This window comes from Phreatobacter aquaticus, from assembly GCF_005160265.1.
Taxonomy (GTDB): domain Bacteria; phylum Pseudomonadota; class Alphaproteobacteria; order Rhizobiales; family Phreatobacteraceae; genus Phreatobacter; species Phreatobacter aquaticus.
Genome location: NZ_CP039865.1, coordinates 1,076,839 through 1,531,147 on the forward strand (window position 1 = coordinate 1,076,839; position 454,309 = coordinate 1,531,147).

At 66.1% G+C, this 454,309-nt stretch carries 428 protein-coding genes, 5 tRNA genes, 2 pseudogenes and 1 riboswitch (2 of these 436 running past the window's edge); of the genes and pseudogenes, 209 read left to right on the forward strand and 226 right to left on the reverse strand.

Going from position 1 to position 454,309, the window contains the following annotated elements:
- Positions 1-411 carry the 3' end of an ATP phosphoribosyltransferase regulatory subunit gene (locus E8L99_RS04985; RefSeq protein ID WP_252511262.1) on the forward strand. It extends 762 nt beyond the left edge of the window, so 411 of the gene's 1,173 nt are visible here — the last part of the coding sequence; its start codon lies beyond the left edge, outside the window; the stop codon is at positions 409-411.
- Complete coding sequence (gene hisG, locus E8L99_RS04990; RefSeq protein ID WP_137098514.1) at positions 408-1,391, forward strand: ATP phosphoribosyltransferase; 984 nt, start codon at positions 408-410, stop codon at positions 1,389-1,391. The genes E8L99_RS04985 and hisG overlap by 4 nt, the downstream gene beginning before the upstream one ends.
- Positions 1,392-1,399: 8 nt before the next feature.
- Here the strand turns inward: hisG and E8L99_RS04995 are convergent, their stop codons facing one another.
- The 6 genes from E8L99_RS04995 to E8L99_RS05020 all read right to left on the reverse strand — a co-directional run bounded on the left by E8L99_RS04995 (position 1,400) and on the right by E8L99_RS05020 (position 4,900).
- Positions 1,400-1,795 (reverse strand): hypothetical protein, encoded by a 396-nt coding sequence (locus tag E8L99_RS04995; RefSeq protein ID WP_137098515.1) that lies wholly within the window; start codon positions 1,793-1,795, stop codon positions 1,400-1,402.
- A 73-nt stretch (positions 1,796-1,868) separates the two neighbouring features.
- The gene (locus E8L99_RS05000; RefSeq protein WP_137098516.1) at positions 1,869-2,180 is read right to left on the reverse strand and encodes an AzlD family protein; all 312 of its coding nucleotides are present in this window, start codon (positions 2,178-2,180) and stop codon (positions 1,869-1,871) included.
- A complete protein-coding gene (locus tag E8L99_RS05005) occupies positions 2,170-2,892 on the reverse strand; it encodes an AzlC family ABC transporter permease (protein ID WP_137098517.1) in 723 nt (240 codons plus the stop codon). The genes E8L99_RS05000 and E8L99_RS05005 overlap by 11 nt, the downstream gene beginning before the upstream one ends.
- A gap of 108 nt (positions 2,893-3,000) precedes the next feature.
- Positions 3,001-3,777, reverse strand: a complete 777-nt coding sequence (locus E8L99_RS05010) for a HesA/MoeB/ThiF family protein (RefSeq protein ID WP_210421794.1) — start codon at positions 3,775-3,777, stop codon at positions 3,001-3,003.
- Positions 3,774-4,355, reverse strand: a complete 582-nt coding sequence (locus E8L99_RS05015) for a thiamine pyrophosphate-dependent enzyme (protein ID WP_137098519.1) — start codon at positions 4,353-4,355, stop codon at positions 3,774-3,776. The genes E8L99_RS05010 and E8L99_RS05015 overlap by 4 nt, the downstream gene beginning before the upstream one ends.
- Positions 4,352-4,900, reverse strand: coding sequence for a phosphonopyruvate decarboxylase (locus E8L99_RS05020; protein WP_137098520.1), 549 nt, complete (start codon positions 4,898-4,900; stop codon positions 4,352-4,354). The genes E8L99_RS05015 and E8L99_RS05020 overlap by 4 nt, the downstream gene beginning before the upstream one ends.
- An 89-nt stretch (positions 4,901-4,989) precedes the next feature.
- On the opposite strand from E8L99_RS05020, the gene E8L99_RS05025 reads away from it, so the two are divergent.
- Positions 4,990-5,901, forward strand: coding sequence for an NAD(P)-dependent oxidoreductase (locus E8L99_RS05025; RefSeq protein WP_137098521.1), 912 nt, complete (start codon positions 4,990-4,992; stop codon positions 5,899-5,901).
- Between the two features lie 300 nt (positions 5,902-6,201).
- On the opposite strand, the gene E8L99_RS05030 is transcribed toward E8L99_RS05025, so the two are convergent.
- From E8L99_RS05030 to E8L99_RS05040, 3 genes are all read right to left on the reverse strand, one after another.
- Entirely contained in the window at positions 6,202-6,579 is a 378-nt protein-coding gene (locus tag E8L99_RS05030; RefSeq protein WP_137098522.1) for a helix-turn-helix domain-containing protein, read from the reverse strand.
- Positions 6,580-6,588: 9 nt separating this feature from the next.
- Entirely contained in the window at positions 6,589-6,891 is a 303-nt protein-coding gene (locus tag E8L99_RS05035; protein WP_137098523.1) for a type II toxin-antitoxin system HigB family toxin, read from the reverse strand.
- Positions 6,892-7,136: 245 nt separating this feature from the next.
- Positions 7,137-8,753: an ABC transporter substrate-binding protein gene (locus E8L99_RS05040; protein ID WP_137098524.1), complete on the reverse strand. Its 1,617-nt coding sequence runs from the start codon at positions 8,751-8,753 to the stop codon at positions 7,137-7,139.
- A 229-nt stretch (positions 8,754-8,982) separates the two neighbouring features.
- Between E8L99_RS05040 and addB the strand changes: the two genes are divergently transcribed.
- Positions 8,983-12,048 (forward strand): double-strand break repair protein AddB, encoded by a 3,066-nt coding sequence (gene addB / locus E8L99_RS05045; RefSeq protein WP_137098525.1) that lies wholly within the window; start codon positions 8,983-8,985, stop codon positions 12,046-12,048.
- A complete protein-coding gene (gene addA / locus E8L99_RS05050; RefSeq protein WP_168201574.1) occupies positions 12,045-15,464 on the forward strand; it encodes a double-strand break repair helicase AddA in 3,420 nt (1,139 codons plus the stop codon). The genes addB and addA overlap by 4 nt, the downstream gene beginning before the upstream one ends.
- 4 nt (positions 15,465-15,468) lie before the next feature.
- Here addA and E8L99_RS05055 read toward each other — a convergent pair whose 3' ends face one another.
- From E8L99_RS05055 to acuI, 5 genes are all read right to left on the reverse strand, one after another.
- The gene (locus E8L99_RS05055; RefSeq protein WP_252511263.1) at positions 15,469-16,335 is read right to left on the reverse strand and encodes a lysophospholipid acyltransferase family protein; all 867 of its coding nucleotides are present in this window, start codon (positions 16,333-16,335) and stop codon (positions 15,469-15,471) included.
- Positions 16,322-16,738, reverse strand: a complete 417-nt coding sequence (locus E8L99_RS05060) for a Fur family transcriptional regulator (RefSeq protein ID WP_137098527.1) — start codon at positions 16,736-16,738, stop codon at positions 16,322-16,324. Before E8L99_RS05060 ends, E8L99_RS05055 begins: the two co-directional genes overlap by 14 nt.
- A gap of 78 nt (positions 16,739-16,816) precedes the next feature.
- Positions 16,817-18,181, reverse strand: coding sequence for a TAXI family TRAP transporter solute-binding subunit (locus tag E8L99_RS05065; protein WP_168201575.1), 1,365 nt, complete (start codon positions 18,179-18,181; stop codon positions 16,817-16,819).
- A gap of 107 nt (positions 18,182-18,288) precedes the next feature.
- The gene (locus E8L99_RS05070) at positions 18,289-18,801 is read right to left on the reverse strand and encodes a hypothetical protein (RefSeq protein WP_137098529.1); all 513 of its coding nucleotides are present in this window, start codon (positions 18,799-18,801) and stop codon (positions 18,289-18,291) included.
- Positions 18,802-18,826: 25 nt separating this feature from the next.
- A complete protein-coding gene (gene acuI, locus E8L99_RS05075) occupies positions 18,827-19,813 on the reverse strand; it encodes an acrylyl-CoA reductase (NADPH) (RefSeq protein WP_137098530.1) in 987 nt (328 codons plus the stop codon).
- Between the two features lie 158 nt (positions 19,814-19,971).
- On the opposite strand from acuI, the gene radC reads away from it, so the two are divergent.
- A complete protein-coding gene (gene radC / locus E8L99_RS05080; RefSeq protein WP_137098531.1) occupies positions 19,972-20,688 on the forward strand; it encodes a RadC family protein in 717 nt (238 codons plus the stop codon).
- Positions 20,689-20,691: 3 nt separating this feature from the next.
- On the opposite strand, the gene E8L99_RS05085 is transcribed toward radC, so the two are convergent.
- Together E8L99_RS05085 and E8L99_RS05090 are read right to left on the reverse strand one after the other, a co-directional pair.
- Positions 20,692-21,414 carry an AprI/Inh family metalloprotease inhibitor gene (locus tag E8L99_RS05085; RefSeq protein WP_137098532.1) on the reverse strand — a complete coding sequence of 241 codons (723 nt, stop codon included), beginning with the start codon at positions 21,412-21,414 and terminating at the stop codon, positions 20,692-20,694.
- Between the two features lie 49 nt (positions 21,415-21,463).
- Positions 21,464-22,141 carry a transglycosylase domain-containing protein gene (locus E8L99_RS05090; protein ID WP_137098533.1) on the reverse strand — a complete coding sequence of 226 codons (678 nt, stop codon included), beginning with the start codon at positions 22,139-22,141 and terminating at the stop codon, positions 21,464-21,466.
- On the opposite strand from E8L99_RS05090, the gene E8L99_RS05095 reads away from it, so the two are divergent.
- The 3 genes from E8L99_RS05095 (at position 22,119) to E8L99_RS05105 (ending at position 26,701) form a co-directional block, all read left to right on the forward strand.
- Positions 22,119-22,892 carry a DUF429 domain-containing protein gene (locus E8L99_RS05095; RefSeq protein ID WP_252511264.1) on the forward strand — a complete coding sequence of 258 codons (774 nt, stop codon included), beginning with the start codon at positions 22,119-22,121 and terminating at the stop codon, positions 22,890-22,892. The genes E8L99_RS05090 and E8L99_RS05095 overlap by 23 nt on opposite strands.
- A gap of 50 nt (positions 22,893-22,942) precedes the next feature.
- Positions 22,943-23,878: a threonine/serine dehydratase gene (locus E8L99_RS05100; protein WP_137098534.1), complete on the forward strand. Its 936-nt coding sequence runs from the start codon at positions 22,943-22,945 to the stop codon at positions 23,876-23,878.
- A 129-nt stretch (positions 23,879-24,007) separates the two neighbouring features.
- Complete coding sequence (locus tag E8L99_RS05105; protein WP_168201576.1) at positions 24,008-26,701, forward strand: TIGR02302 family protein; 2,694 nt, start codon at positions 24,008-24,010, stop codon at positions 26,699-26,701.
- Between the two features lie 33 nt (positions 26,702-26,734).
- Here the strand turns inward: E8L99_RS05105 and E8L99_RS05110 are convergent, their stop codons facing one another.
- The 3 genes from E8L99_RS05110 to pgsA are packed head-to-tail and all read right to left on the reverse strand — an operon-like array spanning position 26,735 to position 28,689.
- Positions 26,735-27,811, reverse strand: a complete 1,077-nt coding sequence (locus E8L99_RS05110; protein WP_137098536.1) for an MBL fold metallo-hydrolase — start codon at positions 27,809-27,811, stop codon at positions 26,735-26,737.
- Positions 27,812-27,817: 6 nt separating this feature from the next.
- A complete protein-coding gene (gene moaD / locus E8L99_RS05115) occupies positions 27,818-28,069 on the reverse strand; it encodes a molybdopterin converting factor subunit 1 (RefSeq protein ID WP_137098537.1) in 252 nt (83 codons plus the stop codon).
- Positions 28,066-28,689 (reverse strand): CDP-diacylglycerol--glycerol-3-phosphate 3-phosphatidyltransferase, encoded by a 624-nt coding sequence (pgsA, locus tag E8L99_RS05120; RefSeq protein WP_168201577.1) that lies wholly within the window; start codon positions 28,687-28,689, stop codon positions 28,066-28,068. Before pgsA ends, moaD begins: the two co-directional genes overlap by 4 nt.
- Before the next feature lie 89 nt (positions 28,690-28,778).
- On the opposite strand from pgsA, the gene E8L99_RS05125 reads away from it, so the two are divergent.
- Positions 28,779-29,324 carry a disulfide bond formation protein B gene (locus E8L99_RS05125; RefSeq protein ID WP_137098538.1) on the forward strand — a complete coding sequence of 182 codons (546 nt, stop codon included), beginning with the start codon at positions 28,779-28,781 and terminating at the stop codon, positions 29,322-29,324.
- Between the two features lie 2 nt (positions 29,325-29,326).
- On the opposite strand, the gene E8L99_RS05130 is transcribed toward E8L99_RS05125, so the two are convergent.
- On the reverse strand, positions 29,327-29,917 hold the full coding sequence (locus E8L99_RS05130) for an HNH endonuclease (RefSeq protein WP_391527474.1): 591 nt from the start codon (positions 29,915-29,917) through the stop codon (positions 29,327-29,329).
- A 127-nt stretch (positions 29,918-30,044) separates the two neighbouring features.
- Positions 30,045-30,698, reverse strand: coding sequence for a DNA-3-methyladenine glycosylase family protein (locus E8L99_RS05135; protein ID WP_137098539.1), 654 nt, complete (start codon positions 30,696-30,698; stop codon positions 30,045-30,047).
- Positions 30,699-30,757: 59 nt separating this feature from the next.
- On the opposite strand from E8L99_RS05135, the gene gluQRS reads away from it, so the two are divergent.
- On the forward strand, positions 30,758-31,654 hold the full coding sequence (gene gluQRS, locus E8L99_RS05140) for a tRNA glutamyl-Q(34) synthetase GluQRS (RefSeq protein WP_137098540.1): 897 nt from the start codon (positions 30,758-30,760) through the stop codon (positions 31,652-31,654).
- An 11-nt stretch (positions 31,655-31,665) separates the two neighbouring features.
- Here gluQRS and E8L99_RS05145 read toward each other — a convergent pair whose 3' ends face one another.
- Positions 31,666-32,313 carry a helix-turn-helix domain-containing protein gene (locus tag E8L99_RS05145; RefSeq protein ID WP_168201578.1) on the reverse strand — a complete coding sequence of 216 codons (648 nt, stop codon included), beginning with the start codon at positions 32,311-32,313 and terminating at the stop codon, positions 31,666-31,668.
- 327 nt (positions 32,314-32,640) lie between these two features.
- Between E8L99_RS05145 and E8L99_RS05150 the strand changes: the two genes are divergently transcribed.
- Positions 32,641-33,018 carry a VOC family protein gene (locus E8L99_RS05150; RefSeq protein WP_137098542.1) on the forward strand — a complete coding sequence of 126 codons (378 nt, stop codon included), beginning with the start codon at positions 32,641-32,643 and terminating at the stop codon, positions 33,016-33,018.
- Positions 33,019-33,032: 14 nt separating this feature from the next.
- Complete coding sequence (locus E8L99_RS05155) at positions 33,033-33,449, forward strand: SRPBCC family protein (RefSeq protein WP_137098543.1); 417 nt, start codon at positions 33,033-33,035, stop codon at positions 33,447-33,449.
- On the opposite strand, the gene E8L99_RS05160 is transcribed toward E8L99_RS05155, so the two are convergent.
- Genes E8L99_RS05160 through E8L99_RS05175 form a run of 4 tightly spaced genes read right to left on the reverse strand, consistent with a single transcriptional unit; the run spans position 33,439 to position 37,563 of the window.
- Positions 33,439-33,990: a DUF924 family protein gene (locus E8L99_RS05160; RefSeq protein ID WP_137098544.1), complete on the reverse strand. Its 552-nt coding sequence runs from the start codon at positions 33,988-33,990 to the stop codon at positions 33,439-33,441. The two genes, E8L99_RS05155 and E8L99_RS05160, sit on opposite strands and share 11 nt — an antisense overlap.
- Positions 33,987-35,096 carry a CobW family GTP-binding protein gene (locus tag E8L99_RS05165; protein WP_137098545.1) on the reverse strand — a complete coding sequence of 370 codons (1,110 nt, stop codon included), beginning with the start codon at positions 35,094-35,096 and terminating at the stop codon, positions 33,987-33,989. Before E8L99_RS05165 ends, E8L99_RS05160 begins: the two co-directional genes overlap by 4 nt.
- A gap of 17 nt (positions 35,097-35,113) precedes the next feature.
- Positions 35,114-36,001, reverse strand: coding sequence for a DMT family transporter (locus E8L99_RS05170; protein WP_137098546.1), 888 nt, complete (start codon positions 35,999-36,001; stop codon positions 35,114-35,116).
- The gene (locus tag E8L99_RS05175; RefSeq protein WP_137098547.1) at positions 35,998-37,563 is read right to left on the reverse strand and encodes a D-alanyl-D-alanine carboxypeptidase family protein; all 1,566 of its coding nucleotides are present in this window, start codon (positions 37,561-37,563) and stop codon (positions 35,998-36,000) included. The genes E8L99_RS05170 and E8L99_RS05175 overlap by 4 nt, the downstream gene beginning before the upstream one ends.
- A gap of 283 nt (positions 37,564-37,846) precedes the next feature.
- Between E8L99_RS05175 and E8L99_RS05180 the strand changes: the two genes are divergently transcribed.
- Together E8L99_RS05180 and E8L99_RS05185 are read left to right on the forward strand one after the other, a co-directional pair.
- The gene (locus E8L99_RS05180) at positions 37,847-39,013 is read left to right on the forward strand and encodes an acetyl-CoA acetyltransferase (RefSeq protein ID WP_137098548.1); all 1,167 of its coding nucleotides are present in this window, start codon (positions 37,847-37,849) and stop codon (positions 39,011-39,013) included.
- A 127-nt stretch (positions 39,014-39,140) separates the two neighbouring features.
- Positions 39,141-40,217 carry an alpha/beta fold hydrolase gene (locus E8L99_RS05185; RefSeq protein ID WP_137098549.1) on the forward strand — a complete coding sequence of 359 codons (1,077 nt, stop codon included), beginning with the start codon at positions 39,141-39,143 and terminating at the stop codon, positions 40,215-40,217.
- Positions 40,218-40,269: 52 nt separating this feature from the next.
- On the opposite strand, the gene E8L99_RS05190 is transcribed toward E8L99_RS05185, so the two are convergent.
- From E8L99_RS05190 to E8L99_RS05220, 7 genes are all read right to left on the reverse strand, one after another.
- Positions 40,270-41,361: a P1 family peptidase gene (locus E8L99_RS05190; protein WP_137098550.1), complete on the reverse strand. Its 1,092-nt coding sequence runs from the start codon at positions 41,359-41,361 to the stop codon at positions 40,270-40,272.
- Between the two features lie 87 nt (positions 41,362-41,448).
- Complete coding sequence (gene mog / locus E8L99_RS05195; RefSeq protein ID WP_137098551.1) at positions 41,449-41,985, reverse strand: molybdopterin adenylyltransferase; 537 nt, start codon at positions 41,983-41,985, stop codon at positions 41,449-41,451.
- A 32-nt stretch (positions 41,986-42,017) separates the two neighbouring features.
- Positions 42,018-42,548: a DUF3833 family protein gene (locus E8L99_RS05200; RefSeq protein WP_137098552.1), complete on the reverse strand. Its 531-nt coding sequence runs from the start codon at positions 42,546-42,548 to the stop codon at positions 42,018-42,020.
- 22 nt (positions 42,549-42,570) lie between these two features.
- A complete protein-coding gene (locus E8L99_RS05205; protein WP_137098553.1) occupies positions 42,571-43,176 on the reverse strand; it encodes a GNAT family N-acetyltransferase in 606 nt (201 codons plus the stop codon).
- A gap of 79 nt (positions 43,177-43,255) precedes the next feature.
- Complete coding sequence (locus E8L99_RS05210) at positions 43,256-43,894, reverse strand: GNAT family N-acetyltransferase (protein WP_137098554.1); 639 nt, start codon at positions 43,892-43,894, stop codon at positions 43,256-43,258.
- 156 nt (positions 43,895-44,050) lie between these two features.
- The gene (rpmA, locus tag E8L99_RS05215; protein WP_137098555.1) at positions 44,051-44,320 is read right to left on the reverse strand and encodes a 50S ribosomal protein L27; all 270 of its coding nucleotides are present in this window, start codon (positions 44,318-44,320) and stop codon (positions 44,051-44,053) included.
- A 69-nt stretch (positions 44,321-44,389) separates the two neighbouring features.
- On the reverse strand, positions 44,390-45,085 hold the full coding sequence (locus E8L99_RS05220; protein ID WP_137098556.1) for a 50S ribosomal protein L21: 696 nt from the start codon (positions 45,083-45,085) through the stop codon (positions 44,390-44,392).
- A gap of 309 nt (positions 45,086-45,394) precedes the next feature.
- Here E8L99_RS05220 and E8L99_RS05225 point away from each other — a divergent pair.
- Together E8L99_RS05225 and E8L99_RS05230 are read left to right on the forward strand one after the other, a co-directional pair.
- Positions 45,395-45,484: transfer RNA gene (locus E8L99_RS05225), tRNA-Ser, on the forward strand.
- Positions 45,485-45,634: 150 nt separating this feature from the next.
- Positions 45,635-46,861: a tyrosine-type recombinase/integrase gene (locus tag E8L99_RS05230; RefSeq protein WP_137098557.1), complete on the forward strand. Its 1,227-nt coding sequence runs from the start codon at positions 45,635-45,637 to the stop codon at positions 46,859-46,861.
- Between the two features lie 600 nt (positions 46,862-47,461).
- Here E8L99_RS05230 and E8L99_RS05235 read toward each other — a convergent pair.
- Positions 47,462-48,052: a hypothetical protein gene (locus E8L99_RS05235; RefSeq protein ID WP_137098558.1), complete on the reverse strand. Its 591-nt coding sequence runs from the start codon at positions 48,050-48,052 to the stop codon at positions 47,462-47,464.
- A 346-nt stretch (positions 48,053-48,398) separates the two neighbouring features.
- Here E8L99_RS05235 and E8L99_RS05240 point away from each other — a divergent pair, with 346 nt between their 5' ends.
- From E8L99_RS05240 to E8L99_RS05265, 6 genes are all read left to right on the forward strand, one after another.
- Entirely contained in the window at positions 48,399-48,617 is a 219-nt protein-coding gene (locus E8L99_RS05240; RefSeq protein ID WP_137098559.1) for a helix-turn-helix transcriptional regulator, read from the forward strand.
- A gap of 178 nt (positions 48,618-48,795) precedes the next feature.
- A complete protein-coding gene (locus tag E8L99_RS05245; RefSeq protein WP_137098560.1) occupies positions 48,796-50,433 on the forward strand; it encodes a hypothetical protein in 1,638 nt (545 codons plus the stop codon).
- A gap of 437 nt (positions 50,434-50,870) precedes the next feature.
- Positions 50,871-53,225: an EcoAI/FtnUII family type I restriction enzme subunit R gene (hsdR, locus tag E8L99_RS05250; RefSeq protein ID WP_137098561.1), complete on the forward strand. Its 2,355-nt coding sequence runs from the start codon at positions 50,871-50,873 to the stop codon at positions 53,223-53,225.
- A complete protein-coding gene (locus E8L99_RS05255) occupies positions 53,222-54,688 on the forward strand; it encodes an HsdM family class I SAM-dependent methyltransferase (protein WP_137098562.1) in 1,467 nt (488 codons plus the stop codon). The genes hsdR and E8L99_RS05255 overlap by 4 nt, the downstream gene beginning before the upstream one ends.
- 5 nt (positions 54,689-54,693) lie before the next feature.
- Positions 54,694-56,409, forward strand: coding sequence for a restriction endonuclease subunit S (locus E8L99_RS05260; protein WP_137098563.1), 1,716 nt, complete (start codon positions 54,694-54,696; stop codon positions 56,407-56,409).
- 5 nt (positions 56,410-56,414) lie between these two features.
- Positions 56,415-58,253 carry an AAA family ATPase gene (locus E8L99_RS05265; protein WP_137098564.1) on the forward strand — a complete coding sequence of 613 codons (1,839 nt, stop codon included), beginning with the start codon at positions 56,415-56,417 and terminating at the stop codon, positions 58,251-58,253.
- A gap of 518 nt (positions 58,254-58,771) precedes the next feature.
- On the opposite strand, the gene E8L99_RS05270 is transcribed toward E8L99_RS05265, so the two are convergent.
- The 6 genes from E8L99_RS05270 to E8L99_RS05295 all read right to left on the reverse strand — a co-directional run bounded on the left by E8L99_RS05270 (position 58,772) and on the right by E8L99_RS05295 (position 66,380).
- A complete protein-coding gene (locus E8L99_RS05270; protein ID WP_215907052.1) occupies positions 58,772-59,674 on the reverse strand; it encodes a CehA/McbA family metallohydrolase domain-containing protein in 903 nt (300 codons plus the stop codon).
- Positions 59,664-61,355, reverse strand: a complete 1,692-nt coding sequence (locus E8L99_RS05275; RefSeq protein ID WP_137098565.1) for a dipeptide ABC transporter ATP-binding protein — start codon at positions 61,353-61,355, stop codon at positions 59,664-59,666. The genes E8L99_RS05270 and E8L99_RS05275 overlap by 11 nt, the downstream gene beginning before the upstream one ends.
- Positions 61,336-62,178, reverse strand: coding sequence for an ABC transporter permease (locus E8L99_RS05280; RefSeq protein ID WP_137098566.1), 843 nt, complete (start codon positions 62,176-62,178; stop codon positions 61,336-61,338). The genes E8L99_RS05275 and E8L99_RS05280 overlap by 20 nt, the downstream gene beginning before the upstream one ends.
- Positions 62,175-63,131 (reverse strand): ABC transporter permease, encoded by a 957-nt coding sequence (locus E8L99_RS05285; protein ID WP_137098567.1) that lies wholly within the window; start codon positions 63,129-63,131, stop codon positions 62,175-62,177. Before E8L99_RS05285 ends, E8L99_RS05280 begins: the two co-directional genes overlap by 4 nt.
- A gap of 43 nt (positions 63,132-63,174) precedes the next feature.
- Positions 63,175-64,740, reverse strand: a complete 1,566-nt coding sequence (locus tag E8L99_RS05290; RefSeq protein ID WP_137098568.1) for an ABC transporter substrate-binding protein — start codon at positions 64,738-64,740, stop codon at positions 63,175-63,177.
- A 68-nt stretch (positions 64,741-64,808) separates the two neighbouring features.
- Positions 64,809-66,380: an ABC transporter substrate-binding protein gene (locus E8L99_RS05295; protein ID WP_168201579.1), complete on the reverse strand. Its 1,572-nt coding sequence runs from the start codon at positions 66,378-66,380 to the stop codon at positions 64,809-64,811.
- 75 nt (positions 66,381-66,455) lie between these two features.
- Between E8L99_RS05295 and E8L99_RS05300 the strand changes: the two genes are divergently transcribed.
- On the forward strand, positions 66,456-67,358 hold the full coding sequence (locus E8L99_RS05300) for a LysR substrate-binding domain-containing protein (protein WP_168201580.1): 903 nt from the start codon (positions 66,456-66,458) through the stop codon (positions 67,356-67,358).
- Positions 67,359-67,963: 605 nt separating this feature from the next.
- On the opposite strand, the gene E8L99_RS05305 is transcribed toward E8L99_RS05300, so the two are convergent.
- The 4 genes from E8L99_RS05305 to E8L99_RS05320 form a co-directional block, all read right to left on the reverse strand.
- Positions 67,964-68,305 carry an ArsR/SmtB family transcription factor gene (locus tag E8L99_RS05305; RefSeq protein ID WP_137098571.1) on the reverse strand — a complete coding sequence of 114 codons (342 nt, stop codon included), beginning with the start codon at positions 68,303-68,305 and terminating at the stop codon, positions 67,964-67,966.
- A 94-nt stretch (positions 68,306-68,399) separates the two neighbouring features.
- Complete coding sequence (locus E8L99_RS05310) at positions 68,400-68,603, reverse strand: YgaP family membrane protein (protein WP_137098572.1); 204 nt, start codon at positions 68,601-68,603, stop codon at positions 68,400-68,402.
- Positions 68,604-68,918: 315 nt separating this feature from the next.
- Positions 68,919-69,707: a DUF3750 domain-containing protein gene (locus E8L99_RS05315; protein WP_137098573.1), complete on the reverse strand. Its 789-nt coding sequence runs from the start codon at positions 69,705-69,707 to the stop codon at positions 68,919-68,921.
- Between the two features lie 105 nt (positions 69,708-69,812).
- A complete protein-coding gene (locus tag E8L99_RS05320; RefSeq protein WP_137098574.1) occupies positions 69,813-72,752 on the reverse strand; it encodes an ATP-binding protein in 2,940 nt (979 codons plus the stop codon).
- A 234-nt stretch (positions 72,753-72,986) separates the two neighbouring features.
- Between E8L99_RS05320 and E8L99_RS05325 the strand changes: the two genes are divergently transcribed.
- Complete coding sequence (locus E8L99_RS05325; protein WP_137098575.1) at positions 72,987-74,033, forward strand: HD domain-containing phosphohydrolase; 1,047 nt, start codon at positions 72,987-72,989, stop codon at positions 74,031-74,033.
- A gap of 79 nt (positions 74,034-74,112) precedes the next feature.
- Here E8L99_RS05325 and E8L99_RS05330 read toward each other — a convergent pair whose 3' ends face one another.
- The gene (locus E8L99_RS05330; RefSeq protein ID WP_137098576.1) at positions 74,113-75,483 is read right to left on the reverse strand and encodes a formimidoylglutamate deiminase; all 1,371 of its coding nucleotides are present in this window, start codon (positions 75,481-75,483) and stop codon (positions 74,113-74,115) included.
- An 83-nt stretch (positions 75,484-75,566) separates the two neighbouring features.
- Between E8L99_RS05330 and hutI the strand changes: the two genes are divergently transcribed.
- From hutI to E8L99_RS05380, 10 genes are all read left to right on the forward strand, one after another.
- Positions 75,567-76,763: an imidazolonepropionase gene (hutI, locus tag E8L99_RS05335; RefSeq protein WP_137098577.1), complete on the forward strand. Its 1,197-nt coding sequence runs from the start codon at positions 75,567-75,569 to the stop codon at positions 76,761-76,763.
- A 15-nt stretch (positions 76,764-76,778) separates the two neighbouring features.
- Complete coding sequence (gene tam / locus E8L99_RS05340; RefSeq protein WP_137098578.1) at positions 76,779-77,552, forward strand: trans-aconitate 2-methyltransferase; 774 nt, start codon at positions 76,779-76,781, stop codon at positions 77,550-77,552.
- 54 nt (positions 77,553-77,606) lie between these two features.
- Positions 77,607-78,359: an SDR family NAD(P)-dependent oxidoreductase gene (locus E8L99_RS05345; protein ID WP_137098579.1), complete on the forward strand. Its 753-nt coding sequence runs from the start codon at positions 77,607-77,609 to the stop codon at positions 78,357-78,359.
- A gap of 79 nt (positions 78,360-78,438) precedes the next feature.
- Positions 78,439-79,023 (forward strand): ANTAR domain-containing response regulator, encoded by a 585-nt coding sequence (locus E8L99_RS05350; protein ID WP_137101965.1) that lies wholly within the window; start codon positions 78,439-78,441, stop codon positions 79,021-79,023.
- Positions 79,020-80,180, forward strand: coding sequence for a CmpA/NrtA family ABC transporter substrate-binding protein (locus E8L99_RS05355; protein ID WP_137098580.1), 1,161 nt, complete (start codon positions 79,020-79,022; stop codon positions 80,178-80,180). The genes E8L99_RS05350 and E8L99_RS05355 overlap by 4 nt, the downstream gene beginning before the upstream one ends.
- 455 nt (positions 80,181-80,635) lie before the next feature.
- Positions 80,636-81,958: a CmpA/NrtA family ABC transporter substrate-binding protein gene (locus E8L99_RS05360; protein ID WP_137098581.1), complete on the forward strand. Its 1,323-nt coding sequence runs from the start codon at positions 80,636-80,638 to the stop codon at positions 81,956-81,958.
- Positions 81,959-82,014: 56 nt separating this feature from the next.
- On the forward strand, positions 82,015-82,917 hold the full coding sequence (gene ntrB / locus E8L99_RS05365; RefSeq protein ID WP_137098582.1) for a nitrate ABC transporter permease: 903 nt from the start codon (positions 82,015-82,017) through the stop codon (positions 82,915-82,917).
- Between the two features lie 11 nt (positions 82,918-82,928).
- On the forward strand, positions 82,929-83,732 hold the full coding sequence (locus E8L99_RS05370) for an ABC transporter ATP-binding protein (protein ID WP_137098583.1): 804 nt from the start codon (positions 82,929-82,931) through the stop codon (positions 83,730-83,732).
- Between the two features lie 15 nt (positions 83,733-83,747).
- Positions 83,748-84,956 carry an NAD(P)/FAD-dependent oxidoreductase gene (locus E8L99_RS05375; protein ID WP_137098584.1) on the forward strand — a complete coding sequence of 403 codons (1,209 nt, stop codon included), beginning with the start codon at positions 83,748-83,750 and terminating at the stop codon, positions 84,954-84,956.
- A 7-nt stretch (positions 84,957-84,963) separates the two neighbouring features.
- Positions 84,964-87,654 carry a nitrate reductase gene (locus E8L99_RS05380; RefSeq protein ID WP_137098585.1) on the forward strand — a complete coding sequence of 897 codons (2,691 nt, stop codon included), beginning with the start codon at positions 84,964-84,966 and terminating at the stop codon, positions 87,652-87,654.
- An 18-nt stretch (positions 87,655-87,672) separates the two neighbouring features.
- Here the strand turns inward: E8L99_RS05380 and E8L99_RS05385 are convergent, their stop codons facing one another.
- From E8L99_RS05385 to E8L99_RS05415, 7 genes are all read right to left on the reverse strand, one after another.
- Positions 87,673-88,044 carry a DUF1304 domain-containing protein gene (locus tag E8L99_RS05385; protein ID WP_137098586.1) on the reverse strand — a complete coding sequence of 124 codons (372 nt, stop codon included), beginning with the start codon at positions 88,042-88,044 and terminating at the stop codon, positions 87,673-87,675.
- Positions 88,045-88,125: 81 nt separating this feature from the next.
- Positions 88,126-88,767 (reverse strand): methionine biosynthesis protein MetW, encoded by a 642-nt coding sequence (gene metW / locus E8L99_RS05390; RefSeq protein ID WP_137098587.1) that lies wholly within the window; start codon positions 88,765-88,767, stop codon positions 88,126-88,128.
- Positions 88,764-89,966 carry a homoserine O-acetyltransferase MetX gene (metX, locus tag E8L99_RS05395; RefSeq protein WP_137098588.1) on the reverse strand — a complete coding sequence of 401 codons (1,203 nt, stop codon included), beginning with the start codon at positions 89,964-89,966 and terminating at the stop codon, positions 88,764-88,766. The genes metW and metX overlap by 4 nt, the downstream gene beginning before the upstream one ends.
- 100 nt (positions 89,967-90,066) lie before the next feature.
- A complete protein-coding gene (locus E8L99_RS05400; RefSeq protein WP_137098589.1) occupies positions 90,067-90,450 on the reverse strand; it encodes an RNA-binding S4 domain-containing protein in 384 nt (127 codons plus the stop codon).
- A 12-nt stretch (positions 90,451-90,462) separates the two neighbouring features.
- Complete coding sequence (locus tag E8L99_RS05405; RefSeq protein ID WP_137098590.1) at positions 90,463-93,786, reverse strand: helicase-related protein; 3,324 nt, start codon at positions 93,784-93,786, stop codon at positions 90,463-90,465.
- 365 nt (positions 93,787-94,151) lie between these two features.
- Positions 94,152-96,131 carry a PAS domain S-box protein gene (locus tag E8L99_RS05410; protein ID WP_137098591.1) on the reverse strand — a complete coding sequence of 660 codons (1,980 nt, stop codon included), beginning with the start codon at positions 96,129-96,131 and terminating at the stop codon, positions 94,152-94,154.
- A 2-nt stretch (positions 96,132-96,133) separates the two neighbouring features.
- Positions 96,134-96,862 carry a response regulator gene (locus tag E8L99_RS05415; protein ID WP_137098592.1) on the reverse strand — a complete coding sequence of 243 codons (729 nt, stop codon included), beginning with the start codon at positions 96,860-96,862 and terminating at the stop codon, positions 96,134-96,136.
- A gap of 113 nt (positions 96,863-96,975) precedes the next feature.
- Here E8L99_RS05415 and E8L99_RS05420 point away from each other — a divergent pair, with 113 nt between their 5' ends.
- The gene (locus E8L99_RS05420; RefSeq protein WP_137098593.1) at positions 96,976-97,689 is read left to right on the forward strand and encodes a response regulator transcription factor; all 714 of its coding nucleotides are present in this window, start codon (positions 96,976-96,978) and stop codon (positions 97,687-97,689) included.
- Positions 97,690-97,939: 250 nt separating this feature from the next.
- Positions 97,940-98,371 (forward strand): globin domain-containing protein, encoded by a 432-nt coding sequence (locus tag E8L99_RS05425; protein WP_137098594.1) that lies wholly within the window; start codon positions 97,940-97,942, stop codon positions 98,369-98,371.
- Between the two features lie 9 nt (positions 98,372-98,380).
- Here the strand turns inward: E8L99_RS05425 and E8L99_RS05430 are convergent, their stop codons facing one another.
- The 3 genes from E8L99_RS05430 to E8L99_RS05440 all read right to left on the reverse strand — a co-directional run bounded on the left by E8L99_RS05430 (position 98,381) and on the right by E8L99_RS05440 (position 101,974).
- Positions 98,381-100,687: a PAS domain-containing hybrid sensor histidine kinase/response regulator gene (locus tag E8L99_RS05430; protein WP_137098595.1), complete on the reverse strand. Its 2,307-nt coding sequence runs from the start codon at positions 100,685-100,687 to the stop codon at positions 98,381-98,383.
- 123 nt (positions 100,688-100,810) lie between these two features.
- Positions 100,811-101,269, reverse strand: coding sequence for a cyclic nucleotide-binding domain-containing protein (locus E8L99_RS05435; RefSeq protein ID WP_137098596.1), 459 nt, complete (start codon positions 101,267-101,269; stop codon positions 100,811-100,813).
- Positions 101,270-101,287: 18 nt separating this feature from the next.
- Positions 101,288-101,974 (reverse strand): response regulator transcription factor, encoded by a 687-nt coding sequence (locus E8L99_RS05440; RefSeq protein ID WP_137098597.1) that lies wholly within the window; start codon positions 101,972-101,974, stop codon positions 101,288-101,290.
- Between the two features lie 195 nt (positions 101,975-102,169).
- Between E8L99_RS05440 and E8L99_RS23960 the strand changes: the two genes are divergently transcribed.
- Entirely contained in the window at positions 102,170-102,637 is a 468-nt protein-coding gene (locus E8L99_RS23960) for a L,D-transpeptidase family protein (RefSeq protein ID WP_391527484.1), read from the forward strand.
- Positions 102,638-102,652: 15 nt separating this feature from the next.
- Here the strand turns inward: E8L99_RS23960 and E8L99_RS05450 are convergent, their stop codons facing one another.
- The 3 genes from E8L99_RS05450 to acs all read right to left on the reverse strand — a co-directional run bounded on the left by E8L99_RS05450 (position 102,653) and on the right by acs (position 106,809).
- Positions 102,653-104,002: a M48 family metalloprotease gene (locus tag E8L99_RS05450; RefSeq protein ID WP_252511352.1), complete on the reverse strand. Its 1,350-nt coding sequence runs from the start codon at positions 104,000-104,002 to the stop codon at positions 102,653-102,655.
- Positions 104,003-104,119: 117 nt separating this feature from the next.
- Positions 104,120-104,857 (reverse strand): hypothetical protein, encoded by a 738-nt coding sequence (locus E8L99_RS05455; RefSeq protein WP_137098600.1) that lies wholly within the window; start codon positions 104,855-104,857, stop codon positions 104,120-104,122.
- A gap of 2 nt (positions 104,858-104,859) precedes the next feature.
- A complete protein-coding gene (gene acs / locus E8L99_RS05460) occupies positions 104,860-106,809 on the reverse strand; it encodes an acetate--CoA ligase (protein WP_210421795.1) in 1,950 nt (649 codons plus the stop codon).
- A gap of 240 nt (positions 106,810-107,049) precedes the next feature.
- Here acs and E8L99_RS05465 point away from each other — a divergent pair, with 240 nt between their 5' ends.
- Positions 107,050-108,216 carry a serine hydrolase domain-containing protein gene (locus tag E8L99_RS05465; protein ID WP_137098602.1) on the forward strand — a complete coding sequence of 389 codons (1,167 nt, stop codon included), beginning with the start codon at positions 107,050-107,052 and terminating at the stop codon, positions 108,214-108,216.
- A gap of 18 nt (positions 108,217-108,234) precedes the next feature.
- On the opposite strand, the gene E8L99_RS05470 is transcribed toward E8L99_RS05465, so the two are convergent.
- From E8L99_RS05470 to tsaD, 5 genes are all read right to left on the reverse strand, one after another.
- On the reverse strand, positions 108,235-109,449 hold the full coding sequence (locus E8L99_RS05470; RefSeq protein ID WP_252511266.1) for a CaiB/BaiF CoA transferase family protein: 1,215 nt from the start codon (positions 109,447-109,449) through the stop codon (positions 108,235-108,237).
- A 103-nt stretch (positions 109,450-109,552) separates the two neighbouring features.
- Positions 109,553-109,978: an EVE domain-containing protein gene (locus E8L99_RS05475; RefSeq protein ID WP_137098604.1), complete on the reverse strand. Its 426-nt coding sequence runs from the start codon at positions 109,976-109,978 to the stop codon at positions 109,553-109,555.
- 1 nt (position 109,979) lies between these two features.
- Entirely contained in the window at positions 109,980-110,267 is a 288-nt protein-coding gene (locus E8L99_RS05480) for a hypothetical protein (protein ID WP_137098605.1), read from the reverse strand.
- Between the two features lie 6 nt (positions 110,268-110,273).
- A complete protein-coding gene (locus tag E8L99_RS05485; RefSeq protein ID WP_137098606.1) occupies positions 110,274-111,272 on the reverse strand; it encodes an NAD(P)H-dependent glycerol-3-phosphate dehydrogenase in 999 nt (332 codons plus the stop codon).
- Complete coding sequence (tsaD, locus tag E8L99_RS05490) at positions 111,269-112,351, reverse strand: tRNA (adenosine(37)-N6)-threonylcarbamoyltransferase complex transferase subunit TsaD (RefSeq protein WP_137098607.1); 1,083 nt, start codon at positions 112,349-112,351, stop codon at positions 111,269-111,271. Before tsaD ends, E8L99_RS05485 begins: the two co-directional genes overlap by 4 nt.
- Before the next feature lie 94 nt (positions 112,352-112,445).
- On the opposite strand from tsaD, the gene hemC reads away from it, so the two are divergent.
- The 5 genes from hemC (at position 112,446) to E8L99_RS05515 (ending at position 117,399) form a co-directional block, all read left to right on the forward strand.
- Positions 112,446-113,375 carry a hydroxymethylbilane synthase gene (gene hemC, locus E8L99_RS05495; protein WP_137098608.1) on the forward strand — a complete coding sequence of 310 codons (930 nt, stop codon included), beginning with the start codon at positions 112,446-112,448 and terminating at the stop codon, positions 113,373-113,375.
- A complete protein-coding gene (locus E8L99_RS05500; protein WP_137098609.1) occupies positions 113,375-114,094 on the forward strand; it encodes a uroporphyrinogen-III synthase in 720 nt (239 codons plus the stop codon). Before hemC ends, E8L99_RS05500 begins: the two co-directional genes overlap by 1 nt.
- Positions 114,095-114,159: 65 nt before the next feature.
- On the forward strand, positions 114,160-115,644 hold the full coding sequence (locus E8L99_RS05505; protein WP_137098610.1) for a mitofilin family membrane protein: 1,485 nt from the start codon (positions 114,160-114,162) through the stop codon (positions 115,642-115,644).
- Between the two features lie 10 nt (positions 115,645-115,654).
- A complete protein-coding gene (locus tag E8L99_RS05510) occupies positions 115,655-117,271 on the forward strand; it encodes a heme biosynthesis protein HemY (RefSeq protein ID WP_137098611.1) in 1,617 nt (538 codons plus the stop codon).
- A 51-nt stretch (positions 117,272-117,322) separates the two neighbouring features.
- A tRNA-Arg gene (locus tag E8L99_RS05515) sits at positions 117,323-117,399 on the forward strand.
- Positions 117,400-117,442: 43 nt separating this feature from the next.
- Here the strand turns inward: E8L99_RS05515 and E8L99_RS05520 are convergent.
- Both E8L99_RS05520 and E8L99_RS05525 read right to left on the reverse strand, forming a co-directional pair.
- Complete coding sequence (locus tag E8L99_RS05520; protein ID WP_137098612.1) at positions 117,443-118,246, reverse strand: sterol desaturase family protein; 804 nt, start codon at positions 118,244-118,246, stop codon at positions 117,443-117,445.
- A gap of 71 nt (positions 118,247-118,317) precedes the next feature.
- Positions 118,318-118,989 carry a YggS family pyridoxal phosphate-dependent enzyme gene (locus E8L99_RS05525; protein ID WP_137101966.1) on the reverse strand — a complete coding sequence of 224 codons (672 nt, stop codon included), beginning with the start codon at positions 118,987-118,989 and terminating at the stop codon, positions 118,318-118,320.
- Between the two features lie 149 nt (positions 118,990-119,138).
- On the opposite strand from E8L99_RS05525, the gene leuS reads away from it, so the two are divergent.
- From leuS to holA, 3 genes are read left to right on the forward strand one after another with little or no spacing between them, the layout of a single operon-like run.
- Entirely contained in the window at positions 119,139-121,760 is a 2,622-nt protein-coding gene (leuS, locus tag E8L99_RS05530) for a leucine--tRNA ligase (protein ID WP_137101967.1), read from the forward strand.
- On the forward strand, positions 121,747-122,289 hold the full coding sequence (gene lptE / locus E8L99_RS05535) for an LPS assembly lipoprotein LptE (protein WP_137098613.1): 543 nt from the start codon (positions 121,747-121,749) through the stop codon (positions 122,287-122,289). Before leuS ends, lptE begins: the two co-directional genes overlap by 14 nt.
- Positions 122,290-122,292: 3 nt before the next feature.
- Complete coding sequence (gene holA, locus E8L99_RS05540; RefSeq protein WP_137098614.1) at positions 122,293-123,324, forward strand: DNA polymerase III subunit delta; 1,032 nt, start codon at positions 122,293-122,295, stop codon at positions 123,322-123,324.
- Positions 123,325-123,327: 3 nt separating this feature from the next.
- Here the strand turns inward: holA and E8L99_RS05545 are convergent, their stop codons facing one another.
- The 8 genes from E8L99_RS05545 to hemE form a co-directional block, all read right to left on the reverse strand.
- On the reverse strand, positions 123,328-124,203 hold the full coding sequence (locus E8L99_RS05545; RefSeq protein WP_137098615.1) for a ParB/RepB/Spo0J family partition protein: 876 nt from the start codon (positions 124,201-124,203) through the stop codon (positions 123,328-123,330).
- Between the two features lie 66 nt (positions 124,204-124,269).
- Complete coding sequence (locus E8L99_RS05550) at positions 124,270-125,082, reverse strand: ParA family protein (protein WP_391527475.1); 813 nt, start codon at positions 125,080-125,082, stop codon at positions 124,270-124,272.
- 26 nt (positions 125,083-125,108) lie between these two features.
- On the reverse strand, positions 125,109-125,768 hold the full coding sequence (rsmG, locus tag E8L99_RS05555; protein WP_137098616.1) for a 16S rRNA (guanine(527)-N(7))-methyltransferase RsmG: 660 nt from the start codon (positions 125,766-125,768) through the stop codon (positions 125,109-125,111).
- Between the two features lie 2 nt (positions 125,769-125,770).
- A complete protein-coding gene (gene mnmG, locus E8L99_RS05560) occupies positions 125,771-127,636 on the reverse strand; it encodes a tRNA uridine-5-carboxymethylaminomethyl(34) synthesis enzyme MnmG (protein ID WP_137098617.1) in 1,866 nt (621 codons plus the stop codon).
- A gap of 116 nt (positions 127,637-127,752) precedes the next feature.
- The gene (gene mnmE / locus E8L99_RS05565) at positions 127,753-129,081 is read right to left on the reverse strand and encodes a tRNA uridine-5-carboxymethylaminomethyl(34) synthesis GTPase MnmE (protein WP_315862573.1); all 1,329 of its coding nucleotides are present in this window, start codon (positions 129,079-129,081) and stop codon (positions 127,753-127,755) included.
- Between the two features lie 85 nt (positions 129,082-129,166).
- Positions 129,167-130,432, reverse strand: coding sequence for a transcription termination factor Rho (gene rho, locus E8L99_RS05570; protein WP_137098618.1), 1,266 nt, complete (start codon positions 130,430-130,432; stop codon positions 129,167-129,169).
- A gap of 231 nt (positions 130,433-130,663) precedes the next feature.
- Entirely contained in the window at positions 130,664-131,194 is a 531-nt protein-coding gene (hemJ, locus tag E8L99_RS05575; RefSeq protein ID WP_391527476.1) for a protoporphyrinogen oxidase HemJ, read from the reverse strand.
- The gene (hemE, locus tag E8L99_RS05580) at positions 131,194-132,165 is read right to left on the reverse strand and encodes a uroporphyrinogen decarboxylase (protein ID WP_391527485.1); all 972 of its coding nucleotides are present in this window, start codon (positions 132,163-132,165) and stop codon (positions 131,194-131,196) included. Before hemE ends, hemJ begins: the two co-directional genes overlap by 1 nt.
- Before the next feature lie 436 nt (positions 132,166-132,601).
- Here hemE and E8L99_RS05585 point away from each other — a divergent pair, with 436 nt between their 5' ends.
- The 6 genes from E8L99_RS05585 (at position 132,602) to E8L99_RS05610 (ending at position 136,900) form a co-directional block, all read left to right on the forward strand.
- A complete protein-coding gene (locus tag E8L99_RS05585; protein WP_137098620.1) occupies positions 132,602-133,453 on the forward strand; it encodes a pyruvate, water dikinase regulatory protein in 852 nt (283 codons plus the stop codon).
- Entirely contained in the window at positions 133,450-134,043 is a 594-nt protein-coding gene (locus E8L99_RS05590; RefSeq protein ID WP_137098621.1) for a Maf family protein, read from the forward strand. The genes E8L99_RS05585 and E8L99_RS05590 overlap by 4 nt, the downstream gene beginning before the upstream one ends.
- Positions 134,040-134,870: a shikimate dehydrogenase gene (locus E8L99_RS05595; RefSeq protein WP_137098622.1), complete on the forward strand. Its 831-nt coding sequence runs from the start codon at positions 134,040-134,042 to the stop codon at positions 134,868-134,870. The genes E8L99_RS05590 and E8L99_RS05595 overlap by 4 nt, the downstream gene beginning before the upstream one ends.
- A 1-nt stretch (position 134,871) precedes the next feature.
- Positions 134,872-135,468 carry a dephospho-CoA kinase gene (gene coaE, locus E8L99_RS05600; protein ID WP_137098623.1) on the forward strand — a complete coding sequence of 199 codons (597 nt, stop codon included), beginning with the start codon at positions 134,872-134,874 and terminating at the stop codon, positions 135,466-135,468.
- Positions 135,468-136,178 carry a DNA polymerase III subunit epsilon gene (dnaQ, locus tag E8L99_RS05605; RefSeq protein WP_137098624.1) on the forward strand — a complete coding sequence of 237 codons (711 nt, stop codon included), beginning with the start codon at positions 135,468-135,470 and terminating at the stop codon, positions 136,176-136,178. The genes coaE and dnaQ overlap by 1 nt, the downstream gene beginning before the upstream one ends.
- Before the next feature lie 101 nt (positions 136,179-136,279).
- Positions 136,280-136,900, forward strand: a complete 621-nt coding sequence (locus tag E8L99_RS05610) for a class I SAM-dependent methyltransferase (RefSeq protein ID WP_391527477.1) — start codon at positions 136,280-136,282, stop codon at positions 136,898-136,900.
- Positions 136,901-136,908: 8 nt separating this feature from the next.
- On the opposite strand, the gene pdeM is transcribed toward E8L99_RS05610, so the two are convergent.
- Positions 136,909-137,616: a ligase-associated DNA damage response endonuclease PdeM gene (gene pdeM / locus E8L99_RS05615; RefSeq protein ID WP_137098625.1), complete on the reverse strand. Its 708-nt coding sequence runs from the start codon at positions 137,614-137,616 to the stop codon at positions 136,909-136,911.
- Positions 137,617-137,618: 2 nt separating this feature from the next.
- The gene (locus E8L99_RS05620; RefSeq protein ID WP_137098626.1) at positions 137,619-140,147 is read right to left on the reverse strand and encodes a ligase-associated DNA damage response DEXH box helicase; all 2,529 of its coding nucleotides are present in this window, start codon (positions 140,145-140,147) and stop codon (positions 137,619-137,621) included.
- Between the two features lie 120 nt (positions 140,148-140,267).
- Between E8L99_RS05620 and E8L99_RS05625 the strand changes: the two genes are divergently transcribed.
- The 3 genes from E8L99_RS05625 to E8L99_RS05635 all read left to right on the forward strand — a co-directional run bounded on the left by E8L99_RS05625 (position 140,268) and on the right by E8L99_RS05635 (position 143,702).
- Positions 140,268-140,633 (forward strand): DUF423 domain-containing protein, encoded by a 366-nt coding sequence (locus E8L99_RS05625; RefSeq protein WP_137098627.1) that lies wholly within the window; start codon positions 140,268-140,270, stop codon positions 140,631-140,633.
- Between the two features lie 1,152 nt (positions 140,634-141,785).
- Positions 141,786-143,024, forward strand: coding sequence for an MFS transporter (locus E8L99_RS05630; RefSeq protein ID WP_252511267.1), 1,239 nt, complete (start codon positions 141,786-141,788; stop codon positions 143,022-143,024).
- 75 nt (positions 143,025-143,099) lie between these two features.
- Positions 143,100-143,702, forward strand: coding sequence for a hypothetical protein (locus tag E8L99_RS05635; protein WP_137098629.1), 603 nt, complete (start codon positions 143,100-143,102; stop codon positions 143,700-143,702).
- A gap of 4 nt (positions 143,703-143,706) precedes the next feature.
- Here E8L99_RS05635 and E8L99_RS05640 read toward each other — a convergent pair whose 3' ends face one another.
- The 11 genes from E8L99_RS05640 to E8L99_RS05690 form a co-directional block, all read right to left on the reverse strand.
- A complete protein-coding gene (locus E8L99_RS05640; RefSeq protein WP_137098630.1) occupies positions 143,707-144,684 on the reverse strand; it encodes a type II secretion system F family protein in 978 nt (325 codons plus the stop codon).
- A gap of 16 nt (positions 144,685-144,700) precedes the next feature.
- Positions 144,701-145,675, reverse strand: coding sequence for a type II secretion system F family protein (locus E8L99_RS05645; RefSeq protein ID WP_137098631.1), 975 nt, complete (start codon positions 145,673-145,675; stop codon positions 144,701-144,703).
- Positions 145,676-145,681: 6 nt separating this feature from the next.
- Positions 145,682-147,157 carry a CpaF family protein gene (locus tag E8L99_RS05650; protein ID WP_137098632.1) on the reverse strand — a complete coding sequence of 492 codons (1,476 nt, stop codon included), beginning with the start codon at positions 147,155-147,157 and terminating at the stop codon, positions 145,682-145,684.
- A 29-nt stretch (positions 147,158-147,186) separates the two neighbouring features.
- Complete coding sequence (locus E8L99_RS05655) at positions 147,187-148,428, reverse strand: AAA family ATPase (protein ID WP_137101972.1); 1,242 nt, start codon at positions 148,426-148,428, stop codon at positions 147,187-147,189.
- Between the two features lie 28 nt (positions 148,429-148,456).
- The gene (locus E8L99_RS05660) at positions 148,457-148,918 is read right to left on the reverse strand and encodes a CpaD family pilus assembly lipoprotein (RefSeq protein WP_137098633.1); all 462 of its coding nucleotides are present in this window, start codon (positions 148,916-148,918) and stop codon (positions 148,457-148,459) included.
- Between the two features lie 22 nt (positions 148,919-148,940).
- Positions 148,941-150,368, reverse strand: a complete 1,428-nt coding sequence (locus tag E8L99_RS05665; RefSeq protein WP_137098634.1) for a type II and III secretion system protein family protein — start codon at positions 150,366-150,368, stop codon at positions 148,941-148,943.
- 38 nt (positions 150,369-150,406) lie between these two features.
- A complete protein-coding gene (cpaB, locus tag E8L99_RS05670; RefSeq protein ID WP_137098635.1) occupies positions 150,407-151,258 on the reverse strand; it encodes a Flp pilus assembly protein CpaB in 852 nt (283 codons plus the stop codon).
- Positions 151,259-151,424: 166 nt separating this feature from the next.
- Positions 151,425-151,910 carry an A24 family peptidase gene (locus E8L99_RS05675; protein ID WP_137101973.1) on the reverse strand — a complete coding sequence of 162 codons (486 nt, stop codon included), beginning with the start codon at positions 151,908-151,910 and terminating at the stop codon, positions 151,425-151,427.
- 73 nt (positions 151,911-151,983) lie between these two features.
- Positions 151,984-152,175, reverse strand: a complete 192-nt coding sequence (locus E8L99_RS23900; RefSeq protein ID WP_137098636.1) for a hypothetical protein — start codon at positions 152,173-152,175, stop codon at positions 151,984-151,986.
- A gap of 70 nt (positions 152,176-152,245) precedes the next feature.
- The gene (locus E8L99_RS05685; protein WP_137098637.1) at positions 152,246-152,413 is read right to left on the reverse strand and encodes a Flp family type IVb pilin; all 168 of its coding nucleotides are present in this window, start codon (positions 152,411-152,413) and stop codon (positions 152,246-152,248) included.
- Positions 152,414-152,491: 78 nt separating this feature from the next.
- Positions 152,492-152,662, reverse strand: a complete 171-nt coding sequence (locus E8L99_RS05690) for a Flp family type IVb pilin (RefSeq protein WP_137098638.1) — start codon at positions 152,660-152,662, stop codon at positions 152,492-152,494.
- Positions 152,663-153,112: 450 nt separating this feature from the next.
- On the opposite strand from E8L99_RS05690, the gene E8L99_RS05695 reads away from it, so the two are divergent.
- The 3 genes from E8L99_RS05695 to E8L99_RS05705 all read left to right on the forward strand — a co-directional run bounded on the left by E8L99_RS05695 (position 153,113) and on the right by E8L99_RS05705 (position 155,006).
- Positions 153,113-153,631, forward strand: coding sequence for a pilus assembly protein N-terminal domain-containing protein (locus tag E8L99_RS05695; protein WP_137098639.1), 519 nt, complete (start codon positions 153,113-153,115; stop codon positions 153,629-153,631).
- 283 nt (positions 153,632-153,914) lie between these two features.
- Positions 153,915-154,385: a TadE/TadG family type IV pilus assembly protein gene (locus E8L99_RS05700; protein WP_252511268.1), complete on the forward strand. Its 471-nt coding sequence runs from the start codon at positions 153,915-153,917 to the stop codon at positions 154,383-154,385.
- Positions 154,386-154,400: 15 nt separating this feature from the next.
- Positions 154,401-155,006, forward strand: coding sequence for a TadE/TadG family type IV pilus assembly protein (locus E8L99_RS05705; RefSeq protein WP_137098640.1), 606 nt, complete (start codon positions 154,401-154,403; stop codon positions 155,004-155,006).
- Here E8L99_RS05705 and E8L99_RS05710 read toward each other — a convergent pair whose 3' ends face one another.
- A complete protein-coding gene (locus E8L99_RS05710; protein WP_137098641.1) occupies positions 155,007-156,251 on the reverse strand; it encodes a BaiN/RdsA family NAD(P)/FAD-dependent oxidoreductase in 1,245 nt (414 codons plus the stop codon).
- Positions 156,248-157,747 (reverse strand): glycerol-3-phosphate dehydrogenase, encoded by a 1,500-nt coding sequence (gene glpD, locus E8L99_RS05715; protein WP_137098642.1) that lies wholly within the window; start codon positions 157,745-157,747, stop codon positions 156,248-156,250. Before glpD ends, E8L99_RS05710 begins: the two co-directional genes overlap by 4 nt.
- Before the next feature lie 137 nt (positions 157,748-157,884).
- Between glpD and glpK the strand changes: the two genes are divergently transcribed.
- The gene (glpK, locus tag E8L99_RS05720) at positions 157,885-159,378 is read left to right on the forward strand and encodes a glycerol kinase GlpK (RefSeq protein ID WP_137098643.1); all 1,494 of its coding nucleotides are present in this window, start codon (positions 157,885-157,887) and stop codon (positions 159,376-159,378) included.
- Positions 159,379-159,697: 319 nt separating this feature from the next.
- On the opposite strand, the gene E8L99_RS05725 is transcribed toward glpK, so the two are convergent.
- Complete coding sequence (locus E8L99_RS05725) at positions 159,698-161,125, reverse strand: helix-turn-helix domain-containing protein (RefSeq protein ID WP_137098644.1); 1,428 nt, start codon at positions 161,123-161,125, stop codon at positions 159,698-159,700.
- A 229-nt stretch (positions 161,126-161,354) separates the two neighbouring features.
- Between E8L99_RS05725 and E8L99_RS05730 the strand changes: the two genes are divergently transcribed.
- The 3 genes from E8L99_RS05730 to E8L99_RS05740 all read left to right on the forward strand — a co-directional run bounded on the left by E8L99_RS05730 (position 161,355) and on the right by E8L99_RS05740 (position 163,229).
- The gene (locus tag E8L99_RS05730; RefSeq protein ID WP_252511269.1) at positions 161,355-162,005 is read left to right on the forward strand and encodes a response regulator transcription factor; all 651 of its coding nucleotides are present in this window, start codon (positions 161,355-161,357) and stop codon (positions 162,003-162,005) included.
- A gap of 143 nt (positions 162,006-162,148) precedes the next feature.
- Positions 162,149-162,436 (forward strand): YARHG domain-containing protein, encoded by a 288-nt coding sequence (locus tag E8L99_RS05735; RefSeq protein ID WP_252511270.1) that lies wholly within the window; start codon positions 162,149-162,151, stop codon positions 162,434-162,436.
- Positions 162,437-162,443: 7 nt separating this feature from the next.
- Positions 162,444-163,229, forward strand: a complete 786-nt coding sequence (locus E8L99_RS05740) for a M15 family metallopeptidase (protein ID WP_168201581.1) — start codon at positions 162,444-162,446, stop codon at positions 163,227-163,229.
- 2 nt (positions 163,230-163,231) lie between these two features.
- Here E8L99_RS05740 and E8L99_RS05745 read toward each other — a convergent pair whose 3' ends face one another.
- From E8L99_RS05745 to E8L99_RS05765, 5 genes are all read right to left on the reverse strand, one after another.
- The gene (locus E8L99_RS05745) at positions 163,232-163,912 is read right to left on the reverse strand and encodes a dienelactone hydrolase family protein (protein WP_137098647.1); all 681 of its coding nucleotides are present in this window, start codon (positions 163,910-163,912) and stop codon (positions 163,232-163,234) included.
- Between the two features lie 34 nt (positions 163,913-163,946).
- Positions 163,947-165,257 carry an ATP-dependent protease ATPase subunit HslU gene (gene hslU / locus E8L99_RS05750; RefSeq protein ID WP_137098648.1) on the reverse strand — a complete coding sequence of 437 codons (1,311 nt, stop codon included), beginning with the start codon at positions 165,255-165,257 and terminating at the stop codon, positions 163,947-163,949.
- A gap of 71 nt (positions 165,258-165,328) precedes the next feature.
- Positions 165,329-165,937 (reverse strand): DUF2585 domain-containing protein, encoded by a 609-nt coding sequence (locus E8L99_RS05755; RefSeq protein WP_391527486.1) that lies wholly within the window; start codon positions 165,935-165,937, stop codon positions 165,329-165,331.
- A gap of 25 nt (positions 165,938-165,962) precedes the next feature.
- Entirely contained in the window at positions 165,963-166,520 is a 558-nt protein-coding gene (gene hslV / locus E8L99_RS05760) for an ATP-dependent protease subunit HslV (protein ID WP_137098649.1), read from the reverse strand.
- Between the two features lie 63 nt (positions 166,521-166,583).
- Positions 166,584-166,934, reverse strand: coding sequence for an MmcQ/YjbR family DNA-binding protein (locus E8L99_RS05765; RefSeq protein ID WP_137098650.1), 351 nt, complete (start codon positions 166,932-166,934; stop codon positions 166,584-166,586).
- Positions 166,935-167,065: 131 nt separating this feature from the next.
- Between E8L99_RS05765 and hisB the strand changes: the two genes are divergently transcribed.
- The 6 genes from hisB to E8L99_RS05795 are packed head-to-tail and all read left to right on the forward strand — an operon-like array spanning position 167,066 to position 170,979.
- The gene (hisB, locus tag E8L99_RS05770) at positions 167,066-167,653 is read left to right on the forward strand and encodes an imidazoleglycerol-phosphate dehydratase HisB (protein WP_137098651.1); all 588 of its coding nucleotides are present in this window, start codon (positions 167,066-167,068) and stop codon (positions 167,651-167,653) included.
- Complete coding sequence (locus E8L99_RS05775; protein WP_137098652.1) at positions 167,653-168,165, forward strand: DUF2628 domain-containing protein; 513 nt, start codon at positions 167,653-167,655, stop codon at positions 168,163-168,165. The genes hisB and E8L99_RS05775 overlap by 1 nt, the downstream gene beginning before the upstream one ends.
- Complete coding sequence (gene hisH, locus E8L99_RS05780; RefSeq protein ID WP_137098653.1) at positions 168,162-168,812, forward strand: imidazole glycerol phosphate synthase subunit HisH; 651 nt, start codon at positions 168,162-168,164, stop codon at positions 168,810-168,812. The genes E8L99_RS05775 and hisH overlap by 4 nt, the downstream gene beginning before the upstream one ends.
- A 10-nt stretch (positions 168,813-168,822) precedes the next feature.
- Complete coding sequence (gene hisA / locus E8L99_RS05785) at positions 168,823-169,563, forward strand: 1-(5-phosphoribosyl)-5-[(5-phosphoribosylamino)methylideneamino]imidazole-4-carboxamide isomerase (RefSeq protein WP_137098654.1); 741 nt, start codon at positions 168,823-168,825, stop codon at positions 169,561-169,563.
- A complete protein-coding gene (gene hisF, locus E8L99_RS05790) occupies positions 169,560-170,348 on the forward strand; it encodes an imidazole glycerol phosphate synthase subunit HisF (protein WP_137098655.1) in 789 nt (262 codons plus the stop codon). Before hisA ends, hisF begins: the two co-directional genes overlap by 4 nt.
- Before the next feature lie 7 nt (positions 170,349-170,355).
- A complete protein-coding gene (locus E8L99_RS05795) occupies positions 170,356-170,979 on the forward strand; it encodes a LysE family translocator (protein WP_137098656.1) in 624 nt (207 codons plus the stop codon).
- A 34-nt stretch (positions 170,980-171,013) separates the two neighbouring features.
- Here E8L99_RS05795 and E8L99_RS05800 read toward each other — a convergent pair whose 3' ends face one another.
- Positions 171,014-172,015: an adenosine kinase gene (locus E8L99_RS05800; protein ID WP_137098657.1), complete on the reverse strand. Its 1,002-nt coding sequence runs from the start codon at positions 172,013-172,015 to the stop codon at positions 171,014-171,016.
- Positions 172,016-172,146: 131 nt separating this feature from the next.
- Between E8L99_RS05800 and gnd the strand changes: the two genes are divergently transcribed.
- A complete protein-coding gene (gnd, locus tag E8L99_RS05805; protein ID WP_137101977.1) occupies positions 172,147-173,130 on the forward strand; it encodes a phosphogluconate dehydrogenase (NAD(+)-dependent, decarboxylating) in 984 nt (327 codons plus the stop codon).
- Positions 173,127-173,642 carry a gluconokinase gene (locus tag E8L99_RS05810; protein ID WP_252511271.1) on the forward strand — a complete coding sequence of 172 codons (516 nt, stop codon included), beginning with the start codon at positions 173,127-173,129 and terminating at the stop codon, positions 173,640-173,642. The genes gnd and E8L99_RS05810 overlap by 4 nt, the downstream gene beginning before the upstream one ends.
- Before the next feature lies 1 nt (position 173,643).
- Here the strand turns inward: E8L99_RS05810 and E8L99_RS05815 are convergent, their stop codons facing one another.
- Together E8L99_RS05815 and E8L99_RS05820 are read right to left on the reverse strand one after the other, a co-directional pair.
- The gene (locus E8L99_RS05815; RefSeq protein WP_137098658.1) at positions 173,644-174,426 is read right to left on the reverse strand and encodes an HpcH/HpaI aldolase family protein; all 783 of its coding nucleotides are present in this window, start codon (positions 174,424-174,426) and stop codon (positions 173,644-173,646) included.
- Complete coding sequence (locus tag E8L99_RS05820; RefSeq protein ID WP_137098659.1) at positions 174,423-175,364, reverse strand: ribokinase; 942 nt, start codon at positions 175,362-175,364, stop codon at positions 174,423-174,425. The genes E8L99_RS05815 and E8L99_RS05820 overlap by 4 nt, the downstream gene beginning before the upstream one ends.
- Before the next feature lie 147 nt (positions 175,365-175,511).
- On the opposite strand from E8L99_RS05820, the gene E8L99_RS05825 reads away from it, so the two are divergent.
- The 5 genes from E8L99_RS05825 (at position 175,512) to E8L99_RS05845 (ending at position 180,103) form a co-directional block, all read left to right on the forward strand.
- Positions 175,512-176,255 (forward strand): ABC transporter ATP-binding protein, encoded by a 744-nt coding sequence (locus E8L99_RS05825; protein ID WP_137098660.1) that lies wholly within the window; start codon positions 175,512-175,514, stop codon positions 176,253-176,255.
- Positions 176,252-176,914, forward strand: coding sequence for a phosphoribosylanthranilate isomerase (locus E8L99_RS05830; protein WP_137098661.1), 663 nt, complete (start codon positions 176,252-176,254; stop codon positions 176,912-176,914). Before E8L99_RS05825 ends, E8L99_RS05830 begins: the two co-directional genes overlap by 4 nt.
- Positions 176,911-177,708, forward strand: coding sequence for an ABC transporter permease (locus E8L99_RS05835; protein WP_252511272.1), 798 nt, complete (start codon positions 176,911-176,913; stop codon positions 177,706-177,708). Before E8L99_RS05830 ends, E8L99_RS05835 begins: the two co-directional genes overlap by 4 nt.
- Positions 177,709-177,938: 230 nt before the next feature.
- Positions 177,939-179,294 carry a polyhydroxyalkanoate depolymerase gene (locus E8L99_RS05840; RefSeq protein WP_137098662.1) on the forward strand — a complete coding sequence of 452 codons (1,356 nt, stop codon included), beginning with the start codon at positions 177,939-177,941 and terminating at the stop codon, positions 179,292-179,294.
- Between the two features lie 62 nt (positions 179,295-179,356).
- Positions 179,357-180,103: a M48 family metallopeptidase gene (locus E8L99_RS05845; protein ID WP_137098663.1), complete on the forward strand. Its 747-nt coding sequence runs from the start codon at positions 179,357-179,359 to the stop codon at positions 180,101-180,103.
- A 4-nt stretch (positions 180,104-180,107) separates the two neighbouring features.
- On the opposite strand, the gene E8L99_RS24130 is transcribed toward E8L99_RS05845, so the two are convergent.
- The 3 genes from E8L99_RS24130 to E8L99_RS05865 are packed head-to-tail and all read right to left on the reverse strand — an operon-like array spanning position 180,108 to position 182,528.
- Positions 180,108-181,139: a GNAT family N-acetyltransferase gene (locus E8L99_RS24130; RefSeq protein WP_391527478.1), complete on the reverse strand. Its 1,032-nt coding sequence runs from the start codon at positions 181,137-181,139 to the stop codon at positions 180,108-180,110.
- Positions 181,136-181,723: a helix-turn-helix domain-containing protein gene (locus E8L99_RS05860; protein ID WP_137098664.1), complete on the reverse strand. Its 588-nt coding sequence runs from the start codon at positions 181,721-181,723 to the stop codon at positions 181,136-181,138. The genes E8L99_RS24130 and E8L99_RS05860 overlap by 4 nt, the downstream gene beginning before the upstream one ends.
- Before the next feature lie 31 nt (positions 181,724-181,754).
- Positions 181,755-182,528: an alpha/beta hydrolase gene (locus E8L99_RS05865; RefSeq protein ID WP_137098665.1), complete on the reverse strand. Its 774-nt coding sequence runs from the start codon at positions 182,526-182,528 to the stop codon at positions 181,755-181,757.
- A gap of 64 nt (positions 182,529-182,592) precedes the next feature.
- Here E8L99_RS05865 and E8L99_RS05870 point away from each other — a divergent pair, with 64 nt between their 5' ends.
- The 4 genes from E8L99_RS05870 (at position 182,593) to hemA (ending at position 186,655) form a co-directional block, all read left to right on the forward strand.
- On the forward strand, positions 182,593-183,765 hold the full coding sequence (locus tag E8L99_RS05870) for a glycosyltransferase (protein WP_137098666.1): 1,173 nt from the start codon (positions 182,593-182,595) through the stop codon (positions 183,763-183,765).
- Between the two features lie 171 nt (positions 183,766-183,936).
- The gene (gene infC / locus E8L99_RS05875; protein WP_137098667.1) at positions 183,937-184,464 is read left to right on the forward strand and encodes a translation initiation factor IF-3; all 528 of its coding nucleotides are present in this window, start codon (positions 183,937-183,939) and stop codon (positions 184,462-184,464) included.
- A gap of 98 nt (positions 184,465-184,562) precedes the next feature.
- Complete coding sequence (locus E8L99_RS05880; RefSeq protein ID WP_137098668.1) at positions 184,563-185,279, forward strand: aldolase; 717 nt, start codon at positions 184,563-184,565, stop codon at positions 185,277-185,279.
- A 146-nt stretch (positions 185,280-185,425) separates the two neighbouring features.
- Positions 185,426-186,655 (forward strand): 5-aminolevulinate synthase, encoded by a 1,230-nt coding sequence (gene hemA, locus E8L99_RS05885; protein ID WP_137098669.1) that lies wholly within the window; start codon positions 185,426-185,428, stop codon positions 186,653-186,655.
- Between the two features lies 1 nt (position 186,656).
- Here the strand turns inward: hemA and E8L99_RS05890 are convergent, their stop codons facing one another.
- On the reverse strand, positions 186,657-187,607 hold the full coding sequence (locus E8L99_RS05890) for a DUF2336 domain-containing protein (protein WP_137098670.1): 951 nt from the start codon (positions 187,605-187,607) through the stop codon (positions 186,657-186,659).
- Positions 187,608-187,802: 195 nt separating this feature from the next.
- Entirely contained in the window at positions 187,803-188,417 is a 615-nt protein-coding gene (locus tag E8L99_RS05895; protein WP_252511273.1) for a glycosyltransferase, read from the reverse strand.
- A 171-nt stretch (positions 188,418-188,588) separates the two neighbouring features.
- Here E8L99_RS05895 and ppdK point away from each other — a divergent pair, with 171 nt between their 5' ends.
- From ppdK to E8L99_RS05925, 6 genes are all read left to right on the forward strand, one after another.
- Complete coding sequence (gene ppdK, locus E8L99_RS05900; protein ID WP_137098672.1) at positions 188,589-191,267, forward strand: pyruvate, phosphate dikinase; 2,679 nt, start codon at positions 188,589-188,591, stop codon at positions 191,265-191,267.
- A gap of 84 nt (positions 191,268-191,351) precedes the next feature.
- Positions 191,352-191,660: a hypothetical protein gene (locus tag E8L99_RS05905; RefSeq protein WP_137098673.1), complete on the forward strand. Its 309-nt coding sequence runs from the start codon at positions 191,352-191,354 to the stop codon at positions 191,658-191,660.
- Entirely contained in the window at positions 191,647-192,603 is a 957-nt protein-coding gene (locus tag E8L99_RS05910; protein WP_137098674.1) for an ArgK/MeaB family GTPase, read from the forward strand. Before E8L99_RS05905 ends, E8L99_RS05910 begins: the two co-directional genes overlap by 14 nt.
- A 143-nt stretch (positions 192,604-192,746) precedes the next feature.
- Positions 192,747-194,189: a cell wall hydrolase gene (locus E8L99_RS05915; RefSeq protein ID WP_252511274.1), complete on the forward strand. Its 1,443-nt coding sequence runs from the start codon at positions 192,747-192,749 to the stop codon at positions 194,187-194,189.
- 168 nt (positions 194,190-194,357) lie between these two features.
- Positions 194,358-194,582, forward strand: a complete 225-nt coding sequence (locus E8L99_RS05920; RefSeq protein ID WP_137098675.1) for a hypothetical protein — start codon at positions 194,358-194,360, stop codon at positions 194,580-194,582.
- 164 nt (positions 194,583-194,746) lie between these two features.
- The gene (locus E8L99_RS05925) at positions 194,747-195,985 is read left to right on the forward strand and encodes an MFS transporter (protein WP_137098676.1); all 1,239 of its coding nucleotides are present in this window, start codon (positions 194,747-194,749) and stop codon (positions 195,983-195,985) included.
- Positions 195,986-196,013: 28 nt separating this feature from the next.
- Here the strand turns inward: E8L99_RS05925 and mepA are convergent, their stop codons facing one another.
- Positions 196,014-196,934: a penicillin-insensitive murein endopeptidase gene (mepA, locus tag E8L99_RS05930; RefSeq protein WP_252511275.1), complete on the reverse strand. Its 921-nt coding sequence runs from the start codon at positions 196,932-196,934 to the stop codon at positions 196,014-196,016.
- 229 nt (positions 196,935-197,163) lie between these two features.
- Between mepA and E8L99_RS23920 the strand changes: the two genes are divergently transcribed.
- Both E8L99_RS23920 and E8L99_RS05940 read left to right on the forward strand, forming a co-directional pair.
- Positions 197,164-197,829 (forward strand): L,D-transpeptidase, encoded by a 666-nt coding sequence (locus tag E8L99_RS23920; protein WP_215907053.1) that lies wholly within the window; start codon positions 197,164-197,166, stop codon positions 197,827-197,829.
- A gap of 155 nt (positions 197,830-197,984) precedes the next feature.
- A tRNA-Ser gene (locus tag E8L99_RS05940) sits at positions 197,985-198,074 on the forward strand.
- A 50-nt stretch (positions 198,075-198,124) separates the two neighbouring features.
- On the opposite strand, the gene E8L99_RS05945 is transcribed toward E8L99_RS05940, so the two are convergent.
- The 4 genes from E8L99_RS05945 to E8L99_RS05960 all read right to left on the reverse strand — a co-directional run bounded on the left by E8L99_RS05945 (position 198,125) and on the right by E8L99_RS05960 (position 203,005).
- Entirely contained in the window at positions 198,125-199,426 is a 1,302-nt protein-coding gene (locus E8L99_RS05945) for a glycoside hydrolase family 130 protein (protein WP_137098678.1), read from the reverse strand.
- A gap of 38 nt (positions 199,427-199,464) precedes the next feature.
- Positions 199,465-201,738, reverse strand: a complete 2,274-nt coding sequence (locus E8L99_RS05950) for a glycosyltransferase family 4 protein (RefSeq protein ID WP_137098679.1) — start codon at positions 201,736-201,738, stop codon at positions 199,465-199,467.
- The gene (locus tag E8L99_RS05955; RefSeq protein ID WP_210421796.1) at positions 201,735-202,670 is read right to left on the reverse strand and encodes a class I mannose-6-phosphate isomerase; all 936 of its coding nucleotides are present in this window, start codon (positions 202,668-202,670) and stop codon (positions 201,735-201,737) included. Before E8L99_RS05955 ends, E8L99_RS05950 begins: the two co-directional genes overlap by 4 nt.
- A 71-nt stretch (positions 202,671-202,741) precedes the next feature.
- Complete coding sequence (locus tag E8L99_RS05960; RefSeq protein WP_137098680.1) at positions 202,742-203,005, reverse strand: hypothetical protein; 264 nt, start codon at positions 203,003-203,005, stop codon at positions 202,742-202,744.
- Positions 203,006-203,478: 473 nt separating this feature from the next.
- Here E8L99_RS05960 and E8L99_RS05965 point away from each other — a divergent pair, with 473 nt between their 5' ends.
- Positions 203,479-204,363 (forward strand): NAD-dependent epimerase/dehydratase family protein, encoded by an 885-nt coding sequence (locus E8L99_RS05965; RefSeq protein WP_137098681.1) that lies wholly within the window; start codon positions 203,479-203,481, stop codon positions 204,361-204,363.
- A 16-nt stretch (positions 204,364-204,379) separates the two neighbouring features.
- Here E8L99_RS05965 and E8L99_RS05970 read toward each other — a convergent pair whose 3' ends face one another.
- Both E8L99_RS05970 and E8L99_RS05975 read right to left on the reverse strand, forming a co-directional pair.
- Positions 204,380-205,825 (reverse strand): FAD-dependent oxidoreductase, encoded by a 1,446-nt coding sequence (locus E8L99_RS05970; RefSeq protein WP_168201584.1) that lies wholly within the window; start codon positions 205,823-205,825, stop codon positions 204,380-204,382.
- Between the two features lie 236 nt (positions 205,826-206,061).
- Positions 206,062-206,547, reverse strand: a complete 486-nt coding sequence (locus tag E8L99_RS05975; protein WP_137098683.1) for a DUF992 domain-containing protein — start codon at positions 206,545-206,547, stop codon at positions 206,062-206,064.
- A gap of 135 nt (positions 206,548-206,682) precedes the next feature.
- Between E8L99_RS05975 and E8L99_RS05980 the strand changes: the two genes are divergently transcribed.
- Positions 206,683-207,846 (forward strand): tetratricopeptide repeat protein, encoded by a 1,164-nt coding sequence (locus E8L99_RS05980; protein ID WP_137098684.1) that lies wholly within the window; start codon positions 206,683-206,685, stop codon positions 207,844-207,846.
- Positions 207,847-207,855: 9 nt separating this feature from the next.
- A complete protein-coding gene (pdxR, locus tag E8L99_RS05985; RefSeq protein WP_137098685.1) occupies positions 207,856-209,361 on the forward strand; it encodes a MocR-like pyridoxine biosynthesis transcription factor PdxR in 1,506 nt (501 codons plus the stop codon).
- On the opposite strand, the gene E8L99_RS05990 is transcribed toward pdxR, so the two are convergent.
- Genes E8L99_RS05990 through E8L99_RS06005 form a run of 4 tightly spaced genes read right to left on the reverse strand, consistent with a single transcriptional unit; the run spans position 209,358 to position 213,887 of the window.
- Positions 209,358-210,215: a PCC domain-containing protein gene (locus tag E8L99_RS05990; protein ID WP_137098686.1), complete on the reverse strand. Its 858-nt coding sequence runs from the start codon at positions 210,213-210,215 to the stop codon at positions 209,358-209,360. The two genes, pdxR and E8L99_RS05990, sit on opposite strands and share 4 nt — an antisense overlap.
- Positions 210,215-211,849 carry an acyl-CoA synthetase gene (locus E8L99_RS05995; RefSeq protein ID WP_137098687.1) on the reverse strand — a complete coding sequence of 545 codons (1,635 nt, stop codon included), beginning with the start codon at positions 211,847-211,849 and terminating at the stop codon, positions 210,215-210,217. The genes E8L99_RS05990 and E8L99_RS05995 overlap by 1 nt, the downstream gene beginning before the upstream one ends.
- Positions 211,846-213,015 (reverse strand): acetyl-CoA acetyltransferase, encoded by a 1,170-nt coding sequence (locus E8L99_RS06000; RefSeq protein ID WP_137098688.1) that lies wholly within the window; start codon positions 213,013-213,015, stop codon positions 211,846-211,848. The genes E8L99_RS05995 and E8L99_RS06000 overlap by 4 nt, the downstream gene beginning before the upstream one ends.
- Before the next feature lie 5 nt (positions 213,016-213,020).
- Positions 213,021-213,887: an IclR family transcriptional regulator gene (locus E8L99_RS06005; protein WP_137098689.1), complete on the reverse strand. Its 867-nt coding sequence runs from the start codon at positions 213,885-213,887 to the stop codon at positions 213,021-213,023.
- A gap of 340 nt (positions 213,888-214,227) precedes the next feature.
- On the opposite strand from E8L99_RS06005, the gene E8L99_RS06010 reads away from it, so the two are divergent.
- The 6 genes from E8L99_RS06010 to E8L99_RS06035 all read left to right on the forward strand — a co-directional run bounded on the left by E8L99_RS06010 (position 214,228) and on the right by E8L99_RS06035 (position 221,138).
- Positions 214,228-216,093 carry a TRAP transporter large permease gene (locus E8L99_RS06010; RefSeq protein ID WP_137098690.1) on the forward strand — a complete coding sequence of 622 codons (1,866 nt, stop codon included), beginning with the start codon at positions 214,228-214,230 and terminating at the stop codon, positions 216,091-216,093.
- A 94-nt stretch (positions 216,094-216,187) separates the two neighbouring features.
- Positions 216,188-217,207, forward strand: coding sequence for a TRAP transporter substrate-binding protein (locus E8L99_RS06015; protein ID WP_137098691.1), 1,020 nt, complete (start codon positions 216,188-216,190; stop codon positions 217,205-217,207).
- Positions 217,208-217,614: 407 nt separating this feature from the next.
- Positions 217,615-218,445, forward strand: a complete 831-nt coding sequence (locus E8L99_RS06020; protein WP_137098692.1) for an IclR family transcriptional regulator — start codon at positions 217,615-217,617, stop codon at positions 218,443-218,445.
- Positions 218,446-218,472: 27 nt separating this feature from the next.
- Positions 218,473-219,417 carry a dihydrodipicolinate synthase family protein gene (locus tag E8L99_RS06025; protein ID WP_137098693.1) on the forward strand — a complete coding sequence of 315 codons (945 nt, stop codon included), beginning with the start codon at positions 218,473-218,475 and terminating at the stop codon, positions 219,415-219,417.
- Positions 219,418-219,462: 45 nt separating this feature from the next.
- A complete protein-coding gene (locus E8L99_RS06030) occupies positions 219,463-220,452 on the forward strand; it encodes a Bug family tripartite tricarboxylate transporter substrate binding protein (protein ID WP_137098694.1) in 990 nt (329 codons plus the stop codon).
- 8 nt (positions 220,453-220,460) lie between these two features.
- A complete protein-coding gene (locus E8L99_RS06035) occupies positions 220,461-221,138 on the forward strand; it encodes an SDR family NAD(P)-dependent oxidoreductase (protein ID WP_252511276.1) in 678 nt (225 codons plus the stop codon).
- 13 nt (positions 221,139-221,151) lie between these two features.
- Here E8L99_RS06035 and E8L99_RS06040 read toward each other — a convergent pair whose 3' ends face one another.
- Entirely contained in the window at positions 221,152-222,387 is a 1,236-nt protein-coding gene (locus E8L99_RS06040) for a Zn-dependent hydrolase (RefSeq protein WP_137098696.1), read from the reverse strand.
- 508 nt (positions 222,388-222,895) lie between these two features.
- On the opposite strand from E8L99_RS06040, the gene E8L99_RS06045 reads away from it, so the two are divergent.
- The 4 genes from E8L99_RS06045 (at position 222,896) to E8L99_RS06060 (ending at position 227,007) form a co-directional block, all read left to right on the forward strand.
- The gene (locus E8L99_RS06045; RefSeq protein WP_137098697.1) at positions 222,896-223,891 is read left to right on the forward strand and encodes a DctP family TRAP transporter solute-binding subunit; all 996 of its coding nucleotides are present in this window, start codon (positions 222,896-222,898) and stop codon (positions 223,889-223,891) included.
- A 35-nt stretch (positions 223,892-223,926) separates the two neighbouring features.
- On the forward strand, positions 223,927-224,466 hold the full coding sequence (locus E8L99_RS06050; protein WP_137098698.1) for a TRAP transporter small permease: 540 nt from the start codon (positions 223,927-223,929) through the stop codon (positions 224,464-224,466).
- A 14-nt stretch (positions 224,467-224,480) separates the two neighbouring features.
- Positions 224,481-225,884 carry a TRAP transporter large permease gene (locus E8L99_RS06055; protein WP_215907054.1) on the forward strand — a complete coding sequence of 468 codons (1,404 nt, stop codon included), beginning with the start codon at positions 224,481-224,483 and terminating at the stop codon, positions 225,882-225,884.
- A 343-nt stretch (positions 225,885-226,227) separates the two neighbouring features.
- A complete protein-coding gene (locus E8L99_RS06060) occupies positions 226,228-227,007 on the forward strand; it encodes an SDR family NAD(P)-dependent oxidoreductase (protein ID WP_215907055.1) in 780 nt (259 codons plus the stop codon).
- A gap of 5 nt (positions 227,008-227,012) precedes the next feature.
- Here the strand turns inward: E8L99_RS06060 and E8L99_RS06065 are convergent, their stop codons facing one another.
- The 18 genes from E8L99_RS06065 to E8L99_RS06150 form a co-directional block, all read right to left on the reverse strand.
- Positions 227,013-227,855: an HpcH/HpaI aldolase/citrate lyase family protein gene (locus E8L99_RS06065; RefSeq protein WP_137098699.1), complete on the reverse strand. Its 843-nt coding sequence runs from the start codon at positions 227,853-227,855 to the stop codon at positions 227,013-227,015.
- A gap of 1 nt (position 227,856) precedes the next feature.
- A complete protein-coding gene (locus E8L99_RS06070; protein ID WP_137098700.1) occupies positions 227,857-228,318 on the reverse strand; it encodes a MaoC family dehydratase in 462 nt (153 codons plus the stop codon).
- Positions 228,319-228,321: 3 nt separating this feature from the next.
- Positions 228,322-230,289, reverse strand: coding sequence for an acetyl/propionyl/methylcrotonyl-CoA carboxylase subunit alpha (locus E8L99_RS06075; RefSeq protein WP_137098701.1), 1,968 nt, complete (start codon positions 230,287-230,289; stop codon positions 228,322-228,324).
- Positions 230,290-230,291: 2 nt separating this feature from the next.
- Positions 230,292-231,893 carry an acyl-CoA carboxylase subunit beta gene (locus E8L99_RS06080; RefSeq protein WP_137098702.1) on the reverse strand — a complete coding sequence of 534 codons (1,602 nt, stop codon included), beginning with the start codon at positions 231,891-231,893 and terminating at the stop codon, positions 230,292-230,294.
- A 74-nt stretch (positions 231,894-231,967) separates the two neighbouring features.
- A complete protein-coding gene (locus tag E8L99_RS06085) occupies positions 231,968-232,765 on the reverse strand; it encodes an ABC transporter ATP-binding protein (protein ID WP_137098703.1) in 798 nt (265 codons plus the stop codon).
- A 24-nt stretch (positions 232,766-232,789) separates the two neighbouring features.
- On the reverse strand, positions 232,790-233,989 hold the full coding sequence (locus E8L99_RS06090) for an ABC transporter substrate-binding protein (RefSeq protein ID WP_137098704.1): 1,200 nt from the start codon (positions 233,987-233,989) through the stop codon (positions 232,790-232,792).
- 50 nt (positions 233,990-234,039) lie between these two features.
- Positions 234,040-235,089 carry a branched-chain amino acid ABC transporter permease gene (locus E8L99_RS06095; RefSeq protein ID WP_137098705.1) on the reverse strand — a complete coding sequence of 350 codons (1,050 nt, stop codon included), beginning with the start codon at positions 235,087-235,089 and terminating at the stop codon, positions 234,040-234,042.
- A 2-nt stretch (positions 235,090-235,091) separates the two neighbouring features.
- Positions 235,092-235,991, reverse strand: coding sequence for a branched-chain amino acid ABC transporter permease (locus E8L99_RS06100; RefSeq protein ID WP_137098706.1), 900 nt, complete (start codon positions 235,989-235,991; stop codon positions 235,092-235,094).
- Positions 235,988-237,946, reverse strand: a complete 1,959-nt coding sequence (locus E8L99_RS06105; RefSeq protein WP_137098707.1) for an AMP-dependent synthetase/ligase — start codon at positions 237,944-237,946, stop codon at positions 235,988-235,990. Before E8L99_RS06105 ends, E8L99_RS06100 begins: the two co-directional genes overlap by 4 nt.
- On the reverse strand, positions 237,943-238,737 hold the full coding sequence (locus tag E8L99_RS06110; RefSeq protein WP_215907056.1) for an ABC transporter ATP-binding protein: 795 nt from the start codon (positions 238,735-238,737) through the stop codon (positions 237,943-237,945). The genes E8L99_RS06105 and E8L99_RS06110 overlap by 4 nt, the downstream gene beginning before the upstream one ends.
- A gap of 70 nt (positions 238,738-238,807) precedes the next feature.
- Entirely contained in the window at positions 238,808-239,971 is a 1,164-nt protein-coding gene (locus E8L99_RS06115; protein WP_137098708.1) for an acyl-CoA dehydrogenase family protein, read from the reverse strand.
- 76 nt (positions 239,972-240,047) lie between these two features.
- Positions 240,048-240,689, reverse strand: a complete 642-nt coding sequence (locus E8L99_RS06120; RefSeq protein ID WP_137098709.1) for a TetR/AcrR family transcriptional regulator — start codon at positions 240,687-240,689, stop codon at positions 240,048-240,050.
- A gap of 412 nt (positions 240,690-241,101) precedes the next feature.
- The gene (argE, locus tag E8L99_RS06125) at positions 241,102-242,217 is read right to left on the reverse strand and encodes an acetylornithine deacetylase (protein ID WP_137098710.1); all 1,116 of its coding nucleotides are present in this window, start codon (positions 242,215-242,217) and stop codon (positions 241,102-241,104) included.
- Positions 242,218-242,223: 6 nt separating this feature from the next.
- Complete coding sequence (locus tag E8L99_RS06130) at positions 242,224-243,291, reverse strand: Glu/Leu/Phe/Val family dehydrogenase (RefSeq protein ID WP_137098711.1); 1,068 nt, start codon at positions 243,289-243,291, stop codon at positions 242,224-242,226.
- Positions 243,288-244,223, reverse strand: a complete 936-nt coding sequence (locus tag E8L99_RS06135) for a DMT family transporter (protein ID WP_137098712.1) — start codon at positions 244,221-244,223, stop codon at positions 243,288-243,290. The genes E8L99_RS06130 and E8L99_RS06135 overlap by 4 nt, the downstream gene beginning before the upstream one ends.
- Positions 244,224-244,233: 10 nt before the next feature.
- Complete coding sequence (locus tag E8L99_RS06140) at positions 244,234-244,959, reverse strand: alanyl-tRNA editing protein (RefSeq protein WP_137098713.1); 726 nt, start codon at positions 244,957-244,959, stop codon at positions 244,234-244,236.
- A gap of 97 nt (positions 244,960-245,056) precedes the next feature.
- Entirely contained in the window at positions 245,057-245,887 is an 831-nt protein-coding gene (locus E8L99_RS06145) for an AraC family transcriptional regulator (RefSeq protein ID WP_137098714.1), read from the reverse strand.
- Between the two features lie 683 nt (positions 245,888-246,570).
- Positions 246,571-246,647, reverse strand: a tRNA-Arg gene (locus E8L99_RS06150).
- A 125-nt stretch (positions 246,648-246,772) separates the two neighbouring features.
- Here E8L99_RS06150 and E8L99_RS06155 point away from each other — a divergent pair.
- The 11 genes and pseudogenes from E8L99_RS06155 (at position 246,773) to E8L99_RS06205 (ending at position 256,244) form a co-directional block, all read left to right on the forward strand.
- Complete coding sequence (locus E8L99_RS06155; RefSeq protein ID WP_137098715.1) at positions 246,773-248,323, forward strand: sodium:proton antiporter; 1,551 nt, start codon at positions 246,773-246,775, stop codon at positions 248,321-248,323.
- A 69-nt stretch (positions 248,324-248,392) separates the two neighbouring features.
- The gene (locus tag E8L99_RS06160; protein ID WP_137098716.1) at positions 248,393-248,716 is read left to right on the forward strand and encodes a hypothetical protein; all 324 of its coding nucleotides are present in this window, start codon (positions 248,393-248,395) and stop codon (positions 248,714-248,716) included.
- 106 nt (positions 248,717-248,822) lie between these two features.
- The gene (msrA, locus tag E8L99_RS06165; RefSeq protein ID WP_137098717.1) at positions 248,823-249,476 is read left to right on the forward strand and encodes a peptide-methionine (S)-S-oxide reductase MsrA; all 654 of its coding nucleotides are present in this window, start codon (positions 248,823-248,825) and stop codon (positions 249,474-249,476) included.
- A complete protein-coding gene (locus E8L99_RS06170) occupies positions 249,473-250,252 on the forward strand; it encodes a CHAD domain-containing protein (RefSeq protein WP_137098718.1) in 780 nt (259 codons plus the stop codon). Before msrA ends, E8L99_RS06170 begins: the two co-directional genes overlap by 4 nt.
- 20 nt (positions 250,253-250,272) lie before the next feature.
- Complete coding sequence (locus E8L99_RS06175; RefSeq protein WP_137101985.1) at positions 250,273-250,773, forward strand: GNAT family N-acetyltransferase; 501 nt, start codon at positions 250,273-250,275, stop codon at positions 250,771-250,773.
- Positions 250,774-250,909: 136 nt separating this feature from the next.
- A complete protein-coding gene (locus tag E8L99_RS06180; protein ID WP_137098719.1) occupies positions 250,910-251,233 on the forward strand; it encodes a phosphoribosyl-ATP diphosphatase in 324 nt (107 codons plus the stop codon).
- Entirely contained in the window at positions 251,230-252,204 is a 975-nt protein-coding gene (coaA, locus tag E8L99_RS06185; protein ID WP_137098720.1) for a type I pantothenate kinase, read from the forward strand. The genes E8L99_RS06180 and coaA overlap by 4 nt, the downstream gene beginning before the upstream one ends.
- Positions 252,205-252,287: 83 nt before the next feature.
- Positions 252,288-253,076, forward strand: coding sequence for an enoyl-CoA hydratase (locus E8L99_RS06190; protein ID WP_137098721.1), 789 nt, complete (start codon positions 252,288-252,290; stop codon positions 253,074-253,076).
- A 103-nt stretch (positions 253,077-253,179) separates the two neighbouring features.
- Positions 253,180-254,508 (forward strand): malonyl-CoA decarboxylase, encoded by a 1,329-nt coding sequence (locus E8L99_RS06195; RefSeq protein WP_137098722.1) that lies wholly within the window; start codon positions 253,180-253,182, stop codon positions 254,506-254,508.
- A 122-nt stretch (positions 254,509-254,630) separates the two neighbouring features.
- Positions 254,631-255,296: pseudogene (locus tag E8L99_RS06200) on the forward strand (lectin).
- Between the two features lie 99 nt (positions 255,297-255,395).
- Positions 255,396-256,244, forward strand: a complete 849-nt coding sequence (locus tag E8L99_RS06205) for an alpha/beta hydrolase (RefSeq protein WP_137098723.1) — start codon at positions 255,396-255,398, stop codon at positions 256,242-256,244.
- A 4-nt stretch (positions 256,245-256,248) separates the two neighbouring features.
- Here the strand turns inward: E8L99_RS06205 and E8L99_RS06210 are convergent, their stop codons facing one another.
- The 3 genes from E8L99_RS06210 to rpsO form a co-directional block, all read right to left on the reverse strand.
- Complete coding sequence (locus E8L99_RS06210; protein WP_137098724.1) at positions 256,249-256,638, reverse strand: hypothetical protein; 390 nt, start codon at positions 256,636-256,638, stop codon at positions 256,249-256,251.
- Between the two features lie 185 nt (positions 256,639-256,823).
- Complete coding sequence (gene pnp / locus E8L99_RS06215; RefSeq protein WP_137098725.1) at positions 256,824-258,968, reverse strand: polyribonucleotide nucleotidyltransferase; 2,145 nt, start codon at positions 258,966-258,968, stop codon at positions 256,824-256,826.
- Between the two features lie 293 nt (positions 258,969-259,261).
- Positions 259,262-259,531, reverse strand: a complete 270-nt coding sequence (rpsO, locus tag E8L99_RS06220) for a 30S ribosomal protein S15 (protein ID WP_137098726.1) — start codon at positions 259,529-259,531, stop codon at positions 259,262-259,264.
- Between the two features lie 220 nt (positions 259,532-259,751).
- Between rpsO and E8L99_RS06225 the strand changes: the two genes are divergently transcribed.
- Genes E8L99_RS06225 through allE form a run of 3 tightly spaced genes read left to right on the forward strand, consistent with a single transcriptional unit; the run spans position 259,752 to position 261,534 of the window.
- Positions 259,752-260,180, forward strand: a complete 429-nt coding sequence (locus E8L99_RS06225; protein ID WP_137098727.1) for a DUF1801 domain-containing protein — start codon at positions 259,752-259,754, stop codon at positions 260,178-260,180.
- A gap of 50 nt (positions 260,181-260,230) precedes the next feature.
- Positions 260,231-260,716, forward strand: a complete 486-nt coding sequence (locus E8L99_RS06230) for an MmcB family DNA repair protein (protein ID WP_137101986.1) — start codon at positions 260,231-260,233, stop codon at positions 260,714-260,716.
- 23 nt (positions 260,717-260,739) lie between these two features.
- Entirely contained in the window at positions 260,740-261,534 is a 795-nt protein-coding gene (gene allE / locus E8L99_RS06235; RefSeq protein ID WP_137098728.1) for a (S)-ureidoglycine aminohydrolase, read from the forward strand.
- 3 nt (positions 261,535-261,537) lie between these two features.
- On the opposite strand, the gene E8L99_RS06240 is transcribed toward allE, so the two are convergent.
- The 5 genes from E8L99_RS06240 to rph form a co-directional block, all read right to left on the reverse strand.
- Positions 261,538-262,098 carry an ActR/PrrA/RegA family redox response regulator transcription factor gene (locus tag E8L99_RS06240; RefSeq protein ID WP_168201585.1) on the reverse strand — a complete coding sequence of 187 codons (561 nt, stop codon included), beginning with the start codon at positions 262,096-262,098 and terminating at the stop codon, positions 261,538-261,540.
- A gap of 67 nt (positions 262,099-262,165) precedes the next feature.
- Positions 262,166-263,545, reverse strand: coding sequence for an ActS/PrrB/RegB family redox-sensitive histidine kinase (locus E8L99_RS06245; RefSeq protein ID WP_137098730.1), 1,380 nt, complete (start codon positions 263,543-263,545; stop codon positions 262,166-262,168).
- Positions 263,546-263,554: 9 nt separating this feature from the next.
- The gene (hemW, locus tag E8L99_RS06250; RefSeq protein ID WP_137101987.1) at positions 263,555-264,718 is read right to left on the reverse strand and encodes a radical SAM family heme chaperone HemW; all 1,164 of its coding nucleotides are present in this window, start codon (positions 264,716-264,718) and stop codon (positions 263,555-263,557) included.
- A 42-nt stretch (positions 264,719-264,760) separates the two neighbouring features.
- Positions 264,761-265,405: a non-canonical purine NTP pyrophosphatase gene (locus E8L99_RS06255; protein WP_137098731.1), complete on the reverse strand. Its 645-nt coding sequence runs from the start codon at positions 265,403-265,405 to the stop codon at positions 264,761-264,763.
- Positions 265,402-266,115 carry a ribonuclease PH gene (gene rph / locus E8L99_RS06260; protein ID WP_137098732.1) on the reverse strand — a complete coding sequence of 238 codons (714 nt, stop codon included), beginning with the start codon at positions 266,113-266,115 and terminating at the stop codon, positions 265,402-265,404. The genes E8L99_RS06255 and rph overlap by 4 nt, the downstream gene beginning before the upstream one ends.
- 136 nt (positions 266,116-266,251) lie before the next feature.
- Between rph and hrcA the strand changes: the two genes are divergently transcribed.
- Complete coding sequence (gene hrcA, locus E8L99_RS06265; protein WP_137098733.1) at positions 266,252-267,334, forward strand: heat-inducible transcriptional repressor HrcA; 1,083 nt, start codon at positions 266,252-266,254, stop codon at positions 267,332-267,334.
- A gap of 34 nt (positions 267,335-267,368) precedes the next feature.
- Complete coding sequence (locus tag E8L99_RS06270; protein WP_252511278.1) at positions 267,369-267,809, forward strand: VOC family protein; 441 nt, start codon at positions 267,369-267,371, stop codon at positions 267,807-267,809.
- A gap of 8 nt (positions 267,810-267,817) precedes the next feature.
- On the opposite strand, the gene E8L99_RS06275 is transcribed toward E8L99_RS06270, so the two are convergent.
- Positions 267,818-268,441: an alpha-ketoglutarate-dependent dioxygenase AlkB family protein gene (locus E8L99_RS06275; RefSeq protein WP_137098734.1), complete on the reverse strand. Its 624-nt coding sequence runs from the start codon at positions 268,439-268,441 to the stop codon at positions 267,818-267,820.
- Positions 268,438-269,358: a hypothetical protein gene (locus E8L99_RS06280; RefSeq protein ID WP_137098735.1), complete on the reverse strand. Its 921-nt coding sequence runs from the start codon at positions 269,356-269,358 to the stop codon at positions 268,438-268,440. The genes E8L99_RS06275 and E8L99_RS06280 overlap by 4 nt, the downstream gene beginning before the upstream one ends.
- A 363-nt stretch (positions 269,359-269,721) precedes the next feature.
- Between E8L99_RS06280 and dnaK the strand changes: the two genes are divergently transcribed.
- Positions 269,722-271,620 carry a molecular chaperone DnaK gene (gene dnaK / locus E8L99_RS06285; RefSeq protein ID WP_137098736.1) on the forward strand — a complete coding sequence of 633 codons (1,899 nt, stop codon included), beginning with the start codon at positions 269,722-269,724 and terminating at the stop codon, positions 271,618-271,620.
- 81 nt (positions 271,621-271,701) lie between these two features.
- On the forward strand, positions 271,702-272,841 hold the full coding sequence (gene dnaJ / locus E8L99_RS06290; protein WP_137098737.1) for a molecular chaperone DnaJ: 1,140 nt from the start codon (positions 271,702-271,704) through the stop codon (positions 272,839-272,841).
- Positions 272,842-272,849: 8 nt separating this feature from the next.
- Here dnaJ and E8L99_RS06295 read toward each other — a convergent pair whose 3' ends face one another.
- The 3 genes from E8L99_RS06295 to E8L99_RS23715 are packed head-to-tail and all read right to left on the reverse strand — an operon-like array spanning position 272,850 to position 274,902.
- Positions 272,850-274,043 (reverse strand): DNA recombination protein RmuC, encoded by a 1,194-nt coding sequence (locus E8L99_RS06295; protein ID WP_137098738.1) that lies wholly within the window; start codon positions 274,041-274,043, stop codon positions 272,850-272,852.
- A 57-nt stretch (positions 274,044-274,100) separates the two neighbouring features.
- The gene (locus E8L99_RS06300; RefSeq protein WP_137098739.1) at positions 274,101-274,724 is read right to left on the reverse strand and encodes an SCO family protein; all 624 of its coding nucleotides are present in this window, start codon (positions 274,722-274,724) and stop codon (positions 274,101-274,103) included.
- A gap of 7 nt (positions 274,725-274,731) precedes the next feature.
- Positions 274,732-274,902, reverse strand: a complete 171-nt coding sequence (locus E8L99_RS23715; protein ID WP_168201586.1) for a hypothetical protein — start codon at positions 274,900-274,902, stop codon at positions 274,732-274,734.
- 98 nt (positions 274,903-275,000) lie between these two features.
- Here E8L99_RS23715 and E8L99_RS06305 point away from each other — a divergent pair, with 98 nt between their 5' ends.
- The 7 genes from E8L99_RS06305 to E8L99_RS06335 all read left to right on the forward strand — a co-directional run bounded on the left by E8L99_RS06305 (position 275,001) and on the right by E8L99_RS06335 (position 283,899).
- A complete protein-coding gene (locus tag E8L99_RS06305) occupies positions 275,001-276,035 on the forward strand; it encodes a ligase-associated DNA damage response exonuclease (protein ID WP_137098740.1) in 1,035 nt (344 codons plus the stop codon).
- The gene (locus E8L99_RS06310; RefSeq protein ID WP_137098741.1) at positions 276,032-277,672 is read left to right on the forward strand and encodes a cisplatin damage response ATP-dependent DNA ligase; all 1,641 of its coding nucleotides are present in this window, start codon (positions 276,032-276,034) and stop codon (positions 277,670-277,672) included. Before E8L99_RS06305 ends, E8L99_RS06310 begins: the two co-directional genes overlap by 4 nt.
- A 424-nt stretch (positions 277,673-278,096) precedes the next feature.
- Positions 278,097-279,152, forward strand: coding sequence for an AbrB family transcriptional regulator (locus tag E8L99_RS06315; protein WP_168201587.1), 1,056 nt, complete (start codon positions 278,097-278,099; stop codon positions 279,150-279,152).
- 61 nt (positions 279,153-279,213) lie between these two features.
- Positions 279,214-279,945 (forward strand): SGNH/GDSL hydrolase family protein, encoded by a 732-nt coding sequence (locus E8L99_RS06320; RefSeq protein WP_137098743.1) that lies wholly within the window; start codon positions 279,214-279,216, stop codon positions 279,943-279,945.
- 87 nt (positions 279,946-280,032) lie between these two features.
- Positions 280,033-281,226 carry a cell surface protein gene (locus E8L99_RS06325; protein WP_137098744.1) on the forward strand — a complete coding sequence of 398 codons (1,194 nt, stop codon included), beginning with the start codon at positions 280,033-280,035 and terminating at the stop codon, positions 281,224-281,226.
- 237 nt (positions 281,227-281,463) lie between these two features.
- Positions 281,464-282,393: a DUF6384 family protein gene (locus E8L99_RS06330; RefSeq protein ID WP_137098745.1), complete on the forward strand. Its 930-nt coding sequence runs from the start codon at positions 281,464-281,466 to the stop codon at positions 282,391-282,393.
- A gap of 9 nt (positions 282,394-282,402) precedes the next feature.
- Positions 282,403-283,899 carry a coiled-coil domain-containing protein gene (locus tag E8L99_RS06335; RefSeq protein ID WP_137098746.1) on the forward strand — a complete coding sequence of 499 codons (1,497 nt, stop codon included), beginning with the start codon at positions 282,403-282,405 and terminating at the stop codon, positions 283,897-283,899.
- A gap of 53 nt (positions 283,900-283,952) precedes the next feature.
- Here the strand turns inward: E8L99_RS06335 and E8L99_RS06340 are convergent, their stop codons facing one another.
- The 4 genes from E8L99_RS06340 to argB form a co-directional block, all read right to left on the reverse strand.
- Entirely contained in the window at positions 283,953-284,963 is a 1,011-nt protein-coding gene (locus E8L99_RS06340) for a sensor histidine kinase (RefSeq protein ID WP_137098747.1), read from the reverse strand.
- A gap of 112 nt (positions 284,964-285,075) precedes the next feature.
- The gene (locus E8L99_RS06345; RefSeq protein WP_137098748.1) at positions 285,076-285,771 is read right to left on the reverse strand and encodes a pyrimidine 5'-nucleotidase; all 696 of its coding nucleotides are present in this window, start codon (positions 285,769-285,771) and stop codon (positions 285,076-285,078) included.
- Positions 285,768-286,829: a DUF1036 domain-containing protein gene (locus tag E8L99_RS06350; RefSeq protein WP_137098749.1), complete on the reverse strand. Its 1,062-nt coding sequence runs from the start codon at positions 286,827-286,829 to the stop codon at positions 285,768-285,770. The genes E8L99_RS06345 and E8L99_RS06350 overlap by 4 nt, the downstream gene beginning before the upstream one ends.
- Positions 286,756-287,652 (reverse strand): acetylglutamate kinase, encoded by an 897-nt coding sequence (gene argB / locus E8L99_RS06355; protein WP_137098750.1) that lies wholly within the window; start codon positions 287,650-287,652, stop codon positions 286,756-286,758. The genes E8L99_RS06350 and argB overlap by 74 nt, the downstream gene beginning before the upstream one ends.
- A 250-nt stretch (positions 287,653-287,902) precedes the next feature.
- Here argB and E8L99_RS06360 point away from each other — a divergent pair, with 250 nt between their 5' ends.
- Positions 287,903-288,604 carry a lysophospholipid acyltransferase family protein gene (locus E8L99_RS06360; RefSeq protein WP_137098751.1) on the forward strand — a complete coding sequence of 234 codons (702 nt, stop codon included), beginning with the start codon at positions 287,903-287,905 and terminating at the stop codon, positions 288,602-288,604.
- A 3-nt stretch (positions 288,605-288,607) separates the two neighbouring features.
- On the opposite strand, the gene E8L99_RS06365 is transcribed toward E8L99_RS06360, so the two are convergent.
- Positions 288,608-289,420, reverse strand: a complete 813-nt coding sequence (locus E8L99_RS06365; RefSeq protein WP_137098752.1) for a hypothetical protein — start codon at positions 289,418-289,420, stop codon at positions 288,608-288,610.
- Position 289,421: 1 nt separating this feature from the next.
- On the reverse strand, positions 289,422-290,294 hold the full coding sequence (yghU, locus tag E8L99_RS06370; RefSeq protein WP_137098753.1) for a glutathione-dependent disulfide-bond oxidoreductase: 873 nt from the start codon (positions 290,292-290,294) through the stop codon (positions 289,422-289,424).
- A gap of 122 nt (positions 290,295-290,416) precedes the next feature.
- Positions 290,417-290,539: riboswitch (TPP riboswitch) on the forward strand.
- 59 nt (positions 290,540-290,598) lie between these two features.
- Here yghU and E8L99_RS06375 point away from each other — a divergent pair.
- Positions 290,599-291,207: a thiamine phosphate synthase gene (locus tag E8L99_RS06375; protein ID WP_137098754.1), complete on the forward strand. Its 609-nt coding sequence runs from the start codon at positions 290,599-290,601 to the stop codon at positions 291,205-291,207.
- A 26-nt stretch (positions 291,208-291,233) separates the two neighbouring features.
- The gene (gene thiC / locus E8L99_RS06380) at positions 291,234-293,093 is read left to right on the forward strand and encodes a phosphomethylpyrimidine synthase ThiC (protein WP_137098755.1); all 1,860 of its coding nucleotides are present in this window, start codon (positions 291,234-291,236) and stop codon (positions 293,091-293,093) included.
- A gap of 38 nt (positions 293,094-293,131) precedes the next feature.
- Here thiC and E8L99_RS06385 read toward each other — a convergent pair whose 3' ends face one another.
- On the reverse strand, positions 293,132-293,710 hold the full coding sequence (locus tag E8L99_RS06385; protein WP_137098756.1) for a hypothetical protein: 579 nt from the start codon (positions 293,708-293,710) through the stop codon (positions 293,132-293,134).
- A 64-nt stretch (positions 293,711-293,774) separates the two neighbouring features.
- On the opposite strand from E8L99_RS06385, the gene E8L99_RS06390 reads away from it, so the two are divergent.
- From E8L99_RS06390 to E8L99_RS06400, 3 genes are all read left to right on the forward strand, one after another.
- A complete protein-coding gene (locus E8L99_RS06390) occupies positions 293,775-294,101 on the forward strand; it encodes a hypothetical protein (protein WP_137098757.1) in 327 nt (108 codons plus the stop codon).
- Between the two features lie 47 nt (positions 294,102-294,148).
- Positions 294,149-294,766 carry a class I SAM-dependent methyltransferase gene (locus tag E8L99_RS06395; RefSeq protein ID WP_137098758.1) on the forward strand — a complete coding sequence of 206 codons (618 nt, stop codon included), beginning with the start codon at positions 294,149-294,151 and terminating at the stop codon, positions 294,764-294,766.
- Positions 294,767-294,967: 201 nt separating this feature from the next.
- The gene (locus E8L99_RS06400; protein WP_168201588.1) at positions 294,968-298,558 is read left to right on the forward strand and encodes a PAS-domain containing protein; all 3,591 of its coding nucleotides are present in this window, start codon (positions 294,968-294,970) and stop codon (positions 298,556-298,558) included.
- Positions 298,559-298,630: 72 nt separating this feature from the next.
- On the opposite strand, the gene E8L99_RS06405 is transcribed toward E8L99_RS06400, so the two are convergent.
- From E8L99_RS06405 to E8L99_RS06425, 5 genes are all read right to left on the reverse strand, one after another.
- Positions 298,631-299,737 (reverse strand): alkene reductase, encoded by a 1,107-nt coding sequence (locus tag E8L99_RS06405; RefSeq protein WP_137098760.1) that lies wholly within the window; start codon positions 299,735-299,737, stop codon positions 298,631-298,633.
- Between the two features lie 112 nt (positions 299,738-299,849).
- Entirely contained in the window at positions 299,850-300,389 is a 540-nt protein-coding gene (locus tag E8L99_RS06410) for a cupin domain-containing protein (RefSeq protein WP_137098761.1), read from the reverse strand.
- A 95-nt stretch (positions 300,390-300,484) separates the two neighbouring features.
- Positions 300,485-301,321: a serine O-acetyltransferase gene (cysE, locus tag E8L99_RS06415; RefSeq protein WP_252511357.1), complete on the reverse strand. Its 837-nt coding sequence runs from the start codon at positions 301,319-301,321 to the stop codon at positions 300,485-300,487.
- 189 nt (positions 301,322-301,510) lie between these two features.
- A complete protein-coding gene (locus E8L99_RS06420) occupies positions 301,511-302,863 on the reverse strand; it encodes an ATP-binding protein (protein WP_137098763.1) in 1,353 nt (450 codons plus the stop codon).
- Positions 302,860-303,534: a response regulator transcription factor gene (locus E8L99_RS06425; protein ID WP_137098764.1), complete on the reverse strand. Its 675-nt coding sequence runs from the start codon at positions 303,532-303,534 to the stop codon at positions 302,860-302,862. Before E8L99_RS06425 ends, E8L99_RS06420 begins: the two co-directional genes overlap by 4 nt.
- Positions 303,535-303,848: 314 nt before the next feature.
- Between E8L99_RS06425 and E8L99_RS06430 the strand changes: the two genes are divergently transcribed.
- Genes E8L99_RS06430 through E8L99_RS06445 form a run of 4 tightly spaced genes read left to right on the forward strand, consistent with a single transcriptional unit; the run spans position 303,849 to position 306,601 of the window.
- On the forward strand, positions 303,849-304,067 hold the full coding sequence (locus E8L99_RS06430; RefSeq protein WP_137098765.1) for a hypothetical protein: 219 nt from the start codon (positions 303,849-303,851) through the stop codon (positions 304,065-304,067).
- Positions 304,068-304,071: 4 nt separating this feature from the next.
- Entirely contained in the window at positions 304,072-304,389 is a 318-nt protein-coding gene (locus E8L99_RS06435; protein WP_137098766.1) for a DUF2849 domain-containing protein, read from the forward strand.
- A 24-nt stretch (positions 304,390-304,413) separates the two neighbouring features.
- Positions 304,414-306,072, forward strand: coding sequence for a nitrite/sulfite reductase (locus tag E8L99_RS06440; RefSeq protein WP_137098767.1), 1,659 nt, complete (start codon positions 304,414-304,416; stop codon positions 306,070-306,072).
- 4 nt (positions 306,073-306,076) lie between these two features.
- Positions 306,077-306,601 carry a DUF934 domain-containing protein gene (locus E8L99_RS06445; RefSeq protein ID WP_137098768.1) on the forward strand — a complete coding sequence of 175 codons (525 nt, stop codon included), beginning with the start codon at positions 306,077-306,079 and terminating at the stop codon, positions 306,599-306,601.
- A gap of 7 nt (positions 306,602-306,608) precedes the next feature.
- Here E8L99_RS06445 and E8L99_RS06450 read toward each other — a convergent pair whose 3' ends face one another.
- The 8 genes from E8L99_RS06450 to E8L99_RS06485 all read right to left on the reverse strand — a co-directional run bounded on the left by E8L99_RS06450 (position 306,609) and on the right by E8L99_RS06485 (position 316,525).
- Positions 306,609-307,664, reverse strand: coding sequence for an MBL fold metallo-hydrolase (locus E8L99_RS06450; protein ID WP_137098769.1), 1,056 nt, complete (start codon positions 307,662-307,664; stop codon positions 306,609-306,611).
- Positions 307,661-309,496, reverse strand: coding sequence for an ABC transporter ATP-binding protein (locus E8L99_RS06455; RefSeq protein WP_137098770.1), 1,836 nt, complete (start codon positions 309,494-309,496; stop codon positions 307,661-307,663). The genes E8L99_RS06450 and E8L99_RS06455 overlap by 4 nt, the downstream gene beginning before the upstream one ends.
- 190 nt (positions 309,497-309,686) lie before the next feature.
- The gene (locus E8L99_RS06460) at positions 309,687-311,846 is read right to left on the reverse strand and encodes an FAD-dependent oxidoreductase (protein ID WP_137098771.1); all 2,160 of its coding nucleotides are present in this window, start codon (positions 311,844-311,846) and stop codon (positions 309,687-309,689) included.
- Positions 311,847-312,114: 268 nt separating this feature from the next.
- Complete coding sequence (locus E8L99_RS06465; protein WP_252511279.1) at positions 312,115-313,497, reverse strand: TRAP transporter large permease; 1,383 nt, start codon at positions 313,495-313,497, stop codon at positions 312,115-312,117.
- Entirely contained in the window at positions 313,494-314,144 is a 651-nt protein-coding gene (locus E8L99_RS06470) for a TRAP transporter small permease subunit (RefSeq protein WP_137098772.1), read from the reverse strand. The genes E8L99_RS06465 and E8L99_RS06470 overlap by 4 nt, the downstream gene beginning before the upstream one ends.
- A gap of 33 nt (positions 314,145-314,177) precedes the next feature.
- Entirely contained in the window at positions 314,178-315,260 is a 1,083-nt protein-coding gene (locus tag E8L99_RS06475; RefSeq protein WP_137098773.1) for a TRAP transporter substrate-binding protein, read from the reverse strand.
- 18 nt (positions 315,261-315,278) lie between these two features.
- Positions 315,279-315,701: a cupin domain-containing protein gene (locus E8L99_RS06480; RefSeq protein WP_137098774.1), complete on the reverse strand. Its 423-nt coding sequence runs from the start codon at positions 315,699-315,701 to the stop codon at positions 315,279-315,281.
- A 17-nt stretch (positions 315,702-315,718) separates the two neighbouring features.
- Complete coding sequence (locus E8L99_RS06485; protein WP_137098775.1) at positions 315,719-316,525, reverse strand: putative hydro-lyase; 807 nt, start codon at positions 316,523-316,525, stop codon at positions 315,719-315,721.
- 115 nt (positions 316,526-316,640) lie between these two features.
- Between E8L99_RS06485 and E8L99_RS06490 the strand changes: the two genes are divergently transcribed.
- Positions 316,641-317,534 carry a LysR family transcriptional regulator gene (locus E8L99_RS06490; RefSeq protein WP_137098776.1) on the forward strand — a complete coding sequence of 298 codons (894 nt, stop codon included), beginning with the start codon at positions 316,641-316,643 and terminating at the stop codon, positions 317,532-317,534.
- Here E8L99_RS06490 and E8L99_RS06495 read toward each other — a convergent pair.
- A complete protein-coding gene (locus E8L99_RS06495; RefSeq protein WP_137098777.1) occupies positions 317,531-317,974 on the reverse strand; it encodes a DUF2948 family protein in 444 nt (147 codons plus the stop codon). The genes E8L99_RS06490 and E8L99_RS06495 overlap by 4 nt on opposite strands.
- Before the next feature lie 174 nt (positions 317,975-318,148).
- Between E8L99_RS06495 and E8L99_RS06500 the strand changes: the two genes are divergently transcribed.
- The 6 genes from E8L99_RS06500 (at position 318,149) to E8L99_RS06525 (ending at position 324,499) form a co-directional block, all read left to right on the forward strand.
- Positions 318,149-318,766 carry a ribonuclease D gene (locus E8L99_RS06500; protein WP_137098778.1) on the forward strand — a complete coding sequence of 206 codons (618 nt, stop codon included), beginning with the start codon at positions 318,149-318,151 and terminating at the stop codon, positions 318,764-318,766.
- Between the two features lie 135 nt (positions 318,767-318,901).
- Positions 318,902-319,639, forward strand: a complete 738-nt coding sequence (lptC, locus tag E8L99_RS06505) for an LPS export ABC transporter periplasmic protein LptC (protein ID WP_137098779.1) — start codon at positions 318,902-318,904, stop codon at positions 319,637-319,639.
- Positions 319,640-319,655: 16 nt separating this feature from the next.
- Complete coding sequence (locus E8L99_RS06510; RefSeq protein ID WP_168201589.1) at positions 319,656-320,363, forward strand: LptA/OstA family protein; 708 nt, start codon at positions 319,656-319,658, stop codon at positions 320,361-320,363.
- 13 nt (positions 320,364-320,376) lie between these two features.
- Complete coding sequence (lptB, locus tag E8L99_RS06515) at positions 320,377-321,270, forward strand: LPS export ABC transporter ATP-binding protein (protein ID WP_252511280.1); 894 nt, start codon at positions 320,377-320,379, stop codon at positions 321,268-321,270.
- 119 nt (positions 321,271-321,389) lie between these two features.
- On the forward strand, positions 321,390-322,919 hold the full coding sequence (gene rpoN / locus E8L99_RS06520; protein ID WP_137098781.1) for an RNA polymerase factor sigma-54: 1,530 nt from the start codon (positions 321,390-321,392) through the stop codon (positions 322,917-322,919).
- Between the two features lie 98 nt (positions 322,920-323,017).
- Complete coding sequence (locus tag E8L99_RS06525; protein WP_137098782.1) at positions 323,018-324,499, forward strand: amidase; 1,482 nt, start codon at positions 323,018-323,020, stop codon at positions 324,497-324,499.
- 4 nt (positions 324,500-324,503) lie between these two features.
- Here the strand turns inward: E8L99_RS06525 and proB are convergent, their stop codons facing one another.
- Positions 324,504-325,631: a glutamate 5-kinase gene (gene proB, locus E8L99_RS06530; protein WP_137098783.1), complete on the reverse strand. Its 1,128-nt coding sequence runs from the start codon at positions 325,629-325,631 to the stop codon at positions 324,504-324,506.
- Between the two features lie 95 nt (positions 325,632-325,726).
- Entirely contained in the window at positions 325,727-326,812 is a 1,086-nt protein-coding gene (locus E8L99_RS06535) for a BMP family ABC transporter substrate-binding protein (RefSeq protein WP_137098784.1), read from the reverse strand.
- 168 nt (positions 326,813-326,980) lie between these two features.
- Here E8L99_RS06535 and E8L99_RS06540 point away from each other — a divergent pair, with 168 nt between their 5' ends.
- Positions 326,981-327,439 (forward strand): hypothetical protein, encoded by a 459-nt coding sequence (locus E8L99_RS06540; RefSeq protein ID WP_137098785.1) that lies wholly within the window; start codon positions 326,981-326,983, stop codon positions 327,437-327,439.
- A gap of 15 nt (positions 327,440-327,454) precedes the next feature.
- Here E8L99_RS06540 and fabI read toward each other — a convergent pair whose 3' ends face one another.
- From fabI to E8L99_RS06555, 3 genes are all read right to left on the reverse strand, one after another.
- Positions 327,455-328,264, reverse strand: a complete 810-nt coding sequence (fabI, locus tag E8L99_RS06545; protein WP_252511281.1) for an enoyl-ACP reductase FabI — start codon at positions 328,262-328,264, stop codon at positions 327,455-327,457.
- 71 nt (positions 328,265-328,335) lie between these two features.
- Complete coding sequence (locus E8L99_RS06550; protein WP_137098786.1) at positions 328,336-329,334, reverse strand: DnaJ C-terminal domain-containing protein; 999 nt, start codon at positions 329,332-329,334, stop codon at positions 328,336-328,338.
- A 146-nt stretch (positions 329,335-329,480) separates the two neighbouring features.
- Positions 329,481-329,978 (reverse strand): RT0821/Lpp0805 family surface protein, encoded by a 498-nt coding sequence (locus E8L99_RS06555; protein ID WP_168201590.1) that lies wholly within the window; start codon positions 329,976-329,978, stop codon positions 329,481-329,483.
- Between the two features lie 139 nt (positions 329,979-330,117).
- Here E8L99_RS06555 and pdxH point away from each other — a divergent pair, with 139 nt between their 5' ends.
- Positions 330,118-330,735: a pyridoxamine 5'-phosphate oxidase gene (pdxH, locus tag E8L99_RS06560; RefSeq protein ID WP_137098788.1), complete on the forward strand. Its 618-nt coding sequence runs from the start codon at positions 330,118-330,120 to the stop codon at positions 330,733-330,735.
- 80 nt (positions 330,736-330,815) lie between these two features.
- Positions 330,816-331,553, forward strand: coding sequence for an SDR family NAD(P)-dependent oxidoreductase (locus E8L99_RS06565; RefSeq protein WP_137098789.1), 738 nt, complete (start codon positions 330,816-330,818; stop codon positions 331,551-331,553).
- 153 nt (positions 331,554-331,706) lie between these two features.
- Here the strand turns inward: E8L99_RS06565 and E8L99_RS06570 are convergent, their stop codons facing one another.
- Positions 331,707-332,519, reverse strand: coding sequence for a helix-turn-helix domain-containing protein (locus tag E8L99_RS06570; protein WP_137101992.1), 813 nt, complete (start codon positions 332,517-332,519; stop codon positions 331,707-331,709).
- A 133-nt stretch (positions 332,520-332,652) separates the two neighbouring features.
- On the opposite strand from E8L99_RS06570, the gene E8L99_RS06575 reads away from it, so the two are divergent.
- Positions 332,653-333,069 (forward strand): hypothetical protein, encoded by a 417-nt coding sequence (locus tag E8L99_RS06575; protein WP_137098790.1) that lies wholly within the window; start codon positions 332,653-332,655, stop codon positions 333,067-333,069.
- A gap of 24 nt (positions 333,070-333,093) precedes the next feature.
- Here E8L99_RS06575 and corA read toward each other — a convergent pair whose 3' ends face one another.
- Positions 333,094-334,065: a magnesium/cobalt transporter CorA gene (corA, locus tag E8L99_RS06580; RefSeq protein WP_137098791.1), complete on the reverse strand. Its 972-nt coding sequence runs from the start codon at positions 334,063-334,065 to the stop codon at positions 333,094-333,096.
- A gap of 146 nt (positions 334,066-334,211) precedes the next feature.
- Between corA and E8L99_RS06585 the strand changes: the two genes are divergently transcribed.
- Positions 334,212-334,841, forward strand: coding sequence for a LysE/ArgO family amino acid transporter (locus E8L99_RS06585; protein WP_137098792.1), 630 nt, complete (start codon positions 334,212-334,214; stop codon positions 334,839-334,841).
- A gap of 131 nt (positions 334,842-334,972) precedes the next feature.
- Here the strand turns inward: E8L99_RS06585 and E8L99_RS23720 are convergent, their stop codons facing one another.
- Complete coding sequence (locus tag E8L99_RS23720) at positions 334,973-335,137, reverse strand: hypothetical protein (protein ID WP_168201591.1); 165 nt, start codon at positions 335,135-335,137, stop codon at positions 334,973-334,975.
- A gap of 322 nt (positions 335,138-335,459) precedes the next feature.
- Between E8L99_RS23720 and E8L99_RS06590 the strand changes: the two genes are divergently transcribed.
- Entirely contained in the window at positions 335,460-336,044 is a 585-nt protein-coding gene (locus E8L99_RS06590; protein ID WP_137098793.1) for a L,D-transpeptidase, read from the forward strand.
- A 63-nt stretch (positions 336,045-336,107) separates the two neighbouring features.
- On the opposite strand, the gene E8L99_RS23725 is transcribed toward E8L99_RS06590, so the two are convergent.
- Entirely contained in the window at positions 336,108-336,251 is a 144-nt protein-coding gene (locus E8L99_RS23725) for a hypothetical protein (protein ID WP_168201592.1), read from the reverse strand.
- Positions 336,252-336,501: 250 nt separating this feature from the next.
- Here E8L99_RS23725 and smc point away from each other — a divergent pair, with 250 nt between their 5' ends.
- The 6 genes from smc to E8L99_RS06620 all read left to right on the forward strand — a co-directional run bounded on the left by smc (position 336,502) and on the right by E8L99_RS06620 (position 342,787).
- Positions 336,502-339,957 carry a chromosome segregation protein SMC gene (smc, locus tag E8L99_RS06595; protein ID WP_137098794.1) on the forward strand — a complete coding sequence of 1,152 codons (3,456 nt, stop codon included), beginning with the start codon at positions 336,502-336,504 and terminating at the stop codon, positions 339,955-339,957.
- A gap of 113 nt (positions 339,958-340,070) precedes the next feature.
- Positions 340,071-340,535 (forward strand): AtpZ/AtpI family protein, encoded by a 465-nt coding sequence (locus E8L99_RS06600; protein WP_137098795.1) that lies wholly within the window; start codon positions 340,071-340,073, stop codon positions 340,533-340,535.
- A 46-nt stretch (positions 340,536-340,581) separates the two neighbouring features.
- Entirely contained in the window at positions 340,582-341,331 is a 750-nt protein-coding gene (locus E8L99_RS06605) for a F0F1 ATP synthase subunit A (RefSeq protein WP_137098796.1), read from the forward strand.
- 61 nt (positions 341,332-341,392) lie between these two features.
- Positions 341,393-341,620 carry a F0F1 ATP synthase subunit C gene (locus E8L99_RS06610; protein WP_137098797.1) on the forward strand — a complete coding sequence of 76 codons (228 nt, stop codon included), beginning with the start codon at positions 341,393-341,395 and terminating at the stop codon, positions 341,618-341,620.
- A gap of 143 nt (positions 341,621-341,763) precedes the next feature.
- On the forward strand, positions 341,764-342,297 hold the full coding sequence (locus E8L99_RS06615; RefSeq protein ID WP_137098798.1) for a F0F1 ATP synthase subunit B family protein: 534 nt from the start codon (positions 341,764-341,766) through the stop codon (positions 342,295-342,297).
- Between the two features lie 10 nt (positions 342,298-342,307).
- Positions 342,308-342,787 (forward strand): F0F1 ATP synthase subunit B family protein, encoded by a 480-nt coding sequence (locus E8L99_RS06620; RefSeq protein ID WP_137098799.1) that lies wholly within the window; start codon positions 342,308-342,310, stop codon positions 342,785-342,787.
- A gap of 109 nt (positions 342,788-342,896) precedes the next feature.
- On the opposite strand, the gene E8L99_RS06625 is transcribed toward E8L99_RS06620, so the two are convergent.
- Positions 342,897-343,589, reverse strand: coding sequence for a DsbA family protein (locus E8L99_RS06625; RefSeq protein WP_137098800.1), 693 nt, complete (start codon positions 343,587-343,589; stop codon positions 342,897-342,899).
- Positions 343,590-343,709: 120 nt separating this feature from the next.
- A complete protein-coding gene (locus E8L99_RS06630) occupies positions 343,710-344,288 on the reverse strand; it encodes a DUF6101 family protein (RefSeq protein WP_256371380.1) in 579 nt (192 codons plus the stop codon).
- 367 nt (positions 344,289-344,655) lie between these two features.
- Between E8L99_RS06630 and E8L99_RS06635 the strand changes: the two genes are divergently transcribed.
- Genes E8L99_RS06635 through lpxK form a run of 6 tightly spaced genes read left to right on the forward strand, consistent with a single transcriptional unit; the run spans position 344,656 to position 350,199 of the window.
- Positions 344,656-346,005 carry a TldD/PmbA family protein gene (locus E8L99_RS06635; protein ID WP_137098802.1) on the forward strand — a complete coding sequence of 450 codons (1,350 nt, stop codon included), beginning with the start codon at positions 344,656-344,658 and terminating at the stop codon, positions 346,003-346,005.
- Complete coding sequence (locus E8L99_RS06640; protein ID WP_252511282.1) at positions 345,992-346,765, forward strand: 3'(2'),5'-bisphosphate nucleotidase CysQ; 774 nt, start codon at positions 345,992-345,994, stop codon at positions 346,763-346,765. The genes E8L99_RS06635 and E8L99_RS06640 overlap by 14 nt, the downstream gene beginning before the upstream one ends.
- Positions 346,766-346,812: 47 nt before the next feature.
- Positions 346,813-347,049 (forward strand): DUF4170 domain-containing protein, encoded by a 237-nt coding sequence (locus E8L99_RS06645; protein ID WP_137098803.1) that lies wholly within the window; start codon positions 346,813-346,815, stop codon positions 347,047-347,049.
- 22 nt (positions 347,050-347,071) lie between these two features.
- Positions 347,072-347,875, forward strand: a complete 804-nt coding sequence (locus E8L99_RS06650) for a lysophospholipid acyltransferase family protein (RefSeq protein WP_137098804.1) — start codon at positions 347,072-347,074, stop codon at positions 347,873-347,875.
- Positions 347,868-349,175 carry a 3-deoxy-D-manno-octulosonic acid transferase gene (locus E8L99_RS06655; RefSeq protein ID WP_137098805.1) on the forward strand — a complete coding sequence of 436 codons (1,308 nt, stop codon included), beginning with the start codon at positions 347,868-347,870 and terminating at the stop codon, positions 349,173-349,175. The genes E8L99_RS06650 and E8L99_RS06655 overlap by 8 nt, the downstream gene beginning before the upstream one ends.
- A 19-nt stretch (positions 349,176-349,194) precedes the next feature.
- Positions 349,195-350,199: a tetraacyldisaccharide 4'-kinase gene (gene lpxK, locus E8L99_RS06660; protein ID WP_168201593.1), complete on the forward strand. Its 1,005-nt coding sequence runs from the start codon at positions 349,195-349,197 to the stop codon at positions 350,197-350,199.
- Here lpxK and E8L99_RS06665 read toward each other — a convergent pair.
- Genes E8L99_RS06665 through lspA form a run of 3 tightly spaced genes read right to left on the reverse strand, consistent with a single transcriptional unit; the run spans position 350,180 to position 351,689 of the window.
- A complete protein-coding gene (locus tag E8L99_RS06665; protein ID WP_137098807.1) occupies positions 350,180-350,416 on the reverse strand; it encodes a DUF2093 domain-containing protein in 237 nt (78 codons plus the stop codon). The two genes, lpxK and E8L99_RS06665, sit on opposite strands and share 20 nt — an antisense overlap.
- A 10-nt stretch (positions 350,417-350,426) precedes the next feature.
- The gene (locus E8L99_RS06670; protein ID WP_137098808.1) at positions 350,427-351,128 is read right to left on the reverse strand and encodes a hypothetical protein; all 702 of its coding nucleotides are present in this window, start codon (positions 351,126-351,128) and stop codon (positions 350,427-350,429) included.
- 51 nt (positions 351,129-351,179) lie between these two features.
- Complete coding sequence (gene lspA, locus E8L99_RS06675) at positions 351,180-351,689, reverse strand: signal peptidase II (protein WP_256371381.1); 510 nt, start codon at positions 351,687-351,689, stop codon at positions 351,180-351,182.
- Between the two features lie 171 nt (positions 351,690-351,860).
- Here lspA and E8L99_RS06680 point away from each other — a divergent pair, with 171 nt between their 5' ends.
- Complete coding sequence (locus tag E8L99_RS06680; protein ID WP_137098809.1) at positions 351,861-352,448, forward strand: histidine phosphatase family protein; 588 nt, start codon at positions 351,861-351,863, stop codon at positions 352,446-352,448.
- Between the two features lie 4 nt (positions 352,449-352,452).
- Here the strand turns inward: E8L99_RS06680 and E8L99_RS06685 are convergent, their stop codons facing one another.
- Together E8L99_RS06685 and E8L99_RS06690 are read right to left on the reverse strand one after the other, a co-directional pair.
- On the reverse strand, positions 352,453-352,731 hold the full coding sequence (locus E8L99_RS06685) for a hypothetical protein (protein ID WP_137098810.1): 279 nt from the start codon (positions 352,729-352,731) through the stop codon (positions 352,453-352,455).
- 68 nt (positions 352,732-352,799) lie between these two features.
- Entirely contained in the window at positions 352,800-353,291 is a 492-nt protein-coding gene (locus E8L99_RS06690) for a DUF721 domain-containing protein (protein WP_137098811.1), read from the reverse strand.
- Between the two features lie 47 nt (positions 353,292-353,338).
- Here E8L99_RS06690 and mutY point away from each other — a divergent pair, with 47 nt between their 5' ends.
- Positions 353,339-354,436, forward strand: coding sequence for an A/G-specific adenine glycosylase (mutY, locus tag E8L99_RS06695; protein WP_137098812.1), 1,098 nt, complete (start codon positions 353,339-353,341; stop codon positions 354,434-354,436).
- Between the two features lie 65 nt (positions 354,437-354,501).
- Here mutY and pcaG read toward each other — a convergent pair whose 3' ends face one another.
- The 5 genes from pcaG to E8L99_RS06720 all read right to left on the reverse strand — a co-directional run bounded on the left by pcaG (position 354,502) and on the right by E8L99_RS06720 (position 358,979).
- Positions 354,502-355,092: a protocatechuate 3,4-dioxygenase subunit alpha gene (pcaG, locus tag E8L99_RS06700; RefSeq protein ID WP_137098813.1), complete on the reverse strand. Its 591-nt coding sequence runs from the start codon at positions 355,090-355,092 to the stop codon at positions 354,502-354,504.
- Between the two features lie 13 nt (positions 355,093-355,105).
- On the reverse strand, positions 355,106-355,816 hold the full coding sequence (gene pcaH, locus E8L99_RS06705) for a protocatechuate 3,4-dioxygenase subunit beta (protein ID WP_137098814.1): 711 nt from the start codon (positions 355,814-355,816) through the stop codon (positions 355,106-355,108).
- 93 nt (positions 355,817-355,909) lie between these two features.
- The gene (gene pcaF, locus E8L99_RS06710) at positions 355,910-357,115 is read right to left on the reverse strand and encodes a 3-oxoadipyl-CoA thiolase (RefSeq protein WP_137098815.1); all 1,206 of its coding nucleotides are present in this window, start codon (positions 357,113-357,115) and stop codon (positions 355,910-355,912) included.
- 222 nt (positions 357,116-357,337) lie between these two features.
- Positions 357,338-358,105 carry a CoA-transferase subunit beta gene (locus tag E8L99_RS06715; RefSeq protein WP_137098816.1) on the reverse strand — a complete coding sequence of 256 codons (768 nt, stop codon included), beginning with the start codon at positions 358,103-358,105 and terminating at the stop codon, positions 357,338-357,340.
- Positions 358,106-358,118: 13 nt separating this feature from the next.
- Positions 358,119-358,979 carry a CoA transferase subunit A gene (locus tag E8L99_RS06720; RefSeq protein WP_137098817.1) on the reverse strand — a complete coding sequence of 287 codons (861 nt, stop codon included), beginning with the start codon at positions 358,977-358,979 and terminating at the stop codon, positions 358,119-358,121.
- 437 nt (positions 358,980-359,416) lie between these two features.
- Between E8L99_RS06720 and E8L99_RS06725 the strand changes: the two genes are divergently transcribed.
- From E8L99_RS06725 to E8L99_RS06775, 11 genes are all read left to right on the forward strand, one after another.
- Positions 359,417-361,015, forward strand: a complete 1,599-nt coding sequence (locus E8L99_RS06725) for an ABC transporter substrate-binding protein (RefSeq protein WP_137098818.1) — start codon at positions 359,417-359,419, stop codon at positions 361,013-361,015.
- A 73-nt stretch (positions 361,016-361,088) separates the two neighbouring features.
- On the forward strand, positions 361,089-362,030 hold the full coding sequence (locus E8L99_RS06730; RefSeq protein ID WP_137098819.1) for an ABC transporter permease: 942 nt from the start codon (positions 361,089-361,091) through the stop codon (positions 362,028-362,030).
- Complete coding sequence (locus E8L99_RS06735; RefSeq protein ID WP_137098820.1) at positions 362,027-362,941, forward strand: ABC transporter permease; 915 nt, start codon at positions 362,027-362,029, stop codon at positions 362,939-362,941. The genes E8L99_RS06730 and E8L99_RS06735 overlap by 4 nt, the downstream gene beginning before the upstream one ends.
- Before the next feature lie 5 nt (positions 362,942-362,946).
- The gene (locus E8L99_RS06740; protein WP_137098821.1) at positions 362,947-363,951 is read left to right on the forward strand and encodes an ABC transporter ATP-binding protein; all 1,005 of its coding nucleotides are present in this window, start codon (positions 362,947-362,949) and stop codon (positions 363,949-363,951) included.
- On the forward strand, positions 363,948-364,946 hold the full coding sequence (locus tag E8L99_RS06745; RefSeq protein ID WP_137098822.1) for an ABC transporter ATP-binding protein: 999 nt from the start codon (positions 363,948-363,950) through the stop codon (positions 364,944-364,946). The genes E8L99_RS06740 and E8L99_RS06745 overlap by 4 nt, the downstream gene beginning before the upstream one ends.
- 146 nt (positions 364,947-365,092) lie before the next feature.
- On the forward strand, positions 365,093-365,818 hold the full coding sequence (locus E8L99_RS06750) for a Tim44/TimA family putative adaptor protein (protein ID WP_137098823.1): 726 nt from the start codon (positions 365,093-365,095) through the stop codon (positions 365,816-365,818).
- Between the two features lie 22 nt (positions 365,819-365,840).
- Positions 365,841-367,343 carry a murein transglycosylase A gene (gene mltA, locus E8L99_RS06755; RefSeq protein ID WP_137098824.1) on the forward strand — a complete coding sequence of 501 codons (1,503 nt, stop codon included), beginning with the start codon at positions 365,841-365,843 and terminating at the stop codon, positions 367,341-367,343.
- On the forward strand, positions 367,340-367,930 hold the full coding sequence (locus tag E8L99_RS06760) for a Smr/MutS family protein (RefSeq protein WP_137098825.1): 591 nt from the start codon (positions 367,340-367,342) through the stop codon (positions 367,928-367,930). The genes mltA and E8L99_RS06760 overlap by 4 nt, the downstream gene beginning before the upstream one ends.
- A 106-nt stretch (positions 367,931-368,036) precedes the next feature.
- Positions 368,037-368,570, forward strand: a complete 534-nt coding sequence (locus E8L99_RS06765) for a hypothetical protein (RefSeq protein WP_137098826.1) — start codon at positions 368,037-368,039, stop codon at positions 368,568-368,570.
- Between the two features lie 100 nt (positions 368,571-368,670).
- Entirely contained in the window at positions 368,671-369,351 is a 681-nt protein-coding gene (locus tag E8L99_RS06770) for a ribonuclease T2 family protein (RefSeq protein WP_137098827.1), read from the forward strand.
- Positions 369,352-369,482: 131 nt separating this feature from the next.
- Positions 369,483-369,869 (forward strand): hypothetical protein, encoded by a 387-nt coding sequence (locus E8L99_RS06775; RefSeq protein WP_137098828.1) that lies wholly within the window; start codon positions 369,483-369,485, stop codon positions 369,867-369,869.
- Positions 369,870-369,952: 83 nt separating this feature from the next.
- Here the strand turns inward: E8L99_RS06775 and E8L99_RS06780 are convergent, their stop codons facing one another.
- Both E8L99_RS06780 and E8L99_RS06785 read right to left on the reverse strand, forming a co-directional pair.
- A complete protein-coding gene (locus tag E8L99_RS06780; RefSeq protein ID WP_137098829.1) occupies positions 369,953-371,806 on the reverse strand; it encodes an extracellular solute-binding protein in 1,854 nt (617 codons plus the stop codon).
- A 330-nt stretch (positions 371,807-372,136) separates the two neighbouring features.
- Positions 372,137-372,598 (reverse strand): Lrp/AsnC family transcriptional regulator, encoded by a 462-nt coding sequence (locus E8L99_RS06785; protein ID WP_137098830.1) that lies wholly within the window; start codon positions 372,596-372,598, stop codon positions 372,137-372,139.
- 151 nt (positions 372,599-372,749) lie between these two features.
- Between E8L99_RS06785 and E8L99_RS06790 the strand changes: the two genes are divergently transcribed.
- Positions 372,750-375,158 (forward strand): transketolase-like TK C-terminal-containing protein, encoded by a 2,409-nt coding sequence (locus E8L99_RS06790; RefSeq protein ID WP_137098831.1) that lies wholly within the window; start codon positions 372,750-372,752, stop codon positions 375,156-375,158.
- A gap of 1,071 nt (positions 375,159-376,229) precedes the next feature.
- On the opposite strand, the gene E8L99_RS06795 is transcribed toward E8L99_RS06790, so the two are convergent.
- From E8L99_RS06795 to E8L99_RS24090, 16 genes are all read right to left on the reverse strand, one after another.
- Positions 376,230-377,366 (reverse strand): acyl-CoA dehydrogenase family protein, encoded by a 1,137-nt coding sequence (locus tag E8L99_RS06795; protein WP_137098832.1) that lies wholly within the window; start codon positions 377,364-377,366, stop codon positions 376,230-376,232.
- Between the two features lie 166 nt (positions 377,367-377,532).
- Complete coding sequence (locus E8L99_RS06800) at positions 377,533-378,714, reverse strand: ABC transporter substrate-binding protein (RefSeq protein WP_137098833.1); 1,182 nt, start codon at positions 378,712-378,714, stop codon at positions 377,533-377,535.
- A 94-nt stretch (positions 378,715-378,808) separates the two neighbouring features.
- On the reverse strand, positions 378,809-380,668 hold the full coding sequence (locus tag E8L99_RS06805; protein ID WP_137098834.1) for an AMP-dependent synthetase/ligase: 1,860 nt from the start codon (positions 380,666-380,668) through the stop codon (positions 378,809-378,811).
- Positions 380,669-380,678: 10 nt separating this feature from the next.
- Positions 380,679-381,452, reverse strand: coding sequence for an ABC transporter ATP-binding protein (locus tag E8L99_RS06810; protein WP_137098835.1), 774 nt, complete (start codon positions 381,450-381,452; stop codon positions 380,679-380,681).
- A complete protein-coding gene (locus E8L99_RS06815; protein WP_137098836.1) occupies positions 381,449-382,231 on the reverse strand; it encodes an ABC transporter ATP-binding protein in 783 nt (260 codons plus the stop codon). Before E8L99_RS06815 ends, E8L99_RS06810 begins: the two co-directional genes overlap by 4 nt.
- A complete protein-coding gene (locus E8L99_RS06820) occupies positions 382,228-383,316 on the reverse strand; it encodes a branched-chain amino acid ABC transporter permease (RefSeq protein ID WP_137098837.1) in 1,089 nt (362 codons plus the stop codon). Before E8L99_RS06820 ends, E8L99_RS06815 begins: the two co-directional genes overlap by 4 nt.
- Before the next feature lie 4 nt (positions 383,317-383,320).
- Positions 383,321-384,196 carry a branched-chain amino acid ABC transporter permease gene (locus E8L99_RS06825; RefSeq protein ID WP_137098838.1) on the reverse strand — a complete coding sequence of 292 codons (876 nt, stop codon included), beginning with the start codon at positions 384,194-384,196 and terminating at the stop codon, positions 383,321-383,323.
- 80 nt (positions 384,197-384,276) lie between these two features.
- Complete coding sequence (locus tag E8L99_RS06830; protein ID WP_137098839.1) at positions 384,277-385,140, reverse strand: BKACE family enzyme; 864 nt, start codon at positions 385,138-385,140, stop codon at positions 384,277-384,279.
- A gap of 135 nt (positions 385,141-385,275) precedes the next feature.
- Complete coding sequence (locus E8L99_RS06835; protein ID WP_137098840.1) at positions 385,276-385,704, reverse strand: DoxX family protein; 429 nt, start codon at positions 385,702-385,704, stop codon at positions 385,276-385,278.
- 191 nt (positions 385,705-385,895) lie between these two features.
- The gene (locus tag E8L99_RS06840; RefSeq protein ID WP_137098841.1) at positions 385,896-386,672 is read right to left on the reverse strand and encodes an enoyl-CoA hydratase/isomerase family protein; all 777 of its coding nucleotides are present in this window, start codon (positions 386,670-386,672) and stop codon (positions 385,896-385,898) included.
- Complete coding sequence (locus E8L99_RS06845) at positions 386,669-388,666, reverse strand: acetyl/propionyl/methylcrotonyl-CoA carboxylase subunit alpha (protein ID WP_137098842.1); 1,998 nt, start codon at positions 388,664-388,666, stop codon at positions 386,669-386,671. The genes E8L99_RS06840 and E8L99_RS06845 overlap by 4 nt, the downstream gene beginning before the upstream one ends.
- Positions 388,666-390,288, reverse strand: a complete 1,623-nt coding sequence (locus E8L99_RS06850; protein WP_137098843.1) for an acyl-CoA carboxylase subunit beta — start codon at positions 390,286-390,288, stop codon at positions 388,666-388,668. The genes E8L99_RS06845 and E8L99_RS06850 overlap by 1 nt, the downstream gene beginning before the upstream one ends.
- A gap of 77 nt (positions 390,289-390,365) precedes the next feature.
- Complete coding sequence (locus E8L99_RS06855) at positions 390,366-391,037, reverse strand: glutathione S-transferase family protein (RefSeq protein WP_137098844.1); 672 nt, start codon at positions 391,035-391,037, stop codon at positions 390,366-390,368.
- Complete coding sequence (locus tag E8L99_RS06860) at positions 391,034-392,194, reverse strand: acyl-CoA dehydrogenase family protein (protein ID WP_137098845.1); 1,161 nt, start codon at positions 392,192-392,194, stop codon at positions 391,034-391,036. The genes E8L99_RS06855 and E8L99_RS06860 overlap by 4 nt, the downstream gene beginning before the upstream one ends.
- Before the next feature lie 73 nt (positions 392,195-392,267).
- On the reverse strand, positions 392,268-392,738 hold the full coding sequence (locus tag E8L99_RS24085) for a helix-turn-helix domain-containing protein (RefSeq protein WP_315862574.1): 471 nt from the start codon (positions 392,736-392,738) through the stop codon (positions 392,268-392,270).
- Positions 392,739-392,824: 86 nt separating this feature from the next.
- Positions 392,825-393,070, reverse strand: a complete 246-nt coding sequence (locus E8L99_RS24090) for a hypothetical protein (protein ID WP_315862575.1) — start codon at positions 393,068-393,070, stop codon at positions 392,825-392,827.
- Positions 393,071-393,319: 249 nt separating this feature from the next.
- Here E8L99_RS24090 and E8L99_RS06870 point away from each other — a divergent pair, with 249 nt between their 5' ends.
- Together E8L99_RS06870 and E8L99_RS06875 are read left to right on the forward strand one after the other, a co-directional pair.
- Positions 393,320-394,408: a TRAP transporter substrate-binding protein gene (locus E8L99_RS06870; RefSeq protein ID WP_137098846.1), complete on the forward strand. Its 1,089-nt coding sequence runs from the start codon at positions 393,320-393,322 to the stop codon at positions 394,406-394,408.
- A gap of 95 nt (positions 394,409-394,503) precedes the next feature.
- Entirely contained in the window at positions 394,504-395,052 is a 549-nt protein-coding gene (locus E8L99_RS06875; protein WP_137098847.1) for a cyclin-dependent kinase inhibitor 3 family protein, read from the forward strand.
- On the opposite strand, the gene E8L99_RS06880 is transcribed toward E8L99_RS06875, so the two are convergent.
- Positions 395,021-396,391: a carbohydrate porin gene (locus E8L99_RS06880; protein WP_137098848.1), complete on the reverse strand. Its 1,371-nt coding sequence runs from the start codon at positions 396,389-396,391 to the stop codon at positions 395,021-395,023. The two genes, E8L99_RS06875 and E8L99_RS06880, sit on opposite strands and share 32 nt — an antisense overlap.
- Before the next feature lie 321 nt (positions 396,392-396,712).
- Here E8L99_RS06880 and E8L99_RS23730 point away from each other — a divergent pair, with 321 nt between their 5' ends.
- A complete protein-coding gene (locus E8L99_RS23730; protein WP_168201594.1) occupies positions 396,713-397,960 on the forward strand; it encodes an efflux RND transporter periplasmic adaptor subunit in 1,248 nt (415 codons plus the stop codon).
- 16 nt (positions 397,961-397,976) lie between these two features.
- Positions 397,977-401,129: an efflux RND transporter permease subunit gene (locus E8L99_RS06890; RefSeq protein WP_137098850.1), complete on the forward strand. Its 3,153-nt coding sequence runs from the start codon at positions 397,977-397,979 to the stop codon at positions 401,127-401,129.
- Positions 401,130-401,438: 309 nt separating this feature from the next.
- Here the strand turns inward: E8L99_RS06890 and E8L99_RS06895 are convergent, their stop codons facing one another.
- The 5 genes from E8L99_RS06895 to E8L99_RS06915 form a co-directional block, all read right to left on the reverse strand.
- Positions 401,439-402,914 (reverse strand): TolC family outer membrane protein, encoded by a 1,476-nt coding sequence (locus E8L99_RS06895; RefSeq protein ID WP_168201595.1) that lies wholly within the window; start codon positions 402,912-402,914, stop codon positions 401,439-401,441.
- A gap of 347 nt (positions 402,915-403,261) precedes the next feature.
- Entirely contained in the window at positions 403,262-403,645 is a 384-nt protein-coding gene (locus tag E8L99_RS06900; RefSeq protein ID WP_137098852.1) for a VOC family protein, read from the reverse strand.
- A gap of 149 nt (positions 403,646-403,794) precedes the next feature.
- A tRNA-His gene (locus tag E8L99_RS06905) sits at positions 403,795-403,870 on the reverse strand.
- A gap of 267 nt (positions 403,871-404,137) precedes the next feature.
- Entirely contained in the window at positions 404,138-404,677 is a 540-nt protein-coding gene (locus E8L99_RS06910) for a phasin (RefSeq protein ID WP_137098853.1), read from the reverse strand.
- Between the two features lie 259 nt (positions 404,678-404,936).
- On the reverse strand, positions 404,937-405,323 hold the full coding sequence (locus E8L99_RS06915; RefSeq protein ID WP_137098854.1) for a phasin: 387 nt from the start codon (positions 405,321-405,323) through the stop codon (positions 404,937-404,939).
- Between the two features lie 321 nt (positions 405,324-405,644).
- On the opposite strand from E8L99_RS06915, the gene E8L99_RS23965 reads away from it, so the two are divergent.
- The 12 genes from E8L99_RS23965 to E8L99_RS06975 all read left to right on the forward strand — a co-directional run bounded on the left by E8L99_RS23965 (position 405,645) and on the right by E8L99_RS06975 (position 421,418).
- Entirely contained in the window at positions 405,645-409,895 is a 4,251-nt protein-coding gene (locus E8L99_RS23965; RefSeq protein ID WP_252511283.1) for a PAS domain-containing sensor histidine kinase, read from the forward strand.
- A 105-nt stretch (positions 409,896-410,000) separates the two neighbouring features.
- Complete coding sequence (gene trpS, locus E8L99_RS06925) at positions 410,001-411,038, forward strand: tryptophan--tRNA ligase (RefSeq protein WP_137098855.1); 1,038 nt, start codon at positions 410,001-410,003, stop codon at positions 411,036-411,038.
- Positions 411,039-411,172: 134 nt separating this feature from the next.
- Positions 411,173-412,210, forward strand: coding sequence for an amino acid ABC transporter substrate-binding protein (locus tag E8L99_RS06930; RefSeq protein ID WP_137098856.1), 1,038 nt, complete (start codon positions 411,173-411,175; stop codon positions 412,208-412,210).
- An 81-nt stretch (positions 412,211-412,291) separates the two neighbouring features.
- A complete protein-coding gene (locus E8L99_RS06935; protein WP_168201596.1) occupies positions 412,292-413,446 on the forward strand; it encodes an amino acid ABC transporter permease in 1,155 nt (384 codons plus the stop codon).
- Entirely contained in the window at positions 413,443-414,516 is a 1,074-nt protein-coding gene (locus E8L99_RS06940) for an amino acid ABC transporter permease (RefSeq protein ID WP_168201597.1), read from the forward strand. Before E8L99_RS06935 ends, E8L99_RS06940 begins: the two co-directional genes overlap by 4 nt.
- 96 nt (positions 414,517-414,612) lie before the next feature.
- A complete protein-coding gene (locus E8L99_RS06945; protein ID WP_137098857.1) occupies positions 414,613-415,824 on the forward strand; it encodes a CaiB/BaiF CoA transferase family protein in 1,212 nt (403 codons plus the stop codon).
- A gap of 54 nt (positions 415,825-415,878) precedes the next feature.
- The gene (locus E8L99_RS06950; RefSeq protein WP_137098858.1) at positions 415,879-416,325 is read left to right on the forward strand and encodes an SgcJ/EcaC family oxidoreductase; all 447 of its coding nucleotides are present in this window, start codon (positions 415,879-415,881) and stop codon (positions 416,323-416,325) included.
- Between the two features lie 110 nt (positions 416,326-416,435).
- Entirely contained in the window at positions 416,436-417,941 is a 1,506-nt protein-coding gene (locus E8L99_RS06955; protein WP_137098859.1) for an ABC transporter ATP-binding protein, read from the forward strand.
- Between the two features lie 175 nt (positions 417,942-418,116).
- The gene (locus tag E8L99_RS06960; protein ID WP_137098860.1) at positions 418,117-419,193 is read left to right on the forward strand and encodes an ABC transporter permease; all 1,077 of its coding nucleotides are present in this window, start codon (positions 418,117-418,119) and stop codon (positions 419,191-419,193) included.
- Positions 419,193-420,110, forward strand: coding sequence for an ABC transporter permease (locus E8L99_RS06965; RefSeq protein WP_137098861.1), 918 nt, complete (start codon positions 419,193-419,195; stop codon positions 420,108-420,110). Before E8L99_RS06960 ends, E8L99_RS06965 begins: the two co-directional genes overlap by 1 nt.
- Positions 420,111-420,223: 113 nt before the next feature.
- Positions 420,224-420,619 (forward strand): hypothetical protein, encoded by a 396-nt coding sequence (locus E8L99_RS06970; RefSeq protein WP_137098862.1) that lies wholly within the window; start codon positions 420,224-420,226, stop codon positions 420,617-420,619.
- A gap of 118 nt (positions 420,620-420,737) precedes the next feature.
- The gene (locus tag E8L99_RS06975; protein WP_137098863.1) at positions 420,738-421,418 is read left to right on the forward strand and encodes a Crp/Fnr family transcriptional regulator; all 681 of its coding nucleotides are present in this window, start codon (positions 420,738-420,740) and stop codon (positions 421,416-421,418) included.
- On the opposite strand, the gene E8L99_RS06980 is transcribed toward E8L99_RS06975, so the two are convergent.
- The gene (locus E8L99_RS06980; protein WP_137098864.1) at positions 421,373-422,689 is read right to left on the reverse strand and encodes an adenylate/guanylate cyclase domain-containing protein; all 1,317 of its coding nucleotides are present in this window, start codon (positions 422,687-422,689) and stop codon (positions 421,373-421,375) included. The genes E8L99_RS06975 and E8L99_RS06980 overlap by 46 nt on opposite strands.
- A gap of 210 nt (positions 422,690-422,899) precedes the next feature.
- On the opposite strand from E8L99_RS06980, the gene hpf reads away from it, so the two are divergent.
- The 5 genes from hpf (at position 422,900) to E8L99_RS07005 (ending at position 426,339) form a co-directional block, all read left to right on the forward strand.
- Entirely contained in the window at positions 422,900-423,493 is a 594-nt protein-coding gene (gene hpf / locus E8L99_RS06985) for a ribosome hibernation-promoting factor, HPF/YfiA family (RefSeq protein WP_137098865.1), read from the forward strand.
- Between the two features lie 76 nt (positions 423,494-423,569).
- Positions 423,570-424,034: a PTS IIA-like nitrogen regulatory protein PtsN gene (gene ptsN / locus E8L99_RS06990; RefSeq protein ID WP_137098866.1), complete on the forward strand. Its 465-nt coding sequence runs from the start codon at positions 423,570-423,572 to the stop codon at positions 424,032-424,034.
- A gap of 29 nt (positions 424,035-424,063) precedes the next feature.
- Positions 424,064-424,837 (forward strand): ABC transporter substrate-binding protein, encoded by a 774-nt coding sequence (locus E8L99_RS06995; RefSeq protein ID WP_168201598.1) that lies wholly within the window; start codon positions 424,064-424,066, stop codon positions 424,835-424,837.
- Positions 424,838-424,934: 97 nt separating this feature from the next.
- Positions 424,935-425,492 carry a tetratricopeptide repeat protein gene (locus E8L99_RS07000; RefSeq protein WP_137098868.1) on the forward strand — a complete coding sequence of 186 codons (558 nt, stop codon included), beginning with the start codon at positions 424,935-424,937 and terminating at the stop codon, positions 425,490-425,492.
- 64 nt (positions 425,493-425,556) lie between these two features.
- Positions 425,557-426,339, forward strand: a complete 783-nt coding sequence (locus E8L99_RS07005; RefSeq protein ID WP_137098869.1) for a hypothetical protein — start codon at positions 425,557-425,559, stop codon at positions 426,337-426,339.
- Here the strand turns inward: E8L99_RS07005 and mutS are convergent.
- On the reverse strand, positions 426,326-429,055 hold the full coding sequence (gene mutS, locus E8L99_RS07010; protein ID WP_210421809.1) for a DNA mismatch repair protein MutS: 2,730 nt from the start codon (positions 429,053-429,055) through the stop codon (positions 426,326-426,328). The two genes, E8L99_RS07005 and mutS, sit on opposite strands and share 14 nt — an antisense overlap.
- 62 nt (positions 429,056-429,117) lie before the next feature.
- The gene (locus tag E8L99_RS07015) at positions 429,118-429,891 is read right to left on the reverse strand and encodes an IclR family transcriptional regulator domain-containing protein (protein WP_137098870.1); all 774 of its coding nucleotides are present in this window, start codon (positions 429,889-429,891) and stop codon (positions 429,118-429,120) included.
- A 138-nt stretch (positions 429,892-430,029) separates the two neighbouring features.
- Here E8L99_RS07015 and E8L99_RS07020 point away from each other — a divergent pair, with 138 nt between their 5' ends.
- Positions 430,030-430,893 (forward strand): type 1 glutamine amidotransferase, encoded by an 864-nt coding sequence (locus E8L99_RS07020; RefSeq protein WP_137098871.1) that lies wholly within the window; start codon positions 430,030-430,032, stop codon positions 430,891-430,893.
- A 231-nt stretch (positions 430,894-431,124) separates the two neighbouring features.
- On the opposite strand, the gene E8L99_RS07025 is transcribed toward E8L99_RS07020, so the two are convergent.
- Positions 431,125-431,649, reverse strand: coding sequence for a VOC family protein (locus tag E8L99_RS07025; protein WP_252511284.1), 525 nt, complete (start codon positions 431,647-431,649; stop codon positions 431,125-431,127).
- Between the two features lie 135 nt (positions 431,650-431,784).
- The gene (locus E8L99_RS07030) at positions 431,785-433,065 is read right to left on the reverse strand and encodes a hemolysin family protein (RefSeq protein ID WP_137102000.1); all 1,281 of its coding nucleotides are present in this window, start codon (positions 433,063-433,065) and stop codon (positions 431,785-431,787) included.
- 194 nt (positions 433,066-433,259) lie between these two features.
- Between E8L99_RS07030 and dapD the strand changes: the two genes are divergently transcribed.
- The 4 genes from dapD to dapE all read left to right on the forward strand — a co-directional run bounded on the left by dapD (position 433,260) and on the right by dapE (position 436,245).
- A complete protein-coding gene (gene dapD, locus E8L99_RS07035) occupies positions 433,260-434,102 on the forward strand; it encodes a 2,3,4,5-tetrahydropyridine-2,6-dicarboxylate N-succinyltransferase (RefSeq protein WP_137098872.1) in 843 nt (280 codons plus the stop codon).
- A 9-nt stretch (positions 434,103-434,111) separates the two neighbouring features.
- Positions 434,112-434,579 carry a DUF805 domain-containing protein gene (locus E8L99_RS07040; protein WP_137098873.1) on the forward strand — a complete coding sequence of 156 codons (468 nt, stop codon included), beginning with the start codon at positions 434,112-434,114 and terminating at the stop codon, positions 434,577-434,579.
- Between the two features lie 67 nt (positions 434,580-434,646).
- A complete protein-coding gene (locus E8L99_RS07045) occupies positions 434,647-435,081 on the forward strand; it encodes a DUF805 domain-containing protein (protein ID WP_137098874.1) in 435 nt (144 codons plus the stop codon).
- 3 nt (positions 435,082-435,084) lie between these two features.
- Complete coding sequence (gene dapE / locus E8L99_RS07050) at positions 435,085-436,245, forward strand: succinyl-diaminopimelate desuccinylase (RefSeq protein WP_137098875.1); 1,161 nt, start codon at positions 435,085-435,087, stop codon at positions 436,243-436,245.
- Between the two features lie 152 nt (positions 436,246-436,397).
- Here dapE and truA read toward each other — a convergent pair whose 3' ends face one another.
- The 4 genes from truA to E8L99_RS07070 all read right to left on the reverse strand — a co-directional run bounded on the left by truA (position 436,398) and on the right by E8L99_RS07070 (position 439,428).
- Positions 436,398-437,204, reverse strand: a complete 807-nt coding sequence (truA, locus tag E8L99_RS07055) for a tRNA pseudouridine(38-40) synthase TruA (RefSeq protein ID WP_137098876.1) — start codon at positions 437,202-437,204, stop codon at positions 436,398-436,400.
- A gap of 10 nt (positions 437,205-437,214) precedes the next feature.
- Positions 437,215-438,147, reverse strand: coding sequence for a methionyl-tRNA formyltransferase (gene fmt / locus E8L99_RS07060; RefSeq protein WP_210421797.1), 933 nt, complete (start codon positions 438,145-438,147; stop codon positions 437,215-437,217).
- Positions 438,144-438,662 carry a peptide deformylase gene (gene def, locus E8L99_RS07065; protein ID WP_137098877.1) on the reverse strand — a complete coding sequence of 173 codons (519 nt, stop codon included), beginning with the start codon at positions 438,660-438,662 and terminating at the stop codon, positions 438,144-438,146. The genes fmt and def overlap by 4 nt, the downstream gene beginning before the upstream one ends.
- A 292-nt stretch (positions 438,663-438,954) precedes the next feature.
- The gene (locus tag E8L99_RS07070) at positions 438,955-439,428 is read right to left on the reverse strand and encodes a MarR family winged helix-turn-helix transcriptional regulator (RefSeq protein ID WP_252511285.1); all 474 of its coding nucleotides are present in this window, start codon (positions 439,426-439,428) and stop codon (positions 438,955-438,957) included.
- A gap of 157 nt (positions 439,429-439,585) precedes the next feature.
- On the opposite strand from E8L99_RS07070, the gene E8L99_RS07075 reads away from it, so the two are divergent.
- The 4 genes from E8L99_RS07075 to E8L99_RS07090 all read left to right on the forward strand — a co-directional run bounded on the left by E8L99_RS07075 (position 439,586) and on the right by E8L99_RS07090 (position 443,410).
- Positions 439,586-440,626 carry a branched-chain amino acid ABC transporter permease gene (locus tag E8L99_RS07075; RefSeq protein ID WP_137098879.1) on the forward strand — a complete coding sequence of 347 codons (1,041 nt, stop codon included), beginning with the start codon at positions 439,586-439,588 and terminating at the stop codon, positions 440,624-440,626.
- A gap of 1 nt (position 440,627) precedes the next feature.
- Positions 440,628-442,388 (forward strand): branched-chain amino acid ABC transporter ATP-binding protein/permease, encoded by a 1,761-nt coding sequence (locus E8L99_RS07080; protein WP_137098880.1) that lies wholly within the window; start codon positions 440,628-440,630, stop codon positions 442,386-442,388.
- Positions 442,385-443,095: an ABC transporter ATP-binding protein gene (locus tag E8L99_RS07085; protein WP_137098881.1), complete on the forward strand. Its 711-nt coding sequence runs from the start codon at positions 442,385-442,387 to the stop codon at positions 443,093-443,095. Before E8L99_RS07080 ends, E8L99_RS07085 begins: the two co-directional genes overlap by 4 nt.
- Before the next feature lie 69 nt (positions 443,096-443,164).
- Positions 443,165-443,410, forward strand: coding sequence for a hypothetical protein (locus E8L99_RS07090; protein ID WP_252511286.1), 246 nt, complete (start codon positions 443,165-443,167; stop codon positions 443,408-443,410).
- A 198-nt stretch (positions 443,411-443,608) separates the two neighbouring features.
- Here the strand turns inward: E8L99_RS07090 and pobA are convergent, their stop codons facing one another.
- The 6 genes from pobA to E8L99_RS07120 form a co-directional block, all read right to left on the reverse strand.
- Entirely contained in the window at positions 443,609-444,790 is a 1,182-nt protein-coding gene (pobA, locus tag E8L99_RS07095) for a 4-hydroxybenzoate 3-monooxygenase (RefSeq protein ID WP_137098882.1), read from the reverse strand.
- Positions 444,791-444,854: 64 nt separating this feature from the next.
- Entirely contained in the window at positions 444,855-446,027 is a 1,173-nt protein-coding gene (locus E8L99_RS07100; protein ID WP_137098883.1) for an ABC transporter substrate-binding protein, read from the reverse strand.
- Positions 446,028-446,084: 57 nt separating this feature from the next.
- Complete coding sequence (locus E8L99_RS07105) at positions 446,085-446,504, reverse strand: acyl-CoA thioesterase (RefSeq protein ID WP_137098884.1); 420 nt, start codon at positions 446,502-446,504, stop codon at positions 446,085-446,087.
- A gap of 4 nt (positions 446,505-446,508) precedes the next feature.
- Positions 446,509-447,759: a thiolase family protein gene (locus E8L99_RS07110; RefSeq protein ID WP_137098885.1), complete on the reverse strand. Its 1,251-nt coding sequence runs from the start codon at positions 447,757-447,759 to the stop codon at positions 446,509-446,511.
- Complete coding sequence (locus E8L99_RS07115; RefSeq protein WP_137098886.1) at positions 447,756-449,621, reverse strand: feruloyl-CoA synthase; 1,866 nt, start codon at positions 449,619-449,621, stop codon at positions 447,756-447,758. Before E8L99_RS07115 ends, E8L99_RS07110 begins: the two co-directional genes overlap by 4 nt.
- Positions 449,622-449,686: 65 nt before the next feature.
- Positions 449,687-450,484, reverse strand: a complete 798-nt coding sequence (locus E8L99_RS07120) for a crotonase/enoyl-CoA hydratase family protein (RefSeq protein WP_137098887.1) — start codon at positions 450,482-450,484, stop codon at positions 449,687-449,689.
- Between the two features lie 280 nt (positions 450,485-450,764).
- Here E8L99_RS07120 and E8L99_RS07125 point away from each other — a divergent pair.
- The 4 genes and pseudogenes from E8L99_RS07125 to E8L99_RS07140 all read left to right on the forward strand — a co-directional run.
- Positions 450,765-452,399: pseudogene (locus tag E8L99_RS07125) on the forward strand (methyl-accepting chemotaxis protein); the annotation flags it as partial.
- 200 nt (positions 452,400-452,599) lie between these two features.
- On the forward strand, positions 452,600-453,376 hold the full coding sequence (locus E8L99_RS07130) for an IclR family transcriptional regulator (protein ID WP_137098889.1): 777 nt from the start codon (positions 452,600-452,602) through the stop codon (positions 453,374-453,376).
- The gene (locus tag E8L99_RS07135; protein WP_137098890.1) at positions 453,369-454,253 is read left to right on the forward strand and encodes an ABC transporter permease; all 885 of its coding nucleotides are present in this window, start codon (positions 453,369-453,371) and stop codon (positions 454,251-454,253) included. The genes E8L99_RS07130 and E8L99_RS07135 overlap by 8 nt, the downstream gene beginning before the upstream one ends.
- Positions 454,250-454,309, forward strand: the 5' portion of a protein-coding gene (locus tag E8L99_RS07140; protein ID WP_137098891.1) for an ABC transporter permease. Its footprint extends 741 nt past the window's final position; only the first 60 of its 801 coding nucleotides appear in the window; its start codon is at positions 454,250-454,252; the stop codon falls past the right edge of the window. Before E8L99_RS07135 ends, E8L99_RS07140 begins: the two co-directional genes overlap by 4 nt.

Here is a 454,309-nt window from a genome sequence, read left to right on the forward strand (position 1 = left end):
GGCGGACTGTCGCCCGACAAGGTCGCGGTGGTCGAGAAGGTGCTGGCCGTCGAGGCCGATCCGATGTCCGCCGAACGCGACCTCCGCGCCATTGCCGCCGCCGCCGGTCTGGATCTGTCCGGCCCGCTCGACCGTCTGGCCCGCCGCAATGCTCTGCTCGCCGAGGCCGGCGTCGACCTCACGAATGCGCGCTTCTCCACCAGTTTCGGCCGCGATGTCGACTATTATACCGGCCTCGTCTTCGAGATCGGCGACGCCTCGGGCAAGGTCGACAAGCAATTGGTCGGCGGCGGGCGCTATGACCGCCTGACCGACATGATGACCGCCAAGCTCGGTCTCGACATCAAGGTGCCGGCGGTTGGCTGCGCCTTCTGGGTCGAGCGCCTGGCCCTTGCAGGAGGCCGGTCATGAGCCAGCCCGCACAGCCGCTCGTCTTCGCCATTCCCTCCAAGGGCCGCATTCTGGAATCGGCCCAGGGCTTTCTCGATCGTGCCGGCCTGAAGCCCGTACAGTCGCGCGGCGCCCGCGACTATCGTGGCACCATTCCAGGCCTCCCCGATGTCGAGGTGGCCTTCCTGTCGGCCTCCGAGATCGCTCGCGAACTGGTGGCTGGCACGGTTCATCTGGGACTCACCGGCCTTGACCTCATGCACGAGGCAACGCCCGAGCCGGAGGACCGCCTCGTCTCGCTGGCGGCGCTCGGCTTCTCGCGCGCCGATGTGGTGGTCGCCGTGCCGCAGGCCTGGATCGACGTCTCGACCATGGCCGATCTCGACGATGTCGCGAGCCAGTTCCGCGCTCGCAGCCGGAGCCGCATGCGGGTGGCGACCAAGTATTTCAACCTGACGCGCGCCTTCTTCGACCGCCACGGCATTGCCGATTACCGGATCGTCGAATCGACGGGAGCGACCGAAGGCGCACCAGCCGCCGGTGCCGCCGAGCTGATCGTCGACATCACGACCACCGGCTCGACGCTGGCTGCCAATGCGCTGAAGATCATCGATGACGGCGTGATCCTGAAGTCGGAGGCCCATCTCGTGGCGTCACGCACCGCCGCCTGGAGCGACACGGCGAAGGCGGTGGCCCGTGACATGCTCGACCGGATCGCGTCGGAAGCGCGCGCCCGCAAGGTCAAGGAAGTGCGCACCCGCTTTGCCGGCGCCGACATGGCGCTGGTCGAGGAGGCGAAAGCCCGCTTCGGCGTCGCCGCGCCCTTCGGCGCGCCGACCTCCTCGGGCATGGTGACGCTGCATTGCCCGCCGGCTGAGCTCTTCGGCCTGTCGCGCTTCCTGCGCGAGAAGGGCGCGGAAAGCGTGACGGTCACCGAGATCGACTACATGTTCTCGGCCGAGAACCCGCTCTACGACAAGCTGGAAGCCGCGCTGGCCTGAGGGCCGGCTCAGACCGCGTCGGTCGAGGTCACCACGAACGTGTGCATCTCGCCGTCTTCGTCGCGGATCGAGACATATTCGCCGAGCTGGAACGGATGTTCGCCGAAGCGATAGCCGGCTTCGTCATCAACAGTCGCGGCGCCATCATAGTCGAACACCCAGGTCGCGCCCTTGGCGCCGCCCGGCTTGTGCACGACGAGACCGTGCTGGTCCTCCTCGCCCACCCAGAAGCGCCGCACCTTGCAGAGCGCCTTGTGCTCCTTCCAGCGGGCAAGATCGATATGGGCATCGGCAGTCAGCGGCGCGACGAACTCATAGCCGTGGCGGCTCGATCCATCGGGGAAGTCCTTGGACCGGGCGAGATTCAGCCGGATCTTGTGGAAGCCGTGGGGGAGCGTGGTCATGGCGCGGAGACTTTCCTCGGGAACGTATGCGCTTCACCCAACAGGCGATCCGCCCCATCCGCCTTGATCGGCGTCAAGCAAGCCCAAGCGCGCGCGCCAGGATCACCGCGCCAAGCCCGCAGGCCAGCGCCGCGAGGTCGCGCTTGAAGACCAGCGTGGCAATGGCTGCCGCCGCGATGCCAATCCAGGCGCTGGGGCCGCCTTTCGCCGCCAGCGGGACGACAGTCGCCATCATGATGGCGCCAGGCAGCGCCTCCAGCGCGGCGCGCATGAACGGGGTCAGCGGCACCCGTCCCATGATCCAGTGGCCGGCGATGCGCACGCCGAAGGTGGCGAGCGCCATGGCGATGATCGCGGCGATGGTCCAGCTGGCGCTATCGGTCACGGAGCAGCCCCGCCGCGATCGAACCGGCGAGCGCGCCGACGACGATGAACCAGTAGCCGTCGATCACCTGCGACGTGCCAAGGGCGACACCCGCCGCGATCGGCCAGGCCAGCCGGTCGCGCCGGATGCGAAACATGCTGACCGCCATGGAGGTGAAGATCAGCGGCATGATCAGGTCGAGGCCGAAGCGCTTCGGGTCGCTCAGGATGCCACCCAGCATGTGGCCGGGAATGGTGGCGAGCGTCCAGATGATCCAGAGGAACAGGCCGGCGCCGATGAACACGCCGGCATCCTCGCCACCCTTGGCATGATAGCGCGAGCCGATGATGAAATTGGCGTCGGTGAGCGAGGACAGCGCCAGATAGGCGCTGCCCCTCGGCATGCGCGACAGCCAGGGCTGGAGGGCCGCGCTCATCAGCAGGAAGCGCAGGTTCACCGCCACCACCACCGCCACCATGGCCGTGAGCGCGCCCGTGCTCCATGCCCGGGGCCAGAGTTCGAGTGCCAGCAGCTGGCCGGCGCCTGCATAGACGAGCAGGCTCATCAGCGTGGTCTCGACCAACGTCAGGCCCTTCTCGGCGGAAGCGCCGCCGAAGGCCGCGGCGAACACGATGACGCCCGGCAGCAGCGGCAGGCTCAGCCGCGCGCCCTCGATCATGCCGGCGGGCGTGATCGGGACCGGACGCATCGGTGGGGGAGAGGAAGGGGCCATGGTTCCGCTTTGCCGTGTGGAAGCGGCGGCGTAAAGCGCGGAAATTGCAGGTGGGCCGTGCCCGCGATCACGAAGAGAGCCGTCTCGGGCCCGCTGCCCGACCTGCCCCTAGGCCTGCGTCCCGTTCAGCGGGTTCTCCGGGTCCCAGCCATAGCGCAGCGTCTCGAAGCGCATGGCGCGCGTGTCGATCATCAGGAGGCGGCCGACCAGGCCCTCGCCGAAGCCGACGATCTCGCGGATCACCTCCAGCGCCATCATCGAGCCGACAATGCCTGTCAGCGCGCCGAGCACGCCGGCCTCCGCGCAGGCCGGCACCGTGCCGGGCGGCGGTGCATCCGGGAACAGGCAGCGATAGGTCGGGTTGGGCTTGCCGTTGGGGCCCGTCTCGTGCGGGCGGAGCGTCGTCAGCGTCGCGTCGAAAATGCCGACCGCAGCCGTGATCAGCGGCTTCGCCTCATGGAAACAGGCGTCGGAGACGGCATAGCGGGTGGCGAAATTGTCGGAGCCGTCGACCACGATGTCGTAGGCGCGGACGAGATCGCGGGCATTCGCCTCGGTCAGCCGGGTGACATGGCCGACAACCTCGACATGGGGATTGAGCCGGCGCACCGCATTGGCGGCACTCTCGGTCTTCAGCCGGTCGACATCCTCGGTGCGGTGGATCACCTGCCGCTGCAGGTTCGACAGCGCGACCGCGTCGTCATCGACGATGCCGATCGTGCCGATGCCCGCCGCCGCGAGATAGAGGATCAGCGGCGCGCCGAGCCCGCCGGCCCCGATCACCAGAACCCGCGCCTTGCCGAGCTTCTGCTGACCTGGACCGCCCACCTCGCGCAGCACGATGTGGCGGGCATAGCGCTCCAGCTCGTCGGCGGACAGCATCAATCGATGCTCAAGCCGAGCGACTGGCGCACGCGGGCGCGCACCGCATGGCCGTCGCGGGTCGGCAGCACGCGCTCGCGCTCGTGGGAATCGATCTTCACGATGGCGACGCAGGGCCCATCGCCGGCGTTCTGGATGCGCACCGACAGGCGGTTCACCTCGTCCATGCCTTCGATGACGCGGGTGTCGGCAATGCCCGAGGCCTTGGCGATGGCCGCGAGATCAGCCACGACCGTGTGGCTCGCCTGGCCGCCCGTCTCGCCATAGAGCCCGTTGTCGAGCACGACAATGGTGAGGTTCTTCGGCTGCTGCATGGCGATGGTGGCAAAGGAGCCAACCCCCATCAGCATCTCGCCGTCGCCGGTGACGACGACCACCGGCTTGTCCGGCTGGGCCAACGCGAGGCCCAGCGCCATGACGGCTGTGCCACCCATGGCGCCCCAGAGATAGACGTTGCGGTCATGGTCGCCGGCGGCGGCCACATCATAGGTGGGCGAACCCAGGCCGGTGACGACAATCGCCTCGCCGCGATCGGCGAGGAGGCGGGCAACGACGGCGCGGCGGTCGAGTTTCTGGGTCATTTCACGAACACCTTGGCGCCGATCAGTTTCTGGCCGAGCAGGACGGCGACCGCGCTGCCGCCCTCATAGGCCATGCGGATGCCGGCGGCGGCGGCTGGCCCCACCTCGTGCGGCTCGGAGGCGCGCAGGACATGCACGCCCATCAGGCGGAAGGCATCCGGCGTCGCGGTGCCCATCGGCACCTGCCACGGATTGAACTCGCCCCATTCGCCGCGCATCGTGACGAAGGTGAGGAAGGGTCCGCCCATGTTGCGGACCAGCGACAGCATGTTGATGCAATTGCCGACACCCGAGGACTGCATGAGCAGGCAGGCGCGGTCGCCGCCGAGCCAGGCGCCGGTGGTCAGCGCCACGCCTTCCTCTTCGGTGGTGAGCGGAATGCCGATCATCGCCTTGTCGGCATGAACGGCGCGGATCAGGTCGGCATGGCCGCCATCGGGCACATAGGCCACTTGCCGCACATGCGCGCTCTTGAGCTGCGCGAAGATATCAAGCTGCCAGGAATGGGGCGGGGCATGCGCCACGGGGGGGTTGTAGAGGTTCATCGGCTCGGTAGGCTCCGTGCGCATTGCTGGGCGGCCGCACGATGGCGGGACCCCGGCCACGAAACAAGTGATTCCTCGGGAGGACTGGCATGATCATCGGATTCATCGGGCTTGGGCGCATGGGGCGCGGCATGGCCTCCAACCTGCAGACCAAGGGCTTCCAGCTGATGGTCCATGATGTGGTGGAGGCGCCGGTCAAGGAGCTCCTCGCGCTTGGCGCCAAGCGCGGCACCCCGGCCGAGATCGCGGCGGCCTCCGACATCGTCGTCACCATGCTGCCGACCGGCAAGGAAGTCGGCGAAGTGGTGCTGGCCCCCGGCGGCGTGCTGGATCATGCGAAGCCCGGCACGATGATCCTCGACATGTCGACCATCGATCCCGAGACCACCGACCGCCTGCACGAGGAAACCCGCAAGCGCGGCATGACCGCCGTGGATGCGCCGGTCGGCCGGCTTGCCTGGCATGCCGATCGCGGCCAGAGCCTGTTCATGGTCGGCGCCGACGATGCCGATTTCGCCCGCGCCAAGCCGCTGCTCGACGCCATGGGCACGACGATCCACCATTCCGGCGGGCCCGGCGCCGGCACGCGGATGAAGCTCGTGAACAACTATCTCGCGATCATCCTCTGCCAGATGAATGCCGAGGCGCTCTCGCTCTCGCAGCGCTTCGGGCTGGATCTCTCGAAGACGCTCGACGTGCTCTACGGCACCACCGCCACCAACGGCCAGCTCAAGGTCAACTGGCCGAACAAGGTGCTGGCCGGCGATACCGAACCGGGTTTCTCCATCGACCTCGCCCACAAGGACCTGACCCTCATCGTGCAGGCGGCGAACTCAGCCCGCGTGCCGGTGCCGGTGGCCGCCGCCGCGCGCGAGGCCTTCTCGCAGGCCCGCGCCCGCGGCTATGGGCAGAATGACTTCTCGGCCATGGTCGATGTCGCCTGCGACATCGCGCAGATCGAGCGGGCGCGGCTTCCGAAGGGCTATACGCCGCCGGTGTGAGGGGCCTGACGCAACACACCGACATCCGCCCGTGGAATGACCGTCGCACGCTCTGACGTCATCCCCGGCGAGCGAAGCGAGGGAAGGGGATCCAGGGGCCGGAAGGCTGGTGCTTGGGACTCCTGGACCCCCTTCCCTCGGCCATAGCATCGAGCGAACGCGAGATGCGTTCGCCTCTCGCTTTGGGCCTCGCCGGGGGTGACGTCGGTTCGTCATGCCTGTGCTGGTCCGCTGGAAAGCCCGAGACGGGAATGGCCGGGACAAGCCCGGCCATGACAGCGGAGGGAGTGAGAGCAGGCGCTATGAGGCGACGGCGACCGGCGCATAGGGCTCGATCAGTGGCTCGGCCGGTATTCCCCAGACCTTCGTCAGCTTGCGCACCATGTCCATGGTCAGGGTGCGTTTGCGAGAGAGTATCTCGGAGGCGCGCGCCCGCGAGCCGAGGAGCGCGGCGAGGTCAGACTGGTCTCGTCCGGTCCAGGCCATGTGCGCCTTGATGGTCTCCACCGGGTCAGCCGGATCGATCGGATGATGCAAGTCTTCGTAACGCTCGACGAGGGTTGCCAGAACATCAAGTCGGTCAGCCTCAGGAGAGCCGGGGGCGGCATCCCACAGGCGATCGATCTCGGCCAGCGCGCTGCGGTGGTCGTCGTCACTCCTGATCGGGCGGATATCCATGGCGGGCTCCTAGAACTGCGAAACGGTCAGGGCATCGATCCGATCGTAGTCGGCATGTGTGCCGATAAACTTCACGAAGGCGATCTGGAGGTCGAAGCGAAAAGCGACGATCAGGCGAAAGTTGCCGCCACTGACCTCGAAGCGCACACGGTCGGCGCTCAACACCTTGGCCTTGGAAAAGGCCCCCTGCACGTCCTGTGGGCTGGTCCAGTTCGCCTTGCGGACCATCCGCTGCCAATGGTCCAGCGAGGCGGCGGCCGATGGATGCCGATCGGCGAAGGCCACAAGCGTGCTGCGTGCGATGATCCGCATAGGCGCAAGCTAGCATGTTCCCCAAACGGGAACAAGCGATTGGGATCGACGTCACCTGAACCCGGGTTCAGCACGAGACTTTCCGAAGCCGCGCGACCTATCCTAAGGCAATCACGTCCTGCCCATCCTTGTGGCGGGCATCCACGCCTGTTGAAATCTAAGGACCAAGACGGGAATGGCCGGGACAAGCCCGGCCATGACGCGGAGAGCGTACGGGATAGAGCGGAGCGGGAACTCCGCCCCTCTCACCCCAGCGTGGTCAGGTCCTGGAACCAGTGCTGCGCCTGGGTGTAGGTCGACACCTTCGGCCCCGACACATGCGGGTTGGTGTCGTGGACCACCCAGACCAGCAGCGCATCGTCCACCACCTTCTCGTGGACCTTCGCCATCAGCGCGTTCTGCTCGGCCTCGTTGGTGCTCGACAGCGCTGTGTCGATCAGCTTGTCGACATCCGCATTCTTGTAATGGCCCCAGTTGACGCCGATCGGCGCGATCTGGCCCGAATGGAAGAAGCGGATGAAGGCATAGAGCGGGTCGGAGGTGACATAGGCGACATTGTTCGCCGTGATGCCCTTCAGGGACTCATGCGCCGCGCCCTGCCGCCACGCCGTGTAGAGCGGCTCAAGCTCGACCACCTTGAACTCGACCTCGATGAAGGCCTCCTTGAACATCTGCTGGCAAAGCTCGTTCATCGGCAGCGACAGCATCTGGCCCGAGCCCGACGAGGCGATGAGGAACTGGGTCTTCAACGGGTTCGCCTTCGAGTACCCGGCCTCCGTCATCAGTTTGCGGGCGGCATCGATATCATACTTGATCTCGAATGTCGGCTTGCCGAACCAGGGGTTGGAGCGGTCCACCTGGCCATAGGCGGGGTGGGCGAGCCCGCCCATCAGCTCCACGACCGAGGCGCGGTCGATAGCGAGATTGGCCGCCTTGCGGGTGCGGATATCGGTCCAGGGCGAGCCCGGCAGCGTCGAGAGGTGATAGTTCCAGACATGGGGCGTGACATTGTCGATCAGCTTGAAGCCTTGCTGCTTCAGCCGCGGCATGACGTCGGGCGCCGGCGTCTCGATGAAGTCCACCGTGTTGGCGAGCAGCGCATTGGTGCGGGTGATCGGCTCGGGCAGGCAGGACAGGATGATCTTGTCGGTCTTGGCGATCCGGTTCTTGTCCCAATAGTCGGGATTGCGGATCAATTCGGCGAATTCGCGCGGCTGCAGCTTGCCGAGCTTGAACGGGCCGGTGCCCGACGGCTCCAGCGCGAACTTCTGCCAGTCGCGGCCGACCTTCTCGAACTGGGCCGGGCTCGAGATGAGGAACCAGAGCATCTGGTAGGGGAAGAACGAATCGACCGTCTTGGTGGTGACCTCCACCGTCATGGCATCGACCTTGCGCCAGCTGGCGACCGAGGGCAGACGCGCGCGGACCTGCGACGACTGCCGCTGGTCGAAATGCGGCGCGTCGGTCTTCAGGACCTTGTCGAAGTTCCACACGACCGCGTCGGCATCGAGCGTCGAGCCGTCGTGGAACTTGACGCCCGGACGCAGCTTGAACACCCACTTCTTCTTGTCGGCGGGGTCGGTCGCCCATTCGGTGGCGAGGCCCGGCACCAGCTTGCCCGGCCGGTTGGCGACATTCATCTCCCAGGCGACGAGGGGGTCGTAGAGCGTGTAGCCGGTGAACTGGTAGCCACCGGCGCCGCGGTCGGGCTGGCCGGTGGTCTGCGGAATGTCGGCCATCGAGATGCCGTAGCGGATCACCTTCTCCTGGGCGGCCGCAGGCAGGACCGGCAGGGTCGAGGCGGCGGCGAACGCTGCGGCAGATTTCAGGAAGTCGCGACGGTCGAGACCGGAGAACGGCATGGTTGAATCCTGCTGTCTGGTTGATGCGACAAGGCTAGTTGCAGTGCAGCATGAGTCGAGACCAAACTATCGGCGGTTGCTGGCGAGCCTTTGGGCAGGAAGCCCGCTCCACGACCGGGGCGACAGCAGACAGCTGCCGGAACATGCCGCGTGGATGAGCAGAGGACGACCTGCCGCACCCTTCATCTCGGGCCTTGCCGAGCGGGGCTCGAGCCGTCATCCCTAGGCCATGGCTGTCCTCCCCAATGTCCTGTCGATTCCCGCCTCGCGGCCGCTGCTGGCAACGCTCGCCGCAGCGATCCTGGACGGCCAGGTCATTGCCGGCTGGCCGGACCGGTCCGATCCCCTGTCGCTGGCCTCCGGCACGATCCTGCTGCCAAACCGGCGTGCCTGCCGGGCCATGCGCGACGCGTTCCTGGATCTGTCGGGCGGCGAGCCCGTGCTGCTGCCGCGTATCGCGCCCATCGGCGATGTCGACGAGGACGAATGGGCCTTCGCCGATCCCAACCCGCTGGACCGGCTTGGCATCGATGCGATCCGGCCGGCCATGGCGGGGCTGGAGCGGCAATTGACGCTCGCAGCCCTGGTGCGCCGCTGGGCCGAGAGCGTGGACCGCGCCGTCGTGCGGCTCGGCGCCGACGAGCCGCTGATCGTCTCGACCTCCACCGGAGATGCCCTGTCGCTGGCCTCCGACCTGATGCGGCTGATGGACCAGGTGGAGACCGAGCGGGTCGCCTGGGCCGGGCTTGAGACGATCGTGGAAGCCGGCCTCGACCGCTTCTGGGCCATGACGCGGGATTTCCTGACCATCGCCACCAGACACTGGCCGGCGCTGTTGGCCGAACGGGGCCTGCAGGAACCGGCGGTCCGCCGCGACCAGCTGATCGCAGCCGAGACCGAGCGGCTGAAGGCCGCCGCGGGCCCGCTGATTGCGGCCGGCTCCACCGGCTCGATCCTGGCGACGCGCGATCTGCTGAGGGCGGTGGCGCTGCATCCGAAGGGCGCGCTTGTGCTGCCGGGCCTCGACCGCGATCTCGATGCGGCATCCTGGGCGGCGATTGCCGGCGAAGGCGGCGCCAAGGCCCATGGTCATCCCCAATATGGCCTGAAGCGGCTGATCGACCATGTCGGCATCCTGGCCGGCGATGTCCGCGAACTCTCAGGGCCCGCGCCCCATGGCCGCGAGCGGCTGATGTCGGACGTCATGCGACCGGCAGCAACGACCGAAGCCTGGCTTGAGGCGCGCACCGTCGCAGGGCCGTCCATGCTCGACGGCATCACTGTGATCGAGGCGCAGGCCGAACGCGACGAGGCCCTCGCCGTGGCGCTGGTGCTCCGCGAGATCGCCGAGGACCCGACGCGCCGGGCGGCGCTGGTGACACCCGACAGGGCGCTGGCCCGCCGGGTCACCGCCGAACTCGCGCGCTGGCAGGTGGTGGTGGACGATTCCGGCGGCCGGCCGCTTGGCACCAGTCCGGCAGCGACCGTTGCCCGGCTGGTCGCGGCGATCGCCCTCGACGATCCGGCGCCCGCCCAGGTGCTGGCGCTGCTCGCCCACCCGGCAATCGATCTCGGCCTGGATGCGGACCGGCTGGCCGATGCCATCGCGGCGATCGAACTCCGGGTGCTGCGTGGCCTCAGGCCGCAGGGCGGGCTCGCCGGCTATTGCCGGGTGCTCGATGAGGCGGTGCCGCTGGAGGGATCGGCGATCGATCCGCTGCGCCGGGTGACGGCTGAGGCGCTCGCCGACGGGCGGAGCGTCATGTCGCTCCTGTTCCAGGCTCTCCGGCATTTTGATGAGGTTTTACAAGGCGGGCCGATTCCGCTGGCGGAGCTCGCGCTCCGCCATGGCCGGGCGCTGTCCGATTTGCGGCTGAAGGCGGATGCCGAGGGCACCGAGGCCCTGCTCGACCTCCTCACCCGCATGGCGGGCCCGGCCGCAGCCGAGTTTCTTATCCCCGTTGGCGACTATCCCGCGGCCCTTGATGCCCTCATGAGCACGGAAACCGTGCGGATGGCGGCCGATCCTGGCGCACGCATCCGCATTCTCGGCCTGCCCGAGGCGCGCCTGCTGGCCGTCGACACCGTGGTGATGGCAGGCCTGGTGGAGGGGTCATGGCCGGGCGATCCCAAGCTCGATCCCTGGCTCAACCGGGCCATGCGCTCCGCCTTCGGCATCGATCCGCCGGAACGCCGCATCGGCCTCGCCGCCCATGACTTCTGCCAGTTGCTAGGCACCCCGCGCGTCGTCCTGTCGCGCGCGGCCAAGACCGGCGGCGTGCCGACGGTCGCTTCGCGCTGGGTGCAGCGGTTGGCCGCCGTGCTCGGTGGCGAGACCTGGGCACTGCTGAAGGCGCGCGGCGATCAAGTCCTGGCGCTGGCCCAGGAGCTGGACCGCCCCGCGGCGGTCGTGCCGGTGCTCAGGCCGCAGCCGGCGCCGCCGCTGGAACTGCGGCCAGCGAGGCTGTCGGTCACCGAGATCGAGACGCTGCTGCGCGATCCCTATGCCATCTATGCCCGCCATGTGCTGATGCTCCGCCCGCTTGATGCTCTGGACGAGGAGCCGGGCGCCGCCGAGCGCGGTACGCTGATCCATGACGCCCTGGCCGCCTATGCGCAGGAGATCGCCAGGACCGGCATTCCGGCCGATCCCGTCGGACGGCTCCTTGCCATAGGCCAGGACAAGTTCCAGCCGTTCTGGGCCGATCCGACCGTGCGTGCCGTGTGGTGGCCGCGCTTCATGGCGATTGCCCGCTGGTTCGTCGCCGACGATCTCGCCCGCAGGCCGGACCTCCAGGGTGTTCACGTCGAGCTCGGCGGCCGGATGGAATGGGATACGCCCGGCGGCCGCCGCTTCGTGCTGACCGCCCGGGCCGACCGGATCGAGGTGCGCGCTGACGGGGCGCTCGACGTGATCGACTACAAGACGGGGCAGCCGCCCTCGAAGCCGCAGGTCGAATCGGGCCTGTCGCCGCAATTGCCGCTCGAGGCGGCGGTTGCCCGCGCGGGCGGCTTCAAGGGCATTCCCAAGGACATGCCGGTCGCGGGCCTGGTCTATGTCAAGCTCGGTGGCCGGGATCCTGCGGGCGAGGTGCTGCCGATCCAGCCGGACATGGGCGTCGCCGGTCTGGTCGAGGACGTTGAGGAGAAGCTGCGCGGCCTGGTCGCCGCCTTCGAGAACCCGGCGCAGGGCTATCTGTCCTGGGCCATCCCGCAATTCGCCACCGGCCGCTCCAACGACTACGCCCATCTCGCCCGCGTCAAGGAATGGGCAGCATCGGGAGGCGGCGAATGAGCACCCGCCTGATCGCGCCGCCGGATGCGGTTCTGAAGCAGCGGCTGGCTTCCGATCCCGGCCTCTCCGCCTGGGTGTCGGCCAATGCCGGCTCGGGCAAGACCTATGTGCTGGCGCGCCGCGTTGTCAGGCTGATGTTGGCGGGAACACCGCCCGGCGCCATCCTTTGCCTGACCTTCACCAAGGCGGCGGCCGCCACCATGGCCAACCGCGTCTTCGGCCTTCTGGCTGAATGGACGGCGCTGGACGATGGGGCGCTGGCCCGGACACTGGAGGATCTCGACGGGCGAAAGCCGGGCGCCGACCGGCTGTTGCGCGCCAGGCGCCTGTTTGCCGAGGCGCTGGAGACGCCGGGCGGCCTGAAGGTTCAGACGATCCATGCCTTCTGCGAGCGCGTGCTGCATCAGTTTCCCTTCGAGGCCAATGTCGCCTCGCAGTTCACCGTGCTCGACGACACGAGCCGCGCCGACCTGGTCCAACGGGCAAAACTCGCCGTGCTCGAATTGGCCGCCGGCACCCCGGACGGCATCTATGGGCGGGCGCTGGCGCAGCTCTCGACGATCGCCGCCGACCAGACCGTGGACGACCTTCTGTCGGAGGCACTCCGGCTGCGCGATGCGCTGCCCGCGCGGATCGATGACGAAGCGGCGCTGACCCGCGAGATCGATGCGCTGGGCGACATGCTGGGGCTCGTGCCGACCGATACGGAGGCCAGTCTGCAGGCCGCCCTGGTCGACGAGGCGATCCTTGCAGCCTCCGAATGGCTGTCTGTCGCCCTGTCGTTGGAGAGCCTACCGAAGGCAGGAGCGGGTGACCGGGACGCGGCGGCACGGCTCAGGCGCGCCGCTGGCGGCGAGACGGATGCCTATCTCGCGATGTTCCTGACCCAGGCGGGCAGCCGCCGGAAGACCATCGTCACCAAGGCGGTCCAGACGACGTTCCCCGATCTTGGCCAGCGGCTCGACCGCGAGGCCGAGCGCATTGTCGCCTGGGACATGAAGCGCAAGGCCGTGGCGATGCGCGACCGGACCGCGGCATTGCTGACGCTGGCCGTTGCCGTTCACAGCCGGGTGGAGGCAGCGAAGGCGGCGCGCGGCGCGCTCGACTTCGACGATCTGGTGATCCGCACCCGCGCCCTGTTCGGCAAGGTCGATGCCCGCTGGATCCTCTACAAGCTCGACCAGGGTATCGACCACATCCTGGTCGATGAGGCGCAGGATACCAGCCCGGTCCAATGGGAGCTGGTGGCGGAACTGGTGGCCGAGTTCACCTCCGGCGAGGGCGCCAGGCCCGGCGACCGCACCCTGTTCGTGGTCGGCGACGAGAAACAGTCGATCTACTCGTTCCAGGGCGCCGAACCCGCCCATTTCGCGCTGATGCGCCGCAAGTTCGAGGCCGATTTCCGCAAGGCATCCAAACGCTTCGAGACCGTGCCGCTGCATTTCTCGTTCCGCTCCACCGCCGCCGTGCTGGGGGCTGTCGATACCGTGTTCGAGGCGCCGGATGCCAGGCGCGGCCTGGTGTTCGATGACGATGTCGCGCCGACCCATTCGGTCGCCCGCGTCGGCGCTCCGGGCAGTGTGGAACTCTGGCCGGCGGTCGAGCCGACCGACCAGCCGGAGGTCTCGCCCTGGACGGCGCCGCTCGATGCGGTCACGCCGGGCGATCCCGTCATGCGGCTCGCCGAGCGGATCGCGGGCCATATCAAGCTGTGGAGAGATCAGGGCCATCGCCTGCCGGATCGCGACCGGCCGATCGCCGCCGGCGATATCCTGATCCTGGTGCGACGGCGCGGCGCCCTGTTTGAGGCGATCATCCGGGCCCTGAAGAATGCCCAGGTGCCGGTCGCCGGCGCCGACCGTATGGTGCTCGGCGAGCATATCGCCGTGATGGACCTGCTGGCGCTGGCCGATTGCCTGCTGACGCCCGACGACGACCTCTCGCTGGCCGCGGTTCTGAAGAGCCCGCTGATCGGCATGAGCGAGGATGCCCTGCTGGCGCTCGCCAGTGGCCGAGCCGGCTCGCTCTGGGATGCCCTCCGCATCGGTGGCCATCCGGCGGCGAACCTGCTGGCCAGGTGGCGGAACGAAGTGCTGGCCTCGCCACCCGCCACCTTCTTCGCGCAGGTCCTGTCGCGAGACGGCGGTCGCCGCCGCATCCTGGAGCGTCTCGGCTATGAGGCGGCCGACGCGCTCGACGAGTTCCTGTCACGGGCATTGGCCTTCGAGGCGGACGAGATCCCGACCATGCGGGGTTTCCTCTCCGCGATGCGGGCTGCCGATATCGAGGTGAAACGCGACATGGACCTTGGCCGCAACGAGGTCCGGGTCATGACCGTCCATGGTGCGAAGGGCCTGGAGGCGGAGATCGTGTTCCTCGCCGATACGATGTCGAGTCCCGGCGGCCATCACGATCCCAGGCTATTCCGCATCAAGCCGCCCAACAGCATGGCCAGCGCCCCGGCGCGGCTTGTCTGGTCGCCGGCCAAGGCCTCCGACGTCGATCTGGTGACCAGCGCTCGCGATGCCCATCGCCGGCACCAGGAGGATGAATACCGCCGGCTGCTCTATGTCGCGATGACGCGTGCAGCCGACAAGCTGATCATCTGCGGTGCCCGGCCGAAACGCGGGCCGAAGGACGCCTGGTACGACATGATCGCGCCGGCGCTCGGTCCCGGTCACGAGGAGCCGGCCGACGACGGCGACGGCATGGTGCGCCGCTGGCCTGCAACACCTGAATCCGCGACGGCGCCGCAAGCCCGCATCGCCGCCGAGCGAACCGCGGTCCTGCTGCCGGGCTGGACACGGACCCGGGCCCCCGCGCCGCCTGTTCCGCGCCGCACGCTGACGCCGTCCGGCTTCGCAAGCGCGCCGGGCGCCCAAGGAGGCGCCGCGGTACTCGATCGCGAACAGGCGCTCCGGCGCGGCACGTTGGTCCACCGGCTCCTGCAATCCCTGCCGGACGTCCGGCCGGGCCTGCGCGCCGAAGCTGCAGCCACGTTCCTCCGGTCCCAGTCAGGCCTTGATGAGGCGGCGCAGGCTGCGATCGCGCGGTCCGCCCTCGCCTTGGTGGAAGATGCCAGGCTGGCGCCGCTGTTCGGCCCGACGAGCCGCGCCGAGGCTGCGATCGCCGGCGACATTGCGGGGCACCCCGTCGCCGGTCAGATCGACCGGCTGGCAATCCTGCCGGACCGGATCGTGATAGCCGACTACAAGACCAACGATCCTCCGCCCGCGACGCCGGGCGATGTGCCGGAGACCTATCTGGTGCAACTGGCGATCTACAACGCGCTGATCGGCGCCATCGTGCCGGGACGACCGGTCGAGACCTGGCTGATCTGGACCGCGACAGGCGAACTCATGGTGATCCCGCCGGCCAGCCTCGACGCGGCGCTGCGCGGTGCCGGCCTCGCCTGACAGATCAGAGGGCGGTCAGCGGCGGGAGGTCGGATTCACGGCCGAGCAGGGCGGAAGCGTGCAGCGTGCGGACGCGGCGCTCCAGGAAGCTGGCGATCGCCTTGCGGTCGGCGCTTGGGTCGAAGGGGATCGGATTGCCGAAGATCAGGTCGACATCGACCGAGCCATCCTTCAGGAGGGCCCAGGCATGGGGGACCATCTCGATGTCGCCGATCCAGGACAGCCGCGGGCGGTGCTGGCGGCCTGACGGCAGGCCGTTGATCCGGCGGTACGCGAGTGCGATCGGCTGGATCCAGACTGTGTCACCGGTCGCGCGCGCCAGGCTTTCCGCTGCGCCGATCAGGGCGGGCCGGAAGCGCATCACACGGTTGCCGTCCGATGACGTTCCCTCGGCGAACAGAACCACCGGCTCGCCCTCGCGCATGCGCTGGATCATCTCGTCGGCGGTTTTGGAGGTCGTGTGGCGCTTCTCGCGGTCGACGAAGATCGATCGCTGCAGCTTGGCGAGGTAGCCGAAGACCGGCCAGTCGGCGATTTCGGATTTGGCGACGAAAGACACCGGGGCGAAGGCGCCGAGGACCATGATGTCCATCCAGGACACATGGTTCGGCACATAAAGCACCGGGCGGTGTTCGGTCGGCTCGCCACGCAGCGTCACGCGGGCGCCGAATGCCTTCAGCACAACGCGATGGAACAGCATCGGCACGGTGCGGCGGATCGGCAGGTTGAAAGCATGCGCGACCATCTGCGTCGGCAGCAGGACGAGCGCCGCGATGATCATGATCAGCAGCCACAGCACGGCTCGCACCGTGTCGAACGGGCTCGGCCCGCCGCGTCCGAAATCGCCGAGGCCGCCGTCAGTGTTCATCATCGAGCGGCACGCAAAAGAGTTCGAGGCGGTGGTCGATCAGCTTGTAGCCGAGCTTGCGGGCAACCTCGGCCTGCAGGCGCTCGATTTCCTCGGATTGAAACTCGACAACCCGGCCGGACCGCAGGTCGATCAGATGATCATGATGGGCTTCCGAGATCGGCTCGTAGCGAGCGCGACCGGCGCCGAAGGCGTGGCGCGTGATGATGCCGGAATCCTCGAACAGCTTCACCGTGCGATAGACCGTCGAGAGCGAGATGTTGGAATCCACCGAACTCGCCCGGCGATGCAGTTCTTCCACGTCAGGGTGGTCGGCCGCCTGGGCAATGATGCGGGCGATGACGCGACGCTGATCGGTCATGCGCATGCCCTTGGCAATGCACGCCTCCTCAATGGGATTGACCATAGCGTCCGACTTCGCCGCTGCCACTGCGGTGCTCCTTGCCTGCTGCAAGGTGAGCTATAGCGCCGTGGGGCAGGCCCGTCACCCCCGGCCTGCCGAGGCCAGCGGCGCAGCGGCGAGGGAACTCTGATTGTCGGGTTCGTCCTCGTCCTCCCCGTACATGGCAAGCGCCCGCCGGCGGTCGGCCAGCGTGGCGTTCAGACGATCCAGTGCCAGCATGAGGGTCGAGAACAGGCTCGAATCGAAGCCTGGCAGCTTCGAACTTTCGATCGATTCGACGAAAATATCGTCGGCCCGGCTGCCAATCTCGTCGAGCAGTTCGGGATCGTCGGAGCCACGGGCCTGGCGGAGCAATTGCAGCACTTCCGGAAGATGGCCCGGCACCGGCTCGCGGCGTCCCCAGCCGAAATAGCCGATGATGCCGGCCAGTGCCGAACCGCCGAGCGAAAGCCCGAAGATCAAGATGTAGATGTAGTCGCTGTAGAGCTCGACGAAGCTTTTCTGCTCGCCGGTGAGATAGGCCAGCGCCCCCGGGTGAACCTGGACGGCCGAGCCCTTCTCGGTCTCAGGCACCTCGATGCGGAAGGCGGAGGGGTGCTGGGTCGCCAGCGTCGGCCGCAGCGTGAACAATTGCTGGGTCAGTTCGGAGGCCGCTGCGTCGGTGATCGACCGCCGGGCGACGAGATAGTGCAGCACGGACAGCGTCGGATAGCTTTCCGCGGGCCTTGGCGGGTTGGAACCGAACGATCCGGCAACCACCTCTGCCGCCTCGAGGACAGGCACGCGCTCCGCGATCGCCTCCGCTTCCCGGATAGGCACCAGGGAAACGCGGCCGTCCGCCGTTTCACGGACAAGGCCCGCCATGGCATCTGCAACCGGCTTGGTCGCGACCGGCCCGATGGTGACGAGGGCATGGACCAGTCCCTTGCGGAAAACGTCACCGGTTTCCCACGGCAGCACATCGACAATCTTGACGCTGGCCGGCTGCACGCCGTGTTCGCGCAGGATCGTCTCGATCAGCCGCGAATTGAAGCCTATGCCACGCCCCACCACGCCCAATGTCCGTCCAGACAGGTCGGTCCACCGCTCGATGCCGGAACTCGTGGGCGCGGCAAGCACGACCGGATTGCGCTGCCAGATGGCGAGTGCGACCGCCGTTGCGGGAAAGGACACATCCGACCGCACGATGGCCAGGTCGACATCCTCGCGGGCGATCTTGGCGGCGCTGTCGCTCGGCGTGTCCGAATTCACCAGCCTGATCCGGACGCTGGAGCGCTCACGGATCAATGCAACGCGCAGCGCATCGATCAACCTGGCGGCCTCCGACCCAGCAGGCCCGACGGCAAATGTCAGCGTTGTCGGCCGGTTGTACCAATAGGTCGTGAGCGCGGCACAGGCGATCGCGGCCGAGAGCAGACCAAACAGGATGAGGCGTTTGCGTGTCATGGTGCGCCAGAGATTGAAGCGCATGATGGCGGTTTTGCGGTCCGCCGGCCATAACGACAAACCCCATAGGACAATTTGGCGCGGTGGATTGCCAAATGCGCTGCGCGTTAGGGCGAGCAGCGCCTCTGCCGGACGGTCCTGCCGTCGGCAAGCCGGCGCGCGACCTGCCGGCAGGACGCGGCCCGGCGCGGCGGGTCCTCGATGATGATCGAGGGGAAGGCATTGCGCCTTACCGGGGTATCCACGGCAGTTCTACTCGACCGCGGAATACGGGACTGAATCTGCCGGCCCTGCTCCGCGGAAAGCCGGCGTTCCCGCTCCAGTTGTTCACCCCGGTCGGAATTGCGGAGGCGGCGACCGGCCTCCTCCTGGCGACGCAGGGTCTCCAGGTTCTGGTCGGTCATGCTCCGCTGGTTCTGCTGGAACTGGTCGAACTGCTGGCGCTGAATCTGCTGCTGGCGCAGGATTTCGAAATGGTTCTGAGTGGCGTTATCCGGCCCGGCGGGTACCATTCCGGCCGGCGGCGGTGGAAATCCCGCCTGAGACCAGGCCTGGGGGATACCGCCGACAAGCGCCCCAACGAGGGCCAGCAGCGCACAAGTCCTGCCGATTGCTCTCATCGCCCTCTGTCTCCGCCATGCGCCCTCAGGCGATGGTAACCACCACGCGGCCGCGAATGCGTCCGTCGAGGATGGAACTGCCGGCCTCGATCACTTGTTCCAGCGGGACCGTCGAGGTGAGTGCGGCGAGTTTCGCTCGGTCAAGATCGCGGGCAAGCCTGGACCAGGCCTCGAGCCGCAGAGCCTTCGGCGCCATCACCGAATCGACGCCGAGCAGCGACACGCCGCGCAGAATGAAGGGGGCGACCGAGGTCGGCAGATCCATGCCCTGGGCGAGGCCGCAGGCGGCGACTGCGCCGCCGTACCGGGTCATGGCCAGCACATTGGCCAGTGTATGGGAACCGACCGAATCGATGCCGCCGGCCCAGCGCTCCTTGGCGAGCGGCTTCCCGGGGCTGGACAATTCGGCGCGGTCGATGATTTCGGCGGCGCCGAGACCCTTGAGATAGTCGGCCTCCTGGGGTCGACCGGTGGACGCGATGACGTGGAAGCCGAGCTTGGCCAGCAGGGCTGTCGCGACCGAGCCGACACCGCCAGCCGCACCAGTGACGATCACCGGCCCTCGGTCCGGCGTCAGGCCGTGGCGCTCCAGCGCCATGACGCACAACATGGCGGTGTAGCCGGCCGTGCCGATGGCCATGGCCTCGGCGGCAGACAGGTCCTTCGGCAGCGGCACCAGCCAGTCGCCCTTGACGCGCGATTTCTCGGCATAGGCGCCAAGATGGGTCTCGCCCGTGCCCCAGCCATTCAGGAGCACCGCATCACCGGGCTTGAAGTCGGGATGGGCTGACGTTTCCACGATTCCTGCGAAATCGATGCCGGGGATCATCGGGAAGCGACGGACGACCGGCGCCTTGCCGGTGAGTGCCAGACCATCCTTGTAGTTGAGCGTCGAATGCGACACGCGCACCGTCACATCGCCATCCATCAGGTCGGCCTCGTCGAAAGTGGTGAGTTCGGCCTTGGTGCCGGTCTCGCCCTTGGTCACAACGACCGCCCTGAATCCCGCCATCTCATGTCTCCTCGTCTGATGGCCTGCAACCTCGTGCGGGATGGGCCTTGCGGCAAGGGCCTCTGGCTCGGCCGATCGGCTGATAGACCGCCATCCGTAATGAACCGGAACGTCGCCTGCCGGTCGCTCCGCTAGCGTCACATTCAAGGGTGAGGGGCATGTCCGAAGACCGACAGGGCGATCTACCGGGATTTTCCGAGGCGCCGCATTTTCACGGCCACCGGGAGCGCCTGCGCGCCCGCTTTCGCGACGTGGGCGCAGACGCGCTCGCCGATTACGAGATGCTGGAACTGGTTTTGTTTCGTGCCATTCCGCGCCGCGATGTGAAGCCGATCGCCAAGGCGCTGCTGAAGCGGTTCGGATCCTTCGCCGACGTGATCGCGGCCCCCGCCGCCCGGCTTGCCGAGATCGAGGGGGTCAGCGATGGGGTCGTCACCGAGCTGAAGCTTGTCCATGCGGCGGCGGTGCGCATGGGGCGCACCAAGATCGCCCAGAAGCAGGTGCTGTCATCCTGGACGAGCGTGCTGGATTATTGCCGCGCAGCCATGGCCTTTGCCGAGCGGGAGCAGTTTCGTGTGCTCTATCTCGACAAGAAGAATGCACTGATTGCCGACGAGGTGCAGGGAGAGGGCACGGTCGACCACACGCCGGTCTATCCGCGGGAGGTGGTCAAACGGGCGCTGGAGCTTTCGGCGACCGCGCTGATCCTGGTTCACAATCACCCTTCGGGCGATCCGACACCGTCGCGCGCCGATATCCTGATGACCCAGCAGATCGTCGAGATCGCCAAGCCGCTCGGCATCAGCATCCACGACCACATCATTGTCGGACGCGAGGGCCATGCGAGCTTTCGCGGGCTGAAGCTGATTACCTGACGCTCAGGGGCGGCTCATCACCAGAGGCCGATTGTCCGCCGGGGTCTTGACCCATCGGCCATCTGGTTCCCGCTTGAAGGTGAGCGTCGTGGCGCCGCCGCCCTGAATCACCAGAAGCTCGCGCTCGAGCCGCCAGGAAGCCAGGGCGAGAGCTGCGATCGACCGTTCGCAGCCGGCGCCGATCTCAAGGGCAAAGCGCTGCTCGAGTGGCCCGGCTCCGGCGGCCAGTTCCGGCTGGAAGGTGAGGTTGCAGAGCGCCCGACCGCGCGGCTGCCCAAGCGACCATTGACCGGTGATCTCGTCGGCGGTCGGCAGAGCCGTGCCGGCGAGGCCGAGGTTGGTCAGAAAATAGACATTGGGGTCGCCTGGTTTCAGGGCCTCGAAAATGCCGACCTCGGTCTCGTCGAAATCGAGTGCCGGCCCGCCGGCCCGGTCGAGCCAGCGGATGCCGCCATTCGGCCCGATGGTCCAGGCAACCACGCCGTTCACTACAGGAAAGATCTGGGCACAGGTCGGGCCGAAGGTGAGTGCGAGCCCGGCAGCTGCCCGGTCCGGCTTGAAGGTCAGTTCGCACTTGCGATCGCCCGCAGGGTTCGACAATTCCCAGGGGCCGGCGGCGCGTTGAACCTGTGCGGCGCTGGGCAGGGTGGGGGTCGGCTGTGCGTGGGCGATCGCTGGGATAAAACTCGCGAAAGCCAGCGCGGCGAGGACGATCGGAAGAGCCATGATCGCTACTAGAGCGTGTCGCTGTCGTCGCGTCCAGCCTCGGCAGGGATCATCCCAGACATAGGGTCAATGCCTGGTTGGCGCGCCTTGTGATGATGGCGGCCTTGCGCCTGACGCCCGGCCCCGGCGCGCGGGGGTCGCGCAGGATCGGGTTCGGCAGCACGGAGACCAGAAGCGCTGCCTCACCAGCGCTCAGCCGGGCGGCCGGTTTGCCGAAGGCACGGCGGCTCGCCGCTTCGATGCCGAATTCGCCATTTGGCCCCCATTCCGCGATGTTGAGATAGATCTCCATCATCCGCCGCTTTGACCAGACGAGGTCGATGATCAGGGCCAGCGGGATTTCCAGCCCCTTGCGCAAATAGGCCGTCGGGCCGGAATCGCCCTGCCAGAGAAAGAGATTGCGCGCGACCTGCATCGGCAGGGTCGAGGCCCCTCGGGCAGGCCCGTCCTCGTCATCCATGACTGCCGCGAGTTCGCGCCAGTCAACGCCGCGATGACTGCAGAAGCGGGAATCCTCTGAGGCGATCAGGGTTGCCGGGGCAACACGCGCAATCTCGGCGAGCTTGACCGTCTGGCGATCGACCCGCTGACCGGTGACAGTGCGCCAGACCATCAGGGTCGAGACCGGTGTCACGACGGTGTACAGCAGTGTCAGCGCCAGCGGGATCGCGGCGAGGAACAGACCGACCAGGAACATGCGGCGGATGAAGCGGGACAAGGCGGCCATGATGATCGGCGAGGAGGCGGGAGCTCTCGACGCGACCACACTGGTTCGCGGCGTCGACGGATGCAAGAACGGTTGGATAGCGGTCACGGTTTCGGCCACAGGCGCCCTGCGGCCCGAGGTCGCGGTATCGCCGAGCTTCGCCGCGTTCACCGAAGGGCCGGCAATCATTGCCGTCGACATGCCGATCGGACTGCCGGAACACGCAGGCCCTGGCGGGCGCGGCCCGGAAACCCTGGCTCGCGCGCGGCTCGGCGAGCGGCAGTCCTCAGTCTTCTCGGTGCCATCGCGGGCAGCGGTCGCCTGCGAGGACTATCAGGAGGCCTGCCGGATCGCGCTCCTGACCTCGGATCCGCCGCGAAAAGTGTCGAAACAGGCCTTCTTCCTGTTTCCCAAGATCCGCGAGATCGACGCCCTGCTGCGGGGCTCGCCGGAGCTCCGGTCGCGCGTCTTCGAGGTCCACCCCGAACTCGCCTTCTGGCGTCTGAATGCCGAACAGCCGGTGGCCGTCGCCAAGAAGGTGAAATCCAGTCCGCACGGGCCGGGTCTGGTTGTCCGGCGCGAGATCCTGGTGCGTCACGGCTATCCGGAAGCCTTCCTGGAGCATCCGCCGAGAGGGGCGGGGGCCGACGACCTGCTGGACGCAGCTGTCAATGCCCTGATCGCCCGGCGGCTGCTGGAAGGCCAGGCACAGCCCTTCCCTGACCCGCCGGGCAGGGACGCGCATGGCCTGCCTATCGCCATATGGGCTTGACCCCGCGGCCGGAACCGGGTCCCGTCGCCGCCTTGCTCTGGACCCCGATCATGATCACCACCGACGATATCAGCGCTGCCCATTCCCGCATTGCCGGCCATGTCCGCCGCACACCGACGCTGTCGCTGGACGCCGATACGTTCGGCCTCGGCCTGCCCCTGTCGATGAAGCTGGAATTCCTGCAGGTGACGGGCACTTTCAAGGCGCGCGGCGCCTTTAACACACTGCTGGCCGGGCCCATGCCGAAGGCCGGTGTCTGTGCGGCATCAGGCGGCAATCACGGCATTGCGGTGGCCTATGCGGCTGCAAAGCTCGGCATTCCCGCGAAAATCTATGTTCCGGAGATTTCGTCTCCCGCCAAGATTGCCCGGATCCGCGAGACCGGGGCCGAACTGGTGGTGGGTGGCGCCCGCTATTCCGATGCGCTGGCCGCCTGCGAGGCCCATGCGGCGGAGACTGGGGCCTTGTCGGTCCATGCCTATGACGCCTGGCCGACCATTGCAGGACAGGGAACCGTCGGTCTGGAATGGGAGCAGGACGCCGGCGGGCTCGATACCGTGCTTGTCGCGGTCGGCGGTGGTGGCCTCATCTCGGGCATTTCCCGCTGGTTTGAGAAGCGGGTGAAGGTCGTCGGCGTCGAGCCAGAGGGTTCGCGTGCGCTCCAGGCGGCGCTCGAGGCAGGGCATCCCGTCGATGTCGAGGTGAACTCGATTGCCGCCGATTCGCTTGGCGCCCGCAACGTGTTCGCCCGCGTCCACGAAACAGCCGCGCTCTATGTCGACCAGGTTGTTCTGGCGCCCGACGACGCCATTCGAGAGGCACAGAAGCGACTCTGGCTCGGCCTGAGGGCAGCGGCTGAACCGGGCGGTGCCGCCGCGCTCGCCGCGCTGATCTCAGGGGCCTATCGACCGGCTCCCGGCGAGCGGGTGGGCGTGCTGGCCTGCGGTGCCAATGTCGATCTGGCGTCACTCGCGGCCGTGATCTGACGTCTCGTCGCGTCGGCGCTGAACGACCTGTGATCGTGACGCACCACGCCTAAGCTGGTCATCGCGCGCTTTCATGATAGTTTGGTGAATGCTGCGCCGCATTCCGGCGCTGTCGAACCGGAGCGAAGCGTGAGCGACGGCGAAACCCCCGACCGGCATTCGAGCGACGTCCAATCCAACCTGGCGCTGCGCCATGCGCAGGATCGGGCGCGGCTTGTTCTCCTCTGGGAGCGCATCTGGCCCCGGCTTGTGCTGTTCCTGGTCATTTTCGGCGGCGTTCTTGCTGTGTCCTGGCTCGGCTTCTGGCAGGTCGTGCCCTATTGGGCGCGCTTCGGCGGCGTGGTCTTCGTGCTGGCTCTGCTGTTCCTGGCGGCCTGGCCATTGCTCACCATCCGCCGGCCGACCGATGCCGAAGCGCTGAAACGGATCGACAAGGCAACAGGCGGTGGCCATCGGCCCGCAACCGCGCTTGCCGACGATCTCGCAACCGCCGACGACCCCTTCGCACGCGCTCTCTGGGCCGAGCACCGTGCCCGCGTGGTGGCCGCAACCGGCCGCCTGAAGACCGGCATCCCCATGCCGCGCATGGCCAATCTCGACCGCTATGCGATCCGTGCGCTGGCGGTCCTGCTGATCGTGCCTGCCTTTTTCCTGGCGGGCGACGAGCGCATGTCCCGCCTCCTGACGGCTTTCGACTGGCGCGCGCCGCCGGCCCCCATCACCTATCGGGTCGATGCCTGGGTGACGCCGCCAGCCTATACCAGCCGTCCGCCCATCATCCTTCCAACCCGTCGCTCCTCCGATACGGCCGAGCGGCGCGATGCCGCGCCCGACCTGTTCAAGGTGCCCGCCGGATCCATCGTGACCCTCCGCGTCACGGGCCTGGCCAATGTCGAGGTGAAGCCGGAAGGCGGCATAGCCGCCGCACCCATCGCCGAGGCAGCAAATGCCGCGCCGCCAGCCGCACCGACCGGGCTTGCCGAGACGCGCTGGACCATTTCAGCAGATGGCACGCTCATCGTGCGCGGCGGCGGCATCGAGCCGCTGGGCTGGCAATTCGAGGCCCTGGCCGACCGCGCACCGACCATTGCGTTCGAACGAGAGCCGCAGGCCGACCAGCGCAACCATCTGGTCTTCGCCTACAAGGTCGAGGACGATTACGGCGTGACGAGTGCCGAGGCGCGGTTCGCGCTTGCCCCTTCGGCGCGCGCCCTGCAGCGTGACGGAGCGCGGGCGCTGGCGACCCTGCCGGCCATGCCGCTCGTGCTGCCCCAGGCACGAACCCGCAGCGGCAGCGGCCAGACGACACGTGACTTCGCGGCCCATCCCTTTGCAGGTCTCCAGGTGGCGGTCACGCTGCACGCACAGGACGATGCCGGAAACCAGGCGCAGTCGGCGACTGTCGTCACCACGCTGCCGCAGCGCTCGTTCTCCAAGCCGATCCCTCGCGCGCTGGTCGAACAACGGCGGATCCTGGCGCTCGACGCCAATGCCCGGCCCAGGATTGCCCGCGCGCTCGACGCGCTGACGACCGCCCCTGACCGTTTCGGCATGGAAACACCGGTCTATCTCGGCCTGCGCACCGCCTATTACCGGACCGCACGAGCCAGAACCGACGAACAGCTGACCGATGTGATCGACTTCCTGTGGGACATGGCGGTCCGCATCGAGGACGGCGATGTCTCCGAAGCCGAACGCAATGCCCAGCAAGCCGCTGAGCGCTTGCGGCAGGCGATCGAGCGCGGTGCCTCCAACGAGGAGATCCAGCGGCTGACCCAGGAATTGCGTCAGGCGATGGATCGTCTGATGCGCGAGCTCACCGAGCAGGCACAGCGCAACCGCCAGGACAATCCGAACCAGCGGCAGGCTCAGCGCGACCAGAACCAGCGCAATGTCAGACCGCAGGATCTGCGTGACATGCTCAACCGGATCGAGAACCTCGCCCGCAACGGCGCCCGCGATCAGGCCCAGCGGCTGATGCAGGAGCTTCAGCAGATGCTCCAGGGTCTGCAGGCCGGCCGCCAGCAGCAACAGCAGGAGATGGGCGAAGGCGGCGAACAGGGCGAGAACCCTCAGGACCAGCTCTCCGACATGATCCGCAGACAGCAGCAGTTGCGTGACCAGACCTTCCGTCGCAACCAGGAACAGCGGCGCGCTCAGCGTGGTCAGCAGGGCCAGCGTCCCCAGCAGGGGCAGCAGCGCCCCGGGCAGCGCGGTCAGCAGGGCCAGCAAGGCGAACAGCAGCCCGGCCAGGGCGGCGAGCAGGGTGAAGGCGAACAGGATTATTCGCAGCTCGGCGAGGGCCAAAGGGCGCTTCGGGAATTGCTGGACCAGTTGCGCGAGCAACTGGGGCAGCAGGGCGAGGGGCAGGGCGAATCCGAAGGCGGACGCCAGGCCCAGCAGGGCCTCGGCAATGCTGGACGTGCCATGCGCGAAGCCGAAGAGGCGCTCGGTCGCGGCGACGGCCAGGGGGCGGCCGACGCCCAGGGCCGCGCGTTGCGTGGTCTGCAGCAGGGCGCGCAAGGCCTTGCGCAGCAACAGCAGGAAGGCCAGGGCCAGCAACAGGGTCAGGGCCAGCAGCCGGGGCAGCCAGGCCGTAACGGCCAGGCGGGCAACCAGGACTATGATCCGCTGGGACGCCCGACACGCGGCCGCGAGCCCAACGAGAACTCCAACGTCCGCATTCCCAATGCGGGGGAAGGCGCGGCTCAGCGGGCACAGCGCGTGCTTGAGGAGTTGCGTCGACGTCTGTCGGACCCGGATCGGCCGACGCTTGAGACCGACTATATCGAGCGTCTGCTGCGCGGATTGCAGATCCAGTAGGCCATCGTGAGGGCGGCGCAGGCCCGACCGAAGTCAGACCTCGCCGCTGCCGATCGTCCAGGTTTCGCCGGGGCGGATCGCGCGGAATGTCTCCGGCGGGATTGACCGTGCGGCCAGAGCCTCGGCGAGAGCCTGGCGTGGGGCCTCGATGGCCTCATCGGTCAACTGGACCGTACCCCAATGATGAGCGAGCGCGCGCCGTGCGCCGCAGTCGATCATGACCTGCACGGCTTCTTCGGGGTTCATATGCTGCTCGGCCATGAACCAGCGCGGCTCATAGGCGCCGATCGGCAGGATGGCGAGCCGGAAGCCGCCGAACCTGGCCTTGGCCTCGCGGAAATGGTGACCCTGCCCGTAGCCTGTATCACCGATGTGATAGATGTGCCCGGCAGGGGCCTCGATGATGAAGGCGGCCCAAAGCGCCTTGTTGCGATCGAAGACGCCCCGCGCCGTCCAGTGTCGCATGGAGGCGAGATGCACCGCCAAGCCATTGCCGATCTCGACGCGGTCGCCCCAATCGTGGGCCTCGGCGCGGATCGCGGCATCATGGCCTTTCATGATCGTGTCCTGACCGAGTGGCGTGATCACGCGCGGCGCATGAACCGCTGCGAGCCGGGACAGCGTCATCAGGTCCAGATGGTCATAGTGGCCGTGGCTGACCAGAACGATATCGATCTTCGGCAGGTCCTCGAAGCGGATACCTGGCGGGTTGACGCGTTTCGGCCCGAGGAACGAGACAGGCGAAACACGCTCCGACCACACGGGATCGAGCAGGATATTCAAGCCGCGTGTCTGCAGCAGCACGCTCGCATGGCCCACATAGGCCAGGCGTATGTCGTCGCCATCAACCCGGGCCGGCGGTTTGTCGGTGCCCTCGATCGGCCAGCTATCCGGCCATTTGGCGCGCGGCCCGCCGCCGAACTGCCAGCGCAGCACGCCGGTCAGCGACTTCGGCTCGCTGCCATGCGGATCGAAGAAGCGGGTGCCGTCGAAATGGTCGGAAACCGGGCCTGAATAGTAGGGATTGGTCGAACTCGCCCAGGCAGCACCCGCACTTCCGATCACCGGGATCGCCGCGAGATAGCCCAGCAGCTTGCGGCGCGACGGCATGGCGGATCAGCCCCCTGTCATCGGCGGGAAGAAGGCAACTTCGCTGACGCCAGCAAGCGAGGCCGCCGGTTTCACATGCACATGGTCGAGCGCGGCGCGCACGACTTTCGGATTCTCGAAGGCATGGGCATATTCCTCGCCCAGTCCGGTCAGATGCTCCACCAGGTCGGCGACGGTCGCGACACCCGCCGGAAGATCGATGATCTCCTCGGTCTTGCCGACACGCTCGCGGACCCAGGCGAAATAGAGAATCTTCAACGCTCGTCCTCGTCGATGAGGTGGCCGACCCCGGCTCGGAAATAGTCGAACCCGGTATAGAGCGTCAAAATGGCGGCGATCCACAGCAGGACAAGACCCGTCAGGGTCACGCCCGGCATCACAAGATCGCCAGCAGGGCCTGCAATGAGGAAGCCGACGGCAATCAACTGCACCGTCGTCTTCCACTTGGCGAGGCGCGTCACGGGCACCGACACGCGCAACTCGGCCAGGAACTCGCGGAGCCCGGAGACGAGAATCTCGCGAGACAGGATGATCATCGCCGCCCAGAGCGACCATCCGAGGATCGTTCCATCGGCGGCCAGCATCAACAAGACGACGCCGACCAGCAGCTTGTCGGCGATCGGATCGAGCATGCGGCCGATAGCGGATTGCTGCGACAGGGCACGGGCGAGGTAGCCATCAAAGTAGTCGGTGATGGCAGCGACCACGAAAATCGAGAACCCGACCCAGCGGAGCCAGACGCCGCTGTCGTAGAGGACCTGCACGAACAGGCATCCCGCGACCAGAGGCACGGCGACAACCCGGCCGTAGGTCAGGAGATTGGGGATGCTGAAGGCACCGCCCCGGCGGGCGCGGGGGATCTGATCGGCCGAGCTCATGATCTTGTGATGAACGAGGCCGCGCGCGCGGTCAATCGAAAGCCGATGACCGTGGTTCCCGGGATGGACAGAACCGCGTGAAGAGGCCAATGACGTCGGACATGATCGAGCTCCTGAGAACCCTGACCCGCGAACGCCCCTGGACCTCTGCAGCACTGCTGGTCGCCGCCGGCGCGTCGTTGACCATCCTTGGTGCCTATTTCTTCCAGTACGTCGTCGGGCTTGCCCCGTGCCCGCTCTGTCTTGAGCAGCGAACGCCCTATTACGTCACCATCCCGCTGGCGCTCGTCGTCGCGGCGGCGTCTTCGATCCGAGCCGTGCCAGGCTCTGTCGTCCGCATCGGTCTCTTGGCGATTGCCGCAGTCATGCTGTGGGGCGCCGGTCTTGGCATCTATCACGCAGGCGCCGAATGGGCCTTCTGGCAGGGGCCGACCACCTGTGCCCAGCCAGCAACCATTGCTCGCACGCCCGGCGATCTCCTGCGCCAGCTGCAAAGCGGGCCACGCGTTGTCGATTGCACCGTTGCCGCCTGGCGGTTTCTTGGCCTGTCGCTGGCGGGCTGGAACGTGGTGGTGGCGGTGATTCTGGCGGCCATCGCACTCGCTGGCGCCTCGCGCGGCCGGCAGGCAGGCTGACCTCAGGGCTCCAGCTCGGTATCCCAGTAAAGATAGTCCATCCAGCTGCCGTGCAGATAGTTCGGCGGGAACATCCGGCCATTGGCATGCAGGTCCTGCACGCTTGGAGCGAATGGCTCGTGCATCAGCTGCATCCCGGATTCGCGCAGCGTCTTCGAGCCCTTGTGCAGGTTGCACGGTGAGCAGGCGGTGAGCACATTGCCCCAGGTCGTCTGGCCGCCCTTCGACCGTGGAATCAGGTGGTCGAACGTCAGATCGTCGGGCGAGCCGCAATACTGGCAGCGGAATTTGTCGCGCAGAAAGACGTTGAACCGTGTGAAGGCCGGATTGCGGCTCGGCTTCACATAGGTCTTGAGCGAGACGACGCTCGGCAGGCGCATCTCGAAGCTCGGCGAGTGGATCGCCTTGTCGTAGGTGGAGACCACTGTCACGCGGTCGAGGAAGACAGCCTTGATGGTGTCCTGCCATGACCAGAGCGACAGCGGGTAATAGCTCAGCGGGCGATAGTCCGCGTTGAGCACCAGGGCCGGCCATGAGCCGGGCGCGACGCTGCTTGAGACCGACAATGCACTTGGCGAGACGGCGACCGTCACGACCAGCTCCCTGCGATCGTTTCGGACGGCTGATTCGGGCCGGCCGAACACTCATACCTGACGGGATACTATGGGCATCGTGTCGCTCTTGTGAAGCCCACCCGCACGCGGCCTGATGCCCGCAGGATCACGTCGCGATGACCAGCGGTTCGAGCACCCTACCCGAGCGACGCGCGCCGTAATGGGCCCAGAGCAGTCGGGCGGCGACTGCACGCCAGGGCCGCCAGCGCTCGGCGAGCGGCCCCATCTCCTTCGCGCTCGGCCTCGTGGGAAGCCCGAGCAGTTCGCCAGCTGCCGCCTGCAAAGCGATGTCTCCGGCCGGCCAGGCATCGGGGTGTCCAAGGCAGGAGAGGAGGTAGACATCCGCCGTCCAGGGCCCGATGCCCTTCACGGCGACTAGATGGGCATGAGCCTCGTCGGCAGGCCGTTCGTCGAGGCGGTCGAGATCGAGTGAGCCTGCGAGCATGGCCTCCGCCATGGCCTGCATGGCCCGGACTTTCGGGCGGGACAGGCCGGCGGCACGCAGCGCATCCTCGCCGGCATCGCGAATGATGTCGGGTGTCGGTGTGCCGAAGGCATTGGCGAAGCGTGCCCAGATGGCGCGTCCGGCATCGACCGAGATCTGCTGGAACACGACGATCTGGACAAGGCCCTCGAAGCCCGGCGGTCTGCGACGCAGCGGCGGCGCTCCGAGTTCCGCGAGCGTTCCCGCCATGAGCGGGCAAAGACCGGCAAGCGCCGCGAGGCCGTGCGCCAGGTCGGCTTCCGTGTCGATGCGCATGGGTCTGGCCTTCAGTGAACGGCTTGCGCCGCGGGTCGGCTGTCAGCATAGGCTTGACCATGGCCGCTTCGCACCACCCGATTCCTCAGCCGGTCCTGCGCTTCGCGCCAAGCCCGAACGGCTGGCTGCATCTTGGTCATGCGCTGAGCGCGCTGGAGAATGCGACACTTGCCGCGCGCCTCGACGGACGGCTCCTGCTGCGGATGGAGGATATTGATCCTATCCGCTGTCGCCCCGAGTTCGAGACCGCGATCCTGGAGGACCTCGACTGGCTTGGCATTGCCTACGAGCGCCCCGTGCGTCGCCAGTCGGAGCATATGGCGGCCTATGGCGCGGCCCTCGCCCGGCTTGAGGCGATGGGGCTGGTCTATCCAAGTTTCGAGAGCCGGTCCGAGCTCAAGGCCGCAGTTGCGATGAGGGTTGCAACAAGCGGTGAGCCCTGGCCGATGGATCCGGATGGAGCGCCGCTCTACCCAGGCATGGCAAAGTCGCTGACCGCCGCTGAGCGGACGGCACGGATCGCCGCGAACGCGCCTTATGCATGGCGGTTGGACATGGCCGCAGCCACGGCCCGGCTCGGCGCGCCCCTGTCGTGGAGCGAAGTCGACGCACATGGGCTTCCAGTCCGTGATGTTACCGCCAATCCAGCCCGCTGGGGCGATGTGATCGTGGCGCGCAAGGACGTGCCGACCAGCTATCACCTGTCGGTCGTGGTTGATGACGCCGTCCAGGGCATCACCCATGTCGTGCGCGGCGAGGACCTGTTCGAGGCGACATCGGTCCATCGGCTCCTGCAGGAATTGCTCGGCCTGCCCCGGCCGCTCTACAGGCATCATCGTCTGCTGCTGGGGTCGGATGGACGGAAGCTATCCAAGAACGATGGTGCGACGGGGCTGAGGGAGCTCCGGGAGCAGGGCCTGACGGCGGCCGACGTTCACCGCCGGCTTGACCTGTGACGTCCCCCTCGTCAGGCGCGTAGCATGCGCCGGCGATAGGCCGTCGGGCTCATGCCGAAGACCTCGCGAAAGCCGCTGTTGAATGTGGAGAGGTCGCCGAACCCGGCTTCGTAGGCGATCGAGGCGATGTTCTCGCTCGAGAGCGCGATCCGCGCCGCGGATCGGCGCATTCGCAACGCCAGAACATAGCGATAGGGCGACAGACCAATCACCGCCCGGAAGACCCGGATGAAATGGTACTTGCTCATCCGTGCCAGGCGCGCCAGCGCGTCGATCTCCATTGGCTCGTCGGCGCAGGCATCGATATGACGGATGACTTCGGCGATCCGCCGCTCGTCGCGCGACGTCAGGTGCGCCGCACTCGCGACATGCCCCGAGAGGTGCCCGACGACAGCCTCGGCGAGGCCGATCACGGCATCCTCGATGCCGGGGTTCCGGCCCATCGCCTCCAGCCTCGTCAGACGAGGCAGGAATTCACGGATTGCAGGCAGACTGGCGACAGGAAACACGAACCGGCTGCTGCCGGCCCGCGCGGCAGCAATCTCTTCGAACAACTCGCTGCTCAGGCTGATCGCAAGACAGCGATCACCAATCGAATGGTCGTGGCCGCACTGGAAACACCGGCCGTGATTGCCAAGCAGCAGGGCGCCGGGATGCAAGAGCGAGCGGCCATTCTCGCCGTGATAAGTGAATGTGCCTGAGACCACTGCGGCAATCGAGAAGCCATCATGGCGCTCCTCGAAGGGTCGCGCCTCAGGTCCGGCCTCACAGACAATGTCACTCACGCTCCATTGCGACGTGCGCGCAACGCGCCGCACCGACAGGACGTCGGACGACCGCTCTGCCGGCTCATCGAAGAGTTCGAGAATGTCGGGCGTCATTGGCGCTGAGAATAGCAATATTCCCCAAGCCGCGGAACCGCGCAGCACTGCATGTTCCAAACCCTGCCGGTGGCGTCACCGGGCTTCCAACAGCGGGATGAGACCATGCTCGATCATATTTCCATTGGCGTCCGCGACATTGCGCGCACCAAGACCTTCTATGACGCGGCACTCGGAGCGCTTGGCTATGCGTGCCTCAGCGCCGGGGCCGATTCCCTCGGCTACGGCAAGGAGTCCGTTGAGTTCTGGATCAGCCAGACCGACTGTCCGGTCGCCGCAGATCCCAAATCCGGGCTCCATGTCTGCTTCCAGGCGCCGACCCGCGCGAGAGTCGATGCCTTCCATGCCGCGGCCCTTGCCTGTGGCGGCAGCGACAATGGCCAACCCGGCCTTCGGGCCGACTATAGCCCTACCTATTACGCCGCCTTCGCGATCGATCCCGACGGCTACAGGATCGAAGCCTACTGCGGCGCGGAAGCCTGAGACGAGCAACGACAATGGCGACGATCATCAAGGAAGTGGCAACCTCGGCCGAGCCAGCGGTTGTGTGGGATGCGGTGCGTGACATTGGCGCGCTCCACACCCGGCTCGTCCCGGGCTTCGTGGCGGCCACCACTCTTGAGCCAGGCATGCGGGTTGTCACTTTCGGCAATGGCGTGGTGGTGCGGGAGCCGATTGTCGGCGTGGACGAGGTGCGACGCCGACTGGTCTGGACGGCAGAAGGAGGCCTGACCCACCACTACAATGCCGCGGTCCAGGTCTTTCCCGCATCCGGCGGCGGCTGCCTCGTTGTCTGGACAGCCGACTTCCTGCCGGATTTGGCGGGGCCAACCATTGACGCGATGATGTCAGCTGGAGCGGCGGCAATGAAAGCCTGTCTCGACCGCCTGACCCCGACGACCGCTAACCCTTGAACCCGTCGCCGGCGAGATAGAGAAGCTCGTCCGGCGTCGCCTCGCGCCCCAGGATTGCGTTCCGGTGAGGGAAGCGGCCGTAGCGCGCGATAATGTCGTGATGAACCACCGCGTAACGGGTGTACTCAACATCGGCGAGCGTGCTGATCAGATCGACCGACCGTCGCTGGACGCCGATCTGCTCGCAATGCTCTAGCGGCAGGTAAACGAAGACGCGCAAGTCCGGCCCGATCAGCCGATCAACCCCGCGGCCAATGGCGCGCTCCGCTATCGCGAGCGCGAGACTGTCCGCCGCAAAGGCCCGGCTGTTGTTCCGGAACATGTTCCGCGGGAACTGGTCGAGCACCAGGAGAAGAGCCAAGGTCGCTTCGGCAGTCAATTCCCAGGACCGGAGATCGCCGGCTGCCGCGGCGTCGTAGGTCGCGAGGAACTGCGCGCGGATCGCCTCGTCGAAGGCCACATCCTTGGCAAACCACTTCGACGGGCCGGCATTCCTCCAGAACTCCAGCACATCATGGGAGGCCGCGACGGCATTGCTCATAGGGCTGTCCCTGGAATGGCGAGCGGGTTGTCCGTCAACGCGGCACGATCAGGCTGATCGGCGCGCGCAATGCCGACAAAGGCATCGTGCAGTGCCTCGATCACCGCTGGCTCCATGTCCTTGAGGATGAACACGATGCGTGTCCGCGCATCGCCGTCAGGCCAGGCGTCGAGCATGGTGGTGGGGTGGAACAGGTGCTGTGCGCCATGGATCACCACCGGTCGATCCGGGAACTCGGCGATCTTCACGACACCCTTCACCCGTAGCAGCTTCGGGCCATGGGCTCCGCGCAGGAGTTCCAGGAACATGTCGAAGGAGGCCGAGCCTATGGCGCGGTCGCTGGTCAACACGAAACTCTTGATGCCGTCGTCATGAGAATGGCTGACGCCATCGGCGGCGAGCGCCGTTTCGTTGAGCCAGCGCGCCACATCCGGGCTGCGGGTTGCCGGATCGATCAGGCCCGCCGCGAGGACTGCCGCGGGCGTTGCCTCGCCTCCGGCTGCATCCAGGCGGATTGCGGTCGGTGCCAGCCGCGCCAGCCGCTCGCTCAGCTTCGCAAAGGCCGCAAGCCGATCCGGCCGGTCAAGAAGGTCGGTCTTGGTCAGCACAATCCGGTCGGCGACCGCAACCTGGCGGACAGCCTCGGCATGCCCGTCAAGGGTCGCCAGCCCGTTGACCGCATCGACGACGGTAATGACCGCATCGAGGCGATAGCGCATGGCCAGATACGGATGGGCCATGATCGTGTGAATGACTGGGATGGGGTCGGCCAGGCCGGTGGTCTCGATGACGACGCGATCGAAGGGATCGACACGGCCATTGTCGAGGGCGCGCACCAGATCCTCGAGTGCTGCGACCAGATCACCGCGCACCGAGCAGCAAACGCAGCCGGATGACAGCATGACGATGCCTTCGTCCACGGTGCGGACGAGGAGGTGGTCCAGGCCGACATCGCCGAACTCGTTGATCAGCACGGCCGTGTTCTTCATCGCCGGATCGGCCAGGAGACGATTGAGCAACGTCGTCTTGCCGGCTCCGAGGAAGCCGGTCAGCACGGTGACGGGGACGGGCGGTCGTGGCCGCCGAGGGCTAGGGCTATCGGACATTGTGGGGAGAATGGGATTCAGGTCGGGCTGGCGCTACGGCGGAGTTCGACAAAAGAGGAGGCGATCAAGGCCGTCAGCACGAGGAGGCTGCCCATTATTTGGGAAGCGGTCAATGTTTCGCCAAGGATCAGTCCGGCGCTGATGATTGCGACGACCGGTTCAAGGCAGAAGACCAGGCCGACCAGGGCCGTCGGCGCCTTGCGGGCGGCGTACATCTGCAGGGCAAAGCCGGCGAGATAGCCGGCGATCGTCATGACGCAAGCAAACCAGGCGGTTGCGAAAGCCGAAACAGGGCTGGTGCCCACCATCAGAGCGACGAAACCAGCGATCGGCATGATGACGATATGCGACCAGAACAGCAGGGCACCCGCCGGCATGCGGGCACCGGCTCGGCTTGCCGCAAAGAACTGGCTGGCGGCGAGCAGGCTCGCGAGTGCGGCCAGGATCAGCCCCCGCGGATCATAGGCGCCGAATGTCGGCCCAAGCGCGATAGCAATGCCGATGAAGGCCAGCGTGAAGACGAAGAGACGGCTCGGCGTCAGCTTTGTGCCGTCGACGAAGGGGCTGGCAATCAGGATAATGAGCGGGAACGTGTAGACGATGACGGCGGCGACGCCGATCGGCACGAACGACACCGCGAAGAAATAGGCGAGGCCGAGGCCGGCCGACGTGACGCCGACAAGGATCAGTGCGGGCCAGGCAGGCCGCTCGATCCTGAGCGAGCCACCGGTAAGGCGAGCTGCGAGCGCAGCACCACCCAGCATCAGGAAGACCCGCAGGAACACGAGGTCACCCGCCGATACGCCCATCTGCGTCGACATGCGCGCATAGACGATGTTGATGCCATAAGCCGTTGCGCCGCCAAGCGCGGCGCCAATTCCAATCGCCAGCGGGGACAGGGTCACGGGCGCGGGCGAGCCCGGGTAGCCGTGACAGGCGTGGCGTTCCGGCTGTTACGAGCCTGCGTCCGGCTCGGCGCCGGAGTGGGCGTGGAGGTCGCGGTCCGGCTGTTGCGGAGAGCTGCAGGCCGTGCGGCCGGGATGGGTGCTGCACCCTGAAGACTGAGCGGCGCGCCGGCCGGATTGGGAGCGGCAGCGACGGGCGTTGCCGCAGCGGGGGCCTGTCCGCTGATTGCGCCCAGACGCTGGGCAGGCTCGCCTGCCGATCCACGGGTGATCGCACCATGGGCCGGCACGACGGTCACCGTCGATGTTCCAGTGGTGGTCATCGTGGTGGTGGTCCGCGGGGTAGGCGCGGTAAGACCCAGCGGCAGTTCCGCAGGGGCGGAGCGCGGCACGGAGGCGAGGGTCGGCGCCGCCACGGGCGCCGATGCCGGCGCGGCAATGGCGGTTGCGCCTCCGATGAAGACGGGAACTGGATCGCTGGTCGGGCGGTAGGGGCCAAGCAGCGAGATGACCTGACCATTCGAAGCAGCAGCGAGGGCCTGGAGGCCGGCCGGTCGTCCGGCGCGATTCGGCTGGGCCATCATCTGGGCGAAGGACAGATTGCCCGGATCGACATTGGTGGCGATCGGCTCGGCATCCATCTCCTCGCCCTGCTCGATATAAGCAGGACCACGGCCGCGCCGACGGCAGGCCTGTTCGCGGATATCGGGCGGCCCGGAGCTCACGTCGTTCGGGATCGATTCGACGGCGGCGCCCGAGCCGCCATAGCCGGCGAAATGCCGCTCGAACATGCCGGCGGCCGTTTCCGCACGACCGCGCGCGGAGGTCGATCCAAGCACGACCACGATCAACTGGCGGCCGCCGCGGGTGGCCGTCGCCACAACATTGAAGCCGGAGGCGCAGGTAAAGCCGGTCTTGAAGCCGTCAGCACCGGGATAACGCCCGATCAGGTGATTGTGGTTCCGCATGACGCGGTTGCCATAGCGGATCGCTGGCAGTCGCCAGAGTGCGGAATGTTCGGGAAATTCACGCATCAGCGCCCGCGCCAGCACGGCCAGATCGCGCGCCGTGGTCTGCTGGCCGGCGCCCGGCAGGCCGTTCGGATTGATGAAGCGCGTGCCGCTCATGCCAAGTCGGCGGGCCTCGGCGTTCATCATGGCCGAGAAATTCTCGACCGATCCGCCGAGGCCCTCGGCAATAGTGATCGACACGTCGTTCGCCGATTTGACCATGATGATCTTCAGCGCATTGTCGATGGTGATCACGGTACCCGGCCGAAAGCCCATCTTGGAGGGCGTCGCGCGCGCCGCGCGCTGGCTGACCGGCAGACCAGTATTCATGGTGACGCGACCCTCGCGCACCTGGCGCAGCGCCACATAGGCGGTCATCATCTTGGTCAGTGATGCCGGCAACCACGGCATTCCCGCACGGTCGGCCTGAAGCACCTGTCCGGTCGCGGCATCGACGACGATGGTCGGACCGATCTGCTGTGCTGTCGCAACGCCCGCGGAGGCGAGGCTCCAGGCGATCGTGGCGGCGAAAAATGAAGCGCTGAGCCGCAAGAGCTGGAGCCTTCTTCGATGTGCAGACAAGGACCAGATCCTGTGTAGCTGCTTTGTCCATGTTTCGCCAAGTGCGCGTGAACACGGCGAGTGCGGAGGGCCGGATAGGCCCTGAACGGGCACGATCGCGGATCACGCTTCAACAGCCTGAACCGGGCCAAAGAATGGCACCTCTCGTTCGGGCGAATTGATCGAGCCTGCCATGCAGCGTAGCTCTGATGCGGGAAGCCCGTTTTCGGGCTATCGTGTATATACTCGTCAGTGTGAATCTGGAGGATGTGACATGACTGCCTGCATCGTTGGCTGGGCCCACACGGCCTTCGGCAAACTCGAGAACGAAACCGTCGAAAGCCTGATCGTCCGCGTTGCAACCGATGCGCTGATCGATGCCGGCATCGGCCCGGACGACGTGGACGAGATCATCCTCGGCCATTTCAACGCGGGCTTCTCACAGCAGGACTTCACGGCCTCCCTGGTGCTGCAGGCCGACCCCCGGCTGCGCTTCAAGCCGGCGACGCGAGTGGAGAATGCCTGCGCCACCGGTTCGGCGGCTGTTCACCAGGCCGTGCGCGCGGTGAAGGCGGGCGATGCGCGGGTCGTTCTGGTCGTCGGCGTCGAGCAGATGACCAAGACACCGGGCCCCGAGATCGGCAAGAACCTTCTCAAGGCCTCCTACCTGCCCGAGGATGGCGACACGCCCGCGGGCTTTGCCGGCGTTTTCGGCAAGATTGCGCACAATTACTTCCAGCGCTGGGGCGACCAGTCCGATGCGCTGGCGGCGATCGCCGCCAAGAACCACAAGAATGGCGTCGAGAACCCCTATGCGCAGATGCGCAAGGATTTCGGCTACGAGTTCTGCCGCACCGAGAGTGAGAAGAACCCCTTCGTGGCCGGCCCGCTGAAGCGCACCGATTGCTCCTTGGTCTCGGATGGCGCCGCCGCTCTGGTCGTCACCGATACGGCGACCGCGCTCAAGATGAAGAAGGCCGTCGCCTTCCGCGGTCAGGCCCATGTGCAGGACTTCCTGCCCATGTCGAAGCGCGACATCCTGAAGTTCGAGGGTTGCACCCGGGCCTGGGGCCAGGCCTTGGGCCAAGCGGGCATCCAGCTGTCGGATCTCTCGCTGGTCGAGACACACGACTGCTTCACGGTGGCAGAGCTCATCGAATATGAGGCGATGGGCTTGACGCCGGAGGGCCAGGGTGCACGCGCTGTTCTAGAGGGCTGGACTCAGAAGGATGGCAAGCTGCCGGTCAATCCGTCGGGCGGGCTGAAGGCCAAGGGCCATCCGATCGGCGCGACGGGCGTCTCCATGCACGTCCTGTCGTCGATGCAGCTGATGGGCACGGCCGGCGGCATCCAGGTGAAGGACGCCAAGCTTGCTGGCATCTTCAACATGGGTGGCGCCGCGGTCGCCAATTACGTCAGCGTGCTGGAGCGCCTGCGCTGAGCCCACCGCGCGCGGAACCGTGAACGGCAGCGGACTTGCTGCCGTTCGCTGCCGCGAGTCATAGTTCTTCCCAAGAGTTCCGGGCGGCGCACTGCGTCCCACCGGAGCCATTCCAGGGGGAACTGCCATGACGATCGCATCTGCGCTGCGACTTGCCGCCGCGGCTTTGCTTCTGCCTCTTCTGACATGGACTGCGGCCAGCGCCGCCGACTATCCCGAGCCGAAGCGCGGAACCTATGTCGCGCGCGACTTCCGCTTTCATACCGGTCAGGTCATCCCAGAGCTGAAGCTCAGCTATGTGACGATCGGCAATCCGACCGGCGAGCCGGTTCTGGTTCTGCACGGCACCGCGGGATCGGCGGCCAACATGCTCAATCCGGGCTTTGCCGGCGAACTGTTCGGCGCAGGCCAGCCGCTCGATGCGGCGAAGTACTTCATCATCATCCCGGACGCGATTGGCGCGGGACAATCGTCCAAGCCGTCGGACGGCCTGCGCGCCCAGTTCCCGCGCTACAATTACGACGACATGGTCGCCGGTCACCACCGGCTCGTGACCGAGGGCCTGGGCATTCGCCGCCTGCGCCTCGTCATCGGCAATTCCATGGGTGGGATGCAGACCTGGGTCTGGGGTGTCACCCATCCCGATTTCATGGATGCGCTGGTGCCGATGGCCTCGCAGCCGACCGAGATGTCCAGCCGCAACTGGATGATGCGCCGCCTGATCATTGACACGGTCCGCAACGACCCCGCCTGGAACAATGGCAACTACACCACGCAGCCGCCGAGCCTGAGGGTCGCCAACGCCTTCTATGGCATTGCCACCAATGGCGGAACGCTGGCCTACCAGCAGATGGCGCCGACGCGCGAGGCGGCCGACAAGCTGCTCGACGCGCGCCTCGCTGCGCCCTTCGGTGCCGATGCGAACGACTTCATGTATCAGTGGGACGCGTCACGCGACTACAATCCGGCGCCCCGCCTGGAGCGGATCAAAGCGGCGCTACTGGTGATCAATTCCGCCGATGACGAGCGCAATCCGCCCGAGACCGGCATCATGGACCGCGAGCTAAAGCGCGTCGCCGGGGCCCGTCTGCTGCTGATCCCGGCGAGCACCGAGACCAGGGGTCATGGCACAACAGGCATGGCGCGGCTCTGGAAGCGCGAGCTGCAGGAATTCCTCGCGCAAGTGCCCCGCCGGGCGATGTGAGGCGGAAGTCGCATCTTCACCCTCCCCTGAAGGGTAAAGGGTGTGCCCGGACCTAGAGTTCGCTGACGCCCGGCACTGCAGGCACACCCGGTCCGGGAATGGCCTTGGCCGCGAGCACGGCCCGCACGACCGCGGCGGCCATGACCTGAGCTGCAAGGGCGCCGAGTGCCATCATGTTGCCCGGCAGCCCGCTCTTGCCCGTGGCGAGCGCGAAGATCGTGTCGCCGTCCCACATCGTGTGAATGGGGTCGATGGTGCGGGCGAGCCCATCATGGGCGTGCTGGGCGAGCTTCTGCGCCTGCGCCTTGGTGAGTTGCGCATCGGTTGCCACCACGCCGATCGTGGTGGCCATGCCGGCCTGAAGCGATGGCGGCAGCTCGCCCTTGAGGATCGCCTGGGTGATGCCGAGGCGTTGACGGCCGTCGGGCGTGCGCGCGCCGGCCAGAACCTCGCCGGTCTTCGGATCGATCACGTCGCCCACCGCATTGACCGCTACGATGGCGCCAACCGTGATCTTGCCGACCTTCACCGACGCCGTGCCGATGCCGCCCTTCATCGCGCGGGCCATGCCATAGAGTTTGCCGACGGAGGCGCCGGTGCCGGCGCCCACCGATCCTTCGGCGGGGGCATTGTTGCTGGCGGCCTCGCAGGCCTTGTAGCCGGCCTCGGCATCCGGGCGCACCTTGTGGTCGCCCATGGCGAGATCGAAGAGGATGGCCGAGGGGACGATCGGCACCTTGGTTGGGCCTGCCGGCCAGCCGAAGCCCTTCTCTTCCAGCCAGCGCATGGCGCCGCTGGCGGCATCGAGGCCGAAGGCGCTGCCACCGGCAAGCATCACGGCATGGACCTTGTCGACGAGGTTGGTGGGGTTGAGGAGATCGGTCTCGCGTGTGCCCGGCGCCGCGCCGCGCACATCGACGCCGCCGGTAACGCCCTCCTCCGTCATGACCACGGTGCAGCCGGTGGGCCGGCGGGCATCGCTGAAATGGCCAACCTTGATGCCAGCAACATCGGTTATGGCGCCGCCCAGCGTGCGGGCGCGGATCTGCTCGATGGTGGTGGCCTGCGCCTGGGTTTCGGTGGTCGCGGTCATGGCTGCTCCGAGCCCCAAGGCCGTTACGGTGGCGAATTCGCGGCGATCCATGGCCTCGTCTCCTGTTCCATGGGACAGGAGGCTAGACCGCCTTGACAGGACTGGGAAGCGCCGAGGAAGCGCGGCTCCCTCGCAGGATCAGGCGCCCTTCGGCCGGAAGGCAATGCAATGGGCCGGGTTGGTTTCCAGACGCGGCCCACCGATCAGGTCGATGCAATAGGGAATAGCGGGCATGACCGCATCCAGGCACTCGCGGATCGATGAAGGCTTGCCGGGCAGGTTGACGATCAGTGATCCACCCCGGATGCCGGCGGTCTGACGCGATAGGATGGCTGTCGGTACGACCTTGAGGCTGACGGCGCGCATGAGTTCGCCAAAGCCTGGCATCATCTTCTCACAGACGGCCTCGGTCGCTTCTGGCGTCACGTCGCGCAGGGCCGGGCCGGTGCCACCGGTGGTCAGGATCAACGGGCAGAGATCCTCGTCGGCGAGCTGCACCAGGGCCCGCTCGATCAGGGCCTGCTCGTCCGCAACCACCCGGGCGACGGGATGCCACGGGGAGCCGAAAAGCTCGGTGAGGGCGGCAACGATGCCGGGGCCGCCCTTGTCCTCGTAGATGCCGCGGCTTGCGCGGTCGGAGACGGTGACCACGCCGATAGGGACGGTTGTACTCATGGCGCCATCCTTAGCGCGACGACCGCGCTGGCTCAACGGATGCGACGGATCACCAGTTCGACGTCGCCAACCGGGATGCCGAAAAAGGTAACCACGGCCGTGTTGTAGAGCGAGCCGTCGGGCCGGGCGACAATGACATCCTCGAAGTGGACGCGCAGACGGCCGAAGCCGGTCTTGACCAGCGCGTCGTAGGAAAGCTTCAGCGCTGCACCGTCATTGCGGACATCTGCCGTGCCGATCACATCTTCGCGGGTCCCGGCATAGCGGCCCTCGCCAAGCTTGGTGAAGCGCCAGGTGACCCGGTCGCGCTCCCCGTCTGAATAGGTGAAGTCCTCGGCGAGCGTCAGGACGCGGCCGTCCCAGCGGCCGTTCATCAAGGCAACGAGCGTGCGGGTTGCGCCGCCAAGGCGGCTGGTGAAACGGCCCTCGGCGCGCAGGCGGCCGCGAAAGACCCGCTCCAGAACCAGCGGCTGGGATGCAGTGGGTCGGGCTTCAGCCACCATCGGCGAAAGGCCGGCAAGCAGGACGGGGGCAGATAGAAGGGTGCGGCGGGACAGGGTCATGGCGTGTCTCCTTGTTGGGGAGTTACGCGCCAGACGTGCCTTCGGATGCAGAGGACTGGCGTGCCTGCCAGTCGGCGCGGGTGAGCGCCATGTCGATATGGTCGACGGCACAGCCGCGCGCCGCACTCGTCCGGCGCGAGTGGCCGATGATGCGGAAGCCAAGCTTCTCGTGGACGCGGAGCGATGCCGGATTGTCGGCGAAGGCCCCGGCGACGATTGTCTCGAGGTGCGGCGCCTGGAAGGCGACGTCGATCAGCGCCATGACCGCCTCGGTGGCGAAGCCCTTGCCCCAGAAGGCGCGACCGAACCACCAGCCGATCTCGACGGCCGCGCCCTCGCCCGCGAAGGTGACGGTGCCGATCAGTGCGTCGGGCTCGCGCTTGCGGGCGACCGCCAGACCGAGGCCCCCACCCAAGGCATTGGAGGCCAGCACATCGCCGATGAATGCCGAGGCATGCGCCTCGGTGAACGGCAGGGGCACCGGCGCCATCATGCGGGCGACGGCGGGATCGCCGGCATAGAGGGCGGTGCGGGCGACATCGTCGAAGGTGAAGTCGCGCAGCACGAGACGGCGGGTCTCGATGGGCGCGGACTTCCGCCAGGGGCGGCCTTCAAAGCGATCGGTCATGAGCCATCGCTTAGCAAAAAGGGCCCCCCGATGCGAGACCGGGAAGCCCTTTGATGGTCAGACGCAGCCGATCGTCAGATCAGTCGGTCAGGCCCTCCGGAACGGAGCGCCGCAGGATCGGATCGCGCCAGGCCTTGATGCTGGCCCAGGTGCTGCGATCCAGCCGGAACTTGTCAACCGGGACGGAACTTGCGAGCAACCTGGAGCGCATCAACCCGACGCCTATCCACTGGAAGCCGCATTTCTCGATGACTCGGCGCGAGCCGGGATTGACCACACGTGCGGAAGCAGCGACGGCGGCAACGCCGTGCTGGGTGAACAGGTGATCGACGACGGCCCGGGCGGCCTCCGTCGCATAGCCCTTGCCCCAATGGGCGGTGGCCAGCCAATAGCCGATTTCGGGATCGCCGAGCTCCGGCATCACGAAGCCCGTCGCACCGATGGGCGCGCCGTTGGTCTTGAGCGTGATGAGAAAGGGATGGTCCGGACCGGACCAGGCATTGGCGATCCAATTCTCCGCATGTTTTTCCGCGTAAGGATGCGGAAGATTGGCCGTCATTTCGGCGATACGGCGATCATCGGCTACCGCCGCGATCGCGCGCGCGTCCTCGAAACGCGGCGCACGGAGAACGAGCCGCTCAGTCTCGAGGACGGGGATACAGCTCTCGAGCAGTTCGCCGCAGGGGCGGCCTTCCAGTTCGGTTTCCAGGCAAGTCATGACACGGGCTCCTTGTTGGCCGTGGCCGGACCCCGGGACCATCCCGAGGCCAAAGAAAAAGGGGCGCCGGCTTTCCGCCTGGCACCCCTTGATCCTTGACCTCAGATCATCGGAGCTGCCTGGCGATCCGCCGGCGGCTCCGATGAGGTGCCGCCGTTACTCGGCTGCGGCAGCCATCGGAACAACCGACACAAAGGTTCGGTTATTCGCTTTGGTGCGGAACTCGACGCGGCCGTCTACGGTCGCGAACAAGGTGTGATCCTTGCCGAGGCCGACATTGGTGCCGGGATGGAACTTCGTGCCGCGCTGGCGAACAAGAATGTTCCCAGACAGCACGGCCTGACCGCCGAAGCGCTTCACGCCCAGCCTCTGTGAGTTTGAATCGCGGCCGTTTCTCGACGAACCGCCTGCCTTTTTGTGAGCCATGTCGAGCTCCCGTTCTGTTCTGTCTTATAAGACGTTGCGTTCAGCGTGATGACAAGTGCGCGTTCGCGCTTACCAGTCCTCACCGGATTTCTGTTCGGCCTGGTCGACCTTGGCACGCGGCGGCTTGCCGGCCAGGAGTTCCTTGGCCTGCTCGACCCATTCCTCGCGCTTGGCGCGGCCGCGGAGCGCGAGCTCCTTGTCCTTCGCCTCGAGGTCCTCGGCGGTCCAGGCAGCAATATGCTCCCAGGTGGTGATGCCGGCGGCGCGCAGCTTCTTCTCAATCGTCGGACCGATACCGGCTATCAGCGAGAGATTCGACGAATCGCGGCCACCTTCGGCCGGCAGATCGGCGAACTTGGCGGGCGCTGCAGCCTTCGGCGCCTTGGCGGGCTTTTCCGACACGGCGGCAGCGGTCGATACAGCGGCCTTGGCGGTCAGCGTCGGCTTGGCGCCACCGGTGAGGATCTCGCCGATCTGGACGACCGTCAGATCCTGACGATGACCGCGCTTGCGCTTCGAATTCTGGCGGCGGCGCTTGCGGAACGAAATCGTCTTCGGGCCGCGGGCCTGGCGCACGACGTGAGCGGCCACCGAGGCGCCGTCGATCATCGGGGCGCCAATGGTGATACCGGCGTCGCCACCGAGCATGAGAACCTCGGAAAACACCACGACATCGCCCGGCTCTGCCGTCAGCTTCTCGATGGTGATCGTGTCGGCGGCGGCAACCTTGTATTGCTTGCCGCCAGTCTTGATGACTGCGTACATGGTTCTAGTCCTTCATCGACGAACCTTGGCCAGGGAGCCCGGACCGGTCGTCTTCTTGGTTTGTCTTGCCGCCGGGAATGGCGGTTGAGAATGCCCGAAACCATGACAGACGCAGACAAGCCGCGACATGCAGGAGTTCGGGACGCGGCTCAATGATCGAAATTGCCGGCCAAGTCAAGGAAATCCCGGCGCAGCTGACGGAATTTGACGGTCGGCGACGGTTGCCGCTTGAACAGCAGCGTCGCTTCCGCTACATGCCGCTTCGCTTTACGACCGGAGGGCGCCCGCAAGGTGCCGTTCAGCGACCGCGGAGAGGTGGCAGAGTGGTCGAATGCACCGCACTCGAAATGCGGCATACGGGCAACCGTATCGGGGGTTCGAATCCCTCCCTCTCCGCCAAACTCCCCCCTCAGACATCATCCTAACTGCGCCGATCTCCTCACGGAGTCGTTGATTTTTCAACGAGATTCGCGCTACTGTCCTCACGTTACGTCACCGCTGATCGGGCTACCGCAGCTCGAAGGTGGGGCACAAAGTGGGGCAGGCGAGATGGCTCGGGCGCTGAACAAGCTGAGTGCGAAGGCGGTGGGCTCGCTCGTCAAGCAGCCGGGCACCCATTCTGACGGTGGTGGTCTCTACCTAAAGGTCGATGGAAACGGCGCTCGCTGGCTCTTCATGTTCAAGCGTAACGGTGAGAACCGACGCGAAATGGGGCTCGGCGGCGCGGTGGGCGCCAATGCGGTATCGCTTGCCGATGCCCGCGCGGCCGCTTCGGACGCCCGAGATCTGCTGGCCAACGGCATCGATCCCATCGCGGAGCGCAAGCGGCAGGGCCATCGGGCAGCTGCAGTGACATTCGGCGAGGCGGCGCTGGCGCATATCGAGCGCAAGCGCGGCGGCTGGAAGAATGCCAAGCACGGGCAGCAGTGGGGCAACAGCCTCCAGCAGCATGGGGCAAAGCTCTGGGCGATACCGGTCGCGGACGTCGACACAGAGGCAGTTCTCGCCTGCCTCCAGCCGATCTGGCTGAAGATCCCCGAGACCGCTTCACGCGTTCGGCAGCGGATCGAGGCCATACTCGATGCCGCCAAGGCATTGAAGTTGCGCGAAGGCGAAAACCCGGCGCGCCTGAAGGGCCATCTCGACCATCTGCTCGCTAAGGCCAAGAAGAGTGGTGCCGGACATCATGCGGCGTTGCCGTGGCAAGAGGTCCCAGCCTTCCTAGTCGATCTCCGCGAGCGCAAAGGGATGGCGCCGCGCGCGCTGGAGTTCCTGATCCTGACGGCCGGACGCACTGGCGAGGTTCTGGGGGCAACCTGGGCCGAGATCAATCTGAGGGAGCAGACCTGGCTGGTGCCGGCCGAGCGCATGAAGGCAGGCGTCGCGCACCGCGTGCCGCTGACCGATGCGGCTATTCAGCTCCTCAAATCCATCCGTCTTGAGGGTGCCGAACCATCGGATGCGGTGTTCCCCAGCCAGGACCTGAAGCGGCCGATGTCGAATATGGCGCTGTTGCAACTCCTGAAGCGCATGAACGCGAATGACCGGACGACGGCGCACGGACTGCGCAGCTCCTTCCGCCAATGGGTCCAGGATAATCGTCCGAGCGATCGCGATGCGGCGGAGGCCGCACTTGCCCATCAGCTTGGTGACGACGTCGAGCGCGCCTATGCCCGATCCGACCTGTTCGCCCGCCGGATCGCGCTGATGGAAGGGTGGTCGGATTTCGTTGAAGGGGTCGCAGGGGCCAACGTGGTCCAGATGCGGCGAGCTTGATCCATGCAGGAGGATGACGGGAACGCCGGCGTGTCGGCTGATTGGCAAGAGGACAAAGACGACGCTACCCTGAAACTTCGCAAAGAAGCGTTCTTGGAGCGGGATGCTGGCCCACCAGAGGACCCAGACCAATGGTGGCTGCAAGCTCCGATCCTAGAGCACCATGAGAAACTGGTCAGCATTCTCTCGACGAGGATGAAAGCCGACGCCATAGCAGCGAGCGGGTTTGCGAGAGAGGTCCTAATCCTCGCATTTGAGCATCGCCTCGGCGTCAGCCTTTCAAGTCTGGAGATAGACCCCCGCCGAAAGCAGCATGATGAGACGTTGGCACTAATCAAACGCGTTGAAACGCCACTCCTGGAACGAGGAGCACCGCCAGCGCCACGGGACTATATCGACGCGGTCGCTGTCATGTGGTTTTGGGTCTTTGGACGGAAGCCGGGTTGGGCGCTGGACGCGACAACGCCATTCGTTGAGTGCTGTCAGATCGCTTTTGAAGCGGCCCACGGTGAGACCCGTGGGTTTACGCGCGACACATTCAAAGGAATGAGAACTCGATTGGACGAAACCGGCGCCTGGTCCAAAGCATGGCATCCACGGTTAAGGCCGTTCGCGGGATCTGGAGGGGACGCGGATGTCACGACCGGGCATCTCGCGGACGAGGCCAGCTCGTAGGTTTGCTTCAAACTCCGCGATCTTCTCCGCTGCACCCTGCTCAAGCTCAGGGACGCGCTCACGCAGCTCTTTCTGACCTAGCCAGCGCAGCAGGCGGCTCAAGCTCCGTGGCGGCGGGCTGAACTGCGGAAATCGGTTGTGCGGCCGGGCCGCGCCGATTGCCAGCCGAAATCGATCCCACAACGGCAGTGGTGGGAGGGGCAGTTCGAACTGCCTGCGGAAGCCGGACACGAGGGCGCTGATCGATTGGTAGCTGTCGCCATGCCGGACGGTGACCCACCGCTCGCCGGCGATGAACTTCTCCCTCAGATCGTCGAGGTAGGATTGCGCAGCGGGAGTCGGCATGCCGTCGCGCCCCCGCGCCATCAACATGTTGCCACCATCGGTGAAGAAGACGCTGCCCATCCCGACCAAGCGAATCTCCTTCCGCTCCTCATAGGCGTGCTGGACCTTCACGAGTTCAGGGTCGCCTGGGTACAGGCTGCCGATTGGCGCGGGTTCGCGGGCTTCGGTCATGATTGCCTAGGCTGGAGTTCTGAAGGGTCAGGCACTCTAGCGACGGCGAGATTCCCCCATCAAGACCGCGCAACAGCTCCAATCCGCACAAATTCGAATCAGTCTGCTCGTTCCGATTCGGAGCATTGATCAATCGATTGGGCCGAAGCGCGCCCGCAACCAAGGAGGCACCATTTCAGACCGAAGAACGGGGTCATGGAGTGTATCGAGGAACCGGTGCAGCGCCGCCTGCCTCAGTTTTCCAACGCTGCGGAATATACCCCCATCACACGAGGTCGCTCTGACCAGCCAGGACTCAACGTGACGGCCACCGAGCCGGATTGATTGAGAAACCTGAAGGGACATGATGAACACCAACACCCCCATCACCGCCATTGCTACCAAGCCGGCGCGCCGCCTGATCGCCAAGACGGACGTGTGCGACGCCTACGTCATCTCGCCCGCGACGCTCGACCGCCTGATCCGCCATAAGGGCTTCCCGCACATCAAGATCGGCTCCCGCACGCTTTTCCGCGTTGAGGATGTCGAGGCCTTCTTCGCGGGACGTGTTCGCTGCAACTCCTAAGCAGCCACGGGTAGGCCAATCCGGCATTTTTGCCACGAGACTGGCCTACTTCTCCCAACTCCCTGACGCCACTCCGCGTCTCGGTCGCCCCCTGCACTAATGAAAGCGAGCCCGACGCCCCGCGACATTGTTGCGGGGCCGCCTCTCTCGAAAGCCGATCACGGAGACGGCAGGCCCCATGTCCAAGCACCTGAAGCTCAACAAGACGAAGGTCAACCAGTCCGGCCGCGAGAGCCTCGGAAAGCGTGCCGAGCGTGTCAGCGCATTCCATATCCGCGTCTACGCCTGGTTGACCAACAGCCCGCGCTGGAAGGCTGCGACGCCGCTGGCACGCGCGGCCCTGTTTGAGTTCATGGCGTGTGACAACGGCAACAATAACGGCCAGATCTATATGGGCAGCCGCGATCTTGCCGGTCGTCTGGGGGCCCGGGGACCTGCGACGGCCGATCGCGCAATTCGCTCTTTGCGCGAGAACGGCCTCCTCATCCTGGCGCGTGAGGGCAGCAAGGGACCTAGGGGCGAGCGGGCGAGCGAATGGCTCCTGCCCTTCATCAAGGACAGCCGGCCGGGCGCGCCGCCGACTCCTTTCGCCGCGGAGTGGAACAAGGCCCGAAAGCACCATCAGGAGTTCGCGAAGCTGGACGTCGAGACGATGCGCACGCCGGCCTGGCGTCATCTGTCTCCGACGGCTCGCCTCCTGCTCGTCGCGCTGATCTTCACGTCCAAGCGCCGAAATCCCATCGAGATCAGCAACGACGAGGCGGGCCAGCTGATCGGTGCCAGCGACGATACCGGCCGGCGCGCCCTCAACGAGCTTCAGGGGAAGGGCTTCATCGAGAACAAGGTGCTCGGCCGTGCGCTGGTCGGGCCCCGCGTCACGGCGACCTACACCATCGACTTGTTCCAAACCCCTGCCGGCGTGCTGTTCACCCCGGCCGCTGCCCGCTATCGCCTCTGGGGGCCGGGCAAGGACTTTCCCGTCTACCACACCTCAAAGAAGAAATCGGCCTCAGATCCGGTGCACCTCGGCCTCATGAGCGGAACACTGGAGTATGGGTCCGGCCTCAAAAGCGGAACACTGCAAGGCGATCTGACTCCATTCTCGGCCTCAAAAGCGGAACACACTCATCTGTCCATCTGTCCGGCGGAGGCCGAGGAGGCGCCGATTTCTCCGATGACGGCCGAACCGATCGCCCTCACCGAGGACGAGCACGCTAGGGCGCTGATCGAGGAGTATCGCTCGCCGCGACGTGAGGCCATCGTCGCGATCAAGCCTGTGGTCGCTGCTCCGCGCCCCTACCAGATCATTGCGGACTTCCTCGGCGAGATCGCCATCGAGCCGTATCTCAAGTGGGGGCTCCAAAGCCACTGCCAGCCGGGAGCTGTCTGCGAACGTGCGGGAACTGAACGCCTCAAGCGCGAGGCGCACCGTGCTCTCAAGGAGCGCTTGCGGACTTTCATGCCCGTCCGGGTCTATCGTCGCCTGCTCCTCATCACCGTGGCGGACGTCGAGGCCGCCATGCGTGTCGAGACATTGGGCGATATGCACCCATATGCGATCAGCTTGGCCAACGAGCGTATCGTGGCGCGCCTGGTCGCTATAGCCGAAGACGAAAATGTTGACGGACGCCAGGCCTTTCTCGCCGAGACGGAGCGCCGGATGCTGGAGGCCTCGGCCTACGAGGGCGCCGACCTGCCAGGGATCGGCCGCTGGTTCGAGGGGCTGATGGCGCATCTCGCCGCCAATGGCGGTCAGCCCGTTTCGACGCTGCTGGATCTGCTGAGAGCGCGAGACGCGGTGCGCATCGGGTTTTGAACGGGCCGATCGCTAAACGATAGGCGTTTGCCGGCGTTGCGAGAGTCGCTGAGTCCGATTGCGAAGGGTGCCCGCTGGGGCAGTAGCGAGCGTCCGCCGGTGCCCGCCCTCGACTCCTGTAGGACGAGCCGGTTGGCCAGCTAAGAGCGCCGGATTTTACGAGTATCGCGCGCCCTATATCGCGCTTGGCTCAGATCGCAAATGATCGTCGCCGCCGGACCGCCTTTGTGTTGACGGGTGTTGACGGGTGTTGACGCCTGAACGCGTACCACAGCTAGGTAGGGGACGTGGCTGAATGGTGTGCCCTCGCGCGTTACGCGCTCGCCCATCACAGGCGCCCATGAGCCGAGAGCAACTGTGGGATTGAGGATCGGCTAGCCATGCTGGTATCAAGCACGTACGGACGCGTGTGAGGCAGCTGTTCCTGCGGAGGCTACATGGACCGACGGGATAAGCTGCGCCTAAGCGAGATTGATATTTGCGACCTTTTCATTACGCCCGCGATCAAGAGCGCCGGCTGGGATCCGCTGACACAAATCCGACGTGAAGTGACGCTTACACCTGGTCCTGTCATTGTTCGTGGTAATCTGTCTTCAAGGAACAAAAAGAAGAAGAAATTTGCAGACTATGTCCTGTCTTGGAAGCTATCGCTTCCGATCGCTATCGTTGAAGCCAAGGACAACAATTTTTCGGTTTCCCACGGTTTGCAGCAAGCCCTTGGCTATGCAGACATCTTACAACTGCCGAGCGCATTTAGCTCAAACGGGGATGGTTTCGCGTCGCACAACAAAACAGCAGCGGCGGGTGAGGACATAGAGACAGAGTTTCCGCTCGATCATTTTCCTCCGCCACACGAGCTGTGGAGCCGATACAAGACGTTTCACAATATCGCGGATCAAGAAGTCGCGCTTGTTGAACAGCCCTACCATGTCGATTCTGACGGCAAGGAGCCTCGCTACTATCAAGTGGAGGCAATCAACCGAACCGTAGAGGCAATCGCTAAAGGGCAGAAGCGCATCCTGCTCGTGATGGCGACCGGTACGGGGAAAACTTACACGACATTCCAGATCATTTGGAGACTTTGGAAGGCCAGAAAAGCGAAGCGAATCCTGTTCCTCGCCGACAGAAACATCCTCGTCGATCAAACGCTGGTCAATGACTTCAAGCCCTTTGGCGCGGTCATGACCAAGGTGAAAAATCGGAAGGTCGATCCGGCCTATGAGGTCCACCTCGCGCTGTATCAGGCGCTGACCGGTCAGGAGGAATCCGATAAGATTTTTAAGTCCGTTTCGCGTGACTTCTTCGATCTTATCGTTGTGGACGAATGTCATCGGGGAAGCGCGGCCGAGGATTCAGCGTGGCGTGAAATCCTCGACTATTTCAATGGCGCGGTTCAAATCGGTATGACGGCCACGCCCAAGGAGACAGAGTACGTTTCCAACATCACCTACTTTGGCGACCCGGTTTACACCTACACGCTCAAGCAGGGCATCGAAGACGGCTTCCTGGCGCCGTATAAGGTGATCCGTATCGATATCGACCGGGATGTCGAGGGCTGGACCCCGCCACCCGGAATGGTCGATGACCTCGGCAACCAGGTTGAGGAACGCGAATACAATCAGAGGGATATGGATCGCATTCTGGTCCTCAACCAGCGAACCAAGCTCGTTGCAGAACGTGTGATGAAGCTGCTTCGGGCAACGGACCCGATGTCGAAGACCATCATCTTTTGCGAGGACATCGACCACGCAGAGCGGATGCGCAAGGCGATTGTCAACGCAGCTGGCGACTTGGCTCGCAACAACTCGAAATACGTCATGCGTATTACGGGTGACAGTACCGAAGGCAAGGCGGAGTTGGACCGGTTCATCGACCCCGAAGAGCCATATCCCGTTATCGCCACCACCTCTCAGCTCCTTACGACGGGTGTAGACGCCAAAACCTGCAAGCTGATCGTCCTCGACCGCACGATCAACTCGATGACCATGTTCAAGCAAATTATTGGGCGTGGCACACGGATCGACGAGGACAATAACAAGTTCTTTTTTACGATCATGGATTTTAAGAAGGCCACCGAGTTGTTCCGAGATCCGGCCTTCGATGGCGAGCCGGTTGTCATCTACGAGCCCGGCAACGACGATGATCCTGTGCCACCTGATCCAGAGCCGGAGGATGAAGATGCCCCCGGTGGCGATGGCTCGGACGATGAACCTGGAGTCACCAAAATTCGCATTAGCGGTGTGGATGCGCAGATCATCGCCGAGCAGATCCAATATGTTGGGCCAGATGGCCAACTGATCACTGAATCCTATCGCGAGTTCGCCCGTAAGCAGATCATCTCGGAGTATCGGTCGCTGGATCAGTTCATCCAGAAATGGCGCGTGAGCGATCGCAAAAAGGCGATCATCGACGAGTTGGAAGAGCATGGCATCGTGCTCTCCAACCTGGCGGACGAGGTTGGCAAGGACATCGGCGATTTCGATCTGCTGTGCCACATTGCCTACGATCAGCCGCCACTCACGCGTCGAGAGCGGGCCGAGAAGGTCAAGAAACGGAACTATTTCGCCAAATACGGCGACAAGGCTAGAGCCGTTCTGGAAGGGCTGCTCGACAAATACGCGGATGAAGGCATAACCACGATTGAGGAAACGAAGGTGCTTCGGCTGACGCCCTTTGCGGACATCGGGACCCCGACTGAGATCATCAACGGGGCGTTTGGCGGCAAGGCGAAGTACGAGCAGGCCCTCAACGAACTAGAAGATCAGATTTACGGGCAGGCATCGAACGAATGAGCAACATCTCGGGTATCATCAAGTCCATTCAGGACATCATGCGCAAAGACGCCGGCGTCGATGGCGATGCGCAGCGCATCGGTCAGATGGTCTGGATGTTCTTCCTCAAGATTTACGATGACCGGGAAGTCGAACTGGAACTCGTCGAAGACGATTATAAATCCCCCTTGCCGGAGCATCTGCGCTGGCGGAGCTGGGCGGCCAACAAGGAAGGGCTGACGGGCGAAGGCCTCGCCGAGTTCGTCAACCTTCAACTCTTCCCAAAGCTGAAAACGCTCGTGCCGCCACCCGGCGATCTTGGACGCAAAGCGTCGGTTGTTCGTGATGTCTTCGAAGACGCGAACAATTTCATGAAGAACGGTACACTGATCCGGCAAGTGATCAACAAGATCAACGAGATCGATTTCAACAGCCGCGAAGACCGACACACCTTTGGTGCGATCTACGAGCAGATTCTCAAGGACTTGCAAAGCGCGGGAAATGCCGGCGAGTTCTACACACCACGCGCCGTGACAAAGTTCATCATCAACCGGCTGAACCCGAAGCTCGATGAGATCGTGTTCGATCCGGCCTGTGGCACGGGTGGCTTTCTGTCCTGCGCCGTGGAGCACAAGCGAAAGTTGGTGAAGTCGCCGACCGATGAGGAAACGCTCCGGCGCACCATTCATGGCGTGGAGAAGAAGGCTCTCCCGCACATGCTTTGCGTGACGAATATGATCCTTAACGGGATTGACACGCCATCGGGCATCAAGCACGGCAACACGCTTTCAAAGCCGTATCGGGATTACGGCGACAAGGATCGCGTCCATGTCATCGCGACCAACCCGCCTTTCGGCGGCATGGAAGAGGATGGCATCGAGAACAACTTCCCTTCGCATCTGCGCACGCGGGAAACAGCCGATCTCTTCATGGCGCTGATCATCAAACTGCTGCGCTCACATGGTCGCGCGGCTGTGGTGCTGCCTGATGGCTTCCTCTTCGGCGAAGGCACGAAATCGACTCTCAAGCAGCAGCTTCTGGAGGAGTGCAACCTCCATACGATCGTGCGCCTGCCAAATGGCGTTTTTGCACCCTATACCGGCATCAAGACGAACATCCTGTTCTTCACCAAGGGCGTTCCGACCAAGGATATCTGGTTCTACGAGCACCCCTACCCGGAAGGCGTGACGAGCTACAATAAGACCAAGCCGATGCAGTTCGAAGAGTTTCAGACCGAACAAGATTGGTGGGGCACCGAGTCGGATGGCTTCAAGGCGCGCAAGCCGACCGAACAGGCCTGGAAGGTGAGCGCGGCTGAGATTGCTGCCAATGGCCATAATCTCGATCGGAAGAACCCTCATCAGGCGGCAGCGGTAGACCACGATCCGGAGGCACTGTTGATCGCCTACGGCGACACGCAGAAATCCATCCAGTCCTTGCGCGACGAGCTGAAGGCGATCCTCTCCGACGCCCTGTCACGGTGAGCGACATGGCAAACGTTGCAGACATTCTGACCGACAACCTGGACATCTGGACGAGCGCGATTGAGCGTCGGTCCACGGCAGGACGTGGGAGATCGAAGAAATTCAGCCTCTACGGCATTGAGAAGCTGCGTGCGCTCATTCTGGATTTGGCCGTGCGCGGAAAGTTGGTTCCGCAGGACCCAAATGAAGAGCCCGCGTCGGTGCTATTGGAGAGCATAGCGAAAGACCGCAAAACTCGGTTGAAACCGAGAACGGCAGATTTTCGCGCTGCACCAAAGATACTGAATAGGACCCTCCCAAACGGCTGGTGTATTGCTCGTCTTGATTGTCTTGCGAATTCCCAAGCTGGGTTCGCGTTCAAATCAAACGACTTCAATGAGATTGGGGCAGGTCTTCCACTGATTCGTATTCGCGATGTGGGGCTTCAATTTTCTGGCACATACTACAGCGGCGAGTATCGTGAAGAGTTTGTCGTCACCGAGGGTGACTACCTGATCAGCATGGATGGTGAGTTTCGGGTGGCAGTTTGGACCAATGGGCCCGCGCTACTGAATCAACGAGTTTCTCGTCTGCAATTCTATTCCGATAAAATCGCAAAACAGTATGTGGTAATTGATCTGCAAAAGCAGCTGTCGAAGCTACAAGGCGTCAAAGCCTACACGACAGTTGACCATCTATCTGGAAAGCAGATTTCGGAAGCTGAGATTGCGCTTCCTCCCCTAGCCGAGCAGCATCGGATCGTCGCGAAGGTCGATGAATTGATGGCCCTGTGCGATCGGCTGGAAGCGCAGACCTACGATGCGATCGAGGCGCATGAGCTACTGGTCGGCAACCTCCTCGCCACATTGCCGAGAAGCCAGAACGCCGAGGAACTGGCCGAGAATTGGGCGCGCATTGAAACCCATTTCGACACGCTCTTGACCACCGAAGCCAGCGTCGATCAGCTGAAGCAGACCATTCTGCAACTCGCTGTGATGGGCAAACTCGTCCCGCAGGACCCGAACGATGAACCGGCGTCGGAGCTCCTTAGCAGGATAGCTGCCGCAAAAAGCCGTATGATTTCAATTGGAAAGCTTAAGTCGACGAAGTCGCCTCCACCGATTAGGGCCAACGAAAGACCGTTTCAATTGCCGGTCGCTTGGCAATGGTGTCGCCTTAGTGAAGCGATCGACGTCAGAGATGGTACGCACGATTCTCCGAAGGACGCCACAGGCAACGAGACTTTCCCTCTCGTAACGAGCAAAGATTTTAAGAATGGGAAAATTGATTTTGAAAATGCCCGACGTATATCTGCTGAAGACCATTTTATTATATCAAAGCGGTCCCTAGTTGAGCGAGATGATATTCTGTTTTCGATGATAGGAGGAAATTTAGGAAATCAGGTGCAGGTCAAGACAGACGAACAATTCAGCGTAAAAAATGTGGCGTTGTTTAAGTATTACGATCGAAATATGACATTACCAGAATTTATTAAGATTTTTTTAGAGAATATAGCATTCGATCTGCAGATAAAGGCATCGGGTGGGGCGCAGCCGTTTGTTTCACTGGGTTATCTGAGGGCCGTTATTTTTGCATTACCGCCCGTCGAGGAACAACGGCGTATCGTCGCTAAGGTCAAAGAATTATTCCGCCACCTTGATTTGATACGCGAAGCTTTTAATTGCACTCGTGTAGCGCAGGTAAGCTTTGCTGACGCTATCGCTTCCAAAGCCGTGTCTTAAGCCCCATGCGCCTGAAATCGGTTCTCATCAGCCAGTACAAGAACCTCAAAAACTTTACGCTGACATTTGAGGGCGATAGCTTCATCGATATTTTCGTTGGTAAGAACGGCTCGGGAAAATCCAACTTTCTCGAAGCCCTGATTGAAATTTTTGACCACGTTTACGGCTTCACGGCGAGCGGTGTTGGCCCAGGGTTCGAATACGAGATCGCATGGGATATCGGCGGCAAGACCACGACGCTCCGTTGGCACGGCGGACAGATGTTCATCAACGGCGTCGTGCGACAACAGCTCGGCAAGACGCCGATGCCAGTCAACATCATCGTCTATTATTCCGGCCAGAACGACACTGTTGCGGCGCTGATCCGTCGATACCGCGACACATATCGGCGCTCGGTGAGGAAGGCCAATGTCGCCGAAAGCCCGCGTTTCATCGGCATCGGGCCGGACTACAAGACCTTGCTTTTGGCCTTGATGCTGATGCTCCCTGAGGCCTCGCAAGCCCGGGAGTTCCTGCGCATTAAGCTCGGCATTGAGGCAACGGGCGGAACAACCCGGCTGGCGCTCCGCAGGCCGACAGTTGCTCACCGAACCAGATATTTCGACCCGCTAGACAACACGCAGTTGTTCTGGGGCGTCAAAGGCATCGCCCGGACATTCCTCGACCAGCTGATGCTCTGCATCGTTGGAGGTTTCACGCCCGCATCGCTCTATGACCGCGCCACTGACACCTATGAGCTTGGTATCGATGTCATCAAATTCCGCGAGGTTTTCGCGGCTCTGCCGCCTGTCGAGGTGTTTTGTGAGTTCAACGCACTAAGGGCGCTCAACATGATCGCGGATATCTCAATCCCGGTTCGGTTGGCGGCCAACGCTGAGGTGTCATCTCGTGCCTTCAGCGACGGGCAATTCCAATCCGTCTACCTCTTCGCGATTTCCGAGCTGTTCAAGGATCGCGAATGCATCACGCTGCTGGACGAGCCAGACGCCTTTCTTCATCCGGAATGGCAGTTCGACTTTCTCCACCAGACGCTTGCGATCTCCGAGCAGGGTGCACGAACAAACCACATCCTGATGAGCAGCCATAGCGCCTCGACAATCGCTGCGAAGGTCGAATGCCGGATCAGGCAGATTGAATTCATAGGCGGAAGAACCGAAGCGCGGGAAAAGGGCAGGGGCGAGCTGATCAAGTCACTGTCAGCAGGGCTGATCACGTTCTCGGAGAAAGAAGCGGCACTCAGCATCGACCGGGTGCTCAAGAACACCACCCAGCCCGTGTTGTTCACAGAAGGCATCTCCGATGTGATAATCCTGCGGACGGCTTGGGATTGCACGTTCCCCGGACAAGATTGCCCGTTTGAAATCGAGCAAGCTTTCGACTGCGCCTTCCTGCGCAATCTCATGAAGCGGCAGTCTCTCTATGACGGGAACCAGGGCCGAAAATTTTTTGCACTCTTCGATTTCGACGGTGCCTACCAAGATTGGTCGCAACTCGGTGATCTCATCGAGCCCGATATCGAAAAGTGCCTTACCGTCAAGCGACGGAATTGCGAGGGATACGCAATGCTCCTGCCAGTACCGGCAGACCTTAGCATTCGCAATCAAGTATGGAATGCCAATGCAAACCGGACGTTCGAGGGGGAGTCACGGCTGAGCATTGAGCTTCTATTGAAAGACACCCCCGGCATCGATCAGCATTTTGCGGTGGACGTAAACGACAGGGCTGGTTGGATTAAGTTCAATGGGGACAAGCTGAGGTTCGCGGCTGAGGTCGTGCCGCAAATCCCGCCCCAGCATCTCATTGTGTTCAAGCCAATCTTCGATTTCGTTCTTTCGCGGATTTAGGAAGCTACGCGCTATCAGGCTTAGATCCAGCACCCCCTAAACGCAAAGCGTGAGTGGGGCAACGAGTGGGGCAAACAACCAGCCGCAGGAAAAAAGTGAGTGGTTGCAGATATATAAGGAGCATATTTGGCGGACTCCCTCTCCGCCATTATCGCTTATATGTCAGTGATTTAGCTTTATTGAGAGACTAGTCCTCCATTCGACTGCCTACGCGAAAATGTTCCAGATGCGCGATCTCGCGCGATTTGGCCCCTTGGCGATGCGCTGAGATCCTGAAGCACCACGGAATTCAAGCGCTGACAGCGCTTGCCCATCACAGGGGCCAAGGGCGCGCAGGGCAAATCTATCGACGCTCGATCAGAAGAATGCGTTTGGAGACATCACTGACCCAAACCTGCAGTGGCTCACTCCAGGTCGTGGCTGGGGAGCCATCCCAACCGATCAGCTAATGTTCTGTGGGAGAATCCTGAATTGGGCCGTTGGATCAGGCTCGCGCCGCGGCTGGGTTGGATAATCCCTCAGGAAAGCCAGACCGGGTTGGTCCAGGCGCGTCGTCCGGCGGAATCGGCGACGACCAACCGGACGAATCCACCCGGCATCAGTCCGGCAAGCGGCAGGGTCGCGCGGGTCGTTCCAGGCTCGACGATCTGGGTCGCCCTGGAGCCGCGGCCAAGCGCCATGATGGACGAGGCCGGCGAGCAGGTAATCTCCACCTGGTCCTCGGCAAACCGCACGTCCTCGATTACCGGTCCCTGGCTTGAATAGAAGGCGCCGGCCTTGAGGGCCGCGACCAGCGCGTCGGGTTCGTTGGCTTCGGCCTTGACCATGACATAGCCGCCGAACGCGTCGGCGCAGTGGAAATGGGCGTCATCCGTCGCGCACAGATTGATCCGCCGGCCATCTGCCAGCAACTGGTCGATCAGATAGGCGCCGTCGCCGCGGTCGGTGCGCACCTGGCTCGTGTGATTATAAATCTCGACCGCATGGGCGCCGGGAATGGTCGCTGCATCCGCCGTGCTGAGCGCATACCAGCCGGGGTGTGGCAGCGCGACGAAGGCGCCGGCATCCAGACAGCGCCGGGCGAGCGCCGCGCCGGTCTCGCCAGCCGTCGTATGGGCAAAATCGGCCGGCAGGCCGACGGCGAGAATGTGCCAGATCTCCCCAAGAGCGGTTGCCGGTGCATGCACCTCGGCACCGAGGATGGTGGTGAAGGTCTCGGTGCGAAATGGCACGGTATCGACGATCGGAAAGCTGTATTTCGGCAAGAAATGATCGGTGATGGCCAGGAAATCATAGCCAGCCTCGCGATAGGCCCGGCAGACGGCCTCCGGTGACCGGGCGCCGTCCGTCAGGTTGGTATGGGTGTGGATGTTGCCCTTGAAGAAGCGGCCGGCGGCGGAGAAGGCTGGATCATGCAACATGGATCGGCTGGCTCACGGGCTGAATGTCGGGTGCAATCGACCCGGCGGGACGACGGAAAGTGGCGGTGGCGGTGGCGGCTTCCAGCAACAGGCGGGTGTAGTCGCTGGTCGGATGGCTGAAAATGTCCGCCGTCCTGCCGGCATCGACAATGCGGCCATCCTTCATCACGATGACCTGGGGCGCCAGGCGCCAGATCACCGCGAGATCATGGGTGATGACGATCATGCTCGTGCCGTTGCGCCGCTGCAGGTCCTGCAGGCGGCCCAGCAACTGGGCCTGAACCGATGCATCGAGCGCGGAGGTGATCTCGTCGCAGACAAGCAGATCCGGCTCGGCGGCGAAGGCGCGCGCGATCGCGATCCGCTGCTGCTGGCCACCCGAGAGCTGCCGGGGATAGCGCTCCAGCAGGTCAGAGCTGAGGCCGAGCTCGCCGATCAGGTCGCCCGCGCGCGCGCGGGCCTTGGCCCGCGACAGCCCGAAGAACATCTGCAGCGGCCGCATGATGGCGGCGCCGACGGTCTGGCGTGGGTTGAGCGAGGAGAGCGGATCCTGGAACACGATCTGGATCCGCCGGCGGGCTTCGGCCGAGCGGGCACCGGCCGCCATCGCGATCGATCGGCCGTCGAGCGTCAGGCTGCCGCTATTGGGAGCAAGAAGGCCCGACAGAACCATGGCGAGCGTCGTCTTGCCGGACCCGGATTCGCCAATCACCCCGATCACGGAGCCGCGGTCGAGGGTGAGGTCGACACCGTCCAGCGACTTGCGCGCGGGCGCCCGCGCAAAGTCGAACAGCGAACCGCCGCGATAGGCAAAGTCGAGCGATCGCGCCTCGATCAGTTTCCCGCTTGGCGGCTGGTCGCCGGCAGGCGATGGGCCGTCGAGATCGAGGGAGGCCGCCAGCAGCGTCTTCGTATAGTCGGTGGCCGGCGCGGAAAACACGCGCGCGACCGGGCCCTGCTCGACGATCCTGCCGTCCTTCATGACGATGACGCGTTGGCAGACGCGGGCGACGACATTCAGGTCATGGCTGACCAGGACCAACGCCGACCCGCGGGCCTCGCGCAGGCGCTGCACGAGATCGAGCACCTGGGCCTCGGTGGTCTTGTCGAGCGCAGTCGTTGGCTCGTCGAGCACCAGCAGTTTGGGATCGCAGGCGAGCGCTGCGGCAATCACCACCCGCTGGCGCTGGCCGCCCGACAACTGATGGGGATAGCGGCCGACAATGCCCTGGGGATCCGGCAGACCCATTTCCGTGAACAGGTCGAGGGTGCGCTGGCGTGCGGCGCGGCGGTCGAGGCCGGCGCGTGCCATCAGGACCTCGTCGACCTGTCGGCCGACGGGGATGTGATAGGTGAGCGATGCCAGCGGGTTCTGCGGCACCATGGCGACCTTGAGGCCGCGGAGCGTGCCGATGGCCGAGCGGTCGGCCTGGGTTACGTCGAGGCCGTCGATCAGACATTGGCCGCCGGTGAACTGCCCGCCGCCGCGCAGATAGCCCAGAAGGGCGCGCGCCAGGGTCGACTTGCCCGAGCCGGATTCACCGACAATGCCGACTGTTTCGCCGCCCGCGATGGAGAGCGATACGCCGTTCAGGACGGTCGTGATCCCACCGTCGGCCGCGCCATAGCCAACGGACAGGTTCTCGACGCTGACCAGCGGATCAGTGACCGGATGTGCCACGGGCGGCCTCCAGTCCAAGCGCGTCGGCAATGCCTTCGGTCGCGAAATTGATTCCGATCACCAGGGTCGAAATGCACAGAGCCGGCGCCAGGATCAGCCACGGCTCCGAGCGAATGGATTGCAGCCCGTCGTGGATCATCATGCCCCAGTCGGGCGTCGGCGGCGAAATGCCGAGACCGAGGAAGGAGATCGCCGAGACCAACAGCAGCGCACTGGAGGACCTCAGCGCGAATTCGACCGTCAGCAGATCCGCGATATTGGGCAGCATCTCGCGCAGGATGATGGCGGCCCCGCTTTCACCGCGCAGTCGGGCGGCCTTCACATAACCCTGTTCCATCAGCACGATGCCCTGGGCTCGCGCGGTGCGGATCACGCCCATCATCTTGATCACGGTGATCACGCCGACCAGAACGCCAAGCGATTGGCCGAAGGCAGTGACGAACAGGGCGACCAGCAGGATGGCGGGAATGGCGAGCTTCATCTCGACCAGCCGCGAGACGATGTCGTCGAAGACGCCGCGATAATAGGCGCAGGCGAGACCAATCGTGCCCCCGACAAGGGCGGCGATGAAGCCGGAAATGAGGGCCGCCGCGATGCAGATGCGGCCTCCCAGCAGCACGCGAGACAGGAAGTCGCGTCCCAATTCATCGGTGCCGAGCCAGTAGCGCGCATCCGGCGGCTCGAGCGGCGCATCGAGCAGCTTGAACGGGTCGTGCGGAACCAGAAGTGGGGCGCAGAGCGCGACGCCCAAATGGGTGATCACCAGGACGAGACCCAGAAGGGTCAGAGGCCGGCGCAGGATGGCGGAGAGGGCTTTGCTCATGCCTGCCTCGTGCGCGGATCGAGGGCGAGGATCGCAAAATCGGCGGCAAGGTTGGCCGCAACTACGACCGCCGCCGAACAGAGCGCGATGGCCTGGATGACGTGGACCTCGCGGCGGGTCACGGCACGGACCAGCTCCTGGCCAAGGCCTGGATAGGCAAAGACCAGTTCCACAATGACGATACCGGAGACCAGGCTTGCGGCGTAGAGGGCGAGGGCGGTCAGACTCGGAATGATGGCGGCCGGCAGCGCGTGGATCAGTACGATCCGGGCCTCGGGAATGCCAGCGAGCCTCAGCCGCTCGACATAATCGCTCGCCAGCGCCTCGACCATTCCGGCGCGGAGAATGCGGGCAAGATAGGCAATGGAGCCGATGAGGATCGTTGCCACAGGCAAGGGTGAGGCCGCCAGAAGGGTCAGGACGGGATCGCGGGTATTGGCCGTGATTGTCGCGGGAAACAGCGGCCATGCCACCGCAAACAACATGACCAGCACGGTTCCCGTCACAAATTCAGGCACCGAATAGCCGATGATCGCGCCCGTCGAGACGATGTGGTCCGGCGTCCGGCGGTGCCAGTAGGCGGCGGCAATGCCGATCGCCAGCGCCAGCGGCAGGGCAAGCACAATGACGACGGCCGCCAGGAGGAGGGAGTTTCTCAAGGGATAGCCGATGATGTCGGCAACCGGCGCCTTCGAGATCAGGGTCTTGCCGAAGTCGAGGGTTGCCGCGCCGGCCAGGAATTCGCCAAGCCGCAGCAGCGCCGGACGATCGAGGCCGAGATCCCGCTTCATCTGCTGCAGCCGTTCCGGCGGCATCAGCGCGATCTCGTCTGCGGTCAGCGAAACGTCCAGGGCATCGCCCGGCATGATCTCGGTCGCCACGAAGATGAAGGTTGCCAGCAGGACCAGCGTCACGAGCGACAGGACGAGGCGGCGAACGACAGCCACGATCATGGCCGCCGTCCCATGGGTTCGCCCTGGCGCGAGAGGCTCGCCATCAGGCTTTCCATGTCTCGTCGAGGCGCACCGACCAGATCTGCGGATGGAATTTTAAGTTGCGGACCGCCTTGCGCTTGACCAGGAAATTGTCGCCACCGGCCGGCAGGATGGCCGGAACCTCTTCGTGCAGGATCGCCTGCATCTCGGCATAGATCGCCTTTCGCTCGGGCGCGCCGGCGGTCACCATGGCCTTGCTGTAGAGCGCCATGTAGCGATCATGCTCGGGTCCCCGCCAGTGCCCGCTCTCGACATTGCCGCCGCGCATGCGGAACAGCGAGATGCCGGGATTGCGCGAGCCGACCGCGGTCATGGCGAATTTGTGGAAATTGCCCTGGGCGAGATCGTTATTGCCGGTGCGGAACTGGATATAGCCGTCATTCGGCCGCTCCTCGATCGCCATCGTGATGCCGGCATCCTTCACCGATTGCTGCAGTACCTGGAAATAGACCGGCACTTCCGGCAATTGCGGGCTGAAATAGAGCGTCGGCAGCGTGATGCCATTGGGATAGCCGGCTTCCGCGAGTAGCGCCTTGGCCTTGGCGACGTCGCGGCCCTTGGGCCGGGCCACGAAGTTGGGATCGGTGACGACCAGATGGCTGTCATTGCCGACCCAGCCAAAGCGCCCGCCATAGGCGATGCGCACGATGGCCTCGCGGTCGATGGCATAGGCGAAGGCCTGACGGACGCGCTTGTCGAGGAAGGGCGAGCCCGGGTGCTTGGGCAGCTGGATGACGAAATGGTAGCCGCCCTTGGCGGTTGCGACATCATAGGCCGGATCGTCGCCGAGTTGGCGAACTGCCCGGGGATCGATGCTGAAGACCACATCGAACTGGCCGGCACGCAGGCCGTTGAGGGCCGCTTCCTGCTGGCCTTCGCGGTTGTGGCATTCAACGCGGTCGAGGAAGGGAAAGCCCTGGCGCCAATAGCGGTCGAACCGCTCCATGATCAGCGACCTGTTCGGGTCGGTCGAGACAATGCGGAACGGGCCGGTGCCGATGCCGTCGAAACCGATCGTGTCGATCGGCGCGGCCGGCATGATCACGCTGTTATATTCGGCCAGGATATAGGGGAACTCGGAATTACCGGTGTCGAGCGTGAAGCGAGCCCGGAGCTTGTCGAGCGCCTCGATCGAAATGATCTGGCCGGCAAAGGGCGCATTCTTGCGGTGATATTCGAAGGAGGCGACGACATCGCGCGCGGTCAGTTCGCGGCCATCATGGAACAGCACGCCCTCGCGGACGGTCACGTCCCAGACATTCATCTTGGCGTCGGTCGGCTCGATCTTGGAGGCGAGTTCATATTCCCATTCGAGCTTCTCGTTGACCCAGGTCAGGCAGTTCCATTGCAGCCGGGTATTGGCATCGACAATGAAATAGGGGTGCTTGGCGGAGCGGGCATCGGAGGAGCGGCGATTGGCCGAGAGCTGGGCATAGACCAGGGTGCCGCCGCGCTTCGGCGCTTCCTGGGCTATGGCGGGTCCGAGCAGGGCCTGATCGAAGGCGGAGAGCAAGGCCGGGCCGGCGAGGCCGGCAGTCAGGAATGTGCGGCGGTCAAAAGCGGTCATGGATGGCTCCGTCGATGGTCGGCGCGAGAAATCGGGTTCAGGAATGGCGGGCCGGGGCCGCGCCCATGTCAGGCGCGCGAGACGCCGTCCCACATGATCGACCAGTGCTGGGGGTGGTTCTTCAGCCCGATCACCGATGGGCGCTTGATCAGCACATTGTTGCGCCCGGCCGGCAGGAGAGCTGGCACCTCTTCGGCGCAGATCTTCTGCATCTCGGCATAAATCGCCTTGCGCTCAGCGGCGCCCGCGGTGACCATGGCCTTCCCATAGAGCTCCATGTAGCGGTCATGCGCCGGGCCCGACCAATAGCCGGATTCGTTGTTGGCGCTGCGCATGCGGAACAGGCTGATACCGGGGTTGCGCGGTCCGACCGCCGTATAGGCAAACTTGTGGAAATTGCCCTTGGTCACATCGGCGTCGCCGGTGCGGAAATTCAGGTAGCCGTCATTCGGCCGCTCCTCGATCGGCAGGATGATGCCGGCTTCCTTCACCGTTTCCTGCACAACCTGGAAGTAGCGGGCCATTTCCGGCCATTGGGGCGCGTAATAGAGCGTCGGCAGAGTGATGCCGTTGGGATGGCCGGCTTCAGCCAGCAGGGCCTTGGCCTTGGCCAAGTCGCGGCTGACCGGACGGGCCACGAACATCGGGTCCGTGCCGGCGAGATGGCTGTCATTGCCGACCCAGCCCCAGCGCGAGCCACCATAGACGACCCGCATGATCGCCTCGCGGTCGATCGCGAGCGCCAGCGCGCGCCGGATGCGGGCGTCGAGGAACGGCGATCCCGGATGCTTCGGCAGAACGATGACGGCCTGGTCGCCGGATGAGGCGGGGACGATGTCGGTGTCGCGCTCGCCCTGCAGCTGGCGCACAAGCCGCGGATCGATGTTGAGGACGGCGTCGAACTGGCCGGCGCGGAAACCGTTGATGGCCGATTCCATCTGGCCTTCGCGGTTCACCACCTCTAGGCGGTCGAGATAGGGGAAACCCTTGCGCCAGTAGGTCTCGTTGCGCTCCAGCACCATACGGCGCTGGGGATCGGCCGAGACGATCTTGAACGGTCCGGTGCCGATGCCGGTCAGACCGATCTTCTGCCAATCGTCAGCGGGCATGACGACATTGTCGTACTCGGCCAGCACATAGGGGAATTCGGAATTGCCGGCCTCGAGGAAGAACCGGAGCGAATGCTTGCCGGTGACTTCGGTCCGCTGGATCTGGCCGGAGGCGAAATTGCGCCGTCGGTGCAGTTCAAACGAGGCCGCCCAATCGGTGGCAGTGACCTCGCGGCCGTCGTGGAACAGCACGTCGTCGCGCACGCTGACGTCCCAGACATTCAGCCGCGCGTCGGCCGGTTCCAGCTTGGTCGCCAGTTCGGGGACGACCGTCAGATCCTCGTTGACCCAGGTCAGCGTGTTGTAGGCGGACCGGGTGATCAGATCGATCATGAAATAGGGGTGGCGTGTGTTGCTGGCGTCGCCGCCGCGCCGGTTGCCGGAGCATTGCGCATAGGCGAGGCTACCTCCGCGCTTCTGCGCCGGTGCTTGCGCCTGCACCTCGCCGATAAGCGCACCATCGAGAGCAACCATGACGGCCGAGCCGCCAAGTCCGTAGCACAGAAGGTCGCGGCGTGTCGGGTCGGTCATTGATGGCTCCATAGAAATAATCTATGTCGAGTGGCTGTTGCTCCCATTTTCGTAATGGATGGAGATGTCACGGCCATGACGATCCGACGCGGCTCCCGCTCGGCGGAACCTTCGGTGACCTTGCCGGGATTGCGTGCATTCGTGGCGACCGCGGAAGCCCTGAGCTTTTCGGCAGCAGCGCAGGCGCTGGGTGTCAGCCAGCCGACCGTGTCGATCCAGGTCGCCGCGTTGGAACAGGCTTGTGGCGTACTCCTGTTTCAGCGCAAGCCGCAGCTGGTGCTCACCGGTCCGGGGCAGGACCTCTTCGTCATCGCCCGTCTGATCTTGAGCCGAGTCGACGAGTTTGACGCATCGGTCCGAGACCTGCGGGTCATGCAGCGCGGACGATTGTCGATCGGATTGTCCACGCCACATGTGGCCATGCCGCTGATTGCCGCATTTGCCGCGCGGTTCCCGTCGATCCAGATCACCACGATCATCGGCAACACCTCGACCCTGCTTGAGGATGTCGGACGCTGCCGGATCGACATCGGGATCATGACCCTGCTCGACCCGCCCCAGAATCTCGCATGCCAGCTGATCTCGGCGCCACGCCTGGCGATCTGTGTGCGCCGAGACGATCCGCTTGGAGATTTTGCCAGTGTCGAACCAAAGACCCTTGCCGACCGGGCGTTTGTGCTGCGCGAAAGGGGATCAATGACGCGTCAGGTGCTGGAGGCTGGCTTTGAAATGGCTGGCATTGCTCTCAGGGCCGGGCTTGAACTTGGCAGCCGCGAGGCCATGAAGGAGGCGGTTGCCGCAGGCCTGGGCATTGGGGCCTTGTTCGAGGGGGAACTCGGTGATGATGCGCGCCTGCTGGCGATACCCTTTGACCATTTGCCACACCGAACCGGTGTCTATGCCGTGGCAGTGAAGGAATCGCTCGATATCCCCGCGGTGGGTGCCTTCCTCGATCATGTTGCAGGGCGCGATCCATGATGCGCTCCACGTCAGCGGGTTTGATATCGCTGCCGGCAGACCGGTCAGGTCCGCGTCAGGCCTGACCCTGGACTCGTTGCTCCTCGGGCCGGAGGAGAAAGATCAAGTGCTCTCACGCGGGCTGTCTTTGCAGTGTGAGCGTAGTCCTGAATTCGACGTGCGCATGGTTGCGGGGCGCTAAGCACGCCCACGTTTAGACGGGGTTGTCGCATCGACCACGAGCAGCCTCAAATCGGCAGAATGAAAACGGCTACTCGCCAGACTAACAAAACAAGTAAGACAATAGGTGGGTAAAATAGAAGGCTATCTAGAAATCAAATTATCCCCAGAAGTGCGGGATGTATTGTCGGTTCGCCCACTCTCCGCCAATTGGCAACAGATATTGTCTTTCAGTTGATCTGAGGCATGCCGATCAAACTCCACGGCAATCTAGGCTCCAAGGCTCCTTAGTCCGAACGATGTCCGACGCAAGGATCCGTCGGAGTCGAATTCAGGCCAGGCGGTCGTTCCGACAGAGCCAGTCAGCCCATTCGGAGTTGCGTTGATCCTCGATTGCCCGCCGGCATGGGGTAGCGGAACGAGCCCGCGCGCAGCCGCATGCGAACTCAGACCGGCGGACAGAAGATGTCGCGCAGGGTTGCCAGAATCCGTTCCACCTCGTTGCTCGCCAACCGGTAGATGACCCTTTGGGCATCCTTGCGGGCCACCACAAGATTTTCCATCCGAAGCTGCGCCAATTGCTGGCTCGCCGCAGGCTCCCGGAGGCCTAGAACCTGGGCGATCTCACCAACAGGTCGCTCTCCCTCGGCGACCAGACAGAGGATGCGCAAGCGGGCGGGATTTGCCATGGCCTTGAGCAGTCTCGCAGCCTGTTCAGAGGCGGCGATCATGGGGTCGATGGCTGGTTTCGAGACGTCGACAGTCACAGGAGCAAGGGGAGTGATCATGGCGCCTTCTCGGGAAGGGAAACGACTTCGTTGGCTACAAGCGATTCGCAGCCCGATCCGATCATTGCTCAAGATATGAGTTGCGCTGCAATACTCACTTGAAGACGGCTCCCGGCGCGCAACCCAGCCGCTTGAAGATCATGGCAGCCGGGCAGAAGCCAGTAAGGCTAGCCTGCATCATGTTCAGGCCGACGAAGGCTGTGAGCAGATGAAACCACGGCGAGACCCAGATGCTCAAGGCAAGCGCAACGAGCACCATGGCCCCGGCGAACGCGAGAACAGCCTTATCGATGTTCATGTCGGATCACTCCTCACGAGAATGTATATCTGCATATATACGCATAAATGATATTTATGCAACCACCTTGCCGGATTTTGATTGGCGTGCTCCGAGGCAACCGTCCATTGCGCGCTCCCGCATGAGCGGCGGAGTTGCGCTAGCCAACGGAACTGGCGAGGTACCCGGGAGGGAGCGTCACGCGCAGGTTGGCCGAACGCTCAGATCGGAACTCCACCCACAACCGCAGGTCCCGGGTTGGCGCGCCAGTCGGGCGAGCAGGCCGTCGCGCCTCGTTAGGTCGGCGCTCATTGCACGCACCAGGTCTGGCGGGGACTAATCCTCTTTGATCCCGAACCTTCCCAGGCCCGGCAGATTGATTGCCGGACGGCGGAATTCGACACCCGCCACTGCGCCAAACAGGTTGACCTCTATTCCCTCCACCCACCCGACACTGAACCCGCCATAACCGCCAAGATTCAGCCGGAGACCAGTGCCGGACGGCGTCACCGCCAGCCAACGGCCATCGTAGGGATAATCCTTTCCGATGGCTGTGGTCGGCAGCTTCAGACCAAGCTCGGGGGCCACAGTCATCACATTGGCAACGAACGTGTTGGAGTTCGGCCCAGGCCACGCCTGATAGTCTCCCACGGTGCGATAGCGGTACTCTGCAATCGCAGCCTTGATCCGGGGGATGGCTGCTGCGGCCTGAGCGCCATCAACCGCAAGGACGACCTCAGGCGCACGGCCAAACCAGCGACCATCGGGCGGAAAGCCGTTGACGCGGATAGGATCGCCCCAGGCGGTATAGTCATAGCGCTGGTAGGCGGAAGCTCCCTCCTCCTTCACGACGATCCAGCAATGGGTGGCAAAGATTCCACGCCAGCGCACCGTGCGTGCGGCAAACACGCGAACGACCGCCTGGCGGTTGACGGCCGCGGGCGGCAATAGACCAGCACTGGACCGATCAGCGTTCCGCCAGTCGCGCGTGGCATCACTCTGGAAATAGAGGCCGGCCGCGACGGCTATTGGGGCGACGAACACAATCAGGAAGGCGAGGCTGACGCGCCTGCCGACGCGGGACAGGCGCGGCCTGAGAGGACGGCTAACGGCGATGTCAGTCATGGTCTTCCAACGGCAGCGATATGGCTATCACGACGTTGCTCGGTGTCGGAATTGAGATCGCGTGGCGGCGGCAGAACGCCGCAACCCGCGAGCAGCTCGCCAAATCTAGCTGGCGAGCTTGCGAGCCAAATTGTTCTCTTCACCCGGACGCTCCTTTGGGGCGTCCAATTGCCGCGTCTGTCGGAGTGCCGCCTGCAGGGCCTCCATCGCAGCCACATCGCCCCCCGCTACCAGCCGATTGCCGGTCGCACGGGTGATCGCCTCATAGCCCATGTTTGCTGCGGCCCCCTTGAGGGTGTGCAAATGGGTTTCAGCCGCATCCCGATCGCCTCTGCTTACGGCGAGATGAAGCGCCTCGACAATCGTCTCGGCATCCCCCCAGAACGACTGGACCAGAGCACGGCCAGCATCCGGACCAATCTCTCCGAACAGCATGTCCCGATACTCGGTATTGATGAGCATCGTTGCATCGCTAGCAGCGGTGGACGTGTTTTCAGCAACGGTATCTGAACCTGCGACGGCCAGAGCATCGTCCAGCTTGGCGCGGGTAATAGGCTTGGCAAAGAATGCGTCCATACCTGCGTCCAGACAGGCCTGCCGATCGGATGCGAAAGCGTTGGCCGTCAGGCCGACAATCGGTGCGTCGCGACTAGCTCCGCGGCCGCTGCGAATCGCTCGGGTCGCCTCGACGCCGCCCATCTCGGGCATCTGCATGTCCATCAGGATCAGGTCGTAGCGGCACTCCGCCGCCCTTGCTACAGCCTGCTGGCCATTCTCCGCGACCACGACCTCATGTCCGATGCGCTTCAGAAGGAGGGTCGCGACTTCCTGGTTCACCTTGTTGTCTTCCGCCAGCAGGATGCGCAGGCTGCGCTGGATGGCGGGCAAGGGATTGGCGCGGACTGCACCCGTCTTGCCCTCTGCGACATGGCCATCGACCTTGCGGACGGGGATCTCGAACCAGAATGTCGAGCCCACACCGGGGCTGCTGTCGCAGCCGATCTCACCGTCGAGGGCCTCGATGATCCGCTTGCAGATCGCAAGTCCAAGACCAGTACCCCCGAAGCGCCTCGTAATCGAAGCATCGACCTGGGAGAATTCCCGGAACAGGCGGTCACGCGACTCCTCAGGAATTCCGATGCCGGTGTCGACGACAGAGAAGCGCAGGCGTGGCAGGACATCCAACACCCCTTCGCGCGCCTCGACCCGGATGGTGATTCCCCCCTCCTCGGTGAATTTGGCCGAATTGCCGACCAGATTGATCAACACCTGGCGGATGCGGCTTCCATCGGTATGAACCACGGCCGGCAGCTCAGGAGCCATCTGGACATCGAGCGAGAGGTGCTTGGCATGAATCCGAGCTCCGAGAATATCGACGGTAGAGGAAACAATTTCCTTCAGGACAACATCGGTGGCGTCGAGCTCGATCATGCCGGAATCGAGCTTTGAATAGTCGAGAACGTCGTTGATGATTTCGAGGAGCGCCTCTCCGCAACCGTGGATGGTTCTCAGGTAACTGTGCTGGTCGTCATTCAGATCGGTCTGCTCGAGAATGGATGACATGCCGATGATGCCGTTGAGAGGCGTGCGAATCTCGTGGCTCATCGTGGCAAGAAACGATGTTCGAACTTCGGACGCCGCTTCCGCACGGTCGCGAGCCTCGCGCAGGTCGCGTTCAGACGTCTTGCGTTCCGTCACATCTGTATAGGTCCGAACGACGCCGCCGCCGGCCAATTGCACACTGCGCACCTCCAGGACAGTACCGTTCGGCCGGGTGCGCTCGTAGACTGGCAGTGCTGTCGACAGACCCCCTGACTGGACATAGTCACGGAGCGCGTCGGGAATATCCTTGCCCGCGACGCCGAACTCATCTGCCCGCCACTGGTATTCAAGCAGCTTTTGGAACGACAGACGTTCCGCCATCAGAGTCTCCGGCAGGTCTAGTAGCTCCAAGGCTCGGCGGTTGATCACGGCAACCTGCTCGTTGGCATCAACCATCAGGATGCCTTGGCTCATGTTGTTCAGCGTCAGGTCGAGTTCGCGCGACTTTTCCGCAGCCTCCGCCCGGCTTGCCGACAGTTCATCGATGACATGGTCGAGGCGCCGACGATGGCGAACACCCAGCGCGATAACCACCAAGACCACCACGGACATCGCCAACGCGATAAGGCGCATTCTCCAGGCGGTCGCGGCCCGCGCGGCGGCCGCATCGGTGTCACCGACCGACACGGTCACGATCAACGGATGGTCCTCGATGGCCCGATAGGCTGTGACCGTCACGCCATCGCCCGTCTCCGAGGGCCGGTCAAATATACCGATGGAATTATAGAGGACCCTCTCGAAGAACTGGGGATCGTCCAGCCTGCTGCCGAGATTGTCGGCGGAAAGGCCGGCGCGTGCGCGGACAACCTGATCACGCCCCACGACCGCGATGCTGCCGCTGCGCCCTAGATCAATTGATTCATAGAATCGGGAGAGCCGATAGGGATCGAGGGATGCCACGACAACGCCGGCAAACCGGCCTTCTGCATCTGTGATCCGGCGCGTCAGCTGAATCGACCAGCGCCCCGAAGCCCGCCCAAGCACAGGCTTGCTGATGAACAGCATGTCTGCAGGGCCCTGGACCTGCACACGGAAATGCTCGCGATCGCTAAGGTCAAGGCCCGCGCTGGCTCCGGGGGTCGTGGTCGAGTGCATGATGCCGTCGCGGCCGATCAAGGTGAATTGCAGCGCAAGATCGGTGAAACTGTACTGGTTCTTCACCCAGGCCTGGAGATCGAACGCCGCGGGATCGCGCAGGAAATCCTGACGGATGAACTTGATCGTATGGTCGACCTCAGTAAGCGAGCGGGCAATATGCTCCTCGAACAGGCGGGCGTAGTTGCTTGCAGTTTGCGACGCCGACCGATGCGCAAACTCGCGCTCCTGACGAATGTCCGTCTCCACGCCGGTCCAGATCAGAGCAATCATGGCGAGGCCGAGCCATGTGACTGTGGCAGCAGCACCGCGCAAGGTGCGGTGTGCGCGAAGATTGGTCTGCTGCATCGGAGGAAAACCCAAGGATCACGGACGGGGATTTCATTGTCGCCCACGCAAGCTCGACAACTCGTTAAAATTGTATCCCTGGCTCTACAACCGGAAGGCCTGACTAATAATCTCTTGCACAAGCCCGGCGCATTGGCGGATCCGGCTATTTGCAATCAGTTTACCGCCACTGGTGGTTTTCCTTGCGTCAATCGCTTGCATTGCCCCACGGTTGTGATGACCAAGGAGACAACCATGACCATCATGATCGTTGACGACACCGAGACCAACCTGATGGTGCTCTCCGCGCTGGTGAACAGGCTTGATATCGATCAGATCCAGACCTTCAAGGATCCGCGACTTGCTCTTGTCGCACTCGAGACAGGGAGGCCCGACCTCATTCTTGTCGACTACATGATGCCTGGATTGGATGGCGTGTCGTTCATCTCGGAGGTTCGCCGCAGAGCGCACCTCGACGAAACTCCGATCGTCATGGTGACGACGAGCGACCAGCGCGCTGTGCGGCTTGAGGCGCTCGAAGCAGGCGCCTCCGACTTTATTCACAAGCCAGTTGACCCTGCGGAATTCAAGGCGCGCGTACGCAATCTGCTACGCCTCGCTGAAGCCCAGAGAAACCTTCGCGATCAGGCCGCTTGGCTCGCAGAAGAGGTCGCGAAGGCGACCCGCACGATCCTGGTCCGTGAAGAGGAAATTGTCCTGCGCCTCGCCCGAGCTGCGGAGCTCCGCGATCGCGACACGGGCGAACACATCACGCGCATGGCCCGCTATGCCGAAATGATCGCGCAGAATCTCGGCCTTGATCCGTCCTACAGCGCCCAGATTCACCTGGCCGCGCCGATGCATGACATCGGCAAGATCGGGATTGCGGATTCCATCTTGCTGAAAGCCGGGCCACTGACTGCAGAAGAGCGGCTGGCGATGCAGGAACATGCGCGCTGCGGCGGCGAGATCCTGGCCTGCTCGTCATCGGTTTTGATCCGACTGGCAGGCGAAATCGCTCTCGCCCACCACGAAAGGTTCGATGGCACCGGCTATCCTCATGGGCTATCCGGCGAAGCGATCCCGTTGTCGGGACGCATCACCGCTGTGGCCGATGTTTTCGATGCACTCACATCCACACGGCCATACAAGAAGGCATGGAGCGTCGACCAGGCCCGCGACTATCTGATCGCCGAAAAGGGCCGCCATTTCGACCCGGCCTGCGTCGATGCCTTGCTTAAGAGCTGGGGCGAGGTGACCGCGATAGCCAGCGACACCGAGCGCTTGAGCGAGGCCGCCTGAGGACTGAGCGCTGGATACCCTGACGGCCGGGGCCTCTAGCAGCGTTGGGACCTTGTGTCTCCGTCGGGGCGGGTAGGCATCAGTTCGACGCCGACGAAATCACGCGCTCCAACACCTTGCGCGCCCTGGCCTCGATGGCGGAGCGCGCGACATGCCGCCCGCCATCCACCACACGTCGCCCCGAAACATAGACGTCACGGATCGAGCCGGCCGACGGCCCGAACACCCAGCTGTCGAGCATCGCATCGCCTTGGCGCCCGGCAAAGGCGATGTGGTTGGTGTCCAAAACGACGATATCGGCGACCGCCCCCACCTGGATGCCCTGAACTCCGAGGCCCAACGCCTGGCCGCCACCGGCAAGGCTCGCCTCGAACAGCGTGCGCCCGGTGGATGCACCCCGCGGCGCCAGCGCATTGCGCCGCCGAAAGCCGAGCCTCTGCGAATATTCGAGCGTTGCGAGTTCGCCCGACACCGAGATCGCGACATTCGAATCGGTGCCGACGCCGAAGCGGCCACCCTGCCCGAGATAATCCGCACCCGGAAAGATGCCGTCGCCGAGATTGGCCTCCGTCACCGGGCAGAGCCCGACGACCGCCCCCGACCGCGCCATGGCCGTGACCTCGGCTGGAGTGACATGGGTCGCGTGGATCAGGCACCAGTTGGGGGCAAGCTCCACAGTGTCGGTGAGCAGTTCAATCGTCCGCCGGCCGTGAACGGCGAGGCAGTCCTCGATCTCCTTCACCTGCTCGGCCACATGGATGTGGGTCGGCACATCCGGGAAGGCCTGGACCAGCACCTTCAGTTCGTCGAGGGTTGCGGCCCTCAGCGAATGCGGCGCGATGCCGAAGCGGCCGCGCGGATAGACTTGGGTCGCCGCGGCACAGCCGCCGGCAAGCCGCCCGAAGCTGTCGATATCGTTGATGAAGCGCCGCTGGCCTTCGCTCGGTGCCTGACCACCGAAACCGGAATGGGCGTAGAATACCGGCAGCAGCGTGATGGCAAGCCCGGTCTCACTGGCCGCTGCCACGCAGCGCCGCCCGAGCTCCGCAATGTCCGCATAGTGGCGGCCGTCCCGGTCATGGTGGAGATAGTGGAACTCGCCGACGGTGGTGAAGCCGGCTTCCAGCATCTCGACATAGGCAAGCGCCGCAATCGCCTCGACATCGTCGGGGTCGAGCGCCAGCGCGAAGCGATACATCCAGTCGCGCCAGGTCCAGAACGAGTCGTCCGATTGGCCTGCCACCTCGGCCATGCCTGCCATGCCGCGCTGGAAGGCATGGGAATGGAGGTTTGGCAGACCGGGCAGCGCCGCGCCGGCAATCCGCGCGATGCCGGCAGCCTCGGCACCGGGCTCGACGGCCGAGATCCGGCCCTCGGCATCGATCGTCACCAGGACATTGTCGGCCCAGCCTTGCGGCGTGAGCGCGGAGCGGAAGCTGAGCTTGTGCATCGGAACCCTCATGCTAGCTTCCGTCATAACCAAAGCAGACGCCCGGCGCACGGGTCTGCACGACGGATTTCAGGACCTCTCGCATGCAAGTCGATCGTGTCTTCACCAATTGCCGGGTGGCCACGATGGCCGCCGGCCATCCGGGCCTCGGCACCATTGACCGCGCCACCATCGCGGTAGCGAATGGTCTGATCGCCTGGATCGGACCTTCCGCGGAGGCTCCAGCCCTGGCCGCGTCCGAGACCATCGACCTCGGGGGCCGGTGGGTCACGCCGGGACTGATCGACTGCCATACCCACATCGTCTTTGCCGGCGACCGCTCCGACGAATTCGAGCGGCGCTTAGCCGGCGAAACCTATGCCGACATCGCCCGTTCGGGCGGCGGCATTGCCGCAACCGTCAGGGCGACGCGCGCGGCCAGCGAGAACGACCTCGTCCGCCTGGCTTCCGCGCGCCTCGATGCGCTCGCCGTCGAAGGGGTGACCACGGTCGAGGTCAAGTCGGGCTACGGCCTCGACGTTGAGACCGAGCTGCGCCAGCTGCGCGCCGCGGGGCGTCTCTTGGCTGAGCGCGCCATGCGCATCGAGCCGACCTTTCTCGGCGCCCATGCCGTGCCGCCTGACATGGACCGCACCGCCTATCTCGACCGGCTGTGCAACGAGATGATCCCCCGCGTCGCGGCGGAGAAGCTCGCAGGCGTGGTCGATGCCTTCCAGGAATCGATCGCCTTTTCGGCCGATGAGGTCGACCGCGTGTTCACGGCGGCACGGGCCGCGGGGCTCAAGGTGAAGCTCCATGCCGACCAGCTGACCGATTCCGGCGGCGCGGCATTGGCCGCCCGCCATCAGGCGCTCTCGGCCGACCATCTGGAATACACAAGCGAGGCCGGCGCCGCCGCGATGGCTGAAGCGGGCACGGTCGCCGTCATCCTGCCTGGCGCCTTCTTCATGCTGAAGGAGACGCAGAAGCCGCCGATCGAAGCCTTCCGCAAGGCCGGTGTCTCCATGGCGGTGGCAAGCGACCTCAATCCAGGCTCGGCGCCGATTGCCTCGTTGCGCGTCTCGGCCACCATGGCTTGCGTTCTGTTTGGAATGACTGTGGAAGAGGTCATGCTCGGCATGACCCGCCATGCGGCAAAGGCTCTCGGCCGCTCCGATATTGGCACGCTGGAGACGGGCAAGCGCGCCGATCTCGCGGTCTGGTCGGTCGACCGGCTCGCCGAGCTCGTCGCCAAGATCGGCCCGACGCCGCTCCATGCCCGCTATCTCGGCGGCATCTGACGTCAGGAGGTCCCCATGGACTGGTCAGCCAAGCAATATGTGAAGTTCGAGGACGAACGCACCAGGCCGGCGCGGGACCTCGTCGCGGCCATCCCGACGCGCGATCCGCGCCGGGTGGTCGATCTCGGTTGCGGTCCGGGCAACACCACCGAACTGCTGCTTGAGGCTTATCCGAAGGCGGAGATCGTCGGGCTCGATTCCTCCCCCGACATGATCACCAATGCGCGGGCACGCATGGCCCATATCCGCTTCGAGGTGGCCGATCTCACCACCTGGAAGCCGGATCCGGCGGCGCCCGTCGACATCATCTATTCCAATGCGGTGTTCCAGTGGGTGCCGGGTCACGAGACAATCCTGCCGCGGCTCATCCATCTCTTGCCCGAAGGCGGCACGCTGGCGATCCAGATGCCCGACAATGTCGGCGAGCCGAGCCATATCGGCATGCGCGAGGCGGGCCGGGCGGGACCCTGGGCCGAGCGGATCAGGGCGGCCGGCGCCGACCGCGAACCGCTCGCGTCGCCGGCCTGGTACTATGACCTCCTGAAACCCCATGCCGCCCGCGTCGATATCTGGCGCACCGCCTATCACCACCCGATGGTGGGCATCGAGGGCATTGTCGAATGGTTCAAGGGCTCCGCGCTCCGGCCATACCTCGCGCAGCTCGACGCTTCGGAGCAGGCGGCCTTCCTCGACCTCTACCGCAAGGCGATCACCCCGCATTATCCGGTTGCCGCCGACGGCAAGGTGCTGCTCGCCTTCCCGCGCCTGTTCATCGTCGCCACCCGCTGACATTCCCCGCGCCCGCACAAGACGGGCCGGATCCATCCCCATGAGGAAACATCCATGAACCAGATCGATCTCAAGGGCCGCGTCGCGGTCATCACCGGCGGCGCGCGCGGCATCGGCTATGGCGCCGCCGAGCGGATGTTGTCGTCCGGCGCCTCCGTCGCGCTTTGGGATGTCGATGCCGCCCGCCTGAAGGAGGCGGAAGCAGCCCTCGGCAAACTCGGCAAGGCGACAAGCCATGTGGTGGAACTGACCGACGCAGCATCCGTGCAGGCCGCGACGGACGCCGTCGTGGCCGCCCATGGCGGCATCGACATTCTCGTCAACAATGCCGGCATCACCGGCGGCAATGGCAAGACCTGGGAGCTGGAGCCGGATATCTGGCGTCAAGTGATCGACGTCAATCTGGTCGGCCCGTTCCTCACCTGCCGCGCCATCGTGCCGGTCATGCTGAAGAAGGGCTACGGCCGCATCGTCAACATCGCCTCCATCGCCGGCAAGGACGGCAATCCCAACGCGTCGCACTATTCCGCCTCGAAGGCCGGCCTGATCGGGCTGACCAAATCGCTCGGCAAGGAACTGGCGACCTCGGGCATCCTGGTCAACTGCATCACACCGGCCGCCGCCAAGACCGAGATCTTCGATCAGATGAAGCAGGAGCATATCGACTTCATGCTGTCGAAGATCCCGATGAACCGCTTCCTGCAAGTGAACGAGGTCGCCGCCATGATCGCCTGGCTGGCCTCGGAGGACTGCGCCTTTTCCACCGGCGCGGTCTTTGACATTTCCGGCGGACGGGCGACCTATTGATCCCAGGCCCTGACGGCTTGTGCATCGCCCTTGTGCAGTGCACCATCACGGTGGACCTGAACGCGGGAGCCCTGCCCTGATCGATGCCGCCCTGACGATCTGCATCGTCGACGAGAGCCGGTCGCGCGCCGCCATCATCGAGGACGGACTGCGCGAGGCGGGCTACCGGCGCATCGTGCACATCGACGAGATGACCAACCTGCTGGCGAGGCTCTATGCCACCGACCCTGATGTGGTGGTCATCGACCTCGAAAACCCCTCCCGTGACGTGCTGGAACAGCTCTTCCAGGTCTCCAAACTGGTCAAGCGCCCGGTCGCCATGTTCGTCGACCAGTCGGATACCCGCATGATCAATGCCGCCATCGAGGCCGGCGTCTCGGCCTATGTCGTCGACGGCCTGAAGAAGGAGCGGGTGCGCGGCATTCTCGACATGTGCATTGCGCGTTTCCACGCCTATTCGAAGCTTCAGGGCGAGCTCGACCATGCGAAATCCCAGCTCGAGGAGCGCAAGATCGTCGAACGGGCCAAGGGGCTCTTGATGAAGCACAAGGGCATTTCGGAAGACGAGGCCTATGCGCTGATGCGCCGGCGCGCCATGAACGAGAAAAAGAAGATCGGCGACATCGCGAATGCCGTGGTGACCGGCCTGGAGATGCTCGGATGAAGCGGCTGACCATCGGTTTCATTCCGCTCACTGACGCAGCGCCGCTGATCGCGGCCCATGAATGCGGCTTTGCTGCCGATCAGGGCCTGGAACTCGATCTGGTGCGGGAAGTCTCCTGGGCGAATATCCGCGACAAGCTGTCGGTCGGCCTGTTCGACGCCGCCCATATGCTGGCGCCGCTTGCGCTCGCCTCCGCGCTTGGCATCGGCCATGTGAAAGTGCCGCTGATCGCCCCGGTCACGCTGGCGCTGAACGGCAATTGCATCACCGTCTCGACGGCCTTTGCGCGCGAAATGGGCGAGATCCCCGATGATCCCCTGGCTGCCCTGCCCTTGATCCGGGCCGCGATCGAGCGGCGGGCCAGTGCAGGCTTGAGCCCGCCGGTCTTCGCCATGACCTTCCCGTTCTCCACCCACAATTATCTCCTGCGCGCCTATCTCGCCGCGGGCGGCATCGATCCCGACCGCGACGTACAGCTGGTGGTGATCCCGCCGCCGCTCATGGTCAATTCGCTGGAGAAAGGCCTGATTGACGGGTTCTGCGTTGGCTCGCCCTGGAATTCGCTGGCCGTCGACCGCGGCATTGGCCGCATTCTCTGCCCGACCTCTGCGCTGTTCTCCGGGATACCCGAGAAGGTGCTGGCCATCGGCGCCACGCCTGACGCCGGCACCTCCCTCGCCCTCGTAGCGGCGGTCGCCCGTGCGGCCGCCTGGTGCGCTGATCCGGCCAATGCGCGGACGCTCGCCGACATGTTGGCCGCGAAACATTATCTCGACGTCGCTGCACCCGTTGTGCTGCGCACGATCGAAGGCCGCCTGGTGCTGGAGCCGGGCGGACCGCAGATCGATATTCCCGACTTCATTCGCTACGACGTGCCGGATGCCGTCAGGCCGAATGCCGGCCGCTTCGCCTGGCTTTATGCGCAGATGGTGCGCTGGGGCCAGACCCGCTTCGATCCCGCTGCCATGGGTCAGATCGAAGCCTTGATCCGCGCCGACCTGTTCGATCGGGCGCTCGAATCAATGCCCGTGACAGCCGCCGCGATTGTTGCCGGCGATCCCGTCGGCGCGCGCATCGACCGGCCCTTCAATCCCTTTGATATCGGCGGCTATCTCGCCGGATTCGACGCCCGCGGACTGCCGGCAGGCACGCGATGAAAATTCTTGCACTGCACAACGATACGGCAGCTCTGCCCGCGGTCTGCTGAAAGATCGCGCCGGGCCTGGCGAAACGTAATCCCGGGCCACTTTTCGCAACACACTGATTTCTTGGAACGATTCTGATCGCGGGCAACTTGGCACGCGGCTTGTATCTCCCTTTGTCAAGCGAGGGTCAGGTTGGACCTCCGTCCCGGCCCAACAGAGGGCCATCAGCAACGCCGCTGACAGACGTTCGACAGATCGGATTGCGCGCTTCGACGAAGCGCCAGCGAACCGGAGTCGGGCCGAAGTCAGCGGTTTTTTGCGTTTCGGGCGACCGGAACGGCAGGCAGGCGGGAGAAGGCGGGCTTTCGACGACCGGCAACAAGCGGCGCGAAGCAGGCCACCAGGGGAATGAACCGATTGCGCGCCGCAGGGCGCGGGCCCGAGGGCCGTCAGACAGGAAAGCGACGATGAGCAAGACTGTTTCCGCCAGCACGAGTGTTGCCCGCGCGATCGATCGCCGATCGCTGCTGAAGTCCACCGCCGCGACCGCTGCCCTCTTCGCCGCTGCCAAGGCAGCGCTGCCCGGCGGCGCCTTTGCCCAGGGAACTGGTCCCGAAGTGAAGGGCACCAAGCTCGGCTATATCGCACTGACCGATGCGGCGGCGCTGATCATTGCCAAGGAAAAGGGCTTCTACGCCAAGCACGGCGTGCCCGACATGGACATTTCCAAACAGGCCTCATGGGGCGCGACGCGCGACAACATGGCGCTCGGCACCAAGGCCAACGGCATCGATGGCGGCCATATCCTGCGTCCCAAGACCCATCTCTACACCACCGGCAAGGTGATGCAGAACGGCCAGCCGCTGCCGATGTACACGCTCCTCAACCTCAACGAGGACGGCCAGGCGATCTCCGTCTCCAACGAGTACAAGGACCTGAATGTCGGCAAGGATGCCTCGCCGCTCAAGGCCGCCTTCGAGCGCAAGAAGGCTCAGGGCAAGGAACTCACCGCCGCAATGACCTTTCCGGGCGGCACCCATGACCTGTGGATCCGCTACTGGCTGGCCGCCGGCGGCATCGACCCGGACACCGACATCAAGGTGATCACCGTTCCGCCGCCGCAGATGGTTGCCAACATGAAGGTCGGCAACATGGACTGCTTCTGCGTCGGCGAGCCGTGGAACGAGCAGCTGGTCAACCAGAACATCGGCTATTCGGCGTTGACCACTGGTGAACTTTGGTCGCGCCATCCGGAGAAGATTCTCGGCATGCGCGCCGACTGGGTCGACGCCAATCCGAAGGCCACCCAAGCCATCCTGATGGCCGTCATGGAAGCCCAGCAATGGTGCGACGCCATGGCGAACAAGCAGGAACTGGCCGAGATCGTCGGGCGCCGTCAGTGGTTCAATGTGCCGGTCAACGACATCAACGGCCGCCTGCGCGGCGACATCAATTACGGCAACGGTCGCAAGGTGAATGCGCCGGAACTGCGCATGAAGTTCTGGGGCGAGGGCGGGACGTCCTCCTACCCCTGGAAGAGCCTCGACACCTGGTTCGTCGCGGAGAACATCCGCTGGGGCAAGTTCGAGCCGACCACCGACATCAAGGCGCTCGTCGACAAGACCAACCGCTCTGACCTGTGGCTGCAGGCGGCCAAGACGCTGGGCGTCGCCGGCGTGCCGACCTCGGATTCCCGCGGCGTTGAGACCTTCTTCGACGGCGTGAAGTTCGATCCGGCCGACCCCTCCGCCTATCTGCGCTCGCTGAAGATCAAGCGCGCCCAGGTCTGATCCCTCACCGCCCGGCACTGCGCCGGGCGGCCTTCCGCCTTTCGGAGACCGACATCATGACGCGCCCCGCGCTCAAAGCAGTCGAGGATACCGGTTCGGCCATCGCGGCACCCGTCGCCGAGGTGATCCGGCTGGAGGTGCCCACCGGCCCGACACGCCGGGAGCGGCTGCGCGGCCAAGCGATCGGCGTGGCCTCCGCAGTTATCCCGCCGCTGATCATGCTGGCGCTGATCCTGCTGGTCTGGGAACTGCTCTGCTCGGGCGCCAACGCGACGCTGCCCCCGCCTTCGCGCGTCTGGGCCGAGGCGAACGACCTGATCCTCGATCCGTTCTTCGTCAATGGCAGCCAGGATATCGGCCTTGGCTGGCGCGTGCTGACTTCGCTGCAGCGGGTTGCGATCGGCTTCGGGCTCTCGGCCGTGGTCGGCATCATGGTCGGCGCCCTAGTCGGGCAGTCGACCTGGGCCATGCGCGGCCTCGACCCGATTTTCCAGGTGCTGCGCACCGTGCCGCCGCTCGCCTGGCTGCCAATCTCGCTTGCCGCCTTCCGCGACGCCAATCCGAGCGCAATCTTCGTCATCTTCATCACGGCGATCTGGCCGATCCTGATCAACACCTCGGTCGGCATCCGCAACATCCCGCAGGACTATCGCAATGTCGCCGCCGTGCTGCGGCTGAACCATTTCGAGTTCTTCTGGAAGATCATGCTGCCCTCGGCGGCGCCCTATATCTTCACCGGCCTCAGGATCGGCGTCGGCCTCGCCTGGCTCGCCATTGTTGCCGCCGAAATGCTCACCGGCGGCGTCGGCATCGGCTTCTTCATCTGGGACGCGTGGAACTCCTCCAAGCTGCCCGACATCATCATCGCCCTCGTCTATATCGGCCTGATCGGGTTCGTCCTCGACCGGTTGATCGCAGCGCTCGGCAATGTCGTCACCCGCGGCACGGCCGCGAACTGAGGAGACGCCCCATGGCACGCCAGGTCCCCTATCTCCTCATTGAAGGCGTGGAGAAGACCTTCACCCGCGGCAGCACCTCCAACAATGTGCTGCACAACGTCTCGATCGCCATCGAGCAGGGCGAGTATGTCTCGATCATCGGCCATTCGGGCTGCGGGAAGTCGACATTGCTCAACCTCATCGCCGGCCTCACGCCGGTGACCTCGGGCGGCATCCTGCTCGAGAACAAGGAGGTCAATTCGCCGGGCCCCGACCGCGCCGTCGTCTTCCAGAACCACTCGCTACTACCCTGGCTGACGGTCTACGACAATGTTCGCATGGCCGTGGACAAGGTCTTTTCCGGCCGCAAGTCCAAGGCCGAGCGCCATGACTGGACCATGCATGTGCTGGATCTCGTCCATATGGGCCATGCCAAGGACCGCCGTCCCGGCGAGATCTCCGGCGGCATGAAGCAGCGCGTCGGCATTGCCCGCGCGCTCTCCATGGAGCCCAAGATCATGCTGCTCGACGAGCCCTTCGGCGCGCTCGACGCGCTGACCCGCGCGCATCTGCAGGATTCGATCATGCAGATCCACGCCGCGCTGAAGAACACCATGATCATGATCACCCATGACGTCGACGAGGCAGTTCTGCTCTCTGACCGCATCATCATGATGACCAACGGCCCCTCCGCCACCATCGGCGAGGTACTCGACGTCACCCTGCCACGTCCGCGCAAGCGGCTCGAACTGGTCTCCAACCCGACCTACATCAAGGCGCGCGAGGCGGTACTCAAGTTCCTCTACGAGCGCCACAAGTTTGTCGAGGCGGCTTGAGAGCAGGGCGATCCCATGTCGGAACGTCTCGTGATCATCGGCAACGGCATGGCCGCCGCCAAGCTCGTCGAGGAGATCGGCAAGCTTGGCCTCGGTCGCTACTCGATCCTGGTGATCGGTGCCGAGCCGATGCTCGCCTATAACCGCGTGCTTCTGTCCTCGCTGCTGGCGGGCGAGGTTGCCCGCGACGACATGGTGCTGAAGAACCGCGACTGGTGGCGCGCGCAAGGCGTCACGCTTCTCTATGGCGAAGCCGCAACCGCCATCGATACCCATGCAAGGACCGTGGTGCTCGACAGCGGCAAGATCATCCCGTTCGATCGCCTGGTGATCGCCACCGGCTCGACGCCGATCCGCCTGCCCAAGCCCGGCATGGACCTGCCCGGCGTCCTCACCTTTCGCGACCATGACGACGTCTCCGCCATGCTGGATGCGACGAGCCCGGTGACCCGCGCGGTGGTTATCGGCGGCGGCCTGCTCGGCATCGAGGCGGCACACGGACTGTCGAAAACCGGGGCGCGCGTCACGCTCATCCACCTGATGGACCGGCTGATGGAACGCCAGCTCGATCCCGAAGCCGCCGTCCTGCTCCGCCGCGAACTGGAAGCCCGCGGCATCGAGATCATGCTGGGCGCCGATACGGCCGCAGTCGAGGGCGATGCTTGTGTCGAAGCCGTGCGACTGACCGATGGCCGCGTCCTACCCGCCGACATGGTCATCTCGGCAGTCGGCATCCGCCCCAATGCCGAACTGGCCCGTGCGGCAGGCCTCGCCGTCAACCGCGGCATTGTCGTCGACGACGGACTTGCGACCTCCGACCCCGCCATATCAGCGCTCGGCGAATGCGCCGAGCATCGAGGCACCTGCTACGGGTTGGTGGAGCCGGCCTATGATCAGGCCAAGGTGCTCGCGGCTCGTCTGTGCGGTCGGCCCGCCGCCTATGCCGGCACGGTGCTCGCCACCAACCTGAAGGTCTCGGGCATGCCGGTCTTCTCGGCCGGCGACTTCATTGGCGCCGAGGGAACAGAGGCCATCATCTATCGCGATCCAGGCCTCGCCACCTATCGCAAGCTGGTGCTGAAGGACGATGTGCCCGTCGGCACGGTACTGGTCGGCGAGACAGGCGACGGCCTCTGGTATCTCGACCTGATCCGTCGGGGTGAAAAGCTCGGTCCCCTGCGCGAGGCCATCGTCTTCGGACGCAGCTTCGCCGAAGCGGCCTGAGGCGCCCATGAACGCCTTAGGGACCTTGCCGAAGCCGGTCGCCACCGCCTGCCCCTATTGCGGGGTCGGCTGCGGCGTCCTGATGACGGCGGATGCCAGCGGCGCGATCACGGCCTCGGGCGATCCCGACCATCCCGCCAATCGCGGCCGGCTCTGCGTCAAGGGCTCGGCGCTAGGCGAGACCATCGGCCTGGAAGGCCGCCTGCTCCACCCAATGATCCGATCGCGCTCCGGGACGCTGGAGCGGGTCTCATGGGACAGTGCGCTCTCGGCCACCGCCGAGGGCTTGTCCCGCATCGCGCGGACCCACGGCCCCGACGCCGCCGCCTTTTATCTGTCGGGCCAGCTTCTGACCGAGGATTATTACGCGGCCAACAAGCTGATGAAGGGCTTTGTCGGCACGGCCAATGTCGACACCAATTCCAGGCTCTGCATGGCCTCCTCGGTTGCCGGCCACCGCCGCGGCTTCGGCTCGGACACGGTTCCCGGCACTTACGAGGATCTCGACGAGGCCGATCTGCTCGTCCTGGTCGGCTCGAATGCCGCCTGGTGCCACCCGATCCTCTGGCAGCGCATGCTCGCCACCAAGCAGGCGCGCGGCGCCAGGATCGTCGTCATTGACCCGCGCAAGACCGCGACCTCGGCCGATGCCGATCTCATGTTGGCGATCCGTCCGGGCATGGACGCCGCTCTCTTCTCAGGACTGCTGGTGCATCTCGCCGAAACCGGCGCGCTGGACCGCGCTTATATCGACGCCCATACGACCGGCCTGGACCAGGCCCTTGCGAGAGCGCGCGAGATCGCGCCGACGCTCGCCGCAACTGCGATCACCTGCGGCTTGCCCGAGGCCGATGTCGCAACTCTCTTTGCCTGGTTTACCGCCAACCCCCGCGTGGTCACGCTCTACAGCCAGGGCGTCAATCAATCGGCGCAGGGCACCGACAAGGTCTCCGCCATCCTCAATTGCCACCTCGCCACCGGCCGCATCGGGCGTGTGGGGATGGGACCCTTTTCGCTCACCGGCCAGCCCAATGCCATGGGGGGGCGCGAGGTGGGTGGCCTCGCCAACATGCTGGCCGCCCATATGGGCTTTTCCGGCACCGAGATCGACCGGGTCGGCCGGTTCTGGGGCGCGCCACGCATGGCCGAGCGCGAGGGCCTGAAGGCCATCCAGATGTTCGATGCGGTGGAGGCCGGCAGCATCAAGGCGCTCTGGGTGATGGCCACCAACCCGGCCGTCAGCCTGCCACGCGCCGATGCTGTCAGGCGGGCCATGGCGGGCCTCGACCATTTCGTCGTCTCGGAGAACATGCTCTCCAACGACACCGTCAATTCCGGCGCCCATATCCTGCTGCCGGCCGCCGCCTGGGGCGAGAAGGACGGCACCGTCACCAATTCGGAGCGGCGCATCTCGCGCCAGCGGCCCTTCCTGCCCTTGCCGGGCGAGACTCGACCAGATTGGTGGATCATTGCCGAAGTCGCCAAGCGCATGGGCTATGGCGAGGCCTTCGACTGGCCGGATGTCGCCTCGATCTTCCGTGAACATGCAGCGCTCTCCAGCTTCGAGAACCGGGGCAGCCGCGATTTCGACATTGGCGGCTTCAGCCACCTGAGCAATTCGGACTATGAGGTACTTGCGCCTGTCCAGTGGCCGGTGCGCACACCGACCGATCTTGGCGACAAGAGGTTCTTCGCCGAAGGTGGCTTCTTCACGCCCGACGCACGCGCCCGCTTCATCGCCATCGATCAGCCGGACCTGAAGGCGGAGCCCGATCCGGCCTTCCCCTATCTGCTCAATACCGGCCGTATGCGCGATCACTGGCACACGATGACGCGCACCGGCAAGGCGCCGACGCTCGGACGCCACCGCGTGGAGCCCTTGCTCGAAATCCATCCCGACGATGCCGCCGTCGAGGGCCTCGCCGCGGGCGATCTTGCCGAGGTGACCTCCACCCATGGCAAGGCGACGCTCAGGGTCGCTGTCGAACCAGGCCAGTCGCGCGGGTCGCTGTTCGCGCCGATCCACTGGAATGGCGAGACCGCCAGCCACGGCCGCATCGGCGCGCTGGTCCAGCCCTTCACGGACCCCTGGTCCGGGCAGCCGGAGATGAAGGCGACCCCCGTCTCCCTGACGCGCGTTGCGCCGGGCCTGGAGGGCTTCATCCTGTCGCACGGCGCAGTCGACCTGCCGGCTGGCACGGTCTGGGCCCGCGCGGCGATCGATGGCGGGCTCGGTACGGTGTTCGCCGCACCGCAAGGGCTCGATGCGCCCGCACTGGCTCGGACACTCAAGCCGGAAGGCGGCTCGATCAGCGAGTTCGAAGATGCCGCCCGCGGGGTCTATCGCGCGGCGATCTTCGATGGCGAGCGCCTTGTTGCAGTGCTGTTCGCCGCACTTGGCGGCAGGCCATCCTGGTCGTGGATCGAAACCCAGTTCGGGGCGCCGGAACTCTCGCCACTCGCCCGCAAGGCGCTGCTCTCCGGGCGCTCGCCCGACGGCCTGGCCGATGCAGGTCCCACCATCTGTGCCTGCTTCGCCATTGGCCTCACCGCCATCAAGGCGGCGATCGCCCACGGTGCCTGCGACGTCGATGCCGTCGGCGTGGCGCTCAAGGCCGGCACCAATTGCGGATCCTGCCGGCCGGAGATCAAGCGCGTGATTGAGACGCTGAACGGCCAAGCAAGAACCCTAGCCTAAAGCCGGCGCCTGCTGGCATCAATCGGGGTCGCGTGCCAGATAGACCGCCGCCAAAGCGATCGCCGCAGGCAGGGCCTGCACGAACAGGATCGAGGTCTTGGAGGTCAGGCCGCCATAGAGGCCAGCGACCAGGACACAGCCGAGGAAGAACAGCTTGAGCGCGTGGCGCATGGTCTTCGGCGCTATCAGGCTCCAGAACAGGCCGGCGGCGAGGAAGCCATTGTAGAGACCCTGGTTCGCCGCCAGCACCGCCGACTGGGCCGCAAACTCGGGCGTCAGGTTGAACGAGCGCTGGCCGAAGGGCGTGTTCCAGAAGAACATCTCGATCACCAGGATGCCGACATGTTCCAGCGCGATAAGGAGGACGAGAAGGCGGGCAACAAGGCTCATGGGGGCTCCGGCAGGAAGGGCGGCGTCTCGGTGCAAAACACGCGGTTCGCCTGTTCAAGTCAAGCGCACGGCCTTGGACCGTCAACCCTTGCGGCTGAGCTTGAACACCGCCTGTTCGCCGAACAGGTTCCAGAACCACCAGGGCGCATTGACCCGCACTTCGCGGCCCCAGCCGTCGAGCGCCGCCGAGCGCTCGATCTCGGCATCCAGTTCGCGCACGAGATCGACGAAGTCGCGCAGCGTGCAGAAATGGATGTTCGGCGTATCGTACCAGGAATAGGGCAGATTCTCGCTGGTCGGCATGCGGCCCCGCAGGATCAGCTGCAGGCGCAGCCGCCAATGGCCGAAATTCGGAAACGACACGATCGCCTGCCGCCCGATGCGCAGCATATGCTCCAGCACGACGCGCGGCTGGCGGGTCGCCTGGATCGTCTGCGACAGGATCACCAGGTCGAAGGCATTGTCGGGATAGAAGGCGAGATCTGTATCGGCATCGCCCTGCACCACGGCGAGGCCGGCCGCCACGCAGTCGTTGACGCCAGCACGCGACAATTCGATGCCACGGCCATCGACGCCCTTCTCGTCGCGAAGCAGCTTCAGGAGCCCGCCGTCGCCGCAACCGACATCCAGCACCTTGGATCCTGGCGTCACCATGCCGGCGACGACCAGATAGTCGGCCCGGATGCTGCCGGGCGTGGCGCTCATCGTCAGGTCATGACTCATGGCTGAGCTCCCGCCGGCAGGCCGCGCGCGCGAGCCGCGGCATCGAGAAAGCCACGGCAGATTGCGAAGAGCTCGGGCTCGTCGAGCAGGAACGCGTCATGGCCCTTGTCGGAGGTGATCTCGGCAAAGGAGACCGAGGCGCCGGATGCATTGAGCGCATGAACCACCTGGCGCGAGCCCGCGGTGGGGAACAGCCAGTCCGACGTAAACGACACCACGCAGAACCGCGTCTTGGTGCCGGAAAAGGCCTTGGCGAGCGAGCCGCCATGCTCCTCGGCTATGTCGAAATAGTCCATCGCGCGGGTCACGTAGAGATAGGAATTGGCGTCGAACCGCTCGACGAAGGCCTCGCCCTGATAGCGGAGATAGCTCTCCACCTGGAAATCGGCATCGAACGAGAAGGTCGGCGCGTCGCGGTCCTGGAACCTGCGGCCGAACTTCCGATGCAGAGCCATGTCGGAGAGATAGGTGATGTGGGCGGCCATGCGCGCCACTGCGAGACCGGCGGACGGTCGTGTGTTCTCGCCCAGATAGCGTCCGCCCCGCCATTGCGGATCGGCCATGATCGCCTGGCGGCCGACCTCATGGAACGCAATGTTCTGCGCAGAATGCCGAGCGGCAGTCGCGATCGGCAAGGCCGAAAACACCATGTCCTTGTACTCGGAAGCCCATTGCAGCACCTGCATGCCGCCCATCGAGCCGCCGATGGCGCAGAACAGGCTCTCGATGCCGAGCCTGCGCACCAGCATCCATTGCGCGCGCACCATGTCCGGAATGGTGATCAGTGGCAGGGTCAGGCCGAAAGGTTCGCCGGTCGCAGGGTCGATGGAGGCCGGCCCCGTCGTGCCCATGCAGCCGCCGAGCACATTCGAACAGATGACGAAATAGCGGTCGGTATCGATCGGCCGTCCCGGCCCGATCATGATCTCCCACCAGCCCGGCTTGCCGGTGACCGGATTGGCGCTCGCCACATGCTGGTCGCCGGTCAACGCGTGGCACACGAGCACGGCATTGGACTTGTCGGCGTTCAACGTGCCGTAGGTCTGATAGCCGATCTGAAAGGGTGAGAGAGCCACGCCCGCATCAAGCATCAATGGCTCATCGGCGCCGAAACGCGCGATCAGACCATCCGGCTCATCGGCCTGGCGGCGCGCGGCATCCTGTACATTGGTGCTCAGGTCGGCACGGGTCATCGACATCCAAGAGCAATCGCGAGAAGAGCGTTTTGAAAGTCAGTCGTTTCGTTCGGTATTCCGAACGCAGCAATTTTGCAAGCCTGCACGGCCGTTTGGAGGATGGCTATTCGTCGTCCTGGCGGAACCGGTGCATCTGCCGCCGGTCAGACTTGGTCGGTCTGCCGCTGCCACGCTCCCGTTCGGCGACCGGCGAAGGCAGCTCCTCGCGCGGCGGCGGCTCGGGCGACAGATCCTCATAGATCAGCTGCGCCTCGCTGAACGGGCCGCGTCGCTCGGCGAGCGACACGATCTTCAGCACCTTGATGCGGCTGTTCAGTCCAATTGTCAGAACATCGCCGATCCGCACCGCCTTGTGGGCCTGGTCGACCTTGATGCCGTTCAGCCGGACTGATCCGTCCTCACACAGTGTCGACGCCGCCGACCGGGTCTTCACCACCCGGGCGACCCAGAGCCATTTGTCGATGCGCAGCTTGGCCGTCTCGGTCAATCGACCCCCTGATCAAGGCTTCTTCTGCATCGCCTCTTTCAGCGCGAGCAGCTTGGCGAAGGGCGAGTTCGGATCAGGCTCGCGCTCCTTGCGAGGCGCGCGCTCCGGCTGAACGATCCGGTTATCGGGACGGGCATCGCGCTGCGGACGATCGCCCTCGGGGCGCGGACCCTTGAAGCCGCCGGCATCCTTGAACTTGGAGAAGTCACGGCGGGGCGGACGGCCACCTTCGGGACGCGGACCTGCCTCGCCATCGCGCGGACGACCACGATGTTGACCGCCAGCGGGCTGACCTTCACGCGGCGGCCTCGCCTCACCGGCAGGACGGGGTTCACCGGGAGCTCGCGGTTCGCCAGACGGCTTGCCGTGACGCGGCCGGAAATCGCGACGCTGGCCCGGTTCACCGCCGGCACCGCGCTCGCCGCCCTTGCGGAAGTCGCGACGCGCCGGACGCTCGCCGTCCATGCGTCCACCCGGACGCCACACCTCAACCATGGCCGGCTCGGCCGGGGCAGCGGCGGCCTCTGCTGGTGCGGTCCCGGCATTGGCCAAGGCAATCTGTTCGACCGGCTCGCCTTCAGCCGCGGTGGCCGCAACCACCTCATCCTCTGCAACGGCCAAGGCGGGAGTTTCAGCGATCTCCTCGACCGCAGCTGCAGGCTCGGTCGGCGCGGCAACCGGCTCGTCCGTCACAACGGGATCGAGGGACACCTCGACAGGGGCCTCTGTCGCCTCGACCGAAGCCTGGGCCTCAGCATCGCCGTCAACTGACTCTGCAAGCACGGGGTCAACCGGCTGGGCAGCTGCATCGGGCGTCGGGCCCACCTCGTCCGTTGCTGGCGCAACAATTGCCACAGGCTTCGGCACGGGCGCCGGACGCTTCTCCATGCGGTAGCCGAGGCCCTTCAGGATGGACGCGAAATCCTCGCCCGAACAGCCGACCAGCGAGGTCATCGAGACCGTCGTGGTGAAGCCGCCGCCCGGAAAATGTCCGGCCGGCTCAGGCGTCGCAGTGCCGGGACGCCAGGCAAGTGCTGGTCGGATGATGTCGGCAAGCCGCTCAAGAATGTCGACGCGCACGGCCCGTGGGCCAAGCGCCCGGAAGCCGACGAACCGGTACAGATCCTTGTCGATCTCCGGATCGACAGCGATCGAGGTCCGGCCCGACGCCGCGAGCGCCGGAAGCTCGGCGAGCCCCTTCGCCTCGAGCATGTCCTGCTTGAGCATGTGCAGCTGCAGCGCCAGGGCGCGCGGCGCCGGCTTGAGCGTTGCCGGCAGATAGATGTGATAGGCACCGAAGCGGACGCCGAGCTTGCGCAGGGCAGCCCGAGCCTCCTGGTCGAGTTGCTTAACGTCTTCGGCGATCTTCTGCCGCTCGATGACGCCGATGGCCTCGGCAAGTTGGAAGGCGACGCCGCGAGCAAGGCCTTGCAGTTCTTCCGACTTCTCCAGCGCCGTCACCGGACCCAGCAGCTTCTCGATCTGGGCATGGACCCAGAGATCGAGGCGCGCCTGAACCTGGTCGCGCGGTGCGCCGGTCAATTGCTCGTCGGCGAGGATGCGAATCCGCGGGCTGAGCACCTTGTCGCCCGCCGCGAGCTTGGCCACCGCCTCACCATGCCAGCGGATCGTCCCGTCATTCGACAGGATGAACGCCTCGTCGCCCGAGCCCGAAAGCTTCTCGGCACGGCTGTCGATCTCGCTCGCCAGCGCTTTGGAAGCGGCAGCGCGCAGAGCCTTGCCGGCTTCCCCGTCGCCGGCCGCCGGGTCTGGCGCGAAGCGGAAGCCCTCGAGGCGTCCGACGTGCTGACCTTCGACGGTGACGTCGCCAGTCCTGGTGATCTCGGCTTCGAGCATGGTGTTTTCCCTAAGGCGCCGCATCAGCACGCTCGTCCTGCGATCGACAAAGCGTTGCGTCAAGCGTTCGTGAAGTGCATCGGATAATTTGTCTTCCACCCGGCGGGTCTCCGCCTGCCAGTGGACAGGGTCGTCGACCCAGTCTGGCCGGTTGGCCGCGAAGGTCCAAGTTCGGATATGAGCGATGCGGTTGGAAAGCGTATCGATGTCGCCATCGGTCCGATCCGCGAAGGCCACCTGCGAGGCGAGCCAATCCGAGGGAATGCGACCGGAACGACCGGTCAGATAGCCAAAAATGGTCACAACCAGGTCTGCATGGCTCGCCAGCGAGATGTTCCGGTAGTCCGGCATCAGGCAGGCATCCCACAATTGTGCGACCGCCGCCCGCCCAACGGCCCGGGTCCGCACCTCCTCATCGCGCAGCGCCAGGTCCAGAACACGCTGGTCTTCGGCGATCGGCGAACGGGTGAGTCCCGCCTCGTTCGGCAGGAGATCGAGGCTTTCGCGCAAGCGATCGACACTTGCGAAATCCAGATGGGTGTTGCGCCATTGCAGCACTTTCACGCCATCGAAGGAATGCGCCTCCAGCGCGTGGACGAGTTCATCCTCCAGCGGCGGACAGCGTCCGGTCGTGCCGAATGTGCCATCGCGGTTGGAGCGCCCGGCCCGGCCGGCAATCTGGGCAAACTCGACCGGGTTCAGGCGCCGGAACTGATAGCCGTCAAACTTGCGATCGCCGGCAAAGGCGACATGCTCGACATCGAGATTGAGGCCCATGCCGATGGCATCGGTCGCAATCAGATAATCGACGTCGCCGGACTGGAAGATTTCAACCTGGGCATTGCGGGTGCGTGGGCTGAGGGAACCAAGCACGACGGCAGCACCGCCGCGTTGACGCCGGATCAGCTCGGCGATCGCATAGACCTCGTCGGCCGAGAAGGCGACGATCGCCGAACGCCGGGGCAACCGGGTCAGCTTCTTCTCCCCGGCGAACAGGAGGTTCGAGAAACGCGGCCGGGTGACGATATTGGCGCCGGGGATCAGCTTCTCGATCAGGCCGCGCATGGTGGCGGCACCCAGCAGCATGGTTTCGTCGCGGCCGCGACGGTTGAGGATGCGGTCGGTGAAGACATGACCGCGCTCCAGATCGGAAGCGATCTGAATCTCGTCGATCGCCATGAACGAAACATCGAGATCGAGCGGCATGGCCTCGACAGTCGAGACCCAGTAGCGCGCTCCCTGCGGCTTGATCTTCTCTTCGCCAGTGATCAGCGCCACGGCGCCAACGCCCGCCCGTGCCACCAGCTTGGAATAGACCTCGCGGGCGAGCAGGCGCAGGGGGAGACCGATGAGGCCCGAGGGATGGGCCAGCATCCGCTCGATGGCGAGCGTGGTCTTGCCCGTATTAGTCGGGCCCAGCACTGCGGTGACCCCACGCCCGCGGAGGGCGGGGGGCAATGGCGGAAAGGAGAGCGTCATTCGGTAAGACCTGTACCACGCCGGCACCACAGGTGGGTGACAATTCGGCACCGGCGGATGCCGGCATTCATCCTGCGAACGGGAGGGGAACGAATCGGGCCCGAATCGCTGACTCTGCGTGAGTCCCGATTCGTTCACGTCTAGATGTGGTGGTGGAGAGTCCTGGCACCCACAGACGGAGTCTTGTCGCGGGGCTTACCGAGTCCGGAAGGCGTCGCGAGACAGTCATTATCGTCAATCAATAGTTAACACTGGCACCTGAGACGATTGGCGTCATGGCTGACCATCCCGCTAGACTCACGGCCCCGGGCACAAGACTCCGGGCGAGCGCAGGGAAGCGTCCGAAAACCATGTCAGGTTCACTGTCACGAGCGGCGCGCAAGCCCGCCGACGGTCTCCAGGATGTGTCGCACCTCGGCGAGCCCGAACGGCTTTTCCATCATGGGAATCTGGCCATTGTCGGCCTTGCGCTGAATGGCACCCGGCCCCTCCACCGCATCGCCGGTCATGATCACCACCCGGTTGGCGAGCGCCGGATTGATCGCCACCAGACGGTCGCGGAACCTCAGACCATCGGTGCCGGGCATCCGCAGGTCGACGAAGGCCAGATCGGCGGCCATCACCGCCGCCTGGTCCAGCGTCTCGGCGGAATGCTGGATCGGCACCACGTCATGGCCGAGCAGCTCCAGCATTTCCGCGAGACTGTCGCGCACATCGGTCTCGTCATCGATCACCAGAATTGAAAGTGCCGGCGATGCGACGATTCCCGCGGCGACCGCTCTGCCCTCTTGTGTCTCTGCCGGCAGCCGGACTGTGAACCGCGCGCCACCCTGGTCGCTTCGACCCAACGTGATGGTGCCTCCGTGGGATTCCACGACGGTGCGGCAGATCGACAGGCCGATACCCGTACCGACGCCTGCCGGCTTGGTGGTGAAATAGGGCTCGAAAATGCGCTCGGCGAGCGCATCGGGAACGCCCGCGCCATTGTCCGAAATCTCGATGATGGCGAAGCCCGGCTCCGTCCGCGTGGTGAGGCCGATCCGGCGTGGCTCGGGCCTGTCGGTCAAGGCATGCTGGGCATTGATGATGAGATTGGCGATCACCTGACCAAGGAAATCGTGGTCGGCCATGATCTTCGGCAGAGCGGGATCGAGTACCTGATCGACGGTGATGCCATGGGTGCGCAGGCCGTAGCCAAGCATGTCCACGCTCGCCTTGACGAGATCGTTGAGGTCGGTGGGCTCTCGCTTTTCCGGTCGCTGGCGCGCCATGGCAAGGAAGCTCTTCACGATCCGACCAGACCGTTCGGCCGCCGCATGGATGCGCTCCGCCCGCCGCTTGATCTCGGGGCTCGGGGCGGTTTCGACCAGCAAGGTCGACTGGGCAACCAGGATTGCCAGCGGGTTATTCAACTCGTGGGCGACGCCGGCGAGCAGCGACCCCATGGCCGAGAGCTTCTCCGCCTGGTGAAGCCTGTCGCGTTGGGCGGCAAGCAGGGCCTCAGCATGGCGCGCGGCGGTGAGATCGCGCAGATGCGCGGTGAATACTCGGCGCAGGGGTAGCCGGATCTCGGAAATGGTCATCTCGACCGGCAGGACGGAGCCGTCGCGGCGCAGGGCATCGACCTGGATGCGTTTGTCCAGCACTCGGCTGATGCCGGAGGCCTTGTAGCGGGCCATGCCGGCCGCATGGGCGCCGCGCGACGACTCCGGTACAATGAGTTCGGCGATCGACCGCCCGATGGCCTCTTGCCGCGAATAGCCGAAGGTCTCCACCGCCGCCGGGTTCAGATCCTCAAGCAAACCTTCCTCGTCGACCACGACGATCGGATCGAGGGAGGTCGCAAGGATCGCGCTGGAAACAGCCTCGCGCGCATTCAGTGCCGCGACCTGCTCCTCGAGCGCCTCCTCGCGCAGTTTCAGATCGGTCGTGTCGCGAATGAAGGCGATGTAGCCCACGAGTGCACCGTCATGGGTGATGCAAGGCGAGTAGATCTGCTCGACAAAGCGCCGGAGCCCGTTCGGATAAACCGCCCAGTCGCTCCATTGCACGGCACGGCCGGCTTTCAGCTCATCAACCAGCGGCGCGGCGCGATCGGCGATCACATCGCCGACAATCTCGCGATAGGACCGTCCGACAATGTCCTCCAGCCGGTAGCCGAGCAGATCGAGCGCCTGCCGGTTGGCATAGACATAGCGGTGGTCGGCATCCTGGGCCGTCACGCGCGCCGGGATGGCATCGAACAGGCGCGCCAGGATGGCCGGATCCAGCCGGCCGGCAGGCGCCAGCACCTTGTCGTCGAACATGTCCGCGAAAAGCGGGCCGGCGCTGCTGGCTTCCGCCATCCTCAGGCCCCGTTTGGCACGAAGACATAGCCTTCGCCACGCACGGTCTTGATGAAGCGGGGATGCTCCGCGTCCGGCTCGATCTTCTTGCGCAACCGGGTCACCCGGATGTCGATAGAGCGATCGCTTTCATCGGCACTGCGGCCATGGGCGAACTCCTGCAACTGTCCGCGCGACAAAACGCGATTCGGCCGTGTCGCCAGGGCTTGCAGCAGGTCGAACTCCATAGCTGTGAGATCGATCGGCGCGCCAGCCGCGTCAACCAGACGCCGCGCGTCGAGGTCGAGCGTCAGTGTGCCGAACTTCAGGCTCCTGCCCTCCTGAAGCACCGCCTGTGGGGCCGTTGCCTGACCATTGGCCGGTGCCGCCTTGACCCGCCGGAGCACGCTCTTGATGCGGGCAAGCAGTTCGCGAAGTTCATAAGGCTTCACCAGATAATCGTCCGCGCCGATCTCCAGACCGACGATGCGATCGATCGGCCGGCCGGCCGCCGTCGCCATGATGATCCCGGTCTGGCGTGTCTTGCGGATGAAGCGCGCGAGCGAGAGGCCGTCCTCTCCGGGCATGGCGATGTCGAGGATTGCGACATCGATGGCCTTGCCAACCGACTCCTCGCGGAAGACCTGGGCATTGCGGTAGGACAGAACGTCGAAACCCTGGAGTTCCAGATATTCCGCGACCGCCTCACGCAGGTGTTCTTCGTCATCAACGATCGCGACCGTCGTCTTCATGCGTTCTGCCCTTGCCTCTTCGCGGACAATGATGACATTGCCCTTGGCTGCACACTAGGATGAATCATCGCGACAGCTTCTGACGGTCGCGAATGCATTGGGAAGGCTGTCACATGGCGCGACGCGGCCGCATCGCGGTGCTGGACGACGAACCCGATTGGGTTGACGCCGTCGAGGAATACCTGGTCGATCTTGGCTACGACGTGGACCGGCTGGCGGCCGCCTGGGAACTTGAGCCCTATCTCGCCCGCGAAAAGCCCGACCTGATCATTCTCGATCTCGGCCTGCCTGGCGAAAGCGGGATCGACATCCTGATCCGCACCGATCTCGCCAGCGACGTCGCGGTCCTGGTTCTGACCGGCAATCCCGACCCCGTTGACCGTGTCCTGGGCCTCGAGCTCGGCGCCGACGACTACGTCCAGAAACCGGTAGAGCTGCGCGAATTGGCCGCCCGCGTGGCTGGCATCCTGCAACGCCGGCTCGGGCGGCGTCGCAACCTCGTGGTGTTCGAGAGCTCGTCGGTCGATCTCGTCGCCGCCCGCGTCCTGAAGGCTGACGGTTCCACTGAACGCCTGTCGGCCGGCGAGGTCGCGCTGATCCGAGCTTTTGCCGACAATCCCGGCAAGGTGCTGACGCGCGAGGAAATCATGGAAAAGGCGCCGGCCGAGGACGAGGAAGCCTTCGACCGCGCGATCGATTCGCGCATTGCCCGGCTTCGCCGCAAGCTCGACACCGAAGCCATCCGCACGGTGCGCGGCCATGGCTATGTCTTCGACCTGCCCGCCCATGCCGGCGAGCCAACACAATCGCCCGCCGGGAACGGCTGAATCGGCCCGCATTCGGGCGTCATCGGGGGCGGTGGCGGCGATTGCGATCATGGATACCTGCTTCGGTTGGCCGGACATTGGACAGCGCACCTGCGCGCGCTGATGTCGCCGCATTGATCCTGTTGTTTCAGCAAGCGATCGTCGCCCGGTAGGCGGAAACGTTGGAAACGGGCGGGCGACGCGGTCGGCATCGGGTTGAAGGCGAACGAGACGACAAAGGGAGCCATCCTCAGTCCCGAAAAGGTTCGCCATGACACCCGCCCAGATCGCCGTTGTCCGCCAGCAGTTCGGCATGATCGCGCCGCAGAAGGACGTCTTCGCGGCCTTGTTTTACGACAAGCTGTTCGATTCCGATCCGATGCTGCGGCCGATGTTTCCTGCCGACATGCGCCCTCAGCGGGCCAAGCTCATTCAGGCACTTGCCCACGTCATCCTGTCGCTCGACAATCTCGGGGCGGTTCTGGACGATGTGCGGTCTCTTGGCATGCGCCATGCGGCCTACGGGGTCGAAGCCAACCATTATGCGCTGGTGGGCGAAACGTTGCTGGCGGCCCTCGCTGAAACACTTGGTGCGCGGTTCGATGCCAAAGCGGAAGCCGCCTGGGCGCTGGCCTACGGCATCGTCTCGGATGCCATGATCGAAGCGGCGGCGGACTTGCAGTCACGGCAGGCAGCCGAGTGAAATCGATCATCAACCCTTGGGGCTGAGCCGGGCCGCCAGGTCGTTGGTCGCGACCTTGGCCAAGACGCCCTTGACGTCCTCGAAGGTGAAGGGTTTCTCCAGCACTACCACCGCGCTGCCCTGTGCCTTGGCAAGCCGGTCCGGCCCGGCCACGGTGTCGCCGGTGACAATGATCGTGCGGTCAGCAAGCGCAGGATCAATAGCGTGGATCCGGTCCCGGAAATCGATGCCATCAAGGCCGGGCATGCGCAGATCGGCAAACACAATGTCGAACACGCCGGAGCCGATCCGTTCCAGGGCGAGGTTCGAGCGGTCAACAATGATCGCCTGATGACCCAGCCCCTCGACGATTTCCGCGAGGCTCTGCGCCACATCCACCTCGTCGTCGACGATCAGCACCGACAGGCCCGGCCGGCCTTCCGCCACCGCCGCAGCGACTGCCTGCTCCATCGCCCCTTCCGATTTGGGCAGGGAAATGTCGAACCGCGCGCCGCCCTCGGGCTGGTTGGTCAGCGCGATCGTGCCGCCGTGTGCCTCGACCACGTTGCGGCAGATCGAAAGCCCGATGCCGGTCCCGACACCGGCAGGCTTGGTGGTGAAATAGGGGTCGAAGATACGCCGCACCAGATCGGGCGGGACACCGGGACCATTGTCGCTGACAACGATCGCGATACGGTCGCCGGCCTCGCGCGTCTCGACTCGGACGATCCGCGGCGCCGATCGATCCATCAGCGCCTGCTGGGCGTTGATCACCAGGTTGGCGAGAACCTGGGTCAACAGGTCGCGGTCGCCCGTGAGGGTCGGCAATCCCTCGCCAAGCTTCAGCTCGACCGCGATGTCGGAGCTGCGCAGTCCATAGCCGACCATGTCGAGCGCGCCGGTGACCACCTGGTTAATGTCCACCGGACTGCGTTGCGGCGGCTTCTGTCGGGCCATGGCCAGGAAGCTCTTGACGATGCGACCGCAGCGCTCGGCGGCTGCATGAATGCGCTCGCCGCGGCGCCTTACGTCGTCGGCCTGGGCCTTCTCGACCAGCAGCGACGACTGGGCAATGACAATGGCGAGTGGATTGTTGAGCTCATGCGCAACGCCCGCAAGGAGCGAACCCAGGGCGGAAAGCTTCTCGACCTGGTGCAGGCGCTCGCGGCTCGCTTGCGCCTCGTCCGCCATGCGATGGGCTTCGGTGAGATCGCGGACATGGGCCATGAACAGGCGGAAACCGCCCGATCGCACCGTGTTGACCGAGTATTCGACCGGGAACGCCGAGCCGTCCTTGCGGCGCGCAAGAGTTTCAAAACGCCGGGCCATCGACCCGACATCCACTTTCGCCTTGTAACGCTCCATCGTGTCGACCTGCATCTGACGCAGGTCGTGCGGCACGACGAGATCCCAGGATTTCTGGCCAACGGCCTCCTCGCGAGAGTAGCCGAACATGGCCTCGGCGGCCGGGTTGAACTCGACCACCTGCCAGTCCTCGTCCGAGACGATGATCGCGTCGAGCGATGACTGCACCACGGCTTTGTTCAGCGCTTCGCTGCGGGCGAGTGCGTCGATGTTCCTGGCCAATTCCTGCTCGCCGATCTTCAACTCGGTGAGGTCACGCGTGAAGGTCAGGAACCCAACCTCGATCTCACCGATCGGCACATAGGGAATAAGCGAAACCTGCAGGTAGCGCCCGCCCTTCTCGACAAAATCGATCCAGCCCTCCCAGCGCATGACCTCGCCGGAGCGCACCCGGTCGCCCATCGCGACATATTGGGCAACAACCTTCGGCCCCAGGATTTCCTCGACCGTGTGCCCGATCACCTCCTCAGCCGTCTTGCCGACGAATTCGAGGAACTCGCGGTTGGCGTCGCGATAGATCAGCAGATGATCGACGTAGACGGTGCGCAGCGGAATTCCGTCGATCATCGCGCGCAGTTGGTGGATGCGCTGGCTTTGTTCATCGACAGCGGAGGCAACCTGCCGGCGAAGCGACAGCCAGGGTTGGGGGACGTTGGGCACCGCTCCGGCATGGCCGCCGCGCGCCTCTGCACCGAAGCGGGCGATCGCAACCGCGGGCGCGACGAACTGGCGCCAGATCAACACGGCAAGGACCGTGAACGTCGCGACGATGCCGGCAACGAGGACGATATGCTCGACCAAATGCTCGCGCGCCTGCGCCGTGACCTCCGCACGGCCATAGGTCGCCCAGGCGAGATAAAGAACCAGACAGAGCAGGGGCAGACCGCACAGGGTCAGGAGCCCGGCAAAACGCCGGGACAGGTCGGAGCCGCTCTGGGGCGCGGGATCGTTGCGCGCTCCGAACTCAGCCATGGGTCTCGCCTCCAGGCGCCGCGACGGGCGCCAGACAAGCTCGCGAGCCGCCGGACCCCTTCTGGCCAATGTCGCAAGAGTGGGTCGGCAGGGCCTATGTCGTCAAGAATGTCTGAGGCGGGGTCAGGGTGTGTCGATCGTCTCGAACATGCGCCCGACACGTGTCAGGCTTTCGGTCGTGCGCTGCATCTTCTGGTGGAACTCGGCATGAACCCGGCGAGCGGCAGCCGGAAATTCAGCCAACACGCGCCGGAACAGCATGCGCGGAATGCGCATCACAGTCGATGGCTCGCGCGCTATTGCGGTGGCAGGCCGCAATGTTGCGACGATCAATGCGATCTCGCCGAGCAGGGCGCCAGGACCGACGGCACGATCGCCGAGGCCACCGGAATTGCTGAGGATGAAGCCACCCTCGACCACGACAAAGCCGGAATCCGCCGCCTGGCCTTCACGGAACAGAATGTCCCCGCTGCCGAGCATGCGCGTTTCCGCCGAGAAGGCCAGCAGGCGCAGCGGGTCCTGCCCGAGCGAAGCAAAGAGCGGAACGTGCTCGAGCAGCGTGATGTCGTCGTCAAGGGCCATAAGGTCCGGGTGACCCGATCAGGGTACGAGCTTGTAGCCGCCGCCTTCGGTGACCAACAGGGAAGCGTTGCCCGGATCTTTCTCGATCTTCTGGCGCAGCCGATAGATATGAGTTTCCAGGGTATGCGTCGTGACGCCGGAATTGTAGCCCCAGACCTCGGAGAGCAGCACGTCGCGCGACACAGGCTTGATCCCCTGGCGATAAAGATAGCGCAGAATCGCGGTCTCCTTCTCGGTCAGACGGATCTTGCTGTTCTTCTCGGTGATGAGAAGCTTGGAGGAGGGACGGAAGCTGTAGGCGCCGATCTGAAACACGGCGTCTTCGCTGGCCTCGTGTTGGCGCAACTGCGCACGGATACGAGCGAGCAGCACAGCGAAGCGAAACGGCTTCACCACATAATCATTGGCCCCGGCTTCGAGGCCGAGAATCGTGTCCGAATCCGTATCGTGGCCGGTCAGCATGATGATCGGCGAGGCGAAGCCGCCTTTGCGCATGATCTTGACGGCCTCTCGACCATCCATGTCGGGCAGGCCGACGTCCATGATCAGAAGATCGAAATGGTCGCCCTTGACGGTCTGCATCGCCTTGGCGGCAGAATCGACGCTGTCGACCTGAAACTCCTCGTGGATAGCCAATTGCTCTGTCAACGCGTCGCGGATGTCGGCATCGTCGTCGCAGAGAAGAATTTTCCGCACCTGGCTCATCGAATCACCCAGAAAAGAGGGGGCGCACCGCAACTGCGGTGCGTTGGACTAGGACATAGAACGACACTACGCGCAAACCGGGTCGCGCGTTACGAACCGCAAAATTCCCGTGTTCATATGGATGTCGGATTGATGAACGGCCAGCGCGTGCGACAGATTTTCGTCCACTCCCTGCCGGGGCGCCCGACGCGCGGCATGCTGCATGTCGGCCTCGTTGCCTTTCCCTGTGCCCTCGGGCGCTCGGGAATTCGGACCATCAAACGCGAGGGTGACGGAGCAACGCCCCGTGCTCGATTGCCACTGAGGCGCGTGTTTTTCCGCAAGGATCGGCTCCAGCGGCCGGCCAGTCTGCAAACGATCCGCGCCATCCGCCCGACAGATGCCTGGTGCGATGACGCCCGGGACCGGCGCTACAACCGGTTGATCGCAAGGCCTCCGGGCACGGCGGAGGAGTGCCTCATCCGCGACGATCATCTCTACAATGTGATCGTAGAGCTCGGCTGGAACGACCAGCCGGTTCGGCGCCATCACGGCAGTGCAATCTTTTGGCATGGCGCGCGGGACGGATTGACGCCGACGGCCGGTTGCGTTGCGATCCCGATCAGCGTCTTCGCGAAAATCCTGCCGAGGCTGGCGCGCAATGCGGTGATGATCGTGCGCTAGGCGTCCGGTCGAGGCCTATTCGCTAACGATCTTGACCAATTCGCCTCCCCGCGGCTGCTCCTCGGGTCCGAGGCCGTTGAGGACTCGGAAGCGCTCCTGAGCCCGGTCGGCCACCTGCATCCGCCGCGCAAAGGTATCGACCGTGTCGCCCTCGCCTGCCCGGACCAGCCGGATTCGGAGCGGCTTGACCGCGGCTTCCGTACTCGACAGCCGGCGGAAACTTTCCATCGAACCGCGAAACATGGCGTCCACTTCGGCGTTGAGGTCCTTCGCCGCATAGATCAGCCGATAGACCTCGCTCCCGAACCGCACGACGAAGATCCGGAAGGACCAGTCAGCGCCCCGCGCGATGGCGGTGGCCGCCTGGAAGCCGTTGACGGTCACGCTCTCGACCGACTGTTCCGCAAGACCATCGATCCAGCCGGAGGTGAGATAGCCTGTGAGGCTCTGGTTCGCCGCCACCCTGACCACGTCAAGGCGGATCGCCATGTCGTTCGGGCCGAGGCCGGTCACCGCCGAGCGGGAGTTTTCCAGCGTGAAGCCTTCCGGCGCCGTCACCATGAAGCCAAGACGCGGATGGATGAACGAGCGCCCGCGTACCACGCCCTGGCGCGGATCCTCGCCATAGGTGATGCCGTCGAGTGCCCGCAGATAGCGTTCGCGTTCGCGCGGCGCGCCGTCCGGCGCGGAGAACTGGCGAGCCGCGAGGACAGCCTGGCGAATGCGCTCGGGCGTCGAGGGGTGAGATGCGAGAAAGTCGGGGCCTCCGCCAGCCTGCTGCATGGGTGTGCGAAGGGCTGCATTGCGTTCCATCGACTGGAGAAAACGCGACGCGCCGTAGGGATCGAAGCCGGCCTTGTTCAAGAGCGCGACGCCGAGCGCATCGGCTTCAAGCTCCTGGGTGCGCGAAAAGCTCGCCAGCGAGATCCGAGCTGCCTCGCGGCGCTGCTCGGCACCGGCAAGGTCATTGAGCAGCCTCGCCCGCATCACAGCGACCAGTTCGCTGGTCCGCACCTGGTCCTCGCGCTGGTTGGCATGGCGGGCCGAGACATGCCCCATCTCGTGGCCGAGAACGGCGGCAAACTCCGAGACGTCATTGATCAGTCCCAGCATGCCGCGGGTGATGTAGAGATGGCCGGACGGCAGGGCAAAGGCGTTGATCGACGGCGAATTGAGCACGGTCAGCCGGTAGCGCTGGTCCGGCCTGTCCGACGCGGCACCAAGCTTGTCGAGGACCTCGGTTGCCAGACGGTCGATCGCAGTTGCCTCGTACTCGCCGCCAAAGGCCGCAAGAATTCTGGCGTGGTCGCGTGTGGTCAGCGGCGGCAGTCGCGATTCAGTCGGGGCTGGCTCGGGCAACGGCACAGGCTCGGGCACCGTCGCGCAGCTCGCCAAAAAAAGCGCAAGCGCTAGCGAAGCCGCCGGCCCGGCGAACTGCTGCCATGTCTTCACTGCTCGTCCGAACCGAACCAAGGCCGGCCGTCACCTTGCACCGCGAGCGGGCGTTTCAGCGATTGTCAGGGCCTCGGGTATCGCCGCCGCGACAGTCGGGCCACGCCGGATCATCACGACCCCGCGCACACGGAGGATTTGCCCGCGGATTGCGGCAGGTTCAAGCCCACTCTCGCGAAAAGCCGCCATGTCACGTTCGAGTATAGTTACCGTCAATGCCCCAGAGTTTGGTGGGCCGAAGTTCACATAGGTGATCCGACCTTGGGTCCTGACGCTCGAAACACGGCCTTGAATGACCGAAAAACGGCCATCCGCGCCGCGCAAGGTTGCCGCGTCACTGGCCGAGATGATGGCTTCAGGCCGAGCCCAGAGGCCAAGCCGGCCGGCAACGGCCACATTCTCTGCGATCTCCAGACGGCGCCAGCATTCCCGCGAAAGCTGCTTGGTCGGCGTCAGCCGTGCAAGACCAGCCGACAGAAGCGATGTTTCGAACGGCTCCTCACCGACGAATCCTTGCGCCGGAATGCGGCCGTGGCGATTCGGCGGACCAAGCGCCGCGAGCTTCAGACCCGCAACCGGCTCAGGTGTTGCGTCTCCCTGGAGGGCGACAAGGCGGAATCGCCTACCGTCCTGGCCAGCCAGTCCCAACGGACCATCGGCGCGCAGCCCTGGAACCTCCATGGCCCCTTCCGAAACGCAAGCGGCGGCCACAGGGGCCGCCGCAAAACTCACCAGCAAGGCGGCAAGGGCGATGTCCCGCCCTGCCATGATCAGTCCTTGCGGTTCTGGCGATGGGTGATCAGGTCGTCGACCACTGCCGGATCGGCCAGCGTCGACGTATCGCCGAGCGCACCGAACTCGTCCTCGGCGATCTTGCGCAGGATGCGGCGCATGATCTTGCCGGACCGGGTCTTCGGCAGGCCCGGCGAGAACTGGATCAGGTCGGGCGAGGCGATCGGGCCGATCTCCTTGCGCACCCAGGCGACCAGTTCCTTGCGCAATTCCTCGGTCGGCTGTTCGCCAGTCATCAGGGTGACATAGGCATAGATGCCCTGGCCCTTGATGTCGTGCGGATAGCCGACCACAGCCGCTTCCGAGACCTTCGGATGGGCCACGAGGGCCGATTCCACCTCGGCCGTGCCCATGCGGTGGCCGGACACGTTGATCACGTCATCGACGCGACCGGTGATCCAGTAATACCCATCGGCATCGCGGCGGCAGCCGTCGCCGGTGAAATACTTGCCGGGATAGGTCGAGAAATAGGTCTGCACGAAGCGCTCGTGATCGCCGAACACGGTACGCATCTGGCCCGGCCACGAATCGGCGATCACCAGATTGCCCTCGGTAGCACCCTCCAATGGCTTACCTTCGGCATCGACCACTTCCGGCTTCACGCCAAAGAACGGCCGTGTTGCGGAACCCGGCTTCAAGGCGGTCGCGCCCGGAAGCGGCGTGATCAGGATGCCGCCGGTCTCGGTCTGCCACCAGGTGTCGACGATCGGGCAACGCTGGTCGCCCACCACTCGGTGATACCATTCCCAGGCTTCCGGATTGATCGGCTCACCGACCGAGCCGAGGAGACGCAGGGAGGCCCGCGACGTCTTCTTCACCGGCTCCTCGCCGGCTCCCATCAGGGAGCGGATCGCCGTTGGCGCCGTGTAGAACGTGTTGACCTTGTGCTTGTCGACGACATCCCAGAACCGGGATATCGACGGATAGGTCGGGATGCCCTCGAACATCAGCGTGGTCGCGCCATTGGCGAGCGGGCCGTAGACGATATAGCTGTGCCCGGTCACCCAGCCCACATCGGCCGTGCACCAGTAGATGTCGCCATCCTTGTAGTCGAAGACATATTGGTGGGTCATCGAGGCGAAGACGAGATAGCCGCCGGTGGTGTGCAGCACGCCCTTCGGCTTGCCGGTGGAACCTGACGTGTAGAGGATGAACAGTGGATCCTCGGCATTCATCGGCTCGGGCGCGCACTCATCCGGCACCTTGGCGGCGAGATCGCCGTAGTAATGGTCGCGGCCTTCCTTCATCGCCACCGCGGAGCCGGTCCGCTTCACGACGATAACGCTCTTCACGACGCCAGGGATCTTGTCGCAGGCGGCATCCACATTGACTTTCAGCGGAACCTTGCGGCCTCCGCGCAGGCCTTCGTCGGCGGTGATCACGACATCCGTCGCGGCATCCTCGATGCGCCCGGCAAGGCTGTCCGGCGAGAAGCCGCCGAAAACGATGGAATGAACGGCGCCAACGCGGGTGCAGGCGAGCATCGCATAGGCGGCTTCCGGGATCATCGGCAGATAGATGGTGACCCGGTCGCCCTTCTTGACGCCCTGGCTCTTGAGCACGTTCGCCCATTTCATCACCTGAGCATGCAGCTGCCGATAGGTGATCTTCGCATCATCCTTGGGGTCATCGCCTTCCCAGATGATCGCGACCTGGTCGGCGCGCTTGGCCAGATGCCGGTCGACGCAATTGTAGGACACATTGGTCGTGCCGTCCTCGAACCAGCGGATCGACACATTGTGCGGGTCGTAGGAGGTGTTCTTGACCTTGGTATAGGGCGTGAACCAGTCGATCCGCTTGCCGTGCTCGCCCCAGAAGGCGTCCGGTGTCTTGATCGAGGCCTCGTACATCGCCTTGTACTTGGCGTCGTCGACATAGGCCCTCGAGGCCCATTCGGCACTGACGGGATAGAGCTTTTCCGACGACATGGGCTGCAGTCCCTCTTCACATATCGCCATCAGCGACGCGATGGCTGGTCGTTTCCTCAAGCAGTCTTGCTGCGACTGGCTTCGATTTCGGCGCGACAATACGTCTTCGCGCTTCGGAGTCTCAAGAGAGAGAACGTCACACTTTGGTCGTTGACCTTTAGACGGAGCCGCCCCGCCGATCGGCAGCATTGACCCTCTTGGGCTACCGCTTCAAGGTCCGGCGCGGCAGAGGAGGCGGATGTGCAGCAACTTGCAGGGCTCGATGAGATCTTGTCGCAGAGCACGGAGGCGGGCGAGGTCCCGGGTGTTGCGGCAGCCGTCGGCACGCATGACAGAATCCTCTATCAGGGCGCCTTCGGCCGCCGCAGCCTGTCCACACCCGATCCTATGAACCTTGACACGGTCGCCTGGATTGCCTCGATGACCAAGGCGGTGACGACAGTTGCCCTCCTGCAACTGGTCGAGCAGGGCCGGATTGATCTGGACGCGCCAGCTGGCCGCTATTGCCCCGAAATCGGCGCAGTTCGGGTGCTGGAGAGCTTTGCTGATGACGGCACGCCGCGCCTTCGTCCGCCGTCCGGGCCTGTAACGGTCTGCCATCTGCTCACCCACACCTCCGGCTACTCCTACGACTTCGCGTCCGCCGCGATCCGCAAATACATGAAGGCAACCGGCCTGCCGCCGACCAACAGCGGCAAGCGCGCGTCCCTGGGCGCCCCGTTGATCGCCGATCCCGGAAACCAGTTCATCTACGGCATCTCGACCGACTGGGCCGGGCAGATCGTCGAGGCCGTTTCGGGCGAGACGCTTGGCGACTATTGCCGCACGAACATCTTCGATCCGCTCGGCATGGCCGACACGATGTTCAAGCTGGGCGCGAGCCAGCATGCCCGCCGCGCCACGGTCCATGCAGTCAAGGAAGACGGCAGCTTCGTACCTACCGAGATGGTGGTGGAGCAGAACCCGGAATTCGCCTCCGGCGGTGGCGGGCTCTATTCGACGGTTGGCGACTATCTGACCTTCACGCGGATGATCCTCGCCGGCGGTAGGCTGAACGGCCAACAGATCTTGTCCCGTGAGTCGGTCGCAAGCCTCAGACGGGACGAGATTCCGCATCTCACCATTCCGGGCCTGCCGCTCTTCTCGCCGATGGGTCCGCGCGTCGCCGACTTCTTTCCGGGCAAGCCGACCGGCTGGTCACTCGCGTTCCAGATCAACCGCGAGGCGACCCCAGAGGGCCGCTCGGTGGGATCGCTGTTCTGGGGCGGTTTTGCCAACACCTTCTACTGGATCGATCCCATTCGGGACATCACCGGCGTTTTCATCACGCAGATCGTGCCGTTCTTCGATCCGCGCGCGGTGAAGTTGTTCAAGGAATTCGAGACAGAAGTCTATCGGAGGCTATGACGCCGACGGTTGGCCGCCCTACTCGGCCGCCTTCGGCAGGCTCACGCCCGCGTCCTTCAGCACGTCTGCCGTGTCCTGGCCAAGTTTCGGCGGAGCCAACCGCGTCGAGGCGGGGCTGGCCGAATAATTCACCGGGTGCTTCATGTCGACCCAGGTATAGCCATCCGGATGGGCATGCTTGCTGAAGAAACCCACCGCCTTCAGGTGCGGATCGTTCATCAGGTCGTCAAACCGGTTGATCGGCGCGAACGGGATCGCCTTCTCGGTCAGCACCTTGGCCCAGTCGTCATTGGTGCGGGTCGCCACCATCCCGTCCATCATGGAATAGAGCTCCTTGATGTTCACCATCCGCGCCCTGTAGGTCGAGAATTTCGGATCCGTGTTGAGCTCCGGTCGTCCCGCCAGCGCGAAGAAATCGGACCAGTTCTTGTCGCTGTAGGGCAGGATGCCGATCCAGCCGTCCTTGGACTGGTAGGGCCGGCGGTCAGGATTGTGGATGCGGCCATAGCCAAAGCCCGAACCTTCAGGGGCGGGATCATAGACATGCCCGTAGAGATTCTCGTGCATCACGAAATGGGTGTAGCACTCGAACATCGGCACTTCGACAAACTGGCCCTCGCCGGTGCGCTGCTTGTGGAATAGCGCCGCGATCACCGCCTGGACCATGAACAGGCCGACCGTCTTGTCGGCGGCGAGCGTCGGCAGGTAACGCGGCGCCGGATTGCCATCGACGCGCGGCAGGATGTCGGCGCCGCCCGAGATACCCTGGATCAGGTCGTCATAGGCCGGGCGCCCGGCATAGGGACCATCCGCGCCAAAACCGGCAGCGTGCACATAGATCAGGTTCGGAATGCGGGCCTTCAGACTGTCATAGTCCATGGTCAGGCGGGCCGCCGTGTCCATCCGCATGTTGGAGCAGACGACGTCGCAGGTCTGCGCCAATGCGATGCAGGCTTCCTGGTCCTCCGGGCGCTTCAGGTCGAGCGCCACGGACTTCTTGTTCTTGTTGTACATCATGTAGAGCGGGCCCATGCCCGGCCCTGCTGCCTCCGGCCAGGTCCCCGGCCAGCGCATGATGTCGCCGCCGCCCTCACCGGGGCTCTCGACCTTGATGATCTCGGCGCCCATGTCGCCCAGCAGCATCGTGGCATAAGGCCCGAGGATCACCGCGGTCAGATCGAGGATGCGGATGCCGGCAAGAGGTCCGCGAGGGGTCGGTGCAGCGTCGGTCATCATGAACCCGGATGAAATGAGGTTTCGCTCAATCTAGCGCGGACCACGCCGAATGCGAACCCTCGCATCCGAAACCGCGCCCTGCACCGGCCGCAGGCGGATGTCAGGCCGGATCGACGCCGCCCATGGTGCAAATCAGCTCCCATTCAGCTTCGGTCACCGGCTGCACGGACAAGCGCGATAGCTTCATCAACGCCATGTCGGCCAGCCGCGGCTCACCCTTGATGGTGGCAAGCGACACGGGAGTCTTGAGTGGCTTGACCGCCTTGATCTCGACCACCACCCAAGGCTCGGCGGCCTCTGCTGTGGGATCCGGATAGGCTTCGCGGGTCACCTCCACGATGCCGACGATCTCCTTGCCTTCGTTGGAATGGTAGAAGAAGCCGCGCTCGCCGACCTTCATCCGCATGAGATTGAGCTTGGCGGCGTGATTGCGCACGCCGTCCCAGAAGGTTCCCTTGTCGCCGGCCTTCACCTGGGCATCCCAGGACCATTTGAAGGGTTCGGACTTGTAGAGCCAATGCGCCATGTCAGACCCCGGCCTTCGGCGCCTCGCCGGCGGAGGGAATGAGTTTGCGGAACGTGTCCAGCTCGGTCACGAAACGCTCGAACTCGGCCAGCGTCATCACCGACTTCGCATCCGATATCTCGACCGAGACGATCGGCTCGCCATCGCCACGGCGCTTCATCAGCTTGGCGACCGGAAAGGTCACGGCATGGGTCAGGTCGAAGGGGTGGGTCTCCGCCACCACGTCCGATCCGATCACCTTCGTCGCAGCCTCGACGCCACGGGCCAGTTTCTCGAAGAAATTCGCCATTTCCGCCTACTCCGCTCGCTGCGGTCGCGCCATGAGCTGCGCGATCGCCTGATTGACGTCGATGAGGCCGCCGAGCACCGCATCGATCGCCTCCGCGATCGGCATGGTGATCCCCTTTGACCTTGCCTTCTCGACAAGTATTTCGGCGGTCAGCGCGCCTTCGGCAAGCGCTCCCTTGCCCGAGAGGAGATCGAGGCCCTTGCCCTCACCAAGCGCGAGGCCGAGCGCAAAGTTCCGCGACTGGCTGGACGAGCAGCTCAAGATGAGGTCGCCGAGGCCCGAAAGCCCCATCAATGTTTCCGGATTGGCCCCAAAAGCACGGCCGAACCGCATGAGCTCGGCAAAGCCGCGGGCCGCGATGGCCGCCGATGCACTGGCCCCAAGCCGCCTGCCTGCGACAATGCCAGCAGCAATCGCCAGCACATTCTTGGCGGCACCGCCGATCTCGACGCCGCGCATATCGGTGGAATGGTAGAGCCGGAAGGTCGGGGTGCCCAGCTTCTCGGCAATCTGACGAGCCAGCGCCTCGTCGGCAGCTGCAACCGTCACCGCTGTCGGGAGGCCCTTCTCGACATCGGCGGCGAAGCTCGGCCCCGACAGGATGGCCGGAACGGCATTGGGCGCGGCCTCAGCCACCACCTCGGTCATGAACCGGCCGGTTCCGCGCTCGATGCCCTTGGCACAGACCACCAGCGGCGTTCCTCTGGCGATCAATGGCTGAATCTGCTCGGCAACACGGCGCAATGACTGCGCCGGCACAACAGCCAGAACGATGCCGCCAAGCGCCGCATCACTCAGCGCCGCTGTGGCCATCACACCATCCTGAATCCGACACCCCGGCAGATGGCGCTCATTGCTGCGCTTCCGGTTGATCTCGTCGACCACAGCCGGGTCGCGTGACCAGATCAGCGTGCGATGCCCGCCACGGGCCGCCGCATTGGCCAACGCTGTCCCCCAGGCGCCGCCGCCCAGCACGGAAACCGCCGGGCCCCCTGTCGATGTCATGCCTTGGCTCCCAGTCGCCCCGAGCCGATCGTAACCGAGCCAGCATCGAGCGGCCAGCGCGCCCGTGGTGCCGTATCGAGCGGATCGGTGAAGCCCAGCCGGAACCGCTCGGCGCCCGCCCAGGCGATCATCGCGCCATTGTCGGTGCAAAGCTTGGGCGGTGGCACGACGAGGGCAAGGCCCATGCTCGCGGCCGTCTCGGCGAGGACCCGCTTCAGCGTCTGGTTGGCGCCAACGCCTCCAGCGACAACCAGAGCCGTCGGCTCGCCGAAGCGCTGGCGGAAAAGGCGGATCGCGACGCGCGATCGATCCGCCACAACGTCGGCCACGGCCTGCTGGAACGAGGCAGAGAGATCTGCGACATCAGTCTCCGAGAGATTGCCGCTGTCGTCCATCAACCGCTCGGCCTCGATCCTGACCGCGGTCTTGAGGCCGGACAGGGAGAAGTCGGGCTCGGGACGGCCGGCCAGCGGCCGCGGCAGGGCAAAGCGCGCGGGGTTGCCGACAAGCGCCCGCTGCTCAATCTCAGGCCCGCCCGGATAGGGCAGACCCATCAGCTTGGCCGCCTTGTCGAAGGCCTCGCCGATCGCATCGTCGATCGTCGTGCCGAGCTTGGCATAGGCGCCGACCCCGGTGACGGCGAGCAGCTGCGTGTGGCCACCGGAAACCAGCAAGAGGAGATAGGGAAAGGCGACATTGTCCGTCAGCCGAGCCGTCAGAGCGTGAGCCTCGAGATGATTGACCGCAATCAGCGGCTTACCCGTGACCAGCGCCATCGCCTTGGCTGTCGTCAATCCGACCAGGACGCCGCCAATCAACCCCGGCCCCGCAGCCGACGCGATCGCATCCATGTCGGAAGCCCGCATGCCCGCTTGGTCGAGAGCCTCTAGCACAACGCGGTCGACGACCTCGACATGGGCACGGGCCGCAATCTCCGGCACCACGCCGCCATAGGGCGCGTGATCCTCGATCTGGGCACGCACGACATTGGACAGGATCGTGCCCCGGCCATCCTTCTCCACCCGCACAACGGCGGCGGCGGTCTCGTCGCAAGTCGTTTCGATTCCGAGCACGAGCATGGGAGGATTTGCGGGTCCGGCACGAGGAGTCTATCGGTCGCGGCACCGGTCGCTATGATCCGGCGCCGGCCCCCGCCTAACACTGGACCTTCCCATGGCGCAATCGCCCTTCCTTCGCATCGGCACCCGCGGCTCGCTCCTGGCCCTTGCCCAGGCGCATCAGGTGCGCAGCTTGCTTGCCGCCGCCCATGGAGTTGCCGAAGACACCATCGCGGTCGAGATCATCAAGACATCCGGCGACATCATCCAGGACCGGCCTTTGTCGGAAGCCGGCGGCAAGGGCCTTTTCACCAAGGAGATCGAGGAAGCGCTATTCGCAGGCACAATCGATCTGGCCGTCCATTCCTCCAAGGACATGCCGACCGTGCTCCCCGACGGCCTCGGTTTGACGGCCTTCCTCGAGCGTGAGGACGTCCGCGAGGCCTTCATCGGATATCAGGTGAAGAACCTGGCCGAACTGCCCAGAGGCGCCGTCTTCGGTTCGTCCTCGCTGCGCCGCCAGGCCCAGCTGCGCCGCGAGCGGCCGGACCTCGACATCGTCATGTTCCGCGGCAATGTGCAGACACGCCTCGGCAAGGTGTCGAGCGGCCAGGTTTCTGGCACTCTCCTGGCGCTGGCAGGCCTTCGGCGCCTTGGCATCGCCAATGTTGCAACCGAGATCATCGAGGCGGACCGGTTCCTCCCAGCCGTCGGCCAGGGCGCCATTGGCATCGAAACGCGCCTCGGCGACCAGCGAACGCGCGAGCTCCTCGCCGCCATCAACCACCCCGCAACTGCCACTGCGCTCACCGCGGAGCGCGCGTTCCTGAACGTTCTCGACGGCTCCTGCCGCACTCCCATTGCCGGGCTTGCCACGATCAATGGTGGGAGCATTCGCTTTGCCGGTGAGATTCTCAGGCCCGACGGTAGCGAGAGCCACGCCACGACCCGCGAGGGTGGCCTCGCCGAGGCCCAAGCCCTCGGCCGGGATGCTGGTGAGGAGCTGAAAGCGCGGGCGCCCGCAGGCTTCTTCGGCGCAGCCTGATGTCCGGCCGCGGCTCCGTTCTCGTGACACGGCCGGAGCCAGAGGCCCGGCGCACCGCGGAGAAACTCGCCGCACTTGGCTGGCAGCCCATCGTCGCACCCCTCATGGTGGCGCAGGCAATGCCCGATTCACCACCCATGACCGGGTTCGACGCCGTCGCCATGACCAGCGCCCGGGCTGTCGAATATATGCGCGCGGCCGATCGGGCCGCGTTGGCTGACCTGCCTGCCTTTGCGGTCGGCGCCCGGACGGCCGATGCTATGCGCTCAGCCGGATTCCGGCATGTGGCCTCAGCGGATGGCGACGTGACGGCCCTGGCGGCCCTGATTGCCGGCTCAGGCATGAAGGCCGGCGGCCGCGTCGCGCATATCGGCGGCCAAGACCGGGCCGGCGATCTGTCTGGTCTGGTCGCAATATCGGGCATCAAGGTCGAAACCATCGCGGTCTATCGCATGGCGCCCGTGACTGAATTGCCCGAAATCGCGCACAGGGCGCTTGAAGACGGATCGATTGTCGCAATCGTGCATTATTCTCCGAGATCTGCCGAGATTTTCCGAGATCTCATCTGCGCGGACAGACTGATCGGAGCCGCCGCCCGAGCTCGCCATGTCTGCCTGTCCAGCCAGGTTGCCGAACCGCTGCGCACGGTCTTTGGTGCGACGATCACCATCGCCCGCGAGCCAAACGAACCATCCTTGCTTGAAGCCCTCGGTGCCTGACGCGGTTGCGGGCGGCAGCCCCGGGGGATAGACCTTGGGAGGGCCCCCTCCGGGAGACATGTGATATGGCGACCGATAATCGCGCAACGGGCGACCAGAAGCAGACGCGGCGCGGAAAATCGCCCGTCATCACACTTGAAGCGACCGAGATTGCCGCCGCCACCACCGAGCAGACCGCAGCGACGGTCGAGGGTACCGAGCCTGCGGCAGGGCCGGAGGTGGCTGAAGCTTCGCCGTCCGACACCATACCTGGGCCGCCAGAACCGGCAGTGCCTGATTCCGCTCCGACCGACGAGCCGTCGGAAACTGCTTCAGGGCGCGCACAGCCATCCGACGGCGACCATGGCCCCGCATCGTCTGTTGAACAATCCGCGCCCGCGTTGGACCGGGTCGCCGAGCCGGCCCGCACGCCGGAGCCCCCGGCAGCCGGTTTTGGCCGCCTTGTGGCTGCTGGCCTGATCGGCGCCCTGCTGACGGGAGGGCTCGCAATCGGAGCTCAGGTCGCGGGGATCGTTCCGGGCACGAATCCACCTGTCACCCCCGATATCCAGGCGCGCCTTGCCGCTATGGACCAGGCTTTGAAGGATGTCGCGGCCCGGCCACTACCCGCAAGCGCAGGAGCCAACATTGCTCCCGACCTTGCGCCCCTGCGGCAGCAGATGGAATCGGCGGTAGCAAGCCTCGAACGACGGCTCAAGGCTCTGGAGGATCGCCCGGCACCGGCTGTGTCCACCGGGACGGCCGCACCCGCACCGACGGTCGATCTTGAACCGCTCAATCGTGAGATCACCGCTCTGAAGGCGGCGATGACTGCCCTCAATCAGCCCCGCCCGCCCACTCCGACCGCTGCCATCGATCCTGCACTTGTCGACCAGCGCATTCGGGCGGCTATCCAGCCGCAGACCGATCGCATCGGCGTCCTGGACGGTCGTCTTCAAGGGACAAACGCGGATCTGAAGGCGCTAGCGGACAATCTCCAGGCGCTCGGTGCGAAGATCGCTGTGCTGGACGCAGCGCGGGGTCAGGGTGACGCCCTCGGCCAGAAGGCGGCGCTCGTCGTCGGTCTGCAACTGCTGCGCTCGGCGGCTGACCGTGGCGGCCCCTATGGTTCGGAACTGGCGGCCGCCAAGGCGCTCGGTGCAGACACCACAGCCCTGCAGCCTCTCGAAGCCGCTGCGGCGACCGGACTTGCGACGCGTGACGCATTGGCAATGCGATTTGCAACGCTCGCACCGGCCATCCAGCGCGCCGGCACGCCCGCGCCGGAAGGCGGGGTCATCGACCGCCTGACAGCAAGCGCCCAGTCACTGGTGCGCGTCCGACCCGTGGGGGAGACCTCTGGTGACGATGTCGGCGCCGTGGTTGGACGCGTCCAAGCCAAGCTGGCGCGCAATGACCTTGCCGGCGCCATCGCGGATGCCGACAGGCTACCCGCTGCAGCCAAGGCCCTGGCCCAGGGTTGGCTGACCGAGGCCGGTGCCCGCCTCGCCGCCGACACCGCCTTGCAACGCACGACAGCTCAGGCGCTTACCGCGCTTGGCACCCGCTAGGAGCAGACGGATGATTCGCGTTGTTCTGTTTCTGGTTCTCCTCGCCTTTCTGGCGACCGGCGCGGCCTGGATCGCCGATCAGCCTGGCACCGTGACCATGGTCTGGCTCGGCCGGCAGATCGAGTTCGAGGTCCTCACCGGCGTCATCGGACTTGTCCTGCTCGCAGCCGCCATCATGGCAGCAATCGGCATTCTGAAATGGTTGATTGCCAGTCCGGCGGTCGCCGCCCGCTCGATGGAACGCCGTCGGGCTGCCAAGGGTCAGGACGCGATCACCCGTGGGATCGTCGCCATCGGCGCCGGCGACCGTCGTTCTGCCGAGAAATTTGCAGCCGAGGCCGAGAAGCTCGCGCCGGCCGCCCCGCTCACTCTGCTCTTGCGCGCCCAAACAGCTCAGCTCGCGGGCGACCGCCCCGGCGCCGAGGCTGCCTTCCGCGCCATGATCGACAAGCCCGAGACGCGCGTTCTCGGTCTGCGCGGCCTCTATGTCGAGGCACAGCGGCGGTCAGATACCGCAGCGGCTCGTGCCATTGCCGACGAGGCCGTCAAGGCCTCCGCCACGGCCGGCTGGGCCGCGCAGGCCGTGCTTGAAGACCAGGGACGATCGGGAGATTGGGACGGCGCGCTCACCAGCCTGGAGCGCCAATATGCGGCCCGCGTGATCGACAAGGACACAGCCAAGCGCCGTCGTGCCGTTCTGCTCACGGCTAAGGCCACCATGCTGGTCGACCATGATCCGGCCATGGCGAAGGCACTCGCCATTGAAGCCAATGGCCTTGCCTCTGATCTGGTTCCGGCAGCAACCTTGGCTGGACGGCTGCTGGCCGCCGATGGCGACACGCGGAAAGCCTCGCGCCTGCTGGAAGCGGCATGGAAGCTGTCGCCTCATCCCGATCTCGCCGAGACCTATGCGATCGCCCGAAGCGGCGATTCCCGCCTCGATCAGCTAAAGCGCGTCGAACATCTTGCCCGCAGCACGCCGTCTCATCCCGAAAGCCTGCTGGCCGTTGCGCGGGCCGCGATCGATGCCGGCGAATTCGCCGTCGCACGCCGTGCTCTCGAGGAAGCGACCGGCAGCGCGCCGACACAGCGCGCCTGCCTTCTGATGGCGGAACTCTCGGCCAAGGATGGCAATGACCAGGGCCATGCGCGGGAGTGGATGGCACGCGCCCTCAGGGCTGCCCGCGATCCGGTTTGGACGGCTGATGGGCAGACCAGCGACGTCTGGTTGCCGGTTTCCCCTGTTACAGGCAGGCTTGATGCCTTCGAATGGAAAGTGCCGGTCGCAGAGCTCGGCGGCCCGATCCTGCATGTCGACGATGTTCTGGCGGACGCCCACGAGCCGGAAACACCGGTGATCGATATGCTGCCCGCTGCTGCGCCGGAGCCTGCCCCGGTTGAGATCGTCGCTGAGCCCGTGGTTCCTGCGCCCCCTATGGCCGAACCGGCTCCGCCGGTCGCGCAATACGCGGCAGAGGTCGAGCTGGCAGCACGCGTCCCTGAGCCTGCAAACAAGGACAGATCGGTTCCCGCTGAAACCGTCTTTCCGATCGCTCGCGCCCCCGATGATCCGGGACCGGACCAGCCAGCAACCCCACCGAAACGGCTGTCCCTTTTCGGCAGCTGACGCGATGGGTTCTTGCGGGCGCCATCCCGGCCGTGACATAGAGGGCGCAACGGTCCCGTAGCTCAGCAGGATAGAGCAGCGGTTTCCTAAACCGAAGGTCAGGGGTTCGAATCCCTTCGGGACCGCCAGATATCAGCGCCGAATTGGGTGCTCTTCTCGCAATGCGCCGCGTCAACCTGCGGGCTTGTCAGCCACCGCGGGTTCTGCCGGCTTCTTCAGGCGCAATGGCGGGCTTGTTGCCTCGAAATCGTCGACCCGCTTGTCATAGATCGGCGAAATCGTGCCGCAGACGCGGTCCCAGAACGAAAAGTAATTGGCATAATTATAGCGGAACTCGGCGTGGTGCTGATCGTGATAGGTCGTGCACAGCATGGGCGAGGGATAACGCGCGGTCTTCGACGCGAAATATTCAAAACCGGCATGGCCGAACGTGCCGTTGATCTGGTCGAAAGCCCGGTGCAGCAGCAGGATGACCGCCGGGAACGGCACCAGGAACACGATCACCATGTAGAAGCCCTGCGACATGGCCGTATCGACATGGCCGATGGAATCGTTGCTCCACACCGTCGGCGCGACGCTGCGATGATGCAGCGCATGGAAGCGATAGAACGGCTTGGTGTGCAGCAGGCGATGCGCGAAGTAGAACCAGGCGTCGAACAGCACCATGCAGAACAGGAACAGCGGCACGGCGTTCCACCAGGTGAGGGTCCAGGGCGTGAGCGCCCAACCCTGCTGCTGCGCGAAGATCCCGATTGTCACCACCAGACAGGTCACGAAGATGGATTCGATGCTCTGACGGATCTCAACCGCCTTTCGGATCTCGCCGCGCCGCGACTTCTGAATGCGCCGCTCCGGATTGCGGTCGTTCAGCCATGTGATGCCGTAGCCAAGGGCGAAATAGAGCGCCACGGTAGCGGCATAGATTGCAGCCAGCAGGAGCGCGAAATCCTGAGCGGCCTTCAGCACGGCATCCATGGTGGTTCTCCGGTAAACGGCGGCATCTTAACGGGTCATGGCCGGGGTGACACGGCCTTCCTCGCCTGACCTCAGCCCCTCGATCCAAAAATCGCACTGCCGACCCGGACATGGGTCGCGCCCATGGCAACCGCAATCGGATAATCCGCGCTCATCCCCATAGAGATGACCTTCAGGCCGTTGCGGCGGGCAATCGACGTCAGCAACGCAAAATGTGGCGCAGGCGGCTCATCGGCGGGCGGAATGCACATGACCCCCTCGACATCCAGTCCGTACTGCTCTCGGCAGGCCAGAATGAAGGCATCGGCCTGCTCTGGCAGAATGCCACCCTTCTGCGGTTCGGCACCGGTATTCACCTGGACGAGGAAACGTGGCGGCTTCCGACCAGCCGCCTTCTGGATTTCCTTCTGCAACTCCTTGGCGAGCGACGGACGGTCCAGGCTCTCGATCACGTCGAACAGAGCGACCGCATCCTTGGCCTTGTTGGACTGCAGCGGCCCAATCATGTGAACCTCCGCATCCGGATAGCGTGCCCGCAGCGCCGGCCACTTGTCCTTTGATTCCTGGACATAGTTCTCGCCGAACACCCGCTGTCCAGCCGCCAGAACCGGCTCGATCGCTTCAGCCGGAAAGGTCTTCGACACGGCAACCAGCGTGACATCGCCCGCGGGACGCTTTGCGGCTGAGGTCGCATCCGCAATCGCGGCCTTGACCTCCGTGAGGCGGGAAACGGCATCTGACATGGCTGGCACTCCGGATCTGGCCCGATCCGCTACCGTGTAAATGGTTGACCGGTCCAGACCTTTCGTGTGTTGTCCGGCCTCGCTTTTCAACGCCCCGCGCCTGGCTGTCTGCCATGCAACGGCTGCCCCGCATGGCCAAATCGCTGATCATGACGACTGAACGCTACAATGCCCGCACCGCCGAACCCAAATGGCGGGGCGTCTGGGACGCCAACAAGATCTTCGAGACGAAGAACGGCGATCCGCGGCCGAATTATTATGTCCTCGAGATGTTCCCCTATCCCTCGGGGCGCATCCATATGGGCCACGTCCGCAACTATGCGATGGGCGATGTGGTGGCGCGCTACAAGCGCGCCAAGGGCTTCAACGTCCTGCACCCGATGGGCTGGGATGCCTTCGGCCTGCCGGCCGAGAATGCCGCCATGGCCTCGAAGGTCCACCCGAAGGAATGGACCTACAAGAACATCGAGACGATGAAAGCCCAGCTGAAGAGCATGGGCCTCTCGCTTGACTGGTCGCGCGAGATCGCCACCTGCGATCCGAGCTATTACCGGCACCAGCAGAAGCTGTTCAACGATTTCATGAAGGCCGGGCTGGTCGAGCGGCGTTCGGCCAAGGTCAACTGGGACCCGGTGGACCAGACCGTGCTCGCCAACGAACAGGTGATCGACGGCCGCGGCTGGCGCTCGGGGGCGCTCGTTGAGCAGCGCGAACTGACCCAGTGGTTCTTCAAGATCACCACCTTCAGCGACGAATTGCTCACCGCCCTCGACGGCCTCGATCGCTGGCCGGACAAGGTCCGGCTGATGCAGAAGAACTGGATCGGCCGCTCCGAGGGCCTGATGGTCCGCTGGGCGCTGGACGCTGCCACCGCACCCGCCGGCCAGTCGGAACTGGAAATCTACACGACACGGCCGGACACACTGTTCGGCGCCGCCTTCATGGCGATCGCGCCGGATCATCCGCTGGCGAAGGCCGCCGCCGAGAGCAATCCGGCGCTTGCAGCCTTCTCCGACGAATGCCGTCGCATGGGCACGTCGGTCGCGACGCTGGAACAGGCCGAGAAGCTCGGCTTCGACACCGGGATCCGTGCAGTCCATCCGTTTGATCCGACCTGGACGGTCCCCGTCTATGTCGCGAACTTCATTCTGATGGATTACGGCACGGGCGCCATCTTCGGCTGCCCCTCGGGCGACCAGCGCGACATCGAGTTCGCCCGCAAGTACGGCCTGCCCTTCGCGACGGTCGTACGCCCGCCCGACGCAGGAGATGACTTTACCGTCACCGACACGCCGCATGACGGCGACGGCGTGATGATCAATTCCCGTTTCCTCAACGGGATGACCACCGACGCCGCCTTTGCCGAGGTTGCCCGGCGGCTCGAGGCAGCAACCCTCGGCAATGTACCGGTCGCCCAGCGCAAGGTGAACTTCCGCTTGCGCGACTGGCTGATCTCCCGCCAGCGCTACTGGGGCTGTCCGATCCCCGTCATCCATTGCGACGCCTGCGGTCCCGTGCCCGTGCCGGACGCCGACCTGCCGGTGCGCCTGCCCGACGATGCGGACTTCTCCAAGCCGGGCAATCCGCTCGACCGCCATCCGACCTGGAAACACGTCGCTTGCCCGCAATGCGGCGCCAAGGCGCGGCGCGAAACCGATACGATGGACACTTTCGTCGATTCCTCGTGGTATTTCGCGCGCTTCACCGATCCTTGGCGCACTGACAGCCCGACCGATCCGGCAGTGGTCAATGCCTGGCTGCCGGTGGACCAGTATATTGGCGGCATCGAGCATGCGATTCTGCACCTGCTCTATTCGCGCTTCTTCACCCGCGCCATGAAGGCGACCGGCCATGCGGGCCTGGACGAGCCGTTCCGCGGCCTGTTCACGCAAGGCATGGTGGTCCACGAGACCTACCGTCTGACCGATGGCACCTTTGTCACGCCGGCCGAGGTAACGATTACGGGTGAGGGCGACGAGCGGCGAGCCACACTCAAGGGCGGGAACATGCCCATCGAGATCGGCTCGATCGAGAAGATGTCGAAATCGAAGAAGAATGTCGTCGATCCCGACGACATCATCGACACCTACGGCGCCGACACCGCCCGCTGGTTCATGCTGTCGGATTCGCCTCCCGAGCGCGATGTGATCTGGACCGAGGCCGGCGTCGAGGGCGCCAGCCGTTTCGTCCAGCGCGTTTGGCGCCTCGTCGGCGAAATCGCCGAACGCACTGCGGCCGGCGAGCGGGCTCCGGCAACCAGCGAAGCCGCCATTGTCATCCGGCGCGCCGCTCACCAGGCCCTCGCCGCCGTCGGGAGTGATCTGGAGCGCCTCGCCTTCAACCGCTGCGTTGCGCACATCTACACGCTCGCCAATGCCCTGGGCCGGGCTCTGGATGGCATCAAGGGTGACCAGGCCTCGGCCGACCTGTCATCGTCGCTGCGCGAAGCCGGTGATATCCTGGTTCAGCTGGTAGCCCCGATGATGCCGCACTTGGCGGAAGAATGCTGGGCAGCGCTTGGCCATTCGGGCCTCGTCGCCGAGCAGGCTTGGCCGGTGGTCGATGATGCTATCCTTGTCGAGGACACGATGACCTTGCCGGTTCAGGTGAATGGCAAGAAGCGCGCGGACTTGACGATTGCGCGCGACGCGGCCCAGAAAGAGATCGAAGATGCGGCTCTGGCGCTCGAGCCTGTCCAGAAGGCACTCGAGGGCCGACCGGCCAAGAAGATAATTGTCGTACCCCAGAGGATCGTGAATGTGGTCGGCTGACATGTCGCGGCGCCTGGTTCTGAGGGCTCTGGCCATCACGTCTGCGAGCGCGATGCTCGCAGGCTGCTTCACACCGCTCTATGGCGACCCCAATGTCGTATCGGGCGGCAGGGCGGCGCAGAATCAGCTTCGTGAGCTGGATATTCCGGAAATCTCCGGCCGTAGCGGTGTCATTCTTCGCAATGAACTGATCTATCTGACCCAGGGTGGCGGCGGCCGCGCCGCCAATCCGGCTCATGTCCTGAAGGTCAACCTGACCATCGACACGGTGCCTCTGCTGCTCAACACGGCAGCCGGGCGACCCTCGGCTCAGACCGTTTCGCTCACCGCTGCCTACACGATCGTGGCGGTCGGCGGCACCGACGTGCTCTATCGCGGCTCGTCCTTCGCATCGGCCTCATTCGACCGCACGTCCCAGCGCCTGGCGTCCGACCGCGCCATCATCGAGGCGCAGGAACGCGCGGCCAAGACGCTGGCCGAAAACATCGTTACCCAGGTAGCCGGCTGGTACGCGACACGGCCCCGGTAGACGATGGCTGTTCTCAAGGGCGGTGAAATCGACCGGTTTCTGAAGGCGCCGGATAGTGCCCGCCCGATCATCCTGATCTACGGCCCCGATGCCGGCCTCGTCGGTGAGCGGGCTCGCATGCTGGCCAAGGCCGCTGTTCCCGATCTGGATGACCCCTTCTCCGTGGTGCGCCTGGAGGGCGACAGTCTCGCTTCCGATCCGGCCCGCCTTGCAGACGAGGCTGGTACCGTCGCGATGTTCGCCGCGCGCCGCCTGATCTGGGTGAAAGCCGGCGACAAGTCTTTCGCCGCCGCGGTCACTCCGCTGCTCGCTGCGCCACCGGCCGACGCGATCGTGCTGATCGAGGCAGGCGACCTCAAGAAGAATGCCCCCTTGCGCGTCGAAGCCGAACGCTCGGCGAAGGCAGCCGTCATTCCCTGCTATTCCGACGGCGAGGCCGACATCCGCAGGCTGGTGTCCGATGAGGTCGCCCAGGCCGGCATGGTGATCGACCCGGATGCCGCAAGTCTGCTGGTGGCCCATCTCGGTGGCGATCGGCTGGCATCGCGCGCCGAGATCCAGAAGGTCTGCCTCTATGCCCACGGCAAGGAGCGGATCAGCGCCGAAGACGTCGAGGCGATCGCCGGCGACAGCATGGCGCTCGGTATCGATGAAATCATCGACGCGGCGGCAGGCGGCGAGCCCGCCATCCTCGACCGGCTGCTGGTGCGTGCCGATGCATCGGGCGTCGCTGCTCCGCAGATCATGTCCGCCATGGGCCGCCACCTCGGATCGCTCCACAAGGCAAGGGTCGCAGTCGAGAAAGGCTCATCCGTCGAGACGGCCGCCGATCGGTTCGAGCCGCCGCTATTCTTCCGCAGGAAGGCACTGGTTCAGCGCCAGCTGAACCGTTGGTCCGCCGCGCGCCTGGAGCGCATGATGGTGCGTGTTGCAGAAGCCACATTCGAGACCCGTATCAAGGCGGATCTTGCAACAGCCATCGTCAATCGCACGCTGATGGCGATCGCGATGAACGCCAGGGCGACGAAGCGCTGAACCTCAGCCGTTGAGGCGGCGGGCAACCTCGTCCAGTTGCTCGAGCGACTTGTAGCGGATGCGCAATTCGCCACCCGCCCCCCGGTGATCGATCGTCACCACCATGCCAAGCCGGTCCGACAGTGACTTCTCGAGGGCGCGGGTATCAGCGTCCTTCTCGACGCGCTCGCGCTGCCGGGGCGCACGACCCGCCTGCTCGGCCTGATCCTGCGCAAGCGCTTCGACCTGGCGGACATTCAGGCCCTGCTCGACGATTTCGGCAGCGACTCGATCGGGATTGGCGTGTGACAGCAGCGCGCGCGCATGGCCCGCGGTGAGCTGGCCGTCGCGCAGGTAGGTCTGCACCTTGTCCGACAGCTTCAGCAGGCGCAGCGTATTGGCGACATGGCTGCGGCTCTTGCCGATGACCTTGGCAAGGTCGGTCTGGCTGTAGCCGAACTGCTCGATCAGCTCATTATAGCCCTGCGCTTCTTCCAGCGCGTTCAGGTCAGCGCGCTGGACGTTTTCGATGATCGCCAGCTCGAGAGCCTCACGATCACCGACCTCGACGAGATGAACCGGGATCTCGTGCAGACCCGCCAGCTGCGCCGCCCGCCAGCGGCGTTCGCCGGCAACGATCTCATAGGCGTCGACAGCGCCAGCCACGGTCCTGACGACGATCGGCTGGATGATACCGCGCTCGCGGACAGAGTCCGCCAGCTCCTGGAGATCCTCCTCCCGGAAGGTCCGGCGCGGATTACGCGGATTGGCGCGAACGAACTCGATCGGCACCTTGCGCGTGGCCCGCAGCCGGTCAACAGCCGCCGTTTCCTCGCCAACATCGCCGATCAGGGCCGCAAGCCCCCGGCCAAGGCGCTGACGCACCGCCTCTTCCGCCATGACATCCTCCTGGGAAGCGCCGCCGCACGCGGCCTCCTGGTCGATCCGGGACCGAATCGAACTCGATTACGCTGCGCGCAGAACTTTTTCGCGCTGGATGATTTCCGACGCCAGCCGCAGATAGGCCTGGCTACCGACGCACTTCAGATCATAGAGCAGCACCGGCTTACCGTAGCTCGGCGCCTCCGACACCCGCACATTGCGCGGAATGATGGTCTGATAAACCTTGTCGCCCATGAATTGGCGGACGTCATCGACGACCTGGGCTGACAAGTTGTTGCGGGCATCATACATGGTCAGAACGATGCCATGGATGGTGAGCCCCGGGTTGAGCGTCGCCTTCACCTGCTCCACCGTCTTGATCAGCTGCGAAAGGCCCTCGAGCGCGAAGAACTCGCACTGCAGCGGAACCAGAATCGCGTTGGCCGCCGACATCGCGTTGATGGTCAGCAGGTTGAGCGACGGCGGGCAATCGATGAGCACATAGGAATACTGGCTGGCGACGCTGTCGATGGCGTTCCGCAGCCGAAACGCACGGTCGCGGGCACTGGCGATTTCCAGCTCGACGCCCGACAGATCCATGGTCGATGGCGCGATCGACAGGCGCGGGATCGAGGTTTCCTGGATGGCGTCGGCGAGCGTGATATCGCCAACCAGAACATCGTAGGTGGACTTCTCCCGCGAGCGGCGGTCGACACCGAGCCCGGTCGAAGCATTGCCCTGCGGATCGAGGTCGACGATCAGCACCTTCTCGCCGATGGCGGCAAGCGCCGTCCCCAGGTTGATGGCGGTTGTCGTCTTGCCGACGCCCCCCTTCTGGTTTGCGAGAGCCAGAATCCGGGGACCGCTGAAAGCGGGGGACGAAGAGATCATCGCCATGACGGACCGTCCGACGTTAGAGAAAGCTAGGATGCGACTGGTTCGGCGCGTCGGACCGTGACGATGCGTCCGTCTTGTTCCGTGACGCTTGGCGTCAGCACGGTGTCGAGCTTCCAATATTTAGCGGCTTGCGTCAATTCGGACCCTACATCTTGTCCCTTCGGAAAGAGTCCAAAGGCCCCAGTTTTCAACAGGGGAACGCTAAGTCTGACCAGCTGATCGAGCGGCGCAAGCGCACGGGCTGTCACCACGTCGACCGGCTCGGTCCATTGAGCCAAAACGCCTTCGATCCGGAAGGCATGGATCGTCGCGGGCACGCCCATCTGGCGGGCTGCCTCCCGGAGGAACGCAGCCTTGCCGAGCTTGCTCTCGACCAAATGGATCCGGGTGCCGGCACGCTCCGCCAACACAGCCGCAATGACAAGGCCTGGAAGCCCGCCGCCCGATCCAAGATCGACCCAGGTGCGCGCATCCGGTGCTAGCGCCGCGAGCTGCAGACAGTCGGCAATATGGCGCTCCCAGACAGCCGACAGGGTGTGTGGCGAGACCAGGTTCTTCACCGGGTTCCAGCGCCGCAGAAGACTGACATAGAGGACCAAGCGATCCTGCGTTTCACGTGAAACGGCAACGCCCGCCTGTCGCGCGGCGGCCTCAGCGGCTGCCCGATCTGAAACATTGGCGGCCATGATCAAGCCGCTCCTGCTTCGCGCCGGGCCCAGATGGCGATCAGCGTCAGCGCCGCCGGCGTCATACCGTCCATCCGTGCCGCCTGCCCCAGTGTTTCGGGACGGTACCGAATCAACTTCGCCCGGATCTCGTTGGACAGTCCTGGGACAGAAAGCGTTTCCCAGTCGGTCGGCAGAGCCAGAGCTTCCTCACGCCGATAGAGGTCGGCCTCGGCCGACTGGCGCTTCAGATAGACGGAATAGCGCGCATCTGTCTCGACCTGCTCCGCCAGCTTAGGATCAACTTCGCTCAGGTGAGGCCAGGCACGAGCAAGGTCCGACCAGGCGATCTCGGGGTGAGACAGCAACTCGAAACCGTTCCGCCGGACACCGTCTTGATTGAGCGCGATCCCAAACTCGGCTGCCTGGTTGGGCGTCAGCGACAGGCTTTCGACCTGGCGGCGCAACGCCTGCAGCGCCTCAAGCTTGGACCGGAACCGAATCGAACGAGCATCGCCGACACAGCCAAGCGCCAGGCCCTTCGACGTCAGCCTCTGGTCCGCGTTGTCGGCTCGTAACGACAGACGGAACTCTGCACGCGAGGTGAACATGCGATAGGGCTCTGTGACCCCCCGGCTGGTGAGATCATCGATCATCACTCCGAGATAGGCCTCGTCCCGCCCAAAGGTCACGCCATCGCCGCCACCCGCCCGGCGAGCCGCGTTGATGCCCGCAACCAGGCCCTGCCCTGCGGCTTCCTCGTAGCCGGTCGTGCCATTGATCTGGCCAGCCAGAAACAGCCCGCGGATGCGGCGTGTCTCGAGGGTCTGGGCCAGCTCGCGGGGATCGATATGGTCATACTCGATCGCATAGCCGAACCGGCGAACCGCGACCTTCTCAAGCCCAGGGATCGTCCTCAGGAACGCGTCCTGGACATCCTCGGGCAGAGACGTGGAAATCCCGTTGGGATAGACGGTGTCATCGTCGAGGCCCTCGGGCTCCAGGAAGATCTGGTGGCCATCGCGGTCACCGAACCGGACAACCTTGTCCTCAACGGAGGGGCAATAGCGCGGGCCGATGCCCTCGATCCTCCCGCCATACATGGCAGACCGGCCAAGATTGTCCCTGATGATACGGTGGGTCGCGTCAGTGGTTCGGGTGATGCCGCAGGCGATCTGCGGATTGGTGATCGCCCCCGTCATCATGGAGAACGGTTCCGGATCCGAATCGGCTTCCTGCTTCTCCAGGCTTGCCCAATCGATCGTTCGTCCATCGAGGCGAGCCGGCGTCCCCGTTTTCAGCCGGCCAAGCGCAAAGCCATGCGCGAGCAGGCTCTCGGACAGCCGCACGCTGGGCGCTTCGTCCACGCGGCCCGCCGGGATCTGCTTTTCGCCAATGTGGATGAGACCCCGCAGGAATGTCCCCGTGGTGATCACCAGTGCCCCGCACGACACCTCACGACCATCAGCGAGAACCAGACCGGTCAAACGGCCACCATCGATCTTGAGCTCGGCGGCCTCCTGCTCAACGACAGTGAGCCCCTCCTGGGCCCGAACCATCGTCTGGATCGCCCGCGCATAGAGCTTGCGATCAGCCTGGGTACGCGGGCCACGGACTGCCGGCCCCTTCCGGCGATTGAGCAGCCGGAACTGGATGCCGCCAAGATCAGCCGCGCGGCCCATAAGACCATCCAGCGCATCGATCTCGCGAACCAGATGGCCCTTGCCAAGGCCGCCAATGGCCGGATTGCAGGACATGGACCCGATCGTGTCGAAGCGATGGGTCACCAGCGCGGTCCGGGCGCCCATGCGGGCCGCGGCGGAGGCCGCTTCGCAACCGGCGTGGCCACCGCCAATCACAACGACATCAAAGGACAGATCGATTGCCATGGCCGCTTCTACCGCAGCATCGCGGTCAGGGTCAAAGCACTCGGACGCAAGTGTGCCCAAATCGGGCTTGGGTCATATCGGTGGCGAATCGATCGTTTCACGTGAAACACCTGGCCCTACTTGCCGATGCAGAACGACGAGAAGATCACGTCGAGGATCGCTTCGGCTCCGACTCGACCCGATCCGCGGGCCAAGCCAAGCGATGCGAGGCGGAGATGCTCCGCCACGATATCAGCCGCCTCGTCCCAATCCGCAATCGACAGAGCCGCGTCGCTGTGGCTCAGCGCATCGGCAAAGGTCTGGCGATGCCGCTCCCGGACGAGAACGGCGGGCTCTCCGCCAGCAAGGTTCGCGGCAAATGTCCCGAGATCCTGGATCAGCTCCGCCAGGCCCTCCCCGGTCACAGCGGAAATGGAGCGGCCGCCAGCCTCGTTGGCTGCAAGGCCTGGGACCCGATCGATCTGGCTACGGATATTCCAGACTGGGACTGCGTCCGGCAATCCAGCCGCAGCACCCGCATGCCTGGGATCGAGCCAGAGGATCAAATCCGCCTTGTGAAGCCGGTCACGCGCCCGCCTGATGCCTTCCGCCTCAACCGCGTCGCTAGCCTCCCGGATCCCCGCCATGTCCAGCAGCACGACCGCGACCCCATGGAGGTCCAAGTGCACCTCGATCACATCGCGGGTTGTTCCGGCAATCGGTGAAACGATCGCGACATCCCGCCCAGACAATGAATTGAGCAAGGTCGACTTTCCGGCATTCGGCGGGCCAGCAATGGCAATTGTCACACCGTCCCGGATGCGCTCACCGCGACCAGCATCAGCCATATGGCGGCGGATGGAGTCTGCGACGTGTGTGACGAGTCCGCGGGCTTCCTGGACAATAGCCGATGACACATCGCCTTCATCCGAGAAGTCGATCGATGTCTCCACCAGGGCAAGGGCACGGGTCAGGGTGACCTGGAGCCTATCCGTAACGCTTCCGATTCGACCCTGATATTGGGCGAATGCCTGGCGTCGTTGCGCCTGGGTTTCAGCTGTCAGGAGATCGGACAGGCCTTCGACCGAGGCGAGATCGAGCTTGCCATTCTCAAAAGCGCGCCGGGTGAACTCACCGGGTTCCGCAGCGCGGACGCCGTCGATGGCAAGGATGGCGGAGAGAACACCAGCGACAACGGCCCTGCCGCCATGAACATGGAACTCGGCCACATCCTGGCCGGTAAAGCTGCGCGGGCCTGGGAACCACAGGACCAAGGCCACGTCCAGTGTTTCACGTGAAACAGGATCGTTGAGCTTGGTGAGTATGGCCTGGCGCGGCTGAGGCATACGGCCGATCAGTGCCGAGACGACCGTGCCGGCGGCGGGGCCCGACACGCGCAACACCGCGATTCCGGCCATACCGGGTGCCGTCGAGACCGCTGCAATGGTGTGCGCCAGACTGGTCACGCCGGACTGCCAATGCTTGGCCTGAGGACTTATTCCGGATCCGAATCGGACGGGTGAGGTCCAATTCGTTCCGGGGATGAATCGATCAGGTGTTCATCGAATCGAAGAAGTCACCGTTCGACTTCGTCTGCCTGAGCTTGTCGAGCAGGAACTCGATGGCATCCACCGTGCCCATCGGATTGAGGATCCGGCGCAGCACATACATCTTCTTGAGGATGTCGGCCGCGACCAGCAGCTCTTCCTTGCGCGTTCCCGAGCGGGTGATGTCGATCGAGGGGAAGGTGCGCTTGTCGGCGACCTTGCGGTCGAGAATGATTTCGGAGTTGCCGGTGCCCTTGAACTCTTCAAAGATCACTTCATCCATCCGGCTGCCCGTATCGATCAGCGCTGTCGCGATGATGGTCAGCGAGCCGCCTTCTTCGATATTGCGCGCCGCGCCGAAGAAGCGCTTGGGCCTCTGCAGGGCGTTCGCATCGACACCGCCGGTCAGCACCTTGCCGGACGACGGTACCACCGTGTTGTAGGCGCGGCCGAGACGGGTGATCGAGTCGAGGAGAATAACCACGTCGCGGCCGTGCTCGACCAGGCGCTTGGCCTTCTCGATCACCATTTCGGCGACCTGGACGTGACGCGTTGCCGGCTCGTCGAAGGTCGAGGAGATCACCTCGCCATTGACCGAGCGCTGCATGTCCGTGACTTCTTCCGGACGCTCATCGATCAAAAGGACGATCAGGTAGCACTCGGGGTGATTGCGCGTGATCGACTGCGCGATGTTCTGCAGAAGAACGGTCTTACCAGTCCGCGGCGGCGCAACGATCAGCGCGCGCTGGCCCTTGCCGAGCGGAACCACCACGTCCATCACCCGGGCCGAGAAATCTTTTTTTGTCGGATCATCGCTCTCCATCTTGAGGCGCTGATTCGGATAGAGCGGGGTGAGGTTGTCGAAATTGACCTTGTGGCGAGCCTTTTCCGGCTCTTCGAAATTAATCAGGTTCACCTTCACCAGGGCGAAATAGCGCTCACCCTCCTTCGGCGATCGGATCTGACCCTCGATCGTGTCGCCGGTCCGCAGGCCGAACCTGCGAATCTGCGACGGAGACACGTAGATATCGTCCGGACCAGCGAGATAATTGGCATCCGGTGACCGCAGGAAGCCGAAACCGTCCTGCAGGACCTCGATGACGCCCTCGCCGATGATGTCGATTTCCTGCGCAGCCAGCTGCTTGAGGCAGGCAAACATCATTTCCTGCTTGCGCAGCGTCGACGCGTTCTCGACCTGCAGCTCCTCTGCGAAAGCCAGAAGCTCGGTCGGGGACTTGGACTTGATGTCCTGGAGTTTGATCTGCTGCATCGGAACCGTGGGATTGCAGGACGGCCGTGGGCGCGGACAAAAAACCGGAACCGCACCACAACGAAGGAAAAGCGAGGATCGCAGATCTGGAGATCGAAACCGGGGAGGTCTCTGCCGGGTCTTCGGCGTCGGGCCTGTGGCGCCGCCGCGGATAACCCTGTCTGCGTTAGGAAGGAGTGCTTGGAATAAGCGCAGCGCTAACCAATTGCAAGCCCCGCCGGAACAGCACCGTCAGAACGGCTTGACGATGACCAGAATGACGATCGCGATCATCAGGACAGTCGGCACTTCGTTCATCGCGCGCCAGTAGCGGTGGCTCTTGGTGTTGCGATCCTCGGCAAAGTCACGCACGGCGGCGCTGAACCGGCCATGCACCGCCGACAGGGCCAGCACCAGAACCAACTTGCCGTGCAACCATCCCCCCCGAAATCCATACATCGTCCAGGCGAGCCACAGACCCAGCACCCAGGTCACGATCATCGCGGGATTGATGATATATTCCAGAAGCTTCGCCTCCATCACCTTGAAGGTCTCGGAGGTCTCCGAACCCACCGCCACGCCACAATGATAGACGAAAAGACGCGGCAGATAGAGCATGCCGGCCATCCACGAGATCACCGCGACCACATGGAAGGCCTTGATCCAGAGCACGGCATCCACGGGCAGGACGAAGGTCAATCCGAGCGCCAGGACGACGGTCGAGACCAGTGCGATCATCGCTCTGCGCCCGCGATCCTTCGCCGTCATGCCGGGCCCAGCCATCACGCGCTCCAGGCCCGGACGCGGGCGATCATCCGCTCGACATGCTCGATCGGCGTCGGCGGCAGAATGCCGTGGCCGAGGTTGAAAATCAGCCGTCCCGCGCCATAGCTCGCCAGAACCCGGTCCACGGCCCGGTCCAGCGCATCGCCGCCAGCGAGCAACGCGATCGGATCGACATTGCCCTGAACAGCGACCCTGGTCTGGATTTCACGTGAAACAAAGGCCGCATCGGCGGTCCAGTCGAGCCCGACAGCCTGAACACCAGCAGCCTCGACCAGCCGCTTCAGCCGAAAACCCGCGCCCTTCGGGAAGCCGATGACCGGAATTCCCGGCGCAATCGCCCTGAGACCTTCGACGATCCGCCGGACGGGGTCGACGCACCAGCGCTCGAATTCCGGCTCCGGCAGAACGCCCGCCCATGTATCGAAGATCTGCACTGCGTCGGCGCCGGCCGCGACCTGGCCTGCCAGATAGGCAATCGACGTCTCGACGAGACGGTCGATCAGCAACTGGAACCCCTCCGGATCGCGATAGGCGAACAGCCTGGCGGCAACCTGGTCCTCCCCGCCCCGTCCGGCCACCATATAGGTCGCAACGGTCCAGGGGGCCCCGCAGAAGCCCAGCAAAGTGACATTGACCGGCAATGAAGCCTTCACCCGGGCCACCGTCTCGTAAACCGGAGAGACGACATCAGGAGAGAGATCTCGCTCCAATCGGCCAAGTCCCGACCGGTCACTGATCGGATCGAGCCGGGGCCCTTCGCCCGCCTCGAATGTCACCGTCTGTCCCAATGCATGCGGCACGACCAGGATGTCGGAAAACAGGATGGCGCCATCGAAGCCGAACCGTCGGATCGGCTGCAGTGTCACCTCGGCGGCTTTGGCCGGATCGAAGCAAAGCCCGAGGAACGAGCCGGCTTCGGCACGAAGCGCACGATATTCCGGCAGATAGCGGCCGGCCTGGCGCATCATCCAGATCGGCGGCGAGGCCTGACGCTGGCCATTGAGAACCGCGAGAAGGGGCTTATGCACGGGCACTCCTGCCTTCCTTGCTTCCCCTCAAGACTCTTCTTGAAGAGAATCTTCTTAGATTCCTTGAGGCGGGATTAAGCGAAGCCAAGAGCGTGCACAACCTGTCCCCAGCATCCACCCAAAAGGAGGGGTCCTGGAACAGGAGCGAGCTCTCGCTCCAGCTGATTGACTCCATGGAGTCTTTTCGCCGTCTCCGTCTATCACCCTTCCACTTATCCCCGTTGCCCACCGAAGGCGACCCTCCAGCTCTCCCTCGCGACAATCTGGGGACGGCCTCTGGCATAACCCGGTGAAAGTCCTTGCCCAAACCGTTTTGGCATGGCCTTGTCCGCATTCATCCACAGGCCTTGGACCCTTTCGTCCACCGGCGAGAGCGATGCCGCATCGACACGACAGCTACTTCCACCTTCACCTGGTCTCGGATGCCACCGGCGAAACGCTGATGAGCGTCGGCCGTGCCGCGGCCGTCCAATATGCGACGGTCTCAGCGATCGAACATGTCTATCCGCTGGTCCGATCGCAGAAGCAGCTCGACCGGGTGATCACCGAGATCGAGGGCAATCCCGGCATTGTTCTCTATACGCTGGTCGACAAGGAATTGTCCGACCGCCTCGAGACGCAATGCCGAGAATTCGGTTGTCCCTGCCTGTCGGTTCTGGCCCCGGTCCTGTCCATGTTCCAGAATTACCTGGGCGCTGCGTCAACACCCAGGGTCGGCGCGCAGCATGTCCTGAATGCTGAATATTTCCAGCGCATCGATGCCCTCAACTATACGATGATGCATGACGATGGGCAGCTTCCCGAAAACTGGGAAGAGGCCGATGTTCTGCTTGTCGGTGTGTCGCGAACATCCAAGACACCGACGTCGATCTATCTTGCCAATCGCGGCGTGAAGACCGCCAACATGCCGCTTGTCCCCGGTATCCCGCTTCCGCCCCATCTCGAGGCCGTCAAGAAGCCGCTGGTCGTCGGCCTGTTCGCCAGCCCCGAACGCATCGTGCAGATCCGCGAGAACCGGATTCTCAGCCTCAATGCGACGCAGGACAAATCGAGCTATGTCGATCGCAGCGCGGTCGCCGAAGAGATCACGGCCTCGCGCCGGCTGTTCACCGAGAAGCGCTGGCCGATCATCGACGTGACCCGGCGGTCCATCGAGGAGACGGCCGCGGCCATCATCTCGCATCTCAAGGACCACCGCCGCATGATGTCCGACAGGGACAACGCATGAAGCTGGTTCTTGCGTCGAAATCGCCGGCGCGCGCGGCCATGCTGGCCGGTGCCGGGCTGGATGTCGAACTGGTTCCCGCCGCCATTGACGAGCGCGCGCTGGATGAAGCCTGGACCGCAGCCGGCCATGGACCGGCACAGGTCGCCCGGCTGCTGGCCGAGGAGAAGGCGAAGGCCGTCAGCCTCTCCATGCCCGGTCGCGTGGTGATCGGCGCCGACCAGACGCTGGCGCTCGGCCATCGCCGCTATTCCAAGCCGAAGGATGTCACCGAGGCCCGCGATCATCTGATCTCATTCCGGGGGCGAATCCATCATCTGCATTCCGGCGTCGCCCTGGTTCGTGACGGAGCCGTTCTGTTCGCGACCGTTGGTTCGGCGGCGATGCATGTCCGCGCCTTCTCGGATGCCTTCCTGGACACCTATGTCGCGACCATGGGCGACCAGATCCTCGGCTCGGTCGGCTGCTATCAATTCGAGGGTCTCGGCATCCAGCTCTTCGACCGGATCGACGGCGACTATTACACCATCCTTGGCATGCCGCTTCTGGCCTTGCTCGCCGCGCTCCGGCGCGAGGGACTGGCCGAGACATGACGAAGGCCTGCGTCATTGGCTGGCCGGTCGAACATGCCCGCTCGCCGATCATTCACAATCATTGGATCAAGACTTACGGAATCACAGGCTCTTATGGTCGTGAGCTCATCGAACCCGGCAAGGTCGGTTCCTTCCTGAAGAACCTGCGGGACCTCGGCTATGCCGGCTGCAACATCACGGTGCCTCACAAGGAGGAGGCACTGGCGGCTCTCGACGATATCGATCCGACGGCCGCCGCCCTTGGCGCCGTCAATACGGTCTGGCTCGATCAGGATCGGCTCTGCGGCATGAACACCGATGTGCCCGGATTTCTCGCCAATCTCGATGAAACGGTACCGGAATGGACGCGCCGCACCACCCATGCCGTGGTGCTCGGAGCGGGCGGCGCTGCGCGCGGCATCGTCTATGGATTGGTGAACAGCGGGGTCGAGACCGTAACGGTAGTGAATCGATCGCTTGACCGCGCCGAGGCCGTTGCGGCGATCTATCCGGGCCGCGCCCGGGCCCTGGCGATGGCGGATGTCGGTGGCTTGCTCCCAAGAGCCGATCTGCTGATCAACACCACATCGCTCGGCATGAAGGGCCAGCCAGCGCTCGATCTGCCGCTCGACAGGCTGAAGCCTGACGCGATCGTGGCCGATATCGTCTATGTGCCACTGAAGACCAGCTTGCTTGTCGAGGCCGAGGCGCGCGGCCATGCCATTGTTGGCGGCCTCGGCATGTTGTTGCACCAGGCCGTACCGGGATTCGAGCATTGGTTCGGTGTGAAGCCGGAGGTCACCCGTGACCTCTATGATCTCGTCGCCGCCGATATCGAGGGCCGCTGACATGTTCATTCTCGGCCTCACCGGTTCGATCGGCATGGGAAAATCAACGACCTCGGGCTTCTTTCGAGAGGCCGGCATCCCCGTCTATGACGCCGATGCCGCCGTCCACCGGCTCTATTCCGGCAAGGCCGCGCCGCTGATCGAGCAGGCCTTCCCGGGAACCACGGCTGATGGCGTGGTCGACCGGCTGAAGCTTGGCGCAGCCGTGCTGGGCAATTCGGACGCGATGAAGCGGCTGGAATCGATCATTCATCCCCTGGTGCAACAGACCCAGCAGGATTTCCGCCGCACCTGCCGCGAGCAGTCCAGGCCGCTGGTCGTGCTGGACATTCCGCTTCTGTTCGAGACCGGTGGCGATGCCCGTGTCGATGCGGTCGCGGTGGTGTCCGCTGCACCCGACATCCAGCGTGCCCGGGTTCTGGCGCGTCCAGGGATGACGGCCGACAAGTTCGAGGCCATTCTGGCGCGGCAGATGGCCGATTCGGACAAGCGGCGCCGCGCCCATGTGGTCATTGATACGGGGCTCGGCCTGGAGCCCGCCCGCCGTCAGGTGCAGTCGATCATCCGGGCCCTGGCCGGCGCTCAAGGGAGCCATTGATGCGCGAGATCATTCTCGACACCGAAACGACCGGACTTGATCCGCTGCGTGGCGACCGCCTCGTGGAAATCGGTTGCATCGAGCTCGTCAACCATTTCCCGTCGGGCCAGACCTACCACGTTCAGATCAATCCCGAACGCGACATGCCGGAAGAGGCCTTCCGGGTCCACGGCCTGTCGGGCGAGATGCTGGCAACCAAACCGGTCTTCGAGCGTGTGGTGGAGGAGTTTCTCGCCTTCATCGGCGACGCCCGCCTGGTCATCCACAATGCCTCCTTCGACATGGGCTTCATCAACGCCGAGCTGAAGCGCTCGGGCCGCGAGCCGATCCCGATGGACCGGGTGGTGGATACGCTTGCCATGGCCCGGCGCCGGTTTCCGGCGGCATCGAACAGCCTGGATGCCCTGTGCAATCGTTTCGGCATCGACAAGTCGAAGCGGACAGTCCACGGCGCGCTGGTGGACGCCGAGCTGCTCGCCGACATCTATATCGAGCTGATCGGCGGCCGGCAGGCCTCGTTCGGCCTGTCGGATGCCCGTCGCGCCAGCCAGCAGCGCGGTGGCGTGTCGGTGCGCGTGCGCGAGCGGCCTCAGGCCCTGGCGCCCCGGCTGACCGAAGCGGATATCGCTGAACATGCCGCCTTCATTGCCCAGATGGGCGACAAGGCGATCTGGTACGACACATTGCCGAGGCCCGAACCGCAGGGCTGACGCGCGACGGGGCGGTTCTTGACCCCCCGGCTGCATGCCGATACGAATGACGGAACAATGACGGGCCCCCCTTGGAGGGCCCCTTTTCATCGGACCGATGAATGGTCGATCACACGCCGATCAGCCGGCTCGCCATGCGCCAACGTTCCGATGTGCGCCATGACGACGACGCGCGATTTCTCCGCAACTGGCTGAAGAACCCGCTGCGCATGGGCGCCGTCACGCCGTCGGGCCCGGTGCTCGCGCGCAAGATGGCGAGCTATGTCGATCCCGCCGGCACCGGCCCTGTGATCGAGCTTGGACCCGGCACCGGACCGATGACGGCGGCTCTCGTCGCCCGCGGCGTCGATCCCGCCCGTCTCGTGCTGGTGGAATATTCCGTCGAATTCTGCCGGCTGCTGCGCGAGCGCTTTCCCCTGGCGACCGTGGTTCACGGCGATGCCTATTCGCTGTCGAAGACGCTGGCCGGCAAGCTCAGCCAGCCGGCCGACGCGCTGGTGTCCGGCCTGCCGCTGGTCACCCGGCCCGAGCCCATCCGCATGAAGTTGCTCGCCGAGGCCTTCGACCTGATGAAGCCCGGCGCGCCGTTCATCCAGTTCACCTATGCGGTGGTCTCGCCGATTCCGATCAAATCAGGCGGTTTCTCAGCCGAACCCTCGGAGCGCGTCTGGCGAAACATTCCGCCTGCCCGCGTCTGGGTCTATCGCCGCGGCGGCTCCTGACGGGCGGCTCAATCCGGCCAGCACTGGCCGTGCCCGACCGCATAGACGCGGTCGTCGCCCAGCATTAGCACCGACAACCCTTCAGGAAACAGCCGTGATATCGCGGGATCGCGCAGGTTGAGCCCGCCGGCATAGGTGCCCATGGCCGGCATGATCAGGCGCTGGCCGTCATGGACGAAGGCGCGACGGCGCACCGCCCGTCCGCGGCCCCGGATCTTGGCGCAAGGGTGGAGATGGCCGGCGATTTCCGGCCCCGTGGGCCTGAGGCTCGGCTCATGGATGAAGGCAATGCCCGCCTCGTCCAGGCTGTCGGCATGGCTGCCCGCAAGCGCGCCCGAGAGGTCCGGATCGTGATTGCCGGCGATCCACAGCCAGTCGACGCCGCGCTGGAGACCGGCAAGAACCGCCCGATCGTCCTCCGCCATCCGCGCCGGCCCGGCACCATCGTGAAAACTGTCGCCCAGTGCCACCACCCGGCGCGGCCGGTAGCGGGCGATCAGCGCCGCCAGTGCGGCCAGCGTGACGCCGGTATCGTAGGGCGGCAGGAACTGGCCGCGGGTGGCGAAGCTCGAGCCTTTTTCGAGATGCAGATCGGAGACGACCAGCGTGGCGGCCGCGTCCCACCACAGCGCGCCGGCACAATCCGCGACGAAATCCTCAGCCCCGAGGGTCAGGATCGTGTCTGCCGCCGCCTTGTCCGCCAGTGCCGCCATCATCCTCATCGTCCGACGCCGGCTTCCGCCAGCAGATCTGATTCCGCCTCCGCCATGATGGCTTCGGCCGCCTCGCCATAGACCGGCTCGCGGCCGATCTCCAGCATGACCGGCACCGCCAGCGGCGAGATCCGCTCGAGATCCTTGTGCACGATTCGGCCCTTGATGCGCGACAGCATCTGCGCCAGGCGGGCAATGTCGAGGAGGCCGGTTGCCGCATCGGCGCGGGCCGCGCGCAAGAGCAGATGGTCCGGCTCGTGGCGGCGCAGCACGTCATAGACGAGATCGGTCGAAATCGTCACCTGCCGGCCGGTCTTTTCCTTGCCGGGATGGCGCCGCTCGATCAGCCCGGCAATGACCGCGCAGGTGCGGAACGTGCGTTTCATCATCTGGCTCTCGTCGAGCCAGGCCTCGAGATCGTCGCCCAGCATGTCCTGGTCGAACAGGGCATCGATCGATAGGTCGCCCCGCCGTATGGCGGCTCCCAGGTCCGACAGGCCCCAGACCGAGATCGAATAATCATTGGCGACGAAGCCCATGGGGCGGAGCTTCAGCCGCTCCAGCCGCCGGGTCAGCAACATGCCGAGCGTCTGGTGGGCGAGGCGGCCCTCGAACGGATAGGCGACGAGATAGGACTTGCCCGAGCGCGGGAAGGTCTCGACCAAGAGCTGGTCGCGCCTGGGGATCACCGAGCGGAACCGCTGCAGTTCCAGCCATTCCGACACCTGATCGGGGAGTTTCGACCACGAGGCCTGATCGGCCAGCATGGCGCGCACGCCCTCGGCGAGAAAGGTCGAGAGCGGAAACTTGCCGCCGGCATAGGCCGGAACCTTCGGCTCGGTGGCGGAAGACCTCGCCACATAGACCTCGTTCTCCACCAGCGCCTCGTAGCGCAGCACCTCGCCGGCGAACACGAACGTATCGCCCGGCACCAGCCCCTCGACGAAATATTCCTCCACCTCGCCGAGAACCCTGCCGCCGCGGGCGATCGGCCCGGAATAGCCATGGGCCGGCTGGCGGGCCGAGCGCACCAGCCGGATCTTCAGCATGGGCGATTCGACGATCGTGCCGACATTGATCCGGTATTGGGTCGCAAGCTTCGGATGGCTCAGGCGCCAGGCGCCGTCCTTGCCCTGGCGGATCTTGGCGAAGCGCTCGTAGGACTTCAGCGCATAACCGCCGGTGGCCACGAAGGCGACCGTATCCTCGAAATCCTTGGGGCTGAGATCCGCATAGGGCGCGGCCGAGCGGACTTCCTCATAAAGCTGATTCACGTGAAACGGTCCGGCGCAGGCCGTGCCCAGCACATGCTGCGCCAGCACGTCGAGCGCGCCTTTGCGCAGGGGTTGCGTATCCTGCGCCCCCTTCGCCACAGCATCGATGGCAGCGCGGCACTCCATCACCTCGAACCGGTTCGCCGGCACCAGAATGGCCTCGGACGCCTCATCGAGGCGATGGTTGGCCCGGCCGATCCGCTGCATCAGCCGGCTCGCGCCCTTTGGCGCGCCGACATTCATGACGAGATCGACATCGCCCCAATCGATGCCGAGATCGAGCGAGGAGGTGCAGACGACCGCCTTCAGCTTGCCGGCGGCCATGGCGTCCTCGACGCGGCGGCGCTGCGTCACGTCCAGCGAACCGTGATGGAGCGCAATCGCCAGCCCATCCTCGTTGATCGTCCACAGCGCCTGGAAGATCATCTCGGCCTGCGAGCGCGTGTTGACGAAGACCAGCGTCGTGCGATGGGTCTGGATCGCGGCATAGATGTCGGCCAGCGCATGGCGCGCCGAATGGCCGGCCCAGGGCAGCCGCGCCGCGCTGTCGAGCATAGAGACCTCGGCCTGTGCTCCCTTCTCCGCCACCACGATATCGGCGGCGATGGCGTCAGGCCCCTGCGGCACGAGAAACCGCGCGAGATCGGCGGGATCGCTGACCGTTGCCGACAGCCCGACGGTGGTGAGATGCGGCGCGAGGCGAAACAGCCGGGCAAGCCCCAGCGACAGGAGATCGCCGCGCTTGGAGGTGACCAGCGCATGCAGCTCGTCCAGCACCACGCGGCGGAGCGAGCCGAAGAGATGCGGCGCATCGGCGGAGGCGAGCAGAAGCGCCAGCTGTTCCGGCGTGGTGAGCAGGATATCCGGCGGATCGGCGCGCTGGCGTGCCCGTTTCGAGGCCGGCGTGTCGCCGGTGCGCGTCTCGATGCGCAGCTTCAGGCCCATCTCGTCGACGGGCTTGTAGAGATTGCGCGCCACATCCACGGCCAGCGCCTTGAGCGGTGAAATATAGAGCGTGTGCAGGCCGCGTCCGCGATTGGGCCTGGCCTCGGCAAGCTCCACCAGCGTCGGCAGGAAGCCCGCCAGCGTCTTGCCGGCGCCGGTCGGCGCCACCAGCAGGGCCGAGCGGCCCTCGGCCGCGACCTTCAGGAGATCGAGCTGATGGGCACGCGCGGCCCAGCCGCGGCTCGCGAACCAGGCGGCAAAGCGCGGAGGCAGGAGACCGGGCTCTCCCATGACGGCCGGGGCGCGGCGAGGCATGGGACAGAACTAAAGGAGAACGGCCGGCTGGTCGAGAGAAAGCAAACTCACGTCCTATTATGTAGCGTGATGGCTCGCGGTATCCCATTTGACAGCGAGCCCAAGCTGAAACGAGTCCTGATGCCACTCCTTATTCTCACCCTCCTCGCCACTCTCTCTGGCGCCCTTGGCGTTGGGCTCTCCGCGCTGGCCTCCCACGCCTATGCCGGCACGAGCCTGTCGGTGGCGGCGTCCATGCTGCTGATCCATGCGCCGGCTCTGCTGGCGGCGGCGGCGGGCATCAAGGCGGGGGTTCTGAACCGGAGCGTCGGGCTTGCCGGGGCCTATGTGCTGGCGGCCGGCCTCGCGCTGTTCTCGGGCGATCTCGTCGTGCGCACGCTCTATGGCGTGGCGCTGTTCCCCATGGCCGCGCCCATCGGCGGCATGGGGCTGATCGGCGGCTGGCTGGTTCTGGGTGTCGCGGGGCTGATGGCGCCCAGGGATTGAGGGCTTTCAAGGGTCCTTCGAGGCTCGGCTGAAGCCTCGCACCTCAGGATGAGGTGAGGAGAGGGCCGATCTCGTTCTCCTGCCATGTGCGGGCTCCCGCCTGTCCTCATCCTGAGGTGCGAACGACAGCGAGCCTCGAAGGATCGTTTCACCGCTGGCGCAGACCTTCACCTCGCCCCGTTGGGGAGAGGTCGACCGAAGGCGGAGCCTGAGGGCGGGTGAGGGGCTTTCGATCTCCCCGGTGATAGCTCGCCCCCTCACCCGGACGCTTCGCGTCCGACCTCTCCCCAACGGGGCGAGGTGAAGCGCGCGCCCGGCCGGATTTGCGCGCTTACCGAACAATCAAGAAGGATCCTTCGAGGCTCGGCGCAGGCGCAATCCTCTCCTGATCGTCATGCCCGGCCTTGTGCCGGGCATCCACGACTTCTGTCGGCCCAGGATCAAGGCGTGGATGGCCGGGACAGGCCCGGCCATGACGCTGGGAGTGCGGGTGCAAAGCGGAGAGTGCCGAAAGCGCAGACCTTCACCTCGCCCCGTTGGGGAGAGGTCGACCGAAGGCGAAGCCTGAGGGCGGGAGAGGGGCTTTCGATCTCACCGGTGACAGTTCGCCCCCTCACCCGGACGCTTCGCGTCCGACCTCTCCCCAACGGGGCGAGGTGAAGCGCGTGCCCGGCAGGTCTTGCGCGCATTGAGGAGCCTGGAGCGGACGAAACCCTCTCCCGTTCACGGGGAGAGGGAAGGGTGAGGGGCCGGTTCGGCCTGGGAGAATGGACGGGGTCTGGCGCGGGTGGCGGGCGGCCCGACCCGCCCTCACGACGTCACCCCCGGCGAGCCGCGTCGCGGCAAGGGAAGGGGGTCCAGGAGCCACCTGCACGGTCATTCCGCCGCGCCTGGGCTCGCAAGCGGCTGCGAGGACCCGCCGCGGGGTCCTGGATCCCGTTCCCCTCGGCTGCGCCTCGGCCGGGGATGACGTCCGGGTGCGTGGCGGCGGCGGATCGGCGAGGCCAACAATCAACGGCCAGTCCGGCTCCACCCCCGTTCCACGTGAAACGACTTGCGCGTTCCACGCGCATCCGCCGTTCGGCTCATCTCCCTAGGCGGCATCGGCGAGAATGCTATTGTCGCCGGCCCTGCAGCCGAGAGGCCGAGCCCGTGACGTTCCTTTCCCCCGCCGGCCAGGCCGAGGCCTCCGACATCGACGGCCGCGCCGCCTGGATCCGCCTCGGCATCGCCATCGCGCTTGGCACGATCGGCGGCGTCGGCATGTGGTCGGTGGTGGTCGTGCTGCCCGCCGTGCAGGCCGATTTCGGCGTGGCGCGGGGTGACGCCTCGCTGCCCTACACATTCGCGATGATCGGCTTGGCAATAGGCGGCGTGGCGCTCGGCCGGCTCACCGACCGGTTCGGCATCATGCTGCCGGCCATTGGCGGCGGGCTGATGCTGGCCCTGGGCTATGTCATCGCAGGCCTCGCCCCCAATATCTGGGTCTTCGCCATCGCCCACGGCCTGTTCATCGGCATGCTGGGCTCGGCGGCCGTGTTCGGGCCGCTCATGGCCCATGTCTCGCTCTGGTTCAACAAGCGGCGCGGCATCGCGGTCGCCATCTGCGCCTGCGGCAATTACATCGCCGGTGCCATCTGGCCGCAGGTCGTGCGCGTTCTGCTCGACGCCTATGGCTGGCGGGTCACCCATCTGATCATCGCGGTCATCGTCGTGGTGACCATGACGCCGCTGGCCCTGATGCTGCGTCGCAAGCCACCGGCCGAGCCCGCGGCGGTGCCCGGCGCGCCGATCAGCCGCCATGGCGGTTCACTCGGCCTCTCGCCCAATGCACTGATGGTGTTGCTGGCGGTGGCGGGCGTTGCCTGCTGCGTCGCCATGGCCATGCCGCAGGTCCATATCGTCGCCTATTGCGCCGATCTCGGCTATGGCGTGGCCCGTGGCTCGGAAATGCTGTCGCTGATGCTCGGTTTCGGCATCATTTCGAGGGTCGGCACCGGCTTCATCGCCGACCGGATCGGCGGGCTGGCGGCGCTGCTGCTCTCGTCGGCGCTGCAGGGCGTGGCTCTGCTCCTGTTCCTCACCTCCGACGCGCTGACGCCGCTCTACATCTTCTCCATCCTGTTCGGCCTGTTCCAGGGCGGCATCGTGCCCTGCTACGCCATCGTCGTGCGCGAGTATTTCTCGCCCGGCGAGGCGGCAACCCGCGTCGGCGTGGTGCTGATGTCGACCCTGCTCGGCATGGCGCTCGGCGGCTGGCTGTCCGGCGTGATCTACGACCTGACGCGGTCCTACCAGGCGGCCTTCATGAACGGCATCGCGTGGAATCTGGTGAACCTGACGGTCATGGGCTGGTTGCTCATGCGGCGCGAGCGGCTCGCGCGGGCCTGACGCCGCCGAAACTTGGCGGTCGACGGGCTGGTACGGGCCATTGTATCCCTATTGGCCTCACCCCCGGGAGCTCCCATGGTGCCTGTCACCCACATTCCGGTCGATGTCCGCAATGTCGATCAGCTGTTCGCCTCGTTCGATCCCTCGCCGTTTCACGAGCACAGCCTGAACAGCACGGCGGCGCAGTATATTGCCTCGCAGGCCTGGTACGCCCCGCGCTCGGCAACCTTTGTCATCGAGCTGACCATCAACGGCCGGCCGGCACCCGCCAAGGCCGTGCAGCAGCTGAAAGCCGTGCTCGGCGATCATTTCGCCCGCATGGCCGCCAATGAGGCGCAGAATTTCCGCAAGCTGATCCGCACCGGCCTGATCTCGCTCGCCATCGGCCTGTTCGTTCTGGCGATCTGCACGGCCCTGTCGCGCGGCGTCGACAACATGCCGATCCCCGATGGCTGGCGCGAGGGCATCCGCGACGGCATCTCGATGTTCGGCTGGGTTGCCAATTGGCGGCCGGCGCAGATCCTGTTCTACGACTGGTGGCCGGTGCGCCGCTCGCGCAACCTCTATCGCCGCCTCACCCATGCCGGCGTGGTGGCGGGCAGCTCGAAGCGCGGTCAGGCCGATCCGGAAAATGACGCGCCGATCGATTCCATGCCGATCGAATCCGGGCCGACGTGACGTCCTAGTTGGAAGCCATCAGGCGGATCACTGCCGGGCCCATGATGACGACGAACAGGCAGGGCAGGAAGAACACGATCATCGGCACGGTCAGCTTGGGCGGCAGGGACGCCGCCTTCTTCTCGGCGTCCGACATGCGCATGTCGCGGTTTTCCTGGGCCATGACGCGCAGCGTGTTGGCGAGCGGCGTGCCGTAGCGCTCGGCCTGGATCAGCGCCATCGAGACCGCGCGCACGCCATCGAGATCGGTGCGCTTGGCCAGGTTCTCATAGGCCATGCGCCGGTCCTGCAGATAGGAAAGCTCGGCGGTGGTCAGCGTCAGTTCCTCGGCCAGCGCCACCGACTGGCTGCCGACCTCCTGGCTGACGCGCTTGAACGCCACCTCGATCGACATGCCGCTTTCCACGCAGATCAGCAGCAGATCGAGCGAATCCGGGAAGGCGCGCTTGATCGAGGTCTGCCGCTTGGTGATCTCGTTCTTCAGGAACAGCATGGGCAATTGCAGGCCGACATAGGCCGCAAACAGCGCCAGCAGCATGCGCACGATGGCCGGCTGCTTGATGTCGTTGATCACGAACAGATAGATCAGCGCCAGGAAGAAGGTGATGACCGGCACCACCATGCGGAACAGCAGGAAGACGAAATAGGGCGCCTGTCCGCGGTAGCCGGCCTGGATCAGCTTCATCCGCGCCTCGTCCTGGGCCAGATGCTTGGTCAGCTGCAGCTTGTCGACCACCATCATGATCCAGGCCTTGGTGGTCGGCCTGAGATTCGCGCGGTTGTTGCCGGCGGCCAGCGCCGCGCGCTCGCGCTCGCGGATCTTGTTGCGCTCCACCGACACCGCGCGCATGCGGCGGCCGAGATCGTCGCCCGCAACCAGCGGCATGGCGAAGGTCAGAATGGTCGCCATGACCGCGATCGCGATCAGCATCTGGATCATGAAGTCGCGGTCGTGGAGCCTGTCGAGGACGAGGTTCAGCATGGCTCAAGCCCCATCATCAGAAGTCGAAATTGATCATTTTGCGCATGACCATCACGCCGGTGAACATCCACAGCACGCAGCCCGCCAGCATCAGCCGGCCAAGCTCGGTGGTCCACAACAGCGAGATGTAGTGCGGCGTCGACATGTAGACGAAGATCATCACGGCCGGCGGCAGGCAGGCGATGATGGCGGCCGACGACTTGGCTTCCTGCGACAGCGCGACGATCTTGGCCTTCATCTTCTTGCGGTCGCGCAGCACCTTGGACAGGTTGCCGAGCGTTTCGGAGAGATTGCCGCCCGCCCGCTGCTGGATCGAGATGACGATGCAGAAGAAGTTGGCCTCGGCCACCGGCATGCGCTCGTAGAGCTTCAGCACCGCCTCATGCAGCGGAATGCCGAGCGCGGTCTGCTCGATGATGAAACGGAACTCGCCCTTCACCGGCTCCTGCGCCTCGGTCGCCACGATGCGCATGCAGTCGCCGATCGGCAGGCCGGCCTTGACGCCGCGCACGATGACATCGACGGCATTGGCCAGCTCATTGAGAAAGGCCGCCATGCGCCGCTTCTTCAGGAAGCCGAGCAGCCATTGCGGCAGGCCGAAGCCGCAGGCCACCGCGGCACCCACCGCCCAGAGCGGCGGCAGACCCGAGATCAGCACGCCGGCAAAGGCCACGAAGCCGAGCACGAAAGACAGGATGAAGAACTGCTTCTTCGACCAGGTCAGCCCCGCCTGGGTGATGCGGGCGGCCAGCGGCGGCCGCGACGCGCTGTTCTGCCGCCGGTCGATCTCCTTCAGCGTCTCCTCGATGCTCGGGCGCTTGGTGGCGGGCTCGTCGGCGCGGCGCACGGCGCGCGCGCTGGTGGCGGCAACCGCCTCCCGGCGCTCCTCGGCCTTCACCTCGCCCGACAGCAGCGGATAGATCAGCGCATAGGCAAGCCCGCCGGCGGAGAGCGTCGCGAGCGCGATGATGGCGAGGCTATCGAATTCCATGGCTGCTCACCTCATCGGCTCGCCGACATCGGCGGCGTCAAGTGCTGCCGCAAGACGCTGGTCTTCGCCGTAATAGCGGGCGCGATCCCAGAATTTCGGCCGGCCGATGCCGGTTGAACGGAACTGGCCCGCGATCTTGCCGTTCTCGTCCTCGCCCAGCATCTCGTAGACGAACAGGTCCTGGGTGATCGGCGTATCGCCTTCGAGACCGAGCACTTCGGTGATGTGGGTGATGCGGCGCGAACCATCGCGCAGGCGCGAGGCCTGGACGATGATGTCGACCGAGCCGACGATGATCTCGCGCACGGTCTTGGCCGGCAGCGAATAGCCGCCCATGGCGATCATGGATTCCATGCGGCTGAGGCATTCGCGTGGGCTGTTGGCGTGGATCGTGCCCATCGAGCCGTCATGGCCCGTGTTCATCGCCTGCAAAAGGTCGAACACCTCAGGTCCGCGAACCTCACCGACGATGATCCGCTCGGGCCGCATACGCAGGCAGTTCTTGACGAGGTCGGTCATGGTCACCCGGCCTTCGCCCTCGAGATTGGGCGGGCGGGTTTCCAGGCGCACCACATGCGGCTGCTGCAACTGAAGCTCGGCGGCGTCTTCGCAGGTGATGATGCGCTCGTCCGAATCGATGTAGCGCGTCAGACAGTTGAGCAGCGTCGTCTTGCCCGAACCCGTACCGCCGGAGACGACGACATTGCAGCGGACGCGGCCGATGATCTTCAGCACTTCCGCGCCTTCCGGCGAGATCGAGCCGAACTTGACCAGCTGTTCGAGCGTCAGCTTGTCCTTCTTGAACTTACGAATGGTGAGGGCGGCGCCGTCGATGGCCAGCGGCGGCGCGATCACGTTGACGCGCGAGCCGTCGGGGAGGCGGGCGTCGCAGATGGGCGAGGATTCGTCGACGCGCCGGCCGACCTGGCTGACGATCCGCTGGCAGATGTTCATCAGCTGCGAGGCGTCACGGAACCGGATACCGGTCTTCGAGATCTTGCCCGAGACTTCGATATAGACCGTGTTCGGACCGTTCACCATGATGTCGGCGATGTCGTCGCGGGCCAGCAGCGGCTCCAGCGGCCCATAGCCCAGCACGTCGTTGCAGATGTCCTCGAGCAGGTCCTCCTGTTCGGCAATCGACATCACCACGTTCTTGATCGTGATGATCTCGTTGACGATGTCGCGGATTTCCTCGCGCGCTGAGACGCCGTCGAGCTTGGCCAGCTGCGACAGGTCGATGGCCTCGATAAGGGCCCCGAAAACCTGGCTTTTCGTGTCGTAGAAACTGGCCGAGCGTTGACGCTCTTCGGACTGCGGCGGCGGCGGTGCGGCCGATGCCGGGGCGAGCGGAGGCGAGGTGTAGGTCGGTGTGTCGGACTGCCGGGGCGCGGCGGCAGGCAGCGGCACGCGCTCAAGCGTCCGGGTCCCCGCCGGGGCCTGGCCGAAACTTGGTCCAGTCGTGCCGCGCTTGCCGAACATGAGTTCTCAATTCCTATGCATGAGGCCCATCAGGCCTTCTTGCGCAATTGCGTGAGCTTCTCGAGGAAGGGTGCCAGCGGCGACAGCAGGCCCGGGCGGGCCTTGCGGGTGTCGTTGCGGCCGGTCAGCGCCAGCGCCAGCTCGACGAACTGGCCGGACACCTTGTGGCCGGGCTCCATCTCCGAGATCATCTGGCCATTGTTGGCGGCGGTGCCGAACAATTGCGGTTCGAACGGGATGACGGAAATCGGTTCGGCATCGAGCGCCTTGGCGAAGTCGCCGGGCTTGATTTCCGGACGCTTGGCGATGCCGGTCTGGTTCAGCATGTAGCGCGGCGGCCCGTCATTGGGCCGCGACGCCCGCAACAGGTCCATCAGGTTCTTGGCGTTGCGCAGATTGGCGAGATCCGGCGTCGCGACGATCAGGATATCGTCGGCGGTGGCCAGAGCCCGCTTGGTCCAGGCGCACCAGGAATGGGGCAGGTCGAGCACGATGGCCGGCGTCGTCGAGCGCAGGATGTCGAGCAGCGGGTCGAAGGCCTCGGGACCGAGGTCATAGACGCGGTCGAGGGTCGCCGGGGCCGCCAGCAGCGACAGATGATCCGAGCAGCGCGACAGCAGGCGGTCGATGAAGGCGGTGTCGACGCGATCGGGCGAGAACACGGCGTCGGCGATGCCCTGCGGCGGATCCTGGTTGAAATCGAGGCCGCCGGTGCCGAACGGCAGGTCCATGTCGGCAATGCAGGTGTCAACGCCGATTTCGCGGGAGATCGCCCAGGCGAGATTGTGCGCGATGGTGGAAGCGCCGACGCCGCCCTTGGCGCCGATCACCGCGATGGTGCGGCCGACAGGCTTGGCACCCGGCGCGCCGTAGAGCGAGGCGACCGCCCGAATGATGTCGACCACGCCGATCGGCGCGATCAGGTAGTCGCTGACGCCGCGCGCGACCAGTTCGCGATAGAGCACGATGTCGTTGACCTGGCCGATGACCAGCACCTTTGTGGTGGCATCGCAGACCTCGGCCAGCTGGTCGAGATAGCCGAGGATCTCGCCTTTCTGACCGACGGTCTCGAGGACCACCACATTGGGGGTCGGAGAGGTCCGGTACGCTTCGACGGCAGCCGGCGCTCCACCCATCTGGACGCGAACATGGGCCTTGTCCATGCGCCGGTCCTCGGCCGCGTCGGCAACGATGCCGGCGAGGTCGGAGGTTTCGCAGAACACCTGCAGCGAGATGCGCGGAATGGCCGCGAACTGCTCGGCGCCCGCCATGTCGGGATGTGAGAGCTCTTGCACGGGATCAGCTTCCCCCTCGGACGCCGGAGCGCACGTCGGTCAACGGCTGCATCGGCGAATGGACCGTCTGCGGGCCGGGCGAGGCGCCGGCGCGGTATTTGGTGATCGCCGTCTGACGACGGGTCTGATCCACAGCGCCCTCGGCGCGCGGCTGCAGAAGGTCGTTCGGATTGGCGACCATGGCGGCAAAGTTGTGCTGGCTTGCGCAGCCATGGTTCCAGTGCGGCCGGTTCAACGCGTTCAGGTCGGCATCGGCGACGCCGACATCGTGAGGCCACTGGCCGCAGGGATGATCGAGGTAGGCGCCCTGCGGACCCACCAGGATCGCGTGGCGCTGCCGGTAATCCGACGGGAAACCTCGCTCGATCTGCTGGACACGCGAGTGCTGGCAGCCAGCGAGCGTGAGTGCGGCAATCCCGAGGGCGGTCAGGCGAGCCGTTCCGGAACGGCGGAACATGCGGAACATGGTATTGTCCTTCCGGTCGAGATCAGTCGCGAATGAAGCCGAATGAGCCGTTGAAACGGGTGATCGGGCCGGGAGGTCCGCCCGTGCCGTAGATGCGGTTGAGGCGTCCGATCAGCACGCTCGCGGGATCGGAGGCATCCTGGAAATTGTCGTCCGGGCGGGCGAGGCTGTTCGCGGGCACGTGGCGGGCGATATAGGGCGTCACCATGATCACCAGCTCCGTCTGTCCGCGCTGGTAGTCGCGCGAGCGGAACAGCGCGCCAAGGATCGGGATGTCCAGCGCGCCCGGCACGCCGGAAATGTTCTGGCGGGTGGTTTCCTGCAGCAGGCCGGCCATCACCATGGTGCCGCCGGAGGGCAGCTCCACGGTCGTGTCGGCCTTGCGGGTGCGCAATCCGCGAATGGTCAGGCCGGAGAGCTGGACGGTGAGCTGGTTGTCGATCTCGCTGACCTCGACGCCGACACGCAGGCTGATGCGGCCCTCCGAGAGGACGACCGGCGTGAAGGCGAGGCCGACACCGAAGGACTTGAACTCGATGGTCGTGTTGCCGGCGAGATCGCGGCCGGCCGGAACCGGGAATTCGCCGCCGGCCAGGAACCGTGCCTGCTCGCCGGAGACCGAGGTCAATGTCGGTTCGGCGAGCGTGCGCACCACGCCGTGCTCCTCGAAGGCCTTCATCGTCGCGGCGATGTTGACGCCGCCGACCGCCGTGCCGAGGGTGAAGATGTTCTGCGGCGTCGTGCCATTGGCGTTGAAGATGCTGGCGGTCGTCAGGCTGCTGACGCCGGAGGTCGCGCCGCTGGCGGCGGCGGCCGAGAGATTGACGCCCAGCTGCTTGACGATGTTGCGCTGCATCTCCGACACGGTCACCTTCAGGAAGACCTGATCGCGGCCGCGCACGCTGATGGCATTGACCACCTTCTTCTCGTCGCCGACGAGGCGGGCGGCCACTTCGATGGCCTGCTGGGCTTCCAGCGGCGTCGCCACCTGGCCGGACACAACGACGGAATCATTGACCGCGCGTGCGTCCAGCGACGAGCCGGGCAGCAGGCTGCGCAAGGCCTGACGAAGGCCGACGAGATCGCGGCCGACCTCGATGTCATAGCCGGCGATCTGGCGGCCCTCGGCATCAAGGAAGAAGACATTGGTCTGGCCGACGGCAACACCGATCAGGAACACCCGGCGGGCCGAGCGGACCACAGCATTGGCAATGGCCGGATTGGCGACGATCACGTCGCGCGCGTCACGCGGCAATTCGATCGGCAGCGACTTGCCGACACCAAGCGTGATCAGCTGGGCGGAACCGCCTGGCTGCGCGACAGCGGCGCGCGGGCGCGTCTGCCCCTGGGCGGGGGCGACATCGAACGGGCCGCCGGCGGTGCCGGCGAGGCCGAGCAGGGCGAGAGCGAGCGCGCGGCTGCAGATTCCGAGCCTGGAACGAGGGCGCATCGATTGGTCTCCTGCGGACGGCGGCATGGTCTTCGACATCATTCGGCTCCCTGCGCGCCGGTGACCGAGCGCACGCCGTGGCGGACGATGGTCATTCGGCCGTCCTGGGCGCCGAACATCGGCTCGCCATCGGCACCGGCCTCGCCGGCCAGATTGGCGGCGGCCGAATCGGCGAGGCTGCGCAGCGCCAGCGACAGCGTTCCAAGTTCGCGCGACAGGGCGAGTGTCTCGGCCTGCGACGCGGTGAGTTCGAGGGTGACGGTGCGGCCGACGATGGTCTTCTCGCCATTGCGCTCTTCAACCGCCTGATCGACGGCGAGCACGCGGATGTTGCGCAGAACGGTCGATGTGGTGTGGGTCATGCCCTCGGCCTGCGCCGCGGCATTGGCGGTACGGCGGGCAAGGATCACGTCGACGCGGTCGTTCGGCAGGATGAAGGCACCGGCGCCGCGCGAGGGGTCGTCAACCGGAGCCGCCACGGCCCGCATGCCGGGCGTCAGGATCGCCGACATGAAGCCGCGCGAGCCCTTGATCAGCCGATTCGGGCGGATCGGCTCGCCCTGGACGAAGGTCGAGCGGGCGATCGAGCCGAGCGTCTCCTCCATCGCGGCGGTGCCGTTCTCGCCGCTGCGGCGGATGATGAAGTTCGAGGATCCCGCTTCTTCCGGCCAGCGGCGCCAGATGACGTCGCCCGCGGTCAGCACCTTGCCCATGGGCACATCGGCATTGGCGACGAGGACATCGACTGTCTTGATCTCGGGTGCCGCGACCGGGGCTGCCTGCTCGACCATGGGGGCCGGAGCACGGCGACCGCCCATCAGCATCGCGGCGGTCCCGCCGGCGCCGAGCGCCACGGCGATGACGACGATCTGGGCAGGCTTCAGACGCATGACACGGACCTCGGTGTTGGCAAGGGCGTTCCCTTGTCTCCAAACCGGATTCCATCAGGCAAAGGTCAACTTATAGTTAATCGGAGGTGTGCAAATTGCCTTAATGAAAAGTAACTGATCTTGCAGGCGATTTTTGGCCCGCCCAACGGCGGCGCCCGGCGCGGCCTCAGTGCAGCGCGCCGGTCATCCAGAAGCTCGAGGGATAGAGGATGAGTCCGGCCGCCGCCAGGGCGATCCCATAGGGGATGCCGGTCTTGGCATCGGTCATGCGCGCGTACCAGCCCTCGCGCATGAGGAAGGGCGGATGCAGCGGCGCGCCGCGCAGCGACAGGAGCCCGATCGTCAGGATGCCGCCGAGCAGCGAGGAATAGACCGCATATTCGAGAAGCTGGCTCCAGCCGAGCCAGAGTGCGGTCGCAGCCGCAAGCTTGGCATCGCCGCCGCCGATCCAGCCGAAGGCGAACAGCGTGAAGGTGATGACCAGCACCATCAGTCCGGCCAGCGCATGCATGCCGATATCCTGCCAGGCCATGCCGGTGAGCAGCGCCATCGCCATGAATCCCGCGATCAGGATCAGCGAGACGCGGTTGGAAATGGTCATGGTGAAAAGGTCGCTGGCGGCAGCGAAGGCCATCATGGCCGGAAAGATCATGAGAATGGCAAGTTCGAACACGGCAGGTCTCCGGCGGATGCGCTGTCCCGGTGAAGGAAGCACGGGGCGGGTTTCAGACCAGTGAACGCCAGACGACAATGGCAGCTGTGACAAGGCCCGCGCAAAGCGTCAGGGCGACGAGCCGGACGGTTCCATGGATGTCGGCGACTGGAACCTCGGCAAGAAGCGCTCCCCCGGCCTCCTGGCCGAGCCTCCCGGATCTGATCCCGGTGGGTACCACGATGTTTCTCGAACGATCGGGCATGAACGGTTGCTTCTCTGACTCTACAGGACATTCGGTTCATGGGCTTTGGCGCTTCTCGGCGCCCGTGCCGTCACTTGCCGAAATTGTTGTTCACTCGCGTGAACGCATTCTGGGTCTTGGACCCCACATTATTGACGGCCACGATGATCACTGCGGCGATACCGGCGGCGATCAGGCCGTACTCGATGGCGGTGGCTCCGGATTCGTCCCGGGCAAACCGCGCCAATAAGGTCTTCAAGGTGGTGTCACCTCCGAGATTTGAGACGAACGGCCCGCCGGGACGGCGGGCCGTTAGGTGCCGGTCAGAAACCGGAGATCACTTGGTGGCGAAGCCGTTGTTGACGCGGTTGAACGCGTTCAGGGTGTTCGAACCCATGGTGTTCACGGCAACGATGACGACGGCGGCGATGCCGGCAGCGATCAGGCCGTACTCGATGGCGGTGGCGCCGGACTGGTCCTTGGCGAAACGAGCAAGAATGGTCTTCATGACTGACTCCTAGATGTCCACGGTGACGCTTCATCAGCGTTGTTCGCAGGTCTTGTTGGGAACCTTTCGAACGAGACCGACACTAGCAGCCACCTCTTGCAGCTTCGTTAAATCGAAGCGCGGATTTCGCTAAAGACGTTGCGCTCGAAACTGTGGTTAATTGTCGATTTCGAAAGGTCAAGTATGATTTATAATTTGCAAATACGAAGCTTAGTGCCGTTAAGGATCGATTTATGTTGTTCCAGATACTGGAATAAAGGGAGCTTACGTTCCGTTATCGCTAGCCTTAACACAAGAGCCCGGAGAGGTTCCACCAGCCGGAAACCTTGACGAGCCGCCGGTCCGGCGACATTCGCCGGCTAATCAGGGTCGATTGGCAAATCGTTCACCATTTTCTGGTTAGGTGGAACAGGCAATGAAACCGATCAGCGGTCCGGAGCTCTGAAAATCATGGCGGCTTTCTCCCGCGTCTGCCTGCCGATCGTCATTATTTTTGGCGCGGTCGCATTCATCACGGCTGCTCACGCGCAGGCGCCTGCCCCCGGCACGCCGGCCGTGGAGGCCGATCTCGCAACCCATGGCCTGACCGTGACGATGGATCAGGCGCGCATCATGCGCATGCCCCCGCGCGTGGCGACCCTTGTCATCGGCAATCCGCTGATCGCCGACGCCACGGTCCAGGCCGGCGGACTGATGGTGCTGACCGGCAAGGCGATCGGTTCGACCAATCTCATCGCCCTCGACAATCGCGGCGAACAGCTGATGTCGGTGCAGATCCGCGTGCGGCCCCAGAATGATGCGGTCGTCCAGGTCTATCGGGGCGTCGAGCGCGAAACCTATTCCTGCACGCCGACCTGCGAGCGCACGATGGCGATCGGCGATTCGAAGGCGTTCTTCGACACGGCTCTCGGCCAGTCCCGCGCCCGCGACGGCGCTGCCTCGTCACGCGGCACGGCCGCCCCGCGCTGAGCCCTGGCGATCGGCGCCGCCGCACTGTTTACACCGGGTTAACTGCAAGTGCGGCGCGTCCACCGGCGAGGCAACGCTTCGTCAACTCGTTTCCACTAAGACATAGGGTGTCCGATCAGCTTCGAGGCCCTCGGCTGGGCCCGGGAAGGCACTTCTGATGTTTGCTGCGCTCTCCTATCCGGCACGCGTGCGGCTACGGCTCGCCAGATTGCGCCGGGGCATGGAGCGTCGTGGGTTGTGCCGCCCTCGCATCGTGCGCCGTCTCCAGAATGACGAAAAAGGTGTGGCGGCCGTCGAGTTCGCGCTCGTCGCCGGGCCGTTCCTGTTCCTCCTGTTCGCGATCATCGAGGTCGCGATGGTGTTCTTTGCCGGCCAGGTGCTGGAGACCGCGACGTCGAACGCGTCCCGCCTGATCATGACCGGCCAGGCGCAATCCGGCAGTTTCGATGCGACCGCGTTCAAGAACGAGGTCTGCAAGACGACCAATGCCCTGATGAGCTGTTCCGGCATTGCCGTCGACGTCCGCACCTACACCAATTTCTCGTCCGCCTCGCAGTCGAAGCCGGTCACAGGCGGCGTCGTGAACTACGGGACGATGCAATATTCGCAAGGCTCCGGCGGCGACATCGTCGTGGTCCGTGTCGTCTATGAATGGCCGATCCTCATGCCGTCCTTCGGCCTGACGATCGGCGATCTGTCCAACGGCAAGCGCCTGCTCATGGCGACGTCGACCTTCCGCAACGAACCGTTCTGAGGTGATGAGGTCATGATGAGCCGCTTCGTCCCCGCCCGCTTCCGGCCCGCGTTTGATCGCGCGAAGGCCTTCCTCGCCGATGCCCGTCAGGACACCCGCGCCGTATCGGCCGTCGAGTTCGCGATGATCGTGCCGGTCATGGCGACCCTGTTCCTCGCCAGTGTCGAGACCACGCAAGGTCTGCAGATCGACCGCAAAGTGTCCCTCACCGCCCGCGCGCTGAGCGATCTCGCCTCGCAGTCGACCGTCATCGCCGATACCGAGATGACCAATATCCTCGATGCCTCGTCGGACATCCTGACGCCCTTTGCCGCCAGCAATGCCCTGCTGGTGGTCACCGGCATCCAGATCGACACCAAGGGCAAGGCGACGGTGGCCTGGAGCGATCACCGCAACTCCGCCCGCTATACCTGCGGCGCGACCATCGCTGTTCCGACGCAGCTGATGCCGGATCTCGGCACGTCCGGCTTCCTCGTGCTCGCCGAAGTGAAATACAATTACCAGCCGATCATCGGCTATCTGATCACCGGCACGGTCCAGCTCTCCGACCGGCTCTACACCCGCCCCCGCATCGGCGACACGATCAGCCGGACGCCGAGCCAGGGTTCGGGCTGCATCTGATCACCAATCCGATGGTGCGATATCCGCCAGTCGGACCTTGAGGCTGGCTGCGACGGCCTGAGCCGCGGCTTCCCCTGTGGCGAAGCTTGCCTGCAGCAGATAGCCGCCGGTCGGCGCTTCCCAGTCGAGCATTTCACCGGCCACGAACACATGCGGCAGCGCTTTCAGCGCGCCGTTATCGGCAATGGCCTCGGCCATGACGCCGCCGGCGCTCGAAATGGCCCGCTCGATGCCGCTGACGCTGTCGACGGGCAAAGCGACCGCCTTGATCCGCCGTGCGATGCCAAGCGCCGATTGCGGCAGAGGGCCGCCCGTGCCTTCGCGCAGCAGCCCGAGAGCCTGCGGTGCCATGGCCAGGCGCTTGCGCAGGATGGTCGAGAGCGAATCCTTGGCCCGCGCGCCTTCAAGCTTGCCGGCGATGGCCTCGGCCGACAGGCTCGGCCTGAGATCGATGGTCAGGGTTTGCCGGCCGGTCGCGAGACCATCGCGCAGGCGCCCCGACACGGCATAGATCGCGCTGCCCTCCAGGCCGGTGGCCGTGATCATGGCTTCGCCAAGCGTGCGGGGCCCGCCCGCCGCGACCGCGATGCCCTTCAACGGCTGGCCGGCGAAGCGAGCGGCAAAATCAGGGCTCCACCCGATCTGAACCCCCATATTGGCCGGCTTCAGCGGCGCGACCGGCACATCCTTCGCCCCGAGCAGATCGACCCAGGCGCCGTCCGATCCCATGCGCGGCCAGCTCGCGCCGCCCAAGGCCAGGATCACGGCGTCGGCCCTGACCGTCTTGCGGCCATCGGCCGTCTCGAAGATCAGCGCATTGTTCGGACCCCAGCCGACCAGCCGATGGCGCGTCACGAGCTTGACGCCGAGGCCGTCGAGCCGCCGGAGCCAGGCGCGCAGGAGCGGCGAAGCCTTGAACGAGCGCGGAAACACCCGGCCGCTGGACCCGACGAAGGTCGGTTCGCCCAAGGTCTCGGCCCAGGCCTGCAAGGCCGGTGGGGGGAAGGCATCGATCACAGGCTGAAGCCAGGCCCGCGCCTCGCCATAGCGCGCCAGAAAGGCCTCGCGCGGTTCGGAATGGGTGAGGTTGAGCCCACCGCGCCCGGCCAGCAGGAACTTTCGCCCGGGCGATGCCATGCGGTCATAGACGGTCACGCCGAGGCCTGCGGCAGCGAGCCGTTCGGCGGCAAACAGCCCGGCCGGGCCGGCCCCGACGATCGCAACCTGTGCGGGCTTCTTGCTCATGCGCCCATATGCGCCTTCACCGCCTCGCGCTCGGCGGCACTCAAGTGCAGCCCGAGCTTGGAGCGGCGCCACAGCACGTCATCGGCGGTCACCGCCCATTCGTTTTCGACCAGATAGCGGATTTCCCGCTCGGTGAGGCCGGCGCCAAAGGCGCGGCCCATGTCGGCGGGTGTCTCGACGCCCTCGAGGATCGCACGGGCTCGTGTGCCATAGGCATGCGCCAGCCGGTCGATCATCAACGTGTCGAGGGCCGGGTGGCTGCGCCACAGGCTCTCGGCGACATTGTAGACCGTATCGACCGGGAAATCGCCGCCCGGCAGCGCCGCTTGCGCTGTCCAGCCGGCCTTGTCCTTCAGTTTCGGAAGGTCGGGCGCCAGGAGCTCGAGCGCGCTCATGGCGAGGCGCCGATAGGTGGTGATCTTGCCGCCGAACACCGAGATCATCGGCGCTTCGCCCTCGCCGCCGTCACGATGCAGCACATAATCGCGGGTCGCTTCCTGGGCGGCGGAGACGCCATCGTCATAGAGCGGGCGGACGCCGGAATAGGTCCAGACCACATCGGCGGGCGTGATGGCTCTCGTGAAATACTCGCTCGCCGCGGAGCAGAGATAGGCGATTTCCTCGGGCGTGGCCGCCACGTCCTTGGGGTCGCCGTGATAATCCTGGTCGGTCGTGCCGATCAGCGTGAAGGCGCCCTCATAGGGGATCGCGAAAATGATCCGGTTGTCGGCATTCTGGAAGATATAGGCGCGGTCGTGGTCGTAGAGCTTCGGGACCACGATATGCGAGCCCTGGACGAGGCGGACCTTGGCCGGCGCCTTCGCGTGCACGCCGTTGGTCAGGAACTGCTCGACCCACGGTCCCGCCGCGTTGACCAGAGCCTTCGCCGTGATGACCTTTGTCGCGCCCGTGCCGCGATCCTCCGCTGTCACCCGCCACAGGCCGTCGGCGCGCTCGGCGGCGACCGCCTTGGTGCGGGTCAGGATCGTCGCGCCGCGGTCGGCGGCATCGCGGGCATTCAGCACCACGAGGCGCGCATCGTCGACGCCGCAATCGGAATATTCGAAGCCCCTGGAATAGCCGGGCTTCAAGGGCTTGCCGGTGATGTCTGTCGTCAGATCCAGCGTCTTTGTCGCCGGCAGGCGCTTTCGGCCGCCGAGATGGTCATACATGAAGAGGCCGAGCCGCAGCATCCAGGCCGGTCGCAGCCCCTTGTGGTGAGGCAGCACGAAGCGCAGCGGACGGATGATATGCGGCGCGATCGCCCACAGCACCTCGCGCTCGATCAGCGCCTCGCGCACCAGCCGGAACTCGTAATATTCGAGATAGCGCAGCCCGCCATGGATCAGCTTGGTCGACCATGACGACGTGCCGCTGGCGAGATCGTCCTGTTCGACCAGGGTCACCGTCAGGCCGCGGCCAACCGCGTCGCGCGCGATGCCCGTGCCATTGATGCCTCCGCCGACCACCAGAAGGTCAGCCACGCCGTCGCTCATGCGCTCAAGCCTTGTCCGATGCAGAATGCGTGGGGCCGGTCTGAAGGCTTTTGGCTTTGGCCGCAAGGGGCGCGCATGCGACAATGGCGTGAAGGCCGCCGGGAGAGCCGGCCGGAACGGGCATGCGGAGGATGATCATGGGATCTGTCGTTGTCGCGATCGATCAGGGCACCACATCCTCGCGGGCCATCGTCTTCGGCGCCGACCTGTCGATCAAGGCCATCGCCCAGGCCGAATTTCCCCAGCACTACCCCTCATCCGGCTGGGTCGAGCATGATCCAGACGACATCTGGTCGACGGTCGTCGAGACGACGCGGCAGGCTTTGGCCAAGGCTGGCGTCACGGCGGCCGATGTCGCGGGCCTCGGCATCACCAACCAGCGCGAGACGACGCTGGTCTGGGAGCGCGCCACCGGCCGCCCGATCCATCGCGCCATCGTCTGGCAGGACCGGCGCACCGCCAGTGAATGCGCAAGGCTCAAGGCCGAGGGCCACGAGCCGATGGTCTCGGCGCGCTCCGGTCTGCTGCTCGATCCCTATTTCTCGGCCACCAAGATCGCCTGGATCCTCGACCATGTTGAGGGCGCCCGCGACAAGGCGGCCCGCGGCGAGCTCGCCTTCGGCACGGTCGACACGTTCCTGCTCTGGCGGCTGACCGGCGGCAAGGTCCATGCGACCGATGCGACCAATGCCTCGCGCACCCTCCTGTTCGACATCCATCGCGGCGAGTGGGACCCGGATCTCATGCACCTGTTCCGTGTGCCCGCCTCTATGCTGCCGGAAGTCAGGGACTGCGCGGCCGATTTCGGCGAGACCGATCCGGCCCTGTTCGGCGGCCCGATTGCCATTGGTGGCATGGCCGGCGACCAGCAGGCGGCGACCGTCGGCCAGGCCTGTTTCAAGCCCGGCATGATGAAATCCACCTATGGCACCGGCTGTTTCGCCTTACTCAATACCGGCGACGAGGCGGTGGCCTCGCGGGCGAAGCTCCTCACCACCATTGCCTACCAGCTGAATGGCCGGCGCTCCTATGCGCTTGAAGGCTCGATCTTCGTCGCCGGCGCCGCCGTGCAATGGCTCCGCGACGGGCTCGGCATCGTCAAGATGGCCGGCGAGACCGGCGCGCTGGCGGCAGCCTCCGATCCCAATCAGGAGGTCATTCTCGTGCCGGCCTTCGTTGGCCTCGGGGCACCCTACTGGGACGCCGAGTGCCGCGGTGCCATCTTCGGCCTGACCCGTGGCACGGGCCCGAAGGAAATGGCGCGCGCGGCGCTGGAAAGCGTCTGTTTCCAGACCGCCGACCTGCTCGCCGCCATGCGGGCCGATTGGCCGGGCGCGTCCGAAACGGTCCTGCGCGTCGATGGCGGCATGGTCGCCTCCGACTGGACCATGCAGCGCCTCGCCGATCTGCTCGATGCGCCGGTGGACCGTCCCGAAGTGCTGGAAACGACGGCGCTGGGCGCGGCCTATCTCGCGGGGCTTTCGCGTGGGGTCTACCCGGAGCCGGATGTGTTTGCCGAGAAATGGCGGCTGGAGCACCGGTTCGTGCCATCGATGGATGAGGCGACGCGGAGCGCGAAGCTCGCCCGCTGGAAGGATGCGGTGTCACGCACGCTGTCGCGGCCCGGCTAGGCGAGACAAGTTTCAGAAACCAGGCCGTGGGGCAGTGGCCCCTCACCCTAACCCTCTCCCCGCAGGCGGGGAGAGGGGACGCCTCGGCATCACGATTTCGACCGTCCTCATCCTGAGGAGCGAGGCTTAGCCGAGCCTCGAAGGGTCCTTTTCCGCTGCTCGCACCTCACAATGAGAAAAGGATGTGCGCGTGCGAGGAGCTGGCGCACCGGGATTCCCTCTCCCCGCAAGCGGGGAGAGGGTTAGGGTGAGGGGCATCTCACCACCCGCACCAACCCACCGACCGAGAACCCGCGCCAGAAGCCGCCGTCGCCAATCCTCAGCTCAGATCGAACGGCACCACCTTGCGCCGGTCCGACGGCACGCGGATCTCGCGATCGATCGGCGGAACGGCCCGCTGGTGGCACGTCGTGCGCTCGCAGATGCGGCAGGACACGCCGATCTTGGCGACATTGGCCTCGGCCTTGAGGTCGAGGCCCTCGGAATAGACGATGTCGCCGGCATAGGAGATTTCGCAGCCGAGTCCGAAGGCATAGCGCCTGACCGGCGCCCGCCAGTGGCCGGATCCCTTGGTGACCGCGCGCGCAAGCGACAGGTAGCGCACGCCATCCGGCATCTCGGCCACCTGTACGAAGGTGCGCCCCGCCTGTTCGAAGGCTTCGTGAACATTCCAGAGCGGGCAGGCGCCGCCGAACCTGGCGAACTGGAACCGCGTCGCCGAATGCCGCTTGATCACATTGCCGGCGCGGTCGACCTTCAGGAAATAGAACGGAATCCCCCTCTGGCCCGGCCGCTGCAGCGTCGAGAGCCGGTGGCACACCTGCTCGAAGCTCGTGCCGAACAGCCGGCCCAGACGGTCGACATCGTGGCGGTTGTCCTTCGCCGCGGCGAGGAAGCGGCGATAGGGCATCAACAGGGCGCCGGCGAAGTAATTGGCTAGCGCCACCCGCGCGATATCGCCGGCCGCCCGCGACCGGAAGCCAGCCGAGGAGGTCAGGCCGGTCATGGCATCGCCCTGCTCAAGCCGCGCGATGCGGTTAGCGATCAGGAAGGCGCGGGTGGAGGCGTCCAGCGAGCCGTCCAGCACCACCACTTTCGGCCCGGCCTCGTAGCGCTCCAGCGTGTCGTCGCCGAGGCTCGCATTGACGTCGACAGCAACGCCGTGGCGGCTGGCGAGATAGCCGGCCAGCACCTGCAGCCGGTCGCTCGCGGCGGAAAGGCCGAGCCGCTCGGCGAGATCCTCGGCGGCGCGGTCGAGATCGTCGACGTAATTGTCGACATAGTGGAAATAGTCGCGGACCTCCTCGTAGGGCAGCAGGGCCGCCTCGCCGCCCTCGGCCGAGGGTGGCAGCATCGGCGTGTCGCCGGCAGCTTGGAGACGCTCGCTCAGTCGCCGGGTCGTCTGATGCAACCGGAGGAACGAGCGGGCGAAGGCCGGACTGTCGGATGCAACCCGCTTGAGGTCCTGGGTGCTGGGCGCATTTTCCGCAAAGATCGGATCGGCCGCCGCCTCGCGCAGATCGGTCACCAGCCGGTCGGTATCGTCGATCGCGAAGGTCGCGAGGTCGACGCCGAAGGTCTGGCCCAGCGCCACCAGCACGCCGGCGGTGGCCGGGCGCTGGTTGTTCTCGATCTGGTTGAGATAGCTCACGGAAAGACCGAGCCGATGGGCAAAGGCGGTCTGGGTCAGGCGGGCATCCTCGCGCAGGCGGCGCAGCGCGGGACCGATGAACACCTTGCGCGACATGCCGTCTCTCCTTCGGCGGAGGCCCAATGGCCGAGGCCATCACTCCAGTGTCCTATGGCCTAACTCCAACGATATCGGCCGAAAGGTAGAAATGCAAAAATTTTGCAATTTTGCAGCATGATATTTCGCATTTTGATAAGCCGATAGGCGGTGCTACCAAGGATCCAACAAGAGCTTCAGCGTGCCCCCCAGGCGAACGAGGCCGATCCCAATCATGGAGGACGTCCCAATGACCACGCAGCCCGTCGCTGTGCGCGAATCCCTGACTTTTGCCGTCCAGCATCCCTTCCCGATCGTCGCCGAGACCATCGCGGCGCTCGTGCGCGCCAACCATGGCGGCGCAACCTCGGTCGACCTCGACAAGGCCGATCTGGTGATCGCTACCGCATCGCGACTGGAGACGCTGGATCTTGCCCCCGGTACCCGCGTTGCCGTGCTGATCGACCATGCCGACCGCCGCCCGGTGCAGGAAGCCCGCTCGCGCGGTGCCATCGCAGCCTTGCCGCTGGATCTGCCGGCCGATCATCTTCGCGCCGCGCTGGGCGCCGTGCTCGCCGGCCGCACCTGGTGGCCGGTGGTCATCGCGATTGATCCGGAGGGTGAGGCTCCGGCGTCCCGCCGTCTCGATGCCCTGTCGGGTCAGCAGTTCAAGGTTCTCGACCTGATGAGCCGCGGCCGGCTCAACAAGCAGATCGCCTATGACCTCGGCATTTCCGAGGGCACGGTGAAGTCGCATGTCTCCTCGATTCTCCGGAAGCTCGGCGTCGAGCGGCGGACCCAGGCGATCGCCACCTTCATCACCTCCAATGATGTGGCCCGCCCTGCTCGCCCGATCGGCGGCGTGGCGCACCTCTCGCGGGCGACCCACGCGGCCCGCTGACGCTTCAACCAGCCGGAACAAGGAAAGCCCGCCGTCTTGGCGGGCTTTTTTGTGCCTGAGACAGATCATGGAAACGACGGCACGGCTCGTCTAGGATTTGCGGATTGCTTGACCGGCGACAGCCGGAACCGGGGGAGGTCGCGATGATGAAGATCGGTCGGATGGCGGTGGCGGGCGTGCTGCTGGCCGCGAGCATCGGCAGTGCCGCAGCGCAGGATTTCAGCGGCTGGTCGTGCCGCGACCTGTGGATCGAGCGCAACCAGATCTACAAGAATGCCGGATATTGCTTCCGCACCCAGCGCGCGGTGACCTATTTCGGCAATGCCGGCTGCGTCTATGACCGCCAGGGCGACGTGCCGCTGTCGGCCCGCCAGCGCCAGGTCATCGCCGACATCACCCGCGCCGAACGCTATCTCGGCTGCACCGACTGACGCGGCCATGCTGTGCCATCGCCGCGGATTTCTGGCCCTGCCGGGCGGATTTGCGGTTGCCGCGTTCTGGACACGCGCTCAGGCGGCGACCACCCTGCCATCCGAGCGCCTGCCGCGTCTCGTTGCCGCCTATCCCGATCACCTCGCGAGTGTCGAGGGCGATCACCTCGTCTGGCGCGACGGCACGCGGCAGCCGACCGGGGCGGCATCCCCCGAGCGCCCCTTCGAGCAGATGCTGCGTGACGCCAGCATTGCCGACCAGCTGCGCCAGACCTATGAGCGCGGCCCGCCCGCTGGCCCTCCGCCGCTGAACCATAGTCCCGGCCGGCTGCGCAACACCGCCTTTTTCACCCGGATGTACGGCGATTGCCGGCAGGCCGCCTTTGCCCGAAGCCTGACCTCGGTCACCTGGATGCCGAAAACAAGGCCGCAGCGCCTGCAGGTGACCGGTGTCAACGATGTCGCCCGGCGCCTTGAGCAGGTGATCGGCGACCTTGAGTCCATGCCGGACCGGTTCAAGGCCTATCTCGTGCCCTCGGCAGGCACCTACAATTGCCGGCCGGTGGCCGATACCGGGCTGATGAGCATGCATGGCTTCGGCACGGCCATCGACATCAATGTCGAGCGCTCGGACTATTGGGCCTGGGCCAACCGGCGTGGCCAGATCGCCTATCGCAACCGCATCCCCTACGAGATCGCCGCGGTCTTCGAGGCCCACGGCTTCATCTGGGGCGGCAAATGGTATCATTTCGATACCATGCACTTCGAATATCGCCCGGAATTGTTGGCCTAGGCTCAGCCGCCATTGGCGCGGAACAGATCCAGCGTCCGCTTGCGGGCCAGCGCCGCGCTCTCGGCGTGAAAGTCCTTCCGCCTGTCCGAATTGAAGCCGTGGCCGGCCTCGTAGAGATGGACGCCGACCCCCGGATGAGCGGCGGCGACCGCTTCGACACCCTCCAGCGGGATACCGGCATCCTGTTTGCCGAAATGCAGGATGACCGGGCATTTCGGCGTCTCGCCGACCATTTTCGGGATCATGCCGCCATAATAGCCGGAGCCCGCCGCTAGCCCGTCGAGACGGCAGGCCGCCGCCCAGACTACCGATCCGCCATAGCAATAGCCGGTGATGAAGACCGGCCCCTTGGCCTTGAGCGCATCAATGCAGACCTTGGTATCGGCGATCGACTGGTCGAAGGGGTGGAGCTCGCGGGCGATCTTCAGCGCCTTCTGCATGTCCTCGGGCTCATAGGAAGCCTGAAGCCCGGGCGCCACGCGGTCGTAGATGGCGGGTGCGAGAACCTCATAGCCCTCGGCGGCAAAGCTGTCGCTGGCTTCCTTGATATGGGCGGTGACGCCGAAGATCTCCTGGATCAGCACCAGGCCACCGCGGCGCGGACCCTCCGGCAGGACGTGATAGACGCCAATCGCGGCGCCATCATCCATCGTCATCGACGTCATCTGGCCCTTGAAGCTCATGGCGGCAGATCCTTGTTCGGGGGCTTTGGAGCCGTCAGAGAATGAAGCGGCTGAGGTCGGCATTCTTGGCGAGATCGCCGACGGTCTTCTTCACATAGGCGCCGTCGATGGTCACCGTCTCGCCGGACCGGTCCGGGGCGGAGAACGAAATATCGTCCAGCACCCGCTCCATGATGGTCTGGAGACGCCGGGCGCCGATATTCTCGACCGAAGCGTTCACCTCCACCGCCAGATCGGCAATGGCATCGATCGCATCGTCGGAAATGGCCAGCGTCACACCCTCCGTCGCCATCATGGCGATCGACTGGCGGATCAGACTTGCTTCCGTCTCGGTGAGGATGCGGCGGAGATCCTCGCGGGTCAGGGCCGCCAGCTCCACGCGGATCGGCAGGCGGCCCTGGAGTTCGGGCAGCAGGTCCGATGGCTTGGCGACGTGGAAGGCACCCGACGCGATGAACAGCACATGGTCGGTCTTCACCGGGCCATGCTTGGTCGAGACCGTGGTGCCCTCGATCAGCGGCAGGAGATCACGCTGCACGCCCTCACGCGACACGTCGCCACCGACGCGCGCGCCTTCACGGGCGCAGATCTTGTCGATCTCGTCGATGAACACGATGCCGTTGTTTTCCACGACCCGGATCGCCTCCTGCACGAGGCTCTCCTGGTCGACGAGCTTGTCGGCCTCTTCCTGCACCAGCGGCTGATAGGCTTCCTTGACCGTGGTGCGGCGCGACTTGGTGCGCCCGCCCATCATCTTGCCGAGCATGTCGGAGAGATTGGCGATGCCGACCTGGCCGCCGGGCATGCCGGGAATATCCATCATCGGCAGGCCCTGAGGGGCGGCAGAGACCTCGATCTCGATTTCCTTGTCGTCCATCTCGCCGTCGCGCAGCTTCTTGCGAAAGCTCTCGCGGGTGGCGGGAGATGCGGTCTTGCCGACAAGGGCGTCGAGCACGCGCTCTTCCGCGGCCACATGGGCCTTGGCCATCACATCCTTGCGCTTGGTCTCGCGGACCAGGCTGATCGCCACCTCGAGCAGATCGCGGACGATCTGCTCGACGTCGCGTCCGACATAGCCGACCTCGGTGAACTTGGTCGCCTCGACCTTCAGGAACGGCGCATTGGCGAGCCGGGCCAGCCGGCGCGAGATCTCGGTCTTGCCGACGCCGGTCGGCCCGATCATCAGGATGTTCTTCGGCAGGACCTCCTCGCGCAGCGTCTCGTCGAGCTGCAGCCGGCGCCAGCGGTTGCGCAGCGCGATGGCGACCGCCCGCTTGGCGTCGTTCTGGCCGATGATGTGGCGGTCGAGCTCGGAAACGATCTCGCGGGGTGAGAAGTCGGTCATGGGCACCCGGAACTGGGAAGGCTGGGAAGAGGACGGAACGTAGCTGTCATGTGGCGATAGTCGGCCGCCGATCAAGCGCCCGATTGCCACTGGCGGATGGCATCGACGGGGTGAATCAGCATGATGATATTGAGCGTGAGATTGTCACGGATGACGATCGCCAGGCCGATTTCCATGCCGAGCGCCAGCAGGACCGTCAGCCAGACCGGCGCCAGCCGCGCCACCACGAAACCCGCCATCATGGCGGCTGTGTCGGCCAGCGAATTGACGATGCTGTCGCCGAAATAGTCGAGCGAGATCGTGCCGGCGCGGTAGCGCTCGATGATCATCGGCGTGTTCTCGGCGATCTCCCAGGCGCCTTCCACCAGCACGGCCAGCAGAAGCCTCAGCCAGACCGACGAGCGTGGCAGGACGAGTTTCAGAAGGACGTAGAACAGGAAGCCGTGGACCACGTGCGAGAACGTGTACCAGTCCATCAGGTGCTGCGAGTTCTCCGAACTCATCACCACGCCGTGCCAGAGCTTCACCGTGCCGCAGGCGCAGATCGGCACGCGGCCCATGGCGTAGAGGATGCCGGCCTGGGCGGCCAGCGCCAGAAGGATCAGCGGCAGGGCGATGCGGGCGGGGAAGCCTCCGGCGGTGCCGGGCGCGGGCGCGGTGGAACCAAAGGTCGGGGCGATCGGCTGGAAGGGGCTCGTCACCGGATCAGCCGATGCTCTCGATCACCACATTGCTGTTGGTATAGACGCAGATCTCGCCGGCGATCTTCATCGCCTTGCGGACGATCGCCTCGGCGTCGAGGTCGGTATCGGCGAGCGCGCGGGCGGCGGCCAGCGCGTAATTGCCCCCCGATCCGATCGCGGCAATGCCGCTTTCCGGCTCTAGCACGTCGCCGGTGCCGGTGAGGATCAGCGAGACCTCCTTGTCGGCGACAATCATCATGGCTTCCAGCCGCCTCAGATAGCGGTCGGTGCGCCAGTCCTTGGCAAGCTCGACAGCCGCGCGGGTCAGCTGCCCCGGATATTGCTCGAGCTTTGCCTCCAGCCGTTCGAACAGCGTGAAGGCATCGGCGGTCGCGCCCGCAAAGCCCGCGATCACGTCGCCCTTGGCAAGCCGGCGCACCTTGCGCGCATTGGCCTTGATGACGGTCTGGCCAAGGCTCACCTGGCCGTCGCCGCCGATCACCACCTGACCGTTCTTGCGAACCGAGCAGATCGTCGTTGCGTGCCAGCCGGGAAAGGCATTGTCGGATGAAGCGGACATGGAAACCTCGGGATGCGATCCCCGAGATGTAGGCTGAATGCCGCCCAAGGCAAGTCTTGGCGCTCAGTCACCCGTTGACAGCGTGGTTCTGACCTTCGGGGGCGCCGCTCCGCGCCAGGCGGTCGTGAGAACAGCCCTTGCCGTCGTCTCGTCAATCAAGGCGAGGGTCATGGTGGTCCAGCCCTGCCGGCCCCAGGCATTGGCGACCGGTTCCAGTGCGCCACCGATTGCCTCTACATAGAGCGTCTGCTCGTCCGGTGTCAGCTTCACGTTCATGCTCAGCCGGTCGGCTGCGAGCGTCGCGAAGATGCGCCCCTTCCTGACCCGCACGGCGGTCCGGTCGAAGTGCGGGGCCGCCTCGGCCTCGGGCAGGGCGAGTGCCACGCGAAGAGCGTCGTCACCATCAATTCCCATGCGCCGTCTCCACTCCGATCGTGCCGTCACAATGAGGGTGCCGTGCCCCGCCTTCAACCATCTCCGAACCATCGGGTTTTCATGGCGAGCCCGCACTGTTAGAAGACCGGGCAATCCCCGTGGAGATGGCCATGCGCAAGGGTTCGGTGACCCGCACCACCAAGGAGACGGATATTTCCGTTTCCGTCGATCTCGATGGTTCCGGCAAGGCCGAGGTGTCGACGGGTGTCGGCTTCTTCGACCATATGCTCGACCAGATCGCCCGCCACGGCATGATCGACCTCACCGTCAAGGCGAAGGGCGACCTCCACATCGACGACCACCACACGGTGGAGGATGTCGGCATCGCGCTGGGCCAGGCGGTGCGCCAGGCACTCGGCGACATGAAGGGCATCACCCGCTATGCCGATGTCCATCTGCCGATGGACGAGACGCTGACCCGCGTTGCTCTCGATGTGTCGGGCCGGCCGTTCCTGGTCTTCCGCACCGAATTCGCGCGCCACAAGATCGGCACCTTCGACACCGAGCTTGTCCGCGAGTTCTTCCAGGCCTTCGCGATGAATTCCGGCATCACCCTGCATGTCGAGACGCTTTATGGCGACAATGCCCACCACATCGCCGAGAGCTGCTTCAAGGGTCTGGCGCGCGCGCTGAGGGCGGCCTTCGCCATCGATCCCCGGCGCGCCACTGAGATTCCCTCGACCAAGGGCGTTCTGTGATGGCGAAACCCATCGCCTTCACCGTCCATCTGCCGCCCCCGCGGCCTGGCCGTGACCCGGATACCGCGATCCAGTTCGTCGCAGATCGTTTCCACTGGTCAGCCTTCCTGCTGCCCTCGGTCTACTTCCTCTGGCATTTCATGTGGCTGACGGCCTTCGTCTACATCCTGCTCTTCGCCGCCGTAGCGGTGGGGCTGGCGGCCCTCGGCCTGGCGCCGATGGCCTCGCTCGGCATCGCGGTCCTGCTCAGCCTGCTGGTCGGACTGGAAGCGCCGCAGCTGCGCCGCCGCTCGCTCGCCCGCAGGGGCTATATGGAGCAGGCGGTGGTTGTCGCCGAGACGCAGGCTGCCGCCGAGCGGCGCTATTTCGCCGAGCGCGCTTCGGCCATGGCGCCCCTGCCGGCAAGCTTTGGCGGCCCGCCCATGGCCGCGCCCTATGCGGCGCCCGTCGCCGGGTCGGGCATTATCGGCCTGTTCCCGGAGGCCGAGCCCCGGGCGCGAGGCGCATCGTGAGCGTTGCCATCGTCGATTACGGCTCGGGCAACCTCCATTCCGCCCAGAAGGCCTTCGAGCGGATGGCGCGCGAACGCGGGCTCAACGTGCCGGTCCTCGTCACCGCCGATCCCGATCTCGTCCGCAAGGCCGATCGCATCGTGCTGCCGGGTGTCGGCGCCTTCGCCGATTGCAAACGCGGCCTGGTCGGCGTGCCCGGCATGGTGGAAGCGATGACCGAAGCCGTGCGCGGCCGTGGCCGCCCCTTCCTCGGCATCTGCGTCGGAACCCAGCTGATGGCAGGCCGGGGACTGGAAAAGGATGTGACCTCCGGCCTTGGCTGGGTGCCGGGCGATATCGACCTGATCCGGCCGACCGGCGCCAATCTGAAGATCCCGCATATGGGCTGGAACACGCTGAACGTGCGCCGCGCGCATCCGGTTCTTGCCGGCATCCCGACCGGACAGGACGGGCTGCACGCCTATTTCGTCCATTCCTACCACCTGACCGCCACCGCAGATGACGTGATCCTGGCGGAGGCCGATTATGGCGGGCCGGTCACAGCCATGATCGCCCGCGACACGATGGTGGGCACCCAGTTTCACCCCGAGAAGAGCCAGAAGCTCGGCCTGACGCTGATCGGCAATTTTCTGGAATGGCGGCCGTGAGAGACTTCCGATGAGACTGTTCCCCGCCATCGACCTGAAGGACGGCCGCTGCGTGCGCCTGAAGCAGGGCGACATGGCCCAGGCCACCGTCTATTCCGACGACCCCGCAGCCCAGGCGCGATCCTTCGAGACCCAGGGCTTCGACTATCTCCATGTCGTCGACCTCGACGGCGCCTTTGCCGGCAAACCGGTCAATGCCCAGGCGGTCGAGGCGATCCGCAAGGCGACAGCGTTCCCGGTCCAGCTCGGTGGCGGCATCCGCAATCTCGCAACCGTCGAAGGCTGGCTGTCGAAGGGCGTCACCCGCGTCATCATCGGCACGGCCGCCGTGCGCGACCCGGATCTCGTGAAAACCGCAGCGAAGGCCTTTCCGGGTCAGGTCGCCGTCGGGATCGATGCCCGCGACGGCTGGGTCGCGGTCGAAGGCTGGGCCGAGACCTCGACATTGCATGCGGCCGACCTCGCCCGCCGCTTCGAGGACGCTGGCGTCGCCGCCATCGTCTATACCAACATCGCCCGCGACGGCATGCTGATGGGCGTCGACTGGGACGGCACGATCGCGCTGGCCGATGCGGTCTCGATCCCGGTCATCGCGTCCGGCGGCCTTGCCTCCCTCGATGACGTTCGCGAACTCGTCTCGCCCCGCGCCGCCAAGCTCGAAGGCGCCATCACCGGCAAGGCGCTCTATGATGGCAGGCTCGATCCGACCGAGGCGCTGACCATGGTGCGCGCCGCGAGGGCAGCCGCATGACCTTCAAGATCCGCGTCATCCCCTGCCTCGACGTCAAGGACGGCCGCGTCGTCAAGGGCGTGCAATTCGTCGACCTGATCGATGCCGGCGACCCCGTCGAGGCCGCCAAGGCCTATGATGCGGCCGGCGCCGACGAATTGACCTTCCTCGACATCACCGCCTCGTCCGACGACCGGCGCACCATGTTCGACGTGGTGACCCGCACCGCAGAAGCCTGCTTCATGCCGCTCACCGTCGGCGGCGGCGTGCGCACGGTGGAGGACATCCGCGCGCTGCTGGTCTCCGGCGCCGACAAGGTCTCGATCAACACGGCAGCCGTCAATGACCGCGCCTTTGTCGGCCGCGCCGCCGACAAGTTCGGCGACCAGTGCATCGTGGTTGCCATCGATGCGAAGCAGGTCTCGGCCCCGGGCGAGACGCCGCGCTGGGAGATCTTCACCCATGGTGGCCGGAAGCCCACCGGCATCGATGCCGTCGCCTATGCCCGCGAGGTCGTCGATCTCGGGGCCGGCGAGATCCTGCTGACCTCTATGGATCGCGACGGCACCAAATCGGGCTTCGACCTGGCGCTCACCCGCGCCGTGTCCGATGCAGTCCCGGTGCCGGTGATTGCCTCGGGCGGCGTCGGCGCGCTCGACCATTTCGTCGACGGCATCGCCAAGGGCGGCGCGACCGGCGTTCTTGCCGCCTCGGTCTTCCATTTCGGCACCTTCACCATTCCTCAGGTGAAGCGCCACATGCGGGCCGCAGGTCTTCCCGTCCGCATGGACGGGATTGAGGGATAGTCGCACCATGAATCCGGCCGACACGCTGCTGGCCTTGGCCGGCCTCTGGCTGATTGCGGTGCTGACGCCCGGACCCAACATGATCCTGTTCACGGCCGTCGGCCTGTCGTCGCCGACGCGCTCGATGGTCGCGAGTGCGATTGCCATCCTGCTCGGAACGCTGTGCTGGGGCTTCGCGGGCCTGTTCGGACTGTTCTGGCTGTTCGAGCTGTTTCCGGCCGCAGCCCTGGCGGTGAAGCTCGTCGGCGGCGCCTATCTCGCCTGGATGGGGCTGAAGATCATGCGTCAGAACATCAGCCCGCCCGCCGAGACCCGCCGTGTCGAGGCCGAGGCCCTGGGTCCGCGCCGCGCCTTCTTCACCGGTCTTGCGACGGCGCTCGGCAATCCGAAATCGCTGGTCTTCGTGTCATCGCTCTTCGCGGTGACCCATCTGGCCGAACAGCCGCTGGCCATCGGCCTTGCCGGCGTCGGCATCATGGTCGCCATGTCGACGCTCTATTACGGCGTCTTCGGTCTCGCGCTACGCAAGCTGCCGATCGCGCGCAGTCCCGGCCCGGTCGGCCGCGCGCTGGGCATCGGCACCGGCGCCATCATGGTCGCCTATGGCGGGAAGATGATCTGGGAGCGCTAGGCGGCCCGCTCGGCGAGCCGCCTGTTGTCAGTTGTCAGAGCACGATGCCGTTCTCGGCGGCCAGCGCCTTGAGGTTGGCCTCGGGCCTGGCGCCCATATGGCTGATCACTTCGGCCGCGCAGAGCGCGCCGAGCCTGAGCGAGGTCTCGTGCCCGAGCTTGCGGGCAAAGCCTGCAAGAAAGCCAGCGGCGAACAGGTCGCCCGCACCCGTCGTGTCCACCACCTTGTCCACCGGGAAGGCTGGGGCCTGGACCATGGTGGTGCCTTCGACCGCCAGAGCGCCCTCCTCGCCGCGGGTGACGATGGCAAGGCGCGCATCGGCCCTCAGCGCATCGAGCGCGGTGGCGAAATCGGCGGTCTGATAGAGCGACTTCAGCTCGCCCTCGTTGGCAAACACGATATCGACCACCTTCTCGCGGATCAGCGACAGGAATTCGTCGCGATAGCGGTCGACGCAGAAGGCGTCCGACAGGCTCAGCGCCACATGACGCTTGGCGTCATGGGCGATGGTGGCAGCCTTCAGGAAGGCTTCCTTCGCGGCCGGCGGGTCCCAGAGATAGCCTTCGAGATAGGTCACGCCCGACGCGGCGATGGTCTCGGCATCCACGTCTTCCGGCGACAGCATCTGGGCCGCGCCCAGATAGGTGTTCATCGTGCGCTCGCCGTCCGGCGTCACCAGGATGAACGAGCGGGCGGTGGCCGGGCCGGTCGTCGCCCGCGCCGTCGGGAAATGCACACCAGCGGCATTCATGCCGTGGCCGAAGGAATGGCCGAGCTGGTCCTGCTTCACCTTGCCGATGAAGGCGCCGGAAAGGCCCAGCATGCCGCAGCCGACGATCGTGTTGGCGGCCGAGCCGCCGGACATCTCGACGGTCTGCGCCATCGCCTCGTAGATCGTCTCGGCACGCGGCTCGTCGATCAGCATCATCGCGCCCTTCGGCACATCGAGGCGGGCGAGCACGTCGTCATCGGTGCGGGCGAGAACATCGACGATGGCATTGCCGATGCCGGCGACATCGTAGCGGGGCTGGGACATGGCGCTTCTCCGAAAGGGTCGAGGGGCGTCTACACGCTGGAGGGCGGAGGAGCAACGTGGGCGTTGCGGTTGACATCGCCGCCGATCTCGGTTGCTTCGGGGGAAAGGGTGAAAAGATCGGGGAGGCGCCGATGCAGCTCGGCATGGTTGGACTTGGCCGGATGGGGGCGAACATCGTCCGCCGGCTGATGCGGGCGGGACATGACTGCGCCGTTCATGACGCCAATCCTGCGCCGGGTCAGGCGCTCGCCGCCGAGGGCGCCCGCGATTGCTCGGGACTCAAGGCCCTGGTCGAGGCGCTGGCCGCCCCGCGCGCCGTCTGGGTCATGCTGCCCGCCGGTGCGGCAACCGAAGGCGCCATTGCCGAACTGGCGGGACTGCTGTCGCCCGGCGACACGATCATCGACGGCGGCAATACGTTCTGGAAGGACGACATCCGCCGCGCGGCAAGCCTGCGGGAAAAGGGTCTCACCTATCTCGATGTCGGCACGTCCGGCGGTGTCTGGGGCCTCGAGCGTGGTTATTGCCTGATGATCGGCGGCGATATCACCGCCTTCCAGCGGCTGGAGCCGATCTTTGCAGCGCTGGCGCCCGGCCGCGGCGATATCCCCGAGACGCGCCATCGCGAGGACCGCGTTTCGACCGCCGAGCAGGGTTATCTCCATTGCGGCCCGAACGGCGCGGGCCATTACGTCAAGATGATCCACAACGGCATCGAATACGGGATGATGCAGGCCTTTGCCGAAGGCTTTGATATTCTCCGCAATGCCAACTCAGGCCGCCTGCCTGCCGAGCAGCGCTTCGATCTCGATCTCGCCGACATTTCGGAGGTCTGGCGCCGTGGCTCCGTGGTCACCTCCTGGCTGCTGGATCTCACGGCCGAAGCGCTCGCAGAGGACGGCGATCTCGGTGAATTCACCGGCCGGGTCGACGATTCCGGCGAGGGCCGCTGGACCGTCGAGGCGGCGATCGAACAGGCGACGCCCGCCGAAGTGCTGACTTCGGCGCTCTACACCCGGTTCCGCTCGCGCCAGGACCACACCTTCGCGGAAAAGATCCTCTCCGCCATGCGCAAGGGCTTCGGCGGCCACCAGGAAGCGAAGACCAAGGGATGAGCGCGGCGAACGGCAGTCATCCCACCGCAATCATCGTCATGGGCGTGTCCGGCTGCGGCAAATCGACGGTCGGCGCCCTGCTGGCCGGCGAGCTCGGCTGGGACTTCAGGGACGGTGACGCCTTCCATCCGCCCGCCAATGTCGAGAAGATGAGTTCCGGCGCGCCCCTGACCGATGCCGATCGCTGGCCCTGGCTTGATGCCATTGCAGCGCATGTCGCTGAGCTTGAAACGTCAGGCGGCCATGTGGTTGTCGCCTGCTCGGCCCTGAAGCGAGCCTATCGCGACCGCCTGAAAGCCGGCGGGCGCGTCCTGTTCGCGCATCTCGACGGCACCTATGAGCTGATCGATGCGCGCATGAAGGCGCGCAAGAACCATTTCATGCCGCCGAGTCTGTTGCAGAGCCAGTTCGCGACCCTGGAGCCGCCGGCGCCCGACGAGCCGGCCGTGACCATTCCGATCGAGTCGCAACCGGCGGATATCGCCCGCCGGATCCTCGCGCAGCTGCGCTAGCTCAGCGCCGGCGACCGGGGAACTTTGCCTTGTGCTGGGCGATATCGGCCAGCGCGCCGGCCTTGATGGTGGCGATGTCGCATTCGCCCACCACGATGCCATAGCCCATCGCGGCAAGCGTCGAGGCATCGCGGCCGGGGATCGGGATCGTGCCGAGCACCTTGCCGGCGGCAAGGGTCGAAGCCGCGGCGCGGTCGACGCTCGCCAGCACCTCGGGATCGCTGACCTGGCCGAGCTTGCCCATCGATCCCGCGAGATCGTTGGCGCCGATGAACAGGCAGTCGGCGCCCGGCAGCGCCGCGATCGCCGCGGCATTGCGCGACGACAGGTCGCTTTCCACCTGAAGCGCCAGGAACGTGTCCTCATGGGCGGTCTGGATATAGTCCTCGTCGAAGCCGTAGAGGCCCGAGCGGGCAACGGAAGCCGCATAGCCGCGCCGGCCATGGGGCGGATAGAGGCAGGACGAGATGATGGTCTTCGCCTGCTCCACCGTGTCGATCATCGGCACCATCAGCGAGTGGATGCCGGCATCCAGCATGCGCTTGAACATGCCGTAATCGTGGCTCGGCACGCGCACCATGGCATCGCCCCCGCCCGCTTCCACAGCCCGCACGCAGGCAAGCGTTTCCGCCATGTCGATCGGTGTGTGCTCGGCATCGATCAGCACCATGTCATAGCCCGCCAGCGCATAGATCTCGCAGATCGCCGGCGAGCCGGAAAACACCCAGGCGCCGAGGATCGGTTCGCCGGCGCGGGCGCGCTGTTTCAGGCGGTTGCGGGTCATGTCGGTATTCTCCGGGAGTCGGGATTGCGGCGGACCGACAATTCGGCCGCCTTCTGTTCGATGAGGGCGCGATGGGGCACGCTCGGCTGCGCGCCAAACTGCGTACAGGCGAGCGATCCGGCGGCGCAGGCGAAATCGAGGGCCGTCTCGACGCCGCGCGAACGGTCGAAAGCGGCGGCCAGCGCGCCGCAGAACGTATCGCCCGCGGCGGTGGTGTCCACCACGTCGACCTCCAGCGAGGGAGCATCGTGGCGAATGCCCCGGTCCCAGGCCAGCGCGCCGGCAGCCCCAAGGGTGACCACTGCCATCAGTCCGTAGCGCTCGGACAGGGCAGCAGCGACTGAATCGGGATCGCCGGCTTCGGGGACGAGGCTTTCGCCGAGCGCCATCACCTCGTGTTCGTTGACGACAACGGCATCGACCAGCGCGATCAGCTCATGGCTGACCGGTCCCGCCGGAGCGCGGTTCAGCATGACCCGGGCGCCCGCGGCCCTGGCCCAGCGCGCAGCCTTGAGAATTTCAGTTTCAGGGACTTCCCATTGCAACATCAGCCAATCGTCCGGACCGATCGCCAGACCCTCCAGGCCTTCCGCGCTGGCCCGGCCGTTGGCGCCGGCCGCCACGATGATCTGGTTCTGGCCCCGCGCATCCACCGCGATGAAGGCGGCCCCCGTCGGGCCATCGACACGGGCCACGCGGGTGAGATCAACGCCATCGGCGACCAGAGCTTCAAGGGCGAGGTCGGCGAAACCATCCGTGCCCACGGCGCCGACCATCACCACATCGGCACCTGCCCGGCGCGCGGCGAGGGCCTGGTTCGCACCCTTGCCGCCGGGCACGGCGCCGTAATCCGGCGCGAGCACGGTCTCGCCTGCGGCCGGCAGGCGCTGCACACGGCAGACAAGGTCGATATTGAGGGAACCGAAGACGACGATCATGACGCGTGGGCAGGAGACGGGCCGTCACGCTGGCCTGCACGGCCAACGAGGTCAAGGCAGGCGGCGGCAGGACGGTCCTGCAGGATCGATTGTCGCGATCAACGCTTTTCATTTGCCCTCGCGCGCGAACCGGATCAAGGAACGGGCATGACGTCCCCCGCGATCGAGGCCGATAATCTGGTCAAGACCTATGGCGAGGTCCGCGCTGTCGCGGGCCTGTCCTTTGCCATTGCGCGCGGCTCGACGACGGCCCTGCTCGGCGGCAACGGCGCCGGCAAGTCGACCACGATCGGCATGATCATGGGGCTGGTGCTTCCGACCTCCGGCGCGGTGCGGGTGCTTGGCGTCGATATGGTCAGCCGTCGTTACGACGTGCTGCGCCGGATGAATTTCGAGAGCCCCTATGTCGACATGCCGCATCGGCTGACGGTGCGACAGAACCTGACCGTGTTCGGCCGGCTTTATGGCGTCGAGGGCCTGAAGGCGCGGATCACCGAGTTGGCCGAGGCCCTCGAACTGACCGATCTGCTGGACCGCGCTTCGGGCAAGCTCTCCGCCGGTCAGAAGACCCGGGTCGCGCTCGCCAAGGCGCTGATCAACGATCCCGAGGTCATGCTGCTCGACGAACCGACGGCCTCCCTCGATCCGGATACCGCCGATTGGGTGCGCAGCCATCTGGAGCGCTACCGCGCAAGGCGCGGCGCCACCATTCTGCTCGCATCCCACAACATGGCCGAGGTGGAACGGCTCTGCGACCGGGTCATCATTCTGAAGAAGGGCCAGATCGAAGGCGATGGCGCGCCCGGCGAACTGATTGCCCGTTATGGCCGTACCAACCTCGAAGAGGTGTTTCTCGACGTCGCCCGCGGGCGGCGGGAGGCGGTGTCATGAGATCGCGGGTGCGCGTCAAGATCTGCTGCATTTCGTCGGCTGAGGAAGCCCGGCTGGCGGTTGCAGCCGGCGCGGATGCGCTTGGCTTCGTGGCGGCCATGCCGTCCGGGCCGGGCATTGTCAGCGACGAGGTGATCCGCACCGTCGTGCCATCGGTGCCGCCGGCGGTCTCGACCTTCCTGCTGACATCCTTCTCCAGGGCACCGGATATCGCCGCGCATGTGGCGGCCTGCGCGACCTCCACGGTGCAGATCGTCGACCATATCGATCCGGCGGAACATGTCGCCATGGCCGCTCTCATGCCTGCGATCCGGCGCGTCCAGGTGATCCATGTCCAGGGCATCGAAGCGCTCGACATGATCCCGGTCTATGAGGCCCATGTGGATGCATTCCTGCTCGATTCCGGCAAGCCCGGCGGCACGATGCGCGAACTCGGCGGCACGGGGCGGACCCATGACTGGGATGTCAGCGCCGAATTCGTCCGGCGCTCGGGCCGGCCGGTCTTTCTTGCGGGCGGGCTCAATCCGGACAATGCGGCGGAAGCGATCCAGCGGGTGAAGCCTTTCGGCCTCGACCTCTGCTCGGGGCTCCGCACCGATGGCCACCTCGATCCCGCCAAGCTCGCGGCGTTCATGCGCGCGGTGAGGGAGGCGTCGTGACCTTTTCGTTCGGCCGCGTCGCGGCTCTCTGCCTGCGTTACGTCTATCTCCTCGCCTCGTCCTGGCCGCGGCTGCTGGAGCTCGTCTACTGGCCGATGCTCAACCTGATGACCTGGGGCTTCCTGCAGAACTACGCCAATGCCTCGTCCAACCGGACCTTGTTCGTCGGCGGCGCGCTGGTCTCCGGGCTGCTGCTCTGGGAGGTGCTGTTTCGGGGCCAGATCGGCTTCTCCATGTCGTTCCTGGAGGAGATCTGGTCGCGCAATCTCGGCAACCTCCTGATGAGCCCGCTGAGGCCGATGGAATTTGTCGCCGCCTTGATGATCATGAGCCTGGCGCGCCTGTTCGTCGGCCTGCTGCCGACAACCATCCTGGCGGTCGCCTTCTTCGGCTTCGATCTGGCCGGCCTCGGCATTGGCCTTGTCGCCTTCTTCGCCCTGCTGGTGATCACCGGCTGGGCGGTCGGCCTGGTCGTTGCCGGGCTCATCCTGCGCCACGGGCTGGGCGCGGAGAGCCTCGCCTGGACGATCATGTTCGTGTTCTGGCCGCTCTGCTGCGTCTATTACCCGCTATCCGCCCTGCCGGTCTGGTTGAAGCCCTTCGCCCTGGCCTTGCCGCCGACCTATGTGTTCGAGGGCATGCGCGCCGTGCTCGCGGAGGGCGTGCTGCGCACCGACCTGCTGGCCGCAGCGGCCGGCCTCAATGTGATCTGGTTCGTGGTTGCCTCCTGGGCCTTCGTGCGGCTGCTCAACAGCGCGCGCGCCGCTGGCTCGCTGCTCTCCAGCGGCGAGTGATCAGCCGTTCTCGCTGGCCCCAGCGATGAAACTACGTGTATTTACGATCATCCTAAAATTAATCGCTTCTTCAGAGCGGTCTGATTGCCTGACTTGTGTCAGGCAGATTACAAAATGGCGCAGTGCAGCAATTCGAGGCTGGGCTCAGTCCATCCCATCGTCGCCGGCATGATCATGCTGCGATCCGGGACCCGGGCGGTCCATCTCATCCTCTTTCCCGGAGGCCTGTAGTGCCGCTTTATCACTGGTACGAGGCGACCCACGCCATGCTGTCGCCCTATCGGGCCATGGCCGATGCCACCAAGATCGCCTTGGCGAACCCGATCAATCCGTTCAGCCACACGCCCTTCGGCAAGCAGATGGCTGCGGCCTGCGAATTGTTCGAGCGCACGACCCGGCGCTATGGCAAGCCGGCGTTCAACCTGCCGACGGCGCTTGTCGGCGGCGAGCGCGTTGCGGTCACCGAGCGCGTCGTCTGGCAGCGCCCGTTCTGCAATCTCCTCCATTTCCAGCGCGCCTTGCCGCGCAACCACAAGCCTGACCCCAAGGTGCTGATCGTCGCGCCGATATCGGGCCATTACGCCACGCTGCTGCGCGGCACGGTGGAAGCCTTCCTGCCGAGCCACGAGGTGTTCATCACCGATTGGATCGACGCCCGCATGGTGCCGATGTCGGATGGCACCTTCGATCTCGACGATTATGTCGACTACATCATCTCGATGCTGCATGTGCTCGGCCCCGACACCCATGTGATGGCGGTCTGCCAGCCGTCTGTTCCGGTGTTCATGGCGGTCGCCCGCATGGAGGCCGAGGACGATCCCTATGTGCCGACCACGCTGACCCTGATGGGCGGGCCGATCGACACCCGCTCCAATCCGACGGCGGTCAACAAGCTCGCCCAGGAGCGCGGCACCGACTGGTTCCGCCGCAATGTGCTCACCACCGTGCCGTTCCCGCATCCGGGCACGATGCGGCCGGTCTATCCGGGCTTCCTTCAGATCAACGGCTTCATGTCGATGAACCTTGATCGCCATGTCGACGCCCATCGCGAACTGTTCCGCAACCTGGTGAAGGGCGATGGCGACGGCGCGCAGAAGCACCGCGAGTTCTATGACGAATATCTGGCCGTCATGGACCTCAGCGCCGAGTTCTACATGCAGACCATCGAGAAGGTGTTCGTCGAGCATCACCTGCCGCTCGGCATCATGCAGCACCGCGGCAAGCCTGTGGACCCGACCAAGATCCGCCGCGTCGCACTGATGACGGTGGAAGGCGAGAACGACGACATTACCGGCGGCGGCCAGACGCTGGCCGCCCATGGTCTCGCAACCTCGATCCCCGACGACATGCGCGTCCACTACCTGCAGCCGACGGTTGGTCATTACGGCGTGTTCAACGGCTCGCGGTTCCGCGCCGAGATCGCGCCGCGCGTGATGGATTTCATGCGCACCCATGCCTATCGCAAGGCCAAGGGAGTGAAGGGCACCGAGCCAGTCAAGGCGGCGCCCGCCAAGACCAATGTGGTCAAGATGGTGCGCGGCGGTGCGGGCAAGGCGTCAGCGGCGCACGGTCCCGACAAGAGCTGAGCGGCCTCGCACAGGGTCCGAGTCGGTGGCGTGAGCGCCGCCGACTCGGCTAGACTTGGCGCATGTCGATCATCCGCCGCCTGTTCCAGCGCGAGCCCGAGCCGGACACCATCGCGGTCCGCCACGAGGGCGTGGACTATTCCGTCGCGGTCCGGCGGATGGCGCAGGCGCGCCGCTTCACGCTGCGGGTCCGCTCGGCGAGCCGCGATGCCGTGCTCACCATGCCGGCGCGGGCCAAATTCTCCGATGCCGTGACCTTTGCCGAGCGTCATGGCGGCTGGCTGGCCGTGCGTCTTGCCCGCATCCCCGAGGCAACCGTTCTCGGCCCGGACACGATCCTGCCCCTGCGCGGCGTGCCGCACCGCGTCGTTCATCGCACCGACAAGCGCGGCACAGTCTGGGTCGAGGAGACGGAGACCGGCCCGGAGATCCATGTCGCCGGCGATCCCGCCTTCACGGCAAGGCGCGTGCGCGACTTCCTGCGCCGGGAGGCGAAGAGCGACCTCGAGGCGGCGACACGCCGCTATGCGGCTGAACTCGGTGTGCAGGTGACGCGGGTGACGCTCCGCGACCAGGCCAGCCGCTGGGGCTCGGCCTCATCCACCGGCGCGATCAGCTATTCCTGGCGGCTCATTCTGGCGCCGCCCTTCGTGCTCGACTATCTCGCCGCTCACGAGGTGGCGCATCTGCGCGAGATGAACCATTCGGCGCGGTTCTGGCGCATCGTCAAGGATATCTGCCCGCATCTGGAGGCAGCCAAGGCCTGGCTGCGCGCCCATGGTGCGCAATTGCACCGCTACGAGGCCTGACGGCTCAGCCGAGCTGCTTCTGCACCAGCACCAGGTCCAGCCGGCGGCCGAACTTGACGCCTACTTCCGGCATCCGCCCCACCTCGATGAAGCCGGCCCGGCGATGCAGTTTCAGCGACGCCTTGTTGGTGCCGTCGATGCCGCCGATGATCACATGCTTGCCGGCGGCCTTGGCCCGGGCGATCAGCGCGTCGACCAGCGCCGCCCCGATCCCGCTGCCCCGGCGATCCGCCCGCACATAGACCGAGTGCTCGACCGCGTTGCGATAGCCGTCCCAGGCGCGGAACTGGATATAGGACCCAAAGCCTGTGACCTCGCCATCCTCGATGGCCACCAGGACCGGATTGCCGTCGGCGATGCGCTGGCGCCACCAGGCCTCGCGCGTCGCCAGGTCTTCCTGCTGGTCGGTCCAAAGCGCCGTGGAGGTCAGGATCGCCTCGTTGACGACGGCGAGAATGCCGGGGAGGTCGCCGATATGGGCGTCCCGGATGGCCGGAGCCTGCAATGTCTGAACGGGCTTATCCTCAAGCTGTTTCGCATAGATGATCGTGTCGCAGAAGCCGCCATCGGGCAGCAAGGCATAGTCGGCGATGAAGCCACAGCGGCTCCAGCCGCCGCGCTCATAGACGCGCCGCGCTTCGTCGCTCGCCGTATCGAGCACCAGAAGCGTGCGGCCGATGGCGTGCGCCTCGTCCTCGAGGCGAGCGAGCATGGCGCCGGCCGCGCCTTTGCGGCGGCCGGCCGAATGGACCAGCATCTTGCGCACGTCGGCGCGATGCGGCTGGTTCGGCGGCATATCCAGCCCGAGCTGCGCCGTGCCGATCAGCCTGTCGCCGTCGAAGGCCGCGACCAGGATCGTCTCGCCTGTCGCCACCTTGTCGGCGACGCCGCGGAAGAAGGCCTCGGCATCCGCTTGGCCAAAGGGGTTCATGAAGCTGACGGAAGCGCCATTGGCAACGCAATCGGCGAGCACTGCGGCGAGACCGGGGACATGCCGGCGCGCGGCGTCGGCGTCGAGGCGTTCGACAAGGATCATCGGCGAAGTCCTGGTGCAGGCGTATGCGGAACCAGAATCACGGCATAGCGGACCGGCGTCTCGGTGCGATTATGAAAGACGAGCGGGCCGTCGAGGCGCATCACCCGGCAATCGCCGGGTCCGAGTTCGGTTGTCGCATCATCGGTGGTGAAGGTTAAAATACCGTCGAAAACCCAGACGAACTGCTCCACCGGCATGGCGGTGAGGTTGTCATAGGCAACGCGCGCGCCAGCCGGCATCACGACATCGACGATTTCCGTGCCGGATTCGCTGTGCGGCGCCACATTGCGGCGGCGATAGCCGGTCTCCGGGTCCACCCGCGTCGGGCTCTCGGCGGCGCGGCGGACGACCTCGTGCTTTGCGCCCGGCGGCTCGAACAAGGCGCTCAGCGTCACCCCCAGGGCCGACCCAAGCTTGACCAGCAGAACGGCGGTCGCGCTGGTCTCGGCCCGCTCGATCCTTGAGATCATGGCGCGCGACACCCCGGACAGGGCCGCGAGCTGGTCGAGGGTCAGTCCCTTGGCGGCGCGCAACTGACGCACGCGGCCGGCAACGACGGAATCAAGTTCGGCGGCTTCTTCCATAAAATGAGACTACTATTCTCATATAAGAGAATCAAGGGGCTGGCCGATCCGCCATCTGCGCGACAGCCTCGATCAGCCTGGCAATGTCCTCGTCCCGCGACAGGCGATGGTCGCCATCCTTGATGAGCGTCACCACCACATCGTCGCGGGCAATGGTCTCGGCGAGCCGCATGGCATGCTGCCAGGGCACGTCGGGATCGAGCATGCCCTGCAGGATGTGAACCGGACATCCGGTCTCCACCAGGCCATCCAGTACCAGATTGCGCCGGCCATCCTCGATCAGCGCGCGGGTGATCGGATAGCCGCCCTCGTCATAGGCGGAGGGCCGGACCCAGCGCCCTGTGGTTTCGATTTCCTGCTTCACCGCATCGGGGAAGTTCGCCCACATCAGCGCTTCGGTGAAATCCGGCGCCGGCGCGATCAGCACCATGCCATGGGGCTTGGCCGGCATCGCGCGGGCGGCCAGCAGCGACACCCAGCCGCCCATCGAAGAGCCGACCAGCACGGGCGCCTCGCCTGCGGTCGCGATCATGGCGAGCGCCTCTTCGGCCCACCGGCTGATCGTGCCCTCCTCGAACGCGCCTTCGGATTCGCCATGGCCGGAATAGTCGAAGCGCAGGAAGGAGCGACCGGTCCGCATCGCGAACTCCGACAGCGCCTCGGCCTTTGTGCCCTTCATGTCCGACTTGAAGCCGCCAAGCCAGACGATGGTTGGGCCGCGGCCCTCGACGCGCCGATAGGCGATGCGGCGCGCGGTGGCGCCGCTGCCGATGGTCAGGAATTGCGGATCGGGCGGGCTCGTCATCACACTGTCCCTTAAGCGATTCGACGGATCATCTAGCCGCAGGTGAAACCCCCGGGAAAGAGTGATGCAGCACGCGGGCCTCTCCGACGACCTCAGCCTGGACGGCCGCACCGTGCTTCTGGTGGTGCCGAGCCTGGATGAGGGGCGCCGCGCCCGGCTGACGATCGCAACGGTGGTCGCCATCTCCGATGCCGGTGGGCGCGCGCTGGTGGTGGCCGAGAAGGGCGAGTTGCTCGGCGAGGCGCAGGCGGCCGGCGGCGAATGGATTCCGCTGCCCGTGGAAACCGCCAATCCCGTGCGGATGATCGCCAATGTCATCAGCCTGAGCGCGCATATCGACCGCGAGGCCGTCGATATCGTTCATGTCAGGGGCGAACGGCCCGCTTGGACCGCCTGGGCGGCAACCCGCCTCAGCCGCCGCCGCCTCGTCGTCAGCCTGGAGAACGAGCCGGCGACCTGGCTTGGCCGGGCTCAGCTGCGCGGCGACGCCGTCCTGGTGCCCTCGACCGAGCTCGCGCTTCGCCTTCAGTCCCACCACAATGTTCGCAATGCCGCTCTGCGCGTCGTGTCACCCGGCCTGTCGCTTGGCGCCTTCGATCGGGACAAGGTCACCGATGCGGCGATGTCGGCCTTCCGGCTCGCCGCTGGTGCGCAACCGGGCTATCGGCTCGTGGTGCAGTGGGGGCCCTTCACGCCGGATCAGGGTCAGATCGTGCTGATCGATGCCGTCAGGCTGCTGGTCAATGGCGGATTGTCCGGCGTCGTCTTCGCCATCGTCCCGGACGGTGAAGGGCCGGATCGCGCGGAGCTCGAAGCCCGCATAGCGGCCCAGGGCGTCGGCGCGCTGGTGCGCATTGTCGATGCGCCGGGCCCGGTGGCCCTGGCCGCCGCCGACCTGTCAGTCGTCTCGCCCCTCGAGCCGCAATCCATCGCCCTCCAGGCCCTCCAGTCGATCGCGGCCGGGGCCGTGACGATTGGCAGCCGGATCGGGGCGGTGCCGGACGTCCTGAGGACAATGCCCGAGGCGCCGGCCGACCGGACCACCGGCTTGCTTGTCGCGCCGGGCGACGCCGTCCCGCTGGCAGAGGGCCTGTCGGCCGCCCTGTCGCTGGGCGCCGAGGAGAGAGCCGGCCTTTCGGCCCGTGCCCGCCGCCATGCCGCGCGTTTTACCGTTCCGCGCATGCAGGATGACGTGCTCAGGGCCTATGGATCGCTCCTTGTCACGTCCGGACACTAAGGTATCAGCCAAAACACGATCTGAACCATTGACTTCCCGAGCGTTTCTCCCGATCTTCCGCACTTTCCGGATTGCCGTCGGTTCGCGCGTGTCCTTGTGGACAAACGCTGGTATACCGTCGATCCGGAAGAGCAATGAAACGGCAGAGGAGATGCCCCCATTCGCAGACCTATGAGAAGCGCCGCGCCCGTCGAGCGGGACGGCCCCCGCATCAACGAGATGATCCGCATCCGCGAGGTGCAGCTGATCGACGCCGAAGGCGAGAACCGCGGCATCGTGCAGACGCGCGACGCGCTGCAGAGCGCGATCGAAGCTGGCCTCGACCTGGTGGAGGTGGCGCCGAACGCCGTGCCGCCGGTCTGCAAGATCATGGACTACGGCAAGTTCAACTTCCAGGAACAGAAGAAGGCTGCCGAAGCCCGCCGGAACCAGAAGACGGTTCAGGTCAAGGAGATCAAGCTTCGTCCCGGTATCGACGACCACGACTACGATACCAAGATGAAGTCGATGAAGCGCTTCTTCGAGGAGGGCGACAAGGTCAAGGTGACCCTGCGCTTCCGGGGCCGCGAAATGGCTCATATCGACCTCGGCATCAAGGTTCTGGACCGGGTCAAGGTCGACACGCTGGCCATCGCCAAGGTGGAACAGGAATCCCGGCTCGAGGGCCGGCAGATGATCATGATCCTCGCGCCGAAATGACCGCGCGCGGCGATTTCAGCTGATCTCTGCATTCTCACAACGCCTGCGGTTCGCCGCAGGCGTTTGTTTGTGACCGATCCGCCAGAGGCCTCAACGCCATGCCGACCGATGTGAAGACGCTCCGCCGCGAACTGGCAGCAGCCCTGCGGCTGACCGCCGCCTTCGATCTCAACGAGGGCATCTGCAATCACTTCTCGGTCGTCGTGCCCGGCGCGGACGAGCGCTATCTCATCAATCCCTACGGCGTGCATTGGGGCGAGATGCGTCCCGACGACCTGCTGCTGATCGACGGCGACGGCACGGTGATCGAGGGCTGGGGCGAGGTCGAGGCGACCGCGCGCAACATCCACATTGCCGGCCATCGCGCCAATCCCCGGCACCAGGCGATCCTCCACGTCCACATGCCGCATGCGACAGCCCTCACCATGGTCGAGGGCGGACGCCTGGAAATGGCGCATCAGACGGCCTGCCGCTTCCTCGGCCGCATGGCGCATCAGGGCTTCGGCGGCGTCGCCCTCAATGCCGAGGAGGGCGAGCGCATCGCCCAGGCACAAAAGGACAATCCCCACGCCGATGTGATCTTCCTCGACCACCATGGCGTGTCGATCGGCGGCCCGACGGTCGCTGTTGCCTTCGACGACCTCTATTATCTGGAGCGCGCCTGCCGCCAGCAGATCCTGGCGCAATCGACCGGCCTGCCGCTCAAGATCATACCGGAAGAGCACCAGAAGCAGACGGCCCGCGAATGGATGCAGGTGCTCGACTATCAGGCGACCAAGCACTTCGAAGCCCTGATGCGGCTGAACGGCCTTTGAAGAGGCCGCCCTGCCGCATGGCGGAACCGTCGGTCCTCATGATAATGATTCCAGGGAACGCTTGATGCCGATCAACGCGGAGGCCCCGGCCGCTGCGTCATGATGACAAGACCCCCGAGCCGGGGCACGAATAAGACGGACGTGCCATGACCTATTCCCACTTCTTCGACAAAGCCGTGGCGAGGCTGAAGGACGAGCGCCGCTACCGCGTGTTCGCCGACCTCGAACGGCAGGTTGGCCGCTTTCCCGCCGCCACCTGGCACAGCCCGAACGGTCCGCGCGACGTCGTCATCTGGTGCTCCAACGACTATCTCGGCATGGGCCACCATCCCTCGGTGACCGGCGCGATGGCAGAGGCCGCCATCCGCATGGGCGCCGGCGCCGGCGGTACCCGCAACATTTCGGGCACGTCGCATCCGATCGTCGAACTGGAGCAGGAACTCGCCGATCTTCACGGCAAGCAGGCAGCCCTCGTCTTCACCTCGGGCTATATTTCCAATCAGGCCGGCATCTCGACCATCGCCAAGCTGATCCCGGACTGCCTGATCCTCTCCGACGCGCTGAACCACAATTCGATGATCGAGGGCGTCCGGCAGGCCGGCTGCGAACGCCAGATCTTCCGCCACAACGACATGGCGCATCTGGAGGAACTGCTGAAGCTTGCCGGTCCGGAGCGCAACAAGCTGATCGTGTTCGAGAGCGTCTACTCGATGGACGGCGATATCGGACCGATCAAGGCGATCTGCGATCTCGCGGAACGCTATCGGGCCATGACCTATATCGACGAGGTGCACGCGGTCGGCATGTATGGACCGCGTGGCGGCGGCGTCGCCGAGCGCGACGGCCAGATGGACCGGATCGACGTGATCGAGGGCACGCTGGGCAAGGCCTTCGGCGTCATGGGCGGCTATATCGCGGGTGATGCCGCTGTCATCGACGCAGTCCGCTCCCATGCCGCGGGCTTCATCTTCACGACGGCCCTGCCGCCGGCGGTTGCAGCCGCGGCGCTTGCCTCGATCCGCCACCTCAAGGCCTCAGCCACCGAGCGTGCCGGCCAGCAGCGTCAGGCGGCGCGTGCCAAGCGGGTCCTGTCGCTTGCCGGCCTGCCGGTGATGGACAGCCAGACCCATATCGTTCCGGTCATGGTCGGGGATGCCGAGAAGTGCAAGGCAGCCAGTGACCGGCTGCTGGAGCGTCACGGCATCTACATTCAGCCGATCAATTACCCGACCGTTCCGATCGGCACCGAGCGCCTGCGGGTCACGCCCGGACCGGCGCATACCGACCGGATGATCGATGATCTGGCCGGCGCCCTGCTCGAAACCTGGATTGCCCTCGACCTGCCGCTGGTCGCGCGCCAGGAAGCGGCCGAATAGCTCAGGCGGGCTCGGCGACCCGCGCCCGCGCCATCGGCAGGCGCGCCACGATGCGGTCGATCTCGGCCGGCCGCATCAGGCGGAACCGAACGGGCGACTTGTGGACATCGGCCAGCGACTTGCCGGCCGAGACGCGCCAGCATTCGATCAGCGCCTCGTAAGTATGGGCGTCGATACCGGCGACATGGCAGACAGCGCCCAGCGCCTTCTCGTCATCACGCTCCAGGATCTTCCGGCCGGCATCCTGGTCGCGTCCGATCGAGCGCATCAGCAGATCGACAGCGGGAAGAAGCTCGCGGTCGGTCGTCAGCTGCTGCAGTTTCTCGATCAGCGCCTCACCGGACAAGGCCTCGTTCGTGGGCATGGCGATCTTGGCGGCGATCTCGGAAGGGCAGTCGCCGCGCTGGCTCAGGCCGGATCGGATCGCGGGATCGGTTCCCAGCCGTGCCACAATGTCGTCGAATCCCGCAGGCGACAGCCGGGCGCCGGCATTTCTCACCAGAAGAAGAACCGTCGCGCTTTCGCCGAGCAGCGCGATCTTGTCGGCGACCGCCGCAGAAACCGAGGGCCGCTTGGCGATCACCCGCATATGTTCCTGGCGGTCCGCGGTGCAGACCTCCGACAGGATCGCGTCGGGCATGTCGTTTGCCACCAGAACCGCCTCGGCGACCGCGACGACGTCGCAGGCAATGGCCGTCACCGTATCGGGGAGCGAGCTGATGCAGCGCACGAGCTTGGGCGAGGCGCGCACACGGCTCGACATCGGCGCATCGCGCAACGCATTGGCGACGATGCTGTCGAGAACACGCGCCTTCCGGCTCTCGGCATCCGGCCGATCCCGTGAAATTTCCTCGACCAATTCCTCCACCAACGCGCCGCGCAGCTTGGGCGACAGCGCACCAATCATGGCGTTGATAGGATCGAGAGCAGTGGTGAGACTTGCGGTCATCATTGCCAGCCTTTTGCCGAACAATGGCCGAAAATTCTTAACCGCCCCTGAAGCGCCTGAGCGCGTCAAATCTGCGATTTACGCATGTCATAAGATGTGAACGGTGACCCAATACCATTGACTGCGAAGAATTACTGAGATCGACCAGGCCTGTCCTGGCAGGCGGCAAGGAACGCCACTGGAACCGGAAGCAGGGGACTACATGGACAGGAGCCGTGCCCGGATCCTGAGGACACTGATGGAGCGGCTGCCGATCGAGCGGGACAGCGAGCGTTCGGCCTGAGGGCCCTGGCGGTGCCCGCCACGGTTCTGATAGGCGATCGCGGAAATCAGAAGTCCTTGTGCGGCGTGCGCGCCGAACCCAAGGCGGAAGGCGGCGCGCGCCCGAAGGCCGCGGATCCTCGGCTTGAGGCCGAAACCGTCAATGTCGATCGAGAAGATGGCTGCGCGGCGTTCCTGCTCGCCGCTTCTGGTCACAGCCTCGAGGAAACTGCGCACCTCGCGGATCCACCCCTCGTCGAGGACGACGCCCGGCCGCATGAACAGGAGCCATGGCGCCCGCGCCACCGACGCCCCTTCGGCCAGCCTCTGGCCGTGGTCGGCAGGCCCCTTCAGGAAGCGGCAGCCGGCGATATCGGCGACGGCGTCGGTGTCGTCGGTCGATCCGCCGTCGACGATGATCGCTTCGGCGATCAATCCATCGGCTGCGCCTGGAACCAGCGAGGCCAGGGTTGGGACGAGACGCCGCTCGTCGTTGAGGGTTGAGATGACGACGCTGAGCAAGGGTGAGGGCCGTTTTCTGTTGCGCTGCACTATAGGCGCATGCGCGGCCGTTCATCCAGCCTTCATCCAGCGGACATCAAAGCGCCCGGCCGGAATGGTTGAGCACATGCCTCCGTAGTTGAAATGCGGGGGGCAAAGCGCCTAAAGAGGCGCACCGCGCGGTTCTCGCTGCGGTGCAAGATCGGAACCGGGATTTCGATGATGACGACATGGGTCTACACTTTCGGCGACGGCAAGGCCGAAGGGCAGTCGAGCATGCGCAACCTGCTCGGTGGCAAGGGCGCGAACCTCGCCGAGATGTCGAACATGGGCCTGCCGGTTCCCCCGGGCTTCACCATCACCACCGAAGTCTGCACCTGGTATTATGCCAACGGTCAGGCCTATCCGCCGGAACTGAAGAGCCAGGTGGAAGCCGGCCTCGCCCAGGTCGGCCGCCAGACCGGCAAGATTTTCGGCGATCCCGCCAATCCCCTTCTGGTCTCGGTCCGCTCGGGCGCGCGCGCCTCCATGCCGGGCATGATGGACACGATCCTCAATCTCGGGCTGAACGACGTCACCGTTGAAGCGGTCGCCCAGGGTGCGGGCGATCAGCGCTTTGCCTATGACAGCTATCGCCGCTTCATCCAGATGTATTCGAATGTCGTGCTCGACGTGGAGCACCACAATTTCGAGGAGATCCTGGAGCATTACAAGGACCGCAAGGGTGTCTCGCTCGACACCGAGCTGGACGCCGCCGACTGGAAGCATCTGATCGGCGAGTACAAGCAGAAGGTCGTCCACGAGACCGGCAAGCCCTTCCCGCAGGACCCGCATGAGCAGCTCTGGGGCGCTGTTGGCGCGGTCTTCTCGTCCTGGATGAACCAGCGCGCCATCACCTACCGGCGCCTGCACCAGATTCCCGAGAGCTGGGGCACTGCCGTCAATGTGCAGGCCATGGTGTTCGGCAATATGGGCGACACCTCGGCAACCGGCGTCGCCTTCACCCGCAATCCCTCCACCGGCGCACATGAACTCTATGGCGAGTTCCTAATCAACGCCCAGGGCGAGGACGTGGTGGCCGGCATCCGCACGCCGCAGAACATCACCGAGATCGCGCGCATCGCGGCGGGCTCCGACAAGCCGTCGATGGAAACGGCCCTTCCGGCCGTCTACGAGCAGTTCATCAAGGTCGCTGCGACGCTGGAAAAGCACTATCGCGACATGCAGGACCTGGAATTCACCGTCGAGCGCGGCAAGCTCTGGATGCTCCAGACCCGCAACGGCAAGCGGACCGCCAAGGCGAGCCTCAGGATCGCGGTTGAGCTCGCCAATGAAGGCGTGCTGACCCGCGAAGAGGCCGTGCTGCGCGTCGATCCGGCCTCCCTCGACCAGCTTCTCCACCCGACCATCGATCCCAAGGCCGAGCGGCGCGTGCTCGCCTCCGGCCTGCCGGCATCCCCCGGCGCCGCCCAGGGCGAGATCGTGTTCAATTCGGATGAAGCCGAAGCCATGAAGGCCGCCGGCCACAAGGTCATCCTGGTGCGCGTCGAGACGAGCCCCGAGGACATCCACGGCATGCATGCAGCCGAAGGCATCCTCACCACCCGCGGCGGCATGACCAGCCACGCGGCGGTGGTCGCCCGCGGCATGGGCAAGCCCTGCGTCTCGGGCGCCGGCTCGCTGCGCGTCGACTACCAGGCTCAGACCATGACGGTGGCTGGCCAGACCCTGAAGAAGGGCGATGTCATCACCATCGACGGCTCGACCGGCCAGGTCCTGCTCGGTGAGGTCGCCATGTTGCAGCCGGAACTCTCCGGCGAATTCGGCACGCTGATGGGCTGGGCCGACCAGACCCGCCGCCTGAAGGTGCGCACCAATGCCGAAACGCCGGCGGATGCCCGCGTCGCGGTCAAGTTCGGCGCCGAGGGCATCGGCCTCTGCCGTACCGAGCACATGTTCTTCGACGAGGACCGCATCGTCGCCGTCCGCGAGATGATCCTCGCCGACGACGAGAAGGGCCGTCGTGCCGCGCTCGCCAAGCTCCTGCCGATGCAGCGCTCCGACTTCGTCGAGCTGTTCGACATCATGGCGGGCCTGCCGGTGACCATCCGCCTGCTCGATCCGCCGTTGCACGAATTCCTGCCGCACACCGACGAGGAAATCGCCGAAGTGGCCAAGGCCATGGGCGCCGATCCCCGCAAGCTCAAGGCGCGCGCCGAGGAGCTGCACGAGTTCAATCCAATGCTCGGCTTCCGAGGCTGCCGTCTGGCCGTGGCCTATCCCGAGATCGCGGAGATGCAGGCCCGCGCGATCTTCGAGGCTGCCGCCGATTCCGCCGCCAAGAGCGGCAAGCCGGTCGTCCCCGAGGTCATGGTGCCGCTGGTCGCCATCAAGGCCGAGCTCGACATCGTGAAGGCGCGCATCGTCGCCATGGCCGAAGCGGTCATGGCCGAGAAGGGCGTGACGTTCGAATATATCGTCGGCACGATGATCGAGCTGCCGCGGGCTGCCCTGCAGGCTGGAAAGATCGCCGAATCCGCTGAATTCTTCTCGTTCGGCACCAACGATCTGACGCAGACGACCTTCGGCATCTCGCGCGACGACGCGGCGAGCTTCCTCAATCCCTATCTCGCCAAGGGCCTGCTGGAGGTCGATCCCTTCGTCTCGCTCGATCAGGATGGCGTCGGCGAACTGGTCAAGATTGCCGCCGAACGCGGCCGCGCCACCAGGCCCGACATCAAGCTCGGCATCTGCGGCGAGCATGGCGGCGATCCCGCCTCCATCCACTTCTGCGAGACGGTCGGCCTCGATTATGTGTCGTGCTCGCCGTTCCGCGTGCCGATCGCCCGCCTGGCGGCCGCGCAGGCAGCTCTCGGCAAGGCGGCGGCAAGCCAGGCCTGACGAATTGCGGCGGCTGCGTCTAACGGCGCAGTCGCCGTCTCTGGCCGTCCGGTGCCAGACATGCGACGGTTCCGGCCAATCCAGATGAGCCGCGAGATCTTCAGCGTGACCGAACCGACCGACCGCACCCTGCCCGTCACCGGCCTCGCCTTCACGGCCCTCATGCTGGTGGCGGGCGCAGGCATCGCCTTTCTGCTCAAGGCCTATCCGGGCCTTGGCGAGAAGGTGCCGGGCATGCTGCTGCTGCTGATCGTCGCCTTCCCGTTCGATCTGGCGGTCAATGCCCTGGCCGCGCGCGGCTCTGTCGGACCGCTGACCATGAACTGGCGGGTCGGCGGCTTCATTGCCGGCGCGCTCCTGCAGATCGGCCTGACCGGCTATGTCCTCCGCTGATCGTGCGCGGACCGTCCTGACGCTCGATGGCCTGCGCACCGGCGGCAAGCGCGCCATGGCGGCGGCGCTTGCGGCGATCGAGACGGCTGCCGGGTCCATCGAACTCGCAGATCTCCTCGACCGGGCCTGCCGCGATCCACGGGCGGCAACACTCGGCCTCACCGGGCCGCCGGGCGTCGGCAAGTCGACCCTCTCCAACGCCCTTGTCAGCGGCTGGCGCCGGGCCGGTGAGACCGTCGGCGTGATCGCCATCGATCCCTCGTCGCGGCGCACTGGCGGCGCTCTGCTGGGCGACCGGGCCCGCATCTCCACCGACCCGACCGATCGCGGCGTCTTCATCCGCTCCATGGCGGCACGCGACCGGTTGGGCGGGCTCTCAGACCAGACGGTTGCCGCCATGGTGCTGATGCGCGCGGTCTATGACCGCGTGCTGATCGAGAGTGTCGGCATTGGCCAGTCGGAAGCCGATGTCGCGATGGTCGCCGACACGGTGGTGCTGTGCATTCAGCCGGGCTCGGGCGACAGCCTGCAATTCATGAAGGCCGGCGTCATGGAACTGCCGGATGTCATCGTGGTGACCAAGGCCGACATGGGCGAGGCCGCCTTGCGCGCCAAGGCCGATGTCGAGGGCGCACTGACGCTGGTGACGCGGGATTCCGGCGCCTGGGTCGCACCGGTCGTTCTGGTCTCATCGACGACGGGCTCCGGTCTCGATGCCCTCGCTGACGCCGTCGCCGCCCATGCTGGCTGGCTGGCTGGCACGAGGCTGACCGAGCGGCGTGTGCTGCAGGAGCGGCAATGGGTCGAGGAGACGATCCGCACGCGCTTCGGCACGGCCGGCCTGGCGCTGCTCCCGGGTCTCGATGCCCGTGACGGTCCCTTCCAGCGCGAGCGCGCCGCCACCGAAAGTCTCGCGCGCCGCCTTGCCGGCTCCGGGCATTAACCCGCTCTCAACGTTACTTCGGCGATAAGGTTAGCGACCGGTGACCAATGTGTCCGGCCCGGCCTGTTGTTGTGTGGCGTTCTGCGTGGAGTGCGTTGCCTATGCGTGCGTTGCGTCGGCGTATGGCGTCCAAGATCGGCTCGATGGTCCTTGTTCCGGGCCTCGCCGCGTCTTTCCTGGTCCTCGGCAACCAGCCGGTGGCCCATCAGGATCTGACAAGCTTTCTCGCGGCCCGGTCGGGCGCTGACCAGACGTGGCGCCGCCATGTCGCAAGCCTTGTGCGCCCCTCCATGGCGGTCGCAAGCTTCGCCCTGCCTCAGCCCCTGCCGCGTCAGACGACCGAGCCGCTGCGTGTCCTTGCGGCCCATGGCGGGATGTCCGCGACGCCGGTCGATCCCCGCCGGTCCGGTCGCATGCCGGGCCCGGCGCTCGGCGCTGGCATGGACAGCGCCGTGATCTATCCGGCGGTCAATCGCGAAGCCAAGGGCGACCTGCTGCTCGAGCGCGTGTCACTGCGTCCCAGCATTGGATCGCTCCGCCAGGAGCCGTCCCTGTTCACCCCGCCGACCGATCTGGCCTCCATCGGCCGCTTCGAGGCCGAGGATCTCGGCGAGATCGTCGATACCGAACATTCGCCGCTGGCGCTTGGCGGCATCCAGCTTGCGGCGGTGACGCCGGGTATCGGCATCGATGACCGGTCGACGGCCGCGAGGCTTGGCCTCGGCGCGCCATTCATCTCGCCTGCCGATCCGCTGCTTGCCGAAGGTCCTGCCGAGGACGCCCCGCGCCTTGGCGCAGTCCCATCGAGCGAGCGCGCCGGTATCTCCATCACCGGCGATGGCCTTATCGCCCGCGCGGGCGCCGGCTTCGGCGCGCCGTCGATCCCGCTCGAGAATGAGCCGTTCCGTGTCGCGACCACCCACGAGGCGACGGCCGGCTTCGATCCGATGCCGGGCGGCTTTGCCACCGATCGTCGTGGCGACCAGCCGAACGGCGTCGTGGCCCGCGCTCTGACCATGCCGGCGCCGTCGGCGCTGCAGCCCTCCCAGCCGATGCCGGTGATGCGGCCGCCGACCAATGGTCATCCCGCCCTCGCCCTGGGCCTGTCGGGGCCGACGCTGGTGCGCGCCGAACGCTGCCTTGCCGAGGCCGTCTATTGGGAGGCGCGCAGCGAGCCGGAGCGTGGCCAGATGGCGGTCGCTCAGGTCGTGCTCAACCGGGCCAATTCCGGCTTCTATCCGCGCGATGTCTGCGGCGTCGTCTATCAGAACGCCCACCGGCACCTCGCCTGCCAGTTCACCTTCGCCTGCGAGGGGCGACGCAGCCTCGTGCCGACCGAGGCCGAACCCTGGGCGCAGGCGACCCGCATCGCACGCGGCATGATGTCCGGTCAGCTCTGGCTTGCCGATGTGGGCCACGCGACCCATTACCACGCGACCTATGTCCGCCCCTGGTGGGCACGCTCGATGAACCGCCTGCAGCAGATCGGCGTCCATGTGTTCTACCGCCCGCGCAACTGGGGCTCCGAGCCGCAACCGGTCGCGGCGCCTCAGGCCCAGGCGGTCGCCGCAGGCGGCGCAAGCTGAACCCAGGCGCCATCACGGCTTGATCACGCGATGATCACGCCCAGCCTGTCCCGTATCAACGAGGCGTGAGCGCGCAACCGCCTTGCCGTGCCGCTGTGTATGGGCCTGCAGAGACGCATGACCGTGTGTCTCGAGACTTGGCCCAGACCCAGTGACATGGAGACCATCATGAAGACCGCCGCTCTTGCCGCCGCCCTCGCCCTTGCTGCCCTCGCCCCGGCTTTCGCCGAAGGCACCGAACAGCAGTTCATCGGAACGCCCGAGCGCGTGATGACGCAGTCGCCGCGCGAATTCGCAGCGCCGATGACCCGCGCTGTCCGCCAGATGCCGATGGCCCGCCCCACCGCCGCCCAGGCCGAGATCGATCGCAACGCCGTGCCCCCCGGCATCTGATCGGCAGCCTGGTCTGATACGGATGCGCCGGGGCCCTGTCCCCGGCGCGTCGCGTTCTGCCATCGCGTACCGGGATGGCAGTCATCACAGCTTTTCGTTTCCGGGTTGGCCGTAGCTCGGCCTAGTCTATCGTGTACCAGCACGTCGATTCCCCGGAGCGCGCCATGACCTCGACAGACACCGCCCGCCCCGAGACCTGGCGCACGCCCTTCGTGATCGTCGTCTGCGGCTGCCTGATCGGCCTGCTCTCGTTCGGCCCGCGCTCGGTGGTTGGCATGTTCCTCATGCCGATCTCCAACGAGAACGGCTGGACGCGTGACGTCCTGTCGATGACGATTGCCATTCAGAACCTGATGTGGGGTATCGGCCAGCCCTTCGCCGGCGCCATTGCCGACCGGTTCGGCACGCTCCGGGTGTTCTGGGCCGGCGCCATCATGTACGCGCTTGGTCTCGCCTGCATGGGCCTGCCGCTGCCCCCGCTCGCCATGCATGTCATCTCCGGCACGCTGGTCGGTCTCGGCCTTGCCGGCGTCTCGTTCAACCTGGTTCTGTCCTGCTTCGCCAAGCTCCTGCCCGAGAGCCGCCGGCCCTCCGCGATGGGAGCCGGCACCGCTGCCTCCTCGCTCGGACAGTTCCTGTTCGCGCCGCTGACGCCCCTGCTGATCGACCTGTTCGGCTGGAAGGTCGCCCTCTTCGTCTTCGCCTGCGTGCCGGCCCTGATCTTTCCGCTGGCCTTCGCGCTGGCGACCAATCCGGCCGCCAATGTCGGTGCGGGCACCGGCGCGGAGAAGAGCGTCGCCGCGACGCTGAAGGAGGCCTTCTCCCATCCGAGCTATGTCTATCTGGTGATCGGCTTCTTCACCTGCGGCTTCCAGCTCGCCTTCATCACCACGCACTACCCGCCCTACCTGGCGGATCTGAAGATGCCCGCCTGGGTCGCGGGTTTCGCGCTGGCCTTCATCGGACTGTTCAACATCGTGGGATCGCTCACCTCCGGCTGGCTGTCGGGCCGGATGTTGAAGCGCTGGCTGCTGGTCTATATCTATTTCGCCCGTGGCGCCGTCGGCCTCATGCTGATCGTGCTGCCGCCAAGCCCGGCCGTCGCCCTGCTGTTCGCGGCCCTGATGGGCCTCCTGTGGCTCTCCACCGTGCCGCCGACCTCCGGCCTCGTCGCGCTGATGTTCGGCACGCGCTACATGGCGATGCTCTACGGCTTCGTGTTCTTCTCCCACCAGGTCGGTGGGTTCCTCGGCGTCTGGCTGGGCGGCCTGATGTACGAGCGCACCGGCTCCTATGACATCATGTGGTGGCTGAGCGTGCTGTTCTGCATCGGCTCCGGCCTGATCAACATTCCGATCAAGGAACAGCCGGCCAAGCCGGCGGCTCTGGTGCCGGCCGAATAAGGCCCTACCGGGTAGGGCCGGCCTGGCCCTACCGCGCCACCAGCACCTGACGGCAGGCCTCCGGCAGGGCCGCCAGGGTGATCGGCGGCGGCGGGCGCCAGTTCGGATTGGGGCGGGGGTTCAAGACCGCCTCGGTGAACCACCAGTCGAGATCGGCTCCGCAGCCATCTGTGGTCGGAGGCGGGTCCTGCGGCCGGCAGGACGCGTCACCGGCCGGGCAGCGGATGCGGATGTGCATGTGATAATTATGACCCGGCACGGGGCGCACCTTGCCAAGCCATGAGCGATCGCCGCTGGCTTCGCGGCACAGCGCCTTCTTGATGGCGGCATTGACCAGCACCCGCTCCACCTGCGGGTCGGTGGCGGCAGCCCGGATCACCTTGAGATGCTCGGGCGTCCAGGTGGCTGGATCGATGTCGCGGCGGTCGGCGCGCACCATGTTGATGGCCGAGGTCATTTCCCGTTCCTCGGCAGTCAGGGTCCGCCGCGGCATGGGCATCAGCCAGATATCGGCATCGAGCCCGATCTGGTGCGAGGCGTGGCCGGTGAGCATGGGGCCGCCGCGCGGCTGTGACAGGTCGCCGACCAGGATGCCCGGCCAGCGCGAGACGCGCGGCACGTTGCGGGCAAACCGCTCCAGGAAGCCGATCATGTCGGGATGGGCCCAGTTGCGGTTGCGCGACAGGCGCATGACCTGCCAGGTCTCGCCATTGACCGGTAGGGCGGTCGCGCCGGCGACGCAGCCGCGCGAATAGAAGCCGAAGGCGCGCGCCTGCATCGGCGCCCCGGATGTCGCCCGGCCGAACAGCTCCTTGGCGGCCAGGTTCGGATCGTCGGGATTGGCCAGCGGCGGAAGAACGCGTGGCGTCAGCGTGCCGCGGTCCTGGGCCGCCAGCGGCTGGAGCGCTGCGGCAAGGACGAGGGCGACGAGGGGGAGGCGGGCGAGCATGGATGTCATCCGGCGGCGTCACGGGAAGCAGGCTTCACCTTAGCCATGTTTCGTTAACCATTCCTGTCCGGCCGCCAGATCCCGGCCGGCCGCGAAAGTCGGAATCCTTTCCAAGGCTTAACGTGAATCCGTGATTCATCTTTACAGCCCGATGTCGCTACGGAATCAATGAATTCGTGGACACGGAGACTGGGGGAACCGGCACGTGCCGATCAGTGGGAGAGTATCCATGCGTATCGTTGCCGCCATTCTTGCCCTCGTCGCGTCCATGTTTCTGGTCACGACCAATGCCAATGCTGCGATCGTCGTGCGCGTCGACAAATCGACCCAGACCATGCGCGTGATCGTCGATGGCGAACACCGTCACACCTGGCAGGTTTCCACCGGTCGGATCGGCTACAACACGCCGGTCGGCACCTACAGCCCGCAGCGGCTGGAGCGGAACTGGCGCTCGCGCAAATACGGCATGGCGCCGATGCCCTATTCCATCTTCTTCCGCGGCGGCTATGCCATCCATGGCACCACCATGGTTTCCCGCCTTGGCCGCACCGACAGCCATGGCTGTATCCGCCTGGCGCCGGCCAATGCCCGCGTGCTGTTCGACATGGTGGCGGCCCAGCGCGGCTCGACCCGCATCGTCATCGAGGGCTCGTCGCCCGCGAGCCAGCCCTTGATGGCGTCCCGCGGCGCTGCCACCCGCGTTGCCTCGGCGCCGGCCCGCAACGCCCAGATGGGCCTTGCCCAGCCCTCCGCCCCGCGGGCCCAGGTTGCAGGCGGCCAGGCTGCACCGCGTGCCGCCGTTGCGGCCCCGGCCCCACGCGCGGTCGTGGCCGTGCCGGTCGCCTCGGCCGACAACCCGAACCGCTTCTTCAACGACTGGTTCCTGCGCCGCTGACGGAGTCCGGTCTCCGGCATTGTCCAGGACAGCTCCGCCCATGGCGGAGCCGCCCCGGCACCAGCGCCCCGGCAGACGCGTCGCCGGCCGCAGGTCAGACGGCTGCGTGACCCGCCTTGCTTTTCGCGGCCGGCGCCTTTATCCACCCGCTCCACGGACAGGTGGCCGAGTGGTTGAAGGCGCACGCCTGGAAAGTGTGTATACGGGCAACCGTATCGCGGGTTCGAATCCCGCCCTGTCCGCCAGAACCAACATCACCGTCTGAAATCACAAGCCTCGGCTGAGGGACCCGCGATCAGGGCGCCTGCAGGGTCTGCAGCAGTGCGGCAATGTTGATGGTGGCAAGCTTCGAATAGGTGTCCGACACGGCATAGGGCAGGATGATCAGATCCTTGTGGCGCATCGCACCACATGTGTAGACGACGTTTGGAACATAGCCTTCGCGCTCGGAAGGCTCGGGGCGCACCAGGGGTTCGCTCGACCGCGCGATGACCTTGCTGGGGTCGGCCTTGTCGAGCAGCACGGCGCCAATCGAATATTTGCGCACCGGGCCGACACCATGGGTGAACATCAGCCAACCCTCGTCCAGTTCGATCGGCGATCCGCAATTGCCGATCTGGACGAATTCCCAGGGGTGCTGGGGTCGCAGGATCGCCTGTCCGCCATCCCAGACATGCAGATCATCTGACGTCATCAGATAGAGGTTCTCATTGTCCTGCCGGCCGATCATGGCATAGCGCCCGTCGATGCGGCGCGGAAACAGGGCCATGCCCTTGTTGCGCGCGGCAGAGCCCCTGAGCGGCGTCATGCGGAATGAGACAAAGTCGGTCGTCTCGATCAGCTCCGATCGGATCGCGGTTCCGCGATAGGCCGTGTAGGTGGCGTAATAGATGCGCCTGCCATTGTCGTCGAACTCGACGAAGCGCGCATCCTCGATCCCGTTGGACTGCGATTCCGTGATCGGGAAGATCACCCGCTCGCTGAGATCGTCTTCCTTGCGGAAGATCACGTCGACATCGTCGCCTTCCGGCCCCTGGGTCCGGCTGGTGATCCTGGGCACCGCCGCAAGCCTCGCCGCCGGGTCGACCTCGATTCCGCCATCGGCCCGGATGGTCCCCGATCGGAAGGTCAGCGACGAGACATGCCCTTCGCCGACCGCCCGAAGCGACAGGATGAACCGGGTGGCGCCCAGAGCGACGCCGCCTTGATCCGGATGGGCGACGATGCTCGGGTTGAACAGGGCAGCCGCCTCGAACGAATATTCGTGCAGGAAATAGGCCCCGACCAGCTGCCTCTGGATGCGCGAGAAATCGGCATGGTTGGTGAGGGCGTCTTCCATGTCGTCGGCCCGGGCTTCGAAAATGGCCAGCAGGTCGCGGTGTCGCCCCTGAAAATTGTCGAGCACGTCCATCAGTTGCGCCGCGGCGGCATCGGTACCAAGTGCCAGCACGCGGTCGACGATATGGTTGGCGCGCGTCTTGTCGGTCGGATTGAGATCGCGGGGCTCGGTCGCCGGCTTGAACGGACGAACGATGACGCGCGCAGGGTCTGGCTTCAGATGCAGGGCGTGGCGGTTGAAGAAGGTCGTGTGCGGCAAGAGTTCTCCGGAGGCTCTGGTGAGACGTGGTGGGGACCTCAGGCGAGGCGCGATAGTCGCGTTGCGAGCCCGTCGGTAAGCCTCGCCAGCTGACGGATTTCAGCCAGGCCGAGAAGATAGGAGACGACCGATTCGCCGCCCCGATTCTCGTTTGCGCGGTCGGGGTGGAGGCCGTCGCGGCAGCTGCCGGTCTCCACATCCACGAGAGAGACCGACAGGTCATTGGCGCCGAGGAACCAGCTGAAGGCGCGAGCGGCATCCGTGTGCCAGGCCGGGTCGCCGTCGGAGCGCCAGGCCGCAAGGCAGGCCGAAATGGCCGCAGCAGCTTCCACAGGCTGCTGGTCGAAGGGTTCAGGCGCCTGTCTCCGATCGAAGAAGCCGGCTGTGCCGATCGGGCGGAACAGCCCGGTCGCGCCCGTCTGTTGAGCCATCAGCCAGCGCAGGGTGCGCAAGCCGGCACGGACATAGGCAGGCTCGCCCATGGCCTTGCCGGTCACGATCAGCGCCTGACAGAGGCGGGCATTGTCATAGGACAGACCCTCTTCGAACCAGACCCAGTCCGGCGCTTCCACGGCGGCCAGCAGGGTGATCAGACGGTTCGCAAGCATCCGCCGCAAACGTTCCGCGCCGAGATCCCCAGGTCGCGCCGCGCAATAGCCGTCGAGGCCGAGCAAGGCGAAGGCCCAGGCCCTCGGGGAGCCAAATGTCTCCACGACCGGAAAGGCCGCTGCAAAAAGTCCCGCAGCCCAGGTCTGGCGCGGGCGGTCATTGCCGTCCCGGGCGCATTCGCCCAGGGCCCAGAGCGTACGGCCATGGCTGTCCTCGGAGCCGCGATCTTCCAGCCATCGCCGGTCGAAGCCCATGAAGTTCCGGAACCGTCCGGCATCGGGATTCCAGGCGTGCTGCACAAAGGCGCTGAACCGGGAAGCCAGGGGAGCGGGCAGTGCCTGTTCCCCGGAAGCCTCCAGCGCCAGGGCAAGCAACAGCGCGCGCGCATTGTCGTCGACACAATAGCCGTGGGATCTGTCTGGGACGGCATGGACGGCGTGCTGGAACAACCCGGTATCGTCACACATGGCCATCAGATGGTTCGTGCGCATGGCCGGCGTGGTCCTGTGGTCGCGTCTGCGCTGTTCCGGACGGGCGACAATCCGAAGCGGCGGGCTCTGGCGGCTGACGCTGGCGAACGCGGCAAGATAGCGCTCGGCTGTGCGGCTCCAGATCATCGATCGGCTGGCCGCATAGGCGCGCTGCCGAATGCCGTTGCGCCTTTCGGGATCGGTCAGGAGGCCGGCGATCTCACGGCCGAGAGCGCCTGAATCCCCAAACGGCACCAGAACGCCGAGGCCACCCGCCAGCAATTCCCCCGCATGCCAATAGGGCGTCGAGACCACCGCCTTGCCGAGCCCGAAGCTGTAGGCAAGCGTGCCGGAGGTCATCTGCGCCTCGTTGAGATAAGGCGTCACGTAGACGTCGCACATCGCGATGAAGTCGAGCAGGGTCGGCAGGTCGACGAACTGGTTGAGGAAGATCACGTGATCTTCGACGCCCAGCGCGCGCGCCCTCGCCTGCAGGCTTTCCCGATAGGCTTCGCCCTGCTCCCGTACCAGGTTAGGATGGGTCGCGCCGAGCACGACATAGACGGCGTCAGGCCGGCCCTCGCGGATCGCCGGCATGGCGTCGATCATCACCTCGATGCCCTTGTTGGGTGACAAGAGCCCGAAGGTCAGCACGACGGAACGCCCGCCAAATCCGAGCTTGGCCTTGGCGGCATCGGGCTCGACGAAGGCGAAGTCGGGTATGCCGTGCGCAATCACCTCGATCTTGTCGGTCGGCACGCGGTAGACGGTGCGCAAGAGCTCCATGCCCTTGTCGGCCATCACGATCAGCTTGGCAGAGAGGTTGATGATCGCGGCCATCACCTCCCGCTGCGCCGGCGTCGGGTCGGCGAGTACGGTGTGAAGCGTCGTGACGACCGGCATCGTGAGACGGGCGAGCAGAAGCAGAATGTGCGCGCCGGCCTCGCCCCCGAAAATCCCGAATTCGTGCTGCAGGCAGACAACATCGGGCTGGCTCGCGTTCAGCGCCGCCGCCGCGCTCAGATAGTCGCCGGGGCTGCCATCGCGGATCTGGATGGTCACTGCGGGGGGATAGTTGTAGCTCTGGCCGTGGTCGGTCATGGCCACGATGGCCGTTTCCATCGACGGCCGCGCCAACTGGACGGCCTGCTGCAGGTCGGTGGTGAAGGTTGCAATGCCGCATCGGCGCGGCAGAGAATTGCCGATGAAGGCCACCCGGACCGGATCGCTCATGCCTGCGCCTCCTTGACCGAGACGGCGGAGGCGATCGCGGCGCCCACGCCCGCAACGGGCGCGGCCTTTCGACCCTCGACATTGTACAACAGACTGGATGCCGGATCCGGACCTGGATAGGCGACCAGCAGGGAGGCACCGTCGCGCCCGCCCGACAATCCTGCACGGGCCTTCTCGAGGAAGAACGCCCGCCCCATCTCCGCCTCCTGCTGGCCAAGCCTGGGCTTGCCGCTGATGACGAAAAGCCAGGTCTCGTTGTCCGCCGACAGTTCCCAATGGGTGTGTGCCGGGAGATCGATGCGTTCCAGCACGAAGGCCGGTGTTGCGGCCAGCAAGGTGCGGACGTCGGTGAGCTTCATCGGCGGCGCCTGGTGATCGCTCGGCCCGGCTGTCGCCACCTGGATCGCCTCGTCGAGATGCAAGGACCGCCCTCGGCCGAAATCGAACAGGCGAAAGGTCGTATCGCTGCGCTGCTGGATTTCGGCGATCACCAGCCCCGCACCGATCGCGTGGATCGTTCCCGCCGGTACGGCGATGGTCTGACCGGCGGCAACGGGGCGCCAGTTGACGAGACCGGCGATGGAACCGTCGAGAATGGCGAGCGCCAGCTCGTCGGCGGTCAGCACACGTGTCAGCCCGGTGGCGACCTTTGCGTCCGGCTGGGCGGACAAGACATACCAGGCCTCCGCCTTTCCGTTCGGTTCACCGTGCGCCAGCGCATAGGCGTCACCGGGATGAACCTGAATGGACAGCGGCTTGGCAGCAAAGAGAAGCTTCAAGAGCAGGCGGGGTTGCCGCGCCTCGGGATCAGCGCGCCCGAACCAGATCTCGCCGACCGGTCCGCGGACGTCACGGAGCCCGCTCCACGGCTCCAGGTCCGATTGGCCCCACGGCCTCTGCACCATGGTCAGAGACGCGGCTTCGATTGTCATGGGTTACTCCTGCAGAACGGTGCCTGCATGCGGTAGGGCGTGGGGATGAGCAGGGATCGGAGCGCCGGGGCTCAGCCGGGAGCAAGATCAGCCGTTAGCGCCCTGTCGAGATCGGCGGGATCTATGACGATCATCTGGCGCGTGACGGCTGCTGCGGACATCGCCGGCACGTAGAAGAGCGTCGCCGTCCGGCGAAAGGCGACGAACGAAAGCCCGGAAATCTCGTCTTCATCAACGACCACCCGATAGCGGCCGGCGGGCAGGCTGCCCTCGATGGCACTCAGCGAAAACGCCCGCTGGAAGGTCACGATCGATTCGGTTGTGCGATCGGCCATGGCCCGACCTCCCTTGTCCTGAACCGGCGGGCGCGCCGGCAGCGTCGGGTGTCGCAAGCGACCGATCTGAGCAGGTCCAAGAGCAGAGTATGGGTGGCGGTTCGCAGGCCAGTGGCGGCGAGCAAAGGCGGCCGCAACCCAGTTCGTTCGGAGGAACGGCGCTCTCAGGTGTGTCTCATATGGGGTTCTGCGGCGAGATTGTAAGGTGAAGACGGGCTTCTGCTTCCAATTCCCGGTCGGGTAACGCGAGACGGGGCGGTTCGTTCCACGGCAATCGCAGAACTGGGGAATTGTGGGTCGCGGCAGGATCTGGACAGGTCCCCCGTCATGCCTGCGCTCTGCACGCCGTCGCTTGCCCCAATCATGTGTCGACGTCCGAAGATTGAAGGACGCAAAAGGGTAGCGACTCGGGAAATCGGCGTTACCTTGCCCACGTCTCTCGGCCAGTCGGCCGTTCCCTGGGTGGATCATTCATGCGTGTTCTTGTTTCCGGCTCGGAAGGCCTGATCGGCAAGTGCTTTCGAGCCCGGATCATGCGGAATGGAGTGGACGCGCCGGGTTTCGACCTCCGTGGAGCCGTGCCCGAGGACATTAGAAACCGTGAGCAGCTCCGGGCTGCGCTCGCCGCCGTCGACGGTGTCGTTCATCTCGCAGCGGTGTCACGGGTCGTCGACGGCGAGAATGACCCCGCCCATTGCTGGGCCGTCAATGTCGAGGCCCTCGACGGCCTCATTCGCGAGATGTTGGACCTGCGAACGCCGCCCTGGCTGGTCTTCGCATCCAGTCGCGAAGTCTACGGCCGGGTCACATCGCTGCCGGTTCCCGAGACCGCTCCGCCGGCGCCGGTGAATGTCTATGCCCGCAGCAAGGCGGAGGGCGAGCGGCTGGTCACCGAGGCCCGCGCGGCCGGCTTGTGCGCCAATATCGGCCGCTTCGCGACGGTCTACGGGAGCGCCGAAGACCATGCCGACCGGCTGATCCCGGCCTTTGCCCGCGCTGCCGCCCTTGGTGGCGAACTGCGCATCGACGGAGCCGAGACAACCATTGACGCCACCCATGTGGACGATGTCGCGGACGGGTTGGAGCGGCTGATGATCGCGACGTCACGCCAGGAGGTCCTGCCAACCGTGCACTTTGCCAGCGGCGTCGGAACGACCGTTGCGGACCTGGCGGCGCTGGCGCAATCGGTCTCGACCCGCATCGTCACCACGCGATCCGAGGGAGCCCGCAGCCACGACGTCGGCAAGTTTGTCGGCGATCCCGCCCGGTGCCAGGCGCTGCTGGGCTGGTCCTATCGAACCTCCCTCAAGGACGGCTTCACGCGGCTGGTGCGTGATTTCGAGACGGCTGCGGTCTGATACAGGGCGCCGCGGCCTATGTCGCAGCATTCTCCGGCCGCGTTTCGACCTGCAGCCCCTCGGCCGTGATCACGGAACTTTCCTGGTACTCGTCATCGGCGTTCACGTTCCACAGGTCATGCTCCGCATGGCCCAGGATCGCTTCGGCGGTGAGCAGGCCCATGAGGATGCTGTGGTCCTGGTTGTTGTACTTGAAGGAACCGTAGCGCCCGATCGCCCAGAGATTGCGGTGTTCGCGCAAGAAGGCGACGACCGGCGCAAGATGGCTCTTGTAGTCGCGTGAATAGACCGGATAGCAGCGCGGGATCCGGACGACGCTGCCTTCGAGGATCTCCTGATCGGTCACCAGGCCGGTTTCCGCCATCTCGCGGCGGGCGCGGGCGACCAGTGTCGCCTCGTCCTCGCTCCAGATCGCATCCTCGTTGTTGCACCAATACTCCAGGGCGAGAATGGCGCCGGGCTGCCGCCGCCGGATTTCGGGAACCCAGTTTCCGAAATGCGTGATCCGGCCTGTCAGGAGCCGCGGCGAGTGCACGTAAAGCCATTGGTCGCTGAACGAGTCCGGTCGGCTCACACGCAGATAGACGATGATCGTGTTTCGATAGGTGAGTGCGTTGGTGGCAGCCGTCACCGCCTCTGGAATGTCGGACAGGCCCTTCACCATGGTCGTCAATGGCATGGTGGAGATGACGTGGTCGAAGGCGAGCGACGAGCCATCGGAAAGCTCAACCCCGCATGCCGCCTTGTCCTTGACGATCACGCGCTTGACCGGAGTGTTCAGTCTGACGTCTCCCCCGAGCTCGGTCACCGCGCGGGCCATCCGCTCATAGACCTCGCCATTGCCATTGAGCGGATAGGCAAAGACGTCGGCAAGCGTCCGGTGCTTCTGGCGGGACAGGCCGATCGCTGAGAGAAGCGCCTGCGCGAGCGAGAAGGATTTGATCCTTTGCGCGGCGAAGTCGGCATTGAGCTCCTTGCACGACAAGCCCCACAGCTTCTCGCTGTAGGATTTGAAGAACATCTCGAACAGTCGCCGCCCGAAGCGCGACACGACCCAGTCTTCGAATGTGGCGTCCGGTCCGGTCGCCCGAGGCGGCGCGATCCTGGCCGCGCCATAGCTCAGCAGGCAGGCCGCAGCTTCGACCGGGCCCATATTCGCCAGCACGTTGCCCGCGCGCAGCGGATACTCGTAGAGACGGTCACCGTAGAGAATGCGCGTCTGCCGCTCGACCATGCGGTAGTCGCGTCCGATCACCTCCAGCCAGAGGCTGTTCACCCGCGGGTCCTTGCTGAAGAACCGGTGCGGTCCGAGATCGACCCTCTGTCCCCAGAGATCGAAGCTGCGCGCCATGCCACCGACGGACTTGCCTGCTTCGAAAACCACGACCGTCTGGCCCGCTTTGGCGAGCTGATAGGCGGCGGTCAGCCCAGCTGGGCCGGCGCCGATGACTGCAATCCTCACGTCGATGCTCCGGTGGATGCCGGCCTGCAAACAAAAAGCCGAAGCGCGTCGGCAATGCAGCGCGGCGTCAGCTATGCCTCATTCACCGTAGACGCCGTCGGGAAGCGCGCGCAAGGCCGGCCGGGATGGGTTACGTGCCGGGATCCGCGAAGGCGCCTCCACGCGCAAAAAAGCGCGCCGCCCCCTGGGAGGAGAGCGGCGCGCCTGAATAGGCCCGAAGGGGACGCGCGATTGGCTCAGCGCGTCCGGGTGAGGCGCAGGTTGGCAACGCCGAGCGCCAGATTCACACCGATCTGGGCTTCCACCGAGAGCGGCTGGAGCGCGATCGTGTTGCGCGACCCGCCAACCAGGGCATTGGCGCCAAGGCCGACGCCGAGCGATGCGGCGGCGCTGGCGCCCGCATAGCTGCCGGCGAGCTGGGACCGCGACAGACGGCGGGTATCAGCGAACACCTCCCAAGCGAGGATGCCCCGGCCGGTGATGCCAATATCGAGACCGACACGGGTGATGCGGCCGGCATAGGCCTCGCGGCCGCGGCGGCCATTGGCGCGGAACACGCAGCCGACCTCACGTTGCGAAATCACCAGAAGACCGATACCCGGCGACACGTTGCAGGACAGCACGCCAACCTTCACCCGATTCTGGGCGGCGGCCGGCGTTGCTGTGAAGGCGGCCGTGCCGATCAGGGCACCGAGGGCAAGGGCGGTGAGGCGGTGGGACATGGGATTCTCCGGTCGATGATGATGTCGGAGCATCAACGCGCCGGATCGCCAATGGTTGCGGCCGGTGGTCTGCTGCCCTATTCCCAGAGGCCTGCCGGCCGAAAGCGCCGGCCCAGCGAAGGGTAACAGGGCGACATGAGTGAGGCGGAACGCGCGAAGGAGCTCTTCCTCGCTGGTCTTGACCAGCTCGACCGGCGGCAATTCGCCGAAGCCGAGCGCCAGTTCCGCGCGGCACTTGAGCTTGCGCCGGGCCGTGCGTCGATCCGGACCAATCTGGCCGTTGTGCTGGCTGACCAGGGCAAGAACCGGGAGGCTCTGGACATTGCGCGAGACCTCGTCGCCGAGGACCCGTCCAATGACGAGGCGCTTCTGGTCGCTGCCAAGGCCGCTTCCGACGCAGACGAACCGGACGAGGCACTGCGCCTCTGGAAGATAGTGCTCGAGCGCGACATTGATCGTATTCGCGCCCATTTCGGTATCGCGGCCGCCTATCGCCAGAAGGGGCAGACCGTCGAGGCGCTCGCCGCCTATGAACGCGTCCTGCGCCTGCAGCCAGACCATCTCCACGCCGCGATCAACCGTGGCAATATCCTGTTCGAGCAGGAGAAATTCGCTCAGGCCCTTGAGTTGTACCGTCGCGCGGCCGCCAGCAACCCCGGGAGCGCCCTGGCCTGGATCGCGGTCGGCAATGCCCGGCTGCGGCTTGCCCAGCAGCTGCGGGCCGGCCGAAAACCGGCGCCCGGCGAACCGGATCAGGCCGATCTCAGCCTTCAGGCCTACAAGCGGGCCCTGTCCATCGATCGCAACGCCGCCGATGCCTGGCAGGGCGCGGGCTTTGCGCAGCTCGCCGCAGGCGCCGCCGCCGAGGCACTGCGCTCGTTCGATCAGGCGCTGGCGCTCGGTCCGCATTCCGCCGCCCTGCTGGCCGGCAAGAGCTGCGCGCTCTTCGACCTTGGCCGTGCTCGCGAAGCGCTCGTACCGGGCCTGAAAGCCGTCGAACTCGACCCCAACGAGCCGGGTGGCTGGACCAGCCTCGGCAATATCCAGTGCGATACCGGGCAGGCCGCCGAGGCGCTCGTGTCCCAGGACCGCGCGCTGGCGCTCGATCCGTCGCTCAGGGACGCCTGGAATGGCCGGGGCAACGCGCTGCGCAACCTGCAGCGCCCGCGCGAGGCGATCGCGGCCTATGACCGCGCACTGGCGCTGGACCCTGATTTTGCCGTCGCCCGCGACAATCGCGCGAGCACCTTGCTCGACCTAGGCGACGAGGCCGTCACACCGTCTGGCCCGGCTCACTGAGGGCCTGGCGTGGCGCCGTCCGACAGCCGATCGAAATGGGCCGGCCTGCTCGACCTGACGCTTGATCGCGCCAGTGATCAGCCCCTGTTCCAACAGGTCTATCTGCTGTTGCGTGGCGCCATTGTCGCGCATGCCCTGGCGCCTGGAACCCGCCTGCCATCAACCCGCGGCCTCGCCGAGCATCTCGGCGTGTCGCGCACCTCGGTCCTCTCAGCCTATGAGCAATTGCTGGCCGAGGGCTATGCCGTGGGCCATCCTCGTTCCGGCACCTATGTGTCCGACGATGTGCCCCCGGCGATCACGCCGGTCGAGCCCATGGCCGGTCGTCTCGACGAGGTGCCACGCCGCGCGCTCTCCGCGGCCGGCGCACGCTATGGCGCCTTTGGCGCGACCATCGGACCCGTTGCCGACGCTGCCTTTGCCACCGGCTGCTGTTCCATCGATGCGGCAACGGTCGAGGCCTGGCGGCGGATCGGCGCGCGCGCGATGCGCGGCCTCGATCCGCTCAATCTCTCCTATGCCGATCCGCTGGGCGAGCCGGCGCTGCGCCAGGAGGTGGCCGAATATCTGAGAGCGTCGCGGGCCGTGGTCTGCGATCCCGATCAGATCATCATCGTGTCGGGCGCCCAGCAGGCGATCGATCTGTCGATCCGGGCGCTGATCGATCCGGGCGATGCGGTCTGGGTCGAGGACCCCGGCTATCTCGCCACCCGCTCGGCGCTGACAGCCGCCGGCGCGCGGCTGGTGCCTGTGCCGGTCGACGAGCATGGCCTGCGGGTCGGCAGCGGCATAGCGGCGGCCCCGACGGCACGGGCCGCCTATATCACGCCCTCCCACCAATATCCGACCGGTGCGATCATGAGCATGGCGCGCCGGCTCGATCTCCTGGCTTGGGCGGCCGAGACCGGCGGCTGGATCATCGAGGACGATTACGACAGCGAGTTCCGCTATGTCGGCCGTCCGCTCGCCTCCCTGCAGGGGCTCGATCGCTCGGGGTCCGTCATCTATGTCGGCACGCTTAGCAAGGTGCTGTTTCCCGGCATCCGGCTCGGCTTCGCGGTGGTGCCCAAGCCGCTGGTGGATGCCTTCCGCGGCGCCCGTTTTCTGACCGACCGGCATCCGCCAGCACTGCAGCAGGCCATGGCGGCCACCTTCATGCACCAGGGTCTGCTCACCAGCCATATCCGGCGCATGCGCCAGCACTATCGCGAGGCGCGCGACGTCGTGGTCGATGCCATCGGCCGCCACATGGGCGACCTCGTCGATATCGAGGTGCCGGAATGCGGCATCCAGCTGGTCGTCCACTTCAAGGAGCCGATCTCCGACCTGGCAGTGGCCGAGGCCGCGGCACGGCACGGCGTCACCGTCCGGCCGGTGAGCCCGCTCTATATCGACCAGCCCGCGCGTCAGGGCCTGGTCCTCGGCTATTCCGGCTTCGATCTGCACCGGCTGCGCAGCGCTGCTGCCGATCTGGCTCGCGCAACGCGATCGGCTGCCATCAGAGGCCTGGCCTAGAGCGCCTCGACGACCAGTTCCATGGTCATCAGAACCGGATTGTCGCCGCGCACCAGCCGGCCCTCGGCGAGGCCGCCGGTATAATCGACCAGCACCACGTCCAGTTCGGCCTTCAGCTCGCCCTTGGCGTCGGGCAGGATGCGGCCCCAGCGGATGGCGATCTCGGTCGCGAAATTGTCGATCGCCGTCCCGTCCTCGAACCGCGCGCCGATCGTGCTGCCGACCCCGCCGTGGATGCGTGCCCGCCCGATCCCCTGCTCGCGGCAGAAGGCCTCCAGCGTGTGGGCGAAGTCCTGGTTCGGCCCGAGCCGCATGGCCAAGACCCGCTTCGGCGCGGGTACGCCCGCCACTGTGGACGGCAGCGGCGAAAACAGCTTGAAATTGGTCTCTTGGTCGACAACGCCGGTAAAGGCCGCGCCATCGATGCCGAGCGCTGTCACCTCGAAGCGCTCGGCGACCATGGTCTCATCCGGCATGATGTGGCCGCCGGTGACCTTGCCGTCAGCCTCGGTCCACAGCGCGTGGCAGTGGAAGAACGGCCCGCCATCGCGCGTGCCGAACGTCATCGCGGCGTTCTTAAGCTTGGTCACGCCCGGCGGGCGGAACACGGCGCTGTAGAAGGCGGCATTGGCGCCATCCGTCGACAGCGCCGGCATGACATAGGAGAAGGGCCCGAGCCGTCCGCCGGTGAGGCTTGCGACACCGCTGGCAAAGCCCGCCGCGGCAAAGCCGCGCCGGACCGCTTCCAGCAGGTTCTCGCCCGCTTCGACGAAGAAGCTGAACTCGCGGCCCTTCGCTTCCACCCAATGGACGCGGATGGCATCGACCGGGCCGGGTTGCTTGATAGCACGCATCAGCCGGCCCTCTTGGCGATCTGGTCGAGCAGGCCGCGGGCCTCCAACTCGTCCTTCACCATGCGCTTCGGCACCTTGCCATAGCCGGATTTCGGCAGCGCCTCCCAGAAGAAGAAGCGCTTCGGCATCTTGTAGCGCGGCACCTTGGCGGCGAGATATTCGGCGATCTCGCCCTCCGAGACCTGCATGCCCTCACGCGCCACACAGACCGCGATGCCGACCTCGCCCCAGACGGGATCGGGAACGCCGACGATGGCGACCTCGCCGATCGCCGGATGGGTCAGCACCTTCTCCTCGACCTCGCGCGGATAGATGTTGGAGCCGCCGGAAATGTACATGTCGGAGGCCCGGCCGGTGATGTAGACGAAGCCCTCCTCGTCCATGTGGCCGAGATCGCCGGTGCGGAACCAGCCGTCGCGGAAGGCCTTCGCATTGGCCTCCGGGTTCTCGTAATAGCCGGCAAAGACGGCGGGGCCGATGGCGCAGATCTCGCCGGTCTCGAAGGGCTGCAACTCGCGGCCATTGTCGTCCTGGATCGACACCTGCATGCCGGTCCGCTCGAAGCCGCAGGTGCCGATGCGGGCATGCGGCCCGTCTTCCGGATCGTGGAGCGCCGGCGGCAGCACGGTGATGTTGCCGGTGACCTCGCCCAGGCCGAAATATTGCACCAGCACCTTGCCGAGCTTGGCGAGCGCCGCCTTCTGGTCCTCGCGGTACATCGGCGCGCCGGCATAGATGATGTAGCGCAGCGACGAGTGGTCGTGCTTGTCGACGGCCGGATGCTCGACCAGCATCTTCAGGATCGTCGGCACGGTGAACATGTTGGTCACGCGGTGCTTTGCGATCAGCCGGAACGCCTCGTCGATATCGAAGCGCTCGGTCGGCAGCAGGATGGTCGGCACGGCGCGCGCCGCCTGGCAGAGCTGGTGGACGCCGGCGCCATGGGAGAGTGGGGCGACAACCAGCGAGGCATCGCTCTCGGTCGTGCCCGGCATCAGGTCGCAGAGATGGTTGGTGACGACGAAGGCCATCTGGCCATGGGTCAGCACGGAGGCCTTCGAGCGCCCGGTCGTGCCGGAGGTGAAGAAGAACCAGCAAGGGTCGTCGTGATCGACCGCCACATCGGCAAAGGCCTTGCCGGCATTGGCCTTGATGACGTCGGTGAGCGAGGTCTCGCCGAAGGGCGCGTCCCCGATCCGCCAGGTGAACTCGATGGCCGGGCAGCGCGCCTGAACCGTCTCCGCATGCTCGGGGAAATCGGCATGGCAGAGGAAGGCCTTGGCGCCCGACGAGATCGCGAGTTCCGCCACCTCATCGGCCATCAGCCGGAAATTGGTCGGCACCCAGACGGCGCCGATCTTGAACGTGGCGAACATCGACCAGAACATCTCGTCGCAGTTCTTGGAATGGACGAGCACACGGTCGCCCTTGCCGATGCCGCGTGCCGCCATGCCGGCAGCGAGCGCCGACACCTCGGCCTCGATCTCCTTCCAGGTCCAGGTCCGGTCGGCCCAGATGAAGCCGGGACGGCTGCCGTGGCGGCGGGCGTTCTGGGTGAGGATATGGGCGAGGTTCATCACGCGGCGCGAGACGCGCGCCACGCCGCCCGTTGGGTTGCTGGCCGTAGTGCTCACTTGGACCGCTCCAGGATCGACACGTAATTGGCGACAGCCGCGCCGCCCATGTTGAACACGCCGGCAAGCGACGCGCCCGGCAGCTGCATGTCGCCGGCTTCGCCCATCAGCTGCATCGCGGCCATGACATGCTGCGATACGCCGGTGGCGCCCAGCGGATGGCCGCGCGACTTGAGGCCACCCGACAGGTTCACCGGCAGCCGGCCGCCACGCGACGACTGACCTTCGCGCGCAACGCGCCAGCCCTGGCCGGGTTCGGCAAGCCCCATCGCCTCATATTCGATCATCTCGGCGACGGTGAAGCAGTCATGGGTCTCGACGAGGTCGAGATCGTCAATCGTGATGCCGGCATCTTCCTTGGCGCGGGTCCAGGTGCGGCGCGCGCCCTCGAAGGCGATGGGGTCGCGGCGCGACAGGGGAAGCATGTCATTCATGTGCCGGCGGGCGCGGAACGAAATGGCGCGCTGCAGTGTTGCGGCCGTCTCGGCATCGGCGACCACGAGAGCCGCCGCGCCATCCGAGACCAGCGAGCAATCGGTGCGGCGCAAGGGGCCGGCAACCAGCGGGTTCTTCTCCGACACCGTGTTGCAGAAGTCGAAGCCAAAATCCTTGCGCATATGGGCCAGCGGATTGGCCAGACCATGGACATGGTTCTTGGCGGCGATCATGGCGAGCTCTTCCGAGCGGTCGCCGTGGCGCTGGAAATAGTTCTGCGCAATGCGGCCGAAAATGCCGGCAAAGCCCTGGTCGCCGGCTTCTTCCTTGCGGTAGCAGGCGGTGAGCAGGATATCGCCGAGCTCCGCGCCCGGCGTCGCGGTCATCTTCTCGGCGCCGATCACCAGCGCGATACGGCCGCGGCCGCTCTCGATGAAGTCGAGGGCCGAATAGAGCGCGGCGGAGCCGGTGGCGCAGGCATTCTCCAGATGGGTGGCCGGCACATAGGCCAGTTCCGGCATATTGAGCGCCACCAGAGAGCCTTCGAAGGCCTGCTTGGAGAAGCCATTGTTGTAGACGCCGACGGTGATCGCATCGACATCGGCCGGGCCGACGCCGGCATGGGCGAGGGCATCGGTGGCAACGCGGCCGATCAGGCTCTCGACATCGGGATCGTCCAGCTTGCCGAAGGGGATGTGGGCCCAGCCCACGATTGCGGCGCGATTGGCCATGGTGGTCATCTCCTCTCGTTCGCCCGGCGGGCGGTGGAAGCCGCGACCGGAGCTGTCGTTGTTTTCGTGTCGTGTTCGAGCGCGAATGTGCCGAGCCTGGCTTCCAGGCGGCGCACCTCGGCGCCGAGCAGGCCCACCAGGACTGGTTCGCGGTCAGGCTGCATGCGGCTCTCGACAGCAGCCAGCGACAGGCAGCCGTCCGGCTGTCCGCGACCATCGCGCACCACCATTCCGATCCCCCAGGAACCCGGGAACAGAAGGCCGCGGTTGAAGCTGTAGCCCTTGGCGCGAGCCTCCGCGACCAGATCGAGGATCAGCGCGCGCGACAGCATCGGGTAGCGTTCGGCCAGGATCGCGGCATTGGCGTCCAGGATATCCACGACCTCCGCCTCGGTGCGGGCTGCAAGCAGTGCAATCCCGCCGGCGCCGACGCCGAGCGGATGGCGGTCACCCGCCGATAGCACGTGGGAGCGGATCGGGAAGGGTCCGTCCTCGCGCTGCAGGCAGACCACGAACCCATCGCGCCTGACCTGCAGGAAGGCCGCATCACCGGTCTCGACGGCGAGGCGCGCGACGCCCTCGGCCGCCAGCCGGTGAATGCCGAAACGATCCGCCGCCAGCGTCCCCAGCACGAAGGTCTCGGGGCCAAGGAAATAGCGCCGGCTCTCCGGATCCTGCTCGGCAAGTCCCGCCCCGATCAGCGCCACCAGAATGCGCCGGCAGGTCGGCTTTGAGAGACCGGATGCCGCGACCAGCTGGGACAGCCCGGCGCCCATTGTGCCGTGGCCAGCCACCAGCCGCAGAAGCTGAGCGGCCCGCCCGATGCTCTGGGCGCCCGTCGTCTCCGCCTCGCCTTCGTTGCGCTGCAGCATAGCTGATCCACATTATGGACCAAAAAGTCCACCTTCGAGCGTTGACACGTCCTGCATTTGGCTGCATTCGTCAACGCCAAAGTTCATAAGCTCAGACATAGTCCATCATGTGGACCGCTTGATCTGCGAAAGTCTGGCGCTGAACCTTCGGTGGGCTTGACGTCCTTCGGGCCGTTTCGTCTTCATCGGGCACAAGACGAAGGCAGGCCACCGCCCGTGGACCCGCCATACGGGAGAAACGGACCATGTCGGACATCGCACGCTGCGGCGGTGCGGCTGCCTCGGGGCCTTGCGCCGCCGGTATCGCTGCCAGTTCCTTCATCAAGATCAGCGGCCGGTCATGAACCAGGCAACCGACGACATCGTCCTGGAAGGCCTGGGCGAAGAGGGCGGCGCGCGGCCGACATCCTGGTACATGCGGCCGGTGGAGATCATCGCGTCGGCGCTTCTGGTGGTCATCATCGGCGTGCTGCTGCTCGGCGTCACATCGCGCTATGTCTTTTCGCTGCCGGTGGTCTGGATCGACGAGGTCGCCTCCATCTCGTTCCTCTGGCTGGCCATGCTCGGCGCCGCCCTCGCGATCGACCGCAACGAGCACCTGAAGCTCACCCTGTTCGTCTCCCGCATGGGCGAGCGCAAGCGGGCCTTCTTCGAGACCTTTGGTTCCTGCATCACCGGCACCTTCGCCGGCGCGATGATCTATCCCGCGGTCGACTACATGATCGAGGAATCCTTCGTCACCTCGCCGGCCCTCAACATCCCGAACAGCTGGCGTGTTTCCGCCATTGCCGTTGGCCTGGTGCTGATGTTCCTGCTGATGGCCCGCCACCTGGTGGTCAACGCATTGCGGCGTGACGTCGTCATATCCGTCCTGATCCTGGTCGCGCTCGGCGTTGCCGGCTGGCTCCTGATGCCGGTGTTCAAGGGACTGGGCTATGGCAACATCCTGATCTTCCTGGTGATTGTTGTCGCTGCCTGCCTGTTCATGGGCGTGCCCATCGCCTTCTGCTTCGGCATGGGCACACTGTGCTTCCTGCTGTTTTCCACCAGTGTTCCGACCCTGGTGATGATCGGCCGCATGGATGAGGGCATGTCGGGCATCATCCTGCTCTCTGTGCCGATCTTCGTGCTGCTCGGCTGCGTTCTAGATGCCACCGGCATGGGCAAGGCCATCGTCGATTTCCTCGCCTCCATGCTTGGCCATGTGCGGGCCGGCATGTCCTACGTGCTGCTCGGCTCGCTGTTTCTCGTCTCCGGCATTTCCGGCTCAAAAGTGTCGGATATGGCCACAGTCGCCCCGGCGCTGTTCCCGGAGATGAAGCGGCGTGGCTACAAGCCGAAGGAGCTGATCGCGCTGCTCGCCACCGGCGCCGCCATGGCCGACACGGTGCCGCCCTCCATCGTCCTGATCGTGCTCGGATCGGTGGCTGGTGTGTCGATCGCAGGCCTGTTCAATGCCGGCTTCGGCATTGCCATGGTGCTGCTCATCGCGCTCGCCCTGCTCGCCCGCTGGAAGGCGACCGTCGAGGACCTGAAGGGGGTTCAGCGCCTGTCGTTTGCCGCCATCGGCCGCACGGCCCTGGTCGCGACGCCGGCACTCATCTTGCCGTTCATCATCCGCGGCGCGGTCGGCGGCGGTGTCGCAACCGCAACCGAGGTCTCCACCATTGCCGTGCTCTACGCGATGATCATCGGCATGGTCATGTATGGCGGCATCAAGCCGGCCAAGCTCTACAGCATGCTGGCCGAGACCGCCGCCATGTCGGGCGCCATCCTGATGATCCTCGGCACGGCGCTCGCCATGGCCTGGGCCCTGACCCAGACCGGCTTTGCGCGCGATCTCGCCACCTTCATGGCGGGCCTGCCGGGCGGCTGGCTCACCTTCATGGCGTTCTCCATCGTGGTGTTCCTCATCCTCGGCTGCGTGCTCGAGGGCCTGCCGGCCATCGTGCTGATGGCGCCGCTAATGTTCCCGATCGCCAAGAATCTCGGCATCAACGACGTCCACTATTCCATGGTGGTCGTCACCGCCATGAATGTCGGCCTGATGACCCCGCCCATCGGGATCGGCTTCTACATCGCCTGCAAGATCGGCAATGTCTCGCCTGACGAGGCGATGGGCGCCATCTGGCCCTATCTGATCGCCCTTCTCGTCGGTCTCGCCGTCATCGCGGTGGTGCCGCAATTATCGACCTGGGTGCTGTGACGCCAGCCGTCGCCTTCACCCCAATGCCTTGAATGCCGAGGCCGGATCCATACCGGCCCGGTTTCCATCCAAAGACCATACCGGGAGTAACGCCATGACTCTGTCACGCCGCCGCCTGATGCAGGGCACCGCCGCCGCCGCCACATTCGGCTCATTCTATATCGGTGGGGCCCGCGCCCAGACCGCCGAGTTCACCTACAAATACGCCAACAACCTTCCGCTCTCGCACCCCGTCAACGTGCGCGCCAACGCAGCGGTGGAGAAGATCAAGGCCGAGACCAACGGCCGCGTCGTCATCCAGATCTTCCCGAACAACCAGCTCGGCTCCGACACCGACATGCTGAGCCAGGTGCGCTCGGGCGGCGTGGAATTCTTCACGCTCTCGCCGCTGATCCTGTCGACGCTGGTGCCAAACGCCTCGCTGAACGGCATCGGCTTCGCCTTCCCCAATTACGACACCGTCTGGAAGGCCATGGACGGCGAGCTCGGCGCCTATGTCCGCGGCCAGATTGGCCGCGCCAATCTCGTCGTCATGGACAAGATGTGGGACAACGGCTTCCGCCAGATGACCTCGTCCAAGGGCCCGATCAACACGCCCGACGACCTCAAGGGCTTCAAGATCCGCGTGCCGGTGAGCCCGCTCTGGACCTCGATGTTCACCGCCTTCCAGTCGGCGCCGGCCAGCATCAACTTCGCCGAGGTCTATACCGCCCTGCAGACCAAGGTGGTCGATGGCCAGGAGAACCCGCTGGCGATCATCTCGACCGCCAAGCTGTTCGAGGTGCAGAAGTACTGCTCGGTCACCAACCACATGTGGGATGGCTTCTGGTTCCTCGGCAACCGCCGCGCCTGGGACCGCCTGCCGGCCGATCTGCGCACCATCGTCCACAACAACCTCAATGCCGCCGCCGTGCTGGAGCGCGATGACGTCGCCAAGCTCAATGCCGGGCTGCGCGCCGATCTGACCTCCAAGGGCATGGTCTTCAACGACACCGAGGCGGCGCCCTTCCGCGAGGCGCTGCGCAAGGCCGGCTTCTATGCCGAATGGAAGAAGAAGTACGGCGACGAAGCCTGGGCCATCCTCGAAAAGGCTGTCGGCTCCACGCTCGGCTGAGCCATCGGCTTGACCTGATCCGATCCCGGCGCATTGCGATGATGCGCCGGGATCATCTTTGACCTGGCGCGCGCCGAGTTATCCGGCCGCCGACATCTGCCAGGCCTCACGCGTCCCGGAGCAGCCGCCGACGCCGATCGGCCTCTCTGCTGGCGATCGTCCGGCCCTCCAATCCCCATCTCAGGCGAGCCCCGCTGACCAGCGGCATGAGGCTGACGGCCTTTGGCGACCATCCGAGCGCAGTATCGCTGCCCTTGGCTCGGACCTCTGAACCATCCGACAGATCCAGGCAGCGCCTTGCGGAGGCGCGCGTCTGCGCGTGCGCGACCCGATTGACAGGCGCACCCGAAACCGCGACAATTATCTTGCGAATTAAAATTCGCATTCCGAATTATTAAAGTCAAGCCATGGCCGCATCGCCATCCACCGAGACATCCGACAAGAACACCGTGCAGTCCCTCGCCAAGGGATTTCGCGTGCTGCAGGCCTTCACTGCCGATGAGAGCGAGCTTGTCCTCGCCGATGTCGCGCGCGCAGCCGGTCTCGACAACGGCACGACCTTTCGCCTCCTCAACACGCTGGTCGGGCTCGGCTACCTCGAGAAGGTCCCGGAAACGCGCCGCTTTCGCCTGACGCTGAAATGCCTCGACCTAGGGTTCAATGCGATTGCCCGCAGCGACCTGAGGACACTCGCCCGGCCGCTTCTGCGCGGTCTTGTCAGCGAGCGCATCGAGGCGGCTTCGCTGGCTGTCCCCGACGGAGCGGACATTGTCTATGTCGAGCGTGTCCAGGCAGGCTTTGCCCGCCTCGGCGTCGATGTGCGCATCGGCAGCCGCGCGCCGGCCTATTCGACGGCGGTTGGCCAGGTGATCCTCGCCCACCTGCCGCGCGACACCCAGATCGCGGTGCTGGAAGCCCGCCCGCGCGAGCGCCGCACGCCGGCCACGCTCACCGCGCTGGACGACCTGCTCGCGCGCCTTGATGAGGTGAAGGTCGCCGGCTTCGCCCTGTCCGACCAGGAAAATGTCAGCGGTTTGCGCGTGCTGGCGGCCCCCGTTGTTGATGCCGACGGCGTGCCGGTTGCCGGCCTCAGCGTGGCCGCGCCGTCCTTCGCCATGCCTCTCGCCGATTTCGACAAGGCCGCCCGCCAGCCCGTTCTCGAGGCGGCCAGCCGCCTGTCGCGCGCCGTCCAGGCTGCCGGCAGCGCGGCCCTGCCTCTCGCCCATCCTTCACCATAACCAGCAGAACCGACCAGGGAGCCTTCCATGTCCGTCATGACCAATTTCCACGGCCTGATCCCCGCCATGGCCGTGCCGTTCCGCGCCGACCATTCCATCGACGAGCAGGAACTGACCGGCTTTGCCCAATGGCTTGCCCGCCAGCCCGGTGTCGTCGGCATGATGACCAATGGCCATACGGGCGAAGTCTTCTCACTGACCCCGCGCGAGCGTGCCGAGGTGACCCGGATCGTTGCCAGGGCGACCGAAGGTGTCTGCCCGGTCGTGTCCTCTGTCGTCTGCGAGGGCATCCGCGACGGCATCGAGCAGGCCGGCTGGGCCCGCGAGGCCGGCGCCAAGGCCCTCGACATCATGCCGCCCCATCACTGGCTGCGCTTCGGCTTCCGCCCGAGCCACGTGATCGAATATTTCACGGCCATCGGCGAGGCCAGCGGCCTGCCGCTGATCGTCCACGTCTATCCCGCCTGGACCAAGGCCTCGTTCTCCTCCGACTTGCTGGCCGAGCTCGCGCAACTGCCCTTCGTCAAGGCGTTCAAGATCGGCACGCGCGAGATGAACAAATATGCCCGCGACCTCCAGGCGATCCGCGCGGTCGCGCCGGGCAAGGCGCTGCTGACCTGCCACGACGAATATCTGCTGGCCTCGATGGTGCAGGGCGTCGACGGTGCGCTGGTCGGCTTTGCCTCGCTGATCCCCGGCCTGATCAACGATCTGCTGCAGGCGGTGCGCAACGGCGACCTCAAGACGGCGCAGATGCTGCAGGCCAAGATCGATCCGCTGAAGGAGGCGGTCTATGGCGGCGGCGAGCCGACCGGCGAGGCCCATGCCAACATGAAGGCGGCCATGGCGGCGGCCGGCATCTTCCGCTCCGGCGCCGTGCGTGCGCCGACCATTGCCCCCAATGCACAGGAGCTTGCCGTCATCGCCGAGGCGGTTGCCTCCGCTGGACTGTCGCGCCTGCGCGCTGCCTGAGCCGGAAAAATCCGGCCTAATAACAACAACCCAAGGGAGGACAACATGCAGAGACGAACCCTCATCAAGGCCGCGGCCGGTGCAGCGCTGCTCGGCACCGTCCGCGCGCCTGCCGTGCTCGCCCAGGGCGCCTGGCCGCAGCAGGGCCGCACGATCAAGGTCATCGTGCCCTGGCCGCCCGGCGCGGCCAATGACGCGCTGGGCCGCCTGCTCGCCCAGCGGCTTCAGGAGAAATACGGCGTCACTGCCGTGGTTGAGAATCGCAGCGGCGGATCGGGCCTCGTCGGCACCACCGCCGTGCTTCAGGCTGAGCCCGACGGCTACACGCTGCTCGCCAGCGCCTTCAACACCGCCGTCATGCCCTTCATCCTCAAGGGCGCGACATTCGATCCGCAAGTCGATCTGGAGGTCATGGCGCGCACCGCAATCGCTCCGCTGGTCAGCGTGATGACGGCCCAGAGGCCGCAGAAATCGCTTGGTGAGATGATCGCCGCCGCCAAGGCCAATCCGCGCGACTGGCTCTTCGCCATCTCCTCGCTCGGATCGGCCGGCCATCTGGCGACCATCGAATTTGCCCGGCGCACCGGCATTCCCTTCGATCTCGTGCCCTATCGCGGCACGGCGCCGGCGCTGACCGACATCATGAGCGGCAATGTCCACCTGCTGATCGATCCGAGCTTCGCCCTCCTGCCCGCCGCGCAGGACCCAACGCGGGTGAGGGCGCTTGGCATCGCGACCAAGGCCCGCTCGAAGCTTGCGCCCGACCTGCCGACCATGGCCGAATCCGGCCTGCCGGGCTACGAGTTCAACTCGTGGTATGGCGTCTGGGCGCCCAAGGGCACGCCGCGCGAGATCTCCGAAAAGGTCAATGCACTGATCCAGGAGACCATGCGCGATCCTGTCGTCGCCAACCGCCTGACCACGACGCTGCTGGAACCGGTCATCGAAAGCATCGACGACACCAAGCGTTTCATCGCCAGCGAAATCACCCGGGCGGGCGAACTCCTCAAGCTCGTCAACTTCCAGCCGGCATGATCAACGCCATGCGGCACGCCATCGTCACCGGCGCAAGTTCCGGCATCGGGGCGGCGGTCGCGCGCCGCCTCCTCGTCGCCGGATGGCGGATCACCGGCTTCGATCTCAGCCCCGTCACGATCGACGCTGATGCCTATCGCCATGTCATCGTCGATCTGACCGACAGCGCCGCCAGGCTCGCGGCCGTCGATGGCGCCGGGCCCGTCAATGGCCTGGTGCATGCTGCCGGCATCATGCGCGGCGGCAGGCTTGGCGAACTGGACATGGCGGCGGGAGAGCTGATGTGGCGCCTGCATGTCGAGGCAGCGATTGCCTTGGCCGACCGGCTGGCGCCGCAGATGACGGCGGGCGGTCGCATCGTGATGATCGGCAGCCGTGCTGGTCAGCGCGGTGTGGCTGCGAAAAGCCAGTACGGCGCCGCCAAGGCGGCGCTGGCAGGCCTCGCCCGGTCCTGGGCGAAGGAGCTCGCGCTCCGCGGCATTACGGTCAATGTCGTGGCACCGGCGGCCACCGACACCGCCATGCTGGCCGACCCGGCGCGTTCCGCCATCCCGATGGAAATGCCGCCGATCGGCCGGCTCATCCGCCCCGAGGAGATCGCCGGGCTCGTCGCCTATCTGTTCTCCGAAGACGCCGCCGCGATAACCGGACAGGACATCGCGATCTGCGGCGGCTCGTCGCTCTGATTCCCTGCGCGGCCTAGCCGGCGGCGAGAATGCGCCGGCACGCCTCGACGAACACCTGAGCGCCAATGGCGATGTCCTCGTCGGACGTGTTCTCGGTCCAATGGTGGCTGATGCCGCCGATGGACGGCACGAACAGCATGCCTGCCGGCATCACTGTTGCCAGGATCTGGGCGTCATGGCCGGCACCGCTCTGCATGCGCAGGGACTTCGACGGCGCAAAGACGCCGCTCGCGGCCTCCACGGCATCCTGGATGCGGCCGTCCATGGCCGCGGGCGCGCCGACCCGGATCCGCTCGATCGCGACCTGGCACGGACCATTGGTCGAAGCCTCCTCGGCCATGCTTCGCAAAAGCGCCTCGAGGCGCGCGATCACCTCGACGTCGGCATCGCGAATCTGGAGCAGCATTTCCGCGCTGCCGGGGATGATGCTGGGCGCGCCCGGATCGAGCGTGATGCGCCCGGTGGTCCACACCGTCCGGGGGCTTGCGACCTTGGGAAAGCGTTCGTCGACGGCTACGCAGAAATAGGCCAGGGCGAGGCCCGCATCCTTGCGCACGGCCATGCGCGTGGTTCCCGCATGGTTCTGGACGCCGGTGAACGTGATCCGATATTGCCAGATGCCGACAATGGAGGTCACGACTCCGATCTTCAGGCCTTGCGATTCCAGTGTGTCGCCCTGTTCGATATGCGCCTCGAGATAGCCGATATGGCGCCCCGGCTCGACCATGGCCCGGGGCCGGCCTTCGAGGCCGACCTCGCGCAGCGCGTCACGCATGCTGCGGCCGCTCTTGCGATCGCGCGCGGCGTCGATTTCCTCGTCCGTGACCGCGCCGACATAGGACCTGGACCCCATCAGCGAGCCGAAATGGCCCTCCTCGTCGCACCAGGCCGCGACCTCCACCGCGCCGGATATCGCGGGATCATTGTTGAGGACGCGCGCGGCCTCCAGCGCATAGACGACGCCGAGCGGACCATCGAGCCAGCCGGCATGCGACTGGCTCTCCAGATGCGACCCCGCGAGCAGCTTCGGGCCGGACTTTGGGCTCTGCCCAACGAGATTGCCGATGCCATCGAGCTCGCCCGATAGGCCGGCCTCGCCGAACCGCCGCGACAGCCAGTCCAGCGATTGCATGTGCTCGGGTGAGAATGTCGGCTTGTGGACGCCGGTTTTGTAGGCCCCGATGGCGCGCAGCGCATTGAGGTCCGCGATCACGCGCTGAGTGTTTACCGCCACAGGGCTGGCCGTCATCGCAATTGCCTCTTCCAGGTCGCTGTCCGCAGCAGGTGTGGCGGAACGCCGGTAGCTTTACTGGCGGGGCGGCCGGTCGTGAAGGCCTCGCAGCGCAAGGAGCACCCGTCACGTTCGAACCAGAATGCGCCGAGGCGGCGAACTCTGCCGCGTCCAGAGCATGGGCCTCAGCGAGGATGAAGCGCGGACTGACGGGTGCCTCTAGCGCCAATCATGAGCCGCTTCGGCCTTGCAGCTGCCTCAAGGCCTCATGCCTGGAATGGCCTGAAGGAGAGAGCAGGACACACGTCATCAAGGCGGAAGGCCAGGCACGGACCTGCATACATTCTGCATGCAAGATCGCCATCGCGCCGGTTTCTTGTGCGCCGGAACACGGCAAAGGAACCGCCATCGGCGGTCAATTCGCGGTCGGCTCCGCCTTTCTGTCGTGGCATAGGCTTTGCGTTCCGCAGGGGACAGGCCGCCAAGCCCCCGGTGGTGCGGGGTGGGGTCCTGATGGAGCCCTTCGATGTCGCATCAGTCCCGGATTTCGCGTCGCAGCCTTGGTCTTCTTGCCGGCGGTGCCGTCGCTGCAGCCTATGTGCGCACGGCCTCGGCGCAGACGGTCCTCAAGTTCGCCTATGTCTATGAGCCTGGCGAGCCGCATCACAAGGGCGCGGTCACCGCCGCCGCCGAGATCGAACAGAAGACGGCCGGCCGCTACAAGATCCAGCTGTTTCCCTCGGGCACGCTCGGCAAGGAATCCGACCTCAATCAGGGCCTGTCGCTCGGCTCTATCGACATGACGATCAGTGCGGCCAGCTTCCAGGCGCAGGTCGCCAAGCGCATCGGGGTGGCCTATTTCCCCTTCGTGTTCCGCGACTATGAGCACGTCATGCTCTACGGCAAGAGTGCCGTCTACGCCTCCTTCGTGGAGGACTATCAGAAGGCGACCTCGAACCGGATCGTCGCGCTGACCTATGCCGCGGAACGGCAGGTGACCTCCAACAAGCCGATCCTGACGCCTGAGGACATGAAGGGCCTGAAGATCCGCGTGCCGGATTCTGCCGCTTACATGGCCTTCCCCAAGGCGCTCGGCGCCAATCCGACGCCCATCGCGCTCGGCGAGGTCTATCTGGCGCTGCAGAGCGGCGTCGTCGATGCCCAGGAGAACGCCTTCAACACGATCTGGTCGCGCAAGTTCCACGAGGTGCAGAAGCACATCTCGCTGACCGGGCATGTCATCGACTCGCTGAACTCAATCGTCTCGGGCCTGCTGTGGAACCGGCTGAGCGCCGCCGACAAGACGATCTTCACCGAGGCCATGCAGAAGGGCGCGCAGCAGGCGAGCCAGGAAATCCGCGACCAGGACAAGGTGCTGATGGAGGAGGTGCGCAAGGCCAATACCTCGACCATCCACACCGTCGACAAGGAGCGCTTCCGTCAGGCGGTGCTGGCGAGCTCCAAGCCCGAGGATTTCGGCTACCAGCGCGCCGATTACGACAAGATCATCGCGCTGAAGTGAGGGCGGGCGGGCAGCCTCCCGCACAGGAGACCGACATGCAGACCGATCCTCCGGTCCTCGACGACAAGGGCGAATTCGCCGTCGAGGATGAGGCCGTCGACCTCTCGTCCTATTCGTTCGAGGACTACCTGTCGGTCGCCTTCTTCTGGGTCCTGAGCCTGACAGTGTTCTACCAGTTCTTCACCCGCTACGTGATGAACGACTCGGCGGCCTGGACTGAGGAGATCGCGCGCTATCTGCTCGTCTGCGTCGTGTTCCTCGGCGCTGTCGGGCCTGTGCGGCGCAACAGCCATATCCAGATCGACTTCTTCTATCACGTGCTGCCGAAGCCGGTGATGCGGGTCATGTCGACGCTCGTCGACATCGTGCGCATCGCCTTCCTCAGCTATGCGGCCTGGCTCACCTGGCAGTTGATGACGCGAATCGGACGGCAGCCCATGTCGGTCGTCGATATCCCGATCGGCGTCGTCTATGCGGTCGTCATGCTGGGCTTTGCCCTGATGGCGGTGAGGGCCGTCGGCATCGCCATCCTCCATGCGCGGCGCGGCTATTCCATTCTCGAACGGCCGGAATAGGCCCGAAGGTCGCCATGTCCGCCACAGCCTTCAAACTGCTCTTCCTGGCCATGATGGGGTCGGGCATTCCGGTCGCCATCGCCATGGCCGGATCCTCGCTGGTCTATGTGATGACCACCGGCATCGCGCCCGATTTCATCATCATCCACCGCATGTTCGCGGGCGTCGATTCGTTCCCGCTGCTGTCCGTGCCGTTCTTCATCATGGCCGGCAACCTGATGAACTCGGCCGGCATCACAAACCGCATCTACAATTTCGCGCTGGCCCTGGTCGGCTGGCTGAAGGGCGGCCTTGGCCATGTCAATGTCGTGGGCTCGGTCATCTTCTCCGGCATGTCGGGCACGGCTGTCGCCGATGCGGCAGGACTCGGCACGATCGAGATCCGGGCCATGAAGGAGCACGGCTATGATGTCGAGTTCGCGGTCGGTGTGACGGCCGCCTCCGCGACGCTTGGACCGATCATCCCGCCATCGCTGCCCTTCGTCATCTACGGCATGATGGCCAGCGTCTCCATCGGCCAGCTGTTCCTTGCCGGCATCGTGCCGGGCGTTGTCATGGCGCTCCTGATGATGCTGACCGTGTCCTATTACGCCCACAAGAACGGCTGGGGCGCCGATATCGTGTTCTCCTGGCCACGGGTGGGCGGGGCGCTCGGCGAACTCGTGGTGATCACGCTGTTTCCGCTGATCCTCTGGGCAGCGATCTCTTGGGGCGCGCCGCCGCGCCCAACCGTCATCGGCGGTTTCGCGATCCTGCTCGTCATCGACCGGATCATGAAATTCGCGGCCGTCCTGCCGCTCCTGACGCCAATCCTGCTGATCGGTGGCATGACCTCGGGCGTCTTCACCGCCACGGAAGGCGCGATCGCTGCCTGCGTCTGGGCCCTGTTCCTCGGCCTCGTCTGGTACCGCACCCTGACCTGGCCGATGTTCCTCAAGGCCTCCCTCGACACGGTGGAGACCACCGCCACCGTCCTGTTCATCGTCTCCGCCGCCTCCGTGTTCGGCTGGATGCTGACGGTATCGAAGACCACCGAGATCATCGCCGAATGGGTGCTGAACTTCACCCAGAACAAGGAAATGTTTCTCCTCCTGGCGAACCTCCTGATGCTGTTCGTCGGCTGCTTCCTGGAACCAACGGCGGCGATCACCATCCTGACGCCCATTCTCCTGCCGATCGTCATGCAGCTCGGCATCGACCCCGTCCATTTCGGCCTGATCATGGTGCTGAACCTGATGATCGGCCTGCTGCATCCACCCATGGGCCTGGTGCTCTTCGTCCTGGCCCGCGTGGCGAACCTGTCTTTCGAGCGGACAACCATGGCGATCCTGCCCTGGCTTGTGCCACTGCTGTTCAGCCTGGTCCTCGTCACCTACGTCCCGACGATCAGCCTCTGGCTGCCGGCCCTGCTGAAATGACGTCCTGGCCGTCCATGGCAGCCGGGTCATGGCCCGCCACCAACGCAACGACAGGCCCTGCGGATATTCGATCGGCATGCGCGGTGACTTGAAACCCGTTTCTCCTCGGGCCTGAGAGAGCGGACCATCAAGTCCACGTGGTCGACAGACTCTTCCGAAATCTGGAGGAGGCTCAGATCAGGACGATGATCCATTCGTCGGAGCACGCCGCGCGTGTTCAGAATGGTCGGCAGCCAGCCCAGCCCGCGATCCTGTGCTCCGGAGCAACTCGGCGTGCGTCCCGCTTGCCGGGCGCGTAACTTTGGTAAATATCAAGTCACTCAACGTCCGCAGGATTTGCCCCGTGACGCCAAGGGACATCAACGCATCCAATGCCATCATTGTCGGCGGAACAGCCGGCATTGGTCTGGCAAGCGCCGAGGCGCTCCTGACGGTTGGCTTGCCGAGACTGGTCCTTGTCGGTCGTTCTCAAGCACGCGGTGAGGCGGTCTGCGATGATCTGAGGTCACGGTTTCCGGCCGCTGAGATCCATTTCACGGCCTGTGACGCGACAGATGCCGACAAACTGTCGGAAGCGGTCGATAGCGCCGCCGCCCTGATGGGCGGGATCGACATCCTGGTCAGCTGTGCCGGCGGCGATCCCATGCCGCAGCTGCTGCACACTATCTCGCTCGGCGACATCATGCCGACCATCAACATGATCGCGGGCGGCGTCATCCTGCCGGCGCGCGCTGTCCTGCCGCATATGACGGCCCGCGGTGGCGGCGTCGTGATCTGCGTCGCCTCCGATGCCGCCAAGGTCGCAACTCCCGGCGAAACGGTCATTGGCGCCGCCATGGCCGCCATCACCATGTTCTGTCGGGGCATGGCCTGGGAGGCCAAGCGGCATGGCATCCGGGTCAACTGCCTGACACCGAGCGTGGTCGGGGACACACCGCTTTACGGACGGCTGAAGGAGGACGATTTCGCGCGCAAGCTGTTTGCCAAGGCTGAAACCATGGCGAGCCTCGGCATCGTGACCGCAGCCGATCTGGCGGCTGCCATCGTGTTCCTCGCAAGCCCCGCTGCAGCAAAAATGACGGGTCAGACGATCAGCATTACCGGCGGCATCTCGGCCGTCTGATCGGGTCAGACGCGCGCGAGGATGCGGCGGGCGCGAGCGGCATGGGGGGCGTCCACCATCTGCCCGTCGACCACGGCGATGCCGGTCGTGGCGGATGCCAGGGCGTCGATCACGCGACGCGCCCAGGACAGCTCATCGGCTGTCGGCTGGAACACGCGGTTGATCACCTCGACCTGCGCCGGATGGATCGCCGCCTTGGCGTCGAACCCGTCGCGCCGCGCCGCTTCGGCTTCAGCCTCCAGGCCCTGGAGATCACGCAGGTCGGTCCACACGGCATCGATGGCGAGAACACCGGCGCGCCGTGCCGCCATCAGGCAGAGGTCGCGCGCCAGCCGGAAGGGGCTGGAATAGGCCCCGTCGGCTTTTCTGTTGGTCGTGCTGCCAAGCTCGGCCGCAAGGTCTTCGCCGCCCCAGAGCATGCCGCGAAGGCGGGGATGCGCCCAGCGGCTCGCGGCCAGCGCCAGCACCGAACCGGTGGTCTCGGTCGCCACCACGAGAATGCCGGTCCGCCCTCGATCGAGCTCCCTCGGCGCGATCATGACATCGAGGCTGGCAAGATCGGCAGGCCCCTCTGTCTTCGGCAGCATGATGAAATCCGGGCGCAGCGGCACGATGGCTGCGAGATCGTCAGCACACCATTCCGTGGCCAGCCCATTCACCCGTACGGCTACCCTGGTCGAGCCTGCCGGCCGGTCGCGAAGGTGCTGCACCAGCATGGCGCGCGCTTCCGCCTTGGCCGATTGCTGCACGGCGTCCTCCAGATCGAGGATCACCACATCGGCCGCGCTGGCGACCGATTTTTCCAGCATCTTCGGCGATCCCGCCGGAACGAACAGGAGCGAGCGCATGTCAGCCAGCGGCAATCGGGCGCATGCGCATCAGCGCCTGCCGGTCGCAGATTCCGCAGACGACCCCGTCTTGGTTGAGCGCTTCGTGGCGGAGCGTCACGATCCCCTCGCCCGGCCGCGACTTGCTGGCCCGCTTGTCGAGCACGGTCGTCCGGATGCGGATCGTGTCGCCCTCGAACAGCGGATGGGGGAAGCGCACGTCGCTCATCCCGAGATTGGCCACCGTCGTGCCGAAGGTCGTGTCGTTGACCGACATGCCGACCATCAGCCCCAGCGTGAACAGGCTGTTGACCAGCGGGCGCTTCCAGACGCTGTTGGCGGCCGCCACGTTGTCGATGTGGACCGGCTGGGTGTTCATCGTCAGCAGCGAGAACCACTTGTTGTCGGACTCGGTGATCGTCCGGGTCCACTCGTGCTCGAAGATCCGGCCCGGCTCGAATTCCTCAAACCACAATCCTGCCATGGCTCATTCCTCTCCGTCGGCCGTGATGTCGATCAGGGGTGCGCCGGAGGCGACAACGTCGCCGACCGCGCAGTGAATGCGGGCGATGCGGCCGTCGCGCGGCGCCGCCAGCGTGTGGACGAGCTTCATCGCCTCCATCTGCACGAGGCTGTCGCCCTTCGCGACCAGCGCGCCGGCCTCGACGAACAGGCCGGTCACGACACCGGGGAGCGGCGCGGTGACGTGATTGTCGCTGGCCGCATCCGCCGCCGCACCGGCATCGACATCGATCGCAAGCGAGACCTGGACATCGAGCGACAGCCCGCCCCGGCTGATCTGCACGCGCCCGCCATCGACCAGGGTGGCAGCCGGAATGGTTCCCGACACCTCCGTCCCGTCCTCGAACCGAACGACGGGAGCATCGGTTTCAAGCCGGACCATGACATCAAGCTCGCCATAGTCATCCTGGAGCCGAAGCTCGACGGTGGCGGCCCGTCGCTTGCCCATCACACGGAAGGCACTTCGCCTCTGCCAGGGGCTGTCGCCGGCCGGGTCCAGGCCGTGCGCCCAGGCAAGCGCTGCCTGCGCGCGCAGAGCGCGCAGCTGCTCCGCATCGGGCGTCCAACCGTCCGGAAATTCGCGCGCTAGGAAGCCGGTCGTCAGGCGTCCTGCCGCGAAGTCCGGTCTGGCGACGCAGGCTCGCAGAAAGCCGGTATTCGTGCCGATCCCGAGAACGGCCAGATCATCGAGCCCGGTTGCGAGGGCCGAGACGGCATGTTCGCGGTTCGCGCCATGGACGATCAGCTTGGCGATCATGCTGTCATAATGCGGCCCGACCTCGGACCCCGCGGCTATGCCTGTATCGAACCGCACGCCACGCGGTACATGAACGGCCTGGATGCGGCCGGTCGCCGGCTGATAGCCGCGATCGGGCCGCTCGGCCGCAATCCGGGCTTCGATCGCATGGCCCTGCAGCCTGATCTGGTCCTGTCCAGCCGGCAACGGCAGACCGGCCGCCACACGGATCTGCCATTCCACGAGATCGATGCCGGTCACAGCCTCGGTCACCGGGTGCTCGACCTGCAGCCGCGTGTTCATCTCGAGGAAGTAGGGCTCGCTGCCGCCTGCTTCCATGATGAATTCGACGGTGCCGGCGGATGTGTAGCCGATGGTCCGGCCGAGCGTCAGGGCGCGATCGAACAGCTTGGTTCGCACAGCCTCGGACAAATGGGGCGCGGGAGCTTCCTCGAACACCTTCTGGTTGTTGCGCTGGACCGAACAGTCGCGCTCGAACAGGTGGACAAGATTCCCATGGGTATCGCTCATGAGCTGAACTTCGAGATGCCGCGGATTGCCGATGAATTTCTCGAGCAGCACCGTATCGTCGCCGAAGGCCCCCTTGGCCTCCGCTTTGGCAGCCTGCAGTGCCGCGGCAAAACCCTCCGGCCCGTCGACGCGCCGCATACCGCGTCCGCCGCCGCCCGCTGACGCTTTGATCAGCACGGGGAACCCAATACGTGCCGCCTGCTCGGCGAGCGCGGCCGCCGACTGATCGGCACCGAGATAGCCCGGCACGGTGGGCACTCCGCCCGCCTCGGCGATCTTCTTCGCCTCGATCTTCGATCCCATGGCGGCAATTGCCACCGAGGTGGGGCCGATGAAGATCAGACCGGCTTCTTCGCAGGCGCGCGCGAAACCGGCATTCTCCGACAGGAAGCCATAGCCTGGGTGGATCGCGTCGGCACCGCTGCGGCTGGCGGCATCGAGAATGGCGGCGATGCTGAGATAGCTCTCGGCAGCGGAGGCAGGCCCGATGCGCAGCGCCTGATCGGCTTGGCGCACGTGCAGGGCATCAGCATCGGCGTCCGAATAGACGGCAACGCTCGACAGGCCCAGCCGCTTGCAGGTGCGGATCACCCGGCAGGCAATCTCGCCTCGGTTGGCAATGAGAATCGTTCTGATCGGACGCGGAGCAGTTGCGAATTCGGTCATGATCACATCCGGTAGACGGGACGATTGCCCGAGATCGGCGGCTGCGTCGCGCCCGCGGCGAGGCATAGCGATAGCACCGAGCGGGTATCGGTCGGCGCGATGATGCCGTCGTCCCAGACCCGGGCCGTGCAGAAATAGGGGTTGGATTTCTCCTCGAACTGGCGCCGGAGCTCGGCCTCGTAGGCCGCAAGTTCCTCGTCCGTCGCCGGATGTCGTGAGATGCTGGCGCGCCTGAGATCCATCAGAACGGACGAGCCGACATCGGGGCTCATGCCACCGAGGCGCGCGTTCGGCCACATGAACATGAAGCGCGGCCGGAAGCCGCGCCCGCTCATGCCGTAATTGCCGGCGCCATAGGAGCCGCCCGTCACCAGCGTGTAGCGAGGTACCCGCGTGTTCGACACGGCATAGACGAGCTTCGCCGAGTTCTTGGCGATGCCGCCGCGCTCGGCGTCGGAACCGACCATGAAGCCGGTCGTGTTCTGCAGGAACAGGATCGGGATGTTGCGCTGGTCGCAGAGCCCGATGAAGTGCACGCCCTTCAGCGTGCCATTGGAGAACAGGACCCCGTTGTTGGCGATGATGCCCACGGGAAAGCCGTCGATATGGGCGAAGCCGCAGAGCAGCGTCTCGCCGAATTGCGGCTTGAACTCGTGGAACTCGCTGCCGTCGACGATCCGCGCAATGATCTCGCGCTGGTCGAGCGGTCGCGTCAGGTCGGCGCCGACAATGCCCGGCAGTTCGGCTGCATCATGCAGCGGAGCGCGGGATGCGATGCGGGCGGCCGATATCGGCTGCGGATAGCTGAGCGCGCCGACGATATCCCGCAGCTTGGCAATCGCCTGGCGCTCGTCGGCGGCGTAATGGTCGGAGACGCCGGACACGGTCGTGTGCATCAGCGCGCCGCCCAGCGTGTCGCGATCGACGACCTCGCTGATTGCCGCGCGCACGATCTGCGGGCCGCCCAAATGGATCGATGAATTGCCGGCCACCATAACGAACTCGTCCGACAGGACCGGGATATAGGCGCCGCCGGCGGTCGACTCGCCGAACACCGCGGCGAGCTGCGGAATGCCCTCGGCCGACATCCGGCACTGGCGGTAGAAGGTGCCGCCAAAATGCTCCTGGTCGGGAAACACGTCCTCGAGATTCTGGAGGTTCGCCCCGCCGCAATCGACCAGATAGATCACCGGCAGCCGGTTCTCCTGGGCGATGTCCTGAGCGCGGATGTGCTTCCGCACGGTCTCCTTGAAGAACGATCCGCCCTTCACCGTCGCATCATTGGCGATGATCATGCAGGTCACGCCGCGCACCGTGCCAATGCCGGTGACGATGCCCGCCGAGGGCAGGCCGTTGTTGTAGAGTCCCCAGCCGGCGAGCGGCGACAGTTCCAGGAACGGCGTCAGCGGATCGACAAGCAGGTCGATGCGGTCGCGCACCAGGATCTTGCCGCGCTCGTGGTGGCGCCCGATCATCTTCGCGCCGCCGCCGGCAAGCGCCCAGTCGAACTTGGCGTTCATGTCGGCCAGCAGGGCGTCATAAGCCTCGCTGTTGGCGCGGTAGATCGGATCGGCCGGATTGCATCGGGTCGTGAGGACAGCCATGGGTCAGACCTGCTGAGGGAAAGAGGCGCGGTCGCAGCGGTACGGCCGGCGCAATGCGCTGTTGGCGACGCGGGTCATCCAAGCCACCGCTTGCGCCGCCTGTAGTGCTTGATGTTGCGAAACCGGTCGCGGCCCTCGGCACCCGAGAAGCCAAGATAGAATTCCTTGACGTCCTGGTTGCTTTCCAACTGCTCGCGCGTCCCGTGGAGCACGATGCGGCCGGCCTCCATCACATAGCCGTAGTCGCACTGGCGGACCGCCGCGCGGGCGTTCTGCTCGACCATCAGGATGGTCAGGCCTTCCTCGCGGCGAATTCGTCCGATCGTTTCGAACAGTTGCTCGACCAGCAGGGGCGCCAGGCCCATCGACGGCTCGTCGAGGATCAGGATCCGCGGCCGGGCCATCAGGGCGCGGCCGACCAGCAGCATCTGCATCTCGCCGCCGGACAGATAGCCGGCGGTGCGTTGCATGAGCGCTGGCAAGGCCGGGAAGTAATTGAAGATCTTCTCGAGATCGGCCTTCACCGCCCGGCTGTCGGCGCGCAGATGCGCGCCGACCATGAGGTTCTGCTCCACCGTCAGGTGCTCGAGGACCTTGCGCCCCTCGAGAACCTGAACGACGCCGCGCCGGAAGATCGCCGCTGGGTCCTCATGCCGGATGTCGTCGCCGTCCAGCAGCACCTGGCCAGCCGTCACCTCGCCCAATTCGGCGTGGAGCAGGCCGGAAATGGCCTTGAGCGTCGTCGTCTTGCCGGCGCCATTGGAGCCAAGCAGGACGACCATGCTGCCGTCCGGAACCTCAAGGCTGACAGACCGCAGCACCTGGATGACCCCGGCATAGACGACATCGACATTGGTCAGCGACAGGCCCATGGCGCTTCTCAGCCTTTCCTGCCGCTACCACTTCGCCAGGTCGGGAACGGTCAGCCAGCCGCCGCCAAGCGGCACGATCTGGCCGTTGCGGACGACCTCGGCCGTCGCCCGGATCTGACCGATCGGGAACGGTGCCGTCGTGTCGAAGTCGAGCGTCGGCAGGGCTCCGAGCAGTTCCTGTTCGGTGAAGACATTGTCGAGCAGGGCCTGACGCATGGCCTCGCCGGTGACGTTGTCGCGACCGACCTTGGCGACCGCCCGCTCCAGCACGCGCAGCGCGAGAAGCGCCTGCGACGCGGACTGCGCGGTGATCAGGCCCCAGGTCCCCCCATCTTTCCGATAGCGCATGAAGATGTCGCGCAGCGGCAGGCTCTCCTGGGAGGGCGAGGCGAACGAGAAGGCTGAGTAGAAGCCCTCCATGTCGGCCATGCTGGTACCCTTGGCGGCCTCGGTCAGGCCATTGTGGGTCGAGGTGATCACCGGGATCTTGACGCCAAGCTCCTTGAGAGCGCTCGCCGTCGCCTGGACCTGAGCCGTCGTACCGCCCACGACGATGACATCCGCGCCTTGGGCGACAATCGCGCGCACGCTGCTCGACAGGGACACAGGCGCCGTATCCGCCCATTGCGTCTCCATCATCTGGAAGCGCGCCGGATAGGTCTTGGCCAATTGATGCAGGCCGTTCAGCTGGTCGACGAAGCCGGCCTGATTCTGTGTGCTGATCGAGGCGATCTTGAGCACGCTGCCCTTCTGCTCCTGCAGGCGGGACAGAAGGCCGGCAAATTCATGGCTGTAGGTCGGGCGGATCGAATAGTGCCAGCCGTTCTCCGCCCAGACGAGGCCGACCATGGCAGTGCCGATGATCATCGGAACCTTGTCGGTCGGCAGACGCCGCATGAGGGTCGTCAGGTCGGGAGAGCCGAAGCCCAGATGCATGATCGGGCGTTCGGAGCGCAGGATCGACGGCCAGGTGCGCGCGATGACGGCTGCGTCATAGCGCATGTCGTGGATGCTGAGCTTGACGGTCACCCCGAGGCGCTTGCCCACCTCTTCGTTCCACCAGTCAGCGATGGTCTTCACGCCCGACATGGCATTGGGCATGACATTGGCGAACGGCCCCGAAAAGTCGGCGCTGACGCTCATCACATAATCGGCCGCGCTTGCCGGCAGGCTTGCGGCCAGCCAAATCGCCGCGGCGATCGCCTTCGTCTTCACCTTGAACATGTTGTCCTCCCAGCTCTCCGGTTGATCCGGACGTCTTCTCGCCTGCCCGCTCAGTTGCGCGGGAAAGGCCAGATCTGAAATGCGTTGCGAAGCACGGCCCAGCGATGCGCCAGGCCGCGCGGCTCGAAGATGAGCGCGAGCAGGATGCAGCCGCCGAGAATGATGGAGGTCAGCGCGAACAGCATGCCGCCGCTGCCGGAGCCGGCCTGCATCAGCGTGTTGGCGACCTTGTGCAGGCCTTCCTGCAGGACGGTGATGAACACCACGCCGAGGATGGGCCCGAGGCGGCTGTGCAGGCCGCCAACGATCAACATGCCGAGGTACCAGACGGACGCGAACAAGGTGAAGCTCGCCGCGGTGACGAATTGCAGGAAATAGGCAAGGCAAGCGCCGGCCACGCCGGCAAACAGCGAGCCGACGAAGAAGGCCATCAGCTTCACCCGCATCACGGGGATACCCATGACTTCCGCGGCGATGTCGTTGTCCCTGACGGCCATCATCGCGCGCCCGAAGCGCGAATGCTGCAGCCGGAACGCCGAGATGGTCAGCAGGGCGACCAGCGCCAGCGTGAAGTAATAGAAGCCCGTTGGCGTGCCGAGGTCGGCTCCGAACAGGGTGAGCGGTTCCACCGGCATGCCCGCCAGGCCGCCGAGCCAGCTCGCCGGCAGCGCATAGATCACGATCGGGAACATCGCCTGGGCGGCAAGCGTGGTCAGCGCCAGATAGAGGCCCTTCACCCGCACCGCCGGAAGGGCAAAGAGGATCGACACGCAACCGGCCGCCAGCGCCGCCAACGGGATCACCACGAAGACCGGTTGGCCATAGCTCGACAATTTGGCGGCCGCGAAGGCGCCGATACCGACGAAGGCCGATTGCGCGATGTTGATCTGTCCGGCCATGCCGACCGTGACATAGAGGCCGTAGACCGCCATCAGCGTGATGAACATTTCGCTCGCAACGCCAAGGAGATAGGCGCCTGCGAACAGCGGCGCGCACAGGAGGCCGAGGGCCAGGGCCGAAGCCCAAATCCGGGACCGCAGGGTCTTGAGGACCCGCGTTTCCGCCGCATAACTCTCGAAGTGGATACCGGTCGGCAGCATGGTCACAGCCTTTCGATCCGCTTCCAGCCGAACAGCCCCTGGGGCCGCACGAGCAGGACCGCGATCATGACCGCGTAGGGCAACACGCCGGACGCGGCGCCGTTGGTGAGAGGGTCGAGATAGGCCATGGCGAGCGCCTCCCCGATGCCGATCAGCACGCCGGCCAGCGGCGCGCCGCGGATCGATTCAAGCCCGCCCAGCAGGGCGACCGGAAGCGCCTTGAAGCCGATATGCGCGACCTCGATCGACACCACGCGTCCCGACAGCAGCACGATGGCTGCGGCCGTGGCGACCACCGTTCCGAGGATCCATGCCGTTGCGATTGCCCCGCGTACCGAGACACCGAGCGACATGGCGGTGCGATGGTCCTCGGCAACCGCCGCAAGGCGCAGGCCGTAGCGGGTGCGCGTGAAGAAGGCATGCAGGCAGAGAGCCAGTAGAAGGGAGAACAGTCCGCCGATCAGCAGCGGCGTGCTGATCAGGAACGGCCCCAGCCGGAAGGCGCCCTCGGGCAGGATCGCCGGAAAGGCGCGCGTCTCGGCGGTCCAGATCAGCTGCGCCGTGCCGCGCAGCACGATCAGCAGCGCGACGCTCGCCATGAAGATCGCAAAGGCCGGCTGGCTGATCAGCGGGCGGAACACGAAGCGCTCGAGCACCAGGCCGAAGCCGATACAGGCGGCGAGCGTCAGCGCAAGGCTCACCACCAGCGGCACCTCCCATCCGACCGCCTTCAGACCGAGCGTGAAGGTCCACAGGAACAGCGCGCCGAAAACCAGCACCTCGCCCTGCGCCAGATTGACGATGCGCGAGGCGCGATAGATCACGACGAAGGAAATGGCGACGAGACCGTAGACCAGCCCGACGAGCGACCCTTCAATCAGGATTTGGATCAGCTTGATCATGCCGGTTCCCCGATCCGGTTGATGGCCACGGGGGCGTTCAGCTTGCTGGTATTGCCGTCCTGGTAGCGGACCTCGATCTCGACGCGGATCTCGGCATGGTCGGCATACAGAGCGTCGATGATCCCGCTGTAGCGATCGTGGATCTGGGCGCGGCGCAGCTTGCGTGAGCGGGTCAGCTCGGATTCGTCGGCGTCGAGCTCCTTCGGCAAATTGGCGAAGGCGGCGATGCGGGCCCCCGGATCGAGAAGGCGGTTGACCCTGGCGATCGCCTGGTCGACCTCGCTGCGCACTTCGGCAAGCTGGCTGAGCTCGGGGAACGTGCCGTAGGCCAGACCCTTCAGTTCAGCGAACCGGCCGGCAATCTCGGAATCGACATTGATCAGCGCCACCACGCGCTCGCGCGTCTCGTCGCCGATCACGATGGCATCGCGGATCAGCGACGCCGCGCGCAAATGGTTCTCGATGAACTGCGGCGGATAGGACTGGCCGCCTTTCAGGTTGCGCAGGTCCTTCAGCCGGTCGAGGAAGACGAGTTCCCCCGTCTCGTCGATGCGCACCGCGTCGCCGGTCTGGTAGCCGTCCTCGACGCGGCCGAGGTCGACGGTCGCCTCCGGGTCGTTGAGATAGCCGAGGAAGGCCATGACCTTGAGCCGCAACTGGCCCTTCTCATCGACGAAGGCCTCGATCGGCTCCGCAATGGACGGGTCGGACGGCATCAGGCTGCCCAGCGAATGCGCATTGCGGCTGCCGGGCCGGTGGGTCGAGATGAGGCCAAGTTCGGTCGAGCCATAGAGATTGCCAAGCGGCACGCCGAAGGCGCGGAAGCGTTCAAAGAGCTCGGCCGACAAGCCCGCACCACCCGACAGGACCGCCCGTGCGCGGGTCAGGCCCAGGAGATCGCGGACGCCCTTCAGGACGAGCACGTCGGCGATCCGCCACAGGAGCGCATGCCACGGCCCCCGTCCGGTGCCGCGCACCCGGTTCAGTCCCTGCTGCAATCCCCAGGCATAGAGGGCCTGGCGGAAGCGACCGGCCGCCATCATGCGCGCCTCGATACCGGAGGCCTGCATCTCCCACTGGCGCGGCGTGAACATCAGGAATTCCGGGCCGATCTCGCGCAGGTCGCTCTGCACCATGTCCGGCTTCTCGGCGAAATGGACGATCATCGGCGCGAGCAGCGGCAGCGCGATGCCGAAGAACTGCTCGGCGGCCCAGGCGGGCGAGATGTAGGAGAGGTAGTTGCCGCCGGGACGGACGTTCAGCGATCCCATCAGCCGATGCGCATTGTCGAGAATGAAGGCATGCGACAGGACCGCCGCCTTCGGGCGCGACGTGGTGCCCGACGTGTAGCAATAGGCGGCCGGCTCGCTGGCCTTGCCCTCGGCAATACGGGCATCGACCCAGGCATTCGACTCGAAGATCTGGCCTTGCTCGACCAGCGCCTTGTAGGACACGAGCCTCGGCTCGTCGTAGGACCAGAGCCCGCGCTCCTCGACGAATACGACGCGACGGATGCGGTCGATGGTCGCGAGACAAGCCAGGATCTTGTCGATCTGCTCCTGGTCCTGGCCCAGCGCCATCGTCGCGCCGGAATGGTCAAGCGCGTAGAGAAGCTCGTCGGCTGGCGCGTCAGGATAGACGCAGACGGTGATCGCGCCGATCGACTGCACCGCCAGTTCGGTGATGAACTGTTCCGGCGTGTTCTCCGAGATCAGTGCCACAACCTCGCCGCGACGAAGACCGAGCGCCGCAAAACCGCGCGCCACGGACCGCACCTCATCCAGGACCTCGGTCCAGGTCCGGACATGCCAGATGCCGGCCTTCTTGAATTTCAGCGCGGGATCGGCGGCAAACTCGGCCGCGTTGCTCGCCAGCAATTGCGGCAGCGTGCGGCCTTCCGAGCGGCGCAGGCCCTCCGGCGCGGGATCGGCCCGGAAGATGCGGGGGGCGATCATGCCGCATCCCCCAGATAGGCATCGATCACCGCCGGATGGGTGCGCACCTCGTCGGGCGTGCCGCAGGCGATGACCTCGCCGAAATCGATCACCGTCACCCGGTCGGAGATCGACATCACGACTTCCATGTCGTGCTCCACCAGCACCACCGGAATGCCAAGGCCCTCGCGGATATCCAGGATGAACCGCGCGAGATCCTCCTTCTCCTCGTTGCTCATGCCGGCCATCGGCTCGTCCATGATCAGGACCGAGGGTTCGAGCGCGATGGCGCGGCCGAGATCGACGCGCTTGCGCATGCCGTAGGACATGTCGCCGACAGGCGTGTGGCGCAGCTGTTCGAGTTCGAGGAATTCGATGATCTTCTCGGCGCGCGCGGCGAACTCTTCTTCCTCGCGGCGCGTCGGTCCCCACCAGACAAGCGCGGCAAACGGACCCGTCGACATCCGCAAGTGAAAGCCCGACAGGATGTTCTCCCGCGCCGTCATCGAGGGATAGGTCTGGATGCCCTGGAAGGTCCGGCTGATGCCGAGGGCTGCCCTCTTGTGTGGCGGCAGGCTGGAAATGTCCTTGCCCAGGAATCGCACCGCGCCCGATTGCGGCCGGTAGAATCCCGACAGGCAGTTGAGCAGGCTGGACTTGCCCGCGCCGTTCGGACCGATCACGGCATGGATCTCGCCCCGCTCCACGCTGAGCGACACGGACTTCAGTGTCTCGACGGCACCGAAACGAAGGCAAAGAGCGTTCGCCTCAAGAACCGTCGTCCCTTCCGATGGAATGGGTACGAGGGTCACGACGTCTCCCTTCAGGGACGCGGGTCAGGCGCCTCTGTTGTCTTCTTGTTTTTTTGACTGCTATGCGTCGTCAGCCGAAGCTGACGTCCAGCCCGCACTCGCGTGCGATCAGGAGTGTCTGGATCTGCGAGCTTCCGTCGCCGATCGTGCAGATGCGGTTGTCGCGCAGATAGCGGGACGGCGCACAATCATCCATGAAGCCCCAGCCGCCATGCACCTGGATCGCCATGTTGGCGACCTCGGAGCCGGTTTCCGTCGCATGGAGCTTGGCCATGGACAGGGCCATCAGGTCGTCCTTGCCCTGATCGACGCCCCACGCGGCGCGATAGGTGACAAGACGCGCGCTGTCGACCTTGAGCGCCATCCGGGCGACCAGGTCCTGGATCAGTTGCAGGCGACCGATCGTGCCGCCGAACGCCTTGCGCTCCTTGGCATAGGTGATCGAATGGTCGAGGCTCGCCTGGGCCAGCCCCAGCGAGCAGGCGGCGAGGAAGACGCGAGCGGCCTGATAGCCCTTGTGCAGCACCCAGCGGCCGGCATGCGGCTTGCCGACGATGGCGCTGTCGGGCAACTGGCAATCATCGAGATAGAGCGGTCGCGTGTCCGACGAGCGCCAGCCCATCTTGCGGTACTTCTCGCCCTGGCTGTAGCCGGCGGTGCCCTGCGGGACCAGGAACAGCGTGTATTGCTTGTGCTCGGCCTCGCGCGGGCTGGACACCGCGAGGATCAGCGCGAAGGATGAGATATCGGTGCCTGGATTGGTGATGTAGGCCTTTTCGCCGGTCAGCGACCACAGCCCGTTGCCGAGCGCATTGGCGCGCGTCTTGAAGCCAGCCGTGTCACTGCCCGCATCCGGCTCGGTGCCGGCGATGGAGCAGATCTTCCGGCCACTGATGATGTCCGGCAGCCATTGGCGCTTCTGCTCCTCGGTGCCGTAGCGCTGCAGTGTCAGACCAGTCGCCATCGACACCATGGCCGAGACCGCGAGCGATTGGTCGGCCCGGGCGACTTCCTCGATGGCCAGAACGGCGTCGAACACGCCAAGCCCCATTCCGCCATATTCCTCGGCGAACGGGATCGACATCACACCGAGCTCACCGAGCTTCTTGAAGAGATCCGTCGGGAAGATGGCGTCGCGATCGAGTTGCTCGGCGCGCGGCGCGATTTCCGCTTGTGCGAAGCTGCGCACGCGCTCCTGCAAGGCCAGCTGGTCGGGCGTCAGATCGAAATTCACGGCGTTCTCCCTAAGACTTGTCTTGCAGCCCCTATTCCGGGGTCAGCACATGCTTTTTGGCTCCGCTGCGGGTCTCCTAGTCGTGCAACGTGGCGGATAGTCTGTCGCTGGGCTTGGCCGCCAGCCCACGGGTCGCCATCTCGATGAGAGCGTCGGCGACGTCGGCGGCCGTCCAGGGCCCTTCGGGCGAGTACCACTTGGTGACCCAATGGACGGCGCCGAGCAGCATGAAGATCGCGATCTTCGGATTCAGCGGCAGGATGCTGCCGTCGGCGATGCCTTCCTCGACAAGTCGCCGCATGCGCTTCTCGAACTCGTCGCGCAGCCCGATGATCACCTTGGCCTGGGCGCCGGTCAGGGCATTCTCTTCCAGGATCAGGACCGGCACGCCCATGGCGCCGATCATCTCGCGCAGATAGGTCGACATGCCGATCTGGATTTTCTCAAGACCGGTCCGGCCAGACGCCTCGCCCTGGTCCATGCTCTCGCGGGCAATCTCCATCGCCTCTTCGTGGCACGCGTAGAGCAGGTCCTGCTTGCTGGGCACATAGCGATAGAGAGCGGCCTTGGTGACGCCGAGGCGCTCTGCGACGTCGTCGAGCGAGGTGCCGTGGCTGCCGCGGCGATTGAAGAACCGCGCTGCCTCCCGGATGATCGCCTTGCGCTTGGTCTCAAGCTGCTCGTCCCGATTGGGAAGGGCATTGCCCCAACGCGACATCGTCTGAACTCCGCTTGAGGGGCTCCTGGCCCGCGCTGGCCACAAGTCGCGTGACTTTCACGACACGCTAATGACTGACACATCATTAAAGTGACTGTCAAGTTACCGGATGCCGCCACAGAGGGCGGACCGAAGCTCGCCACGGCCGTCGAGACGCCGAAGGCGAAGGGCTTGGATGTCCACGGATTGGCATGGGAGTTCTCGAGAGCCGCGGACGACGAAGCCAGGTTGACCTGCCGCTGACTTGTCATCCAGCTGCGGTTAGAGCCTCGGCGGGTTTTGCGCGGGACTGCGCGGCGGTAGCCGGGGGCATATCGCGCCACGTGCCCGAAGCCGATGCGGACTGCAGATCGGAAGGGCTGTCGGCAAGCGGTGCTTTGACGATCCACTCGTCGGAGCACGCCGCGCGTATTCAGAATGGTCGGCAGGCAGCCCAGTCCGTGAGGCGGATGAGGAAGGCGTCGGCTGCGTCGAGTTGGGAGCGCTCGATCCACTCGTCAGGCTGGTGGGCCTGCGCGATCGATCCCGGCCCGCACACCACCGCGGACATGCCGGCGGCCTGGAAGAAGCCGGCCTCAGTGCCGAAGGGCATCGCGAAGGGCGGGCCGATGCCGCCGAGAGCGGCGGCCACACCCAGAGCCGACGCGTCGCCGGCAGCCGCCAGGGGCGGAACATGGATATCCCGGCACGTCGACTGGCGGACCTCCGAAGGCAATGCACGCGTCAGATAGGCTGCGACCAGCTGCTCGATTTCACCGGCATCCTGTGGCGTTACCGGCCGGAACTCCCACACCACTTCGCAGGCGGACGGCACAATGTTGATCGCCGATCCGCCCTGGATCCGGCCGATATTGACCGTGGTCTGATCGATTCCTGCTCCGGCGCGGTGTCCGACGGATTTCAGGAAGCTGACGAAATCGGCGGCAGGATAGATTGCACTCGCACCGGCGCTTGGATCGCTGGAATGCGCCGCCTTTCCGTCGAAGCGTGTACGGAAGCCGAGAAAGCCACGATGGCGATCGCCGAGACGCATCCCGGTCGGCTCGCCGATGATGGCGAGCTCAGGCTTCTCCTCATGGGTCAGCAGATCCTCGATCAGGCGCGGTACCCCGAGGCAGCCGACCTCCTCATCATAAGACAGGGCGATGTGGATCGGCCGGGCGAGGTCTGCTGCCGAAAAGCCGCCCGCGGCGGCAAGGCAGGCCGCAACAAAGCCCTTCATATCGGCGACGCCGCGGCCGTAGAGCTTGCCATTGCGCTCGGTCAGACGGAACGGGTCGGACGACCAGTTCTGATCATCCACCGGCACCACATCGGTATGGCCCGAGAGCACGACCCCGCCGGGCCCCTTCGGCCCGAAGCTTGCGAGGATATTGGCCTTGCTCCGGCCGTCGTCGTAGCTCAACCGGACGCGCGCGCCGATGCCGTCGAGGCGATCGGCAACGCGGTGGACGAGCGTCAGGTTCGACCGGTTCGACGTCGTGTCCAGGCCTACCAGCTCCTCAAGCAGGGCGATTGTCGTGGTCATGGCCGGTCACGCCGCGCGCAAGGCCCGCGCGGCGCGGGCCTGCGCGAGACGGGTCTGAGCCAGTCGAAGCGCGGCCGCCTGTGTCGGGACGTCCTCCGCTTCGGCGCTTTGGAGGATGGCGAGCAGCGTGTGGCCAATCCCCGCGACGCCGCGGTCGACGAGGTCCTGATCATAGCCATCGCGCTCGGAGGCAACGCGGATCATGCCGCCGGCGTTGATGACGAAGTCCGGTGCATAGAGAATGCTGCGCGAGCGCAGGACCTCGCCATGCTCCTCGTGGGCAAGCTGGTTGTTGGCCGCGCCTGCGACGATTGCGCAGCGCAGCCGCGTCACCGTATCGTCGTTGAGCACGGCGCCCATGGCGCAGGGCGCGAAGATGTCGACCTCGGCGGCATAGATGGATTCGGGGGCGACGGCCCGCGCGGCGAAGGTCGCGACAGCCTTCGCCACGCGGCTGGCCTGGACATCGCTGACGGTCAGCGATGCGCCGGCTTCATGCAGCAATTGGCAGAGATGCCAGCCGACATTGCCGAGGCCCTGCACCGCGACATGCTGGCCGGCAAGGCTATCTGCGCCCCAGCGATGGCGCACGGCAGCGGCAAGGCCATGGAAGACGCCGAGTGCCGTGGTCGGGGAGGGGTCTCCGGTGCCGCCCAGCGCGACGGGCAGGCCGACAACATGGCGCGTTGCCTTCCTTATCTCCGCGGCATCGGCCACCGTCGTGCCGACATCCTCGGCTGTGATGTAACGTCCCGCGAGCCGTTCGACCGCCCGGCCCATCGCCTCGAGCAGCGATGGTGTCTTCTGGCTCAGCGGATCGCCGATGATCACCGCCTTGCCGCCGCCGAGGTCGAGGCCGCAGGCCGCGGCCTTGTAGGTCATGCCGCGCGACAGCCGCAACGCGTCGCGCAGCGCCGCCTCCTCGTCGGCATAGGGATACATGCGGCAGCCGCCAAGGGCCGGGCCGAGCGTCGTGTCGTGGATTGCGATGATGGCCTTCAGCCCCGCAGCCTCGTCCGAGACGAACACCACCTGCTCGTGATCGCAGAAAGCCTCATGCAGAAAGACGGTCATGGCCTAGCTTCTCCGGGGCGTCGGGATGGGGTGGCGTGGCCGCTGGTCGCGGCAAGGCCGAAGCCACCGAGGATCAGAGCAGCGCCAATGAGATGGAACCACCGCACGGGCTCCCCGAGGATCAGGAAGGCGAGCGCGGCGGTGAACAGCGCAACGAGATGGAAGGAGGCGCCCGTCACGCTCGCTCCGAGCGTCGCGACGCAGCGGTTCCAGATGATGAAGGCCAGCAGCGAGGCGAAGACGCCGATATAGAGCACCGCCGCGATCGGCCCGGGTGTCGTTGGGATCGTCACGCCCTGCGCGAGCTCCCAGATCCAGAACGGCAGCAGCACCAGCAGCCCCGCCGCCATGGTCGCGGCCAGGAAGACCAGCGGATCGAGATCGGCCGGCCGACGGCGCAACAGCACCGAATAGACCGCGTAGTTCGCGACAGCGATCAGCACCAGCGGCTCGCCGCCTGCGAGGCTCAATTCCGACAGCGTCGACAGCTCGCCGCGCGCGACGATCCAGGTCACGCCGATGAAGGAAATGGCGATGCCGGCAAGCGTGCGGGCCGAGACACGCTCGACTCCGAGCAGGAAGGCGGCGAGCGGCACCATCAATGGCAGGGTCGAGTTGAGGAAAGCGACGCTTGCAGCCGGTGCGCTCTGCAGGGAGAGATAACCCAGCGCGTTGTAGCCGGCGATGCCGAAGGCGCCGCAGGCGAAAATGAGGCCGCGGGCGCGGATGAGCGCCTGTCGCTGTGCGCCGATGGCTCCGAGAACGAAGGGAAGCAGGCAGGCGAGTGCGACAACCCAGCGGCCAACCGCCAGCGAGACAGGGGGAAAGGAGCCGGCGAGCGCCCGGCCGAGCACGAGATTGCCGGCCCAGAACAGCGGCGGCAGCGGCAGGAGCAGCATTGGCTGCGCCCATAGGCGCTGGAGGATTGTCATCGCGCCGCCCTCACACGGCGCCGTCGAGGCCGATGCGCAGCCGGCGATTGTGCCGGCCCTTGTTGTCGATCTTCAGGATGCGGATCGGCGGCGAGGCCCCTGTCGAGGCGAGATGCGTGCCGCCGCAAGCCTGCCGGTCGAGGCCGACAATCTCGACGATCCGCACCTTGCCATCCGACGTGGGTGGCGGAGCCACGGAGCGCGAGCGGATCAGGCCCGGCTCCGCGAAGGCCGCTGCCTCCGGAACATGATCCTGGCGGACCACCAGATCCTGCCGGATCAGTGCGTTGACGGTTGTCTCGATCGCGCGCAGGCGCTCGTTGTCGGCATCGGGCAGGTCAAAATCGATGCGCGCGGTGCCGTCCTCGTTCATCTGCACCCCGGTGACGAGCGCCTTGTCGAAATCCTGGAAGACCACCGCGTTGACGATGTGCAGATCGGTATGGAGCGCGCGCATCAAGCGGCGGAACGGAGCATCGACCCGCGCCTCGACGGCGCCCGGCGGCAGCTCGAGCGGCTCGGCCAGGACGTGCCAGAGGTGACCGCCCTCGCTCTCGAAGCCGGAGATCGCGACTTCACCGCCATGCCATGCCAGCGTGCCGCGATCGGGCAATTGCCCGCCGCCGCCCGGATAGAACGGACTTTCCGCGAGCGCGACCCGTCCCGGCCGCGCCTGCACGATGTCGGTCTCCCGTATCAGGACGTCGGGATGGTCGAGGCAGAAGTAGCGGGACATGCGATCTCACCTTGCTGCGGCCCCGGCGGGGCCTTGGCGTGCAGGCGAGACTGGCGTGGTTCGGCATGCGGCTATTGGCGGAAATTGAGCAGGCGGGTCAGCCGGTCGCGGCGCGCACCCATTGCAGCGGCGTGATCCCGTAGGCGCGCTTGAAATGCCGCGTCAGCGCGCTCTGGTCGTAGAAGCCGGCATCGAGTGCAGCAGCAGCGATGGTGGCGCCCCGGTCGAGCGCTGCGATCGCCGCCTTGAGGCGCAATTGCGTGAGATAAGCGTGTGGGGTCAGCCCTGTGGTGCGCTTGAACAGGGCGATCAGTTGGAACGGCGTCAGCCCGACTTCCGCCCCCATCTGTTCCAGCGTGAGTTCCTCCGCATGACGCTCGCGCATGATCTCGCGGATGCGGGCCGCCTTGACCCGGTCGCGCGCCGGTTGCGCCAGTCCGGGTTCGCCGGCGGCATGGCGCCGGATGAGCGTGCCGAAACTGCGCAGGAGAAGCTCGCGCTCCTCAAGAGGATCGTCTCCCTCATCGAGGATGCGATGCAGGCCAAGGAAGGCGTCAATCAGATCGGGGTCGTGGAAGCTGTTGCGTGTGAAATAGGCCGTCGTTTCGAGGCCGAGCGCGGTCTTCAGCGTCTCGATCGCGGGTGGCGTCAGATAGAGCCCGCGATAGACCCAGCGTCGGCTCCAGCCCATCCGTCCCGAATGCGGTTCGTCGGGATTGAACACCAGAAGGGTCGAGGTCTTGGCCTCGTCGCTCCGCCCTCGGCTCTTGAACTCTGCGCCGCCAGCCTCGGTGACGGCGACGACGAAGCCTTCGTGGCTATGGGGTGCGTAGTCATGGCTGGTGAAGTCGGCGACAAGGCAGCTCAGGCCCGGAACCCGAGGGTCGCGCCAGTAGCGGGACGAGTTGCGGAGATCAACGCGGGCCAAGGTGCTATCCGGAGGTCAGGACAGCCGCGATCGTGCGATGATCGAAGCAGGATCGCAATCGCGCGGCAGGCTGCCGAAGACGCGACTGGGCGCTCCCTCGAGGCGCGATGCGAGACAGGCCTGCGCTGCGGCGAGGGTCACGCAGCGCAGGGACCGGAGCAGCTTCCGTCATCGGCGCGAACATGACATCCCCATGGGCAAAACCTCGTCTCGCTCGAAGCTTAGCGGATCGGTCGCCGGTGCCTATAGGCGATAATTGCGCGCCGAGCAGCCTGCCGGCGACCAACCGCACCAATGCGGGCCACGACTGCCACGGCAAGGTCTGGCCGCCGCAATGGTCGAAGGGTCGGGCGGCCATCATCGGCGATGCCGCCCTTGGCATGCCTCGAGCCTTGGCCGTGGCGCGAGTGTCAGCATGCTCTACGCGGTTAAGCTGGCCGCAGCCGTCGAGAAAACCCAGGCATAAGGCGCCGATTCCGCTGATCGAGACGCGGGTTCTTGTGAGCCGCGGACAGCGAGGCCTGACGACCGAAGCGGCCGGGGCTGCCGACACATGCCTGCTCTTCGACCGGGTTCCAGTGGGCTCTTGCCCCTCAAAGCCGGTCTGCGGAGACCAAAACCTGTGCCGGTATCACCCGACAAATCCCGCCGAGATCCAAAAGTTGCTAAGTCATTGAAAAGACTGGCGCACCCATCAGGATTCGAACCTGAGACCTTTGCCTTCGGAGGGCAACGCTCTATCCAGCTGAGCTATGGGTGCATCGTGCGCTGCACAGGCGCTGTTTAACCGATCATCGCCGTCTCGGCAATCGGGGCTTGCAAGTTGCCGGAGAGATTGGGAGGTATCGGGCGACACGCTGCGGGAGACGGCGGGAGGGGGTCTGCATGATTGGTGCATTGTCAGGCGGAGCGGGCTCGGCGCCGCGTCAGGAACCCGCGTCGGAACAGCTCGGCCTTGCCGGCAAGCGCCCCGTCCGGCTTTGGCTTCCAGCTGGCATCGGCCGGGGCGCCGTCCTTGCCGCGAACGCGCTCCTCGCCCTTGTCCTGACCGCCAGTCCTGCGGCGGCGGCCGATGGGCTCGATGGTACCGCCATGGGGCTCATCTGGTGCCTGCCCTTCGTCGGCCTGCTTTTGTCGATTGCCACCGGCCCGGTGCTCTATCCCCATGTCTGGGAGCATCATTACGGCAAGTTCGCGCTTCTCTGGGCCGCGCTGACGGTGATCCCGCTCTATCTCGCCTTTCCCGGCGCGTCGGCAACGGCGGCGCTCGCCCACGCCATCCTGCTCGAATATCTGCCCTTCATCATCCTGATCTTCGCGCTCTACACCATTGCCGGCGGCATCGTGGTCACCGGCAACATCCATGGCGCGCCCATGACCAACACGGCGATCCTCGCCATCGGCGCGGCGCTGGCGAGCCTGGTCGGCACCACCGGCGCCTCCATGGTGATGATCCGGCCGATCATCCGCGCCAACGACGACCGCGTCCACAATGTCCATGTCGTGGTGTTCTTCATCTTCATCGTCTCGAATTGCGGCGGCGCGCTCACCCCGCTCGGCGACCCCCCGCTGTTCGTCGGCTTCCTTAAGGGCGTCGACTTCTTCTGGACCACCAAGGCGCTCTTCACCGAGACCATGCTGGTGATCGCGCTGCTGCTCGCGATCTTCTACGCGGTGGATAGCTATCTCTATGCCAAGGAGGGCCGCACCAAGCCGGATCCGACGCCGGATTCCCGGGTCGGCGTCCAGGGCCTCTCCATGGTCTGGCTGATCGCGGTCATGGTCGCCGCCATCCTGCTGCGCGGCTACTGGAAGCCGGGCATCGGGTTTCGCGTCCTGGGTGTCGAGGTCTCGCTGCAGGACCTGGTGTCCAATGTGGTCATGCTGGGCTCAGGCCTCCTGTCGTTGAAGCTCGGGCGGCCCGAGAACCGCGAGGCCAATGGCTTCAGCTGGGGGCCGGTGCAGGAAGTGGCGAAGCTCTTCGCCGGCATCTTCATCTGCATCGTGCCGGTCCTGGCGATCCTCTCCGCCGGACGCAACGGCGCAGCGGCGCCGCTGGCGGCGCTGGTCTCGCGGCCCGATGGCACGCCCAACGAGGCCATGTATTTCTGGCTCTCGGGCCTGCTCTCCTCGTTCCTCGACAATGCGCCGACCTATCTCGCCTTCTTCGAGCTCGCCGGTGGCGATCCGGCAAAACTCATGGGGCCGCTGGGGCTGACGCTCGCCGCCATCTCCACCGGCTCGGTCTACATGGGCGCCAATTCCTATATCGGCAACGCGCCCAATTTCATGGTGTATGCCATCGCCCGCGACCGGGGCGTCGCCATGCCGTCCTTCTTCGGCTACATGCTCTGGTCCGGCGCGATCCTCGTGCCGATCTTCATCCTTGTGACGCTGCTGTTCTTCATCCGGGGGGCGCCGCTGGCCGGCTGGTAGCCGGCTGGGCTTGCTGCGCAGTCGCCTGATCGCCATCCTTAGGTCCCGATTTCTGGCTGTCCCTCCACCATGATCCGTCTGCTGTTTCGCCTCATCGGCCTCGTCTTCGCGCTTGCCGGCTTCGTGGCGCTGGTCATCGACGGCACGCGCTCCATTGCGGGCAGCCGGCTGATCTACACGGTGGTCGGCGAAACCTGGCGCACGCTCCACCCGGACAGCCTGCTGGCGTTCCAGGCGCTGCTTGAGCGCCGCCAGCTCGGCTGGCTGTGGGATCCCGGCGTGCTGACCCTTCTGGTCCTGCCGACGGCGCTTGTCGGCCTGGTGCTCGGGGCCCTGTTTCTCATGATCGGTCGCAGGCGGGAGCCGCAGATCGGTGTCATCGGCCGGCGGTGAGGCCCGCTGCCCGCCTTGTCACGCAGGCGTGTTTCCCAATCGCCGGGCCGTCCGGTAACACTGGTCGGGGATCGTCCGAATACAGGGCCTTGAAGGAGGAATTGTCATGTTCATGTTCCGCAAGAAGCTCGCTCTCCCGACCGCTGCCGAGGCTCTTCCGGGCCGCACGCAGGCCATGCCCGTGCCCGATCGGCATTTCGTCAACGGCCATGCGCTGAAGGGGCCTTATCCCGACGGCTTCGAGACACTGGTCGTCGGCATCGGCTGTTTCTGGGGCGCCGAGCGCAAGTTCTGGCAGCTGCCGGGTGTCTGGGTCACCGCGGTCGGCTATGCCGGCGGCCTCACGCCCAATCCGACCTATGACGAGGTCTGTTCCGGCATGACCGGCCACAACGAGGTGGTTCTGGTGGTCTATGACCCGGCCAAGGTCTCGACCGAGACGGTGCTGAAGACGTTCTGGGAAAGCCACGATCCGACCCAGGGCATGCGCCAGGGCAATGATGTCGGCACCCAGTACCGGTCCGGCCTCTATGTCGCCAATGCCGCCCAACGCGCCGCCGCCGAGGCCTCGAAGGAGGCCTATGGCAAGGCGCTGGCAGCCCGCGGCTACGGGCCGATCACCACCGAGATCGTCGACGCCCCGGCCTTCTATTTCGCCGAGGACTACCACCAGCAATATCTCGCCAAGAACCCCAATGGCTATTGCGGTCTGGGCGGCACCGGCGTCGCCTGCCAGATCGGGGTCGGAGTGACCGCTTGAAGCCCGTCGCACGACCGGGCGACCTTGCCGCTGCCGCCGCCGCCCATGCCCGCGAGGCCGGGCGGCTGATGGCGGCGCCCAAGGACCCGGTCACGGCCGTTCATCAGGCCCGTCGTCACATCAAGCGCGCCCGCAGCCTCTTGCGGGCGCTGAAGCCGCTGGCAGAGAGCAAGGCCGGCCTGGAAAACGGCCGTCTTCGCGCCGTCGCCCATGCACTCGCGCCGCTCCGCGATGCCCATGCCATGCAGATTGCCGCCGAAACCATCGGCGCCGCGCGCCCGGCCCTCCCCGAGGCCGCCGTCGCGGTCGATCTGCCAAGCCTCGCCCGTGCGCTCGCCCGCCAGGCGAAGTCGATCGCGGGTCTTGCGGCGGCGGATGCGCCCAAGCACTTTCTCGCCCGTGCCGTCGCCCGCTTCTACGGCCGGGCCCGCAAGGCTTTCCGGGCCTATCTGGCCGAGCCTGAGTCCGAACGGCTGCACGAGGCCCGCAAGCGCATCAAGGATTGCCTCCATCTGGTCGAGGCGCTCGGCGTCCTTCGGCCGAAAGGCTCCGATCCGCGGCCGAAGCGGCTGGCAATGCTCGGCGACCTGCTCGGCGAGTTGCGCGATCTCGATCTTCTCGCCGCGAGGCTGGGGCGGGCCGGCAAGCCCTCATCCGCCAAGCGCGTCCGCATCGATGCCCGCCGCAGCCGGCTGGAGCGGCAGATCAGCCGCGCCGGCGCGCGCGCCTTTGCCCGGCCGCGCCGGGATATCCTCGTTGACTGGCGCCGGTCATGACCGCAGCATCCTGGCGCCCGATGCAACCGGCCGATCTTCCCGCGGTCTTTAAAATTGCCACCCTTGTCCACCCGGATTTCCCGGAAAGTGCGGAGGTTTTCGCGGAAAGACTGGCTTTGGCGCCGGAGGGATGTCTCCTTCTTGTTCCGGATAACGTCGCGCTGGGCTATTGCATAAGCCATCCCTGGCGGGCTTTTCAGCCGCCGCCGCTGGACAGTCTCCTGCAGGGTCTCCCGGTGTCTCCGGCAACCTGGTACGTCCACGACGTCGCCATCCTGCCCGAGCTCCGCGGCTCCGGCATGGGGCAGGCGGTGACACGGATCCTGGCGGAGAAGGCGAGCGCGGCGGGGCTTGCCGATCTCTCCCTGGTGGCGGTCAACGGCTCGGCGCCGTTCTGGCGGCGGCAGGGCTTCGAGACCGTCTCAAGGCCCGATCTCGACGCCAAGCTCGCGACCTATGGCGAGGGCGCCCGCTACATGGTCCGGCCGCTTCCAGCGTCATCCGACCTTCCACCAGCGTGACATCGCCGGGCATATCTGCAAGATGCCGCCGTCCCGGCCCCGACCGAGGCCGCGCTATCAGCGTGTCGACCATCGCTGCGACCTCCAGGTCCCCGAGTGCCAAGTCCCGAGTGCCAAGCCCCATGAGTGCAAGGTCATGAGTTCCTTCACGCTCGCCGATCTCGAGACGATCGTCGCCGCCCGCGCCTCCGCGCCGCCGGACCAGAGCTACACCGCCTCGCTGGTCGCCAAGGGGCCGGCCCATTGCGCCCGCAAGTTCGGCGAGGAGGCAATCGAGACGGTCATTGCCGGCGTCGAGGGCGATCCGAAGGCGCTGGTCGCCGAGAGCGCCGACGTGCTGTTCCACCTCATGGTGCTCTGGAAGAGCCGCGGTATCGCGCTTGGCGATGTGCTGGCCGAGCTCGACCGCCGCACGAGCCAGTCCGGCCATGCCGAGAAGGCCGCGAGGCCCCGGACGTGAACGAACCAGCGCAGGTTGCACCCACCGAGTACGAGGAGGCTCTCTCGCCCTACCGCGTCTTCACCCGTGAGCAATGGGCCGCCAAGCGCGCCGACACACCGATGACGCTGACGACCGACGAGGTCACGAAGCTCAAGTCGTTCACCGACCAGTTGTCGATCGAGGAGGTCGAGGCGATCTACCTGCCGATCTCGCGCCTCCTGTCCTTCTATGTCGCGGCCCAGCAGAACCTGTCGCGCGCCAGCCAGGCCTTCCTCGGGGCAACGGACGTCAAGATCCCCTTCGTCATCGGTGTCGCCGGATCGGTGGCGGTCGGCAAGTCGACCACCTCGCGCGTGCTGCAGGCGCTCCTGTCGCGCTGGTCCAACACGCCGAAGGTCTCGCTGGTCACGACTGACGGCTTCCTCTTCCCCAATGCCTATCTCGAGCGCGAGGGGCTGATGAAGAAGAAGGGCTTCCCGGAGAGCTACGACGCCAAGGCGCTGCTGCGCTTCCTGGCCGATGTGAAGGCTGGCAAGCGGCACGTGAAGGCGCCGCTCTACTCCCATCTCGTCTACGATGTCATGCCCGGCGAGACCGCCGAGGTCGACCGGCCCGACATCCTCATCGTCGAGGGCCTCAACGTGCTGCAGACGGGGCGGCCGCCGCGCGATGGCAAGGCCATCCCCTATGTCTCCGACTACTTCGACTTCTCGATCTTCATCGATGCCGAGGAGGACGTGCTGGAGCGCTGGTATCTCGAGCGCTTCATGCGGCTGCGCGACACCGCCTTCCGCGATCCGCAGAGCTACTTCCGCCGCTATGCCGAGAAATCCGACTTCGAGGCGATGAAGACCGCGCTGGCGCTCTGGTACGGCATCAACCTGGTCAATCTGCGCGACAACATCCTGCCGACCCGCCAGCGCGCCACGCTCATCCTCAAGAAGGGCGACAATCACCGCATCGCCGAGGTCAGCCTCCGGCGCGTGTGAGCCGGTCCCTCTTCCGGACGGGATGACAGTGCGGGCCGCCTCGGATAGCTGTTTGGCCACCCGATCGCCCTCAAGGACGCGCCATGACCCAAGAGACCGCTGCCTACGAGACCATCCTTGTCGAAACCCGCGGCAAGGTCGGCCTCATCACGCTGAACCGGCCGAAGGCGCTGAACGCGCTGAACTCCCAGCTGGTCGCCGAGATCAACCTGGCCCTCGACGGCTTCGAGCGCGACCGCGGCATCGGCTGCATGGTGATCACCGGGTCGGAGCGGGCCTTCGCGGCCGGCGCCGACATCATGGAGATGAAGGACAAGGCCTATCCGGAAACCTATCTGGAAGACTTCATCACCGCCTGGGACCGGGTCGCCCAGCGGCGCAAGCCGATCATCGCGGCGGTGGCGGGCTTCGCGCTCGGCGGCGGCTGCGAACTCGCCATGATGTGTGACTTCATCCTGGCGGCCGACACCGCGAAGTTCGGCCAGCCGGAGATCAAGCTCGGCGTCATGCCTGGCGCCGGCGGCACCCAGCGGCTCACCCGCTTCGTCGGCAAGTCGAAGGCCATGGAAATGTGCCTGACCGGGCGGATGATGGACGCCGCCGAGGCCGAGCGCGTCGGCCTCGTATCGCGCGTGATCCCGGCGGCCGATCTGGTCGACGAGGCCCTGAAGGTCGCGGCCCAGATCGCCGACATGTCGATGCCATCGGTCATGATGACCAAGGAATCGGTCAATCGCGCCTATGAGACCACGCTTGCCGAGGGCGTCCGGTTCGAGCGCCGCGTGTTCCACGCCATGTTCTCCATGGCGGACCAGAAGGAAGGCATGGCGGCCTTCGCCGACAAGCGGCCGGCCAAGTTCTCGAACAGCTGAGTTCACCAACAGCTGACGGCACCTGGAGCCTTCGCCATCAAAGGGCCTTATCGCGCCGCAGCATTCTGTGGCACGATGAGCGCGCTCTGCTGGTGGAGGCCCCATGACCTATGTCGCCGACCTTCTCGCAACCGTCTCCAGGCGCAGCCGGGAACTGATCGGTTGGCCCGAGGCCGACACCCGCCCGCGCAAGGCCGCCGATCTCAGCCTGCTGGCCGATGCCCTGCTGTCCAGACGGGGCGAGGCCTCCGGCGTCGCCCTCGCCCGCGATATCCTGACCGGCTATGAGGCGCTCGACGCCGACGGGCGGACCGAGGTCCTGCTCGCCATTGCCGACCGGCTTGGTCCCGACCGCAAGCGGCTGGCCGATGCCATCGAAGCCTATTCCGCCGATCCGACCGAGGCCAGAGCCGCCGCCCTCCATGTGGCGGCCGAGCCGCGCCGGCAGGAGCTTGTCCGCAGGCTCAATCTCGCGCCGCGTGGAACCTTGTCGCTGGTCCGGCTGCGCGAGGACGTGCTGGCCAGGCTCGACGATCATCCCGGCCTCAAGGTGCTCGACACCGATCTCGTGCACCTGTTCTCGTCCTGGTTCAACAGAGGCTTCCTGGTTGTGAGGCGCATCGACTGGTCGACCCCGGCCAATATCCTGGAAAAGATCATCCGCTACGAGGCGGTCCACGAGATCCGCGACTGGGACGAGCTCAGGCGCCGGCTGGAGCCCGAGGATCGGCGCTGCTACGCCTTCTTCCATCCCCAGCTCGAGGACGAGCCGCTGATCTTCGTCGAGGTGGCGCTGACCGCCGAGATCCCGGCGGCCATCGGCCCGCTGATCGCTGAGGGTGGCACGCCCATGCCGGCCGACGACGCCCGCGTCGCCGTGTTCTATTCGATCTCCAATTGCCAGAACGGCCTGGCCGGGATCTCCTTTGGCTCGTTTCTCATCAAGCAGGTGGTGGAGGAACTGAAGCGCGAGCTGCCCAAGCTCACCACCTTCGTCACGCTGTCGCCGGTGCCGCGCTTCGCTGCCTGGCTCGCCAAGGAACGGGCCACCGAGACCGGCGCGCTGACATCCGAGGAGCGCGGCGCGCTGGCGGCGCTCGACAAGCCCGACTGGCGGGAAAGCCCTGCGCGCGTCGAGAAGCTGGACCGGCTGCTGGCGCGTCTGGCCGCACGGTACTTTCTGACCGCCAAGGGCACCGGAAACCGGCCGCTCGATCCGGTCGCCCGCTTTCATCTCGGCAATGGCGCAAGGCTGGAGCGGATCAACGCCGGCGCCGATCTTTCAGCGTCCGGGCTCGCCCAGTCGCATGGCGTGATGGTCAACTACCTCTACGATCTCGGGCGGATCGAGGAGAACCACGAGGCCTATGCCGAGCGGCGGCAGGTGGTGACCAGTTCGGCGGTCAAGAAGCTCGCCGACGCCAAGGCCTGAACCGGTCGTTCTCCAGGGTAATAAGGTTACACGTCTCACCAAGCCGTGTTTTGGCGGCTGGGCATGGCCTTTCTAGGGTCCTTCCGATGCGTCACATGCATCCAAGACAAGGGAGGACCACCATGACGTCACATCGCTCCGCCATCCGGACCCTGACTGTTCTCGGCGCGGCCGCAGCTGCGGCCCTGCTCTCGGCCGCTCCGGCCACAGCTCAGCAGGCGAATATGAGCTTCTTCATCACCTCGGCGGGACCGGGCAATGGCGCCAATCTCGGCGGGCTCGAGGGCGCCGATCGCCACTGCCAGACGCTTGCCGCCGCTGCCGGCGCGGGTGCCCGCACCTGGCGCGCCTATCTGTCGACGCAAGGCGCCAACGCCGTCAATGCGCGCGACCGGATCGGCCGTGGCCCGTGGCAGAACGCGCGCGGCGTGGTCATCGCCAAGGATGTCGCCGAACTGCACGGCCAGAACAACATCACCAAGCAGACCGCTCTCACCGAGACCGGTGCTGTGGTCAACGGCCGTGGCGATACGCCGAACATGCATGACATCCTGACCGGCAGCTAGGCCGACGGCACCGCCTTCACCGGCACCGACGACCGCACCTGCGGCAACTGGACCAAGAGCGGCGACGGCAATGCCATGGTCGGCCATCACGACCGCGCGGGCCTCGACACCTCGCCGCCGGCCCTGTCGTGGAACACCTCGCATCCGACGCGCGCCTGCAACATCGACGCGCTCAAGGCGACCGGTGGCAACGGCCTGTTCTACTGCTTCGCCGCAAATTGAGCCGTATGGCCGTCATCGCCAATTCGGCGTGATCGGCGCAACCAAACGAACCTCTGCGGAGTATCGGCTTCACCCGGAGCCGAACCCGCAGAGGCCAACATGCACATCCCCCGCCGCCACGCACTGAGCCTCCTGTCGGCAGGTGCAGCGCTCCTGCCCTTTGCGCCGGCCCGCGCCCTGGCCCAGCTCTTCGGAGGTCAGGCGCTCGCCAGTGACGTGTCCTTCGGTCCGGCTGCGCGCCACAAGCTGGACATCTACGCGCCTCCACGAGACGGTACCCGACGCCCGGTCGTCCTGTTCATCTATGGTGGCTCCTGGTCGAGCGGCTCGAAGGAGACCTATGGCTTTGTCGGGCAGGCGCTCGCGGCGCGCGGTTTCGTAACCGTCATCGCCGACTACCGGCTGGTGCCGGAGGTCCGCTTTCCCGGTTTCGTCGAGGATGGCGCGCTTGCGCTCCGCTTCATCCGCCAGTCAATCGCGACTTATGGCGGCGATCCCCAGCGCATCTCGGTGCTGGGCCATTCGGCCGGCGCCTACAACGCCGTGATGCTGGCGCTCGATCCCCGCTTCCTGGCAGGAGCAGGCGTTCCGCCCGGAACGATTCGCCGTGTCGCCGCGCTGTCCGGCCCCTACGACTTCCTGCCGCTTGACCATCCCTCGACCATCGCCGCTTTCGGCCAGACGCGCGATCTCTCCCGCACCCAGCCGGTCAATCTCGTCCGGCGAGGCGCGCCGCCCATGCTGCTTGGTACTGGCACCGCCGACACGACGGTCCTGCCGCGCAATTCGGAGGCCTTGGCGCGGCGGCTTCAGGCGGCCGGCTCACGCGTCGAGCTGCGCCGCTATGAGGGCGTCGGCCATCCCGGTACGATCCTGGCGTTCAACGGGTTCCTCAGCGGAACAGCGCCGACGCTTGCCGATGTGACACGCTTCTTGGGCGCCGGCTGAGGCCTCAATCGCCGATCGCGGCGCCGATCCGCGCCGTGCCGGTCTGGCCGTTGTCGCGCACCCAGTTCAATGAGCGCGGCCCCGTCCGTGTCAGGCGGAAGCAGGATTGCGCACCGTCATACCATTTGGTGAAACGCTGGCAGAGCTGGTCGCCGGAAATCCACCAGCGTCCGGTATCCTTGGGCGCCAGATAGCGGCCGAGCCCAAGCGCCTCGCCATTGCCGTCGACGCGGCCTCCGGGCCGGTAATTGAGCGGGAATTCGCCGCCAAGCGGCACGGCGAGATAGACAGCCCGTCCCGCGATGTCAGCACGGATGTCATCGCCGGACATCGGCGAGGCGGCGGCAAGGGTCGGGAACAGGGCAATCGTCAGGACGGCAAGGCGATATCGCATAGGGTCCTCCAGGCGCTTGGGTTAAGCGGGCGCGATTGTGGCTCCGATGACCGGACTACGCGCGAAGAGGGCTTCTGGATGCATCGGCGTTGGAGGAAATGACGACCTGAACGCGAAAGGGCGACCCGAAGGCCGCCCTTTGCTGATCAATGAGCCTGAGGAACCTCAGGCGAAGCGGCTCTGCCTCACTCGGCAGCGTCGCCCTCGCCGGCTTCCTTCTGCTTCTTCTCGAGGTCTTCGCCGGTCACCTGGTCGACGATCTTCATCGACAGGCGGGTCTTGCCGCGATCGTCGAAGCCGAGCAGCTTGACCTTCACCTTGTCGCCTTCCTTGACCACGTCGGACACCTTGGCGACGCGGTTGGCAGCGAGCTGCGAGATGTGGACGAGGCCGTCGCGCGAACCGAAGAAGTTCACGAAGGCGCCGAAATCGACCACCTTGACGACGGTGCCGTCGTAGATGAGGCCGAGCTCGGGCTCCTGGGTGATCGACTTGATCCAGTTGACCGCCGCGCGGATCGATTCGCCATTGGCGGATGCGACCTTCACGGTGCCGTCGTCCTCGATGTTGACCTTGGCGCCGGTCTTCTCGACGATCTCGCGGATCACCTTGCCGCCGGTGCCGATCACTTCACGGATCTTGTCGGTCGGGATCTTGAAGCTCTCGATGCGCGGGGCATGCTCGCCGAGCTCCGAACGCGCCGAGGTCAGCGCATTGGCCATCTCGCCGAGAATGTGCTCGCGGCCACCCTTCGCCTGGCTGAGGGCGACCTTCATGATCTCCTCGGTGATGCCGGCGATCTTGATGTCCATCTGCAGCGAGGTGATGCCCTCGGCCGAGCCGGCCACCTTGAAGTCCATGTCGCCGAGGTGATCCTCGTCGCCAAGGATGTCGGACAGAACCGCGAAGCGCTCGCCCTCGAGGATGAGGCCCATGGCGATGCCCGCGACCGGCCGCTTGATCGGCACGCCGGCATCCATCAGCGCCAGCGAGGCGCCGCAGACCGTGGCCATCGAGGAGGAACCGTTGGACTCGGTGATCTCCGAGACGACGCGGATCGTGTAGGGGAACTCGTGCTTCTCCGGCAGCATCGGATGCACCGCGCGCCAGGCGAGCTTGCCGTGACCGACTTCGCGGCGGCCCGGACGGCCCATGCGCCCAGCTTCACCCACCGAATAGGGAGGGAAGTTGTAGTGCAGGAGGAAGTTCTCCTTGTAGGTGCCGTTCAGCGCGTCGATGAACTGCTCGTCCTCGGCGGTGCCGAGCGTGGTGACCACGAAAGCCTGGGTCTCGCCGCGGGTGAACAGCGCCGAGCCGTGGGTGCGCGGCAGGATGCCGACTTCCGAGACGATCGGGCGAACCGTCGTCAGGTCGCGGCCGTCGATGCGCGAGCCGGTATCCAGGATGTTCAGGCGAACGACCTTGGCCTCGAGCTCCTTGAACACGCCGGCAACCACCAGCTTGTCGTGCTTGCCTTCGCCTTCGCCGGCGAAAGCGGCGATCGCCTTCTTCTTGACCTCGCCGACCGCGCTGTAGCGGGCGGTCTTCTCGCGGATCGTGTAGGCAGCGCGCAGCTCCTTCTCGACCAGCTTCAGCATCTCGGCCTCAAGGGCGGAGTGGTCCGGCGGCGTGAAGTCGCGGGGTTCCTTGGCGGCCTTCTCGGCGAGCGCGACGATCGCGTTGATCACCGGCTGGAAGTACTTGTGGCCGAACATGACGGCGCCGAGCATCACCTCTTCGGAGAGCTCCTGGGCTTCCGATTCCACCATCAGAACGGCGTCGGCGGTGCCGGCGACGACGAGGTCGAGCTTCGATTCCTTCATGTCGTCGATATAGGGGTTCAGGACGTATTCGCCGTCGATATAGCCGACGCGCGCGCCGCCGATCGGGCCCATGAAGGGCACGCCCGAAAGCGTCAGGGCAGCGGAGGCCGCGACCATGGCGAGGATGTCCGGATCGTTCTCCATGTCATGGGAGAGCGTCGTGACGATGACCTGGGTCTCGTTCTTGTAGCCGTCGACGAAGAGCGGACGGATCGGACGGTCGATCAGGCGGGAGACCAGCGTCTCGCGCTCGGTCGGCTGTCCCTCACGCTTGAAGTAGCCACCGGGGATGCGTCCCGCGGCGAAGTACTTCTCCTGGTAGTTGACGGTCAGCGGGAAGAAGTCGATGCCGGCCTTCGGCTCGTAGTTGGAGACGACGGTGGCGAGCACCGAGGTGTCGCCATAGGTGGCGAGCACGGCGCCGTGCGCCTGGCGGGCGATCTTGCCGGTTTCGAGAACGAGCTTGCGACCACCCCAGGTGATCTCCTCGCGATGAATGTCGAACATGGAATTCCTTTCTCGGACGTACGGACGAGAGACGGCCATGCGCAAGACGGCGAGAAGCTCGATCCGGGCGTCAGACGCCCCGAGCTCCTTGCGATCCTGCCATGGCGGTCAGTCTGTCCAGTGGCTTGGCTTTCAAGCAGGGGCGGCGACCCTTCGCAGCCCCGAATATGGGAGCGCCCGGGAGCGGACGATCCCCTGTCTGGGACACCGGCAGCTCCACGACAGGTGGCAGCTTCGGGTCCGGATGCGAAACGGCCCCGCGCTCGATTGAGCGGCGAGGCCGGTTCCAGATATCAGCGGCGGATGCCGAGGCGCTCGATGAGCGACTTGTAGCGGGCCTCGTCCTTGCGCTTCAGATAGTCGAGAAGCGAACGGCGCTGGGAGACCAGCTTCAGCAGACCACGACGCGAATGGTTGTCCTTCACGTGGGTCTTGAAATGCTCGGTGAGGTTGGTGATGCGGGTCGTCAGGATGGCAACCTGGACTTCGGGCGAACCGGTGTCGCCTTCCTTCGTGGCATATTCCTTGACGACTTCAAGCTTGCGGGCGTCGGTGATCGACATCGGGTGATCCTTAAGGTGTGATGTTGGTCTTGCGGCCAAGCCGGGATGTCGTCCAGCGTGGTCGGGCGGTTCCGGAGAATGTCGGTGACGGTGTCTCGCGGACCGGCAGTGCCATGGGGCACCACCGAAGGCGCGGCTTATACACGAAAACGGGCGCAAGGGAAGCGTGCCGGATCACGGGGGCCGGCTTGGGCTCACCGGGCAGGGGGAGACAGACGCCATGGCCGACCCGGTTGACCCGCCCTTTGCCGATGCCAGCGTGGCTGCGATCTATGCGGCCTATCCCCCGGAGCTTCGCGCGAGGCTGCTTGACCTGCGACGCCTGATCTTCGAGACCGCGGACGCCACGCCCGGGGTCGGTGCGCTCGTGGAAACCCTGAAATGGGGACAGCCCAGCTACCTGACGCCGTCCGGCAGCGGCAGCACGATCCGCATCGACCAGGTCAAGCGGGATGATGCGCGCTATGCCCTGTTCGTCCATTGCCAGACCGATCTGGTGGCGACGTACCGCGCGCTCTATTCCGATGAGCTCCGCTTCGAGGGCACCCGGAGCATCGTCTTCGAGCGCGATGCGCCCTTGCCCCGCGCGGCGCTTGGCCATTGCATCGCACTGGCGCTGACCTACCACAGCCGCAAGCGCAGGGCTTGAAGCGGTAAACAGCGATTCCAACAGCGCATGGGCCGGATCATAATGGCATGATGGATCGAGCGACCGCTTCCCTTGTCCCGGTGCCGGATGGGCGCCAGTCCGTCCGTGCGCTGGCGATTGCGCGCGGTACGACGCGGCTGCTCGCGGCGCTCGATTTCGCGATCGTGCCCGAATTGCCGCTGCCATCCGGCCGCCGTGCCGACCTGACAGCGCTTTCGGCCAACGGCACGATCTGGATCGTCGAGATCAAGTCGTCGATCGAGGATTTCCGCGCCGACCGCAAATGGGCCGACTACCGAGCCCATGCCGATCGCGTGCTGTTCGCGGTGGCCCCCGATTTCCCGGTCGAGGTCCTGCCCGAAGATGCCGGTCTGATCCTGGCCGACGGCCATGGTGCCGAGATCATCCGCGAGGGCGTTGCGGCGGCGCTGCCGGCGCCCACCCGCAAGGTCATGATGCTGCGCTTTGCCCGCGCCGCCGCCAGCCGCCTGACCATCCTGCACGACCCGCAGGCGCGCCTGCCGCAAGAATTCTGATACCACCAGCCAAAGGTTCGCTCATGCACCCGAACGCGCTCTCCCTCCGGCCCGGCCATCTGCCACCAGGCGCCATCGGCCATGGCCGCGCTGTCGTGAAGCCGAATTATGCCTTCATGCCGCCGGAAGGCATCCTGTCGAGCAGGCTGCCGGACTACGAGCAGACCGTCGTCCATTTCCAGGCGGCACCGGCTCTGGGCGCCGAGTTCGCACAGGCTCTGCTGGCGATCGCGCCGGGTGGCGGCACGCGCGGGATGATCCTGGCACAACCGCAGCACTTCTTCTTCGTGATCGAAGGCACCGTGGTGATCCACGTCGAGGATGGGGAGCCGCAGGAGCTGACCGCCGGCGGCTTCGCCTACCTGCCGCCGGGAACACGCTTCAGCCTGCGCAATGAATCCCCAGGCCCCGCCCGGGTAGAGCGCCTGACCAAGCCTTATGAATCGATCGGCCTGCCGCCGCCGGACCCGATCGTTTCCCATCGCGACAAGGTGCCGGCCACCAACCTGACAGGCGCGGAAGGCCGCAACTGGAAACTGCTGCTCGGCGCCGGCGACTTCCGCTTCGACATGGAGATCAACATCCTGTCGTTCCAGCCGGGCGCCTATTTCCCCGATGTCGAGACCCACATCATGGAGCACGGCCTGGTCATGCTCGAGGGGCAGGGCCTGTACTATCTCGCTGGCGACTGGCACGAGATCTGGGCTGGCGACTTCATCTGGATGGGCGCCTATTGCCCGCAGCAATTCTATCCCACGGGCTTTGGCGAGGCCGCCTACCTGCTCTACAAGAACGTCAATCGCGACATCAGCTTCTAGAGCTCAGCGCGGCGCCCGCTTGGCAAGGATGCGCTGCAGGGTGCGGCGGTGCATGCCGAGCCGTCGCGCCGTTTCCGAGACATTGCGGCCGCAGAGTTCATAGATGCGTTGGATGTGCTCCCAGCGCACCCGGTCAGCCGACATCGGGTTCTCCGGCAGCTCGGTTGTCGTGCGCACCAGCGCCATCAGCGCCGCGAAGACCTCATCGGCATCGGCTGGCTTGGCGAGATAGTCGACGGCACCGAGCTTCACCGCCGTGACGGCGGTCGCGATATTGCCATAGCCGGTGAGGATCACCCCGCGCGCGTCGGGCCGGGCCGCCTTCAGTGCCGAAATGACGTCAAGGCCGTTGCCATCGCCAAGCCGCATGTCGACCACGGCAAAGGCGGGAGGGTTGGCGGCGACGGCAGACAGGCCATCGGCGACGCTGTCGGCCGAGGTGACGGCAAAGCCGCGCGCTTCCATGGCGCGGCTCAGGCGCTGCAGGAACGGCCGGTCGTCATCGACGATCAGCAGCGAGCGGTCGGCAGGGAGCATCGCCGCTGCGGTTTCCTGGTCAGGCATCAACGATCCCCCGATGGCGCGCATTGCCGCGCTTGTCAGACGTTACTTAAGCTGTCCCGCCAGTTGCTCAAGCCTCGGTGGCCGGATGAGGCGCGGCAAAGGGCCGCGTTTCACTGATCCCGTCAAAGGCCGATTTCGGCCAGATGATCTCGACGATGGCGCCGGTTTCCGGGGCCTGACGGTTGCGCCAGGCAATGCGGGCGCCCGAGCGTTCGAGGAAGCGCTTGGCGATGAACACCCCGAGGCCGAGGCCCGTGGGCTCCTCGCCCGGCTGGTCGCTCATGCCAGGGCGGCGGCGGCCGCGCACCCGCTGGTGTGTGAGGTAGGGTTCGCCCATCCGGTCGATGACATCAGCCGCAAGACCAGGGCCATCGTCGATCACGGTCACCGTCACTTCGGTCTCGGTCCAGCGTGCGGTCACGTTGACCTCCGATCGCGCGAAATCGACCGCGTTCTCGACGATGTTGCCCAGGCCATAGAGAACGCCCGGATTGCGCTGAAGAACCGGTTCGCCCTCGCGGATCTCGGGCAGGCTGACATTGATCTGGATGTCGAAGAACCGATGCGGCTGCACCACTTCCTCGATCAGCTGGGCGAGTGGCATCGTGTCAAAGGGGGCGTCACCGCTCGACAGGCTCTTCAGCTTCGCCAGGATGTCGCGGCAGCGCTTCACCTGTTCGCCCAGAAGCTTGATGTCCTCGCCGATCGGCCCGTCCTTGGGCAATTCCCCGGCGAGCTCCTTGGCGACCAGCGCGATGGTCGCGAGTGGTGTGCCAAGTTCATGGGCTGCCGCGGCCGCAAGCCCGTCAAGCTGGGAGAGATGCTGTTCGCGGGCGAGCACAAGCTCCGCTGCGGCGAGGGCATCATTGAACTGGCGCGATTCCTCGGCCACCTGCCACGCGTAGATGCCGATGAAGCAGATGCACAGCATGAGGGCGACCCAGACGCCGGCCAGATAGAGCGACGGCAGCCGCAATTCGTCGCGCCATTCCCACGGCAGCGGCATATGGAACAGCGCGACGATGGTGGCGCCGATGATGGCGAGCCCTGCGATGATCACCGTCATGCGGGTGGGCAGCGCGGTCGCCGAGATCAGGACGGGCGCCAGCAGCAGGAAGGCGAAGGGGTTTTCGAGCCCGCCGGTCAGCGAAAGCAGGAATGTCAGCTGCAGAATGTCCCAGGCGAGCGATGCGCCGGCCTCCGGCGCGGTCAGACGGTGGTTTGCGGGATAGCGCCAGCGCAGCGAGATATTCAGCCAGGCCGAGGCGCCAACCGCGATCATGCACCATTCGATGGGCAGCGCCGAATCCATGAAGATGAACACGGACAGGATCGCCGCGCTCTGGCCGACAATCGCGAACCAGCGCAGCCGCAGCAGCGTTTCCAACCGGACGCTGCGGCGCCAGGTCGGCTCGAACGGAAAGGGCGGGGCTGGCTGCAGCTTCATGGGTTGAGCTTAGTCCTGCTGCGCGAGATCGGCCACCACGGCGTCCAGAACGGGAAAGCCGGCTGGCGTGACCTTGAGCCGGTTGGCGCTGGGCCTGGACACCAGGCCCTCGGCTTCGAGGAAACGGATCCGGCCGTCGTCGAGCGCGCGGCCGGACAGGGCCTCGTAGCGGGCAAGGTCGATACCCTCGGCGAGGCGCAGGCCCATGACGAGGAACTCGTCGGCATTCTCGATCTGGACCAGGTGTTCTTCGGCGATGATGCCGGTGCCGTGCCGCTCCACGAGGTCGAGCCAGGTCTCGGGATGCCGCTCCGTCGAGGTGGCGATCCGGCCGTTGCCAAGGGTGAGGCGCCCGTGCGCGCCGGGGCCTGCGCCGACGAAATCGCCGGATCTCCAGTAGATCATGTTGTGCCGGCACTCGGCGCCGGGGCGGGCATGATTGGAAATCTCGTAGGCCGGCAATCCGGCGGCGTTGCAGATCTCCTGCGTGAGATCATAGAGCACGCGCCCCATGTCCGGATCGGGCATGGCAAGCTTGCCGGCCTTGTGAAGCGCCTCGAACATCGTGCCGGCCTCGATGGTCAGTTGGTAGAGCGACAGGTGCTCGGCAGCCTCCCCGATGGCGCGGCGTAGTTCCGCCTCCCAGGCCTCGGGCGTCTGGCCCGGGCGCGCATAGATCAGATCGAACGAGTAGCGGTCGAAATGGCGCCGTGCGATGTCGACGGCGGCGAGCGCCTCATCGACCGAATGCATGCGCCCGAGGCTCTTGAGGTCGGTATCGTTGAGTGCCTGGACACCGAGCGACACCCGGTTGACGCCGGCCGCGCGGAACCCCTTGAAGCGCTCGGCCTCGACGCTGGTCGGATTGGCTTCCAGCGAGATCTCGCAGTCGGGGGAGATCGTCCAGAGCCTGGCGATCCGGTCGAGCACGGCGCCGACCGTGCTCGGCTCCATCAGCGACGGGGTGCCACCGCCGAGGAAGATGGAGGAGACGGTGCGCCCCGGCGTCCGTGCGGCAGCGCTACCAAGCTCGCGCGCAAAGCCTGCGACAAAGCGCTCCTGATCCGGCGCGGCGTGCCGGACATGGCTGTTGAAATCGCAATAGGGGCATTTGGACGCGCAGAACGGCCAATGGACATAGACCCCGAAGCCGGGATCACCCTTGCCGCCCATGCCTGGAATCGTGTTGCCCATCATCGGCTCAAGATAGGTCTCTCAAGCCGTCTTCGCGAGCAGCGTCTGGGCAAGGCCGATGAAGGCGCGGGCCCGGTGCGACAGGCCCTGGCCTTCCGGCGGCAGACCATGCTTCTCAGTCGCGGTCATTTCGCCAAAGGTGCGCTGGTGGCCGTCGGGCAGGAACATCGGATCATAGCCGAATCCGGCGGCACCGCGCGGCGGCCAGACCAGCGTGCCGAACACCCGCCCCTCGAAGATCGCCTCATCGCCGTCCGGCCAGGTCACGCAGAGTGCGGCGACGAAATGCGCGCGCGCGCCGGTCGTCGTGATCCCGCGCAGGGCCAGTTCGTGATTGACGCGGCCCATGGCGGCGTCGAAGTCGCGGGGGTTCCCGGCCCAGTCGGCGGTGAACAGGCCGGGCGCGCCGTCGAGCGCATCGACGGCGAGGCCGCTATCGTCCGAGATCGCCGGCAGCCCGGTGGCCGTGGTCGCGGCGCGCGCCTTGATCGCGGCGTTCTCGGCATAGAGCGTGCCGGTTTCTTCGGGTTCCGGTAGCCCAAGTTCGGCGGCCGAGACGATGTCGATGCCGTAAGGACGCAGAAGATCGCGGAATTCCGCGAGCTTGCCCTTGTTGTGGGTGGCAATGACCAGCTTCGTTCCGGGCGCGAGATGACGGGACGTCATGCCACGGCCGTCTTTTGCAGGTCGACCAGCCTGGCGCAGCCGGACTTGGCGAGCGCCAGGAGCTGCATCAGTTCATCCTCGGAGAAGGGCGTCTTCTCGGCGGTGCCCTGGATCTCGACGATCCCGCCCGAGCCGGTCAGCACGAAATTGGCGTCGGTTTCGGCTTCCGAATCCTCAGCATAATCGAGGTCGAGAACCGGCGTGCCATTGTAGATGCCGCAGGACACGGCCGCGATATGGTCCTTCAGCGGGTTGGTCTTGACCATCGAGCGCGCCTGCATCCAGGCGATGCAGTCGTGCAGGGCCACCCAGGCGCCGGTGATGGATGCGGTGCGGGTGCCGCCATCGGCCTGGATCACATCGCAATCCACCGTGATCTGGCGTTCGCCGAGCGCGGGCAGATCGACGATGGTGCGCAGCGAGCGGCCGATCAGCCGCTGGATCTCGTGGGTCCGGCCGGACACCTTGCCGGAATTCGATTCCCGCCTCGTCCGCTCCAGCGTCGCGCGCGGCAGCATCGAATATTCCGCCGTCACCCAGCCGCGGCCCTGGCCGCGCAGCCAGGCAGGCGGCTTTTCCTCGAGCGAAGCCGTGCACAGCACATGGGTATTGCCGAACTTCACGAAGCACGATCCTTCCGCATAGCGGGCGACCGCACGTTCGAGCGAGACGGGGCGCAGCACATCCGGAGCGCGTTTGGAGGGTCGCATGGCAGTTTCCCGGCTGGATCAAAGGTCGGGCGGTTCTAGAGGTCGCCGCCCATGGGGGCAAGGTTGCTTGCAAATGCCATCAAGCGCTTGATCATCGGGCCGTGACCGCCCAAGTTCATGCGTGGAGTATTGCCCCTTGTCCGCCGAATTTCCGCGTTCCGCATCGTCCCTGTCAGCGCTCGCCCAGCTCGACGAGCGATCCCGCGAGATTTTCCGCCAGATCGTCGAGAGCTATCTGGCGACGGGCGAGCCTGTCGGTTCGCGCAACCTCTCCAAGATTCTGCCGATGACGCTGTCGCCGGCCTCGATCCGCAATGTCATGCAGGACCTCGAGGAGGCGGGCCTCATATTCGCGCCGCACACCTCCGCTGGCCGCCTGCCGACGGAAACCGGACTGCGCTTCTTCGTCGATGCGCTGATGCAGTTCGGCGACCTCGCCGAGGACGAGCGCCGCTCGATCGATGCCCAGGTCGCGGCCTCAGCCGATGCGCGCCCCCTTGAGACCGTTCTCGCCGACGCCTCCCAGCTTCTGTCCGGCTTGTCGCGCGGCGCTGGCGTCGTGCTGTCCACGAAGTCCAATGCCCGCCTGAAACATGTCGAATTCGTCCGCATCGAGCCCGAGCGTGCGCTCGTCGTGCTGGTCTCGGAGGATGGCCAGGTCGAGAACCGCCTGGTGCCGATCCCCATGGGCCTGCCGCCTTCGGCACTGGTCGAGGCGACCAATTTTCTCAATGCCCGCATTCGGGGCCGAACGCTCGTGGAAGCGCGCGACGAGCTGCAGAACGCGCTCGCTTCCGCCAAGGCCGAGCTGGACGGTCTGACCCAGAAACTGGTCGAGGCGGGGCTGGCGTCCTGGTCCGGCGGCGATCCGGGCGCCCGCCAGCTCATCGTCCGCGGCCAGGCCAACCTGCTCGGCGATCTCCGGGCCATGGAGGATCTGGAGCGCATCCGGCTCCTGTTCGACGACCTCGAATCCAAGCGCGATCTCGTCGATCTGCTCGGGCAGGCCGAGACGGCGGAGGGCGTGCGCATCTTTATCGGCTCGGAGAACAAGATGTTCTCGCTGTCGGGCTCCTCCATGATCGTCGCGCCCTACCGCGATGGCCAGAGCCGCATCGTCGGCGTGCTCGGCGTCATCGGACCGACCCGGCTCAATTATGCCCGGATCGTTCCCATGGTGGACTATACCGCCAAGATCATGTCTCGTCTGATCAAGTGACCCTTGGTCAGGTTCGTCACAGGATCGCCACGGGATGCCGGTTGAATGCCAGGATGCGGCCCTGAAGGCCGCCAAACCATCGCCCAAGGAGATCGAGATGCACGGCAAGTTCGCCTGGAATGAGCTGATGACCGACAACATTCCCAAGGCGAAGGACTTCTACGCCCGCACCCTGGGCTGGACCTTCGATGCCTTCCAGGTTCCCGATTCGGAATACTGGATCGCCAAGACGCCCGACGGGGCGGCGGTTGCCGGCATCATGTCCCTGCCACCGGATGACCCGGAAGCCCAGCCCGGCTGGCTCGGCTATATCCAGGTCGACAATGTCGACCAGCGCATCCAGGCAGTCACCGCCGCTGGCGGCCAGCTGCTGCAGGATCCGTTCGACATTCCGGGCGTTGGCCGCATCGCGATCATTGCCGACCCCTCGGGCTCGGTCATCGGCTGGATGACGCCGCCTGTCCCGCAGGCCTGACGTCGATCTCAGGCGGCTGGCCGGTTCACCCTGCGCATCGTCAGGTTGATCCGGCCGCCATCCTTCAGGAGACCACTGGTGCCCGGAATGATCCGGTCGACGCCGTGGAAGGCGAGGCGCGCCTCGCCGCCGAACACCAGCGCATCGCCGGACGCGAGCTTGACCGACAGGGTCTTGCCGCCACGACTGGTGCCCCCGATGCGAAACAGCCCTGTCTCGCCGAGCGAGATCGACACGACGGGCGCGTCGAAATCCTGCTCGTCCCGGTCCTGGTGCAGTCCCATTCGCGTGCCGGGGGCATACCAGTTGATCAGGCAGGCCTCGGGCGGATGGGGATAGCCGGAGATGGTCGTCCAGACATCAAGCGCGGCGTCGGGAATGGCCGGCCACGGCTTGCCGGTCGCCGGATGCAGGGGCTGGTAGCGGTAGCCCGCGACGTCGGACACCCAGCCGAGCGGCCCGGCATTGCTCATCTTCACCGAAAAGGGCTTGGCCGTCCGCGGCATCACCGGCTGGAACAGCGGCGCGTCCCGCAGGATCTGCCGAAGCGCAGCGAGGAGGTCCTGCTGGGCCGCCAGGTCGAAATAGCCGGGATACCAGACGCAGCCTGGAACAACCGGAACGCCGTTCATCGCTGGGCGGGCTGCGGGGGCTGTACCGGAGCAGCGGGCGGCGGCCTTGGTCGCGCTGGGCGGCGTGCGGCTGGCGCTCCCTCTTCGGCCTGAGGCGCGCCGATGCGGGCCTCGATCGCGGCACTGCGCGCCTCGGTATATTTCAGCGCACAGAAGGCCGGGCCAATATCCGACGTCCCGTAATTGCGGCAGACGCGCTCGCGGAAGGCGCCAAAACCGGCCTGTTCCTGCAGGAACGTGCGACCCTCCGGGGTGGTGCGCAAACGGGCCTGCAGCACGCGACGGGCATCGTTCTGGCGGCGATCGGCCGTTCCGCGCGCGGCCTCGATCGTGCGGTCCGGCGGAATCTCGCGGTCGGTCGGCCCCCACAAGCCCGTCGGGTCGACGGTGCAGTCGTCGCTAAACCTGCAGGCGCCATCGGGCGCCGAGACGATCGCTGCATCCGGCAACATGTCGATCACCAGCGTGCAGCCGGGGAAGGCCGCCTCATAGCGCGACAAGCCAACCGGTCTGCCGAGCGAGCGCAGCGTCACCACCTGGCCGCCATTGAGATCGGGCGTGCAGACATTGCGGATGTCGTTGCCCCGGCGGCCGACGCCGGTCGCGTTGATGGTCAGGGTCTGCTGGGCACCGCTGCCGGACCGGTTGATGACCATGGAGCCCTGCTGCCCAAGGAAGCGCAGCGTGCGCCCGGGCAGCGTTTCCTCGCCACGCCGAAGCGGCGGGCCGACCGGACCGCGCGGTATCAGCGGATTGGCGGCCGATGGTGCAGCCCTCGCACCGGCCGGGCCGGAGGGCGCGCTGCCACCTTGCGGCGTCGGCGTGACAGCGCCCGGCAATTGCAGTTGTGCCTCCGCCTGGCCCGTGGCCAGGACAAGGAGCGTGGCAATTGCGAAGGGCAGGCTGGAGCGGAACATCAGGCGACCACAGGTGGAAATCCAGCCCACCCATAGCGCTATCGTTGCCGATGGTCACCTTGATCGAAGGACCCGCCACCCTTCTCTGCCGGGATGTGGCAACGATGCCTCACCAGTCGGCTGGGCGGCAATTCCACGAATTCCTTCACGCTCATGTGACGCCCCCGCTTGCGGCGGCAAATGGCTCCCCCTATATCCCGCCCAACCGGCGAGAGTTCCGAGGCTTTCGGGACTTCCCGCCATTCCAACCCCACACTGTATGAGGGGTCGGCGCGAACGGCCGCGAGGGGAATAGTCCCCGGGTGGCTGGTGATCGTCACGGGTGCTTCGGGCCCGGCCGACCCGCTTGATGAGGAGAAGACCATGGGCAAGGTCATCGGTATCGACCTGGGCACGACCAATTCCTGCGTTGCCGTGATGGAAGGCTCTACGCCGAAAGTCATCATCAATTCGGAGGGCGCCAACACGACGCCGTCGATCGTCGCCTTCACGGATGAAGAGCGACTGGTCGGCCAGCCGGCGAAGCGCCAGGGCGTCACCAATCCGGAGCGCACCATCTTCGCAGTGAAGCGCCTGATCGGCCGCCGCTTCGAGGATCCGACCGTCTCGAAGGACCAGAAGCTGGTTCCCTACAAGATCGCCCGCGCCGGCAACGGCGACGCCTGGGTCGAGGCCGAGGGCAAGACCTATTCGCCCTCGCAGATTTCCGCCTTCACGCTGATGAAGATGAAGGAGACCGCCGAGGCCTATCTCGGCCAGACGGTCGATCAGGCTGTCATCACGGTTCCCGCCTATTTCAACGACGCCCAGCGTCAGGCGACCAAGGATGCCGGCAAGATCGCCGGTCTCGAGGTGCTGCGCATCATCAACGAGCCGACGGCGGCAGCGCTCGCCTATGGCCTCGACAAGAAGGCTGCCGGCACGATCGCGGTCTATGACCTTGGCGGCGGCACGTTCGACGTCTCGATCCTCGAGATCGGCGACGGCGTGTTCGAAGTGAAGTCGACCAATGGCGACACGTTCCTCGGCGGCGAGGACTTCGACATGCGCCTCGTCGACTATCTGGCGGCCGAGTTCCAGAAGGAGCAGGGCATCGACCTGCGCAAGGACAAGCTCGCCCTCCAGCGGCTGAAGGAAGCCGCCGAAAAGGCCAAGATCGAGCTGTCGTCCTCGACCCAGACCGAGATCAACCTGCCCTTCATCACGGCCGATGCCTCGGGTCCGAAGCATCTCCAGCTCAAGCTCACCCGCGCCAAGTTCGAGGCCCTGGTGGACGATCTGGTGCAGCGGACCATGGAGCCCTGCCGCCTTGCCCTCAAGGACGCCGGCCTCACCGCCGGCCAGATCGACGAGGTTGTCCTCGTCGGCGGCATGACGCGCATGCCGAAGGTTCAGGAGATGGTGAAGCAGTTCTTCGGCAAGGAGCCGCACAAGGGCGTCAACCCGGATGAGGTCGTTGCCATCGGCGCTGCCATCCAGGCCGGCGTTCTGGCTGGTGACGTCAAGGACGTGCTGCTGCTCGACGTGACGCCGCTGTCGCTCGGCATCGAGACGCTGGGTGGCGTGTTCACTCGCCTGATCGACCGCAACACGACGATCCCGACCAAGAAGAGCCAGGTCTTCTCCACCGCCGACGACAATCAGTCGGCCGTGACGATCCGGGTCTTCCAGGGCGAGCGCGAAATGGCCGCCGACAACAAGAGCCTCGGCCAGTTCGACCTGATGGGCCTGCCGCCGGCACCCCGCGGCGTGCCGCAGATCGAGGTCACGTTCGACATCGACGCCAACGGCATCGTCAACGTGTCGGCCAAGGACAAGGGCACCGGCAAGGAGCAGCAGATCCGCATTCAGGCCTCCGGCGGCCTGTCGGATTCGGACATCGAGAAGATGGTCAAGGACGCCGAGGCCCATGCGGCCGAGGACAAGACCCGCAAGGAGCTGGCGGAAGCCCGCAACCAGGCGGACGGCCTCGTCCACTCGACCGAGAAGGCGATGGCCGAGCATGGCACCAAGGTCGGCGAGACCGAGCGCAAGGCCATCGAGGATGCGCTGGCTGCCGTAAAGGAAGCCATCAAGGAAGACGATGCCGAAGCGTTGAAGGAGAAGTCCAACACGCTGGCACAGGCTTCCATGAAGCTCGGCGAAGCCATGTATGCCGCCCAGAACGCCGCCGAGGGTGGCGATGGCGCGGAGCCGAAGAAGGACGATGTCGTCGACGCCGACTTCACGGAAGTGAAGGACGACAAGAAGAAGAGCGCCTGAGACCAGTAAGGTTTCCCGTCGAAACACCCCCGGACGTGAATCCGGGGGTGATCGCTTGAACAGGGGCTAAGAGCGCATTCGATGTCCAAGCGCGACTATTATGAGATTCTGGGCGTGGCCCGCGAGGCTGACGAGGCCGCGCTGAAATCCGCCTTCCGCAAGAAGGCGATGCAGTGCCATCCCGATCGCCATCCCAATGATCCCCAGGCCGAGCAGACCTTCAAGGAGCTCAACGAGGCCTATCAGATCCTGTCGGACGGCCAGAAGCGGGCGGCCTATGACCGCTTTGGCCACCAGGCCTTCGAGAATGGCGGCGGCCCGAACCCCGGCGGGTTCGGCGGCGATTTCACCTCCTCCATGTCCGACATCTTCGAGGAGCTCTTCGGCATGGGCGGCGGGCGTCGCCGTGGCCAGAGCGGCGGACGCGAGCGGGGCGCCGATCTCCGCTACAACATGGAGATCAGCCTCGAGGAGGCGTTCCACGGCAAGTCGGCGCAGCTGCGCATTCCGACCACCGTCTCCTGCGAGGTCTGCTCGGGCTCGGGCGCAACCCCCGGCTCCAAGCCGAAGACCTGCGGTACCTGCGGCGGCCATGGCCGCGTGCGCGCTTCCCAGGGGTTCTTCTCGGTTGAGCGCACCTGCCCGACATGCCAGGGCAGAGGCCAGGTGATAGAGGACCCGTGCAAGGCCTGTTCGGGTGCCGGGCGCATCACCAAGGAGCGCGTGCTCTCGGTCAACATTCCGGCCGGTGTCGAGGACGGCACGCGGATTCGTCTTGCCAATGAGGGCGAGGCCGGCTTCCGCGGCGGACCGCCGGGCGATCTCTACATCTTCCTGTCGCTGCAGCCGCACACCTTCTTCCAGCGCGACGGCCAGGATCTCTACTGCCGTGCGCCGGTCTCCATGGTGACCGCGTCGATCGGTGGCGCCTTCGAGGTGCCGACCATCGACGGTGGCCGCGCCCAGGTGAAGGTCCCCGAGGGCACCCAGTCGGGCAAGCGCTTCCGCCTGTCCGGCAAGGGCATGCCGGTGCTGCGCTCCAAGGTCGTCGGCGACCTCTACGTGCAGGTCGACGTGGAGACACCGCGCAACCTGACCAAGCGGCAGAAGGAACTCATGGCCGAGTTCGAGAAGGAGAGCTCGAAGGACACCCAGCCGGAAACGGCGGGCTTCTTCGCCAAGGCCAAGGCCTTCTGGGACGGGTTGAGCAAGGACGCGTAGCCGGCTCGCTATTCTGCCGCCATCGAACCTTTCAGCGGCAGCCGGGCAATCGCGCCCGGCACGGCGGCCGGCGCCGGCCGGTCCTCGAACTCCAGTGCCTCGATCCGTCCGCCGCGCTTGGCGATCTTGTCCGCCGAGGTCAGGATCTGGCCGAGATCGTCGGACGCCTGGCCGAAATGGCGCTGCAGGTTGAGCACCCGCTCCGACAGGCGTGACACGTCGTCGAGCAGCAGGCTGACCTCCTTCTGGATCACCTTGGCCTCGTCGCGCATCCGCTCGTCGCGGAGCAGGCCCTGCACCACCTGGACCGCCAGCATCAGCAGCGACGGGGATACCACCATCACCCGTGCGCGGAAGGCGCGCTGCATCACATCGTCAAAATGTTCGTGCAGGTCGGCATAGATGCCCTCCGACGGCACGAACATCAGCGCCATGTCCTGGGTGACGCCGGGGATCAGATATTTCTCCGAAATATCCTTCACATGGACGGCGATATCCGAGCGCAGCCGCTGGGCCGCCGCCTTCTTCAGGTCCTCCGACTTCGCCTCGCGCCACAGCGTGATCGCTTCCAGCGGGAACTTGGCATCGACCACCAGTCCCGGCGCACCGCTGGCAAGCCGGATGATCGCGTCAGGCCGCTTGCCGCCTTCCATGGTCGGCTGCAGCTCATAGCCGTTCGACGGCAGCCCGTCCGCGAGGATCGCCTCCATCCGGCCTTGCCCGAAGGCACCGCGCGCCTGCTTGTTGGCCAGCACGTCCTTCAGCGACACCACCTGTCCCGCGAGATCGGTCAGGTTCTTCTGGGCATTGTCGATGACGGCCAGCCGTTCGTTGAGGCGGCCGAGATTCTCCACCGTCGTGCGGGTCTGGCCCTCCAGCGACTGGCCAAGCCTGGTGGACAACCCATCCAGCCGTTCGCCAAGCGCGCGCGACAGATCGGAATGGCTGGACCCCATGCCCTCGGCCATGGCCTGCAACCGGCCGGTCAGCACCGACTGGTTGCGCACCATCTCGGCCATCCGGTCTTCCAGTTCCTGCGCATGGAAGGCGGCGCGTTCGGCCTCCATCTCGCGCGACCGGCTCTGCCGCCGCATCACAAAAAAAATGACGACCAGCATGACCAGCGCCAACCCGATCAGGGCGAGCACGCTTTCGCCGGCGGTGACGGGGCGACCTGCGAGGATGAGGACAATATCGGACATGGCTAAAGACTAGCCGATATCGAACAAAAAGGGAACAGGCGGCCTGCGCCGGCTGCCTCACATGTAGCGGCGGAGGTCCCGAGCAGCCTGTTCCGGATCGCGGGCGACGTCGAAGGTCGAAACGAAGGTGCCGTTGCGGTCCATCAGATAGACGAAGACCGTGTGGTCCATCGTGTAGTTGCCGGCTTCCAGCGGCACCTTGCGGGCAAAGGCGCGATAGGCGCGCATGGCCTGCGTGACCTGCTCCTCGGTGCCGGTCAGCCCGGAAATGCCGGGATGGAAGCTGCCGAGATAGGTCTTCATCAGGTCTTGCGTGTCGCGGGCGGGGTCGACCGTGACGAAATAGACATTCACCTTCGAGGCGTCGGTGCCGAGCTTGTCGAGCATCTGGGTCATCTCGAACAGCTTGGTCGGGCAGATATCCGGGCAATGGGTGAAGCCGAAGAACACCAGGCTCGGCTTGCCCTTGAGGTCCCGCTCGGTGATCGCCCGCCCCGTCTGGTCGGTCAGGGTGAAGGCGCCGCCGATTGCCGATGGACCGCTGGCAAGGCCGCCGCCGCCGGGCATGGTCATGTAGACGACGCCGGCCAGCGCGCTCAGGCCCGCGACCAGCAGCGCCAGCGACAGGATGAGAGCTACGGGCCGGGGGCCACGCCGCTTCGCTTCGGATGGTTTGGTCATTGCAGCCTCAGAAGCACCAGGCGAAGCCGGCCGCCAACGCATCCAGGAACACCTTGGCGCCCTGGCTCCACCACAGCAGACCGGCAGTCCCCATCAGCGCGGCGCAGCCGATCCCCACCGCCCATTGCGCAAGGCGCGGCGTGCGATCGGTATCGGCCGGGATCTGGTCGAGGCTCATGGGCAGCAAATCTAGTCCAGCGAGCCTGCCAAAGCAAAACACGCGGTAGAATGGCTCATCCCCTTTTCGTGAAGGGCAGCACTTCCTAACTTGAGTGCATGCGCCCCGAGGACCTGCTGCAGCCAACCCCCCGTGGGCTCTATTGTCCGCCGGCCGATCTCTACATCGACCCCGTGCGTCCCGTCGGACGCGCGCTGATCACCCACGGCCATTCCGATCATGCCCGCTCGGGCCACGATGCGGTGATGGCGACCGCGGCCACCCTCAAGATCATGGCGATTCGCTATGGCGAGGCCTTTGCCGGCACGACCGAGGCCACCGACTGGCGCGAACCTGTCGAGATCAACGGCGTCCGCTTCACCTTCGTCCCCGCTGGCCACATCCTCGGTTCCGCCCAGATCGCGGTCGAGCACAAGGGCCTGACCATCGTTGTCTCGGGCGACTACAAGCGCGCCTCCGACCCGACGGCGGAGGCCTTCGAGGTCGTCCCGGCCCATGTCTTCATCACCGAGGCGACCTTCGGCCTGCCGGTCTTCCGCCACCCCGTCGCCGCCGGCGAAGTGGCGAAACTGCTCGACTCCGTCGGCCTCTTCCCCGAGCGCGCCCACATGGTCGGCGCCTATTCGCTCGGCAAGGCGCAGCGCGTCATGGCGCTCATCCGCGCCGCCGGCTACGACCGCCCGATCTTCATCCACGGCGCCATGGAGAAGCTGACGCGCTTCTACGAGGCCCAGGGCTTCGACCTCGGCGATATCCGACTGGCCAAGGGCGAGACGAAGGAGGCGCTGGCGGGCGCGATCGTCATCTGTCCACCGAGCGCCACCCGCGACATCTGGGCGAGGCGGTTCCCCGATCCGGTCACCGCCTTCGCCTCGGGTTGGATGCGAGTCCGCGCCCGCGCCAAGCAGGGCGGCATCGAACTGCCGCTGGTCATCTCCGACCATTCCGACTGGGACGAACTCGGCCAGACCATCCTCGACACCGGCGCGGGCGAGGTCTGGGTCACCCACGGCCAGGAAGACGCACTCGTCCACTGGTGCGGCACGAGGGGGATAAAGGCGAAGCCGCTGCGGCTCGTCGGCTATGGCGACGAGGGCGAGGCGGAACCCGCTGGCCCCGAGGCGGCCACATGAACCGCTTCGCCGCTCTCCTTGATCGTCTTGCCTATGAACCGCGCCGCAACGCCAAGATCCGCCTGATCTCCGACTATTTCCGCTCGACGCCCGACCCGGAACGCGGCTTTGCGCTGGCCGCGATGACCGGTGGCCTGACCTTTCGCAACGCCAAGGCGGGGCTGGTCAGGGGCCTGATCGCCGAGCGCGCCGACCCGGTCCTGTTCCAGCTCTCCTACGACTATGTCGGCGACCTCTCCGAGACGGTCGCGCTGATGTGGCCGGCGCCGGCCCTTCCCGAGGGCCACAACCATCCGCCACCGCCGTCCCTCTCCGAGGTCATCGACGCACTCGCCACCACGGGCAAGAGCGCTCTGCCGAAGCTTCTCGCCTCCTGGCTCGACGCGCTCGACGAGACCGGTCGCTGGGCGCTGCTGAAGCTGATCACTGGTGCCCTCCGCATCGGCGTGTCGGGCAGGCTCGCCCGCACCGCCGTCGCCGAGCTCGGCGGTCGCGAGCCCGACGAGATCGAACTGGTCTGGCCCGGCCTGAAGCCGCCCTATCTCGACCTCTTCGCCTGGATCGAGGGGCGGGCCGAGCGGCCCGAGGCCATCGATCCCGCCCCGTTCCGGCCGCCCATGCTCGCGCACGCCATCGAGGACGCGGACTTCACAAAGCTCGATCCGGCCGATTTCGTTGCGGAGTGGAAATGGGACGGCATCCGCGTCCAGGCGGCTGCCGGGGCGATCGAGGGCGGGCGGGTCGCCCGGCTCTATTCGCGCACCGGCGAGGACATTTCCGGCGCCTTCCCCGATCTGATCGAGGCTCTTGGCTTTGACGGCGCCATCGATGGCGAGTTGCTGATCCTGCGCGAGGGTCGCGTCCAGAGCTTCAACGTGCTGCAGCAGCGGCTGAACCGCAAACAGGTCTCGCTGGCGCTCATGGATGAGTTTCCCGCTCATATCCGTGCCTATGACCTCCTGTTCGATGGTCCCGATGATCTGCGCGAACGCCCCTTTGCCGAGCGCCGGGCGCGTCTGGAGGCGCTGGTCGCCCACCACGCCCATCCGCGCCTCGATCTCTCCGATATCGTGCCCTTCGCGGACTGGGATGCGCTCGCCGCCTCAAGGCTCGATCCGGCTTCGGCGGGCGCCGAACTCGATGCCGAGGCGATCGAGGGTCTGATGGTCAAGCGGCGCGATGCGCCCTACCTGCCGGGGCGGCCCAAGGGCCTCTGGTACAAGTGGAAGCGCGACCCGATGGTCGTCGATTGCGTGCTGATGTATGCCCAGCGCGGCCATGGCAAGCGCTCCAGCTTCTATTCCGACTTCACCTTCGGCGTCTGGCGCCAGTCAGCCTCGGGACCGGAGCTCGTCCCTGTCGGCAAGGCCTATTTCGGCTTCACCGACGAGGAGCTGAAGGAGCTCGACCGCTTCGTCCGCAACCACACGATCAACCGCTTCGGCCCGGTGCGCGAGGTCACCCACACGGCATCCCAGGGGCTGGTGCTGGAGATCGCCTTCGAGGGGCTGCAGCGCTCCACGCGCCACAAGTCCGGGCTCGCCATGCGCTTTCCCCGCATTGCCCGCATCCGCTGGGACAAGCCACCGGCCGAGGCCGACCGGATCGAGGCGCTGGAGGCCCTGATCAAGGGGTGAGGTTGGTTCAGCTCGCCCCATCCGGGGTTACTCGGCCAAGTAAGAGGTCGCTCGTTGCCGGCCTCCCGCTCAACCCTCTCCACCGTCATGGCCGGCCTTGTGCCGGCCATCCACGTCTTGGGCTCCGTTCGCCGGCTCGTTGAAGGCGTGGATGCCCGCCACAAGGGCGGGCATGACGGCGCTAGACCCTCTGAACGCGTGTCTGAATCACCCTCGCAATTGTCCCCGTCACCGCCCGGAGCACCCCACAGCAGGACAGAGACCTCGCTCCGCCGCGCCCCCGGAAAACCTACCCCCACGGCAGAGCTATCCTGGAACAGGAGAGAGGTCTCGCTCCGCTGTCCGCGCGGCAACCATGCCTGCGCCGCCTTTGCATCTCCGACCTTTCATGCGAAAGCCGGAGCAACCTTCCGGCATCGCCCCCATGACGCTCTCCGACCTCCTCCACTTCGCCCGCACCTTCATCCTGCCCTGCCTGATTGGCGCGGCCGGCGGTCTCGCGTTCGAAGCGCTGGGCCTGCCCGCGGCCTGGCTGTCGGGTTCGCTGGTGGCGGTCACCATCGCCGCCTTCTCCGGCCTGGAGGTGAAGGTGCCGGGCTGGATGACCTCGGCCATGTTCCTGCTTATGGGCACCGTCATGGGCTCGGCGGTCACGCCTGACACCCTCAGGCTCATGCTGTCCTGGCCGATCTCCATGGGCGGGTTGCTGATCCTGGTGCCGGCCATTGTCGGCGGCATCGGTCTCTACCTCGTCCGCGTCGAGGGCTATTCCCGTTCCACCGCCTTCTATGCCTCCATCCCTGGCGCGATGAACTATGTCATGGCGCTCACCCTCGGCTCGAAGGCCGATGCCCGTTCCGTCGTGGTCGTGCAGAGCTTCCGCCTGGTCCTGCTGGTGGCGGCGTTGCCCGGTTTCCTGTCGCTCGCGGGCCTCGGCACGGTGGTGATCAAGCCGCCGCCTGCAGGCCCCATCGCGTGGTGGGATTTCCCGCTTCTGTTCGTGCTGTCCTTCTCCTGCGGCCTCGGCATGGAGCGCCTGCGGGTGCCGGGAGGCGCAACCGTCGGCGCCATGATGGCAAGCGCCGTGCTGCACGCCACGGGCCTCGTCACCGCGCTGGTGCCGCAGCCGCTGACCATCTTCGCCTTCATCACCATGGGCGTGCTGATCGCGGGCCGTTTCGCCGGCACCTCGCTGATCGAGCTCAGGATGCTGCTGCGCCCCTCGGTCGGCGCCTTCCTGGTTGGTACCGGCGTCACCATCGTGGTGGCGGCGGCGGTCGCCTTTCTCGCTGGCCTGCCGCTCGGCAAGGTCATCCTCGCCTATGCGCCGGGCGGCATCGAGGCCATGGCCATCCTCGCCTTCGTGCTCGACATGGACCCGGCCTTCGTCAGCGCCCACCACATCGTGCGCTTCGTCGGCATCGCGGTGCTGCTGCCCTTCGCGGCGCGGCTGATCCTCGGACCCGAGGATCGCGTCTGACCGTTGCGTTGGGCTCGAGGCTTCCGCTAGGTAGACTGCAGTTCTCCGGGGGTTCCTGCCGATGCTTCGCCTGTTCATCCGTGCCGGCCTTGCCGCCGGCCTCATGACCCTTGTGCCCCATGCCGCGAGTGCCAGCTGCACGGCGCCCTCCATCGCGGTCCCTACCCCCGGCGGTTCCTTGCCGCGCACCAGCGCCAAGCTGCGCGCCGGCCAGGCGCTGCGCATCCTCGCCATCGGCTCGTCCACCACGGCGGGCGTCGGCTCGGGCGGGAACGGCTATGCCCAGCGCATCGGCCCGCTGATCAAGGCGCGCGCGCCGCAGGTGCCGCTCGAGGTGATCGTCTCCGGCGTCTCCGGCGAGACCGCGTCCGGCGCCGCGGGGCGCCTTGCCTCCGAGATCGCCAGCCACCGCCCCGATCTCGTCGTCTGGCAGCTCGGCACCAACGACGCCAATTTCGGTGTCTCAGCCGACCGCCTGCGCGCCACCATCCAGGCGGGCCTCGGCACCATCCGCGCCGGCGGCGCCGATGCCGTGCTGGTCGATCCGCAATTCTCGCGCTGGGCGCAGGGCGGCGAGGCGACAGGCACCGCGGCCCGCATCATCGCGGAAGAAGGCGCGCGCAGCGGCGTGACGGTCGCCCGCCGCTTCGCCGCCATGCGCAGCCTCGCGGGCAGCAACCGGCCGCTGTTCGACACGCTGATCGCGTGGGACGGCCTGCATCTCACAGCCACGGGCCACGCCTGCATGGCCGAGCAGGTGGCCGGCACCATCATCCGCACCGCTCTGAGATGAAGCGTGCCTGTCATCTTGTCTTTGGGTAAGGCGATCATCACATTGTGACCGCCGGCAGTGAGCCGGCTCTGGCCAGGAAGCGTCGAGATGAGCAGCCCCACGCCCACGACCACGAAGACCGTCGTGCCCTCTCCCATGCAATATCTCGATCGCGCCACCGGCGTGCTGCGCGATCTCGGCCTCATGCCGTCCAAGATCGACGAGCAGCCGATCATCGCGCTGCTGCAGAAGATCTCCGACCTCGATCAGGACCGCGTGGCCGTCATCGCCCGCACCCTCAACCAGGTCGGCGTGTTCAACGAGGTCGTGCGCAATCAGGTCGCCGGCATGGAGGTCGGCGAGCGCTACGACCTCATCACCAAGAGCTTCAATTCGATCCGCGACGATGCCAAGCGCATGGTCGACCAGCTGGCCGATGGCAAGCTGTCCACCTTCGAGCGCATCGAGAATGTCTGGACCAAGGTCCGGCGCGGCGACATCGCCACCCGCTTCGATTCGATCCGCGTCACCTATCTCGACGTCGCCCGCGCCACCAAGGACCAGATCCAGCGCGAAGTGACCATCCTCGACGCCTATCGCGACTTCCGTGGCGCGATGAAACAGGCCGAGGTCATGGCGCTGGAAGTGCTGGAAAAGGCCAATGCCAAGCTGCAGGCCAAGCAGGAGGAGCTGAAGGCCTCCTCCGAGGCGGTCAGCGCCTATACCGGCACCGTGCCGGCCGAGCGCGCCAATCTCGAACTCGTCCGCGACACCAAGCTGCGCGAGATGCAGGACGAGGAGAAGCGGTTCCAGATCTCCAAGGATCTCTCCGACAACCTGACCATCGGCTACAACACGTCCGAGGTCATCATGGCGCGTCTGATGCAGACGACCAACGCCAAGGAGCGGGTCTATGCCCAGGCGATCTCGTTCTTCTCCACCAATGACGCGGTGCTGACCGCGCTGAAGGCCTCGTTCACCGGCCTGCAGGGCCTGCACGAATCGACCAAGACGCTGAACGAGATGAAGGAGGGCGTCTCCAAGTCGCTCGAGACCCTCTCGGAGATCGGCGACAAGGTGCAGGAGGCTGCCTTGCGCGCCGGCTACGGCCCGACCATCCGCGCCGATGCGGTCAAGAAGCTGGTCGAGTCCGTGGTCACCTTCCAGGAGAAGTCCGGCGAGATCATCCTGGAGATGCGCAAGCTCTCGACCAAGAACAGCCAGGAGATCCGCGACGTCGTCGAGGACGGCAAGCGGCGCCTGGCGGCTCTCGCCGAAAAGGGCGCGGCCCTCGGCATGTGAGGCGATGGGCGTGGAGGAGCGAGGTCCTCACCTCTCCCCGTTCACGGGGAGAGGTCGGCAGCGTCAGCTGCCGGGTGAGGGGCTTTCGCCGCTTGCTGCCAGCCCCTCACCCGCCCTCGGCTTCGCCTCGGTCGACCTCTCCCCGCAGGCGGGGAGAGGTAAGCCTCGCGCCATTCTCTTCCAGTCTGCGGCGAGCCGCCTCGTGCTGACTGAATACGAAGTCCGGAGCATCGCCCGATGACCGATACAGCTGTTGCCCCCACCGCTCCGCCACCGGCGGCGCCGCTCGACGACGTCATGCTCGCCATGGATGTCGTCGACACGCTGCGCCATCAGGAGCGCGTGGTCGAGAAGGCGATGAGCGAGGGCGACCGCGAGGAAGACCTCGTCGAGCGCCTGCGCCAGATCTATCGCAACCAGGGCATCGAGGTCTCCGACGAGGTGATCCGCCAGGGCGTCAAGGCCCTGCGCGAGGAGCGCTTCGCCTACAAGCCGCCGGCCGACAGCCTGTCGGTGAAGCTCGCCCGCATCTATGTGACCCGCGGCACCTGGGGCAAATGGGCTCTTGGCGCGGTAGCGGCGCTCGCCATCGGCTTCGGCACGCTCGCCTACCAGGGTTATGCGGCCAATGTCGAACTGACCCGGACCATTCCGGCCGAGATCACCCGGCTCTCCGGCGACATCGCCCGCGAGGCGACCGCGGATGCCGCCAAGGTGCGGGCAGCGGCCATCGTCGCCGAGGGACAGGCCGCGGTCCGCGACGGCAAGGCCGATCTCGCCCGCAAGGCGGTCGGCGATCTGGAGCGGCTGCGCGATGATCTGCGCGCCGAATATGACGTGCGCATCGTCTCCCGGCGCGGCGAGCAGACCGGCTTCTGGCGCGATCCGCCGGGCCAGTCGACAGCACTCAACTATTACCTCGTGGTCGAGGCGATCGACCGCGCCGGTCGGGCCCTGCCGCGCACCATCACCGAGGAGGAGGGCGGGTCCACCTCCACGGTGACCAAATGGGCGGTGCGGGTGCCGCGCAGCCTCTATGACGAGGTGCGGCGCGAGAAGGAAACCCGCGGCTTCCTGCAAAACCCGGTGCTTGGCAGCAAGGCGCGCGGGCAGCTTGAACCGACCTGGCGGATCGCCCTTCCGGGCGGCGCCATCACGCGCTGGTAGGAGCGGGCCATGATTCCCGGACATTCGGCGCTTGGCGGCATCGAGGGCGCGCTCGCCCAGGTGAGGACGGAGGAGGCCGATGCCAGCCGGAGGCTGGACGAGGCCCTGCGCCAGATAGCGGAAGCCAAGACCCAGGAGACCGAGGGCTATCGCGACCTCGCGGCCTTCCGCCTTAAGAACTCCGATGGCCTCGGTGGCCGGCTGACCCAGGTGGCCACACGGGTCCGCGCCGTCATGGCGCTGCGCGCCAACGATCGCCAGACGCTGGACAAGCAGCTCGCCGCGCTCGAGCAGGAGATCACCAAGATCGCCGCCGACCGGGAGGCCTTCGCGGGTGCTCTGGCGGCCGCCGAGGAAAAGCGGCGCGCCGTCGAGAACGAGGCGCAGGTGGGTCTTGCCGCCAAGAGCGACTATGCGGCGCTGCGCGCCGATGCCGAGCAGGCCGTGCGCGTCGCGCAGGAATCGGAGAAGAAGGCGAAGCTCGCCGAGGACGAACTGGAGGCCAAGCGCAAGCCTTACGAGGACGACCGGCTGTTCATGTATCTCTGGCGGCGCGGCTACGCGACGTCGGCCTATCAGGCCGGCAATATCGCACGCCTGCTCGATGGCTGGGTGGCCCGTCTCGTGCGCTATCAGGATGCCCGGCCGAACTACGCAACCCTCACCGATATTCCGCCGCGTCTGCGCGCCCATGCCAATCGGGCGGCGGCGCTCGCCGTCGATGCGGTGGAGAAGATCAAGGCTCTGGAGAGCCAGGCCTATGTGCAGAGCGGCGGCGAGCGCGCCAATGCGGCGGTTTCGGCCGAACAGGCGCGTCTCGACCAGCTCGATCGCGCCCGTGCCGATGCCGAGACGCGCCACGGCGAGATCGAGGCCGCCATCGAGGCCTTCGGCCGCGGCGAGGACCAGCGCTACCGCGAGGCGGTGGGCCTGCTCGCCGAGGCGCTCTCCGCCGAGGACCTCAACCGCCTCTACCAGGACGCCCGCGCCACGCCCTCGCCCGATGACGAGGCGATCGTCACGAAGATCGGCGCCGCCCGCAATCGGCAGGACGATCTCGATACCAGCGTGAAGCGCATCCGCGCCGAACTCGCCGATTTCGCCCGCCGGCGCAACGAGGTGTCGCAGGTTGCCACCGGCTTCCGCCGGCAGCGCTACGATGCCGATGGCTCGGTCTTTGACAATGACGTGGTCGGCACGCTGCTGCGCGGTCTGGTCACCGGCGTCATCACCGCGGCCGATTACTGGTCACGCATGGAGCAGGGCCGGCGCTGGAGCCAGGGCCATCAGGATAGCGGCTCGTGGGGCGGTGGCGGCTCCTGGGGTGGCGGCGGCAGCGGCGGCTCATGGGGGCCGGGCCCCTGGTCGGGCGGGGGCTCCTCCGGCGGGTCGTCAGGCGGATCCTGGGGCGGTGGCTCGTCCGGGGGCGGCTCTTCGGGAGGTGGCTCATGGGGCGGTGGCGGCCGCACCGACAATTCCGACTTCGAGACCGGCGGCAAGTTCTGAGGGGCGCGCTGCCTCCGATCCGAACCGCCGCGCGCTGACCGGGAGTCCCAGTCCTAGGTGGAGAGGCGTTCTGGTGGGATCTTCAAGGTGACCACCAGGCCCTCCTCTGCCCAGTTATAGTCGATCGAGCCGCGCAGGTGCCCGGTGACGCTGCGCTCGACAAGCTTGCTGCCATAGCCTTTCACATCAGCCGGCGATCCAATCCTGGGTCCCCCACTCTCGGTCCACACCACTGTGACCGGTCCGTCCTGCGCCGAGCACGAAACATCCAGCGCGCCTGTGTCGACCGACAAGGCGCCATATTTGAGCGAGTTCGTCGCCAGTTCGTGCACGATCAGCGCGAGCATCGTGGTCGCGGATTCGCCGACGCTCATGCGGGGCACCGAGACCCGGATCCGGCCGCTGAACGCTCCAAGGTCGTCATAGGGCGCCAGCAGGACGGACAAGAGATCGCCCAGCAAGGCGGAGGCAGCCTCGGTCTGGCCGGGAACCGGCCGGACCAGATCATGCGCACGGCCGAGGGCCGTCAGCCGCAGCGTGAGTTCGCGGGCCATCTCGTTGGTGGTCTTGGTCGACCGCGACGAGATGGCCGTCAGGCCGGACGCAATGGCCAGCAGGTTCTTGACGCGGTGGCTCATTTCGCCGGCCAGAAGCTCGCGACCCTCTTCGGCCTGCTTGCGTCCTGTGACATCGATGAAGATGCCGAACATGACCCGCTTGACGATCCCGGCATCGTCGCCCTGGCCGCGCGCCGAAATCCACTTGAGCTCGTCGCCGATCAGGATGCGGAAATCGATCTCGAACGCCCCAACAATGGCACGCGTCGCCGTGAAAGCAGCCCTGACACGGTCGCGGTCGGCGGGGTGGATATGCGCGGACAAATCCTCGAACTTGACATCGGTGCTGCGTGGGATTCCCCACAGATCATAGGCACGCTCATCCATCGCCAGAGCGTCGGAATCGACGTTCCACGACCAGAGGGTGACCCCGGCCGCCTCAATCGCGCGCACCAGGTTCTGCGGTTCCCAGAGCAGGGGCTTCAGGGCGTCGGCGGTCTTGGGCATCAGCATTCCGCGTTCGGGGGCAACGGGACGGTCGACCGCGGGGAGGCTAGTCACACTTGGCTCATGCAGGCAATGAGACGTGGCCGCCGGGGCCCAAGATGGGGGCCCGGCCTCAAAGCCTCAGCATCACCAGGAACGCCGTCAGGTCCTCGGTGACGAAGTCGACATGATCGTCGCCCTGACCCTCCATCTCCCAGGCCTCGCGGAACACCTCGCGGGTATTGGGCGGCACCACCAGCACGGTTTTCATGCCGAGCCCATGGGGCGCTTCCAGATTGCGCGACAGGTCCTCGAACATGGCGGCGCGAGTGGGGTCGACGCCATGGTCGGCCAGGAACTTCTCATAGGTCACCCGCGCAGGCTTCGGCAGGAGGCCGGCATCGACAATGTCGAACACGCCGTCGAAATGGTTGTCGATGCCGAGCCGGCGCGTCACCGCCTGCACATGGGCGTGGGTGCCGGAGGTGAACACGAACTTGCGGCCCGGCAGCGCGGCAATCGCCGCGCCAAGCTCGGGATTGGCCTGCAAGGGCGAATGGTCGATGTCGTGGACAAACCGCAGGAAATCGTCCGGGTCCATGCCGTGCTCGATCATCAGCCCGCGCAGCGACGTGCCGTAGCGCTTGTAGAAGTCCTTCTGCTTGGCGAAGGCCTCTTCCGGCGTCACCTTCAGGAAGTCGGCGACATAGCTCTTGATCCGGGCGTCCATCTGCGGCCAGAGCGACAGGTGAGCGGGATAGAGCGTGTTGTCGAGGTCGAAGATCCACTGATCCACATGGCCGAAGGCGTCGCGCGCTGTCATCGTCATTCCCTGAACCTGACCGAGGCGCGCCGCCGGCCATCGAAGGTGACGGCGAGAAAGCCCGTGGCCCTTGCATTATGGGCGGCGCAGTCGGTGCCGCCGATCTCGAATTCCGCGGGCCGCACGCAGCCCGGAATGTCGCCGCCGAAGACGAGGGGCTTGCCGGCGGCCTGCACCGGCCGCCCATCCCGGTCGACCGCTTCGGCGAAGGAATAGACCCTTGCCGCCCCGAGCTCCACCGGCGGTTTCAGGCAGGTGCCGGGATCGACCCGATACCAACCGCGGGTGACGATGCGGCCGCCCTCGTCGACCCCGAGCGAGGCCATGATGCGATGGCCAGTCTCGTTGCACCAGGCAAAGCCCGGTCCTTCGCCGGCGCGCCAGGCGCTGAGCAGCGTGTCGAAGATGTCGGGCGAGGCGGCGGCATCGGCGGGCAGGGCGCGGTCGGCGATGAAGCTTCTCAGCGCGGCGTCGGTGCGCGGCCCTTCCAGCCCGTCGACAGGGCCTGGATCATAACCCATGCGGGCGAGCAGCCGCTGGATGCCGGCGCGGCGCGCCTGCGGCAGGTCGTAATCGGCGGCCTCTGACAGGAACAGCACGGCAATGGCCTCGACCACGGTCGGGCGCACCTCGGAAAAGGCCACCATGCGGGTGTTCGGGCGCGCGCAGGCCGTGGCGCCGGAGACCAGGAAGTCGCCCTCGCCGACGCAGAGCGTCACATGCTCCGGCTGGCCGAGGCTGGTGTTCTGAGGCTCGCCGATGGCGCGGGTGTGCAGGAACAGCCGGCCCGGCGCCTCGGCGGTCTGCAGGATCGCCCGGCACTGGCCGGGATCGAGCCGGAACCAGCCGCGCGTGGCCGCCGTGTCCGACGCCATGACGCCGATCGCCGCCTCGGTGACGATGCTGGTGCGATTGCACAGCCGCGTCTCGGCCTGGGCGGCGGTGGCGGCAAGGCAGAGCCCCGCCGCCACGAGCGCAGCCGAAGCCAACCTATGCGTGGATGAGCGTGCCCGCGCCGCCATCGGTGAGAAGCTCCACGAGAACGGCATGCGGTGTCTTGCCATCGAGGATCACCACGCCTTCGACACCGCGTTCGATGGCGTAGATGCAGGTCTCGATCTTCGGGATCATGCCGCCCGTCGCGGTGCCGTCGGCGATCAGCCGCCGGCAATCCTCGATCGACAGCGACTTGATCAGCTGCTTGTTCTTGTCGAGCACGCCCGGCACGTCGGTGAGCAGCAGGAGCCGCTTGGCCCCGAGCGCACCGGCGATCGCGCCGGCAAAGGTGTCGGCATTGACGTTGTAGGTGTCGCCGGCCGTCGATGTCGCCACCGGCGCCAGCACCGGGATCAGGTCCTTGCCGAGCACCGTGTCCAGCACCTTGGTGTCGACCTTGTCGGGCTCGCCGACGAAGCCCAGATCCACCTCGCGCTCGATATTGGAATCGGGATCGCGGGTGGTGCGGCTCACCTTGACCGCCTTCACCATGTCGCCGTCCTTGCCGCAGAGGCCGATGGCCTTGCCGCCGGCGGCATTGATGAAGCCCACGATCTGCTTGTTGATCGAGCCGGCGAGGATCATCTCGACGATCTCCACCGTCGGCTTGTCGGTCACGCGCAACCCGTCGACGAACTCGCTCTTGATGCCGAGCTTGGCTAGCATCTGGCCGATCTGCGGCCCGCCGCCATGGACCACCACCGGATTGATGCCGGATTGTTCCAGCATGACGATGTCGCGGGCAAACGACCGTGCGCCGCTCTCGTCGCCCATCGCATGGCCGCCATATTTTACCACGACGATCTCGTCGTCATATTTCTGCATATAGGGCAGGGCCTCATTGAGCATGCGGCCAATGTCCTGGGCATCGAGAGGTTCATTCGCGGACATGAGGGTCTCCGACAGTCGCCGCCAGACGGGGCGACGCCGGCGGTCTTAGCTGATTTTCGGGCCAAGGTGAAAGGCCGGATCGGCACCCTCACCCTGCATCGCGCGCCCCCGCCCATCGGCCTTTCGGCCAGCCGCAATCGACGCGCCGCAGCAATTCCCAAGGTGACAGGACCGCCCCCAGGTCCTAAGCCATCACGCAACTGGCCCGCGCACCCGCGCAGGGCGCTTCCCAAGGCGGCAACCGGAGACCATGACGACCCTCCGCTCGAAGGCCTTCGACATCCTGCTCGGTGCCTGGACAGCCCTGTTCGGCCTGATCATCCCGCTGCTCCTGGGCGTCGGCTCGACGCGCCTGCGCGCGGTGTCGCGCGCCTGGGTGGCCGGCGTCCTGTTCCTGCTGCGCCACGTGGTCGGGCTCCGCCATGTCGTCATCGGCGAGGAAAACCGGCCGGACAAGGCCTGCCTCATCGTCTGCAATCACCAGTCCACCTGGGAGACCATCGCGCTGCTCGTGGTGTTCCCCGACGTCGCCATCGTCGCCAAGGAAGAGCTTCTGAAGATCCCGGTCTTCGGCTGGTATCTCCAGCGCTCGCCGATGATCACCATCGACCGCGAATTCGGCACCCAGGCGCTGCGCCGCATGGTGGAGGGCGCCAAGCAGGCGCTGGGCGACGGCCGCCCGGTCCTCCTGTTTCCCGAGGGCACGCGCAAATCGCCCGACGAGCCCATCGACTTCAAGCGCGGCGTGGAACTGCTCTATGGCCGGCTCGACGTGCCGGTCCTGCCGGTGGTGGTCAATTCCGGCCGCTTCTGGAACATCGACAAGACCGCGAAGCGTGCCGGCACCATCACGGTCTCCTTCCTGCCGCCCCTGCCGCCAGGCCTGCCCGGCGGCGAGATGATGCAGAAGGCAGCCGAGGCGATGGAAGCCGAGCGGATCAGGATCGGCTGAGCCCTACCGCCCCACCGCCTGCGCATCCCGGTGCGACAGCCACCTCGCGACATCGCCCTTGTCGCTGTCCGGATTGCGGTCGAAATGGCGGGTGCGGGCGGCCTCGAAGGTCCGGTCATAGCGCCGCCGGACCGCCGGTCGGTCGGTGGCTTCCGCCAGGGCGCCCGCGTTCAGGCGCTGGAACCGCGCCTCCAGCGAGATGCCGGGGCGGCCTGCCCGGTTGACGCTTTCGACATAGCGGGTGACGGCGATATCGCAGCCGCGCCGCCCGGAGGCTGCACGCACGAGGCTCGTATTGCCCCAGTCCACCACCTCCGGAAAGGTCGCGAGCAGTTTCCAGCCGGCATCGAACACCCGGATGGTCCAGCGGTGCACGCCCATGCCATTGCTCTGGGCATTCCAGGCCGCGAGCACCGTTTCGGATGTGCCGTCGCCGTCGAGATCGACGCGGATCAGGTCGAAGCTCTGATACTTCCCGGCCATCAGCTCGTCGGGCAGCACCTGCACCGGCTGGCCCGGCCGCATCAGCAGGAAGGCATGTTCCGGCGTGCCCTCGGGCAGGTCCTTGCCGTCCGGCGGCACCACCTGGCAGCGCCAGAGCGTTGCGCCGCCGCCGGCCTCGAAGGCAATGCCATGGGTGCAGCCGACCGGGTTTTCCGGCACCGGCTTCAGCCAGCTGGACGTCACCGCATCGCGCGGCGGGCGGGCCGGCGTCGCGATCGACAGGGGCCGGCAGGCCTCAAGCCCCGCGGCCAGCGCCGGCAGGGGCGCCAGCACCAGCGCGAGGCAGAGGGTGAGAGCCCGGCACATCGCCATGTCAGGTCTTCGGTTCCAGCTTGTCCTGCGTCTTGGTCTCAAAGTCGCTGGCCTCGTGCCGCTCGCGCAGCTGGCTCGACAATTCGCCCTGCATGCGGTTGACCATGCGGCCACGCTGCACGGCAGGGCGGGCGCCGATCTGGTCGGCCCAGCGGCGCACGTTTCCGTATTCCTGCACCTGCAGGAACTCGCCGGCCTCGTAGGTGAGGCCCTTGGAGAGCGCGCCATACCAGGGCCAGACCGCCATGTCGGCGATCGTGTAGTCCGGCCCGGCCAGATACTCGCTTGTCGCAAGGCGGCGATCCAGCACGTCCATCTGGCGCTTCACCTCCATGGCGAAGCGGTCGATGGCATATTCGATCTTCACCGGCGCATAGGCGTAGAAATGGCCGAAGCCGCCGCCGAGATAGGGCGCGGATCCCATCTGCCAGAACAGCCAGGACAGCGTCTCGGCCCGCGCCGCGCCCGAGGCCGGCAGGAAGGCGCCGAACTTCTCGGCGAGATAGGTGAGGATGGCACCCGATTCGAACACGCGCACCGGCTCCGGCCCGGAGCGGTCCATCAGCGCCGGGATCTTCGAATTGGGGTTCACCTCAACGAAGCCCGAACCGAACTGGTCGCCCTCCGAGATGCGGATCAGCCAGGCGTCATATTCGGCTTGCGTATGGCCCGCCGCCAGCAGCTCCTCCAGCATCACCGTCACCTTCACGCCGTTCGGCGTGCCGAGCGAATAGAGCTGGAGGGGATGCCGCCCGACGGGCAGCTCCTTCTCGTGGGTCGCGCCCGCCACCGGGCGGTTGATATTGGCGAAACGCCCGCCCGAGGCCTTGTTCCAGGTCCAGACTTTCGGCGGGGTGTAATCGGCGGAGGACATGGCGGGGCTCCAGAGGAGGGCAAAGGTTGGACGCATGGTGCGTCGGGAGGGGGAGCGAGGGCAAGGGATACCAGCGTGCTCCCCATCCTCCTTGACTTCCGTCGCCCACACGTCACATTCAGACCTGCACCGAGGGGGGCCCCGAGAGGGGGCTGAGAGGCCGCACCGCACGTCAGTCGTGCTCCGCGGCGACCCTTGAACCTGATCCGGGTCATGCCGGCGGAGGGACGGGAATGCCTGACGACCACACACGGCGCCTTGCGCGCCTCGCAGCCATCGCCGTTCCCCCCAAGAGGAGGACGGCATGAGCTATCCTGACCGCTTCTACCCCATCGTCGACAGTCTCTCCTGGCTGATCCGTCTCACCGAGCTTGGCGCCGGCACGGTGCAGCTGCGCGTCAAGGGGCTGGAGCTCGCCCAGGCCACCGCCCTGGTGCGCGAGGCGCTGGATGTCACCGAGGGCACGGCGACCAAGCTGGTGGTCAATGATTACTGGCAGGCGGCGCTCGATGCCGGCGCGGCCCATGTCCATCTTGGGCAGGAGGACCTGGCTGAGGCCGATATCCCCGCCATCCGCAATGCCGGGCTCACCATCGGGCTCTCCACCCACAACGAGGCCGAACTCGACGTGGCCCTGGCGCTGCGTCCGAACTACATCGCGCTGGGGCCGATCTATGCCACCACGGTGAAGACCATGCGCTTCGGCCCGCAGGGGCTGGCGCCGCTCGCCCAGTGGAAGAAGCGCATCGGCACCATTCCGCTGGTCGCCATTGGCGGCATCACGCTGGAACGCGCGCCTGACGTTTACGCCGCCGGCGCCGATTCCATCGCCGTCGTCACCGACATCACCGGCAGCCCCGACCCCGACACCCGCGTCGCGGCCTGGCTCGATTACACATCCGCATCGGCCTGACCGGCCAAGATCCCGGAGGATTTTCCATGAACGCCCCCATCAAGGACATCAAGGCCGCCGTCACCACCGGTCCCTTGCCGGCCTCGCGCAAGATCTTCGCCGTGCCGGATTCGGCGCCCGATATCCGCGTGCCGCTCCGCGAGATCGCGCTGCAGGAAGGCGCCGGCGAGCCCGATGTCGTCGTCTATGACACGTCCGGCCCCTATACCGACCCGACCGTCACCATCGATGTCGAGCAGGGCCTCTCCCGCGTCCGCCAGTCCTGGGTGATGGAGCGCGGCGGCGTAGAGGCCTATGATGGCCGCGACGTGAAGCCCGAGGATAACGGCCATGCCGGCAAGCATCTGGCGCGCGCCTTTCCGATTGCCAACAAGCCGCTGCGCGGCGTGGGTTCCGCCCCGATCACGCAGTATGAGTTTGCGAAAGCCGGCATCATCACCAAGGAGATGATCTACGTCGCCGAGCGCGAGAATCTCGGCCGCAAGACCGCGTTGGACAATGCGGAAGCCACCATTGCCGATGGCGAGAGCTTCGGCGCCGCCGTTCCGGCCTTCATCACGCCGGAATTCGTCCGCTCCGAGATCGCCCGCGGCCGCGCCATCATCCCCTGCAACATCAACCATCCCGAAGTCGAGCCGATGATCATCGGCCGCAATTTCCTGGTGAAGATCAACGCCAATATCGGCAATTCCGCCGTCTCGTCCTCCATCGAGGAGGAGGTCGACAAGCTCGTCTGGTCGATCCGCTGGGGCGCCGACACGGTGATGGACCTGTCCACCGGCCGCAACATCCACAACACCCGCGAATGGATCATCCGCAACTCGCCGGTGCCGATCGGCACGGTGCCGATCTACCAGGCGCTGGAGAAGGTGGGCGGCGATCCGGTCAAGCTCACCTGGGAGATCTTCCGCGACACGCTGATCGAACAGGCCGAGCAGGGCGTCGACTATTTCACCATCCATGCCGGCGTGCGCCTCGCCTATGTGCCGCTCACCGCCAAGCGCGTCACCGGCATCGTGTCGCGCGGCGGTTCCATCATGGCCAAGTGGTGCCTCGCCCATCACCGCGAGAGCTTCCTCTACGAGCATTTCGACGAGATCTGCGACATCATGCGGGCCTATGACGTGTCGTTCTCGCTGGGCGATGGGTTGCGTCCGGGTTCGATTGCCGATGCCAACGACGCGGCGCAGTTCGCCGAGCTCGAGACGCTCGGCGAGCTCACCCAGATCGCCTGGAAGAAGGGCTGCCAGGTGATGATCGAGGGTCCGGGCCATGTGCCGATCCACAAGATCAAGATCAACATGGACAAGCAGTTGAAGGAGTGTGGCGAGGCCCCCTTCTACACGCTCGGACCGCTGACCACCGACATCGCGCCGGGCTATGACCACATCACGTCGGGCATCGGCGCCGCCATGATCGGCTGGTTCGGCTGCGCCATGCTCTGCTACGTGACCCCGAAGGAGCATCTGGGCCTGCCCAACCGCGACGACGTGAAGGTCGGCGTCATCACCTACAAGATCGCGGCCCACGCGGCCGATCTCGGCAAGGGCCATCCGGCCGCGCAGCTGCGCGACGATGCGCTGTCACGCGCCCGCTTCGACTTCCGCTGGGAGGACCAGTTCAACCTCGGCCTCGATCCGGAAACCGCGCGCAGCTATCACGACGAGACCCTGCCGAAGGAGGCCCACAAGGTCGCCCATTTCTGCTCGATGTGCGGGCCGAAATTCTGCTCGATGAAGATCACCCAGGACGTGCGCGACTATGCGGCCACCTTGAACGACAAGGAGGTGGGCATGGCGCAGATGTCAGAGAAGTTCCTCGAGATGGGCGGCAAGGTGTACGTGGAAGCGGCCGACGCGGTGAAGGCTAGCAACAAGACGTTGTGAGCAGAGCGGGGCGGGGCGCGGCGTGGCCCGCGCCCCCGTCACGTCGTGACGTTGTAGGAGTGCACCGTCGCGGTCGTCAGGTCGCAGTCGAAGACGATGGTCACGCCGTCCAGGTCGGCAGATCCCCAGAGCGACAGGCCGATGGTCGCCGGGGGCGGCACGCAGACGATCAGCTGCCCGTCCGGCCTGTCCGGAAGGTTGGGGAAGCGCTTGGCGAAATCCGCATAGCTGCGCGGAACAGCCGACGCGAGCATCAGCGGCACGAAGGGCAGGAGGTCGGGAAAGCCGCGATAGGGCCAGTCATCCAGCGATCGCGTGCTGGACATGCTCAGCACCTCGACCTCATGGGAGTGGGTGAGGCGGTAGGTCATGTCGCCGCCCCCGAAGCACATGCCGTAGACGAGCGGGAAATCCAACAGATAGGTCCGGCTCAGCGCCCGGATGGCCCGTCCGCTGAGCTTCGCGATGGCGTGGAGCCGACGCGGTCCGTGGTCGAGGCCGGTCACGGTCCAGTCCAGCGGCCCCCCGAGGTGGAAGGACGTGATCCTGCCGGCGGGGACGAAGGTGTAGTCCACGCCGTCGCAATGGGCATGCACGAGCCTTTCCTTGCGGGCCATGGTCCCTCCAGCGCAGCGCGGTCCTCGACCGTCTGACGGCAAGCGGCGTTTGTCGGATATCGGCATGCGGGAATTGTCGATGTTCTATATATGTTCTCACATTGCGTCAATGAAGGACTGCTCGGGTGACTTGTGCCGGCGCGTCTTCTCCCGGCCGAAGGTCGCGGGCAGCAGAAACTCCGGCCACGGTGGGTTCCGCGTTGTGAGGCAGGGTGCGACGGGGAACAGCCTCGGCTGCGACTTCTCCGACATCCGCTACGAATTCGACACCCGCCGGCATGTGAACTGGTGCATGAGCCAAAGCGCCAATCAGATGCGCACGGCGCCGGCCCTGCATCACAGAAATCTCGCCGCCCGCTGCAGCCGGAGCGGCGTCACCTTCACCAGATGATGCTGTACTGTCGGGCGCCAACACCGTCCGACAGGAGGACCGCCGCCATGACCCGACCGCCCGGCTTCGACCATTGGGAAGAACGGTTCGCCGGAGCGGAGTTCCGGTTCGGCCGCGAGCCGAACCCGTTCCTCGTCCGCTGCAAGCCGCTTCTGCCGGCCTCGGGCAAGGCGCTGGCGGTGGCCGATGGCGAGGGTCGCAACGGTGTCTGGCTCGCGCGCCAGGGGCTGGATGTCGTCTCCGCCGACTTCTCGCCCACCGCTCAAGGCAAGGCCCGTGCGCTCGCCGCCGAACACCGCGTTGCCGTCACCTTCGTCGAGGCGGATGCCCACACCTGGGCCTATCCGGAAGCCGCATTCGACGTGGTGGTGGAAATCTTCACCCAGTTCAGCCCGCCCGAGGGCCGGGCGCTGAAATGGGCCGGCATGCGCCGCGCGCTGAAGCCCGGTGGCCTCCTCATCATCGTCGGTTACACGCCGAAACAGCTCACCTATACCTCCGGCGGGCCGAAGCAGATCGAGAACCTCTATACTCGCGAATTGCTCGAGCAAGCCTTCGGTGATTTCGCCGATGTTGCGATCACCGAGGAAGAGACGGAACTCCAGGAAGGGCCTGGCCATTCCGGCCTGTCCGCGGTGATCGGGCTGACGGCGAGGAAGCGCTGAGCCCTTCAGGATGCGGGGCGTCCCCGAAGGCCTCCAGCCCCAATTCTCACGATGAATTCATCGCGCGCGTTAACCTCAATTTGTCAACTGCGGACGTAAGGTAACCTGTCCATAGCGGGGCAAGGGTGAATGACGGCACGCGACAGCACGGCGGGTTTGGTTGAAGGCGCAGCCGTTGGCGTGCCAGCCACGCAGTCCGCCTTGACCCTGGATCAGGCCCTGCTCGATGCCGTCGCGCACGGCGTCTGCATCTATTCGGCGCAATTCGAACTCATGGCGTTCAACCGCCGCCTGTTGGAAATCCTCCGGCTTGATCCGGCTGTGATTCACCGCGGAATGCCGATGCGCGAATTCCTGCGCGCGGCCGCCCGCAGCGGCAATCTCGACGAGGCGCGCCTCGACGCCATCTGCGACGAGCGGCTGGCCATGCTGGCCCGCAACGAACGGCTCGAGGAGCACCGCCTGCTGCCGGACGGCCGCACCCTGTCCATCACCTTCGAGCCGGTGGGCGACGGCCGCTGGGTCACCAGCTATCGCGACATCAGCGCCCAGACCAGCCTGGAAGCTGAACTGCGCGACCAGGTGGCGCGCTTCGGCCAGGCGCTCGGAAACATGTCGCATGGCCTGGCCATGTATGGTCCGGACGAGCGCCTCACCGTCTGCAACGCCCGCTTCGTCGAAACCTTCGGGCTGGACCCGTCCGTGGTGAAGCCCGGGGCGACGCTGCGCGAGGTCGCCTACCACGCCTGCAGCATCGGCGCCCATGGCGACGTCGATCCCGAGGCCTTCTATCAGGGCGCGCGCGCCCGCCTGGTCGACAGCCCGCGGGGCGGCAACCGGCACCGGCTCGGCGATGGGCGCACCATCGTCACCCACAGCCGGCCGATGGAACAGGGCGGCTGGGTGGTCACCTGCGAGGACATCACGGAGAGCGAGCGCGTCGCCGAGGAGCTCCGCCAGCAGCACAGCCGCTTCAGCCTGGCGCTCGACAACATGTCCCACGGCCTGGCCATGTACGATTGCGACGAGCGGATGATCGTCTGCAACGACACCTACATGACGATGTTCGACATGGACCCAGGCGTTGTGAAGCCGGGGATCTCGCTGCGCGAGATGGTGCAACACATTGCCCGGCGCGGTCAGTATAGCGACGCCGATCTCGACCGGGTCTATGCCGATGCGCGGACACGCATGTACAGCGGCGCGGATCAAACCCATACCCGTCGCCTGGCCGATGGCCGGGTGATCGCAACGCGCAGCAGGCAGGCTCCCGGCGGTGGCTGGATCGTGACCGGCGAGGACGTCACGGAGAGCGAGCGCACGGCCGAGACGCTGCGCGAACAGCACCATCGCTTCGACGCCGCCCTCAACAACATGTCGCAGGCGCTCGCCATGTTCGACGCCGATCACCGGCTGATCGTCTGCAACGAGCGCTATGTCACGATGTTCTCCGCCGATCGCGAGGTGGTGAAGCCCGGCATCACGCTGAGGGGCGTGTTCGAGCACGGCGTCACCAAGGGCATCTATCCCGGCGTCACCGCCGATGACCTGGTCGAGCGGCGGCTTGCCTCGCTCGCCGAGGGCGGGCGCCGCAGCTACGATCAGAGGATGGCCGACGGCCGGCTCATCGAGGTCACGCTGTCGATCATGGCGAATGGCGGCTGGGTCGGCACGTTCGACGACGTCACCGAGTCGCGCCGTGCCGAGGCAGAACGGGCCGCGGCGGTCGCCCAGCTATTCGAGAAGAAACTGCTGCTTGATGCGACGCTCGAGAGCATGGCGCACGGCCTCGCCGTGTTCGACAGCAATTTCAATGTGGTCATCCGCAACCAGCGCTACCTCGACCTCTACTCGCGCACACCCGAGCAAGTGCCGTTTGGAAAGCCGCTGCGCGAGCTCACCGCCGAGTGCATCGAGGCTGGCGTGCATCCGCGCGACAGCGATGTGGACCAGATCTTCAACAGCTTCTGCAGCCAGCTGATGAACAATACCGGGGCCGTGCTGCAACGCCGCCTCGGCAACGGCCGGATCGTGGCGATCCGCAACCATCCGATGTCGAATGGCAATTGGGTGGCGACCTTCGAGGACATCACCGAGCGCGAGCGCGCCGCCGAGCAGGAGCGCGAGCAGAACCAGCGCTTCGATGCGGCCCTGAACAACATGGCCCATGGTCTCGCCATGCTGGACGAGGATCTGAACCTCATCGTCTGCAACAAGCGCTATCTCGAGATGTATGGGATGTCCGCCGACATCGTGAAGCCGGGCGCAACCATGCGGGCAATCGTCGAGCATTCGCTGGCGGTCGGCAATTATGTCGGCAGGACAGCAGATGACTTGCTGACCAGCTATCACGACAGTCTCAAGGCCGGCAACTTCGTCACGGTGAAGCAGCTCGCCGACGGCCGCTACTTCCAGGTGATCTACCGCGCCATGCCCGGCGGCTGGGTGGCTACCCACGAGGACGTCACCGAGCGGCACACGGCGGAACAGAACATCGCCTACATGGCGCATCACGATGCGCTGACCGGCCTGCCGAACCGCGTGCTGTTCCTGCAGACCATGGAGCAGGGCCTGGTCGAGGTGACCGGCGGGGCCGAGTCGCTGGCGCTGATCTGCCTCGACCTTGACCACTTCAAGGGGGTCAACGACACGCTTGGTCATCCGGTCGGCGACCATCTTCTGTGCCTGGTCTCCGAGCGACTGACCGACGCGGTCGGCGACGCCGGCACGCTCGCCCGCCTTGGTGGCGACGAATTCGCCGTTCTCCTGCGCAACACCTCGAAGCCCGCGGCGGAGCGGCTGGCGCGCCGTCTGGTCAGGCTGATGGCCGAGCCCTTCGTCATCGACGGCCACATCATCAATACCGGCCTCAGCCTCGGTATCGCCATGGCGCCGGCCGATTCGACCACCGCCGACCACCTGATGAAATGCGCCGACCTCGCGCTCTACCGCGCGAAGGCTGACGGCCGCGCCATGTTCCGCTTCTTCGAGGCGGACATGAGCGCGCGCATCCAGGCCCGCCGCGAACTTGAGCTCGATCTGCGCCAGGCGCTCGCCAATGGCGAATTCCACATGGTCTATCAGCCGCAGGTGCGGGCCGAGGACCTGACATTGTCCGGCTTCGAGGCCTTGCTGCGCTGGAACCACCCGGTGCGCGGCAACGTGCCGCCGTCCGACTTCATTCCCGTGGCCGAGGAAACCGGCCTCATCCAGTCGATCGGTGAATGGGTGCTGCGCTCCGCCTGTGAGGAGGCGGCGCGCTGGCCGGCTTCCGCCAAGGTGGCGATCAACCTGTCGCCGCTGCAGTTCAAGGGCCACAGCCTCGTCGCCACCGTCATCAGCGCGCTGGGCAATTCCGGCTTGTCGCCGCGCCGCCTGGAGCTGGAGATCACCGAGGCCGTGCTGCTGCAGAACGACGAGGCGACGATCGCCACGCTGCATGAACTGAGGGCGCTCGGCATCCGCATCTCGATGGACGATTTCGGCATCGGCTACTCGTCGCTCAGCTACCTGCGCTCGTTCCCCTTCGACAAGATCAAGATCGACCGCTCGTTCATCGCCGATCTCGACCGCAACACCGACAATGCCGCGATCATCCGCGCCATGGCGAGCCTGGGCGCCAGCCTCGGCATCGATACGACCGCCGAGGGCGTCGAGACCGAGGAGCAGCTGGCCATGATCCGCCAATATGGCTGCACCGAGGTCCAGGGCTATCTGATCAGCAAGCCGCTGCCGACCGCGGACGCCCGCGCCCTGATCGAGACACACCGCGCCCGCTCAAGGGCGGCCTGACGCGAAGTCCATATGGAAACGGCGGCACACCTCCCGGTGCACCGCCGCTCAGGATCGTGATGGCCGCCAGGCTTATTCGGCAGCCTGCGCCTGGTTCAGCGCGGGATAGTCGGTATAGCCCTCGGCACCGCCGCCATAGAACGTCTCGCGGCCCTTCAGCTCGTTCAGCGGCGCATTCAGCTTCAGCCGCTCGGCCAGATCCGGATTGGCGATATAGGCCCGGCCGAAGGCGATAGCGTCGGCGCGGCCGGCCTCGACAGCGTCGATGGCGAGGTCGCGGGTGTAGCTGTTATTGGCGATATAGGCGCCGGAGAACGCCTTCTTCAGCGCCGCATAGTCGAAGGCCATATTGTCGCGCGGGCCGCCGGTGGCGCCCTCGACGACATGGATGAAGGCGATGCCGCGCTTCGACAATTCGGCCGCGAAATAGCCGAACACCTCGGCCGGATCGCTGGTCACCGCATTGTTGGCGGGGCTCACCGGCGACAGGCGGATGCCGAGCCGGCCCTTCGGGAAGACCTTCAGGATGGCGTCAACCACCTCCAGCGGGAAGCGGGCGCGGTTCTCGACCGAGCCGCCATAGCTGTCGGTGCGGGTGTTGGAACCGTCCTTGAGGAATTGGTCGATCAGGTAGCCGTTGGCGCCGTGGATCTCGATGCCGTCGAAGCCGGCCTTGAGGGCATTGGCGGCGGCCTTCGCGAAGTCGCCGGCAACACCGGCCAGTTCGCCGGCATCGAGCGCGCGCGGGTCCGACGTATCGGTAAAGCCTGTCGGGATGAACGTCTTGGTTCCGGCATTGATGGCGGAAGGCGCAACCGGCGCGCCGCCATTCGGCTGGAGCGAGGCGTGCGAGATGCGGCCGACATGCCAGATCTGGGCGGCGATCAGGCCGCCGGCATCATGCACGCCATCGGTCACCTTGCGCCAGGCAGCCACCTGCGCGTCGCTGTAGAGGCCGGGCGTCCAGGCATAGCCCTGGCCCTGCTGCGAGACCTGCGTACCTTCGGTGATGATCAGGCCGGCGCCGGCGCGCTGGCGGTAATAGGTGATCGACAGCGCGCTCGCGGTGTCCGGGCCGTGGTCGGCGCGGTTGCGTGTCAGCGGCGCCATGACGACGCGGTTCTTGAGGGAGAGGTCGCCGATCTGGACCGGCGTGAAGAGTTTGGGCTCGTTGCTCATGGAATGGACCTGACAGAAAAAGCGGCGCTGGCCTCGGCCGTTCGCCGCGGGGGAGAAGGACAAGCTGCAAATGGGAATGGCTACCGCGCCGCACCATAGCGATGCGCGCGGGTCAGCCCCGATGAATCGGGTCGATCCACAGCACGGACTCCGGCTTCTCGACCGGCTCGATGTCCAGGTTGACCGCAATGGCTTCGCCGTCGGAGCGCACGAGGACGCATTCCAGCACCTCATCCGGGCTCGCATTGATCTCCTGATGCGGCACATAGGGCGGAACGAAGATGAAATCGCCCGGGCCGGCCTCGGCGACGAATTGCAGGCTCTCGCCCCAGCGCATGCGGGCACGGCCGCGCACCACATAGATCACACTTTCGAGATGACCGTGGTGATGGGCGCCGGTCTTGGCATCGGGGCGGATGGTGACGGTACCTGCCCACAGTTTCTGCGCACCGACCCGGGCAAAATTGATCGCGGCCTTGCGGTCCATGCCGGCGGTCGAGGGCACGTTCGGATCGAGCTTGTCGGCCGGGATCACCCGGATGCCGTCATGCTTCCAGCGATCGGGATCGGCGGCCGCGTCGTGGTGATGCTCGTGGTGGGGGCCGTCGCCATGATGGTGGTGGTCATGGTGGTCGTGGTCATGGCCGGACATGGCGTGCAATTCCCGAATGATCGATGGCGGACTCTAGCGCGAACCGACCCGGCGGATCGACAGGCCACATTGGCGCCGAGGTGCAGGGCTGCCGGTCAGATCACGTAGACGAAGGACTCGGCGGCCTCGCGGCTGAGGATCTGGTCCATCGAGCGCGCCGGCTCGGCGCAGCCCGCCGTGCCGACCGCCTTGGCGGGCACGCCGGCCACCGTCGTATTGGGCGGAACCGCCTGCAGCACCACGGAACCGGCGGCGACACGCGCGCAATGGCCGATCTCGATATTGCCGAGGATCTTGGCGCCGGCGCCGATCAGCACGCCATTGCGCACCTTGGGATGGCGGTCGCCGCTCTCCTTGCCAGTCCCGCCAAGCGTCACGCCCTGCAGGATCGAGACATTGTTGCCGATCACGGCGGTCTCGCCGACCACCAGGCCGGTGGCGTGGTCGAGGAAGATGCCATGGCCCATGGGTACGGCTGGATTGATGTCGGTCTGGAAGATTTCGGAAGACCGGCTCTGCAGATAGAGCGCGAAGTCGCGCCGGCCCTTCGTCAGCATCCAGTGCGCGAAGCGGTGGGTCTGGATCGCGTGGAAGCCCTTGAAGAACAGGACGGGCTCCACCAGCCGGTCGGTCGCCGGGTCGCGGTCGATGGCTGCGGCGAGATCGGCGTGAATGGCCGTGACGATGGTGCTGTCGTCATCCATGGCGCGGCTGAAGGCATCGTACAGCACGTCCTGCGCCAGATCGGCGCCGGCGAGCCTTCCGGCCACCCGCCGGGCCACCGCATCTTCCAGAGAATGCGCGTTGACGATGGTGCGCAGGACCAGGGTCGCCAGCTCGGGGCTGCCATCGACGACCGTCTGTGCCTCGGCGCGCAGGCGCTGCCAGGCGAGGTCGCGGCGTTCCGCTTCGGGTTGGGGCACCAGCCGCAAGACGCGGTCGGCGCGGGACGGGTTCGAGGCCAAGGGATTGCTCCGCAACCGGGGTCAGGGCGCAAGAGACAAGTCCCGCAGCGCACAAAGATCAAGTCAAAAGAATGTTGTAGAACAATGACCTGGCGCAGAACGCCCGGAGAGAACAATCGCACTGCGAACGACGAGTCGGAGAGAAGGATCCACCCGTCAGCGCAGGATGATCTCGACCTTCAGGCCGCCGAGAGCCGAGCGCCCGAGCGCCAGTTCACCGCCATAGGCCTCGGTCAGGTCCTTCACGATGGCAAGCCCGAAGCCCGATCCCTCGACCTGCTCATCCAGGCGCTTGCCGCGCTCGATCTCGAAGGACACGCCGCCTTCCGGCAGGCCCGGCCCGTCATCCTCGACGATGATGCGGGCGCCCCCATCGGCCAGCGCCTCGGCGCGCAGGATCACCCGCGACTTGGCCCATTTGCGCGCATTGTCGGCGACATTGCCGAGCACTTCGGTCAGGTCGCCCTCGTCCATGGCGACGGTGATCTGGGCGCCGATCTGGTTGCTGATCTCGATCGGCGTGGCCGACGGCAGCAGCGACAAGGCCTTGGACAGCATCTCGGCCACCGGGCGGATCACGGTCGCATCCGTCCTGCGGAAGGCGCGGACCCCGGCGCGGGCACGCATCAGCTCGCGCGACACATGCCGGCTCATCCGGGCGATCTCGCCGTCCACCTCCGCAGCGATAGCAACCTGGCCGGCTTCCTTCAGCTGGCGCGCGATCGACGACAGCACCGCCAGCGGTGTCTTCAACCCGTGGGCAAGATCGCCGGCACGGGCCCGCGCGGCGAGCAGATCCGCATTTCGGGCATCGAGCAGGGCATTGAGGTCATCGACCAGCGGCCGCACCTCGTCGGGGAACAAGCCCTCGACGGTCTTGCGCCGGCCGTCATGGACGGCGGTCAGCGCCTGCCGCAGCGCATCCATCGGCGCGAGGCTGACACGGGTGGCAAACCACAAGGCCATGATCAGCGCGATACCGAGAGATGCCAGCGACAGCCCCGCGAACTGCATGAAGGCGGTGCGCGCTTCGTCGAGCTCCCCCTGGTCCAGGCCGACCGCGATGCGGATCGTTGTGGTGGCCGTCCCTCGCTGCAGCACAACGCGGCGTTCCAGCACCAGCATGCGCCGCCCCTCGGGCGCCGGCCGCTCGTAGATGGCGAGGTCATTGCCGGTTGGGGGCATCGCCGGCCAGTCGATGGTGAAGCCCATCAGCGATTCCGACCGGAGCTCGATGGTGCGGCCGCGGCCCACCTGCCAGTAATAGCCGCCAAAGGGCGTCCGGAAACGCGGGTCGGGAAGCTGGACGGTCAGCGTGATCCGGCCATCGTCGCCGACCAGCACATTGGCGGCCAGGGCGCGCAATTCGTCGCCAACCTCGCCGATGGCGCGGGCGCGGATATTGTCCTCATAGATATAGTTCAGGGCGAACCCCGCCGCGACGAGCGCCACAATGACAGCGGCGCCCGCGACGAAGGCGAAGCGACGGCGAAGCGAGCGAAGGATCACGCTCCGCCCGCCGGCATGTCGCTGATCACATAGCCATGGCCCCGCCGTGTCTCGATCACCGGCACGCCGAGCTTCTTGCGCAGCCGCGCCACCAGAACCTCGAGCGCGTTGGAATCGTGCTCCTTGTCCTGATCATAGATATGGGCGGCAAGCTCGCTCTGCGACACGACGCGGCCGTTCTGGTGGATCAGATAGGTCAGCAGCCGGTATTCGAGCGGCGTCAGCGCGAGGCCCCGTCCCTGCACCGACACGCTCTTCTGGCGGGTGTCGACCTCGACATCGCCCACTTTCAGGATCGGCGAGGCATAGCCGCTGGCGCGCCTGGTCAGCGCGCGCACCCGGGCGACCAGCTCCTCCATGTGGAAGGGCTTTGTGAGATAGTCATCGGCACCGGAATCAATGCCCGCCACCTTGTCGCGCCAGTTGTCGCGCGCGGTGAGCAGCAGAACCGGCATGAGCCGGCCCGCCTGGCGCCATTTCTTCAGGATCGTGAACCCGTCCATCAACGGCAGGCCGAGATCGAGCACGATCGCGTCGAAATCCTCGCTGTCGGCGCGGAACCAGCCATCCTCGCCGTCGAAGCTGGTTTCCACGACGAAGCCAGCCGTGGTGAGGGCAGCCTTCACGTCGGCTGCGATCCGCTTTTCGTCTTCAACCACCAGGACGCGCACGCCGGTTGGCCCTCTGCCATGTCGTGACGGGTTCGCCCGCCGGTCCTCAATGTCGCCCGCCCTGACGCCGGACGCAACCGGGCCGAGGAGTGGGTCCTGTGCGCTGGTCGGTGGCGGATCGCCCGGTTGGCAGGACGGGCCGGGGGCAGGACCATCTCCCGGATGCCGGCTCCACGATGCGCTCCTTCTCCGCGCGAGCCGTTCCCAGGAGAGGATGTTCTTTTCTCGGCCAGACCCTTGAACAGTCGAGCTTTTCTGCGTTTCTGAAGGGCCTTGACCGTCATTGCGGACGGTCGTCTGCCCAGGATTCCACGATGGATCGCCGCCCCGGATCACCGCGCCTGATGGATGTCGCCGGCATGCTGCTGGCGTTCGGGCTGGTGCTGGTGACGACGATTTTCGTGCGTGGCGAGACGCCGCCCGATCCCTTCGCGATCGCCCGCCCTGCCGCTCCGGCGCCGCTGGCCCTTGCATCGGGTGCGGTCACCCCAGCCGCAGGCGCGCGCCACCAGGCCACGGCGGCGCTCAGGTAGCCCCATGGCCAAGCCCGCCCGGCCGTACAAGCCTGTCGTCGTCACCGCCAATGATCTTGGATCGGGCGCGGTGGTGTTCCGTCATCGCGATGGCACCTGGTCGATTGACGTCGCCCATGCCGAGGTCGCCGAGGACCCGGAGGCCGCGGCGGATCTCCTTGCCCGCGGCCAGGCCGATGCCCAGGCCTGCCTGGTAGTGGAGCCGGTTCTCATCGAGGTCGTTCGCGATGGCGACGTCGTGCGTCCCGCCGCGTTGCGCGAGCTCATCCGCGCATCCGGGCCAACGGTTCCGCTGCCGCCCGAAGCCTTCGCGCATCTGTGAGAAGAGCGCTCCCCCGAGGTCACGATGTATCGCTACGATGAGTTCGACCAGGCCTTCGTCCAGGAGCGTGTCGCCGAGTTCTCGGACCAGGTGGCGCGGCGTCTCTCGGGCGAGCTGACCGAGGACCAGTTCAAGCCGCTCCGGCTGATGAACGGCGTCTATCTCCAGCTCCACGCCTACATGCTGCGGATTGCCATTCCCTACGGCACGCTGTCGTCCAGGCAGATGCGCCGGCTGGCCCATATCGGGCGGACCTATGACCGCGACTACGGTCATTTCACCACGCGGCAGAACCTTCAGTTCAACTGGATCAAGCTGTCGGACGTGCCGGCGATCCTGAACGAACTGGCCGAGGTGGAGATGCATGCCATCCAGACCTCGGGCAATTGCATCCGCAACGTCACGGCGGATCATTTCGCGGGCGCTGCCGCCGACGAGGTCGCCGATCCCCGGCCCTATGCCGAGATTCTCCGGCAATGGTCGTCCCTGCACCCGGAATTTGCCTACCTGCCGCGCAAGTTCAAGCTGGCGGTGACCGGCTCGCCCAACGACCGCGCGGCCATTCAGGTCCATGACATCGGCCTGGAGGTGAAGCGCAACGCAGCCGGCGAACTGGGCTTCTCGGTCTGGGTCGGCGGCGGCCAGGGCCGCACCCCGATGATCGCGAAGAAGGTCAGGGATTTCCTGCCAGAAGCCGATCTCTTGGCCTATTGCGAGGCGATCCTGCGCGTCTACAACCTCGATGGCCGGCGCGACAACAAGTACAAGGCGCGCATCAAGATCCTGGTCCACGAGACGGGCGAGGAGGAGATCAAGCGGCAGATCGAGGCCGAATTCGCCGCTCTCGGCAAGGCCAGCCTGACGCTTCCCGAAGCGGAAGTGGCCCGCATCGCTGCCTATTTTGCCCCTCCGACGCTTGAGCGCCTGCCGGCCCGCTCCGATGTGCTGGAGCGCGCCAAGGCCGCGGATCCGGAGCTCGCCCGCTTCCTCTCCCGCAATCTCCATGCTCACAAGACACCCGGCTACAGCATCGTTACGGTGTCACTCAAGCCCGTCGGCCTGCCGCCTGGTGACGCGATCTCCTGCCAAATGGATGCCATCGCCGACATCGCCGAGCGCTATTCCGCCGACGAGATCCGGGTGAGCCACGAGCAGAACCTCGTCCTGCCCCATGTCCGGCTCGACGATATCCCGGCGGTCTATGCGGCGCTGAAGCACGCAGGCCTTGCCACTCCCAATGCCGGCTTCATCACCGACATCATCGCCTGTCCCGGCCTCGACTATTGCGCGCTCGCCAATGCCCGCTCGATTCCCGTCGCCCAGCGCATTTCCGAGCGCTTCGCCTCCATCGAGCGGCAGACCGATATCGGCGATCTCAAGCTGAAGATTTCCGGCTGCATCAATGCCTGCGGCCACCACCATGTCGGCCATATCGGCATTCTCGGTGTCGACCGGAAGGGCGAGGAATTCTACCAGATCACGCTTGGCGGCTCGGGTGACGAGAGCTGCTCGATCGGCGAGATCGTCGGCCGCGGCTTCTCCTCCGACGAGGTGGTCGATGCCGTCGAGACCATCGTCGACACCTATCTGAAGATCCGCACGGCGCCCGAGGAAAGCTTCCTCACCGCCTATCGCCGGGTCGGCGAGGCGCCGTTCCGCGACGCCCTCTATGCCGAGGCCTGAGACCATGGCGCTCTATCGCAACGGCGCCTTCGTCGCCGAGGACTGGACCTTCCCAGCCGAGGACGAGCCGATCCCCGGCTCCGGCGCAGTCGCCCTGCCGAAGGCGCGCCTGCTGGCGGAATGGCCGGCGCTCGCCAGCCGCAACGGCCCGGCGGGGCTCGTCCTGGCCTCCGGTGAGAAGGTCGATGGTCTGGAGGAGATCCTGCCGCGCCTCGCCCTCGTGCGCATGGTGATCCCGCGCTATTCCGACGGCCGGCTCTATTCGCAGGCGCGCCTGCTGCGCGAGCGCCATCGCTTCACCGGCGAGATCCGCGCTGCCGGCGACATCCTGCGCGACCAGATCGTGTTCCTGGCCCGTGTCGGCTTCGACGCCTTCGAGATCGTCCACGAGGGCACGATCAAGGCGCTCGCCGAGGGCAGGATCGTCAGCGTCGGGCACTTCTACCAGCCGGCAGCGCGCGAAGTCTCAGAAGCCCAACCGGGCGCGCGACCCTGGCTGCGCCAGCGCAAGGCCGGCACAGTTCTGTAGGGTTGGATCAACCCTGCGCGAAACGGCGCACGCCGTCGCGGCCGTCGATCGAGACGAACGACCCGTCCACCTCCAGCCGGCGCAGATGGGCCAGTGTCTCGGCCACTGCGAGAAAGGCGTGGCCCGCCGCCATGGCGCGCGGGAACAGCACATGGGCCGCCTCGTAGCCGGACATCGGCCGGTCGACGCCCGCGCGCAACATGTCGAGGCGTCCTGCGTGATGGTCGCGCAAGGCGTCGAGACGGCGGTGGAGGCCGCGGAACGGCGTGCCGTGCGAGGGCAGGACCAGCGTATCCTCGGGCAGCGTCCGAAAGCGCTCCAGAGACACGAGATAGTCGCCCAGCGGATCGGCCTTCGGCTCGCCCGGGAAGATGCCGATCACCGGCGTGATATGCGAGAGGATCTGGTCGCCGGCGATCAGCACGCGGCTCTCTGCCGAATAGAACGAGGCGTGCTCCTCGGCATGGCCGCCGGCGGTCATCACCTGCCAGTCGCGCCCGCCCATGCGCAGCGTGCGTCCGTCGATCAGCCGCTCGATTTCGCTCGGCTGGGGGCCGAGTGCCTTGGCAAACATCGCGCGATCATCGGCCAGCCGCTTGATCAGGTCGGGATGGCAGCCGTTCTGGGCGAGGAAGCGCTGCACATGCGGCCGGTGCGGCTGCTGCTGGTCGGCATAGCGCAGCTTCGCCGAGAGCCATTCCACCAGCGTGGAGGCAAAGGGCATGTCGAACCGGTCGACCAGATGGCCGGCAAGGCCGATATGGTCGGTGTGACCGTGGGTGGCGACGAGCTTCACCAGGGGACGGCCGAGCGGGCCCTTCACAAGGCGCTGCCACAGGGCGCGCATGTCAGGGGATTCGACGCCGGCATCCACCGCGGTCCAGCCAGCCGTTTCGGGCAGGAACCAGACATTGACGTGGTTCAGCACGAAGGGCAGCGGCATACGCGCCCAATGCAGGCCTTCGGTGATCTCGACCACTTCACCGGCTGCTGGCGTCGCGACGCTGGTGAAGTCGAGATTGCTTTCCGGCCTTGGCGACCGGACGACCTGATCCTGGCTCATTCGTCCTCGTCTGCCTCAGCCTCGGCCTCGGGGCGGCGGCTCTGGCGTTGGCGCGACCACATATTGGCATAGAGGCCGCCCTGGGCGACCAGCGCGGAATGCGTGCCTGTCTCCACGATATGGCCGTGGTCGAGCACGATGATCCGGTCGGCGGTGACCACGCTGCCGAGCCGGTGGGTGACGCTGACGACGGTCCGGGTCTCGGCGATCTTCGACAGGGTCTCGTTGAGCTTGTGCTCGGTTGCCGCATCGAGCGCGCTGGTCGCCTCGTCCAGCACTAGGACGGCCGGATTGCGCACGAGCGCGCGGGCGATCGCCACACGCTGGCGTTGGCCGCCGGAGAGCTGGCCGCCGCGCTCGCCCACCATCGTGTCATAGCCTTCGGGCAGCTCCATGATGAAGTCATGCACCTCGGCCTGGCGGGCGGCGTCGTGGATCTCCTCCATCGTCGCCTGCGGATAGGCCATGCGGATGTTCTCGGCGATGGTGGTGTTGAACAGGAAGCTTTCCTGGAACACGACCGCCATCTGCTCGCGCAGCGAGGCCTGGCTGACGGAGCGGATGTCGACGCCGTCGATGGCGACGCGGCCCTCGCCCGGATCGTAGAAGCGCATCAGCAGATTGAGGAACGTGCTCTTGCCCGAGCCCGACGGTCCGACAATTCCGAGGAACGAGCCCTTGGGCACGGTGACCGACAGGCCCTCCGTGCGGAAGCTGGAGCCGGGATAGTTGAAGGCGACGTTCTCGAACGTGATTTCGCGCGCGAAGGGCTGCAGCTCCTTGGCATCCGGCGGATCGACCATGGTCGGCTTGACCTGCAGCATGTCGTTGAGATGGTGGATCGAGCCGGCGGCCTGGGCCAGCGTCGGCACATATTGCGTGACGTTGGTCAGCGCATAACCCATCGACAGGAACACGCCCTCGAACGCGATGATCGTGCCGACCGTGATCCGGTCGGTGAACGCCCAGTAGGAGCCGAGCGCGAAGACGATGATGTGGACGACATAGAGACCGGTCTGCGCCGTGCGCTCGACCAGGGCGCTGGCGAAATTGGTCCGCCGGGCAATGCCGAACCAGGTGCCATTGACCAGCGAGAAGGCATGGCGGGCGCGGTCGGCCATGCCGAAGGCCTTGATCACCGGCTGCGCCGCGACATTCTCCTGCACGGCGCCGAGCAGATGGCCCTCGGTCTGGCGTTTCTCATAGGCATGGTTGAACGCCTTGCGGGCGAAGATGCGCGGCCACCACAGGATCAGCGGGAAGATCAATGCACCAATCAGCCCGAGCCAGATGTCGAACATGAACATCAGGATGGTGGCGTAGATCACCTCCAGGAAGGGCATGATGAACAGCGGCACGATGCCGACGAGGCCTGTCTCCACCGCCACCAGATCGCCCGAGAAGCGCGACAGCACGGTCCCCGTCGGCGTGGTGTGGAAGAACGGCATGGACATCGACTGCACATGGTCGAACAGGTGCTGGCGGATGTCCTTCACGACGGACGAGAACACCCGCGTGTACATGTAGTCGGCAACCAGCGCGACCATCGACACGGTGATCGCCGCGATCCCCATGAAGGCGATGGAGCGGACCAGCGCTTCCCATTCCTTTTTTATCAGGCCTTCGTCGATCAGATATTGGGTGACCAGGGGAAACGAGAAGTTGAGGGCGGCTTCCGTCAGCACCAGCAGCATCAGGATCGCGAAGAAGCCCTTGTAGGGCTTGCAGAACGGCAGGACGAAAGCGATCAGCGCCTTGACGTCGGCAGCACTGACGTCTTCCGCCTCTTCCTCGTCGTCGAGGTACTCGTCTACGGGCGCTTCTTTGCTCATGGGTTCGCGGGCGATCCGATCGGGCAAGGCTTGGTCAGGCAAGGCTTGTCTTGGTCAGCAAGGCTTGGCTTGGTCAGGCAAGACATGCCGGAACGGGGGCTCCGTCAACCCCCGGCGGCCTAGGGCGGCTCGGAATAACGAAATGGCCGGACTTATCCGGCCATTTCAGCGGAGATTGCGGCAAGAGGTCTTAGCCGGCGATGGGCTTCTTGACCTTGCTGGTCGGGCCCTTCTGGCGGCCGGCCATCAGCTTGTCGATCCACTTCTGGGCGTCGGGCTTGGCGTAGAAGCAATAGCGCATGGTCTCCATGTCCGGATACCACGGGAAATCGCCCTCATTGGCGTCGCACTCGATCTTCCAGGCCTTCTTCAGGATCTTCTGGTCATGGACGGCCGGGCGCCAGCCGTGGCGCTGGAAGCGCTCCGACCATTGCCAAGTGCTCTCCAGCGTCAGCACGCCGTCGAACACGTCGTGATACTCGATCACTTCGCGGGTCATGTCGGCGGTGATGCCGCCGAAGAAGATGCCGATGCGGGTGACGCGGTAGAGTTCCTGGATCGCCTTGTCGATCAGCTCTTCCGGCACGTAGCAGAGGCAGGTGTCGTAGATGACGTCGAAGGAATTGTCCTCGAACGGCAGGTTGGTGACGTCACCGAGCAGGTTGCGATGCAGCCATTCCGGGGGCGTCTGGGCATGGACGTGGCGCGAGTTCTCGATGCCCCAGGCGTCGATGCCGATATCGGCGAAGCACTTCAGCGTCAGGCCCGAGGCCGAGCCGACATCGAGGAGCTTGTAGGGCGCCTTGATACCGAAGATGCACTCGTAGAGGTCGGCATTGTACTGCTCGTCGAAATACTCGCGGAAGCTCTCCTCGTAGGAGAGGCCGACGGCATATTCGTCGTGATAGTCGTCGGTGAGCGTCGATTCGACGAAGCCCTCCTCGACCACGCCCTTCTGCTTCTCGAGATCCGCCTTCTTGCGAGCGCCGGCATAGGCCGCGCCGCGCAGCTTGCCCATCAGCATGTCGACGACGAAATTCGCCGAGTCATAGGCGCCGTTGACGGTCGAATCGAACAGGTAGTCGCCGACCAGATAGAGGTTCGGCAGAACCTTGGCGTCCGGCTGGTGGCGCTCGCGCAGTTCCGGCGCGGGATTGCCGCCCGGCAGGCCCGAGATCGTGCCGATCCAGCGCTGGACCTTGGCCTCGACGAACTGCTTCTTCGCCGGTCCGATGAGGTCGGAGGGCAGCGAATCCAGTGCGAGCTGGGTCAGCGTCTCGTCGTCGAGATTGGACAAGGCCATGGCCTGGCTCGCCGGGATCAGCCAGCCGAGCACACCGTGCTTGGAGGGATGCCGCGCCGTCTCGTCATAGATGCAGCAGCCGCCGAAGGCGTCGCTCATGATGTAGCTGCCCTGGAAATGCTCGTTCCAGAACGGCTTTTTGAACAGCACGGTGACGCGCAGGTAATGCGCGGCATTGTCGTAGCGGGCCTGGTGCTTCTGGATCGCCTCGCGGGCCGCGCGGCCCTCGAACTCGATCTGGCTGACCCAGTAATTCGGCACGGCGACCACGACATGGTCGAACTCGTGGACCTCGTTCTTGCCCTTGCGGCGCACCGTCAGATTGTAGGTGCCGCCCTCGTTGCGGGCGATCTTGGCGACCCGCGAATTGAGCATGACCTTGCCCGAGACGCGCTCGGCCAGGCCCTCGATCAGCTTCTCGTTGCCGCCGGCGATCGAATAGAGCCGGAGGTACTTCGGATCGTCCATCAGGACGTTCTTCAGGCCGTTCAGCGCGTTGGTCAGCTGGGATTCGGTCGCGACATCGGAGCGCGCGGCCACCTCGATATATTTGCGGGCAGCCTCGTCGGGGATCTCGTCCAGCACCTCGCGGAAGGACTTTCCAGCCCAGGGGTGCTTGTTGTCGTCGCCCGAATAGCCCTCGTAATACTCGTCGGGCGAGCAGAGCTCATGGCACTTGGCGTGGAAGGCGTCGATCGCCTTCACCGTCGCCTCGCCGAAATGCTTCTTGATGTCGCGCTTGGTGTTGAGGATCGCGTCGCCGATGATCACGCCCTTGCCGTCCATCGGCACGACGTCCAGCTCCATCACCTCGGTGATGATGCGCTTCAGCGGGTCGGGCCCGAAATGCGAGTAGTCGTAATATTCGGCGACGCCGCGCTCGAACAGCGTATTGCCCTTCTCGAACGTGTCGGTGACGATCTTGCCGCCGAGACGGCCGGACGCTTCGAAAATGGTCGCCTGAAACAGGCCGTCGCAGAACCGGTCGAGCAGGTAGTTGGTGAACAGGCCGCCCGGCCCGCCACCGACGATCGCGACACGAGTCATTATCGGTCTTTCGTCTTCATGCCGAAGCTCCCCGTCTCATGCGGAGGGCCCGGCTGCCATAGGGTTAAGTTCCGATGTGGCTATAGCCGGGACATGTCGGAGAATAAAGGGACGTTCGCCAAAATCCGGCGAAACGGTTACCCCCCGTCAGCCCGCACCGCCACCTCGGAAAATGCGAGGACTATTTCGTGCCTACCGGCGCCTGAACGCTCGGTGAACCGATTGGCACGGCATCGCTTTTCGATCCTATGGCGCGGACGGGGTCTTCCTATTTCAGCACCGAGGGCAGCCAGAGCGCGATGCCTGGCCAGTACATCAGGATGCCGATGGCGGCGATATAGACGATCATGAAGGGCATGACGCCGGAGAACACATCCGATATCGGTCCGCCGTCCTTGCGCATGCCCTGCAGCACATAGAGGACCGTGCCGTCCGGTGGCGAGATCAGCGCGATCTCCACCAGCATGGTCACGATGACGCCGAACCAGATCGGATCGTAGCCGAGCGCCACCACGACGGGGAAGATCACGGGGATCGTCGTCACGATCATGGAGAAGCCCTCCATGAACGTGCCGAGCGCCAGGTAGAAGCCGATGATCATCAGCATGATCGCCCAGGGCGGCAGCGGCATCTCGGAGACGAGCTTGGCCAGCGCCTGCGGCACGCCGAGATTGGTGAAGACGAAGTTCAGCACATAGGCGCCGAACAGGATGAGCCCGATCATCGCCGTGTTGCGGGCGGTCGCCTCGGCGCTGTCATTGAGCATCTTCCAGGACAGCTTGCCGCCAAGTCCCGCCAGCACGATCGAGGCGACGACGCCCAGCGCCGCCGATTCCGTCGGGGTCGCAAGGCCGCCATAAATCGTGCCGAGTACAATGAAGATGAGGAGGGCCGTCGGCGCGAGGTCGACAAGGCTCATCATCTTCTCGCGCATCGAATAGCGCGGCGCATCGGGGTCGCGCGGTGCGGCGGTCCTGGCCTTGAGGAGGATCACCAGCGTGAACAGGACCACGACCAGGATGCTCGGGCCGACGGCGGCATTGTAGAGCGCGCCGACCGATGTCTCGGTGATCAGGCCGTAGATGATGAAGGTGATGCCTGGCGGAATGAGATTGCCGAGCGCGCCGCCTGCGGCGAGCGATCCCAGCACCATTTTCGGGTCATAGGCGCGGCCCTTGAAGAAGGGGAGCGCCACCGAGCCCATGGTGGCGGCGGTGGCCACCGACGAGCCGGAGATCGCCGAGAACACGGCGGAGGAGGCGATGTTGGTGTGCAGGAGTCCGCCCGGAACGCGCGACAGCCAGACATTCAGGGTCCGGTAGAGCCGGTCGGAGAGGCCGGCGCGCAGGAGGATCTCGCCCATCAGCAGGAACAGCGGAACGGCGATCAGCACGAAGGACGAGGACGGATTCCAGATCGTCTGCCCGAGGAAATTCCAGAAGGCGCGGCCGTCGGAAAAGGCATAGCCGACGATCAGGCCGAGCACGCCAAGGGCCGCGCCGACATAGATGCCCATGCCGAAGAACACGGCGAACAGGCCGACCAGCAGCAGGATCTCGCCGATCAGATGGGAGGCAACGGTGACCGCGCCGGTGAGCGAGAGGCCGACGAGCGTTGCCGCAAGGACCAGCAGGAAGACGATGGCGATCACGAGCGGGGCTCCTTGGCGGGGGCGGTGGCGGCCGCGAACTCGGCGGCGGGTTCCATGCCGACCGCTTCCAGCGTCTCGGCGACCTCTTCCGCATAGGTGCGGGTGTGCAGCATGGCTTCGGATTCCGCGCCGCGGCCGGCGAGGATCAGCAGCAGGTTCTCCACGAACATCAGCACGATCAGCAGCATCATCACGCAGATACCGAAGGCCCAGAGGCCCTGGGGAATGGCGAGCGGGGTGCGCAGGATGGAGATGTCGGTTGCGCCGAACAGCAGCGATTCATCGACCAGCATGTAGGAGCCATAGGCGAGGTAGCCCATGAACACCCCAAGGAAGCCCAGGCTCATCAGGTGCAGCCAATAGCGGATCGTGTCGGGGAACTTGTTGACCAGGATGTCGATGCGCACATGGGCGCGCATCGTCAGAGTGTGGGAGAGGCCCCAGGCGATGCCGAAGGCCAGCGCATAGCCGGACAGCTCCGTCGTCGCCTGGGTCGAGAACCCCAGGAACTTGCGTGCCAGCACGTCGAACGTGATCAGGCACGAGATCGCGATGAACCCCCAACCGGCGATATAGCCCATCGCCGTGCCGATGGCGGCCACGCCGCGACGGCCGAATGCCGTCGCGTTGATCAGTGTTGTGAGCATGGTGGCTCTCCGGGGGTCTTGAGGCGTGATGCGTCAGTTGGCGGCTGTGAACTGCACGCCGGTGATCGGGGCGACGACGCGGTTGTAGATCTCGCCGCAACGCGCGCCACAACGCTTGACCCAAGCCGGCAGGATCGTGGTGCGGAGCGTCGTGCGCATCACTTCAGTGTCGGCAGGCACCGGACGGAACACGCTCATCGGGCGTGCATCCGGCACGCGGCCGAGCTTGCAGCCCTCGCGATTGCCGGTATTGCAGGCAATGCCGTCCTCGGTCTGCTCGAGACCAAGCTTCCACTGGGCCTCCTCGACCTCCTTCAGGGTCGCCTCCATCATGGTGCGCACGGCGGGATCCAGCCGGTTCCACCAGGCGATGTTCACCACATAGGCCGAGACCGACCAGAACAGCGGCAGGGCATAGAGGCTCTGGGTGACTTCGTACCAGCGCGCGCTGTTGCCCGAACCCGTGCCCGTGATGGCGCAATCGACCACGCCGCGCTCCAGCGCCGCATAGACCTCGGGGAAGCCGATGCCGGTCGGCTGGCCGCCGATCGATGAGACGAAGTCATTGGACGAGCCGCCACCGGTGCGGATGCGCTTGCCGCGCAGATCGGCCAGGCTCTTCACCTCGCCACGGCAGAAGAATTCCTGCGCCGCGAACGGATACATGGCGAGGATCTTCACGCCGAAACGCTCGAGCTCCTTGTTGACCTCGGGCAGCATGGCGGCTGCAACGCGGCGGGCCTGATCGAGGCTCGGATTGAGGCCGGCGAGATCGACCACGTCGAGCAGCGGCACGTCGCCGGCCACCGTGTTCAGCGGAACGGCGCCGATATCGACCTGTCCGGCGCGCACCAGACGAATGATCTCCGGGCCGTTGAGGTTGCGCTCCGGCCAGGAAGCCAGCGTCACATTGATGCGGCCGCCCGACTTGGCGGCGAGGCCTTCACGCAGCAGCGGCACGTCGACCCGGGTGAACTGCGGCATGGCCGGACCCGGCTGGGTGACGATCTGGACTGCGACCGGCGGGCCGGGCGGCAGGGTCTGGGCGAGCGCCGGCAGGGCGCCGCTCAGGCTAACCAGCGCTGCGGCGGCAAGAGTGGAACGTAGGCAGGTCATGGCATGGCTCCTTGGCAATCAGGCAACAGTGGCGGCGGGGAGAGAGGGCGGAAAATAGGAAAATTCGATCATCAGGCAGCCGTCGCGGCTGAAGAACGGGCCATGGGCTATGCCGTCCGGGCGGACCGCATAGGTGCCGGCGGCAAGGTCCGATCCGGCACCATTAGCCGAAGCATCGGTTGTGCCAATCGTCAGCGTTCCGGAGATGATGAACACCTCCTCGCACCAGCTATGCGAAACCGGATGGGTGACGGCGGCACCCGGAGCCCAGCGCGACAGGCGGGTGAGCGCGCCGGTGCGAGTGACCGGATCGAGCGCGCCGGACAGGATCTTCTCCTCGACGCCGACATAGCCTGGAACCGGCTGCCAGCCTTCGGCGGTCATCGCCTGGAAGAATTCCTGATGATGCTTGCCGAACGCCCCGAAGCTGGGGTGGGGCATCGGGGCGGAAGCGGCGGTCACAACGAGGCGACCCGGCTGTTCAGCAGATCGGTCACCAGCATGGAGCCGGGTGCGTGGGTGATGGCGAAGGGGGGCTTGGCGGCCGCGATCACCGATTGGGGCGTGACACCGCAGGCCCAGAAGACCGGCAGTTCGTCCGGCTTTACCTCGGCCGGCTGGCCATAATCCGGCTTGGTGATGTCCATGATGCCGATGGCTTCGGGCAGGCCGATATGCAGCGGCGCGCCGTGGACCGCGGGGAAGCGCGAGGTGATCTGGATCGCGCGGATCGCATCGGCCGGCTTCATCGGCCGCATCGACACCACCGTCGGGCCGGCAAAGGGCCCGGCCGGCGTGCAGGCGATGTTGGTCCGCCACATCGGCACGGTCGTGCCGCAGGCAATATGGCGGATCGGCAGGCCATCGGCGATCAGCGCCTCCTCGAAGGAATAGGAGCAGCCGATGACGAAGGCGACCAGGTCGTCGCGCCAGACCGAGCGGATGTCGGTGGGGTCATCCACCATCACGCCGTCTTTCCAGACACGGTAGCGCGGAATGTCGGTGCGGATGTCGAGGTCGATGCCGAGCGCCGGAATGGCGGGATTGCCCGGCTCCGACATGCCGATGATCGGGCAGGGCTTGGGGTTGAGCACGCAGAAGCGCAGGAAATCGTCGGCCAGGTCCTTCGGCAGGATCGCCAGATTGCCCTGGACCCGGCCCGGTGCGAGCCCCGCCGTGTCGCCGGTCAGCTCGCCGCGCCGGGCGGCGTGGCGGACCGCCACGGGATCGAACCGATCGAAGCTCTTCTGCTGTGCCAGCGCCATGGCGGCCTCCAAGGATGTTTGCCCTTGGGAGAACAGTGCATCATTCCGCTTGCATTGCGTCCAATCCGAAGTTTGGATCGAGTTTGATAGAATTTTCTTATCGAGCTTGGCCCCCATGGTAGATTTCAAAGCTCTCGAGACCCTTGTCTGGGTGGCGTCCCTGAAGAGCTTTCACCGGGCTGCGGCCAAGCTGAACACCACCCAGCCGGCGGTGTCGCAGCGCATTGCCCAGCTGGAAGCCGAGATCGGCACGCGGCTTCTGGAGCGCGAGCGCCGGGCCATCGCGCCGACCGAGGTGGGACGGCGGGTGATCGACTATGCCGAGCGGCTTCTGAAGCTGCGCGCCGAGATGCTGCACAGCGTTGCTGACCGCTCGGCGATCCGGGGAACGCTGCGCCTCGGCGTGGCCGAGACCATCGTCCACACCTGGTTGTCACGCTTCGTCGAGCGGATGGCCAAGGCCTATCCGGCCCTGGTTCTGGAAATCGAGGTCGACATCTCGCCCAACCTGTTCGAACGGCTGAACGCCCAGGAAATCGATCTGGCCTTCGTGCTCGGCACACTGGCCGGGCCGCTGTTCACCTCGCGGCCGCTCTGCACCTACACGCTCGGCTTCTTTGCCAGCGATGCCCTCGGACTTCCCGACGATCCGGTCCCGCTCAGCGTGCTTGCGGCCCACCCGATCCTGACCTTCTCGCGCAATACCCGGCCCTACCAGGCGGTGCGTGAGCTGTTCTCGGGTCCAGGCCTGCCGCCGGTGCGCATCCACGCCTCGGCCTCGCTCGCAACCATTCTCCGGATGGCCGAGGACGGGCTCGGCATTGCCGCCATCCCGTCGGCCATCGTCGAGACCGAGATCCATGCCGGCCGGTTGCGCCCGATTGCCTCGCCGGCGGTGCTGCCACAGCTCAATTTCGTCGCGGCCTGGCGCATGACGCCCGACTCGGCGACCGTCGAAGCCGTCGCCGATCTGGCGGTTGAAGTCGCAGGCGGGGCCGTCGCGCGTTAGCCGTGGACCGGCTGGTGCTCGCAGGCCCACATCGGGCCGAGATCGTCCATGGCGCCTTCCAGGCATTCGACGGTCAGGCGGATCGCGGCATCACCGGCAAAGACCAGCTCGATCGTGCCCGACGGTCCGTCGCCCGGTTCGAAGCGCAGCGTCAGCAGGTCCAGCACGGTGTCGCTGCCCTTCGGCACGCCGCGCGCCTTGACCGCGCTCACCCGTTCGAAGCGCATGCCGGTGCGGCGGCGCTGGGCGGCTCCCTCGACGGCGGCTGCGGTCCAGTCGAACCGGTTGCAGACGAAAGCGAAGCGTTTTTCGCGGGCGAGAAAGGCGAGATCCGAGGCCTTGACCACCGCGTCCTGCAGATGGGTCGAGACGATGGCGAGGTCGTCAGTGTCGAGCACGAAGAGCTTGAGCGGCGAATCGGTCATGGGTGAATCGGTCATGGGGTCTGGCTTTCTGGCGCCGTGCGGCGAAACGGAGGTTTGAATGCCAGATGGCGGTGGCCATGCCCTCCGGCAAGGTGCTGGCCCCCATGCATTGGTCTATCGTTGGATTTTAACCCCGCCGGGCCTATAGCACTCGCCACCTTGTTCGACTGCCGATTGCGGAACTGTCCGATGACCATCCGAAGCCACCAGGGCGATCTGCCCAATCTCGATCATTATCAGGTTGGCGTGGTCGCCATCGACACCGAGACGCTGGGCCTGATCCCTCAGCGCGACCGGCTCTGCGTCGTGCAGCTGTCGCCGGGCGACGGCACCGCCGATGTCGTGCAGATCCGGGCCGGCCAGCCGAAGCCCGAGAATCTCTGCCGGCTGCTCGCCGACCCCAAGGTGATCAAGCTGTTCCATTTCGCCCGCTTCGACGTGGCGGTGATGAAACATGCGTTCGGCGTCACGACGACGCCGGTCTATTGCACCAAGATCGCCTCCAAGCTGGTGCGCACCTATACTGACCGCCACGGCCTGAAGGACCTGGCGCGCGAGCTTCTCGGCGTCGACATGTCGAAGGCCCAGCAGAGTTCAGACTGGGCGGCCGAGCATCTCACCCCGGCACAGCTCGAATACGCGGCCTCCGACGTGCTCTATCTCCACGCCATGAAGGAAAAGCTCGACATGATGCTGGCCCGCGAGAGCCGGACCGAGCTTGCCGAGGCCTGTTTCCGCTTCCTGCCGACCCGCGCCGATCTTGATCTCGCCGGCTGGCCGGAGACCGACATCTTCGCCCATTCGTAACGCGACTGTGAGCCAGTGAGCGCCCGGCAGGCGGTTTTGATCCTCCGCCATGCTCGGGCCATAGAATAGGATAAGCTGGCGGTTGCGGCCTTGCCCGGACGGGAAGGCCGCTCTTGCTTGAATCAGGAAGGACAGATGGCCGCACGACCGATCGACGATATCGGCTTGGCAGCCCGGGGCGATGCCTTCGGCGTCGCGCCGCGCGAGGACGCGTTCAGGACAGCGTTCCGGCATTCGCGCCGGGTCCGCCGCCTGCGCGTGATCGTGCCCGTCGTCGCGGTCGCGCTGTTTTCCGGCGTCCTGTTCATCAGCTGGTGGGACCCGCTGAAAGCACTCAACCTGCCTGTCGCCATCGGCGCAGTGTCGGTCTCGGGCTCCCGGGTGACCATGGAGGCCCCGCGCCTCACCGGCTATTCCAACGACAACCGGTTCTACCGGGTCGCCGCGAGCCGGGCCGAGCACGATATCGCCCAGTCCAACCTGGTGGCGCTGTCGGCGATCGATGCCGAGATGGAGCTTGAGGGTGGCGGTACGGCCCGCGTCGTCTCTCCGGCCGGCCAGCTCGACACCAAGACCGGCCAGATCGAGTTCAACGAGACCGTATCGATCACCACGTCGAACGGCCAGAATGGCCGCGCCGGCCATGCGCTGGTCGATACCCGCGCCGGCACGATCAAGTCGAACGGTCCGGTCGAGATGTCCTCGCCACGCGGCGACCTGGCTGCCGACCGGATGGAAATGCGCGACAACGGCAAAGTCATCGTGCTCGAAGGCAATGTTCGCGGTAACTTCATGCCCGAACCGCCGGACCCGGCTCTCACCGGCGAAGAGCCGCAACCGCCTGCCGCGACCCCCAATGCGACCTCGCGCTGACCTGGAGAAGACTGCAATGACGCTGGCCGGCCTTGTTTCGCCCCGACTTCTGCCGGCCGCTGTCGCCTGCGCCCTCGGCCTTGCCGGTCTTCTGGCGCCGCAGCCGGCGAGCGCCCAGCAGGCCGGCAGCCCGTTCGTCGGCTTCACTCAGAACCGCAACGAGCCGATCAATTTCGAGGCCGACCGGGCCGAGGTCTTCGACAACGACAAGAAGGCCGTTCTGTCGGGCAATGTCCGCATCCGCCAGGGTGAGTCATCGCTTCAGGCGGCGCGCCTGGTGATTTTCTATGAAGGCGGCGGCACGCCGGGTGGTACCGCCGCGGGAGCGCCCGCCGCGCGGCCCGCAACCACCACCGCTCGCCAGGGCGCACCGGCCGGTGCCGCGGGCGGCCAGCAGAACGTCCGCCGCTTCGAGATGGAGGGCGGCGTCATCGTCCGCTCCAAGAACCAGACGGCCACGGCCGAGCGCGGTGTCTTCGATGCCCGCCGCAACGAGGCGATCATGGAGGGCAATGTGGTGCTCACCCAGTGCGAGAACGTGCTGAGGGGCAGCCGTCTCCAGGCCGATCTGACCGCCAACCGTGTCCGCCTCGACGGTGGCGCCTCGACGGGTGGCCGCGTCTCCGGCGTCCTGTCGGGTGGTCCCCAGGCGGCGGGTGGCGCCGGCACGAGCAATCCCGACTGCGCGGGGCCTGCGCGTCCCGCGGCCCGCCCGCGCGGCTGAGGAAACAAGCCTGGTGTCCGTCCTCGAGCGCATGTCATCCCTGTTCGGGCGCAAGCCGGCCGCCACCGCGCGTCCCGTGGTCGATGACGATTGGCTGGTTCGCGTCATGTCGGAGGAGGTCGCGGCGCTCGACGAGCCGCCGCCGGCCCCCGTTGCGCAGGACCAGCTCGAACCGCGCTCCGGCCATGGCGTGCTGGGCGTCCATGGCGTGTGGAAGAGCTATAAGGGCCGCGCGGTCGCGCGCGGCGTCAGCCTCGACGTCCGGCGTGGCGAGGCGGTCGGCCTGCTGGGGCCGAACGGCGCCGGCAAGACCACCGTCTTCTACATGATCACCGGGCTCGTGGAGGCCGACAAGGGCCGCATCGAGCTCGACGGCCACGACATCACCGCGCTGCCCATGTACCGGCGCGCCCGGCTCGGCATCGGCTACCTGCCGCAGGAGGCCTCGATCTTTCGCGGCCTCAATGTCGAGGACAATATCCGCGCCGTGCTCGAGGTCACCGAGCCCGACAAGAAGAAGCGCGAAGCCGAGCTCGACGAGCTCCTGGAGGAGTTTCACATCACCCGGCTGCGCAAGAGCCCGGCGATTGCGCTGTCGGGCGGTGAGCGCCGCCGTCTCGAGATCGCCCGCGCGCTGGCGACCCGGCCGTCCTTCATGCTGCTCGACGAGCCCTTCGCCGGCATCGATCCGATCGCCGTCGGGGACATCCAGAACCTCGTCCGCCACCTCAAGGAGCGCGGCATCGGCGTGCTGATCACCGACCACAATGTCCGTGAGACGCTGGGCCTGATCGATCGCGCCTACATCATCCATTCCGGCCAGGTGCTGATGGAAGGCACGCCCGACGAGATCGTCGCCAACCCGGATGTCCGCCGCCTCTATCTCGGTGAAGAATTCCGCCTTTGACGTCAGGGCAAGGGCCGGCTTAACCTCATGGTCACCGGTCGCATGGCATGAACCTTGCTAACCGCGGCGCTCCTGACTAATCATCGGAGCGTCGTCCATCTCGCGGCGCAAGGAACCCGATGGCCCTGTCTGCACGATTAGAGCTTCGCGTCGGCCAGTCTCTGGTCATGACGCCCCAGCTCATGCAGGCCATCAAGCTGCTGCAGCTGTCCAATCTCGACCTCGTTGCCTATGTCGAGGCCGAGCTTGAGAAGAACCCGCTGCTGGAGCGAGCCGAACCGGCGGCCGATCTGCCCGCCGAGCCGGAAGGCCAGACCATCTCGATCGGCGAGGGCGATGCCCAGGCCGGCGACTGGCTCAACCGCGATATCGGCGAGACCCGCACCCAGATCGAGGAGCGTCTCGGCACCGACCTGGAGAACGTCTTCCCCGACGACAAGGGACCCGAGGTGAAGCACGCCGACGCGGCGGCCGATCCGATGACCTCGTCCTGGTCGAATGTCGGCTCCGGCGGCCGCGACGACGATGACTACAATCTGGAAGCCTTCCTCTCCGCGGATCTGTCGCTGGTCGACCACCTGTCGGAACAGCTGGCTCTGGCGGTCGAGCATCCGGGCGACCGGCTGATCGGCCAGATGCTGATCGATTCCGTCGATGATTCCGGCTACCTCACCACCACGGTCGAGGATGTCGCCGAGCGTCTTGGCGCGGAAGTCGCCGATGTCGAGGCGGTGCTGGAAGTGATCCAGAGCTTCGAACCCTCGGGCGTGGCCGCCCGCAATCTTGCCGAATGCCTGGCCATCCAGCTCAAGGAAAAGGACCGCTACGACCCCGCGATGCGCGTGCTGGTGGCCCATCTCGATATGCTGGCCAAGCGCGATTTCGCCGGGCTGAAGCGTCTCTGCCAGGTCGACGACGAGGATCTGGCCGACATGGTCGGCGAGATCCGCCGGCTCAACCCCAAGCCCGGCCTCGCCTTCGGCTTCGCGCCGATCCAGCCCCTGGTGCCCGATGTCATGGTGCGCGCCGGCCCGGATGGCGGCTGGCTGGTGGAGCTGAACACCGAGACGCTCCCCAAGGTTCTGGTCAACCAGAGCTATTACGCCAAGGTCTCGAAGACGGCGAAGAAGGACACCGAGAAGACCTTCCTCGCCGAGGCCATGCAGACGGCGACCTGGCTCACCCGCGCGCTCGACCAGCGCGCCCGCACCATCCTGAAAGTGGCCACCGAGATCGTCCGCCAGCAGGACGCCTTTTTCGCGCTGGGCGTCCAGTATCTCCGCCCGCTGAACCTCAAGACGATCGCTGACGCCATCAGCATGCACGAATCTACCGTGTCGCGGGTGACCTCCAACAAGTCGATCGCCACCAGCCGCGGTATTTTCGAGATGAAGTACTTCTTCACCTCGTCGATCGCGAGCTCCGAGATCGGTGGCGAGAGCCATTCGGCGGAAGCCGTGCGCTTCCGCATCAAGCAGATGATCGATGCCGAGACGCCGGACGACGTGCTGTCCGATGACGCGATCATGGACAAGCTGAAGGATTCCGGCATCGACATTGCCCGGCGTACCGTTGCCAAATATCGCGAGGCGCTGCGCATTCCTTCTTCGGTCCAGCGTCGGCGCGAGAAGCAGGCCATGGCCGGCTGACAGCCAAACCGCATTCCCGCCATGCGGCCTGCGTTCTGGACCTTGGCGGCGATTTCGCCGAACCACGGTGATCAATCGGAATTGGGGGCTGGAATCGCATGACATTGGCAATGAGCTGGAGCGAATGGGCCGCCCATGACGCGACCGCGCTGGCGGACCGTGTCCGCGCCGGCGAGATCAGTCCGGCCGAGCTTGCAGCCCAGACCAAGGCGGCTGTCGCCGGGCTGAACCCGGCGCTCGATGCCGTCGTCGAGCTCTTCGAGGATGTCATCGCCGATCCCCTGAAGGACGGCATGAACCCCGACGGCACCTTTGCCGGCGTGCCCTATCTGATGAAGGACCTCGGTCCCACCCTGAAGGGCCGGCTGCAGGAAATGGGCTCGTTCCTGATGCAGGGCAACAAGCCGCAGGCCGACAGCCACCTGACGGCCAAGATCCGCTCCGCCGGCCTCAACATCATCGGCCGCTCGACCACACCTGAATTCGGCGTCTGCTCCTCGGCCGAGAATCCGGCCTTGTTCACCACCCGCAATCCCTGGAACCTCGACTACACCACCTGCGGCTCCTCGGCCGGTTCGGCGGCGATGGTTGCTGCCGGCGCGACCCCGATCTCCCACGGCACCGATGGCGGCGGCTCGATCCGCATTCCCGCAGGCGTCAATGGCCTGATCGGCCTGAAGCCCTCCCGCGGCGTGTTCTCCATCGCACCCGGCGGGTCGGATCTTTCCAGCGTCGTCTCCTCGCAGGGCTGCCTGACACGCTCGGTGCGCGACACCGCCGCCTTCGTGGATGCGTGCCGTGGCGGCGCGCCAGGCGAGTTCATGCCCTACTGGACCGCACCGGAGCCCTATGCCGAGCTTGTGAAGCGTGACCCCGGCCGCCTGCGCATCGCGCTGTCGCACGAATGGGGCGACAACCGCGCCACCCCGCACATCGTTTCCGAACTGGAGCGCGCCGGGCGTTTCCTCGAAGGCCTCGGCCATCACGTTGACTGGGCAAAGCCCGCCATCGACTACGCTGCCGCCTATCAGGCGCAAACCACCTGCTACATCACCAACTTTGCCCAGACGATCGCGCTGCTGCTGGAGCCGCGCGGGATCACCAGGCCGCCGGAGGATCTGGTGGAGCCGATCAACATCCGCCTCTGGGAGGCCGGCATCAACGCCAGCTATTCCGAGCGCACGCGGATGCAGATGGCGTTCAACACGACATCGCGCGGCTTCGGCGCCTTCTTCGAGGACTGGGACATCATCCTCACCCCCACCATCGCCAAGCCGACGCCGAAAATCGGCACGACCGAATACCTGACGGTGAGCGACAATCCCTCCGTCCACGACTGGTTCGCCAATCTCTGGCAGATCTTCGCCTATACGCCGCTCTCCAACCTCACCGGCATTCCCGGCCTGTCCATGCCGTTCGGCCGGCAGGAAAACGGCCTGCCCATGGGCATCCAGGCGCAGACGCGCCAGGCCGGCGACGGCCTGCTGCTGCAGCTGGCGGCTCAGGTCGAGCGGGCGCTGGACGGCAAGTGGAATGGCGGCGAGAAGCCTTCAAACCACGTCACGCGGCTGGCTGCGTGACGCCTCAACCGAGGCTGAGCACCAGATCGTCGCGGTGGATCATTTCCGAGCGGCCCTTGTAGCCAAGCACGGCATCGATCCCCGCCGTGCTCTTGCCGACGATCTGCGATGCCGCCAGCACATCGAAGGCGACGAGGCCGCGGCCGATCTCCGCGCCATCCGGCCCGCGCACCAGCACTGCATCGCCGCGCTCGAACGTGCCCTCGACCTTCGTCACGCCCGCCGGCAGCAGGCTCTTGCCTGAGCGGAGCGCCTTGATCGCGCCGGCATCGAGCCAGAGCACGCCGCGCGGCTCCAGCGAGCCGGCGATCCATTTCTTGCGGCTGGTCACCGGCTGGGTGGAGGTGAGGAACCAGGTGCAGGGGCCGCCGGCCTCGATGCGGGCGAGCGGCGCGTCATGCTTGCCCGACGCGATGACCATGGTGGTACCGCCTGTGGTGGCGATCTTGCCGGCCTCGACCTTGGTGGTCATGCCGCCGCGCGACAATTCGGAGGCAGCCCCGCCCGCCACCGCCTCGATCTCCGGCGTGATGCGCGGCACCAGCGGGATCAGGGTCGCGTTCGGGTCGAGATGCGGCGGCGCCGTATAGAGCCCGTCGATATCGGAGAGCAGGACCAGGCAATCGGCGCCAACCATCGTGGCGACGCGCGCCGCCAGCCGGTCATTGTCGCCGTAGCGGATCTCGTCGGTCGCCACCGTGTCGTTCTCGTTGACCACCGGCACGGCCTTGAAGCCGAACAGCGTCTCGACGGTAGAGCGGGCATTGAGATAGCGGCGCCGCTCCTCGGTATCGTGCGGCGTCACCAGGATCTGGCCGGCGACGATGCCATGGGCGCCGAGCACCTCCGACCAGGCCCTCGCCAAGGCGATCTGGCCGACCGAGGCGGCGGCCTGGCTCTGCTCGAGCTCCAGCGCGCCGCGCGGCAGTTTCAGGATGGTGCGGCCCATGGCGATGGCGCCGGACGAGACGATCAGCATGTCGGCGCCGCGCGCCGCATGGCGGGCGATGTCGGCGGCCAGCGTCTTCAGCCAGGCTTCCTTCAGCTCGCCCTTCGTCCCGTCGACCAGCAGCGACGAGCCGATCTTCACGACGATACGGCGGAACGAGGAAAGGGTGGGGATCGCTGTCATGGCGCTCAGACGGAAAGCCCGCCGCGAGCGGCGGCGGGCTGATTGTGGGAAGGGTCAGGCGGTCTTAGAGAACCGTACAGCCCGGTGCAATCGGCTCAATTCGCCGAGGGCACCCGGTCGTCGATGCCGCGGATATAGAAGTTCATGCCGAGGATCTGCTCGTCGGCGAGAACGCCATTGCCCTTGCACTCCACCGTCGTCCCGTCCTGACGGACGACCGGGCAGCGGAACGGATGCAGCGTGCCAGCCTTGATCGCGGCTTCGGTTGCTTCGGCCATCGCCTTCACATCGGCCGGCATGTTGGTATAGGCGGCCATATGCACCATGCCGGTGTTGAGCCCGCCCCAGGTGTCGCCGGTGCGCCAGTTGCCTTCCAGCATCAGCTTCACCCGCTCGGTGTAATAGGGCACCCAGTCATTGACGATCGAGGTGAGCTGCGCGCGCGGGCCGAAGCGCAGCATGTCGGAATCCTGCCCGAAGGCCAAAATCCCCCGCTGCTCGGCGATCTGCATGGCGGCCGGCGAGTCGGTGTGCTGGCTCAGGATGTCGGCGCCCTGGTCGGCCAGCGCCTTGGCGGCGTCGGCTTCCTTGCCCGGATCGTACCAGGAGTTCACCCAGACGATCTTCACCTTGATGTCGGGACGGATCGACTGCGCGCCCAGCATGAAGGCGTTGATGCCGGACACGACCTCGGGGATGGCGAAGGAGCCGATATAGCCGACCGTGCCGGTCTTCGACATGCGCGCGGCGATCTGGCCGAGAATGTAGCGGCCCTCGTAGAAGCGGCCGGCATAGGTGGCGAGATTGTTCGCGCGCTTGAAGCCGGTGGCGTGTTCGAAGCGCACATTCGGGAAGCGGCGGGCCACGCGCTCGGTCGGGTCCATATAGCCGAACGAGGTGGTGAAGATCAGCCGGTGGCCGGAGCGGGCGAGCTGCTCGATGACGCGCTCGGCATCCGGACCCTCGGCCACCTTCTCGACAAACGTCGTCTCGATGCGGGTGCCATAGGTCTGTTCCAGTGCCTTGCGGGCGACGTCATGCTGGTAGGTCCAGCCATGGTCGCCGACCGGGCCGACATAGACGAAGCCGATCTTCAGCTTTTCCTGGGCGATCGCATAGCCGACACCGGCGGCAATGCCGGCCGCCGCGAGCGCGGAGGCAAGGATGGTCCTGAGTTTCATGGTGACGCTCCCGACGGAAGGCCGGTTGGTCCGGCCGTGATGGCGCGATGGTGGCGCGGCAGACGACGGGGATCAAGGGTTGCAGTGCAACGGATCGCGGGAGCACCTGATTTCCGGGCGCCTTTCCGTCCGCTGAACCAATGAAGGCATCGCTGCGACCAACGGAACATGAGCGAGCCAGAACGCGACACCAAACTCTCGTTACGCCTCACCCGGCTGCGCAAGGCAAGCCTTGGTCTCGCCTGGCTTTCCGCCCTGCTGGCCACCGCCATGGTGGCCTCCTGCAATTTCGGCCGGGATGACGGGCTGAAACTCGTGGTGATCGTCTGGAACTGGATCCCCAGCCTGCTGGTCTGGCTCCTCATGTCGCGCAAGATGATCCGGCCGGCGGCATGGGTGGCGGCAACTGTCACCTTTGCCGCCATGGCGGCGATCGAGGGCTTCTTCCTCTATCTCACCGTGCAGCAGATGCTGGTTCAGGACTATGGCTGGGAGATCGCGGGCGTCCGGCCCGAGAGCCTGTACGGCCTGATCACGCTTTTCGTGCCGCTCTATGTCGGCGCGGTCGGCCTGATGGGCTTCGTGGTGGCGATCCTCATCAACCAGGGCCGGCATGCCGACCCGTGATCGAGGGCCGTCCCCTCAATCCTTGCCGACCGTGATGTCTGGCGCGTAGGGGTTCTTCATGCCGACCACGTGATAGCCGGCATCCACATGGTGGATCTCGCCGGTCACGCCGCGCGACAGGTCCGACATGAAATACATGCCGGCATCGCCGACCTCGTCGATGGTGACGGTGCGGCGCAGCGGCGAATTGTACTCGTTCCACTTCAGGATATAGCGGAAGTCGCCGATGCCGGAGGCCGCCAGCGTCTTGATCGGTCCGGCCGAGATCGCGTTGACGCGGATGTTCTTGGGGCCGAGATCGGCGGCGAGGTAACGCACGCTCGCCTCAAGCGCCGCCTTGGCGACGCCCATCACGTTGTAATGCGGCATCCACTTCTCGGCGCCGTAATAGGTCAGCGTCAGCAGCGAGCCGCCATCCACCATCAGCTTCTCGGCGCGCTGGGCGATCGCCGTGAACGAATAGCAGGAGATCAGCAGCGACTTGGTGAAATTGCCCTCGGTCGTGTCGACATAGCGGCCGGTCAGCTCGTCCTTGTCGGAAAAGGCAATGGCATGCAGCACGAAGTCGATCTTGCCGAACAGCTTCTCGGTCTCGGCGAACACGGCATCCATGGTCGCCGGATCGGTCACGTCGCAATGGCCGACCACATGGCCACCAACTTCGGCGGCCAGCGGCCGCACACGGCGCTCCAGCGCATCGCCCTGATAGGTGAAGGCGAGCTCCGCGCCCTGGGCGTGGCAAGCCTTGGCAATGCCCCAGGCGATCGAACGGTTGTTCGCCACACCCAGGATCAGCCCGCGCTTGCCCTTCATCATGCCCGTCATGTCGTTCCTCGCCCGGAAATCTCATTCAAGCGCGGACCTATGCCATTGGCGGAGTGCCGGTGCAAGGCACGTTACAGCGTCTCGCGCGGGTCCGACTTGCGCCGATCCTGCAGCAGGCGTGCGAAACCTTCGAGATCGGCGCTCGGCTCCGGCAGCACGATCCGCACTGTCACGTAGAGGTCGCCGGCACCATCCGCGGCTGCCAATCCCTTGCCGCGCAGGCGGAAGGTCTTGCCCGAGGAGGTCATGGGCGGCAGCGTCAGCTCGACTTCGCCATCAATGGTCGGCGCGCGCACCTTGGCGCCGAGGATCGCCTCGTCGAGGGCCACCGGCAGATCGAGCCTCAGGTCCTTGCCATCGACCTTGAACGCCGGATGCGGCTCGACGGCCACAACCACATAGGCGTCGCCCGCAGGACGGCCGAGGGCCGCCGGCTTGCCCTTGCCGCGCAACCGCATCCGGTGGCCCTCGCGGGTACCAGCCGGAATCTTCAGGTCGAGCGCCTCGCCGGACGGCAGCACGACGCGCTGCGTCGAGCCGCGCGCCGCATCGAGGAACGGCACCTTGATGGTCAGCGTGATGTCCTCGCCGGCCGGCTTCGGCTCGGCGGCGGTGAACGGGTCGAAGCCGCGCCCGCCGGCCCGTCCGCTCGACATGCCCGACAGGATGTCGAAGAAATCGTCCATTGGCGGCGGCTTCTGGCCCTGGCCTCCGGTCGAGCGCGTCGATGACCGGCGAAACCCGCCCGGCCCGAAATTGAAGTCCTCGAAGATGGTCTCGCCACCTTGCGCAAAACCGCCGCCCGGCCGGCCGGCGCCATGGCCCTCGAAGCCGGTGAATTTCGGCTTGCCCTCGGCGTCGATCTCGCCGCGGTCGAACTGCTTGCGCTTCTTGTCGTCCGACAGGATCTCATAGGCATTGTTCAGTTCCGAGAACCGGTCCTGCGCCTTCGGGTCTTTCTGGTTGGCATCGGGATGCAATGCCTTGGCCTTCTTGCGGAAGGCGCGCTTGATCTCGTCGGCGCTCGCTGCGCGCGCGACGCCGATCACGTCATAGGGATCGCGGGCCATGATTGTCCTTGATGGCCGGCAGGCAAGGGGGGCCTCGCCAGCTCTGTTCGAAAACGGGTTGCTCCCGATGTGGTGATCGGGGCGCGTCTTGACAACAGGCCAGGGCGCTCAGACCGGGTCGCCACCGGCAGTTTTCCACGATCCAGTCAGGTGCGGCGCCAGGGCCGCAGTTCGGTCACGGCCCAGGCGCCGGTGGTGCGGCAGGCGCGGCCGTCGAACCAGGCCTCCTTGCCGTCCTTGATCCCGCTGCCGAGGAAGTCACGGCAGACCTGGCCGGAGGTGCCATTGGCGCGTTGCAGCGCGGTGATCGTGCCGCTCATGCCGCTGGCGCTGTTCTCCCACGGCAGGCTCGGCGTGTCGGCACTGTCGGCGAGCACCGTCATCAGCACGGCCTTGGCCGCATCCCAGTCGGCCTGCGGAATGGGCAGCGTGCCGGGCGTCGCGGTCGGCTGGGTGCCGGGCGTATCGGCAGGGCGGCGCACCGATCCGGTGGTCATGGGGTCGGCGGTTTGGGTCGCGGCGGCGGTCGCGGCAGCTGGCGGAGCGGTCTGGGTGCGTTCCCACAGCGAGGGCAGCGACATCGAGCAGCCGCCAAACCACAGGCCAGCGCCGGCCACAAGCACAAGCCTCGCGGCTTTGTGCATGGCACCAACGCGGCCACAAGGCTCTGGGGTAAACCCCATCCTGCCGCTATATAGCTGGCGAACGCCAAACGTCTCGCCCATACGCACCACACTCCAGGCCCACACTTGCCCGGAGGTCAGTCAACAACGGAGTTGGTTAATGTCCGGTTCGGATGCGACAGATTTCACGAAAGCCGCCGAGCCAGTCGCATTGTTCGAATCCTGGCTGGCCGAAGCAACCAAGTCCGAGCCGAACGATCCCAACGCCATGGCGCTGGCAACCGTGGATGCCGAGGGCCTGCCCAATGTCCGCATGGTGCTCCTGAAGGGCGTCGATGCCAGGGGCTTTGTCTTCTACACCAACACCGAGAGCCAGAAGGGCACCGAGCTCATCGGCCAGGGCAAGGCGGCAGTGGTGTTTCACTGGAAATCACTGCGCCGGCAGGTGCGGGTCCGTGGCCCGATCGAGCAGGTGACGGCGGCCGAGGCCGACGAATATTTCGCCTCCCGCGCCAGGGCGAGCCGCATCGGCGCCTGGGCCAGCCAGCAGTCCCGGCCCCTGGAGAGCCGCTTCGCGCTGGAGAAGGCTGTCGCCCTCTACACCGCGAAATATGCTATCGGAGAGGTGCCCCGCCCGCCGCACTGGACCGGCTTCCGGATCCTTCCGACCTCCGTCGAGTTCTGGAAGGACGGCGCGTTCCGTCTGCACGACCGTGTCGTCTTCCGCCGCGACCAGCCCTTGGGCCCCTGGACCTCGCAAGAGCGTCTCTACCCCTGAGGCCGGTCTTGCGCTGAGGCCGGCCCGGCCTTTGCCTGCCTGCGATACGGTCGGCTTCCATTTTGACTGCAAGGACCACAATGAACCAACCGCGACGCACACTCCTCCTCACCGGCGCCAGTCGCGGCATCGGCCACGCGACCGTCAAGCGCTTCTCCTCGGCGGGATGGCGGGTCATCACCTGCTCGCGCCAGCCTTTTCCCGAGAATTGCCCCTGGGAAATGGGGCCGGAGGATCATGTCCAGGTTGATCTGGCCGATGTCGCCGACACCGAGCGCGCGATCGACGAGATCCGAAATCGCCTGCCCGGCGGCCGGCTCGATGCTCTGGTCAACAATGCCGGCATTTCGCCCAAGGCCGAGGGCGGCGGCCGGCTCGATTCGATCCACACGCCGCTGGCCGTCTGGCAGCAGGTGTTCCAGGTGAATTTCTTCGCCTCCATCCTGCTCGCCCGCGGCCTGCTGATGGAGCTGAAACAGGCCGGCGGCTCGATCGTCAACGTCACCTCGATCGCGGGCTCGCGCGTTCATCCCTTCGCAGGCGCCGCCTATGCCACGTCCAAGTCGGCGCTGGCTGGCCTCACCCGCGAGATGGCTTCCGATTTCGCGCCGCACGGCATCCGGGTCAACGCGATTGCGCCGGGTGAGATCGATACCTCGATCCTGTCGCCCGGCACCGAGAAGATCGTCGAGCAGATCCCGATGCGCCGTCTCGGCACGCCGGAGGAGGTCGCCAAGATCATCTACGTGTTGTGCACCGAGACCTCGAGCTATCTGAACGGCGCCGAAATCCACATCAATGGCGGCCAGCACGTCTGACGAGTTTATCCATTCGGCTGCTTCTGTTCGTCATGCCCGCCCCTGTGGCGGGCATCCACGCATTCGTGGAGGGACAAAGGCGTGGATGGCCGGGACAAGCCCGGCCATGACGTTCGATGGTTGGCAGACATCGGTCAGCTGACAGCCGAGTCTCTATGCCGCCGCCCGCCTCAGGGCCTCGGCGGTTGCCGCATCCGCCGGCAGGAAGGTCTCGATCGCCAGTTCCGCCAGCGTCACGTCGATCGGCGTGCCGAAGACGGTGGTGGTGGAGACGAAGGACAGCGGCCCGAGACTTGAGGCAAGCCGAACCGGCACGAACAGATCGTTGGCCTCCGCCGGCCGTGCTGCGCGCCTCGTGGCAATGTCCGTCGGATAGGCGGACAGCTCGGCATGGAGCTGGACCAGCACCGGGTCGGCGGTCAGTTCGACCTGCCGCTTCAGGCGCATCAGCAGGTGGGCGCGCCATTCCCCGAAATTCTCGATTCGGGGCGCAAGACCCTTCGGGTGGAGCCCGATGCGCATCACATTGGCGGGCGCTTCGATGAGGCTGGGGTCGCAGCCCTCCAGCAACGGCGCGATCGCGCCATTCTGGGCAATCAGCGTCCAGTGCCGGTCGACGGCGATGGCCGGATAGGGCTCGTGCGCATTCAAGACGATGTCGATTGCCGCGCGCGCTGCTGCCTGCGCCGGGTCGGCGAGGCTGCGCTCGGGGAAGACCGGCGCGAATCCGCCCGCCACCAGCAAGACGTTGCGCTCCCGCAAGGGGATGTCGAGCTGTTCCGCCAGATGCAGGATCATCTCGCGGCTGGGGCTCGCCCGGCCCGTCTCGACAAAGCTGAGATGTCGGGTCGAGATCTCGGCACCCAGCGCCAGATCCATCTGGCTGAGGCGGCGGCGCTGACGCCATTCGCGCAGGTGGTCACCGATGCGGGGTGCGCGGGCAGTGCGGGCAGGGCTTGTGCTCATGATCCAGACGATAGCGGCAGGACGGGAGGCCGGTCCATGACGCCCGAGGTAATCGACCCGCGGCGGCGGCGAGGCGATCGTCGCCACGGACGCGGACCGGATCTCCCGCCGCGACGATTACGAGGAGCCTGCCATGTCCTTCGCCTTCGCCCTGTTCCGCGCCCCGGATGCCCCGACCTTTCTGCGCCGGGTGCTCGTCCTCGATGCTGTCACCTCCGGCGCCGTGGGCCTCATGCTCATCGTCGGCGCCGGCGCGCTCGCAACCTTCCTGAATCTGCCCGCGCCGCTGCTCCGGGGTGTCGGCCTCTCCTTCATCCCCTTCGTCGCCCTTGTCGCCTATGCCGCAACGCGCCAACCGGCGAGCCGCCCGCTCGCGCTGACAGTGGCCATCCTCAACGCGGTCTGGGTCGTCCTCAGCCTCGGCCTGCTGCTATCGGGCCTCGTCGCACCGAACATCTACGGCACGGTCTTCATCGCCGCACAGGCCGTCTTCGTCGGCGTCCTCGCCGAACTGCAGGTGATCGGGGTCCGCCGCCTCGCCGCGGTGTGAGTCCGAGGCCCTCGGGGGCTGGCCTCAGAGCCAGCCCTTCTTGCGGAACCAGAGATAGGGCAGCACGCCGGTGGCCACCATCAGCACCAGGGCCACCGGGTATCCCCATTCCCAGCTGAGTTCCGGCATGGCCTTGAAGTTCATGCCGTAGATCGTGCCGACCAGTGTCGGCGGCATGAACACCACCGACAGCACTGCGAAGATCTTGACGATGTTGTTCTGCTCGATGCCGATCAGGCCGAGCACCGCGTCGAGCAGGAAGGTGATCTTGTTCGACAGCGCGTCGCAATGCTGGGTGAGCGATTCCACGTCGCGGCTCTGGCTCTTCAGAAGCGCGCGGACATCCTTGGAGACCTTGCTGCCCTCGATCTCGGTCGCCAGGAACAGCAGCAGCCGGTTGATCGAAACCAGACTTTCACGCGCTTTCGAGATCAGGTCGCCCTTGGTGCCGAGCGTTTCCAGCACGGTCTGGAACGTCTCCGCCCGGCTGCCCCCCGCATGCGGCCGGAAGATGCGAGTCGAGGCCGCCTCGATCTCTTCGCCGACCCGCTCCAGGATGTCGGCGATCCGGTCGACGATCGTATCGAGCAGACCGGTCAGGATCGCCTCCGGCGTCGGCTGGACGGAGCCCTGTTTCTGCGAGCGATTGAGGAACAGGTTGATCGGCTTCGGCGTGTCGTAGCGAACCGTGATCAACCGCGACGGTGCCAGGACGAACGAAATCTGGGTAAGCTTCGGCGTGCCAAGCTCGGTATTGCACAGAACCGTCGCCGTCATGTAGCGCACGCCGTGGTCGACATAGAGACGGCTCGACGGCTCGATCTCGAGCATTTCCTCGCGCGTCGGGATCTCGATCCCCAAGCACTTCTCGAGCGCCTTGTCCTCGCCCTGGATCGGCTGGAGCAGGTCCACCCACTTGACCTCCGGCGGAACGGCATCGGCCGTCGCTTCGATCCGCACGAGGGCCTCGTTCTGAACTCCGTAGGCATTGAACATGATCAGGCTCCGGATACGCGGGCCTTGGCCTAGCGCAGATCGGGTCGAAGGGGAAAGGAGCGCCGGACATGCCAGAGCGACCATGACCGGACCATGACAGTCGCGATCGATTGCCCAGGACCGAAAGCACCCATAAGAGTCCGGCCATGAATCTCTCCATGATGCAAGCCGGAGCAACCGGTTTCCTCGTCGGCCTCGGACTGATCGTGGCCATCGGCGCGCAGAATGCCTTCGTGCTGCGGCAGGGGCTTCTGCGCCAGCATGTCGGCCTCGTCACAACGATCTGCGCGCTGTCCGATGCCGCGCTGATCCTCGTTGGCGTGGCGGGACTGGGAACGATCGTCCAGGCCTCGCCGCTGCTGCTGGCGCTGGCGACCTGGGGCGGCGCGCTGTTCCTGGCCGCCTATGGCTTCATGGCGGCGCGGCGCGCCTTCTCAACCGGCGGACTGGAAGCATCCGGCAATGGCGCCTTGACCGATGCGCGGCACGCGGTCGCCGCCACCCTCGCCTTCACCTTCCTCAATCCGCACGTCTATCTCGACACCGTCGTGCTGGTCGGCAGCCTGTCGGCCCATCATCAGGGTTCGGCGCGCGCTGCCTTCGCGATCGGCGCGATGAGCGCCTCGGCGGCGTGGTTCTATGGCCTGGGCTATGGCGCACGTTGGCTGGCGCCGCTGTTCGCCCGGCCGGTCGCCTGGCGCATCCTCGACGCGCTGATCGCCATCGTCATGTTGACGATTGCGGCCAATCTGGCGCTCAGCGGCTGGCGAGCCTGATCAAAAAAGAGGGCCGGTCTGGCGACCGGCCCTGGAAAGGTATTCAGGAGATTGGGGGCATGCACGGCTGCCGGCGGGTCCGCCGGGTCTTCATAGGGCCTGCGGTTGCATAGGCCGCGGGCCCGGTAAACTCAGTCGACGGCGTCGATGAAACGATTGGGGAGAGGGGCCGGAGCTGCGCGGCGGGGTGCCGGCGAGGCTGCGGCTGCGACGGCAGAAATGCCGATCCGACCATAGCGGGCGACAAGCTTGTCGCGCTGGGTGTCGGTGGCAGGAACCGTCTTGGCGGTCGTCATCAGGGTCGCTCCATGGCTGCCGTAACTCGAAACTGACGCTTGGCAGCACGCGTCGAACGCTCCTGGTTCTAGACATGGCTTGCGGCGGGGTTTGGGTCCGATCATGGAGGGATCGTGACCATGCGACGCCGGGATCACGGCGGCAAAGCCCGCCTGGCATGGTAAATTTGCAACAGCCATGCGGGTTTGCGGCCGGCGGGCGGTGGTTCCGGTTGACGGTAAGTCAGGCCTTGGCCACAAGTTGGACACAGAGACGATCTGAGACGGCAGGCGGGCCATGGGGGGCTGCGCGGCTCTCGTTGCTTTTGAAGAGGACATGCGCATGCGGTTCGGGATTGTCGCCCTTGCGGCCCTGCTGCTCGCCGGCTGCAACAGCCAGACGGTGAACCCTGTCGCTCCGATCTCCGATCGCGACCAGCAATTGCTGGCCCAGGCGCCGCAGGTCGAGATGGACTACTGGCGCATGAACCTCAGGGTTCCCTATCGCACCAGCGAGCCGCCGGGCACGATCGTCGTCGAGACCGCCACCCGTCATCTCTATCTGGTCGAGCAGGGCGGCACCGCCATCCGCTACCAGGTCGCCGTCGGCAACGAGGCTTTCGGCTGGACCGGCACCGCCACCATCCAGCGCAAGGCCGAGTGGCCGAGCTGGACGCCGCCGGCCGAGATGCGCCGCCGCTGGCCGCATGTTCCCGCCTTCATGGAAGGTGGCCCGCGCAATCCGCTCGGCGCCCGCGCGCTCTATCTCTACCAGAACGGCCGCGACACGCTCTATCGCATCCACGGCACCAATTCGCCGATGGAGATCGGCGAGGCCGTGTCCTCGGGCTGCATCCGCATGCACAACGAGCAGGCGATCGACCTGTTCAACCGCGTGCCGACCGGCACCCGCGTGGTCGTGCGCTGACGCTTCCGACCAGAACCCATGAGTTGAGACGAGAACGGCGGCCCCTGGGCCGCCGTTTTCTTGTCAGCTGCCGGTTCGCTTGACCGGCCGGCTCGCTTGATCGGCCGGCTTGATCGCGCCGGCCACGGCCCTGATCGCGACATGGCCATAGCGGTCTTCCAACCGTTCGCCAGACTTGAGCGCGCCCGGCATTGGCTTGGTCTTCATCGTTACCTCCCCGGCGGGTTGTCCCACCTTGTCATCGAATCGTAGCACGACGCGGGCTTTTGCCCGAGACCCTAGAAGTGCGCTGCGGTGTCGCGCATGTGCGCTGCAACGGCGCTGAGGGTCGGGCGGGCAGCCGACCCATATCTTGCGTGATCCACAGGTCTCTGACGCAACATGTGGCCTCGCGGGGGATTCCGTGCGAAGGTTTTGGCTGAGGTGGGCACCCCCGCCGTTCCAGCCGCGCAAGACCATGAAATTCTCACGCCTGCGCATTCTCGGCTTCAAGACCTTCGTCGAGCCGACCGAATTCCTGATCGAGCCCGGGCTGACCGGCGTCGTCGGTCCGAACGGCTGTGGCAAGTCGAACCTCGTCGAGGCCATGCGCTGGGTCATGGGCGAGAATTCGTTCAAGAACATGCGCGCCTCCGGCATGGACGACGTGATCTTTTCCGGATCCGGCAACCGCCCGGCTCGCAACACCGCCGAGGTGGTGCTGACCATCGACAATTCCAGGCGCCTTGCCCCGGCGCAGTTCAACGACAACGACACGATCGAGGTCTCCCGGCGCATCGAGCGCGAGGCGGGCTCGGTCTACCGGATCAACGGCCGCGAGGTGCGCGCCCGCGACGTGCAGATCCTGTTCGCCGATGCCTCCACCGGGTCCCGCTCGCCGGCGCTTGTCCGCCAGGGCCAGATTTCCGAGATCATCAGCGCCAAGCCCCAGGCGCGCCGCCGCATTCTGGAAGAGGCTGCCGGCATTGCCGGCCTTCACGCACGCCGCCATGAGGCCGAGACCCGGCTCAAGGCCGCCGAGACCAATCTGGAGCGGCTGGAGACGGTTCTCGCCCAGATCGAGAGCCAGCTGGAGAGCCTGAAGCGCCAGGCCCGCCAGGCGGTGCGCTACCGCAGCCTGTCGTCCGACATCCGCCGCAGTGAAGCAACGCTCGCCTTCCTGAAATTCCGCGAGGCCGGACAGGCCGTGCGCGAGGCCGAGCGGCTGGTCGAGCTTGAAACCCGCGTTGTCGCCCAGCGCACATCCGATCAGGCCGATGCCGCCAAGAATCAGGCGGTCGCCGCCCATCACCTGCCGGCCCTGCGTGACGAAGCCGCCAAGGCGGGTGCAGGCCTTCAGCGTCTCGTTCTGGCCCGCGAACAGCTCGACGGCGAGGAGAAGCGTGCTCGCGATCGGATCGCCGAACTGGAGCGCCGCATCGGTCAGCTCGATGGCGACATCGCCCGCGAAAAGGCGCTCGGTGCCGATGCCGATGGCGTTCTGACGCGGCTGGCGAGCGAGCAGGCCGAGCTTCAGGCCGCGGCCGACGGCGCCAAGGGCACCGAAACGCAGGCGAGCGAGCGGGCCGAGGCCGCCGCATCCGCGCTGGCCACGGCGGAAAAGTCCTTTGCCGAAGCAACCTCTGCGCTGGCCGAGATCGTCGCGCGCCGCAACCAGCTGGAGCGCTCCGTGCGCGATACCAGCGAGCGCCTGGTGCGACTGGAAGGCCAGCTCGGCGAGATCGATGCCGAGACCGCGAAGCTGGAAGCTGGCTCCGACCACGCCGCCCGCCTGGACGCGCTGAAGGCCTCGCTGGAGACGGCGGTTGCCGGTCTCACCGCAGCCGAAGCCGAGGCTATCGCAGCCGAACAGGCCCATGCGGTCGCCCGCAGCCAGGAAGGCGAGGCGCGCCGGCCCTTGTCGGATGCCGAGCGCCAGGCGCAGCGGCTCGACACCGAGGTTCGCACGCTCTCCAAGATCCTCAACGGCACGTCGAAATCGCTCTGGCCGCCGGTCGTCGAGGCGATCGGTGTCGCGAAGGGCTATGAGGTCGCGCTGGGTGCAGCGCTCGGCGACGATCTCGACGCCCCCACCGCCTCAGCGTCTCCCCAGCATTGGGGCGGCGCCGACGGCAGCGCCGATCCGGCCCTTCCCGAAGGAGCTACGCCGCTCGCAACCCATGTGAAAGCGCCGCCGGAGCTTGCCCGCCGCTTGGCGCAGATCGGCATCGTGTCGAAGGCGGATGGGGCGAAGCTGCGGATGCTGCTGAAGCCCGGCCAGCGGCTGGTGTCCAGGGAAGGCGATCTCTGGCGCTGGGACGGCTTCGTCGTGGCCGCCAATGCGCCGACCGCCGCCGCCCGCAGGCTCGCCGAGCGCAATCGCCTCGTCGATCTCGAAAAGGAACTGGTCGCGGCGCGCGCCCATGTCGAGGCCCTGCGTGGGGCTGCCGATGCGGCGACCACTGCCGTGAAGACTGCTGCGGCCCGTGAGCAGACCGCGCGCGATGGCTGGCGGGGCGCCCAGCGCCAGGCCGACGCCCTGCGCGACCAGCTCGCCCAGGCCGAACGCGCCGCCGCCGCCATCATTTCGCGCCTGGCTGCCCTGGTGGAGGCCCGCGTCCGGCTCAATGCCAGCGTCGAGGAAGCGGCGGCCGTGAAGGCCGATGCCATACGCTCGCTCGAGGGGCTGGGGCAGACCTCCCATCTCGAAGCGGCGCTTGCCGAAGTGCGTGCCGATGTGGCGCTGCGCCGCGCAGCGCTCGCCGAAGCGCGCGCCGAGACCCAGGGCCTGGCCCGCGAGGCCGATATGCGCCAGCGCCGGATCGCCGAGATCGGCCGCGATCGCGAGGCGTGGCTGGCTCGCCAGGCCAATGCCGGCACCCAGATCGCCGACCTCGAGCGCCGGCTGGGCGAGGCGCGGGCGGAAGCCCAAACCCTTGCCGACGCCCCGGACGCCTTCGTCGAGCAGCGCCGCGCGCTGATCGGCCGCATCCAGGACGCAGAAGCGGCGCAGAAGCAGGTTGCCGACAAGCTGTCGGCCGGCGAGACCGCGCTGCTCGATGCCGATCGCGCGGCGCGGGTCGCGCTCGAGGCGATGACGACGGCACGCGAGGCCTTCGTGCGCACCGAGGCGCGCCTCGAGGCCGCTCGCCAGCGCACGACCGAGATCGAAGCCGAGATCCTGGAGAAGTTCGAGGTCCAGCCGGTGGCCCTCGTCCGCATTGCCGGTATCAACACCGAGGCCGAGCCGCCGTCGGCGCGCAACGTCGAGGACGAACTGGAGCGCCTGAAGCGCGAGCGCGAGAAGCTCGGGGGCGTCAATCTCCGGGCCGACGAGGAGCTCGGCGAGGTCCAGGCGCAATATGACGGCATGATCGCCGACCGCGACGACCTCGTGGAAGCCATCAAGAAGCTGCGCGGCGGCATCGGTTCGCTGAACCGCGAGGGCCGCGAGCGGCTGCTCGCCTCCTTTGCCACGGTCAACCAGAACTTCCAGCAGCTGTTCACCACCCTGTTCGGTGGCGGCACGGCCGAGCTGCAACTGGTCGAATCCGACGACCCGCTGGAAGCCGGCCTCGACATCCTCGCAAAGCCCCCGGGCAAGAAGCCGCAGACCTTGTCGCTGCTGTCGGGCGGCGAGCAGGCGCTGACCGCGATTGCGCTGATCTTCGCGGTGTTTCTGACCAATCCGGCGCCGATCTGTGTGCTGGACGAGGTCGATGCGCCGCTCGATGACGCCAATGTCGAGCGCTATTGCGACCTGCTGCACGACATGACGCGCACCACCAAGACCCGCTTCTGCGTCATCACCCACAATCCCATCACCATGAGCCGGATGAACCGGCTGTTCGGCGTCACCATGGCCGAACGCGGCGTCTCGACGCTCGTCAGCGTCGATCTCGGCGGTGCGGAGCAGCTGATCGCCGCGGAGTAAGGCGGAAAGAGAAAACCGCCGCGGAATAAGTCGTCGCACCCCTCCCCCGACAAACGGACAAGTCGAGGTCTTTCGCGCGAAAAATCAGGAGGTTAGGGCAATCGGGCACGTTCTTGACACGATTTCCCCGCCTCACTATAGGTGTCCCCGGCTTTCGGGGGCGTCAAACCGGCATCCTTCCGTTGTTTCACGCCTGTGACCGGGCCGGCCAGAGAGGCTGGATCATGGTTGCGGGTGGACGAGACGAGGGAGGGGCAAACGGGCGGCCGCCAGACGAAGCCGACCTCGACGCGCGGCGTCGTGCCCTTGAATCGAAGCTCGAAGCCATCGAGCGCCAGCGGTCCTCGGGAACGGCGTCAGGCGACCGGACGGCGGCAGAACCGTCCGGCATGGTGAAGCTCTTCCGCTTCTCCGCTGATTTCGTATCCGGCGTCATTGCCGGCGCGCTGATCGGCTGGGTCTTGGACCGTTTCGCCGGCACGCGGCCCTGGGGTTTCATCATCTTTCTTCTGCTGGGCTTTGCGACGGGGATCTACAACCTCGTCAAATCGGCCCAGCGGGCTCAGCGGGACGGCTGACAAGCCAGACCGACAGTCGCCAGATGGCATTGGGAGCAGACCGGCTATGGCCGATCCGATCAAACAGTTCGAGCTCGTCCATCTCGTTCCGATCAAAATCGGCAACGCCGACTTCGGTTTCACCAATTCCTCGCTGCATATGTTCATTGCGGTCGGCGCGACCGCCGCCTTCCTGCTCCTGTCGACGTCCGGGCGCAGCCTGATCCCGTCGCGGCTGCAGTCGATGGCCGAACTGGCCTATGAATTTGTCGCGGGCACCGTACGGCAGACGGCCGGTACCGACGGGATGCGCTTCTTCCCGCTGGTCTTCTCGCTGTTCATGTTCGTGCTGTTCGGCAACCTGATCGGCATGATTCCCGGCGCCTTCACGGTGACCAGCCATGTCATCGTCACCGCCGCCCTGGCGCTGCTGGTGATCTCCACCGTCATCATCTACGGCATCATGAAGCACGGCACCCACTGGTTCGCGCTGTTCGCGCCTTCCGGGCTGCCGAAGGCGATCCTGCCGGTCATTGTCGTGATCGAGGTCATCTCCTTCCTGTCGCGGCCGATCTCGCTGTCGCTGCGTCTGTTCGGCAACATGACCGCCGGCCATATCGCGCTGAAGGTCTTCGCCGGCTTTGTCGGCGCCATGGCCGGCCTCGGTTTCCTTGGCGTCCTCGGCTCCTCGTTGCCGATCCTCATGATCACCGCGCTCACCGCGCTCGAGTTTCTCGTTGCTGTCCTGCAGGCCTATGTCTTCACGATCCTGACCTGCATCTACCTCAACGACGCCCTCCATCCCGGCCATCACTGATCAGGTGACGGCGGGTCGCCATCTCTTTCCCTTCGCTCCCAACATCCCACAGGAGTTCAAAATGGATCCGGTTGCAGCCAAGTATCTCGGCGCTGGTCTCGCATGCCTCGGAATGGGCCTCGCCGCCATGGGCGTGGGCAACATCTTCGGCAACTTCGTTGCCGGCGCCCTGCGCAATCCGTCGGCAGCCGCCGGCCAGTTCACCAACGCCATCGTCGGCGCGGCGCTTGCTGAAGGTCTCGGCATCTTCGCGCTCGTCGTCGCCCTCGTCCTGCTCTTCGTGGTCTGATCCGCGGCGAGCCTCTCTTCCGCGTGCCGGGTGCCTCTGAGAGGCCCCGCCGCGGTCGATACGGCGTTCTCCGCCCGGCTTCGGCCGGCTCTCGTTTCCGCGTGGGACCGTCAACCGGTCCGCTCGTGCGATAGGGTCCCGCAATGGCGACGAACACCACTCAAGGGACGCAAGTCCCGTCCAAAGGCGGTTTTCCGGCGTTCCGCGTCGAAACCTTCGGATCGCAGCTCCTGTGGCTCGCGATCGCCTTCGGCCTGCTCTACTACCTGATGTCACGTCACATCGCGCCGCGCATCGGCGGGATCCTGGAGGAGCGTGCCAAGCGCATCTCCGATGATGTCACGGCAGCGCAGGTCATGAAGGCTGAGGCGGACGCCGCCACGGCCTCCTACGAGAAGGCACTTGCCGAGGCCCGGGCCGGCGCCCAGGCGATCGCAGCCGAAACCCGCGGCAAGATCACTGCCCAGTCCGATGCCGAGCGCAAGCTGCTCGAGGACAAGCTCGCCGCCGATCTGGCGACGGCCGAAGCCACCATCGCGACGGCCCGTACCGCCGCCATGGGTAATGTCCGCTCCATCGCGGTCGATGCCACTCAGGCGATCGTCGCCCGCCTTTCCGGCACGGCGGCCGATGCCTCGCGCGTCGAGGCGGCGGTCGACGCCGCCCTGAAGGCCTGAGGAGGCAGCGATGAATGAATATGTGCCGATCTGGATTGGTCTGCTGATCTTCCTGGCGATCTGCTGGAAGATGGGCGCCCACACCAAGATCCTCAGCGCGCTGGATGACCGCTCCAGCCGCATCGCCAACGAACTCGCCGAGGCCAAGCGCCTGCGCGAGGAAGCCGAAGCGATCGTCGCCGACTATCGCAAGCGTCAGCAGAGCGCCGAGCAGGAGGCGAAGGACATCATCGCCGCCGCCAAGGTGGAGGCCGAGCGCCTCGCCGCCGAGGCCAAGGCGAAGATGGATGATTTCGTCACGCGCCGCACCAAGATGGCCGAGACCAAGATCGCTCAGGCCGAGGCGCAGGCCGTGGCCGATGTCCGCGCCGCTGCCGCAGACGCGGCGGTTTCTGCCGCAGGCGTGCTGCTGGCCGACATGGCCAAGGGCTCGGGCGGCGATGGCCTGATCAAGGCCGGCATCGCCGAGGTCAAGGCGAAGCTCAACTGAGACCAGCCGATCGGGAGCCAGGATCTGGCTCCCAGTCCAGACGATCAGATATCAAAAAGGCCGCCGGATCACTCCGGCGGCCTTTTTGCTGTCTGCGATGCTGGATGCGTCAGGCCGGCAGCAGCGGCGCGATGACCTTGTCGAACTCGGACAGCGGCTGGGCACCGAGCACACGCTTGCCATTGACGAAGAAGGTCGGCGTCGAATCGACGGCGAACACGGTGGTCGCGCGCTCGCGCACCTGGTTCAGGGCATCCAGGATCGGCTGATTGTTCAGGCAGGCCTCGAACTGCGCCTGGGTGAAGCCGGCTTGGCGCGTAATGGCGGTCACGGCGGCAAGCGGATCGGAGCCGAAGGCCCAGGTGCGCTGCTGCTGGAAGAACACGTTGATCAGCGCGAAATAGCGAGCCTGGTCGCCGGTCGACTTGCCGTCCTCGCCGAGCGCGCAGCGCGTCAGCATGTAGACGGCCGCATCCAGCTGGTTCAGCGGGAACTCGCGGAACACCAGCTTCACCTTGCCGGTGTCGATATATTTGGTCTTCATCTCCGGCAGGATCGTGGTGTGGAAGGTCGCGCAATGGCCGCAGGTCAGCGAGGCATATTCCACGATCGTGACCGGCGCGTTCGCCTGGCCGAGAATGCAGTCGCCGAGGGGGCCGGCCACCAGCAATTCCGCCTGGTCGACCTGTTCCGCTGCGGTGCGGCGGGCCTGAGCCATCGCCGGCAGCGCGGGAATGAGAGCTGCTCCGGCGGCGCCAAACGCGGCAGCACCTTCGATGATCGTTCTGCGCGTCAGCGCCATGGCGTCCAATCCTTCAACACAAAGCCAGTCGAAGGGATATCCGTCGCCGTACCGCATGGCAATATCGCGGCAATCCGTGCGCCCTCACGCTTGCGAGAGCCGCAAGATCATCACATCCGTTCACGAGCGCGCGATGATCTCGCGCTCGCGGTGAATTTCACGGCCTGACAGGTCACCGCCGGGCTTGCGCCGCATCAGCGCCATCGGGCGGCGGGCCTTGACGGTGGAGTGCCGGCGCCGCCGGGGGCCGGGCGTCCCGATCAGGACGGCGCCCATGCGCGGGAATGCCTCGCGCAGCGACCCGTCCATCTCGACCGTCATCATCGGCAGGGCGAAGACCTTGGCCCAGAGCTGCCATTCCGCCACCACGTCGTCGGCATCCTCGGCCGAGAACAGCGGCACGTTGAGGGAGGGGTCGGCATGGATCAGCACCACCTCGACGCGGTCGCTGCCTTCCGTTGCTCCGTCGCCCACCCGCACCGCGACGCCGCGATAGGATGAGACCAGAACCTGCAGCTTCATCCGAGCGCCGGCGCTGGTGCGCCGGATCACCACGCGGTCGGCGAGCAGGTCGATGGTCCGCTGCCCGTCGTCGGCCCCGCCATCAGCCGCCTCGAAGCGGATCGGCAGGTTCGAGGGATCGAGGCGCAAGGCCGCGATCCCGGCCCCGGCGGGACCGAATTCTGTTTGACGCAACACTGCATGCTCCCTTGGGGTCTTCGGCCGATTGGAGCCGGCTCTCGCCCCGTCGTTGCAGCAAATGTCGCAGCATTTCTTGTCCGCCAGCTTAAGGGGAACGGTTAAGCGGACCTCAATCGGACCGTGAAAAACGCCAATGATTGCCTATGCTTGAGGAATGCTTGGCGAGCGTGCTTTCGAAAGCCTTGGCAGGCGTGATGAACCGGATCTCAACTGTCAGGATGAATCGAATATGACCGGAGCCGCGGAAAGGGCGGATCCACGCGGCTGGGCTCCGGCCGCGAACAAGCGGCGCCAGCCTTGAAACCGGGCGGTGCGATGCCTACACCGGGGTAACACCTCAATTCCCGTGCCCAAGGTTTCCCCGATGTCCGAGCTGTTCGATACCGGCGCGCTCACCGAGCAGGCGCGCCGCCTGGTCGCCGCCGCCCGCAAGGCTGGCGCGGATGCCTGCGATGTCATGGCCGTGCGCGGCATGTCGGTCTCGGTGGAGCTGCGCGACGGCAAGGTGGAGGCGAGCGAGCGTTCCGAGGGCGACGATCTCGGCCTGCGCGTCTTCGTCGGCCGGCGCAGCGCCTCGGTCTCGTCGAACGATCCGCGCGAGAATATCGAGGCGCTGGCCGAACGCGCCGTGGCCATCGCCAAGGTCGCCCCCGAAGATCCCTACGCGATGCTGGCCGATCCGGCCGATCTCGCGAAGTCGTGGGCGGATCTCGACCTGCTCGATCCCCATATCCTGTCGGTCGCCGAGCTCGAGGACCTGGCTCGCCGCGCCGAGCAGGCAGCCCTTGCCGTCAACGGCGTCACGAAATCGGGTGGGGCCAACGCGGGCGCCGGCCTCGGTGGCTTCGTCCTGGTGACCTCAACCGGCTTCGAGGGTGCTTCCCTTGGCTCCTCAACCTCCTATTCGGTGACCGCCATTGCCGGCGAGGGCACCGGCATGGAGCGCGACTACGACTATTCGTCGGTGCGCCACCGTGCCGATCTCGGCCAGCCCGAAGCGATCGGCCGCAGCGCCGGCGAGCGGGCCGTGCGCCGCATGAACCCGCGCAAGGTCGATACCCGCAAGGCCCCGGTGATCTTCGACCCGCGGACAGCCGGCAGCTTTCCGGGTTACCTCGCGGCCGCCGCCAACGGCCAGTCGGTCGCCCGCAAGACGTCGTTCCTGCGCGAGAAGCTCGGGCAGCGCATCTTCCGGCCGGGCATATCGATCATCGACGACCCGCTGCGTCCGCGCGGGCTTCGGTCGCGCCCGTTCGATGGCGAGGGCCTGGCGGCCCGGCCGCTGGCGCTGGTCGAGGACGGGTTCCTCAGGAGCTGGCTGCTCGACACCGCGACGGCCCGCGAACTGGGCCTCAAATCCACCGGCCATGCCAGCCGCGGCGTCGGCGGACCGCCGTCGCCCGGCAGCACCAACCTGCATCTGGCGGCCGGCGCCGAGACGCCGGAGGCGATGATCGCGGCGATCAAGGACGGCCTCTATGTCACCGACATGATCGGCCACGGCGTCAATATGGTGACGGGGGACTATTCGCGCGGCTGCTCGGGCTACTGGATCGAGAATGGCGAACTGGCCTATCCGGTGGCAGAGATCACCATTGCCGGCAATCTCGTCGACATGTTCCTGAACCTGACCCCCGCCAACGATCTCACCTTCCGCTATGGCACGGATGCGCCGACCGTGCTGGTCGAAGGCCTGACCATTGCCGGACGCTGACGATCTCGTTCTGCGCGACCTGCTGGTCGCCCACGCCGAGGAAGCCGGCGCGATGGCGCTGGATTTCGCCCGGCGCGGCTTCAAGAGCTGGACCAAGGCCCATGCCTCGCCGGTGACGGAAGCCGATATCGCCATCGACCGCTTCCTCAAGCAGCGGCTGATGGCGGCCAGGCCGGATTTCGGCTGGCTGTCGGAAGAAACCGCCGACGACCCCTCCCGCTTGTCACGCCGCGAGGTGTTCATCGTCGACCCGATCGACGGAACGCGTGCCTTCGCCGGCGGCCTGCCCGACTGGACGATCTCGATTGGCATCGTGCGGGATGGCCGGCCGGTGGCGGCAGCCCTTGCCGAGCCCGAGGCCAACCGCGTCTTCGCAGCCGCGCTTGGCCATGGCGCCACCGTCAATGGCCGGCGGATTGTTTCCTCGTCGCGGGCCGAGGTTCACGGCGCCCGCATGGCCGGGCCCATGGCCATGCTGGAACGGTCGCACCGGCAGGGCGCCGTCCTGCTGCCGAAGATTCACTCCTTGGCGTTGCGCATGGCAAAAGTCGCCAATGGCGAGGTCGATGCCTCTTTTGCAGGCGGCCAAAGCCATGATTGGGACCTTGCGGCGGCTGATCTTTTGGTGCACGAAGCGGGCGCATCACTGACCGGCTTCGACGGTTCGGTTCCTGTCTACAACAGGCCGAAACCGACCCATTTTCCTCTCGTCTGTGCCGGTTCGGGCTTGCACAGACAGCTGTTGGACGAGCGGCGCTGAACCTCGACCGGTCGCAGGCGACAACCGAATTACGGGGCATCGACATCATGGCCGCGACTGGGGAATCCAAGCAGCTCCTGCATCTGGTTTTCGGCGGTGAGCTGACCAGCCTGGACAGCCACGAATTCAAGGACCTGACCAAGGTCGAGGTGGTGGGCATCTATCCGAATTATGCCACCGCGCATGCGGCCTGGAAGGGCCGCGCCCAGCAGACGGTCGACAATGCGCTGATGCGCTTCTTCATCGTCCACCTGCATCGCCTGCTCGAGCCGGACGCGGACTGAGACGGGCCCGGCCCAGCGCCCGGTGTCCTTTCTCAAGCGCCTCGGCAAGTCGCCGCGCGTCCGTTCGGCCGCGGGATCGCTGCTGGCCGGCTATCTCCGGCTTGTCTGGAAGACAGGCCGGTTCGCTTTCGATCCGCCGAACCTCTATGATTATGCCGATGCCAATCTGCCGGTGATCTTCGCCATGTGGCACGGCCAGCATTTCCTCACCCCCTTCGTGCGCAAGCCGGAATATGACGCGGCGGTGCTGATCTCGCGCTCGTCCGACGGCGAGATGAACGCGATCGCGGCGGAGAAGCTCGGCATTCGCACCATTCGCGGCTCCGGCGATCATCGCGGGCAGTTCGCGCGCAAGGGCGGGGTCGGCGCCTTTTTCGAAATGCTGGAGACGCTGGAGCAGGGAACGACGGTGGCGGTGACCGCCGACGTGCCGAAGGTGGCGAAGAAGGCGGGGCTCGGCATTGTCATGCTGGCCAAGCATTCCGGGCGCCCGGTCCTGCCCATCGCGATCGCCACAAAACGCCGCATCGATGTGAAGTCCTGGGACAAGGCGAGCGTCAACCTGCCCTTCTCGAAGGGCGCGGTGGTCGCCGGCAAGCCGATCTGGGTGCCGGCCGACTCAACCGATGCCGAGCTGGAGGGCTGGCGGCAGGCGATCGAGGACGAGATGAACCGGACGACCGCGCGCGCCTATGAGATCGCGGAAGGGCGTGCCCAGCCTGAACTCTGGTCCGATGCCGCGGTTGCCGATCTTATCGCCTCCCGAGATCGGGCGGCCGCCACCGCGGGCTCACGTCAGCGCCGGGGAGGCGGGTCCGATGCGTAGCCCGGTCCGCGCGACGCCGACCTTCAGCCTCAGGGCCTATGCGCGGCTGACCAGCCTTCTGGCACCCGCCGTCGGCATGCTCGCCCGCAGGCGGCTTGGCCAGGGCAAGGAGGATCCGGAGCGCATTCAGGAGCGCCGTGGCGAGGCAACCATCGCCCGCCCCAAGGGCCGCATCGTCTGGCTGCACGGCGCAAGCGTCGGCGAATTCCTGTCGATCGTGCCGCTGGTCGAGCGACTGCAGGCCCGCGGCGTCACTGTCCTGGTCACCACCGTCACGTTGACGGCTGCGCGCCTTGCCGCAAAACGTCTGCCGCCGGGCGCGCTGCACCAGTTCATGCCCTGGGACGTGCCGCGCTTCATCGAGCGATTCCTCGACCATTGGCGGCCAGACCTCGCGATCTTCGCTGAATCTGAACTCTGGCCCAACCTGATCATCCGCACGACCAATCGCGGAACCCCGCTGATCCAGGTCAATGGCCGCATGTCGGAACGCTCGTTCAAGGGCTGGAAACGCGTGCAGGGTTCGATCGGTTTCCTGCTGTCGCGCTTCGAGCTCTGCCTGATGCAGACCGTCGATGATGGCCGGCGGGTCTCGGACCTCGGTGCGCCGCGTGTGCAGACCACAGGCAACCTCAAGTTCGACGTCCCGGCGCCCGCCGCCGAGCCCGCCGCTCTGGCAGCCTTGTCTGCGGCCATCGGCCGGCGCCCGGTCTTCCTCGCGGCCTCGACCCATGAGGGCGAAGACGAGATCGTGCTCGCCGCCCACAAGCTGATGGCGCCGAAGCTCGACAATCTCCTGACGATCATCGCGCCGCGCCATCCTGAACGCGGCGCTGCCATCGCCCAACTGGCGGAAGCCGAGGGGCTGCTGGCCGTGCAGCGCTCGACCGGTCAATTGCCGGCCAGGGGCACGGCCGTCTATGTCGCCGATACGCTCGGCGAGATGGGCCTGCTCTATCGCGTCGCGCCGGTCGCCCTTCTCGGTGGCTCGCTGATCCGCCATGGCGGGCAGAACCCGATCGAGCCGGCGAAACTCGGTTCGGCCATCGTCCATGGACCGCATATTTTCAATTTTCAGGCGGTCTATGACGCTCTCGCCGAGCGCTCGGCAACCCTTGAGGTCGCCGATGCCGAAAGTCTGGCCACGGCGGCGCTCAGCCTCATCCTCGACAAGGATGCCCGCACCCGGCAGGCCGAAGCGGCCGAAGCGGCAGTCGCGCTGCTGGGCGGTGCGCTCGACCTGACGCTCGGCGCCATCGAGCCCTATTTTCTCGCCCTCGCCATGAAGGGCGGGTCGTGACATTCCGGGAGCTCAGCCGGTGAAGGCCCCGGCCTTCTGGTCCGACCCGTCGAGCCCTGTCGGCACCCTGCTCGCGCCGCTCGGCTGGCTGGCCGGTGCCTATGCGCTGGCGCGCATGCGGCGGCCGGCGCCCCAGGGTCCGCTGCCCGTTATCTGCATCGGCAACCCGACCGTTGGCGGCGCCGGCAAGAGCCCGGCGACCCAGGCGATCGCGGCGCGGCTGGCGGCGTCCGGCGAGCGGCCGGCCATCCTGACCCGCGGCTATGGCGGCAGCCTCCAGGGTCCCGTCGTCGTCGATCCCGCGCGGCACGGCCCTGAGGATGTCGGCGACGAGGCGCTGACCCATGCAGCCCTGTTTCCGACCATCGTCGCGCGCGATCGCCTCGCCGGGGCCCGCCATGCGGCCGAACAGGGCGCAACGATCATCGTCATGGACGATGGGTTCCAGAACCCGTCGCTGGCCAAGAATCTGAGCTTGCTTGTGGTCGATGGCGCGGTCGGGCTCGGCAATGCCCATATCCTGCCAGCGGGGCCGCTCAGGGCGCCGTTCCTGCCGCAGCTGGGACTGGCGGAGGGGCTGATCGTGGTCGGCCCTGGAGCGGCTGGCGAGGCTGTTGCCGTGCAGGCGCGTCAGGCCGGCAAGCCGGTCGTCACGGCGCGACTGGTGCCGGATCCCTCCGTCATCGCGGCCTTTGCCGGTCGCGACGTGCTGGCCTTCTGCGGCATCGGCCGCCCGGCAAAGTTCATCGAAACGCTCGGCGAGGCCGGAATCCGCAACGCAATCCTGCGGCCGTTTCCGGATCACCACGCCTATGGAGAGGAAGACGCAGCCCGGTTGCTCGACGAGGCGGCGCGAACCGGTCTGCCGCTGGTGACGACCGCCAAGGATGCGGTGAAATTGCGCGGCGGTCCGAAGCGCGAAGCGCTGGCGCGGGCCGCGACAACCATTCCCGTCGTGATGGACTTTGGCGATCCCGGTCTGATCGACCGGTTCCTGTCCGCGGTCAGGCCGAGGCGGGCCTGACGCGGTCGGGATGAAGGCGGGCAAGCACCGCCTCCGGCGTCGCATAGGCTTCCTGGAAATGGACGCTCCAGTACTTCAGGTCGTCCAGGCCGATTTTCTGGCCTGTCACAGCGCAACGCACATAGGCGCCGGGCCGGACGATCCGGAAATCGCCGTCCAGATAGCGAATTTCGGCTTCGCTTTCTGGCGGCCGCGGCGGATTGAGGCGGTTCAGCATGCCGGCCTGCTCAGCGCATGCCGCCGGTGCGGGCCGGATCCTGGGAACCTTCGCGATCGCGGTTGTTGGCGGCCTGCGGATCATTGATCGTCCTACCGACAGGTCCGTAGGGGGCATCCGGCGAAGCGGTGCGATAACCCGGCGGCGGCTCGACAAGGCGGCGGCGCGGGGCCTCGCCGGGGAACGGCACGACCACGTCGCGGCTGTTGCTGCCGCCAAACAGCGAGCCGACCGTCGACCAGATCGGCGCGACGCGCATTTCGTCGATGGTCGCGGGGCTGGAGACCTGCTGTTCCGATTGCCGGCCAGTCACATCGACCGGGCCGCCACCGAACAGACCGCCATTGTTGCGCGAGCGCATCTCGCCATTGGTCAGGCCGCGCTGCATCTGGACGTCGCCATTGTCGATCGGCGCCCGCGCGGCAAGGCCTGCGGCGCGCTGACGTGCAAGGTCGGGATCGTTCGGCCAGGCCGGATTGCGCGCGGAGGCGGTGCCATCCTGCGGCGGCGGCAGGGCATTGGTGCCCCGCGGCAGCACAAGGGGGGCGCGCTGACGGTAATCGATCGGCGGACGTTCTTCGCCCACGATGCCGAGGCCCGACAGGACGCCCTGCATGATGTTGCGCTCGAGCGTACCCTCCTGGGCCGAGGCGAGCCCGGCGCCGAAGGCGCTGAAGGCCGTGGCAAGCAGCGCGACGGAAAGGCGCTTCATGGTGATCACCTCATTCAAAGCGGAACGCATCAGCCACCCTATCGCGCAGGATCATGCCGATTTCGAGGCGGATGGCCGACCGCCGAGCAGGGACTCATACAGAAGCAGCCCCACCCCCGCAACGATGCCGACATCGGCAATGTTGAAGATGTACCAGCGGAACTGCCAGTTGGCCGTCAGGATATGGAAAGCGAAGAAGTCGGCGACAGCGCCATAGAGCACGCGATCGATGCCGTTGCCGAGCGCGCCACCGGCGATCAGGCCGAGCGCCAGCGCGGTCAGCCGGCTCTCGGCGCGCCACAGCCACCAGCCGATCAGCGCCACCGCGCCGGCCTTGAAGGCCACAAGAACCCACTGGCCGAGAACGCTCTCCTGCTGGAACATGCCGAAGGAGACGCCCTGGTTCCAGGCGATGATCAGGTCGAGAAACGGCGCGATGGTGATCACCCGCCGGCTCTCGATATCGACGACATGCAGCATGAACAGCTTGAAGGCCTGGTCGGCGGCGAGCATCGCCACCAGGGCGATCAGCCCGGCAAGGGCATGAGGAGAACGGGCCACGGGCGTGCCTTTGTGATGTCCGGCCGTCGAGGTGGCGTGCCGGACGGTCCGGGTCAAGTCAAATCCGCAGACTGTGTCCGCGCCGATCCGGCTCGACACCGGCGGGCGGAGCCGTCATATCGGTCGCATCCCGCGGCCAGACCCTCGACTTACCGCCGAGACAGTTTCGACATGACATCGCACTTCTATTTCGTCCGCCACGGTGAGACCGACTGGAATGCCGAAGGCCGGCTGCAGGGCCAGCGCGACATTCCCCTGAACGATGTCGGGCGTGTCCAGGCCGAGGAGGTCGGCACCATTCTCAGCCGTCTCGTCGAGCGTCCGGAAGACCTGGCCTATATCGCGAGCCCCCTGTCGCGGACGCGCGAGACGATGGAACTGATGCGCGGCCGGCTGGGCCTTCACCGCAGCGCCTACCGGCAGGACGACCGGCTGAAGGAATTGTCGTTCGGCGCCTGGGAGGGGCTGACCTGGCCCGAGGTCGAGATCAGGAATCCGAAGCTCGCCGCCGCCCGCATTGCCGACAAATGGAACGTCGCGCCGCCCGAGGGCGAGAGCTACGAAATGCTGACCGGCCGCATCGCGCCCTTCGTCGAGACCATGGAGCGGCCCTGCGTGGTGGTGTCTCACGGCGGCGTCGGCCGCGCCTTGATGGCGCTGCTCGGCGGCCTGACGCGCGAACATGCCGCCGAGGTCTATGTTCGCCAAGGGGTGGTCTATGCGTTCAATGAGGGCCGGTTCGAGGTGATCAGCCCCTAGAGCATCACTCGCGGCCGGCAAGACCCCAGAAGCTCTGCGCCGAGGGAAACCGCGGCCGGCCATTGGTGGCCTCCCACGGGCACTGGAACTGGGTGCGCGCCACGGCATCGTCGACATTGCTCGGGAAGCATTTCGGCCGCGTTCCGGGAGCCAGCGTGCCGCGGCCCTGGTGGACCAGCAGAACCCGATCACGGGTCTCGTCCTGCATGATCGGCTGCGCAAAGGCCGGCATCGAGGCTGCAAGGATCAAGGCGGCGAGGCCGGCGGCGGACATGCGGTTCATGACGGCTCCTGAGATGGGCTTCTTGAACGGCTAGCAGAAATATGCGGCGGCGTCATGGCGCCGAGGTCTCATCGTGTATCCCGGCCAACCGCGCGCCCGAACCGCGCGACAGCGGCGCGCAGGCGCTCGTCCTCGAAGCCGTCAAGCGCTCGGGCAAGACGCGTTTCATCGGCGGGAGCCGGTGGCGGTGCCGCCCGCTTCTTCTTCCGCTCCATCGGCACCTGTGTCAGCCGCATGCCAACCACGCAGCGCCAGCCGAAGAAGCCGTTGACCCGCTCGATGATGACGGGCGCCAGATGCTGCACCTCCAGCGCGAACGGTGCCTCCACGCGCACATGCAGCGTTCCGGGCTCCGGCTCGTCGAGCCCGGCGCGCCGGCGCGGCCAGGCAATCTTCACCGGCGAGGAGCGGCGGGCCAGATCGTCGCCGACGATCTCGTCCCAGCGGGTCACCACTTCGGTCGAGGCAAAGCCCGCCTTCTGCAGCGCCTCCGAGATCGGCGCCTGAGCGATGTCGGCGAGCGGCCGGGCGCCTCTGGGGCGAAAGGGTTGTGAAGCCATGACAGGGACCGGTTGAATGCGGGCGCTGGGCAGGCGAAGATTCGCCCATGACCGACAATCGCACTCTAGCACGGCGCCCCGCCGGCCGGCAGGGGACCAGGGCCCCGCACGCGCGTGACCTGCTCGCCTGGTACGACCGCCACCGCCGCGCGCTGCCTTGGCGCGCGCTGCCCGGCGAGCATGCCGATCCCTATCGCGTCTGGCTGTCGGAGATCATGCTGCAGCAGACGACCGTGAAGGCCGTCGGCCCCTATTTCGCGAAATTCCTGGCGCTCTGGCCGGATGTCGGGGTCCTGGCCGCGAGCCCGGTCGAGGAGGTCATGAAGGCCTGGGCGGGCCTTGGCTATTATTCGCGGGCCCGCAACCTCCATGCCTGCGCAAAGGCCGTTGTTGCCGATCATGGCGGGCTCTTTCCAGCCTCGCTCGAGGACCTGCGCGCCCTGCCAGGCATCGGCGACTATACGGCCGCCGCCATTGCCTCCATCGCCTTCGGGATCGCCGCGCCGGTGGTCGACGGCAATGTCGAGCGCGTTGTCACCCGTCTCAATCTGATGGAGACGCCGCTTCCGGCCGCAAAGCCCGCGATCCGCGCCCGCGTTGCCGAATTGCTCGATTCCGCCCGCCCCGGCGATTTCGCGCAAGCCACGATGGATCTCGGCGCAACCATCTGCACGCCGAAGCGGCCGGCCTGCGCGCTCTGCCCCTGGACCGGCGCCTGTCGCGCCGAGGCCGAGGGACGGCAGGAGGAGTTTCCGGTCAAGGCGGCCAGGAAGGCGCGCGACACCCGCTATGGCGCGGCCTTTGTTGTCGTGAGCGCCGATGGAAAACTCCTGGTGCGCACGCGACCCGACAAGGGCCTGCTCGGCGGCATGACCGAAGTGCCGGGTTCGGACTGGAGCGCCGGCTTCGATCCGGAGGGTGCCGAGCCGCCCATCGAGGCGCGGTTTCGCCGCTTGGCCGGCACGGTGACCCATGTCTTCACCCATTTCCCGCTGGAGCTGACGGTCAGCCGTGCCGATGTGCGCGCCGGCACGCGGCCGCCTGCCGGCATGCGCTGGATCCCGCTGTCGGAGGTCGCAGGGGAGGCGTTTCCGACGCTGATGCGCAAGGTGATCGCTCACGCAATGGGCGATGGAGATCGGTAGGCGCTCGCGACGGATGGCGTTGGGCGGGTGAGGGGCCATTCCTGTGCAGGATTAGGCCCCCGGGTTCACACCGCGAAGAACACCGTCTCGTTGTCGCCCTGCAGCCGGATATCGAGCCGGTAGGTCGAGCCATCCTTCTTCGCAATCAGCGTATCGCGGCGGTCCGCCGGCACCAGGGCCAGGATCGGATCGGAGGCATTGGCCGCCTCGCCCTCGAAATAGATGCGGGTGAACAGGTGCTTCAGCATGCCACGGCCGAACACGGCAACCACCATGTGCGGCGCCTGCATCGTGCCGTTGGGACCCGGAACCTGCCCGGGCTTGATCGTGTCGAAGCGATAGACGCCGTCCGGCGTGTCCGATCGGCCGAAGCCCATGAACGCGTTCGAGGCGCGCGGGCGCCCGTCCGCCGGATGGGCATAGCGGCCTTCGGAATCGGCCTGCCAGATCTCCATCATGACATCAGGCACGAGCGTGCCTTCGCCATCGAAGACGCGGCCGGTGAGCACGATCCGCTCACCTGCCGTGCCAGGGGCGGCGACGTGGCCGTCCGCCGATGTCGGCACGGGATAGGCGGAGCCGGGCGTCAGGCCATAGTGGAAGAACGGGCCGACGGTCTGCGACGGGGTGATGCCGTCCGGGCGAGGATTGGTCATGGCTGCGCCTCGCTCAATGGGCATGGGGTTCTTCGGTGGGCGTGGCTTCGCGTCCGCGCACCACGATGTCGAACTGATAGCCGAGCGCCCATTCGGGTTTCGTCGTCTCCAGGTCGAAGCGGGCGATCAGCCGCTGGCGCGCCCGCTCGTCGGGAATGCCGTTGAAGATCGGATCGAACGGGAACAGCGGGTCGCCCGGGAAATACATCTGGGTGACCAGCCGCGACAGGAAACTCGGGCCGAACACCGAGAAATGGATATGGGCGGGGCGCCAGGCATTGTGGTGGTTGCGCCAGGGATAGGCGCCCGGCTTGATCGTCGTGAACGTATAGCGGCCGTCCTCGCCGGTGAGGTAGCGGCCAGCCCCGGTGAAATTCGGGTCGAGCGGCGCCGGATGCTGGTCGCGGGTATGGACGTAGCGGCCGGCGGCATTGGCCTGCCAGAGCTCCACCAGTGCGTCCTTCACCGGACGGCCATCCTCGTCCAGCACGCGGCCGGTGACGATGATCCGCTCGCCCTGCGGCTCGCCGGCATGCTGGCGGGTGAGGTCGCCGTCGCTCTCGCGCACGGCGCCATGGCCGTAAACCGGGCCCGTCGTCTCCGACAGCGTGTGCGGCACGATGATCAGCGGCTTCTGCGGGGCCCGCAGGATGGTGCTGGTATAGGCGGGGGCGAGGCTGGGCGGATGGGCTTCCATCGACTTCAGCGGAAAGACCAGGCTCATGGGATCATATCCTCCGGGTAGGCGTCGCTCTTGGCGGTTCTTCAGTCTTCGGGGGAAGGTGCCGGCCCGCGTGCGGACCGGCATTGATCAGCGTCAGTTGATCCGTTCGACTGCCAGCGCAACGCCCTGGCCAACGCCGACGCACATGGTGGCGAGGCCATAGCGCCCGCCGGTCTTTTCCAGCTGATGGACGGCGGTTGCCGCGATCCGCGCGCCCGACATGCCGAGCGGATGTCCGAGCGCAATGGCCCCGCCATTCGGGTTCACATGGTCCGCATCCTCGGGCACGCCGATGCCGCGCAGCACCGCGATGCCCTGGCTCGCAAAGGCTTCGTTGAGCTCGATCACGTCGAAATCCGAGACCTTGATGCCCAGCCGCTCGACGAGCTTCTTCACCGCCGGGATCGGTCCGATGCCCATGATGCGCGGCGGCACGCCGGCCGAGGCCAGACCAAGGATCCGCGCGCGGGGTGTCAGGCTGTATTTCTTCACGGCCTCGGCCGAGGCGATGATCATGGCGCAGGCGCCGTCATTGACGCCCGAGGCATTGCCGGCGGTGACCGTGCCCGGCTGGCGCACGAAGGCCTTCAGCTTTGCGAGCGTCTCCGCCGTCGTGTCGGGGCGCGGATGTTCGTCCTTGTCGACCACGATCGGTCCGGCCTTGCCGCCGGGGATGGTCACGGGAACGATCTCTTCGGCGAAATAGCCCGACGCGATGGCACGCCCGGCCTTGATCTGCGAAGCCAGCGCGAAGGCGTCCTGCGCCTCGCGCGACACCTGGAATTCCTCGGCGACGTTCTCGCCGGTCTCCGGCATGGAATCGACGCCATACTGCGCCTTCATCAGGGGGTTGATGAAGCGCCAGCCGATGGTCGTGTCGAAAATGTCAGCCGAGCGCGCGAAGGCCTCGGACGCCTTGCCCATGACGAAGGGCGCACGCGTCATGCTCTCGACGCCGCCGGCAATGGCGAGGTCGATGTCGCCGGCCTTGATGGCGCGGGCAGCGGAGCCCACCGCATCGAGGCCCGAGGCGCAGAGCCGGTTCACCGTCATGCCCGGCACCGAATCCGGCAGGCCGGCCAGCAGGAGCGCCATGCGGGCGACATTGCGATTGTCCTCGCCGGCCTGGTTGGCGCAGCCGAACACCACCTCGTCGATGGCGGACGCGATCTGCGGATGGCGGGCCAGCAAGGCCTTGATCGGCACGGCGGCGAGATCGTCGGTGCGCACCTTGGCGAGCGACCCGCCATAGCGGCCGATCGGCGTGCGGACAGCGTCACAGATGAACACGTCGGCCATGTCAGTCTCCCGGTCTCAAGGCCTGATGGGACCATTGCGGGTCCTTCGAGGCTCATTCTCTGGCGCTCTCTCGCACCTCAGGATGAGGAACGTGGACCTGATGGCCATCTTGGCCAAGCCACTCCACATCCTTTCAGGGCTCCCCGACTGCAGCGCCGCCCACCCCTTCCTCATCCTGAGGTGCGAGCGTCAGCGAGCCTCGAAGGACCCTCTCTCAAACTATCACGCCGCGTGGGCGGCCTTGGTGCGCGCCTGCAGATCGCGCAGCACGGTCAGTTCCAGCTCCGACGGTGCCGGCGTCTCCACCGTGCTCGCCGCAAATTTCACCGGCCAGCCGCAATTGGCCTGGATCTGATCGCGCGTCACGCCAGGATGGATCGAGGTCACGGTCAGCTCGCTCGTATCGGCGTCCGGCTCGAACACGCAGAGGTCGGTGATCAGCCTGGTCGGCCCGCGGGTCTTCACCCCCAGCGCCTCGCGCGAGCCCTTGCCGGTGCCGTGGCCGAGGGACGTGATGAAGGGCAACTTGTCCATGAAGGCGCGCTGGCCCATGGCCATGATGATGAAGATCTGACCGCAATGGATGGCGATCTCCGGCGCGCCGCCGCCGCCGGGCAGACGGACCTTAGGCTGGTCGTAAGGGCCGACCACCGTCGTGTTGAGATTGGCGAAGCGGTCGATCTGCGCGCCACCCAGGAACCCCACCGTGATCCGGCCACCCTGCAGCCAGTAGCGGAACATTTCCGGCACCGAGACGGTGGTGAGCGCGGTGTCGCAGAGTTCGCCGTCGCCGATCGACAGCGGCAGGACGGTCGGCCGGGTCGACAGCGTACCGCTCTCGTAGATCAGCGTGATCTTCGGTGAGTGGGTCAGGCGGGCGAGATTGCAGGCCGCCGACGGCGCGCCGATGCCGACGAAGCAGACATCGTCGTTTGTCAGCAGCCGGGAGGCCGCAATCGTCATGATCTCGTTCGGGCTGTAGGTGCTCATCGGACGGATCCCCTCACTTGGCCGCGACGGCGAAGCGGCGCGCCTGGGCCGCGAACGCATCCGGCCCGCTGTTGATGACGTTCTCGTCCATCCACTTCAGGAAGGTCTCGCGCTCCCGCGAAATCGTGTCCCAGCCGATGTAGAAGGCATTGTCGCGCTTGTAATAGCCCTGCGCATAGGAGGGATGGGCGCCGCCCTGAACCTTCACCACCGCGCCGACCGTCCAGGACGGCAGGATCACCGCATTGGCGTTGCGCGGGCCGAAATCCTCGACGATCTCCTCGACAGTGACGATCGAGCGCTTGGCGGCCAGCACCGCCTCCTTCTGCACGCCGACAATGCCCTCAAGCATCACATTGCCCTCGCGGTCGGCCTTCAGCGCATGAATGATCGAGACGTCGGGGCGCACCGCCGGAACGGTTGCCAGCACCTCGCCGGTATAGGGACAGGTCACCGAGCGGATGTTCGGATTGACCTTGGGCAGGTCGACGCCCTTGTAGCCGCGGAACACCGCGAAGGGCAGATTGGCCGCGCCGGCTTCGAACGCGTTCGCCATGGCGGCGTGGGAATGCTCCTCGATCTCCAGCTTGTGCGGCCAGTGGTTCTCCACCGCGTCGCGCATCCGGTGCAGCGAGCCGACGCCGGGATTGCCGGCCCAGGAGAAGATCAGCTTCTTCACCAGGCCCATGCCGATCAACTGGTCGTAGAGAATGTCCGGCGTCATGCGGATGAGGGTGAGATCGCGCTTTTTCTGGCGGATCACCTCATGACCGGCGGCATAGGGGATCAGGTGGGTGAACCCTTCCATGGCCACCGTGTCGCCGTCACGAACGTGGCGGGCAACGGCGTCCGGCAGGGACAGGAATTCGGCCATGATCAGCTTCCTCGCATTCGGCCCTTGTCCTTGCGTTGGCGGCCCGGTCTGTCAAGTGCGATATTCGACATAGGGTGCGCTAATCGCACAAAATGCGTGTCTTGTGCCATGAGTTCGCGCCGTCATTCCAAGCTATGCGCTCGGCGAGCAAAAATAATCCGCCACGGCATGGCTCCAAGGAATGGCTCTACCGCCACGGCTTATGCCCATTTTCTCGGCATTTGCAGCGCTGTGCTGTCACTGTGCAATTGTCCGCCGGGCCGAAGTCGCCGGCTTTCCGGCGGGGGGACCGGAAAACCCCTTATGGCACAGGCTTTGCCAAGCGCTACCGTGCCTGTCTGGAACCTCTGCAAATTGCAACAGGGGTCCGGCAAAGGGTCGACAGGACCCTCGTCCCGCAACAGGGGCGGCACTGGTTTTCGAGGGGAGTTCCATTCATGGACCGCAGGACATTCATCAAGGCCAGCGCCAGCGTTGGCGCCTTGGCAACGCATGGCGGCCTGGCCGGGCCTGCCCTGGCGCAGGGTGCCGCCAAGGTTCTGCGCTTCGTGCCGCAGGCCAATCTCGCCAATTTCGACCCGATCTGGGGCACCCAATATGTGGTGCGCAATGCGGCGGCCCTCGTCTGGGACACGCTCTATGGCGTCGATGCCAATCTCGTGCCCCAGCGCCAGATGGTCGAGAGCGAAACGGTCTCCCCGGATGGCCTGACCTGGACCTTCAAGCTGCGTCCGGGCCTGAAATTCCATGACGGCGCGCCGGTTCTCGCCAAGGACTGCGTGCAGAGCCTCATCCGCTGGTCGTTCCGCGACCCGATGGGCCTGATGATCAAGGCGATCCAGGAGGAGATCGTCGCCATCGACGACACCTCCTTCCGCTGGAAGCTGAAGAAGCCCTATCCGAAAATGCTGCTGGCGCTGGGCAAGAACAATTCGCCCTGCTCGTTCATCATGCCTGAGCGCATCGCCAAGACCGACCCGTTCCAGCAGATCACCGAATATATCGGCTCCGGCCCGATGAAGTTCGTCCGCTCGGAATGGGTTCCCGGCGCCAAGGCGGTGTTCGAGAAGTTCACCGATTATGTGCCGCGTCCCGAGCCGTCCTCGTGGCTGGCCGGCGGCAAGCGGATCCTGGTCGATCGCATCGAATGGGTGATCATGCCGGATCCGGCGACCGCATCGGCTGCCTTGCAGAACGGTGAAGTCGACTGGTGGGAGAACCCGATTGCCGACCTCATCCCGGTGATGAAGCGCAACCGCAACATCCGCGTCGACATCGGCGATCCCCTCGGCAATATCGGCGCCTTCCGCCTCAACCACCTCCATCCGCCGTTCAACAACGTCAAGGCGCGCCGCGCGCTCCTGATGGCGCTGAACCAGGAAGATTTCATGCGCGCCATCGTCGGCTCGGAGGATGCGCTCTGGAAGGCCCTGCCGGGCTTCTTCACCCCCGGCACGCCGCTCTACACCGAAGAGGGCGGCGAGATCCTGAAGGGTCCGCGCGACATCGAGGGCGCCAAGAAGCTGCTCGCCGAATCCGGCTACAAGGGCGAGCCCGTCACCATGGTGGTCGCCCAGGACCAGCCGGTGACCAAGGCGCTCGGCGACGTTGCCGCCGATCTCCTGAAGAAGCTCGGCATGAATGTCGACTTCGTCGCCACCGACTGGGGCACCACCGGTCAGCGGCGCGCCTTGAAGACGCCTCCGGCCCAGGGCGGCTGGAACATCTTCTTCTCCTGGCACGCGGGTGCAGACTGCACCAACCCGGCCGGCTATACCGCGATCCGCGCCAATGGCGACGGCGCCTGGTTCGGCTGGCCGAACATCCCCGAGGTCGAGGCCCAGGTGACCAACTGGTTCGAGGCCAAGAACCTCGAGGAGGAGAAGGTTGCGATCCGTGCGCTCAACAAGGCGGCACTCGACAATGTCGTCTTCGTGCCGCCGGGCTTCTTCCTCGGCTACACCGCCTGGCGCAGCAATGTGACTGGCATCACCAAGGGTCCGCTGCCGTTCTTCTGGGACGTCGCGAAGGCCTGATCCCCCCAATGGCTGCCGGGCGGCGCGCGACGAAAGCGCCGTCCGGACGCCGACATGCGAAACGACGCAACCGATGTTCGTCTACATTGTCCGCCGCGTCATCCAGACCATCCCCGTCATGGCGGTGGTGGCGCTGTTTGTGTTCTCGCTGCTCTATATCGCCCCGGGTGATCCGGCGGCGGTGATTGCGGGCGACCAGGCATCCCCCGAGGATGTGCTGAAGATCCGCCAGAGCCTCGGGCTCGACCGGCCGTTCCTGGTGCGCTTCACCGAATGGGCCTGGCGCATCATCCAGTTCGATCTCGGTACCTCGATCTTTACCGGCCTGCCGGTGACCCAGCTGATCGCGCAGCGGCTCGAGCCGACCCTGTCGCTGATGGTCGTCACCCTCATTCTCGCCATCACCATCGCCGTGCCGATGGGCGTCATCTCGGCCTGGAAGGCCGGCACGATCATCGACCGCGCGATCATGGCCTTCGCCGTGTTCGGCTTCTCGGTCCCGGTCTTCGTGGTCGGTTACCTGCTCGCCTATGTCTTCGCGCTCGAACTCGACTGGCTGCCGGTGCAGGGCTACACGCCGATCTCCAAGGGGCTCTGGCCCTGGTTCGAGAACCTGATTCTGCCGGCCATCGCGCTCGGCTGCGTCTACATCGCGCTGATCGCCCGCATCACCCGCGCCACCATGCTGGAAGTGCTGCAGCAGGACTATATCCGCACCGCCCGCGCCAAGGGCGTGGCGCAGCCGGGCATCCTGTTCATCCACGCGCTGAAGAATGCCGCCGTGCCCATCGTCACCGTCATCGGCCTCGGCATCGCGCTGCTCATTGGCGGCGCCGTCGTCACCGAGAGCGTGTTCGCCATTCCCGGCCTCGGCCGCCTCACCGTCGATGCCATCCTGCGCCGCGACTATCCGGTGATCCAGGGCGTCGTGCTGCTGTTCTCCTTCGTCTACGTGCTGGTCAATCTCGCGATCGACCTTGTCTATACCCTCGTCGATCCGAGGATCCGCTATTGACCGTGCATAGCCCCGACATCCCGGCCGGAACGGCCATCGCGCCAACGCTTCCCGACGTCCTGCCGGACATCAAGCCGCGCAAGGGCTTCATCGGCTTCCTGCGCCGCAACCCGACCATTGCCATCGGCTCGGGCCTGCTCATCCTCATGGTCTTCGTGGCCGTCTTCGCGCCGCTGCTCTGGACGGTCGATCCGACCGCGATCTCGACCCGCACGCGCACCCGCGAGCCCTCGGCGCTCTACTGGTTCGGCACCGACATGCTCGGTCGCGACATCTATTCGCGCGTGCTCTACGGCGCCCGCGTGTCGCTGATCGTCGGCTTCTCGGTCGCGTTCTTCGCTTCCGTCGCAGGCCTGACCATCGGCCTCATCTCCGGCTTCGTGCGCGCCGCCGATGCGATCATCATGCGGATCATGGACGGCATGATGTCGATCCCGCCGATCCTGCTGGCGGTGGCCCTGATGGCGCTGACCCGCGGCTCGGTCGGCAATGTCATCCTGGCCATCACCATTGCCGAGATTCCGCGCGTGTCGCGCCTCGTGCGCGGCGTCGTGCTGTCCCTGCGCGAGCAACCCTATGTCGATGGTGCCATCGCGTCGGGCACGCGCATGCCGAAGATCATCCTCAAGCACATCCTGCCCAACACGCTGGCGCCCCTCATCGTGCAGGCGACCTATATCTGCGCCTCCGCCATGATCACGGAGGCGATCCTGTCGTTCATCGGCGCGGGCACGCCGCCGATCATCCCGTCCTGGGGCAATATCATGGCCGAAGGCCGGGCGCTCTGGCAGGTCAAGTTCTACATCGTGCTGTTCCCGGCGATCTTCCTGTCGCTGACGGTTCTGGCGGTCAATCTCCTGGGCGACGGGCTGCGCGACATGCTCGATCCCCGCATGTCCAAGAGCGTCTGACACCCATGGCCGAACGCGAACCCCACCTTCTCGAAGTTGAGAACCTGCAGACCCACTTCCGCACCCCCGACGGCATCAACCGGGCGGTGGATGGCGTGTCCTTCCATGTCGCCGCCGGCGAGACGCTGGCGGTGGTCGGCGAATCGGGCTGCGGCAAGTCGGTCACCGCCATGTCGCTCCTCAGGCTGATCCCCGAGCCTCCCGGCAAGATCGCCGGCTCGATCCGATTCCAGGGGCGCGACCTGCTCGCCCTGTCGGACAAGGAGATGCGCGCCATTCGCGGCAACGACATCTCCATGATCTTCCAGGAGCCGATGACATCGCTCAATCCGGTGCTCACGGTCGGCCGCCAGATCGGCGAGACGCTGCGCCTGCACCAGGGCTTGTCCAAGCAGGAGGCCGAGCAGCGCGCCATCGAGATGCTGACCCTGGTCGGCATCCCCGAGCCGGCGCGCCGCGTGCGCGAATATCCCCACCAGCTCTCCGGCGGCATGCGCCAGCGCGTGATGATCGCGATTGCGCTCGCCTGCAATCCGAAGCTCCTGATCGCGGATGAGCCGACGACCGCGCTCGACGTCACCATCCAGGCCCAGATCCTCGACCTGATGCGCGACCTGAAGCACCGGGTGGGTGCTGCCATCGTGCTGATCACCCACGATCTCGGCGTGGTCGCCGAAGTCGCCGAGCGCGTCATGGTCATGTATGCCGGCCGCAAGGTGGAGGAGGCCTCCGTCACCGACCTGTTCCGCTCGCCGCGCCATCCCTACACGCAGGGGCTGCTTGGCGCGGTGCCGAAGCTCGGCTCCTCGCTCGAAGGCGAGACCACTCGGCTTGCCGAGATCCCGGGCCTCGTGCCGAGCCTCAAGACACGCATCCAGGGCTGCGTCTTCGCCGGACGCTGCCCGCTTGTCACCGATCTCTGCCGCGCGGTCGCGCCGGGCCTCGAGGCCAAGGCGCCGAACCACGTCGTCGCCTGCCATTACGCCGCCAAGGAGGCGGTGGCCGCATGAGCCAGCCCATCCTCGAGGTCAATGATCTCAAGAAGCACTTTCCGCTCACTGGCGGCTTCTTCGGCCAGGTGACCGGCCAGGTCTATGCGGTCGATGGCGTCTCCTTCTCCATCGAGAAGGGCGAGACCCTGTCACTGGTGGGTGAATCCGGCTGCGGCAAATCGACCGTCGGCAAGGCGATCCTGCGCCTGTTCTCACTGACCTCAGGCCAGGTCGTGCTCGACGGCCAGCGCATCGACGACCTCTCCGCGGGCAAGCTCAGGCCGTTGCGCCGCCGGGTCCAGGTCGTGTTCCAGGACCCGTTCTCCTCCCTCAATCCGCGCATGCGGGTGCGCGATATTCTCGCCGAGCCGATCATCAATTTCGGCCTCGCCAAGACCCGCGCCGAGATCGACGAGCGCATCGCGCTTCTGATGGACAAGGTGCGCCTGCCGCGCGATGCGGTGAATTGCTGGCCGCACGAGTTCTCCGGTGGCCAGCGCCAGCGCATCGGCATTGCCCGCGCGCTCGCCGCCGAGCCGGACCTGATCATATGCGACGAGGCGGTCTCGGCGCTCGACGTCTCGGTCAAGGCGCAGATCGTCAACCTCCTGCAGGACCTGCAGAAGGAACTGGGCCTGGCGCTGCTGTTCATCAGCCACGACCTCGCGATCGTCGAGCACATGACCCACCGCGTCGCGGTCATGTATCTCGGCAAGATCGTCGAGGTGGCCTCCCGGCGCGAGATCTTCGCCAATCCGAAGCACCCCTACACGATCGCCCTTTTGTCGGCGGTGCCGGTGCCCGATCCCGGCAAGGCGCGCGACCGCGTGATCCTCAAGGGTGATGTGCCGAGCCCGATCAACCCGCCCAAGGGCTGCCGATTCCACACCCGCTGCCCCATGGCCTTCGACCGCTGCCGCGTCGACGAACCCCAGCTCCGCCTCGCCGCCGACGGCCATTATGCGGCCTGCCATCTCCATGATCCCGACAAGGCGCCCGGTGCTCACGCGTGAGTGCCGCTCGCCAGTCGCGGCGAAACGGCGCATGCCATCTGGCGGTTCGCGAAAAATGCCTTATTTGTGAAGTCGAGTAAGCTCTCCGGGGCGATTCAAGGACGCGGCCCCGCTTCCATGTTCCCGCCCCCCGAAAGACGGCGACCATGAACAACGCTTTCGACATCTACACGATCATTTTCCTCGCCCTGGCGGTGTTCATCTTTTTCCGGCTGCGCAGTGTGCTGGGAACGAAGACCGGCTCCGAGCAGGACCCGTTCCGCCCGCGTGACGGCCGCGATGCCGGTCCTGGCCCGAATGGCCCGGGTCCGCAGGGCCCAGGCGAGGTCATCCCCATGCCGCAGCGCGATCAGGCCCCGGTGCCCATGCCGCTTGAGCCGGCAGCGCCGCGCTTCGGCAATCTGGCGGCCCCCGGCTCGCCCGTGGCGCGTGGCCTCGAGGCGATCATTGCGCGCGACCCCGCCTTTGACCCCGCAGGCTTCGTCGGCGGTGCCAAGGCGGCCTATGAGATGATCGTGCTGGCCTTCGCGTCAGGCGACCGCAAGACCTTGCGCGATCTGCTCGCCAAGGATGTGTTCGACGGTTTCGAGCAGGCCATCAAGGACCGCGAGACCCGCGGCGACATGGTCGAGACGCGTTTCGTCGGCATCGAACACGCCGAACTCACCGATGCGCAGCTGCGCGGCGATCAGGCCCAGCTGACGCTGAAATTCGTCTCGCAGCTCATCACCGCCACCCGCGACAAGGCGGGCGTGGTGGTCGATGGCTCGCCCGACCGGGTCGCCGATGTCACGGATGTCTGGACCTTCGCGCGCAATGTCACCGACCGGGATCCGAACTGGCGGCTTATCGCCACCGAAGCCGGCAGCTGAACCGATCCGGCGGGAGGCTCCGATGGTCCTGCGCCGGGATAGCGTCCTTGTCCTGGCGCTGGTCCTGGCCTGCACAGGCTGGAGCCTGCCCGCCGCTGCGGGATCATCGCGGCTGTTGCTCCTGAGCCCGCCACCGGCTTCCGCGCCCGCACCAGCCGAGGCGACGCCCTTGCCCGATCCTGCGGCGCCGGCCGCCGCAGTGCCCTCCGAGACACCGGCCGCCGCTGAACCGGCACCGGCTGTCGCGACCACCCCACCGCCTGCGGACGCCGCTTCACCGGCACAGCCGACACCGCCGGTGGTCGCAACGCCGCTCGAGGCCCCGGCCATCGAGCCGAGCCTGTCGGGATTTCCCTTCGTCTATCCCGGTGCCTGGCTCGAACGAGCGACATTCGAAACCTTGCCCGGTTGGGCCGAAGACCGGCAGGACCTGTCGTTCCGCGCCTTCCTCGCCTCCTGCCCGCCGATCCTGCGGGCCACAAGGCCGCCGGGTTCGGCCCAGCCGGTCTGGTTCGCGCTGCGCGACATCTGCCCCCGCGCCCTCGCGCTCGGCCCGGATATCAGCCTCGAGGCGGCCCGCACCTTCTTCGAGACCGAGTTCCGCCCGGTCCGCATCGGCAAGTTCGCCGATGTTCCCGAGACCTACGGCTTTCTCACCGGCTATTACGAGCCGGAAGTCGAGGCCTCCCGCGAGCGGACCGACGCCTTCACCACGCCCTTCCTGTCGCGCCCCGAGGATCTCGTCCCCGGCCGCGGTTCTGCCTCCGGTGGCTTCGATGCGCGCGGCGGGGCCGGCCGCTGGGTCAACGGCCAGTTCCTGCCCTATTACGACCGGGGCGACATCGAGAACGGCGCGCTTGACGGCAAGGGGCTGGAGATCGCCTGGGTGCGCGATCCCATCGACCTCCTGTTCACCCAGATCCAGGGCTCGGCCCGCCTGCGCTTTGCCGATGGCTCCACCTTGCGCATCGGCTATGCCGCCCATAACGGTCATCGCTATGTGCCGGTTGGCCGCGTCATGATCGAGCGCGGCTTCGGCACGCGCGAGCAGATGTCGATGGATTTCATCCGCCAATGGATGGCCGAGAACCCGGAGCCGGCGACCGATGTGCGCCGCCAGAACCGCTCCTATGTGTTCTTCCGGGTGAAGACCGAATTGCGCACCGAGGACGGTCCGATCGGCGGGCAGGGGGTGTCGATCACCGACTGGCGATCCATCGCCATCGACCGCAACGTCCATGCCTATGGCACGCCGGTCTATATCGACACGATCCTGCCGACGGGGCCGGCCGAATCCGGCGAGCCGTTCCGCCGCCTGATGATCGCCCAGGATACCGGCTCGGCCATTGTCGGGCCGGCGCGCGGCGACCTGTTCCTCGGCACCGGCTTCGAGGCGGGATCGGTCGCGGGGCGCATCCGCCATCGCGCCGACTGGTTCGTGCTGCTGCCGAAGGCGCTCTCGCCGGATGCCGCCGAGGTCCCCGTGCCCGAGCCGCGCCATCCGCCGCACCGGAGCCACCGATGAAGCGGCGGAGCCGGACGCTCTCGGCCGAGGACAAGGCCTTGTGGACCCATGTGGCGCGCACGGTGAAGCCGCTGGAACCCTCCAGGCTTGCCGGCCTCGACGCGCCGGCACCGGCCGAGGACCTCGCGCCGCCGCGTCCGGTCAAGCCTGCGCCCGCTCCACCGCCCGAGCCGCGCCGGCCGCCGGCTCCGCCGCCCCTCGCCCCCATCGAGAAGGGATTGCGCCGCAAGCTCAATCGGGGCGCCGCCGAAGCCGAGGCGCGCCTCGACCTGCACGGGCTCACCCAGGAGGTGGCCCACCGCCGGCTGATCGGCTTCCTCAGGCGCGCCCAGGGCGACGGCCTCAAGTTGGTCATCGTCATCACCGGCAAGGGCGGGCCGAAGGGGCCGCCGCGCATGACCCCGTCTCACGAGGAGCCCTGGCACTCCGATCCCCACGCCGATCGCGGCGTGCTGCGCCGGGTGGTGCCGCAATGGCTCCGGTTGCCGGATTTCCGCGATCTGGTCATCGGCTTCGAGGAGGCCGCCATCGGCCATGGTGGCGCTGGCGCGCTCTATGTCCGCATCCGCCGGCCGCGTGCGCCCTGACCCTTTCGCTGCATCGCACGAATTCCGCGCCGGTGTGGCCGCGCGGCTCTTGACCGCCGGGCCGTTCCGAGGAAATCGTGGCCACAGCCGTTCGGGAGATTCCACCATGCGCATGCTCGCTCGCCTTGCCAGCTTCATTGCCGTTGCCGGCGCGTCGGTGGTGCTGGCCCCCGCCGCCGAGGCGCAGAACGCCCGTGGGCTCAACGGCTCGACCTTCACCACGAGCCGCATTCCAGATCCGGACAATCTCGCTGCACAGCCGCAGGGGCCGTTCGCCGCGCTGATCTTTCGCGATCCCCGCTTTCAGGACCGGCTCCTGCCCTGTGACGCGACCCAGCCGCTGGAGCAGATCCGGGCGCGTTTCGAGCAGAAGGAGCGCCGGTTTTGGAACTCCTCGCTGACCATTGTCGGCTTTGACCGCGTGGCGCTGCGCTCGACAAATCCGTGGGGTCAGAACAACATTCCGCGCCGCTATTGCGCCGCGCGCGCCCATCTGTCCGACGGCCGCGTCCGCAACGTCGACTATGCCATCATGGAAGACCAGAGCCTGGCTGGCTTCACCTGGGGCGTTGAATGGTGCGTCAACGGGCTCGACCGCGGCCGCTCCTTCGATCCGGCCTGCCGGATGGCGCGGCCCTGATTCGCCGGGATTGCCGCAGGAGCGGCATCCGATAAAATACGTTCTTTCTTTGTTCTCATGGCGTGGCTAGCCTCCGGGCAATGTCTGGGGGAGATGTGTCATGAGTTTTTCAGCGGTCCGGGCGGCCTTCGCCGTCCTTGCAGTGCTGGCATTCGGTGGCGAGGTCAGGGCGCAGGCGCGCCACGGGTCGCCTCCCGGCGAGTTCGATTTCTATGTTCTGGCGCTCTCCTGGTCGCCAGCCTTCTGCGAGGCGCAGGGCGATCGCATGTCGCGCTCCATCCAGTGCGGCGGCGACCGTCAGTTCTCCTTCGTGGTGCACGGCCTGTGGCCGCAATTCACCCGCGGCTTCCCGGAATATTGCCAGGTTCCGGCTCCGGAGCTCGACCGCCGCGTGGTCAACGGCATGCTCGACATCATGCCGGCGCCGGGTCTGATCCGGGCGCAATGGAACAAGCACGGCACCTGCGCTGGCGCCCGCTCGCCCGCCGCCTATTTCGAGACCGTGCGCCAGGCCCGCGCCAAGATCCGCATTCCCACCGAATATGAGAACGTCCAGGCGGCCCTCACCGTCACGCCGGACGAGGTGGAGGACGCTTTCGTGCGCGCCAATCCCGGTCTCACCCGGGAGATGATCTCGGTCCAGTGCGATGACCGTCGGCTGCGCGAGGTGCGCGTCTGCATCGGTCGCGACATGAACTTCACCGCCTGCCAGGAAATCGATCGCCGCACCTGCCGGCGTGAGCGCCTGATGGTCACGCCGGTGCGGCCCGGACGCATCTGACCTCGCGGCGGACAGATTGCCGGCCGGTTGTCGGAACCGGCCGCATTGGACCCAGGTCCGGAACCTCTTTTTAGGACATCGGCGTTACCCTGCCGGCTGGTCTTGAACGGCCTGTGAGGGGAAACGCCACGTTGGTTGCCTGGTTGCTCGGACGTCTGCGCAATGCCATTCCGGCCTGGGCCCTCGCCTATGGGTCGCTCTGGGCTGTCGCGTTGGCGGCTCTGCATTGGCCGGAGACGCTGCAGGCAGTGGCCGGCTGCGTCACCGATGCCGAGGCGCCCCTGCCGCTCTGGAGCTGCGGCCCCCATCTGGGTTCGACACTGGCCGGCGCCATGGTCAATTCCGCGCTGCTCACCGTCGTGTGGGCGCCTGCCCTGGTCGCCGCCGCCGTGGTCCGCCCCGACGCCCTGCCGCTCGCCATCGTTGCCGCCGGCAGCCATCTCGTCGGACTGACTTCAGTGATGATCATGGTGATGCGGGGCGCGCGCTATGCCGCCCGCCGGCTGCGGCTGTCCTGATCACCCCGAGCCTGGCCCTTCGCGCACGTCTGCCGTGGGGCAGAGATATCTGACGCGGGCCATCACCCCGCCAGGGTCCGTCCTCACCCGCCGATCTTCGCTGCCTTCGTGGGGTCGAACCACCAGGTACCCGGCACGCCGCGGGCATATTTCGGCTTGGTCTCGGGAAAGCCGAACTGGTCCCAATAGGCCATCCAATGGCTGCCCTTGTACCAGTTGGGCACCCAATAGCGCCCGGCGCGCAGCACGCGGTCCAGCGCCTTGCAGGTGACGGTGAGCTCGGCCCGCGTGGTGGCGACGATCGCCTTGGAGATCAGCGCATCGACCACCGGATCGGCAATGCCGGAGAGGTTCTGCGAGCCCGGCTGCCGGCCGCTCTCCGAGCCGAAGAAGGTGCGCATGCTCTCGCCCGGCGTCATGGACAGCGAATAGCGGCGGATGGTGAGATCGAAATCATAGTCCTTCAGCCGCGACTGATATTGCGCGGAATCGACCCGCCGGATGGTCGCCTCGATGCCGAGCCGGCGCAGGTTCGCAACATAGGGCTGGGTGTGGCGCTCCAGCGAATTGTCGAAGTCGAGGAATTCGACAATCATCGGCCGGCCCTTGGGGTCGATCAGCTTGTTGTCCCGCAGCACGAAGCCCGCCTCGCGCAGCAGCGCGGTGGCGCGCCTGAGCAGATTGCGATCCTGGCCGGACCCGTCCGACACCGGCGGCACATAGGGCTCGCCGAACACCTCGTCCGGCACCTTGCCGCGGAACGGTTCCAGCAGCGCCTTTTCCTCCGGCGTCGGCGGGCCGAAGGCCATCATCGGCGAGTTCTGGAAGAAGGAATGGGTGCGCTTGTAGCTATCGAACATGACCTGCTTGTTGGTCCATTCGAAATCGAAGGCGAGGCCGAGCGCCTCGCGCAGCCGCGGATCGGCGAACTTGTCGCGCCGTGTGTTGATGAACCAGCCCTGGGCTCCCGACGGCGTGTCGTCGGCAACCTCGCGCCGGGCGACGCGGCCGTCCTTGGCTGCTGGAAAATCGTACTGTGTCGCCCAGGTGCGGGAGGTGAACTCCTCGCGGAACGTATAGGTGCGGCTCTTGAAGGCCTCGAAGGCGACGTCGCGATCCCGGAAGAACTCGACGCGGACGACGTCGAAATTGTTCTGGCCGACCGAGACCGGCAGCGCCTCGCCCCACCAGCCCTTGACCCGCTCATATTCGATGAAGCGGCCGCTCTCGAAGCGCCCGACCTTGTAGGCTGAAGACCCCAGCGGCACGTCCATGGTGGAGGCCTCGAAATCGCGGTTGGCATACCAGGACTTCGACAGGATCGGCAGGCCGGCGACGGTCAGCGGCAGCGAGCGCGGGCGCCCCTCGTTGAAGCGCACGATGACAGCGCCGTCGCCATCGGCCTCGGCGCCCGCGACATCGCGCAGGATGGTACGGATGAGCGGATGGCCCTTCTCCTTGAGGGTGAGGATCGACCAGGCGACATCGGCGCCGGTGATCTTCGTGCCGTCGTGGAAAGCCGCGATGGCGCGCAGCGTGAAGCGATAGGTCAGCCCGTCGGCCGAAATCGCGACGCGTTCGGCGGCAAGGCCATAAAGCGCGTCCGGCTCGTCGCCGCCGCCAGTCATCAGGCTGGTGAAAATGCCATCGAGACCGGGCGGGGCATCGCCGCGCAGCACCAGCGTGTTCATCGTGTTGAACGTGGTAGGGTTCTGGTTATAGGCCCAGTTCGACGCCGTGTGGACGAAGGTGCCGCCCTTGGGGGCCTGCGGATTGACGAAGTCGAAATGGCGGAAATCGGCGGGATATTTCAGGTCGCCGAAGGCCGACATGCCGTGGCTTTCGGTGGCACCGGTCTGGGCCTGGACCTTGAGGAGGCCGGATCCGACGCCGGCTGCGGCAAGGGCAAGGACGGTGCGTCGCGAGGGGCGGGCCATGGTATCGGTTCCGGGAGAGGCGATGAGGCGAGACTAGGCGGGCGGGCGGGCCGCGCCAAGCGGCGGGATGGCGCAGGCTGTGCCCTGGCGGGACGATTCTAGCCCCATTGCCCTTTTTGCATTGGCGCCCAAGGACAGGCGCCGCCGCATCACCTCTCCCCGCCTGCGGGGAGAGGTCGACAGACGCGGAGCGGCTGGCGGGTGAGGGGCTGAGGGCGCGCGCGTGGCCCCTCACCCTGTCCCTCTCCCCGCAGGTGGGGAGAGGGGACCGATTGCGCCATCACGTTCGATTCCGCTGCGGCGATCGCAGGGGGAGCACCGCCCATTTGCTCACCCGATCGGCAGCACATTGGTGTGCTTCACCTGCGCCAGCGCGAAACTCGATTCGATCGAGGCCACCCCGTCGAGCCGCGTCAGCTTGTCCTTCAGGAACCGCTCATAGGCCGGCAGGTCGGCGCAGACGACACGCATGAGATAGTCGCGCTGGCCGGTCATCAGGTAGCATTCCATCACCTCCGGCCAGCGTGAGACGGCGCCAGCGAAGCGGTCGAGTTCCTCCTCGCGCTGGCGCTCAAGCCGGATGGAGATGAACACGCTGACCGGCAGGTCGACCGCCTTCTGGTCGACCACCGCGACATAGCCGCCGATGATGCCGGCCTCCTCCAGGAGCCGCACGCGCCTGAGGCAGGGCGTCGGCGACAGGCCGACCCGCTCGGCCAGCGCCTGGTTGGTGATGCGGCCGTCGCGCTGCAGTTCAGACAGGATGCGGCGATCGAGGTCGTCGAGCTTCATTGGCAGATTCCGCTTGTTGAAGCCGGCTGCCTAGCAGATTTCACCAGGATGGCCCATCCCGTCGACTGGATTTGGCAGGTATCGTGGCGCAAGCGATGGCATGATGACCCAAGGAGCGGGAGAACCCGCCGCTTGTCCTTGAGGAACCGCCATGTCTGCCGGCCGCCCGTCCGATCCCCGCCTGCCCGTGCTGACCGAATTGCAGCGCAAGGTGCTGTGGCTCGCCTCCTGGACGATCCACCACGCCAACCACGAGCGCGAGAACCGCGACGGGTTGAAGGTGGGCGGTCATCAGGCCTCCTCCGCCTCGCTCGCCACCATCATGACCGCGCTCTATTTCGCGGTGCTGCGCCCCGAGGACCGGGTGGCGGTGAAGCCGCATGCGAGCCCGAACTTCCACGCGATCCAATATCTGTTCGGCAACCAGACGCGCGAGAAGCTGGAGAATTTCCGCGGCTACAAGGGTGCGCAGAGCTATCCCTCGCGCACCAAGGACATCGACGATGTCGATTTCTCCACCGGCTCGGTGGGCCTCGGCGTGGCGCAGACGCTCTTTTCCTCGCTGGTGCAGGATTACGTGAAGGCCCATGGCTGGGCGAAGGACCAGGCGGAGGGCCGGATGGTCGCCCTCATCGGCGATGCCGAGATGGACGAGGGCAATATCTATGAGGCCCTGATCGAGGGCTGGAAGCACGGGTTGCGCAACACCTGGTGGGTGGTCGACTACAACCGGCAGAGCCTGGACGCGGTGATCCGCGAGGGCCTGTGGGAGCGCTTCGAGGCCATGTTCCGCAATTTCGGCTGGGACGTGGTGATCCTCAAGCACGGCAGCCTGCAGAAGGCGGCCTTTGCCGAGCCCGGCGGCGACCGGCTGCAGGCCTGGATCGATTCCTGCCCGAACCAGCTCTATGCGGCGCTCTGCTTCCAGGGCGGTGCTGCCTGGCGCAAGCGCCTCACCGACGATATCGGAGACCAGGGCCCGGTGAGCCAGCTGATCGAGCGGCGCTCGGATGCCGAACTCGCCGAACTGATGACCAATCTCGGCGGCCATGACCTGCCGAGCCTGCTCGAGGCCTTCGAGGCGATCGACCACGACCGCCCGGTCTGTTTCATCGCCTATACGGTGAAGGGCCTCGGCCTGCCGTTCCAGGGCCACAAGGACAACCATGCCGGCCTGATGACGCCAACCCAGATGGAGGCGTTCCGCACCGCCATGAAGGTCAGGCCGGGCCATGAATGGGACCGCCTCGAAGGCCTCGGCCTGCCGGCTGGCGAGATCGAAGCGTTCCTGAAGCGCGTGCCCTTCGTCCAGAAGGGCCGCAGGCGCTTCATCGCGCCGAAGATCCCGGTGCCGGCGGCACTCGCCTATCCGGCGCAGGCCGCGATGTCGACGCAGCAGGGCTTCGGCCTGATCCTCAACGAGGTCGCGCGCGGCGAGGGTGATTTCGCGTCCCGCGTGGTCACGACCTCGCCTGATGTGACGGTCTCGACCAATCTCGGCGCCTTCGTCAACCGGCGCGGTCTTTTCGCCCGCAAGTCGCTGGCCGACACGTTCAAGCAGGAGCGGATTCCCTCCACCTTCAACTGGGACTTCTCCCCGAAGGGCCAGCATATCGAGCTGGGCATCGCGGAAATGAACCTGTTCATCCTGCTCTCGGCCCTGGGACTGTCGCATTCCATCCATGGCGAGCGGCTGCTGCCGGTGGGCACGCTCTATGATCCCTTCATCCAGCGCGGCCTCGATGCCCTGAACTATGCCTGCTACCAGGACGCCCGCTTCATGCTGGTGGCGACGCCGTCCGGCGTGACGCTCGCCCCCGAGGGCGGTGCGCATCAGTCGATCTCGACGCCGCTGATCGGCATTGCGCAGGACGGCCTTGCCGCCTTCGAGCCGGCTTTCGTCGACGAGCTCGCGGTGATCATGCGCTTCGGCTTCGACTACATGCAGCGTGACGGCGAGGGCGATCCCGACGAGACAACCTGGCTGCGCGACCAGACCGGCGGATCGCTCTATCTGAGGCTCTCCACCCGCACGCTCGACCAGCCGCAGCGCGCTATGACGCCGGAGCTTGCCCGCGACATCGTCAACGGCGCCTATTGGATGAAGCCGCCCGGGCCGAATTGCCAGGTGGTCATCGCCTATACCGGCGCAGTCGCCTCCGAAGCGATCGAGGCGGCCGGCCTGATGGCCGAGAGCCACCGCGATGTCGGCGTGCTCGCCATTACCTCGGCCGACCGGCTGAATGCCGGCTGGACGGCAGCGGAACGCGCCCGCCAGCGCGGCAATGCCGAGGCGCTGAGCCATATCGAGCGGCTGATCCAGCCCCTGTCGCGCGATTGCGGGCTGGTCACGGTGATCGACGGTCATCCGGCGGCACTCGCCTGGCTCGGCGCGGTCAACGGCCACAAGGTGAAGTCGCTCGGCGTCGAGCATTTCGGCCAGACCGGCACGGTGGGTGACCTCTACCGGCACTTCGGCATGGATACGAATGCCATCCTCCATGCGGCGCAGGCGATCCTGGAACGGCGGCCGATCCGCTATCTCAAGGCCTTGCCCTGAGAGGGAGGGCGCGTACCGCTTTGGCACGGCCCGGTTAACACCGGCGGCGCGAGGGGCGTCCGCAGAGCTTTGGCCTGACCGGGCCGAAGGCAGACGTGCGGAACGCCGGATCAAAGCCGGAACAGGACCTGCGCAGCGATTCGGACATGGTTCGTTCGCGGCCTGGACTCAAGGTTAACGCGGGCAGGCCGTGAGGGCGGGATGGGGCGCTCTTGCGTACCCAATCGTGTGATTTCCGTTGGAGATCGCCGACTTGCCGCCACGCCTGCGTGCCAAAGGGGGATCGGCCCGTTAAGGCCGGCCGATCCGAAGCCGGTTTGACCGCATGTGTTCCGGAATTCCAACCGTGCCACGGCAGGCAGGCTGAGGGGCGGAGCCAGACCGGGAACATCGGCTCTCAGCCGATTCGGACATGGTTCGTTCCCGTGCTGATCTGCAAGTTAATGGCGGCGCGCTGCCGCCGGTTGGCGAGGCATCGGGGCGAACTGCGGGTCGCTGGGTTGCGGGCGGTGTTCTCAAGGCAGGGCGCTCGTCCCTGCCCGGGAGACGCCGTTAAGATCTTGGCGCTCCGAAGGGGCCCAGACGGCACCATACGAGCCCGACGACGCGCCCCGTCACCCGCCTGCCCGCAGACGCTGATCAGAGCGGGAACATCCATGCTCGGCCGATTCGGACACGCTTCGTTCACCGGCTGATCCATGCGTTACCGCCCTCGGCTGAAACCTGCCCTATGGCGGTTGGCCCTTGCGTGGAAGGGGCGGCTTTCACGCATCCAGCGGAGATCCGGCCGGACCGGCGTACCACAACGGGATTGCGGCTTAAGACCCTTAGGCTTTGAACGAGGATCGCGGGCTGATAGGGGCGTCAGCCGCTTCCAGGACCTCGGGCAATCGATCAGACCGGGAACATCGGACCTCAACCGATTCGGGCATGGTTCGTTCCCGTGTTGGTCCGCAGGTTAACAGGCGGGTGCCGGTTAACAGGCTGGCGACAGAACCGTGTGTTGAAGATCGCCATGGGAAACCGAAGTGTCGAGCGGGCGATCGTCTGACGCGAAGTTCTCTTCTGCGCTCACAACCCCATCTGCCGCGCCGCCAGATCCTTCATGATCTCTTCCGTGCCGCCGCCGATGGCGTTGACCTTCACCTCGCGATAGATGCGCTCTACCTTGGCGCCGCGCATGAAGCCGGCACCGCCGAAGATCTGCACCGCCTCCGAGGCGCAGAACGCCATGGTCTGGGTCGCGTGGTTCTTCAGCATGCAGAGTTCGGCCACCGGGCTCTCGCCCTGTTCCAGCCGCCAGGTCAGCATCTCCAGCATGGCCTGGCCGGCCTCCACCTTCTGCGCCATGTCCACCAGCTTGTGGCGGATCACCTGATGCTCCACCAGCGCACGCCCGAAGGTGCGACGCTCCCTGGCATAGGCGGTGGCTTCCTCCAGGCAGACCCGGCTCGCCGCGATGCAGCCGGCCGCCATGGTCAGTCGCTCGTGGTTGAAATTGCGCATGATGATCTTGAAGCCCTGGCCCTCGGCGCCGATCAGATTGGCAACGGGCACGCGGACATCGTCGAAACGCAGCGTCGCCGTGTCGGAGGCCCACCAGCCCATCTTCTTCAAGGGCGTGCGGGTGAATCCCGCCCGGTCGCGCTCGATCAGCAGCAGGCTGACCCCCGCCGCGCCTGGCCCGCCGGTGCGCACGGCGACGGTGTAATAGTCGGCCCGCATGCCGGAGGTGATGAAGGTCTTCTCACCCTTGACCACGTAATGGTCGCCCTCGCGCCGCGCGGTCGTGACAAGCCCTGCCACATCCGAGCCGCCGCCCGGCTCGGTGATGGCGAGCGCCGAGATCTTCTCGCCCGACAGGATGGCCGGCAGCACACGCGCCTTCAGCTCCTCCGAGCCGGCATTGGCGATCGGCGGCGCGCCGATCGCGTGACTCATCAGGCTGGCGCTGATGCCGCCGGCGCCGGGCCGCGCCAGTTCCTGCGTCGCGATGATCCAGAGGAAGCGATCGCCCGTCACGCCGCCATAGGCTTCCGGGAAGCCGAGCCCGATCAGGCCGAGATCGGCGGCCTTGCCGAAGAGCTCACGCGGAAACTCGCCCGCCTCGTCCCACTGGTGGGCGAAGGGTTCGATCTCCTTCGCCACAAACCGGCGGACCTGGTCGCGGAAGGCCTCGTGCTCGGCCGTGTAGAAGGGGTGGGTCAAGGCTTGCGGGGCTCTCTTGGCTGCATGCGGACAATCGCCGCCGTCATGGCAGGCCCTGTGCCTGCCATCCACGTCTTGCAAGGACGATCAGAAGGCGTGGATGCCCGCCAGAAGGGCGGGCATGACGATCGTCACGGTCACGGCAGGAAGGATCGCGATGCGATCCTCACTGCGTCGGCATGGCGCCGGTCACCCAGGGCCGGGTGACCACCCAGCGGCCGTTCTGAACCTGCGACAGACGCGCGTCGTTGTTGCAGAGGCGCATCTGGGGCGAGATGGCGCAGGGCCTGGTCTCGAACGGCGTCTGGGGCGGCGGGTTGGTCTCCACCGCACGGATGAAGCCCTCGACGGTCAGCGCCTGCCCGGCCTTCATCGCGGCCTGGGTGAAGCTGTCGGCGATCTGCCAGCCATAGGCCGAGAACACGGTCGGGTCCTCGCCGAACTTCGCCTTGTAGCGGACGGCCCATTCGCGGATCCGCGCATCCGGATCGTCCGGATAGGGATGGGCGGTGGTCATCATGGCGTAGAAGCCATTGGCGACCGGGCCGCCAAGCGCCGGGATGAGATGGGTATAGGCCGCGCTGGTGCCGACAAAGGTCGCGTCGAGCCCGACCTTGCGGGCTTCCGCCAGCACGCCCACCGTCTCGCGGATGATCGTGCCCATCAGGACGAGGTCGCAATTGGCCGCCTTGAGGCGCGCCACCTGGGACGAGAACTCGGTCGCGCCGCGCTTGTAGGTCGCGCGCTCGACGAAGGTCTTGCTGACGAGACCCAGCGCTGCCTCGCCGCCGCGCATCACCTCCAGGCCGAACTCGTCATCCTGATAGACCACGCAGACACGCTGCGCGTTCTTGTCGCGGATGATGTCCGGCAGCATGGTGCGGACCTGATCGTAATAGGAGGCGGCGAACGCCATCTTCAGGGGCGTCGGCGGCATGTACATCTCGCGCGCGGCGGTCACCGGCATGAAGTTCGCCACGTTGCGCTCGAACTGCACTGGCATCGCCGCCATGTTCTGCGCCGTGCCGATATGGCCGACCATCATGAAGATGCGGTCGGAATTGACCAGCTTCTGCGCGCCGAGCAGCGCCTTGCGCGGGTCATAGGCGCTGTCCTCGACGATGAGGCGAACCTGCCGGTTGTTGATGCCGCCCCGCGCATTGAGCTCGTCGAAATACATCTGCAGGCCGTTGCGGGTCTGCTTGCCATAGGCGGCGAGCGGCCCGGACAGATCCTGGATCGTACCCAGTGTGATCTGGTTGGCGGTCACCCCCTGCGGCTGGGCAAGGGCGGGCCCGGCCGCGAGTGCGAGGCCGAGCGAAAGGCTGGAAATCCATTTCAGTGTCATCGTGTGTCCTCCCTGGACGGTGACAGCGGTTTGCCCGCCTTGGTCTTGTTGGGTGAGAAGGCTAGTACAGGTCGAAACAGGGGCAAAGCCCCCTTCATGCGGCCACCTTGCCGTACATCTGGCCGATCAGATCGGCATATTTCCGGCTGACCAGATTGCGCTTCAGCTTCATGGTCGGCGTCAGCTCCTCGTCCTCGGCGGTGAGCTGCTGCTCGATCAGGCGGAACGCCTTGAGCTGCTCGACGCGCGCGAATTTCGCGTTCACCCGGTCGACCTCGGTCTGGATCAGGTCCTGCACCTCGCGGGCGCGGCAGAGGCTGGCATAGTTGGAGAAGGGGATGTCATTGTCCTGGGCGAATTTCTCGACATTCTCCAGGTCGATCATGATCAGCGCGGTGAGATAGGGCAGCTTGTCGCCGATCACCACGGCATCGGTGATGTAGGGCGAGAACTTCAGCTCGTTCTCGATCTCCGATGGCGTCACGTTCTTGCCGCCCGCCGTGATGATGATGTCCTTCATCCGGTCGGTGATCTTGAAGATGCCCTCGTTGTCGACCTGGCCGACATCGCCGGTATGCAGCCAGCCGTCGCGGATCGCCTCGGAGGTTTTCTCCGGCTGGTTCAGATAGCCGGCTATGATGGTCGGTCCGCGCGCCAGGATCTCTCCATCGGCGGAGATCTTCATCTCGATATTGCTGGTCGGGCGGCCAATCGTGCCTGGCTTGACTTTGGTGATCGGCACGATGGTGCCGGCACCGGACGTTTCCGTCATGCCCCAGATTTCCAGCATCGGCACACCAAGCGCGAAGTACCACCGGATCAGGTCGGGCGAGATCGGCGCGGCGCCGGTCGCCAGGAACCGGCAATTGTGGATGCCGATCGCCTTGCGCACATTGTTCAGCGCGATGACCCGGCCGAGCCAGACCTTGAAGCGCAGCGACAGCGGCGCCGGCTTGCCCTCCATGAACAGGTCGGCGGCCTGCCGGCCCTGTTCGATCGCCCAGCCATAGGCGAGGCGCTGCAGCGAGGTCGCCTCCTTCAGCCGGATCATCACCGCCGAATAGAACTTCTCCCAGATGCGCGGCACGGCGAGAAACACGGTCGGCGAGATCTCGCGGACGTTCTCCGGCACCGTCTCCGGGTTCTCGACGAAATTCAGCACCGCACCCGAATAGAGCGCGAGGAACTGGCCGCCGACGCGCTCGGCCACGTGGCAGAGCGGCAGGAAGGCCATGCGCTGGTCGTCCTCGTTCTGGCGCAGCGACTCTGTCGCGATCACCGACACACCCGCCAGGATGTTGCGGTTGGTGATCATCGCGCCCTTGGGCTTGCCGGTGGTGCCGGACGTATAGACGAGGATGGCGAGATCGTCGGGCTTCCGGCAGGCGATGCGCGCAGGCCAGATCGCGGGATCGGCGGCATGGGCCTGCCGCCCGAGCGCCCTCAGCTCGTCGAGCGTCATCACCTGCGGATCGGAGAAGCGGGTGAGGCCCTCGGTCTCGATGACGATGATCTTCTCAAGCGTCGGCGTGCGGCCGCGCACCTCCAGGATCTTGTCCAGTTGCTCCTCGTCCTCGACGAAGACGAAGCGTGAGGCGGAATCGGTGATCAGGTACTCGCATTGCGCCGGCGCATCGGTCGGGTAGATGCCGTTCGAGACACCGCCGGCCGAGATGATCGCATAGTCGGCAAAGGTCCATTCCTGCCGGGTATTGGCGAGGATCGAGGCGACTTCGCCGGGCTTGAGGCCCAGCGCCACCAGGCCCATGCCGATCTCGCACACGATGGTGCCGAGCGCGCTCCACGTGGTGGAACGCCAGAGACCGAACGCCTTCTGCCGCACGGCGATGGCTTCGCCGCGCATGGCGATGGCAGACGCCAGCGCCTTGGCGATCGTGTCGCCCTCCGGGATGACCGGCCGGCGGATGTCCTGGTTGGGCCAGATGTCAAACATCACCTTGTCCTCACCGCCACATCTTCTTCTTCTTCCAGCGCCGCTCGCCGCGCTGGCCTGCTTCCTTCAGCCCGAGATAGAACTCCTTCACGTCGTCCTTCTCGCGCAGCTCCGCCGCCGGCCCTTCCATCACGATCCTGCCAAGCTCCAGGATGTAGCCGTAATCGGCGGTATCGAGCGCCAGCGCGGCGTTCTGCTCCACCAGCAGGATGGTGACGCCGCGCTCGCGGTTGACCCGCTTCACAATGGCGAAGATTTCCTGGGTGAGCTTCGGCGAGAGACCGAGCGAGGGCTCGTCGAGCAGCAGGAGGTCGGGCCGCGCCATCAGCGCGCGGGCGATCGACAGCATCTGCTGCTGGCCGCCCGACAGGAGGCCGGCATCCTGGTCGGCACGTTCCCGCAGGATCGGGAAATAGGTCTCGACGCGCTCCAGATCCTCGGCGAGTTCCGCCGGATTGGAGCGCGTATAGGCGCCCATCAGCAGGTTGTGGCGCACCGACAGGAGCGGGAAGACCTCGCGGCCCTCGGGGGCGTGGCTCAGGCCCCTACGCACGATATCGGCCGGGTCGCGCCGCTCGATCGCTTCGCCCTTGAAGGTGACCGATCCCTTCTGCGGGTCGATGATGCCGGAAATCGTCCTGAGGATCGTCGTCTTGCCGGCGCCATTCGCGCCGAGCACCGTCACGATCGCGCCCTTCGGCACTTTCAGCGACACGCCGCGGATCGCCTTCACCGCGCCGTAGCTCGCTTCGACATTGGCCAGTGTCAGGATCGGATCGCTCATGCCACGGCCTCCGCGGGACGGCCGAGATAGGCCTCGATCACGGCGGGATGGCCCTGCACCTCGGCCGGCGTGCCGGTGGCAAGCACCCGGCCCTGGTTCATGGCGAGCACCCGGTCCGACACCCTGGAGACCAGGCTCATGTCGTGCTCCACCATGATCACGGTGATACCGTGGTCCTTGGTGATGTCCTGGATCCAGAAGGCCATGTCCTCGGTCTCCTCGACATTGAGGCCCGAGGACGGTTCGTCGAGCAGCAAGAGCTTCGGCCGGGTGGCAAGCGCGCGTCCGAGCTCCACCACCTTGCGTGCGCCATAGGGCAGGCCCGCCACCATGCTGTCGCGATGCACCGCGAGATCGAGGAGGTCGATGATCTCCTCCACCTGCTCGCGCAGCTTGACCTCCGCCCGCATCACCGAGGGCAGGAACAGCGCTTCCGCGATCGGATGGGTGGTGCGGTGGATATGCGCGCCGATCAGCAGGTTCTGCAGCACGGTTGCGTGCTCGAACAGCTCGATGTTCTGGAAGGTCCGCGCAATGCCCGCACCGGCCACCTTGTGCGGCGGCAGCGCCGTGATGTCGGTGCCCTCCAGCCGCACCCGGCCGGAGGTCGGCTGGTAGATGCGGCTGACGATGTTGAACACGGTCGTCTTGCCGGCGCCGTTCGGCCCGATGATCGTGAACACCTCGCCCTTGGCGACGGTGAAGCTCACGCCGTCGACGGCCTTCAGCCCGCCGAACTGCACGGAGATATCGTCGGCTTCGAAGAACGGCGCGCTCATTTCAGCCGGTCCGATTTCTGGAATGTCTTCTGCCGGCGGAACATGCCCTTCCGGTAGAACGGGAACAGCTCGAAATAGGCCTTCAGCTTCAGCCATGCGCCATACATGCCGAGCGGCTCGAACAGGATCACCACGATCAGCACGGCACCGAAGATGGTCGGCTGCAGGCCGGTCGCCTCGGCGAGCGCCTGCGGCAGCATGGGCTTCAAGGCATTGATCACCTGCGGCAGCGAGATCAGGAAGGCCGCGCCGAACACCGCGCCGAACACCGCGCCATGGACCGAGCCCAGGCCCCCGATCACCACCATCATGATCAGCTCGATCGACTGCACCACGGTGAACTGGTCGGGCGAGAGGAAGCGGATGTTGTGGGCATAGAGCGCACCGGCCACGCCCGCAAAGGCCGCCGAGAGCGCAAAGGACAGCGTCTTGTAGGCGGCGAGGTTGACGCCCATGCTCTGCGCCGAAATCTCGCTGTCGCGGATGGCGACGAAGGCGCGCCCCGTCGGCGAGCGCAGCAGGTTGATCAGGATCAGCCCCGCGCACAGCACCATGAACAGGCAGAGATAGTAGAAGGGCGGGCCATCGGCGAAGGCCAGGCCGAACAGCTTCACCGGCGGCACCATCAGCCCCGCATTGCCGCCGGTGACGTGCTCGGCCCGCGCAATCACCTCTTCCACGATCGTGCCGAAGGCGAGCGTGGCTATACCGAGATAGAGACCTTTGACGCGCAGCGCCGGCAGGCCGATGACGACGCCGACAATCGCCGCGAACAGGCCCGAGATCGGCATCGAGACGAAGAACGGCACGCCGGCAATCGCCAGCACGGCCTCCGTATAGGCGCCGACCGCCAGGAAGGCGGCGTGTCCGAGTGACATCTGGCCGGTAAAGCCCGCCAGCAGCATCAGCCCGAAGGCGACGATCGTGTAGATGCCGACCTGGGAAAGCTGCGTCAGCACATAGGGCGAGACGACGAGGGGCGCGACCAGCAGCACGGCCGCCAGGAGGCCGTACCAGAAGACCTGACCGCTGTGCTGGAACAGCTGGATGTCCTGCTCGTAGCGCGTCTTGAAGATGAAGCGCATGGGCTCAGACCTTCTTCGCGAGCCGTTCGCCGAACAGGCCGGTGGGTTTGACCACCAGCATGATCAGCACGACGACGAAGGCGGCGACGTCCTTGAAGCCCTCGATCAGGTAGAAGCCGGCGAGCGCCTCGACCACGCCGATGATCAGCCCGCCGACAATGGCGCCGGGCAGCGAGGTGAAGCCGCCGATCACCGCGGCCGGGAAGGCCTTGATCCCGATGAAGCCCATATTGGCGTGGATGAAGGTGAGCGGTGCGAGCAGGATGCCGGCGATCGCCGCCACCGCCGCCGAGATGCCCCAGATCAGGCCGGAGAAGCGCTTGACCGGGATGCCCATGTAATAGGCCGCCAGCTGGTTCTGGCTCATCGCCTGCATGGCGATGCCGATCTTGGTGTAGCGGAACATGGCGGCGAGCGCCCCGCAGAGGATCAGCGTCACCGCGATCACCACCACATGCTCGGCCGAGATCACCAGGCCGCCGAGCCGGAACACCTCGCCGCGAAACGGCGTTGGCAGCGAATGGGTGTCGGTGCCGACCACCGGGATCATGGTGACGAGCCCGCGCGCCATATAGCCGATGCCGATGGTCACCATCACGATGGAGAAGGCGGGATGGCCGAGGATGGGCCTGAGCACCAGCCGCTCGATCATGAGCCCCACCAGCGCGGTCGCGATCATGGCTGCGGCCAGCGACAGCCAATAGGGCAGGCCGAGCACGGTGGTGGCGAACAGACCTGAAAAGGCCCCGATCATCATCAACTCGCCTTGCGCGAAATTGACGGTTTCGGTCGCCTTGTAGATCAGCACGAATCCGAGCGCGATCAGGCCGTAGATACAGCCTTGCGCAAGCCCGCTGACAACGAGCTGTATGAATTGCAAGCGGGCTCTCCCTCGCTTCCGGCGTTTCCCTCATGCACTGCGTCGTCCGGAGCGGTTGATCCGCTCTCGGCGCGTTGTCGTCAGGCGATCCCGAGCAGGGCGCGCGCCTCCTTGGGGCTCGCGATCTCGCGTCCGGTCTGCCTGACGAGGCCGGCGATCTCCTCGATCAGCTGGCCGTTGGACGTCACCTTGGTGCCGTCCGCTGTGTAGAATGTGTCCTCCAGCCCGGTACGCATATGGCCGCCGAGTTCAGCACAGCGGCGATGCAGTTGCCAGATGCCGGCGCGGCCAATCGCAGTCACCTGCCAATTGGCGGCGGGCACCTTGAGCTTCAGCAGGATCGGCAGGAGATCGGGGTCTGCCGGCATGCCGGATTCCACCCCCATGACGAAATTGTACTGCGGCGGACGGAACAGCATGCCCGCCTGTCCGTAAAGCCCGACCGAGCGCACGATGCCGGTATCGAAGCACTCGAATTCCGGCACGGTTCCGGCGGGCTTCATCACATCGAGATAGGCCTGGATCTTGGCGACCGGGTTGTCGAAAAGGTGGGGCGGCCAGGCCCATGTGCCATCGGCCTTCACCTTGAGATAGTTGAGCGAACCGGCATTGCAGGCGGCCACTTCCGGCTTTGTCTCACGGATGCAGGCGAGCGCGCCCTGATAATCCGGGCCGACCACGCCGGACGTGTGGTTGATCACCACATCCGGGCAGGCTGCGCGGATTGCCGCCTGGACCTCTTGCGACAGCGCCACGTCCCAGCTCGGCAGGTGCCCCTTGCCCTCGCCCTGCTGGCGCAGATGGATATGCATCACGCTCGCGCCGGCCTCATAGGCGCGGCGGGCCTCCGCCGCCATCTCGGCCGGTGTCACCGGCACATGGTGCTGGCGCGGATCGGTCAGCACGCCGTTCAGCGCTGCGGTGATGATGGCCTTGTCGCTCATGCCGGCGAATTCCCATGACGATGCGGGTCATGGTTTCAGCGCCGGGTGCGAGCGTCTTGCGTCAATCGGCTAAGCGCCAACGGCAAAGAGCCGCCGTGGGTGCGGCGGCTCTTGCAAGCGATGATCGTTCTCGGGTCAGGCGTGGGCGGGCCTGGCGAAATAGCCGAAGAGACCCGGCTCGCGCTTCCAGGCATCAGCCGCGATCACCAGCGACATGAAGCCCCAGAGCGCCAGATATTCGATGCCGCCGCCGGCCCAGAACCAGCCGAGCCCGCGGGTGGCGACGATCGCATAGGCGGCCACCGCCATCAGGCCTGCCGAGACGACGCCGAGATATTTGGTGCCGATGCCGAGGATCAGGCCGACCGCGCAGACGGCCTCCATCACCATGGCGAGCACCACGAAGAAGGCCGGCGGCTGGAAGCCCGCCTTGGCGAAGAAGGCGACCGTGCCGGCATAGCCGGTGATCTTGCCGATGACATGGGGAATGTAGAACAGGCCGCACAGCACGCGGACGCTGTCCATCGGACGGTTGATATCGAAATTGGGGGTGAACTCGGACATGGGCTGCCTCGCCTGGGGTGGGGCTCGACGCTCGCGTCGCGACATGCGGCGTGGCGAAAGCAGGGCGAGGATGATCCCGTCGGGTCCGAAGCAGCTTGAGCGAGATCAACCGATTTCATGCGAAAATGCCTGCTGAGGCAGGCGGTTTCGCATGATTTTCGTAAGGTAAGGCCTGTTTTGGGTCGATCCCGTCAGGTGTGACCCCAGTTCGGCTTCCGCTTCTCGGCGAAGGCGGCCATGCCCTCCTTCGCATCGGCCGTCTGGGCGGTGAGCGCAATCTGCGCCTCCGTATAGGCGATCGCCTCGTCGAAGCTCATCGCGCGGATGGCCCGCATGGCATATTTGCCGCGGCTGATCGCCATGGGCGACTTGTCGATCAGTCGGTTGGCGAGCCAAGCCACCTTGGCGTCGAGGTCCTGAGCCGGCACAGCATAATTGATCAGTCCGGCGGAGACAGCTTCGGCAGGCGTGAAGGGCTCGCCGGTCAGGCACCATTCGGCCACGAGGCGGCGCGGCACCATGTCCTGCAACAGGCTCAGCACCTGCATCGGGAAGACGCCGACCTTCACCTCCGGCAGGCCGAAGACCACGTGGTCGGCCGCAACCGCCATGTCGGTCATGCACAGAAGGCCCATGCCGCCGGCCATGCAGGCGCCGTTGACCCGGGCGATCGAGGGCTTGGTGGCGTTCTGCGACAGCCGCAGCAGATCGGCATAATCGCTGTTCGGCCGGTCCTGGCCGAAGCCCATGCCGCGGCCGGGCTGCAGGTCGGCTCCGGCACAGAAGGCCTTGTCGCCTGTGCCCGTCAGCACGATGACGCGAATGGCGGGATCGGCATGGGCCTGCTTGTAGCCCGCGGCAATACCGGCCAGCACATCGGCATTGATGGCGTTGCGCTTGTCCGGCCGGTTGATGGTGATGGTCAGGACCGGGCCGTCGGTCGCGATGAGAACGGGTTGGTCGGTCATGGGTTCACTCCGTCTTGTGCCGCCTCGATCCGCGCCAGAAACCGGCCGGTCGTCACCTGGTCGCCGGCCGTGACCGCGATCTCGGCGACCCGGCCGGCCACTTGCGCCCGGTGGACATGTTCCATCTTCATCGCCTCGAGCGTCACCACCGCCTCGCCGGCGGCGATCTCGGCGCCCTCGGCGACATGGACCGCCACGATGCGGCCGTTCATGGCAGCGCTGATCCGCCCGTCGCCACCGTCGCTGCCGGGCGGACGGGCCGCCGCGCGGGTGAGGTCCTGGACGATGATCTGGTCGGCGCCGCGCTGCAGGCAGAGCTGGTCGCCGCTCAGGGTGAAGGCGACGGTCTCTGTCAGGCCGTCGTGGCGATAGGTGAGGCGTGGCGCACGCCCGGCCGGTTCCTCAAGCGCGATCACCTCGATGGTGGAGGCGGTGCCGCCGCCCTCGATCCGGTAAAGCCCGTCGCGGCCGCGATGGATGGCCACCGCATGGGCTGTACCGCCGAGGTCGAGCACCATCGGCACGGCGAGCGGCGGGCCGACATGACGGGGCTTGAGGCGATAGGCGGGCGGCGTTGCCGCGACAAAGAGGACGAGGGCGGCGAGCGCCGGATCGGGCAGTCCGAGGGGCGTTTTGGCCGGAAGGAGATCTCCCTCCTGTTCCACGATGAATCCGGTTGTCGCGTGCCCCTCGGCAAAGACGGGATGGGCGAGCGACCGGGCCAGAAACCCCTGATTGGTGGCGATTCCGAGCGCAATCGAGCCGTTCAGGGCCGAAATCAGCCGCCTCCGCGCCTCCTCGCGCGTGTCGCCATGGGCGATCAGCTTGGCGATCATCGAATCATAGAAAGGTGGCACCGCACTGCCGGAACGGAGCGCGGTCTCCACCCGGATTCCGCTCTCCATCTCGAAGGCGGCGAACGTGCCGGACTGCGGCATGAAGCCTTGGCGCGGGTCTTCGGCGCAGAGCCGCACCTCGATCGCATGGCCCTCGAAGCGCACCTGATGCTGGGCGAGCGGCAGCGCCTCGCCCGCGGCAACCCGCAATTGCCACTCCACCAGATCGAGCCCGGTGATTGCCTCCGTCACCGGGTGCTCGACCTGCAGCCGGGTGTTCATCTCCATGAAGTAGAAGCGGTTTTCGGCATCGAGCAGGAATTCCAGCGTGCCCGCGCCCTCATAGGCCAGCGCCTGCACCGCCTTGACCGAGACCTCGCCCATCCGGGCCCGAAGGTCGGCTGAGACGGCCGGCGAGGGCGCTTCCTCGATCAGCTTCTGGTGGCGCCGCTGCACCGAACAATCGCGCTCGCCGAGATGGATCGCGTTGCCGTGACGGTCGCCGAAGACCTGGATCTCGATATGACGAGGGCGGACGATCGCCTTCTCGATCAGGACAGTATCGTTGCCGAAGGCATTGGCCGCTTCCGACTTCGCGCTGCGCAGCAGTTCGGCGAAACTGGCGGCATCGGGAACGAGCCGCATGCCGCGCCCGCCGCCACCCGCAACCGCCTTGATCATCACGGGAAAGCCGAGTTTGCCGGCTTCTTCGGCAAGCCGCTGCTCGCTCTGGTCGTCGCCCTGATAGCCCGGCACCACCGGCACGCCGGCCGCCGCCATGAAGGCCTTGGCGCCGGCCTTGTCGCCCATGGCGTCGATCGCCTGCGGCGAGGGGCCGATGAAGACGAGGCCGGCCGCCTGGACGGCACGGGCGAAGGCTGCATTCTCGGCGAGGAAGCCGTAGCCCGGATGGATCGCGTCTGCCCCCGCGCGCCGCGCCGCCTCGATGATGGCGGGGATGTTCAGATAGGACTCAGCCGGCCGGGAACCACCGATGCGCACGGCCCGGTCGGCCATGCGGACATGGAGCGCCTCCGCGTCGGCATCGGAATAGACCGCGACCGTCGCAAAGCCCATGCGGCGGGCCGTTGCCATGATGCGCAGCGCGATCTCGCCGCGATTGGCGATCAGGATGGTGCGGAAGGCTGTCGCGGTCATCAGGGCCTCGCGACCGAAAACTGCATGGGAACGGGCTTGCGCCGCTCGGCATCGCGGCAGATGGCGAGCGCCTCTGCCAGCACCGCGCGGGTGTCGCGCGGGTCGATCACGCCGTCGTCGAGCAGGCGGGCGGAGGTCGCGAACACGTCCATCTGGCTGTCGAACAGGGTGACGATCTTGTCTTTCAGCGCGCCGATCTGCTCTTCGTCCGCCGGCTTGCCGCGCCGCGCGGCGGCGGCGCGGGTGACGATCGCCATGGTCTCGGCGGCCTGCTCGCCGCCCATCACGGCGGTGCGCGCATTGGGCCAGGAGAAGCAGAAGCGGGGCCCGAAGCCGCGACCGCACATGCCGTAATTGCCCGCGCCATAGGAGGCGCCGCAATAGAGGGTGATCTGCGGCACGGTGGCATTGGTCACCGCCTGGATCATCTTGGAGCCGTGCTTGATCATGCCGGCCTCCTCATAAGCGCGGCCGACCATGAAGCCGGTCGTGTTGTTGAGGTAGAGGATCGGCGTCTTCGACTGGCAGCAGGCCTGGATGAAGTGCGTCGCCTTGTTGGCGCCGGCCGGGTCCAGCGGGCCATTGTTGGTGATGATCCCCACGGGATGGCCTTGGATGCTGGCGTGGCCGCAGACGGTTGCCGGGCCATAGGCTTCGCCGAAAGCCAGGAAGTTCGAGCCGTCGACGATGCGCGCGATCACCTCGCGCATGTCGACTGGGCGCTTGCCGTCCATGGGCATGATACCGAGAAGGTCCTCGGCGTCGTGAAGCGGTTCGGCGAACGCGGGCTCGGCCAGAGGGGGTCGGTCGCGGTCCCAACCGAGGCCTGCGACGACCTCGCGGGCAAGCCGCAAGGCGTCGCGGTCGTCCTCGGCCAGATAGTCGCCGAGGCCCGAAATGCTGGTGTGCATCTCCGCGCCGCCGAGCTCCTCTTCCGTCGCGATCTCGCCGGTGGCGGCCTTCAAGAGCGGCGGCCCGGCCAGGAAGGCGCGGGTGCGGCCGCGCACCATGATGATGTAGTCGGAGAGGCCGGTCTGATAGGCGCCGCCGGCGGTCGACGAGCCGTGGGTGACCGTTATGACCGGCAGGCCGGCTGCCGACAGCCTCGCCAGATTGCGGAACGTCGTGCCGCCGTGGATGAAGTGCTCCACCTTGTAGCGCATGAGGTTCGCGCCGGCGCTTTCGACCAACTGGAGATAGGGCAGCTTGTTCTCCAGCGCGATTTCCTGGCCGCGCAGCTTCTTTTCCAGCCCCATGGGCTGCAACGCGCCCGCATCGATGCCGGCATCGCTCGCCGAGATGAAGCAGCGCACGCCCGCGACAATCCCGATGCCAGAGACGACGCCCGAGCCCGGCACGCTGCGGTCGGGATCGGGAACGTCCATGCAATAGCCGGAGAGTGAGGCGAGCTCGATGAACGGTGTACCAGGATCGATCAGCAACGCGACGCGTTCGCGCGGCAGGAGCTGCCCGCGCTCGTGAAAGCGCGGGCCGGCCAGCGCCGACGCCTGTGTCGCCCGTTCTTCAAGCGCGCGCACCCGCCCGATCAACGCCAGCATGCCGTCGCGGTTGGCGACAAAGTCCGTGCTGCCGGAATTGAGCGTCGTCTCGATGATCGCCATGCGGCCGGATCCCTCACTGATCGGATCCGAGACTGGCGGCTCCCCGCCATCAGGTCTTGTGCCGACTGGCTGGCGCGTCAGCCGGCCTTCATGTCGGGCGGAAAGGTCGGGCCGATCCCCTGTTCGGCGGCGGCCTTGTCCTGCGCCGCGAGGGCGGCAAGATATCCGGGCCTCGCCGACAACCTGGCCCAATAGGCCGCGACGGCGGGCGAGAAGTCCTTCGACAGGCCGAGGATTTCCGCCAGCATCAGCGCATAGCCGACCGAGATATCGGCGGCGGTGAAGCGCCCGGCGGCGAGATAGTCCGAGGCGCCGACCACGGCATCCACCCCGCGCAGGCGGCCGTGGAACCACTTCGCATAGTCTTCCGCCACCTGCGGCTGCAGGCGCTCGGGCGTCTCGAAGCGGCTGTAGCGCAGCACCAGCGCCTGCGGAAAGGTGAGCGTCGCCTCGCCGAAATGCAGCCAGTTCAGATAGGCGCCGAAGGCTTTGTCGTCAGGGCTCACGGCCAGCGGCGTCGGCCCATGGCGCACGCCGAGATATTCGCAGATCGCCGCGGATTCACTCATCCGCGTGTCGCCATCGATCAGATAGGGCACGGTGCCCAGCGGATTGACCTCGAAATAGGGCTTGTGGCGCGCCCGCGGCGGGAAGGGCATGACCTTCAGATCATAGGGCAGGCCCATTTCCTCGAGCATCCAGAGCGGACGGAACGAGCGGGCCGACAGGCAGTGGAACAGCGTGATCATCGGTTGGTGGTTCCCGGCAGCGTGCCCATGGCCTTGGAAATGATCGACAGCATGACCTCGTCGGCGCCGCCGGCGATCGAGGTGAGCCGCGCATCGCGGTAATAACGGGTGACCGGGGTCTCGTTCATGTAGCCCATGCCGCCCCAGTACTGCATGCAGGCATCGCCGACCTCGCGGCCGAGCCGGCCGGCCTTCAGCTTGGCCATGGAGGCGAGCGTCGTCATGTCGGCGCCGGCCAGCATCTCTTCCGCCGCGCGATAGATCAGCGAGCGCAGCAGCTCGACCTCGGTCTTCAGTTCGGCGAGGCGGAAATGGACCACCTGATTGTCCAGGATCGACTTGCCGAAGGCGTTGCGGCCGCGCGTATATTCGATGGTCTGATCGATGATCCATTCCGCTGGCTTCAGCCCGGCGGCCGCACCCCACAGGCGCTCCTCCTGGAACTGCATCATCTGGTAGGTGAAGCCCTTGCCCTCCTCGCCGATGCGGTTGCGCTTGGGCACCCTGACCTCGTCGAAGAAGATCTGCGCTGTGTCGGAGGACCGCATGCCGAGCTTGTCGAGCGTGCGGGCAACCGTGACGCCCTTTTCCTTCATCGGCACGCAGATCAGCGACTTGTTGCGGTGCGCCGGGCCGTCGCCGGTATTGGCGAGCAGGCAGATCCAGTCCGCCTTGGCGCCATTGGTGATCCACATCTTGCCGCCGGTGATGACATAGTCGTCGCCATCAGCTCGGGCGGTCGTCTTGATCGAGGCGACATCGGAGCCGGCGCCGGGTTCCGACACGCCGATACAGGCGACGTAGTCGCCGCTTACCGACGGCGCCAGGAATTCGGACTTCACATGGTCAGAGCCGAAACGCGCCAGTGCCGGCGTCGCCATGTCGGTCTGCACGCCAATCGCCATCGGCACGCCGCCGCATCTGATGGCGCCGACTTCCTCGGCCATCAGCAGGGCATAGGAATAGTCGAGGCCCGAGCCTCCATATTCAACCGGCTTGTTGAGCCCCAAAAAGCCGAGGCTGCCCATCTTCTTGAACAGCTCGTGGGACGGGAACTGGCCGGCCTCCTCCCATGCATCGACATACGGATTGACCTCGGCGGCGATGAACTTCTGCAGGCTGCGCCTGACCTCGTCATGCTCGGATGTGAACAGCATTGCGTTCCTCGCCTGCGTCTTCAGCTCGTCGGAAGCCTGCCGCCCTGTGGCGGCGGCGGCTTGCGTCCAGTGGTCACGCCGGCTCGAGCGCGCTGGCCGACCCGCCGCGATAGATCGCCAGTTCGCGCGATCCGGAGAAGATCGCCCGCGGCTTCAACCCATAGAAGCGGCGGATCGAATGGCTGAAATGGGTGGAATCGGGATAGCCGATATCGAGCGCCAGATGCGCCATGTTGAGGCTCTCATTGGCGAAATTCAGCAGGTGGCGCGCGCGCTTCCAGGCGCGGAGGGCTCGCAGCGGCACACCGGTCTCTTCCTTGAACAGGTGCAGGAAGCGCGACACCGAGAGATTGACCATCTCGGCCTGCTCGCCAGCCGACTGGGTCGAGCCGGGATCGTCGGCCATGGCGCGGAGGACCCGCGCGATGCGCGGATCGAGGTCGCGCTTCGGCAGGGCATGGCCGAACACGGCCTCGTCCACCGCGTCCGCCTTCATCGGACGGAGATCGGCCGAGGCCAGCAGATGACGGCGTGCAGCCCGCATGGTTTCGGCGACCCCGATGTCGCAGCGGCTGGCAAAATCGGCCTCGATCGCGGCCAGCGCCGCCTGGTCGACACTCTCCGGCTCGATCAGGATTGCCGATACGCAGAGGTGGTCGGCCTCGATGCTGTGGGGGTATAGGCGGGGATGACGGCGGCTGCGACCTCGCGCATCGGCTGGCCTTCGACAGTCACCCGGATGCGTCCGTCGAGAGCTGCAACGATGGCGAGCGCGCCGAGCGAGCGCCTGCGCGGGCGGCCAAGCAGCCCGGCATAGAAAACGCGATCAGGCCCGACGAACATGAAGCGTTCCGGACACACGGTCCTGGCTGCCATCCACAATCCTCCCCGAAGTCTTGTTTTTTGCCAGCATAGGCGTTCGCGGCGCCCAATTCACTCCGGCAATTGGACGATGGATCGATAGAAAGTTTCGGCAAACTCCGCTAAGGACACAACCCGGTACCGCTCACGGAAGGTGACCGCTGCCCCCAAGGGTGGTTCTTGCGACCGTGAATTCAACGAACTGACGATGACCGAGACGGACCATTGGCCGGCGAGCCAAGCCGTTCACAGGAGGAGTCCCCTATGAAGCGCCGCAATTTCCTGGCCACCACCGGTGTCGGCCTTGCCGCGACCGCGGTTGCCGCCCCCGCGATTGCCCAGTCCATGCCGGAAGTGAAGTGGCGCCTGACGTCCAGCTTCCCGAAGTCGCTCGACACGATCTATGGCGCCGCTGAAACGGTGGCCAAGCAGGTCGCCGAGATGACCGACAACAAGTTCCAGATCCAGGTGTTCGCCGCCGGCGAGATCGTGCCGCCGCTGGCCGCCGCCGATGCCGTTACCAATGGCACTGTCGAGATGTGCCACACCGTCTCCTACTACTATGTCGGCAAGGACCCGACCTTCGCGGTCGCCGCGTCGGTTCCGTTCGGCATGAATGCCCGCCAGCAGAATGCCTGGCTCTATCAGGGCGGCGGGCAGGAGCTCTTCAACGAGTTCTACAAGAAGTACAACCTCTACGGCATCCAGACCGGCAATACCGGCGCTCAGATGGGCGGCTGGTTCCGCAAGGAGATCAAGACGGTTGCCGATCTCCAGGGCCTCAAGATGCGCATCGGCGGCATTGCCGGTCAGGTGCTGCAGAAGCTCGGCGTCGTGCCGCAGCAGATCGGCGGCGGCGACATCTACCCGGCGCTCGAGAAGGGCACCATCGACGGCGCCGAGTGGGTCGGCCCCTATGACGACGAAAAGCTCGGCTTCAACAAGGTGGCGCCGTTCTACTACTATCCCGGCTGGTGGGAAGGCGGCCCGGCCGTCCACTCCTTCATCAATCTGGAAAAGTGGAACGCCCTGCCGAAGGCCTACCAGGCGGTGCTGACCAATGCCTGCGCCTATGCCACCAACATCATGACCGCCAAGTATGATGTGCAGAATCCGCAGGCGCTTCGCCGCCTGGTGGCCGCCGGCACGCAGCTCCGTCCGTTCCCGCCGGAGGTGATGGACGCCTGCTTCAACGCGGCCAACGAGCTCTGGGCCGAGATCTCGGCCAAGAACCCCGACTTCAAGAAGGCTATCGAGGCGATGATTGCCTCGCGCAACGACCAGTATCTGTGGTGGCAGGTGGCAGAGTTCACCTACGACAACTTCATGATCCGCGCCCGCGCGCGTCGCTGAGCGTTCGGCCGGTCCTTCCGGCCTGACACGAGATGGGGCCGGGTCGCAACAAGCGGCCCGGCCCTTTTTGTGGACGATCCTCTCGGGAACCGACGATGGTGCTGCCTGACGCTCCACCCTTGCGCATCGATATCCTGACTCCGGATGGCGGCGGGCTGATCGGCATGACCTCTTGCCCTGGCCGCATCGAACCACCGCCCGCGCCGCCTCGGGTGCTGGCGACTGACCTCGATCGTGTCGTCGCCACCGGCGCCGGCCTGCTGGTCAGCCTGATCGAAACCCATGAGTTCGAGCAGCTTGGCGTGGCCTCGCTCGGCGCGGATATCATCGCCCGCGGGCTAGCCTGGGAGCACCTGCCGATCCGTGATTTTGGCGTGCCGGACCTCGCGTTCGAGACGGCATGGGTACGGATGGGACCGGACATCCATGCCCGGCTCGATGCCGGCGGGGGCATCGTCATTCACTGCCGTGGCGGCCTTGGCCGGACGGGTACGATCGCGGCTCGCCTGCTGGTGGAACGCGGCATGGAGAGCGAGGCTGCGATTGCGCTGGTGCGGTCGGTGCGGCCGGGCACGATCGAGACGCCGGACCAGCTGCGCCATGTCGCCGGGATTACCAGCGGATCATGGACCGCACGCCGGTGACCACAGCATTGCGCCGTGCATCGCCGCTGGGGTGCCACACATAGGTCAGGACCGGCTGCATGGTCCAGCCGCTGGTCATCTGTGCCTGATAGGTCAGCTCGAGGTTGGCCTCATAGTCGCGCACCACGCCTGGAATGCCCGTCTGGGCGATCACATCGCGATCAAACGCGCGGGCGGCGTCGGAATAGCGCGCATAGATCAGGCTTGCGCCAAACTTGTCGTCGGGACGGCCCGGGATCAGGCCGGCAAACACGATGCCGCCATCGGCATAGAAGCCGATCGTGCTGCGGTCGGAAGGCGCGTAGGAGATGCGGCCGAACAGCGAGATGCCGCTATCGGCATCGCCGCCTGCGGGCCGGTAGATCTGCTGTTCCATGACCGCGTAGAGGCCCCAATTGCCGCGCCGGACGGCCGCCACACCCGAGCTCAGCGGATTGGCCAGCAACAGCCCGTCCGAGGCGTAGCGCTGATCGGCAAACCTGCCGAGATGTCCCCAGAAGCCGAGCTTGATCTGGCTTGCGAGACCGGTGTCTTCGCGCCCGCGATTGATGCGGTACTGCGTCTCGCCCATGATCAGCGGTCGGTCCGTGACGCGGAAATTCAGGCCGTAGCGGTTGCGCAACTGCTCGTCATTGGCTCCGGGCCCTGCGGGATCGCCGTTGAACAGGGCGAACAGCAGGGACCAATTCGGGTTCGGATCAACCTTGAGCCTGACGCCGGGCGTGGCCAGCGGATAGGCCGGGCCGCCACTTGGAAGATTCAAGGCCGCAATGGTCGCCCAGTCGCTTTGCAGAAACAGCGCACTGATGCCGGAGAAGAAGAACTCGGTATCCGCAGCCAATTGGCCGACACGGAAGCTCGCTTGCCCGCTCCAGAATTTCTGCTCGAACCACAATTCTGACAGGCGCGTCGTCGGCACAGCCTCGATGGCCGCGATCGTGTTGATGCCGCCGACATAGTCGCGCCGGATACGCCCGTTGTTATGGATGAAGAACGCGTTCGAATAGAAGCTGAGGCCCTGGATGCCCGCGAGCTTTTCGAGATCGATCGAGACCGAAGCCTCAAGCTTGCCCTGGTTGACCCAGCCGCGGCGCAATCCGCCGGATACATTGCCGAGCAGGTCGCCCGTGTAGAGCAGCGTGTAGGTGATGCCGCGCTCCGCGAGCCATTTCCTGTGCCCTCCGGCATCGCCATTGCCGGGCAGCAAGGTGGCGATCGAGGACAGCGGAACGCCGTCCGCATTCACCTCGGGCTGATCGGCGCGGGCCGTATTCGCGGACAGGCACGCCAAGATGGCGACGAGGGCCAGCGCCTGCATGGGTCGAGACCGGCGGGGCATGTCACCTTCCTTGATCAACAGACGCCAGGCGCGGGTCGCTCACCCAGCTGGCGGAATTATCATTGTCTTCGTCATGCTCTCATGACACCAAATTGCGAGCGCTGCAATCTGGAATGCAAATCATTCGCATTTGCATGTAACCCATTGCGCCTGACCAGCCGCCCACCGGGAGGCAATGTCAGCATTTCGCCAGCCATGTTCTGTTTCAAGAACAGTCTCCCCCGGAACCGGTCCGGGGCGTGGACCGTCAGTTTCGGACATCTCATGCTTCTGAGTGAACACATCCGGGCCAAGCGGTCGCGGCGCGCCGCCCGACGCCTGATGTCCCTTGTCCTGGCCACCATGGTCGGGCTGCCGCTCGTGTCCGAGCCGGCGCGCGCATCCGGATTCGGCCTGTCCTCGATCACCGGCTTTTTCTCGGGCTGGTTCGCCGGACCCACCGCGCCGCCGGCTGTCCCGGAGAGCCGCGTCACGCCGCGCGACGGCCGCTTCGTCGTCAGCGAGGCCGACTGGCAGACGTTTGAACGCAAGCCTGTGGCATCGGTGCGCTTCCGCGAGCTTGTCCAGACCGAAGGTCGGCTCGCCATCGACGAGAACAGCGCAACCTCGGTCATTTCGCCCTATTCGGGCCGCACGCTGCGCATCGCGGTTGTTCCCGGCGATGTCGTGACCAAGGGACAGCCGCTCCTGTTCCTGGAGGCCAACGACATGGTCCAGGCCCAGAACGATTTCGTCGCCGCGCTCTCAGCGCTCGACAAGTCGGTCGCCCAGATGCGGCTCGCCGAGATCAACGACCGGCGCCAGCGTGACCTGTTCGCGGGCCGTGCCACCACCCAGCGCGATGTCGACCAGGCCCGCGCCGATCTGGACGCGGCCCGTGCCGACAACCGCACGGCGACCACAGCGCTGGAGGCCGTGGAGAACCGCCTCCATCTGTTCGGCAAGACCGATGATGACATTGCGCGGTTCCGCGCCGGCCGGCGCATCGATCCGCAGGTGGCGCTGCTCTCGCCCATCGAGGGCGTGGTGGTGTCGCGCAAGGTTGGTCCGGGCCAGTTCCTCACCGGCGGCGCCGGCGAACCGATCTTCGTCATCGACGATCTCGAGACCCTGTGGCTCAACGCCTATGTCCGCGAGGACGAGGCGCCGCGCATTGCCCGCGGGGCGCCGCTGGAGTTCCGTGTCCTGGCTTTCGGCGACCGCGTGTTCACCGGCCGCATCGACTTCATCGCGCCGACCATCGATGCCGCCAACCGTCGTCTGCTGGTGCGCGCAACCGTCGACAATCCCGGCCTCGTGCTGAAGCAGCAGATGTTCGCCAATGTCGAGATCCAGGTCGGCGAGCCGATTGAATCCCCGTCTATCGCGCGCAACGCCATCATCTACGAAGGCGATGTCGCGCGTGTCTGGGTCGCCCATCCCGACCGGGCCGTCGAACTCCGGCGGGTCAAGGTCGGCCTGATCCGTGGCGACAAGGTGCAGATCCTCGAGGGATTGAAGGTCGGCGAGGAGGTCGTGGTGCGCGGCGCGCTGTTCGTCGACCAGATGACCGCCGCGTTCCGGCGCTGAGGCAAGACGGGCAGACATGAACGCCATCATCGAATTTGCCCTGCGCCAGCGCGTCCTGATGGTGCTCGCCTTCGGAGCGGTGTGCCTGATCGGTGCGCTTGCCTTCATGCGCCTCAATATCGAGGCCTATCCCGATCCCGTGCCGCCGATGGTCAACGTGATCACCCAGGGGCGTGGGCTCTCTGCCGAGGAGATCGAGCGCTACATCACGATCCCGATCGAGGGCGTCACCGCCGGCCTGCAGAACCTCCGGCTGATCCGCACGACGTCGGTTTTCGGCCTGTCGGACGTCAAGCTGCAGTTCACCTATGACGTGACCTATGAACTGGCGCTCCAGCGCGTGCTGAACCAGCTGTCGCTGCTGCCCGCCTTGCCGAACGGCGCCCAGCCGCAGATCTCGCCCATGTCGCCGATCGGCGAAATCTTCCGTTACCGCGTCGTCGGCCCGCCGGACTATTCCATCACCGACCTCAAGACGATCCAGACCTGGATCCTGCAGCGCCGGTTCCGCTCGATCCCGGGCGTGGTGGACGTGGTCGGCTGGGGCGGCAAGAACAAGACCTATGAGGTCTCGGTCGATTTCAACAAGCTGATTGCCTATGGCCTCACCCTGCCGCAGGTGATGACTGCGCTGCAGAACGCCAATCTCAACGTCGGCGGCAATACGGTGTCGATCGGCGTGCAGTCGGGCGTGGTGCGCGGTGTCGGCCTCATCTCGTCGATCGACGACCTCAACAACACCTTCGTCGCCACCATCGGCGACCAGCCGGTGCGCGTGCGTGACATCGCCTCCGTCAGCATCGGTAACCAGCCGCGGCTCGGCATTGCCGGCCAGAACGATGACGACGACGTGGTGCAGGGCATCGTGCTGATGCGGCGTGGCGAGCAGTCCATGCCGACAATCCTGCGCGTCCAGGCCGAGGTGCAGCGCATCAACGAGGGCGGCGTGCTGCCGCCGGGTGTCCGCATCGAGCGCATCTACGACCGCAAGGAATTGATCGACGTCACCACCGGTACGGTGCTCCACAGCGCCATGTTCGGCATCACGCTGATCTTCTTCGTGCAATGGTTGTTCCTGGGCAATTTCCGCTGCGCCGTCGTGGTGGCCGCGACCATTCCCTTCGCGCTCGCCTTCGCCGTCATCTTGATGGTGATGCGCGGCGAATCCGCCAATCTCCTGTCGGTCGGCGCGATCGACTTCGGCCTGATCGTCGATGCCTCCGTCATCATGACCGAGAACATCTTCCGATTGCTGGCGGAGCGAAGCCATCACAAGCAGGCCCATGATCTCCAGGAAGACGGCCGCACCGATCTGAAGCGCCGGCTTGAAACCATTCTCGGCGCCTCCAACCAGGTCGTTGTGGCGATCCTGTTCTCCTGCCTGATCATCGTGACGAGCTTCATCCCGCTCTTCACCATGCAGGGCGTGGAAGGCTACATCTTCGGCCCCATGGCCAAGACCTATGCCTATGCGCTGGCAGGCGGCCTGACGGCAGCCTTCTTCGTCACGCCGGCCTTCTCGGCCTTCCTGCTCAAGGGCAACCTGTCGGAGCGCGAGACGCCGATCGTCCGTGGCCTGCGCGCCGCCTATGAGCCGCTGCTGGAGAAGGCGGTCGGCCGTCGCGGCCTGACGTTGGTCTTCGCCGCGGCCCTGATGGTCGTCTCCGTCCTGGCCGGCCGCAGCCTCGGCCTCGAATTCCTGCCCAAGCTCGAAGAGGGCAATCTCTGGATCCGCGCCACCCTCCATCCCACCATCTCGCTGGAGGAGGGCAACACCTACGCCAACCGCATCCGGCGGATCGTGGCCTCGTTCCCGGAGGTCGATTCGGTGGTGTCCCAGCAGGGTCGCACCGATGACGGCACCGAGGTCGCGGGCTTCAACAATGTGGAGATGTTCACGCCGCTGAAGCCGCGCGAGAAGTGGCGGCCGGGCGTCGACAAGGCGAAGCTGGTCGAGGAGATCCTGGCGGCCTTGCAGAAGGAGTTTCCGGGCGTCGACTTCAACTTCTCGCAATATCTCGAGGACAACGTCTCGGAGGCAGCCTCCGGGGTGAAGGGTGAGAATGCCATCAAGCTGTTCGGCAACGACCTCGCTCAGGTTACCGATTACGCCGAACGCATCCGCAAGATCCTGGCGAGCGTCCGCGGCATCGACGATCTCGCCGTGTTCACCGTGCTCGGCCAGCCGACGGTCGCCATCACCATCGATCGCGAGGCGGCCGGTCGCTATGGCCTGTCGCCAGGCGACATCAACACGGCGATCCGCACGGCGGTCGGCGGCGATACGCCGGGCGACTTCTTCGAGCCCAACAGCGACCGCCGGTTCCCGATCATCGTGCGCCTCGCACCGGAATTCCGTCAGACCCCGGAGGCGATCCAGAACCTGCGCATCGGTGTCGCTGACAGCAATGGCACAGTCACCCAGATTCCGCTGAAACAGGTGGCGGCTGTCACGCTGGTCTCGGGCGCCTCCACCATCTATCGCGAACAGCAGCAGCGCTACATCCCCATCCGCTTCTCCGTGCGCGACCGCGATCTCGGCTCGACCATTGCCGAGGCACAGTCGCGGGTGGCCAAGGAGATCCGGCTTCCGCCGGGGATGCGCATCGAATGGGCCGGCGAGTTCGAGAACCTGCTCGCGGCCATTGCCCGCCTCCAGGTCGTCGTGCCGATGACGCTTCTGCTCATCGCCTTCCTGCTCTTCGCCAATTTCAACTCGATGACCGATACGCTTCTCGCCCTGTCGGTCATCCCACTCGCCATGGTGGGCGGCATCTTCGCGCTCTATCTGACCGGAACGCCCTTCGGCGTGTCGGGTGCCATCGGGTTCATCGCCTTGATCGGTGTGTCGGTGATGGAGGGCATCATCGTCATCACCTATTTCAACGGGCTGGTGCGGCAGGGCCGCGAGCGCGTCTCGGCGGCCATCGAATGCGGCAAGGTGCGCATGCGGCCGGTGATGATGACCTGTGTCGCGGCCTGCGTCGGCCTGACGCCGGCTGCGCTCTCCACCGGCATCGGCAGCCAGGTGCAGAAGCCGCTGGCCTTCGTGGTGGCGGGTGGTGTTCTGGTCGCCCCGTTCCTGATCCTGGTGATCCTGCCGGCGCTGATCGTCATGTTCTCGCGGCGCGAGGCGGCTGGTCCCGACGAGGAAGATGCGCTGAGCTGAGGCGGCGGCGGGTCAGCTCGTGTCGACAGCGCATCCTTCACCTCTCCCCCACGGGGAGAGGTCGATCCGAGCGCAGCGAAGGATCGGGAGAGGGGGATGAACCTCACCGTTCTGGCTGGAGATGAGGCCCTATCCGGAAAGAGCTCGCCCCCTCTCCCGGACGCTGACGCGTCCGACCTCTCCCCGTGGGGGCGAGGTGAAGGATGCGCCCGGGGCGGTCTCTCGCGCATAAGCTGGTGCCCTCATGCCTCTTCGTCCGCACAGCAAGCGGGGTAGGGACGGGCTTGTCGGTCTTGAAAAGAAAGCGCCTTACCGGCTGCTCGGCGGCCGCGCAGGACCCGTCGGATTGCGCAGCTCACCCCACGCATCGCCGCGCACACCCCAGTCCGATTGCGGCGGGGCAGACGCAACCGGCGGCTGGCTCACACCAAGCCTCGGCAGCTCCAGCCGTCCTGTGGCGGCCAGAACGGTGTAGGAGGCGATCAAGCGGTCGCTCTGCGCCTGCAACAGGCGCGCGCGGGCGCTCACCGTATCCTGCTGGGCGTTGAGGAGTTCGGTCAGTGTGCGCAGCCCCGCCTCATATTGCTTGCGCACGCCATCGACCGTGACTTCCGCCGCGCGAACCTCGGCGGTGGCAGCGCGGATCGTGAAGGTGGCATTGTCGAGCGCCGCATGGCCGGCATAGGCCGCCGAGCGCGACTGCGCGCGGGCCCCGTCCAGCATGGCCTGCGCCTGACCCAGCAGTTCCCGGCTCTGGCGCACCTGTGATTCCGGAGCTCCGCCCGAATAGAGCGGCACAGTGAGGCGCCCGATCACCTGCACGCTGTCGGTGCGACGCGTGGACGAATCGACATCGAGGTCGCGCGCGATCTGGCTCTGCACGCTCACCTGCGGCAGCATCTGGCCCTGGGCGACACGGATCGCCGATTCCGCGGCCCGCACCGTCGAAATGGCGGCGAGGACTGCTGGATTGCTCTCGCCCGCCACCTGACGCGAGGCCTCGCGGCTGCCCGGCAAGAGCTGGTCGACAGCGGGTACGACTGTCAGGCGCGCGGCGGGCGGGGCACCGACCAACCGCAGGAACCGGTCGCGGGCAACCGCGAGGTCGGTCTGCGTGGCGCTGAGGTCTGACAGGCCTCGGCTGAGGCGGGCTTCTGCCTGCGACACGTCGGTTGGCGTCGCGACGCCGGAGGCGAGCCGTGTGCGCGTGGTGTTGAGGGTTTCGGTCAGGAAGCCAACATTGCGTTGCTGAACTTCCACGAGGGCCTGGCCCGTGAAGACGGCCAGATAGGTGGTCGCGACGTCGAGCATCACCGATTGCTCGATTGCCCGCATCTGCTCGCGCTGGGTGCCGACCTGCTGCTGGGCCTGCAATGTGGCGTTCTGGGTGCGCCATCCGTCGAACAGCGTCTGGGTGGCGGTCAGTGCGACACCGCGCTGATAGAGCGTCGAGCCGCCAGTCGTGTTCGGCGGCCCGCCAAGGATCGAGCGGGTTGCCAGCACGCCGGCATAGGTCGTGGCGCTGACCTGCGGCAACAGGCCGGCCCGCGCCTGCGGGATCTGTTCCTGGGTGGCGCGCACCTGCGAGCGCTGCGCCCGGATGTCGGGATTGAACTGAAAGGCCTGGCGAAGGGCCGCTGCGAGCGTTGCAACGCCATCATGCGCGGGGCGCTGCACGGCGGGACGCCGGGACTGCCGACCCTCTGCCTGCGCCGCCCCCTGGCCTCCCATCAGCATGAGAGCGACCAGCGCTGCAGCTGTGAAAATCCCGGTTGGCAGGCGCATGGCTATGGTCAGACGGACAATCGGGCACGCCGCGGGCAACAGCATGCGATTACCGTTCCGGCTCTCCGTCCTGTCTGTGCCTGTGAACACCATGCCGGCCGCCGTCGCGCCCCATGCCCGAAGATCAACCTCAAGGCGTCGGGCCGACCCTTCCAATCGCTCATCCTGCCGCGTGGATGCCGGTACACGTCCGGCGCCCATCGAATTCGCGGCTATCTATGGATGGTCCACAATGACATCACCCTGACAGGCTGCGAATGGCCCGATGGCGCCGTCCGGCCGCCAGCCGGACGGTCAAGCGTACTGGACCATCCGGCCGGCCCGGAAATCGGTGTGAAAGGCCAGTCTCAGCTGTACTTGGCGTTGCGCTCGAGCAGTTCGATCGAGATGCCCTGCGGTCCGCGAATGAAACAGATGCGGACGCCCGGCCGGATGGTCTTCGGTTCCATGGTGAACACGGCGCCCTTGGCCTTGAGTTCGGCGGCGACGGCATCGATATCGGTGACCGTCAATCCGAAATGGTCGAGGCCCTGGTACGGCGTCACCGGCGGGGCGCCGACGCCATCACCGTCCTTGGTCGGCGCAATGAAGACGTCGGCGCCGCCGAGCTTCAGGTCGATCCGGCCGGGCCCCTGGACGATCTCGGCGCCCAGCATCTCTTTGAACCATTGGGCGGTCGCCTCCGGATCGGGGCTGCGCAGATGGATGTGGTCCCAGGTGACTTTGGCCATGAGGCTGTCCTTGTGGTGGTCGCTTGCAAAGGCGTCTGGCCATCGCCCGGCGCAGGGCTTGGCTGTCAGGTCGGACTCTATGGAGAAAACGCACGCCATGCTCCAGTCGGTTTGACGACGGAGGGGCATGCCGATTTGGGCGAGGGGGGTGGTACAGCCGGCTGGTTTCGAACCAGCTACCTCCAGAGCCACAATCTGGCGCTCTACCAAGTGAGCTACGGCTGCCTATTCCCGCGCAGTCGACCCGCAGGCCTGTCGCGCGGCGCGGAACCTAATGCGAAGGCTTTCGCATTGCAAGGCGCCGGACGTGACTGCCGTCACAGCTTTTCGCTTATCCGGCGGAGTTGCATGCGGGATGGTCAAGAAAAAGCCCGGGCCTGGACCCGGGCTTTCAAGTTTCGACCGCAGCTGCAAGCGCGGCCCTGGGAGGAAACTGGCGCTACAGGCCGGCGCCATCCGGCGGTTCGGCGCGCGAACGCGCCGGGCAAAACGTCACTTGGCGACCTTGAGAACCTGTCCGACCTTCTCCTTCACCGGCTCGACGGTGTCGGTGGCGGTCTTCTGGGCGATCGTCGAAAGCTCCTTGGCCTGGGCCTGGAGCGCCTCGAACTGCTTGCGCACGAAGGCGGACTGCAGCTCCAGCACCTCGGCCAGCGTCTTCACGCCCATCAGGTCGCGGGCATGGTCGAACGAGGCGTTGAGGTTGGAACGGGCATTCTCGATGGCCTTCAGGTTGAAGTCCTTCATGCCGGTCGAAGCGGTGGCATAGGTATCCTCGATGAGATCGGTCGCCTCTTCGGCGGCGGTCTTCATCTTGGCGTAGCCTTCCTTCATCTGAACGACGACCTTCTCGGCGCCCTCGCGCAGAGCGGCAGGAACCTCGATCTTCGACAGGTCGAAACCGGCGGCGTCGAACTTCGGCATCTCGAACTTCGGCATTTCGAACTTCGACAGATCGAAGGTCGGGAAAGCGAACACCTGGGCGGCGGCTTCCGGCTTTTCGGCTTTCGGGGTCTTGATGGCTTGGGTCATGTTCGTCTCCGTTGGGGAGTTATTTGAGAACATTGTCCCGGCGCGAGCCTCCCCATTTTCAATTGAAACGGGCGCCGGAAACCCAACGGGTGCGGCGCTTTCCGCGCCCGTCGATGTTGCGTGCACCATAGTGGAATCCATTGTGCAGCGCAACATATACTGCGGCGCACAAGGGAAAAATCCGACAAACGGCCGCAATGCAGCAAAACCTGCTGCTTTCCGAAGGGGAAGGGTTTCGATCTCGGCGGACTTGCCGGATTCAGGGGCTTTTTGGGGGCGTTTTGCCGGATGCCTTGGCTGTGAAGGTCGAGCCCAGCTCCTTGGCCTGGACGCGCATCGCCTCCATCTGACTCTGCAGGAATTCCGCCTGGATCTGCATGACCTCGACCATGTCAGTGGCGCGCACCAGTTTCTGGGCGAAGGCAAAGCTCGCGGCGACGTTGGTCTCGGCAATCGCAATGGCCTTGCGACCGACATCGTGAGCGCCGGTCTGCAGGACTTCCGCCGAACTCTCCATCGCGTCCACCGTGCGATGGGCCGCGCCGACGAAGCCGTCAAACGCCTTCCGCGCCTGCTCGACGCTCTTGTCGGCGAATTCCCGCATCTCCTGCGGGATCTCGTAGGACCCAGGCCTGGTTTCCACCATCAACCCCTCCAGCGTCGGGAGCGGCCGACTCGGCAACTCCATCCGGAATCATTAACATTCCTGTGCCCAAGCGGAAGCCGGGTCGATCGGCTCATCCACCGCCATCGTCCGCAAGTGCAGGTCTCATGCGGGTTACGGCGGATCGAGCGAACCGGATCGTCGTTCGAAACTGACCCCTCGAGGTTAACCCTAACCAAGGGTTGACGATGCGTGAGCCCCCCTCGGGCGTGGACGGAGCCCGTCTGTTCCGACACAATCGGTGAAGAATTCATTCATCATTGGCTATGGCGCGTGTGGCGTGCCGGTCAGGGGATTTGGCGCATGGCATCCCTCGTCTTCGATCTCGCGACTGTCCTGGCCGAGCCGGAGGTTGCACGGCTGATCGCCAAGCCCGGCCCCTGGTGGCTCTGGTCGGCGGACGCGACGCGCCTGATCGCCGCCAATACGTCCGGCGCCAAGGCGATGGGCGCAACCGGTGCCTCCATCGCCATGGAGCGCAGCTACCAGACGACCCACGCCTTTGCGGGCCAGATCGCCCGCCTGTCCGCCAACCTTCCGGCGGATGGCACGCCGCGGCTCGAGCGTATCCGGCTCTATGGCCGTTTCGGCTCGGAAAGCGCGCTCGCACAGGCCCGACGGCTCAAGGCCGGTGATATCGGGCTGGTCTCGGTGACGCTGGCTGGCCCCGAACGGGGTGCTGCCCGGCCGGCCGCCATCGCGTTCGTGTCGGAAATCGGGGCGGCCCTCGCCCTGTTCGATCGCAACGGCCTGCCGCTGGCCGCCAGCGCCTCGGCCGGCGCGCTCGCCAATGTCCGGCTCGACGGCCTTGTCGGCAGCGTCGCTGCGGATATTCACCACGCGCTCGATGCCGACGGCGTCGCGCATGTCGATCTTGTCACCGGCCCCCTGAAACTGATCGTGCTGGCCGAGGCCGATGCGATCCTCGCGGTTCTGCCCACCCTGACGAAAGCGGAACCCGAAACCGGCCTCCGGCTGGTGACGCCGCCTGTTGCCGCTGAACCCGTGGTCTCGTCGGAGACCACTGACGCCGCCCCGGCTGCCGATATACCGGGTCCCGCCTCGCTCGACGCAGAGGCCGAAACGCCGGCCGCGATCAGCGAGGACGTCGCGCCCATCATCGCGGCTCCTCCTGAGCCGATCCAGCCCGAGGCGGCAGGTTCTGGCGCCTTTGCCGACAGCGGCTGGACTGAGATCGCGGCAACGGACGACACCCCGGTTGCCGATGTTGAATCCGAGACCGTCGCCGATCTCGCCGAGAGCGTGGTTGCGCCTGAGCCGGTTCCGTCGGCCGCAGCCGAGCCAGACGCCGAACCCACCCGCGATCCGATCGCCGAGGCGGATGCGCTCCTCACCGCGCCGCAGCGCTTCTCCTGGCGGCTTGACGCCGATCGCCGTTTCCACGGTGTCGATCAGGCGGATCTGGGTGCTGTTGCCGGCCTGACCTTCACCGAAGCGGCCGATCGCTTCGGCATGGACCCGCAAGGCACCTTTGCCACCGCCCTGGATGCCGCACGCCCGTTCAGTGGCGTGCCGGCCGTCTGGCCGCTTGGCGCCACCCGCCGCCTGGCGGTGACGCTCGCCGCTTTCCCGAGCCAGCGTGACGGCGTCGTGCAGGGCTTCGCCGGCTTCGGCCTGGTGGGCGACGAGGTCGCCAAGCCTGTGGCGGCTCCCGCCGTCCCGGCCGAGACGGTTGAGGCAGCCGAGGCCCCGACCGAGGCTGTTCCTGCCCATCCGGTTGAGCCCGTTCTCGTTGAAGCCGAAGCGCTCGCTGCCGATGGCGACACCACCTTTGACGGCGAGGCGAAGGCCGATCCGGCGACTGCTGAGCCCGCCGCCGCAGAACCTGAACCCGTCGAGGCCGAAGCGCTCGCTGCCGATGGCGATCTGACGGTGGATGGCGATGTGAAGGTCGAGCCCGCCCTGGCCACCCCTGAGCCCGGTGCCACGACCGATGTGACCGAGGCGCCGGCTCTCGAAGCCGACGGCGACGATCTGACCGGCGGCGAGGCCAAGGCGCCTGTCGATGCAGCGACGCCGGATGACATGGCCGAAACCCCGGTCCTGACTGTTGACGCCGAGCCCGCCGCAACCGGCGACGCGAAGAGCGATCCCACCGAAGCCGAAGCGGTCCCGACCGCTCCGGACGCAGCAGCCGTGCCGCCCGCGTCGACGACGGACCCGCGCGCACCGCATTTGACCGTGCACACCAATCCGCCCAATGTCGTCGCGCTGAGGACCAGCGCCGGGATCGACCCCAAGCGCAGCACCGGCCTGTCGCCGCTGGAGCGCAACGCCTTCCGCGAGATCGCCAAGGTGCTGGGCGCGCGTCCGGACCAGGACGAGGCCCCGGCCGCCACCCTGCCGCCGCCGGCCCAGCAGGGTCAGGTGGCGCCGCTGGTCTCGGCGCCGGTTGAGCCCTTCATCGCGGATACCGACGAGGCCGCCGCCACGGCGGAAGCGTCCGAGGCCATCGAGGCCTTGGCGTCGGCGCCGGTTCCTGCCGTCGAGGCGGTGGAAGACGAGAACGCATCTCCCCAGGCCTCGGCTGACGAGCCCGCCTTTGTCGGCGATCTCACGCAGAAGCTTGCCGTCCCTGCCGATCCTGCAGAGCTCGCCGATGCCGGGGCGAGCGCCCCGGTCGAGCTCGTGTCAGGCCCCGACCTTGTGGCGACCGAAACTGCCGATGGCGGGGGCCTCAAGGCCGAGCCCGCCGATGATGAATCCAAGGCCACAGCGGCAAAGGCCGTAGCGGAGCAGCCCGAGGCCGCCCCGGTGAACGCGCCCGCAGAAGTCGACGCGACGGACGAAGAGCCGGTGGCTGTTGCATCCGAAGGCGAGGCACTGGCTGACGAGGCGCCTCTCGCCACACCAGCGGCGGACCATCATCCAGCCGAAGAGACCCCGGCGCCCGACGCCACGCTGCCGGAAGTTCCTTCCGCGCCCGTCGAGCAGCAGGCTTTCGTTGCCTCGGGAACGCCGTTCGGCCCCTTGCCGAGCGCCTTTGGCGCCGCACCCTCCATCGTGCCTGCCACAACTGCGGCCGCGGAGCCCGCGGCCATCGCGCCGGCTCCGACTGCCGAAGCCGACACCCGCGCCCTGCTCGATCGCCTGCCGCTGGGACTGGTCGTCCACCGTGGCAATGCTGTCCTGTTCGCCAATCGGGCCGTGCTCGACTGGACCGGCTTTGCCGACGCTGCTGCGCTTGAAAGCGCCGGTGGCGTTGCTCGCCTGTTTGCCGGTGGCCCGGCCGGGGATAATGAAGGCTCGTCGCCGGCCATCACCCGCGCCGACGGCACCTCGCTGCCGGTGGAAGCGCGTCTGTCCAAGTTCCCCTGGGCCGGCGAACCGGCCTTCCTGTTCACGCTCCGCCGCGTCGAGGCCGAAGAGGTCGCCGAGCGCGACGCCGAGTCGACGACGCTCAGCGAATTGCGCGGCCGCCTCGACGAGGTCGAGCAGATCCTCGACACCGCGACCGACGGCATCGTGATCGTGGCGCCGGATGGTGCCATCGAGAGCATGAACCGCTCGGCGGAAGCCCTCTTCGGCTATGAATCCGCCGAGGTGAAGGGGCGCTCCATCACGGCGCTGTTCGCGCCCGAGAGCCACCGCTCCGCCATCGATTACTGCGACGGCCTGATGGCGAATGGCGTTGCCAGCGTGCTGAACGACGGCCGCCAGATCATCGGGCGCGTCAAGCAGGGCGGCCTTATCCCGCTCTACATGACCATGGGCCGCACCGGCTCGGAGACCCGGCCGAAGCTTGCCGCCGTGTTCCGCGATCTCACCCAGTGGAAGAAGGCTGAGGAAGATCTGGTTGCCGCCCGGCGCCAGGCCGAGCAGGCCTCGTCGCAGAAGTCCGACTTCCTCGCCAAGATCAGCCACGAGATCCGCACACCGCTCAACGCCATCATCGGCTTCTCGGAAGTGATGATGGAGGAGCGCTTCGGGCCGATCGGCAACGAGCGCTACCGCGATTATCTCAAGGACATCCATTCCTCGGGTGGCCACGTCCTGTCGCTGATCAATGACCTGCTCGACCTCTCCAAGATCGAGGCCGGCAAGCTCGACCTGTCGTTCACCTCGGTCGATCTCAACGACATCGTCCAGTCGACGGTCGCCATCATGCAGCCGCAGGCCAACCGCGAGCGGGTGATCATCCGCTCCTCGCTGCAGGGCCGCCTGCCGAACATCGTCGCCGATGCCCGCTCGCTCCGCCAGATCGTGCTGAACCTGCTGTCCAACTCGGTGAAGTTCACCCCGGCCGGCGGGCAGATCATCATCTCCACCGCTCTCTCCGCCACCGGCGAGGCCGTACTGCGGGTGCGCGATACCGGCATCGGCATGACCGAGATCGAGCTGAAGGCGGCCATGGAGCCGTTCCGCCAGGTCGCGACCACCAGCGCCCGCGATGCCAAGGGAACGGGTCTCGGTCTGCCGCTGACCAAGGCCCTGGTCGAAGCCAACCGCGCCTCGTTCGGCATCTCGTCGGCGCCCAATCACGGCACCCTGGTCGAGGTGATCTTCCCGCCGACCCGCGTGCTGGCGGAATAGGGTTCATTCGCCAAACGCGCCGAACCTTGAATCGGCGCGCCGCCCATGCGAGGAAGCCCGCTTTCCGCACGGCGAAACGGCCGCGCGCATCGGGATATCCAGGCCATGGCGACATTCAAGCCGCTCGTCTTTTCCGGCATGCAGCCGTCAGGCGATCTGCACCTCGGCAATTACCTCGGCGCCCTGGTGAACTGGGTGCGAATGCAGGAGACGCACGACACCATCTTCTGTGTCGTCGACATGCACGCCATCACCGTCTGGCAGGACCCGGCGGCCCTTCAGAAGGCGATCCGCGAGGTGACCGCCGCCTATATCGCCTCCGGCATCGATCCCGAGCGGTCCATCCTGTTCAACCAGAGCCAGGTGCATGAGCACGCCGAACTCGCCTGGGTGTTCAATTGCGTCGCGCGCATCGGCTGGATGAACCGCATGACGCAGTTCAAGGACAAGGCCGGCAAGGACAAGGAGAACGCCTCGCTCGGCCTGTTCGCCTATCCGAGCCTGATGGCCGCCGACATTCTGGCCTATCGCGCGACCCACGTGCCGGTCGGCGAGGACCAGAAGCAGCATCTGGAGCTGACCCGCGACATCGCGATCAAGTTCAACAACGACTATGCCGAGCGGATTGCGGCGCTTGGGCATGGCGACGCGTTCTTCCCGGTCACCGAGCCGGTGATCTCCGGGCCGGCGACGCGGGTCATGAGCCTGCGCGACGGCACCAAGAAGATGTCGAAATCGGACCCGTCCGACTATTCGCGCATCAACCTGGTCGATGATGCCGACACGATCGCCCAGAAGGTCCGTAAGGCGCGCACCGATCCCGAAGCGCTGCCCTCCGAGGAAGCCGGCCTCAAGGGTCGCGCCGAGGCCGACAATCTCGTCGGCATCTTCGCCGCGCTGTCGGGCCGCACCAAGGCCGATATCCTGGCCGAGTTCGGCGGCGGTCAGTTCTCGGGCTTCAAGTCGGCGCTCGCCGATCTCGCGGTCGCCAAGCTTTCGCCCATCACGATGGAAATGAAGCGTCTGGTCAGCGATCCCGCCGAGATCGACCGCATCCTCGCCCGTGGGTCCGAGCGGGCCCGCGCGATCGCCCGCCCGGTGATGGACCAGGTCAAGGACATCGTCGGTTTCATCCGGTCCTGACTGAGGCCGGGCGCCGGCCGCATTTCGTTTGATCGCCTTGGGCAGTTGACTCTTTGTCGCGCGCTCTCAACTCTGGCGGCGGATTTTCTCCGTCCCGGGCTCGTCCGGGGCGGCTTATGACGGGAGTACCTCCGATGAACCATCTGTCTCGCGGCCTCGCCGCGGCAGCCCTGCTTGCGTGCGGCACGGTCGCTGCCGGCGCCCAGCAACTTGCACCTTCGCCGACGCTCGATGCGATCCGCGCCCGCGGCCATCTCGAATGCGGCGTCCATCTGGGACTGCCGGGCTTCTCCTTTGCCAATGACAAGGGCGAGTGGTCCGGTCTCGACGTCGATTTCTGCCGTGCGCTGGCCGCCGCCATCTTCGGCGATGCCACCAAGGTGAAGTTCACCCCCACCTCGGTGCAGCAGCGCTGGCCGGTCCTGCAGTCCGGTCAGGTCGACCTGCTGGCCCGCAACACCACCATCACCTTCTCGCGCAATGCCACGCTTGGCGTGAACTTCCAGGGCATCAACTTCTACGAGGGCCAGAGCTTCATCGTGCGCGCGTCCTCGGGCGCCAAGAAGCCGACCGATCTCGAGAACGCCTCGATCTGCGTTGCCGCCGGCTCGACCGAAGAGCGTACGGCTGCGGACTATTTCCGCGAGCGCAACATCAAGGTGTCGATCATCAACTTCCAGAAGAACGATGATGCCATCGCCGCCTATGATGCGGGCCGTTGCGACAGCTACACCGCAGGCCTCGGCGCGCTCGCCGGCCAGCGCATCAAGCTGAAGACGCCTGGCGACCACATCATCATGACCGAGACCATCTCGAACGATCCGCAGGGTCCGGTGACCCGCTGGGGCGACGAGCGCTGGCAGCTCATCGTGCGCTGGGTGCTGAACGGCCAGATCGCCGCCGAAGCCTTCGGCGTCACCTCGGCCAATGTCGAGCAGATGCGCGCCTCCTCCGCCAATGCCGAGGTCAAGCGCCTTCTCGGTGCCGATGGCGGCTTCGGCGCCATGCTGGGCCTGTCGAACGACTGGATGTTCAACGCCATCAAGCAGGTCGGCAATTACAGCGAGAGCTTCGAGCGCACGGTCGGCAAGGGTTCGCCGCTCGGCCTCGAGCGCGGCCAGAACGCGCTCTGGACCCGCGGCGGTCTCCTGTTCACCTCGCCGTTCCAGTGAACCTGAACGTCTGACGCATCAAGGCCCTTCCCCAACCGGGGAGGGGCCGCTTTCCCCCTCAGCCAAACACGCGCGAGCCCCGTGACCCGGTTCATCTACGACAAGCGCGTGCGCGACATCTTCTGGCAGGTTGTCCTGTTGGGTAGCCTGGCCGCGACGATCTATTTCGTCGTCAACAACGCCTCCCAGAACATGGTCAATGCCGGCATTGCCTCCGGCTTCGACTTCCTGTGGCGCACGTCGGGCATCGACGTGCCCTTCGTGCTGACCAATTACACCGGCAATTCCAACATTCTCGCCCTGCTCTGGGTCGGCGTCGTCAACACGCTGGTGATCACGGCGGTCTCGGTGGTGGCGGCGACCCTGCTCGGCTTCGTCGTCGGCGTCGCACGCCTGTCGAAGAACAAGCTGCTCTCGGGCCTCGCCGGCGCCTATATCGAGTTCGTTCGCAATATCCCGCTGCTGTTCTTCGTGCTGTTCTGGTATTTCGGCGTCATCGCGGCGCTGCCCGGTCCGCGCCAGTCGATCAGCATCTTCTCCGTCGCCTTCCTCAACAATCGCGGCCTGATCGTGCCGGCGGCGAACGAGGGTTCTGCGCTGAAGGTCGCGGCGATCTTCGTGCTCCTGGCCTTCATCGTGCAGCTTGGCATCGCCGTCTGGGCCAAGCGCCGGCGTGATGCGACCGGCGCGATCTTCCCGACCTGGGCCACCGGCCTTGGCCTTCTGGTCGTCCTGCCGATTATCGCCTTCGGCATCGCGACCGCGCTCACCCCCTGGGACATTCCTGCGCTGCGCGGCTTCAACTTCCGCGGCGGCTTCGTGCTGGTGCCGGAATTCGTCGCGCTGTTTGCGGCACTCACCACCTATACCGCCGCCTTCATCGCTGAGATCGTCAGGGGCGGCATCCAGTCGGTGGTCAAGGGCCAGTGGGAGGCGGCCTTCGCGCTGGGCTTGAGGCCGAACCGTGCGCTGAGCCTCGTGGTCATCCCGCAGGCCATGCGGGTGATGATCCCGCCCATGACCAGCCAGTACCTTAACGTCCTCAAGAACTCATCCTTCGGCGCGGCGATTGCCTTCCCCGAACTGGTCTCGGTCTTCGTCGGCTCGGCGCTCAACAATACCGGCCAGGCGATCGAGATCATCGCGATCACGCTGGCGATCTATCTTGCCATCGGCCTTGCCGTCTCCGGCTTCATGAACTGGTACAACGCCAAGACCGCGCTGGTGACCCGATGACATCGGCAACGCTTGCAGCGCCCCTGGCGCCGACCTTCCTCCGTCAGATCCGCACCGACTATTTCGGCTCGGTGAAGGACACGATCATCTCGCTCCTCTGCCTTGCGGCAATGGTAGCGATCGCCGTGCCGATTCTGCGCTGGACCATCATCGACGCAAATTTCGTCGGCACGACGCGCGCCGATTGCACCGCTGGCGGCGCCTGCTGGGTGTTCATCCGCGCCCGCTTCGGCCAGTTCATGTATGGCCTCTACCCGATCGACCAGCGCTGGCGCATCGATCTCGCCGGCCTGGTTCTGGTGGCTACCGTCGCCCTGTCGTTCTGGAAGGCCATGCCGCATCGTGGCCGGGTCGTGCCGGCGCTCTGGGCCCTCGTCATGGTGGTCAATGTCTGGCTGCTCTGGGGCGGGTTTGGCCTGCCGCGCGTCGAGACCCGCCAATGGGGCGGGCTCATGCTCACCGTCTTCCTGTCGGTCTATGCCGGTTTTCTCGCCGTGCCGCTTGGCATCGTGATGGCGCTTGGCCGTCAGTCGGAACTGCCGGTGATCCGGCTGATCTCCACCATCTTCATCGAGTTCTGGCGCGGCGTGCCGATCATCACCGTGATCTTCCTGGCGTCCCTGCTCTTGCCGCTGGTCATGCCGGTCGGCTGGGAGATCGACCGCCTGGTGCGCGCCCTTGTCGGCCTCGCCTTCGTCATCGCCGCCTATATGGCGGAAGCAGTCCGCGGCGGCCTGCAGGCGATCCCCAAGGGGCAGGGGGAGGCCGCCAGCGCCATGGGTCTCGGCTACTGGACGACGACCCGGCTGATCATCCTGCCGCAGGCGCTCAAGATCTCCATGCCGGCGATGACCAACGAGTTCATCGCACTGATCAAGAACACCTCGCTCGTCTCCATCGTCTCGATCTTCGATCTCCTCGGCATTGCCCAGGCGTCGCTCGCCGATCCCAACTGGGTCGGCATGAACAAGGAGGCCTATGCCTTCTCAGGCGCGGTCTACTGGATCATCTGCTTCAGCCTGTCGCGGTGGGCGAAACGGCTGGAGAGCGCCAAGAAGACCACGCATTAGGCGAGCACGGCGCAACGGGGGTCAGACATCCGGGCCATTGCCCGGCCGCCCCCCGAAGGCTAGGTCAGAGGTCTTCGTTCGCAGGACCTTTCCGCCATGACCGAGCCCGCCGCCACCGGACCGCTTTCCGACATCAAGGTCGTCGAGCTCGGCTCGTTCATCGCCGGACCCTATTGCGGGCAATTGCTCGCTGACATGGGCGCCGACCTCGTCAAGTTCGAGGATCCCGGCAAGGGCGATCCGATGCGCCAATGGGGCTTCGCCAAGAAGGACGGCGCCTCCGTCTGGTGGCCGGTCATCGGCCGCAACAAGAAATGCGTCACCGTCGACCTCCGCAAGAAGCAGGGCCAGGACATCCTGCGCCGTCTCGTCAAGGACGCCGACGTGCTGCTCGAGAACTTCCGGCCGGGCACGCTGGAGAAATGGGGCCTCACCATCGAGGCGCTGCACGCGATGAACCCGAAGCTGATCGTCGCGCGGGTCTCCGGCTTCGGCCAATATGGACCCTATTCGGCCAAGGCCGGCTTCGCGGCCGTGTCCGAAGCCATGGGCGGCATGCGCACCATCAACGGCTATCCCGATCGCCTGCCAACCCGCACGGGCCTGTCCATCGGCGACACGCTCGCCGGTCTCTACACCGCCTATGGCATCGTGGCGGCGCTGCACCAGCGAGACCGCGACGGCCGGGGCCAGGTGGTCGATGTAGGCCTGACTGACGCGATCCTCGCAGCCATAGAGGGCGTCATCTCGGAATATTCGGTCACCGGCCATGTGCGCGGCCGCACCGGCCTGACATCTCCGGGCTTCGCCCCGTCCAACATCTATCCGACGCTGGACGGCCACCACATCGTCATCGGCGCCAATGCCGACACGATCTTCGGTCGTCTGGTCGAGGCGATGGGCATGGCCGAGTTGAAGACCGACCCGCGATTTGCCCGGCACGGCGCGCGCGGCCAGCCCGACAACCAGGCCGAGATCGACCGGATCATCGGCGACTGGACCTCCACCAAGCCCCGTGACGAACTCTTGAAACTGCTCGATGCGGCCTCGGTGCCGGCCGGCGGCGTCAATGACGCGGCGGCGGTGGCGGCCGACCCGCACTTCCGGGCTCGCGACATGATCGTCGAGGTCGATACGGCCGAATTCGGCCGCATGCTCATGCAGGGCATCGTGCCCAAGCTCACCCGCACGCCCGGCGCTATCCGCTGGGCCGGCGCCGGGCTCGGCGAGCACAATGACGAGGTGCTGGCAGCCGTGGGCTATTCGGCGGACGAGATCGCAAGGCTGAAGGCCGACGACGTGATTTGATTCTGGAGAACCGATGGTAGGCTAGGCTGCTCGTCAATCGAGGGGAAACTTGCCATGCTCATTCGCGTCGCGTTTTTCAGCCTTGTCCTCAGCCTCCTCCCCGTCACCGGAATCGCCGGCCCTGCGGACGATGCCAATGCGGTGGTTGATCAGTGGGCGGCGACCTATTCCGCCAACAATACCGAAGCCCTGGTGGCACTCTACGCGCCCGATGCCGTCCTTCTGGGAACGACAAGTCCCATCATGTCCGAGGGCACCGAGGCGATCAGGATCTATTTCAAGGACCTGCCTGGCAGCGGCCGGTCCAATGTGATCGTCGAGCGGCGCAGCTTCGTGCTCTCCCCCGATGCCGTTGTCGTCACCGGCTTCTACAATTTCGCCCGCGCGGCCGAAGGCAATGTTCCCAGGCCATCGCGCTATTCGATGCTGGTCGTGCGGCGGGATGGACGCTGGCTGATCGCCCACCATCATTCCTCGCCCCGCTCGGCAACCCGACAATAAGCGGGACAAGCGCCGGTTCGAATTGACACCGGTCCGACGGCAAAGTCTGATCCGGACATGCGTTCTGCCGCCGACTTCTGCCATGTCTCGATCATCTGGAGCCGCGCCTGATGGCGCCGGTGCTCGACGCCCGCGGCATCACCAAGCGCTATGGCGCGCTGGTCGCCAACGATCACGTCGATCTCTCAGTCGAAGCCGCCGAGATCCACGCGCTGCTGGGCGAGAATGGCGCCGGCAAGTCGACGCTGGTGAAGATCCTCTACGGCCTGATCCAGCCGGCCGAGGGCACGATCAACTGGCAGGGCGAACAGGTGCGCCTCGGCAGTCCGGCGGAAGCGCGTGCCCGCGGCATCGGCATGGTGTTCCAGCATTTCTCGCTGTTCGAGGCGCTGACCGTTGCCGAGAATGTCGCGCTGTCGCTGCCGGCGGGCACGCCCATGGCAAAGATCGAGGCGGAGGTGGCGCGGTTATCGACCGCCTATGGCCTGCCGCTCGAGCCGAAGCGCGAGGTCTGGCGGCTGTCGGTTGGCGAGCGCCAGCGCATCGAGATTGTCCGCGCGCTGCTGCAGAACCCGAAGCTCCTTATTCTCGACGAGCCCACCTCGGTCCTGACCCCGCAGGAAGCCGATCAGCTGTTTGCGACCCTTGCGACCCTGAAGGCCGAGGGCCGCAGTGTCCTCTATATCTCCCACAAGCTCGACGAAGTCCGCCGGATCTGCGACCGCGCCACCATCCTGCGTGGCGGCAAGGTAGTCGCATCCTGCAATCCCCGCGACGAGACGGCAGCCTCGATGGCCCGGCTGATGGTCGGCGCCGATGTCGCGACGCTGCGCGCCTCGGCGCATCAGCTTGGGGCCCCGCGCCTGACGGTCGAAGGCCTGTCGCTACCCTCCCTCGACGATCACGGTGTCGCCCTGTCGTCGGTCGCGCTGACGGTTCGTGCGGGCGAAATTCTCGGGATCGCCGGCATTGCCGGCAACGGCCAGGACGAACTCTTCGCGGTGCTCTCGGGCGAACGGCTCGCGCCGCCGCAGTCTATCCGTATTGCCGACAGGCCCGTCGGCTCGGCGGGCATCACGGCCAGGCGCCGGCTGGGCGCAGCCTTCGTGCCGGAGGAGCGGCTCGGCCACGCCGCTGCGCCCCGGCTGCCGCTGACCGACAATGCCCTGCTCGCCGGCCATGCCACCAACGGCTTCGTCTCGGGCGGCCTGATCCAGCGCGGCCGCATCGCCGAATGGGTGGCCAAGGTGGTCAAGGTCTTCGACGTCCGGATGAGCGGTGCCGATCCGGAGGCACGCGCGCTGTCGGGCGGCAACTTGCAGAAATTCGTGGTCGGCCGCGAGATCCTGCGCGAGCCGACCCTGCTGGTCGTGGCGCAGCCGACCTGGGGGGTCGATGCCGCGGCCGCCGCCACCATCCGCCAGGCTCTGATCGATCTCGCCGGGCGCGGCGCGGCAGTCCTGGTCATCAGCCAGGACCTCGACGAATTGTTCGAGCTGGCCGACCGGATCGCGGTGATCTCCGAGGGTCGGCTGTCCGAGCCACAGCCAGCGTCGAGCCTCACCCGCGAGGCGGTGGGCCTGATGATGGGCGGCATTCACGGGGTGGCTTCGTGAGGGCGGGAGATGAAGACGTCCTTCGAGGCTCGCTCCGCTCGCACCTCAGGATGAGGAACGGAGAGAGCGCACTTGCTGTCGCGAAGAGCCTTGGCGCGACCTCTGCTCACCTCATCCTGAGGTGCGAGCGGAGCGAGCCTCGAAGGATCTCTTCCTTTGAACCGGGACCCGGCCCATGCGCCTGATCCTGGAGAAGCGCGAGACCTCGCCCGCCTGGCTGTCGGTTGCCTCGCCGGTCATCGCCATTCTGCTCACGCTCTGCGCCGGCGCGATCCTGTTCGCCGTCATCGGCAAGAATCCCGTCACGGCGCTCAGGGTCTATTTCCTCGATCCGCTGTCGGATGGCTGGGCGCTGCAGGAACTCGCCGTCAAGGCGACGCCGCTGATCCTGATCGGCGTCGGCCTGACGCTCTGCTATCGCTCCAACAACTGGAACATCGGCGCCGAGGGCCAGCTGGTCATGGGCGCGGTGTTCGGCTCCTGGGTGGCGCTCTCGACCCATGGCGTGGCCCATGGCGCCTGGGTGCTGCCGGCCATGCTCGGCATGGGCGCGCTCGGCGGCGCGTTGCTCGCGCTGGTGCCGGCCATTCTCAAGGCGCGCTTCCAGGTCAACGAGATCCTGACCAGCCTCATGCTGGTCTATGTCGCCGAACTGACGCTCGACTATCTCGTGCGCGGGCGGTGGCGCGATCCGAAGGGCTTCAACTTCCCGCAATCGGTCAATTTCGATCCGCAGGCCACCATGCCACTCCTGTTCGGCGAGGGGCGGCTCCATGTCGGCTTCGCGCTGGCCGTTCTGGTGGCGCTCGTCGCCGCCTTCGTGCTGGCGCGCACCCTGAAGGGTTTCGAGATCCGTCTCGTCGGCGAGGCGCCGCGCGCCGCCCGCTTCGCCGGCTTCGATGACCGGCGAACAACCCTGTTCGTCTTCGCGGTGTCGGGCGCGCTGGCGGGGCTCGCCGGTATCATCGAGGTCGCCGGACCCATCGGTCAGCTCCAGCCCTCGATCTCGCCGGGCTATGGCTTCACCGCCATCATCGTTGCCTTCCTCGGCCGGCTGAACCCCATCGGCGCGCTGATTGCCGCCCTGTTCCTGGCGCTCACCTTCATCGGCGGCGAGAATGCCCAGATTGCGCTGAAGATCCCGCTCGATGTCACGCGTGTGTTCCAGGGGCTGCTGCTGTTCTTCGTGCTCGGTTGCGACAGCTTCATCCTCTATCGCCTGCGTCTCGTCAGCCGGGAGGGCCTCGCCTGATGGGCATATTCGAGGCGATCCTGCTCACCATCATCACCGCCGCGACGCCGCTGGCGCTGGCAGCCCTCGGCGAACTGGTCGTCGAGCGCTCCGGCGTGCTCAATCTCGGCGTCGAGGGCATGATGATCATCGGCGCCGCCACCGGCTTCGCGGTGGCGGTCCTCTCCGGTTCGACGCTGATCGGCGCGCTCGCGGCGATTGCCGCCGGCATGGTCATGGCCTCGGTCTTTGCCGCGCTGGCACTGGGGCTCGCCGCCAATCAGGTAGCCACCGGCCTCGCCCTCACGATCCTGGGAATCGGCCTTTCCGGCCTCATCGGCAATGATTTCATCGGCGCGCGCCGCGATCCAATGGCGAAGATCGTCGTTCCCTACCTGTCGGACCTGCCGGTGGTCGGCCGCGTGCTGTTCCAGCAAGATCCGGTCGTCTATCTCACTGTCGCGCTCGCCGCCGGCATCTGGTGGTTCCTTGCCCGCTCGCGCGCCGGCCTGACGCTCCGCGCGGTCGGCGAGAGCCACGTCTCGGCCCATGCGCTGGGTCTGCCGGTGCTGCGCATACGCTTCCTCGCGGTGCTGTTTGGCGGGGGCTGCGCCGGTCTTGCCGGGGCCTATCTGTCGCTCGCCTATACGCCGTTCTGGTCGCCGGGCATGACCGCCGGACGCGGCTGGATCGCGCTCGCCATCGTCGTCTTCGCCTCGTGGAAGCCGCTGCGGGCGCTTCTCGGAGCCTATCTGTTTGGCGGCGTGACCATCCTGCAGCTGCACGCGCAGGCTCGTGGGTGGGGTATTCCCAGCCAGCTCATGTCGTCGCTGCCCTACCTCGCCACCATCTTCGTGCTGGTCATCATCAGCCGTGCCCGCAAGGGCGGCACGGATGCGCCGGCGGCCCTCGGTCAGCCCTTCGTCGCCGATCGCTGAACAAGTCCAGGAAACGCCCGATCCGTGATGGCCATCACATCGGGCCCGCCTGTCTCCGGGCAAGGTCGATCCACGAAAGCAATCGTGCTTCGCCAACCCGCAAGGAGACGTCCATGAGCATCTCGTCCAAGACCACCTTTTCCAAGACCACCTCTTCCAGCAAGTCCATCAAGGTCCTCGCCATCGCAGCCCTCGCGCTTGCTGGCTCCCTGACCTTCGCTGCCACTGACGCCGAAGCGCGCGGCGGACGCGGCGGCGGGGGCGGCGGCTTCCACTCCGGCGGTGGCGGCGGCATGCGTGCTTTCCACGGCGGCGGGTTCCGCCATGGCGGCATGGGCCGGCACGGCCACTTCCAGCGGCCCGGTCATTTCCCCCGTCACGGCCACTTCCATGGCCACCGTCACTGGCGCGGCTACGGCTATGGCTTCGCCGCCGTCGGTGCGACCTGCTGGGTGACCCGCTTCAACCCGGAATTCGGCGTCTATCAGCGCGTGAACATCTGCGACTGATCCAGGCATGAGCCTCCTGGCTCGACCTGACAGACGGGCCAGGACGATCGGGCAGGGGTGGCTTCGTGCCGCCCCTGTTGGCTTGTTTGCGGGCGCCTTGCATGTGTAACCTTGGGGCATGTCCCAGGATGGCCCCCGTTCGGCGGAATTGCTGGCGTCGCTGCCCGGCGAGGTGACCCAGCGGCTGATGGCACGCGCCGCGCAGGTGCGCCGGGCGGCCGGCCAGACCCTGTTCATGGGCGGCGATGCTGGCGACGGCTGCTATGTCATCGACGAAGGCCTGCTGAAGGTCGAGCTGGCCTCCGAATCCGGCGCCCAGCGCATCCTGGCCATCCTCCGGCCCGGTGCCGTTGTGGGTGAGCTCTCGCTGGTTGATGGCAAGCCGCGCTCGGCCACCGTCACGGCGCTGCGCGAAAGCCGCCTGCGCTTCATCTCTCGGGCGACCTTCGATGAGGTGGTGGCACGTGATCCCGAACTGCTGCGGGCCGTCGCCGCGGTGTTGGCGGGCCGATTGCGCGACACCAATCAAGCGCTGGCAACGTCCAACTTCATGCCGGTCAAGGGGCGCGTGGCGCTGGCCATGTCGGCGCTGATGGAGAGCTTCGGCCAGCCGGTCGGGCCTGGCCGCACGCTGATCAAGGTGAAGCTTGCCCAGGGCGATATCGCGGCCATGGCCGGTGTCTCGCGGGAGACCGCAAGTCGCATCCTCAACGAGTGGCTGCGCGCCGGCGATATCAGCCGGCTCGCGGGCTATTACTGCATCGAGCGGGCGGCTGCGATCGAGGCCCCACCGGGCTGAGTCTCGTCGCGGGGACTGAGAAAAAACGTCTCCACCGAACCGATCCCCTTCATCTCGATCATGCCGCGCGGTTCGAACCGGAAGGCGTCCGCCGCCGCAGTCCTGAACGCCTCGCTCACATGGATGCAGCCTGGCTTTCCCGTCGATTCCAGCCTGGAGGCCGTGTTCACCGCGTCGCCCCAGAGGTCATAGCCCATGCGGGTGTCGCCGATGACGCCGGCTGTCGCCTCACCGCAATGGAGCCCGATGCGCAGGGCGAGTTTGTGCGTGCCGAGGGTGGGATGCCCATCCTGTGCCGCGCGCATGGCGAGGGCGAACCGGCCCATCCGCACCGCGCCGTCGGCGCCTTGGGCCCCGACGCCGGAGGCCGCCATGTAGCTGTCGCCGATCGTCTTGATCTTCTCCACGCCATGGTCGGCGCACAGCCGGTCGAAGCTGCGAACGAGATCGTCGAGATAGGCCACCACCTCTTCCGGCGGCAGGGCATGGGCGGCCGAGGTGAACCCGACGAGATCGGCAAACAGGATGGTCACGTCATCCAGCCGGTCGGCGATCGGCTGTGCCGGAGCAGCCTTCAGCCGGTCCGCGATCGGACCCGGCAGCAGGGTGAGCAGCAGATTGTCGGACCGGCCGAGCGCCACCTGCAACTGGCTCTGTGCCCGGTGAAGGGCCAAAAGCGCATAGAGGATGAGCCCGCAATTGATCAGCAGCGCGGCGACCATCGCCTGCTGCGACAGCACCAGCCGGATCGCAGCGTCGCCGGGAGCGATGAAGCCGCGCGGCGGGACGAAGGTCAGCGTCAGGATGAGACAAAACAGCGCAAGACCGGCCAGCGGAAGCCAGAGCCGCCAGTTCTGCACCCCGATCACCAGAATCGCGGCACCGGCCAGCGTATGATAGATCTGCAGCCCGGCATCGCTGCCGAACATCGTCACCACGAATGTGTTGCCGAGGATGATCAGCACGGTGATCGCGACTGCACCGGCATTCGGCCCCCGCCGATGCAGGCGGTGGATGAACAATTCCAGCACCACCATCAGCGCATTGTAGGCGTGAATGATCAGCAGGCCTTGAAAGTCGTGCAGCGAGTTGGACACCAGATGAGAGATCTGGTCAGCCATCGCCGCGTAGACGCCGACATTCGTCAGTCGCTGCCGGCGCACGACGTCCGGATCCTCCGAAACGATCCCCAGATGGATGAGACGATCGACCCAGGCCGGCAGCGCGAACCAGCGGGAGGGCTTGGGCAGGCGCATCGCTTCCGGGGCCATTCCAACGCTCGATCCAAGGGAATTTACAAATCTTATCAGCCACTAAGGGCAATCTGGCAAGTGCCGCCGTTCCTTGACGTCGATCAACAGCGGGGCGCGGTCGCATTGACTTGTGCAGCCACTGACCGTAACCGTCTGATGACAAACAAGACGGCCTCGCCGCGGCTCCAACGGGGTCTGCTTGCTCGAAGACATCAATCGGGAGGCCTCATGACCCTACGCATTTCCGGCAAGAACCTCGACATCGGTGAAGCCCTGCGGACGCGCCTCACCGAACGGATCGGCGACGCGGCCGGTCGCTATGCTGACGGCCGCATCAACGGCCATGTGACGGTCGAGAAGGAAGCGCATGGCTTCCGGGCGGTCAGCGCGCTTCATCTCGCGACCGGCTCCACGCTGCATGCGGAAGGCTTCGCGCCCGACGCCTACGCTGCCTGCGACCTCACCGCCGACCGGATCGAGAAGCAGCTCCGCCGCTATGCGCGCCGCCTGAAGGACCGGGCCGGCCACCAGAACCATATCCAGGTGCCCGAACTCGAAGCGGCAACCTATGTGATCGAGGCGCCGGAGGATTCCGCCGACGATGTCGATGGTGGTTTCCAGCCGGTCATCATCGCCGAGCAGACGGCAAGCCTGAAGCGCATGACGGTGGCCGATGCCGTGCTGGATCTCGATGTAACGGGTGCCCGCGCCATCGTCTTCCTTCATGCCGTGCATGGACGCGTGAATGTGGTATATCGGCGCCCCGACGGCCATGTCGGCTGGGTGGATCCACCTGCTGGCGTGCCTGCTGCGGCCAATTGACCGCGTCATGGCACCGTCATTGCATGGGTTCACATAGCGCCCGAGTCGATACCGCCACGATCCAAGAAGGCAGCCAATGCCGCTCCCCGACCTGATCCCCAAAGGCGCGATCATCCCGTCGCTGCGGGTGACATCCAAGCGGCAGCTGCTCCAGGAACTGGCGGCCAAGGCCGCCGAACTGACCGGCCGCGATGCGCAGGAAATCTTCGATACGCTGAGCGAGCGCGAGCGGCTGGGGTCCACCGGGGCCGGCAACGGCATTGCCATTCCACATGGAAAATTGCCGAAACTCGACCGTCTGGTCGGGATTTTCGCCAAGCTCGACCGTGCCGTCGATTTTGACGCGATCGACGGCCAGCCCGTCGATCTCGTCTTCACGCTGCTCGCCCCCGAGGGTGCCGGCGCCGATCACCTCAAGGCCTTGTCGCGCATTGCCCGGCTGACCCGCGATCCCGGCAATGTCGAGAAGCTGCGCAGCGCCCGCGACGAGATCACCTTGCGGGGCCTGCTCGGCCAACCGATCACCTCCAACGCCGCATGATCAGGCTGGCCGGGGCGCTTCTTGCCCTCATGGTTCAGCTTTCGCCGGGCCTCGCGGCACCTGGCCGGGTTGTTTCGCTCAATCTCTGTGCAGACCAGCTGGTTCTGGCCCTGGCCGATCCCGGCCAGATCGCAGCGCTTTCCCCCTTTGCCACCGATCGCGCCAGTTCCGCCGCGGCCGAGGTGGCGAAGGCCTATCCGCGCACCCGTGGCTCGGCAGAGGAAGCGCTGGCGCTGGGCGCCGACCTCGTGTTCCTCGGACCGCTCGACCGGATGGCAACCAGCCGCCTGCTCGACGCCCGCGGTGTCCAGGTCGAGCGCATGGCCTTTCCCTCCTCGCTCGACGAAGCCAAGACGATCATCCGCCGGACCGCCCGTCTGCTTGGGCATCCGGAGCGGGGCGAGGCGCTGGCGGCACGGCTCGATGCCGCCTTGCAGGTGACAACAGGCCGCGTCACCGCCTTGCCCTATGAACGGCGAGGCTATGCATCCGGCCCGCGCAGCATGCTGGGCGACGCGATGGAGCGGGCGGGTCTCGCCCATGCGGCGCCCGAGACCGGCTTTGGCGGCTTCGTGTCGCTGGAGCGCGTCGTCGCGCTTCGGCCGGACGTGCTGGTGCTCAACGATCCGCCGGCCCGCGTCGCCGACCAGGGATCGGCCCTGCTCGTCCACCCGGCGCTGGCCAGGCTCTATCCGTCGGAGCGCCGCATCTCCGTGCCGGCCGTGCTCACCGTCTGTCCTGGGCCGGGGCTTGTTGAAGCGGTCGAGCTCCTCGCCGCCGGGCGGGCTGCCGCACCGCGCTGAAAAGCCGCTGCGCAATTCTCGCATCTCTGCCCTTGGCTTGCCGTGATTGGCTGACTAGCTCAAGCTCACCTGAACATCGAACCTGTCGGAGGCTCGCATGCCGGACCGCGTTCCCTTCGAGGAGTGCCTCGACCTCGTGCTGAAGCTCGACGAGATGGAGCCGGCCTTGCCGCGCCCGCGCCGGCTGGAGCGGCTGTTCGGCGATCTCTCGCGCTTCCGCCCGAGACAGCCGGCCTATGAGGTTCAGGATCTCATCTGGGCGATCTGGACCAATCACGAGGACGCCTATGCCGACGAGGCGATGGAACAGGCGATCAACGCCATCGCGCTGAAGGATTACGACATCGCCCATCTGGTGCTCGATGCGCTGGTCGCGGCGCGCCCCGAATGGGCTGAGGCCTGGAACAAGCGGGCGACGCTCAATTTCATCCGTGGCGACGACGCCCGTGCTGTTGACGACATCATGGAGACGCTGCGGCGCGAACCCCGGCACTTCGGCGCGATCTCGGGCTTTGCCCAGATCTGCCTGCGCCACGGCCGTCATGCCGACGCTCTCATCGCCTTCGAGGCGGCGCTGGCCATCAATCCGCACCTGGAAGGCGTCGCAGCCCTCGTGGCCGAGATGCACGCCAATGGCGGGCGCGTCCTCCATTGAATGGACTGCCGCTCCACGCGCGAAGCAGATAGAGGACATCTCTTCCTCCTGATCGGCCTCGCCTGTGCTGCTCCTGCCTCTCGCCCTGAAAGCCCTGTCGACTGCGATCATCGTGGTCGCCGCGGCCTATGTGGCCGAGCGCACGCGCCCCTTCCTCGCCGCCATGGTTCTGTCGCTGCCGGTTTCGGCGGGGCCTGGCTATGTCATGCTGGCGCTCGACCAGCCACCGCCCTTCATCGCGGCGGCGGCGCTCGCCAGTATCGTCGCCAATGCCTCCATCGTGCCGGCTGTGCTGGCCTATGCCTGGCTCGCCAATCGCGGTCATGGCGTTGCGGTGTCGCTCGCCGGACTTCTCGGCGGCTGGTTCGGACTTGCTCTCATCACCCGCCATGTCGAATGGACGCTGGCCTCCGCGCTTCTGCTCAATGCCGTCTGGTTCGCCATCGGCATGGTCGCGAGCCGCCGCTGGCTGAACGCCCGCCCCCTGGGGCGGCCGGCTGCGCGCTGGTTCGACATTCCGATCAGGGTCACCCTGGTCGTCAGCCTCGTCGTCTTCGTGGTCAGCATCTCCTCAAGCATCGGGCCGGCCGCCACTGGCCTGCTCGCGCTGCTGCCGGTCGCCTATTCCAGCTTCATCATACTGATGCATCGCCGTCTCGGCGGGCCTGCGGTGGCGGCCGCCCTCTGCAACGGCCTTCTCATGCTGGTCGGCTTCATCGGCTTCCTCGTCGCGATCCAGGTCTTCGCCAGCCGCGGTCAGGTCTGGCTCGGTATCGCTGTCGGGCTGGCGACGCCGGTCATCTGGTCGCTGATCGTGCTGGCGGCGAGCCGGTTCAGGGCTTCCTGAGCGCCTGGCGTTTCGCCTTCAGCGCATAGAGAGCCTCATGCGCCTCGCGTGGCGTCATGTCATCAGGGTCAAAACCGTCGAGCAGGTCGAGCGCCGGATCGGGCTTGGCAGCTTCGGGCAGAGGCCGGGGCGCGGCCGCAAATAGCGGCAGGTCATCGACCATCCGGCGCACGGGAGCGGCCCGGTCGGTCGCCTCCAATTCGGAGAGCACACGCTTCGCCCGGTCGATCACCGAAGACGGCAGGCCGGCGAGCTTCGCCACCTGGATGCCGTAGGAGCGGTCGGCCGCGCCATCGGTCACCTCGTGCAGGAAGATCACGTCGCCCTGCCATTCCTTCACCCGCATGGTCGCATTGTGCAGGCGGGCAAGCCGCTTCGACAGCGCGGTCAACTCGTGGAAATGGGTGGCGAACAGCGACCGGCAGCGATTGGCCTCGTGCAGATGCTCCACCGCCGCCCAGGCGATCGACAAGCCGTCGAAAGTCGCCGTGCCGCGGCCGATCTCGTCCAGAATGACCAGCGCGCGGGCGCCCGCCTGGTTGAGGATGGCGGCGGTTTCCACCATCTCGACCATGAAGGTCGAGCGTCCTCGCGCGAGATCGTCGGCCGCGCCGACCCGCGAGAACAACCGGTCGACCACGCCGATATGGGCGGAGGCCGCCGGCACGAAGGCACCGATCTGTGCCAGCACGGCGATCAGCGCGTTCTGGCGCAGAAAGGTCGACTTACCTGCCATGTTCGGACCGGTGATCAGCCAGATCCGTCCGCCTGATCCCGCCTTGCCGTCGCTGCCGGAGAGGTCGCAATCATTGGCGACGAAGGGCGCCGAGCGCGCAATGGCCTGCTCGACCACCGGATGCCGGCCGCCCTTGATGGAGAACGCCAGCGACATGTCGACCAGCGGACGGACATAGGCCTGCTCCACCGCAAGCGTTGCGAGCGCGGTCGCCACATCCAGCACGGCGAGCGCTGCTGCCGCCTCGCGGATGGCATCCGACGCGGCAAGGATTGCGTTCGAGAGATCGTCGAAGACCGAGAGCTCCAGCCTGACCGAACGGTCGGCGGCGCCGGCGATCTTGGCCTCCAGCTGGCCGAGTTCGGTCGTGGTGAAGCGCATGGCGCCGGCCATCGACTGGCGGTGGATATAGGTCTGGTTCAGCGGCTCCTTGAGGAACGCCTCGCCATGCTGCTGGGCGACCTCGACGAAATATCCCAGCACATTGTTGTGCTTGATCTTGAGCGCCCGGATGCCGGTCTCCTCGGCATAGCGGGTCTGGAGGCCGGCGATCACCCGCCGGCTCTCGTCGCGCAGGCTGCGGCTCTCGTCGAGATCGGCGAGATGGCCGGCGCGCACGAAGCCGCCGTCGCGCTTCAGCAGCGGCAACTCGTCGTCGAGCGCCGAGGCGATCAGCCGGGCAAGGCCCGGATCCGGCTGAGCGAGGCCGATGGCCGCGGACTTCAACTCGCCCGCAGTTTCAGACGCCACGAGATCGGCGAGGCTCGCCGCGGCCACCAGACCCTGGCCGATGGCGGCGAGGTCGCGCGGCCCGGCCCGGCCCATGGCGACCCGGGTCAGTGCGCGCGCCATGTCCGGCGCCGATTGCAGCCGGGCGCGGATCTCGGCGCGCAGTGTGCTGGCGGCGACCAGCGTCTCCACCGCGTCTTGCCGCTCGGCGATGGCGGCGGGATCGGTCAGCGGATTGGCGAGCCTGGAACCGAGCAGGCGCGCGCCAGCCGCCGTCACCGTGCGGTCGATGGCGGAGAGTAATGAGCCCTGCCGCTCGCCGCCAAGGGTGCGCACCAGTTCCAGATTGGCGCGTGTCGCCTGGTCGATCAGCATGGCGAAGCCCGAGGGCTCGCGCACCGGCGGCATGAGAGGCGCGCGCGAAGCCAGCTGCGTGCGCTCGACATAGGTCACCGCCGCAGCGGCCGCCATCAGTTCCAGCCGCGAGAACGAGCCGAACCCGTCAATGGTCCTGACGCCGAAATAGGCCGACAGCCGGCGCTCGGCGCTGGCGCCATCGAACAGGTCGCGCGGCGTGGGCGACACCGCCTTGAAGGTCCGCCAGAACGGCGCAAGCTCCTGGTCGGCATAGAGCGCGTCCGACACGACGATTTCACCCGGGTCGACGCGCGCGATGTCGGCGGCGAGCCTGGTGGCGTCGGTCTCGGCCACCCGGAACTCACCGGTGGAAATGTCGACCCAGGCCAGCGCGAACGCTTCCGCCTCGCCGATCGAGGCGGTGCGGGCCCGCGCCACCGTCAGGAGGTAATTGTTGCGCCGGGGTTCGAGCAGCGAATCCTCGGTCAGCGTGCCCGGCGTGACGAGGCGGACCACGTCGCGCTTCACCACCGATTTCGAGCCGCGCTTCTTCGCCTCCGCCGGGTCCTCCATCTGCTCGCAGACGGCGACGCGGTGGCCGAGCTGGATGAGGCGCTGCAGATAGTCGTCGGCGGCATGGATCGGCACGCCGCACATCGGAATGTCCTGGCCGAGATGCTTGCCGCGCTTGGTCAGCGCAATGCCCAGCGCCCGCGACGCGGTCACCGCGTCGTCGAAGAACATCTCGTAGAAATCGCCCATCCGGTAGAACAGCAGGCTGTCCGGATTGACGGCCTTGATCTCGATATATTGCTCCATCATCGGCGTGACGCGCAGATCCGCTTCCGGCGGCTGGGCGGTCTCGGGCGCGATGGGCTCAGGGTTCAGCATGATCGGCGGACGCTGGCAGGGCGGGCCCGAGATTTCAACAGGCCATCGCCGTCGCCCACAGGCGATCAGCCGACGAGGCGGGCCAGTTCGTCCTGAGCCGCCTTCAGCTTCGGCAGGATGTCGCTGATCAGGGCTGCCGGCGGAAAGCGGTTGGCCTGTGTGCCGACATTGATCGCGGCGAGCGTCCGTCCGCGCGAATCGGTCACCGGCACGGCGATCGAGGTCAGCCCGATCTCCAGTTCCTGGTCGATGATCGCATGGCCGGTTTCCCGGGCGGCCGCCAGTGCCGCCATGATCGCGGGCACCTCGGTCAGCGTGCGCGCCGTCAGCGATGGGCGTGGCGCCTTCTCTACCAGCGCCAGCGCCTCCGCTGGTGGCAGAGCGGCCAGCAGGACGCGGCCCATCGAGGTGCAGGTGGCGGGCAGGCGGGTGCCGACCGAAATTCCGACCGACATGATCCGTTTGGTGGCGGCCCGCGCCACATAGACGATCTCGTCGCCGTCGAGGATGGAAGCCGACGAGCTCTCGCCGATCGCCTCGCTCAGGCGCTCCAGCACGGTCTGCAGCACGGCATTGAGCGGCGTCGAGGACAGATAGGCATAGCCGAGCTTCAGAACCCGCGGCGTCAGCCGGTAATAGCGGCCGTCGGTCTCGGCATAGCCGGTGCGCTCCAGCGTGATCAGGCAGCGACGGGCGGTGGCGCGGGTGAGGCCGGTCAGCCGGGCGACATCGGCGCTGGTCAGACGGGCATGGGCAGAATCGAAACAGGCAATCACCGCCAGGCCCTTTTCCAGGCCGAGCATGTGGTCGCGGTCGATTTGCGTGAAGCTCTGGGTCATGCCGCCAGCGGATATGTGCGATCACCGCACTGATGCCGTCTTTCTGCCCCATGGGCAACCGGCCTCAGCCCGAACTTGGACTTTTCGCACCGCGATTCTTTGGGCTAGATGCTGGCTGTCGCTCCGGAATCCTGCCTCATGTCCCTCCGTCTCCTCGTCGTCGAAGGCAACACCGCCGCCGACCGTGCCCGTCACGCCGGCGCCCGCGGCAAGACCCCGTCTCAGGCCTATGCCGATGTGCTGAAGGCGATCGCGCCGGATGCGACAGTGGATATCTGCATGCCCGCCGACCCCGGCGCCAACCTGCCGGATTCAGGCGGCCTTGAGGGCTATGACGGCGTGGCGCTCACCGGCTCGTCGATGCACATCTACCATATGACGCCTGAGATCACGCAGCAGATCGATCTGGCGCGCTCGATCTTCGCCTCCGGCACGCCGGTCTTCGGCTCGTGCTGGGGCCTGCAGATCCTGACCACCGCCGCCGGCGGCACGGTCCGGCGCAATCCCAAGGGCCGTGAGATGGGCTATGCCCGGTCCATTGTGCCGAACGAGGCCGGGCGCCGCCATGCCCTGCTCGCCGGCAGACCGGTCGCCTTCGATGCTCCCGCCGTCCATCTCGACGAGGTGGAGACCATGGCCCCCGGCACCACGCTGCTCGCCTCCAACGCCATGAGCGAGGTCCAGGCGGTCGAGATCAACCACGCGGGCGGCACCGCCTGGGCGGTCCAGTACCATCCGGAATTCTCGTTCGGCGAGGTCGCGGCCATCGCCGGCGCGTTGGATGGCCAGCTGGTCAGCGAAGGCTTCTTCGAGAACGAGCAGGAGGTCGCGCGCTGGCGCGCCGATCTCGCTCAGCTGGAAGCCAATCCGTTGGACAAGCCGGTCGCCTGGCGGCTCGGTTTCGACCAGGAGCTGACCGACAAGCAGTTGCGCGAGCGCGAGCTGCACAACTGGATCGCCGCCATGGTGCGGCCGACCAGGAGCCGCCGCAGCCGGGCTTGACGGGGCGCGGTGGTTCTCTCGCTCAGCCCGGACCAGGCGCCCATCATTCTCTCGCGACGTCATCCCCGGCGACCGAGGCTTAAGCCGAGGGAGGGAAGGGGATCCAGGGGCCGGGGAGCGCAGACCATCGGCATCAGCTGCCGCGAGGTCCGGGCGTGCGACTCCTGGACCCCCTTCCCTCGCCCTTCGGGCTCGCCGGGGGTGACGTCCGCCCTTGGCCCTTCGTCGAGCTCACGCCGCCTGCTTCGGCGCATCCGCCAGCAGGGCACGCAGGTCCAGCGCCTTCGTCACCATGGCCAGCGACCCGTCGGCATTGCGCGGCCATTCGGACGGCTGGCGGTCCCAGTAGAGCTCGACGCCATTGCCATCGGGATCGTTGAGATAGAGCGCTTCCGAGACGCCGTGATCGCTGGCGCCGTCGAGCGGAATGCCCGCTTCCACCAGCCGGCGCAGCGCATCGGCCAGCGAGGCACGGTCAGGATAGAGGATGGCGGTGTGGAACAGACCGGTCGTGCCGCGCGCCGGCGGCTGGCCGCCCTTGCTCTCCCAGGTGTTTAGTCCGAGATCGTGGTGATAGCCGCCGGCCGACAGGAATACGGCCTGGCTGCCGTAGCGCTGGGTGACGGAGAAGCCGAGCACGTCGCGATAGAAGGCGAGCGAGCGGTCGAGATCGGCGACCTTGAGATGGACATGGCCGATGCGGGTGCCCGGATTCATCGGGGCGGCGGCGGGTTCGACAAAGGTCTTGATGGTCATGGCAGGGGATCCTTGGATGTCTGGCGAACCTGTGCGATCCGCTTCGACCCGTGACATGCCCATGAATCCTGCCGGCTGCGAGGCCGGCAAGCGGATTTCTGCAGAATTGCAAAGTCGGTGTGCGGAAGTGGCGACTTAAGCGGGCACAACCCGGCTCGCCAGGATCTTGTCGATCCGCCGCCCGTCGAGATCCACCACCTCGAAACGCCAGCCATTCTGCTCGAAGCTTTCGCCGACTTCCGGGAGATGCTGGAAGGCGGTGAGCGCGAAGCCGGCGGCGGTCTCATATTCGGCATCGCGCTGGTTCGGCAGCCCCAGCGCATGGGCGAACTCATCCGCCGGCATCCAGCCCGAGATCAGCAGCGATCCGTCCGCGCGCGTGACGATCGCCTTCTCGTCGTCCTCGTCATCGAAGGCGCCGGTGATCGCCTCCAGCATGTCGTTGGCCGTGATGATGCCCTCGAAATGCCCGTATTCATCGAAGACCAGCGTCATGTGGACGCGCGACGCACGCATCAGCCTGAGCACGTCGAGCGCCATGGTCCGGTCGAGCACGATCGGCGCCTGCTGCACCAGACCGCGCACCTCGAATTTCGGATTGGCCGCAAAGCCGTCCATCACGTCCTTGGCCATGACAACGCCGACGATCGCATCGGCATTGCCGTCGGCGACCGGCAGGCGCGAGCGCCTGGACAAGCGCACCTGCTCGCGGATGGCGGCGGGGTCGTCGGCAAGATCGATCACCTCCACCTCGCGGCGTGGCGTCATCAGCGCGCGGGCGGAGCGGTCAGCCAGCCGCATCACGCCCGAGATCAGTTCGCGCTCGTCCTGTTCGATCACGCCGGCGGTCTCGGCATCGGCGATGATTGACTTGACCTCTTCCTCGGTGAGCGTGTCGGTCGCGCCGCCCTTCTGGCCGAGCAGTGCCAGGATGAGCGTGCCCGACTTGTCGAGCAGCCAGACCAGCGGTGCGCCAAGCTTCGACAGGATCACCATGGCGGGCGCCACGGTGACCGCCACGCGCTCGGGGTTCTTGAGCGCGATCTGTTTCGGCACCAGTTCGCCGATGATCAGCGACAGATAGGTGATGGCGACGACCACGGTGCCGACGCCGAACGCCTCGGCGAGGCCCTGCGACAATCCGCGCTCGGCCAGCCAGCCGCTGAGCCGGGCGCCGAGCGTCGCCCCTGAAAAGGCGCCCGACAGCACGCCGACCAGCGTGATGCCGATCTGGACGGTGGACAGAAAGCGGCCGGGATGCTCGGCAAGCCTGAGCGCTGTCGCGGCACCTGTGCTGCCCTGTTCGGCCAGCAATCTCAATCGCGCGGACCGGGACGACACGACGGCAAGCTCGGACATGGCGAGCAGACCGTTGACGACGGTCAGGATCACGATCACAGCGATTTCAAGGTACAACGAGGTCTCGCAAGCTGCAGGGCCGCGCTCGATATCGGTCTGCTTCCAGTTCCTCTCATAGCGCACCCACCCCACTCGGCGCCATGCCGCGATGCATCCGGCATGGACACTATGACCGCCGGGCGCGCTTGACAGGACCCGAGCACGCGGGGACAAGGCCGCTGAGAACCAGTGGTCGAGCCCGGAACAATCCCATGTCGAACCAGCAGCTTCAGTCGGTCATCGAGGCCGCCTTCGAGAACCGTGCGTCGATCGACGCGTCCACCAGGGGTGAGGTGCGCGACGCCGTCGAGACCGCGCTCGCCCTTCTCGATGCCGGCACACTGCGCGTCGCCTCCAAGGAAACCGGCGAATGGGTGGTGCACCAGTGGCTGAAGAAGGCGGTTCTGCTGTCCTTCCGGCTCAATGACATGACCACCATTTCGGGCGGCCCCGGCGGCTCCTCCTGGTGGGACAAGGTGCCCTCCAAGTTCGAGGGCTGGGGCGAGGCCGAATTCGGCAAGGCCGGCTTTCGCGCGGTTCCCAACTGCGTCGTGCGCCGCTCGGCCTTCATCGCCAAGAACGTCGTGCTGATGCCCTCCTTCGTCAATCTCGGCGCCTATGTCGATGAGGGGACCATGGTCGACACCTGGGCGACGGTTGGCTCCTGCGCGCAGATCGGCAAGAACGTCCATCTCTCCGGCGGCGTCGGCATCGGCGGCGTGCTGGAGCCCCTGCAGGCCAACCCGACCATCATCGAGGACAATTGCTTCATCGGTGCCCGCTCCGAGGTGGTCGAGGGTGTGATCGTCGGCCAGGGCTCGGTGATCTCGATGGGCGTCTATCTCTCCGCCTCCACCAAGATCGTCGATCGGCAGACGGGCGAGATCCATGTCGGCCGCGTGCCGCCCTATTCGGTGGTGGTCTCGGGCAATCTGCCGGGCAAGGCCCTGCCGGGCGAGAACTGGGGTCCGTCGACCTATTGCGCCGTCATCGTCAAGACGGTGGACGAGAAGACCCGGTCCAAGACCGGCATCAACGAGCTGCTGCGCGACTGATCCGACATCATGGCGCAGGTCGACTGGCGACGGAGACAGATCTGGGCGGACCCCGCCGCCTGGGCCTATCTCTTGTTCTCGTTCGAGGGCCGCATCCCGCGCCTGCCGTTCTGGGTGGCCGCGCTGGCGCTGAACGTGGTCGCCTATTTCGCCGACCAGGCCGCTTTCGGCTTCGGCGGCAATCCCGCTTCCGCCGTGGCGGGCCTCGCCTTCCTCTATCCTTCGCTGGCGCTGGCCACCAAGCGTGCCCACGATCGCGGCCACAGCGAGCTCTATCTCCTGTTCTTCTTCCTGCCGGCCTTCCTGGTCAGCGTCTTCCAGGTGCTCGGCTATGTTGATGATGTCGGGTCCCTGCGGCCGGTGCTGATGACACTCGGCATCTGGGTTCTGGTGGCCATCATCGCGCTGGTGATCGACCTCGGCCTGCTTCCGGGCGAACCCGGCGAGAACCGCTACGGTCCCAATCCGCTCGATTGAATGTTGACCCCGGGACGGTCGGTTGCGATGGTCCGGCCGGGCGCGACGCACGTGATCGGAGACGACCGTGAATTTCCAGAACATCGACTTCAAGAAGCTGCTGCTCACCGTGGACGGCCGGATCGCCCGTCAGGACTTCTGGATCGGCTTTGCCGTCCTGTTCGTGGCCGGCCTGCTCAACGGGCTGATCATCGGCTCGATCAGCTGGATCCTCGCCAGTGTCGTCAGCATCGCCATGCTGTTTCCGGCCTATTGCCTGTCGATCAAGCGCTCGAACGATCGTGGCCACCCGCAGATGTATGTCCAGGGCTTCTTCGCCTACAATTTCGCCGTCCAGATCCTGACGCTCGTCGGCATCATCGGTTTCCTCGGCTCCTTCATCGCCATGCTGCTCGGCCTGATCGCCCTTGGCCTCGCCATCTGGATGCTGGTCGATCTCGGCTTTCTGGAGGGCACCAAGGGCCCGAACCAGTATGGCGCCGACCCCGTCTCGACGTTCTGATCCATGGCCGCTGATCCCGTCGCGCTGACGCGCGCCCTCGTCGCCTGTCCCTCGGTCACGCCGACCGAGGGTGGGGCACTGTCCTATCTCGAGGGCGTGCTGGCCGGTGAGGGCTTCGCTGTCGAGCGCGTGACCTTCTCGGAGCCCGGCACGCCGGATGTCGAGAACCTCTATGCGCGGATCGGGACGGCGGCCCCCTATCTCCTGTTCGCCGGGCATACCGACGTGGTGCCGCCCGGCGATCCCGCCGCCTGGCGCCATGATCCCTTCTCCGGCGCGCTTGACGACGGCGTCGTCCATGGCCGCGGCGCCGTCGACATGAAGGGTGGCATTGCCTGTTTCCTGGCCGCCACCCTCGACCAACTCCAGGCAAACGGCGGCAAGCCGAAGGGCTCGATCGGCTTTCTCATCACCGGCGATGAGGAGGGTCCCTCGGTCAATGGCACGGTGAAGCTGCTCGCATGGGCCCATGCGCGCGGCGAGCGCTTCGACCACGCAATCGTCGGCGAGCCGACCAACCCGCAGGCCCTTGGCGACATGATCAAGATCGGCCGGCGCGGCTCGCTGTCGGCGGTCCTCACCGTCACCGGCAAGCAGGGCCATGTCGCATACCCGAAGCGCGCGGCAAACCCCATTCCGGCGCTGCTCGGTATCCTGCAGAGGCTGATTGAAAAGCCGCTGGACCAGGGCAACGCCCATTTCGATGCCTCGAACCTCGAGATCACCTCGGTCGATGTCGGCAATGGCGCCACCAATGTCATCCCGCAGGTCGCAACCGCGCGGTTCAACATCCGCTTCAACGACGAGCACACGCTGGACGGCCTGAAGGCCTGGATCGAGGGCATTGCGGCGGCTGGGGCGGGCGAGGGGATCGGCGTCGCCGTCACCTATGCGCGCGGCAATTCGCAGAGCTTCATCACCAAGCCCGGTCCCTTTGTCGAGATGATCGCCGCGACCATTGCCGAGGTGACCGGCCGGCAGCCGGAGCTGTCGACCTCCGGCGGTACGTCCGATGCCCGCTTCATCAAGGATTATTGCCCGGTGATCGAGTTCGGCCTCGTCGGCCAGACCATGCATGCGGTGGACGAGCGCGTTCCGGTGGCGGATCTCGTCGCGCTGACGGCGATCTACCGGCGGATCCTCGATCGCTATTTCGAGGGCTAGGCGATTTTGAAAGGTCCTTCGAGGCTCGCCTGCGGCTCGCACCTCAGGATGAGGTAAGGCGAAGTGGCGCCAAGAGGACTGCCTGAGCGGGCACACACTCTCCACCCCTCATCCTGAGGTGCGAGGGCGAAGCCCGAGCCTCGAAGGACCGCTTACTCGGTCAGACCGTTGTCCTGCGCCGCCGGGTCATCCGGCAGCGGCGCGGCCTCGTCCCGGTAATCCACCTGCGTCAGATAGAGCGCATGCGCTGGCCCGACTGTCCCGCAGGCCTTGCGATCACGGGCCTCCAGCGCCTTGGCCACATCGTCCGGCGTCCATTGGCCTTCACCGACATGGCGCAGCGTGCCGACCATGGAGCGCACCTGATTGTGCAGGAACGAGCGGGCCGACAGCCGGCAGGCGACCGAGCCATCGGCTTCGCGGGTGATGTCGAACACATCGAGATTCTTCACCGGCGATTTCGCCTGGCATTCGGTGGCGCGGAAGGTCGTGAAGTCGTGCCGGCCGATGAGGTGGTTGGCGCCGGCCTGCATGGCCTCGATGTCGAGCCGGCGCGGCGACCACCAGGCGCGCTTGCGCTCCAGCGCCAGCTGCGGGCGCCGGTCGACGATCCGGTAGAGATAGTGCCGCCGGATCGCCGAAAAGCGCGCGTCGAACGTCTCCGGCACCTTCTCGGCCGACAGGATCGCGATGGAATCATGTTTGAGAAAGCGGTTGGTGGCATCCCGCACCACCCTGACAGGCCAGTCGCGGACGAGATCGACATGCGCCACCTGGCCGGTCGCATGGACGCCGGCATCGGTGCGCCCGGCCCCCGCCACTGTCACGTCCTCGCCGGAGAATTCCCGGATGGCGCTGACGATCTGGCCCTGCACCGACTGGCCATAGCTCGCCGCCTGCATCTGCCAGCCGAGATAGGCCTCGCCGTCATACTCGATGGTCAGCTTGTAGCGCGGCATGGCGCTGATGCTAGCCGAGTATCGTGCCCGCGCCGAGCTTGGCTCCGCGCAGGAAGTCCGCCGCCACCATCGCCTTCGAACCGGCGCGCTGGACCTCGACCAGCTGAACGGCTCCCTCGCCACAGGCGATCGTCAGAGCCTCGTCCAGCAGGGTTCCAGGCGTGCCAACGGCCGCGACGCGCTTGGCCCGCAGCACCTTGACCCGTTCCTTGCCCTTGCCGAGATCGGCCTCGAACCAGGCGCCCGGGAACGGCGACAGGCCACGGATCAGATTGTGGACCTCGGCCGCCGGCCTGGACCAGTCGATCCGGGCTTCCGCCTTGTCGATCTTGGCGGCATAGGTGACGCCGTCCTGCGCCTGCGCCACAAAGCCGAGCGAACCACGCTCGAGTGCGGCCAGTGCGCGCACCATCAGATCGGCACCGAGCCCGCTCATTCGGTCGTGCAGGTCCTGCGCGGTCATGTCCGGGCTGATCGCGATCTTCTCGACCATGCCGACCGGCCCGGTATCCAGACCTTCGTCCATCTGCATCACCATGACGCCTGTCTCGGCATCGCCCGCCATGATGGCGCGCTGGATGGGAGCAGCGCCGCGCCAGCGCGGCAGGAGCGAGCCGTGGAGGTTGAGGCAGCCGAGTGCAGGCGCCTCCAGAACCTCCTTCGGCAGGATCAGCCCATAGGCAACCACCACAGCGACGTCGGCGCCGAGGCTCGCGAAAGCCTGCTGCGCCTCGGCGGCCCTGAGCGTCTTCGGCGTGAACACGGGAATGCCGAACCGGTCGGCCAGCTGGTGCACCGGCGTCTTCATTTCCGCCATGCCGCGGCCAGCCGGTTTCGGCGCACGGGTATAGACGGCGACGACCTCGTGGCCCTGCCCGATGATCTCGGACAGCGTGGGCACGGCGAAATCCGGCGTGCCCATGAAGATGACGCGCAAGCTCACGCGCCCGCCTCGCGCTTCGCCTGCTTGGTGAACTTCTTGATCACCCGCTCGCGCTTCAGCCGCGAGATGTAGTCGATGAACAGCACGCCGTTCAGATGGTCGACCTCGTGCTGCACGCAGGTGGCGAGAATTCCGTCGCAGTCGAGCGCAACGCGCTTGCCGTCGAGGTCGAGGAACTCCACCGTGCAGCGCGCCGGGCGCTCCACGTCCTCGTAATATTCGGGGATGGAGAGGCAGCCTTCCTCATAGACGTTGAGCTCTTCCGAACGCCAGGTGATCTCCGGATTGATCAGCACGATCGGCGTCTTCGGCTCGTCCTTGCGGGCGATGTCGATGGTGACCAGGCGCTTCGGCACGGCGATCTGGATCGCGGCCAGCCCGATGCCGGGCGCCTCGTACATGGTTTCCAGCATGTCGTCGGCGAGCTTGCGGATGTCCCGTGTGACCTCGGCCACCGGCTCGCTCACCAGCTTCAGCCGGGGGTCGGGAATGCAGATGATCTCGCGGAGCGCCATGGAACGGGTCTTCTGAAGCGGGGTCGCCGGCCTCGCGGGCCGTTGTTGGGCCTGAGTTAAGCGTCCGGCGGGGCGGGGTCAATGTTGTGGGGGCGGAAGGAGGGGCGGTGGGCGGGGCACACGAACCCTTCACCCGCCCCTGGAGGGAGAGGGTCGGCGGCCAAAGGCCGACGGGGTGGGGTGGCATAGCGGCGGTGGGTTGTCACCTCACCCCACCCCGATCTCGCTCACGCTCGATCGACCCTCCCCCTCCAGGGGAGGGTGAAAGGTCGCGTCGATTGCTCCGCCAAGCTCACATCGCCTTCAAGAGCGCCAGCAGGCGTAGTCGATCGGGCTCGCTCAAGCCCGCCGTGGCGCGCGCCTCGTGCTCGGCCACCACCGCCTTGGCGCGCACCAGCAAGTCCGTGCCGGCCGGTGTCAGCATCAGCGCGTGGCTGCGCCGGTCGACTTCGGAGCGGGTGCGGCGAGCGAGCCCGCGGGCTTCGAACTCGTCCATCATCGCGACGAAGTTCGGCCGCTGGATGCCGAGGCCGGCGGCGATCTCGCGCTGGCTGCGTCCGGGATTGGCCTCGATCAGCAGGAGCGCCGAGAACTGCGCCGGCCTGAGCGCCAAGGGCTCGAAAGACCGGATGAAATCCTCGAAGACCCTCAGCTGGGCGCGGCGCAGCACATAGCCGACAAGACCGGGCAACATGCCGAAATCGAGCGTTTCCGCGCCGTCTTTCGCGTCTGCGGCCACGCGCGGCTTGCGGCTTGGTGTCACCATGATCATTCTGCCTGGCCGATGGTCGTTTCGGTTGATCCCATGTTCAAAATAGTTATAGTCTATATCTAATTCATAAGAAACCCTCGGGAGGGGGCATGCCAGCGTTCCAGACGGGCGGCCTTATGCCGCCCAATCCCCGGTCGGGGGGCGCCACGCCATGGATCTGACCATCATCCTGTTCCTCGTGCAGGACGGTGTCACCAATGGCGCCATCTATGCCCTGCTCGGCCTCGCGCTTGTGCTGGTCTTTGCCGTCACGCGGGTGATCTTCGTGCCGCAGGGCGAGTTCGTCGCCTATGGCGGCCTGACCTTCGCCCTGCTGGAAGCCGGCCGCATGCCAGGCACGGCCTATATGGCGCTGGCCTTCGGGGTCGCGGCCTTCGTGTTCGAACTGGTCTCGCGCCGCCGTGTTCTGGAGCCTGCCAAGGTCGCGCGCGATGCCGCCTTCACGCTCGGCCTGCCGCTTCTCGTGCTGGCCGCCACCAAAGTGTCGCTGTCGCTGGGTGGCGGATCGCTGGTCAATCTGGCGCTGACCATCGCCATCGTCGCCCCCATCGGCCCCTATCTCTACCGCGTCGCGTTCCAGCCGATCGCCGATGCCTCCGTGCTGGTCCTGCTGATCGCGGCTGTGGCCGTCCATCTCGCCATGACTGGCATCGGCCTTGTCTTTTTCGGCCCCGAAGGCCTGCGCGCGCCGCCGCTGTCGGGCGCGGTCCTGCCGGTCGGACCGATCGTCGTCACCGGGCAGAATCTGGCGATCTACGCCATCACGATCCTGCTGATTGTCGCGCTCTGGCTGTTCTTCAACCACACGCTCGCCGGCAAGGCCTTGCGCGCCACCGCCATCAACCGCACGGGTGCGCGCCTCGTCGGCATCCGGCTGGGGCTGTCTGGCCACATCGCCTTCACACTCGCCGCCATCATCGGCGCGGTGTCCGGCGTGCTCATCGTGCCGATGACCACGCTCTATTACGACACCGGCTTCTTCGTCGGCCTGAAGGGCTTCGCCGCAGCCATCATCGGCGGTCTCGTCAGCTATCCGCTGACGGCCGCGGCGGCCATCGTCGTCGGCACGGTGGAATCCTTCGCCTCGTTCCATGCGAGCGCGATGAAGGAGGTCATCGTCTTCACCCTGCTCATCCCGGTCCTGCTGTGGCGCTCGCTCGCCTCGCCCCATTCCGACGACGAGGAGGAGTGACATGCGCCGCGCCGCCATCCCCCTCTTTGCCCTCGTCCTGGCGCTGGTGCCGCTCATTCCCGGCATCTCGTCGTTCTGGATTACGCTGCTCGACAATATCGGCCTGGCGGCCCTGGTCGCCATGGGCCTCGTCCTGCTCACCGGCGTCGGCGGGCTCACCTCCTTCGGACAGGCCGCCTTCTGCGGCTTCGCCGCCTATACCTCCGCCGTTCTGACCACCCAATACGGCTTCAATCCCTGGGCGACCCTGCCTTTCGCGCTCGCCGTCACCGGCCTTGCCGCCGTCATCCTCGGCCTAGTGACCGTGCGCCTCTCGGGCCACTTCCTGCCGCTCGGCACCATCTGCTGGGGCTTCAGCCTCTATTACGTCTTCGCCAATATCGAGATGCTCGGCCGCCATGACGGCATTTCCGGCATCCCGCCGCTGTCACTGTTCGGCTATTCGCTGATCGATCCGCGCGCGGTCTATTACGTCATCTGGGCCTTCGTCATCGCGGCGGCGCTGATCACCGCGAACCTGCTCGATTCCCGCGAAGGCCGCGCCATCCGCGCGCTGCGCGGCGGACGGGTCGCGGCTGAGGCCTTCGGGATCAACCCTGCCTGGGTCAAGCTCAAGGTCTTCGTCTATGCGGCCCTGCTGGCGGGCCTCTCCGGCTGGCTCTATGCCCATGTCCAGCGCGCCGTGAACCCGACACCCTTCGGCATCAACCCCGGCATCGAATATCTGTTCATGGCGGTGCTTGGCGGCGCCGGCCAGGTCTGGGGCGCGGTCATCGGCGCCGGTCTGGTCGTGATGCTCAAGGATGCGCTTCAGCGCATCGTTCCGGTCGTGTTCGGCACGTCCTTCCCGCTCGAGACGGTGGTCTATGGCGTGGCGCTCATCGTCATCCTGCAGGTGGCGCGCGAGGGGCTGTGGCCGCGGCTTGCAGCCCTCGTACCGCCGGCCCCGCCGCCGGATGTCGATCTTGCCGCCGAGCCGCTACCCGTCCGGACGCGCAGTGCGGCGACCCCGATCCTGTCGCTCGATCGCGCCCGCAAGGCCTTTGGCGGTCTTGTCGCGGTGAATGACGTCTCCTTCGCCGTCGAGCGTGGCGATATCGTCGCGCTGATCGGGCCGAACGGCGCGGGCAAGAGCACCACCTTCAATCTCATCACCGGGGTGCTTGGCCTCACATCGGGCTCGGTGACATTTGCCGGCCAAAAGATAGCCGGCATAGGACCTCAGGCCATTGCGAGCCTCGGCATTGCGCGCTCGTTCCAGCACGTGAAGCTGCTGCCGGAGATGAGCGTGCTCGACAATGTCGCGCTTGGCGCCCATCTGCGCGGCTCCCAGGGCTTCCTTGCCGGGCTGTTCCGGCTGGATCGCGCCGAGGAGCGGCGACTCAAGGCCGAAGCAGCCCGCCAGATCGCCCGCGTTGGCCTCGCCGAGCACATGCACAAGCCGGCGGGATCGCTGGCGCTCGGCCAGCAGCGCATCGTCGAGATCGCCCGCGCGCTGGCACTCGATCCCGAACTGCTGCTCCTCGACGAACCTGCGGCGGGGCTCCGCCATTTCGAGAAGACGGCCCTCGCCGATCTCCTGCGCCAGCTAAAAGGCGAGGGCGTCTCGGTCCTGCTGGTCGAGCATGACATGGGCTTCGTGATGAACCTCACCGACCACATCGTCGTGCTGGATTTCGGCACCCGCATCGCCGAGGGGCCGCCCGCCATCATCAAGAAGGACCCGGCCGTGCTTGCCGCCTATCTCGGAGCCGCCGAATGACCGCGCTGCTCAGCCTTCGCGATCTCTCGGTCTCCTATGGCCATGTCGATGCGGTTTCCGGCGTCACCGTCGAGGTGGGCAAGGGCGAGATCGTCACCGTCATCGGCGCCAATGGGGCCGGCAAGAGCACGCTGCTCAATGCCGCCATGGGCCTCTTGCCGGCGTCGGGCGAGATCCATTTCGAGGGCCGGGATATCGGCCCCATCGAGGCAGAGGATCGCGTCGGGTTGGGACTATGTCTCGTCGCCGAGAAACGCGAACTCTTTGCCTCCATGAGCGTCGAGGACAATCTGGTGCTCGGTGCCTTCCGCGTGGCCCGCGCCGAGGCGGCCCGCGCGCTGCAGGAAGTGTTCGACCGGTTCCCGAGGCTTCTGGAGCGGCGCAAGCAGATGGCCGGCACCCTGTCCGGCGGTGAGCGCCAGATGCTCGCCATGGGCCGCGCGCTGATGAGCCGGCCGCGCCTCCTGATGCTGGACGAGCCGAGCCTCGGCCTCGCGCCGAAGATCGTCGCGGACATCTTCGCGATCATCGCCGACCTGCGCGCCGCCGGCACCGCCATCCTGCTGGTCGAGCAGAATGCCCGCGCGGCGCTGGCCGCCGCAGACCGCGCCTATGTCATGGAGCTCGGGCGCATCAGCCTGGAAGGCAAGGCGGCGGAGCTCGCCAAGGACAGCCGGATCGTCGAGAGCTATCTGGGTCTCGGCTAACCAGCGCGAGCCGGAACCATTCGAGCAACCATCGGTTGCCTCTCCGTGCTGTAGCCGGGGAGGCAAGCCATGACCCATTTCATGATGACGACCAATCTGAGGATCGCGATCCTGATCTTCATGATGACGCAAGGCGTGCTGTTCGGCATCGGCGCCGTCACCATCCTGTCGATGCCCTACCTGTCCGAGCGTGCCTGGGAGCTGTTTCCCTGGATGGTAGCCGCCAGCTTCGTGATCGCCGCGCCGATCGCCTGGCTGATCGCGCCGATGTTGCGCGCCCGTTACGAGATGCGCAGCCGGGCGCCCAGCATCTGAGTTCTCTGGCGTGGATGGCCACGAGGAGGCCAGAGCGGCTTCACTCTCCCCTGGAGCGGGAGGGTCGGCGACCGCAGGTCGACGGGGTGGGGTGACAGCAGCCCAACCTCACATTCACCCCACCCCGATCTCGCTTGACGCTCGATCGACCCTCCCCCTCCAGGGGAGGGTGGGAAGTGGCGCGGCTGAGCTCACGTCTCAGCTCGGCAGTCCCACATAGTTCTCGGCCATCGATGTCATCGCGGCTTCGGAGGACACGAGGTAGGCGAGATCCGTCTCCTGGATCTTCTGGTCGAACGGCGTCTGGTCCGGGAAGCGGTGCAACATGGTGGTCATCCACCACGAGAACCGGACCGCCTTCCAGATGCGCGCCAGCGCCCGTCCGGAATAGGCTTCCAGCGCCGCATCCGACTTCTCGTGATAGTGCTCGATCAGCCCCTGCGAGAGATAGCGCACGTCGCTGACCGCGAGGTTCAGCCCCTTGGCCCCGGTCGGCGGCACGATATGGGCGGCGTCACCCACCAGGAACATCCGGCCGAAGCGCAGCGGCTCGGCCACGAAGGAACGCAGCGGCGCGATCGACTTCTCGAACGATGGGCCCGTGGTGATGGCGGCGGCCGTCTCCGGATCGACGCGCAGGCGCACCTCATCCCAGAAGCGCTGGTCCGACCAGTCCTCGACGCGGTCGGTCAGCGGGCACTGGACGTAATAGCGACTGCGGGCGTTGGACCGCATGGTGCACAGCGCGAAGCCGCGCGGCGAATTGGCATAGACCAGTTCGTGGTCGACGGGCGGCACTTCCGCCAGAATGCCCAGCCAGCCGAACGGATAGACCCGCTCGAAGGTCTGGATCGAGCGCTCCGGCACGCTCGCCCTTGAGACACCGTGATAGCCGTCGCAGCCGGCGATGAAATCGCAGTCGATCTCGTGGGTGACGCCGTCCTTCACATAGGTGACGCGCGGATGGGCGCTGTCGAAATCGTGCGGCGCCACCGCCTCGGCCTCGTAGACGGTCGTGGCGCCGGAAGCCTTGCGCGCATCCATCAGGTCGCGGGTCACCTCGGTCTGGCCGTAGATCATCACGGTCCGGCCGCCGGTGGTGCCGGAGAGATCGATCCGGTGTTTCTCGCCGTTGAAGGTCAGCGCCAGCCCATGATGAACGAGACCCTCGCGGCGCATCCGCTCGCCGACGCCCGTGGCATCGAGAAGGTCGGTGGTGCCCTGTTCCAGAAGTCCGGCGCGCACGCGGGCCAGGACATAGTCCGGCGCCCGGTTCTCCAGGATGACATTGTCGATGCCGGCTCTGGTTAGGATCTGCCCGAGCAACAGGCCGGAAGGGCCGGCCCCAATGATCACGACCCGGGTGCGCGTCTTGCTCATGCTGGTTCTATGTCCGAGGTCAGAAAGGGAAAGGGCCCGGCCTGGCGCCGGGCCCTGCTGCTCGTCAGGAGGCGGAGCCCGGCACCAGCGCCCAATTGCCGTCCTTCACCGTGATCAGCACGCGGGCGCGATCGTCCACGCCATAGCGATCGGTGGCGGTGAAGTTGAACACGCCCTGGCTCGCGATGATGTCGCGCTCGGTCAGCATGGCCTGGCGGATCGCCTCGCGGAATTCCTGCGTGCCCGGCTTGGCGGTCTTCAGCGCCACCGGAACGGTCCGCTTCAGCACCTCCCAGGCGTCGAAGATATGCGCGCCGAACTGGGTGCGCGTGTCCTTGCCATACTTGCCCTCATAGGCATTCACGTAAGCCAGGCCCGGCGCCTTGACCTGGGCCGTCGCCGGCAGCAGCTCCGGCGCAATCACCGGGCCGGACGCCATGATGACGCCTTCCGCCGCGCGGCCGGCGATGCGGATGAAGTCACGCGTCACCGCGCCATGGGTCTGGTAGATCGGCCCGGTGAAGCCGCGCTCGCGCAGCGCGATCTGCGGCAGCGCCGCACCCGTTCCGGAGGCCGCCACCAGCACCGCATCGGGGCGGGTGGAAACGAGCTTCAGCGCCTGGCCGGCAACGGATGTGTCGGCGCGCGCATAGCGCTCATCGGCGGTCAGGCGGATGCCGGCCGGCTCGGCCTGGGCCTTGAACTCGCGCAGCCACAGGTCGCCCCAGGAATCGGAGAAGCCGATCATGCCGACCGTTTTCACATTGGTGCGCTTCATGTGGTCGAACAGGCCCTTCGCCATCAGCGCAACCGGCTGCGGCATGACCACGCTCCACTTCTCGCGGCCCGGCTGGATCGGGATCGGCGCGAAGGAGAAATGTGGCACATTGGCCTCGAAGGCGACGTTGGACACGGCGATGCCCGGCGGCGTCGTGGACGAGCCCATCAGCACGTCGGCCTTGTCCTCGGCGACGAAGCGGCGGGCATTGGTGGTGGCAGCCGTCGGGTCGCCGGCATCGTCGAGCACGATGGCCTTGACCTTCAGCCCGCCGATCTCGGGCGAGAGCAGCTCCACCATGTTGCGGATCGGCACGCCGAGCGCGGCCGCCGGGCCAGTGACCGAGATGGTGATGCCGATGGTGATTTCGGATGTCTGCGCCGAGGCGCGGCCGATGAGGCCGGCGACGCCGAGCGCGGTGCCGCCGAGGAGTGTGCTGCGTCGTGTCAGGATGGTCATGTCGTTCTCCCTTGGGTTGGACTGGACCGCTTGGCGCGGTCTCGTTGTTCGGTGATGTCAGGCTGTCTGAAAGGCGTCGATGATCTCTTGCGGAATGGACGTGCCCTTGATGCCGCCGGTGTCGGGATCGCGCCGCACCAGCACCCGCGTCTCGAAGCCCTCGATCGCCAGCGTCTCGCCCTTCAGCACGCGATGCTCGACATCGAAACTCGACCGCCTGAATTCGGCAATCCGGCTTTCGATGATGATCTCGTCGCCGAATTTCGACGGCACGAGAAACTTGGCACGGGTATCGACCATTGGATAGCCCACCACCTCGAAGCGCTTGAGCATGGCGGGCTTGGGAAAGCCGGCGGCGCCGAACAGATGGGCGGTGGCGGCATCGAACATGCCGAAATAGCGCGGATACCAGACGATGCCGGCGGGGTCGCAATCGCCCCATTCGATCATCACGGTCCGGCGGTTGACGAGGCTCATGGGGTCACCGTGCGCTCATGTTTTCGACGAGCATGGCAATGCCCTGACCGCCGCCAATGCAGGCCGAGGCAATGCCGTAGCGCAGGCCGTTGCGCTTCAGTTCGCGGGACACTGTCACCGCGAGGCGAATGCCCGTTGCCGCCAGTGGATGGCCGATGGCGATCGCACCACCATTGACGTTGAACTTGTCCTCGTCGATCCCGAGCTCGCGGGCGCAGGCCATGGCCTGGGCGCCGAAGGCCTCGTTGATCTCGATCCGGTCGATATCGGCGAGGCTCAGGCCGGCTTTCGCCAGCAGCGCCTGGATGGCCGGCACCGGGCCGATGCCCATGATCTCGGGCGGCACGCCGACGCTTGCCGCAGCGACGATCCGCGACAAGGGCGACAGCCCGCGCGCCTTGGCGAAGGCGGCGCTCGCCACCACAGCCGCCGCTGCGCCATCGACCACTGCGGAGGAATTGCCGCCGGTCTGCACGCCGCCGAAGGCCGGGCGGATCTTCGCCAGCGCTTCCACCGAGGAGGGCCGGATATGGGTGTCGGCGGTGACATGGTCGCCGCGCTTGAGTTTGATGGCGCGCGGCTCGATACCGTCGCGGGCGAAGGTCTCGTCGGTCACCTCGACGATCTCGCCGGCCAGGAACCCGCTCTCCTGGGCTGCGACCGCACGCGCGAACGAGCGCGCCGCAAACTGATCGACTTCGGCCCGGCTGATCTGGTGTCGGCGGGCGAGGTTCTCGGCCGTGCCGCCCATGGCCACATTGGCGGCGGGATCGAGCAGCGCTTCCCAGAGGAAATCCTTGAACTCGACCTGGCCCATGCGGAAGCCGCCGCGATGGGTGTAGGCGGCGACCGGATTGCGGCTCATCGATTCCGCGCCGACGCACAGCGCCGCGTCCGCCCGGCCGAGCTGCACCGCATCGGCGGCCTGGCTGAGCACTTCGATGCCGGTGCCGCAGACCCGCTGCACCAGATGAGCCGGCACCTCGATGGGCACGCCGGAATAGAGCCCGACATGGCGCGGCAGCATGTAGGCGTCATAGCTCGCCTGGGCCATCGAGCCGCAGATGACCGTGCCGATCGCCTCGCCCTCGATGCCGGTCTTCTTCAGGACCTCGCGGCCGACCTTGATGCCGAGATCGATCGGCGAGACGAGGCCGAGCGCGCCATTGTAGTCGACGAAGGGCGTGCGGACGCCGTCCACCAGAACGACATCGGTCCAGGAAGCGGTGACGGCACGGGGAGGGGACTGGCTCATGTGGCTTGGCTCGCAACGAGGATGTGGGGCAGTGGCGGGTCGGCATAGAGTTCGGCGACGAGGCCTGCGCGATGGTCCAGCATGGCGCGCTGGTTGATCGAGCCCTTGTCGGTGATCTCGCCGCGATCGATGGAGGGGGCCGCATCGAGAATGACGGCGCGTGTCACCCGCGTGGCCGAGCCGGTCGCCGTCCGCGCAAGTGCGTCGAGCTTCGTCTGCAGCATCTGGCGCAGTGCGGGATCAGCGGCGATGGTCTTCAGGTCATTTGCCGGAGAAAGATTGGGGCAGGCGTCCCGCACACCCTCCAGATCGAGGATCAGGATGGCGCTGAGATCGTCACGGTCGATGCCCGCCAGCACCACATCGCGGACCAGCGGCTCCAGGGCTGTCACCACGCGTGCGCGCATTGGGCCGACGCTCACCCAGGTGCCCGTGGCGAGCTTGAAGTCCTCGGCGATCCGGCCGTCGAAGTCGAAGCCGCGGCCGAAATCGTTGGGGTCCACCGGCTTCAGAGCATCGCCAAATTTGTAGAACCCCTCCTCGTCGAAGGCTGCCGCGGTCGCTTCCGGCTGCCGCCAGTAGCCGGGCGTGACGTTCGGCCCCCGCACGCGAACCTCCAGCTTGGCGCCAGACGGCACCAGCTTGATCTCGTTGCCGGGGACGGGCAGGCCGACATGACCGGAGCGGCTGGTCTCCGGCGTCACCGACATGGAGAAGGGTGCCGTTTCGGTCGAGCCGAGGCCGGTCAGCATGGGAATGCGATGGCCGGTTTCCATCACCGCGATCTCGTCGAGCGCGCGCCAGACGTGGCTCGCCAAGGATGCGCCGGCAAAGAACATGCAGTGCAGGCGGGCGAAGAACGAGCGCCGCAGGACCTCGTCCGTGCGCAGATGGGCGACCAGCGATTCATAGCCCTTGGGCACGTTGAAATAGACGGTTGGAGCAATCTCGCGGAGATTGCGGACGGTCGCCTCGATGCCGCCCGGCACCGGCTTGCCGTCGTCGATATAGAGCGAGCCGCCGTTGAAGATGGTCAGGCCGACATTGTGGTTGCCGCCGAATGTGTGGTTCCACGGCAGCCAGTCGACGATGACAGGCGGCTCGTCCTTCAGGAAGGCCAGCGTCTCGCGCAGCATGACCTGGTTGGCCGAGAGCATGCGCTGGGTGTTGATCACCGCCTTTGGCACGCCGGTGGAGCCGGAGGTCAGCAGGAACTTGGCGATCGTGTCGGGACCGGTCGCGGCATGGGCAGCCGCCACCGCCGGACCATCGACTTCGCGCAGCAGGGCGGCGAGCGGCGTCACCGGCCGGACGCCGGCCTGGCCGCGAGACGCGACCACCTCGATATCGGTCGCAACAGCGTCGTTGAGCGCGCCGGCATAGTCGTCCGCATCCTCGACATAGACCAGGCCTGGGGTAAGCAGCGCTATCGCATGCTTCAGCTTGCCGTGATCCTTAGAGACCAGCGAATAGGCCGGCGAGATCGCGCAATAGGGCACGCCGGCATGCAGCGCCGCCAGCGCCAGCAGCGCGTGATCGACCGAATTGCCGGACAGGATCGCCAGCGGCCGCTCGGCACTCAGCCCGCGCTTCAGCAGCGCCGTGCCCAGCGACAGAACCACCGGCAGGGCCTCGCCATAGGTTACCGAGCGCCAGCCGTCATTGGCCTTCCGCTCGGCCACGAAGACGCGGTCGGGCGCGGTCTCCGCCCAGTGAACGAACAGGTCGCTCAACCGGTCGGGATAGGGGCTGAGCGGCGCACAGGGGCGCACGATCACTGTGCCATCGGCCCGTCTCTCGACGTCCACGGTCGTGCCGCCGAAGCGGATCGGGCGCAAAGGATGCGCGGTCACGGCATTCATGCCGCTTCTCCTCCCTGGTGGTCTTCACCGCGCCTTCTTGGATGAGGCGCTTGCGAAACGTGCGGTCAGGCCGGGCGGACCTTGCCGGCCTTCTTGGCGAGAAAGTCCTGGATCCGGGTCTTGGCCTCGCCATCGGCCTGCGCGACGGCGGCCATCAGCGATTCCATCAGGAGGCCCGTCTGCGGGTCGGCCTCCGCGATGCGCGGCAGGGCCTGCACCACGGCGAAATTGGTCATCGGCGCGTTGGTGGCGATCTTTGCGGCGAGGTCGAATGCGGTCGAAAGGCCCTGGCCCTCGTCGACCAGATATTGCGAGAAGCCCAGGGCCACACCCTCCTCGGCGCGGTAGGTTCGTCCCGTCAGCATCATGTCGGCCATGCGCGCCGCGCCAACCAGCCGCGGCAGCCGCATCGACCCGCCACCGCCGACGAAGATGCCACGCTGGCCCTCGGGCAGGGCGTAGAAGGTGGAGGCTTCAGCCACGCGGATGTGACAGGCGCAGGCAAGCTCCAGCCCACCGCCGATCACCGCGCCCTTCAGCGCGGCCACCACCGGCACGGGTGCGAACTGGATGCGGTCGAACGTGCGGTGCCACATGCGCGAATGCATCACGCCTTCGGTGACGTCGCGGGTGGTCAGCTCGGACAGGTCGAGACCCGCGGAGAAATGGTCGCCGATGCCATGGATGACCGCGACGCGAATGCCGTCGGGAATGGCAGAAAAGCAGGCCTCCAGGGCAAGCACGGTGGCGTCGTCCAGCGCGTTGCGCTTGTGCGGCCGGTTGATGCCGATGCTCAGCACCGGCCCCTTCAGCTCGACGAGCAGCGGCTGGGTAACAGGGCGGGCGGCAGCGGCCTGCGGCATGGTCCGGACTCCGTGAGATAATGATTATATACGATAACTAATTTGCGAGGCAAGCCTCCGCATGGCCGATGAGAATGTGTGCGTCTTAACGGCCCATTCAGCATTAACGGCTCACCTAAGGGTATCTCGAAACCGCCGAGCCCTCTCTGCAGCAGCCGGATGTCCCATGCGCCTCCCCAAGCCAAGCCTCAGCCATCGGCTCTATGCCTTGCTCGCACTGTTCGTCCTGTCATGCTGCGCCATCGTCGGGCTTCAGCTGGTCGAGCTCAGGGACAACCTGACACGCCAGAAGGAAGTGGAGCTCAGCCACCTCGTCGAGATCGCCCTGTCGGTCGCCAAGGAGGAGCACGCTCTGGCCGCCAAGGGGCAGGGCACCGATGCTGAGGCGCGCACCCGTGCCGCCGAGCGCATCGCGGCGCTGCGCTACGGGTCCAACGACTATTTCTGGATCAATGATCTGCAGGCGCGGATGATCATGCATCCGATCCGCCGCGACATGAACGGTCAGGACCAGTCCGCCTTCCAGGATCCGAACGGCAAGCGCATCTTCGTCGAGTTCGCCCGCGTCGTCCGTGAGAAGGGCCAGGGCTTCGTCGACTACATGTGGCCGAAGCCCGGCGCCACCGCGCCGCAGCCCAAGCTCTCCCACGTGGTCGGCTTCCAGCCCTGGGGCTGGGTCATCGGCACCGGCGTCTATGTCGACGATCTTCAGGCCCAGGTCTGGAGCGCGGCGAAGCAGGGTCTGGGCATTGTCGCGGGCATCGTGCTGCTCGCAGGCCTGATCTTCTGGAAGACCGCCCGCGGCATCTCGCTGTCGATCAGCGGCATGACGTCGACGATGAACCGGCTGGCGGCTGGCGATCTGGCCGTCGAGACGCCGGGGCTGACGCGGCGCGACGAGATCGGCGCCATGGCGGCGGCCGTCGAGGTGTTCAAGCAGAATGCCGTCGAGCGCGAAGCCCTTGAGGTCCAGGCCAAGGAGGCCGAGGCTGACAAGGTCGCCTACAATGCCAGGCTGAGCACCATGCTCGAGACCTTCAAGGTGTCCGTCGAGGGCGTGCTGGGTGCGACCAATGCGACGGTCGGCGAACTCGGTGCCTCCTCGGAGGCTTTGACCTCCATCGCCAATGACGCGATCGCCCGCGTCGGCGAGGCCGAGGCGGCCTCCGCCAACACGTCCGGCAGCATGCAGAGCGTGGCCGCGGCCTCGGAAGAGCTCGCCACCTCCATCGAGGACATCACCGCCAAGGTTGGCGAGGCCTCCGATATCGTCGGTCGGGCCCGCGAGGTGACCAGCACCTCGGTGGAGCAGATCCGCGCGCTGGCCGAGGCCGGCCAGAAGATCGGCAATGTCGTGGGCCTCATCCAGGCGATCGCGGCGCAGACCAATCTCCTGGCGCTCAATGCCACCATCGAGGCGGCGCGTGCCGGCGAGGCGGGCCGCGGCTTTGCTGTCGTCGCCCAGGAGGTGAAGCAGCTCGCAGGCCAGACCGCCAACGCCACCAGCGAGATCGCCGGTCATGTCACCGGCATCCAGAAATCCACCGAAGCGGCGGTCGCGACCATTGAGCAGATCGCCCGCACCATGGGCGACGTGGCAGCCATCACCGATGGCATCGCCGAGGCGGTCGAGAGCCAGTCGCTGGCAACCCGCGAGATTTCGTCCAGCGCTCAGGTCGCGGCGGTTGGAACCGGCACCTTGAGCGAGAGTGTCGCCCGGGTGACCACCATCGTCGAACAGACGACGGAGACGGCGGAGACGGTGCGCACCCGCTCGGGCCATCTGCAGGATCAGTCACAGAAGTTGTCGGAAGAGGTGCGCGACTTCCTGCATGCCCTGCGCTCCGGTCCGCTCGACCGGCGCAAGGAGCGCTCGGCGGACTTCGCTGGTCCTGATCGTCGCAAGCGGGCCTGATCTCGGAGCGACACCTCTCTCCTGTTCCGGGATCGCTCCGGCGCATCCCCTGAAATCGTTGGAGAATTTCCCGGCGCGGCGGAGCGACAGATCGCTCTGACCGCGCCGGTTCTGTTATGCGCGGGCGCCGATTGACAGGCTGATGAAACGCTTCGTACAGTTCAATATATCGGAACGTTGTTCCAAATAGTGGAACTTTTATGAGCCTCGCCAACGCGGCTGCCGTCCTCCATTGGCTGAAGCGCGACCGCCGCGATGTGGCGGTGGGTGAATTGTCGACGGCCATGGGCTGGCCGAAGAGCTCATCGTCCCGCCTGCTCAAGGACATGGCGCGGCTTGGCCTCCTGGAGCGCGACGAGGCGACCCGCCGTTACCGCGCCGGTCTGCTCATGCTCGAACTCGGCCGGCAATATTCCGCAGGCGAGCCGCTTCTCGAGGCCGCCGATGCGGAACTGCAGGAGATCACCCGCCAGACCGGCTATTCGACCGGGATCTCGATGCTCGACGGTACCGATATTGTGGTGCTGAGGAGCCGGCCCGGCACCCATCCGCTGCGGGTGGTGACGCCGCCCGGCACGCGCGGTCCGGCCGCCGCCAACTCGACCGGCCGGGTCCTGCTGGCCCGGTTGCCCGACGATGAGATCCGCCGCCGGTTCACGCCCTTTCCGGCCCCGCCGCGGCCCAATGCGCCGGGCGATGTCGCCGACCTCATGGCCCGGGTGCAGAAGGCGCGTGTGCTCGGCTTTGATGAGTCCAACGACGAGTCGCTGGCCGGTCTCTGCGGCATCTCTGTCGCCATCGGCGAGCAGAGCCATGGGCTCGGTTACGCGCCCTATATCGCCTTCTCGGCTGCCCAGCTCGAGCCCGGAGAGCGCCGCCGGCTCGCAGCCATGCTGGTCGACATGGCAGCGCGGCTGTCAGAGCGCTTCGGCGACGTGCGCCCGGCACCGCCTTTGCAAAGGCGGGCCCATGGCTGACGTTCTACGCCCCCGCCGCACCGCCGTATCGCCGATCGCCTGGGCGCTTGGCCCGGCCATTCTGCTGTTCATCATCTTCTTCATCATGCCCTTCGGCACGATGGCGCTGCTGTCGTTCCTGAGCGGCAACCCCGCCAACAACCCGAACGTCTTCTTCACGACCCGGCATTATGAGCGCTTCTTCGGCGACTCGCTCTATTTCGAGGCATTGGTGGCGACGCTGCGCATCGGCGTGATCACCACGCTGGCCTCGTTGCTGATCGGCTACCCGCTCGCCCACTGGATGGCGCGCATCCCCTCCAGGCTTGGCCATGCGCTTCTGCTCATGGCGGTCATTGCCCCCATGCTCACCGGCATCGTGGTGCGCACCTTCGCCTGGATGACGCTGCTGCAGGACCGCGGCGTCATCAATCAGACCCTGATGGCCTGGGGACTGACGAACGAGCCCATCCGCCTGATGTACAACGAGTTCGGCACCATTCTGGCGCTAGTCCACATCTACGTGCCGTTCATGGTGCTGACGCTGACCGGCGTCATCGGCCGCATCGACGAGCGTCTGGAACAGGCGGCGCGCAACCTTGGCGCCAACCGCGTCCGCGCCTTCATCGAGGTGACCCTGCCGCTGAGCCTGCCGGGCATTCTCGCGGGCTCGCTGCTGGTCTTCGCGCTCTCGATCAGCGCCTATGTCACGCCGTTCCTGATGGGCGGGACTGACGTACTCACCCTGCCCATGCTGATCTACCAGCAGGTCGGCGCGAGCTTCAACATGGGCTTTGCCGGCGCGCTCGGTATCATCCTGCTTGGCGTCTCGCTGGTGGTGGTGATCGCCTACAACAACGTGCTCGGACGGTTCGCCGGCGGGGAGAAGATGGCATGAAGCGCCGCTTCGACCTTGGCAATGCCGCCTATTATACGCTGAACGGCGCGATCCTG

Bases quoted from the DNA above. Each gene is read 5' to 3' on its own strand.
- hisG (WP_137098514.1), top strand. From the start codon at position 408: ATGAGCCAGCCCGCACAGCCGCTCGTCTTCGCCATTCCCTCCAAGGGC.
- E8L99_RS04995 (WP_137098515.1), bottom strand. From the start codon at position 1,795: ATGACCACGCTCCCCCACGGCTTCCACAAGATCCGGCTGAATCTCGCC.
- E8L99_RS05005 (WP_137098517.1), bottom strand. From the start codon at position 2,892: ATGGCCCCTTCCTCTCCCCCACCGATGCGTCCGGTCCCGATCACGCCC.
- E8L99_RS05015 (WP_137098519.1), bottom strand. From the start codon at position 4,355: ATGACCCAGAAACTCGACCGCCGCGCCGTCGTTGCCCGCCTCCTCGCC.
- E8L99_RS05020 (WP_137098520.1), bottom strand. From the start codon at position 4,900: ATGAACCTCTACAACCCCCCCGTGGCGCATGCCCCGCCCCATTCCTGG.
- E8L99_RS05025 (WP_137098521.1), top strand. From the start codon at position 4,990: ATGATCATCGGATTCATCGGGCTTGGGCGCATGGGGCGCGGCATGGCC.
- E8L99_RS05030 (WP_137098522.1), bottom strand. From the start codon at position 6,579: ATGGATATCCGCCCGATCAGGAGTGACGACGACCACCGCAGCGCGCTG.
- E8L99_RS05035 (WP_137098523.1), bottom strand. From the start codon at position 6,891: ATGCGGATCATCGCACGCAGCACGCTTGTGGCCTTCGCCGATCGGCAT.
- E8L99_RS05040 (WP_137098524.1), bottom strand. From the start codon at position 8,753: ATGCCGTTCTCCGGTCTCGACCGTCGCGACTTCCTGAAATCTGCCGCA.
- addB (WP_137098525.1), top strand. From the start codon at position 8,983: ATGGCTGTCCTCCCCAATGTCCTGTCGATTCCCGCCTCGCGGCCGCTG.
- addA (WP_168201574.1), top strand. From the start codon at position 12,045: ATGAGCACCCGCCTGATCGCGCCGCCGGATGCGGTTCTGAAGCAGCGG.
- E8L99_RS05055 (WP_252511263.1), bottom strand. From the start codon at position 16,335: ATGATGAACACTGACGGCGGCCTCGGCGATTTCGGACGCGGCGGGCCG.
- E8L99_RS05060 (WP_137098527.1), bottom strand. From the start codon at position 16,738: ATGGTCAATCCCATTGAGGAGGCGTGCATTGCCAAGGGCATGCGCATG.
- E8L99_RS05065 (WP_168201575.1), bottom strand. From the start codon at position 18,181: ATGACACGCAAACGCCTCATCCTGTTTGGTCTGCTCTCGGCCGCGATC.
- E8L99_RS05070 (WP_137098529.1), bottom strand. From the start codon at position 18,801: ATGAGAGCAATCGGCAGGACTTGTGCGCTGCTGGCCCTCGTTGGGGCG.
- acuI (WP_137098530.1), bottom strand. From the start codon at position 19,813: ATGGCGGGATTCAGGGCGGTCGTTGTGACCAAGGGCGAGACCGGCACC.
- radC (WP_137098531.1), top strand. From the start codon at position 19,972: ATGTCCGAAGACCGACAGGGCGATCTACCGGGATTTTCCGAGGCGCCG.
- E8L99_RS05085 (WP_137098532.1), bottom strand. From the start codon at position 21,414: ATGGCTCTTCCGATCGTCCTCGCCGCGCTGGCTTTCGCGAGTTTTATC.
- E8L99_RS05095 (WP_252511264.1), top strand. From the start codon at position 22,119: ATGAAGCGGGACAAGGCGGCCATGATGATCGGCGAGGAGGCGGGAGCT.
- E8L99_RS05090 (WP_137098533.1), bottom strand. From the start codon at position 22,141: ATGGCCGCCTTGTCCCGCTTCATCCGCCGCATGTTCCTGGTCGGTCTG.
- E8L99_RS05100 (WP_137098534.1), top strand. From the start codon at position 22,943: ATGATCACCACCGACGATATCAGCGCTGCCCATTCCCGCATTGCCGGC.
- E8L99_RS05110 (WP_137098536.1), bottom strand. From the start codon at position 27,811: ATGCCGTCGCGCCGCAAGCTGCTGGGCTATCTCGCGGCGATCCCGGTG.
- pgsA (WP_168201577.1), bottom strand. From the start codon at position 28,689: ATGAGCTCGGCCGATCAGATCCCCCGCGCCCGCCGGGGCGGTGCCTTC.
- E8L99_RS05125 (WP_137098538.1), top strand. From the start codon at position 28,779: ATGACGTCGGACATGATCGAGCTCCTGAGAACCCTGACCCGCGAACGC.
- E8L99_RS05135 (WP_137098539.1), bottom strand. From the start codon at position 30,698: ATGCGCATCGACACGGAAGCCGACCTGGCGCACGGCCTCGCGGCGCTT.
- gluQRS (WP_137098540.1), top strand. From the start codon at position 30,758: ATGGCCGCTTCGCACCACCCGATTCCTCAGCCGGTCCTGCGCTTCGCG.
- E8L99_RS05150 (WP_137098542.1), top strand. From the start codon at position 32,641: ATGCTCGATCATATTTCCATTGGCGTCCGCGACATTGCGCGCACCAAG.
- E8L99_RS05155 (WP_137098543.1), top strand. From the start codon at position 33,033: ATGGCGACGATCATCAAGGAAGTGGCAACCTCGGCCGAGCCAGCGGTT.
- E8L99_RS05160 (WP_137098544.1), bottom strand. From the start codon at position 33,990: ATGAGCAATGCCGTCGCGGCCTCCCATGATGTGCTGGAGTTCTGGAGG.
- E8L99_RS05165 (WP_137098545.1), bottom strand. From the start codon at position 35,096: ATGTCCGATAGCCCTAGCCCTCGGCGGCCACGACCGCCCGTCCCCGTC.
- E8L99_RS05180 (WP_137098548.1), top strand. From the start codon at position 37,847: ATGACTGCCTGCATCGTTGGCTGGGCCCACACGGCCTTCGGCAAACTC.
- E8L99_RS05185 (WP_137098549.1), top strand. From the start codon at position 39,141: ATGACGATCGCATCTGCGCTGCGACTTGCCGCCGCGGCTTTGCTTCTG.
- E8L99_RS05190 (WP_137098550.1), bottom strand. From the start codon at position 41,361: ATGGATCGCCGCGAATTCGCCACCGTAACGGCCTTGGGGCTCGGAGCA.
- mog (WP_137098551.1), bottom strand. From the start codon at position 41,985: ATGAGTACAACCGTCCCTATCGGCGTGGTCACCGTCTCCGACCGCGCA.
- E8L99_RS05200 (WP_137098552.1), bottom strand. From the start codon at position 42,548: ATGACCCTGTCCCGCCGCACCCTTCTATCTGCCCCCGTCCTGCTTGCC.
- E8L99_RS05205 (WP_137098553.1), bottom strand. From the start codon at position 43,176: ATGACCGATCGCTTTGAAGGCCGCCCCTGGCGGAAGTCCGCGCCCATC.
- E8L99_RS05210 (WP_137098554.1), bottom strand. From the start codon at position 43,894: ATGACTTGCCTGGAAACCGAACTGGAAGGCCGCCCCTGCGGCGAACTG.
- rpmA (WP_137098555.1), bottom strand. From the start codon at position 44,320: ATGGCTCACAAAAAGGCAGGCGGTTCGTCGAGAAACGGCCGCGATTCA.
- E8L99_RS05220 (WP_137098556.1), bottom strand. From the start codon at position 45,085: ATGTACGCAGTCATCAAGACTGGCGGCAAGCAATACAAGGTTGCCGCC.
- E8L99_RS05230 (WP_137098557.1), top strand. From the start codon at position 45,635: ATGGCTCGGGCGCTGAACAAGCTGAGTGCGAAGGCGGTGGGCTCGCTC.
- E8L99_RS05235 (WP_137098558.1), bottom strand. From the start codon at position 48,052: ATGACCGAAGCCCGCGAACCCGCGCCAATCGGCAGCCTGTACCCAGGC.
- E8L99_RS05240 (WP_137098559.1), top strand. From the start codon at position 48,399: ATGAACACCAACACCCCCATCACCGCCATTGCTACCAAGCCGGCGCGC.
- E8L99_RS05245 (WP_137098560.1), top strand. From the start codon at position 48,796: ATGTCCAAGCACCTGAAGCTCAACAAGACGAAGGTCAACCAGTCCGGC.
- hsdR (WP_137098561.1), top strand. From the start codon at position 50,871: ATGGACCGACGGGATAAGCTGCGCCTAAGCGAGATTGATATTTGCGAC.
- E8L99_RS05255 (WP_137098562.1), top strand. From the start codon at position 53,222: ATGAGCAACATCTCGGGTATCATCAAGTCCATTCAGGACATCATGCGC.
- E8L99_RS05260 (WP_137098563.1), top strand. From the start codon at position 54,694: ATGGCAAACGTTGCAGACATTCTGACCGACAACCTGGACATCTGGACG.
- E8L99_RS05265 (WP_137098564.1), top strand. From the start codon at position 56,415: ATGCGCCTGAAATCGGTTCTCATCAGCCAGTACAAGAACCTCAAAAAC.
- E8L99_RS05270 (WP_215907052.1), bottom strand. From the start codon at position 59,674: ATGTTGCATGATCCAGCCTTCTCCGCCGCCGGCCGCTTCTTCAAGGGC.
- E8L99_RS05280 (WP_137098566.1), bottom strand. From the start codon at position 62,178: ATGAGCAAAGCCCTCTCCGCCATCCTGCGCCGGCCTCTGACCCTTCTG.
- E8L99_RS05285 (WP_137098567.1), bottom strand. From the start codon at position 63,131: ATGATCGTGGCTGTCGTTCGCCGCCTCGTCCTGTCGCTCGTGACGCTG.
- E8L99_RS05290 (WP_137098568.1), bottom strand. From the start codon at position 64,740: ATGACCGCTTTTGACCGCCGCACATTCCTGACTGCCGGCCTCGCCGGC.
- E8L99_RS05295 (WP_168201579.1), bottom strand. From the start codon at position 66,380: ATGACCGACCCGACACGCCGCGACCTTCTGTGCTACGGACTTGGCGGC.
- E8L99_RS05300 (WP_168201580.1), top strand. From the start codon at position 66,456: ATGACGATCCGACGCGGCTCCCGCTCGGCGGAACCTTCGGTGACCTTG.
- E8L99_RS05305 (WP_137098571.1), bottom strand. From the start codon at position 68,305: ATGATCACTCCCCTTGCTCCTGTGACTGTCGACGTCTCGAAACCAGCC.
- E8L99_RS05310 (WP_137098572.1), bottom strand. From the start codon at position 68,603: ATGAACATCGATAAGGCTGTTCTCGCGTTCGCCGGGGCCATGGTGCTC.
- E8L99_RS05315 (WP_137098573.1), bottom strand. From the start codon at position 69,707: ATGACTGACATCGCCGTTAGCCGTCCTCTCAGGCCGCGCCTGTCCCGC.
- E8L99_RS05320 (WP_137098574.1), bottom strand. From the start codon at position 72,752: ATGCAGCAGACCAATCTTCGCGCACACCGCACCTTGCGCGGTGCTGCT.
- E8L99_RS05325 (WP_137098575.1), top strand. From the start codon at position 72,987: ATGACCATCATGATCGTTGACGACACCGAGACCAACCTGATGGTGCTC.
- E8L99_RS05330 (WP_137098576.1), bottom strand. From the start codon at position 75,483: ATGCACAAGCTCAGCTTCCGCTCCGCGCTCACGCCGCAAGGCTGGGCC.
- hutI (WP_137098577.1), top strand. From the start codon at position 75,567: ATGCAAGTCGATCGTGTCTTCACCAATTGCCGGGTGGCCACGATGGCC.
- tam (WP_137098578.1), top strand. From the start codon at position 76,779: ATGGACTGGTCAGCCAAGCAATATGTGAAGTTCGAGGACGAACGCACC.
- E8L99_RS05345 (WP_137098579.1), top strand. From the start codon at position 77,607: ATGAACCAGATCGATCTCAAGGGCCGCGTCGCGGTCATCACCGGCGGC.
- E8L99_RS05355 (WP_137098580.1), top strand. From the start codon at position 79,020: ATGAAGCGGCTGACCATCGGTTTCATTCCGCTCACTGACGCAGCGCCG.
- E8L99_RS05360 (WP_137098581.1), top strand. From the start codon at position 80,636: ATGAGCAAGACTGTTTCCGCCAGCACGAGTGTTGCCCGCGCGATCGAT.
- ntrB (WP_137098582.1), top strand. From the start codon at position 82,015: ATGACGCGCCCCGCGCTCAAAGCAGTCGAGGATACCGGTTCGGCCATC.
- E8L99_RS05370 (WP_137098583.1), top strand. From the start codon at position 82,929: ATGGCACGCCAGGTCCCCTATCTCCTCATTGAAGGCGTGGAGAAGACC.
- E8L99_RS05375 (WP_137098584.1), top strand. From the start codon at position 83,748: ATGTCGGAACGTCTCGTGATCATCGGCAACGGCATGGCCGCCGCCAAG.
- E8L99_RS05380 (WP_137098585.1), top strand. From the start codon at position 84,964: ATGAACGCCTTAGGGACCTTGCCGAAGCCGGTCGCCACCGCCTGCCCC.
- E8L99_RS05385 (WP_137098586.1), bottom strand. From the start codon at position 88,044: ATGAGCCTTGTTGCCCGCCTTCTCGTCCTCCTTATCGCGCTGGAACAT.
- metW (WP_137098587.1), bottom strand. From the start codon at position 88,767: ATGAGTCATGACCTGACGATGAGCGCCACGCCCGGCAGCATCCGGGCC.
- metX (WP_137098588.1), bottom strand. From the start codon at position 89,966: ATGTCGATGACCCGTGCCGACCTGAGCACCAATGTACAGGATGCCGCG.
- E8L99_RS05405 (WP_137098590.1), bottom strand. From the start codon at position 93,786: ATGACGCTCTCCTTTCCGCCATTGCCCCCCGCCCTCCGCGGGCGTGGG.
- E8L99_RS05410 (WP_137098591.1), bottom strand. From the start codon at position 96,131: ATGGCGGAAGCCAGCAGCGCCGGCCCGCTTTTCGCGGACATGTTCGAC.
- E8L99_RS05415 (WP_137098592.1), bottom strand. From the start codon at position 96,862: ATGAAGACGACGGTCGCGATCGTTGATGACGAAGAACACCTGCGTGAG.
- E8L99_RS05420 (WP_137098593.1), top strand. From the start codon at position 96,976: ATGGCGCGACGCGGCCGCATCGCGGTGCTGGACGACGAACCCGATTGG.
- E8L99_RS05425 (WP_137098594.1), top strand. From the start codon at position 97,940: ATGACACCCGCCCAGATCGCCGTTGTCCGCCAGCAGTTCGGCATGATC.
- E8L99_RS05430 (WP_137098595.1), bottom strand. From the start codon at position 100,687: ATGGCTGAGTTCGGAGCGCGCAACGATCCCGCGCCCCAGAGCGGCTCC.
- E8L99_RS05435 (WP_137098596.1), bottom strand. From the start codon at position 101,269: ATGGCCCTTGACGACGACATCACGCTGCTCGAGCACGTTCCGCTCTTT.
- E8L99_RS05440 (WP_137098597.1), bottom strand. From the start codon at position 101,974: ATGAGCCAGGTGCGGAAAATTCTTCTCTGCGACGACGATGCCGACATC.
- E8L99_RS23960 (WP_391527484.1), top strand. From the start codon at position 102,170: ATGCTGCATGTCGGCCTCGTTGCCTTTCCCTGTGCCCTCGGGCGCTCG.
- E8L99_RS05455 (WP_137098600.1), bottom strand. From the start codon at position 104,857: ATGGCAGGGCGGGACATCGCCCTTGCCGCCTTGCTGGTGAGTTTTGCG.
- acs (WP_210421795.1), bottom strand. From the start codon at position 106,809: ATGTCGTCGGAAAAGCTCTATCCCGTCAGTGCCGAATGGGCCTCGAGG.
- E8L99_RS05470 (WP_252511266.1), bottom strand. From the start codon at position 109,449: ATGACCGACGCTGCACCGACCCCTCGCGGACCTCTTGCCGGCATCCGC.
- E8L99_RS05475 (WP_137098604.1), bottom strand. From the start codon at position 109,978: ATGGCGCATTGGCTCTACAAGTCCGAACCCTTCAAATGGTCCTGGGAT.
- E8L99_RS05480 (WP_137098605.1), bottom strand. From the start codon at position 110,267: ATGGCGAATTTCTTCGAGAAACTGGCCCGTGGCGTCGAGGCTGCGACG.
- E8L99_RS05485 (WP_137098606.1), bottom strand. From the start codon at position 111,272: ATGACATCGACAGGGGGCCCGGCGGTTTCCGTGCTGGGCGGCGGCGCC.
- tsaD (WP_137098607.1), bottom strand. From the start codon at position 112,351: ATGCTCGTGCTCGGAATCGAAACGACTTGCGACGAGACCGCCGCCGCC.
- hemC (WP_137098608.1), top strand. From the start codon at position 112,446: ATGGCGCAATCGCCCTTCCTTCGCATCGGCACCCGCGGCTCGCTCCTG.
- E8L99_RS05500 (WP_137098609.1), top strand. From the start codon at position 113,375: ATGTCCGGCCGCGGCTCCGTTCTCGTGACACGGCCGGAGCCAGAGGCC.
- E8L99_RS05505 (WP_137098610.1), top strand. From the start codon at position 114,160: ATGGCGACCGATAATCGCGCAACGGGCGACCAGAAGCAGACGCGGCGC.
- E8L99_RS05510 (WP_137098611.1), top strand. From the start codon at position 115,655: ATGATTCGCGTTGTTCTGTTTCTGGTTCTCCTCGCCTTTCTGGCGACC.
- E8L99_RS05520 (WP_137098612.1), bottom strand. From the start codon at position 118,246: ATGGATGCCGTGCTGAAGGCCGCTCAGGATTTCGCGCTCCTGCTGGCT.
- E8L99_RS05525 (WP_137101966.1), bottom strand. From the start codon at position 118,989: ATGTCAGATGCCGTTTCCCGCCTCACGGAGGTCAAGGCCGCGATTGCG.
- leuS (WP_137101967.1), top strand. From the start codon at position 119,139: ATGACGACTGAACGCTACAATGCCCGCACCGCCGAACCCAAATGGCGG.
- lptE (WP_137098613.1), top strand. From the start codon at position 121,747: ATGTGGTCGGCTGACATGTCGCGGCGCCTGGTTCTGAGGGCTCTGGCC.
- holA (WP_137098614.1), top strand. From the start codon at position 122,293: ATGGCTGTTCTCAAGGGCGGTGAAATCGACCGGTTTCTGAAGGCGCCG.
- E8L99_RS05545 (WP_137098615.1), bottom strand. From the start codon at position 124,203: ATGGCGGAAGAGGCGGTGCGTCAGCGCCTTGGCCGGGGGCTTGCGGCC.
- E8L99_RS05550 (WP_391527475.1), bottom strand. From the start codon at position 125,082: ATGGCGATGATCTCTTCGTCCCCCGCTTTCAGCGGTCCCCGGATTCTG.
- rsmG (WP_137098616.1), bottom strand. From the start codon at position 125,768: ATGGCCGCCAATGTTTCAGATCGGGCAGCCGCTGAGGCCGCCGCGCGA.
- mnmG (WP_137098617.1), bottom strand. From the start codon at position 127,636: ATGGCAATCGATCTGTCCTTTGATGTCGTTGTGATTGGCGGTGGCCAC.
- rho (WP_137098618.1), bottom strand. From the start codon at position 130,432: ATGCAGCAGATCAAACTCCAGGACATCAAGTCCAAGTCCCCGACCGAG.
- hemJ (WP_391527476.1), bottom strand. From the start codon at position 131,194: ATGGCTGGGCCCGGCATGACGGCGAAGGATCGCGGGCGCAGAGCGATG.
- hemE (WP_391527485.1), bottom strand. From the start codon at position 132,165: ATGATGCGCCAGGCCGGCCGCTATCTGCCGGAATATCGTGCGCTTCGT.
- E8L99_RS05585 (WP_137098620.1), top strand. From the start codon at position 132,602: ATGCCGCATCGACACGACAGCTACTTCCACCTTCACCTGGTCTCGGAT.
- E8L99_RS05590 (WP_137098621.1), top strand. From the start codon at position 133,450: ATGAAGCTGGTTCTTGCGTCGAAATCGCCGGCGCGCGCGGCCATGCTG.
- E8L99_RS05595 (WP_137098622.1), top strand. From the start codon at position 134,040: ATGACGAAGGCCTGCGTCATTGGCTGGCCGGTCGAACATGCCCGCTCG.
- coaE (WP_137098623.1), top strand. From the start codon at position 134,872: ATGTTCATTCTCGGCCTCACCGGTTCGATCGGCATGGGAAAATCAACG.
- dnaQ (WP_137098624.1), top strand. From the start codon at position 135,468: ATGCGCGAGATCATTCTCGACACCGAAACGACCGGACTTGATCCGCTG.
- E8L99_RS05610 (WP_391527477.1), top strand. From the start codon at position 136,280: ATGGTCGATCACACGCCGATCAGCCGGCTCGCCATGCGCCAACGTTCC.
- pdeM (WP_137098625.1), bottom strand. From the start codon at position 137,616: ATGATGGCGGCACTGGCGGACAAGGCGGCGGCAGACACGATCCTGACC.
- E8L99_RS05620 (WP_137098626.1), bottom strand. From the start codon at position 140,147: ATGCCTCGCCGCGCCCCGGCCGTCATGGGAGAGCCCGGTCTCCTGCCT.
- E8L99_RS05625 (WP_137098627.1), top strand. From the start codon at position 140,268: ATGCCACTCCTTATTCTCACCCTCCTCGCCACTCTCTCTGGCGCCCTT.
- E8L99_RS05635 (WP_137098629.1), top strand. From the start codon at position 143,100: ATGGTGCCTGTCACCCACATTCCGGTCGATGTCCGCAATGTCGATCAG.
- E8L99_RS05640 (WP_137098630.1), bottom strand. From the start codon at position 144,684: ATGCTGAACCTCGTCCTCGACAGGCTCCACGACCGCGACTTCATGATC.
- E8L99_RS05645 (WP_137098631.1), bottom strand. From the start codon at position 145,675: ATGGAATTCGATAGCCTCGCCATCATCGCGCTCGCGACGCTCTCCGCC.
- E8L99_RS05650 (WP_137098632.1), bottom strand. From the start codon at position 147,157: ATGTTCGGCAAGCGCGGCACGACTGGACCAAGTTTCGGCCAGGCCCCG.
- E8L99_RS05655 (WP_137101972.1), bottom strand. From the start codon at position 148,428: ATGGCGGGCGCCGAGCAGTTCGCGGCCATTCCGCGCATCTCGCTGCAG.
- E8L99_RS05660 (WP_137098633.1), bottom strand. From the start codon at position 148,918: ATGTTCCGCATGTTCCGCCGTTCCGGAACGGCTCGCCTGACCGCCCTC.
- E8L99_RS05665 (WP_137098634.1), bottom strand. From the start codon at position 150,368: ATGCGCCCTCGTTCCAGGCTCGGAATCTGCAGCCGCGCGCTCGCTCTC.
- cpaB (WP_137098635.1), bottom strand. From the start codon at position 151,258: ATGCGTCTGAAGCCTGCCCAGATCGTCGTCATCGCCGTGGCGCTCGGC.
- E8L99_RS05675 (WP_137101973.1), bottom strand. From the start codon at position 151,910: ATGATCTTTCCGGCCATGATGGCCTTCGCTGCCGCCAGCGACCTTTTC.
- E8L99_RS23900 (WP_137098636.1), bottom strand. From the start codon at position 152,175: ATGCCCGATCGTTCGAGAAACATCGTGGTACCCACCGGGATCAGATCC.
- E8L99_RS05690 (WP_137098638.1), bottom strand. From the start codon at position 152,662: ATGAAGACCATTCTTGCTCGTTTCGCCAAGGACCAGTCCGGCGCCACC.
- E8L99_RS05695 (WP_137098639.1), top strand. From the start codon at position 153,113: ATGGCGGCTTTCTCCCGCGTCTGCCTGCCGATCGTCATTATTTTTGGC.
- E8L99_RS05705 (WP_137098640.1), top strand. From the start codon at position 154,401: ATGAGCCGCTTCGTCCCCGCCCGCTTCCGGCCCGCGTTTGATCGCGCG.
- E8L99_RS05710 (WP_137098641.1), bottom strand. From the start codon at position 156,251: ATGAGCAAGAAGCCCGCACAGGTTGCGATCGTCGGGGCCGGCCCGGCC.
- glpD (WP_137098642.1), bottom strand. From the start codon at position 157,747: ATGAGCGACGGCGTGGCTGACCTTCTGGTGGTCGGCGGAGGCATCAAT.
- glpK (WP_137098643.1), top strand. From the start codon at position 157,885: ATGGGATCTGTCGTTGTCGCGATCGATCAGGGCACCACATCCTCGCGG.
- E8L99_RS05725 (WP_137098644.1), bottom strand. From the start codon at position 161,125: ATGTCGCGCAAGGTGTTCATCGGTCCCGCGCTGCGCCGCCTGCGCGAG.
- E8L99_RS05730 (WP_252511269.1), top strand. From the start codon at position 161,355: ATGACCACGCAGCCCGTCGCTGTGCGCGAATCCCTGACTTTTGCCGTC.
- E8L99_RS05735 (WP_252511270.1), top strand. From the start codon at position 162,149: ATGATGAAGATCGGTCGGATGGCGGTGGCGGGCGTGCTGCTGGCCGCG.
- E8L99_RS05740 (WP_168201581.1), top strand. From the start codon at position 162,444: ATGCTGTGCCATCGCCGCGGATTTCTGGCCCTGCCGGGCGGATTTGCG.
- E8L99_RS05745 (WP_137098647.1), bottom strand. From the start codon at position 163,912: ATGAGCTTCAAGGGCCAGATGACGTCGATGACGATGGATGATGGCGCC.
- hslU (WP_137098648.1), bottom strand. From the start codon at position 165,257: ATGACCGACTTCTCACCCCGCGAGATCGTTTCCGAGCTCGACCGCCAC.
- hslV (WP_137098649.1), bottom strand. From the start codon at position 166,520: ATGTCCGCTTCATCCGACAATGCCTTTCCCGGCTGGCACGCAACGACG.
- E8L99_RS05765 (WP_137098650.1), bottom strand. From the start codon at position 166,934: ATGGGAATTGATGGTGACGACGCTCTTCGCGTGGCACTCGCCCTGCCC.
- hisB (WP_137098651.1), top strand. From the start codon at position 167,066: ATGCGCAAGGGTTCGGTGACCCGCACCACCAAGGAGACGGATATTTCC.
- E8L99_RS05775 (WP_137098652.1), top strand. From the start codon at position 167,653: ATGGCGAAACCCATCGCCTTCACCGTCCATCTGCCGCCCCCGCGGCCT.
- hisA (WP_137098654.1), top strand. From the start codon at position 168,823: ATGAGACTGTTCCCCGCCATCGACCTGAAGGACGGCCGCTGCGTGCGC.
- hisF (WP_137098655.1), top strand. From the start codon at position 169,560: ATGACCTTCAAGATCCGCGTCATCCCCTGCCTCGACGTCAAGGACGGC.
- E8L99_RS05795 (WP_137098656.1), top strand. From the start codon at position 170,356: ATGAATCCGGCCGACACGCTGCTGGCCTTGGCCGGCCTCTGGCTGATT.
- E8L99_RS05800 (WP_137098657.1), bottom strand. From the start codon at position 172,015: ATGTCCCAGCCCCGCTACGATGTCGCCGGCATCGGCAATGCCATCGTC.
- gnd (WP_137101977.1), top strand. From the start codon at position 172,147: ATGCAGCTCGGCATGGTTGGACTTGGCCGGATGGGGGCGAACATCGTC.
- E8L99_RS05810 (WP_252511271.1), top strand. From the start codon at position 173,127: ATGAGCGCGGCGAACGGCAGTCATCCCACCGCAATCATCGTCATGGGC.
- E8L99_RS05815 (WP_137098658.1), bottom strand. From the start codon at position 174,426: ATGACCCGCAACCGCCTGAAACAGCGCGCCCGCGCCGGCGAACCGATC.
- E8L99_RS05820 (WP_137098659.1), bottom strand. From the start codon at position 175,364: ATGATCGTCGTCTTCGGTTCCCTCAATATCGACCTTGTCTGCCGTGTG.
- E8L99_RS05825 (WP_137098660.1), top strand. From the start codon at position 175,512: ATGACGTCCCCCGCGATCGAGGCCGATAATCTGGTCAAGACCTATGGC.
- E8L99_RS05830 (WP_137098661.1), top strand. From the start codon at position 176,252: ATGAGATCGCGGGTGCGCGTCAAGATCTGCTGCATTTCGTCGGCTGAG.
- E8L99_RS05845 (WP_137098663.1), top strand. From the start codon at position 179,357: ATGTCGATCATCCGCCGCCTGTTCCAGCGCGAGCCCGAGCCGGACACC.
- E8L99_RS24130 (WP_391527478.1), bottom strand. From the start codon at position 181,139: ATGATCCTTGTCGAACGCCTCGACGCCGACGCCGCGCGCCGGCATGTC.
- E8L99_RS05860 (WP_137098664.1), bottom strand. From the start codon at position 181,723: ATGGAAGAAGCCGCCGAACTTGATTCCGTCGTTGCCGGCCGCGTGCGT.
- E8L99_RS05865 (WP_137098665.1), bottom strand. From the start codon at position 182,528: ATGACGAGCCCGCCCGATCCGCAATTCCTGACCATCGGCAGCGGCGCC.
- E8L99_RS05870 (WP_137098666.1), top strand. From the start codon at position 182,593: ATGCAGCACGCGGGCCTCTCCGACGACCTCAGCCTGGACGGCCGCACC.
- infC (WP_137098667.1), top strand. From the start codon at position 183,937: ATGAGAAGCGCCGCGCCCGTCGAGCGGGACGGCCCCCGCATCAACGAG.
- E8L99_RS05880 (WP_137098668.1), top strand. From the start codon at position 184,563: ATGCCGACCGATGTGAAGACGCTCCGCCGCGAACTGGCAGCAGCCCTG.
- hemA (WP_137098669.1), top strand. From the start codon at position 185,426: ATGACCTATTCCCACTTCTTCGACAAAGCCGTGGCGAGGCTGAAGGAC.
- E8L99_RS05890 (WP_137098670.1), bottom strand. From the start codon at position 187,607: ATGATGACCGCAAGTCTCACCACTGCTCTCGATCCTATCAACGCCATG.
- ppdK (WP_137098672.1), top strand. From the start codon at position 188,589: ATGACGACATGGGTCTACACTTTCGGCGACGGCAAGGCCGAAGGGCAG.
- E8L99_RS05905 (WP_137098673.1), top strand. From the start codon at position 191,352: ATGAGCCGCGAGATCTTCAGCGTGACCGAACCGACCGACCGCACCCTG.
- E8L99_RS05910 (WP_137098674.1), top strand. From the start codon at position 191,647: ATGTCCTCCGCTGATCGTGCGCGGACCGTCCTGACGCTCGATGGCCTG.
- E8L99_RS05915 (WP_252511274.1), top strand. From the start codon at position 192,747: ATGGTCCTTGTTCCGGGCCTCGCCGCGTCTTTCCTGGTCCTCGGCAAC.
- E8L99_RS05920 (WP_137098675.1), top strand. From the start codon at position 194,358: ATGAAGACCGCCGCTCTTGCCGCCGCCCTCGCCCTTGCTGCCCTCGCC.
- E8L99_RS05925 (WP_137098676.1), top strand. From the start codon at position 194,747: ATGACCTCGACAGACACCGCCCGCCCCGAGACCTGGCGCACGCCCTTC.
- mepA (WP_252511275.1), bottom strand. From the start codon at position 196,934: ATGCTCGCCCGCCTCCCCCTCGTCGCCCTCGTCCTTGCCGCAGCGCTC.
- E8L99_RS23920 (WP_215907053.1), top strand. From the start codon at position 197,164: ATGCGTATCGTTGCCGCCATTCTTGCCCTCGTCGCGTCCATGTTTCTG.
- E8L99_RS05950 (WP_137098679.1), bottom strand. From the start codon at position 201,738: ATGAGCGATCCGGTCCGGGTGGCCTTCATCGGCAATTCTCTGCCGCGC.
- E8L99_RS05955 (WP_210421796.1), bottom strand. From the start codon at position 202,670: ATGACAATCGAAGCCGCGTCTCTGACCATGGTGCAGAGGCCGTGGGGC.
- E8L99_RS05960 (WP_137098680.1), bottom strand. From the start codon at position 203,005: ATGGCCGATCGCACAACCGAATCGATCGTGACCTTCCAGCGGGCGTTT.
- E8L99_RS05965 (WP_137098681.1), top strand. From the start codon at position 203,479: ATGCGTGTTCTTGTTTCCGGCTCGGAAGGCCTGATCGGCAAGTGCTTT.
- E8L99_RS05975 (WP_137098683.1), bottom strand. From the start codon at position 206,547: ATGTCCCACCGCCTCACCGCCCTTGCCCTCGGTGCCCTGATCGGCACG.
- E8L99_RS05980 (WP_137098684.1), top strand. From the start codon at position 206,683: ATGAGTGAGGCGGAACGCGCGAAGGAGCTCTTCCTCGCTGGTCTTGAC.
- E8L99_RS05990 (WP_137098686.1), bottom strand. From the start codon at position 210,215: ATGCGTGCTATCAAGCAACCCGGCCCGGTCGATGCCATCCGCGTCCAT.
- E8L99_RS06000 (WP_137098688.1), bottom strand. From the start codon at position 213,015: ATGGCCAATCGCGCCGCAATCGTGGGCTGGGCCCACATCCCCTTCGGC.
- E8L99_RS06005 (WP_137098689.1), bottom strand. From the start codon at position 213,887: ATGCTGCAGCGCAACGAAGGCGAGGCGGAGACGACGGGCGCCCAGAGC.
- E8L99_RS06010 (WP_137098690.1), top strand. From the start codon at position 214,228: ATGAACCAGGCAACCGACGACATCGTCCTGGAAGGCCTGGGCGAAGAG.
- E8L99_RS06015 (WP_137098691.1), top strand. From the start codon at position 216,188: ATGACTCTGTCACGCCGCCGCCTGATGCAGGGCACCGCCGCCGCCGCC.
- E8L99_RS06020 (WP_137098692.1), top strand. From the start codon at position 217,615: ATGGCCGCATCGCCATCCACCGAGACATCCGACAAGAACACCGTGCAG.
- E8L99_RS06025 (WP_137098693.1), top strand. From the start codon at position 218,473: ATGTCCGTCATGACCAATTTCCACGGCCTGATCCCCGCCATGGCCGTG.
- E8L99_RS06030 (WP_137098694.1), top strand. From the start codon at position 219,463: ATGCAGAGACGAACCCTCATCAAGGCCGCGGCCGGTGCAGCGCTGCTC.
- E8L99_RS06035 (WP_252511276.1), top strand. From the start codon at position 220,461: ATGCGGCACGCCATCGTCACCGGCGCAAGTTCCGGCATCGGGGCGGCG.
- E8L99_RS06040 (WP_137098696.1), bottom strand. From the start codon at position 222,387: ATGACGGCCAGCCCTGTGGCGGTAAACACTCAGCGCGTGATCGCGGAC.
- E8L99_RS06045 (WP_137098697.1), top strand. From the start codon at position 222,896: ATGTCGCATCAGTCCCGGATTTCGCGTCGCAGCCTTGGTCTTCTTGCC.
- E8L99_RS06050 (WP_137098698.1), top strand. From the start codon at position 223,927: ATGCAGACCGATCCTCCGGTCCTCGACGACAAGGGCGAATTCGCCGTC.
- E8L99_RS06055 (WP_215907054.1), top strand. From the start codon at position 224,481: ATGTCCGCCACAGCCTTCAAACTGCTCTTCCTGGCCATGATGGGGTCG.
- E8L99_RS06065 (WP_137098699.1), bottom strand. From the start codon at position 227,855: ATGCGCTCGCTCCTGTTCGTTCCGGCGGGATCGCCGAAGATGCTGGAA.
- E8L99_RS06070 (WP_137098700.1), bottom strand. From the start codon at position 228,318: ATGGCAGGATTGTGGTTTGAGGAATTCGAGCCGGGCCGGATCTTCGAG.
- E8L99_RS06075 (WP_137098701.1), bottom strand. From the start codon at position 230,289: ATGACCGAATTCGCAACTGCTCCGCGTCCGATCAGAACGATTCTCATT.
- E8L99_RS06080 (WP_137098702.1), bottom strand. From the start codon at position 231,893: ATGGCTGTCCTCACGACCCGATGCAATCCGGCCGATCCGATCTACCGC.
- E8L99_RS06085 (WP_137098703.1), bottom strand. From the start codon at position 232,765: ATGGGCCTGTCGCTGACCAATGTCGATGTCGTCTATGCCGGGGTCATC.
- E8L99_RS06090 (WP_137098704.1), bottom strand. From the start codon at position 233,989: ATGTTCAAGGTGAAGACGAAGGCGATCGCCGCGGCGATTTGGCTGGCC.
- E8L99_RS06095 (WP_137098705.1), bottom strand. From the start codon at position 235,089: ATGCTGCCGACCGGTATCCACTTCGAGAGTTATGCGGCGGAAACGCGG.
- E8L99_RS06100 (WP_137098706.1), bottom strand. From the start codon at position 235,991: ATGATCAAGCTGATCCAAATCCTGATTGAAGGGTCGCTCGTCGGGCTG.
- E8L99_RS06105 (WP_137098707.1), bottom strand. From the start codon at position 237,946: ATGATCGCCCCCCGCATCTTCCGGGCCGATCCCGCGCCGGAGGGCCTG.
- E8L99_RS06120 (WP_137098709.1), bottom strand. From the start codon at position 240,689: ATGTCGCGTTGGGGCAATGCCCTTCCCAATCGGGACGAGCAGCTTGAG.
- argE (WP_137098710.1), bottom strand. From the start codon at position 242,217: ATGACCACGACAATCGCCCTGCTTGAGGAGCTGGTAGGCCTGGACACG.
- E8L99_RS06130 (WP_137098711.1), bottom strand. From the start codon at position 243,291: ATGACCGTCTTTCTGCATGAGGCTTTCTGCGATCACGAGCAGGTGGTG.
- E8L99_RS06135 (WP_137098712.1), bottom strand. From the start codon at position 244,223: ATGACAATCCTCCAGCGCCTATGGGCGCAGCCAATGCTGCTCCTGCCG.
- E8L99_RS06140 (WP_137098713.1), bottom strand. From the start codon at position 244,959: ATGTCCCGCTACTTCTGCCTCGACCATCCCGACGTCCTGATACGGGAG.
- E8L99_RS06155 (WP_137098715.1), top strand. From the start codon at position 246,773: ATGATTGGTGCATTGTCAGGCGGAGCGGGCTCGGCGCCGCGTCAGGAA.
- E8L99_RS06160 (WP_137098716.1), top strand. From the start codon at position 248,393: ATGATCCGTCTGCTGTTTCGCCTCATCGGCCTCGTCTTCGCGCTTGCC.
- msrA (WP_137098717.1), top strand. From the start codon at position 248,823: ATGTTCATGTTCCGCAAGAAGCTCGCTCTCCCGACCGCTGCCGAGGCT.
- E8L99_RS06175 (WP_137101985.1), top strand. From the start codon at position 250,273: ATGCAACCGGCCGATCTTCCCGCGGTCTTTAAAATTGCCACCCTTGTC.
- E8L99_RS06180 (WP_137098719.1), top strand. From the start codon at position 250,910: ATGAGTTCCTTCACGCTCGCCGATCTCGAGACGATCGTCGCCGCCCGC.
- E8L99_RS06190 (WP_137098721.1), top strand. From the start codon at position 252,288: ATGACCCAAGAGACCGCTGCCTACGAGACCATCCTTGTCGAAACCCGC.
- E8L99_RS06195 (WP_137098722.1), top strand. From the start codon at position 253,180: ATGACCTATGTCGCCGACCTTCTCGCAACCGTCTCCAGGCGCAGCCGG.
- E8L99_RS06205 (WP_137098723.1), top strand. From the start codon at position 255,396: ATGCACATCCCCCGCCGCCACGCACTGAGCCTCCTGTCGGCAGGTGCA.
- E8L99_RS06210 (WP_137098724.1), bottom strand. From the start codon at position 256,638: ATGCGATATCGCCTTGCCGTCCTGACGATTGCCCTGTTCCCGACCCTT.
- pnp (WP_137098725.1), bottom strand. From the start codon at position 258,968: ATGTTCGACATTCATCGCGAGGAGATCACCTGGGGTGGTCGCAAGCTC.
- rpsO (WP_137098726.1), bottom strand. From the start codon at position 259,531: ATGTCGATCACCGACGCCCGCAAGCTTGAAGTCGTCAAGGAATATGCC.
- E8L99_RS06225 (WP_137098727.1), top strand. From the start codon at position 259,752: ATGGCCGACCCGGTTGACCCGCCCTTTGCCGATGCCAGCGTGGCTGCG.
- E8L99_RS06230 (WP_137101986.1), top strand. From the start codon at position 260,231: ATGGATCGAGCGACCGCTTCCCTTGTCCCGGTGCCGGATGGGCGCCAG.
- allE (WP_137098728.1), top strand. From the start codon at position 260,740: ATGCACCCGAACGCGCTCTCCCTCCGGCCCGGCCATCTGCCACCAGGC.
- E8L99_RS06240 (WP_168201585.1), bottom strand. From the start codon at position 262,098: ATGCCTGACCAGGAAACCGCAGCGGCGATGCTCCCTGCCGACCGCTCG.
- E8L99_RS06245 (WP_137098730.1), bottom strand. From the start codon at position 263,545: ATGAAGCTGCAGCCAGCCCCGCCCTTTCCGTTCGAGCCGACCTGGCGC.
- hemW (WP_137101987.1), bottom strand. From the start codon at position 264,718: ATGGGCGGCAAGGGTGATCCCGGCTTCGGGGTCTATGTCCATTGGCCG.
- E8L99_RS06255 (WP_137098731.1), bottom strand. From the start codon at position 265,405: ATGACGTCCCGTCATCTCGCGCCCGGAACGAAGCTGGTCATTGCCACC.
- rph (WP_137098732.1), bottom strand. From the start codon at position 266,115: ATGCGACCCTCCAAACGCGCTCCGGATGTGCTGCGCCCCGTCTCGCTC.
- E8L99_RS06270 (WP_252511278.1), top strand. From the start codon at position 267,369: ATGCCGGTTGAATGCCAGGATGCGGCCCTGAAGGCCGCCAAACCATCG.
- E8L99_RS06275 (WP_137098734.1), bottom strand. From the start codon at position 268,441: ATGAACGGCGTTCCGGTTGTTCCAGGCTGCGTCTGGTATCCCGGCTAT.
- E8L99_RS06280 (WP_137098735.1), bottom strand. From the start codon at position 269,358: ATGTTCCGCTCCAGCCTGCCCTTCGCAATTGCCACGCTCCTTGTCCTG.
- dnaK (WP_137098736.1), top strand. From the start codon at position 269,722: ATGGGCAAGGTCATCGGTATCGACCTGGGCACGACCAATTCCTGCGTT.
- dnaJ (WP_137098737.1), top strand. From the start codon at position 271,702: ATGTCCAAGCGCGACTATTATGAGATTCTGGGCGTGGCCCGCGAGGCT.
- E8L99_RS06295 (WP_137098738.1), bottom strand. From the start codon at position 274,043: ATGTCCGATATTGTCCTCATCCTCGCAGGTCGCCCCGTCACCGCCGGC.
- E8L99_RS06300 (WP_137098739.1), bottom strand. From the start codon at position 274,724: ATGACCAAACCATCCGAAGCGAAGCGGCGTGGCCCCCGGCCCGTAGCT.
- E8L99_RS23715 (WP_168201586.1), bottom strand. From the start codon at position 274,902: ATGAGCCTCGACCAGATCCCGGCCGATACCGATCGCACGCCGCGCCTT.
- E8L99_RS06305 (WP_137098740.1), top strand. From the start codon at position 275,001: ATGCGCCCCGAGGACCTGCTGCAGCCAACCCCCCGTGGGCTCTATTGT.
- E8L99_RS06310 (WP_137098741.1), top strand. From the start codon at position 276,032: ATGAACCGCTTCGCCGCTCTCCTTGATCGTCTTGCCTATGAACCGCGC.
- E8L99_RS06315 (WP_168201587.1), top strand. From the start codon at position 278,097: ATGACGCTCTCCGACCTCCTCCACTTCGCCCGCACCTTCATCCTGCCC.
- E8L99_RS06320 (WP_137098743.1), top strand. From the start codon at position 279,214: ATGCTTCGCCTGTTCATCCGTGCCGGCCTTGCCGCCGGCCTCATGACC.
- E8L99_RS06325 (WP_137098744.1), top strand. From the start codon at position 280,033: ATGAGCAGCCCCACGCCCACGACCACGAAGACCGTCGTGCCCTCTCCC.
- E8L99_RS06330 (WP_137098745.1), top strand. From the start codon at position 281,464: ATGACCGATACAGCTGTTGCCCCCACCGCTCCGCCACCGGCGGCGCCG.
- E8L99_RS06335 (WP_137098746.1), top strand. From the start codon at position 282,403: ATGATTCCCGGACATTCGGCGCTTGGCGGCATCGAGGGCGCGCTCGCC.
- E8L99_RS06340 (WP_137098747.1), bottom strand. From the start codon at position 284,963: ATGCCCAAGACCGCCGACGCCCTGAAGCCCCTGCTCTGGGAACCGCAG.
- E8L99_RS06345 (WP_137098748.1), bottom strand. From the start codon at position 285,771: ATGACGATGACAGCGCGCGACGCCTTCGGCCATGTGGATCAGTGGATC.
- E8L99_RS06350 (WP_137098749.1), bottom strand. From the start codon at position 286,829: ATGGCAAGACACCGCATGCCGTTCTCGTGGAGCTTCTCACCGATGGCG.
- argB (WP_137098750.1), bottom strand. From the start codon at position 287,652: ATGTCCGCGAATGAACCTCTCGATGCCCAGGACATTGGCCGCATGCTC.
- E8L99_RS06360 (WP_137098751.1), top strand. From the start codon at position 287,903: ATGACGACCCTCCGCTCGAAGGCCTTCGACATCCTGCTCGGTGCCTGG.
- E8L99_RS06365 (WP_137098752.1), bottom strand. From the start codon at position 289,420: ATGGCGATGTGCCGGGCTCTCACCCTCTGCCTCGCGCTGGTGCTGGCG.
- yghU (WP_137098753.1), bottom strand. From the start codon at position 290,294: ATGTCCTCCGCCGATTACACCCCGCCGAAAGTCTGGACCTGGAACAAG.
- E8L99_RS06375 (WP_137098754.1), top strand. From the start codon at position 290,599: ATGAGCTATCCTGACCGCTTCTACCCCATCGTCGACAGTCTCTCCTGG.
- thiC (WP_137098755.1), top strand. From the start codon at position 291,234: ATGAACGCCCCCATCAAGGACATCAAGGCCGCCGTCACCACCGGTCCC.
- E8L99_RS06385 (WP_137098756.1), bottom strand. From the start codon at position 293,710: ATGGCCCGCAAGGAAAGGCTCGTGCATGCCCATTGCGACGGCGTGGAC.
- E8L99_RS06390 (WP_137098757.1), top strand. From the start codon at position 293,775: ATGCGGGAATTGTCGATGTTCTATATATGTTCTCACATTGCGTCAATG.
- E8L99_RS06395 (WP_137098758.1), top strand. From the start codon at position 294,149: ATGACCCGACCGCCCGGCTTCGACCATTGGGAAGAACGGTTCGCCGGA.
- E8L99_RS06405 (WP_137098760.1), bottom strand. From the start codon at position 299,737: ATGAGCAACGAGCCCAAACTCTTCACGCCGGTCCAGATCGGCGACCTC.
- E8L99_RS06410 (WP_137098761.1), bottom strand. From the start codon at position 300,389: ATGTCCGGCCATGACCACGACCACCATGACCACCACCATCATGGCGAC.
- E8L99_RS06430 (WP_137098765.1), top strand. From the start codon at position 303,849: ATGGATCGCCGCCCCGGATCACCGCGCCTGATGGATGTCGCCGGCATG.
- E8L99_RS06435 (WP_137098766.1), top strand. From the start codon at position 304,072: ATGGCCAAGCCCGCCCGGCCGTACAAGCCTGTCGTCGTCACCGCCAAT.
- E8L99_RS06440 (WP_137098767.1), top strand. From the start codon at position 304,414: ATGTATCGCTACGATGAGTTCGACCAGGCCTTCGTCCAGGAGCGTGTC.
- E8L99_RS06445 (WP_137098768.1), top strand. From the start codon at position 306,077: ATGGCGCTCTATCGCAACGGCGCCTTCGTCGCCGAGGACTGGACCTTC.
- E8L99_RS06450 (WP_137098769.1), bottom strand. From the start codon at position 307,664: ATGAGCCAGGATCAGGTCGTCCGGTCGCCAAGGCCGGAAAGCAATCTC.
- E8L99_RS06455 (WP_137098770.1), bottom strand. From the start codon at position 309,496: ATGAGCAAAGAAGCGCCCGTAGACGAGTACCTCGACGACGAGGAAGAG.
- E8L99_RS06460 (WP_137098771.1), bottom strand. From the start codon at position 311,846: ATGACTCGTGTCGCGATCGTCGGTGGCGGGCCGGGCGGCCTGTTCACC.
- E8L99_RS06470 (WP_137098772.1), bottom strand. From the start codon at position 314,144: ATGCTCACAACACTGATCAACGCGACGGCATTCGGCCGTCGCGGCGTG.
- E8L99_RS06475 (WP_137098773.1), bottom strand. From the start codon at position 315,260: ATGACCTGCCTACGTTCCACTCTTGCCGCCGCAGCGCTGGTTAGCCTG.
- E8L99_RS06480 (WP_137098774.1), bottom strand. From the start codon at position 315,701: ATGCCCCACCCCAGCTTCGGGGCGTTCGGCAAGCATCATCAGGAATTC.
- E8L99_RS06485 (WP_137098775.1), bottom strand. From the start codon at position 316,525: ATGGCGCTGGCACAGCAGAAGAGCTTCGATCGGTTCGATCCCGTGGCG.
- E8L99_RS06490 (WP_137098776.1), top strand. From the start codon at position 316,641: ATGGTAGATTTCAAAGCTCTCGAGACCCTTGTCTGGGTGGCGTCCCTG.
- E8L99_RS06495 (WP_137098777.1), bottom strand. From the start codon at position 317,974: ATGACCGATTCACCCATGACCGATTCGCCGCTCAAGCTCTTCGTGCTC.
- E8L99_RS06500 (WP_137098778.1), top strand. From the start codon at position 318,149: ATGACCATCCGAAGCCACCAGGGCGATCTGCCCAATCTCGATCATTAT.
- lptC (WP_137098779.1), top strand. From the start codon at position 318,902: ATGGCCGCACGACCGATCGACGATATCGGCTTGGCAGCCCGGGGCGAT.
- E8L99_RS06510 (WP_168201589.1), top strand. From the start codon at position 319,656: ATGACGCTGGCCGGCCTTGTTTCGCCCCGACTTCTGCCGGCCGCTGTC.
- rpoN (WP_137098781.1), top strand. From the start codon at position 321,390: ATGGCCCTGTCTGCACGATTAGAGCTTCGCGTCGGCCAGTCTCTGGTC.
- E8L99_RS06525 (WP_137098782.1), top strand. From the start codon at position 323,018: ATGACATTGGCAATGAGCTGGAGCGAATGGGCCGCCCATGACGCGACC.
- proB (WP_137098783.1), bottom strand. From the start codon at position 325,631: ATGACAGCGATCCCCACCCTTTCCTCGTTCCGCCGTATCGTCGTGAAG.
- E8L99_RS06535 (WP_137098784.1), bottom strand. From the start codon at position 326,812: ATGAAACTCAGGACCATCCTTGCCTCCGCGCTCGCGGCGGCCGGCATT.
- E8L99_RS06540 (WP_137098785.1), top strand. From the start codon at position 326,981: ATGAGCGAGCCAGAACGCGACACCAAACTCTCGTTACGCCTCACCCGG.
- fabI (WP_252511281.1), bottom strand. From the start codon at position 328,264: ATGACGGGCATGATGAAGGGCAAGCGCGGGCTGATCCTGGGTGTGGCG.
- E8L99_RS06550 (WP_137098786.1), bottom strand. From the start codon at position 329,334: ATGGCCCGCGATCCCTATGACGTGATCGGCGTCGCGCGCGCAGCGAGC.
- E8L99_RS06555 (WP_168201590.1), bottom strand. From the start codon at position 329,978: ATGCACAAAGCCGCGAGGCTTGTGCTTGTGGCCGGCGCTGGCCTGTGG.
- pdxH (WP_137098788.1), top strand. From the start codon at position 330,118: ATGTCCGGTTCGGATGCGACAGATTTCACGAAAGCCGCCGAGCCAGTC.
- E8L99_RS06565 (WP_137098789.1), top strand. From the start codon at position 330,816: ATGAACCAACCGCGACGCACACTCCTCCTCACCGGCGCCAGTCGCGGC.
- E8L99_RS06570 (WP_137101992.1), bottom strand. From the start codon at position 332,519: ATGAGCACAAGCCCTGCCCGCACTGCCCGCGCACCCCGCATCGGTGAC.
- E8L99_RS06575 (WP_137098790.1), top strand. From the start codon at position 332,653: ATGTCCTTCGCCTTCGCCCTGTTCCGCGCCCCGGATGCCCCGACCTTT.
- corA (WP_137098791.1), bottom strand. From the start codon at position 334,065: ATGTTCAATGCCTACGGAGTTCAGAACGAGGCCCTCGTGCGGATCGAA.
- E8L99_RS06585 (WP_137098792.1), top strand. From the start codon at position 334,212: ATGAATCTCTCCATGATGCAAGCCGGAGCAACCGGTTTCCTCGTCGGC.
- E8L99_RS23720 (WP_168201591.1), bottom strand. From the start codon at position 335,137: ATGACGACCGCCAAGACGGTTCCTGCCACCGACACCCAGCGCGACAAG.
- E8L99_RS06590 (WP_137098793.1), top strand. From the start codon at position 335,460: ATGCGGTTCGGGATTGTCGCCCTTGCGGCCCTGCTGCTCGCCGGCTGC.
- E8L99_RS23725 (WP_168201592.1), bottom strand. From the start codon at position 336,251: ATGAAGACCAAGCCAATGCCGGGCGCGCTCAAGTCTGGCGAACGGTTG.
- smc (WP_137098794.1), top strand. From the start codon at position 336,502: ATGAAATTCTCACGCCTGCGCATTCTCGGCTTCAAGACCTTCGTCGAG.
- E8L99_RS06605 (WP_137098796.1), top strand. From the start codon at position 340,582: ATGGCCGATCCGATCAAACAGTTCGAGCTCGTCCATCTCGTTCCGATC.
- E8L99_RS06610 (WP_137098797.1), top strand. From the start codon at position 341,393: ATGGATCCGGTTGCAGCCAAGTATCTCGGCGCTGGTCTCGCATGCCTC.
- E8L99_RS06615 (WP_137098798.1), top strand. From the start codon at position 341,764: ATGGCGACGAACACCACTCAAGGGACGCAAGTCCCGTCCAAAGGCGGT.
- E8L99_RS06620 (WP_137098799.1), top strand. From the start codon at position 342,308: ATGAATGAATATGTGCCGATCTGGATTGGTCTGCTGATCTTCCTGGCG.
- E8L99_RS06625 (WP_137098800.1), bottom strand. From the start codon at position 343,589: ATGGCGCTGACGCGCAGAACGATCATCGAAGGTGCTGCCGCGTTTGGC.
- E8L99_RS06635 (WP_137098802.1), top strand. From the start codon at position 344,656: ATGTCCGAGCTGTTCGATACCGGCGCGCTCACCGAGCAGGCGCGCCGC.
- E8L99_RS06645 (WP_137098803.1), top strand. From the start codon at position 346,813: ATGGCCGCGACTGGGGAATCCAAGCAGCTCCTGCATCTGGTTTTCGGC.
- E8L99_RS06655 (WP_137098805.1), top strand. From the start codon at position 347,868: ATGCGTAGCCCGGTCCGCGCGACGCCGACCTTCAGCCTCAGGGCCTAT.
- E8L99_RS06665 (WP_137098807.1), bottom strand. From the start codon at position 350,416: ATGCTGAACCGCCTCAATCCGCCGCGGCCGCCAGAAAGCGAAGCCGAA.
- E8L99_RS06670 (WP_137098808.1), bottom strand. From the start codon at position 351,128: ATGAAGCGCCTTTCCGTCGCGCTGCTTGCCACGGCCTTCAGCGCCTTC.
- E8L99_RS06680 (WP_137098809.1), top strand. From the start codon at position 351,861: ATGACATCGCACTTCTATTTCGTCCGCCACGGTGAGACCGACTGGAAT.
- E8L99_RS06685 (WP_137098810.1), bottom strand. From the start codon at position 352,731: ATGAACCGCATGTCCGCCGCCGGCCTCGCCGCCTTGATCCTTGCAGCC.
- E8L99_RS06690 (WP_137098811.1), bottom strand. From the start codon at position 353,291: ATGGCTTCACAACCCTTTCGCCCCAGAGGCGCCCGGCCGCTCGCCGAC.
- mutY (WP_137098812.1), top strand. From the start codon at position 353,339: ATGACCGACAATCGCACTCTAGCACGGCGCCCCGCCGGCCGGCAGGGG.
- pcaG (WP_137098813.1), bottom strand. From the start codon at position 355,092: ATGACCAATCCTCGCCCGGACGGCATCACCCCGTCGCAGACCGTCGGC.
- pcaH (WP_137098814.1), bottom strand. From the start codon at position 355,816: ATGAGCCTGGTCTTTCCGCTGAAGTCGATGGAAGCCCATCCGCCCAGC.
- pcaF (WP_137098815.1), bottom strand. From the start codon at position 357,115: ATGGCCGACGTGTTCATCTGTGACGCTGTCCGCACGCCGATCGGCCGC.
- E8L99_RS06715 (WP_137098816.1), bottom strand. From the start codon at position 358,105: ATGAGCACCTACAGCCCGAACGAGATCATGACGATTGCGGCCTCCCGG.
- E8L99_RS06720 (WP_137098817.1), bottom strand. From the start codon at position 358,979: ATGGCCGAATTCCTGTCCCTGCCGGACGCCGTTGCCCGCCACGTTCGT.
- E8L99_RS06725 (WP_137098818.1), top strand. From the start codon at position 359,417: ATGGACCGCAGGACATTCATCAAGGCCAGCGCCAGCGTTGGCGCCTTG.
- E8L99_RS06730 (WP_137098819.1), top strand. From the start codon at position 361,089: ATGTTCGTCTACATTGTCCGCCGCGTCATCCAGACCATCCCCGTCATG.
- E8L99_RS06740 (WP_137098821.1), top strand. From the start codon at position 362,947: ATGGCCGAACGCGAACCCCACCTTCTCGAAGTTGAGAACCTGCAGACC.
- E8L99_RS06745 (WP_137098822.1), top strand. From the start codon at position 363,948: ATGAGCCAGCCCATCCTCGAGGTCAATGATCTCAAGAAGCACTTTCCG.
- E8L99_RS06750 (WP_137098823.1), top strand. From the start codon at position 365,093: ATGAACAACGCTTTCGACATCTACACGATCATTTTCCTCGCCCTGGCG.
- mltA (WP_137098824.1), top strand. From the start codon at position 365,841: ATGGTCCTGCGCCGGGATAGCGTCCTTGTCCTGGCGCTGGTCCTGGCC.
- E8L99_RS06760 (WP_137098825.1), top strand. From the start codon at position 367,340: ATGAAGCGGCGGAGCCGGACGCTCTCGGCCGAGGACAAGGCCTTGTGG.
- E8L99_RS06765 (WP_137098826.1), top strand. From the start codon at position 368,037: ATGCGCATGCTCGCTCGCCTTGCCAGCTTCATTGCCGTTGCCGGCGCG.
- E8L99_RS06770 (WP_137098827.1), top strand. From the start codon at position 368,671: ATGAGTTTTTCAGCGGTCCGGGCGGCCTTCGCCGTCCTTGCAGTGCTG.
- E8L99_RS06780 (WP_137098829.1), bottom strand. From the start codon at position 371,806: ATGGCCCGCCCCTCGCGACGCACCGTCCTTGCCCTTGCCGCAGCCGGC.
- E8L99_RS06785 (WP_137098830.1), bottom strand. From the start codon at position 372,598: ATGAAGCTCGACGACCTCGATCGCCGCATCCTGTCTGAACTGCAGCGC.
- E8L99_RS06790 (WP_137098831.1), top strand. From the start codon at position 372,750: ATGTCTGCCGGCCGCCCGTCCGATCCCCGCCTGCCCGTGCTGACCGAA.
- E8L99_RS06800 (WP_137098833.1), bottom strand. From the start codon at position 378,714: ATGACACTGAAATGGATTTCCAGCCTTTCGCTCGGCCTCGCACTCGCG.
- E8L99_RS06805 (WP_137098834.1), bottom strand. From the start codon at position 380,668: ATGTTTGACATCTGGCCCAACCAGGACATCCGCCGGCCGGTCATCCCG.
- E8L99_RS06810 (WP_137098835.1), bottom strand. From the start codon at position 381,452: ATGAGCGATCCGATCCTGACACTGGCCAATGTCGAAGCGAGCTACGGC.
- E8L99_RS06815 (WP_137098836.1), bottom strand. From the start codon at position 382,231: ATGAGCGCGCCGTTCTTCGAAGCCGACGATATCTCCGTGCAGTTCGGC.
- E8L99_RS06820 (WP_137098837.1), bottom strand. From the start codon at position 383,316: ATGCGCTTCATCTTCAAGACGCGCTACGAGCAGGACATCCAGCTGTTC.
- E8L99_RS06830 (WP_137098839.1), bottom strand. From the start codon at position 385,140: ATGAGCGACAAGGCCATCATCACCGCAGCGCTGAACGGCGTGCTGACC.
- E8L99_RS06835 (WP_137098840.1), bottom strand. From the start codon at position 385,704: ATGTCCGAGTTCACCCCCAATTTCGATATCAACCGTCCGATGGACAGC.
- E8L99_RS06840 (WP_137098841.1), bottom strand. From the start codon at position 386,672: ATGACCGACCAACCCGTTCTCATCGCGACCGACGGCCCGGTCCTGACC.
- E8L99_RS06845 (WP_137098842.1), bottom strand. From the start codon at position 388,666: ATGACCGCGACAGCCTTCCGCACCATCCTGATCGCCAATCGCGGCGAG.
- E8L99_RS06850 (WP_137098843.1), bottom strand. From the start codon at position 390,288: ATGGCGATCATCGAGACGACGCTCAATTCCGGCAGCACGGACTTTGTC.
- E8L99_RS06855 (WP_137098844.1), bottom strand. From the start codon at position 391,037: ATGATCACGCTGTTCCACTGCCTGTCGGCCCGCTCGTTCCGTCCGCTC.
- E8L99_RS06860 (WP_137098845.1), bottom strand. From the start codon at position 392,194: ATGCTGTTCACATCCGAGCATGACGAGGTCAGGCGCAGCCTGCAGAAG.
- E8L99_RS24085 (WP_315862574.1), bottom strand. From the start codon at position 392,738: ATGCGGGCTGCACGCCGTCATCTGCTGGCCTCGGCCGATCTCCGTCCG.
- E8L99_RS24090 (WP_315862575.1), bottom strand. From the start codon at position 393,070: ATGGCAGCCAGGACCGTGTGTCCGGAACGCTTCATGTTCGTCGGGCCT.
- E8L99_RS06870 (WP_137098846.1), top strand. From the start codon at position 393,320: ATGAAGCGCCGCAATTTCCTGGCCACCACCGGTGTCGGCCTTGCCGCG.
- E8L99_RS06875 (WP_137098847.1), top strand. From the start codon at position 394,504: ATGGTGCTGCCTGACGCTCCACCCTTGCGCATCGATATCCTGACTCCG.
- E8L99_RS06880 (WP_137098848.1), bottom strand. From the start codon at position 396,391: ATGCCCCGCCGGTCTCGACCCATGCAGGCGCTGGCCCTCGTCGCCATC.
- E8L99_RS23730 (WP_168201594.1), top strand. From the start codon at position 396,713: ATGTCCCTTGTCCTGGCCACCATGGTCGGGCTGCCGCTCGTGTCCGAG.
- E8L99_RS06890 (WP_137098850.1), top strand. From the start codon at position 397,977: ATGAACGCCATCATCGAATTTGCCCTGCGCCAGCGCGTCCTGATGGTG.
- E8L99_RS06895 (WP_168201595.1), bottom strand. From the start codon at position 402,914: ATGCGCCTGCCAACCGGGATTTTCACAGCTGCAGCGCTGGTCGCTCTC.
- E8L99_RS06900 (WP_137098852.1), bottom strand. From the start codon at position 403,645: ATGGCCAAAGTCACCTGGGACCACATCCATCTGCGCAGCCCCGATCCG.
- E8L99_RS06910 (WP_137098853.1), bottom strand. From the start codon at position 404,677: ATGACCCAAGCCATCAAGACCCCGAAAGCCGAAAAGCCGGAAGCCGCC.
- E8L99_RS06915 (WP_137098854.1), bottom strand. From the start codon at position 405,323: ATGGTGGAAACCAGGCCTGGGTCCTACGAGATCCCGCAGGAGATGCGG.
- E8L99_RS23965 (WP_252511283.1), top strand. From the start codon at position 405,645: ATGGCATCCCTCGTCTTCGATCTCGCGACTGTCCTGGCCGAGCCGGAG.
- trpS (WP_137098855.1), top strand. From the start codon at position 410,001: ATGGCGACATTCAAGCCGCTCGTCTTTTCCGGCATGCAGCCGTCAGGC.
- E8L99_RS06930 (WP_137098856.1), top strand. From the start codon at position 411,173: ATGAACCATCTGTCTCGCGGCCTCGCCGCGGCAGCCCTGCTTGCGTGC.
- E8L99_RS06940 (WP_168201597.1), top strand. From the start codon at position 413,443: ATGACATCGGCAACGCTTGCAGCGCCCCTGGCGCCGACCTTCCTCCGT.
- E8L99_RS06945 (WP_137098857.1), top strand. From the start codon at position 414,613: ATGACCGAGCCCGCCGCCACCGGACCGCTTTCCGACATCAAGGTCGTC.
- E8L99_RS06950 (WP_137098858.1), top strand. From the start codon at position 415,879: ATGCTCATTCGCGTCGCGTTTTTCAGCCTTGTCCTCAGCCTCCTCCCC.
- E8L99_RS06955 (WP_137098859.1), top strand. From the start codon at position 416,436: ATGGCGCCGGTGCTCGACGCCCGCGGCATCACCAAGCGCTATGGCGCG.
- E8L99_RS06960 (WP_137098860.1), top strand. From the start codon at position 418,117: ATGCGCCTGATCCTGGAGAAGCGCGAGACCTCGCCCGCCTGGCTGTCG.
- E8L99_RS06965 (WP_137098861.1), top strand. From the start codon at position 419,193: ATGGGCATATTCGAGGCGATCCTGCTCACCATCATCACCGCCGCGACG.
- E8L99_RS06970 (WP_137098862.1), top strand. From the start codon at position 420,224: ATGAGCATCTCGTCCAAGACCACCTTTTCCAAGACCACCTCTTCCAGC.
- E8L99_RS06975 (WP_137098863.1), top strand. From the start codon at position 420,738: ATGTCCCAGGATGGCCCCCGTTCGGCGGAATTGCTGGCGTCGCTGCCC.
- E8L99_RS06980 (WP_137098864.1), bottom strand. From the start codon at position 422,689: ATGGCCCCGGAAGCGATGCGCCTGCCCAAGCCCTCCCGCTGGTTCGCG.
- hpf (WP_137098865.1), top strand. From the start codon at position 422,900: ATGACCCTACGCATTTCCGGCAAGAACCTCGACATCGGTGAAGCCCTG.
- ptsN (WP_137098866.1), top strand. From the start codon at position 423,570: ATGCCGCTCCCCGACCTGATCCCCAAAGGCGCGATCATCCCGTCGCTG.
- E8L99_RS06995 (WP_168201598.1), top strand. From the start codon at position 424,064: ATGGTTCAGCTTTCGCCGGGCCTCGCGGCACCTGGCCGGGTTGTTTCG.
- E8L99_RS07000 (WP_137098868.1), top strand. From the start codon at position 424,935: ATGCCGGACCGCGTTCCCTTCGAGGAGTGCCTCGACCTCGTGCTGAAG.
- E8L99_RS07015 (WP_137098870.1), bottom strand. From the start codon at position 429,891: ATGACCCAGAGCTTCACGCAAATCGACCGCGACCACATGCTCGGCCTG.
- E8L99_RS07020 (WP_137098871.1), top strand. From the start codon at position 430,030: ATGTCCCTCCGTCTCCTCGTCGTCGAAGGCAACACCGCCGCCGACCGT.
- E8L99_RS07025 (WP_252511284.1), bottom strand. From the start codon at position 431,649: ATGACCATCAAGACCTTTGTCGAACCCGCCGCCGCCCCGATGAATCCG.
- dapD (WP_137098872.1), top strand. From the start codon at position 433,260: ATGTCGAACCAGCAGCTTCAGTCGGTCATCGAGGCCGCCTTCGAGAAC.
- E8L99_RS07040 (WP_137098873.1), top strand. From the start codon at position 434,112: ATGGCGCAGGTCGACTGGCGACGGAGACAGATCTGGGCGGACCCCGCC.
- dapE (WP_137098875.1), top strand. From the start codon at position 435,085: ATGGCCGCTGATCCCGTCGCGCTGACGCGCGCCCTCGTCGCCTGTCCC.
- truA (WP_137098876.1), bottom strand. From the start codon at position 437,204: ATGCCGCGCTACAAGCTGACCATCGAGTATGACGGCGAGGCCTATCTC.
- def (WP_137098877.1), bottom strand. From the start codon at position 438,662: ATGGCGCTCCGCGAGATCATCTGCATTCCCGACCCCCGGCTGAAGCTG.
- E8L99_RS07070 (WP_252511285.1), bottom strand. From the start codon at position 439,428: ATGGTGACACCAAGCCGCAAGCCGCGCGTGGCCGCAGACGCGAAAGAC.
- E8L99_RS07075 (WP_137098879.1), top strand. From the start codon at position 439,586: ATGGATCTGACCATCATCCTGTTCCTCGTGCAGGACGGTGTCACCAAT.
- E8L99_RS07080 (WP_137098880.1), top strand. From the start codon at position 440,628: ATGCGCCGCGCCGCCATCCCCCTCTTTGCCCTCGTCCTGGCGCTGGTG.
- E8L99_RS07085 (WP_137098881.1), top strand. From the start codon at position 442,385: ATGACCGCGCTGCTCAGCCTTCGCGATCTCTCGGTCTCCTATGGCCAT.
- E8L99_RS07090 (WP_252511286.1), top strand. From the start codon at position 443,165: ATGACCCATTTCATGATGACGACCAATCTGAGGATCGCGATCCTGATC.
- pobA (WP_137098882.1), bottom strand. From the start codon at position 444,790: ATGAGCAAGACGCGCACCCGGGTCGTGATCATTGGGGCCGGCCCTTCC.
- E8L99_RS07100 (WP_137098883.1), bottom strand. From the start codon at position 446,027: ATGACCATCCTGACACGACGCAGCACACTCCTCGGCGGCACCGCGCTC.
- E8L99_RS07105 (WP_137098884.1), bottom strand. From the start codon at position 446,504: ATGAGCCTCGTCAACCGCCGGACCGTGATGATCGAATGGGGCGATTGC.
- E8L99_RS07110 (WP_137098885.1), bottom strand. From the start codon at position 447,759: ATGAGCCAGTCCCCTCCCCGTGCCGTCACCGCTTCCTGGACCGATGTC.
- E8L99_RS07115 (WP_137098886.1), bottom strand. From the start codon at position 449,621: ATGAATGCCGTGACCGCGCATCCTTTGCGCCCGATCCGCTTCGGCGGC.
- E8L99_RS07120 (WP_137098887.1), bottom strand. From the start codon at position 450,484: ATGCCGCAGGCCGCTGCCGCCCGCCCTGTTACCCAGCCGCTGCTCGTC.
- E8L99_RS07130 (WP_137098889.1), top strand. From the start codon at position 452,600: ATGAGCCTCGCCAACGCGGCTGCCGTCCTCCATTGGCTGAAGCGCGAC.
- E8L99_RS07135 (WP_137098890.1), top strand. From the start codon at position 453,369: ATGGCTGACGTTCTACGCCCCCGCCGCACCGCCGTATCGCCGATCGCC.